The sequence below is a fragment of the Paenibacillus sp. FSL H8-0548 genome (assembly GCF_038630985.1).
Classification (GTDB): Bacteria; Bacillota; Bacilli; order Paenibacillales; family Paenibacillaceae; genus Pristimantibacillus.
Genome location: NZ_CP152049.1, coordinates 3754785 through 4216157, shown reverse-complemented (window position 1 = coordinate 4216157; position 461373 = coordinate 3754785). Strand labels below are relative to the sequence as shown.

Sequence of the window (461373 nt, the reverse complement as noted above, 5' to 3'; positions counted from 1 at the left end):
AGTCGGTAGAGCTGCGTTCTATCCTGGCAACGTTGATCCGATTGGCTGGTGATCGGTTGGAACTTTATGGGGGAGATCTTAAACGTTCGGAGTTTCATTTGTTTCGAGGTATAGCTAATGAAATAGTAAACGACGCACCAAACCTACACCGGATATTGCTTAAGCTTAGAAAGGAAATGCAGAAGCGTGGCAGCTTATTGGATCGTGAAGGGCTGGCGGATGTGGTTGATCTGCCTGACAACTTGCGACCGAATTATATTGTTGTAGCCATCGACGAAGTGAGCTTGCTGCAGAAGCATGCCTGCATGGAGATAATCGAAGAGATAAGCGCCATAGGTCGAGCTCTCGGCGTGTTTCTTATTTTGTCCATGCAACGTCCGGATGCGGATGTACTTGACGGTAAGCTTAAAAATAACCTTACGGTCCGTATGGCTTTCCGACACGCTGACGAAATAAATAGCCGCATCACACTCGGTAGCGGAGAAGCAGCTCACATTAAGCAGAGTCAAAAGGGTTTGATGATTCATAAGCTCGATGGGTTGCGCTTCGTGCAGGCTCCACATTTGGATTTAAAGCAGGCAAGAGTATTGTTGGAGCCATACAAAAGGGTAGAGGATGAAATGTCACAGGAGGTCGCACAAGGGCTAGATGATGAGGATTTTGAATTGGAGGTGCTACCGTTTTGATTGCGCGGGATAAAGCTATTGTTGCTGACCTTGAAAGGTTCCGCTGCTTAACGCGCGACGATGTAGCGGAGCTCCATTATGGTCATGTCAAAAATCCGATTACGGAAGCTAATAAGACGTTGCTGCGGTTACGGAGGGAGGGGCTTGTAACTGTGTCGAAAGAACGTCGTAAGTACTTATACTTCCCGCAGCATAGCATTAAGAAGGACTCACAAAAGATAGGGCACTTCTTAGCGATTGCCGACTTCTTTAAGCAGTTGCGCCGGCACGAAGCGCCTCGTATCTTTCAAGTCGAACCGAAGATAGGAGGGAAGGGACTGCCAGAGCCTGATGCATTCGCTATATGGAAAGGGGCGCCGTTTTATATTGAGATCCAGAACAGTGCGTTCACAGAGAAGATGATCATCGACAAAATGAATAGATACGAACAACATTATCTGACTGGCGAATGGGAAAAAGCAGAGTGGCAGCCGCAGCTGAAGAAAGTGTTTCCTTATGTTTGGATCGTTGGGGCACAACGTTTTGATGTTGGGATGCGATCATTTAAAGTTTTTCAAGGTGGGGCAGAAGAGATGGTTCAGAGGTTTGTTAAATAAGGAGCTTCTATTGTCAATCTTTACAAATTATTATTCGACATTAAGCGACAGCAATTCTCGAAAAATAATTATACAATGATGGCATTCGTTAAGTAGTACTTAACAAAAATCTCGAGGGTGAGTAGAAAATCTACTCATTCCTGTTACTCCGTCTCTTACCGATATTTAGCACATAAAAATCGGTCACTTGACACTCAAGGAGGTGAGCTGCATTAATAGCGAATTCAAGTGACATATAAGCTTCACCGCGTATTAATTGAGTCACAAAGGCGCGTGAACAATCCATCTTTCCTGCGAAAGCAGCTCGTTTCATACCTCTCTTTTTGAGCACATCGAGTAACAGGCATTCCCCAAGAAGGAACGCCATTTTGATCTCCTTTCATGTTGGTAGTTGTTTGTAAAATTAAGAACGTATGTTCGGTGAATAAAAATGGAAAAGATGTTATAGTAGTAACATAAGTATGTAACCATAATACACCAACTGGGAGTGAGTGTCATAGGCAAAGTAGAAGTTGATTTAATATTGTATGTTGAACGATTAGGAATCGGCGATAGAAGCGTTGTCCTTGGTTTAGTTAATCAAAAAAAAGAAACGACTAGCCTTTCAGTCGTTTCTCAGCTCGTAGATAATCAAGAATCCTTTTAATCGTTTCCTCATCAATGGATTGACCATCAACTTTGAAGTTGTATTTTTCTAATAATTGACTGTCTGAAAGTTCGATATCTTTATTCAACTCCATCTCTGGATCAACAGGGGTGGAGTTTTCTGTTTTACCAAGCAAATAATCAGTAGAAGTATGCAGCAAATCAGCCAATGAATTAAGAACGTTGCTTGGAGGAGTGACCTTGCCGAGCTCGTATTTAGATACGTTTTCGCGAACGACACCCAGCTTCTCCGCTAGATCAGCTTGATACAGCCCCGATTTATTGCGTAACGCACGAATTCTCTCGCCGGTCAACTTACTCATGTTATTGTCCTCAGCCATGATTTAGAACACCTCGAATAAATATATTTTGAAAACCCATTGACGGACTTTAAAAGTCCATGCTATATTATGGATGTGCTTTAGAAGTCCGCAAGTAATATGCAAATAAATACGAAAGGAGGTATGTTATATGGCTCGAAGAAAAGCCGCCCCTCGTACTATTATAAAACGTGATCGATTTAAGGAATTACGTTTACAATATGGACAAACTCAACGCTCTTTATCCATTGTGCTTGATATTACCGAAAGCTTTGTTCGTGAACTAGAAAGCGGCCGATCTAATCCTGAGATCACATTCGCATTCAAAGTTGCTAAATATTTCAACACAACTGTTGATGATGTATTTCAAGACCTTGCGAACTAATAGCTTAATAGCGATATTACGATATATCCCATCTCACAAATAGGATTATATCACCGCTAATATAATTAGCGCAACGGAACGTGTGTTCTGTTTACATTTATTAGGTTAGTGATGTTACAAGTAATATCACCACTACACGAAAGGGAGATGAAAATGAAGAAGTTAATCGTAAATGAATTGCTGCCTATATATGAAACTGATGCAGGCGAGAAGGTTGTTGACGGTCGCGAGCTTCATGAGTTTTTGGATGTCAGTTCTAAATTCGCTGATTGGATAAAAAACCGAATCACTAAATATGGATTCGCTGAAAACGATGATTACGCAACGGTTTCTAAAATTTTAGAAAGCGGTGGCAAATCGATTGATTATGTTTTAAAGCTCGATATGGCTAAGGAACTCTGTATGGTTGAGAACAACGAGCAGGGCAGCAAAGCTCGTAAATACTTCATCGATATTGAAAAACGATATAAACAGCAAACCATCAATACATCTCTACTCAGCCCTGAAATGCAGATGTTCAAAACCATATTCGACGGCGTTGCTAGAACGCAACTTGAGCAAGCAGAGGATAGGAAGGAGCTTGAAGCAGTTAAATCCCGTGTCGATACATTGACCACCAACTTAACCGCAGCACCTAATCACACAGCAGTTGTCAAGCGAGTTGACGAATACGTCCGCTGGACTCGGTTAGGCCATAACGAAGTGTATAACCGCATTTACGACATCATGCAGGCTAAGCACGGCATCGACGTTCGGCAGCGAGTTGAAAATGAACGTGTCCGTATCAATGATGCTTACTTCGATAAGACGGGTAAATTTTACGCGGTTAGCACTCTCAAACAGAAGGTGAACGGCATTGATGTAATGGTGCGCATGGGTGTTCTGGACAAGTTCAATGAAATTTTGGTTGGACTGCTTGCCAAGGAAAAGGAAAACTCTCTTCCACTTTATTAGAAGAAAGGAGCAGCACTATGACAACAGCTGAAATTGCTGCAAAGATGATTGCCGCAGCAAAGCGCGATACCAAAACTTTTGGAGAGGCGTTAATCAATCTCGGACCTGCGTCTATCGAAGTCGCACCGATGGGAGATTGGCCTGCTTTCGATACGGCAATGCAGACGCTCATGGCAGAGATGAAGGCTCAGCCACACGGAGGTGCTCCGGCATGTACTACATCTCTAAAGTAGGTGGCGCATGGCCTGCCGAATATTACGAGTACATGGTCCCAAAAGACACCACGCGCCCATCGCAGCATCGCTCAGCTACACGGTACGTTAATCGTCGGCTTCCACTCGGACACCGCACACGTGGCGATGTGGGGCTAATCTAATCGAGAGGATGAGCTCTATGAACAAGCTAAATAAGCACCGCGAAAACTTTCTTGTCTTAGCAAAATTCGAGAAGCGTTTAACAGACGCTGGTCGCCCTAAGATCGCTGCCTTTGTACGTAAGCAGTCACTTATCCAGTTAAACAAGATGGTTGTGGCGCAGGCTGCAATGAGTCGCTATGTCTAACCGCATATCGGACGAGCTGCTTGATTATCTAGCTGATTGGTTTGTTAGTCAAAAGATTTGGCACCTGTATCGAATTACGCTGGAGCAGTTTATTGATGGCTGGCAGCAGGGGTATTGGAGGGATTGGGCTTGATTCCGCCAACGCGAAATCACGTACCCTTATTATTTTTTGCCAAAAACGGCATTTTGAGCTTTAAAGGAGGTGAAAACAGTGCAAAGAGAAACAGTTATCCAATCAATCACAGTTGGCCAAAACCAGCAGCAGACCTATACAGTAGGCGATGAAGTTGATGAGCGGGTCGTAAATCGAATTGAAAAATATGTATGTAGGCACGGCTCTGAATATCACATTCTAGACGAAGATGGCGAAGCGATTGTACATGTTGAGTACATGCCAGTCGTAGTAACCTACAAGACAATCGTAGTCGATGATGACGAAACCCCTAATTACACGGTCTCAGACGAATTACCATTCTAAAGGAAAAGCCCTAACAGCGATGGCCGTCGCGTTAGAGCCACAAGCAAATTATTCAAAGCTAGTGTACCACAAATCATTTAATTGGAGGTAATTATCCATGAATCATAATCCATTACAACGCAAGCTTCGCTCGAGAGGCAAAAAGAGCCCTTATAAGCCTGGTACGATCGGCGTCTCATACGTCTCTGAACAAATCAAAAAGGTTTATGGCAGCATCTTAAGCCGCCGCGAGCGCAAGGCTCGGATGTACTACGGCATTAAATTTCAACGTTTCACGAATGGGAGGTAGATTTCTTTGGCAAAGAGAGTTCGCTTCATCGAAACAGCAGTCGAGAACTTCGCCGGACTGCGTTCCAAGACGGTCAACTACGGCAACGTAACGGCATTATCCGGTCGTAATGGTGAAGGTAAGACCTCCATCGGTACCGCTCCTATATGGGTGTTTTGGGGCAAGGATCTGCTCGGCGCTGATTACACTTCAGCCAAAAACAGTCCACGTCCAAGCAATTATAAATACGATCGGGTTTTCGCTTCTATATTGATTTCGGTCGACGGCACGGAATACAAGTTTGCTCGGGAGATAGCAGGCAAGACAAACAGCTTCTATGTAAATGACATACCGCGGCCCGCGAAGGAATATGAAGCCGCAGTCGCGTCCCTCTTCTCGCAAGAGGAGTTCATGTCCTTATACTTCCCGGCATTCTTCTTTGGCTTACATTGGGCCAAGCAGCGCGCATTGTTGATGCAGGGCGTGACTCCGCCGCTAAATAAAACAGTATTTCAAGGCATGGACAAGTTACAAGCTGATAAGCTGGCTGAACTCACGAAGAAGAACTCCGTTAACGATTTGGAAACAAAACATAAGGATGCAAAGCCAAAGCTGGACAAGGCACACACTGAGGCGGTAGGTGCTGTTAAGAAGCTTAATGAAATGCTCGGTCGGCTTACAGAAGCCCCTTCTGATATTTCTGAAATGGAATCAAAAGCCGCTGCATTGAAAGAGGATGTCGCACGAGAAAGTAAAGTTATTGTAGATGCGTCCTCAATCAATTCCCACCACAAAGCATTAGAGGTCAGGCTGCAACAACTCGAACAGCAAGTAAAGGATACGGTTGATGCATGGCCTAAGCTCAGAGACGAGGCTATTAAGGATACTTGCCCTAAATGTGAGCAGTCTTTACGAGATGAGTCGGTCGAGGCTGTTAAAGCTGATAAGGACCGGAGAATTGAATTATATCGAGTAACGTTCGCCGCCCTAAAAGAAAAGCGAAATGAGGCACGCATGGCCTTCAATGAAGCTGAATGGATTGATGTTTCTGTGCAGCAGGAGAAGGTACGAGAAATCAATGAGAAGTACGAAGAACTGCAACGCAAAATTCGTGAACACCAAGAGCGCACGCGTCTAGCAGCAGAGGTTACGGCAGCCGAAGCAACTGAGGAATCAACACTTGCCAGCCTTCGAGAATCTACATTTATCATAGACGCTATCAAAGCATTTCGGGCAAAGGAAGCTGAACTGCAAGCTTCTGAGATTCAATCCAAGTTTACAACCCTTTCGATTCGTCTGTTTAAATATGTAGCTTCTCGTAAAGAGTATGAACCCGATTTCAGCGTTCAGAAGGACGGCAAGGATTATATTACCCTTTCCGCAGGGGAGAAGATCGGCGCGGGATTGGAGCTGACAGAGGTCCTATTCAAGCAGTCGGACCTCATAACGCCGGTGTTTATCGATGGCATCGGAGAGTATACAGGGCCTATCGCAGCATATGACCAGGTGATTACAGGTCGGGCTGTTCACGATCAAGATTTGCAAATCGAAGTGGATGGGGTGAAGGTGTGATTAAAACAGTAGTTATCGGATCAGTTGAGCCCTTTCGGACAGAAGATTGTCTCATTCTTCAATCGGACACCATAGGCAATCAGCTATTTATAAGGCTTGCATTTCCGTTTCACGATTTCAACCCTAAAACGTTGAATGTTTCGGAAGCTTTGAGCATCCGAAATGCGATTGATGAGTTAATCTACGTCAAGTTATTAGATGCACCTAGGCCAATGAGGACGGCTGCTGAATTCGCCCCTACACATGTATCAGTTAACGATAAAGTGAAAATTTTGGGCTTTGCAGAAAATTTCACACTAAATTCATCTTACGATTTAGGCGCAAGAGATGCCCTGACATATGTAATGAAGATTCTAAATTTGGAGGATGAGAACTAATGACAAAAGCAATCGCTCCTGTAAACACGCAGTTACTTGTCGGAAACTTCACTCAGAACGAATTAGAAACACTGAAAGGCACGATCGCGAAAGGTACAAGCAATGAGCAGTTCGCTCTGTTCGTTCAGACTTGTGCTAGTTCAGGTCTTAATCCTTTCCTTAATCAGATTTATTGCATCACCTACAACGGCAAGGATGGCCCGGTCATGAGCATTCAAATAGCTGTTGAAGGCATCGTCGCTCTCGCCAAGAAGAACTCGCAGTATAAAGGCTTTATAGCTTCTGAGGTCAAGGAAAATGACGAATTCGAAATTGATGTAGTTACTGGCGAACCAATTCACAAGATTAAAACATTACAGCGCGGTAAAACGATTGGGGCTTATTGCGTATCGTACCGCGAAGGCACTCCGAACATGGCGGTTATCATTACGAACGATCAAGTTGAGCACCTTCTGAAAGGCCGTAACGGCAGTATGTGGAAGGATTATTTCGATGACATGATCGTTAAGCATGCGATCAAACGTTCATTCAAACGTCAATTCGGCATCGAGGTAGCTGAGGATGAATATATCAACGCAGATAACGCTTCTAGCGCTCCAGAGTCCTATGTACGCCGCGACATTACAGCAGAGGCTGATGAAGTGCAGGGGCAACCGAGAGAGATTGAGTCTCCTCCTGCTGCTGCCAAGGTAAACGAAACGGCACAGGTTCGGCAGAAGATATCAACAGCGTTTAAGGCACTAGGCGTTACTGATAAAGATGCGCAGGCCGCTTACATGCAAGCTAATTGCAAAGTTGCCGGTGAGAAGCCGACGCTCGAAGAGTTAAACGGACTGCTCAAGGTGATGGAAATGGAAATCGCCGAGAAGGCTGCTGGCGATGAAGAGCTCGAATAATGGCAACCATCGTCAAAGTCCTATCAACTGGCTCTGAAAAAGGGTCATGTATCTACATTGCTACGGAAGGGTCCAGTGTCTTAATAGACGCTGGACCTTCCAAAACTAAGATCGAGAAGCTGCTGCTTGTTCAAAACTATGATCCTACTAAGATTGATGCGATATTCATATCACACGAGCATCAAGATCATTGCGCAGGCATTGCTTTCGCCGACAAATTCAAGATTCCGGTCTATGGCAGCGTGGGGACACTCAAGGCGATTGGCAGGCTGGATAGTGGACGGATAGTTAAAACGAATGGGTTTACTGGCTTCGCCTCTTTCCAGAACCACTACATGAACGTGAAAGCTTTCAATATATCTCATGATGCTATGGAGCCTTTTGGTTACACGGTCCATACGGCTGACAAAAAGGTAAGCGTGTTGATGGACACTGGCTGCGTTAACGAAGAAATGCTTGTAGCCATGGAGCACAGCGACATCTACGTGTTCGAATGCAATCATGATATCGAAATGCTCAATTCTAACACGAAATATCATGACGGCTTGAAATATCGGATACTCTCCGACATCGGCCATATGTCTAACGATGCGGCTGCCGAGGCATTAGCCAAGCTGATCCAAGGACGAGGCGAGCAAATCTATTTGACTCACATGAGCCAAAACAACAATACAGCGGATAAAGCCGAAAAGGCTGTAAAGCTGGCTTTGTTCGAAAAGGGACTTGTGAAGAACAAACATTATAAATTGGCGGTGATTTAAGTGCTAGACGATATTTGTTGTTTTGATTTTGAAACAAGTGGTCTCAGTCCAGTAGAGGATAGGGTTGTTGAGATGGCAGCGATCCGCGTCATCAAAGGCATTCAGGTTTCCGAATTTCGCACCTTCGTAAAATATGACGGCAAGCTGGTGCCGAAGATCACTGAGCTGACGGGAATCACTGATGAGCATCTGGTTAATGGGATGGATGAGAAGCAAGCCTTCCTTAACCTACGCAGGGTGATGGGCCCGCAGACGCTGCTTGTAGCTCATAATGCAACGTTCGATCTCGCGTTTCTTCATTATGCAATGTTTCGTATTTCGGAGATTACCTTTGCCAATCCATTTATAGACACGCTGACGATTGCTCGGGACCGGACGCCGTACCCGCACACGCTAACCGATATGTGCAACAAATATAACATTGATCTTAATGGAGCTCACCGAGCGCTGGCAGATGTAGAGGGCACGCTGGCGCTGTTGCAAGCAATGCATGCAGAGCAGCCGGTTGATAATTTTGTTAATAAATTGAGCTACGTAGAGAAATACGGAAAACCAGTATGGGTGCCAGCTCATGCCGAGCTATCCCCAGTGGTGTGGAGAAAATAGAGGAGGGTGATTTGAATGAAGCGAATGGAACCACAGAAATTTCAAATGATTAAAGATAGCATGGACAGAATCGCTGCTATATTCCACGGCGATACGGTGCGCGGCCTTGTCGCTCACGCTGAAGCAATAGAGCTTGAACTCAAGATTTCCAAAGAGGATGAGGCAGATACAGTTCGCAAGTTCGGACAGCTTGCGAAAGACAATGATCGCCTTATTGATAACGTCGCTCAGCTCGCCAGTGAATTGAATGAAACCCGCGAAGCTAAAAAAGTTTCGTTGCCGAGGGAAGTGGCAGAGGTGGTTGAAAGCCTGGTAATTGATGGGCGTGACATTGATTATATCGTTTGGCACATGACGGCATACGGAGATAGACATTGTTACTCAGATAGAGTCAATATCATCAGAGAATATGCATTTGAAAATGGCTGGACGCTTATTTCAGCCCTCGTTAACGGCTACACCGTCGAGGAACCGCCAAGCACTGAGGACAAGATTGTTACCAGCCTTACTCAAGCGCTAGAGGATATGCGGGTTGAGTCACCGGTACCAGTTGAACGGCTTGCGAAAGTGTTGACTCATGCTATCCGCGAAGTCCTAGCCGAAGATCGACAGGAAGAATAAAGCAGGTGAGGTGAAATGGCAGGCGGTGCTTTTCAAACAAGCAGGGAGCTATTCGAAAATCCGATCTGGCAAAACATCGTCGAATTTAGATTGTTCTTCTTAATCTATGGAAAAGCAGTATTCGCAGAGGAGGGTGTTAAGGTCTCAGACGACCTTACCCTTCAGCGCGGGGAGTGGCTCCGATCAACTCGAAAGCTGCAAGAAGACCTATCATATGTGGAGAATCGGCAGGTGAAAACCTATTCCGTATCCACTATAAATCGCACAATTAAGCGGTTAGAACGCTTGCAGAGAGTCTGCACGAAAACACATGAACTTGGAACAGTGTTTACAGTGCTAAATTATGAGCAATATCAAGGGTTTGGAGGTTATAGGACAATGGAACTTGGAACACAACTTGGAACAGTCACGGAACAAACGCGGAACAATAATAAGAATGTAAAGAAAGAAAAGAACTTAAAAGATATTAATACTTCTATTTTCGATCATTGGATGAACAAAGATTTGGTAAAGCATAGAATCTTAACCCCTCAGATCAAACTACAAATTTCGTACAAGTTGAACCATTATTCCGCTGATGAAATCATGCAGGCTATTACTTCATACGATGAGATTTTGAACAATCCTAATTACAAGCTTAATACTAGATGGGGATTACTAGATTTCTTGGAAAAGGGACACTTCGAAAAATTCTTACCTGAAAGAGATCCTTATACCTTTTACCCAAAGGTTGTAAACGATCTAGTTCCTCAAAAACAAACAAAGCATAGAAAAAATAAAGAAAAGTTATTGGGCGGGGGGGCGAGCGGAAATGTTGCCGGAAGAAGCGAAGTATATCCTGTTCAAAGCATCGGCAGCTTACCCGAACCAAATTGAGCTAGAGGATGAAACGATAGCTTTATGGATAGAGAGACTGGCTTCCGTTCCGTTTGAATCAGGAATCGCAAACCTGAACTTCTATATCGATAATCAACCGAAATGGTTTCCTTCAATTGCTGACATTATTCGGAATGATCTACAGCAGACTCGTAACCACGACACTTTAAAGCTGGAGACAACTGAACATTTTGCACTTCTTTCTAACTGGTCAGTTCAAGATTCTGAACCTCCGGATGGATTTTGGGAAAACGGACGCAAGATGATTAGGGGTGAACAAGGATGAGTTGGCCTTATGAAAATGCTGCTGACGACGATCAAGGAGATTATCTCGGCATGCCAGACGCAGAGCCATACAACCTAGAAGCGGAGCAGGCAGTAATTGGTTCGATCCTTCTTAACGCAGAAGCTTTTGAAAAGGTGAAGGACCGGCTGAATAAGGGGAAGTTTTACGAGAAGGCCCATCGAACGATTTATAAAGCGATGTGTGATGTATACGATTCAAAAGCCGCTATCGACATTGTGACGGTAAGCGCCGCTCTACAGGATGATGAAAAACTCGAAGCAATAGGAAATGTCTCTTACCTTGCTCGACTAACCAATTCCGTTCCGACAGCATCAAACATTTCCTATTACGCAGATATCGTCTTGGACATGTCCCTGCGGAGAGAATCGCTTCTCATCGCTCGGGAGTTGGTAAAGCATGCTACATCCGAGCAGGACGTTGCTGGATTTGTTGCTTTGGCTGAAAAACGCATATCTAAGTTGACGGCAGAAAACAAGCCGCCGAAAGCGTTTGTCACGATGAAAGATGCACTCTTTCAGGTTTTTGATCAAACAGAAGAAAGATTCAACAACCGTCACATCAACGAAGGCATTACTGGTATGCCAAGCGGGCTAACCGATTTAGACAAGATGACGGCCGGCTTTCAAAAAAGTGATCTTATCATCATTGCCGCTCGGCCATCAGTTGGTAAGACGGCATTCGCGCTTAACATTGCGCAGAACGTTGGTATTAGAGCCAAGGAAACCGTCGCTATATTTAGTCTCGAAATGTCGGCTACGCAGCTGGTGCAAAGGATGATCTCAGCTGAAGGCAATATCGACGGTGAGAAACTTAAAACAGGCTACTTCGAACCGGACGATTGGGGCAAGATGACCAACGCGATCGGCATCCTCTCAGATGCTAATATTTTCATCGATGATACTCCGGGCATTACGGTCGGCGAGATCCGTTACAAATGCCGTGAGCTTAAAAAGGAAAAAGGCCTGGGCATGATCCTGATCGACTACCTGCAGCTCATTCGTGGGAACGGTCGTAGCGGAGAGAATCGGCAGCAAGAGGTTTCGGAAATCTCTCGAACTCTTAAAGAAATTGCCCGCGAGCTTGAAGTGCCAGTCATTGCTCTATCACAGCTCAGTCGTGGCGTAGAGCAGCGGCAGGATAAGCGCCCGATGATGTCAGACCTTCGTGAGTCGGGATCAATTGAGCAAGATGCTGATATTGTAGGATTCCTTTATCGGGATGACTACTACGACAAGCAAACGGAGAAGAAAAACATCATCGAAGTTATCATATCCAAGCAGCGGAATGGCAAAACGGGGACGGTTGAACTAGCATTCCGGAGAAATTACGGTAAGATGGTCAACCTCGATCGTCAAACAACGGTCGATGATCATGAGCAAATGGTTTAGGAGAGGAGGCTAACCATGCACCCGCTATGCAAGATGCCAGGCTGTACCGATAGAGCAACCGCCACCTTTGCACAAGTACCGCTCTGTGAGCTCCATCATGATGAGATATGGGTAGAGACTCGACATTATTACACCAAGCACCAGCAAGGGGCTGACAGGGATACTAGACCGCAGTATCGCAAGATAGATTCGCTTATCCATTGGAGCCGCAAGCGTATGGGGCGTTTGAAATGAAGCGGCTGCCGCGAAAGCATGTGGAAATCGATCCCTTCTACAATGATATCCCTTGGGAGATCGTTTTGGATGATCGGGGTAAGGCGATCGGCGAAGTGTATCTGCTGCCGGCGGTTTATCTGAAACGAGGAATTGTTAGGAGGGATAAGCGAAATGAAAATGGATCTAACCAAAAGAAGCCAACAATTAATTTTAGCGGGATTAACCGCAATGATTTCTGATGATGGACTGACATTTCACCAAGCAATGGAAGTTTTGGAGGACATAAAGCGTCAGACATTTCCTGCGTTGATGGAGATTTCGAGAGAGGTGACGTAATGATAGACCAAATAAAACATGATTATGCGATAGTCACATGTGGTGAGCATGCTAGGAATCTTGCTGAAGTTGAATATCGGGTTGAAGCAGAACGGAAAATGACTGGTTACGTCTCTTACCTCCTTGATGAACTGGAGAAGGAACGAAGAGGTAAAGAAGTAGCATTAAGCAGCCACAAGTATCTTGAGGGTGAATTGGAGAAGGCGCTCTTCGCTATCGACGTTCAGAAGAATGCGACTAAATTTTGTGTAAATGATCTCGTTAATGCTTCAGACGAATTAGATATGCTGAAAGAATCGACTAAGAAATTACGTGCCGAACACACCGCCATGAAGGAAGCGCTGGAATTTTACTCTCATCACCAAACGTATGTAAAGCTTGATGTAAATAATTTTGAGTTTGCTTATATCGAAAGAGATGAAGGCGAAAAGGCTCGTTCTGTCCTCTCCACTCTCACCAAGGAGGCACCTACAGATGGCTAATTCCGAATTCTCAAAGCAGCTCGACTCCCTCGTAATGACGGACGAGCAGGTTATCGCTCAAGTGCAGGTGTGTCTAGCATCCAGCAAGCCGATCAACATCAGCACGATGCGGCGGGCGCTTGAAATCTATGCAGCGCGAACTCCGCAGCTTGCATCAGGGCTAGAACCGATAAATAAGCGCCAAGCGGTGACATTTGATTTTATCGTAGCATTTGTCGGTGCTAATGGTTATCCACCATCTGTGCGGGAGATTGCCGAGGGTGTGGGACTTGCATCTGGATCGACTGTTCACGGCCATCTGGAACGACTGGAGAAGAAAGGTTACATCAAACGCAACGCAGTAGGCGGTAGGCCACGCAGCTTGCAAATAACAGGTAAGAGGGAGGTCGAGAGCAATGCGATTCGTGGGAGTCGATCCGGCGACTAAAACTGGATTCGTTGCTTTGAATGAGCTTGGCGAGGTGTTGGTCGAGGTTGAATTGAAGGGTGCTGGAAAGGTTGAGAAAGGCGGTATATCCATCGAGCAGCTTGTTAGCTTACAAGATCAGCTTTATGTGTTGCTGCAGCCTGGCGATGAGGTCGTTATCGAGGATGCTGCTCCAGGTACCCAAAGAGGCATTACAACTGGGATGATACACGGCGGGCTGCGGAGCATGGTACATCGCCGTAAATTGAAATTCAACAAACTCATGCCTGCATCGGTTAAAAAGTATGTCGGCGTAACTGGGTGGAAGGGCGAAGCCGGCAAGAAAGAGAGGTTAAGCGGCAAAGAGGGCAAAGCCGTGGTATTGGAAGCAGTGTTTCAACACTTCGGATACAAGCACAAGAATGACAACATTGTTGACGCGTATATCATGGCTCGAATCGCAATGAATTTATACCACATGCGAGAACTCAGTCCTCCTGTAGACACTTACCCATATCAAATTGAGGTTGTAAGTGCCATGCTCGCAAAAACGGAATAAACGCACTATCTCTCAGCAAAGGGATTTCTGCTGCCTAAAAACCGAACATATGTTTCTGAAATGGAGGGCTCAGGTTGAAAGAAAAGCAAAGATATAACCCACTTCCGGATAAACACGGATACGCGTTTCATGTGGAGATAACTCATGAAACGTTGTTAACGCTTGGACAAGATATCGAGAGGCAACACGGACGGCAATCTCGCGATCCTGATGACAGTACCGATTACTCTGCATTGGATTGGTATAAAAACGGTTCAATTTCTTTCGCGGAAAAAGATTGGAACAAACTAATTACTAGGATTCGGGACCATTTCAAAATGAAATCGCCCGTACTGGATATCGAGGGAAGTTGGGATAGTAAATACCTCTATTACAAAGGCGCTGTCTTCGGATTGAAAGGGAATTTTTTAAAGCGGGATAGCTTATGGATTCGACATTCGGCAACCTTTGAATTCGATACTGATAAATTCGCGGAAGATCTCACCCGTATAGGTCGGTGGGAAAAGTGAAGCAGCCAGACATTACCAAAGCGAATGAGACGGAGCTGCTGACAATCATTTATCATGATCCATTCGCATCACTTGATGATATCTACCATGCTAAGCAGCAGCTAGCAAAACTTCGTCCAGCGGAACAACACTATCCGAAGTTGCAGCAGATCATCAAACCTGCATACCCACGTTGAGCCGCCGCTTACAGCCAGTGCCGCGTCCTAAACTGGACATCGATCGCAAGGCTAACTCTGACATTGCAGTGCGGCAGATGACGGATGAGGAGCACGCACAGAAGGCTGAGATAAAGCCGAAAGAACGGGATTTTATGAGCTGGTCCGGTAGGAAAAGGAAAGAGGTGGGGGATTGAATCACATTATCTTTTCAAGCGGCGGAACCGCAAGCCTGTCTGTTGCTGATTGGGTTAAAGAACAAAACCCCAATGACAATATCGTGATGTATTTCACGGATACGCTATGGGAACATCCAGATTGTTACCGAGTGCTGCGAGAAGGTTCGGATAAGCTTCAGCTTCCACTTCTAACGCATAGCATGGGGCTTAACCCGATTCAGCTGATGTTTGAAAAAAAGATGGTTTACAACAGTATGATTGGCGACTGCTCTAAGATCTTGAAGATGCGTGTTGGTATGGATTTTCTCAAAAGGGGTAAGTTGCCGGCAGTCGCTCACTGGCGGAATGAGCATTTCTTGAAGGAATCGGATTTCATATTAGATGCTACTCTATATTTCGGGATTGGCTTCGACGAGATGCACCGTGAAGGTGCCATATCTAAAAACTGGGCACCATTCAAAGTGGTTTTCCCACTAATCGAAAACAACATCTGGAAAGAAGACGTGTTGAAGAAGTACAACATCGAGAAGCCGGAGTTGTACAAACTGGGATTCTCGCACAACAACTGCCACGGCCGCTGTGTGAAGGCTGGCCAAGGACATTACAAACTGCTTAAGGAGCAGCTTCCAGAAGTGTTCGAGAAGATCATGGAGCAGGAGTTTCATTTGAAAATGTGTGTGTCAGCATATCGGTATATAACAAAGGGCAATGATCCCAAAGACAAAACGCCAATACCGGACGAGGATAAAATTCCATTACATGTTCAAGAGCCAATGCTCAAGGAACTTGATGATGCTTACCGCGATTACTTCTATGACCGAGCATCAAGACCGGGATTTTACGTTCATCCAGCAGGGTCAGCTGCAGTAAGGTACGCAAAGATTCAACAGTACAGCTTCATGAAAAAGGATTCGCAGCCTTATCCGATACGCCAGCTTAACCAGGACGATAAGGCCGAGCGGGCAATGTATGGAGGCGCAGAATTGATTGACCGTTATGACATTGGCGGCTGTGGCTGCTTCACGGATTCGCATTGTGAGATTGATCAGGAAGAAGAGGAGGATTAACATGCGAAACACATTAGGAGATTTGAATAATCATTTATTCTCGCAGCTAGAGCGTTTAAGTGACGAGGATCTGAGCGGCGATAAATTAGCTGAGGAAATCAACAGAGCCAAAGCTGTGACGAGTGTAGCTTCACAAATAATCTCTAACGGCAGTTTGGTTTTGGAAGCGAGAAGACTAGCCGATGACAGGTTGAATGCGGATACGTCTATCCCGAAAATGCTGGAGGGATGATAGGTGCATCGATTTACTCCTGAGCAAAAAGAGTTTATTAAGGCCAATGTAGCAGGTCGGAGCAATGCTGATTTAACTCAACAATTTAACGAGCATTTCGGTTTGTTGATTCGCGAGTCTCAAATTAAGTCATTTAAAAAGAACAATTTGTTAAGTAGTGGATTGACAGGAAGGTTTGAAAAAGGTCGCATGCCTTTCAACAAAGGGCAAAAGAGGACATGGGTCGGCGGTGAAGAAACCCGATTCCATAAAGGAAACAGGCCTCACAACTATTTACCAGTGGGCACCGAAAGGGTCAACACTGACGATTATGTAGACATCAAGATAGCTGATCCTAATAAATGGCGCGGTAAGCACTTGATCGAATGGGAAAAGCACAACTGCAGTCCAGTACCTAAAGGAAAAGCTGTGATATTCGGTGATAGAAATCGAAGGAATTTTGATCCGGACAACTTGATTTTGGTATCACGAGCTCAACTTGCGATCATGAATAACAATGGTTTGATTCAAAACGATGCTGATCTTACCAGGACTGGAGTTATCTTGGCGGATTTATACCGCAAGATCGGTGAGCGAAAAAAACCAGCAAACGCACTGGAATTTGAAAGCTATGTGAGGTGGAGTCATGAGCAACGTTGTCACTTTAAGCCATTGTAAATGCGATGTATGCGGCGAGATTAAGCGCAAGAAGGAGCTCAAACGATGGAACGAACGCGATGTTTGCGTGAAGTGTATAGATGAATTGCTGGGAGAGGCAGAGTCATGATTTTACAGGGTGATTGCCGTATCGTTATGCAGACGTTTCCGGAGCAACACTTTCATACAAGCGTCACCTCGCCTCCTTATTGGGGATTACGAGATTACGGAATCCCGCCGAGCGATTGGCCGGAGGTAACATATACGCCAATGCCAGGACTACCGCCGCTAACTGTTCCCGCTTGGGCAGGGTGCTTGGGATTAGAGCCTACGCCTGAAATGTTCGTTGCTCACACGGTGCTGGTTTTTCGAGAAGTATGGCGTGTGCTGCGAGATGATGGGACATTGTGGCTTAATTACGGAGACAGTTTCTACAGCGCTGGTAAAGCAATTGGACTGAAGGCTAAGGACTTAATTGGAGTTCCTTGGCGTGTAGCCTTTGCTCTTCAAGCAGATGGATGGTATCTCCGCATGGATAATGTTTGGAGCAAACCCAACCCAATGCCGGAGAGTATCAAGGACCGTCCGACAAAGTCACATGAGTACATGTTCCTGCTCTCCAAAGCAGATCGGTACTATTATGATGCTGAAGCAATTAAAGAGCCAGGAGTGCAGAATGAATGGGCAAACGGTTTCCGGGGGGGCAGTTACACCGGGAATGAGACTTTTGACAACCAAGAGGGCGGCAAACGTAAGACGGTAGGGAATTTTCGGGTCGGTACCGGAGTTGGTTTTGGTCATGGAACTGATAAGGAAGAAAGAGGACGCAAACGGATTAAATCACATTCCTTTGCCCGAGAGGTTAATGTATCCCCGCCGCCCGGCCAGCCACAGCAACATCGCCAAGATAGAGAGGATATCGAGTACAATGGCATGCGAAATAAGCGCAGCGTTTGGACTGTGGCCACTCAAGCTTTTCCGGAAGCACATTTCGCAACGTTTCCTGAAAAGCTGATCGAACCATGCATTTTAGCTGGCGCTCCGGTTGGCGGGCGCGTACTGGACCCGTTTGGTGGAAGTGGTACCACAGAAAAAGTATCGCTGGAGAATGGTCGGGAATGCACAAGCATTGAAATAGGTGAGCAATACGTCGAAATTGCTGAGCGCCGAATTGCGACGGTTCAGCCGAAGCTACAGTTTGAAGGGCAAACATTACTATTTTGAGGAGCGATAAACGATGAAGATTAACGAATTGGTCAAGGCAGCACATGAAAACGCAGTAGTTAAGGGTTGGTGGCAAGAGGAGCGCACTTACGGAGAATTGGTTGCTCTTATGCACTCGGAGGTTAGCGAGGCATTGGAGGACTATCGGAACGGCAAGCAGCCGAATGAGGTTTGGTATGAGTATGAGTTCGGTGGTGGAACTGTTGAAGATTTTAGAACTGAGTTGCTTTTTGGTGATGGTGACTGGGTTTTAGGAAAACCTTGTGGCATCCCATCGGAGTTGGCTGACGTGTGCATTCGCATATTTGATGCTGCTGGCAAAAACGGCTGGGGAGAAGCGCTTCATAGCTGGTACGGTAGAGTGACTGTCAAATGGCGTGTGAACAGCGGTTTATCTTTCACAGATAATCTGAACATCATTCACGGAAACCTAACCGACTGCGCAAGAGCAGATTCGTGGAAAGAGTTTAATTTAGCGGTTGTTCTCCAAAACGTTGCAGAGCTTGCATCTTATTATGATTTTGACCTCGACCAAGCAATTTCCGAGAAAATGGCCTACAACGCTACGAGGCCAGAACGACACGGCGGGAAAGTTATTTAGTATCTCAGTGAATATCAAACGTGCTAGGAGAGTGAGTTGGTAATGGCTAAAACGTGCTTAGTTTGTGAAGGAGAAAAGATATTTGACGGAAAGCCTTGTAACGTCTGTTTTGGAACAGGTTTCGATTTGGACCATACGGACGTACCGGTATGTCCCAAATGCGGACACGAACAGCAGGATACGTCAGATATTAGATTCAAATCGGGATGGGTAGACGGTGCTGAAACATCAACAAATTGTGAGAAATGCAATCATAAATTTGAAGTTGAATTAACAGTCACATACTCATTTAGCACGCAAGTATCTCGATGAATAGACCTTAACATCACGAAAGGGGTGAAAGATATGCAATTTGTGCAGCCGATACGCGATCCAGAGAAGATTGAGCAGATGAAGCAACTGCTGTTATCGAGGTCAAAGCGAGACTGGTTCATCTTTGTATTCGGCATCAACACAGGGCTGAGAATTGGCGACATATTGCGCCTTAAAGTGAAGGACGTCCGCAACAGGACACACATCAGCCTGATTGAAGGGAAGACGCGCAAGAAGAAGTGGGTTCCGATTAACGCCGACTTGAGTCGCGTTATCCAAGACTACACCAAGGGGATGAAGGCGGAAGCTACTTTGTTTCCCTCCTATCGGACGCGTGGAGAAACGGGCATATGCAGGGTGCAGGTGTATCGGATACTAAACTGGGCAGCCGATCAATGCGGCCTGGAGGAAATCGGAACTCATACGTTGCGGAAGACATTTGGCTATCATTTCTATCAGAAAACAAAGGATGTTGCGATGCTTCAGAATATCTTTAACCATGCCTACCCATCTCTGACAATGCGCTATATAGGCATTAACCAGGACATGATTGACGATGCAGTCAGCGGGTTCACGCTATGACGATAGAGTTGCAGCCCATAAGCTACGCTGATGCCTGCGAATACGTTAAGCAGTATCACCGCCATCATCCGGCGCCGCAAGGTCACAAGTACAGTATTGCTGTGGCTGATGATCAGAGAGTTGTAGGCGTTGTGATGGTAGGGCGGCCAGTGGCGAGGGCTTATGACAATGGCCGGACGCTGGAAGTGACAAGGTGCTGTACGGATGGCACGAAAAATGTAGCTTCCATGCTTTACGCAGCTGCGTGGCGTGCTGCTCGATCATTAGGTTACCGGAGGTTGGTCACATACACATTGATTACCGAGCCAGGCACAAGCCTGCGGGCAGCCGGATGGCGAATCCTGCATCAAACAAAAGGTGGAAGTTGGAATTGCCCGACACGCCCAAGGATCGACAAGCATCCCACGGGCCAAAAAACGCTATGGGAGTTCACGGTCGATGAAGTGAAGGTCTGAATACGCAAATACATGGGAGGAATAAACATTGGATTACGCTAAACTGACAAATGATCTTAGAGAGGCTAATCAAATAGCCTGCGAAGCTGTGAAAGATTCGGATGATGGAGGCACTTGTAATTTAGACAGCTGCTTTCTACAAATTCCAAGAGCGCGGGAAACCAAAGTGCTTGATGCGATCAAGGCAGCTGGTCTATATTGCAGAGCTAAGACGCTTTGGGGCTGGATCGGCAGAGGTTACATGATTAAGCCAACGAGTGGCGGGCAAGGCGACAAGCGCACAAAAGCTGTTGAGGCCATGTCCAAAGAGCTCAAGCAGCGCGGCTGGGACGTAACGACCTATTATAAGATGGATTAAATGTACGGAAGAGCGTGGCATATATTTTTTTGTTCTAAAACCGAACGTATGATCGTAATTATCCGGGAGAGGAGGATGGAAATGATGGTGAAAGCCGATCAAATCAAGCAAGCTCTCGCGAAAAAGCATACAGACGATTTCTTTATGACGGAAGTCACGCTATACAGCGAAAGCAAAAATTACCGAATGGATGCAATGGCTATGGCGAAATCTTGGACTAATCCTTGTTTATACGGATACGAGATCAAGGTTAGCCGAAGTGATTTCATATCGGACAAGAAATGGCCCAACTATCTCGGGAGTTGCAATACATTTGCATTTGTTTGTCCTAAGGGACTGATTACCAAAGACGAGCTCGATGAAGGCGTTGGTTTGTACTGGTACTATCCTGAGTCAGGCAAGATCATCGCCCAGCGGCAGCCGAAGTACCGCCACATTGATATTCCCGCAAAAATGTATCAATACATCATTATGTCTAAGCTCAACTCGGACAGGCATCCTTTTTATAGCTCATCTCGCGAGTATTTCGAGGCATGGATCGCTGACAAAGCTGAGCGAAATAGTTTGGCGAATCATGTTTCCGGTAAGTTGCAAACAGAAATGATCGAGTTGCGAACGGGTGCCAAAAGCATGGAGCGGATACGAGAAAGATACGAGTCAGACCACAAACTCCTGCAACAAGTTATTGCAGTACTGCGCGAGAAAGGTTTATCGATTAATTCGTGGAGTGATAGTTGGCAGGACGAGCTAAGGCAGGCGCTTGCCGGCGGGCTTAATCCTAACGCTTCAAGGATATTAAAACGGCTGACCGACAATGCCGAGGAATTGAAACGGGTGCTGGGTGAGGTGATCGAGACGTGATTGCGATTAGCGAGAGGCTAGAATCGATCCTCAAAGTGATTCCATTTGGCGAAGGTGTCAAGTACGGCGAAATACTAAGTCGATTAGAAATTAAAAACGGCTATCTAATCGGATCATTGCAATGGTTGGTCGAAAAAGGTCTGGTCAATAAAGAAGGGGTCACTAGACAATACCGCTATTCCAGGACGGAAATTGAGTTTGTCGTTGTATCGGATCGTGAGCATAAGGATGCTGCTCAAGATCCCGACGAGATCGCGAATCACCTTAAATCAATGCGTCCAACGGCTGAGCAACGCCAGTTTTTGAATAAACATAAACATCTTCCAAGACGGGAACTGGCAAGTAGGCTTGGGCTCACGAAGCTTGAAATAAACCACGTGCTGCTTCAGATGGGGATTGGCAAAAAGTAAAGAAATTATTCTAAATATTATTCCGAGGAGAGATATAGATGGCTAAAGCAGAGAAGTTTCATAGGGAAGCATCGTTGGACGTTTATAGCATGCTTAATGAAATGATTAATCAAAACCATAAGGAATTTAATAAAACAGAAATCTTAATCCAGATGAAACATGGCGGCTGGAACAGCAAAGGGAAGACGGTTTTTGGAAAGTTCAAAGTATTGGCCGACGATCTCAGAACCTCTATGGAAAAGGATGTAATTCTGCAACTCAACGCCGAAATGTGGACTAGAATGACCGATCCGCAAAAGAAATATGTACTCGATCATGCATTGTTTTCACTGGATACAAAACAAAGCAAGCACGGTGTAACCTTGTATGCTACAGATGGTCGTCCTTTGTTGAAAACCGTTCCGCCCGACATTGAAGCCTACGTTGAGGTTATCAGGCGACATGGAACGATTACTGAGGATGTAAAAAGGCTGGCACGGGCGATCAAAGAGGTTAACCCCGGGCAGCTCACAATAGACGATGCGGGCACAGCACAAGATCCGCCTGCACCGCCGCATGAAGGGCTCACGGTTGTGGTCGGAGCTGACGGTGTTGTTGAAGGTGTTGAAGATAAGAACCAGCTCACTCTAGAAGAAGCTGCTGCGGCTGCCGAAAATGATCCGATGCATGGAGTAGGTAACGATCTACCATTCACCGAGCCTGAAGATGACGAGCCCGAAACTGGAGACAGCGACAACGGAGACTACGACGAAAACGAATTCGATGCTCCTGAAAATGACGAGGAACTCGAATGAAACGCTGGAACTGGTCGTTTATCATCTGTTGGGGCTTTGCGGGTCTGTTCTGCGCAGTCTTTTGGATAGGCGTTATCTTGCTAATTATTGCTGTTAAGTAAAACATAAAGCCCCAGTTTCGGCTGGGGCTTCCCACAAAGGAGCGTGACGTAAGTGGGTGAGGCAAGGGACGCATTGAGTAAGGTGGATGATCGCGGATTTCTCGTTGATCTACAGGACCTTAAAAAATCATATAGAGCCACGCTGCGCATGCTTACTGCGCGCAGACGGGAAATAGAGTTGTATATCGAGCAGGAAAGCGGCATGACGCTGGAGCAGATGGGCGAAAAGCAGCATCGAGACGTGTACAAGCAATGGCGGTCGGCGAATGACGGTTTATGGAACGAGCTGCAGGACCTTAGGGAGATGATCTCCGATGCGAATTTTGTTATCGAGTGGCTTCACACCGGCAGGCAGCCAGGTACTAAGAGAGGTATCGAGCGTAGGAGCGTGTATCAAAACACTGTGCTGCTTGATCCGATGATTATGGCTAATTTCAGCAATCAGTACAATTCCCGCAGCGGATCGACCATCACCGAAGAAGAACGGCACAAGCTGGAGGAAGTGTTGGGAATCCTCAGCCCGCAGGAGCGAGAGTGCTACGTATTAGCGTTCGGGCAATGTTACAGCCATGCGGAGATAGCTAAGGCGCTGGCAATCAGCAAGGGTGCAGTTGATAAGTATGTGCAGCGGGCGCATGAGAAAGTATCAAAAGGATGGCAGGGGACGTTATTTTAAAGGGTTAGAATAAGCTATCGTCTTCATAATTATTTTAGGGAGGAATATACAGGATGGTTAAATCAAAAGATGAATTTCCACTCGTTTTAGAACCAGCTCATATTCAAGAAATATTAAACATCGGAAGACGCGGAACATATGAGCTTTTGGCTGATCCGCCTTTCCATGTTAACCGTATAGGGAAAAACAAAATGATTAAAGTTCCGAGAGATGTTTTCTTTATATGGCTTGAGGGTAAACAAGAGCAGGGATGAAAATCCTTGCTTTTTTATTTTTAGAGTGGTAATATTTCCTCAAAGTTAATTCGAAAAGCCTTAAATCCTTGGTAGGGTGTTTGGTAGGGTATTGGTAGGAAATGTTGCGATATGACATCTCTCCAAAGGAAACGATATGATAGTCGCATATCTTTTAGAACCTTATGAAACAACGGTTTTGAACACGAATTAACGTTAACCGTCACAATAAGCAATGAAATATTTATGCAGCTTCCTTCGGGGTCAGGTGAAATTCCTAACCGGCGGTGATCGGGACGGCACAGATAGATCGGACAACCGAAATTCTGTGCCTCTCGTCAGTCCGTGACCCGGTTTAATGAGCTTTCTTCTCGATTAATTTCGAGAGAAAGTGAATTGAAACGGTGGACCTGGTGTAAATCCGGGACCGACAGTAAAGTCTGGATGGGAGAAGGGGATGCTTCGACAGCTATAACGATTAGCTTATTTGCTTGTGTATTATTTCACAGGCATGATAGGTTTGTTTTTTTAGCGTATTCAAAAACCGTCATCGCAATAAAAGCGATTATGGTGTGGTCGGTGGTTAAAGCCGACAACGCTCATCGGTTTTGTCGTAGATCTCGAAACTCTTTCATCACCCCTGTCGGAATGTTTGCCGATAGGGGTGTTTTTTGTTTATGGACATTTTGAATGATGAATATTACATGAGTCTAGCTTTGGATATGGCTGCAAAGGCAACGGGACAGACAGGAATTAATCCAGTTGTTGGTTGCGTTGTCGTTAAGGATGGAAGAATACTCGGAATTGGGACGCATCTTAAGCGCGGAACAGGTCACGCAGAGGTGCATGCGCTTCAGATGGCTGGAGAGGAAGCCGAGGGCTCTACCGTTTATGTCACCTTGGAGCCGTGCAGTCACTTCGGTAAAACTCCGCCATGCTGTGAACGAATTATAGCTGCGAAAGCTGCGAGAGTAGTTGTCGCAAGCGGTGATCCCAATCCAGAGGTATCTGGCCGAGGCATCGCAAGACTGCGTGAAGAAGGCATTGAAGTCACTGTAGGCGTCTTCGAACAGCGGTCAGAGCAAATGAACGAAAAATTCAATAAGTATATCACAACTAAGCTCCCTTTCGTTACTTTGAAGACAGCAAGTACTCTTGATGGCAAGATTGCTTCTCGAACTGGTGATAGCCGTTGGGTGACTGGCACAGCAGCACGTGAGCAGGTTCATACACTGCGTCATCAGCATGAGGCGATTATGGTCGGAATTGGAACGGTGCTGGCGGATGATCCTTTGCTGAACACGAGAGCGTCAGTTCCTGCTATTGATCCGGTTCGCATCATCGTAGATTCACAGCTTCGTTTGCCGCTGGATGCGAGGGTTGTAACGGATCGGACGGTACGGACTATCGTACTAACCTCCGGCCAAGCTAGCGAAGAACATAAGCAAGCATTGGAAGCTAAAGGAATTGAAGTCGTTACGTGTGGCAGTGGAGAGAAAGTTGATTTAAGCATTGGCATGATAAAGCTTGGAGAGCTGGAGATCGGATCGATTCTGCTAGAGGGCGGCGGCAAACTAAACGGTGCGATGCTGGAAGCTGGTCTTATCGATAAAATTGTTCTTTATTATGCTGCTAAAATTATAGGTGGAGCGAATGCGCCAGGAACCTTTACATTTTCGGGATTCGAGAAAATGGCGGATGCCATACAGCTTGAAAGAGTGAGTGTGGAAATGGCTGGCGAGGACATTCGTGTAGCAGGTTATCCTTTGTATTAGCATTTGCAAACCTTTAGGGGAGGAAGCCCATGTTTACCGGATTAGTGGAAGAAGTGGGGAAAATGAAAGGGATCACGAAGCAAGGTGAGGCCATGAAGCTTGTCATCGGGGCAGCACATGTGACCGTTGGCGTTATGCTTGGAGACAGCATTTCGGTAAATGGTGTATGTCTAACGGTTACTTCATTTGACGCGGCTTCATTCTCAGCAGATGTGATGCCTGAGACGTATCGCAAATCCAACCTTCATCAGCTTCGTGCTGGTGAACGTGTGAATTTGGAGCGAGCGATGCAAGCTGGCGGAAGGTTTGGCGGTCACATTGTTCAGGGGCATATTGATGGTACCGGAACGATTACTAGACGCGAAACGGACGCCAACGCGGTGGTCTACACGGTTCAACTTAGCGATGCAGATATGCTTCGTTACGTTATCCCGAAGGGCTCCATAACGGTAGATGGTATAAGTCTTACGGTAGTTGATACAGAAGCAAATTCCTTTGCTGTCTCGATTATACCGCACACTCTTGGCGAAACAGCCCTACAGCACAAGCATGCGGGCGATACAGTCAATATAGAATGTGATGTCATTGGTAAATACGTGGATCATCTGCTGCATTTCAAGCGGCCAGATTCGGCAAAATCACAATCAAAGCTAACGACATCGTTTCTTATGGAAAATGGTTTCTTGTAATAAGAGTATTTAGAAAAAAATAAGCCTTACAAAGGCTTGGTTGTCACAAAGGAGGGAATCCCATATGGAACAAACAGATAAAACCCCATTTGATCGGATTGAGGATGCGCTTGAGGATCTAAAGCTTGGGAAACCAGTCATTGTAGTAGACGATGAGGATAGGGAAAATGAGGGGGATCTAATCGCGCTGGCGGATAGGACAACGCCGGAAGTGATTAATTTCATGATCTCGGAGGCGCGCGGGCTTGTATGTGTGCCGATTACGCAAGAGCGTGCGGAGCAGCTTGATTTGCCGCCAATGGTCACTCACAATACGGATTACCATGGTACAGCATTTACTGTATCCGTTGACTATGTAGGAACGACTACTGGTATCTCAGCATATGAGCGCTCGGAGACGGTCAAGGCGCTTCTTGATCCAACGACGAAAGCGTCCGATTTCCGCAGACCAGGACATATATTCCCGCTTATCGCAAAATCAGGCGGAGTGCTCCGTCGTGCAGGACATACAGAGGCTGCCATTGATTTGGCTGTGATGTGCGGATCTTCGCCTGGAGCAGCTATTTGCGAAATCATTAATGAAGACGGCACGATGTCACGATTAGCTGACCTGATCGTATTCAAAGAGAAGCATAATTTGAAGCTTATTACGATTCAAGCCATGATCGAATATCGTAATGCGAAGGAGAAACTAGTTGAGCGGGCGGTTGATGTTAAGCTGCCTACCGATTTTGGAACTTTCCGGGCAATTGCATATACAAATATCGTTGACAATAAAGAGCATATCGCACTTGTGAAAGGCGACATTGATCCTGAACGTCCATTGCTTGTACGCGTTCATTCTGAATGCTTAACTGGCGATGTGTTCCATTCACACCGTTGTGACTGCGGTCCACAGCTTGAGGCTGCACTAAAGCAAATTGAAGAGGCAGGAAGCGGTGTACTTCTTTACATGCGCCAAGAGGGCAGAGGCATTGGGCTCATTAATAAACTTAAGGCATATGCATTGCAAGAACAAGGCTTCGATACGGTGGATGCAAATTTAAAGCTTGGCTTTCCAGCCGATTTGCGCGATTATGGAATAGGCGCGCAAATTTTGAAGGATCTTGGCGTTCGCCAAATGCGCTTGTTAACCAATAACCCTCGCAAAATCAAAGGGCTTGAAGGCTATGGACTAGAGGTCGTTGAGCGTGTTGCGATTCAGATGGAACTCAACGAAGACAACCAAAACTATTTGCGCACGAAGAAAAATAAGCTTGGACATTTGCTTAGCTATGAAGGAATTGACTATATTATTTAATGAAAAGGAAGGATGATTACAAATGACACGAATTTATGAGGGACATTTAGTATCAGAAGGTTTAAAATATGGAGTAGTAGTTGGACGTTTTAATGAATTTATCTCAAGCAAGCTTCTTGGAGGTGCGTTAGATGCGTTCAAGCGTCATGGCGCTCAAGACTCTGATGTAGAGGTAGCTTGGGTTCCAGGAGCATTTGAAATTCCGTTAATTGCACAAAAAATGGCGGAGAGCGGTAAATATGACGCTGTTATAACGCTTGGTGCAGTTATTCGTGGCTCAACGCCGCATTTTGATTTCGTATGCAATGAGGCTGCTAAAGGTGTAGCGGCCATCGCATTGAAAACAGGCATTCCTACGATTTTTGGCGTATTGACGGTAGATTCAATCGAGCAAGCCATTGAGCGTGCAGGCACGAAAGCGGGCAATAAAGGTTATGAAGCAGCAGCCAGCGCAATTGAAATGGCTAATTTAACGAAGCAATTGCAAGGTTAAGAAACAATCGAAATGGCTTGGCGGGAGGAACTGTAAGTGTCAGTGCTTTATAAGCTGGATTCATTTGAGGGACCACTTGATCTATTGCTCCATTTGATCGACAAATCCGAAATCGATATCCATGAAGTGTCTATTAGCGAGATTACGATTCAATATATGGATTACTTGCATGCGATGAAGGAGCTGGAGCTGGAGGTTACGAGCGAGTTTTTGGTAATGGCGGCGACCCTTTTGGCGATAAAGAGCAAGCAGCTTCTTCCTAAGCCTCCTATATTTGAAGATGATTACGAGGAATGGCCTGATGATGGGTTGGATCCTCGTGATGAGCTGATCCAGAAGCTAGTTGAATATCGGAAATTCAAAAAAATAGCCGAGCAGCTGCGTGAGAAGGAAGTTGAGCGCAGCCTTGTTTATTCACGAGAACCGGAAGATATGACCCCCTTCATGAAACAAGAAAAAACCAATCCGGTCGAAGGGCTGCATGTATCGGATTTGATTTTAGCCTTTCAGAAGGCGCTTCGTCGTGCGTCCAGACGTAATATCGTTTCAACGATTCAGCGGGATGAAATATCGGTCAAGGATCGAATTCGGGATATCGTCGAGGTGCTTAAAGAATTTAATACGGTTCAGTTCTCTCGGCTTATACGTGAAAATATGGACAGGCACGAAATTGTAGTCACTTTTCTAGCGATTCTGGAGCTTATGAAGATGAAGTCTATTCGTTGCTACCAGCATCAGTTGTTTGACGACATCGTCATTCACTGGAAAGGAGAGTCGTCACAAGTTGGATTACCAGAAGTTGAAGACGATTATTGAGGGCCTGCTGTTTATGGCAGGAGATGAGGGTTTGACGAAGCGGCAGCTTGCTGATATTTTGGAGCTGGATGCGGACCTAGCCTCTGATTTGGTTTACGATTTGCAGCGAGATCTGGAGCGTGAAGGACGCGGTATTCAAATCGCTGAGGTTGCAGCATCCTATCGATTGACGACCCATTTGGATCACGCACCTTATTTTGAACGGATGGCCTATACGCCAACACGTGCACAGCTATCTCAGGCTGCCTTAGAGACACTATCTATTGTTGCTTATCAACAACCGATAACGAGAATATCGATCGAAGAAATTCGCGGTGTGAAAAGTGATAGAGCGATTCAATCGCTTGTGTCGAAGGATCTTATTGAAGAGGTTGGACGTGCCGAGCAGATTGGCAGACCAATTTTGTACGGAACAACGAAATCATTTTTAGATTATTTTGGTTTGCCATCCATAAAGGAGCTCCCAGAGCCGGGGAAAGTGGATTTGGATGAAGCGCTGGAGGAACAGACGCAGCTTCTATTCGATCGTCTGGATAACCGACAAATAACATTTGAAGAAATAAAAGAATGAGATTTGACCGCCGGGTCATACTATATTCAACCTACATATGGGAAACGGAGGAAGCATCATGGTGCTCGGTTACCCCTACGGTTGGAACACGGCGGTCGGTCTCTTTTTTTTGCTCATTTTAGTAGTTATTCTACGATCTGAGGTTGTCATTAAAGGACATCTTCGCAGAGTAGGAAGCGATGATGATGCAGAATTGAATATAAAAGCACTATTCGGTCTTATCCGATATCGCTACAAAGTGCCGATCATTCAATTTACCGGAACATCGGTCCAGCTGAAGGAGCAGGTCTCAAAGACGAATGCAGGTCTAAACACATGGCAGCAATTTAATGAGGACATAGATGCCGAAAGAGTTGCAAATTATATTGATAAGTTTAAAAGCTTATTGCAAATGACACGGGATTTAACCGGATGGGCTAGAAAGACGCTCACGAAAATTCGACTTCTAGAATGGAATTGGACGACTTCAGTCGGAACTGGAGATGCGATGTGGACAGCTATGGCAACTGGAGCAGTCTGGTCTGTGAAGACGTCCATTATCGGACTTTTATCTCAAATGGTTAAGCTGAAGGCTGAGCCGAAAATGAATGTGCAGCCGATTTATCAATGCCCAGCATTTCAAACCGAATGGTCATGCATAGCTCAAATCCGCTTCGGATATGCTATTCTTGCCGGACTGCAGCTTTTAGTTCGGATGAGGAAAATGAAAGGAGGCGTCAAAGCATGGCAGAACATCCTATTCAAGGCTTAATGCAAACGGCAATGGAAAACATTAAAGAGATGGTTGACGTCAATACGATTGTGGGTGACCCCGTACAGACTCCGGACGGCAGTATTATTATGCCAATCTCAAAGGTTGGCTTCGGATTTGTAGCGGGCGGCAGTGATATTCGATTAGATGATGCCGATCATAAAAATGGATCACAATCAGATGCACAGCATGCATCTGTGTCGATGCCATTTGGCGGGGGCAGCGGCGGAGGCGTATCGATTACGCCAATTGCGTTTTTAGTTGTAGGCACGCATGGCGTCAAAATTGTTCCACTTGATAATCAAACGCATCTGCTTGAGCGAGTCATCGATTCTGCGCCGCATGTTTTTGATAAGATTCAAACCATGATGAAGCAGTCGTCTTCATCAAGTCATGCAGCATACGTCGAGCCATCGCAAACTGTAGTGAGTGGACACATCGAAACAAATGATCACCTGTTATGACATAACTGCCCGTGAGGGCAGTTTTTCATTTTTGTTAGCTAGTTTTCGTCTAGAGTGTCATGTACAAGCATATACTCAAGTAAATAATCAGATGTTTTTCTACTAACGTTTTAAGAAAGGATCGATTGGATATGCATTTCTTAAAGGTAAAGCGAGTTGCTCTATTTGTCTTAATAGCTGTATTCATGACTGGTACAAGCACCTTGCCAAAGGCAGCCGCTAAGCCGAGCTCGCTGTATACGAACGCAAAAGCTTCGGCGCTTTTCGATGTGGAGTCGGGCAGAATATTGTATAGCAATAATGGTGATACAGCGATGGGAATAGCGAGCTTGACGAAAATCATGACTGCGATCGTAGCGATCGAGCATGGCAAGCTGACGGATATGGTTAAGACAAGCAAGAGAGCGGTAGGTAAGGAGGGTTCCTCTATTTATCTTCAGCTGGGAGAGGAAATGAGCCTTTCGAATATGCTTTATGGCCTAATGCTTAGGTCTGGCAATGATGCCGCAACGGCTATAGCGGAGCATGTGGGAGGCTCTGAGGAGGGCTTTGTGCATCTCATGAATGAGAAAGCAGCCTTTATCGGTTTAACCCATTCTAAGTTTCAAAACCCGCATGGACTAGATCAGGCTGAACACTATTCCTCTGCTAATGATTTAGCCAGGCTTACCGCATATGCTCTGAAAAATGAAGTGTTTGCTGAGATTGTAAGTACAAAAGTGAAAAAAGTACCAAATCCCCATGAAAAATGGGAGTACAGCTACACGAACAAAAATAAGATGCTAACGATGTATGATGGCGCGGATGGTGTGAAAACAGGATATACGAAAAAAACACTTCGTTGTCTAGTAAGTTCCGCGACAAGGCAAGGCCAACAGCTTGCAGCTGTAACGATTAATGATAGTGATGATTGGGCAGACCATCGTAAAATGCTCGATTGGGGCTTTAACAACTATCCATTGCAAGAGATAGCTGCAAAGGGGCAAGCGATTGCAGGGTATCCCTATATAATTGGACGCACATTTAAATACCCTGTGGCGGAGCAGGAAACGGAAAGTATTCAATCTCGCTTAGTGCTGCTTAACACCGATTCAATTCATTATTTATTAGGCGAACGCGGAATGCTGGAGTGGTATATGAATAATGATAAAATGGGTGCCTCTCCAGTCTATGATCAAGCAAGCAGCAGGCTGCAGCTTCCTGAGACGTCTAGAAAAACATTGCAGACACTGACTGATTTCAGAAAAGCAGAGAAGCTTAACCAAGATGGAGATTCAGCATGGTATCAATCGTTCTCAAAAGTGCTGGACATGTTATTTGAAATATAAGACAGCACAGGTTCGACGAGCTTTGGCGTTTATTATTACTGCGGGACGAGCTTTTGCCGTCAAAGGACGGCATCAGCCGTAATCGCTTAAGAAATGCAGGCTATTTAGCGAGGGAGACGCTGCTTAGTCTGTAGTTAGGTGCATAGTTGGGGAGGCGGCCTTCATGGTAAATTGGATTTGGTTGTTTTTCATTGTGGCAAGCGTGGTAGTAGCAGCGTTTACAGGCAAGATGGATGCAGTGACGCAAGCTGCCTTCGAGGGCGCGAAATCTGGCGTAACCGTAAGCTTTGGTTTAATAAGCATAATGGTTTTTTGGCTGGGGATGATGCGAATAGCGGAAGATGCTGGATTATTGCAAAAAATGGCTCGTTTGCTCGGTCCAATTGTGCGCATGCTCTTTCCTGATGTTCCTCGCAACCATCCTGCAATTGGCTATATTATGAGTAATCTAAGCGCTAATTTGTTTGGTCTTGGAAACGCTGCTACCCCAATGGGAATAAAGGCGATGCAGGAGCTGCAAAAGCTGAATCCTGATCCGGAAACTGCGACACCGGCGATGTGTACGCTTCTCGCTCTTAATACGTCTAGCATTACCATTATCCCGACAACCCTAATTGCGATCAGGATGAATTACGGATCGGCAAACCCGGCGGAAATTATCGGGACGACGCTTGCCGCAACGTTTGTTGCGACGGGTGCGGCTATTTTAGCAGATCGCTGGTATAGGCGCAAATCTCCGCCACCATCTATAGACCCATCCGCCCCACGAAGGCATCACGAGAAGAAGGTGACTCCGCCAGCTGCTGGAGGTGAACAGGTTGTATAACTTATTTTCAAGCTTTTCCTCCTGGTTAATTCCTGCTATTATCGTATTTATTCCGCTTTATGCAGCACTCAGGCGCAAGGTTCCTGTATATGAAACATTCGTTGAGGGAGCTAAAGATGGTTTTGGAACGGCCATCAATATTATCCCGCATTTGGTAGGCATGATGGTTGCGATCAGCATGTTCCGATCTTCTGGCGCATTAGAGCTCATGCTATCGGCTGTGAGGCCGCTCTTTGACCTTGCTGGTATTCCTAGCGAAGTATTGCCGCTTGGCATACTTCGGCCATTGACTGGCGCGGGCTCACTAGCTTTTACTACTGATCTGATTCAGACCTTCGGTCCTGATTCGATGATCGGAAGAATCGCTTCAACGATTCAAGGCAGTACGGATACGACCTTATATGTGCTTACCGTTTATTTTGGCGCAATTGGCATTCGGCGCTCACGGTATGCTCTTAAAGTAGGATTATTTTCCGACTTAGTCGGTTTTTTAGCAGCAATTTTCATTTGCTTATACATATTCGGTTAGTGGAGCTTGTACTTTGTTCTTCATATCGTTATGATGGAGAGTGAGGTGAAAGCATTGGAACGTTTACAGAAAATATTAGCCGCAGCGGGAGTAGCTTCTCGTCGCAAATGTGAAGAAATGATTTTGGCAGGTATGATTGAGGTCAATGGTGAGAAAATTACGACGCTTGGAGTGAAAGCAGATCCAGCTGTCGATACCATTACGGTTAACGGCAAGGCCATTCGGAGCGAGAAGAAGCTCTATCTTATGCTAAATAAATCCAAAGGGGTTATCACTAGCGCCACGGACCCACAAGGCCGCAAGGTGGTTTCTGATTTTTTACCTGGCATCAAAGAGAGAGTATATCCGGTCGGACGATTGGATTATGATACGGAAGGGCTTTTACTATTAACGAATGATGGCGAGTTTGCCAATTTGTTAACGCACCCAAGTCATCACGTACCGAAAACCTACCGTGCAACAGTCAAAGGGATTCCGCATGGTACTGCATTAGAACAGCTGGAAAAGGGCATTAAGCTGGAGGATGGCATGACTGCACCAGCGATGCTCGAGTACCACGATGTGGATACGGAAGGAAATGAAGCAACGATTACGATTACGATTTTCGAAGGCCGCAACCGTCAGGTTCGCCGTATGTTTGAAGCCATTGGACATAAGGTTATCAGGCTGAAGAGAATTCGTTTTGGTGAACTTGGTCTTGAGAATCTAGGCAGAGGGAAGTATCGCCATTTAACACCTCAAGAAATCAAAGAACTGCTTGCTGTTGCGAATAGCAAGACACATAAAGTTCATAAAAAGTAATCGACGGCGGCAGTTATTGCCGTCGACTTTTCGTTATAATGGTAGTATTCGGAGCAACGTAGAAAGAAGCTGGTGGTGAATTTTATTATGGGGAAATCGCGCAGGACGGTACAGATTGTTATTTTGATTGCCGTCTTGATTATTGGTGGCTATGCAATCGGTACCACCTTATTTGCCGCTGATGATAAAGGTCCGCTCAAGGAAGGCAGCAAGCCGCCGGAATTTGCGCTTGTTGATTTAAAGGGAAATACACAAAAGTTGTCTGATTATGAAGGCAACGCTGTTGTAGTCAACTTTTGGGGCACATTTTGTCCTCCTTGTGTAAAGGAAATGCCGGAATTCGAACGACAGTATGCCAAATGGAAGGATCAAGGCCTCGTCATTCTTGCGATTAACTTAAGCGAGGATACGTTAACCGTGAACAATTTTGTGCGTCGCTTTGAATTGAATTATCCTATTTTGCGTGATGTTAATCGTAAAACGGAACGCAGCTATGGGCTAAAGTCGTATCCAACCACCTTTTTCATTAAGCCGGATGGTTCCATTATGGAAATTAAGGTAGGCGGTATGACAGAGTTAGAAATTGATGAACGGATTGAGCGGCTGCTTCAGCTGTAGGAGGTTTTACTGTGTTAGTGGTAGAAAATACAAAATGCGAGTGCGGTCATCAAAACTCAGTCGGCACCGTGCTTTGCGAGAGCTGTGGAAAGCCGCTCGAAAACGATGATATATCAGATTTGCCTCTAGAGATGCGATACGATGGGGTAGCCCGTCGATCACAAAAGAGCAATCCAAGCTATATCGATAAAATTTGGAATTTTTTTTCGTCCGTTAAGATTGCGATTTATTTAATCGTTCTTACTTTTTTAACGGCAATGCTCGGTACAATTTATCCGCAGGAAAACACATTTATCAACAACTTTGATGCTTCAGTTTATTATGAAGAAACGTATGGTTTTCTTGGTAAACTATACTATTTGACAGGTTTATCCCATACATACGAAACCTGGTGGTTCATCGGCTTGCTGGTTATGATCGGGACTTCGCTAGTTATTTGCAGCCTAGATAGAGTTTTACCGTTATATCGGGCGCTTAGCAAGCAGCAAATTCGCAAGCATCTAAAGTTTATTCATCGGCAAAAGACAGTGTTCAAGCATCAACTCGAAAGCGATGAAGAAAAATGGGTATCTGATTTTGGAGCACAGCTGAAACGGAAGGGCTATCGGATTCATCAGGACGGTTCTTCACTGCTAGCTGAGAAAAATCGTTTTAGCCGTTGGGGACCTTATATTAACCATATAGGTCTCATATTGTTTTTGCTAGCGATACTGGCTAGAAGCATACCAAGCTGGCAAATGGATAGCTACATAACGATAGCCGATGGTGATACCGTACAAATTGCGAATACAAATTATTTTGTGAAAAACGAAAAGTTTACTGTTGAGTTTTATAACGATGATGAGCTGCCAGACAAGCTGAAAGGGACGGCTCGTGCAAAGCTCTTCGAGACGAAAGCCATATTGTATGAGTGCGTAAGCAATTGCAATGATCAAACGCAGAAGCCTGAGCTCCAGGAAGTGAAGCGGCATAACATCATCGTCAACGAACCGCTAAATTACAAGGGCTTAAAGCTGTATCAATTTGACTTTGATATGACGCCTCGTTTGAACGCAGTTCACCCTATTCTCGTTAATAAAGAAACAGGTGAGAAATACGGGCCGTTCGATCTTCCGATGAAGGATTCTGCTCTTCAGCACAAGCTTGGGCCCTACACGCTTGATTTGTACGCGAATTACATGGAATTCTCGATAGGGGACAACGGCGAGCCTACGACGCTGTCACGTGATCCGATTGCTCCTGCATTTGTCTTTACGGTTAAAGGTCCGGGTTTAGATCCGGAAGGGGAGCCATACATGTATTTTCCAATGCAAAAGGATAAGGTGAAATTTTCGCAGGATGTTATTAATCATAAAATTGCGGATAAGATTGAAATTCGAGTCGACGGGATGGAAAATGTAGATTTCTCTGAAGCATCTACGTATTTGAATGTCCGCATCGACAAGGCGCTGCCTTATGTTTGGATTGGCGCATTCTTCTCTATGGTCGGTCTGTTGATGGGGTCCTATTGGCAGCATCGTCGGATATGGCTGCGAGTTGATGATGGTAACCTTTCATTAGGTGCTCATACGAATAAAAACTGGTACGGTATGCGTTCAGATGTTGCATGGGCGCTTCAAAAAATAGGGATAACCGTAGATCCGAAAGCGCTTGATAACGGAGGGAACAACGCGTGAAATTAGTCGAGTTTAGCAGCGATGCATTTATATTCGCATTTTTTCTTTATTGTTTTGCATTTATGTTTTATGTGCTTGCCATTGCGGGTAAGAAATGGAGCAACCGAGACCCCGAGAAGCATGAGAAACGCTGGGGTAGAGTAGCATTCATAACGTCCAGTCTAGGGTTGGCGGCACATTTGACTTTCTTCTTTACACGCTGGGCAGGCAGCGGACAAATACCGACAAGTAATATGTATGAGTTTATGACATTTCTAGGAATGGCAATCATGATTGCTTTCACAATTGTTTTCGCCATTTATAGAAAACCGCTGCTGGGCATGTTCACCTTGCCGTTAACGGTTATTATTGTGGCCTACGCATCAGTTTTTCCACAAGAGGTACAGCCTTTAATACCGGCCCTTAACAACTACTGGCTTAAGGTGCATGTAACGACAGCGGCACTTGGCGAAGCGTTTTTTGCAGTCGGCTTTGCTGCAGGATTGATGTATCTGCTGCGTGTGATCGATTTTAAAGGTAAAACAAAGGAAGCAAAGAGACAACAGTTTTGGGTGGAATTCTCTTTGTATTCCATGCTCTTAATCGTTGGTTTTATCATTGCAGTATTCGCGTTCAGAGGAGCGGGCTACGAGGCAGAATTTATTCAGCATAAATCTGTGATTGATGCTAAGGGAATCGAATCAACGACTTCGGAGACTGCTTATTACACGCTTCCTCCTATTGTTAAGCCGTTTAATAGTGAGACGGTTAAAGTGGACAGTTTCATTGGTATGAGTGATGCGTTTTTTGAAGCACCATCTTGGATGAATGGCGCAAATTCCGGGCGTAAGCTGAATACGGTGGTTTGGTCTATTATCTCGGGCAGCTTGCTGTATGGGCTGTTTCGTCTAGTATTCCGCAAGCCTCTTGGGGCTGTGATTCACCCGTATATGGAAGGTGTAGACCCAGAGGATTTGGATGAAATCAGTTATCGCACTATTGCGATTGGTTTCCCAATCTTTACTCTAGGCGCATTGATATTTGCGATGATATGGGCGAATATCGCATGGGGCCGCTTCTGGGGCTGGGATCCCAAGGAGGTATGGGCTCTAATTACATGGCTGTATTATAGTGCGTATTTGCATTTCCGTTTATCACGCGGCTGGCAAGGACATCGTTCGGCTTGGCTTGCTGTAATCGGTTTTGTCATTGTATTGTTTACTCTTGTTGGGGTTAACCTTGTAATTGCAGGCTTACATTCCTATTCTGGTGTTTAGTATATAGTTTGAGAGGAGTATTGCCCAATGTCTGATTTTTCAAGCCGAATATTGGTAGTAGATGATGAGGAACGTATTCGTCGTCTGCTCAAGATGTATCTAGAGAAGGAAGGCTATACGATTGACGAAGCAGAGGATGGTGAAACGGCGCTTAGACTCGCGTCTAACACCGATTACGCGCTTATTTTGCTGGATGTAATGCTTCCTGGCATTGATGGCGTTGAGGTTTGCTCACGTCTGCGTCAAGTAAAGGCAACCCCTGTCATTATGCTTACTGCCAAAGGCGAAGAGATGAATCGTGTTCAAGGCTTTGAGGTCGGTGCAGATGATTATGTTGTGAAGCCATTTAGCCCGCGCGAGGTTATCTATCGTGTGAAAGCTATTTTGCGCCGTTCTTCGGCAACAGCATTTTTGACGAAAGAAATTAATTCGAGCAATAATATCGTTTTCCCTCATCTTGTCATCGAGCATGATGCACATCGTGTTACTGCTGGTGGCCAGGAAGTTAGCTTAACGCCTAAGGAATATGAGCTGCTCCATTATTTGGCTGTATCGCCGGATAAGGTGTTCTCACGTGAGGAACTGCTGAAGGATGTATGGAATTACGAGTTTTTTGGAGATTTGAGGACCGTAGATACACATGTGAAGCGGTTGCGTGAGAAGCTGAACAAAGTGTCGCCTGATGCCGCTGCGATGATTACGACTGTATGGGGTGTAGGCTATAAGCTTGAGGTGCCTAAGTAAATGGAGTTGTGGCATCGTTCATTCGGCAAGCTTTGGCGGAGTGTAGTCGGTAAGCTTTGGGCGACAATTATGCTGCTTGTAGTAGTTGTATTGCTCATCGTAGGTGTATTCCTTCTCCAGTATGTAGATATCTGGTTAGAAGATAATTCGCATCAAGTGAAGGTATTGTTCGTACTAACAGCGATTATCGGATTTTTATTGTCAACCTTTTTCGCTTTTTTTCTATCCAAAAAAATACAGCAGCCGTTACTTCAACTTAAGGATGCGGCTGTTTCCATCTCACAAGGTAATTACAGCACAAGGGTAAATATTGTGTCTAGTGATGAGATAGGAGAGCTTGCTGACACGTTCAACCATATGACTGAACAGCTGGATAAGCTCATCCATGATTTGAACCATGAGAAAAATCATCTAGCAAGTATTTTGCGAAGTATGGGTGATTCCGTTATTACGTTCGATGCAGCTGGAAAAGTGATCCTTACGAACCCGAGCGGACATTTATTAATCAATCAGTGGTCAGGTGTAGAGCTTGCATGGCAAGGAGAAATTTTTGATACTTTAACTTCAAATTCTGAAGTTCCGATGCCGCTGCGAGAAATCTTTCAAAACGTAATGCTTGAAGGACACGATGCGACAGATAATATTCATGTTTTGAGCAGTGTGTGGTCTGTCGTAATGGCTCCATTACAGTCTAATGGTATTGTACGCGGAGCAGTTGCGGTCATTCGTAACGTAACTGAGGAGCATAAGCTTGAGAAGATGCGGAAAGACTTTGTAGCTAATATTTCGCATGAGATCAGGACGCCGCTTTCGATGCTTCAAGGCTATAGTGAGGCGCTGCTGGATGACATCGTTGTCTCAGAGGAAGAACGTAAAGATCTTGTGCAAGTCATTTATGACGAATCGCTTCGGATGGGCCGTCTTGTCAATGGTTTTCTTGATATCGCTCGAATGGAAGCTGGCCATGCGGATATGAACTTCCAAGAGGTGGATTTAAGGCATGTGCTGAAGCGTGTGCACCGGAAATTCCAGGTGTACGCGAAAGAGAGAGAGGTTAAGCTGCTTGCGGAGCTTACGCGAGATCCTCTTATGGTTAAGGAAGCGGATGAGGATCGTCTGGAGCAGGTGCTTACGAATCTGCTTGATAATGCTTTACGCCACACGCCGTCAGGAAAGTCTATTACCATTGTTGGCAGGCATGAAGTGGTCAATGGCAGCAAGTATGTCCAGCTTATCGTTAGAGATGAAGGACAAGGTGTCCCTGCTGAGGATGTTCCTTATATATTTGAACGGTTCTACAAAGCAGATAAAGCGCGAAAACGTGGTTCTTCAAGCGGTACGGGTCTCGGACTTGCGATTGTCAAAAATCTCATTGATTTGCATCATGGACGGATATCCGTCGAGAGCAGTAAGTCCATGGGTACCACGTTTACGATATTGCTTCCTGTCGAAGCCCATCAGTCCTTGTCATAGCGTTCCTTCGGGAACGCTTTTTTTGTAGATTACAGGAGATAATTCTTGTTGTTCGTGAAACATGCATAATCCGTCGATGACTGCCGATGGTAAAAGGATCGGCAATTTTTTAGATGTAAAGTAGATCATTTCGCCATACTTTCTCTATATTTCTCCGGAATGAAACGCGCTGAAGCCGCTAAAGGACGGCGAAAGCCGTTTCACCTAGGCTATACAGATTATTCGGGGTTTAAAACGAAGATTGGGAACAAGAATGAACTGCAGGAAAAGTTATGTATAAGCTATCCTGCACGTTTGCAGTAACTTCACTCATTCTTCTCTTCAACATGATTCTATATTGTATATATGCATTAGAATAGTTGAATTTCGGCTCTAGATGGTTAGATGAGGCTGCCTATGTTGTACGGGGTACAACATAGGCTAGGAGAATGCTGAGGAAACAGCTCCTATACTGCAAAAGTGCAGGATAGGATGGGATGGGATGGGAACAGGGGAAGTCAGTAATCTGCTAGTGCAGGATAGGATAGGGGATAGCATTGGGGTGTAAGTCAGTAACTAATATGTTGGTGTAGGATGTGTCGGAATAGAGAGCGACTCTTCAGAATGATCTACTCACGCAGCGACCAAAACGTAAATGTTTAGTTCAACTTATATAATAAAAAGAGCCAACTGGAAAAATCCAGTTGGCTCTTGCTGTATTTATTAAATAAGTGTAATTTCTTTGGCAGTATTGAGTTCAGGCATACTCGTCAACTGTACAAGAACATCCTTCGGAGTAGCTTTGTCAACACGCAATACCATGATTGCTGATCCGCCAACAAGCTGACGTCCTACTTGCATCGTAGCGATGTTAACATCGTTGTTGCCAAGCAGCGTTCCTACGCGTCCGATAATACCAGGCTTATCGTTGTGCGAGATTAGAATAAGATTGCCCTCTGGCGTAACGTCAACAGGGTACTTATCAATGTGTACAATACGAGGACCATAGCCCGTCAGCAAAGTACCGGAAACGACATGCTCTTCAGTCTTCGTGCGAAGGGAGACTGTAACGAGATTCGTGAAATCTTTCGAAGCATGTGATTTTTGAACCACAATATTTACGTCGCGAACCTTAGCAAGATGAAGCGAGTTCACGACATTAACTTGCTCTGAGCCTAAATGATGCGCAAGCACACCGCGAACGATATGACGAGTTAGCGGCTGGGTATCAACCTCTGCCAGCTCACCGGAGTAGCCAACTACGATTTCCGTAACAGCGCCTTCTGTGGCTTGAGCAATAAAGCTGCCTAGCTTCTCGCCAAGTGTAAAGTATGGCTGAAGAATTTTTTGCAGATTCTCAGGAATCGGCGGCATATTTACGGCATTAATAAATGGCTCGTTGCGAAGAATATGAAGCACTTGCTCTGAAACGTCAATCGCAACGTTCTCTTGTGCTTCTACAGTTGAAGCGCCAAGATGCGGTGTAACGATAACTTTCGGATGTGATAAGAAAGGATGATCCTCAGCAGGAGGCTCCACTTCAAATACGTCAAATGCGGCACCAGCTACGATACCTTCATTGATGGCATTGATTAACGCGATTTCGTCGATGATCCCACCACGCGCACAGTTAACGATACGCATGCCTGGCTTCATTACTTCAAATTGAGCTTTGCCGATCATATGACGAGTTTCTGGAGTCAGAGGCGTATGCACAGTCATGAAATCTGCATTGCGAACAATTTCATCTACACTAGCTAGCTTCACGCCAGCTTTCTCTGCTCTTTCCTCTGTCATGAACGGGTCATAACCCATAATATTCATACCGAAGGCTTTAGCGCGTTTTGCAACCTCGCTGCCGATACGGCCCATACCAAGTACGCCAAGTGTTTTGCCGCGAAGCTCAACTCCGAGGAAGGATTTACGATCCCATGTACCATTTACAGTTTTCATGTACGCTTGCGGGATGTGGCGTGCAACTGCCATCATCATGGCAAATGTGTGCTCACAAGTTGTAATCGTATTGCCATCGGGCGCATTAATTACGATAATACCACGCTGCGTAGCGGCTTCCAGGTCGATATTATCGACACCTACGCCAGCACGGCCAACGACTTTAAGCTGTTTACCAGCTTCCATAATCCTTGGTGTTACACGTGTTTGGCTGCGAACAAGCAATGCATCGTACTCACCAATAATAGCAACTAATTCGTCTTCGCTTAATCCAGGCTTTTTGTCGACTGCGACATCTGACGCATCAACAAGCTGCTGAATGCCCAAATCGCTAATTGGATCGGAAACTAACACTTTAAACATGTGAAGTATGCCTCCTAAAATGGGGCGAAGCATGATAGCTTCGCTTAATATGAACAGAAAAACCCTCGTCCGGTACCGATGTTCAGCAGCGGGACGAGAGTTTGATCATCGATCGTAGACTTTTCTATTTTAATGCAAGAAGATAGACAAAAGCAATCCTCAAACTTGCTGAATTGTGAAAATTTCGTTATGATTCAAGCATCATAGGCTTCAAAATCCGACAAGGGAGGTATTTATTCATGAATAACTGGCAGGAAATGACACCGGAAGCATTGCTTGAACATATAGAGAATGGCGAAATTGATGGAAATCAAGTGATCGATGTAAGAGAAGCTTTTGAATGGGATTTTTATCATATGGATGCTTCAATTTTAATCCCGATGAATACGATACCCACTCGTTTAGGTGAAATAGATGATTCTAAACCGATATACATCGTGTGCGCTCATGGCGTCAGAAGTGCAGCCGTATGCCAATACTTAGAAGAACAAGGCTATAGCAGCCTCCACAATGTTACTGGCGGAATGGCAGCTATAGCCTCGTTAAAAGGATTTCAATATGATTGATCATTATCTTCGGCAGTGAATCAATTTCATTCAGCTGAGAAGAACGGCAACTGCGGAAGTAGTGCCTGATGATATAGCCGAGACATGCTTAAACTAAAATCTCCTGCGCGTACTGCTTCAGTATTAATGAGCAGATCTACAACAGATGTCAAAGTATGCAGCTTCATATTAGATGCCTGACCCGATTGAATAAAATCATCAACGCGGCTTGTTAAATCTTGCGGATAATAAACGGTTAGCTTATTGCGAGCCATAAGCTGATCGGCCATTAGTTTATTTTTAACTGTAATTTGAAAGTTCTTCCATTGTGAGAGCTCTAATATAGCTGGCGACGTGTACTCGGATGGGATGTCGGTATCAACGGTTGCTGCCCATTTCAGCATAGCCGAGTAATAAGCTTGCTGAGCATTCAGTGCAAACTGCGAAGCAGAACGATACGTTTTTTCCTGCTCTACATTTTTCTTTAGCTCTGCGAAGGATAATGTTTTTGCACTTGTTGCAGCTTTCATTGCGGCTTCGTTGAATAGCTTGAGACTGCGTATGTAGCTTACCTGCGATTCACCAAGCAGTGGCGACCTTTGCATATCTACGGAGCTTGCTTCTTTCTCTTTATCTTCAGCTAGCTTTGCAAGATCCTTAAACATCGAAGTTGCTTCGTTGGTTTTTCCTTGCGATAATTTATTCATGGCCGAGAACCATTCGTTTTGAAATTCACGATAAGGTAGAAATACGGTATGATAGAAAGAGACCAAATCCTGTTGCTGGTAGGGACTTACGGAAGCGGCGGAGCTAGCTGAGGTTTCATCGGTTTTGTATTTTGCCTCTGTTTTATCCGAACCGATCTGTATTCCGTAAAAAAAAGCGCCTACAGTACAAATAAGCAAGAATATAAAGCCGATACTAAATAACATTGCTGATGTCGTTAATCTTTTTTCCATCTCTGTCTCTATCTCCTTTTATGCACTAAAATATAAGCTGGTGAATTGTTCTATCAGTATAGGTGAAAAGATAATAAAAGAAAATATGAACGTTTCAGACAGGCGGGAAGCTATGAAAAAGTTTGATATTCGAAATATTCGCATTCGCAAGGTATCCGTCGATGATCTGGATGACCGTATGCTGTTAATCAATTTGTACGCAACACAAGGCATTACTTTTATTATCGGTTTAATATGGGTTTTATTTCAGCATCAAAATGTAATCAAATTATTTACTCCGCCAAAAGAGCTCAGTTTCCTTTATTGGGGCGTTGGTTTGGCTGCTGCAGTCATCGTTGTCGACCTTCTTATTTCTCGTTTTGTGCCTGAGGAGGCTGGCGATGATGGAGGCGTGAATGATCGGATTTTTAGTACACGTCCCATTTGGCATATTGCGGTAATCTCACTCGTAGTTGCGATTTGCGAGGAGCTTTTATTCCGCGGGGCTCTGCAGCATGCCATTGGACCCTATTGGACGAGCATTATTTTTGCTACTATTCATGTAAGGTATCTAAAGCACTGGATACCTACAGGACTTGTTTTCTCCATTAGCTACGGATTAGGATGGATATACTTGCAATCAGGTTCGATTATTGCACCAATCATTGCACATTTCCTAATTGATTTTATAATGGGGTTGATTATACGATTCAGGAGGGAGTCATGAGCAGGAAAGAGAAATTTGGAAGTTCGAGGTCTTCAAGACAACATGAAAAGGCGGCATCTCCGTCTGACATCGGAACGAATTCCAATGAGGGAGCAGCTATGCCGCCTAGGCGGAAAAAACATCCTTCGAGCAATTATAAATTAACAAGATGGTACTATAATTTGTTATTCCTGTTGTTCGTCTGCTTAGTGGCTGGGTTGTTCTGGTACGGAAATAAATTTACAAATTAATTTCTATAGAGGCAGGATCTATAAATCCATACCCTTTGGATTCGAGTGTGGCAAGCAGTTCATCAAGGGCATCTGCCGTCCATTTCAGCTCATGCATTAAAATATTGGCACCGGGATGAAGCTGCTCCAGTACATTTCGAATGACTTCGTCGGGCTTATCCTTGGCAGATTTATCCCAATCTAAAGATCCATTGGACCACGTCATGTACAGCATGCCGTGGTTTTTTGCTGCCTCTTTCACTATGTCGCCGCCAGAACCGTAAGGAGGACGGAAAAACAATGGTTTTTTACCGATCAATTCTTCAATCTCATTCTGAACATCGCCGATCTGTTGTTCAACAACCTCATTTGGTTCGTTCTTGAGATTGATATGATCGAAGGAATGGTTGCCTACTGTCTGTCCTCGCGCATCAATGAGCTTTAGCAGCTCAGGGTTTTGTTTGACCCGATAACCATTTACGAAAAAAATGGCTTTAGCATGATGTTTATCCAATGTGTCCAGTATGCTGGTGAGCACAGCTTCATCCTTGGGACCATCATCGAAGGTGAGCAATACGACCTTATTTTGAACAGAAGCATCTATTGGCTCGAAGCGGTAGGATTTGTTCATCCTATAAAGAGGTTGAGTCAGTACCGCTTCCTCTAATACAGGTGTAGCTTCAGACAAAGTGTCCTCTACAGGAGCGTCTGTATGTATACCAGCAGTTGGAGCTGGAGAAATGCGCTGGTCGTATTCTGCTGCTGTACTTTCATTAGTGGGAAGATGATTTGTTTGCTGCTGTTCAGCCGTGCAAGCTGACAGTATGGCTCCTAAAAGTAAAAGAACTGCTAATTTTATATTTTGCTTCATTGTACGGAAACCTCCATAAGCTAAATTGGTTAGCCTGCAAATCGAACCTATTGTAACATATTTAACTATGCGGCTGCTTAAGAAGGGTTTCCTTATTTTATATAGGATGAGGGGCAAGTCATAAGGTCAAACTAACTCATGCATACGATGATGACCAAAGAGGAAAAGAGGTGACCTTCATAATGAAGTTAAGCGGGTTTTTAGTTGGAGGAATAATTGGCGCAGCTGCTACGATGTATGTCTCGAGAAAGCGGCCTGGAGCTGTGTCTTGGGCTGCAAGCGCGCTATCTGATGTCAGCAAGTCTGTAGCACGCAAATCCGTTTCGAAAATGATGGGCAAATCAATAGTGAATGAGGCTTCCAATGCCGCCCCAAAGCATTCAGACGATACTGCCGTAAAATCAGAAGCCGCTTGGGGGCAAATTGAAGCAATAGTAAATAGTGATCCTGAAGTAAAGCGGGAAGCGGATAAGATCAAAGCGGAATCGTCAGTACTTGCGCATTAAATAGGATAAGAGGTTTAATGAATCGCTTGGCCGCTGAGCAGAAATGCTATGCGGCCAAGCGATTCTTTTTTTCGTTCAATATTAGTGCATTCGATGAAAAGAAATGATAAAGTAGTTACATAGTATGATTTGATTAAAAATGATCACATCTTTCTAATTTATTCATACGCTATTACAACAGATGCTGCAGAGGAGGATCCTGTCATGAAAATCGAACGACTGAGCCAGGATAAGATACGGATTTTCCTGACGTTCGACGACCTGCTGGAACGGGGGATCCAGAAGGACGACATGTGGCGCGAAATTCCAAAAGTACACGAACTATTCAGTGAAATGATGGATCAAGCATATAGTGAACTTGGATTCGACGCCAGCGGCCCATTAGCGGTCGAAGTGTTTGCCCTCCCCGCTCAAGGTATGGTAGTGATTGTCACCCGTGGCAAAATGAACAGTCATGTAGGAGAACGTGCAGCCGAAGATGACGACACGGAAGACGAAATATACGAAATGGAAGTAACGCTTGAACATAGCGATGTCGTGATGTACTCCTTCCGCGAATTTGAGGATGTTATCTCAGTATGTAAGCAATTACAAGCCGCCACGCTGACTGAAGATGGACGACTATACTTTTATAATGGCAAATATATATTGGCGTTGGAACCTGCCCTTATTGAGGCTTCGAGGCATAACGCTGTTATTGCTTTACTTGCTGAGTATGGAGAAGCGACTTCAGTTACGTACGCAATGCTTGAAGAGTATGGAAAGGTGATTATGCCTGAATCCGCTGTTCAGGAAATATGTAATCATTTTAAATTTTAAAGCAATCGAGCATGCCAAGAGCATCATGCAGACTTTGTGTTGTCTGCATGATGCTCTTATTGCATGTATGAGTAATATAAATTGGAATACAGTAAGGGAAAGGCGTTCATATTAGATGTAGACAAAGGCGGTGGATGACATGAGTGAAAAAGAAGCAAATGATGTGTTGCATTCTACTCAAATCGTAATCGAGCAAGCGCTGCGAAGACTTGGCTATGATCAGGATATGGTTGACCTATTGAAGGAGCCGCTTCGGCTGCTAACCGTACGTATTCCAGTTCGAATGGATGATGGGAAGACAAAAGTATTTACAGGCTACAGGGCACAGCATAATGACGCTGTAGGCCCGACAAAGGGTGGAGTGCGTTTTCACCCGGCCGTGTCGGAAAATGAAGTTAAAGCATTATCAATCTGGATGAGCTTGAAATGCGGAATTGCGGATTTACCCTATGGAGGAGGCAAAGGCGGCGTGATTTGCGATCCAAGGACGATGTCTTTCCGTGAGCTGGAGAGACTGAGTCGCGGTTATGTTCGTGCTGTCAGCCAAATTGTAGGTCCAACCAAAGACATACCTGCGCCGGATGTCATGACGAATTCTCAGATTATGGCTTGGATGATGGACGAGTACAGCCGGATTCGTGAATTTGATTCTCCAGGCTTCATTACAGGCAAACCGCTTGTTCTTGGCGGTTCTAAGGGGAGAGAGACAGCTACAGCACGCGGCGTCGTTATTATGATTGAGCAAGCGCTGCAAATGAAAGGAATTGAAATTAAGGGTGCGCGAATCGTCATTCAAGGCTTCGGAAATGCGGGAAGCTACCTTGCCAAATTTATGCATGAGGCAGGTGCGAAAGTAATAGGTATTTCCGATGTGGGCGGAGCGTTGTATAATAAAGAGGGACTCGATATTGAATATTTGCTCGATCGACGAGATTCCTTTGGCAATGTAACGAATTTGTTCTCACAAACCATTACGAATTCAGAGCTGCTTGAGCTGGAATGCGATGTTCTCGTTCCAGCTGCAATTGAGAACCAAATAACAGATCAAAACGCAGGCCGTGTACAAGCATCCATTGTAGTCGAGGCTGCGAATGGTCCAACTACGCTGGAGGCTACTCAAATTCTGTCCGATCGCGGCGTGCTTATCATTCCAGATGTGCTCGCAAGCGCTGGTGGCGTAATTGTATCCTATTTCGAGTGGGTGCAGAATAATCAAGGCTATTACTGGGAGGAGCAAGAGGTGGATGATAAGCTGAAGCTTATGATGATCCGAGGCTTTAACCATGTATACGAAATACATCGCACCCGCAAGGTCGATATGCGGCTTGCCGCTTATATGGCTGGTGTTCGCAAAATGGCGGAGGCCGCTCGTTTTCGAGGCTGGGTGTAAGAAAGTAGGGACCAAATGCTGTTGCTTTCCGTTTTGACTGCTGCTATTGCGCCAGGCGTTTCGCTGCTTACTTATTTGTATTTAAGGGATCGCTACGAAGCAGAGCCGATTCATATGGTCGCTAGAATGTTTGTGCTGGGTATGCTCGTCGTTGTGCCGATCATGGTTATTCAGCGCGGCTTGCAGCTTTGGCTTGGCGATCATGCAGTTTGGTTTGCTTTTGGGGAGTCCGCAGGCGTTGAAGAATTTGTGAAATGGTTTGTTCTGTATCACGTCATTTACAACCATACTGAATTTGATGAGCCATATGACGGCATCGTATATGCATCGTCAATTTCGCTTGGCTTTGCAACATTGGAAAATGTGCTATACGCTTTTTACTCGCCGGCAACGTTTGGGACGCTGCTTGTAAGGGCGCTGCTTCCTGTATCTGGTCATGCTTTATTTGGGATAATGATGGGCTATTACTTAGGGAAAGCAAAATTTGCTCCAAAGAACAAAAGCGCTTATTTTTTGGGCATATCCTTGCTGCTTCCTATTTTGCTGCACGGCACCTACGACTGGATCATGATTACGGTTCGCACGAACTGGATGTGGGTTATTATTCCGTTTATGATCGGGCTCTGGATATGGGGCCTTCGCAAAATGGCACATGCAACCTCCCGTTCACCCTTCCGTTTTCTTGTCCGAGAGGACGAGGTTAAATTGTAACTGTTCCGTCTATACTTACATTATATTGAAATGCCTGAAATTACGGCGTTCGAATAATGGCGGAGGAGGAGCATATGGAGGCTGCTGCTGCAAGGGTTAAAGTAACGATCCGGTGCAATATGTGCGGAGAAAAGTTCGTGCTGCGAGGACGAAGAGAAAAGAACTCGATAGATACCGGCTTTAAGCAATGTATTTGCAACAATGTAAATGATCTGGAAATTGAAGAGCATAATGTTTTTTGATGAAAAAAGAATTAAGCTAGCACAATTAAATAGATGGATGCATAAAGCTCCCTTTAGCAAACCAAACTAAAACCAGGTTTTGCAAAAGAAAGGAGCTTTTGTATTATGTACCGTCGACTCAGTTCAATTTTCTTCCCCATTATGACCGTGCTGCTTATTGGAGCCGTTTACTGGGGTTATCAAGAACATCAAGAAAAAAACTCGATATTGATTAAAGCAGAAAATCAGTATCAACGGGCATTTCACGACTTAACCTATCATGTAGAGCAGCTGCATCAGCAGCTAGGCAATACGCTTGCCGTGAACTCGACGTCGCAAGCCTATCATCGGAAGGGACTAGTCAACGTATGGCGTTTAACGAGCGAAGCGCAGAACGAGATTAACCAACTGCCGCTAACGCTGCTTCCTTTCAATGATGCTGGAGAGTTCTTGTCGCGAATTGCCAATTTCGCTTACAAAACCTCAGTTCGCGATCTCAGCAAGCAGCCGCTTACACCTGATGAGTTTAAGACAATGAAGACCCTTTACGCAAATTCAGAACAAATATCAAAAGATTTGGCTGCCATGCAGGAGAAAGTGTTGTCTAACCGCCTGCGCTGGATGGATGTGGAGATTGCACTTGCCTCAGCCAAGTCGGACAATCCGAATATTATTATTGATGGCTTTAAAACCGTTGATAAGAAGGTAAGCCAGTATCCTGAGATTAATTGGGGACCATCTGTAAGCAGCATGTACCAGAAACGCACAGTGAAAATGCTTGGCGGGAAAATGGTAACCGAAGACGAAATCAAGAAGCATGCGGCTAAATTTTTAGATGCAGCAAATGCTGAAATTCGTGTAGTTGAGAACGCGAAGGGCACGGAATATGCAACATATTCAGCAACGGTTATTGATGGGAAGAAAAACAAGCTGCAAATGGATTTTACAAAGCAGGGCGGACAGCTAATTTCGTTCATGAATCCACGTGATATTGGTGAGAAAACCGTCGATCTAGAGAAAGCCAAAGCTTCAGCGGACAAGTTTTTGGACAAGCATGGTTTTAATGAAATGAAGGCGGTTAGCTATGATATGCACGGGAATACGGGTTCTCTCACTTATGTAGGCTTGCAAAGCGGTGTACTCATCTACCCTGACAAGCTGACAGTTAAGGTTGCATTGGATAAAGGCGAGACGGTCGGCTTGCAAGCGAATGATTATATCTTTGAGCACCACAAGCGCGAGCTGCCGAATCCAATTGTCACACAGGCCGATGCGCGCAAGGCACTTAATCCCGAAATGAAGGTTCAGTCAGAGCAATTAGCGCTGATTAATAATGATTTGGGAGAAGAAGTGCTGTGTTATGAATTTACGGGTAAAATTAATGGCTCCCTATACCGCGTGTATATAAATTCAGAGTCGGGACTAGAAGAATCAATTGAGGAAATGTCTCCTAGTGATTCCAAGGCAGCTTCTGACAAATAACGATATGGCTCCCCTTAATTTGACGTGTTATAATGCATGTAAATGGGGGGAGCCAATTTGTTGCCTAAAGTAAATCAAATGTTGCATTTTCAAATCGCCTCTTCAGATGAGGTGGAAGCATTAATAGATTACAAGTCCCGGATTGCGGATGAGCAGGACGACGGCTTGCTAATAGAGTTTCCGATCAGTGAGAAAACAGGACGCATTAAACGTTTGTTTCTTGGAGATGAGCTGTCTGTTTTTTTTGTGTCAGAGGATGGGATTAAAAATTATTTTGATTCTCATGTGCTCGGCTTCAAGGAAGATGGGGTCAAATTAATTAAAATCCGAAAGCCGGATCCGGATCGCATTACGAAGATTCAACGCCGCAGTTTTTTGCGTGTCCCTTCTGAATTGGAAATTGCAGTGAAAATGCCAAATCAGGTGAGATTTGTATGTACGACCGATGATGTTGGCGGAGGCGGAATTTCTTTTATTGCTGATGGCAAATGGCCTCTCGTACCTGAAATGCTGCTGGAATGCTGGATGCTTGTTCCCTTTAAGAACGGAACGATCGATCATACCTATTTTCAAGCGGAAATCGTTCGAATTGTGGAGCTTGAGACTGGCAGGAAGCAAGCGATGATCAAATATGCAACTATAAATGACTCTGAACGTCAAAAGATAATACGCTATTGTTTTGAGAAACAGCTGGAATATCGGAATCGATGAATAATATTTATGGCAATTGGAAAACTACCCAAAAAAGATGAAAGGGAGTTTCCATTTGTCATTAAACAAATATAATAACCGCAAGCGTTTAATTAAATGGACTGATGAAATAAGCTCTATTATTAAGAAAATTATTATTACATTAGTTATTTTATTAGTCTGCTCACAGGCAGCATTACAAAATAATTCAGTTAGGTTATGGCTTACAGGCGTAGATCAGTGGGAAGGCACCCGCTTGAACTGACGCCGTGCTTTTGCATCTGTGTGTATAGTGTGATATAATTTTTACGTTCGCAGGCAAAGCCTGCTTTTTTCTTGAGAGGTTTGCTTCGCATTCTTTCATGCATACAGCCAGCCGTCTCTACTAAAAGGGGGTTGACCTGTAGTGGTGCATCACGAGGGTGACAGTGACCGGATGAATATTGCGATTGACGGGCCAGCAGGCGCCGGCAAGAGCACGGTTGCACGGAAGGTCGCCGAACAGCTAGGTTATGTGTATATTGATACCGGTGCTATGTATCGAGCGGTTACTTTATGTGCTCAACGTGCCAATGTTGCTACGAATCAAAATACCAAACTAGCTGATCTAGTAAAATCTTTAGAGATTGAGCTTGAGCCTGGCGAGACAGGTCAATCCGTGTTCGTAAATGGTGAAAATGTTACCGCATTAATTCGCACGCGCGAGGTGACTCTTCAAGTGTCGCATGTTGCCGCGAATGAAACGGTTCGTGAAGTTCTTGGAATCATGCAGCGCAGGCTTGCAAAGCGCAAGGGTGTCGTTATGGATGGCCGGGATATTGGTTCTCACGTGCTGCCGGATGCGGAATTGAAGGTTTTTCTAACTGCATCGGTTAAGGAACGTGCACTTCGCCGTTATCGTGAAATAGCGGACAGCCAAAACATTACACTTGAACAGCTGGAAACAGAAATTGCAGATCGTGATCGTTTGGACGAGCAACGAGACATTTCGCCCTTAGTATGCGCTTCTGATGCTATTGTACTCGACAGCACCGCCATGACAATTGACGAAGTAATTAATGCAATTGTGAAATTAAGCCGAACCAAAATGGCGGAGGCGAAGTAAACTATGTTATATCTTATTTTTAGATTTCTCCTGCGTGTCCTATACACGCTGTTATTTCGATTGGAGGCAAGAGGCACGGAAAACATTCCAGCCGACGGCCCTGTCGTACTCGCCTCAAACCATCTAAGCAACTTTGACCCGCCTACGGTCGGTGTAAAAGTAAAGCGCAAGGTGCATTTTATGGCGAAGGAGGAATTGTTTAAGGTTCCTGTATTCGGTCCTCTCATTCGCGCGTTTGGTGCATTTCCCGTTAAACGAGGCGGCGTGAGCAAGGATGCTATCAAATCTGCAATTACGATGCTTAAAGAAGGCAACGTACTTGGCATTTTCCCAGAGGGCTCACGTCATAATCAATCTGGAGCAGCCAAGAAGGGTGCTGCGATGATCGCTGTTAGAAGCGGTGCTGCAGTAGTACCTGTTGCAATTGTTGGCAAGTATAGACCATTCAGCAAAATTGTTGTTTGTTATGGCAAGCCTATTGATCTTACTGCAATTATTGAGGAATCATCACCAGATATGCTTGAGAAAGTAACAGATGCAATTATGGTTCGTATTCGCGAGCTTGCTGCAAACAATCGTTGATTAATGTTTTAAATGCTGCTTTCGCTCTAGGCGCTAGCGGATTTAAATAAAGTTGGGGTATGAACTGAGGAGGTTATTTCAATGTCAGAAGAAACTAATGTGCAACAATCCGCGGCGGAAGAAGTAAGCCAAGATGCTTTGGATAATTTCGTGTCTTTGAAAAAAGGCGATTCCGTTAAAGGTACGATCGTCAAAATCGAAGATAACCAAGCTTATGTAAGCCTTGGATATAAATATGACGGTGTCATTCCGATTCGTGAGCTTTCTGCAGTACAAATCGAGAACGCTGGCGAAGCAGTGCAAGTCGGTCAAGAAGTTGAGCTTAAAGTTGTAAGCATCGACGATGAGAAAGAAAAGCTTGTTCTTTCGAAACGTCAAGTTGACGGCGAGAAAGCTTGGGATGTTCTTCAAGAGCGTTTTGACAATGGTGAAGTATTTGAAGTTGCTGTTGCAGACGTTGTTAAAGGCGGACTTGTTGCGGATGTAGGTATCCGTGGATTCATTCCAGCATCTATGGTAGAGCGCCACTTTGTTGAAGATTTCAGTGATTACAAAGGCCGTACGCTTCGCGTAAAGGTTAAAGAAATCGACCGTGAAAACAACAAAGTTATCTTGTCTCAAAAAGAAGTGCTTGACGCTGAATTCGAGCAAAGCAAGAAGCAAGTAATCTCTGCGCTTGAAGTCGGTCAAGAGCTTGAAGGAACAGTACAACGTCTTACGCCATTCGGCGCTTTCGTTGATATCGGCGGAATTGACGGCCTAGTACACGTTTCTGAGCTTTCTTGGCAGCATGTTGCACATCCGAAGGATGTTGTATCTGAAGGCCAAGCGGTTCGTGTGAAAGTACTTAAAGTTGATCCAGCTGCTGGTAAAATCAGCCTTAGCTTGAAAGCTGCACAACCAGGTCCTTGGGATTCTGCAGGCAGCCAATTTGCAATTGGTGATATCGTAACAGGTACTGTTCGCCGTCTTGTTCCATTTGGAGCATTCGTTGAAATCGCACCTGGCGTTGAGGGACTTGTTCACATTTCCCAAATCGCTCACCGTCATATTGCAACGCCTAACGAGGTTCTTCAAGAAGGCCAAGAAGTACAAGCGAAAGTTCTTGACTTCAACCCAGCTGAAAAACGCGTTAGCCTAAGCATTAAAGAAACAGAAGAAGCGCCAGAGCAAGCCGCTCCTAGCGCTAGACCTGATCGTGGTCCACGTTCGCCGAAAATCGAGAAAATCGATAATCCGAACGTAAGCTTGAGCAATGAGAGCATGAGCTACTCACTTGCAGAGCGTTTCGGCGACAAGCTTAAAAACCTTAAATAAACCAGTCTTTATACAAAAGGAGCTATTTCTGCGAATTATCGCAGGAATAGCTCCTTTTTTTTGGTGCATAATAGGGGGTACAAGAGGTGAAATCATGTGAATGCTGGCTATATGTCATTTTGGATTATGTCAATTTTGTTTATATTGATCGCGACGGGCTGGAAGCCCTATATTGCTCCTGATCTTAGCTCTTGGTTTTTGAAGGTGTTAATTGGAATTGGAATGCTTGCGTTGCTTAATATACCGCTTTGGTGGTCGCCTTCTACTGGTCATGTTCAAGTCATGCTTCATGCAACGATTGGCTTGCTGCTTCTGGTCAGCATCCCTGCATTCAAGGCTACTAAGGACTTTGCCTACATAGGGTATCTGATGCTTTGTACTTTAATGATTGCAGCTATCTGGGGCTTTACAAGGAAAATTTACAGCTATGATCCTGTTTTTTATTTAATGGATCCAAGCTGGGATGCCCCTTTGCTTGCGGGTATGTTTTGTGGAGCGTTTACTGCCCAGTTTAAGCAGCAGTGCGGTCTGCTCATTTGGGGAGCGGTTCTTGGGGAGGCATTTAATTCAGCGCTGCAAGCAGGCGGCTATCTGGCGCACATCGGATCGTTAGCTTGGTGGGACAGCTTCTGGATAGCAATCGCAGCAGCGCGAATATTCAGTTTGCTGTTTAAGACGATAAGGCTAAGCATATCTAAGCTAAACCATATGCTTCTTCACATAAGAGGGGGACGATCTTCATAATGCACGAATTTCTCATCCAAAATAAACTTTTGGCAGGCGTGCTTCTCGGTATCGTCTTTGGTATTATTTCGCGTTTGCTAATGCTAAGAACCGATTATCGACAGTATCCGACATATCCGCACGGTCGTATCATTCATATCGCTTTAGGAGTCATTGCAGCTGCGCTTGGCTCCGTTTTCGTACCTGCTTTATATAACAAAGACTATACAGCGATTACGTTTTTAACTTTGGCTGCTCAGCAATTTAGAGATGTTCGGAAGATGGAGAGGGAGACGTTGACCAAAATTGACAGCATGGAGCTGGTTGGACGCGGCTCGACCTATATTGAAGGCATTGCTATGGTTTTTGAGGGAAGAAACTATTTGGTTATTATGAGCGCTTTGTTAACGAGCATGTTTGGCATATTAGTGAATATATGGGTGGGGATATTAGCTGGAATAATATCTCTTGTTATTGTGGAGAAGCTTAAATCAGGCAAAGCTATATCACATATTGCTGCAGTGCAGGCTGCCGAGGTGCGAGTTGATGGACCTGATCTGTTCGTTGATAACGTTTATATTATGAATGTGGGCTTGAAGGCCAATCAAGAAATCATCGCGGAACGCGGCATGGGCTTTATATTAACGCCTTATAATGCGAATGGAAAGGTCACGTTAAGCAATCTTGGGCAGAGGCAAGCGATTTTGTATGATGTGGCGACCATTCTTGGAGTATATCGCGATGACGGGGAACCAGCATTAATCCCAATGGCTAAGCTTGATATGAAGGATGGACGGCTTGCTGTATTTATTTTGCCGCAGGAGCTTGATTCAAGCAAAGGGAAGGAAGTTATTTTGCGAGTGCCGATATTAGAGTCTGCAGTTCGGATGCCTACTGAAGCATCGGTTAACAAGGAAGGGGCAGGCGAGCATGGCTGAAATTGTTGCGGTTGTGTCTATAAAGCCTGATTCCGTACGGGGCGGCGCTCCTATTTTTATTGCGGAAAATGAAGCTATGCTTGAGCAAACCTCGTTTCTTCTCGAGAAGATATTAGATGCAAGCGCACATGATTTGAAGAACGGTACAATCATACTGGTTAACCATCAATAATATGAAAAGTTAGCCAAGAACGCACTTTTTTGCTATGATGGATAACGTGAGTATTTTTGAAGGAGTGGAAAAAAAACTATGGCAAGACCCGTTATCGCTATCGTTGGCCGTCCGAATGTGGGTAAATCCACGATTTTTAATCGGGTAATCGGCGACCGTCTAGCAATTGTTGAGGATAAACCGGGAGTCACACGTGACAGATTGTACGGCACCGGAGAGTGGAATGGCAAAGCGTTCAGTATTATTGATACTGGCGGTATTGAAATTGATGGCGAAGATGAAATTATGAAATCTGTACGTATGCAGGCAGAGCTCGCAATTGAAGAAGCAGATGTAATTATCTTTATGGCCGATGCAAAATCAGGCTTGACGCATGCGGATGATGAAGTAGCTCAAATGCTTTTTCGTTCGGGCAAGCCCGTTGTACTGGCAGTAAATAAAGTAGATAATCAAGGACGTATGGATGAGGTTTACGAGTTTTATGGCCTAGGCTTTGGAGAGCCGCTCGCTATTTCTGGTTCCCATGGTCTCGGGATAGGTGATCTGCTTGATGCTACAGTTGCACTATTGCCTGAGCTAATTGACGATGAGTATGACGAGGATGTTATTCGAGTAGCGTTAATCGGACGTCCTAACGTTGGGAAATCCTCCTTGGTCAATGCGCTGCTCGGTGAAGATCGTGTAATCGTCAGCAATGTGGCGGGTACGACGCGTGATGCTATTGATACACCGTTTGAGCGTGATGGACAACGGTATGTGCTTATCGATACTGCTGGTATGCGTAAACGCGGCAAGGTGTATGAGTCTACGGAGAAATATAGCGTAATGCGTGCAATGAAAGCAATCGAGCGTGCTGACGTTGTTCTTGTGCTGATCAATGGCGAAGAAGGCATTATTGAGCAGGACAAGCATATTGCTGGTTATGCTCATGAAGCGGGCAAAGCATCGATCTTCGTTGTAAACAAGTGGGATGTCGTCGATAAAGACGAGAAAACGATGCAAAACTTCTCGCAAAATATTCGTGATCACTTCTTGTTTATGTCCTATGCACCAATCGTTTATCTATCTGCACTGACGAAACAGCGCTTACAAAAGCTGCTTCCTGTCGTTAAGCATGTATCTGATCAGCACTCGATGCGTATTCAAACACATTTGCTTAATGATGTGGTATCAGATGCTGTAGCTATTAATCCGCCGCCGTCAGATAAAGGGAAACGTCTGCGCATCAACTACGTTACGCAGGTGGCTATCAAGCCGCCAACGATCGTTGTTTTCGTTAATGATCCGGAAATTATGCATTTCTCGTATGAACGCTATTTGGAAAATAAAATTCGTGCAGCATTTAATTTTGAAGGGACGCCAATACGAATATTCTCACGTCGTAAGTCCGAAGAAGATTAGGGGAGAAGTAGCTTGTTATATGGAGTAATCGCGATTGCTTTAAGCTATTTATTAGGTTCAGTTTCATTTAGTATAGTTATTGCCAAATGGGTAAAGGGTATTGATATCCGTCAGCATGGCAGTGGCAATGCAGGGGCTACGAATACACTCAGAGTGCTCGGCAAAGGGCCGGGCTTACTGGTGTTTCTGCTTGACATTGCCAAGGGGGTTGCGGCGGTGTGGATAGGACATGCTCTTGGTGAAAACGATTGGATTCCAGTTATATGCGGTCTTGCCGCTATTATCGGTCATAACTGGCCTATTTGGTTTCGATTCAAGGGTGGAAAAGGAATTGCTACGACTGTAGGTGTCATTGCGACACTTGCCTTTATTCCCGCCCTTCTTGCAGGAGCTGTTGCTATTGCGACGATCGCTTTAACCAGATACGTTTCTTTGGGCTCATTATTGTTTGCTGCTTTAACGCCATTATTCATTTGTATCTTTTATTTTTCTGTACCTTTACTTTGTGCAAGTCTTCTGATCTGTATATTTGCTTTTGTACGCCATCGGTCGAATATCGTAAAGCTGCTCCAAGGCACAGAAAACAAGCTGGGTGCAAAGAAAGGATAGTGACGACTGCATGACAGAGGTAAACCCATCAACGACGAAAAAAGCAGCCGTATTAGTAGCAGGGAGCTGGGGAACCGCCCTTGCTTCTGTGCTTGCGAAAAACGGGTATCATGTGATGCTTTGGACGCGCAGCGAGGAACAAGCAGAGGGCATTAACCGAGATCATGAGAACAGCAGGTTTTTGCCAGGTGTTCAGCTGCCAGTTCTTTTGCATGCTACAACGGATATGAAGCACGCGCTGCAGGATGCTGAGCTTGCCTTGTTTGTGGCACCGTCAGGAGCTATGCGTGAGGTAGCTAAGCAAGCAGCGCCATTTCTAGCTAACAGTACACTTGTTGTACACGCTACTAAGGGCTTTGAAACGGATACGCTAAAGAGGATGACAACGGTTCTGTCTGAGGAGCTCGGCCGATCAGGCGAAGAGCTCGTTGTGCTTTCAGGGCCTAGTCATGCAGAGGAGGTTATTCGCGAGCAGCCGACGACCGTAGTCGTTGCTTCTGCTAATATCCGAGCTGCAGAACAGGCGCAGGATGCACTTATGAATACACATTTTCGTGTATATACGAATCCTGATGTCGTAGGCGTAGAAGTAGCTGGTGCAATAAAAAATATTATTGCTTTAGGTGCGGGGTTGACCGATGGCCTGCAGTATGGCGATAATGCCAAGGCTGCATTGCTCACTCGAGGTCTAGCTGAGATCGGCAGGCTCGGTGCGGCAATGGGGGCTAATCCGTTGACCTTTGCAGGCCTAGCCGGCGTAGGTGATCTTGTCGTTACCTGTACGAGCAAGCACAGCCGCAACTGGCGTGCAGGCTATATGCTTGCCGATGGAACACCGCTTGCAGAGGTGCTGGAGCGGATGGGAATGGTTGTAGAAGGTGTTCGTACTACTCGTGCTGCCTATGTCTTAGCCAAGCAATACGATGTAGAAATGCCGATTACGTTTCAGCTTTATGAGGTTTTGTTTGAAGGCAAAGCTCCTCGTGCTGCTGTTGAGCAGCTGATGGGACGTCTTCGTACGCATGAAATTGAAGAATTAGGCTAAGGACCAGCGCCTACACCAAATAATATTCCTCCTCATATGATGCATGGAGTAAGACAAATGCACATCCTGGAGGTGTAGGATTTGGCGAAGGATTTTTCCAAAGACATTCTCAATTCAATTAATAAAAAAACCGGCAAAAGCATTTCTGAAAACTCGGTTAAGAAACTTGCGAGCGGCGTTACAGCGGAAACGATGACAGATGAAGCTGAGCTGCGCAAGCTCATTAAGCAAGTGTCGGAAATGGCTAAGGTGAAAGTTGCAGAGTCGACAGTTAATGACATCGTAAAGGCTGTCAAAGCGAGTGGCATGAGCGCTAGCAATATGGAAAGTCTCATGAAAATGATGATAAAAAAATAAAGCATAACGGCAAAAGCGGCTGTGCAGTTCCGAATATCGTCATTCGGTGCTGCACTCTGTCAGCTTTTGTCCTTTTTTTTGTGCGATGTTATAATGAGTGAGAATTCATTATGATATAGATTAGGAGAATGGAATTACTATGGATGCAATGACTAAAATGTGGGTCTCATTATTCGGTATCGGAATGATGGCGATAGCGGCTTTGATTATTACGTTCGCTCGGATGAAAACAAAGGGCGTCGTCAAATTTGTATTATCGTTAATTGCTTTCGTTGTTTTGATTATTGGATTTATTTGTGGCTTGCTTTCTATTATTTAGATCAACGTACATAAGGTACCAGCAATAAAGATCAGAAAGGGGTATTTTGACATACAATGATTGAATTAAAGGGGAGAACGAAAACAGCTGTAGTACAAGCGGAAGCAGGCCTGTCGCTGCTGGATCTTGCGATGAAGCATGAAGTGGATTGGAGCTTTTCTTGCGCAAGGGGAACCTGTGCTCGCTGTCGCTGCTTAGTAACGGAAGGGCTCGATCAGCTTGAGGGGATTACGGATGAAGAATGGGATCGTTTAGAGCCAGAGGAATTTGAGGAAGGTTATCGACTTGGCTGTCAGGCTATTGTAAAGCATTCTGATGCCAAAATATCCGCTGCAAACAAGCCGTATTTTTGAGAGACTATAAAGTTGAAAACTTAAATCATTGACAATAAAGGAAGTGCCAGCGATGACCGAACAGCAACGCATTCATAAAGCGCTGGCTGCAATAATAAAAGCAACGGAAGCGAGCTCTGCCAAATGGATACTTGGAGGAAGCGCCAGCTTAATGCTGCGAGGACTCGATTTAGCCTCAGAGCCGCGGGATTTGGACATTTACTGCGATGATGAAGATATGTATGCTCTGTATGAGGCATTGAAACCTTTTGCCATAGATGAGCCTGAATTCAGTGTTACGGATATATACCGCTCTAGACTTTGCCATTTTCAAATTGAAAATGTACAGGTCGAGCTCGTTGGCGGGTTTCAAGTCAGCGCAGGAGGAAGCAGCTATAGGACGATGGTGCGTGAGCTTCTGATCCCTTATTCGGAGTCAGTGAGTTTAGCGGGCTCAGGTTTAACAGCAGCTCTTGTGCCGCTTGCTCACGAGCTCTGGTTTAACTACCTTCGCGACCGTAAGGATAGAGTTGAGCTCATCGTTGAAGCCTTTGCGAATTTATTCTCTAAGCATGTGGATGCTCTGCATGCGATTGAAGCGAGCAATACGCTTGCGGACGATACGAAGGGCAGTCTTCATCAACTGATTTCAGCCAAAAAGGTTGGTGGTTAATCGTGGACGGTGAGGTAACCTTTTGGCCATCGGGAAAATCGATTAAGGTGAAGCAAGGAACTACGCTGCTAGACGCCGCCAGACGCGCTAATTTGCCAATCCGGACGCGCTGCGGGGGTAAAGCTGCCTGCTTCATGTGCAAGGTCAGTGTGAGGCCTGGGAGCGAGCTGCAGCCGATAGGTGAAAATGAAAGACGGAAGCTGTCAGGACTAGAAGGCGATCATATTCGCTTATCCTGTCAAGCAAGAGTAGCAGGGAAGGTTATTGTCGATATTCCACTTGATCCGCTGCGTGCAGCTGTGGAGCGTCAGCTGGCTCGGCAAGCAGAGGAAAACGACGATTTATGGTAAGCATACGCTTACGAAGTAGGTTTGCTTCACAAACCTTGAGCTTACGCTTACGAAGTAGGTTTGCTTCACAAACCTTGAGCTTACGCTTACGAAGTAGGTTTGCTTCACAAACCTTAGAGGAGTGAAAAAATGAAAAATTTATTTCGATTGCGGGCGGGGGGACAGCGCCGGTATTTAAGCTCTTCGGCGGCGCTTGTTGCTTTATTTGTCATGATGCTGACACTATCTGGCTGTATGTATCCGAAGGATCAATTGAAGCAGAATCAGGTCGCGCCAAAGGATGCTATACGCAACGTGCAGGCAGCCATTGATCAATATCAGGAAGAAACCAGCATGCTGCCAATCAAAAACAGCACGGCAGAGACACCGAAGTATGAAAAGTTTTACATCGATTTTGCGAAGCTCAGTCGGACAGGCTATTTAACGGATATACCTACCTCCGCATTTGAAAATGGAGGCAACTACAGCTATCTTGTCATTGATGAGGAGACTAAGCCTACAGTTAAGCTGCTCGACATTATTACTTTCCAAAAAATCAACGATATTCAAGGCTGGGTAAGGGCATATATTCAAACGAACAGTGTTCTTCCAAAGGGAGAGGAAATGTACCCTGGTTTTTATCAAATTGATTACAAAAGCATGAATAAGACTGCACCCGTTATTCGAAGCGTCTTTTCCGGTCAAACGCTTCAAGCTATCGTTGATGAGAACGGTGTAGTGTACACAGATTACGGCATTGATATTATGCAATTCGTGCAGAAGAATGAGAATATTGCGATTGATGCCGAGACGGATTTGCGAAGCCTATTAGTGGATAAATCCGATTATGTTCCGGTAAAAGCGCCCCTCTATCGATTGGTGAACGAGGAGCCTCAGGCGGTACAGCCTTGATGCAGCTGGTCTATTTTGCGAGCCTACATTGAAAGCCTCTTCAAGACAAATGTCTTGGGAGGTTTTTTTTTATTTAATGAGGTCATAGATATGTGTTTTTTCTCATATATTTCAATCTTGGAAGGGAAGCTCGCAAACGTGGCAAAAAAAGATTTCGTAGAAGGAATCGTCATAATCGGAAAGCTTGAACATAAGATGTTACTAGTCCAAAAAGCATGTACGAGTTGCGTCGCTGGCCTGCCCTATTGACCGGTGGATGGCGGCGAACCGGAAAAATCAATTGGGAGGGGATATTCAGTGGAGAAAGTAGATATTTTCAAGGACATAGCCGAAAGAACCGGCGGGGATATTTACCTCGGGGTTGTAGGAGCGGTCCGGACGGGCAAATCAACGTTTATCAAGCGGTTTATGGAGACGATTGTACTTCCGAACATTGCTAACGAGTCAGACCGTGTGAGAGCCGTGGACGAACTTCCTCAAAGCGCCGCAGGCAAAACGATTATGACAACAGAGCCTAAATTTGTTCCAAATCAAGCGGTACAGCTCAGGGTTACCGATGGACTTGAGGTAAACGTGAGACTTGTCGATTGTGTTGGTTATGCAGTTGAGGGCGCGAAGGGCTATGAGGATGAAAATGGTCCGCGAATGATCACGACTCCGTGGTTTGATGAGCCGATCCCGTTTCAAGAGGCTGCTGAGATCGGCACTAGAAAAGTTATTCAAGAGCATTCCACACTAGGTGTTGTTGTTACAACAGATGGAACCATTGCGGAAATTCCACGCAGCTCTTATGTTGTTGCAGAAGAACGCGTCATCAATGAGCTGAAGGAAGTCGGAAAACCATTCGTGCTTGTCATTAACTCCACTCGTCCAAAGAGTGAGGAAGCACTGCAGCTTCGCAGTGAGCTTCAAGCCAAATACGATATTCCAGTCATGACGCTCAGCGTGGCGACGATGGGTGAAGAAGAGGTCATTTCGGTACTGCGTGAAGTGCTCTACGAGTTCCCTGTTCATGAGGTAAATGTTAATCTTCCTAGCTGGGTTATGGTACTTAACGAGAGACACTGGCTGCGCAGCAACTACGAAAGCTCTGTTAGAGATACGGTAAAGGACATTCGCCGTCTGCGGGATGTGGACCGCGTTGTTACACAGTTCATGGAATATGATTTCATTGCCCGCGCGGGTCTAAGCGGAATGAATATGGGGCAGGGTGTCGCAGAAATCGATCTGTATGCGCCTGATGAGCTTTACGACCGCATTTTGATGGAGGTTGTCGGCGTCGAAATCCGAGGCAAGGATCATCTGCTGCAGCTTATGCAGGAGTTCTCTCATGCCAAAAGGGAATATGACCGTTTCGCAGAAGCACTTGAAATGGTCAAAACAACGGGATACGGCATTGCGGCTCCTAGCCTTGCGGAAATGGCACTCGATGAGCCTGAGCTCATACGACAAGGCTCACGCTTTGGCGTTAGATTAAAGGCGACAGCACCGTCTATCCATATGATCCGTGTAGATGTAGAATCGGAGTTCGCTCCAATTATCGGCACGGAGAAGCAGAGTGAAGAGCTGGTCAGATACTTAATGCAAGACTTTGAGAATGATCCGATCAAAATCTGGGAGTCTGATATATTCGGGCGCTCCCTGCATTCCATCGTACGTGAGGGCATTCAAGGCAAAATTGCCATGATGCCGGATAATGCACGCTACAAGCTGCAGGAAACACTCGGCCGAATTATCAATGAGGGCTCAGGCGGGTTAATTGCAATCATTCTTTAACTGATGGAACTCAATATACGAATAAGCCGCTGCCAAAAAGGGAGCGGTTTTATTCGTTTAGCACTTGAAATTGGCAAACGGCTGTATTACTATAGGTTTGTTCGGTTAAAAGGTATATTTTTGAAGTTTTCCGTTAATAAGAGGGATATGATGAGAGTTTATACGCTTATTACGACAATATTGCCATATAACGCTCTTTGGAGGAGGTGAAACAATGAACAAAACAGATTTGATTACGAAAGTGGCTGAATTGACTGATCTTTCTAAGAAAGATGCAACAAAAGCTGTAGATGCGGTTTTTGATGCTATTTCCGATGCACTGCAAAGCGGAGATAAAGTACAGCTAGTTGGATTTGGGAATTTTGAAGTTCGCGAGCGTCAAGCCCGTAAAGGCCGCAACCCGCAAACTGGAGATCCAATCGATATCGCTGCAAGCAAAACGCCTGCTTTTAAACCAGGGAAATCACTTAAGGATCTTGTATCCAATTAAGTATAAGCAGTTTGCTAGGATTCAGTAGAGCTTATGCTTAACTTATGAGAAATTTGACGCTCGGACGGATAGCCGTTCGAGCGTCTTCTGTTTATTCAAAATATAGGAAAGTATATCATTTCGCCATGCTAGAGCGAATAGATTGCACAAAAGTCATACATCCTCTATAATTCACATGGATAGATTGGAATTTCGGATGCGGAGGGATCACGATGGAGCCTACACATGGCGAGTATATTGTCGTAAAAGCAAAGGATCAGGGCGTACAGGTCATCGGTTTAACACGCGGGCATGACACAAAATTTCATCACACGGAAAAATTGGACAAAAACGAAATCTTAATTTGCCAATTTACAGATCATACCTCAGCGATCAAAATTCGGGGTAAAGCGGTCGTAATGACGAAATACGGTACGATGGAAACTGATCAATAACAAAAATGAGTGTAAACGGCTAAAGCCGTCTATTGGCGGCAAAAAGCCCGTTTCGCAATGATATATAAGCTGATTTATAAGTCAAAACTTATAAATCCTATATATTGAGCATGGCAGGCGAAGCCTGCTTTTTTTTTGTCTGCTTAGGTTCCGAATAATCAACCTTCAACGCTCGTACAATGATGTATGAGTTCTTTTTTGTTGGAGGTGCAAAGTGAAAATCGGAAAACCGCTGTTAACTGCTGGCATGTTCGCCTTAGCAATTACTTTATTAATGATTTGGCTGCCTCATGCAGCATGGCAGCGTACAGCAGCGCATAACAATGTAGCTGTCTTTCATGCGATTCCAGCTGTCAGGCTTACGAATAGTAATTTAGTTGATGTGCTGGTATCCGTCAAACTAAATGAGCGTCTTAATAAAGTGGAGTGGAGCAGCGGAATCTTATCGGTAGACATGCGTGTCAGCACAATCAAGGGGAGACCGACTGCCATGTTCGAGGATATAGAAAAGCTTGTTCGCGTTTCCTTCTTGCAATTAGAAAACGTGAAGCGAGTGCTTATACGTTTTGTGGAGATGCGTCCTGATGGAGAGGTACTGCTGGCTGCTGTCGATGTGAGAAAAACGGATGAATGGCTTATATCGGAAATTGGCCGTCTCTCTGGCGCAGATCCCGTGCATGATGAGCTATGGAGAGGCAGATTAAGGGTCAGCTTCACCACTGCGTGGGAAGAAAAATTTGGAAAAGCGACTGGTTTTTCTGCAAAGCCAGCTTCTTTTTCACATCAGTAATCAGATGTATAAGGCAATTTGTTGAACGAGGAAGCTGATTCATATGTTCTTTAGAAAAAGTTGTGCTATAATAGTTTAGATTATTGAGCGGCGATTTGTGCTTCTCTGTTCGGAGGCTTCCCCAATGAAAACATACCGAATACCTGAAATAGCTCAGAAGTATATAGGCTATGACATGATTCAAGCGCATACGACGCTTCCAGATTTAGCAAATGCAAGACTTCGCTTGCTTTATGCCTTTCTTAGTCAGCAGCCGTCTTTAAAGGGGGTCAGCGAGCTGTACACGCTTGCTGTATCACTCGTCCAGCTAGGGATGGATACGCATGATTTGATTGATACAAATGATGAGCAGCTAAATGAGCCGGAGATGCGCTCGAGACAGATTAGAATACTTGCAGGAGATTATTTTAGTGCTACATTTTATCAGCTGCTCGCGCAAGCCGGTCAAATTGAAATGATCTCAAAAATAAGCAGTGCGGTCAGCGAGGTTAATAGGCTGAAAGTAACGCTGTACGTTCGGATGAGACAGCTCAAAATGACCGCGGATGAATATTTGATCATGATGAGAGAGCTAAGAAGCACAATGTTTCTTATTTTTTCTGATGTGCTCGAAGGAGAGCATTCTCGGATCTGGCCAGAGCTGCTCAGCGGTATTAGCTCATGCGAGGTTATGCTGGATGAAATAGCTCGAAGCAAGAGCTCTGCTGCCTTCGATAGGAGCTGGGCCTACTGGCATGTTATGCAGGTGGGAACAGAGGATGAGCGGCAGCAGCTGGTTCAACGACAATATGAGCCTAACTTTGTGAGTAATGTAGTCCAAAAATACAATGTGAATCTTCAGCTGGCTAAGAAGCTGAAGCAAACAGCTGATGCTGTAATCGCATTGGCTGGCAAGCTGGAATCGGATGAATTGCTCGGTGAATTAACTTCTATCGTCGATGCTTTGCTAAACAAACAGACCGGTTGCACGCCTGCACTCAACGAGACGAGGTGACATGAACGATGGATACGAACTCAAAAAGCCATGTGCATGGTGTGTTTGAAAAAATCGCGCCTAAATATGATTTAATGAACGATCTCATCAGCTTTCGCCGTCATAAGGCATGGCGGAAGTTTACGATGAGGAAAATGAATGTTAGACCAGGACAAACCGCTCTTGATCTTTGCTGCGGCACATGCGACTGGACGATCTCACTGGCAGATGCAAGTGCCACTGGAGAGATCATTGGACTTGATTTCAGCCAAAATATGCTCGATATAGGAGCAATTAAGGTGGAGAAGTTAGGCTTGAATAAACAAATTACTTTGGTTCAGGGCAATGCGATGAGTCTTCCTTTCGAGGATAATTCCTTTGATTTTGTGACGATCGGCTTTGGCTTGCGCAATGTGCCGGATTATTTGCAAGTATTAAAGGAAATGAGACGCGTCGTTAAGCCAGGTGGACAAGTTGTATGCTTAGAGGTCTCAAAGCCGACTTGGCAGCCTTTCAAAGCGATGTACAACTTGTATTTCGAGCGTATTTTGCCATTGATGGGCAAGCTGATAGCAAAGAGCTTTCAAGAATACAAATGGCTCCCAGAATCGCTAAAAATGTTCCCCGGTCGACAGCAGCTAGCTGAGCTGTTTGAAGAAGCGGGTCTTCATCAAGTGAAGGCGTATCCTCTGACCGGCGGAGTTGCTGCGCTGCATATGGGGACAAAGGAGAAGAAATAGCAATGATTCGCAAATTACGTATTATTTTAGAAATGATTAAGTTTGAACATACCGTTTTTGCACTGCCGTTCGCTTTCATGGGAGCGATACTAGGCGCAGTTATGATGGAGCAGCGGCTGCCATCCTGGGCCGAAATTGGATGGATTACACTCGCGATGTTTGGCGCGCGCAGCGCTGCTATGAGCTTGAACCGGGTCATTGACAAAGCGATTGACCTTCGCAATCCGCGGACAGAGAAGAGAGCTCTTCCAGCGGGCTTGCTTAAGTCGGCAGAGGTTATTTTGTTTATTATCGTATCCTTTGCTCTGCTCTTTGTCGCTACGGCAAACTTGGCGCCAATCGCTCTTAAGCTTATGCCGATTGCCATTGTATTGCTTGTTCTTTATTCCTATACGAAACGCTTTACTTGGCTGTGCCATCTAGTGCTAGGTTTTACGATCGCACTGTCACCGCTTGGCGGCTGGGTTGCGATTACGGGGGGATTTAATCTCTCTGCTTGGATTCTTTATATTACGGTAGCTTTATGGATTGCCGGCTTTGATATTATTTATGCAACTCAGGACTTTGAGTATGACCGAAATGTCGGTTTGCATTCCATACCTGCTCGATTTGGGATTGCAGGCGCATTATGGTTTGCTCGTATTTTACACATCATAACGGCAGTCGGGTTCATTACATTATTTTGGCTGACAGATTTAAGCTGGATTTATTTGCTCGGTACGGTCATTTCTATTTGTTTATTGTTTTATCAGCATTGGCTTGTTCGTCCGAATGATTTATCTAGGGTGCAAACCGCATTTTTTGGTATGAACGGTACGCTTAGCGTTGTGCTTTTCTTATTTACAATCGTTGATCTGCTTGTGATTCGCCAATGGTAAGGGATCTAAAGGAAGAAAATAGGCCAAGCTGGAAGAAACGATGGGTGGTAGGGATAACAGGAGCTAGCGGTTCCATTTATGGTATCCGGCTCATTGAATCGCTGCTTGAGATGGATTATGAGGTTCATCTCGTCATTACAGAAGCAGGCTGGAGAGTACTCAAGGAAGAGCTTGGCTTTGTTGCGACACGTCGTGCAGCTGCATTAGAGCAGCACTTTGGTGATGCGCTTGCTGCTAGCAAGCTTATTTTTCATCCGAATGCGGATATCGGCGCAAGCATAGCCAGCGGCTCCTACCGCGTTCAAGGAATGGTCATTGTGCCGTGCTCGATGGGGACGCTTGCGTCGATCTCGCACGGCATTTCCGATGATTTGATGACTAGAGCAGCTGATGTCATGATAAAGGAAAATAGGAAGCTTCTTATCGTGCCTAGAGAAACGCCTTTGCATGCTATTCATCTTGAGAATATGCTGACGCTGGCACGACTTGGCGTAAGGATCATTCCAGCAATGCCTGCTTTTTATAATAAACCGCAATCCATGGATGAAATGATTAACTTTTTAGTAGGTAAAATACTTGATAGTATGGAAATTGATCATGATTTGTACAGAAGATGGGGAGATGAGCAGAATGGGCCTGAATAGCCCGATCACCATCGGTAGAATTGACTATGCGAACGCATGGCCGCTGTTCCATCAGTTAGAAGAACGACTAGATAGGAATGGCTTTGAGGTCATAAAGCGCGTACCGTCAGAGCTAAACCGATTGCTTCAGACTGGTGAATTAGATCTATCAGCCATTTCGTCCTTCTCTTACGGACAGAATGCGAATGATTATGTACTGCTGCCAGAATTATCTGTAGGCTCAGTCGGAAATGTGAATTCCATTCTTTTATTTATGAAGGAGCCGATTGCGCGTAAGCGGCCGGAGACGATTGCTGTTACGACTACGTCAGCCACCTCTGTGAATTTATTGAAAATAATGATGACCTTGCATTTTGAGTGTAATCCAGAGTATGTGCCCGCTGCGCCTGATCTAGGCAAAATGTTGGAGACCTCCGATGCAGCGCTCATTATTGGTGATCCTGCCATTCAAGCCTCATGGCAAGATCAAGGACTTTATGTCCTTGATTTGGGTCAGCTCTGGAACGCATGGACAGGCCTTGGCATGACTTATGCTGTAGTTGCGGCACGAAGAGAAGTTGCTTTAATAGATCCAGAATCTGTAAATAAGGTATATAAGGCGTTAAAAGCGAGCAAAGAGTATAATAAGGTGAATCTTGGTCCACTTATTGATCAAGCTTGCTTGCAGCTTGGGGGAGTATCAACATACTGGGAAATGTACTTTCATTCGCTTCAATTTGATTTTGGGAGCAAGCTGCAAGAGGGACTTAAGTTATATTTCGATTATTCTAAGCAGCTTGGGCTGCTGTCGAATGACGTTAAGCTTACTTTTTTTGAAGACCAATCTGCCCAATAGGTGAAAGAATGAAACTACTAGACTTGTATGCAAAGATGAAAGGCGATCTGAATCAGATCGAGCAAGAGCTTGAGCGAAGCGTGACGGATGAGCATATGCTGCTCAGCGAGGCTTCCTTGCACTTGCTCAAAGCAGGAGGGAAGCGCATTAGACCCGTGTTCGTCCTGCTGGCTGGTAAGTTTGGCGACTATCGGCTGGATGTTATGAAACGAATCGCTGTCCCTCTGGAGCTTATCCACATGGCTTCTCTCGTACATGATGATGTTATTGACGATGCGGAAACTCGGCGCGGACAGTTGACGGTTAAATCCAAGTGGGATAATCGCATTGCGATGTACACGGGTGATTTTATACATGGCAAAGCATTGTCCATTGCGGCCCAGCTTCCAAATCCAGAGATTCATCAGATTTTATCCTCCGCACTGGTTCAGATGTGTATTGGTGAAATGGAGCAAATTAGAGATTTCTTTAACACGGAGCAAACGTTGCGAAACTATTTGCTGAGAATACGACGCAAGACCGCTTTGCTCATTGCAATTAGCTGTCAGCTTGGAGCTGTAGCTTCCAATACCGATCGCTTAACCTCCAATCGTCTATACCGTTATGGCTATAACGTTGGCATGGCTTTTCAAATACGTGACGATTTACTTGATCTTTATGGAACAGAAAAGCAGATCGGCAAGCCGCCGGGTTCCGATATGCGACAAGGAAACATAACGTTGCCAGTTATTCTTGCTTTGCAGGATTCGAACATACGAGAACCGCTTTTAAAAGAAATTTCCATCATCCATGAGCACGGCGGGAAAAGAGATGCTGCTCGTGCAATAGAATTAATTCGTAAAAGCAGCGGCGGTGATCTTGCCGACCAGCTTGCCAATCAATATATAAAAAAAGCTGCGCTTGCTTTAGAGGGATTGCCGAATGTCGCAGCGAAAAAGAATTTATTGGATATTGCTCATTTTGTTGGGAAACGCAACTATTAAAAAATAGATTTAGAAAGGAATGATCGTGGATGGAAAGAACTTTTCTAATGATTAAACCGGATGGAGTTCAACGGGGCTTGATTGGTGAAATCGTTTCGAGGTTTGAAAAGAAGGGACTACAGCTGTCAGCGGCCAAATTTATGGTCGTTAGCCGTGAGCTTGCGGAGCGTCATTATGAGGAGCATAAGGGCAAGGGCTTCTATGAGCCGCTGCTTGAGTTTATTGCATCCGGTCCTGTATTTGCAATGGTGTGGCAAGGTGATAACGTTATTGCATTAACGCGCGCGCTTATCGGCAAGACAGATGCTATTGATGCGCTGCCAGGCACCATTCGTTCCGACTTAGCAGTACATACGAATTTTAACCTCATACACGGCTCTGATTCAGCGGAAAATGCAGAAAGAGAGATTGGCATCTTCTTCGCGGAATCCGAGCTTGTTGATTATGAGCATACCATTCAACGGTGGATTTAATTTTTCATCATTATAATATCGATGGAGGAGCCTATGCTTGAGGACCGTGATTTTACGCAGTTTATTGTTAGAATAAAGCAAAAGACCGATATCGATCTGTCGCAATATAAAGAAGCTCAAATGAAACGAAGGCTGACCACGCTTAGAATGAAGCATGGCTTTCAGACGTTTGAGGAATATTGGAAGGCGATTGAACAAAATCGCAGCTTGCTTAATGAATTTTTGGATCGAATGACGATTAATGTGTCGGAGTTTTGGAGAAACCCTTCGCGGTGGGAAATTTTACAGACGCGGTTTTTTCCAGAGATGCTTAAAACAACAAATCGGCTCAAAGTATGGAGCGCAGCTTGCTCTACGGGCGAGGAGCCCTATACGCTTGCCATGATCCTATCTGAGCTTGGTGCTTTGGAGCGCGCCACTTTGCTCGCTACAGACCTTGATACCAATGTGCTGCAGAAGGCAATGGAAGGAAGCTATTTAGAGCGATCCTTAAGAGATGTGCCTCAGGATTGCAGGCAAAAGTATTTTAAGCAAGCGGATGGCGCTTATCTGATTTCGGATTCCTTGAAAAAATTTATTCAATTTAAACAACAAAACCTGCTGCATGATCATTTTGACAGTTCGTTTGATCTTATTGTATGTCGTAATGTTATGATTTATTTTACGGAGGAAGCTAAGCACCTGCTCTACCACAAGTTCTCCAAAGCGCTTAAGCCGGGTGGATTGTTATTTGTTGGCAGCACAGAGCAAATTTTTTCACCTGCACAGTACGGATTTGAAACGGCAGATACCTTCTTTTACCGTCGGACCTAGGCGCCCATGTATATCGATTTCCATCTTCTCCTATACTAGTTATTAGCTACATGACTTGGAGGATGAAGAAACCGATGGATAAGCGTAAAGTAATAGCCGCCTACAGGCGCGGTTTTATTTCGATTCAAGAATGCGCACAGATTATTGGAGTAGACAGCGGGCAAATGACTAGACTTGTGAATGATCCGCTGCTCATGAATGATGGAACAGTGCTGCTCGGGAAAAAATCGGTGAATAGTTAATAGCAGCATGCTGCGCAGGCTGACGGAAATGTCGTTCAAGTAGACATTTCCGTCAGCCTGTTTTTATGTGCAGCTGGCGGTTATCATCACGCTAAATTGTTGTCAAAATGGTGGGGCTGTACTATAATGAGCAAAGATGTTTAGTGCACTAAAGCACAGCAGGCGTAGGTAGGCTTGCCTTGAAGGAGGAGCTCGGATTGAGTTTAAGATATTTGACAGCGGGGGAAACACATGGTCCCCAGTTAACAGCTATTATCGAAGGATTGCCAAGCAATTTGAACATTGACTTTGAAGAATTGAACTTTCAACTGCAGAGACGCCAGAAGGGTCATGGTCGTGGACGTCGTATGCAGATCGAGAAGGATACAGCTAATATTGTCGGAGGCGTACGTCATGGCAGAACAACAGGTGCTCCAGTAGCACTTATTGTAGCTAACAATGATTGGAAGCATTGGACCTCTGTGATGAATATCGAGCCTATTGAAGGCAGTGATGAGGAGAAGCGCCGTGTTCATCGTCCGCGCCCTGGTCATGCTGATTTGAACGGTGGATTAAAATATGATCTTAAGGATTTGCGCAACGTACTTGAGCGCTCCAGTGCTCGCGAGACGGCAGCACGTGTAGCAGTCGGCGCGGTAGCGAGACAATTTTTGGCGGAATTCGGAATAAAAGTAGCTGGACAAGTGATACGCATTGGTGAGATTGAAGCTCCTGCTAATCAGCTTCCTGTGGACGAGCTGATCAGGTTGACCGAGGAATCCTCGGTTCGTGTTGTAGACAAGGAAACCGAGCAGAAGATGACGGATTATATCGATCAGATAAAAGCAGAAGGCGATTCCATTGGCGGAATTGTGGAATGTATTATCGAGGGTGTGCCAATCGGACTTGGCAGTCATGTGCAATATGATCGGAAGCTGGACGGACGAATTGCACAAGCGGTCGTATCGATCAATGCCTTCAAGGGCTGTGAGATTGGTATTGGCTTTGAAGCGGCAAAGCTTCGCGGCTCGCAGGTGCATGATGAAATTATGTACGAAGCAGAGCGCGGCTATCACCGTGCAACGAATCGTCTAGGCGGCTTCGAAGGCGGGATGACGAATGGTGAGCAGATTGTCGTGCGCGGGGTAATGAAACCGATCCCGACATTGTATAAACCGCTTCGTAGTGTGGATATCGACACCAAAGAACCGTTCACTGCACAAGTAGAGCGTTCTGACAGCTGTGCAGTGCCTGCTGCGAGCGTTGTTATGGAGCATGTAGTCGCTTGGGAGGTTGCCAAAGCATTTCTTGAGAAATTCGGCGGCGATTCCATCGAGGAAATTCGTGCGAATCTTAACAATTACCAAGAGCAGCTAGGACGGTACTAGGTATGCGTGAGCTAACAGTAGAGCTAGGCGACCGTTCTTATCCTATATACATTGGCGAAGGGCTTCTCAAAGAGGCATCATCCTATTTTACTAAACATGGCATTAGCAAGAAATCACCTCTTCTTATTATTACGGACAGCTGTGTTGCGAAATTTCATTTAGAGGCTTTTGAATCTGGGCTTGCTGCTGCTGGCTTTATGACTGCAAGTGTAGTAGTCCCTTCGGGAGAGAGCTCGAAATCGCTGTCTATGCTGGAATCACTTGTTACGAAGGCGCTCGAAGCCGGACTTGATCGTAAATCTGCTATCGTTGCGCTAGGCGGCGGAGTTGTTGGTGATCTTGCAGGTTTTGTGGCAGCGTCCTATATGCGCGGCATTAAATTCGTTCAAGTACCGACGACTATTTTGGCACATGACAGCAGTGTTGGCGGGAAGGTTGCCGTCAATCATCCGCTTGCAAAAAACATAATCGGTGCGTTCCATCAGCCAGAGCTGGTTTTGTATGATTTACATACACTTCAGACGCTGCCTCCAAGGGAAGTAAGCGCTGGCCTCTCTGAGGTAGTTAAGCACGGACTGATTTGGGATGAAGCCTTTACGGACTGGTGCGAGGAAAATGCGGAGAAGCTGCTTGCGCTTGATGCGGATGCACTTGGCTATGCGTTGTACAAAGGCTGCAGTGTAAAAGCGGCTGTCGTATCTAAGGATGAGCGGGAAAATGATCTTAGAGCGATCTTGAATTTAGGTCATACCATTGGGCACGCGCTAGAGGCTGTTGCAGGCTATGGAGAGCTGCTGCATGGGGAAGCCATATCGATCGGGATGATAGGCTCAGCGAAGCTTGGACTCCGTTATGGTGCGCCTGAAGAGGTCTATACCGTAACGAAGCGAGTGCTTGCGAAATGCGGACTTCCCGTACGTCTTCCTGCGCATTTTGACGTAGATAAGATTATGGAAGCCATGATGCACGACAAGAAGTTTTCAGAGGGTACGATGGTATTTGTTGTACCGACGGAAATTGGGAAAGTCGAAATCAAATCGGATGTTTCCGTACAATGGGTACGAGAAATTGTAGAGCAATTGAAGCTGGAGGTAGAGTAGGATGAGCGTTAGAGGAATCCGCGGTGCAATTACCGTTAATACGAATGAAGAACTTCCGATTCTGGATGCAACGATTGAAATGCTAAATGCGATCGTAGCAGACAATGAGATCGTACCCGATGACATTTGCAGCGTATTTGTGACGGTTACGAATGATCTTGATGAGACATTCCCGGCACGTGCTATTCGCCAAATGCAGGGATGGGAGCTTGTTCCGCTTATGTGTGCGCTTGAGGTACCGGTTAAGGGCAGTCTTGAACGCTGCATTAGACTGATGGTTTTAATAAACACGGATAAGACACAAGCAGAAATTAACCATGTTTATTTAAATGGCGCGAAGGCGCTTCGTCCAGATTTGTCCAAAGCCTAAGGGACTATATAAGCTCGAATAACCTTTGTTGACGCACGGCCGTTCGTTGTTGTATATTTAATAACGTAAGTGAGAGTAGCAGAGCAGAGTTATGAGTTGAGATGAGCCGAGATTAGTTGAGAGAAGCAGAGTAGAGCAGATTGTAGTATGGAGTTGTATGAAACAGCTGAACGATCTTATGTGCATAGGCGCTGGGGTTGTAAAAGTGCTTTTTCCTCCTACCTACCATTATGTTTTTTCCGCTTACACACTTCCGTCATCATCTAAACCAACGCTCCTGCTCATGCAGGAGCTTTTTTTGTTTCTATAAACAGAAATATAAACAAACTGGGAGGTTGTTCGGAATGTCAAATGAGCTACAGCATGTTACACGTCTAGCCGGGCAGTATAATCTAATTCCAATCGTACGATACATGATGGCGGATACAGAAACGCCAATTCGTCTGTTTCAGCATTTTGCAAAGGAGAATTATGCTTTTCTTCTTGAGAGTGTGGAGGGCGGATCGAAATGGGCGCGTTATTCGTTTATCGGAACAGACCCCTTTATGATGCTATATGGTAAAAACGGCGAGATGGTGCTGGAGCATAGAGGAGAGAAGCAGGTGCTTAATGATAAGCCCATTGAGCTTCTAAAGGCTCATTTGCGTTCATTCCGCAGCCCGTCACTTCCAGAGCTGCCTCCATTCACCGGCGGTGCAATCGGATTTTTTGGCTATGATCTGCTTCAATATTACGAGAAGCTGCCGGCTCATCGCATTGATGATTTGAGCATGAATGATATGCAATTTATGTTTTGTGATCAAGTGATCGTATTTGATCATTTTAAGCAAAAGCTGCAAATTGTCGGCAATGTTCATATTTCTGAAGGGGCAACAGACGCTGAAATCGCAACAAGCTACGCTGCGGCGGTAGCGAAGATTGAAGCAACAATTGAACGATTGCAGCAGCCGGTTACCATACCGCTGATGACTGGAGCTTCCACTGAAGTAGATTATGAGCTTGGTGATGTTCAATCCAATGTGACGAAGGAGCAGTTTATTTCGAATATTGAACAAGCGAAGCAATACATTCGTTCTGGTGATATTTTTCAAGTGGTGCTGTCACAGCGTTTCAGCATTGAAACCGACATTGATCCGCTGCATGTATATCGTGTGCTTCGTACGATGAATCCTTCTCCTTATATGTTTTATTTGAAGATGGGCGAGGAGGTTATCGTCGGAGCTTCGCCAGAGGCGCTTGTTAAGGTTGATGGTGATCGCGTGGAGACAAGGCCAATTGCAGGTACAAGGCCGCGCGGTAAAACGGAGGAAGAGGATCAGGCGCTGGAGCTTGAACTGCTTGCAGACGAGAAGGAACGGGCAGAGCATCTCATGCTCGTGGATCTTGGCCGGAATGATATTGGACGCGTGTCTGAGTTTGGAACTGTTAAATGTGATACATTTATGGAGATTGAGAGATATTCGCATGTCATGCACATTGTATCAAATGTGTCAGGTACGCTTCATAAGGATAAGGATTTCTTTGATGCCTTTGTGTCCTGTTTGCCGGCGGGTACAGTCTCAGGCGCACCTAAGCTGAGAGCGATGGAAATTATCGCAGAGCTAGAGAATGAAGCTCGCGGCGCGTATGCAGGGGCTATCGGATACTTAGGCTTCGGAGGAACGATGGATACCTGTATTACGATCCGGACCATTATTTTCAAAAATGGCAAAGCCTATGTGCAAGCAGGCGCGGGTATTGTATGGGACTCAGTACCAGAGAGTGAATACTTAGAGACAGTTAATAAAGCAAAAGGCAGTCTGAAAGCGATCCGTACTGCAGAAGCTATCTTTGCACAGCCTAAAAACTCGTCTGAGCGTTTCAATCCGATCAATATGGATTATTACGTTCATGCAGGAGAGGGGCTTGGTCAATAATGCAGATTGCTGAAAAAATTACGATGCAGAAAGCATTAAACCAGCTTATTGGCGGTTCTGATCTAACGAGAGAGCAAGCAAGCGAGGTTATGAACATCATCATGAGCGATGAGGCAACAGCCGCACAAATCGCTGGCGTGGTAACTGCGCTTCGAATGAAGGGTGAGACTAAGGACGAGATTACGGGCTTTGCTGAGGCGATGCGGGCTCATTCAAGCCACCTCATTACGGAGCAGGAGGGCTTACTCGACACTTGCGGAACCGGCGGCTCAGGCATTCATAAATTCAATATTTCAACGGCTTCATCCATTATCGCAGCAGCAGCAGGAATTCGTGTGGCTAAGCATGGCAACCGTGCGATGTCGGGAAAAGCAGGCAGCGCCGATGTGCTGGAGGCTTTGGGCGTACAAATTACACTTTCGCCAGAGCAAGCTGCATTGTGCTTGAAGGACATTGGCATATGCTTTATGTTTGCACAGCTATATCACCCTTCACTCCGCTATGCGGCAGTCCCACGGCGTGAGCTCGGAATTCGGACGATTTTCAACATGCTTGGGCCACTTACGAATCCAGCAGGCGCTGATCGACAGCTTTTAGGCTTATATGACAGAGCACGCACCTCAACAGTCGCTGAAGTACTGGGTGATTTGGGCTTGAAACGAGCGATGGTCGTTAGCAGCCATGATGGACTAGATGAAATTAGTATTTCCGCTCCTACTCAAATTTCCGAATTGCTAAATGGCGTAGTCACCACCTACGATATAACACCTGAGGAGCTTGGGCTTGCTCGCTGGCCAATTGCAGAAGTGATGGGCGGTGAACCGGAAGTCAATGCTGCACTTATTCGAGCTATTTTTTCAGGTGAGGAGCAGGGGGCTTACCGTGATATCGTCCTTGCCAATGCAGGCGCATGCATTTATGTAGGCGGTTTGGCCGCTACGATCCGTGAGGGAGCGGCTATAGCAGATAAAGTTATCGATTCAGGTGAAGCACAGCAAAAGCTCGTTAGTCTTATTCAAACGACAGGAGAGTTGGCACATGTTTCTAGATAAAATTGTTGCAACAAAAAAAACAGAGGTTGAAGAGCTGGCCGCACGCTTCGAGCTTGCTCAGGTCGAGAAGCAAATCGCTGCGCTTGACGCTTGCAGAGGCTTTGAGCATGCATTGACTCCTGCCGGCCGCAACCGAGGCATGGGACTGATCGCAGAGGTCAAGAAGGCCTCTCCGTCCAAAGGGTTAATACGCAGCGACTTTGATCCTAGGGCACTTGCTGCAGCCTATGAAAGTGCTGGTGCGGATTGCATTTCTGTTTTGACAGATCGGGATTATTTTCAAGGCTCGAATGAGTTTCTAACTGCGGTGAAAAATACGGTGAAACTACCGCTGCTGCGCAAGGACTTCACGATCGATCACCGCCAAATTTACGAGGCTCGTTTAATTGGTGCTGATGCGATTTTACTTATAGCGGCTATTCTTACACCCGCGCAGCTCGGCGAGTATCATGATCTTGCAAAATCAATTGGGATGGACGTTCTTGTGGAGGTTCATAATCAAGAAGAGCTGGAAATTGTGCTTGAGCTAGATAAAGCGACCTTGATCGGCATTAATAATCGTGATTTGAAATCCTTCGTTACCGATTTGAAAACAACGGAAGCTTTAATTGGACATATGCCGGAGAACGTGACGATTATAAGCGAGAGTGGAATCGCGGGCAAGCCGGATGTCGAGTTTTTACAAGGTGCAGGCGCACATGGTCTGTTAATCGGTGAATATTTCATGCGGCATGATAACGTAAGCGAAGCGGTAAATGATCTTATGAGTGCGGTAACCGCACGATGAAGCAGCGGCCGCGTATCAAAATATGCGGGCTGAAGGATGTTCAAACCATTCAGGCCATGGACGGATTGCCGATTCATGAAATAGGTTTCGTATTTGCACCGAGCAAGAGGCAGGTAGACAAGGCGACCGCGGCGCAGTTGATTAAGGCAGTTGGCGAGTTGAAGGCAGCGGGCGGTGAACGTCCGAGAACAGTAGGCGTATTCGTAAATGAAACATTCGATAATTTGCAGACGTTATTAACGGAAGCGCCGCTTGATGTCGTTCAGCTGCACGGTCATGAGTCGGCTGAGTTTTGCAAGGGCGTACGCGAAAAGCTTAACGTTGACGTTTGGAAAGTTTTTTCGATCAAGCGGGATGCTGAGGGAACTGAGCCGCAGTCGGCATTAGAGCGATTAACTCCGTATGCTGCTGCAGTTAACGCGGTGCTTATTGACGCTCCTGGAGGCGGAACCGGGAAAACCTTCGACTGGGATTCGATTGAGGATTATAATAAAGCGGCTGAGAAGCTAGGCATGACTCTTTATGTAGCAGGCGGCTTGCATGAAGACAATGTTAAGGAGCTGCTGAGGACATATGCTCCAAATGGTATTGATGTATCCAGCGGAGTAGAAACGGATGGACATAAGGATATCGACAAAATCGAATTATTTGTAAGAAGGGTGATGGAAGCATGAAACAAGTACCAGATGAAAATGGCCGCTATGGCGCATTTGGCGGAAGATATGTTCCGGAAACACTAATGACCGCTTTGCTAGAGCTTGAAGAGGCTTACGCTCATTATTCCAAGGATCAAGCATTTAAAGACGAGGTTAATTACCTATTGCATAAATATTCAGGACGCCCGACTTCCCTATACTATGCAGAACGGCTAAGCAACCATCTTGGCGGTGCTAAAATCTATCTAAAGCGTGAGGATCTCAATCACACGGGTGCGCATAAAATCAACAATACCATTGGACAAGGTGTCCTTGCCAAGCGTATGGGGAAATCAAAAATTATTGCTGAAACCGGTGCGGGACAGCATGGTGTAGCATCTGCTACGATTGCTGCTTTGCTTGGGCTGGAGTGCAAGGTATTTATGGGCGAGGAGGACATGAAGCGTCAACAGCTTAACGTGTTCCGTATGCAGCTGCTTGGCTCTGAAGTCGTTCCTGTCTTGTCAGGTACGAGAACACTCAAGGATGCCTGCAACGAAACGCTTCGCTACTGGGTGAGCAATGTAGAGGATACTTATTATATTCTCGGCTCGGTTACGGGTCCACATCCGTATCCGATGATGGTTCGTGATTTCCAACGTATTATCGGGGATGAAGCACGCCAGCAAATTTTAGTAGAGGAAGGCAGATTGCCGGATTATGTAGTGGCAGCTGTCGGAGGCGGAAGCAATGCAATGGGTATTTTCTATCCGTTCATTAACGATGAGAGCGTAAAGCTTCTTGGTGTAGAAGCTGCTGGCCGAGGCGTGGATACCATTGAGCATGCAGCAACTATGACCAAGGGCCGTCACGGTGTATTCCAAGGGTCAATGAGCTATGTGCTGCAGGATGAGCATGGACAGGTTCAGCCAGCGCATTCTATTTCCGCTGGACTCGATTATCCGGGTATAGGTCCGGAGCATGCTTATTTGAAGGATTCTGGACGTGCTGAATATGTACCTGTTACGGACGCAGAAGCGCTTGAAGCGCTGCAGCTGCTCTCCCGTACGGAAGGCATTATTCCAGCTTTAGAATCTGCGCATGCGATTGCCCAGACGATGAAGCTTGCACCGACGCTTGATAAAGATAAAGTAGTCGTAGTCAGCTTGTCTGGACGTGGAGACAAGGACGTGGAAGCGATTATGGGTTATTTGGGGGTAGAGAAGCATGAGTAATCTTATCGATACAGCGTTTGCTCGTCTGAAGGAAGAAGGGAAAACAGCACTCATTCCATTTGTAACGATGGGTGATCCTGATCTGGCAACCTCCGTTGCTATTATCCAGACGCTTGAGAAAGCTGGAGCGGATATGATCGAGCTTGGTGTGCCTTATTCCGATCCTCTTGCAGATGGTCCTGTTATTCAACGTGCTTCAGAGCGCGCCCTGCTTAACAACAGCATTACATTAAAGGATTGTATTCTTATTGCTGAGCAATCGCGTGAAGCGGGTGTTAAAATTCCATTTATTTTGTTCACCTACTACAATCCAGTATTTCAATATGGTTTGGAAGCTTTCTTTAAGCTTGTAGAAAGCAAGGGCATCAGCGGTCTAATTATACCGGATTTGCCTATGGAAGAGGATGAAGAGGTTAGGGCGGTTGCGGAGGCAGCTAATGTTCATCTTATTCCACTCGTTGCTCCGACCTCTAAGGAACGAGTGACACGTATAGCACGCAAAGCCAAGGGCTTTGTTTATTGCGTCTCATCGCTTGGCGTGACGGGCGTGAGAGCAGATTTCCATACAGGCATTGATGAATTTCTCGCTACGGTTAGGGAAGCGACTGACCTGCCTATCGCGGTAGGCTTTGGAATCTCTAATCGTGAGCAGGTGGCACGTTTCGAGAAGCAATGTGATGGTGTCATCGTAGGCAGTGCGATCGTGCGAACGATTGAGGATGCTATTCCATTACTTCAGGATGCCGATAGTCGTGAAGCAGGACTTAAGAAAATTGGCGATTTTGTTGCCCAGCTCAAAGGTTAATTCGATTTTCATAGAAAGGATAGCCTCTTGCGTTACGCGAGAGGCTATTTTTGAAATATAGGAAAGTATATCATTACGCCATACGATCTCTATATTTCTCCGGAATGAAACGCGCCACCGCCATAAGGACGGCGACAGCCGTTTCACCTTGCGCGAAAAAAACTTTAAAACCTTTAATAGATATGAGACAATGAAAGACAAGCGTTTAGAATAGTTAACTATAAAAGAGGTGAACGGCTCATGCAGCCCAAAAGTAATATCGTCCACCTTCCCGTCTATCAGCCAGGCAAGCCGGTTGAGGATGTTAAGAGGGAGCTAGGATTACAAGAAGTTATTAAACTGGCATCTAATGAAAATCCATTTGGCTGCTCCGAGCATGTTAAAGCAGCGATTATTGAAGAGATAGGAAATTCTAATATTTATCCGGATGGAGCGAGCGTAGAGCTAACCGCAGCTTTAGCGGAAGAGCTTGGCGTGGAACCGAATCAGATTATTTTTGGCACAGGCTCGAGTGAAATTATACTTATGATTAATAGAGCGTTTATCGTCCCGGGCGATGAAACGATTATGGCGGATGAAACATTCCCCCAATATAAGCATAATGCTGAAATCGAGAATGCAAGCATCGTGGAGGTACCGCTTAAAGAAGGCAAGCATGATTTGCCTGCCATGCTGGCAAAGGTGAACAGCAAGACTAAGATCATATGGATTTGCAATCCTAACAATCCGACAGGGACCATTGTGACGCTTCCAGAGCTAACTGCCTTCTTGAAGGAAGTGCCTAGCCATGTGCTTGTAGTTCTTGATGAAGCCTATGGTGAATACGTGGATGATCCACAATTCCCAGATGGAGTACAGCTGCTTCGCGAGCATCGCAATTTAATTGTATTGCGTACTTTTTCGAAAATATATGGACTCGCTGCACTGCGAATCGGCTATGGCGTTGGGCATCCGGATGTTATTCGATTTACGAATCAAGTCCGTGAGCCTTTTAATACGTCCCGTATAGCACAGGCAGCTGCAAAATCTGCATTAGCAGATAAAGCATTTATTAGCTACTGCTGTGACCAAAATAAACAAGGCATCAATTATTTGTCCGAGCAATTTGATCGCTTGGGATTGTCCTATTTCCCTGCAAACGGGAATTTCGTAATGGTCGATGTAAAGCGTTCTTCGCCGGAGGTTTTTGACGGACTGCTGCGCAGAGGCATTATATCGAGACCGCGCTGGACGTATTATCCAAATCATATTCGGATAACGGTAGGAACACGCGAGCAAAATGAGAAGTTTATTGCGGCGTTGGAACAGGCTTTGCAGGAAGCGGCGGTGCAAGGATAAAGTTATGACAACTGTAGCGATTTTTGGCGTGGGGCTGATCGGCGGCTCACTAGCCTTATGCTTTAAAGGAAAACCTGGAATTAAAGTTATCGGACATTCGAATCGTCCTTCTCAAGTGGAGAAATATATGCAGCGAGGTGTTGTTGACTATGCAACAACCTCAATGCAGGAGGCGGCGGAGCAAGCCGATTTTATATTTATATGCGTACCCGTTGGTAATCTTGAAGAGTATCTCGTTAAGCTAAGCGGCTTTCAATTGAAGCCTGGCTGTATTGTGACTGATGCTGGAAGTACGAAGGCGTCCGTCATGGAGCGGGCAAGAACGCTTGATTTTGGCCATGCTACATTTATTGGCGGTCATCCGATGGCTGGGTCAGAGCGGACAGGTGTTGAGGCTGCTTCGTCGCACCTATACGAGAACGCTTTCTACGTTCTGACACCCGAAGTGGATACACCAGTGGAGGCTGTAGATCGGCTTATAGAGCTTCTGAGCCATACGAAAGCGAATATTGTCAAGGTAGAGTCTAAGGAGCATGATGAGATTGCAGGTGCAATTAGCCATTTGCCCCATATCATCGCTGTCTCGCTAGTTAATCAGGTTCGAGGCTATAATGAAACCAATGAGCTTTATGAATCATTAGCAGCAGGGGGCTTCCGCGATATTACACGTATTGCATCAGGCGATCCGATTATTTGGCGCGATATATTAATTAATAATCGCAAGGTATTGCTAGAGCTGCTTCGTGATTGGGGTAAAGAAATGGAAAAGTTCGTCACGATGCTCGAAGCTTCAGACGGAGAGGGAATAGCAGAAGCTTTTGATGCGGCAGGTCAATTCCGCAGCAAAATGCCGGAGCGGCGCAAAGGCATGATTCATTCTGCGTTTGATTGCTACGTCGATATTCCGGATCATCCAGGTATTATTGGTAAAATCACAAGCGAGCTCGGAAATAGTCTGATTAACCTCAGCAATATTCATATTAGTGAGAGCAGGGAAGACATCCCTGGCATTCTCCGGCTTTCCTTCCGAAGCCAAGAGTACTTGGATCAAGCGGTCGTACTGCTTACAGCGAAAGGCTATGACGTTCACCTTTAACAGGGTGTGCGTCTTTTTTTTGAGTTTTATTAGGAACAAGCGCTTACAAAATAATTTAAATAAAAATGAAAACGCTTATTGACAAAATGGAAGCGTATACATATAATAAAGGTACAGTATGGTTTCTCTCCACTCCTATCCAAATCCTGTAGTGCTCATCATGAGTACGGACCACCCTTCGGGGTGGCTTTTTTTTGTCCATTTAAAGATCTTTCTGATAAAGTCTGAGTTACAAATAAACATCTAGTGAAATGGTAATATGAACGGGCAGGATAGTTTAATCCATTCGCGAATACCTTAATATGGAAAGTTCGCTAAGTTCGTAATTAAGACAGTGGTTGAAATACCCTGAAAACATGTAAGAGGGGAAGATAACATGGATAATTTTTTGAATTCATGGGGTGTTTATCAATCGAAAGTCTACCTCTGCAAGTCAATACATAATAAATATCTAATTATTAAAAATGGTAGAACTGAATTGAAGATACATTTCAATGATTTTAAAAGAATTAAAGAACCAAAATATCATTTCGATGAACAAGTAGAAGTCGTGTATATTGAAGAAGATTGCTTCAAATAATACCCTATCACGCATCAGGCCATTCGTAATTCTTGATTGAATTTATAGGAATGACTAAGGTAAGGAGTTCTGGTAAGACAATAACTATTAAGAAGGTGAAATGAATGAGGAGATGGCTTCTTGTTTCCTTGCTGGTTCTTCTTGTAAGTGCTAGTATCGGTCTTCCGCGCACTTCTGCTGCCATCAAAATCTTCCCTTACACTCTGTCGATAGATGGGAAGAAGGTTGAGTTTACACGGGCTAATCATCCAGTTGTACTGAATGGAACAACAGTTGCTCCGTTTCGACCGGTTTTTGAACGACTAGGACTGCATGTGAAGTGGAAACCAGAGAGCAAACAAATCATTGGGGAAAGTTCTGATTTAACAATTACGTTGACTGTTGGATCCAAAAAAGCAATCGTTAATGGCAAGCTTGTAGACATGCCGGCAGCCCCCGTTATAATACAGGGTTTTACCTTTGTTCCTTTACGATTTATTAGCGAATCAAGCGGTGGAGAATTACAAGTTTATGGTGAAGAGGGCGGTAATAATGCCTGGTTACTTTCAGCAAAACAGGTTCAGTTAAATAAGGCAATCATGCGCAATGATTTAGCGGAAACTGAAAAGTATTTGCAACAAGGTGCTGACCCAACTGTAGGGGTAGGACCGTTAGGGCCAGCAATATACAGTTTTGTTCCTTATTATGGAGATAACCTTGAGATGGTTGCATTCTTCTTAGAATACGATATGAATGTAAATGCCCGAGAAGAATTTAATGGAATAACTCTACTGCATAATGCGGTATTATACAGCAGATACGAAATAGTCAAGTACTTATTAGAACACGGTGCTGATCCTTCTATAGAGTCTGTGAGTGGCACACCTTTAGAAATTGCAGAAAAGAAAAGTTTCCCCGAAGACCAACAAAATGCTGATGCGATTGCAGAACTACTTAAGTCATACTTGCATGAACAGCCTGAATCATGAAGCGTGGTAAGTTAAGTAGACTCTCCACTCCTAGCTATAATTTTGCACTCTAAGTGAGTGCAGGCCACCTTTTTAGGTGGTTTTTTTTTTGTTTAGGAAATTATGCATTCTCTGAACCTGTTGATCATGATGCTGCGGCAGCAGCCAGTGAGCAGAGAACGAAAGCTAACGGAAGCCAGAGACGCTAAAGTTGCATATTGGGTTAGCGTCACATTTTAACGGAACAGGGAGACGCTATTCCGCAGAAATGAAGCGAAATCGGGCATGTAGGGTACAAATAGAGGCGCGTATTTCCGTTAGAATCTTGAAACGAAAAATAAAGGCGATTTAGCGTCTGTGGTTTCCGTTAGAAGGGTGAACTGACGCGACCGCGATTTCGAATCATCCGTAAGGGTGATTTTGTTTATCATAAAGCATCAATTGAGAAGACTAATATGCTTAGTGATAGCAAGCGTTTCTGTTTTAATGAATGATTGTATGTAAATTGGACCGCTGCGTCAGTTTTACCTGCTGTTTGATGCCAATTTAGTATGGAACTTGCGAATTGTGTAATAATAGGATCATTCACAGCTTTAATTTAGGGAAACCACTACAGAATTAAATCTATAGTTTATCTGTATTTTACTTAAATTAATGGGTTGTCATCGTTAGATGCAAGCACTACACTTTATCTATTGGTAAACTTCTATAGAAAAAGGAGAATTCAATTGAATAACAAACCAACGCCAAATCAGCCTCTTGTCACTCATATTTATACAGCGGATCCTTCCGCACATGTATTCGAGGGGAAAATTTATATTTATCCGTCACACGATCTCGACCACGATGGCCCTGATAATGACAATGGTGATCAATATGCCATGGAGGACTATCATGTATTGTCCATCGATAATTTCGAGTCGCCAGTCGTTGATCATGGTGAGGTTCTGCATTTGAAAGACATTCCGTGGGCTTCCAAGCAGCTTTGGGCGCCAGATGCTGCCTATAAGAACGAAACTTACTTCTTGTACTACCCGGCACGGGATCATGACGGGATTTTCAGAATCGGTGTTGCTACAAGCGGATCTCCGGCAGGTCCGTTTACCCCGGAGCCCACTTACATGGAGGGCAGCTTCAGTATCGATCCTGCTGTTTTCATGGATGATGACGATCAGGCATTCATTTATTTCGGAGGTCTATGGGGCGGCCAATTAGAAAAATGGCAGACAGGCACCTTCAAGTCGGATGAAACGGGTCCGGAGTCGGAAACGCCCGCGCTTGGTCCACAGGTTGCGCGGTTGAGCGAGGATATGCTGTCAATTCAAGGAGCTCCTCAGGAAATTTCAATCGTCGATGAGAATGGTGAGCCCCTTATGGCTGGTGATGAGGAACGGCGCTATTTCGAAGGACCATGGGTGCATAAGCATAACGGCTGGTACTACCTGTCTTATTCGACGGGTACGACACATAAGCTGGTCTATGCCGTCAGTCAAAATCCATTGGGCCCATATACCTTTAAGGGGACGATTCTGACGCCGGTGATCGGTTGGACCACTCATCACTCCATTGTTCAGTTCGAAGATAGATGGTATCTGTTCTATCACGACAGCTCTCTGTCGGGAGGCGTTAACCATAAACGCTGTGTTAAATACACGGAGCTGCATTATAACGAGGATGGAACGATACAAGCAATTGCCTATAGCAACCTAGAATAAACGGGCAAATCACTTAAGCATCGATAGGTGATTGCAGGTTATTGCTAAATATATAGACGTTAGAGTCTATGCAGATATCCTATAATATTTGCCGATGAGCCGAGTGAAATTCAGGTGCCTATACCTGAATTCCTCGGTTTTTATTTATGAAGGCATTTATTCACCGTCAATAATGTCGTTATACTTTTGCAGGATCTTTTTCCAATCAGGATTTTGCATATCACAACCGTTAAATAACTCGTTAAGCCTATCGTTAATTTCTTGATTTACTATTTTATTTCGTTGCAAAAGGATATCTAATGCAACTAGTAATATCTTTGCTGAATCCAAATGTTCAACGTTGATTGAAATTAGATCTTCAGGAAAGAACTTTACCATCATATTGAACGCTGAATGGACATCTTCTTTGGAGTACATTAGGTCGTAGAGAATCTCAAATTTCTGTGCAAAATCAATACTTTCAATTGTTCTAAAAAAAGAAGGTTCGTTCACCTTAGCATTCGGTGTTCCAATAAAAAGCGTATTTCCACCCAAATCGGTTACCACGAATCTTCTATCATCTGCCAAATCTTTTAATTTTGATATTCTGGGTATGCCAGAACGGGGGATTTTTCCGATATTTTCTTTTAATCCTGAAGTGAACTTATCATATACATGACTTACATCATCAACAACTAAATAGCACATAGTTGGATTTTCATTAGGCAATGTTCTTTTGCTTCCATAAAAATGCATCTCAAGTGCACCATACCTTACAACGGCATATGGATTAGGACGATTGGAAATTTGAATGATTTCAAACCCCAAATACTCATAAAAGGCAACCTGTTCCTTTATGGATTGGCACGGTAAAATAGGTATGATTTTATTCATTAGTATTCAACTCCTGTCGGGAATTTAGCTTACAGTCCAATCGTACAACATTAATGCAAATGATAAGGTTCAAGTATATTTGTTAATGTGTTAAAGTTATAAAAATACAAATACCCGTCGTATGCTTTAATAATAAATTATAGGTTGTTAGGAATGGGATTGAGATGAAGGGTATTGAGATAGCGAAAAAATTGAATATAAGCACAAGTGCATTAAGACACTATGAATCGTGGGGACTTGTTCCTGAAATTGAGAGAGCTTCAAATGGGTATCGCATCTACACAAAGGAACATGAGGCATATTTTCAATGTATTCGTGCTCTGATTCCTGGGTTTGGCATGGATTTAGTTCGAACAATTATGCCGCTTATCATAAAGAGAGAAAAACTTGGTATTTTATGGAAAATTAATAAAGCACAAGTGAACCTCCATGCTGAGAAGGAAACAGTCCTAAGGGCAATTGAGATGATTGATTTAATAGAAAATGCAGAATTTCCAAAGTATCTTAGCAAGAGTGCTTTTACGATTGGAGAGGTAGCTAAATTAGCTAATGTATCTGCTTCTTCCATTCGACATTGGGAAAAAGAAGGTTTAATAAAGCCTAATCGCCAAAAAGAAAGTGGATTCCGTATTTATTTTCGGACTGATATTCGCAAGGTGCTTATTATCCGAACGGTTCAAAGGGTCGCCTACTCCTTGGATATAGTTCGAGAAGTATTATTGGGCCTTGACAACAACGATGTTTCTCAGGCAAAAGAAATTGCTTATCAATCCCTTCAATTTATTGATTATGCATTAGTTGAACAAGTGCGAGGTATCGCATATTTGCAAAACCTTTTTGAAGTTATTTCAACAGGTAACACCTTCGTTGCCGATGAGTCGAGCTAAGTGTCGAGTACAGTCCACCCTTCGGGGTGGCTTTTTTTTACTTATGAATTGACTTGTCTGCGAAAAACGGCGGTATGAGAAAAATCGGATTCAGTGGAGTCGCAACAAACGCACTCCAATTACGTCAAATATTAGGAGAAGTGAATGAAATGAACATGGGATTTAATCAGGTTAGGAGGTAAAGATGGCTTATACACGTTTGATTGTTTTGGTGTTGCTGTTTGAAGTATTTATAACCGCAGTAGTAGGATTAGGCATTTATTTTGGATTTTCCATATTTCCTCATAGTCAGACAGAGATAACTACAACTGATGCTGCTGTGCAGACAGTCAGGTATAGTGGAACCATCCCATTATATATGCCGTCACTTACGGAGCTGAAAATTCCATACACCTACTTTCAAGCCGGAACACAGGTATGGGGAATCGCGTCATTTCTTGTATCTGTCGCTGTAATGGGATTGCAAGGTTTCGTCCGGGGCATGTACCTCGGCGGTTTGAAAGGATGGGTTCTAAATCGTAAGAGAGTTCCTCTGATCGCGTGTGGACGCAGGTATTTCGGCGATATGATAGCTTGGTCAATTTTTCAAAACGTGTTAGGCGGGTTGATTGTTTTCCTCGCTGCAGTCTTTTTCCCGTTTGGGATCATATTGATGATTGCTTTAATGTTCTATTCGCTTACGCCATACTTGATTGTCCTCCAAAATATCACTTTTAGTGAAGCGTTAAAGAAAGCGCCAAGCATGTTTCGGCGCTATTTCATCACATTGCTACCGCTTGCGCTGCTTGCAATGCTCTGCACACTAATTATCACTCTATTTCAGTCGCTGACACCCCCATGGGGATATGCAGTGCCGTTACTCGCTTACGCATGCATTGGAACTTTGCTGATCGGCACGTTTATGAGTCAGCTGGCAGTGAGATTAGCTCGAGACGGTGATAAACATACTCCAGACCTGCCATACGGAGAGGTCCGCCCTAGTAAAATGGTAAATGCAATGGTTGTGCTGCTCGTGCCGATACTCGTCTCGGCTGGGATTTTCGTAGCTTCTGGATGGCACTTAGGTGTGTTTGATTTCGGTAGTAAAAAGCGTATCGATGGTTTCTCCTACAATACGAGTTTCTCCGACGTATTCTATGCGTCAGAGCAGAAGTATACAGCTTATGAATGGCAATCTAAAGATTACAGCATTGCCCTAAGGCTTCCGGACTTGTCCGACGTGCGGAAGCCTGACGAATTGCGAGGGATAGCCGACATAACGTGGCAGCTGAATGAGGAAATTCACACTGTACATGGAAACTCCACCCATATTGATAGGCAACCGATCAAGCACAAGAGCCGCTTAATGTATCGACTTGTCCGGGAGACAGCTAATGATGGCAGTTTTTATTATTCAAGTAGGAGAGGCTTTGCTTCGATTTTGCCTGGAGGGGAGAGACCGTATGAGCCTTTGTCTATTCAAATCATGGTTAGTGGGGACGGCAGTCATATATTTGTAATGGAATACCCAATGCGCTTTGATATCTCACAGGTATTTCGCGTTTCAGATGACGGGCGGTATTTGATCCCAGGAACAAGCCTAATGAATCCAATGGATTTCCACGCTTATTGGTTCACATCAGAACAGAATACGGAGAATTTATTTGAATTGCTGGCCGCCAAAAACAAACTGAATTACATTTCGACGACTAACCGAGCTTACCTCGCGCTTGCTTGTGCCATGCAGGAAGGAGATGGGCGCATGGTCGTCGATCTACTAGAGACGTTGCGTCAGGCTGGCGTAAACGTGAAGGCTCCCGATTGGGATGATCTGACGTGGACAGAAAACTTACAAGACCGCTATAAAGGAGCCAGCTTGCAGATAACTCTAGAGCTGCTGAGTAAGGCTGGTGTTCAAGGGGGTTATGAAGGCAATGAGCTATTGGATAAAAGCGATGAACAGAACAGCGTTTATAGGCTCGAGATACCATTCCCAAATGGAATGCTGCCAATTACTTATATGGAATCTAAGGAAGACGGCAGGCTGCTGTCCATAAATGTAATGGACTATATAAGTTGAACTAAACATTTACGTTTTGGGCGATGCGCGAGAAGATCATTCTGAAGGATCGCTGTTGCAGCCAGATTCTTTGATTTCCTAAGACATTTAAAGGTAAGAATAAGGCTGTAAAGGTGAACACTTCGTTTCTGGAGAAACGATCTTCTCGCTTCGCTAAATCTTTATTTTTTTAAAAAATATAGGAAAGGATATCATTTCGCCATACTTTCTCTATAGTTCTCGGAATAAAACGCGCTGGCGCCGCCAAAGGACGGGGACAGCCGTTTCACCTTGGTTCAAGTTATATCGTTTAAGGAGAAGCAACTTAGACTGCACTTAGTACAACAGAAACCTTACATGAGAGCAGTTTCGGATGACTACATTGTAATTATGCAGGAGAATGAGCTCCAAACCAACGAATATCACCCTATACTAGGCAATCTATTGCACAAAGTACAGTGTACGTATCGAGTCAGGTAAGTAACGTCGATTACGTTGTACAAACTGCAGCGTAGCCTTGGCTTGGCACCCATAAAGTAATTTATTGAGGAGATGAAAAACTATAATGAAAGCACTCAAATTACGTCCGTTTATTCCGTCTGGTGCAGATTATCCACTTGCTGTGCAGTTCTATGTAGATCTTGGATTTGAAAAAATCTTCACCAGTGATGAACTTACTATATTCAAGATGCAAGAAATTGAATTTCATCTGCAAAACTTTCAAAATGTAGAATTGCAAAATAACTTTATGTTGGAATTATGTGTGCAGGACTTGGATGCGTGGTGGCAGCATATTCAAAATATCCAAGTAGCTGGGAAGTATAATATTAGAGCTAAGCCTCCTCAAATTCAATCGTATGGTAAGCGCGCAGTTCATCTTATAGATCCAGCAGGAGTTCTTTGGCATATAACTGAATAAGAAAAAAGGAGGAGGAATAGCAAGGATGTTTTACGATTTACAAGGTGAAGAAAATATGTCACCAATTGTGGGGATTTTGTTTTCCGCTGTGAAAGAAAATAGTCAACGACTACAATTAATCACTGAAGGCATGTCACAAGAAGAATTAGATTATAAGGGTCCCGATAACAACTTAAATAGTACCGCTCAGCTAATAAAACATATCATGTATGTTGATCTCAATTGGGTTTATAGAATGAAAGGACAGCCACTTCCTCATTATTATAAAGAACAATATGGACCTATGATAGATGCAAATAATAGGCTGCCAATGGTCACTGGCAAGTCTTTGAACACACTGATGTCTAACTATGAAGTTGTGTTAAATATGTTGAAAGATACATGTATACAAATAAAAGATGCTGATCTAGATACAGTTGTTACATTTGGTCATGAAAATGAAAAGCAAGCAACCATTCGATGGGGATTATGGCATATCTCTGATCATAGCCGGTATCATCAGGCTCATATTAATCTGCTTAGAAAGTGGTATAATGAAAATTCCCGGGACATAAAGAGTGGCTCAAATCACTCCGTTGATATTCCACTCTTGGCGGAGCCTCAGCAAAAACCTCACGGATAACGATCCTATCTTCCACTTGCTTCCGATCAAAATGAAGAGAAAAGAATTTTAATGCATTGAGATGGAATCATAAGAGTCATGATGGTTTTCTTCATTAGCTCTGGTGGAAGGTCAAGTTTTCAATCCCTAATTTCCAAGGGAGGAGGAGCATTTTTAATGGCAATTGAAATAAGAGACATCGTATCCAAAAATATTCTCAGCGAAGCAAAAGGCTATTTAGATATGGGATTTACCCATTCCTTGAACCCGTATAGCGGCTGCGCGTTCTCGTGCCGCTATTGCTATGTAAGAGAAATGCCGATTCAGAAATTCAAGGATACACCTTGGGGAGAATGGGTGGACATCAAAACAAACGCTGCGGAAAACTACAGGACTGAAGTGATTAAACTCCGACGTAAAAATAAACCAGTAAATATCTTCATGTCCTCGGCAACGGACCCTTACCAGCCGATAGAGCGGAAGGCAGAAATTACGCGGCAGATTTTAGAAGCGATGATCGAATGGCCGCCGGATCTGCTTCAAATTCAGACACGAAGCCCACTCATTACAAGGGATCTCGATCTGCTCGTTCGTCTGAAAACAAATTGCGAAGTGCTTGTGTCCATGACGATCGAAACGGATCGAGAGGATATGAAGCAGTTATTTGCTCCGTATGCACCAGGAATCCAGTTGCGGATAAAAGCATTAAGGGAGCTGCATGAAGCTGGAATAACGACACAAGCTTCTATCTCACCTGTACTTCCGTTTACTCGTGATTTCCCCAATGTACTGAAAGGTATTGTAGATCGGATTTGGATCGATACGCTCAATATTGGGGATGGTTCAATGGGGAAGCGATCAGAGCGACTGGGGATGCCACAGGTATTTGAAACAAATGGGTTGTCCGAATGGTACAGCAGAGATATCCATGCCCGTGTTGAAAAGTACTTTAAGGCTCAATTTTCACAAGAGATGATACATGTTTCAAAGTCTGAAGCTTTCCCTAATTTCAAGAAATAACAGGAATGATAAGGTGAATTATGTAGGAGAAACTAAACCCTGCTGAATCAGCAGGGTTTAGTTGTAAACTCTATATTAGTATTTGGAGAAGGAGAGTTTATGTGTTACGCGTTCATATCATAGAACCCGGGACTATGCTCATTTGGCATCTCTGGTAGATAGGGTATCGGGAACCCCTCCGGAGGTGCAGTTACTTCTAAATTCCCCTTATTTCTGCTTGGTGATTGACCGTTGAATATTTCTCCGATCCGTGTATCATCCAAGCGGAAGTTAAACTGAGCATTATGAAAACCCAAGTCTACATATTTGCGGCATTCTGGATACTTGTTAATATCATAATTCGGTACGGGAAATAGTTTACCCCACTCTACGCCAAGCGTTTCAAGAGCTTTCGCGAAAGCATTTTGATGAGCATTGTCACGAACGATGAGAAAGGCTAAAGTTTCACGAAATGTTTTGTTTGAACTCATTTCATAAATTCGGGACTTCTGAAGTACTCCCGTTGACTCTAGTACCAAGTTATCAAGTAAATCACTAATTATGTTTCCATGGCTATATACATAACTACCTGACCATGGATTGCCACCAGCATCTACTGGCAGCGAGCTTTTAGCACCCATAATAAAATGATGCGGATTAGCATGCTTTATAGCTTCATCAAGAGGGGCGGAGTCGATTCCAGAATTGCCAGGCTGATTGCCACCTGCTTCATTGAGCAATTGGTTAATGGTATGCTGAACGAGCTCAACATGACTGATTTCTTCAAGAAATACTCCACGAATTAAATCGCGATACTGCGTTGCATTCCCACGGAAATTGCTGCTCTGAAAAAAATATTGCATCATGGTTCGCATTTCACCAAATTGGCCACCAAGTGTTTCTTGCAATACTTTGGCTGCGCCGGGGTCAGGCTTATCAACTACAATATTATTAATTAAATCTTCTTTATAGAAGTACAAGTCTTAACCTCATTTCTTTAATCATTATACTTAAATACCAAAAATTCAAATCTTAATGAGAATAGGGTTGAAAGCCTTGTGATTGATGATTGTTCATGTTAGAGAATGCTTGGGTTTGGGAGTTAACTGAATGTGAAATTTGATTGCATATCCCGGAGATTTGCTGTAACTGCTGAATCGCCGTTTGATGGCCTTGTAAAGCTGTTTGAATGATTTGTGCTGCTTGCTGTTCGCGTTGTGCAATTTGTTCGAGAGCTTTAGCATTATTTAGTTCCTGATTTAATAATTGTTGGTATTGAGCAGATGCTTGCTGCGTTTGGTTTACCAATTGTTGTATAAGTTGTTCCGCATGTGCCAGTTGCTGTGGAATTTGATTGTTTGGTTGAAATTGGTTCATAGTAATTCCTCCTAATTTTCTGTGAGTTATTTGACTTGTATATATTGTCTCGGTATTCGCAATATATACCTATTAATTTAAAATCGTTAAATATAAAGCAAACGTCAAATAGTCCCCAACTTTGCAACAAAATGAGAACTGCTGAAGCTACAAATCGGGATAGGTCATCAGCACTCGGTGGGGAGATCATTTTTGAGGGATTTCAAAAAAATTTCAAAACATTGAAATATAATGAATTGAACGTTTTTTGATGAGAATATTTTACAAGGACATTGGAGGATGAATATTTATTTATGCAGGACAAGAAAAATAGATTAATGCTGTTGTTTTCCGCCGCGGCCGTTTTATTAAATGCAGTAATATTTTTATTAACGAAGACGATTGATCCGTTTCATCATGCTGCAGCAGGGATGCACGGTATAGGGTACGAAATGAACGGACAAATTCAAGTGGGACAAATTGTTCTGTTCTTATTGCCGATAATAACGCTGACCGTTGCTGCAATCTTCTATTTCAGAAATAAAGAGCAAGTTAATATTCCAGTGCTGAACACGCTGACTTTAACTTTTTCCAGTTTCTCCATTATAAGCGGAAGCGGCGGAAGCGTAGAATTTCATTTTTCTATATTTATGGTTATCGCTGTGATAGCTTATTATGAAAATATTCAGTTGGTTATTCTAATGACGATATTATTTGCTGTGCAGCATTTAGGCGGTTACTTCTTTTTTCCAGAACTCGTATTCGGTACGGACAGCTATTTGTTCCGGATGGTTGTTATTCATGCAAGCTTTTTAATATTGACCTCAACTGCAACGATATGGCAAATTAAATCTAAGCTGGAAATTACGAAACGGCTTGAAGCTGAAAAAAAGAGCAAAGACGATCAGCTGCTGGCTGTATTAGTGGATGTGGAGTCCTTAACTAATCAAATATTCACTACCTCTACTGTCGTTTCTGGATCATCTGTTCTAAACGTGCAGAGCAACAAGGAAATGGGATTTGCATTTGAAGAAGTAACGGGAGGTCTTGGTGACCAAGCGCTCTCATTGGAGCAGATGGAGGATAAGCTTCATAATATTAACTCGGCTATTCAAACCGTACATATAAATGCGGAAACAATGAGCAGCAACACGGTTGTGACAGAGCAGTCCATCGTTGCAAGCCATCTAAAGCTGGATTTATTAAAGCAATATATGCATGCAATTTCGCATTCTGTAAGCAATGTTGCGGAGACGATGTATGATTTGAAGCGGTCTTCCGAACAGGCAGAGAAAATGGTTGGGAAAATTGAGCAGGTAGCTAATCAAACTAATTTGCTCGCATTAAATGCTTCCATTGAAGCAGCAAGAGCAGGTGAGTATGGCAAAGGATTCGCAGTCGTAGCAGGTGAGATAAGAAAGCTTGCAAATCAAACAAGCAGTGCTGCCAAAGAGATCCGTGAGATAATGTCAGCCATTGGCTCGGGGAGCGAGATAACGGCAAGTCAAATCGAAGATGAACAAGTGATCGTGCAGCAATCATTGGAGTATGTGGAGGCTTTTGCAAACGAATTTGATCAAGTAAAGCTAACGATTCATGAGCTGTCAAAATTTATATTGGCCATGAATCAATTACTTGTGACTATTAATGAAGACTCCAACGGGGTTTCTAAGGAAATGGTTCAAATCTCAGCTGTCATTGAACAAGGAATAGCATCGATGAAGCAGCTGATGGTTATCTCTAAATCACAAATTCAATCTTCTCAAAAGGTTGATCAAGAAATCGAACAATTAAATCAATTAACTTCATTATTACAACAACAATTTTCTGCCTAACTAATGGGTTCGGATATTCGGTCGATATATTGAGGCTGGAAAATTAATAGCTTGTGGATTATGATAATGAGTATTGCAGAAATCAAAAGATAAAAAGGTTTCCACTTTGATCCCGGCGTAGTGGAAGCGTTTCTCCATGTTTTTCAGCAAAATAAATCATCGCTTGAATCAGGAATAGAATAGTCGTTATCATTTGCTCATATAACTTAAAGTCATGTACATAGTGAAGCCAGTTGTTACCGAGACTGGTTTTTTATGCTCTTGAACTCTTCAATTGTAAAAATTTCATATCTTATCCTTTTGTCGAAAGAGGCAGGAATTTGAATATGCAGCACGAATAATATGTATATCCGTATTTTTTGAAATTATTATGATAAAGACCGCAACTTTTCGTTCCCCGACCGGTACAATGTAATATGACCGTCCGGGAATAATCCGCAGGTGGAGGAGGTTCGCCTGTCATGACTGATTCCCAATTAATACGTGAGATAAAGGATGGCAATGTCGAGCTCTACTCCGAGCTAATGCGGCGCTATCAAAGAAAAATATTAGCATTTATCTATCATATGTTAAAGAGCGCAAAGCTGGAGCTGATGGCTGAGGATTTGTGTTCCGAAACCTTTTATAAAGCATACCGCAGCCTCCATTCTTTCCGGGAGCTGGATGCTTCTTTTTCAACATGGCTATATACCATTGCTCGGAATACAGTACTTAGTGAGCTTCGCAAGCAAAAATCAGCTCATATATCACTCGATGAATCGGATTATGAGCCTGTAGCTTCGCTAGATGCAGTGCCAGAGCAGCAAGTGCTCCGGAAGGAAAGAATGGCAATGGTTCGAGAGGCGATCAACAATTTGCCAGAGAAACAACGCTCAGCGCTTATTCTTCGGGAATATGACCAGCTGGACTATCAAGAAATTGCGAATATTTTAGGACAGACGGTCAGTTCTGTGAAATCACTGCTTTTCCGAGCAAGAGCAAGCGTTAAAACGCAGCTGGAGCCATATTTCGGACAAACGCCGCTGATGGAAGAATACGAAGGGATGAATACGAGATGAATTGCAACGATGCGCAAGAAAAATTCGGCGAATATTGGGATTTATCTGAGACTGATGAGGATCGGGCTGCTATTGATCAACATTTGCTGGAATGCACAGAGTGTGCGGAGCAATTCCAGCTGTGGGAAGAGAGCGAGGATATGATTCGTTTTCTTTCGGAGGAAGACGACAATTTAGCTCTAACCGATCATGTGAACAGGAATGTAATGGATCGCATCTATGCTGAACAATCCTGGCTCATGCCTGTTCCGAACAAAAGCTATCATTTTTCCAAATCGTTTCGCCGTAATATTGCAATCATCGTTGCAGCGTGCATGGCCATGTTTGCAAGTGCGTTTTTTGTATTCGTATTCGATCATCAGGGTGGGGTTACTAAGGCTGAAATTGCTGAGCTAAGCGGTTTGATGGATACAGTAAATGCATCAGGAGACGGAATTGTAACGGCTGGATTTTTTGCAGAGATTCCTGTTGCCAGCATTAGTGATCCTTTCGTTTTGAAGGTAATGCCAGCATTTCCTCAGTATTATGTTGCTTTGTCATTGCTTGGTATGATTATGACACTACTTATTTTGAACTGGCTCTCTAGAACGAGGAGCTAATAATGCTGTTCAATTAAGCTCCTTAGGGAGCTTTTGTTGTTTACATTAATTAAAAAGGAGCTGGATGTTGTTTGTTGATTGGATTCGTGAGACACGGAAAGACAGATTGGAACGCTGAAGGGAAAATTCAAGGACAAACCGATATCCCGTTGAATGAAGAAGGAATAAAACAAGCGATTGCATTAGCAAATCGGCTGAGTAATGAAGCACCTATTTGGGATGCTGTAATATCAAGTGATCTTAAACGGGCTCATGCCACGGCTCTCATTATCGCAGAGAAGCTAAATATTACCTTATTAGACGGTGACTCTCGTTTGCGAGAGCGGTACTTTGGCGAGGTTGAAGGGACTACTGAGCAAGAGAGGCACGAGCGCTGGGGCAAGGAATGGAAAGAGTCTGCAGCGGGCGTAGAGCCTAGTGGGGACGTTAGAGCTAGAGGTCTGAATGCACTTCAAGAGTGGCAGCATGAATATCCATCACGCAATTTGCTAGTTGTGTCTCATGGCAGCTTTCTAGCACAATTGCTCAATGAGATATGCATGCAGCTGCAGGATGAGCATATTGCAAATCTCTCCTACACGATATTGGAGCTTCGTGATGAGAAATGGCATCCGCAGCTATATAACTGCACCAAACATTTGAGCATATAAAGATGCTTGTGAGAGTCTATCCTTCGCGTTTCTGAAGGGAGGCTCTTTTTTTTATGGAAATGGATTGAATTTAGGTTATAAAACAGCAAAGATCTTCCCATAATGATAACAACTGACACTCATCTATTGCACAGCAAGCTTACGAGGCGAACCGTTTAGCAGCTATAAGCGGTCACTGCAGAAGGGAGAGAACTATGAATTTATCGGATATGCTCGGCTACGCAGATATACAACAGCTTAGCAGAATTGCAGACGTTTACCGTTGCGAGTGCAATGGACATTCCAAAAACGATTTGATTCAATCGATTCTCTCAACCGTAAGTCGAAATGATGTCTTTGAAGCACAAATTAGCAGCATGAAGCTGGAGGACCTGCGGTTTTTAAACTCACTTCTGTTTGAATCTCAAAGCTCTTTTAGCTTGGAGGATTTGCTTGCCAGAGTGCAGCAAAGCAGATTCGGGGACGCAGCGGTCAAAGAAGTTCCGGATCCCCCCCAGAAGAAAAGAAAATCGAAAAAAAAATCAGATGAAGCCGAGAAAACACTTACCCCTCGTGAAATGATAGCCAAATTCAAGCATCATGGCTGGTTGTTCAACGGCTTTAGTGGACCGAGCAGGTATTTGTTCCAGGTGCCGAACGATTTGAAAGCACGCTTTCGTGCTACACTGGCAAGAAGATTTGCAGCTGAGCTGCAGTATACGGATGAGCCGCCGGTTTATCGAGATGAGCAAATGCTAATCCATGATGACATCACGCATCTCCTTCATTATTGCCATCACAATGAAATTCAGCTGACAGCCGACGGCTCAATGTACAAACGGTTCATGCTGCAGTTGTTTGATCAGTTTGGCGTTCCAGAGGAGCTTCCTGCGAAAGGAGCTTGGCGCTTCGGCTATGGCCGACATTTCAACCAATATCCTGATCGAATGTCGTTTATCTACGATTATTGTTACTATTCGAAATATATAATCGAGACACAAACGATCCTGACCTTAACTGGAGCTGGCGAGGAGCGCATCCATGCTAGACCATCCGGAGAAGCAGGTCAGATTTATCGGTTTTGGCTGAAGCTTTATAAGGGTCCTGTTACGAACCTGCTGTCTCTCGTTCATTGGATGAATGCACTCGCCGTAGAGTGGGTTACAGTTGAATCGCTTAGAGCGGTACTGGTTCCTTTCATAAAGCCCTATTATTACGACGACGCAAATACGATTTTAGAGCAGCGCATTATGACGATGATGGTACATCTAGGATTGCTGCGGCTGGGCGAGCATCCGATTCACGGAGCTGTCGTCAAGATGACAAAAGCGGGAACCGCCGTTGTATCGGGCATCAACATAGAAGAGCAGGGAACGGTAACGCTGCATTAGCTTTTTTGCACCGCTCTTGGTGTAAGATTAAATATAAGTTAGGATATAAAGATACTATATTGTGTTCTAACTACATTTAATCAAGCAGAGGGAGTGGATAATATTTGTTGATTCCATACAAGGGCGTCATGCCCAAAATTCACGAAGATGTTTACATAGCAGAGGGAGCAAAAATTATTGGCGATGTAACGATCGCTGAGAAAAGCAGCGTGTGGTTTAATGCGGTTTTGCGCGGCGATCTTGCTCCCATACAAATTGGACACAGCTGTAACGTTCAAGATGGAGTCGTGGGTCATTTGAATAGCAATCAGCCTTTAATTTTAGCTGATGAGGTGTCGATTGGGCATGCCGCAATTATACACGGCTGTACCCTAGGCAGAGGCACATTAATTGGAATGGGGGCAATCGTACTTAACGGCGCAGACATTGGTGAATATGCTTTAATAGGAGCCGGTTCGATTGTTACAGAGAATAAAAAAATACCATCCTATACTCTATCTATCGGTTCACCTGCTAAAGTCGTAAGAGAGCTTACAGATGAGGATTTATTGCGTATGAGAAAAACGATGGAAAGCTATGTGACTAAGGGAGTAGAATATAGGATCTCTTAACGCCGGTTTGGAGGTGTATCCTATGGACAAAATGAAAGTAACGTATGAAGCGATGCTAGGTTTAGCCGCAGAATTTGTACTGGACGATGCGGTATTAAAATTTCAAACCTCTCGAATCTACGACGGAATTGACAAAGCACTGGCCGCAGGTGACGAGGATACGTTTTACCGTCTTGCGAAACAGCTAAATGCCTTAAAAAAATAGAGTAGCTTGATCAGTATAATACAATGCTTAGGCACAAAAAGCTTTCCTCACAATGGCGGACGAGTAGGTTCGTTTTGTGGATAGGGAAGCTTTTTTTCTTATTATAACAATTGGCAATTATCAAATTTGGAGTTAACATAGAAGCAGCGATGTTGGCAAGTACTGCGTTTTAGTTAAGGAGTGAAGATAAGAGAATGAAGTTTAGTGAAATTTCGAAGGAAAAATGGGAGGAGCTTAGCCCCTATTTGGACACCTGCTTGCTGCCTGTAACAGGAATGACAGAGTCAATAGAGCCTTATGAGGCGACGAAATGGCTGGAGCAGCTGCGAGATATTATGGATTTAATAGAAATTCCGTTCAAAGGACGCGTTGTCACCTATCCTGCTTGGCATTATGTAGATAAGCCCGAACAAATATCGGGGCAAGTAGAACGATGGTGCTCTTCAATGAAGCAATCAGGCTTTCGTTACATTATAGTCGTAACAGCTAATGGGGATTTCACTTTCGAAAGTCCATCGATTGATTTGTGGTTTAAACCTGATGAGGATGGCGTGCTGCCGCTCCAAGCAGTCGTATCAGAACGAATTCGCACATTATGGAGCGGACAAGCTACATGAATTTCTTGAATTTGTCGTATAATAATATCAGAATTTGGGGAAAACAAATGGCAGACAAGGTCAAATGTGACAAAATAATAACAAATTATTGAACGGGATTTTGATAACCGTGCAAATATGAAGCCATATTCTTGACGCTCATAGGCACCTAGGCTATTATAAGTTATGTCCTAGTTCGTCATGTGTTTTTGCCCTGCGGCAAGACGCGAGATATGGTTGGCAAAGGGGGTTAGAACAGAAGATGAGTAACCATGAACAACACGAGACCGCGCATCGACCGGTTCAGCGCAAAGAAATGTCCCGGCGTCAATTTTTGTCATATACGCTTGGTGGCACAACTGCATTTATGATGGGTGGCGCGGTATTGCCAATGGTTCGTTTCGCAGTGGACCCGCTCTTAGTGAAGAAGGGTGAGGGCACTTACGTAAAAGTTGTGGAAGAGAGCAAAATTACGAACGAGCCGCAAGAATTTAAATTTAAAATTCATCAGATCGATGGTTGGTACGTGAGTGATCCAGAGCTTGCAGCTTGGATTTCGAAGGATGCAAACGGTAATATTTTTGCGCTTTCACCCATTTGTAAGCACTTGGGCTGTACCATTGGCTGGAACACGAAAGGCCAAAACGAGTACGATTGTCCTTGTCATGACGCGCGCTACTCGAAAGACGGGAAAAACATAACGGTTTCCCCAAATCCATTGGATGAATACGAAGTGAAGCTTGAGGATGGATTCGTATACTTGGGTCCAGTAATGCCGAATACAAGAACGAGTTAAGGAGGGCGTATTGCAGATGTTTAAAAGTGTATACAACTGGATCGACGAACGTCTTGACATTACGCCGCTATGGAGAGATGTGGCTGACCACGAGGTGCCTGAGCACGTTAACCCGGCACACCATTTCTCTGCATTCGTTTATTGTTTCGGCGGCTTGACGTTTTTTATCACAGTTATTCAAATCTTATCCGGTATGTTCCTGACAATGTATTATGTTCCTGACATTATTAACGCTTATGCAAGCGTTGATTACCTGCAGCACAAAGTAGCATTCGGACAAATTGTTCGAGGCATGCACCATTTTGGGGCAAGCTTAGTTATTGTAATGATGTTCCTACATACCTTACGAGTGTTTTTTACTGGTTCTTACAAAGCACCGAGGGAAATGAACTGGGTTGTCGGAATGCTGATCTTCTTTATTATGTTAGGCCTAGGTTTCACAGGCTACCTGCTTCCTTGGGATAACAAAGCATACTACGCAACAAAAGTTGGTGTCCAAATTGCTGAATCCGTTCCGGTAATCGGACCATATATCGCTTCATTCCTTTATGGGGGCGATATCGTAGGCGCGCAAACGCTGACTCGTTTCTTTGCGATCCATGTGTTCTTCTTGCCTGGCGCTCTGATTGCAATGTTGGCTGCGCACTTTATCATGATTCGGAAACAAGGTATTTCGGGACCACTTTAAGCGAAGGGAGGCTTACTTATGGCGCATGGTCATAATTCGAACGAGAAGGTTGTCTATGTAGGCGACTCGCGTGTTAAGAAAAGCAACCATCCGAACATCCCGCCAGACTATACTTCTTTCCCAGGTAAATCGGAAGCGTTTATTCCGAACTTCCTACTGAAGGAATGGATGGTAGGCTGTGTTGTGTTGGTCGGTTTTCTAGTATGGGTTATTGCTGAGCCAGCACCGCTTGGTTATCCAGCAGATCCAACGAATGCTGCTTTCATACCGATGCCGGACTGGTACTTCTTGTTCCTGTATCAATTTTTGAAATATCCGTACGTTTCACAAGACTACATCTTGCTAGGTACGGTTGGTATTCCGGGTATAATGTTCGGCGCATTGCTGCTTGCACCGTTTTTGGATACTGGTAAGGAGCGTCGCTTCTACCGCCGTCCAATTGCATCATCATTAATGGGTCTAACGCTTATTGCTTGTATATACTTGACCGTTGTGTCATGGGATCATTACCAGCATCAGTTGGAAATTAACGGACAAGTACCGGAGCATCATGAGCGTGCTGACAAAGCACGTGAGGCTGCATTAGCTGGTCAAGAGCGTCCAAACTATACGAAACCAACGGTTGAAGCTTCACTTGTGGATGCCAATGATCCAGCAATGGATATTGCTGTTCAGGCAAAATGCATTAGTTGTCACGCAGCTGATTTGAAGGGTCAGGCTTCATACCCTAGCTTGGTTGGCGTTGGCGATATACTATCGAAAGAACAGCTTGTTGATGTAATTACAAATGGCCGCAATAACATGCCTCCATTTAAAGATTCTTTGTCTGCTGAAGAAATCGATGAGCTTTCAACATGGTTGTCTAAGCAAAAAGCTGTTTCGGAATAACTATTCGAGAAAAACCTGATCGTATTACACGGTCAGGTTTTTTTTGAAATATAGGAAAATAATAAGTTTCACCTTGTACCATGAACATTTTAAGTTTTTCGAAGGAGAAGTGGTTCAGCATGCTCGCCTTTTTTTGGAGCCGTGAATTTTTACTCAGCCGTTCGTTTTTGTGGCTGCTTTTTCTAGTTAATCTTGGAGGAACAATCTATGGATACATATGGTATGAAGGTCAATTAATCGAAACCTTTAATGAGCATGCGCTTTGGCAGCTTGTTTTTGTGCCGGATTCTCCAACGGCCAGCTTGTTTTTTACGGTAGCCCTCCTTTATTTATTATTTCCGCTTCAGCGCTCTTACGGTATTTCGAGAATTCTACAATATGCGATTGAAGGATTAGCTGTCGTATGCTCGGTTAAATATGGCATTTGGGCAGTATCGATGATCGTAGCGGGAGCTTGGCAGGGCGGTGAGCTGAATTGGCAGGACTACATGCTTATGGCTTCTCATTTAGGAATGGCGTTTGAAGCGCTCCTTTTTTTCCGGTTTATGAAGGCTGGCTGGATTGCATTGGCGGTGGCAACAGGCTGGCTGCTTCTCAATGATACGGTAGATTACGCGTATGGTGTGTATCCTTATCTTCCTCGAGAGCTTCATGATGATATATCAGCTGTAAGAATGTTTACATATGGCTTGTCTATCTTTAGTCTATGCGCTGCTTTACTAGTATGGCGTTTTAGAAAGAAGGCATAGCACTGGACATCCCCTCATAGATTGATCTATGGGGGGATGTCCATGAGGATGCGCATAATAGTTCCATTCGTCATATGTACCGTCATGTCGATTAGTTTTGTCGGATCCGTTTGGGGGAACTACAATTCAAACGTTCTATACGCCAGCCTATTGTCAGCAAGCTCAGATAAACAGCTCCAGCGATTGGATGAGATCGCTGGCTCTTTATATGAAGCAGCTTATACGAATAATCGTCAAGCAGGCTTCCAGCAGGTTCAACAGTTGCAGCGTATGATGACAGTAGAGCTTCGAAGAGCTTCAGGACACAAAGAGGGCTGGATCGCTATGGAACAGGATGCAAGGTCTATTGAGCGTGCGCTGGTAAACAGCCAGATGAGCTCGGAGTGGCTGCTTCAGGCTGCACGTATTCGATTGGCTGCAGATGCGCTCGTGCGACCAGAGCATGCACTTCTTCTGCAATATGAGAGCATCATGCAGGATGACCTGTCGCGAGTAGAGAAGGCGTGGAAGCGCCAAACGGGTGACGGTGCGATTGCTGCACGGGCGTCGATGAATAGCTTGGAGGCACATATGAAGCGTGTTGAGCCGGCGATGAATCTGTTATATGGCAGCATGCATGGGGCAGAAGTAGTAGAGAGAATAAGCTATACGAATCGACTATTGGAAGCTAGTAGGTCAAATACGACGAATGACGCTATGATCGACCGTTCAATTATTGCATTAAAGGAATCGATTGTTCATATGTACGATAAAAGTGGACGAGCTGAAGTGCTGCCAACGACAGCGATTGCTTCGACATCAAATCCACTGAGCTGGACACTTTTCTTGGGAGCTTTTATTTCAGCTATCCTAACGTATTCGGGATGGCGAAAGTATAAGTTAAATCCGTTTGGTGTAAAACCACTTCCGTAATTCGGTTATTCTTCCTTGAAGCCTTCTCCTAGAACATCTTGTACTTCATTGATAACAATAAAAGCACGGGGATCGATATTGCGAATGATCATTTTCAGACGGCGAATTTCCTGCCTCTGAACGACGCAATAGACGATCTCTTTTTGCTGTCCTGAGAATGCGCCCTTTGCTGGTATCAGGGTAACTCCTCGTTCTAGCTCTAGTGTGATTTTCTGTGATATGGCTTCACCATGCTCAGATATGATGGAGAAGGCTTTGGCTGCATAAGCGCCGTCTTGAATGAAATCGATCAGCTTCGAAGCGATAAATACGACAACTAATGTGTAGAGCACCTTCTCAATTGAAATATAAAATAACGATATTCCGATAATGACGGCATCCAAGCTCAAAATAATTTGTCCCATACTCATGCCCTTTGACCTTGATATAATTCGGGCAATAATATCAACGCCTCCCGTGGTACCACCAAAGCGGAATACGATGCCAAGTCCTGTTCCTAATGTTACTCCTGCATATAAGGCGGCCAGCATATAGTCATGTGAGCTGGCAAAGGGAATGAGCCATTTTCGGTTAATAAGCTGTTCAATTAGTGCTAGGAATGCTGACAAGGAGACAATTCCGACAAGCGTATACATCATTTGGCCGCGGCCAAGCGTCTTAAGGCCGAGGAGAAATAATGGAATATTCAGAACTAATGTGGAGATAGAAAGCGGTATGCCCGCTGCATAATTAAGCAATACGGATATGCCTGTAACGCCACCCTCCATCAGTTGGTTAGGGATGACGAAGTATTGCAGACCAAAAGCGTAGATCGCAGTGCCGAGCAAAATAGGAATAACCATTCGTATTTGTCTTATTATTTTTGACATTTTACTGCACTCCTTTTTTTTGTGGAAAATGACGACCTGTATTTCAGCATATGCAATACGTGATTTGAAAACATTTACTTAGGAGTAGTATGGCTAAATTTGATGAATCAAAAAACATTGATTTTAAATACTGCTTTACGTTAACATAGGGAGGTATAGCTACCGTCAGAAAGGAAATGTACCGATGTCGGAAAAAACATTGACAGATATTCAGCGAGAAGTAGATGATTACATATCACAATTCAAAGAAGGCTATTTCAGTCCGCTTGCCCTGATGGCTAGAATGTCAGAGGAAGTCGGTGAGCTTGCCCGCGAAGTAAACCATTTTTACGGGGAAAAACCAAAAAAAGCCGATGAAGCGGAAAATACCGTTGAAATGGAGCTAGGCGATATTTTATTTATCCTTTCATGCTTCGCTAATTCACTTAATATTGATTTAACGGAAGCACACAATAAGGTTATGCATAAGTTTGCGATTCGCGATGCGAATCGTTGGACGAAGAAAAATACCGAACTGTAAACAAGCTCCTAACATATGCTGTACCATCAACCTGTGTACAAGGAGGATGGGCGGATGGATGGCGAGAGCTGCATCAAAAAAGCTTACGAATATATTTTAAACAGCGACTTTGAGCAAGCGATATATTGGTTCGAGCAAGCAATAGAGGCTGATCCCGAAAATGCATTTTATTATCATATCTGTGCTGTTTCTTGCGCACGCAGCGGTAAATGGCTGAAAGCGAAGCAGCTTGCTGAGACAGCGGTTGAATTAGACCCCGAGCATGCAGAATACAGTTATCATTTGCAGACCATTGAAGCGAAGCTGCTCTTTGCAGAGGCGGACCTCTTGCTTGCAAAGATACCGCCAAAGCTCAATGAGGCGGTTGAGCTGCTTGAGAGAGCATCAGCGCTTGATCCGCTATGTTTTGAAGCTTATTACACACTCGGTGTCTTATATGCTTCGAGAGGACAATATGATAAGGCAACTAAAAACGCGCGTGAAGCGATGCGGCTTGACCCCAGCCATTCAGCAGTAAGAACGCTGTTTGCTGACGTTAATCGCAAAAGACGCATGCTGCATATGCGAATAAATGCAAGAAAAAGAAAAAGGAACAGGTGAATAGCATGACAACACAAAAAATTCGTGTGGCAGTAGCGGGAGCAAGTGGAAGAATGGGACGCGAGGTCGTGAAAATGGTGCTGGAGGATGAGACGCTTCAATTGGTTGCTGCCGTCGCTCCTTCGGCGGGTCCCGTAGATGCAGGCGTATTTGCAGGGAAACCCAATACGGGCGTTTTGGCCAGTGCTTCACTTGAGGAAGCACTTAGCGGTACAAAAGCGGACGTGCTCGTTGATTTCACGGTGCCGCAAGCCGCTTATAACAATGCGAAGCTTTCTATACAATATGGTGTTCGCCCCATTATGGGGACAACAGGATTCACGCCTGAACAAATCGAGGAGCTGGACGAGCTTTGCCAAGAGAAAGGAATTGGCGGCTTGATTGCTCCTAACTTCTCCATCGGTGCAATTTTGATGATGAAATTTGCCGCTGAGGCTGCCAAATATTTGCCTCATGTCGAAATCATTGAATATCATGGAGATCAGAAGCTGGATGCACCATCAGGCACATCGATCAAAACCGCTGAGCTTATCTCTGAAGCACGCAAAGAGCTGAGACAAGGCAACCCAAACGAGGAAGAAGTTATTGAGGGCGCACGCGGCGGATATTATAACGGTTTTCGTATACATAGTGTTAGGCTGCCGGGTGTGTTTGCTCAGCAAGAGGTCGTGTTTGGCGGCAACGGTCAAACGCTCAAAATTCGTCACGATTCCTATGATCGTGCAGGATACATGCCAGGCGTGAATGTTGCAGTGAATAAGATAATGACTTACAGTGGTTTAATATACGGCTTCGAACATATTATGGAGTAGATTTATTTGGCAGCAAGAGAGAGGGGATTGTCATGTTGAACATTGCATTTATCGCACATGATCGCAAAAAAGAGGAAATCGTTAATTTTGTTATCGCTTATGAGAAAGTATTTGTACCGCATAAATTGTACTCTACTGGTACAACAGGAAGTCGTATTATGGAACAGACAAACTTGTCAATTCACCGTTTTATGTCTGGACCGCTAGGTGGAGACCAACAGATCGGCGCATTAGTAGCTCAAAATGAGATGGATCTTATTATCTTTTTGCGTGATCCTCTCATGGCGCAGCCTCATGAGCCGGATATTATTGCCTTGCTTCGCCTTTGCGATGTTCAAGGTATTCCAGTAGCTACAAATGTGGCAACTGCTGAATTATTAGTTAAAGCGCTTGAACGCGGAGATTTTGCGTGGCGTGAGCTTGTCCATAAATATAAACCAGGTGTTCCAGAATGATGGATACGCTAGATATTCTTGTTTTTGGCGCTCATGCTGATGATGCCGAGATTGGAATGGGTGGAACAATTGCGAAGCATGCTCAGGCGGGCTACAAGGTTGGCGTGTGCGATTTGACGGAAGCAGAAATGTCTTCCAACGGTACGGTTGAGCTGCGCAAGCAGGAGGCAGCTGAGGCATCCAAGGTTCTTGGTCTAATGATGCGATCAAATCTAGGATTGCCCGACCGTGGACTTGCGCCGACTAGAATGCAAATAGATCGAATTGTAGCTGAAATACGTACATATAAGCCTCGAATTGTATTCGCTCCCTATTGGGTAGATCGGCATCCTGATCATGTGGCTGCAAGTCGATTAATTGAGGAGGCTGTGTTTAACGCAAAGCTTCGCCGGTATATGCCGGAGCTGCCTGCGGTTCAAATGCCACAGCTCGTTTATTATTATATTAATGATACAGCTGAAGTTTCGTTGGTTGTAGACATCAGTGATTTTCAAGAAACAAAGCGAAATGCACTTCTTGCCTATCGTTCGCAATTCGATGCAGCTGCCGGTGCTGATCAGGTAGCTACTCCTTTAACCAATCGTTATGTGGAACGTGTGGAAGCGCGGGATTCGCTGCTTGGACAAGCAAGAGGCTGGGCATTTGCTGAGGGCTTTGCTGTAAAGAGCCCTCACGCTGTACAATTATTTTGAAATGCGTACAGCTCTTGTGTAATACATTATTAATAGGTCATAAACACAGGAGGCGCGACATCATTGGCTAGAAAATTAAAGATTGGCATTACCTGCTACCCAACCTTGGGAGGATCAGGTGTCGTTGCTACTGAGCTAGGAAAGCTGCTAGCTGAACGCGGCCATGAAATTCATTTTATAACACACAGTATTCCATTTCGTTTAGGCCAGTTTAACAAAAATATATTTTACCATGAGGTCGAGGTTAATGATTATTACGTCTTTCGGTACCCGCCTTATGATTTAGCGTTAGCAAGCAAAATGGCTCAAGTAGCGAAGATGCAGCAGCTTGATCTTCTGCATGTGCATTATGCTATTCCGCATGCTGTATGCGCATATTTGGCAAAGCAAATGAACGGCAATGGCCTGAAAACGGTGACAACGCTTCATGGTACGGATATTACTGTTCTTGCTCAAGACGAATCCTTGAAAGATTTAATACGTTTGGCTATTCATCAAAGCGACGCTGTAACAGCAGTTTCAAAAGATTTGATTAATGAAACTAGGCAGCTGCTGGATATTACGACACCAATTGATCTAACCTACAATTTTGTAGATAAACGGATATATTATCCACGTGATGCCGAATCTCTGAGATCGGATTATGCTGAACCGAACGAGAAGATTTTAATGCATATTTCCAATTTCCGTCCTGTTAAGCGAGTTAGCGATGTCGTTGATATTTTCGCTCGAATAGCGGATAAGATTCCTTCCAAGCTGCTGCTTGTCGGCGAGGGTCCAGAGCTAACGAAAATTCAATGTATGATCCGCAAGCTAGGTCTTGAGGACCGAGTACATTTCTTAGGCAAGCAAGACGATGTGGCGCAAGTGATTTCTATGGCAGATGTGCTGCTGCTTCCGTCTGAGAAAGAGAGCTTTGGTTTAGTCGCCCTAGAAGCGATGGCCTGCGGTGTTCCTACAATCGGCTCTAATGCCGGAGGAATTCCAGAGCTCATCACGCATGGAGAAACGGGCTTCTTATCTCCAATTGGGGATGTTGAAGACATGTCAAGAAATGTTGAGCGGCTGCTGCTCGATGAGAAGCTGCATGCCCAGTTTAAAGAAGCTTGTATTTTTAGAGCGAGAAATGAATTTTGTAATGATGTCATTACAACGGAATATGAGAACATTTATTATCGTGTGCTTGGCATTGAGGCTGATTTGCCGATTGCTGTGTGTAGTGAATAAGAGATAATAGGAGTTTCAAGGACGGTGTTCGCTATGCGGCTTCCATTCCCAGAACCGATCATACATGCACTTCCTATCGTAAGACGGCTTCGAGAGCAACATTTCGAAGCCGTCTTTGTTGGCGGCGCTGTGCGAGATACGGTATTAGGACTAGCTATAAAAGATGTTGACATTGCCACTTCAGCGCGTCCGGAGCAGGTACTTGAGCTATTTGAGCGCTGTATTCCGACGGGCCTTCAGCATGGCACGATTACCGTTATTTATAATGAGCTTACCTATGAAGTAACGACCTTTAGACTTGAATCTATTTATGAGGACCATCGCAAGCCAGAGCGTGTTCAGTATATTACAGAGCTGGACAGCGATCTTTTGCGACGGGATTTTACGATGAATGCGATGGCACTCGGGGAAGATGGCGAGCTTTATGATCCATATGGCGGAGTTCAGGATTTAATGAATAAGAAGCTGCGTTCTGTAGGGGACCCGAATGCCCGTTTTCAGGAGGATGCGCTTCGTATGCTGAGAGCCGTTCGTTTCATAGGCGTGTATCAGCTTGTACCTGTTCATGACACGTGGCGGGCTATACTTCGTCATCGCACTCTGTTGAAATTCATCGCTCTTGAACGGGTGCAGGTAGAGCTGGATAAAATGCTGGCTGGGACAACGCCTCTGAGGGCACTTCATTTTGTCGCTGCAAGCGGTCTTCTATTTCATTTGAAGGAATCCTTTGACACGGAAATAGAGCTTTCCATGAAGAAAGCAGAACTCACAACACAAAGTAAAAAAATGTTTAGACGGCTGCACGAGCTGAAAGAGCTTGATCAGCGCTGGGCGGCTATTGTAATAGGATTAGAGCTTTCGACGACTGCCGTTAATCAAGCATTGAAGGTGCTAAGATTCTCGAATAGCCGTAGCAAACGGATTTCAACTATTATACAGATTCATAACGAGATGGTGAGCATATCAGCGGGTTTGCAGCAACACGAACTTCAATTCGTCTGGATTGAAAAGGTGATTCAGTACGGAAAGCGGTATGTGAATGATTGGCTGGATGTCATTCGAATGATCAATGAACAGTCTCTAAGCTTCCCAGATGAGCTTCTGAACGCTTTGGAGATCTGGTTGGAGCAAATGTTCGTTTCAACATTAAAGGAGCTTCAAATAAGCGGCAAAGAGCTCACGAGTCATTTGAATCGGCAAGCAGGACCGTGGGTGAGCGAAAGATTAAATAGGCTTCTCATAGCAGTTGCAGCTGGCGAGCTGAAAAATGAAGAGCAAGCACTGCTTGCGCAAGCAGCATTGTGGGAGTAAGTTTTGCTGCGCAAAACTAAGTTCATGCTTACGAAGTAAGTTTTGCTTTGCAAAACAAAGCTTATGCTTACGAAGTAAGTTTTGCTTTGCAAAACAAAGCTTATGCTTACGAAGTAAGTTTTGCTGCGCAAAACAAAGCTTATGCTTACGAAGTAAGTTTTGCTTTGCAAAACTATAGGAGGTGACCAAAATGAATCACGAGCCATTGCTTCGGTTGTTTGAGAACCGAACAGGTGAATATGTATCGGGCGAGCGAATAAGCCAGGAGCTTGGTGTAAGCCGAACTGCAATTTGGAAGCAAATTCGGAAGCTGGAAGCTGCGGGCTATCACTTTGAGGCATCAAGAAAGCTTGGCTATCGACTTTTAAACGTTCCGGATTTTCTAGATGTAGAAGCACTTGCAAGTCGTTTGCAGGAGAATGTATTCGGCCATTCGTTGAATTATTTCGAAACTGTAGAATCTACGCAAAACCTCGCGCGTGCAGCAGCCGAAGAAGGTGCCAAAGAGGGAACTCTGTTTCTTGCAGAGCAGCAGGTCAGTGGCCGTGGACGTATGGGACGAAACTGGGTTTCGCCGCGCGGCAAAGGGGTCTGGATGAGTATGGTGCTGCGTCCAACGGTACCGATTCATTTTGCGCCACAGCTTACATTAGTAACGGCGGTTGCGTTATGCAGAAGCTTAAAGCGGATAACCAGCTTGCCAATCGGCATCAAGTGGCCCAACGATTTGCTCATTGACGGGAAAAAAATAAGCGGAATTCTGCTTGAATCGGCTGCTGAAGATGAGCGGCTTCGCTATGTCGTTGCAGGCATTGGGATTAGCGTTAATTTGGATGAGATTGATTTTCCAGCAGAGCTGCTTGCGAAGGCTACGTCGCTTAGCATTAGCGGTGGGCAGAAATGGTCGCGTGAAGAAGTTATTATCGAGTTTTTGAAGGAATGGGAGCAGCTTTATGGGCTTTATCAAGACGAAGGCTTTGGTCCAATTGTAACTCTTTGGGAAGCTTTGTCTGTTTCTTTGGGCAGACTTACACGGCTAATTACGCCGCAAGGCGATATAGAGGGCATTCCAATTGGTCTCGATGAGAGTGGAGCAATTAGAGTTAAGCTTGCGGATGGCTCGATTAAGACTGTATTCTCAGCAGAAATGGGCGAACCTCTATAGCTTAATTACAACCGTTTACGGATGGTTAAAATTTTGTTAAACTACAGTTATCAGGCGGTATTCTTAACGAAGCTGCACTGAGATGATTAAACATTTGTGAATGATTGGTAATGCACACTCTGCTCTGAGCCGTAGGGACCGAGACAGAAGGAAGCACAATAAGCAAACGTTTCCTTTTCGCTTTGGGGACCTTTTTAGCAGCGGCTAAAAGGTTTTTTTGTGCTTATCCTATCATTGAAAAGGGGATGAAGCTGATGAGGAAACGACTGACGATTACAAAATTAAAGAAGATGAAGCAGGAACGCAATGCGATTTCCGTATTGACAGCTTATGATTATCCTTCAGCTAAGCTCGCTGAGGAAGCAGGAATTGACGTTATACTTGTTGGCGATTCACTTGGGAATGTTGTGCTTGGTTATGATACAACGATACCTGTGACGATCGACGATATTATTTATCATACAAGAGCGGTTGCTAGGGGAGCGCGGGAAACCTTTATCGTTGCGGATATGCCTTTTATGACCTATGGCATTGGAAGAGAAGCAACGATGCGCAATGCAGCAAGAATTATGCAAGAAGGCGGAGCTCAGGCGCTTAAGCTTGAAGGTGGAGCAGATATTGCTGCTGATGTCGAGGCGCTGGTGAAGGCTGGAATTCCTGTAATGGGGCATATCGGTCTAACACCACAATCTGTACACCAGCTTGGAGGCTACAAAGTACAAGGCAAGCTGGACGCAGAAGCGGAAAAGCTCATTAATGATGCTAAAGCTTTAGAACAAGCAGGCGCTTTCAGTATTGTTCTAGAGCTTGTGACAGAGCCGCTTGCAGCGATGATCAGTGATGCACTCACGATTCCGTTAATTGGAATAGGCGCGGGTCGCGGCTGTGATGGCCAAGTACTCGTTTATCATGATATATTGCAATATTCATCACCGTATTTTGAGAAAAAGTTTGTGAAAACCTATGCTGATATCGGTACAACCATTAGAGATGCCATTCATTCCTATGTAGACGACGTGAAGAAGGGCTCTTTTCCAGCAGAGGAACATGTGTTTGCAGCTGATACTGCTGCTTTTCCGACGCTGTACGGCACCGCGCAAGAGCAGGAGAACAGCAAAGAATCAAAGGATAAAGCTCCAAGTAAAACGGAGGCTCGTCTCCTATGATCATTTGTCGAACCAAGCATGAGCTGAAACAGCACTTGTCCAGCTTTCGCAATGAGAATAAAGGGATTGGCTTCGTTCCAACGATGGGCTTCCTGCATGAAGGCCATGCTTCCCTTCTGCGTCAAGCCGCTGCAGAAAATAATATTTCTGTGCTTAGTATTTTTGTCAATCCACTGCAATTTGGCCCTAATGAAGATTTGGATCGTTATCCACGAGACGAGGAGCGCGATTTAGCATTGGCCGAAGCTTGCGGCATCGATCTTGTTTTTATTCCATCTGTTCAAGAAATGTATCCAGAGCGGCCGCTAACATCAGTCATCGTAAATCAAGTAACAGATCGTTTATGCGGTGCTTCCAGACCTGGACATTTTGACGGGGTTGGAACGGTCGTAAGCAAGCTCTTCCATCTGGTATCACCAGATCGTGCTTATTTTGGCATGAAGGATGCTCAGCAGGTAGCTGTCATTCAGCAGATGGTCAATGATCTTAACTTTTCAGTTCAAATTGTGCCAAGTCCAATCATACGGGAGCCAGATGGACTTGCGCTAAGCTCAAGAAACGTATTTTTAAATGCAGAGCAGCGTGTACAGGCTGTTGTCTTATCGAAATCGCTGGAACAAGCATCGAAGTGGGCGAATGAACCTGAGATGACTATAGAGCGTCTCGAGACGCTGGTGAAGGAACAAATAAGCAAGGCTGGCGAAGCGGAAATCGATTATGTTGAATTGCTGAAATATCCTTCCTTGCAAGCGCCTGACGCTAATTCAGCCATAGCTACGTTCAGTCAGCCATTGATTCTTGCTTTAGCTGTGAAATTTGGCGCGACGCGCCTGATCGATAACCGAATTATTGAGACATCGGAGGTGAATTTGCATGTTTAGAACGATGATGAAATCGAAGCTGCACCGGGCTACTGTAACAGAAGCGAATTTGAACTATGTAGGCAGCATTACCATTGATGAGGATTTGATGGATGCCGCTAACATATGGGAAAATGAGAAGGTTCAGATCGTAAACAATAATAATGGCGCTCGTTTTGAGACATATGTGATTACGGGTGAGCGCGGTTCGGGCGTCATTTGCTTGAATGGTGCTGCAGCAAGGCAAGTGCAGCCAGGAGATCAAGTCATTATTATTTCCTATGCCATGATGACGGAAGCAGAAGCAAGAGAGCATAAGCCAGTCGTAACCATTCTTGATGCGAACAATCGCCCGCTGCAAAAATTAGATAAAGAGCTGCACGGCGTAATTTTATAGCTTTCTCATTTGGCAACAAAAATCCCTGAGTTATGTAACGAATGGGATGCCGTATGAAAAGCAGCTTAATAACAAAAAATGAACATAACACTCCTTAATTCTATGGCGAAGGCGGGATGCGGTATGTTCCAGCATATGTTCTCATCAATGAATGACATGCTTAATCAAATTATTGAACAGTATGAAAGTGCAGGCACGATGGAAAGGCAGCAGTATAAAGAACAAATGCTTGAGCTTAAAAAAATGAGCGATACGTTTATTGAGCAGTGGCTTGAATTCGAGGAGAAGTACGCTGATTTCAATGAGGAGCATGGTGAGCCTGAATCAGCACATGAGGCTGCTTCAGTACCAGCACAGCAAAGTATGCCTCCTGCAGTTGAAGCAGTACCTTGCAATTTGTCAGACATGGAAATTACCGATGAGCTTGCAGCAACGATCTCAAAGGGACAAGGCTATTATAAGTTATTTATGTTCTCACATGCAGCGCAGCAATTTCAAGTAGTTATTATGCAGTCACCGGAATGTAATCTGGCTAGGTTGTTTTTGGGAATGACGAATATGCATTTGCAAAATTGGAGTGAGGCTCAGCGACATTTTCAATTGTTGATTTCATTAACGGACTTTCCCAAATGGCTGGCTATGGGCTATAATGCGCTAGGGTGCATTCAAGCGGTGCGAATGAATTTGGCACAAGCTGAGCAGCTATTTCGCAAAGCTCATGAGGTTTGTCCCAGCTTCAAGGACCCGCTGAATAACTTGAAATCATGTCAAGAAACACCTAAGCAATTATCATTATATTTCGGAAGCACGGAGCTGTGCTGTTTGTGAGAGGATCGGGGAATAAATGAAATTTGCAGTATTGGATTTAGAAACGACGGGACATAGCTCGGAGGATGACATTTTGCAGGTTGGGCTTGTCATTGTTTCCGATGAGCTGGAAATTATCGATACGTTTAATTCCTTTGTTCGGCCTAACATCCCGATACCGGCTTTCATTACACAATTAACGGGCATTGATGAAGCGGTCGTTGCGGATGCACCAACTCTTAAAGAAGTGATAAAGAAGTTAGTTCCGTTGTTAGAGGATACCGTGCTCGTTGCCCATAATGTCGGCTTTGATGCCGGCTTCTTGAACCAAGCACTAGGACGCTGTGGCAAACGTTCCTTTGCTGGTCGCAGGCTAGACACAATTGAACTGCTTCGCATTTTATATCCAACAATAAATACGTACCAGCTTGGAGCTGTTTCCGAGATTTTCGGTATACCGCATGATCAGCATCACCGTGCCGACAGCGATGCGAAGGCAACCGCATTATTGCTGATCGAATCGGTAAAAAAGCTTCGCAAAATGCCGCTGCTCACTTTGCAGCGGCTATCTGCGCTTGTAGATGACGGCAGTGACCTTAGCTGGTTTATTAAGCATACTCAGCAGCAAATGGAGTACAGCACGGTGTTCGAATCGAACGAATACGATTACTTTAATCAATTCGCCCTCAAGGTTCGGGAATGGAGCGATGAGCAGCCACCGCGCTCAGGCAGCAGCAACGCTTTGCCGCTGACGGATGTCTCCTTTGATAATTATTTGGCTGACGTAAGAGAGCGTTTCCTCCAGAAGTTTGAGAATTACGAGGAAAGAGAAGCACAAGTAGCCATGTTTCAAGAAGTTTATAGTGCTCTCAATCAAAATCAGCATCTGCTTATTGAAGCAGGTACAGGCACAGGGAAATCGCTCGGCTATTTGATCCCCGCGTTATATTACGGAATCCAGAACGGGAAAAAAGTCGTAGTCAGCACTCATACCATCAATTTGCAGGAGCAGCTTCGTCAGCGTGACCTGCCCTTGCTTGAAGAAATTTTGCCTTTTGAGTTCAAAGCGTCCATATTTAAAGGCAGAGGGAATTACTTATGTCTGCGTAAGTTTGAGGGGAAAATTAATACGAAGGATTTAGTGTCTCCGATTGAAGACACGGTTACGGCTGCGCAAATGGTCGTATGGCTAGGTGAAACGGAGACGGGAGATCAGGAGGAGCTGAACTTTGGCAACAAAGGGGCTGATTTTTGGTCGACGGTTGCGAGTGATACCGATTCTTGCCTAAACAGAGCCTGTCCATGGTTCAAGAGATGCTTCTACCACAGAGCGAAGCATGAATCGAATATCGCAGATGTTACGATTACGAATCATTCGATGCTGTTCACAGACATTCAAGCCGATCATCGATTACTTCCTGCATACACACATCTCATTATTGATGAAGCACATCATGTTGAAGAAGTTGCCGGTAAACATCTTGGCATGCAAATTAATTATTTTACGCTGACTCAAGCGGTTGTTCGGTTATTTAAAGATAACCGCTCAGGGCTGCTGCCAGCACTGCGTCAGAAGCTTATGTACGAGGATGATGCGCATCAAGCTTCATGGCTGGAAACCATTGATACCGTAATTCCTATTTTCCAAGAAATCAAGGAGCATTGGGATAAGCTCTTCGAGATGTTTTATAGCTTTACCTCTACCTCATCCGATGGCCCTACGGAAAACGGACAGTCTGTATGCCGCTTGAAGAAGAACGAGCTGCCAGCAAGCTGGGAAGATGGAGTAACAGTTGAAGGCAATCTTCATACCGAGCTTAATCGGGTAATCCGAACCGTGGATAAAATGGTAACCGACATTAAGGATCGTGTTGATGATACGAGCATTCAAGCGATTATTACCGATCTAAACGGTGCAACTCGTGATTTATCACGTCTTAAGGATGAGCTGCGCACGTTTATTAAGCTTGACCTCGCGGATTCTGTTTTTTGGATTGAAGCGAACAATGTGTATCGCTACCGTTCGGTGCAATTGTATGGTGTTCCTGTAGACGTTAGTGCTCAGCTACAAAAGTACTTTTTCGACGTCAAGGAAAGCATCGTTCTAACGTCTGCAACGCTAACCGTTCAAAAATCATTTCAATATGCAGCAGAGCAGCTTGGATTAGTAGGGTATGAAGAGCTGGGGAGATTAAAAACAGTGCAGCTGCCATCTCCCTTTAATTATAGAGAACAAGCGCTTGTCGTCATTCCAAGAAACTTCCCTATCTTAAAGGGAGCGGCTGTAGATGACAAGTATATGGAAATGCTCGTAAATTCTCTTGCAGACTCCGCTAAGGAAACGAAAGGCAGAATGCTTGTGCTGTTCACTTCCTATCGTATGCTCAAGCAGGTTTACGAACCGCTTAAAGAGAAGCTGAGCATGGCAGGCATTCAAGTTTTGGGTCAAGGTATCGACAGCGGAAATCGGACAAAGCTTACAAGACGTTTTAGACAAACGCCGGAATCGGTACTGCTTGGCACGAGCAGCTTCTGGGAGGGCGTAGATATTCCAGGAGAAGCGCTAATTTGTTTAGCTATTGTCAGGCTGCCATTCCAACCGCCGAATCATCCATTAGTAGAGGCGAAGGCAGAGATGCTTCAGCGGCAAAAGCAAAATCCTTTCATGAAGCTGTCCATCCCACAAGCTGTCATTCGCTTTAAGCAAGGCTTTGGGAGATTAGTGCGGACAACGCAGGATAAAGGCATCGTTATTATTTATGATACTAGAATTATTGATACTTTTTATGGAAAGCACTTCCTGTATTCTTTGCCTGGTCCCAAAATCGAAACGATGCATAGTGATCAAATGGTGCTGCGAATGCGGGAATGGCTTTCGGACGGAAATCATGCTGAACCGCTAAGCATAAAGGAAGCGTCCAGTGTAGAGGAGGATAAACGATGAAGCAGACGAAAATATCGGAGGCTGTTGTGAGAAGGCTGCCGATTTATCTTCAAGTATTAAACGAAATGCATAGTCGTGAAATTCAAACCATTTCTTCACAGGATCTAGGCGTTAAGCTTGATTTGAATCCCGCTCAAATTAGGAAGGACCTTGCCTATTTTGGCGAGTTTGGCCGTAAGGGCGTAGGATATGATGTCGTATATCTGATCGAGAAGATTCGTCAAATATTAAAGGTTGATCGGACAATCAAGGTTGCTTTGGTAGGGGCCGGCAACCTTGGTCACGCTTTGTGCAATTATAATAAATATTCGAAAGATAATATGCAAATTACGGCTGTATTCGACGATCATCCAGACAAGATCGGATCGAGTATTAATAATTTGACGGTTCAACCCATGAGTGCGTTAATCCAAACGGTTTCTGAGCAGAAAATTCGCATAGGCATTATTACTGTGCCCGCTCATGAGGCGCAAAGTGTTGCGAATCAGTTCGTAAATGCAGGTGTGGAAGGGATACTTAATTTTGCACCTGCTATTTTGCGCGTACCGGACGAAATCAGAATACAAAATGCCGATTTTACGAAGGAATTACTTAGCTTGGCATATTATTTAGTGAGAGAGGGAGAGCTGAACAATGAGTCAGATTTGGATTGAAAATGGATTTTTTGTAACGATGGATGACGCAAAGCCTTCATTTAAGGGACATATGGTTGTGACGAATGACCGTATCACATACATAGGAACGGATGCGCCGACAGAACTTTCAGAAGGGGTTCTGAAGATTGACGGAAGCAAGCTTGCTTTTATGCCTGGTCTTATTAATACACATGGACATGCGGCGATGAGTTTGCTGCGTGGCTATTCGGATGATCTAAACCTTCAAGTATGGCTGGAGCAGAAGATGTGGCCGATGGAAGGGAAATATGTTGATCAAGACACTCGTGCAGGAAGCGCTCTTGCGATTGTTGAAATGCTGCGTTCAGGGACTACGGCTTTTGTTGATATGTATGATCGGATGGACCAGGTTGCACAGATGGTTGAGCAAAGCGGAATTCGCGGCGTTCTAACTAGAGGTGTAATCGGTCTATGTTCTAAGGAAATTCAAGATGCCAAGCTTTCAGAGGCAATTGCATTCGCACGCGATTGGAACGGGAAGGCTGATGGCCGGATTACAACGATGATTTCGCCTCATGCTCCGTATACATGTCCGCCAGAGTACATCGAACGTTTCGTTCAAGCGGCACATGATTACAATTTACCGCTGCATACTCATATGTCTGAAACATTATTTGAAGTCGAGCAAAATGTTCGTGATTACGGTGTTCGTCCGGTTGAGCATTTGGATCGCCTAGGATTCTTCTCTCGTCCCAGCTTGGTTGCTCACGCTGTTCATTTAAATGATGAAGAAATTGAGATTCTTGCCGCTAAAAATGTTGCCGTATCTCATAATCCTGTAAGCAACCTTAAGCTTGCAAGCGGTGTAGCGCGTGTACCTGATTTACTTCGTGCTGGAGTTACCGTTTCCCTTGGTACAGACAGCGTTGCCAGCAACAATAATTTGGATTTATTTGAAGAAATTCGTTTTGCTGCGCTGCTGCATAAAGGTGTTTCCGGAGACCCTACAACTATTCCCGCTCTAGAAGCGTTAAAAATGGGTACCGTTTATGGGGCAAAATCGGTTTGGCAGCAGGACAATCTCGGAAGCTTGAAGGCAGGCATGAAGGCTGACTTTATAGCTATTGATATCGAGCAGCCGCATTTTTATCCTAAGACGGATATGATCTCCCATTTGGTTTATTCAGGCTCGGGCAGAGATGTTAAGCATGTGTGGGTGAATGGACAGCAGGTATTGAAAAATGGCGAGTGCACGTTACTTGACGAGGAGAAAATCCGCTATGAGGCTCAAGCGAGCTTCGAGCGCTTGCTGCAGAACTAATGCGCGCTACAGCTAGAAAACGCCGGTCGTTTATGACAATGCAGCGCTGGCTGTTTGCTGTCGTTGCGAGTCTAATACTAATCTTCACTGGTGTCTTTGTATACTTTAGAGATATTCAACAGCCACAATGGCTAGAGGCTAAGGAGGCAAAGCAGCAGGCCACTCAATTTGCTGACCTTGCCAGTGTCGAAAAGGTTTATCGTCATATTTGGAATAAAGAAAGCTGGATTGTTCAAGGCAGCAATCAGCAGGATGAAGAGATTTACGTATGGTTGTCTGAGGATCAGTCGCCAGTGTCGTCTCTAGCTGCTGAAGGTGTAACGAAGGAACAAATCAGCGATGAATTCAAAAAGAAGAAGCAGGATGCAGACATCATACGAATTCAACCGGGTTTGTTTGATGATGTGCGAGTCTGGGAAGTCTATTATAGAGATGGCGACAGCTCTATACATTATTACTATGACTTCTACAAATTCGATAATGGGGCTTTTATTGATTCGTATAAGTTACCTGCCAAGACGGAGCCGTGAGGCTCCGTTTCCTTATATTGATAGACGAATCCCGCCTATTTTCATGATATACTTTCGTATAGCGGAACTGATATACGGAATGCTCATATAAAATACTGCGGGAGGGATTTTGATTATGATGAAACCGCGAATGATACCAGTAATGATAACTGCAGCGATAACAGCTGTTGTTTTATTTGGCGGATGGGCAATTTATAATCAAGTAGCCGTTGCAGCGCCTTTAGAGCAAGTGATGAACGACATCCCTGGTGTAGTTGCATCAGAGAAACCGGTAATGAATCGGGAGCAAGTGAGCATTCAACTCGAATTGGCTGCAGATGCCGATCTTAAAGACGTTTATCAAAGCATTGCATCAAATGGAAAAGCTGTATTTGGTGATCGAAAGCTAGTTTTATCGTTTAAGAATGATAAAAGCAAGCAAATTGACGAGCTGTGGAATAACTCTTTATTTGAAGTTGCAGAAGCTATGGAGACCAGTACGTATTCCAATATTCCCGATGCTATGAACGAAGCAGCTAAATCACTAAAAGACGTTACGGTAACAACTGCACTTGATGAAACGAACGTTTATATAACGATAAAAGATACAGAAGCAGTAAAATATGTTGTACTCCCACGTAAATCTACTCAGTTGGAGGCGTGGTAATATGCGGAAATATAAACTTGAAATGGCGATAGGCTTCCTGCCTGTTTTTATCGGCTTTTTTATTTTTATTGGTCAAAATGTTGTTCCAATGCTGTTGCTGGGCTTATTGGGCTTCGCAGTTGTTTATGCCGCTCGAGGAAGAGGGAAGCTAACTGCACTCTCAAGCCAGCAGCGCCGTCCGGATGCTATGTCAGCACCGCTAACCTTCGAGCAGATTGGTGGACAGGAGAGAGCCAAGCAGGAGCTCGTAGAGGCACTCGATTTTTTGGTGCATCAAGAGCAAATTGCTAAGCTCGGCATTCGGCCATTAAAAGGTATTCTACTAGCTGGTCCTCCAGGAACGGGGAAAACGCTTTTAGCTAAGGCTGCTGCACAATATACGGATTCTATTTATTTGGCTGCCTCTGGCAGTGAGTTTGTGGAGATGTATGTAGGTGTAGGAGCTAGCCGTGTACGTGATTTGTTCAAGGAAGCACGCACGAAAGCGAAGAAAGAGAAAAAAAGCAGTGCGGTTATATTTATTGATGAAATTGAAGTCATTGGCGGCAAAAGGGACGGCGGCCAGCAGCGTGAGTACGATCAAACTCTAAATCAGCTGTTGACGGAGATGGACGGTATCTATGCGAATGAATCGCCTCGAATATTACTAATTGCAGCAACGAATCGCAAAGAGATGCTCGACAGCGCACTGCTCCGTCCAGGACGCTTTGATCGCCATATTGGAGTTGAGCTGCCGGACAAGAAGGGCAGACTGCATATCCTTAACATCCATGCAAGCAATAAGCCTATCGAGGATGGGGTAGATCTGGATAGAATAGCGACAGAATCGTTTGGCTTCTCAGGCGCGCAGCTTGAGAGCGTCATGAACGAAGCGGCGATCTATGCGCTGCGGGAAAGCAGAGAGAAAATTGCAGAGAACCATTTATCGATGGCAATAGATAAAGTAATGATGGGCGAGAAGACAGATCGAGAAGCGACGAAGGAAGAAAGAGAGCGAATAGCACTTCATGAGCTGGGCCATGCTATTATGGCTGAGCTGGTTCGACCGGGCAGCGTATCTCAAGTTGCGTTATCTCCACGCGGACAAGCGCTGGGATACGTTCGACATAATCCGCAGCAGGATCAATACCTATATACGAAAGCATTTTTGAATGGTCAAATTATGATCGCGCTTGGCGGTGCTGCTGCTGAGGAATTATTTTATGGCAATCGCAGTACCGGTTCTAGAGGCGACTTTGATCAAGCAATGAATATCGTAAGAACATTAGTCGAATCTGGTTTAACTGATCTTGGCATCATCGATGCTTCCATGATGACGAAGGAAGCTTGGGCTTCCATAAATCGCAGTATATTAGACGAGCTCATGCTGGAAACAAAAGCGATGCTTGAAGTGAAACGAGATGTGTTCACACAGTCATTAGCTACGCTGTTGAAAGAGGAAACGTTGAGCGGTACTGAATTTAGAGCGCTTCTTAGCAAGCACATTGCAGCTTGAAGCGGTTTCATTATTACAATTTGAAGGCGGAGCGTCTGTCCGCCTTCTATTTTTGATGAAAACCGTTATAATGATATTAACGATATTTGCAGTGAATACTTCCGAGTACGTTATAAGAAGTATTCCCAACACATTAAAGGAGCTAATACATTGCATATAAAAACGGTCGGCGTAATAGGAGTAGGAACGATGGGACAAGGCATTGCAGAAATGCTTGCTTCCAAAGGATTGGATGTCATCATCATCGAGCAATCGGACGAGCGCCTGGCTTACGGCAAACAAATGATTGAGCTTAGTCTGGATAAACAAATTGAGAAGTGGGCGCTCACGCAATCGGAGAAGAAGCTGATTATGAATAAAATAGTTCCAAGCTTAAGCTTTGATAAATTAGCAGACTGCGAGCTGGTTATCGAAACGATAACCGAGGATCTTGATCTGAAGAAAGCAGTTTTCGAGGAAATTGATAAAATTTGCGGAGCTAATGTCATTCTTGCAAGCAATACATCAGCCCTTAGCTTGACAGAGCTAGCCAGTGTCACGAAGTATCCGGATCGTGTGATCGGCATGCATTTTATTTATCCCGTATCGAAAATTGACTTGGTCGAAATCGTTCGTGGACTTAAAACTTCAGAAGAGACATTCATAAGAACCAAATATTTTGTGGAAGAAATTATTCATAAAAAAGGAGTCATGGTGTTTGAATCTCCCGGATTCGTTACCTCCCGGCTCATTTGTTTGTTCATAAATGAAGCGCTGCATGTACTCGAGGAGGGCGTCGCATCTGCCGAGGATATCGACAGTGCTATGCGTATCGGCTATTCCTTCCAGCATGGACCGTTTGAAATGTGTGATCGTTTCGGACTCGATTCTGTTCTTGCAGCTCTTGAACGAATGTTCCGCGAATATGGAGAATTAAAATATCGTCCGTCAATCGTACTGAAAAAAATGGTGCGTGCTGGACATCTAGGTGCAAAATCAGGTGTTGGTTTCTTCAAATACGATAAGGATGGGGATCGGATCTAATGAAAGTACTAGTTATCAATGCAGGAAGCTCCTCATTAAAATATCAGCTATACGACATGCGCAATGAATTGGTGCTTGCGAGCGGCCGAGTGGAGCGGATCGGAATGGATTCTTCGATCGTCACTCATGAGCCGGTAGATAAGCCGGAGGTACGCAATGTTAGTGAAATACTAGATCATGTAACAGCCGTGAAACGCGTGATTGATATGCTCACACATCCCGAATTTGGCGCGCTCAGCCATCTAAATGAAATTGATGCAGTAGGACATCGTGTAGTGCACGGCGGTGAAGTGTTTAGCAGCTCCGTGCTTGTTACGCAGGAGGTTAAGCTGGAAATACGCAGATTATTCGATCTTGCTCCACTTCATAATCCTGCTCATATGATGGGGATTTCAGCAGTGGAAACGAATTTGCCGAATGTTCCTCAGGTTGTCGTATTCGATACAGCTTTCCATCAGTCGATGCCAAACACATCTTATTTGTATCCGATACCGACGGTTCTCTACCGTCGACATAAAATTCGTAGATATGGTTTCCACGGAACGTCACATGCTTATGTAAGCACACATGCTGCTGAATATTTGAACAAGCCGCTGGAATCATTGAAAATGATCACTTGCCATATCGGAAACGGTGCAAGCTTGGCTGCAATAATGGATGGAAAATCATTTGATACAAGCATGGGGATGACCCCGCTTGAAGGACTTATGATGGGGACCAGAAGCGGCGATATTGATCCAGCTATCGTACCTTTTGTCATGAATAAAGAAGAATTGACTTTGAATGAGGTTAATTCTATGCTTAACAAGCATAGCGGTATGCTTGCGATTTCAGGAATCAGCAGCGACATGCGTGAGGTAACTGAAGCGATGCTTGAAGGCGACAAAAACGCCAAGCTAGCTTTTGATATGTATGCCTATCGAGTGAAAAAATATATCGGTGCGTATGCAGCGGCGATGAATGGCGTAGATACGATCGTATTTACTGCAGGAGTAGGTGAGAACTCGGTTGCACTGCGCAAGGCAATTTGCGACGGAATTTCATTCCTAGGCATAGAGCTGGATGAACAGCGCAATTCGGAACGACGCAAGGACGCGCGAGAAATTACTACGGATGCCTCACGTGTTAAGGTACTTGTTGTGCCAACGAATGAGGAGCTCTTAATCGCACGTGACACGTATACGATAGTTAAAAGTTTAGAATCTAACCAGTCATAATGTAGTTATGTCCAATAGGAGGCAGCTTTCATTGAACAACGAGATATGGAAGGCGTATTCGCATGGGATGGCCGCTGCTTTGCAGGAGGGCGGTGTTTATGTATCAGCTATGCTGCTGCGCACGTACCGTCAACTCGGTTTATCAGATACAGAAGCTATCCTGCTGCTGCAAATTATGGTATATACAGAAGCGGATATGAACGATTTTCCAACACCTGAGGAGCTTGCTGAACGAACGGGCCAGACGATTCGCGAGGTAGGCCAATTGTTGGGACGATTGATGAAGGAAGATTTTTTAGCGATTGATGAATATGTGGACAGCTCTACAGGTATGCAATCAGAGCGTTACAATTGGACGGGTTGGTTGCTTAAGGCCGCAGCGTTAACGTCAGAGCAGAAGCGGGAGATGAAAAAGGCAGAGCGCCAGCCTTTGAAGCCGCAAGCCGTTCCCGTATCCGACTTATTTAGTGTCTTTGAGCAGGAGTTTGGAAGACTGCTGTCTCCGATTGAGTGCGAGACGATTTCCGGGTGGCTTGATCACGATCACTATACAGATGAAATTATCCGATTTGCTTTAAAAGAAGCAGTCTTTGCCGGTAAGCTAAGCCTGCGCTATATTGATCGAATACTAATTGAATGGAGCCGCAACCGAGTAACGAATGCAGACGAGGCTCGCGCCCATTCACAAAAATTTCGTGGAGGAAGAGGCTAAGCCATATGGCTTAGTTTTTTTATGTTATTTAGGAAACTACGGATACTCCGAACCTGTCGATAACAATGCTGCTCCAGAAGCCGGAGAGGGGATAACGAAAGCTAACGGAAACCAGAGACGCTAAAGTGCCATTTATGGTTAGCGTCACTGGTTTCCGTTAGAAGTGTGAGCGGACGCGTCTGCGATTTCCAATCACCTGTAAGGGTGATTTTGTTCTGTTTTTTTTACTTTAACTGATCACCTCAAACCTACGATAGGCAAGTCGAGGGAACATTTATTCTCAAATCAGTAAAATATGCTAATATATAGGTGTTCGTATTACGTAAGATTGTTGTAAGGAGGAGGAGAATAATGAGAAGGAGGTCAATGTTGAAAAGGATGCCATTTGAACGTCCCACCGAGCATTATGATGAACGAATTATTACTATTGATGAGCAAATTTGTGCACTTTTGAAACAACGGAAAGAACAATCAGAAAATAATCCAGGATTCCCACCTATGGAGTATGTTTCTAAATGGGCTGCAACTTATGAGCTCTATGAGGACTTTCTAAAAGCCATTTTTGGAACGTTTGGAAGTGAGGAGCATTTTAGACCAGTGGTCGAACCAATCGAATTTAGAAAACACATTCCGGTACTAAAATCAGTAGAAAATAAAGAGTGCTTTTATACAATAAACTCAATACGACAGTACAGTAATGCTAGTGTAGTCACATTTAATATCGATTGGGATGTAACCACGGATTTGCCTTCAAGTTCTCCTAAACAGAGCTATTTTGAATTGCATATTGGTGAGCCATACTTTTGTCGAATGAATAATGGCGGGAGCACATCGGGGCATGCTTCTTTTAATTACATTATAACTCCGCCCTTGCCTGATGATATAGCAGGAATTGAGCTCGTGTTCGAGGAATATAGCAAACCATTTAAGAACGATGAGACAGGGACTAAAATAACATTTATGGTGGAATGATCTCGACGAAAATGTTTGCGTGTGCGTAGGTTTATGTATTCAACACGGCTGATATGCATCAATGATTTAAAGGGAATAATTAAGCTAACGGATACAGTGTTGAGAAGCTAGAATTGAGACGAAATACGAGCAAGCAAGTTAATTGAATTAGGAGATTTCATATATGAACATTTCGATAAGAATAGAAATAGTTGATGATTACGAAATTACAGACAAAGTCGTGAAGAGTGCATTTGCAAATATGGAGTTTAGCGATAAAAAAGAACATATTTTAGTGTCTCGAATTAGAAAATCAGATGAATTCATTCCCGAGTTATCTTTAGTAGCAATTGATGAAGATAATCAAGAAATCGTTGGACATATTCTTTTATCAAAAATAAATATAAATAATGACCATCAAAGTGCGGAATCACTTGCACTTGCTCCTGTGTCTGTCTTGCCAAATTACCAAAATAAAGGCATAGGAAAGCTGATGATTTATGATGCATTACAAAAAGCGAAAAAGCTTGGATATACCTCTGTTGTAGTACTGGGACATCCAGAGTATTATCCGAAATTTGGTTTCAAAAAAGCATCTATATGGGGCATAAAAGCGCCTTTCGAGGTTCCAGATGAAGTTTTTATGGCTATTGAGTTGAGTGAAAATTCACTTGTCCGTGTTTCAGGCCTTGTTGAGTATTCAAGTGTATTCTTTGAATAAGCTGCTGGTGCTGTCAATTTGAAAAAAAATTTAGAAGGTGAACAATGAGCAACTCTCAAAATACGAAAAAAACTAGCTTTACTATAGAGTGCAAAGATATCATTTTGCGGGAATACAGTTTAAAGGATCTGGATGAATTCCACGCTCTTACTTGGCAGCCGGAAATATATGAATTTTTGCCTGGATGGAATGTGCCTAAGGAACAACGATTAGATTGGTTAATTAATTACGAAATAAAGGAAAATGAACAGTTTTTAACTGCAGTAACGGAAGGTGGGGACATCGGTGAGCTCCGTCTTCGAATGGGAATAATATTGAAGGAATCGGGTGAATTTATTGGTTGGTGCTGTACGGGAATCAAGGACGAATTATCGCCGCCAAACAGGGAGATCATGTATGCAATATCGAAGGATTATAGAGGTAAAGGCTATACCACCCAGGCTGCACAAGGAATGATCAAATATTTGTTTGAAAATACCAATGTCGATGAACTTAATGCAATAGCTATTATAGGGAACGTGGCTTCAAACAAGGTAATACAAAAATGCGGGTTTGAATTTATAGATAATATTGAAATTGAAAACGAGAAATATAGGTATTACAAGCTTAGAAGGGAAATATGCCAAGTACGTGATGCATAAGGAAACGAAGGGAGTCAGCACGCAATGAAAACCATTCAAAAAATGTATGAGCATTTAAATTGGGCTAATCAACGTATTCTAGCAACTTTACAAAATGTAGAGGCAGACAACGAGCAGGTGGTGCGTTTATTTTTACATATCCTTAATGCTGAACAAGTATGGATAACTAGATTACGAAGAATGGATAGCTCACAATTACCTATTTGGTCGGATGGCGATCTAGCAATTTGTGCAAATCTAATTGAACAAACTGAAGCCGACTTCAAAACATTTTTTTCTGAGATAGAAGAAGCAGACTTAGATCATTTAATTTCATACAAAAATAGTAAAAATAAAGAGTTTAACAATTCGATGCGCGAAATTCTAACCCATGTAGCACTTCACGGTCAGTATCATCGAGGACAAATTAATATGCGTCTTCGAGCAGGCGGTTTTGAACCGATTAATACTGACTTTATAACATTTTTAAGATAGAGAAGTTGAACTAAAGTTTTAGAAACCTATGGTAAGGAAATAACGACCTGCATGTCGAATTAGAAAGCAAATAACTCGAACAGGCAGGGATGAACGTTATCAAGCGTTACATTCATATCTTAGGGAAATACAGTCAAGGACACTGCCGATTTCTCTGGTCCAACTGATATAGTTGGGTTAGTTCGTTTAGGAAATAGCGCTATCGGACGAGGGAGGCTACGCTGCAGTTTGTACAACGTAATCGACGTTATTTGCCTGACTCGATACGTACACTGTAGTTTGTGCAATAGAATGCCTATTCTAGGGCGGTATTCGTTGGTTTGGAGCTCATTCTACTGCAATATTACAATGTAGCCATCTGAAACAGCTCTCATGTGAGGTTTCTATTGTACAAAGTGCAGTCTAGACTGCTTCTCCTAAAACGATATCATTTGAACTAAGGTGAAAGGCTGTCGCTGTCCTTTGGCGGCGCCAGTGCGTTCATTCCGGAGAAATAGAGAGAAATTATGGCGAAATGCTATACGTTCCTATATTTCAAAAAAAGGTGAGCGTACAGCATCTGCTGTACGCTCACCTTTTCTCGTATTACACTCTATTAACGACTGCCGCGCTGCAACAGCTCCAACCGATATACATATTCGAAAATAAATTCGAATGCTTCTAAATGCCGCTTTGCCTCGAACGCGTTAGCTCCCCAAGCATAGATGCCGTGCTTACGCAGTAAAATGCCAGGAATTTTTTTGTCGATACGTTCAGTCACCTCTGGAACAATAGAAGGGATGTGTGCAAAATTGGAAACGATCGGAATTTCGATTTGTGCTTCCTCATCCCAAATATTAAAGCCTTTAATTAGCTCAACGCCATCTACTGGAACGGATTTGCGATCCCAGAAATACTCGGAAATAACACTATTATAGACAGAGTGAATATGGAAAATAGCGCCCGCGCCTGTTAGCTTATAAATTTCGCAGTGGATCAACGTTTCAGCTGATGGCTTCAGGCGTGTCGTTTCGCATGGCTTGCCATCTTGATCGACAAATAAATAATCCTCAGGGGTATGGACGGTTTTATCCTTTCCGCTGGCGGTAACCGCAAATTGAAAGTCATCAGGTTGGAATTCACCAACACGAATGGATAGATTGCCGCTAGTACCAGGGAACCAGCCGCGATTTGCGAATAGCTCCTTTACCTCGCGAAGCTCAGAGAGAGCCCGCTGTTTATCTTCTAAGGCAATTTGTTGAAAGCTCATTGTGCAATCTTCCTTTCGTTAGTCATACTATTTATAATTTCATGGAAAGTTTCAAATTCATGATGTACAAGACCAAGCTCCTTGCATTTCACAGTTAAGTGGGAGCGGGAATAGATCACATCTGCAAGCTTGGCACCTTCAAAATCAGTTACACTGTCACCTATAATAATGCGCTCATATTGCTCTGCAGGAAAGCGGCGCATAATTGTCGTTTTGCACATGCCGCACTTGTTGCTGCAATGCTCGTCACACGGATTTGGCCACAATATTTCGATACGTTCCCCGCTAAAATCACTGCTGTTGCAGTAAATATGGTCTTTTGGAATAGAAAATGACTCGAGTATCGGGTAGACGAAAAAGTCGATTCCACCGCTAGTGACGTAAAAATCAATTTCCTGCTCACGGCAATAAGCAAGGAATTCAGCAAAGCCTTCACGAATTCGCGCATTGGAAATGCTAAATTCAATAACTTCTTGCTGCATCGACGCTGGGAGCAAGCGGAACAATTGTCCGACACCATCCATGATGGTCAATTCCTGCGCAATGGTTTGCTCGGCAATTTTCTCCCAGCCCTCGGGATTAAAATGCTTGATAATTGCAATAATGTTGTCATTTACCGTAATGGTCCCATCAAAATCACAAAACACGATGCGTTTCTTAGCTGCTTTGTTGTCCGTCATTATTCTTTGATCCCCCAAGCTTGTATTGCGGCCTGCAATGCTTCGTTGCCTGCTTGCTCAGCGGCATTGCGAAGGGGAACTCCATTTAGGGTTGCTGAAATCGCTTGGCGGAAAGCTTGTCCGCCTGCTGCTGTCCCCATCGGATGACCGTGAATGCCGCCGCCAGCATTAACAACTACATCCGTGCCGAAATCTTTTAGAATTAACGGTACAAGACCAGGATGAATGCCAGCGGATGGTATTGGGAAGCTGGCGCGAAGGCCATGCAGCGGCTCAAGCAGGGCATCCTTAACTGCAAGATTCTCTTCCTTAGGCATGACAACAGAGCCATACGGTGATGGGAACAGGACAAGATCAGCACCTGCAAGACGCATAAGCTTGCCAAGCAGCAGCGAAGCGCTAATACCATAATGCGGCGAAGGATACATGGCACCAGCCATCGCTGGATGTGCAGCAATAGGCACTGTAATGGACGTATCACTGCTTAACTCATGGAGCACATCATAGCCGTAGGAGAGAACATTAAATAGGAGCGCATTAGCACCAGCATTAATGGCTTTTCGTGCATTTGCAGCTAGCTGTGAGGTAGGTCCTGTCAGGTTGACAGCGTACAACAGCTTTTGGCCGGTTTCTGCTTCTGCACGGCTTGCTGCCGACATGCAGGCTTCCACACGCTTCTCAAGCGGCGTCAGTGGATTTTCAAACAAAATTTCGTCGTCCTTAATGAGATCGACACCGCCAAGCGCTTGCTTGTAAAATTGATCCTGCAGGTTAGCTAGATCATAGCCAACTACAGATTTGAAAATGCTCATAAGTAAGGGACGGTCATGCACGCCAAGCAAGTTGCGAACGCCTTGAAGCCCAAATTTTGGACCTGGGAAGGCAGAGGCAAATGTCTCGGAAACATCCAAGTCCAGAAGCTTGATTTTTCCATCCATCGAAAGCTTGCCAAACACAGTAACGAGCAGGGCAGGCAGGTCGCGGCTGAAGTTTATGTCGGGATAAGCAATTTGAATATCAGCATAACGCTCGCCAGGTGCAGCATTTGCCGGTTCATGTACGTTGACCGAAAGCACCTTGCCAAGATGTTTTTCCATATGAGCCTTCTGTGCTTCAGGAAGCTCCGTCCAGCTGCCGACCGTTAAGCCAACAGCGATCGAAAGAGCTTTTTTGTTAAAATCGGCTTTATCGTCATGAGAACGATAAGTGGCAATACATACTCCGTTCATTCTGTGATGCTCCTCTCAATAGCTGCACCGAGCTCGCCCGCTCGTTCCGCAGAGCGATGCACAGCTTTATTAATCGTTTCTGATAAGCGGTTCTCTTCCATAAGCTCAATAGCTGCTTGAGTTGTACCGCCCGGTGAAGTTACTTTGCGGCGAAGCTCGGCCGGCTCCTCGCCCGTATTGCGAACCATCTCTGCTGCACCAAGGACAGTCTGAACGACCAATTCTTTGGCTGCTTCACTGGTCAGTCCAAGCTCAACCGCAGACGCAATCATCGATTCCATAAAATAATAGACGTAAGCTGGGCCGCTGCCCGAAACGCCAGTTATCGCTTGCTGAAGCGATTCTTCAACAATAGCATTTATGCCGACAGAGCTGAAAATTACTTCCGTTAATGCTTTCTGCTGCGATGTTATCGATTCAGAATAGCTGATTCCAGTCGCACCGAGTCCAATAGAGCTTGAAGTATTAGGCATTGCACGTACGACAGCAGAAGGCGTTCCGAGCAGCTGCTCGATCGCACGAATGGACAAGCCAGCGATAACGGAAATAAAGAGCTGGTTCGGAGAAACGAATGGTTTTATGGCAGTGATCGCTTCGGCAGCATCCTTTGGTTTCATCATTAGAAAAATGATATCTGCATTGCGTAGAAAGGCTTCATTAGAAGAGCCCTGAACGATGGTTTGAATGCCATAACGATCGTTAAGCTCTGTGAGTCGGTCCGTATTTTGACGATTTAACATCGAAATATGGCTTGGTTCAACAAGCTTTTCATGGGTGAGCCCTTTAACGATTGCTTCAGCCATCGAACCGGCACCGTAGAAGCAAAGCTGTTGGCTGGCAATACCGGCTTTTGTTAATAAAGTCATTTTAGCAATCCTCCATTTTGTTCGATAAGGTTTTTAAGATGCTTAAAAATTATCCTCTAATTTGTCCACTTCCGTAAATTCGATATTTAGTTGACGTCAGTGCAGGGAGTCCCATTGGACCACGTGCATGAAGCTTTTGGGTGCTGATGCCGATTTCTGCGCCAAAGCCGAACTCAAATCCGTCAGTAAAACGAGTAGAGGCGTTGTGATAGACCGCTGCGGCATCTACCTCAGTAATGAATCGGTCTGCATTTACGCTATCTTCGGTAACGATACACTCGGAATGCTTCGTGCTGAATTGACGGATATGTGCCAAAGCAGCATCAAGATTCGGTACGATACGGATATTCATAATATAGTCGTTATATTCTGTGCTGTAATCCTCATGAGTAGCAAGCTTAGTTCCTGGAATTAAAGCAACCGCTTCTTCACTGCCGCGAAGCTCGACATTTGCTTGGAGAAAACGATCAGCGAGCGCAGCGAGATGCTTCTCAGCGAATGATTCATGTACAAGCAGTGTTTCCATCGAATTGCAGACAGAAGGGCGCTGTACTTTGGCATTAAATGCAATTTCTGCAGCCATGCTGTAATCTGCACTTTCATCTACGAAGGTATGACAAATACCAGCACCGGTTTCAATGACAGGCACAGTTGCATTTTCGACTACATTGCGAATTAAGGAGGCGCCGCCGCGTGGGATGACTACATCCAATAATCCATTCAGCTTAAGCATTTCATTGACAGAAGCACGGTCTGAATCCTCGATGAGCTGAATCGCATCCGCAGGCATAGCTGTATTCGATAGAGCTTGCTTCAATACTTCAACGATTTTGCGGTTCGATTCGATAGCCGCGGAGCCGCCGCGAAGGACAACGCTATTGCCTGTTTTCAAGCAAAGGCCGGCAGCGTCAACCGTTACGTTAGGACGTGCCTCATAAATCATTCCAATCACGCCGAGCGGCACACGGACTTTATCAACCTTAAGTCCATTTGGACGGTCAAAATGCTCAAGCAGCTCGCCGACTGGATCTGGAAGCTGGACGATTTGTCGAAGACCTTCAGCTATGTCAACGATACGGTCACTATTTAGAGCAAGACGATCGAGTAGGGAAGGGCTTGTTCCTTGTTCACGTCCGCGCTGTAAATCCAGCTCGTTAGCTGCAATAATAGCAGCCTGTTCAGCAAGCAGGGCATCAGCCATTTGATTGAGAGCTGTATTTTTTTGTTCGGTCGTTAATCGATTCATAGTTGTTGCTGCGTTTTGCGCTAATAATGCTTTTTGTCTCACTTCGCTTGTCATAGCAGTAAGCCTCCTTGTAAGGTTTAGATAACGATTATAATTACAATGTAATCCATTCATCGCGATGAATGACTTCAATGCGGCTTACTTCCACTCTGCGCTTTACTTCCTCAGTTGTAAGACCGGCTACCGCTTGAATTTGCCATGCCGCGTAATTGACTACACCACGGCCCAAAGTCTCGCCTTGTTGATTTTTAACCTCGACGACATCGCTGGGGTGGAAGTCGCCTTCAATTTCGGTCACGCCAGCAGGCAGCAGGCTCTTGCCTCCATTAAGCAGTGCAATTACAGCACCATCATCGACCGTTATACTGCCTTGTGGAATCGAATGAAAACCAAGCCATTGCTTCTTCATAGACAGACTATCCAGCTTCGTATCGAAATAAGTACCGGAGCCGATGCCGTCAACGGCAAGCTTAAGATCGCCTTCCTGCTGAACCTTGCCAATGAAGGCATGCACACCGCCGCGCATCGCAATGCGCGCGGCTTCAATTTTTGAACGCATTCCGCCTGTACCGACAGAAGAGCCAGCACCGCCGGCAACCTTCATAATATCCTCGGATATTTGGTCAACACGTTCAATTTTGATCGCTTGCGGATTTTTACGCGGATCTTCTGTGTACAAGCCATCCATATCTGTAATGATGACAAGCTTGGCAGCTTTAGTCATCGCTGCTACAAGAGCAGACAAGCTATCATTATCGCCAAACTTAGGAACGAGCTCATCTGTTGCAACGGTATCATTTTCATTAATGATTGGGATGATTCCAAGACGGAGCAGCTCTTCAATCGTCATTAGAGCATTTTGTATACGCCGGCGGTTGGAGAAGTCTGCGCGCGTGAGCAATATTTGTGCTGCTACAATGCCATATCCATGAAAGGCTTCCTGATAGGCTTGCATGAGGAGCGCTTGACCAACTGCTGCCGCAGCTTGTTTCTCATGTACAATTTTCGGCTTAGTGGAGTAGCCGATCAGTCGAAAGCCCGCTGCAACAGCACCGGAGGTAACGAGTATAACGCGACATCCGCTTTGATGCAGGGAGGCAAGCTCAGAGGCGAAGTATTGTATACGTTCGCGATTTAAGCCCCCTTCTTCAGAGGTGAGCGAGCTGCTGCCAATTTTTACGACTATTCGATCCGTCATCATGTAATCCCATCCTATACTTGTTTCGTGACGACAAAAAAGACCTTCGTCCATAAAGGACGAAAGTCTGAGCTTCCGCGGTACCACCTTTGTTGATGATCGCTAAAAATAGCATCATCCAGCTTAAGCCTGTAACAGAAGGCGCTGTCCGGTTCATCACCGGCCGCTCGGAGGTAGGTTCAGCAAGCGGCCTTCGGTAAATTCTCGCAGCCCATGGAATTTACTCTCTGATCGCGACCCTGCATGCTTAATAGTCCCGTCATCACGTTTCATGTTCAATTCTTATAAGCATATCATGATCCTATGCTGCTGTAAAGCAAGGCGTATGGCGGATTAAGCCTGAAATAAATTAAGTTTTCCGATCCGCTCGATGGCTTCCTCGAGCCGTGCTTCATTCGTTAACAAGCCAAGGCGGACAAAGCCCTCGCCGTGCGTGCCAAATCCAACGCCTGGAGCGACGACGACATCGGCCTCCTGCAGCAGAAGATCAGCGAATGATTCCGAAGTATAGCCAGGAGCAACTGGCAGCCAGCAGAAAAAAGATCCGCCTGGACGTGCAGCCTTCCAACCAATTCGATCAAGCGCAGCGAATAGCGCATTCCGTCTTTTCTCATACATGTCTCTTAGATCGGATACACATTGCTGTGGACCGGTCAGTGCAAGGGCAGCAGCTTCCTGAATACCGCCGAATAAGCTGCAATAGTAATGATCTTGAATTAAGTTTATTAGCTTAACAATTTGAGCATTGCCGATAGCAAAGCCTACACGCCAGCCTGCCATATTGTAGGTTTTTGATAAAGTATAAAACTCTACGCCAACCTCTTTAGCACCAGGTGTCTGAAGAAAGCTGATTGCCTTATTGCCGTCAAAGCCAATTGCGCCATATGCGAAATCACTTGAGATCACGATATTGTGCTTTTTGGCAAACTCAACTGTTTTTGCATAAAATTCAGCATTTGCTACTGCACCTGTTGGATTGTTCGGATAATTCATAAACATGAGCTTGGCTCGATCAGCTAAATCTGGACGAATAGCGTCATAGTCCGGCAAATAGTTGTTTTGCTCCGTGAGAGGCATAAAGGCCATCTCAGCTCCGGCGAGTGCAACCCCGGACCAATAGTCAGGATAGCCTGGATCGGGCACTAGACAAACATCGCCTGGATTAAGCAAGCATTGGCTAATTTCAACAAGTCCTGTTTTTCCGCCGAAAAGTATGGCGACCTCAGTCGCTGGATCTACATCTACGTTGTAATCTTCCTTGTAGCGCTTCGCAACGGCTTCCTTTAGAAAGGGATAGCCGCTAAAGGGCGGATATTTATGATACAACGGATTAGCGGCAGCTTCCTGCAGCTTCGCAACAATATGGGAAGGGGTCGGCTGGTCCGGATTGCCTTGTCCCAAATTGATAACATCGCGTCCTTTGGCCGTCTGTGCATTCGCTTTGGCGACCAGCTTGGCAAAAAATTGCGTCGGAAGACCATTCATCCGATCTGCAGGTTGAATAAGGTGTTGATTGATCTGTGTTTCCATATACCCTCACACTCCACATAAAAAATCGCTATCTATTTAGGCAATAGCTTAAATGTAGCACGAATGAGGGGATAAGAGAAGCAGGAGACTAGGAGGCAGGAATGCCAACCTTTTTAATAAACGGCTTAATGTCTGCTTTGAACAGGAACAGGTACGGCCTACGCTTCTCATCAAATACGAGCAAAAGCGGTGGTTTATCTTTACAATTGAACAGGAAAAGATCATCGGATACGACCGAGATATCATTCGATTTAATCGTAACAGCCTTCTCTAAGGGAACTCGGTAAACATAGCTGCAGCTTTCATCATTAGTTACTTGAGGAGCAAGTCCCGTAATGGAGCCGACCCATGATGCGGCTAACGTTTGGAACTGTGCATCATTAGGAATGGTTTTGACAACTTTTCCGGCGGCTACGTCAAAAACTTGAACCGGCTTTAAGCCGACCTCTGTAGTTGGTGAATTATGGGCGGGATGAGCAGCAGCTACTTGTGTGATCAGTAAAATTGAGCAGCATGCGAGCAGCACTGCTGCGAATTTTTTGAATATCATTACGGCATTCTCCTCTTCGATTGTAATGTGGTGAAGTCATTATTGTTACGATTCCCAACTTGACACAGAACCATGACAGGGTATCATTAGGGAAATAGCAACAATGGGAGGAATGGCAAATGAGTAATCAATTGCGGCTTGCACTGCTGCAAATGCATATAGAGGCTGGAAATCCGGAAGCGAATTTTGAAAAGCTGGCAAGCATGCTGGAAGAAGCGGTCCATCAAGCTGAAAAACCGGATGTAATTATGTTTCCAGAAATGTGGAACACAGGTTATGCTTTAACCGAAATTCAAACGCTGGCAGATCATGAGGGGGAGCGAACAAAAGCGTTTCTATCCGAATTCAGCAAAAAGCATGGCGTATATATTATTGGCGGTTCGATTGCTGAGCGGAAGGGGGATAAGATTCTTAACACGATCTTCGCGTTTAACCGCGAGGGGGAGGTTATCGCTGATTATTCCAAAATCCATTTATTTCGGCTCATGGAAGAAGAAAAATATTTGGTGGCAGGCGACAAGCTGGGCAAGCTTGAAATTGAAGGGACAAGCGCAGGCTTGATGATCTGCTACGATATTCGATTCCCTGAGCTTGCTAGAAAGCTTGCACTGGAAGGGGCCAAGCTGCTGTTTATTCCCGCAGAATGGCCGCATCCACGCCTTCACCATTGGCGCACGCTGCTTGCGGCACGAGCGATTGAAAATCAAATGTTCGTCATTGCCTGCAATCGGATGGGATCAAGCGGCGACACAAAATTTTTCGGTCATTCCCTTGTGCTGGATCCGTGGGGCGAAACGATTGCCCAAGCAGGTGAAGAGGAAACGATTCTTTATGCGACTATTGATTTAGCATTAGTTGATGCCGTACGTTCAAAAATTCCAGTATTTGAAGATCGCAGACCTTCTATATATGAAGCATAATAATCAATAGCTGCTAATGGTTTTCTTTAAGGTTTGGATGAAAGCATCAGCTGCCTTGGAGAGATAACGACCCTTGCGGCTAGCTACAACCAATGTTCTAGTAGATCTTGGGGACAGATTCAGATACGTGGGTGCAAACTCAGTCCCTTTGACTCGTGTAAGCATTTGTGGGACGAAGGCAATTCCCATGCCGCCTGCTACTAAGGATTGAATCGTTTCGATATTGCTGCTTTCAAATACAATGCGCGGAGTAAAGCCGAATTGCATGCATAAATCAACCGTTATCTGCCGAAAGCCTTGCCCGCGCTTTAGTCCAATAAAAGGTTCGTTGCGCAGCTCAGCGATATTGATTGGACTCTCACGTTGTGCGAGTGGATGGAGAGGGGGGACGGCAAGACATATTTCCTCTTCTAAGAATGGCTCCCACGCTAATGAGCTGTCAATAAGAGGCAGTGAAAGCAAGCTGAGATCGGTTCCGCCGCTGGCGGTCAGCTGCTCCAGCTTAACTGTCGTATCCTCAACAAGCACCACTTCGATTTGTGGATATTGTTCCCCAAATACCGGAAGAACAAGCGGTAAAATATGTGATCCTGTAATTGGAAGCGTGCCTACGACAAGTCGTCCCCGGCGCATCTGCGCCATATCATCCATTTCTTGCTTCAGCTGCTCGACAGCATCTAAGATTTCTTGAGATTTATTAACGAAAACCTGACCTGCTTGTGTTAACTCTACAGAGTTGGTCGTCCGGCGAAATAACATTACGCCAATTTCCTGCTCCAGCTTGGATAGCTGCTGACTCAGAGAAGGCTGAGCGATATGCAGCTTTTCTGCGGCGCGTGAAAAGTTTTTCTCCAAAGCGATCTGTATGACATAATTTAATTGTCTTAATTCCATAGAGCGAAACTCCTTTATACAAAATTATGGATTGAAAGTTATCATTATAGTTATTACCTATAGTGTCTATAGATATTATATCTTGGATCAATGAAGAAAGAAATGCTATAGTAGGTTTAGTTAAGAAGAGCAGAAGATTTAATGAAACGATGGGGTGAATATCATGACGAAAAAGACAATGTTTGAGAAAATTTGGGAAAATCACGTCATTCATCAAGAAGAAGGCAAGCCGAGCGTAATTTATATCGATTTGCAGCTTGTTCACGAAGTAACGTCGCCGCAAGCGTTCGAAGGCTTGCGTCTATCAGGCCGCAAAGTGCGTCGTCCTGATCGTACATTCGCAACGATGGATCATAACGTTCCAACAAAGGATCGCTTTAATATTACAGATCCAATCTCCAAGCAGCAAATCGACACGCTTACTCAAAACTGTAAAGATTTTGGCGTAACGCTGTTTGATCTTGACAGCATTGATCAAGGGGTTGTCCACGTTATGGGACCTGAGCTTGGTCTTACGCATCCTGGTAAAACGATTGTTTGCGGTGACAGCCATACTTCAACTCACGGTGCTTTTGGCGCATTGGCGTTTGGTATCGGTACGAGCGAGGTTGAGCACGTAATGGCAACACAATGCTTGCAGCAATCGAAAGCGAAGACACTTGAGATTCGCTTCAACGGCAAACGCAAGCCAGGCGTTACTGCAAAGGATTTGATCCTTGGCGTTATTGCTCAATACGGTACAGATTTCGCAACGGGTTACGTTATCGAATTTACAGGTGAGGCAATTACTAGCTTGACAATGGAAGAGCGTATGACCGTTTGTAATATGTCCATTGAAGCCGGCGCTCGCGCAGGCATGATTGCTCCAGATGAAACAACTTTCGCATATTTACGTGGACGTCAATATGCGCCCGCTAACTTTGATGATGCGGTTGAAGCTTGGAAACAGCTTACGACTGACGAAGGCGCAGAGTATGATACGGTATTGCAATTCGACGTTGATGCTTTGATCCCGCAAGTCACTTGGGGAACTAGCCCAGGTATGGGTACAAACATTACAGCTAAAGTTCCATTCCCTGCTGATCTTCCAACAGAGAATGAGCGTAAAGCAGCTGAAGCAGCGCTTGAGTATATGGATCTGAAGCCAGGTACGCCTATGAATGAAATTCCAATTGATTATGTATTTATCGGTTCATGTACAAATGGCCGTATTGAAGATTTGCGAGCTGCTGCTGAAATCGCTAGAGGCTACCAAGTTAGCGATCGTGTAACAGCGATTGTCGTTCCGGGCTCAGGCCGCGTGAAAATTCAAGCTGAGAAAGAAGGCTTGGACAAAATCTTCTCTGACGCTGGTTTTGAATGGCGTGATGCAGGCTGCTCGATGTGTCTGGCGATGAATCCAGACGTATTGAAACCAGGCGAGCGCTGCGCATCTACATCTAACCGTAACTTTGAAGGTCGTCAAGGCCGTGGTGGACGTACGCATCTCGTATCGCCTGCAATGGCAGTTGCCGCAGCGATTAAAGGTCACTTCACTGATGTACGCGATTGGGAAATTAAAACCGAAGTGTTGAACTAATTGAACGCGAGAGAGGGGTATAACCGATATGGAACCGTTTAAACAACTTACAGGCATCGTCGCCCCGGTCGACCGGGTCAATGTCGACACTGATGCAATCATACCTAAACAATTTTTGAAGCGCATTGAGCGCAGCGGCTTTGGCCAATTCCTTTTCTTTGAATGGCGTTTTCACGAAAATGGTGAAGTTAACGCTGAATTCGAACCGAACAAACCACGTTACGAGGGCGCATCCGTTCTTGTATCCCGTGCTAACTTTGGCTGCGGCTCCTCACGTGAGCATGCGCCGTGGGCGATTCTTGATTATGGCTTTAAAGTAATTATTGCTCCGTCTTATGCGGACATTTTCTACAATAACTGCTTCAAAAACGGAATCCTGCCAATCAAGCTTAGCGAAGAGCTGGTTGAAGAGTTATTCCAGCGCACGGCAAAATATGACGGCTACTCCTTGAAGGTTAATTTGGAGCAGAAACAGCTGTCCGATGATCATGGTCTAACGATCGATTTCGAACTAGATGAGCATCGTCGTCAATTTTTACTTCAAGGTCTTGATGATATCGGTTTGACTTTGATGCATGAGGAAAAAATTACAGCTTACGAGGAAAAACACGCTGCTCGTCTTAGCTAACAGAATTAAGGAAAGAGGACGATATAGCCGTTTAGGCTAATTGTCCTCTTTTTTCTATATAACGCAACTTTTTCTGACAAGCTGCGTCTATATCATCGTCTGTAAAAGTCGAATGCACTCATTCGATGCGGGCAATTTCAGTCATCGAGGTGGGAAATGAAAAAATTAGTATCCGTTTTCTTGTTTATGTCGGTTTTTTTCACGATGTTCGCTACAGTCGGACAAGCTGCAGAGGTTATTCCAAAGTTGTATTTGAATGGTCAGCTCCTAAAATCTGAGGTTAATCCGCAAATTATCAACAGTTCAACTGTTGTACCCGTGCGGACTATAACTGAAGGACTGGGCTACCAGATCGCCTGGAATAATTCAACCAAGACAGCAACACTCAATCATGGCAATGATGTCATTATACTTAAGCTTAATGACAATAAAGCTATGGTGAATGACCAACCTGTTCAAATGGATACTCCCGCTGCAATCGTTAAGGGCACGACGTTAGTTCCACTTCGTTTTGTAGGCGAGCAGTTTGGCCTGACCGTAGATTACAAGGCTGCTGTAAAAGAGGTACATATGTATGAACAGTCGACGCTTCCGACAGAACCAACAGAACCATCAGCGCCTGCTGGTTTAATTTCACAGGTGAATTACAATGGCGACAGCTCGATGACCATTAACTACGAAGGCACAGTGAAAGCAAGCAAGCCTATGCTTCTGGAAAATCCGAAGCGGGTTGTATTTGATTTCCCAAATACGGCCTATACTACGCTCTTAAATGGACAAGTAGAAATTACAGTTACAGACAGCACTTATTTGCAAAAAATTCGTTATTCCTTATTTTCCAGCTCTCCAGCAACAGCTCGATTAGTCATTGAAATTAGTGAAAACACAGGTTTTGTTCTTACAGAAGACGCAGGCCAATTTTTACTAAGCTTCATGTCACTTTCTGATGTTCCTAAGGATTCAACAGACACGCCGATTGTTGTTGTGCCTGAGACTCCATCTTCATCAAAAGATGTTTATACTGTAGTCATCGATGCTGGGCATGGCGGCACTGATCCAGGTGCGAAAAGTATAACGGGCAAATGGGAGAAGGAATTTAATCTTAGTATCGCACTTAAGATGAAAGCTCTCCTGGAGAAAGAAAGCAAAATCAAAGTTCACCTTACTAGAACCGGTGATACTTATCCTACTCTAGATGATCGCGTCAGCTTTGCAGAAAATCTAAAGGCAGACTTGTTTATGTCGATCCATGCCAATAGCGGCGCCAGCAGCGCATCGGGTGCTGAAACTTATTATTATCGTGATAATAGCAAAGCGCTTGCAACAGTTATTCATAAGCGTCTCCTTGCAGCGACAGGCATTAAAGATCGCGGAGTTAAGAAAGAAGCGTTTAAAGTGATCAAACAAACAACTATGCCAGCAGTTTTAATAGAAGCGGGCTTCTTATCCAACACATCGGATGCCAAGATGCTCTTTAGTGATGCTTCACAGAATCGTATAGCTGCTGAGCTTGTCGCAGGTATTAAGGAATACTTAAACGTAAAATAGAAAGCAGGTGTTCGGTGTTATGAAACATTTCAAAGCACGAGGGCTGCTTGCTGTCATCATTTTATCTGCTGCTTTGGCAGGTTGTGGAGCACAAGACAAGCCTAGCAATAATCCAGGCAGCACAATTGCCCCAACAGAAGCGCCTACGGCAGAGCCAACAGCCGCATTAAACGAGCGTGAAGCTATTATTTATTTAACCGATTCCGAATTTAATGAAACAATCGAAAAACCAGTTACTCTTGTATATGAAACAGAGGACGACCTTATTAAAGTTGCAATTGCCGAATTACAACAAGAACCAACCGGAAATGAATTAGCATTATGGAAACCGATAGAAATTAAATCCGTAGAATTAGCAGAAGGTGTCGTTACGATTGACATTCATTTGCCAGATGAGGCGCGTCTAGGTGCGCCTGGCGAGCTGTTAGTTATTGAGACACTTAAAAAAACGTTGTTTCAATTTGAGTTTGTTCAAGCGATTGAGCTATTGAATGATGGCCAACAGGTTGAAACGCTTATGGGACACGTGGAGCTTGAGCATCCAATGAATAGAGAGTAGGACAAGCAGCAGTAGTATGCGTGTAGCGCCCGCGGAGCTGATTCTGCTGAAGTCATCCTAAATTTTCAGGGGGAATATCGATTTATGACATTGCATTTTGCGGGAAAAAAGATTTTAGTAGGAGCGCTTGCATTCTCGCTCATTACTGGCAGCGGCGTAATATTACCTAGTCAAATCCATGCGGCTTCGACAGGTTTGACCACCCCTTTTAAAGATGTTAGCAGTGGTCATTGGGCAGAAAAACATATTGCCAAGCTAGCATTGCAAGGCATTATTGAGGGAAATACGACGACAAGCGGAGCTTTTGTTTTTCGTCCAAGTGAAAATGTGAGTCAGCAAGAAGCTGTGTTGATGGCGCTTCGTTTTGCAGGATTGGATCACAAGGCTGATACGAATGCAATGATCGCTTTTCCTACATCGTTTAACGTAAGTAACTATTTCAAGGCTTATGTAACGCTTGCCTTTCAAGAAGGCTTGCTTGATCAAACCGAAGAGTTTGATCTTGCCGCCAAGGATGCCAAGGTTGCATGGGGAACGAAGCCAGCTACTCGTGAATGGGTAACGAAGCTAATGATACGCGCGATTGAACAGGAGGAGGAAGCAGGACGCCTCCAAAATACGAGCTCAAGCTTCTCAGACGCTAGTCAGATCACTGCGATATACAAAGGCTATGTGAATGCAGCGGCGAAGCTAGAGCTTGTTAAGGGCGTTACAGCGACTAAGTTCGAACCTAAATCGAATGTGACTCGTGCGAGTCTAGCAACGATGTTTAGTAGAGCAGAAAAATTGTTTCCTGTAGCGTATGAAGGTCAAGTGAGCGGTATTGTTACGAGCAATACAGATGCGGCACTTACCCTTTACAGCAGCAATAAAGAAACAAGCTACAAGCTGGATGCGGATACACTGTTCTATCACTACAACACGGAAACACCGATCACAAGGAAGGAGCTGCTTGAATATGGCGACGTTACTGTCATTGCAAAGGACGGTAAGGCTAGCTATGTAGAGGTGACGGGCGAAAAGCAGCATACAAAGACGATCTTGGGTACGCTTGATCGTGTCATTGCTAGTGAAAAGAAAATTTATATTTGGATAGACGATAAGCCAGTAGAAATCTTTTATAATGATGCATTAGTAGTTGTGGATAATGAAGGCAAGACGCTATCTCTTTCTGAAATTAAGAGAGATAGTCAAATCAGCATTATCCAGGATACGTTCCGTGAAGCCTCGCTAGCTGTGAAAATTGTTGCATCTGCACAAGCATCGGCTACAAGTTTGAATGGATCATTTTATGGAGCGAGCGGCGGGCTTATTACCATTATGACAGGCTCGACACTGGTGTCTAAGTTTATCTCAGATAACGTGACTGTTGAAATTAACGGAATAAATGGAGCTTCAACCGATGATTTGATTAAAGCAGCTGATCAAGTAGAGCTTACGTTAAATGATAAGGATCAGGTTACGAAAATCAAAGTTACGAATCGGAACGTACAAACCATTGCCGGCGCACAGATTGCAAGCTATGTGAGTGACAAAAAACTGTTGACGATTGTTGATGCGTCCGGCTTGAATGCACAAGCGTTATACTTTACGGATAAAACGAAATTAGTATACAGCGGTAATGATATTTCGCTTGCAGCAGCAAGCAACTTATTGACTCCAAACCGTAAAGTTGTCATCAGCTATACAGGTGATTCCATCATTTCCTTGCAGTTCGTAACCAAATATACGGGGAAATTAGTATCATTAAATTCGGCAGCTAATTTAATGACGATCCAATTAGAAGGCGGTTCGACGATAGCAATACCTTATAATACTGCTTATGTTGAGCACCCTACAAAAACAAGCGCGGCTTTCAGTGATTTGAATGTAGGAGATTTATTGACGCTAGAATTAAACAGCAATCAAGACCGTGTGGCAACTATAAAAATCCAGCTGAGTACACAGTACGAGGTTGTATCAACCGATACGGTTAATAAAAGGCTGCGTGTTAAAAATGCATCGACAGCGGCGTTTGATTTATCGATGCTAAATACGGCGATAATCAATCAGGCAGGCGCAGTGTTAACCGTTGATCAAATTGCGGCAGGATCAATTATCAATGTGAATTATATCGGCAAGCAAGCAGTAACAGCTCAAACGGTTCCTACTACGTTCGGCAAGGTACAAACGATTACGGCTAGCTCCGTGACGATTGTTGACCTAGCTGGTCAAAGTATCACTTACAATAGTGATGCCGGACTCACTATTATTAAGGGTACGTCGCAGGGCGCAGCAACCAGCCTACTGACTGTAGGTGATTATGTTGAGGTTCAGAAGCCGGATAGTGTCAAAACACAGATTACAGCGGCTGTAGGGGAAAGTCGTATTTTCACATCCTACAATGCGACTACTGGTCAAATTTGGACCGAGAAAGCAACGGATGCGGATAACCGGAATTATTTTAATGTGACGAGCCAAACGACCTATACAGCGAATGGAAATTCTTCAACGCTATCAGCTTTGAAAGCTGGCGATGCGATTACCATTTTCAGCTTCAGAAACAATGCTATTGCAGTTGTAAAATAACGAGCTTGGTAAAAAAAGAGTAATTTAGACCAAAAATATTTATTTTTTGTGAAAAAACTGCCCATATGGGCAGTTTTTTTCTAGAATATGCTTGATTACGGTTGCGAAGCGTGTCAAATTTCGCTACACTTTGAACGATAGTGTTTCAATAGGAGAGAGGACGATGATCGCGAAACAAAAAATGCGTCATGTGCTGGATATTATAGCGGGTATGTTTCCAGATGCGCACTGTGAACTGATCCATAGCAATCCGTTCGAGCTTACGATAGCCGTACTTCTCTCGGCACAATGCACGGATGAAACGGTCAATAAAGTGACAGTCGGCTTATTTGAAAAATATAAGCGGCCTGAAGATTATTTGAGCGTACCGTTAGAGGAGCTGGAGCAGGATATTCGCCGTATCGGTTTGTTTCGCAGCAAGGCTTCGAATATACAAAAGCTATGCCGAATCGTTATAGATAAATATGACGGGGAAGTACCTGACAGCCATGAAGGACTAACTGAGCTGCCAGGAGTAGGGCGCAAGACGGCTAATGTCGTGATGTCGAACGCATTTGGCGTGCCGGCCATAGCAGTCGATACTCATGTGGATCGTGTATCCAAGCGGTTAGGGTTTGCAAAGCCAGATGATTCGGTGCTTGAGGTGGAGAAGAAGCTGATGAAGCTTGTTCCGAGGGATGAGTGGACATTAACTCACCACAGACTGATCTTTTTCGGCCGCTATCATTGCAAAGCACAAAATCCGCAATGTCCGATATGTCCGCTGCTTGATTTGTGCAAAGAAGGAAAACAGCGTATGAAGCCGGGGTTTAAAACAAAAAATAAGTCTATACAACCTAAATTAGCCAAAAAAGGATGATGATGATGAACTGTATTTCCGTTTACACGAACAATTTTGAGCTTTTCTCAGATATTTACGAGCAGGTGCTTGAGTCTCCACCTGAGGAGCATGAGGATCTTCTAGTGGAAGGAATTACGGTCAGCGGATCTGGCGAAGTGCCTGATCAGTACATCGAGCGTATGCGCTCTAAGCCTGAAGTTGTCGTTATGAGAGATAAAGAACGTAATATTATGATTTTGCAGCACGGCAACGTATTTGAAATTTGCATGCCGTCTGAAGAAGAGCAAGTCGTTTAAGGAGAAGCAGATGACTCAAACAACCGTGCAAAGCATAGCGGGAGCTATATCCGAGGCAGCAGCCTTAATGGCTGCTGCAGATGATGTGTTACATGCAAAGCAAGCACAGGAGCTGAACAGTAAGCTGACCGATGGTCGGCTTACTGTCGCTTTTTGTGGACATTTTTCGGCAGGCAAGTCAACCTTGATTAACCGTCTCTGCGGTACGAAGCTGCTTCCCTCAAGTCCGATACCAACGAGCGCGAACGTTGTTTCTATCCGCGGCGGCGAGCGGGCTTATGCAGCAGTGGAAATCCTTCGTAATGGTACAGTTTCCAAAGCAGAGGTTCCAATTGATGAGCTCGACCGCTACTGCGTCGATGGTGAGCAGTTCACATCCGTGTCTATTGTATATCCAAGCAACCAGCTAGGCGATCATACGGTGCTGCTGGACACTCCTGGCATCGATTCCACGGATGATGCTCATCGAATGGCTACAGAATCGGCGCTGCATCTTGCTGACGTCGTTTTTTATGTTATGGATTATAATCATGTACAATCCGAAATTAACTTTTCTTTTGCCAAGCAGCTGAAGGATTGGGGCAAGCCCTTATATTTTATCGTTAATCAAATTGATAAACACCGTGAGCGCGAGCTTTCCTTCGCAAGCTATCGGCAAAGCGTTGAGGATGCGTTTCACGCTTGGCATTTGGAGCCGGCGGGAATCGTTTATTTGTCGTTGCGCGAGCCTGAGCATCCTCATCAGGAATGGGAGCAGCTGCTAGAGCTGCTGGATCAGCTCAAATCGCTGCGCAAGCCGTTATGTGTGTACAGCGTAGATGCCTCCCTGCGTCATTTGGTAGACGCTCATGAGAAGTGGAGCGAGCAAGAAGGCGAGCCTGAGCGGGAACGGCTGATTACGGAGGCTGGCGGGGAAGAGGCGGCTGCACAAGTTAAGGGTGAGATGAATCGTCTTACAGCTGCTATAGGCAAGATAGCTGAGGAGAAAGAAGTTTACCGAGCGCAGCTGCGTAAAGAGCTGCAGTCGCTGCTTGATAACGCGAATATTACGCCCGCAGGGCTGCGTGATTTGGCGCAGACGTTTCTAGAGAGCCGCAAGCCGGGTTTTAAGGCAGGGCTGCTGTTTGCAGGGGCGAAGACTGCGGCGGAGCAGGAGAGACGCCTGAACGCTTTCCGTGAGGAGTTGAACAGCTTAATCAGCGCTTCCATTGATTGGCATGTGAAGCATTTGCTGCGGACAAAGGCAGAGAGTATTGGCTTTGACAGCGAGCTGCTGGAAGCCGAGCTCGCGCAAAAGCTGGCATGGCTGCCCGATGCGGAATGGCTAATCGGGCGAGTGAAGATAGGAGCTGTTATCAACAGCGAATATACAATGACCTTTAGCCGCGACCTAGCCGCGGATGTTAAGTCGGTTTATCGCCAGCGCGCGCTTGAGCTGATCGATGCGCTGGCGGATCATGCAGCGGCACTAGGCGAAGCCGCCGCCGCTCGGCATCAGGCACAGCTTGCGGAGCTTCGCGCGCAGGCTGGTGCCCTGGAGGCGCTTGAAGCGCTGGCGAAGCGCGATGCAGAGCATAAGGCGCGGTTGTTAGACGCGCTGCCTGAAGCGCCGGCTAGGCCTGTGCTGCCAGCCCCGCGTGCGGCTGGCGCAGATGCTTCGCACGAAGAGGCCGCATATGCGGCGGTTGAAGTGCCCGATGTTGTAGCGAAGAGCCGCGTGAAGCCGCGGCTCGAAGCTGACGCTGGCCGCGGAGCGCTAGCCGGCGGAGCCGCGCTTGCGCAGCAGCACAGCGCGGCAGCACGCTTAGCGGATGCTGCTGCGCTGCTGGCACCGCATCCGGCGCTGGCCGCCGCTGCGCATGCGATGCGCGACAAGGCGAAGCGGCTGCAGGACAGCCGCTTCACCATCGCGTTGTTCGGCGCCTTCAGCGCCGGCAAATCATCGCTCGCGAATGCGCTGATTGGCGAGCCGGTGCTGCCGGTCTCGCCAAATCCGACGACCGCAGCGATCAACCGGCTCGTGCCACCTACGGCTGAGCACGGTCATGGTACGGCGCGCATCGTTATGAAGTCGCGCGCCGCTATCTTGGACGATGTGCGCTACTCCTTAGCGCTGCTCGGCGAGAAGGCAGGCGAAGAGCATCTGCCTGATGCGGCAGCACTCATGCGGGCGATCGACAAGCTAACGCCGGATACGATTGGAGCAGGCGGGCGTCCGCATTACAGCTTCCTGCGCGCCGCGAGAGCTGGCTGGTCGGAGCATGAGCCGCTGCTAGGCGAGGTGCTGTCCGTCGATCAAGCGGAATATGAGCGGTTTGTGGCAGAAGAAGCGCGTTCCTGCTTTGTTAGTGAAATCGATCTTCATTACGACTGTGCTTTAACAGCACAAGGAATTGTCCTTGTTGACACGCCAGGCGCCGACTCAGTAAATGCAAGACATACAGGCGTAGCTTTTAACTATATTAAAAATGCCGATGCTGTCCTTTTTGTAACCTATTATAACCACGCGTTCTCCCAAGCAGACCGTCAGTTTCTGATGCAGCTTGGCAGGGTGAAGGATCAATTTGAGCTGGACAAAATGTTTTTCCTTGTGAATGCTGCTGATTTGGCTGCCGATCAAGAAGAGCTCACTGGCGTTCTTAAGCATGTGGAGACAAATCTCCTTCAGCATGCGATACGGTCGCCGCGTCTATTCCCTGTATCGAGCTTGCAGGCGCTTGATGGAAAGCTTGAGGCGGATTCAGAGCTGTTGAAGCGTTCAGGCATTGAAGAGTTTGAGCAATCCTTCTTATCCTTTATTCAGAATGATCTGGGACGAATGGCGATTGATGCGGCAGAACAGGATTTGAAGCGTGCAGCCGCTACTGCCCTTGGCTGGATTCACAGCGCAGAAGGTGATATGGCATCACGTGAAGCGGAGTTAAGCTCGCTAAGCCATGCTGTAAATGAAGCTAAGAGTGAAATTACTGCGCTGAAGACAGGCTTGATGCCGGAGCTTCTAAGGCAAGAGCTGAGTGAGCTGATGTACTATGTGGTCCAGCGGATTCAATATCGATTTGGCGAGTTTTATAATCTTGCCTTCAATCCAGCCTCATTGCAGGATGACGGTCGAGACTTGCGTAAAGCGATATGGACATCATGGCTTGAGCTGCAGCGGCTTGTCCAGCTGGAGCTCTCACAGGAGCTGCTGGCAACGTCGCTTCGGATGGAACGCGGGCTTCATACGCAGCTCCAGAAGCAATTTGCAAATGCAGCGCAGAACTTGGAAGCGTATATCGCTTCTTACAATGCGGTTCCATATGCTGCTTCAGATTTGCCAACGCCGGAAGAGCCGCCGGTATGGGAAGCTGCTGCGGTAGATACGAAGCTGCTCTGGAGCCGTTTCAAATCTCCGCGCCAGTTTTTTGAAGGCGAAGGAAAGTCGCTGCTTCGCAAAGAGCTGGAAGCACTGCTTGCTCCATCTCTAAATGGATGGATGTCTGAGCAAACTGCGGAGTGGATCTCACTTTATGAGCAGATATGGCAAAGGGCTGCCGATCAAGCTGGTAAGCAGCTGGAAGAGGATATGCTCGCCTTTGAGAGCGGCAAGCGAAGCTCGCTCTCTGGCAGCGCAAATACTTCAGAGCTGAAGCAGCTGTACAATCAACTTATTCATCTCTAAATGTCAATGAATATGCCCTGTTCGATCACAGGATTAGCTTAATGCTTTTGCGGGTGTTTTTCCCACCTGCAAAAGCTTTTTTTATTTTGTGTGTTTATGTGCAAAAAGTGAGTAATAGGCACATATATGTCATGAATTACGACCAAATAGGAGGAATAACCAGTTTCGATTTAGTTAATGAGTCAATAAGCTCCTTTAATCAATTATATGCATACTTATACTGTTTGCTCCGTTTTCAGGTTACTGCTACTATTCATTCATACTAAAAAAATTGCTACGGGGAGTTGGAATTACTTGGACGTTTTTAAGCAGTTGAGAGCATTTTATTGGGAGGAGCGAAAGTTGCTGTTCGCCTCAATAATTTGTTTAATGTGCGCTACGGCGCTCGGACTTGTTTATCCGAATTTACTGCGATTTTTGATTGATGATGTCATCAAGCTAGAAAATTATCATCTAGTACCGACGCTTGCTTTTACGGTTGTTGGAGTCGTCATTTTTAAAGCATGTATGCAGTTTCTACACGGATTAACGGGAGGGCGCCTTGGAAATAAGGTAGCCTTCAATATGAGAAATGCTTTGTATGACAAGCTGCAAACGCTGTCGTATCAGTATTATGACAAAGCGAAGACGGGTGACCTTATGTCGCGTCTGACAGCCGATCTCGAAGCCATTCGCAACTTTATCGGATTTGGCTTTGCGCAAATTTTGAACATGGTGCTCATGATTGTTTTCGGAGGAGCGATGATGCTGTCCATTCATTGGCAGCTAACGTTGATTACGCTAGTGATGATACCGTTGCTTGGCTTTGTAGCTATACGCTTTGAACGTCATATCCATCCAGCTTTCCGTGAGATGCGCCAAGCGATGAGTAATCTTACGACTGCGGTGCAAGAGAATATTACGGGTGTGCGTACTGTCAAATCATTTGCGCGTGAAACCCATGAAGTATCGAAATTTTCAATACGCAGTGAAGCTTACCAAACGAATCAGGTAGGGGCAGCAAAGATATGGGCGAAGTATTTTCCAGTGATGGAGCTCGTTGCGAATTTAAGCGCTGTCATCCTTTTAGTAACAGGCGGTATTCTTGTTATTAACGGTTCACTCAAACTAGGTGAGTTTGTTGCCTTCTTCAGCTTGATCTGGTACATCATTGGTCCAATGTGGGGGCTTGGGTTCCATATCAACAACTTCACACAATTCAAAGCATCAGGAGAACGGGTGCTTGGCTTGCTCAATGAGCATGTTCACGTGAAAAACACAGAGGATGCTATCGTGGTTAACAACCATTCGGTAAAAGGCCATGTACGCTTTGACCATGTTACGTTCAACTATCCTGATAAGTCGAATGCCGTAACAGACCTAGTCATTGATGCGCCAGAGGGCTCTGTAATTGGATTGCTAGGGGCGACAGGATCAGGTAAATCTACGATTATTCAGCTCTTGATGAGAGCCTATAATGTAAGAAAGGGTACGATTACACTTGATGGGATCGATATCCGCAATTTGGACGTTGCAAGCCTTCGCCGCTTGATCGCGCCGGTATTCCAGGAAACCTTCTTGTTCTCGGCTTCCATTCGCGACAATATTGCTTTTGGTGTACGGAATGTTACGCCGGAGCAGATTGAGTATGCTGCTAAGCTGGCCAAAGCGCATGACTTTATCATGGAGCTGCCGCTTGGTTACGATACGATCGTGGGGGAAAGGGGCATGGGTCTATCCGGTGGTCAGAAGCAGCGGATTGCGATTGCGAGAGCACTTATTATAAATCCGCGTATTCTTATTTTGGATGATGCTACAAGTGCGGTCGACATGGAAACCGAGCATGAAATTCAAGCAGGCTTTAAGGAGCTGATGGCTGGTCGTACGACATTTATTATTGCACATCGGATATCCTCGCTTCGACATGCTGACGAAATTATCGTTCTTGACAAGGGGCATATCGTCCAGCGCGGAACACATGCGCAGTTAATAGCGCAGCAGGGGCCATATCGTGATACTTATAACATTCAATATGCTGATTATCCGCTGGAGGATACAACGCTCTCTGAGCAAGTGCATAATCGGAAAGGGAGTACCGTATAATGAGCACGAGTGCCAAAACAAACGCTAGCAACAAAAACGAACGCTTCGTTTATCAAGACGATGAGCTGATTGAAAAGCCCTTTAACTGGGGGCAATTACGTCGATTGTTCACGTATATGAAGCCTTACACCAAACAATTAATGCCTGTCATATTTATGATGATTCTTGGAACGCTGACACGTCTCGGCGTACCAGCGCTTGTCATTTTAGCGATTGATGAAGCAATTGATCCAAAGAAAGGCGAATCGAGCATCTCAAAACTGCTGATTATCGCAGGTATAATGCTATTTTTGTATATTATTCAATGGGCATCTAATACGTATCGAATCAAATATACGAATATTATCGGGCAAAAGGTTATTTACGACCTCAGAAATCATTTGTTTCAGCACATTCAGAAGCTTAGCTTCCGTTTCTATGATAAGCGTCCAGCAGGCTCCGTGCTTGTTCGTGTAACGAATGACGTTAACGCACTTCAGGACCTGTTTACGAACGGGGTCATCAACCTGCTGATGGATTGTGTCCAGTTAGTTGGGATCGTCATCATTTTGCTTGCATGGAACTTTAAGCTGGGTCTCGCGGTTATGATAACGGTGCCTCTCATGTTTCTTGTATCAACAACGCTTCGCAAACGGATTCGTTTTGCTTGGCAGGATGTACGAATGAAGCAATCTCGGATCAACTCACACTTGAATGAAAGTATTCAAGGAATGAAGGTTACACAGGCGTATGTGCAAGAAAAGGATAATATGGGCTTCTTTAATCATATGAACTCAGATAATGTTAAATCTTGGAATAAAGCATCGGCATTAAACCAAGCCTTTGGTCCGGTTATTGAAATTACAGCTGCTATCGGAACTTTCATATTATTTTGGTACGGTTCTCATCTGATTCAAATCGGAGCCATTACCATCGGTTTGTTTGTCGGTTTCGCGACCTATATCGGAAACTTCTGGGAGCCGATCAATCGTCTCGGGCAAATGTATTCCCAGCTGCTTATTGCAATGGCATCATCGGAGAGAATCTTTGAGTTTATTGATGAGGAGCCAACGGTTGCGGAACTCGAACTAGCGAAACCACTGCCTAAAATTAAAGGTGATGTAAGGTTTGAGCATATTGTGTTTGAGTATGAGAAGGGCAGACCGGCGCTGAAAAACGTAACCATTGATGTGAAAGCCGGTCAATCCATTGCATTAGTCGGTCATACCGGCTCAGGCAAAAGCACGATCATTAACTTGCTCTGCCGTTTCTATGATCCGGTTGAAGGCAGTGTGCTTATCGACGGCATAGATATCCGTAATGTCAGCATTGAAAGCCTGCGCTCTCAGGTCGGTATCGTCCTTCAGGATACTTTTATTTTTGCAGGCTCGATTCGGGATAACATTCGATATGGGCGACTGAACGCATCGGATGACGACATTGTAAAGGCGGCACAGGCTGTTAATGCACATGATTTTATTATGGAATTGCCAGATGGATACGATACGCAAGTAGAGGAGCGCGGAAATATGCTCTCGATGGGTCAGCGCCAGCTTCTGTCGTTCGCACGCGCATTGCTTGCAGATCCGCAAATTCTCATTCTGGATGAAGCAACAGCAAGTATTGATACTGAAACAGAGCTGAAAATTCAAGAGGCGCTTAAAGCGTTATTGGCAGGCCGCACTTCCTTTATGATTGCGCATCGACTGTCAACCATCCGACATGCCGACGAGATAATTGTGCTTGACCATGGTCAAATTGTTGAACAGGGCAACCACGAAACTCTTATTGCGAAGCAAGGGGTATATAACGGATTAATTGAAGCGCAATATCGCTTTTTATAAAATGCAATTTAGAAAAATAGTTGATTTTTGCGAATAGAACCTCCACAATGGAAGAAAAAACGAAACGAAGCGCTAGTCTTGCCTTAACTGGTGGTGGACAGCGCCTTCGTTTTGCTTCCAGGAGGCTCTTTTTCTTTATGTATGGATCACCATTATCATCAAATGCACGTAAGCTGCTGCTGTTAGGCTCTGGAGAGCTTGGGAAAGAGGTTGTACTGGAGGCTCAGCGTCTTGGAATTGAAACGATAGCCGTAGATCGATATGAGCATGCTCCCGCTATGCAGGTTGCGCATCGCAGCTACACGATTGATATGCTGGACGGAGCAGAGCTCCGTCGCATCATTGAGAAGGAGCGCCCGGACTATATCGTGCCGGAAATTGAAGCGATAGCGACGGAAACGCTTCTGGAGCTCGAGAAAGAAGGTCATCGTGTCATTCCAACAGCACGTGCTGCTTGGCTGACGATGGATCGCGAGGGCATACGCCGCCTTGCAGCTGAAACGTTAGAGATTCCGACAGCCCCGTATCGCTTTGCTGATACGCTTGATGAGCTGCGAGAAGCAGCGGCGGTGCTGGGCTTTCCTTGTGTAATTAAGCCGATTATGAGCTCTTCAGGAAAAGGGCAAAGCGTTTGTCGTTCGGAAGGGGAGCTGGAAGCATGCTGGAGCTACGCAATGGAGGGCGGTCGTGCGAAGAAGCAGCGCATTATAGTGGAGGGCTTCATCACTTTCGAATCTGAAATTACGCTTCTGACCGTTCGATCTGCTTCCGGTACGAGCTACTGCCCGCCGATTGGACATGTTCAGAAGGATGGCGATTATATTGAGTCCTGGCAGCCGCATGAAATGACGTCGCAGCAAATTGCTCAGGCAGAGGAGATCGCTCTGCGAATTACGGATGAGCTTGGCGGCTATGGCATATATGGTGTGGAGCTGTTTATTACGAAGGATGGTGTATTATTTAGCGAAGTGTCGCCGCGTCCGCATGATACGGGCATGGTAACGATGGTTACACAGGATCTATCTGAATTTGCTCTGCATGTAAGAGCCATTCTTGGTTTTCCAATTCCTACAATTCGGCTGCTGACACCAGGTGCTTCCCACACGTTGAAAGCTGATCGGGAAGCTGCCGCATTCCGTATCGGTGGAGTAGAGGAAGCACTGTCAGTGCCTAATACGCAGGTTCGTGTCTTCGGCAAGCCGGAAACAAAGGTCGGACGCCGTATGGCAGTCGCGCTTAGCTCGGCTTCTGAAGTAGAGGAAGCGCGTGATCTTGCGCGGAAAGCGGCTAGTGCACTCTATATTGAGTATGTGAGTGAATAAGTATGACGCAATATTTTTAATTTAAGGCAGGTGAAATGAACATGGGCAAGAAACAGAAGAAAGTACATTCTTCCGCTCCAAGATCGGCTCCAAAAGCTGCATCCAATAATGAGCAGGACAATGGGATGACGCTTAAGGATTTGTTAAGCAGCGATATGCTGAATAAGCTAAAGGCGCAGGCGGATGAAATGAAGCAGGCAGAGGCGAATCTCAAGGAAGACCTTCGCAAGCAGGAGGAAGAGAAGAAGAAACAAGAGCAAAAGCGACTGGAAAATGACTTCTCTTATTTACTTGAAAATAGTGATCCAAGCTGGTCTAAGCATAAATAATAGCTTAAATAGACAAAGAGCTGTTCCTTAAGGCAATCCACCTTAAGGAACAGCTCTTATTTCCGTTAGACCACTATCCTGAGCACTGCTTACGGCTCTGTTTCCAGCAGCCTGATATAGACCTTCAATAATTAAACTACCCCACTTTTGCTCGTTTTGCGAGAGAGAGGCCGTGATTTGACCGTTGCGAATCGCTTCTTTCGTTTCGGGCATCATACCTACGGCAAGCGCATAACGGGATAGCCCTGTAGCTTTCCATACCAGTATAGAGGTGGAGCTTGCTACATAATCCAGTGCAATGAAGGCATCGAAATGCGGATGATCGTCAATCATTTTCTCTAGCTGCTGTAATGCGAGCGTATTGCTTCCTTCATGATGGAGAACCTCAAGCACTTGAATGCTGGTGTTCTGTTCCAAATAATCAAGCATGCCTTTCAGCCGTTCCTTTGCGCTCATCGTTATGGAAATGCCGTTTTCGACAATAATCATTCCGCTGCCGTTCAACAACTGATCGACGATTTTACCTATCCCTTTGCCGGTTGCAACGTTGTCAGCTCCAATATAGGACATGCGCTGGCTTCCCGGCGCATCGGATTCGAAGCAGAAAACCGTAATGCCAGCTTGAACCGCTTTATTAATGATCGGTGTCATTACGTTTGAATCAATCGGACTTATCGCGATGCCATTCACCTTCTGGGCAATCATCGTTTCCATCATGCGAATTTGCTGCTCTAAATTAGCTTCGTCAGGAGCTTTAACAATAAGATTAATGCCATAATGCTGTGCTGCTTCTTTAGCATTTTGTGTAATTGTTTCGTAATAGGGATGAGCCATCGGATAAATAATGCCGAAAGTTAGTTTAGGCTTATTTTGCAATTGGGCTGTTTCAGCAGGAGCTGCTTGCTTGCTCTCATCATCCGCAGCGGCTTGGCAGCCTGTTGCGAGAATTGTGACCAAAAAAAACATCCAAAGCACAGCTCTAATCGGGATCGATACTGTTGTGCGCATAAATGGCTCCTTTATAGCTGCTTTGGACGCTGCTCGCTGCCTGATCCTTGCGATATTGAGACGTTGTCGCACCAGTAATTCGTTTAAATAAATGAGAAAAATAGTGAGCATCATTGTAGCCGACGAGATGAGCGATTTCATAGGTTTTTGCGTTAGTTGCTTTCAATAGCTCCATAGCCCTTCGAATTCTTGTATGAGTCACATATTCGATAAATGTTTGACCGGTTTCCTGACTGAACACTTTGCTCAAATGACTGACACTGACACATGCAAATTCAGCTGCATCCTGAAGCGATAATCGGTCATCATGGTAGTGCTTTTGAATATAATCCTTTACCTGATTGAGCATATCTGCATATTTATCTGTTGAATCATTTCTCCAAATCCAAAACTGCCCCAATAATTTAATCAAAAATTGACGCGCGTCGTCAAATCGTCGAATGGCGCTAAGGCTTTGCTGCAATTCAGCCTCAAACTGCTCGGGAATATAGAGACTGCGGCTCATCGCCTTCGCAATTCGCAGTGCTTCAATTGCCAAGTCATTGAGTAGATAGCAGCCGTAAAGAGTGCCTTTCCAATCAATAGCTTGCAGCTCCTCAGCAAGTGAATCGACAAAGACAAGGGTATGCTTCGGGTTTCCGAGCTTCAAAAAATCGATGAATCGTTGTCGATCAAAGGGGTGAGTGGATAGCGTATGACCAGGAGAAGCCGCGGCACCTAATAAGGCAAGCTGACTTTGCCGCGCTATTCTCCGCCAATGCTTATCGTCCTCAGCCTCTAAATAAGAGGTATGAATACCTTGAAGCCGATCCTGCACCGTACCAAGTCCGACCGTTAAGCTGCAAGAAAGAATAGGCTTCACTACAGCATACATATTTTGATGAAAATGAAGCAAGCTGCTTTCCAGCTCTGCCTCGCTTCGGCCCTTGAACAGCCATATCGTTTCCGTATGGCTGCGCTTGTAATGCAAATGCTCGCCTATAGATGCAATTCGCTCTCCTAACAGCTCCTCAGCCTGGGCGATAATTGAACGGTCCAGCTGCGCGGTTCCCCTCTGGCAGCGCACATCTGTAATGCCAACCGCATAGTGGTTCGCGGATAAAGGAAGTGAAAGACTGCTCGCGAGTAGAATAGCATCTGCAGTTGTGATCAAACCGCTGCAAAGATCAGCTAATAGCTTTTCGCTATCTTGTGCGGTGTTTTTCCCATGTGCCTGCTGCAGCTCAAGTATTCGTTCTTGTTCAAATCGCTCCTGATCGATTTTTTTGCTGGTTTCTTGAAGCATTCGAATAATATCGGCGGAGCTGACGGGTTTCAAGCAATATTCCTCTACACCAGCTCGGAGCGCAGCTCGTGCGTACTCAAATTCATCATGACCGCTTAAAATAATGATTTTAATTTCAGGCATGCGGCTCCGGACGATGCTGCTAAGCTCTAATCCGTTCATAAAGGGCATTTTTATATCGGTTATTATAATGTCCGGGCGCAATTGCTCGATCATCGGAAGCGCAACCTCGCCGTCAGGCGCGTCGCCACAATAAAGAAAGCCCTCTTTCGTCCAATCGATACATTCTCGTATACTTTCGCGAACTAATATTTCATCGTCTATAAGCATCACTTTTTTCATGGCTGATTAACCCCGTTTCATTGGTATGCGGATAATAACATGCGTACCCTGCTGATCGACGCTGTTCACTTCAACGCCATAGGACTTGCCGTAGTAAAGACGAATGCGTTGATGTACATTATGTAGACCGAAGCCGCCTGAAACCTCGGAGCCCGTTTGCTCTGGTGTTAGCTGCGCATCAAGCTGCTCCCGCAGCAAATTGAGCTTTGCTTCTGACATGCCAATGCCATTATCCTCAATGGAAATAGTTAAATACAATTGATCCTCTGATTCCGCGACGATGCGAATTAGTCCTTTGCCGCGCTTATTTTTTATCCCATGATACAGCGCATTCTCGACGATGGGCTGTAGGGACATTTTTAATATCGTGTAGCTGTGAAGATGCTCAGGAACCTCGATCTCATAGTCTAGAATATCGCGATATCGCATTTGTTGAATGATTAAATAGCTGCGTACATGCTCTAATTCATCCTTGAGCGTGATCCAATCTCTGCCCTTGTTCAGGCTGATTCGGAAAAACCGCGAGAGCGCTTGGACAAGGTGGATAACCCGTTCGTTTTTTCCAGCCTCAGCCATCCAAATAATCGAATCCAGCGTGTTATAGAGGAAGTGGGGATTAATTTGCGCTTGCAGCGCACGCAGATTGGCCTTTTGAATGAGCTCCTGCTCCTTAATGCTATTCTCCAGCAACCCTTTTATATTTTCCAGCATACTGTTGAAGCTCATTCCGAGATCAGCAATCTCGTCTTGTCCGGACGGTTTCACCTTTACCTCTAGATAACCTGAAGCCGCAAGCCTCATCTTGCTTTGCAGCAATCGAACGGGCCGTGTTAAGCCGGCTGTAATGAAGAAATGAAGCGTTATCGTAAAAATGATGCTTAAGAGGACGCTAATGATAATAAGCCGCCGAATAGCGGTCGCTTCTTCAACGATTTCCTGCAGCGGTACGACGCCAACGATTGTCCAGCCAGTCGTTTGCGACGTTGTAAATACTACAAATCGCGGTTTTCCATTTGTGTAATCGACATAGCTGTTTCTTTTATCAGCTAAGTGTGAGCCTAACTGAACGGTCTGGGTTGATGAAAGTTTCGGTTCTAGATTAGCGGGTGAAAAAATCGGTGTATCCGAATGATCAACGACATAGAAAAGTCCAGTTTTACCTATGGTCACCGTATTTACAAACTGTTCAACAGTAGAATCGTTTAAATCGATAATAATAAAACCGATAACCTCGTGTGTAATTCGCTGCTTGACTGTAGCCATAATCGAAATGACATTTTGCTGCGGATATTGGAAGCCATCGAGTCGATCTAGCGGCTCTGCATGAGAGGGTGGAATATTGAGAATATCATCAGGATTGTTCAACAGATGCTGCAAATGTGGATTTCGCAGCGGATTGACGGTTAGTTGGAAGACACCTTTGCGTTCACTGATGCCTCGGCCATATAGATTAATCATGGTCATATTCAATATATTTTCATATTTATATGTTTCCCGATACAAAGCAAACGTTTTGACGATTTCCTTCGCATCCGAGTAGGTATCAGCCTGTGAGAACAAAAATTGTTGAACAGGCGGGGCCTTCTCAAGCTCAAGCAGCTTTCCAGTATCCTCGAACAATACATCCAAATCGCGCCCAAGCTGATCTGCAATCAGCATAGTTGAAGCTTTGCTATGCCCAGAAACAGCATGAAATGATTTTTGGTAGGAGATGATTCCAACCACAATTAACGGAACAGAGGTTAATATGACGAACATTAGCAATAGCTTCGCCCTCATGCTCTTTAGAATCCAACGTATCAAAATCATAGGCGCACGATACCTTTCAAGGAAGTAGTGAATACGCTTGCATTTCCATTTACTTACTACTATAACAAATGAACGCTGCGCAGGCTATGCCAACGTCATGTTGGATGAGATATTAAACCTTTTGAATAAAAAAACAAAGCAAATGAAATTGAACTTTCAAAATTAAAATAATAGTGAACCAAATAGCAGTGGAATTCCGTATCGAGCAGTTTTGAAAGCGTTCTATAATAACATCACACCAGGCATTGGTGAATGATAGGGGAGGTAATTTGGAAATGAAAAAGCATGTAAGATTAGGTGCTGCGATTATGCTATCGACGATGATGCTCGTCGCGGCAGCTTGTGGAAACAATGCGAATGAGGGGTCTAAAGGAAGCAAGCCTGCATCAGCGGACAAAAAAATCACGCTGGGCTTTGCCCAGGTTGGTGCAGAAAGCGGATGGCGTACAGCGAACACAAACTCAGTTAAGGAGTCAGCGGCTGAAGCGGGCTTTGAATTGAAGTTTTCCGATGCGCAGCAAAAACAGGAAAATCAAATTAAGTCGATACGCTCCTATATCCAGCAAAAGGTAGATGTGATCGCATTTTCTCCCGTTGTTGAATCAGGCTGGGATACGGTGCTGAAGGAAGCGAAGGAAGCGGGAATTCCGGTTATATTAACGGATCGTGCAGTAGATTCGAAGGATGATTCGCTTTATGAAACGTTTATCGGCTCTGATTTCGTGGAAGAAGGACGCAGTGCAGGTAAATGGCTATTGGAAAAATATAAAGATGCGTCTGGAGATGTGAATATCGTTGAGCTGCAGGGCACTACGGGCTCCGCTCCAGCTATCGATCGCAAAGCAGGTTTTGAAGAGATTATTAAAGATGATGCTAAGCTAAAGGTTATTGCTTCGCAAACGGGCGATTTCACTCGTGCGAAGGGTAAAGAGGTTATGCAATCTTTTCTAAAAGCAAATAAAGATATCGATGTGCTATATGCACACAATGATGATATGGCGCTAGGCGCTATCCAAGCTATTGAAGCAGCGGGCCTTAAACCAGGCGAGGATATTATTATTATCTCCGTAGATGGCGTGAAGGACGGCTTCGTTGCTGCAAGCGAGGGCAAGATCAATTTTATCGTAGAGTGTAATCCATTGCTAGGGCCGCAGCTGATGCAGGCGGTACGCGATGTGCTTGATGGGAAAGAGATTGAGAAAAGAATTGTAACAGAGGAAGGGGTATTTACCTCTGAAGATGCGAAGCGCGAGCTTCCGAACCGCAAATACTAATCGTCTAAAGATAGAAGCCACATCGTTGCTGCGTATCATAGGGCGAGTGGCTTCTTTTCTTCATACAAGGGAGCGAGAGCGATGAAGCAGGAACAAAAGCCGATTGAAGAGCCGATTCTTCGTATGACAGGCATTCATAAGCAATTTCCTGGTGTGAAAGCATTAACTAATGTTCAATTTCGATTATTTCCAGGTGAAGTACATGCCCTTATGGGCGAGAATGGTGCGGGGAAATCAACGTTAATTAAGCTTTTAACCGGTGTTTATGCGATTGATCAGGGAGAAGTTGAGCTGGAGAAGCAGCAGCTCATCATCCATGGTCCTCAGGAAGCACAAGATAACGGAATCAGCACGGTATATCAAGAAGTAAATCTTTGTCCCAATTTATCAGTCGCTGAAAATATTTGGATCGGGCGAGAACCGCGCCGCTTCGGACGAATTTTGTGGAAAGAGCTTTACAGCAGCTCCGAGAAGCTGCTGCTTGAGCGGCTCCAGCTGCAAATCGATGTGAGGAAGCCGCTGCAAGATTACTCTGTTGCGGTTCAACAGCTGGTTGCCATCGCACGAGCCCTCAATATTTCTGCAAAAGTGCTTATCTTGGATGAGCCGACCTCAAGTCTTGACCGTAATGAGGTTGAGCAGTTATTTCAAGTGATGAATAAATTAAAGGATGAAGGGCTTGCCATATTGTTCGTGACCCATTTCCTTGATCAAGTGTATGAAATTTCGGATCGGATAACCATTCTCCGCGGAGGAGAATTTGTCGGTGAATATAGAGCAAGCGAGCTCTCGCGAATTGAGCTTGTGACCAAGATGATCGGAAAGGAGCTTGAGCAGCTGGAGCATTTGCCCAAATCAGATACAGGTTTAGCGGATGATGCAGCAGAGGTAACCGTTGAGGCAAAGGACCTTGGCCGAAGCGGTGCCATTAAGCCGTTTAACTTGAACATTAAGAAAGGTGAGGTTGTAGGTCTGGCAGGTCTATTAGGCTCAGGCCGTACAGAGCTTGCGAGGTTGTTTTTTGGTGCGGATCGCTCTGACCACGGCGAGCTGAGGATGGCAGGGCATGCTGCGAGTGTCATTTCATCCCCTAGACAGGCGATCGATCAAGGTGTCGCTTTTTGCTCGGAAAACCGGAAGACAGAGGGGATTATTGAAGAGCTTACGGTACGTGAAAATATTATTTTAGCGCTGCAGGCCTCACGCGGCTGGCTGAAAACCATTTCAAGGAAGAAACAGGACGAGTTTGCAGACGAATTCATTAAGTCACTGAATATCAATCCGCCTAACCCGAACCATCTTGTGAAAAATTTGAGCGGCGGCAACCAGCAAAAGGTTATTTTGGCAAGATGGCTGCTGACTGATCCGAAGCTTCTTATTCTCGATGAGCCGACAAGGGGAATTGATATTGGGGCAAAGACAGATATTCAAAAGCTTGTAAGAGCATTGTCCGCTAAAGGTATGTCGGTTCTGTTCATTTCTTCGGAGCTGGAGGAGGTGCTGCGTGTGAGCGACAGAATCGCTGTATTGCGAGATCGCCGAAAGGTAAAGGAAATGTGGGATTCAGATATGAATCAAAAGCTGGTCATGCAGGCCATTGCGGGAGGGACAGAGAAATGACCAAGCATCATTTGTTTTATCCGCTTGTCATGCTGGCGGCATTGCTTTTGTTTAATTTAATTTATTCACCAGATTTTTTCTCGATTCAAATGCGCAACGGACAGCTTTACGGGAGCTTAATCGACATTTTGAATTTCGGAGCTCCGCTTATTTTGGTATCCATAGGCATGACGCTTGTCATTGCAACAAAAGGCATTGATTTATCGGTTGGCTCGATCGTTGCGATTTCGGGAGCGATTGCATGCTTAACCATTAGCAGAAGCGCTGATCAAAGCGCACTTCAACTCGTATTGTTCGTTGTATTTATATCACTCATCATATCGGTTGCGTTCGGATTGTGGAATGGGCTGTTAGTGTCGGGATTTGGAATACAACCGATTATTGCGACGCTGATATTAATGGTTGCAGGGCGCGGAATTGCGCAGCTCATTACTGGCGGTCAAATTATAACGGTCTCAAGTTCATCCTATAAATATATTGGAGCAGGCTCGCTTGCCTTATTGCCGTTTTCGATTTTTATTGTAGCGGCGATGCTGCTCATCGCGTTATTTATAACACGCAAAACAGCGCTAGGCTTGTTTATAGAATCGGTGGGCTGCAATCCGGAGGCTAGTCGCTTAACTGGAATTCGCTCGAAAATCGTGATGCTCGCCGTTTATATGTTTTGCGGATTGTGTGCAGGCATTGCAGGTCTTATCCTTAGCTCGAATGTGTCCAGCGCAGACGGGAACAATGCCGGCCTATGGTATGAGCTGGATGCCATATTAGCTGTTGTTATCGGGGGGACTTCGTTAAATGGCGGTCGTTTTTATCTAATGGGAACCGTGATCGGCGCACTGATTATACAGACCCTCACAACCACTATTTACGTTATCGGTGTACGGCCGGAAATTACGCTTGTCGTTAAAGCCTTTGTCGTTTTGATCGTTTGTCTTGTTCAGTCGGAAGCGTTCCGGAAAGCGATCGTTCATCGATGGCGAACGAGACGTTATCCGCTGGAGCGGGAGGTGAAGCGACATGCTTAAACGACAGCATCTGCCTGTATTTGTAACGATCTGTTTGCTGATAGTTATGTTTGCAGCAGGCTCGTTCCGGTACACCGGTTTTTTCTCACCGCAAGTGCTGCTAAACTTGCTCATCGACAATGCTTTTCTGATCATTGTTGCCGTAGGGATGACCTTTGTCATCGTCTCTGGCGGCATAGATCTCTCCGTAGGCTCTATGATTGCTCTAACAACGATGATCTCTGCTACACTAGTTCAGCATCTCGGCTGGCCTCCTTTCGTAGTTATTCCACTTGTGCTGCTTATCGGCTCTTGCTTTGGCTGGATGATGGGGGCCATTATTCATTATTTCAAAATTCAGCCCTTTATTGTTACGCTGGCGGGAATGTTTCTGGCGAGAGGGCTTTGTTATGTGATTAGTATTAACACGATTACTATTGATAATGCTTTTTATACGAGTGCCGCGCAGACGAAGATCTATTTTCCAGGCGGGTATTTTATTTCCATAAGTGTCATTATCGCGCTGTTTGTTGTCGTCGGTGCAAGTTATTTGGCCCATTACACGCGTTTCGGCCGCAATACGTACGCCTTAGGCGGCAGCGAGCAATCTGCACTGCTTATGGGGCTGCCTGTAGCGCGGACCAAAATACTTGTTTATGCCTTTAGCGGATTATGCTCAGCGATGGCTGGAGTCGTGTTCACGTTCTATATGCTGTCCGGCTATGGACTGCATGCGGTTGGGCTTGAGCTTGATGCAATCGCAGCGGTCGTCATTGGGGGGACGCTGCTCACAGGCGGTGTAGGTTATGTAGCAGGTACATTTTTTGGGGTATTGATTCAAGGCGTTATTCAAACGATCATCAGCTTTGAAGGCACATTAAGCTCATGGTGGACTAAGATCGTAATTGGCTTGCTGCTATTTTTATTTATTGTTCTCCAAAAGCTGTTCAGCACACGAAGGACGACTCATAAAGCTTGAGGAATCGCATGACAATCTTCCAAAAATCGGATAAAATACAATCAGTTGGGCTCTTTTTTATCATTTTTTTGAAAGGTTGGGAAAGCTCATGCGACAGAAGCGATCAAAGCTGACAGCTGCAGCAATAGCACTGATCCTCATGGTATTGCTGCTTCAAGGCTGTACGGCTGAAGAGGTGCCTGAGGTTATTATTCATTCACCTGTATCCGAAGAAGCAGAACAGACCTCTGAAGCCTATCCTCCCGCCCGTCCTATTGTACTCGGCTTCTCACAGGTTGGGTCGGAGAGCGACTGGCGCAAAGCAAATACAGCTTCGATTATTGAAGCGGCCGAGGAGGCAGGCATTGAGCTGCTCTTTGAGAATGCGGAGCAATCACAAGCGAAACAGATTGAAGCGATTCAATCCTTTATTGATAAGCAGGTCGATGTCATCGCCTTGGCACCGGTGGTTCATTCGGGTTGGGAGGATATTTTGAAGGCGGCTAAGCATGCGGGAATACCGGTCATTATTTCAGATCGCTCCGTTGATGTAACTGACTCATCCTTGTTTGTTACACATATTGGGTCCAATTTTTACGAGGAGGGCCGTAAAGCGGGCAAATATTTGCTTGATAAAATGAGTAAGACTGAAGGAGAGATCGGGATCGTTGAGCTTCGCGGTACGGAGGGCTCATCACCTTCGATCCAGAGAGGGCAAGGGTTTGCGGATTCCATTAAAGAGCACACCCAAATTCGAGTGCTTAGAAGCGAATCGGCTAATTTCACTTATGAACAGGGCAAGGAAACGATGCGCGCATTTCTTCGTAATCAGGGGAGCGACATTAAAGTTCTCTTTTCTCATAACGATGACATGGCGCTCGGTGCAATTGAAGCGATTGAGGAGTATGGCTTAAAGCCGGGCATTGATATCGTTATTATTTCTGTCGATGGCACCCGCAAAGCTTTCGAGAAGCTTGCTGAAGGTAAAATTAATTGTGTAGTAGAATGTAATCCATTGCTTGGGCCTAACCTTATGCAAGCCGTACAGGAAATTATTGCTGGAAGAACGCTGCCCAAGCATATTTTCCCTTCCGAGAGCGTGTTCACACAGCAAATGGCAGAGAAAGAGGTCGCCAATCGAAAGTACTGATCCTGCAAGTCAATGCGGAATTCGAGAAGTGAAGGGGCTTTCCCAAACGGTCTTAGCAAGACCTGGGAAAGTCTCTTTTTTAATATAGCGTGCCCAGAGGCACGCATTATCTAGTTGGTGAAAGTCCAACCAAGAGAGGGACCAAGCCACTCTTGTAGCTAGGATGCTTGCGTATGGCGAAATCTGTGCGTAAAAGCGCATCGACGAAAGTACCTGTCTGAGACAGGGCGAGCAACAATCCAGGTTGTAACATGAAGTGAATCCTGCCGCATCGTCAAAAAGGCCTCGCAAGAGGGGTAAGAGGAAGCCGAGTCTCGTGTATATGGACGAAGGCCATGGAAACTGTGAAGAACTTGGAGCAACAGTGAAGAATCCTCCGGTGTAAAGGGAGCGACATGGATTGAAAGATAATGCAGTGAACTGGGGAGACCCTCCCCTGCACGATTTTTTTTTTCGTAGCGAGATGCTCTATAAGCCCGAAAGGTGAAGTGAGACATCTGCAGGAAGGGAGTCCGAGGGGCTCATAGTACCGAAGAACCGTAGGACAACATAACCTGCGGGAGGGAAGGAGCCCTGCTTTGTTCAAGCTTTTGGAGGAGGTACGAGTGAGTGAATGCCATACGGCTAACGACACCAAAGGAAAAAGTTCAACAACTCCAAGAAAAGCTAGGTCATGCTGCCAAGGAAAACAAGAAACGCAAATTCCACGCCTTATATGACAAGGTCTATCGGTGGGACATCCTGTGCGAAGCATGGAATCGTGTACGTGCCAATAAAGGCTCGGCGGGAGTAGATGCCTTAACGATTGCAGACATCGAGAAAGAGGGAGTCATCTCGTTTCTTAAAGAGTGTCAGCAACTGCTGAAAGACGGAAACTACCAACCACAGCCTGTTCGCAGACACTATATCCCAAAGAAAGACGGTAAGCTAAGACCGCTTGGTATTCCTGCGGTTCGCGACCGAGTCATCCAAATGGCGACAAAACTAGTCATTGAGCCTGTATTTGAAGCGGATTTCAAGGAAGTATCTTTTGGATTTCGTCCGAAAAGGGGAGCCAAGGGAGCGTTAGAGCGAATCCGTAAAGCCTGCAACCGTAAAGGGAATTGGATAGTCGACGTCGATATCCAAGGCTACTTCGATAACATTAATCAAGAGAAGCTGATGAAATTAGTGCTCATGCGCATCAACGACAGACGAGTTCTCAAGTTAATCAGGAAGTGGTTACAGGCGGGAGTCATGGAAGATGGAAAGGTAAGACGCTCCGATCTAGGTACACCGCAAGGCGGTGTTATTTCCCCTCTACTTGCTAACATCTATCTGAATTACTTCGACCAGATGTGGGAGAAACATGGAGAAACAGTAGGCGAGTTAACGAGGTACGCAGATGACTTTGTTGTGGTATGTAAAACGAAGAAAGACGCAGATCACGCCTACAAACTCATAACGGCCATAATGGAACGCCTTGAACTGACCCTACATCCGACGAAAACTCGAATTGTAGGATTATGGACGGGGGAAGAAGGATTCGACTTTCTAGGTATGCATCACCGAAAGACGAAAGCGGAAACGTCGCATGGAAAAGTGTACTATACGACGCAACAATGGCTAACGAAGAAAGCGGAAGAACGTATACGAGAAGTGGTGAAAGAACGATTAGCACCGCCAAGCATGCGTTCAAGCTCTATTGAGGAACATGTGAAGTGGCTCAATCCAAAGATCCAAGGATGGAGAAACTACTATGCTACTAACTACAGCCAATTGAAGTTAGCGAAGTTAGACTGGTACATTGTGCAACGCTTGACTCGATGGTATGCCAAGAAAAGACAACGTAGAAGATGGATGAGCTCCATGCAAGAGGTAAAACACATGGCAAAGCAATGTGGACTTAAAACGTTACTGTAATCCGCATGCGTATGAAAGACGAACATCGGAAAGCCGTATGAGGGAAAACCTCACGTACGGTTTGATGAGGAGAGGCTGAAGAAAAAAAATCTTTCAGCCTTTTACTCTAGTAAGTTGAACTTGAGATTTGCGTTTTGGGCGCTGCGCGAGTAGAAGATTCTGAAGGGGTGCTATCACATCATTTTTTAAGCTCAACTTAAATAGATGGAATTTCTCCATCTATTTAAGGGATTTCGGCTTTTTTTTTGCGTTTAAATGGAATTTCTCCATCTAATTCCAAGGAATTAGCCGAAATTCATAAGAAAAAGTAAAATTAACGGGACAAATTCCATCTAGTTTATACTCCGAAGCGAACAACGTTATTTTAGCAGGAGGAATTCCATCTAAATTCATTTCTCCAGAACGTTCTTCTCGCGTCGCTTAAACTACATTTTTCTAGTTCAACTTATATATAAAATAATTTATAACTTTTCAATTATAAATAGGATTATCTATCACTGCGAAACGAGCTTTGCCTTTAAAGGACGGCGATAGCCGTTTACGCTTGTGTTTTAATTTTGGAATCAAAATGCAGACAGGGCTTTCCCGAGCTAGCGAGTACCGTCATACTAGGCATTGTGCTCGATTTAAACCCAAAGGCTTTGCAGCCTTTTGGTGAACGAGAATCCCATGTTATATAATAATATTTGCATTTTGTGCAATCAATACGCTTATTCTCCGTCATAATATCCTCTCAATCGTTGTCATTCATTATGTTTATCTTATAACGAAGTTAATTTTGTGGCAATATTTCTAGGGAAGCTATACATAATTTCAATTTATCTGCAAACCATGCTAACATCAATCAATAAGGTGAGCCGTGTGTTGTTTCTGAGCAAATAAATCTTTATTTAAAAAAAGTTGGAACAAGGGTGGCATTAGGTATATGATTATCCTTCATGATTAATATTCAGCAGCAACGGGTAGTTTGGAAATGAAAGGCTTTCCTTTATGACCTGCTGTGTTAGACGAATTTTCGTTTTATTTCCCTTATCATGCTGACAGTTTGAGGGATTCATATACGGTTTGTCTTCTTATTAGTCTTTACGAAATAGCACACTTTGAATTAAAATAGCTTGAAGATACGGAAACGTGACTACGGATTGGGGGGCAATCATGTCAGAGCAAACAGATCTTTTTGAAAATACAGCGGCCGCAGATCGTAATTATGAGGCCGATGATATACAGGTACTTGAGGGCTTAACCGCAGTACGCAAAAGACCAGGTATGTACATTGGCAGTACGAGCAGCTCTGGGCTGCATCATCTCGTTTGGGAGATCGTTGATAACTCGGTAGACGAGCATTTAGCTAAATTTTGCTCAGCCATTGATATAACGCTGCATAAGAACGGCTCGGTTACTGTTCATGATAATGGACGGGGGATTCCAACGGGAATGCACAAGACCGGTATTCCAACGCCGCAGGTAGTTTTTACGATCCTGCATGCTGGAGGCAAGTTTGGCGGCGGGGGATATAAAAAATCCGGAGGCTTGCACGGTGTAGGCGCCTCGGTTACGAACGCCTTGTCAGAGTGGCTGGAGGTTGATATTTACCGCGATGGCAAAATCCATAGACAGCGCTTCGAATATTGGGTAGATGAGGCTGGCCGTGAGCATGTAGGGGAACCTGTACGCGGTCTTGAAATCATCGGAACTACGAACCGGACAGGCACGAAGGTAACCTTTAAGCCGGATAGCCGTGTTTTTCAAAACGGTACGAATTTAAGCTACGACACACTTGCTGAGCGGCTTCAAGAGATCGCTTTTTTGAACTCAGGACTAAAGGTTACCATTCGAGATGACCGCAGCGGGAAGCAGGATTCATTTCATTATGAGGGCGGGGCGCGTCAGTTTGTTCAGTTTTTGAACGAGGACAAAACCGTACTGCATGATGTGATTCATTTTGCCAGCGAACGTGATGAAATAGAGGTTGAGGTTGCCTTGCAGTATAACGATGGTTATACAGAGACTATTGCATCCTTCGTGAACTCGATTCCTACACGCGGCGGCGGTACGCATGAAACCGGTTTTAAAACGGCTTATACGCGAGTAATGAATGATTACGCCCGCAAAGCTGTCATGTTGAAGGAAAAGGACAAAAACCTTGAAGGCAATGATTTGCGCGAGGGTATGATGGTCGTTATTAACATCAAAATGTCCGAGGTGGAATTTGTAGGTCAAACGAAGGACCAGCTTGGCAGCTCATCGGCACGCAGTGCGGTAGATGCAATTGTTACAGAAAAAATGCAGGTTTTTCTTGAAGAAAATCCTCAAATCGCACAAATGCTGCTTAAGAAATCGTTGCAAGCCTCCAAAGCTCGTGAAGCAGCGCGCAAAGCGCGGGAGGAAATTCGCAGCGGCAAGAAACGAAGCGAAAGCTCCAACCTTAATGGCAAGCTGACTCCAGCGCAGTCTAAGGATTACACGCGTACTGAGCTTTTTATTGTGGAAGGAGATTCCGCTGGCGGCTCTGCAAAGCAGGGACGTGACTCGAAATATCAAGCGCTGCTGCCGCTTAAGGGAAAGCCAATGAACCCTGAGAAGGCAAAGCTGATCGATATTTTGAAAAATGATGAGTATAAAGCGATTATTTCCGCTATTGGCGCAGGCGTAGGCTCAGAATTTGCAGCCGAGGAATGCAACTATAATAAAATTATTATTATGACGGATGCGGATACCGACGGTGCTCATATCCAAGTACTGCTTCTTACTTTTTTCTATCGTTATATGAAGCCATTAATCGATTTGGGACGTGTATATATCGCTCAGCCGCCATTGTACAAAATTACCAAAAAGTCAGGAAAGCTGGAAACGATACGGTATGCGTGGACAGATGAGCAGCTTCAAAACTATTTGAAGGAATATGGGAAGAATTATGAGCTGCAGCGTTATAAAGGATTGGGTGAGATGAACCCTGATCAGCTGTGGGAAACGACGATGGACCCTGAGAAACGGACACTGCTGAAGGTGCAAATTGAGGATGCCGCGAAGGCGGAGCGCAGAGTATCGACGTTGATGGGTGACAAGGTTGATCCACGTAAGCGCTGGATCGTTGAAAATGTCGATTTTATGGAATATGAGGAATAGGGGGATTTCTGCATGAGTATGCTGGAACAGTTTTTACCGGCGTTTTTGGAAGAGATAGTGGGAGACCGCTTCGGACGCTATTCAAAGTATATAATTCAGGACCGAGCTATTCCTGACGTTCGCGATGGTTTGAAGCCGGTGCAGCGTCGTATTCTATATGCGATGTACGATTCAGGCAATACGCCGGACAAGCAGTATCGGAAATCGGCGAAAACCGTCGGTGACGTCATGGGTAACTATCACCCGCATGGAGATTCGTCAATTTATGAGGGTATGGTTCGTATGGCGCAGCCTTGGAAGATGGGGCATCCGCTCGTTGACGGTCATGGCAATTGGGGCTCTCAGGATGATGACCCTGCAGCAGCTATGCGATATACAGAAGCACGCTTGTCGCCTATCGCGATGGAGCTGCTTCGTGATATAGAAAAAAGAACGGTGCAGTTCAAGGATAATTTCGACAATACGACGAAGGAGCCGGTTGTGCTGCCGTCGCGGTACCCTAATCTGCTCGTAAACGGGACCAGCGGCATCTCTGCCGGCTTTGCCACGGAAATACCGCCCCATAATCTGCGCGAGGTCATCAACGCTTGTATCGCCCTTATGGGAAGCCCAGACCTCACGCTCGAAGAGCTTATGACGTATGTCAAAGGACCGGATTTTCCAACAGGCGGCATTATTATGGGCGAAGAAGGCATAAAAGATGCTTACGCAACAGGTAAGGGACGTATTTATATACGTGCTAAAACGGCAATTGAGGATATGCGCGGAGGCAAGACGCAGCTTGTTATTACGGAAATTCCTTATCAGGTTGTGAAATCCAGGCTCGTTACAGCAATGGAAAATATCCGTCTTGAGAAAAAGGTTGAGGGTATCGCTGAAGTTCGCGACGAAAGCGGACGCAATGGTTTGCGTATCGTTGTTGAATTTAAGAAGGATGCTGATGCGCAAGGCATATTAGCTTATTTATTCAAGAAAACGGATTTACAGGTCGCTTACAGCTTTAATATGGTCGCGATTGTAAACAAAACGCCTATGCAGCTTGGATTGAAGCAAATTCTATCGGCTTATATTGAGCATCAGAAGGAAGTTGTAACCTTCCGTACCAAATATGATTTGGAAAAGGCTGAGGACCGTGCTCATGTTGTAGAAGGGCTCGTAAAGGCGCTTAATATACTCGATGAAGTAATTGCAGCGATTAAAGCGTCCAAAAATCGTGCGGACGCACAAGACAATTTGGTAGCCAAATTTGGCTTTACTGCGCGCCAGGCCGACGCGATACTTACGTTACAGCTTTATCGCTTAACGAATCTAGAAATTAATACGCTTGAGAAAGAGCTTAAGGAAGCGATGAAGAAAATCGCTTACTTCAAATCGATTTTAGCAAGTGAAAAAAAACTATTAGGTGTCATAAAGGACGAACTGCTTGAGATTCAGACGAAATATGGCATAGATCGCCGTTCTGATCTTCGCGGTGAGGTTGAGGAGCTGAAAGTCAATCTTGAGGTGCTTGTTACGCCTGAGGATGTTCTCGTTACCCTGAGTAGAGATGGGTACGTGAAGCGTACAAGCATGCTGTCGTTCACAAGATCTGGTGGAGAGCTTCAAAATGCAGGTGTGAAGGACGGCGATTTTGTAACGGATCTTCTGTCTGTAAATACGATAGATAACTTGCTTTTGTTTACGCGCAAAGGTCAATATTATTTATTGCCTGTCCATCAAATTCCAGAATTTAAGTGGAAGGATACCGGAACCGCTATCGTAAACGTAGTAGCTATACCGAAGGATGATGCGATTGTAAGTGTCATTCCAATTAAAGATATTTTAGCTTCTACCGCCTCTCTAGTCTTTGTGACGAAGCGCGGCCAGGTGAAACGAACAGAGCTTAAGGAATATGCGACAACGCGATCAACGGCTGTAGCGGCCTGCAAAGTATCAGACGGCGATGAAATTATTCGGGTTGTACTGAGTGACAGCTCGAAGCAAATTATGCTCATCACTAAGCTCGGTATGAGTATTCGATTCGCTGAAACTGAAGTGAATTCGATGGGCAGAGTAGCTTCAGGTGTTCGGGGCATCCAGCTAAAGGATGGAGACGAGCTTATCGCGGCAGAATGGGTTGCTGAGGATGAGGGCGAAGTACTCGTCATCACTGATATCGGTTTTGCCAAGCGTACGCTGCTGCTCGACTATCCAATTCAAGGAAGAGGCGGCAAGGGCGTCCAAACGTTTGAGTTTAAAGAAGGCAAGCGGGTGCGTCCAAACGGCGCGGCATTGGTCACAGCCTATTATTGCAAGGAAGCGATGAATATCGTCGCAATTACATCATCTGGAGCGAAGCTGAGTGCCATCTCAGAGAAAGCACCAATTGAAGAGCGTAAAGCGATTGGCAAGCTTCTATTCCCGCTAGAGAAAAATGATGTTATATCGTATACGCTCGCACGCTCCATATTGGAAGCTAATCATAAGGACGATTAGGCGGATCAAACCGTTCAATGACTTCTAATATTGCTTCAAGCATGACCCACAATGGTACCAGCTCATCCGGGCGGTCTAGCCATTGTGGGTCTTTTATGATGCCATATTTTTTTATTTTCTGTATAATGACAGCTTTCCGTTCTTCCACTCTGGTTCACGCTCCTTGATCTTAAGCAAAAGTAGACATAGCCATAGGCTTTTGCCACATTGTATGTCAAACGCTGTCATAATGTTCATGATTGTATCGTTTAATAGCGCAAATTATTAATTGGGTTAATCTTTAAAACGACAACAAAGACTGTTATAATAATGAGTAAATAGTTGGAAAATGACAAAGGGCAGGTGTGGATTAATGGTGTCTGGAGAATTTACTCAATTATGGACGAAGCTATCGCGAGAATGGAAAAACAACTTGGAACAGTCACTTGCTCCTTTAACAGAAGGACAGCTTAATGTACTTGAGCTTTTAATAGCGCATCAGCCGATGAAGCCGTCAGATTTAATTCAGTATTTAGCGACTACGCCTGCTGCGATTACTACGCTGCTGGATCGTATGGAACGGAATGAATTGATTGAACGTTCGCGGGATAATAATGATCGGAGAATCGTATGGGTATCCGTATCGGAGAAGGGGAAAGCGGAAGCAAATCGCGGTTCAACAATTCGGACCGAAATGATCGGGCAATCGTTGGACCGCATTTCTTCCCATAATCAGCAGCTGCTTGTTTATTTATTAGGCAAAGTAGCTAACTTGTAAGCAATGCACTAATTCATTCGCTTATTTCATAGAATCAAGCCGATTGCGCAGCAGGTTATAATTTTCTTGAAGTTCACGGTAGTCGGCTTTTGATAATAACGTGTCACTGGAAGCAGCAAGCGTTTCCTCAACCGGCAATATCCGGTATCGATAAGCAGTATCGGGCTTATACCGATGCACCCAGGTTGGAATTGATTCGATTTCGGTTAGTTCAATGGTGCCGTCAGTCATATTTTTGCGAACATTCACTTTAAAAATAACTCCGTAATCCTTCGTGTCGCCCCGCTGATTAGAAATAAAGTTACCCATAGAATAGATAATAAGTCCATTTCTTGTATTTCCTAATTCATCCGTTGTTTCAAGCACCTCATAGGGCTGAACAACATGGGGGTGTGAGCCCGCAATAATATCGGCTCCTGAAGCAATGAGTACACGGGCTAGTCGTTTTTGTTCATCGTTCGGAACGGTTTGATACTCGGTTCCAAAGTGCAAGGAGACTGTAATGAGATCAGCTCCTGCTTCTCTCAGCTTAGAAATATCTTCGATTATTTGTTTCTCGTCGATTAATGATATGAGATATGACTTACCTTCAGGGATCGGAATGCCATTTGTACCGTATGTGTATGCCAGCAGCCCCATGCGGATACCATTCTTCTCGGATATTACGTTGCTGTCTGCTTCTACCTGCGATGCTGCGGTTCCCTTCGTAGGAAGTTCAAGCTCCTTTAGCTTCTCCAGCGTGTGTAAAATTCCGGATTCGCCTTGATCGAGAGAATGATTGTTCGCGTTCGTAATAAGGTTAAACCCTGCGTTCTTAAGCGCATCTGCAAGCTCCGTAGGAGCGTTAAAGCGAGGATAACCTGGGAAGCCAACCTCATTCCCTGCAATGGGTGTCTCCAAATTCGCTATGACCCAGTCCCCTTGCTCTAAGATTGGCTTAACCTCTGTGAAAAAAGAATCGAAGTTATAGCTCTTTGTCGCCTTGTTATACGCTCCAGGAAGCTGTGGCTTATGCATCATTACATCGCCTACTGCCATCCAGACAGCTTCAGCATAAACAGGCTCAGGCGGTGGTGTGGGCTCTACGATGATAGGGGATGGGGAAGGTGCAACGATAGCCTGTTCATTTGGAGTTGGCTGGGTTGAGACTGGATTATTCAAAGCTGCTGGAGCGGAAGCCCTCTCAAAGAGGGAGGGCATAAAGAAAATAAATAATAAACCGATGAAGCTGAGAATTAATAATATCGCTTGAAACTTACGATGACTCTTGCCGCGTATCATGATTTCGTCCTTCCTGTTTACCTATTGCTCAGCAAGCTCGAGGCTGTTTCAAGCTGCTCGGAGGACCACCAGGTCCACGCATCCGAGCCAAATGGAATAGAACGAAAGCTCATCCATTCCTTAGTGACAGGATGAGGGGCGGATACAGAGGTAGACCACAAAGCAATTTCATTAATGCCGCCAGTTGGCTTCGCGCCGTATTTAAGGTCCCCGACGAGAGGACAGCCGATATGAGACATCTGTGCACGAATTTGATGTGGTCTTCCTGTATGCAGCCTCACAGCTATCAGTGAGTAACGTCCGCTTGCAGCTGCTACCTCATAATCCATAACAGCTTCTTTTGCATCCGCAGTAGGCTTGTTATAAACAGTAACCTGATTATGCTTGTTATCCTTCAGGATATAGTGCGTCAAACGAGCCTCAGGCTTCGCTGGAGTTCCTTGCACAATACATATATAGGTTTTGCCAAATTCCCTATTTCGAACAGATGCAGATAATCTTGAGGCTGCTTTCGAGGTTTTTGCAAAAACCATAGCTCCGCCAACCATTCGATCCAGACGATGAACAAGGCCGAGAAATACATTTCCCGGCTTATTATGTCTTTCCTTTAAATCCTGTTTAAGCAGTGTTAGCATATCAGCGTCGCCAGTATCATCCTCTTGCGAGAGAACGCCAGGAGGCTTGACGACAGCCAGCAGATGATTATCTTCAAATAATACGGTGATCGGCATTACTTAGACTCCCAGCGTCCCAGAATGCCGCAGGGCAAATTCAGACCGGATTTCGTAATGGGCAATCCAATTTCACCGCAATTAATTTCGCCGCCGAACTTGTCATTCATCGTCATATGCAGTAAATTGTGCAGCACAGAAGGGGAGAGTCCAGTTGTATAGGAATTAATTAATAGAAATAACGGATTGTCTGACAAAATACTGGTGCAGGATTGAAGAAACGGAAACAGGTTTTCTTCAAGCTTCCAGGTTTCGCCGTTTGGACCTCGGCCGTAAGAGGGTGGGTCCATAATGATCGCGTCATATTGCTTGCCGCGGCGCTGCTCGCGTTGAACGAACTTAAAGACATCATCGGTTATATAACGGATTGGCGCGGATTCCAGCCCAGATAGCTTTGCATTATCCTTCGCCCATTGAACCATGCCTTTGGCAGCGTCTACGTGACACACCTCGGCTCCTGCAGCTGCTGCAGCGACTGTTGCTCCTCCGGAATAAGCAAACAGATTCAAGACACGAATAGGACGGCCTGCGGATCTGATTTTGTCCATCATCCAGCTCCAATTGACCGCTTGCTCAGGAAATAACCCAGTATGCTTAAAGTTGGTTGGTTTGATATGAAAGTTCAGCTCTCCGTAGGAGATGGTCCAGCGCTCAGGGAGTGATTCTTTCATTGACCATTGACCGCCGCCGGCGTTGCTGCGATGATAGTGTCCATCTGCATGTTTCCAAAGTCCTGTTTCATTAGTAATCGGCCAAATAATTTGCGGATCAGGACGGCGCAGCGTATAATTGCCCCAGCGCTCCAGCTTGTCTCCGTCTCCTGTATCTATAACCTCGTAATCGACCCATTTATCTGCTATGTACATGTTATTCGTAACCCTTCCTTGACGTTGTTTTTGTAATATAATAATGTCATCGCTAATTATATCGAAGCTAACACAATGAAGCAATGAAAGCATAACAATTATCGGCTGGTAATTCAAAAAAAGAGGAGTACATAATTATGATGAGCTTTGAGTGTGAGTGCGGGAACAAGACGTCTATGTTTGCAACTGGAGATCGGGACGAGCAGGGAAGAGAGTTTATTGAAATTGAAGATGATGAGAGGCTGACGTTTACCATTGGCGATAAAAGTGTTTTATTCCGCTGCTCCTTCTGCGGCTATACCTATCGGTTGGAACAAATTTAACGAGGAATTTTCATTTTTATAGAGGAATGTTATTGAAAACCTCTCCTGTTCAGAGTATGATAAACGTAGAGTTGCTTGTATGTACAAGTTGGGGGTATGGACGTAATGAATGCTCCCTAATGTCCGTACAAGTTAAATTTACGAAGCTGTTTTGCATTCGCAAAACTTGAGTGAATGCTTACGAAGCTGTTTTGCATTCGCAAAACTTAAGTGAATGCTTACGAAGCTGTTTTGCATTCGCAAAACTTGAGGAGGAACCATTAAAATGTTGCAAGTAAAACCTTATCAATTTTGGTTTGTTACCGGAAGCCAGCACTTGTACGGACCTGAGACGCTAGAGGAAGTAGCACAGCATTCACGTATTATTACTGCTGCGTTGAACGATGATTCTATTATTGCTTCTGAGATCGTATTTAAACCTGTAGTAACAACTCCTGAAGAAATTTATAAGCTTTGTATTGAAGCTAAGGCAGACGAGAACTGTGCGGGCATTATTACTTGGATGCACACCTTCTCTCCAGCTAAAATGTGGATTCATGGCTTGTCGGAGCTTCGTAAGCCGCTTCTGCACCTTCATACACAATTTAACCGCGATATTCCTTGGGAAACGATTGATATGGATTTCATGAATACGAATCAATCGGCGCATGGCGATCGTGAGTATGGACATATTTTCTCCCGTCTGAACATTGAACGCAAAGTAGTTACTGGACACTGGGAAGATGGCGAGACGCGTTCGCGTATCGGCAGCTGGATGGGGACTGCAATTGCAGTTAACGAAGGCCGCCATTTGAAAGTAGCCCGCTTCGGTGACAATATGCGTCAAGTTTCCGTTACAGAAGGCGACAAGGTTGAAGCGCAAATTAAATTGGGCTGGTCGATAAACGGCTACGGCATCGGCGATCTAGTTGCTCGAATGAATGAAGTATCCGAATCAGAGGTGAAGCAGCTTCTTGAGGAATACAACGAGCAATACGTTATTTCATCCGAGACTCGCGGCAACTCGGCATCTTGGGCAGCCATTGGCGAGCAAGCTCGCATCGAGCTTGGACTCAAAGCATTCCTGCAAGAGGGCGGCTTCTCCGCGTTCACGACTTCCTTTGAAGATCTGCACGGTATGAAGCAGCTTCCAGGTCTAGCGGTACAGCGTCTGATGGAGCAAGGCTATGGCTTCGGCGGCGAAGGGGACTGGAAAACTTCTGCTCTTACTCGTCTGATGAAGCTGATTGCAAACAACAAAGGCACTTCCTTCATGGAGGATTACACCTACCATCTTGAAGAAGGCAATGAGCTTGTACTCGGCTCTCATATGCTTGAGGTTTGTCCTACGATTGCAGATAACCGTCCGAAAATTGAGGTTCATCCACTAGGAATCGGCGGTAAAGCTGATCCAGCTCGTATCGTATTTGACGGACGCGCGGGTGCAGCGCTTAATGCTTCACTTGTAGATCTCGGTAATCGCTTCCGTTTGATTATCAACAAAGTAGACGCAGTTAAACCAATGCACGAAATGCCAAAGCTTCCAGTTGCGCGTGTATTGTGGAAGCCGCAGCCATCCCTTCGTGATGCAGCAGAGAGCTGGATCTATGCTGGCGGGGCGCATCATACCGTATTCTCCTATGTAGTAACAACGGAGCAACTGGTAGATTGGGCTGATCTGGTCGGTATCGAAACCGTCGTTATTGATAAAAACTCGTCAGTACGCAGCGTTCGCAATGAGCTTCGCTGGAATGAACTCAGCTACCGTATTCGCTAATCATTCATTCAGTTGATCGCTCGTAAATAGCAGAGGCTGTTGCTTTAATTCCCGCAAGGGTTAAAAGCAACAGCCTCTTTTTCTTTTTTGTGCAGCTCTTATTTCATTGTTATTCCAATTTTTCTTTTTGAATTTTAGCTGGATTGTTAATCTTGTACGGAATAGGGTGCTTAGAGAGCTTCTTCGCGACCACTTTTCCTTCAAAATTCAGGATGTCTCCAATTTCGAGCTCGAATTTTTTGAGCGTAGCGCTATGGCTGGACCAGGCGTCGCCAATCGTTAAATCAGGATCGGAAATAGCAACGGCTTCATAGATAACGACTTCATCCTCGGTATCGGAAAAATTGTTCGGAACGGTTGTAAATTCCTTAACCGTGGCGACCAGTTTCACCTTTGCCTCTGGAAGCTCAAGCTTTGGCTTCTTCTCTTTTTTCGTTTTTGCTTTTGATGCTGCTTCGACTTTAGGCTCAATAACTGGTTCTTCAGCCGCAGCAGGCAATGATTGCTCCGCCGGCTCGTCGGTGGCTAAAAACTCGGCAGCTGCATTATTCTCAAGCTCAGGAGCTGCTTCACTCTCTAAAATTATAGCTTCTTCAATAGCGGCCGCAGCCCTTTGACCATAATTGGCAGCTTGCATCTCCTTAAGATAAGAGGGGTGAATGCAGTGCTTTTGATCGTTTTCGAATGAAATGACCGCAGTCAGCTTATCGACATATCCGACGATGCTGCAAGGAAGAGATATTCCATTGCGCTTGTAGAAGAACGCTTTCGATTTAGCTGCTTTCTCTGACAGCAAGCTCCATTCCTTGCATTTTTCTATTTGCTCTGCTTCGTTTTCGAAGGAAATATAGGTTTGGGGCGCAATGATGAAGTTATGTACCATGTAATCTCCGCCTTTCAAGTTTGTACGTATTTATATTATCATTTTTTAACGTTCAAGTCGGCATTTCGTTCGGAATGGAGAAGGAAATGCTTGTTCCTTCATTAAGAATGCTTAAAATGGTAAGCCCATTGCCATATTGCTTCTTCAAGCGCCTATCCGTATTTAGTAAGCCAATTCCTCTTTGCTCTAGAAAAGGTCCATCCAGAAGTGCTGATAGCTTCTCTTCACTCATGCCAATTCCATTGTCCTTTATCGTTACTTCTGTAAAATTAGAGTGCGTAATCACCCTAATCCATAATGTACCGCCTTTATATCGGCTCAAAATACCATGCTTAACCGCATTTTCTACAAGCGGCTGAACGGAAAGCGGAGGCAGCTTGAAATTAAGATCACTTTCTATCTCCCAAATGATCGTTAAACGATCTTCAAAACGCTCTTGCTCAATATACAAGTAAGCTTTGACAAGATCGAGCTCATGGTTGATGTTTACAAGTGGTGTGGCATTTAGGAAATCGTAGCTTATCCTCAAATAGTTGGAGAATGCATGGATCAGCTTTTGCATTTTGATCGTATCGATATCACTCAGCGCGCTAATGGAGTTCAATGTATTAAATAGAAAGTGCGGCTGAATCTGTGCTTGTAGATAGGCTGCCTCCATGCTTAATCGTTCAGTAACCGATTTTTTGAGATCGGTTAAAGAGCGTACCCGGACACGAAGCTCAGTCGCATCTATTGGCTTTGTGACATAATCGTTAGCTCCAGATTGGAAGCCATAATAAATATCATCAGCATTGCTGCGCGCAGTTAAGAGCAGGATAGGCAGCTCTGAAATCGAGAAGCGTTTTCTAACCAATTGCGTCAATTGATAGCCTGACATGTTTGGCATCATCACATCCGCAATAATTAAGTCCCATTGCTGATCGGTCAATTTGGCAAGCGCTTCACTGCCGCTGTTTACAAGCTCTAATTCAAAATAGTCATTCGATAATATTTTAGTTAATATTTTTAAATTTATCGGATCATCATCAACTGCTAATATTTTAGGTCTTCTCGCTGATGGCAAGGTCGAAGACTCTATCACAATATCCTCTTCCATGCCACGTATAGCAGGGACTACGAATAGCTCATGGAATATCGGATGCTCCACAGCAGAATGTTCCTCTGATGCTGGATGAAATAGCGGCAGGCTAAAGGAGAATGTAGATCCTTTTCCCGGTGAAGAGTGAGCGTACAGCTCACCACCGTGTAGATGAACCAGCTTTTGTGAAATATTGAGTCCAAGCCCAATACCTCCGGCTGATATTGAAGCGGTAGGATCACCTTGCTCATAAGCCATGAATATACGACTTAACGTTTCTTCATCCATTCCAATGCCTGGATCTGATATATGAATATGTGCCATGCCGTCAATTAGCTCCGCGTGTAACGTAATCGTTCCTTTGTCGGTAAACTTAACAGCGTTATATAAGATATTGAACAATATTTGCATTAATCGTTTCTCGTCAGCCAGTACCTCAGGGAATGTATCCGGCACTTGGAGTAAGAAGCGGATTGGTTTTCCATCAGTCAGAGCTTGAAGCATTTCTAACACACCATTAGCAATCGAATTAATATTCACGTTTCTAGCATGCAGTCGAATTCGATTTTCACGAAGTTGAGTCAAATCAAGTAAATCATTTATGAGATAGGACATTCGTCTACCAATGGTTATAAGAAGCATTAAATCTTTTTTATGATTTGCTTTTACCGTTTGATCGGTGCTCTCGAGAACTGTTTGTGCAATTGAAATAATGCCATGAAGCGGAGTGCGTAATTCATGAGATGTAGTTGCTAGAAATTCATCCTTCGTTTTGTCTGCTTTTTGCAGCTTTTGCGCTAGCTTGATCATTTGATTGGCGTTTTGGAAATAAAGTTTAAACCAATAGGCAGCAAAGCCGAGCATAGCAACGATCATGTCAAATGGATAATAGCCGACATCGAAATTCCCATACGATTTAATTTGTCCCCAAAAGATGCTTGAGGCGATACCTGCAGCGGAAAGCAATAAATAAATCATATGACCGCTCTTCGTAAAAACGAGCTTCATAATAAGGAAGAGTACCGTTATTGAAGATACGGCCATCAATAGACCAAGAAGAAACTTTACTGAAAGTACACTCTGTATAGGAGCTATGATGTTAAATAGCGAGTATAAAATACATAGCCACAAAAACCATTTTAAAGGCGTGATTCGTTTATATTCTGGAAATAGCTCTCTGACAACCTGCATTAAAAATGCTGCGTTTGCTGTATATAATAAGATTACTAATCGAATAGACAAATCATAATCTAAAGGCAGCCAGGTAAGTAATATTTTATCATCATCCATTAAAATGCCTATGCCTGCGCTGACAACGAGTAGAAAAAAATAAATCATGACCTTCTGCGTTCGGTCAATGAAATAGATGATGCCAGCATAGAAGCCATTCAGCAGAAAAATAACACAGACCATCAGTTGCAAAGCTAATGCGAATAAGCGTTTCTTCTCAATAGCCGCTTTATCGCCAAATTTAATCGAGCTGGTGATGCCTCCCATACTATATGTACTAGAATTAGAAACTTGGATTATAATTTCAAACTCATTCGATTCAGGTAAAAAGGATACGGAGTAAGGAATCTTCCGAGGTATGAAGCTTTCATAATCCTCAGCGGGAGTTCCCGATGTTGCTAGTAGCTTACCATTGGCAAATACACTGGAAGCGCTAGCTACTTCTGTGAACCATAGGCCATATGAACGGTCGATATTCTGGCTAGTCATAATTCGTAAACGATAAGTTCCAAATTGATAGTCGGAAGAGTCTTCGTCGAACTGATCTGACCAATTTCCAGGTACTTGTATATACTTCTTATTATTTACATGATCTGACAAGTTAGCAGAGTCAGGCATGACGAATTGGTTAGGATAAAACTCCCATTCACCATGAAGTAAAAAAGTAGCGTTTGCTAGAGATCCGTAAGAGCGTAGATCAAGGACGCCTTGTGAGGCTTTTGTATGGCTAGAAATCGTGTGTATAGAATTCCAAATTAATCGAAATCCAGTAAGGATAGTGAGAAATAATAATGTAATTAGAATAATATTTCGCTTAGAAGTTTTCATGTTTTTTATTTCGACAAATAATACGTTAAACCTTTTGATTTTTCATAAATATTAAAAAACCGCTGGCCAGTGCCAACGGTTCACAACAAATATAAGAGATTATTCACTTACAACTTACAAGAATAGACTAATAGCAATAGTAAAACTCCCAGATTTTATAAGAATCTATCGATTTATCATCTCCCCAATGTTTGTCATCGTACCAGTTATCTTTTTTATCAAACCAACTAAACCAGTTTTTCGACTCCCAATAATTAACAACCTTATATGTATCTATAGGCTTCGGTTGTTTTGATTGAGATTGATCACTTTTGGATCCGCTGAAAATAGAAAAGAAGCTGGAAAAAAAGCTGCTTTCTTTACTCGAATGATTATTGCTACTTGCTGCAAATGCAGAGGCTGGAAAAGCACATACAGTGATAAGCAAGACGAGTAAACATACTTTTTTCACTCTGGACATGACATCGACACCTCCCAACCGTACATTATTGACGAACTAAAATGTTCGTTATAAAGAATTTTATAATAGATTAGTCCTTTTGTAAATGAATGAAATAGAAATGTTTGGATATTTAGGAGTGGTTCTTTAGGAGGGGGTTATACAGTTTTTAAGTAACTTTAAGACGAAGTTTCAAAAAAATTTCAAAAGAGATATTTATAATGAAGAGACTACGACTTAAAACCTATGAAAGGAATGTGAAATTCTCAGAATGTTATCTTTAAAACGGAGCTTTGTTATTAAACAGGATGATCATATGAAGAAAACAGGGCATCAGGCCCTCTTTGAGAATAATCGTGATGGTGTGCTGCTTGTAGATAAAACTTGTCAAATCATTGGAAGTAATTTTGCATTTAGCACACTAACGGGCTATACCCATAACCAATTAAATAAACAGCCATTATTTTTTATGCTCAAAAGTATTGCTGCAGATGAGCGCCGAACTATTCTTCGGGTAATCGCCCATGGAATAACCAGCTTTGACACGGCGATCATTCATCAGAAAGGCAACCGTGTTGAATTGTCAGTTTCTCAAATTCCTTATACCGAAGATGGAAAGCAAATCGGCAGCTATTTTATAGCAAGAAATATAACCGAAGAGAAGCGTGCCACTGAAAATTTATATAAACTAGCCTTTTATGATGAATTGACAGGCTTACCTAACCGCCATAAATTTAATAAAGATTTTGAACAGTCGTTAGCAGTATGTTCGAACGAAAATAAATCTTTTGTACTCATGATGATTGATATTGATGGTTTTAAACGGATTAATGATAAGCTTGGACATTATTATGGTGATCTCGTGTTGAAGGAAATTGGCAACCGATTACTTGAAAATATTAACGATGAACAGGTGGAGGTTTCACGTTTTGGCGGCGACGAGCTTACCGTTATCTTAAATAATGTAAATGAATATGATGATATAGCTGAGCTAGCGAAGCGGATTATTAAGCTGATTCAAATGCCAATTCATTTCAATAGGAAGGAATATACGGTCACGGCCAGCATCGGTATTGCGGTATACCCAGACCATGGCAAGGATACAATTGAGCTTATGAGAAACGCTGATAAAGCAATGTATGAGGTGAAAAAGAACGGAAAGAACAACTATTTATGTTATATAGATAAAAATAAAAAGCCTGAAAAACGGGTAAATCGTGGAGTTAACTGAATAAAGACAAAAAGAAGAACAGCTTTGCTAATCAAGCTGTTCTTCTTTTTGTGCAAACCGCTGCTTATTAAAAGCAATCCATTCTCTGGTCGCTAAAGAGAGATAGCCAGAGCGTTTCCATACCATGGCAAGCCGCCAAGGGATAATGGGCTCGCATAGCGCTGCTGTACACACCTCTCCTGAATCAAGCAATTGACAGATGCGAGCAGGGAGCATGGCAATGCCGAGGTTTTCAGCGACCATTTTTCCGATAAAATCCCATTGCGAACTTTCATATACGATGTGGGGAATGAAGCCTATCGTTTGGCATTCGTCTATAATTCGATCATGAAGTGCAAATTCACTATTAAACAATATGAACCGCTCGCTTGATAGCTCGTTTAGGCTGATTTGCTTGCTTGCAGCAAGCGGGTGCGAAGGATGCATAACAACTCTCATGTGGTCTTCCACGAGCTGGAATGAATCAAAAACATCGTTATCGATTGGCCACAATACAACTCCTACATCCAACAATCCTTGTGAGACATGCTCTTCTACTTTTTTGGCTCCATACTCCATTAGCTTAATCGAAATTCCAGGATATTGATCCTGAAAGCTCTTAATAACACTTGGGAAAAAGCTGGAGCCTGCCATAGGCGGGAGCCCAATACGGATACTGCCTTTCTTTACAGTTCTTGTCATGATTCTAGCTGGAATATTGAGTCAGCGTATGACAAGAAAGCGAGAGGGTGACGTGCGATGATTCAAGCTGCTTTGTGGTTAATAATCACAGTTGTCATTTATTTGGCAGCAAAAAGGCTTTATGGCTTATTTCCTAAGGTTTATTTGACACCGCTGCTAGTAGAGCCAGCTACGATTGCGCTTGCAATCACTTTATATCGACATATGGATATTTTGCGGAAAAACGTTTGGGTTATTGCGATCAGCGTTACGGCAGGCGCAGTAATCGCTATTATTACTTCAGTCGGCGCTGCTTATTTATTCGGGCTAGATACCGAAGTGATTGAAAGTCTTGCGCCGCGATCCGCTACAACCCCGATCGCGGTATCCATCTCTGGCTCCATCGGAGGAGTTCCGACGATAACGGCAGTCGCCACGCTCATAACCGGATTGATCGGCTTAATAGCAGGTCCGCTTATTATAAAATGGTTTGGTATTAAAAGTGCAGTAGCTCGCGGCATATTATTTGGAACGAGTGCACATTCTGCTGGAATTAGTAAAGCGCTCGAATATGATGCGGTCACGGGATCAGTCGCTAGCATCGCTATGATGGTAACCGCATTCGTCACGCTGCTCGCGACGCCATGGCTCATGGGATTATGGTAAGAATGGTTCGAGCTCTGATTCAATCATTCGAATCCATTCACGGGAGGCGAACGAAAGATATTTGTCTTTGCGCCATATCATCGATAATTTCCAAGGGATTTCAGGTTGAATGATGGGGATCGTTGTAAAACGCTCCGTGTCGAGCTGCTTGCATATCCCTTCAGGCAAAAGAGTTATGCCATACCGAGCAGCAACCATTTCTGTCATAAAATCCCACTGGGAGCTCTCAAATACGATCCTCGGTTCAAAGCCCGCTGCCTCGCACTGCTCAGCAATGAGGTGATGAATAGTGAAATCTTTACGGAACATAATAAAAGATTCATCTGCCAGTTGTTTCATTGCAATGGATGAGCATGAAGCGAGTCGATGATTGGAATGAACAACTAGTCGCAAGTTTTCATTAATGCAGGGAAAAATATGATACTTCTCGATATCCTTTACGGGAAGAATAACCATGCTGAAATCAAGCTCCCCTTGCAATAAATCCTGCTCTAAGCTTTTGCCTCCTTGTTCGATTACTTGCAGCTTGATGTGTGGAAAGCTAGTTAAAAATTTCTCAATAATAGCAGGTAAGAAATAACTTCCAACCATAGGTGGAATGCCAAGACGAAGCGTTCCTTTCTTTAAGGATACAACCTCCTCCAATTCACTCGACATATGCTCGAAGGACTGTATGATTTGCTTCGCTGAACGAAGAATAGTCATACCAGCATCAGTGAGCTCAATTTGCTTTGAGGACCGGTCAATGAGCTGTACACCTAAATCTTCCTCAAGCAGACGTACCATTTTGGATAAAGAAGGCTGTGTGATATGCAGCTTGCGTGCTGCAAGCGTGAAGCTTCCGGCTTCTGCTACAGCAACAAAATAATTTAAATGTTTTAAGTCCATCAGATGAGCTCCTTTAAGGTGCTTGCAGTAATCAACGCGGGTGCTGTATACAAAGGAAGTATAGTGAAAAGGAATGAAAACTATTCGATATATGTATTTTACCTATAGGTTGTACGGGTGTAAACTTATGAGTATCAAAAATTTATGAAGAAAAAAGGTGTACCATGAAAATGATGGAAAAGCTTAATATACCATTATCATCAAGACCAGCGTCCGCTTCACTGACAATTAAAGAATCAATCGTATTGCCTCCAGATACCAATCATCACGGAACGATTTTTGGAGGCAAGCTTATGGCCTATATAGATGATGTAGCAACGATCGCTGCAACTAAGCATTCACGTCGTCCTGTTGTAACAGCTTCGACCGATTCTGTTGACTTCCTGCATCCCGTTAAAAAGGGTGATGCTGTAAGCTTATCTGCTTTCGTTACTTGGTCCCACAAAACCTCGATGGAGGTGTTTGTACGAGTAGTAACAGAGGATTTGCTGACGGGCGGTCGCAAGGTATGTGCTACTTCATTCTTAACCTTCGTAGCACTCGGCGAGGATGACAAACCAACGACTGTTCCAGGCGTATTAGCAGAAACTGCGGAAGAGCGGCTGTTATTTCAAACAGCGCCTGAACGGAAAGAAGCACGGAGGATTCGTCGTCAGGAAAGCAAGCATTTTGCTAATTTTATGGGAACGGAATATGCATTTATGGAATCGAAGACTCCAGCGTCATCTCTGAATTTGTTAAATAAAGGATATGAATCCGCATGGGTTTCGGAGTGGTAGGGAGTTAGCTATTTCTGTTATTGTGGATTCGTTTATAGATAATATCCATCTCATCACAGCATTTTAAGAAAAATAACTACAAACGGTAATTAATACCATGCGCATTAAAAATTATTAATGACTGTATCGCCCTAATATTCGTTAAGATTAGCGAATGCTATACGTATTGGGGGTTATCGATAATGGAAAAAAAACGATGTTTGTTTTGCTCGGAGATTGTACCATTTGAAGAAGAAAGCGGCTATGATCTGTACTTGGGCTGTCATTGCGCACCTAAAGGCTCTTATCGCCTGGAAAGTGAAAGCTATGCTGCGATTAACGCTTTCTCCTATTTAGCCAAGAGTAAACAATTTCCGATTGTATCGGCATATATACGAGAGCGCTCAGAGCTAGGCGAGGTTGTCGCGTTATCAACAGAGAAGCTAGTGGAGATTGGCAATTCGCCTACCATTCCTATAACGATTGAACAGAAGGAAGCTCGATTGCTGCAATATTTATACAGACATTCGGAAGGACCAGGTGAGCCGGTCCTTATTCACCCGCTATCTCAAAGCTACAACTTAACTTATTCTCCTAATCTGCAGGAGCTTGTTTATATTATTGAGAAGCTAAAGGAAGCTCGACTGATCATCCGAGAAGGAATGAACTTCAAGCTAACGGAAAAAGGCTGGAGCGAAGCTGCTGCTAGTATTGGCGGAGGTAAGGCGAAGGATTGCTTTATTTTGCTAGCTGAGGATGTTGACTTGCGAAATGAATGGGAAGAGGTTGTTTTTCCTAAAATGGAGCAGTGCGGTTATATTCCAAAATTGTTTTGTCAGACGAAATGGGGCACCCATAATAATCATTCCATCGAGCAGATTTTGGATGGCAATTTCATTATTGCGGATCTAACGAATCATTCACCGGAGGTTTATTTTGCAGCAGGCTACGCGATTAGTAAAAATATGCCTGTTACATGGACGATCAAACGAAGCTCAATTGATCAGCTTTCTATTCAATCTCATCCGATACGTCCATTCGTATGGGATAAAGCAGAGGATCTGGCAGCAATGCTGCAGCAGAAAATAAGCTATAAAGGGATAAGCTTGTAATATGGCTGATTGATAAATCAGTTCCTACGGGAATGACAACAAAAAAACACATTTTTATGTGTTTTTTTGAAATATAGGATAGTATACTAACGTAAATTAACTGCACATGGAGGAAGGCTTTAATGCGGCGTTGAAAGCAGAACGATTTTCCCACAGAAAAGAGTGAATTTGGCTCTCCTTCTCAAAGAAAAACTCAGACTCATCCATATACGCTTCTCCAAGTCCATGTATGCTGTAGCGATCCTCACCATAGCTCATTAAAGTCCACTGGCCACCGCGCTTGCGATCGGAGAATACAAAATAATATTTATTTCCTATGGCATCCCATTGTGCTAGATCGTTAAAGTTTTCTAAAATAAACGTAATGTCCGTTTTCTTTTTTATCAGCATGTTTGATCTCCTCTTTCTTTTAGAAAATAATTGGAATATCTAAGTATTCTCTTGCATAGGGACAAATCAAGAATAGCTTATATTAAAGAAAAAGGTTGTCAGATGCTCGTCGCAGTTTATAGGAACATTTGACGAATTTTGCGGAAATGGCATTGAAGCGGAAGAAATGACAAAAAAAAGCCCATCGAATGGGCTTTTTTTTGTAGAGGAGGTTATTGAAACGCGCCACCGCCATAAAGATAGCGACAGCCGTTTCACATTGCTCAGTAGCCTTTACCGCTGCCGCCAACAATCCCACAGCTGCACGCAATAATAACCAATAAAATGAAAAGAACTAAAATAGTCCCAGTATTTGTGAAAGCACCGCCAACAAATCCGGACATCGTTCATCTAACCTCCTTACGTATTAAATACATATGAGCGTCATCTTTTACTGTGAATGACTATATGTCATTGAGAAAATAAATTTAAATTATTAGTAGCCGCCACCGAAAATACCGCAGCTGCATGAGATAATAACGAGCAAAATGAAAAGTACGAGAATGAAGCCAATACTATGGTTTGCACCACCGACTAATCCTGACATGAGACATTCACCTCCCGTGTTTCTTGTGTACCATGTATAGTATGCGGAGGGTGCTAGCAGCGATTGGATATTTGTACCGTATGCATTTTATAAATGTCATTTGAAATGAAGTTGCAGTTACTTTAAAAACTATGTATACTAAACAAAGTAGAGTGATCAAAACAATATTTATAAAACACATCGGAGGAATATTAACATGAACGTATTAGTCATCAAAGCAAACAACCGTCCAGCAGCAGAAGGCGTATCAAGCAGAATGTACGAAACATTTATGGAAGCTGTAAAAGATGCAAAAAACCTTAACGTAACTACGTACGATATTTTTGAAGAAGATATGCCTTACCTAAGCCAAGAGCTATTCAGCGCATTTGGTAAACTTCAAAGTGGCGGCGAGCTTACAGACGGTGAACAACGTCTTCTAGCTGCAAAACAAAAAGCAATGGATGCTTTAACTGCAACAGATGTAGTTGTATTTGCATTCCCGCTTTGGAACTTGACTATTCCAGCAAAACTGCAAACATTCGTTGATTATGTTTACGCTGCAGGTTTTGCATTTAAATATGATGCACAAGGCAATATGCTTCAATTAATGACTGATAAAAAAGCGGTATTCCTAAATGCACGCGGCGGTGTTTATTCAAGCCCTGAAGCTGCACCAATGGAAATGTCCGTTAATTATATGCGCAACGTATTTGGCGGTGTATTCGGTATGGAAATCATTGGTGAAGTTATTATTGAAGGTCACAACGCAATGCCTGACAAAGCAGCTGCTATTATCGAAGAAGGTTTGGTTAAAGTGACTGAGCTTGCAAAAAACCTTGCATATCAACCTGCTTAATTAATATTTTTATAAAATATAAGAATGTATAAGTTTCACATTTATACTCCGCCTATATTTCTCCGGAATGAAACGCGCCACCGCCATAAGGATGGCGACAACCGTTTCACCTTGGCTCTAATAGTATCTTGATTCAATATAGAGAACGTTCATTAAGTAGAAACCTTACTTGATGAACGTTTTTTATTATTGACCCAAATTGTGCCATCTACAGTTATTGATTTCACTTCTGAGCCTATTTCATGTAGTATTGGATGAAGAGAATGCAAAAAACAGAGAATAAAGATGTAAGGAAGGATAGTAATGCAGCATATTATGTCATTTTTATCGGGATTCTTTTTTGATTATGAAATTTATTTCCGAGTTTTTATCAGTGCTTTTCTAGGATTATTAATAGGGTTCGATAGAACACACAAAAACAAGCCTGCTGGCGTAAAAACCTATACGTTTGTTACGGTTGCTTCGGCCCTTATCACGATTATTTCGATTGAAAGCGTGGGAGTATACGGTCAATTGTACGACAATACCATGATGGACCCGATGCGCTTAACAGCTCAAATTGTGTCTGGCCTAGGCTTTCTTGGTGCGGGGCTTATTATGAAAACAGGATTTGAAGTAAAAGGCTTAACCTCGGCTGCGATGATTCTGTTTGCTGGTGGAGTTGGTATTGGAATTGGCGCGGGCTTTTACGGCATAGTTATTTTCACGATCATTACAGCATTCTTCTTCATCCGGCTTGGTGGCTGGATCGAGAAACGGGAGCATGACAAGGCACAAGCGAAGGATGATATTGATTTATCGCTTTGAGCTTAATGGTTACTGATCACTTCATAGCTCTCCATCCGAGAGATAGACTCCTTGAAAAAGGCTGTCTATCTCTCTTTGTGTTGAGTGTGAATCATTCACAAGATTAATCTGGAGCTCAGTAAGCAAAGTGAACCTGTAGGTAATATGACAGAGTGGCTTGAATCCAAGACAGCAGGTTATGACAATAGGAATGAAACGATAAATGTCTTGAAGGCGGACTTTGATCAGGATGGGGTTTCCGAAGAGTGGGTTACCGTTTTACGTGAGAATGTAGTAGATAAGCAATCAGGAAAGTTCGAGCATCGTGTGGCTTACGGAATATATATCGCCTTTAGGAATGGGGAATTCGATATTCAGAGCTTTGATTTTCCGGATGAAAGCTTCGGCAGGGCAGATGTGAAAGCTGTAGAGGATCTTACCGGTGACGGCAGACCTGAAGTGGTGTGGGTTTCATTTAACAGCGGTGCACACACTACTATTGCGACATATACCATTTCTACCTGGTCAGATGAAAAGCTGAATATGTTGGAAAATGGTGTAGAAATCGCAAACGTGTCCAATACAGAAATTCAGGACGGGAAATTGATACTCACCGGAGGGTTAATTGGCTCTGTTGGTGCTGGTCCATGGCAACGGGAATATACAGATACTTACAAGATCCAGGGTGATATGATTAAGCGAATTGACCGAGTATTTGCAGCCGCGTCAACCCCATATCATCGGTTTATAGACGGTCTATGGTCGGAGGTTCATGGTCACTCAGATCGGGCTTTGCAGTACTATACAGAAGCAGCAGTTATGAAAGCTGCCTCATACAAAGAGTATAATTTCATTTTTGATGGCGAATGGGTAGAAGGAAATAGCATGGAAAATGCTTGTGCTTCAGTAAAGAAAGCTGCTGGCTATGATGATGCTTGGCTGCCTTACTTGAATGCTCCAGCGGGCTATGCTAATCCAATATGGGCAAAGGCTGCGATATGCTCAGGAATTGATGAGTTAGAGCAATAAGCAATCGGCGTTGCCGGTGGTAGTTAATACGTAATAGAAAAGAAATAAATGATCAGAATTTTTCTTACAGATAGATGCCCATTTCTTTTGTTCCATACTGGCATATCATAATTCAAATCATCTTGAAAATGGAGTTGAAGGTATGCCTCCTGTAATAAAGGGCCAATCTAGCAGAAAAAGAATAGATATTCTAATACCAGCTATTGAGAAAGATTTAGAGACACTTCCTTACGTTATTGATGCCGCCAGAAAACAAGTGAAGCATCCAATTGGCCAAATACTGATCGTTGCTCCGAAGCGAAAAAAAATGATCGAGCTTTGCAGAAGAAAAAATTGTAGATTTGTCGATGAAAACACGGTACTTCCGATTACCAAAAAAGACATTCATTACGGCACTAAGAAATGGGAAAGATCCGGTTGGCTGTTTCAGCAATTGTTGAAAATGAGCGGGGATACGTTGTGCAGCTCCGATTACTTCCTGGTCATTGATGCTGATACGGTATTGATACGTCCTCATGTTTTTAAAGCAGGTAATAAGACCGTGTTTTATTGTCGCAATTGGAGCCAGCCTGAGTACTTCAAAACGTACAGAAGACTTCTAGGGAAAAAAGCTTCCGCACCAACCTCATTTGTTACCCACTACATGCTCATTAATAAGGCGAAGCTGGCACAGCTAAAAAGAAAAATTTCAGCGAATCATCAATCAAGCTGGTATTCTGCGATCTTAAGAAAGATGGACAAATCGAAGCAATTCGCTTTTTCTGAATTCGAAACGTATGGCAATTTTCTATATTCCAATAACCCCAGCGGAGTAGTTCTGAAGAAAGCATTGAATAAAGGGTTAAATACTAATATTGGTCAGGTTTCAAAGAAAAAAATTAAGGTGCTCTCGCAAAGATATAGGTCGATCTCATTTCATAAACGTAAAGGCTATGTACGAAAACAAGGAATGAAGAGTCAGTGACGAGCGCCTATCGAGTGGTATGGAAGGGGCCATTGAAGTCAGCCTCTGGTCTTGGAATTGCAAGTAGAGAATACGTACGTGCATTAAGGCGGCAGGGGGTGAGTACTGCGGTCGGAACCAAAAGAAGCCGAATGACCAGATATTCAAAGAAGCGCAACGTGCTCATATATCATTACGCCCCTAATACGCTTAACATACGAAGGGAAAGGAAGCATTTCAAGACGATTATAATCAATACCGTCTGGGAGACGACCCGTATTCCTAAGCGTTGGCGTACTCCGATCAATCAAGCCGATGCCGTATGCGTCCCTTCACTCCATAACAAGCAAGCTATGCGAAATAGCGGAATTAGAATTCCTATCATCATCGCTCCTCATGGCGTGCATGCCCGTAAGTTTACTCCTAAAAATAAAATATGGCCTTCAAAAAAATCGAATAAAACATTTACTTTTATATCTATTTTCGGATTTCAGCACCGGAAAAATCCCGAAGCCTTGCTAAGAGCATATTGGGAGGAGTTTTCTTCAAACGATAATGTTCGTCTTATCATCAAAACAAACGGATATGGCTCCCGGGAAAATGAACCCTGGATTCGCAGCCGAATACAAGCCTACAAAGCTAGTTTGAACATCAGCAAGAGTACCGCTCCCATTCAAATCATTACTCGACGTTTAAATGCTAACCGTTTACGTCGCATTTATGCGCAGGGGCATGCCTTTGTTCTTCCTACACGAGGAGAAGGCGTTGGCTTGCCATTTCTAGAATCGCTGGCCAGCGGTGTCCCTGTCATTGCTACAGGTTGGGGTGGACATATGGACTTCTTAACCAAATATAATTCGTTCCTAGTTCAATATCAATTGCAGCCCCCGATCATGAGTATGAACAGAAAATCATCTATTTCTCGGAAATTCCGTCAATTGTTCTCCGAAAAAGGGCAGTTGTGGGCAGAACCGAGTCTTGTAAGCTTGCGAAGGCAGATGAGAAAAGCATATGAAAATCCTCACTTGTGCAAGATGAAAGGAAGGCGGGGGAGGCATGACGCGCTAAAGCTTTCGTGGAACCGTGCGGGCTATGCATTAAAGAAAGCGATAGAAAAAGTAATTAGGATTAAGAAATAGGTGTTGAATAGCCCTCAACTTGGTAATAAGATGTGGGCTATTTGATTTTCTGCTAAAATGAACTTTTTACCAAGCTCAATACTCTTATAGGGGAGAGAGGTGAAAGCATGGATGTCATTCGTTTGGTGAAAAAAGCGAAGAAAGGAAATAAAGAAGCATTGCTTCAATTAATTATGTCTGAAAAAGATGCCTATTATAAGCTTGCTTTCACCTATATGGGAAATAAGCATGATGCAATGGATGCGATGGAGGAAATGATTGTTAGTGTGTATGAGAAGATTGATCAGCTCAGGAAGGAGGAGTTCTTTTACAGCTGGAGCAAGACTATTTTGGTAAATAGTTGTAAGAGCTTGCTTCTTAAGCAGAAAAAGCTGGTGTTAGTAGAAGATTGGGATGAGACCAATGAGAAGGAATTAGGTCATGCTTCGACTAACGATCCATATTGCAGCAGTGATCAACAGATGGACATTCAAGCTTTGTTATTACATATAAATGAGCATCAAAAAGAAGCGATACAATTAAAATATTTTCATGATCTCGATTACCAATCCATAGCTGACATTACTAAGGTCTCAATTGGGACCGTAAAATCAAGAATATTTGAAGGATTGAAAAGGCTAAGAGATCATTATAGGGGTGATGTGGATGAATAACGTCGAGAAGAGATTAGTTGAAGAGAAACAGCTTATGGAGTCTATAACAGCACCAGAAGAGCTGGAAATGAGATTAAGAGATGCTCTAAATGCGGCTGCTCCGAAAAGAAAGAAACGAATCGCACCAATTTGGAAGATCGCAGCAGTTATTGTATTTGCTTTAGTTGTATCCGGAAATAATTACAATGCTTTTGCCTATTATGGAAAACAGCTATTTGGTTTTGATGATTTAATTGAGGGAACGTTAAAGCAATTGAACGATAAAGGCATGGGACAAATGGTAGAAAAAACGACGAAGCTGGAAGATGGGACAGAACTTATCATTAACGGTATAATGTCGGATGCGAATCAGCTGGTAATGTATTACACTTTAAACAATCCAAATGGACTAGATGATCATTATGGTGGTTTTTTTAGTCCTAGAAACATAACTGGCTTTTTGACGAAATCAAGCACCAGAAGCGGCATGTCAGTCATGAATGAAAATCAAACGGAGATTAAAGGTTCGATGTCGTTTGATAATGTTAGTCCTTTTTCAAAAGAATTAACGCTGCACTTCTGGCAATCCTTCCAGAATGGTGTAAGAAAAGAAAGCACGGTTTCTTTTCCCTATGATCCCAATAAAGCGATGCAAACAGAGATTAAACAGTCGATAAATAAGAAATTTAAAGTCAATAAAGGCACGATTACATTCCAATCAATAACGGCTACGCCGATGATGACAGTAATCAATGGAAAGCTGAATGTAGAGAACCTTTATAAAGTTGATAATGCGTTAGGTGGAATAGAATTAAAGGCCAATGGACATCCAATAGCATATTTAGGAAGCGGCACTCAATCTTCTTTTGGTGGAACTGAATTTTATATTCACTTCGATTCATTGCCAGAACAGCTGGATAAGTTAGAGCTCGTCATAAAAGAGTTTGCTGGATATCAAAAGCTAGAAGAAAAGATTTCATTAGCATCCTTTGGTGATGAAGCGATTAGTCTTAATGGGAAAGAGTTAAGGGTGAAGGATGTATCAACGACAGCAGACGGAGTTGAAGTAACGATCGTCACAGATGAAGATGTGAGGCTGGAAGGCGTATCTATTGATTCGCAAGCGGGGATTACTCCGTTGAAAACGACAGTAAATCAAAACTCTACGATGCAAGCAGATGGCAGATGGCTGAAGGAACGTACACTGTTATTTGACACGATAAATGAGCCGGAATATCTTCTAATCGAAGGGATGCACTATATGTCCGAATACAATGGGGTGATTGAGATCCCTGTTTCAGATTAAGGGCACATTTGCTAATGAGCAGAATACACTATTCAAAAAAGGAGCTTTTAGCCTAATGGGTAGTCATAACGAACTGAGTCTTGTGACGAAAGCCTATCTAGATTCTTTCTTCAACATACTTAATAACATGATTCGGGAAATGACAAGTGTACAGCTCACCAATAGTATTTCTGATATTTTTATTAGACAGATGATTCCACATCACGCAGCAGCCATTGAAATGTCTAAAAATATTTTGAGATACACTACAAATCTGGAATTGCAAAGCATTGCACTGCACATTATTGCTGAACAAACAAAAAGTATTATGAATATGCGAGACATACAGCAGAAGTGCAGCTTAATAACAAATACTGATTATGAACGCTCTCAATACATGAATAGATTTGGAGAAATATCTAAAACGATGTTTTATGAAATGGGATCAGCCCCTATTACAAATGGTATAAATGCAAATTTTGTGAGAGAAATGATTCCGCATCACGAGGGTGCTGTACGCATGTCACACAACGCACTTCAATTCAATATCTGTCCAATGCTAAAGCCGATTCTTAATGCGATCATAACCTCTCAATGCGAAGGCATCAAACAAATGAAACAGTTGCTAGCGAGACTGGATTGTTGTTGAAATAGAAAAATAAAATGGAAAAATTTTGTAGAAATTTACGTTTTGGGCGCTGCGCGAGAAGATCATTCCTACGATCGCTGTTGCAGCCAGATTCTTTGATTTCCTAAGACATTTAAAGGTGAGAATCCGGCTGCAAAGGCGAACACTTCGTTTCTCCAGAACGATCTTCTCGCTTCGCTTATACTTCATTTTTTATATTCAAGTTATATACTAGGAAAAAGGCTGCCGATTGGCAGCCTTTTCTCAATTAACATTGCAAGCTCTGATTGTATTCAGGGAATGAGGGAACGTTTACTTGGAATTGAACTGTGGCAGAATAACGTTGAATTTGCTAGAGATATATAACGAGAGAAGAAAGAATTACATCAAAGATATTTCAATAATAGGGATAAGCTTTGAAATAGCATCATGTGCAAGTGGTTGGACCAATGCAGTTACCTCATGGGTATAGCTAATTATTGCCCTTCACGTACCTGTTATTGATTGGATGTTTGCGTGAATCAATAGTTAGGAACTTCTGCCATTGGAATTGGCGGGAGTTTTTTGTTTGTAGCGTGCCCAGAGGCGCGTATCGTCTAGTTGGTGAAAGTCCAACCGAAGGAGGGGCCAAGCCACCTTCGTAGCTAGGATACCTACGTATGGCGAAATCTGTGCGTAGAAGCGTATCGACAAAAGTACCTGTCAGAGACAGGGCAAGCAACCTACCAGGCCGTAACATGAAGTGAATCTTGCCGCGTCGTCAAAAAGGCCTCGCAAGAGGGAAAAGAGGAAGCCGAGTCTTGTGCAATTAGACGAAGGCCAAGGAAGCTATGGAGAACTTGGAACAATAGCGAAGAATCCTCCGGCGTAAAGGGAGCGGCATGGTAGGAAAGAGGATGCAGTGAACTGGGGAGACCCTCCCCTGCACGGAAATTTTTTTTTGAAGCCCGTAAAGAGACGCTCTATAAGCCATGGGGTGAAATGAGTAGCCTGCAGGAAGGGAGTCCGAGGGGCTCATAGTACCGAAGAACGCAGGACAACACAACCTGCGGGAGGGAAGGAGCCCTGCTTTGTTCATGTTTCATAAGGAGGTACGAGTCAGTGAATGCCGAGAGGCTAACAACACCAAAGGAAAACGTTCAACAACTCCAAGAGAAACTAGGTCAAGCGGTCAAGGAAAACAAGAAGCGCAGATTCCATGCCTTGTATGACAAGGTGTACCGAAGAGATATGCTCTGGGAAGCATGGCGCCGAGTACGTGCCAATAAAGGCGCAGCAGGCGTTGATGGCCAAACCCTTGCAGAAATTGAAAAGCAAGGAGATTTCAACTTCATCGAAGAGTGTCATCGCTTACTGAAAGAAGGCACGTATCATCCAGCGCCGGTCAGAAGACAATACATTCCGAAGAAAGATGGCAAGCAAAGACCATTAGGTATCCCAACGGTACGTGACCGCGTCATCCAAATGGCAACGAAAATGATCATGGAACCCATCTTTGAAATGGATTTTCAGGAAGTCTCGTTCGGCTTTCGGCCAAAACGCAGTGCCAAACAAGCGCTAGAACGCATTCGGAAAGCCTGCAACCGCAAAGGGAATTGGGTGATCGACGTCGACATCCAAGGCTACTTTGATGCCATTAATCAAGAGAAGCTGATGAAACTGGTGGCGATGCGAATCAGTGATCGGCGGATATTGAAGCTAGTGCGAAAGTGGCTAGGTGCGGGGGTTATGGAAGAAGGTCAAGTACGGCGCTCAGATTTAGGCACGCCGCAGGGCGGAGTCATTTCGCCGCTGCTCGCGAATATTTATCTGAACTACTTCGATCTGTTGTGGGAACGCCACGGTAAGAGTTTGGGAGAATTGACGCGCTATGCAGACGATCTGGTGGTCGTTTGCAAGACGAAGAAAGAGGCAGACCGAGCCTATGCGCTGATCCAAGCGATCATGGAACGGCTTGAGCTCACCTTGCATCCTGAGAAAACGCGAATCGTAGGATTGTGGACAGGTGAGGAGGGTTTCGACTTTCTAGGCATGCATCACAGGAAGACGAAAGCGGAAACGTCGCAAGGACGCGTTTACTACACGACCCAGCAGTGGCTAACCCGGAAGGCGGAGGAACGTATACGGGAAGTGGTCAAAGAACGACTTGCCCCGCCAGGGATGCGACAAAAATCAGTCGAAGAACATGTGGCATGGTTAAACCCGAAAATCCAAGGGTGGCGGAACTATTACTATACCGCCTATAGCCAGCAGAAATTGGCGAAATTGGATTGGTATATTATGCAACGGTTCATGAGATGGTATGCGAAGAAACGTCAGCGAGCGAGATGGAAGAGTTCCTTTCAAGAAGTAAAACACCTGATCAAGCTTCACGGATTAAAGACGCTCTTGTAATCTGCATGCCGATGAATGACGAACATCGGAAAGCCGTATGAGGGAAAACCTCACGTACGGTTTGATGAGGAGGGGCTGAAAAGTTCAGCCCTTTACTCTAGTAAGAACAATATTCGTCATATTCTTCCAATTCATGGTATAATAAGACTATTTTAAAAGACCTATTGTAACCAAATGAATTATAATACCAAATGGATTGGCAGGTGGATACGTGAACATTTTTGACACAGTTCCTGAAAAATTTTTCTCTGTGCTGGCATCGGGGAACAAAGAAATATATGTTGATGCGCTCATGCTGATACATCAGATGTTCAAGTATGAACTTAATATACGGGTAGACGATTATATCTCGTCTTTGATAGCCCAAATTGAGGATAAATCCTTTATGCTCGAAGAAGATGACGAAGTAACCGAAGTCAGCTTGACATCTAATGTTAAAGCGCGTTTGATATTGAACCGCCTGGTTAAAACGGGATGGGTAGATAAGGAGTTTCTGGATGGTTCATTTATTGAAATTATTACTCCACGTGATTATGCCATTAAAGTAATGAAGCTCTTGAGTGAACTAAGTGATCAGACCCTGCACGAGTATAACTCCCTCGTATTCGCGACTTATTCTGGTCTCAAGCAAGCCAAAAATGAACATCAAGGGCAAATGTATGAGGCAGTCTTGTCCGCAAAGACAAACACGGAGCAACTTACTTACGAGCTAAAAAGGCTTTATCATGGAATTCGCAGTTATTTGCGGCGAATACAGGAGCAGAGTGAAGTGAATGTGCTGCTGAAAAATCATTTTGAAGAATACAAAAGGATGTCCGACAGTATTTATCATCCGATCAAAACAATGGATTCTATTCATCGCTATATGGCACCAATTCAGGAGATACTGTCAGATATTCTTGCGGATGAAGAACTCATGGATGAGATGCGATCAAGAGCCATGACGATCCGAAAATATGAGAATGACGATGAGGCGGGGCAGGAGATCATATCTTCAATTGATTATGTTTTGGATGTATATCAGTCAATTGGAGGAATTGTGAATGAAATTGATAGAAAGCACAGCGCATACACAAAAAACTCTATTGAAAAAATCCAATACCTGATGACTGCAGACCAAAGTATCAAGGGGAAACTGGTTGAGCTGTTGAAAGAATACTCAAAATCTTCAGATACCAAGCGCACTGTAATCGTTGAGATGCTTGAACAGAATATTCGAGTCAATCGACAAGAATTTATTGATGGGAAATCTCTCTATCACAAAAATGTACGTAGTAAGCGTGTCAATTCTGAACCGCTGGAAATCAAAGATGATAATACGTTTTCTAATGCGGCTATGACCGATATGTTGCAACAAATTAAAAATGGATACCCCGTGGCAAGAATTCGAACATATGTAAACAGTCTTTTTAAAGAAAATGCATCTTCTATTAATAGTGAAACAATAGCGATTAATAACGATGAGGACTTTATACTTCTGATACTGGCTATGGTTCGCGCTAATGAACGAGGCATGAATTACAAGGTGCAAATGAACAATGGTCGACTTGATAGAAATGGTTACATAATTCCTAATATGACGTTCAGCAAAAGAGAGGTGGGGCACCATGTGGAATGAGAAGTACATAGGACTAACTACTTATGAGAAAGGCGAGTTCAAACGTTTGGCGAATTACCTGTTATCTCATACATATATGGTGCGATATGAGTATCAGTCTTCACAGCAAATGACCTTGCCAAACTACGACTATCAGATAGCTTCACGTCTATTTGGAATTTTACATGATTATTTTGCGATCACTGGCTGGCGGCTTGAAAAAGATGATAATTATGGAATCATGTCCTTAATAAATATATTTGACCATAATCGCTTGAGAATTGATCGATTCACTACATTATTTTTATATACATGCCGTCTCATATACGAAGAAGAGAGAGAACAAGTAAATAGCTTCCATACGGTTAAAACAGATACTCAAGCAGTTGTTGAAAAAATGCGAATGCTTGGACTTCTTGATAAGGGGAAAACAACACAAAAAGAACGTATTGAGGCCCAAAGAACGCTTGCGCATCATAATATTATTCAAAAAATGGAATCTTCTGCATGGAACAATGAAGGTAATCAAATTCTCATTCTCCCATCCATCTTATCTATTATTTCCAATCAAGGGATCAACGATATGATAACAGAATTAGATGAGCTTCGAGTAGATGACGACACTAGCACAACTGGAGAACAGGAGGATTAGAAATGAAACGGATGACAAAACTCTTGCTGATTCATTGGCACTACTTTGTCCATGAAGTTATTGAGTTAGATAAAGTGAATTTTCTGACCGGAAAAAATGCCTCAGGGAAGTCAACGGTTATGGATGCTCTGCAGTTGTTACTGCTTGCCGATACTAGTGGTAGCTTCTTCAACAAGGCTGCCAGTGGACGCGGTAATCGAACCTTAAGTGGATATTTACGCGGTGAATTAGGCGACAATGAGGATTCAGGTTTTAAATATCTACGTAATGGACGTTTTACAAGCTATATCGCCTTAGAGTTCTTTGATGAGGAGAAGAAAAAATATTTTACCTCAGGGTGTTGCTTTGATACTTATTCGGAAAACGATATGCAAAAATTATTTTTTCGATTTGACGGAGCCATGCCGTCAAATGAGTTCGTTATTAATAGGAAGCCGATGGATATTACAACTTTGAGGGCATATATCAAGGAACACTATTCCATAGGACGTAGTTATACTACCGATGTAAATCGAGATTTTAGGCAGGATTTATATGGGAAACTTGGAGGCTTGCGTGATCGCTTCGGTCAGTTATTGAGGAAAGCTGTTTCGTTTAATCCCGATGTTGACATACAAAAATTCATCTCGGAATTCGTCTGTGATACGCAACAAACAGTTGATGTCAGCCGAATGCAGGAAAATATTAGAAGCTATAAAAGCCTGGAGCAAGAGGCTGATGTGCTTAAGGATCGAATCACGTTGCTTGAACACATTGTTACGGATCATCAAACCTTTGAAAGCCACAGACAAAATGAAATTCTATATTCCTATCTGATTGACCGCGCGCAAGTAGATATCAAATTGACTACTAGTGCAGGTGAGAAAGAAAAAGTAACCGCTTATTCCGCCCAGCTAACTGTATTGAACGATACCTTAGCAAAGGAAACTGAGCGGCAGAGCAAACTGCAGGGTGAACGTAATATCATGCAAGCCAACCTGCTCAGTAACAAGGAAGCGCAAATTTTAGAACATCTCCAGTCTCAAATCTCAGAGAAAGAGCAACTAATATCTACGCTTCATGGGGATTTCGGTAGGACTTCTGCATTACTTTCAAGAAGCATTGCTTCATGGAGGATGAACATTAATGGGTTCATTCAGAAAATTCAAGGGACAGATACTAGCTCTCTCGATCCGATATTGACGACTCGTGTTCATGACTTGGTTGATGAAGGACAACAGTTTTATACCAAGCTTGAAACACTCGGAAATAGTGATGCAGCATCCATTTTAACAGTTGGGGAGAAAGGGCTCATTCACTATTCAGCCAGAGCGGATGTTATACGAATGCAGTGCAACGGCCTCGTTTCACGATTCTCTGAAGAACAACAGAAGGTTGCCGATAATCGTAAAGGATTACTGACGGAGCAGCAGTCCCTTGAAAGTGGTGTCTACCGCTTTCCACAGGATGTACTTGATCTCAAGGAAGCTGTTATAGGGCGTTTGCATACGCAAACTGGTTCATCAGTTAAGGTAGTAGTAGTGTCGGAAGCAGCTGAACTTAGGAACAAACGCTGGCGTAATGTTATTGAAGGATATCTTAATACACAAAAATTCTATCTGATTGTCCCACCGGAGCACTTTGACACTGCACTTCGTGTTTATGATGATATTAAAAGACAACGAAACATCTATAACACTGGTATTGTGGATATTGAAAAGCTTCAAAGAATAAATCCCATTGCAGAACCTGGAAGCCTTGCTGAAGAACTTGAAACAGATGATCCCAATGTGCGCCTATTTTTAGATTTTACACTTGGTCGTGTGAAGAAATGTGACCGCGTCAGTGATTTACGCCGGCATCGAACAGCGATTACAGACGATGGAATGTTATATCAGAATTTTGTTGTAAGAGCGATGAATCCAGATAGATGGGCTAAGCCTGCTATTGGCCAAGGTGCAATTCAGCAACGCTTGGAAGATGTAAAAAGAGAGATTAAAGAGTTAACTGATAAAATAGCTGTTTGTGCATCGGTAAAGATTGCCTTTCAATCGGGAAATGCTCTAATGATACTAAGTGAATCGGACGCTAAGCAGACTGTTACGGCAGCGGTAAACGTTGGACAGATTCCAGCGATAGAACAAGAAGTCATTTTGCTGAATAAAAGTATGGAGTCTATTGATAAAAGTACTGTTGAAGCAATACAGGAACGCATCGAGTCATTAGATCAACAACTGGGGGCTCTTTATAAACAGATTGACGTATATAAGCACGAATTTAGCACCATCAAAGAACGCTTGCGTGTATGCATAGAGGAAACAATTCCAAGACTTTCTAAAGAATTGGAAACGATGGAATTAGAACTTTCTAGAAAATACGAAGCTGAATGGCTCCAGAGCACAGGAAATACAAGATATCAACGTGAGCTCTTAAGTAGAGGTAATGCAGTTGATATTGAACGGGCATTTCCGAGAGAACTTAGCCGCTCCGTAAACGCTAAAAACGCTTTGTGGGACGAGTTGAGAACTTTGCGCCGCCAATATAATGATAAGTATATCATGGGGTATGATATTGACGCCGTGAGTAATGACGCTTACGATAATGCGTGGATTGAGCTTAGCGATATTAAACTTCCGGAATATTTGACTCGTATCGCCGATGCCCGAAGTAAAGCTTTTGAGCAGTTTCAGGAGGATTTTTTAAGCCGTCTACAATATAACATAAAGGATGCAAGACGGCAGATTGATGGACTAAACAGTGCATTAAGCGGAAGTTCCTTTGGCGAGGATACATATCGTTTTCTGATTATTCCAAAACAGGAATATAAACGATATTATGATATGATCGTAGATCCAATGCTGCTGGAAGGCGGGTATAATCTTTTGTCTGATCAGTTTAATGCAAAATACAAGGATGAGATTGCAGAACTGTTTGCAATTATCACGAATGAAGGAACCGGATCGAAAGCACAGGAACGCGATGATTATGAAAAGCGAGTACAAGCTTTTACGGATTATCGGACTTATCTTTCCTTCGATTTAGAGGTCATTAACCGCGAGGGAGAATCACAAAGACTCTCTAAAACACTTGGAAAAAAATCTGGTGGCGAAACCCAGACGCCATTTTATATTGCAGTATTAGCATCATTTGCACAATTGTATCGCATTGGCCGGGACAAGACAGCTAATACATCTCGTATCATCCTGTTTGATGAAGCATTTTCCAAGATGGATGGCGAGCGAATTGTGCGTAGTGTTGAACTGTTACGTGAGTTTAACTTTCAAGTGGTACTTTCAGCACCACCCGATAAAATTGGGGATATTGCCACTCTTGTAGATAGGAATTTATGCGTGTTACGTGTAGGAAAGCAGGCATGCGTGCGTAGTTTCGACCCTAGGAAGTTGGAGGAGCTTGACTATGAGTGAAGGATTTAAGCGCCAATTAGTTTCAGCTTTACTTGATAAATATGAGCGTAGCAGTTTTTTTTACACGGAAAAACGTCCGACACGTCGAATTATGCTGAAATTATATGATGGAGGGCAAACAGAGTTCCCACAATATGATATAGAGCAATATGAAACGCGCAGTGTGATAAATTTTGCAGTACAGGCCTTGTATGAGGCGCAGCTCTTATCATATCGGTGGATGAAAGGTGAAGAAAATCACATCATAGCAGAGGTATGGCTGAATTTTGAGAATATCTCTTCTGCGTACTCCTTGATTGGGCGGCAACCAAAAGGCGATTTGGTGGATGAGGTTTGTTTAGAACTGTTGAATTCAATAGATAAAGTTCGTAGCGGATGGGCAAAACAGTTTCTGAGCGATGCATATGACATCATTTCTAGAAAACGATCTATTGGAAACAGATTACCAGTAGATAGAAGCGAGCGTAGTGATCTCCTTCGTGCAATATGTTGTATTGATCAAATGGGTGAGTTAGAAATGCTTGAGCGTGTATTTTCGCTTCAATGTTTCGGAGATTCAAAGAGATTCGAGAAGGCGATAAGAGCACGGCTGCTTGGCATATTGTCCAAATATCTAGATTATGAAGATGATAATACTGATGAGGAAATTCTTAGACAAGTAGGTATTACGAAGTATCCCGAACAATTGGAGTTTTGTGGGCAAGTAACCATGTTCTTTGATAGCGGAACCATTGACTTTTCACATTTGATTTTTGGGGGCGTTGTGAACTCGAAAGATTTCCAACGAGGTCAGTTAAGAGTATCTCCAACAATAGAACGTGTGATTTCAATAGAAAATCGGGCAAATTATATTGAGTATATCTATAAGCAAAAAAATGACCATGAATTAGTTGTGTTCCACGGCGGGCAATTTAGCCCTGCTAAGCGGAAATTTTTAATGGCTGTTGCTGCATCCATACCTACGACTAGCCATTGGTATCATTGGGGAGATATCGACTTTGGTGGATTTTCTATGCTGGCAAGACTAAGACGGGAAATTAAGCACGATGTTATTCCATACCGCATGGATAAATCGGAATTGATAAGATATTCTTTGTTAACGGCATCAGTACAGCCGCAATATATTGAAAAGCTATGTAGCTTGAAGCGGCATAGCGAGCTTGCCGATTGTTTACCCTGCATTGACCATATGATAGAAAATCGTGTCAAAATGGAACAGGAAGCTATGTTGACCGATCTTATTTAATAATCAAACTTAATAAAATGGACATCAAATAACAAAAGCGATCATGCCAAACTGAGCATGATCGCTTTTGTTATTTGATGTCAGTTATTGCTTTTTATTTCGTCGATTTCATTTTCAACCAATCCTACCAACTAGGCAGCCTTCATATCCAGCGCCGCAGCAATAGCAAGTAATGAATTTAATGTAGGCTGGTGGATACCTCTTTCCAGCATGGATATGTATGTTCTATCAAGATTACTACGGCATGCCAATTCTTCTTGGCTCACCTTCTGCTTCTTGCGAATACTTTTTAATATCTGTCCAAAAATAGCTTCTGAGTTCAAAGGGATACCTCTTTTTGAACTTATTATCCTTGTGTTTATAACCATATTTCCACGGAGTATACTCTACAAAATGGTGTGAATCTCTATTTTTTTGTGATGTGATCTGACTGGAAGTAGTAACATATACCAATCTATGAGGAGTATGAATGAAATGAAAAATTGTCCTAATTGTGGAGATCAAAAGCAACATCTGGATTCTTTGTACAAATGTACGAATTGTTTTAAGGTATATTGCTCTCGTTGTGGCAACAATAGCTGCCCACAATGTGGTAGCGGTGGAGTTATCTTAGAAATCGTTACAGATCAATTCAATTAGAGTGGTGAAGAACTGATATGGAACAGACAAAGAAGAAAATGCGAGGTAAATGGTTCATAGTGTCATTGGTTGGCCTTATTTTGCTTGTTGGTGTCGTAGGCTGTTTTTCAATGACAAATACAATTGGATAAGTAGTGCTTCTACAACACCTAATTATTACTACTCACCAGATCAATTTACAGCAATGGACTTATCTATCTTCGATACGAAAAAGAAAAAGTAAATCGGCTACGGAATGGAAAAGCCCGAGATAGAGAAAATTATTGTGACTGCTGATGGATTGAATAGATATGTAACTATGAGGAACATTGGACTCAACAATGGCCCCAATGATCATCTGGTGGTATATGGACTTAAACCGACTGTATCAAGTGAAGATTGGGATACATACATTTTTGGAAAAATAAACAACAGCTTCAAAAAAATGAAAACGCATATGCAGAAAATCAGGATTTAACGGTTTATCAAATTTCATTTCAAAGGGAAAATGGAAAACTTGTATCTATATCGATTTCAGATATGCTATTCGCAAAGAAACACTATTAAATAAGTATCCTACGAAGTGATGTTTAAATGAAGGAGACATCAAAAATGTGGAAAATAAAAAATAAAATGATAATGCTGGTATTGGTCCTAATATTAGCGGTAACCGCTATACCTATAGGATCATTTGCAGCCAACAACAACGACATCAAAGTTACAATTAACGGAAAACAGCTGTATTTCGATGTGAATCCGCTATCTATTGATGGCAGGATACTTGTTCCTATGAGAGGGATATTTGAAGCTCTTGCCGCAGAAATCAAATGAGAAGGGAAGACACAGACTGTTACAGGCTCCAAAGGGGAAATAACGGTTAAGTTAACGATAAATCAAAAGTATGCATACATAAACGGCAAAATGGTTGCTTTGGATGCTCCGGCTACAATCATCAAAGGCAGTACCTTGGTTCCAGTTCGTTTTATTGCAGAAAGTCTTGGAGCTGATGTGAAATGGGATACTACGACGAGCACAGTGAATATTATGCTAGGGGAAACTATGGTAAGTGATTACTATTACTTCCTATATAATAGCAAAAGAATTTCTGCTGCTGACTTGACGGCGATTAAAAGCTACATTGGAAAGTTTCGTAGCACAAACAACATATTGCTGGATGTGACAGAGGCAAAGGATGCAGTTGATATCTACCAGAGACTACAATCCGATTCTACAAAGCAATCAGGTAAGCTATTGGGTATTCAAATCTTCTGAGCTTCTGAAGATGTTCCTGCATTCAATTATTTAAGTAAAACATCCACCGTTTTTCCAGATCGGAGTATGAGCAGATTTGATTTAGTTTTAAATGGACAGCCTTTCCTTACAGACTATTTCTATTCAAATTTCAACAATGATTCTACTCAGCTAAAAAAAGAAATAAGCCCATACGCAGTATTTGATGAGAAGACAGTTAAAATTGATTTTGATCCTCAATGGAAAGTAGTTAGACTTTCTCTTTCTAAAGGTCAAATTGAAGGTTATTTAAAACGATTTGATGAATACACCACAAAACGTAACGCTCAAGAATCTATTCCAGTTGTAAACTTCTCAAGCCCTACCTATGGAAATATCCCTGGAACTCCAGAGGATGGAGAAGATTTCCGAGATCCAAACGATGAACGTAGACTTCTTTACCAAAAAGATGATTACAGCTATATCCTTCAGCGTTTGGATAAAGAATTTAACATCCTGAAGTTTTATCGTTTGTATGGCAACCAACAATGTGACATTAAAGTCAAAACAAATGTCTCTGGAGACTATACAAAGGATAACGTTGCTAAAGAAAATGGAACTGGAATTGTTGACTTTTTCTTTAACGGAGCGGGTAATTTCACAAAAAAAAAATTCAAACTAGTTGAAAGAGGGGATGAAGCGCCGTCTAATGGTTCAGACTCATCTGAAAAGACTATGACATTTGAAACGGTAAACAAGGTTCTATCAAAGAATTATTACACCATGATTATGATGTAGTCGGAAGATGCTAAAAATCTTAGCAACAAGAGTTTGGTTCATGAAATGATGGCAAATGGTAAGGCAATTAGCGTAATTGCAGGAATCAATAAGATTTTACCAGGTGGACTAAATAATATTGCTTCCCTAGAAGACATGAAACCAACTTTGTATTACTTCACATACAATTTCTACAAAAACCAAAGTGAAGGTTTAAATAGAACGGATAGTTATCTCAATGCTTCAAAAACATTTGTAACTGAGCTATTGAACCATCAAGATTTGAAATGGGACTCCAATTTTGAGTTTGGGATTAAAAATCTTGCTTCACTTCATAATCTTGGGGTTATCGAATACAACTAAAAGTAGCAACTATTCAAGCCGGCTCTCATTAGAGAAGCCGGTTTTTATGTGAGAAACTCAAAAAAACGAAAATGTGTCTAAATGGTGAATGAAAACGACAGTGAAATGTAAATGTAAGCGATTTAAAATGTGATTACTCATTTTCTTTAAAAATATTAGCCATAGCGCCTAATTTCCTTCTCATACATAATACATTTTCAATAATTATGATAGGAGATTATTGTAATGATAATTCTAAACTGCGAAATCATTAATGAAAAAAACAGAGGGCTTGGATTTTACATCCAAGCCCTCTGTTTTTAGGAATGAAATTAAATTAAATAGTAGGGTTGATAGTCTGAATAGGAACAAGCTCTCGAATTTTAGTTGAGATGATTTCATAGACATCTATATCAAGCTTTGCACATACTTCTTCGGCTAGTTCAAAAGATACTAATAAGGCATACTCAATCTCTGGTATTTTAGTTTCGGCATCGTCCCGGCAGTTAACTTTTATTTTTATTGAGTCAGTAGGATTCCAAGTGGTGGCCTTATCACCACAAAATGACTCATGTTGCATTGTTCCTCTTTGAACTACATTGTGATCTGTGTTAACACGCTGAGGAACGAGATTATTATTTTCTATATTGAACCATAAATGAGCAGAACGATATTTTTGCTTCGAAGGTATAACTGGTGAAAAGTAAGATAGTGTTACAGTGAGTTTTCTAAAAAACCTCTCTGAAGTAAAGTTAAATGGAATCGGCAATTCGTATACATGCGCAGCTCCTTTCTGTAATGTTCCATATCCAATTAAAGTCATTCTATTCTGGGCGCATTCCATGACGCGAGCAATATCGGGAATTCCATTTCCCAACCACCTGAATATTCTATTTTCTGGAATCTTCATTGCATTTGCAATAATATTGTTATTACTCCATGAAGCCCCGTGAACAAGCATTGCCTTAATTAATAGTGCAGAGTACTTATCTGGCACATGTTCGCCAGTTTGAGTAAGGAAAATCTCATCTATAACTGAGTGGCACTTTACGCCATTATGAGAAACCTGTGCTGCTGCATCGCTTGTCCCGAAGGAGTATGCTACTTCATTGATCTCATTATTTTGACCTGGTGTAGCTACGCAGCATCCGGGTGGTCTCGTAGGTGCTGGAATCCAACCCATTATCGTAGAACCAATTAATTCTCTAATAAACTTTCTTCCTCCATTAAAAAATATGTCTGGCTTAATTGATCTGTTATATCCCAGACCGATAGCTGAAACGGGGCTAGGTAATGATTGGTTGTAAGGCAGAATAAATCTTTCGTTCTCAACTACATTAGAGAAGTCATTAAATAAGGCACCTACAGTGATATTATTTATACTTTCTGCAGGCGATAGTAATCTAGTATTTCTGCTATTGTTATTCAGACTTTTTAATACTAACTCTTCTTTAATAGCGGGAGTAAGTTTCTTAAACTCATCAAAGGAGACCCCGACATCGATGCCGTGCTGATTATGGTTTCCTGCACTGATAATAAATAATATCTTATAGGTATAGCTTAGCCAATCAAGCAAACGTGCGAGAGGGCTTATCATATTGATAAACACTCTGGAAGGATCACCGAAAGACAAATTTATTATTTTTACAGATGAAAGGGCTATATTATGTTCATCTCCTACAACAATTCTTCTGACAGCAGTATGTATCAAATCAATCAGTAAGACATCATCCGGAGCGCATTCTGATAATTTATCTTTGAAATCTCTTACGGGTTTTAAGATAGGTCTAACATAAACCTTGCTATTTATAGGAGAATTGTTACTGTTTATGTCTCCATGAATCACTAGCGATGTCATTGCTGTACCGTGTACTCTATCTCTTACAACATAATCACTTGCCCAATTATCGGGATCATCAATGATCAGTCGGTCAGATAAAAGAGAATGGTTCTGCATAGGGAAACCATCAAGAACTGCCACAATAGGGGCTTCGCTTATTTTATGTATTTCGGGTCACTAGCATTGCATAAACAAAAATCAGATTTGTCAAGTGCGATCACCGAAAAGCCTATATGAGAAAATTGTTCTAAATATGTAATAATTAAGGTGGCTTTACCCAAAGAAAAAACCTTATGATTAGGGAAGAAGACAGTCCTGTCCAAATCCCTACTCATAAGGAGATCGCATGGACAAGGATACTACAAAATCCACTTTTAAGGAATACCTTATTCCTCTTGATCGAGAATTTTTATTGAACCAGATTGCAAAACTTGGACTGGATAAGTACACGAAGAAGCTGGATTCCGTTACATTCTGTAAGTTGTTTATCTTTGCACAGTTGTGCCAAGTCAAGAGTTTGGCTGACATCAGTTTGGACGTTCGCATGAGTGAAGAGCTGCAACGAGAACTGGCATTGGAATCGATCAGTGCTTCGCAGCTTTCCCGAAAATTGCGAGACTTGGATCCAGGTCTATTCGATGCGACACTTGGCCATCTCATTCAGCAGATTCACAGGGAATACGGCTTTCAGAAAGGAACGGCAGCACTTGGACGGTTGAATCTGATTGATTCTTCCACGATCTCTCTCTGTCTAACGAAGCATCGGTGGGCAGAATTTCGCAACACGAAAGCTGGCATCAAGATGCATACCCGCGTAGTCTATCACGAACAGATGGTAAGTCCAGATAAAGTCGTCCTTAAACCGGCAAAAGCCTCGGACAAGACAGAGATGAACGAGCTTGTCGTGCAGGAACCGGATGCGATGAATCTGTTTGACCGCGCTTATCTCGATTATGACTTATTCGACCAGTATTGCGAAAATGGTACGCGATTCATCACTCGTTTGAAGGCTAATGCGGTCGTCACGGTCCTTGAAGAGAAGGTTGTGAATGCCGAGGGACCCATTCTAAGAGAAGCCATCGTGCGATTAGGCAAGCCTGGTGTAAACCAAATGGAGCATACGCTGCGGTTAATCGAAACACATGATAGCAAGGGCAATCTCATTACCATCATCACGAATGAAAGGACCATGGAGCCAATCGAGATTGGCGAGCTCTACCGTCGCCGCTGGCACATCGAGTTGTTCTTCAAGTGGGTCAAGCAGCATCTGCACATTAAGCGGTTCTATGGTATCAGCGCCAATGCAGTCTATACGCAAATCCGCATTGCACTCATCACGTATTGTCTGCTTCTGCTTCTTAAGCGAAAGATTGCGTTCCAGGGTAACTTATTAATCATCTATAAACTGATGCAACGTTGCTGGGACGAGCCCTTGATAGCGATGATCCGAAAATGGTACGGGGACCGCACCCGAACATCCAAGGGGCGACGGACCTACGATCATGAGCGCATATTTGCGGAGACGCTACAGCAATTCGAGAATGGTGAAGAAGATCACTTGGACGAACTGGCATATGATCCGGTAATTTAAATATCTAACATTATGTGGATAATGGATTGTCTGAATCACAGCACCCCTTGTCTTTTTGGCACTAACTGTCATGATTTTATATTCTGAAAATTCTCACTAACCATAGGTCTCCTTTCTTTTACTAATACTGTAACCTGGATAAGCGCTTGACAAGACTATACGATTTTTATGCAATGCTAGTGATTTCGGGTGTTTTGTGAGGGATCATAGGTATGGTTTCTTGATCAGTATCTGGAAGATGGAAAGGAAATGCTATTTGTCCAACAGGTCTAAAAAACATAATGTCATCTACCCGCGTAAGTGCAACTTGTTCATAATTATTAACTAGCGATTCAATTTGTTTTCTAGGAAGAGTAACAAGGAGAGCATGGTACATAATTTCTGGAATGGTACATTGGGAAAGTACTCGCCCACCCATATTATTAATTGCCTCAGATACAATAGAATAAGAATTAATTCGATGTTGAATAGTGTTTCTAAAGAAAAGTTCGATTTCAAAATTAACTTCCTTTTCTCCATTCAACTCAAGATTTTCTTTCCAGTAGTCCACAACTCTTGTTTCATCAATACGATCTTGAGCATTCCAATATCTAATTTCTTTGAGTTGATTAAACAATTCTTTAACTCCGTTGAGACCGAGATCGAATTTGATTTTAGGATTCTGAGCGTACTGTTTCCATAAGGAGATCAACTGATTTAAGGCAGTTTTATTTGTCATCACACAGTATAACTTGCCAGACAGATCTCCTTCTTTGAAATTCCCGTCATCGTCAATCAGATAAAAGTCTTCATCTATTGGGATACCATCAATAGTGATATCCAACACTAACTCCAATTCTTTAATGTTCTTTATCACACTATAAAAACTATCGACAGTGCCTACTGTTTCAAGAACTAAAGCACTGTCTGGATTAATACCTGAAGGGGAGTTTTGAACAGCTATATTCTTTTTATCCAACGCAGCTTGTAATTGCTTAAATCTTGGAGAAAGTTTAGACATTTGTTTTTCTATTGATGGTTGTGAAAATTTTGAGCCTCGTCCACTTCTTTTAGCTTTTGTGGCTTCTTCAAATTTTTTAAACAGTATTAATGGTCTTTCAGCCATTATCAATCACCTCTGAGTTATTAGACACTTGTTTTACTTTCTTCTGTGCATCCCATAATCTGAGTGTACTTGATGTTACTCCTTTTGAATCTTGGTTAGGAAGTTGTAGGATGTACTTTCTATAAATAGATGTTGCGAATTCTTCTGCTTCTGCGTAACTACAACCTAATGTTTTCTTAGCTAAGGTGCTCGGCTCAAGACCAAATTTGAAACCTGTACGTTTTTCAAAATAAGAGAACCACAGTTCAAGGTTTGACCTGCTTGGATATGGTAGCTCCAAATGTAGTTGAAACCTTCGCCACGCTGCCTTGTCCAATAAACCTTCATGGTTTGTAGCTCCAATAACTATTACATAGCTTGGTAACGAGTCAATATGTAAAAGGAGAGAGCTAACGACTCTTTTTATTTCTCCGGTTTCATGAACATCTCCACGTTCTTTGCCTAAGGTCTCAAATTCATCAAAAAACAAAACGCATTGTCTGGTTTTTGCGTAATCAAATAATTTTGCCAATTTTATTGCTGTCTCACCCAAGTAGGCTCCAACTATACTTTCATACTTTACTGTTAAAAGAGGGACCATTAAAGACTCCGCAATGGCTTCTGCTAAAGAGGTCTTTCCATTTCCGGGAGGGCCAACAAATAGCAATCTGTTTCGTGGCTCTAAGCCATAAGAACGTAACAGGTCAGCACGATTGTGTTCTTCAATTACTTCTCTGCATGACTGCAAAACCGTATCTGGAAGTATTAAATGTTCAAGTCTTTTTTTAGGAACTATCTCAGAATAAAAATTTTGCTCGTTTGGAACTTGTCTAACTAGAGGAAAGCCATTTTGCTGATTTCTCATTTCAGGTTTGCTGTTTTTCAATAATTCTTCTATTCGGTTAGCAACAATAGTATGTTGTTTTGCTCTTTCTTCTGCACAAATAGCTTCGACTGCTCGCCTAAAATGAGGACCGTCTCCTGATAGCCCATGTTTTATTACTTCAAAAAGCAAATCAGCTCTTGCCAATGTTTCCACCTACCAATAAATTATTTTGTAAGTTCTGTAATTATTTCTGAGGAAATCAATTTATTTTCGCAGAAAGTGCATAGTCGATCCTTGGCGAGACGACTTGGATTAGTCTTATTATTCTCCCAGCGATTAATTGTTGAGAAACTTATATTTAATTCTCGTGCCAGCTGTTCTTGGCTTATTTTAAGTTCTTCCCGAATTTTCTTTATAGTAAAACCCAGTGACATGTTGTTCACCTCCGAACAGATATGATATGAGTATAGCATCTGCTATAGCAAGAAATATACCCGTACTTAAAAACAACTATGAGTATTTTTTGAAAGTTATTCAATTGATGACTATTTCTCAAACATGAAGTGATACATGCGAATCTGCCAGTTCTCTGTTCAATCTTGAATTTGACGATACACAGACGGAGATGCACTTCTCCATCGTCAGGCGCCAGTGCAAACAATATTCTCTAATATGGGAAAACATTAATATTGTGCCGTTGCGAAATCATAAAAGTATTTAGAGCTTTCGTTTAACAAGACATCAACTTGTCGAGTATTTGAGTACATACTTAAAAAAGGACTTTTGTTTCATGAAAATGTGGTCTAGTCCTAAATCTAATGGATATCCACTTATTGACCCACAAGTACTTGTCATTGATGGGATCTTCCTATACTCAATAATTTAAAAGCGCCTGCTGGTCTTGAACTGCAGGTGTTTTTGTTTGATGTCGAATAATTAGCAATTATTTACAGACATTTTCAATATAGTATAATTATAATATACTGCTTATATTTGAATTTACTTAATGAGCTGTATACCACAATTATTATTGGAGTAGTATCATGGTAATATCTATCATAAATAATACAAATGCTATTTTTGAAAAAGTTATATCAGTCCCACGCTACGATCATTGCACTAGCTCTCTTACAACGATTATATGATTTGACTAAGAGTAAAGCGGAAAATAAGTATAGATAAGTTGAACTTGAAAAATGAAGTTTAAGCGAAGCGAGAAGATCGTTCTGGAGAAACAAAGTGTTCGCCTTTGCAGCCGGATTCTTACCTTTAAATGTCTTAGAAAATCAAAGAATCTGGCTGCAACCGCGATCGTAAGAATGATCTACTCGCGCAGCGCCCAAAACGTAAATTTTCAGTTCAATTTATATCGCTTATTAAATATATCATTGATGAATGAGGCGTCCATGACAATTTCTAAGAATAAGTTCAAGCTAATGCATGTTATTTACTTGATAGTGCTCGTCCTTTTGCTAGTCGTGATTCGATGGAACTGGCATAACCAGTTTTCATTCACTAATTCGCCAACCGTACAGCAAGGCGTGCTGGATTTGCGGGGGTTGGAAGTTGAACAACTAAGCGCTTTTCGGCTGGATGGGGAGTGGCTGTTTTACCCCGGACAATGGTTGAGTGCTTCTAATATCGACGATGCATCTGGTGGACAAATGCTGCAGGTGCCAGGAAACTGGAAAGCTGCATTTGCTACTGGAGACAAAGAGGCATACGGTTACGGAACCTATTATTTGCGAATTTTGCTGGATCGGCCATTGTCGACGCCGCTTAGTTTTTGGTTTCAATCGATTTATAGCGCTTCTGAGGTAGAGGTTAACGGCACGATTCTTTCCCAATTCGGTGAGTTATCTGAGGGGAGAGAAGGGCATGTTTCTGGGAATAAATCATTCCTGATTAGTTATATAGAGATGGATCAAAACGAGCTGAAACTTTTTGTTCGAGCTTCAAACTATGAAACTCCAATGAAAGGCGGCATCATTCGATCCACACTGGCTGGCCCTCAGGATGAAGTAGATAAGATATACTGGAATTCTATCGGTTTGCAGCTTGTCGTATGTGGTTTTCTTCTGCTGCATGCATTATATTTATTTATTATTTATTTGATGAATGTAAGAAAAACAGAGTTAATTATTTTTTTCCTGCTAATGGTCGTATCAGCAGTGACGATTGCTGTTGAACATAATGGGCTTTTATTCCGGTTGATTAATGCCGATTTCATATGGACGTTGAAGCTGAAGGCCTATTCATACATATGGTTTTCCTTTTTTCTTTTGCTAATGGGTAGGGTGCTTATTGGTACTCAACGTAAAGGCGTTGCCTTTTATAGTTATTTGTGCTCGCTCATCGCTTATTCTCTATTTGTCGCCATAGGTCCAGCAAAGATGATCCTCTATTCCATTGAGAATGGTTTCTTCATGATCTTTTATTACGTTCCCTTGTTCTGGACAGCGTTTTATTTTATGAAAATGGTATTCAATAGGGTCGATGGTGCTTTTTTCCTATTATTCTCTGTGATATGTATCATTAGTAATATTTTGTGGGCGTATGTGTATTACGCTGGAACCTCGCAATTCATGTTTTATCCCATAGAGCTGATTGCTGCAATTACGAGTTTCAGTGCGCATTGGTTTAGAAGATATTATTATAATTCACATCAAAATGAGCAGCTCAACGCTCAGCTTGCTGAGGCTAACCGATTAAAGGATCGTTTCCTGGCCAATACATCGCATGAACTACGAACGCCGCTGCACGGTATTATGAACATTGCTCAAAGCGTATTAAACAAGCAAAAGCATGTTCTCGATGGGGAAAGTCAACGCGACATGGAGCTGCTTATTATGGTCAGTCGCCGGATGTCGCTTATGCTGAATGACCTGCTGGATGTCGTGAGATTACAGGATAAGCGTATTACGGTGAATATGAAGGCGGTGAAGCTGCAATCTTTGGCTATCGGTGTTTTGGATATGCTGAGATTTTTGACTGAGGGTACCAAGGTCGAGCTTCGCATGAGCATCGAGGATAATTTGCCGCAAGTCTATGCAGATGAAGAGCGCTTAGTGCAAATTTTAATTAATTTGGTACATAATGCGCTTAAGTATACAGAAGAAGGAAGCGTTGAACTGGCAGCGAAGCAAGATAAAGGACATGTATGGCTGTATGTTAAGGATACGGGAGTAGGTATGGATGATGTTTTGCAAAAGCGTGTATTTAAGCCATATGAGCAAGGGGCATTTGGCGGCGGAGGCATCGGCCTGGGACTAAGTATTTGCAAGGATCTGGTTGAATTGCATGGAGATGAGTTGAAGCTGCAATCTCAGCCAGGCGTAGGCAGCGTGTTCAGCTTCAAATTGTCTGTGTTGGAGGTTAATACGCAGTCACAGCTTTCGGTTGATCATACAGAGCAGCAGATGGACCCACTCGCGTCTGCCAGCGCACAAATGACAATAGACACGATTGCTATGGTGGCAGCTGGCTATCAAATGAAGGAAGTTCAGCATATCTCGACGATCTCAACTAGCGTCGATCGATTTCGTGTACTGGCAGTCGATGATGATCCGGTTAATTTAAAGGTATTAACTCATATTTTATCAAATGAGACTTATCATATCGAGGCAGCCTATTCCGGACGGGAAGCGTTGGAGAAACTGCAAGCTGAGCAGTGGGATCTTGTTATTTCTGATGTGATGATGCCTGGTTTATCGGGGTACGAATTAACAAGGTTAATTCGTGAACGCTTTACTCTGTATGAGCTGCCCATTATTTTACTGACAGCTCGTGGTGAACCAGAAGATATCTATGCAGGCTTTCTAGCCGGAGCGAACGATTATGTTACTAAACCTGTTGATGCATTGGAATTAAAGTATCGCGTCTGGTCGCTCTCTTCCATGAAGCAAGCGATCAATGATCGCTTGCGCATGGAGGCAGCCTATCTGCAAGCTCAGATCCATCCGCATTTTCTTTTTAATACGTTGAATTCGATTCTAGCACTCGGTGACATTGACACGGACAAGATGAGGGAGCTTGCTGGCGCATTCACTACGTATCTGCGTATCAGCTTTGACTTTTTAACTGCAGGCAAGCTGGTATCATTGTCGCGGGAGCTCCAGCTTGTGGAAAACTACTTATTTATCGAGCAGCAGCGTTTTGAAGAGAGATTGCAAATTGAATGGGAATTGGGCCCGAATATTGAAATCCAGATGCCTCCGCTTACGATTCAGCCGCTAGTAGAAAATGCGGTCCGTCACGGTATTTTAAGCAAGGCAGAGGGTGGAACGCTCCGTATTCGTATTCAGAAGCAAGCAGATGCCATCCATTTTGTTGTCGCTGATACGGGAATTGGCATGGATGAAGAGCAGATTAGCAAGCTGTTAAGTCCCGAAGATAAGAAGGACCGTGGAATTGGACTACTTAACACCCACAGTCGATTGAACCAATTGTATGGGCAAGGATTACATTTTCAAAGCAAGCCGGGGGAAGGTACAACGGTATCGTTCACGATTCCATTGTCGACAAAGAGAGTCGTTTAACTAGGCTCTCTTGTGTACCATAGGAAGACTGCGCTATTCGTATCATTTTCTTGGATTGTTTATGAGGATGACGTTGTGTTTCAAGGAACAAGCTGAAAACCCTAGTTCTTGCACTATTGCAAGAACTAGGGTTTTTCCTTATTGAGAAATCATGTAGTTAGCTGGATTAAAATATCAATAAAAACTCATAGTATCGACTGGATATTTCCCGAAATAGTAGTTAAATGTTTCTAAAATATATGTTACTATACAATTGTGCCGAAGTTTTCTCGAAAACATTACAAATTTTGTAAAAGGGAGTTGAATCAACCTGGAGCTATGATAAACCAACTACTCATCCATCTTATTATCATATTGTTTCCGATTTTTATTCAACAGTTCTTTTTTTCACGCAAAAAAAATTCGGATAGCATGCGCTATCAGATCTTATATGGATGTTTGTTTGGTACTTCAGCTGTTATTTGTATGACCGTACCTTTTCATGTGGTTGGCAGCTTTCTAAGTGATCTTGGAAGCATTCCAATTATCATCGCAATTATGTATAGCTCAGGCAAGTATTTGCCTGGAATAATATCAATGAGCATTGTAGTATTTTACACGATTTATTTAGGCGGTGATTCTGTTGTCTATTCGGTGATCGCTTTTCTGCTTGGCGTGGGCCCCTGCTTCTTTTTTGTGAAAGCCTTTCCAAGTTATATTGCAATTAAGCGAAAGGTTACCTGTTTATTATTAAGTGCTAATTCTGTTATTTTAATATACATTAGTTTGATAGTATACATAGAAGCAAATAATTATTCACTTTTGTATCATAATGAAAATATAGCTGTCCTTATTGCGCTTGCTGTTGCTTCGTTAATTGGAATGACCATTTCTACATTGCTCAAAGAGCATATTTTTGAAACAGACTATCTAATGATGGAGCTGGAGCGTAGTGAGAAATTGAAGATCGTTAGTCAAATCGCAGCATCAGTCGCACATGAAGTTCGTAATCCATTGACAGTCGTCAAGGGGTTTTTACAGCTGCTCTTAGAATCTGCAGATGATAAGAAAAAAAAGTATTTGACCATTGCTTTATCGGAATTGGAAAGAGCGGAATATATCATTACCGATTATTTGAATTTAGCAAAGCCGCAGACCGATCATCTTGAGTTGATAGAGGTTTCCGGATTTCTAGGAAGTATAATGGAAATTATGAATTCCTATAGTTTAATCCAGAACGTGGAAATTAAACTAAACTGTAATCAAAGGGACCTCTATTTGCTTGCAGATAAGCCTAAGCTTTCTCAGGTGCTGTTGAATCTCATCAAAAATGGCGTCGAAGCCATTCCGAATACTGGTGAAGTGTTGATTAACGCTTATTCTCATCATGACGTTATTACTATTGAAATTATGGATAATGGGAAAGGAATGTCGAAGGAGAATTTGGATAACCTCGGAACAGCCTTCTTTACGACTAAGGATACGGGAACAGGCCTGGGTATTTTGGTAACGATTCGTATCGTCGAAGCATTGAATGGAGAAATTAGATTTGAGAGCGAAAAGGGGAGAGGGACTAAGGTCACCCTTCGTTTTCCTGTGGCAGAGCTTGAAAAAAAAGCATCCTTAGCTGCTTTATCGAAATGATAAAGTAAGCCTTGCGGATGCTTTTTATCTTTTTATTCAGTGATGTCCGCCCAAAATTCCTCATCCGCATCTAGCGTGATATTGGAACGAAACACACGAAGATTGTATTGTTTGAAAATATACTGCTCGATAGCTTCAAGGATATTCGCCTCGATAATGAACTGACTGCGGCCTTTCACCCAAACTTCGGCTGTATACCCGTATTCTTCTTCCCATGAGAGCTGCACTTCCACGTCCGTAGGCATTACTCCGCGACGCTCGGCCATGTTAAGGCAGATTGCGTTTATTATTTCATCTGTATATATACGCACGGCTAGTAGGGTCTCCGTTGATCAGACTGGTTACGCTTGCTGCGAAGGTAAACGAACGCTACGCGGATAAGCATAATCAATGCAAATATGGCAAGTAAGTTAACCATAAAGCCCAATATATTGCCGAAAGCACCCATCCCAGCGAACATACTGCCGAACATTAAGCCTGCCAAGCCGCCAATCATCATGCCCTTCATTAGCCCGCCGCCGCTAAAAAATCCAGGCTTTGTTGTACTAGCCGTTGTGCTTGTTTTTGCAGTTGAACTGCTTTGACTTACATTATCTGTTTTTTTCGTGTTTTGCGTGACGCTTTGCTTTGGTGATTTGATGCTTCCCCGTGGTTTTGCATCGGCATATTGACCAAATCCTAATGTGAAAAATAGTGCTAATGCCAGCATGACCATGAATCCTTTTTTCATCTGTCTGTTCTCCTCCTGATATGCTTAATACAAAATAACTTACCTTTCCAAATACGTATAATCGGAAATAGAGTTTCATTTTTTCATATCGAATAGTGATTTCCTCAAAAATGAATAGGGTGATCTAAATTATCCATCCTAAATTTATAGCCGTTATTTTAATAGAATTATATTGAAAGGGGGGAAATCATATCCGTTGATTTACTTAACCATCCGGGATTTAAGGGCGTATTCTTTTTTGGGCAAAAAAAATAATTTCGAGATCGAGGAGGAGTAGCATTGAAGAAAATTAGACGGAAGGTTATTTTATCGGTAATGACATCTGTAGCACTTTTACTTGGCAGTTTTCCTATCACTACTGGAACACAGGTTTATGGAGCAGAAAAGGAAACGCCAGTGTACGGAACGTACTCATCAGGTACTAACAATCAATGGGCAGATTTGAATACTGTCGTATTAGGAGAAGATACGGGACAAACTGCAAGCGTTTCCATTACGGTAGATCCTACGATTCGTTATCAGGAATATCAGGGTCTCGGCATCTCAATTGAGGAAACCGGTATTTCAAACCTATGGAAACTTAGTGAGAGCGCGCGTGAAGATGCAATTAAAAAGATTGTTGACCCTGTAGAGGGAGCGGGTATCGAGCTATTCCGAATTACGATTGGTAGCTCTGATGCAATAGAGCATCTGCCTTTTTGGTCGCATAATGAGCTTCCGGAAGGTGTGACGGAGGATTTCGATCTCGAGTATTTCTCTATTCAAAAAGATATGGATGCCCATATTATTGAAGTCATCAAATTAATTCAAAAGTATAATCCAAAAGCACAGTTTTTTGCTTCAGCATGGAGTGCGCCAGCATGGATGACCACCTCCAATACCTTTACAGGCTATGTGCTTCCGAGTCCAGGTGGCGGGACTTATCAAGCATCAAAGCTTCGTGATGAATGCATCAATGTTTTTGCTAAATATTATGTAAAGTTTATTCAGGCCTATGCAGAGCAAGGGATTGATATATTTTCCATTACATTATTGAATGAGCCGGGTATGGATGTGGTATATCCAGCAATGGACATCAGTATTGAACAACAGCAGAAATTAGCGCTAGAAATTAAGAAGGAATTTGCATTAGCCGGACTTGACACTGAGCTGTGGGCACACGATTTTAATTTCTATGATTGGAGAGATCCAGGAAGCACACAAACCAAAAATTATTATAGAGTTTTTAAAGATTCGAATGACGGAAGTATAAAAGGGAATGATGTTTTGAATGCGATGGATGGTATTGCTTTCCATCCCTATTGGGGCAGTTCCAGTGTGATGAAGGATGCTGCGCTGGAGTTTGCAGGAAAGAGTATTCATTTGACGGAGACCAATATATTTGGCTCTAATACAATTATTGATTATTTCAAAGAGTATATGAACAGCTACACGGGGTGGGTCGCCATTACTGACCAGAACGGTGGTACGCTGCATTGGACGGAAGAGAGAAATAACAACCTCGATTGGACTAAAGTAAATCCTAGATGGCCGAATCGCTTGATTACTACAAACCATAATACTGGTGTCGTATCTTACAATAGTAATTTCTACACCTGGGGACAGTTCTCCAAATATTTGGATCAAGGTGCTGGAAAACGTGAAGGTGCTGTCCGAGTGTCTTCTTCAGGCACACAGAGCAATGTATCTAACGTAACTTTTCAGAATCCTGATGGTGAAATGGTTATGATCGTGAGAAATGGCAATACAGGCGGCAGCGGCGCTCGTACTGTGAAAGTTAGCTTTATGGGCAAAGCCTTTGTACAAACCTTACCGGCGGGCTCAACAGCTACATTGCGCTGGTATCCTGAAAGCTTTAGCAATGGATCTTCTGTGGTAAACGGACCAGATAAAATCCAGGCTGGTGAAACATTCATACTGAAATACGGCTTGGAGGGTGTCAGCCAAAATGTGCTGGCGCATGACGTGACCGTTGCATATGATGCGGATGCCGTTCAATTTATCGGTATCGTTGACCCTCCTTTAAATGCAAATTATAAAGTGCTGGAATCTGTAGATGATAACGGTGAGCTGCGTTTTATTGCGGTCAATTTGCAAGACGAGGATAAAAACGGCGAGCTCGTGGAACTCAAATTCAAGGCGAGCCCGACTCTGCACGCAAAAACGGCAAAATTTGTTGTCCAAACGACTGTTGCTACCGATACGGAAGAATATTCGCTTAGAGAGGCAAACTATTCAATTAGCATTCAAGCTGTGGATCGCGGAGCGTTGTCAGCACTGATTGGAGAGGCGCAAGCGTTCCACGATACGGCAACCGAAGGATCACGCGTTAGTCAATATCCAGTTGGCTCGAAGCTAACACTCCAAACGGCGATTAACAATGCGAAGGCTGTGCATGTAAAAACAGATGCAACAGACGCAGAATTGCTGAGCGCATTCGAACAATTAAATGGAGCGTTACAGACTTTCAAATCATTAATTAAACAGCCGGAAGCCGGCAATATGTCTGTTGGAGATTTGGCGACGGTAGCGAAAGCGTACGGTAAAAAACAAAGCGATGCGGATTGGAATCAGTATTCTCGTCTTGATTATGTAAAAGATGGCATCATTGATATTCGAGATCTAGTGTATATTGCTAAACTAATACTAAACGCTTAACCGATCTGTTTAACAGCTGGCGATAGCGCGTCAATTCTTTGAAGCACGGACTGTTTCTGCAGCATCTATCTGCTTGCAGGAGCAGTCCATTGTTTTTTTACACCTATTTATTTGATCCTAATGAATGTTAATATAAAGGAACAGGACAGACCTAGTGAGGAGTATGATATGAAAGCTTTTCCTAATGCATATTTATTATATTTGATAGAGTTCCATGCAACTAGAGATTTTTTTGAATGCCACGAGCTGCTTGAGGAGTATTGGAAGGAGTATCCCGAGGACCCGCTCACAGAAACCTGGTTAGGCTTTATTCAGCTGGCTGTTGGGCTGTATCATGAAAGGCGCGGGAACAGGCGCGGCGCTATTAAGATGCTTTCACAAGCAGAACGAAAATTAGCTGCATCGCCCCTTGAAGAGCTTGGCATCGATAAGGATCATTTATTAAAGCAATTGCTGCCTAGACTCTCTGAATTACAATCAGATAACGAAACGGTATATGTGGATATCAATTTACGCATTACAAGCACTGAGCTTCTAGCACGATGTCAGCAATTATGCGAGGAGTGCAATTTATTATGGGAAAAGCCGAGCTCTTTAGTTGATGAGAACATTATCCATCGGCATTTGCGAAGAGACCGCTCAGAGGTCATTGCTGCAAGATTGAAAGCTTTTGAAGCGAAAAAACGGGAGCGCAGCGGACTGTAATAGCCGTTGTGCTCCCTTATTTGTTTAAGCCTGTGCTGGGGCTGGATCAATGAGTTCTAATTCCCCTGTCTCTGAATCAATAATTAATCCATGAACAAGGATGTTCGCAGGGAGTAGCGGATGGTTGCGAATAATACTTACGCTGTTATGTACACTGTCATGTACGTTATCGAAGCCTGTCAACCAGCGCATTAAATTAAGTCCGGAATGCTTTAAAGTGGTAATGGTATCGGTCGTAACACCGCGCTCTTCCATATGCTGGATAATATGCTCTGGATTAATGCCGGTCATGCCGCAGTTCGTATGGCCGATGACAAAAACCTCGTCTGATTGCAGCTCATAAAGGGCAACCAGGATACTTCGCATAATATTGCCAAAAGGCTGGGTCACGATAGCGCCTGCATTTTTAATAATTTTTGCATCGCCGTTTTTAAGATTCATAGCTTTGGGAAGCATTTCTGTAAGCCGAGTATCCATGCAGGTAACGATAACCATTCGTTTGTTCGGATATTTGCTTGTGGAATACTTCTCATACTCTCTAACCTCAACAAATTGTTTATTATAGTCAAGAATGTCGTCTATTTTGCTCATTGTGCACTTCCTTTGGTTAGGAAACGAAGGTGCAACGTATAGATTTGACTATCGCTCTTCAGACTAAAGCTGGATTTTTTCGCGTCAAAATCGATTTTGAGCTGTGGCTCGTAATAAATCTCATGGCGAGGCTCATAATAGTAATCGAAGGATTCTCCATGTGCAAGCTTGTCGTCGACAGAGGGTTCATTTATGAGCTGAAGTGCTGGCACTCCACTAACGACACAACCGCAGTCCTCGGTGTCATGAAGAAGCTTTAGTTTCTTTTCCCCGTCTTCCAAATAAGGTTTTATTCGATCACTAGCTGCTTGCGAAAAAATAATTTGCATAAGACTTCCTCTCTTTCTCTCTATTGCGCAGTATGTCTAGCAGGTTTAAGATGATTATAAGGATTGAAATAATGAAGATCAAGTCATGTTGCGAATTGTGGTGAAATTCGACAAGAAATTGGAAGGCGGTAGGTGTGATGTCAACGAAATCCAACGAGGTTTTGCAGAGCTTTAGAGAGACGATACGAAAAATAAAAAGCTATGAGGAAGCACTTGCTGTGCTTTACTGGGATTTGCGCACAGGGGCGCCGCGTAAAGGAATGGATAATCGGTCTGAGGTCATTGGCTCCTTATCTGCTGATCAGTTCAAGCTCGCAACTTCGCCTGAATTAGGCGAATGGATATCACAGCTTGCGGAAGGCACAGTATATGCTGAGCTTTCTGAAATTGATCAACGTCTCGTTACGGAAACTCGCAAAGAATACGAACGAAGTGTAAAAATACCACCTCAGCTTTATCAAGAATATGTTGTCATAGCTTCGCAGTCGGAATCCAAATGGGAGGAAGCGAAGGGAAATAACGATTATGCCAGCTTTCAGCCTTATTTGGAGAAGGTAATCTCCTATACGAATCAGTTTATCGATCTATGGGGCGTGAAGGCTACTCGCTATGATACGCTGCTTGATCAATATGAGCCTGGGATGACGGTAGCCGAGCTTGATCGTGTGTTTAGCGGATTGCGTGCGAAGCTAGTTCCCCTTGCAGCAGCCATTGCTGCTTCGCCTCATCAGCCAGATCATGCATTTCTTAAGCAAAACTATGATAAATCAGCTCAAAAGGCGTTCAGCCTATACATATTAGAACAAATGGGCTACAACTTTGAAGCCGGAAGACTAGATGAAAGCGTTCATCCATTCGCTACGGGCATAAGCCCAGGCGATGTGCGGATTACGACACGTTATTTGGAAGATGATGTTACCAGTGCTTTATTCGGCACGATTCATGAGGGCGGTCACGCGCTTTATGAGCAAAATATTATGGAGGAGCTCATCGGCACGACGCTGTGCACAGGAACCTCCATGGGTATTCATGAGTCGCAGTCGCGCTTCTGGGAAAATGTGATTGGGCGCAGCAGACCGTTCTGGAATCGCTATTTCGGAGAGCTGCAGAAGCGTTTCCCTGGTCAGCTTGATGTCAGCGTCGATCAGTTTTATCGTGCGAATAACGTGGTGAATCCGTCCTTGATCCGAATAGAAGCAGACGAGCTGACCTATAATCTCCATATTATTATTCGTTATGAAATCGAGAAGCTGATCTTTAATGAGGGGGCGAGGGCTTCTGATTTACCAGCGATTTGGAATGAAAAATATAAAGAATATTTGGGAATAACACCGCCAAACGATGCAGAAGGCGTTCTACAGGATGTGCACTGGGCAGGGGGTGCCTTTGGCTATTTCCCATCCTACTCTTTAGGAAATATGTACGCAGCACAGTTTGCCGATACGCTGGAGAAGGAGCAGAAGAGCTTCTGGACCAATGTCGGCAATGGAGAGCTGCTCCCAGTCAAGGAATGGCTGTCTGAGCGGATTTACAAATACGGCAAGCTGAGAACACCGTCTGAGCTCATTCAGAACGTAACAGGCAAGCCGCTGGATCCGCAGTATTTGGTCGATTATTTGACGAAGAAATATACGGATATTTATAAGCTTTAAGGTTTGGACAATAATGTTAAGCTGAAATAGGAAGGCTGTCCGCTCGTCTATGACGATATGCGGGCAGCCTTCTTTTCGTGCGCTTATTCACCGCCTAAGTTATTTGCGCATAGGCTGGAGTACAGTAAATTCAATCGAATGCAGGAGGGACTCCAAATGAAGAGACGTATTGTTTTGTCGCTGCTGCTTTCAGTAGTGCTCGTTATGACTGCGGTATTAGCAGGCTGCGGCAAAGGTGATTCGGAGAAGGTTAAAGTTCGGATTGGCGAAGTAACGAGATCATTATTTTATGCACCGGAGTATGTGGCGGTGGCTAAGGGCTTTTTTGAGGAGGAGGGCCTAGATGTGGAATTAACGACGACACCTGGCGGCGACAAAACGATGACAGCACTTCTCTCGAACGCCATTGACGTTGCGCTTGTTGGGTCTGAAACTTCCATCTATGTGTATCAGCAAGGATCAGATGATCCGATCATCAATTTTGCACAGGTCACACAAACCGATGGTACCTTCTTAGTTGCTAAGAATGCGGTGGAAAACTTTGATTGGAGCTCGTTAAAAGGATCCGTATTTCTCGGGCAGAGAGTAGGTGGAATGCCGCAAATGGCTGGTGAATTTGTGCTGAAGAAGCACGGCATTAATCCGCAGGCCGATCTGGAGCTCATTCAAAATGTTGATTTTGCCAATATTGCAGCAGCGTTCGCTTCTGGAACTGGAGATTACGTCCAGCTGTTCGAACCAACGGCTTCTATTTTTGAGAAGGAAGGCAGAGGTCATGTTATTGCATCGTTCGGCACCGAAAGCGGTCATTTGCCTTATACCGTCTTCATGACCAAGAAAAGCTATTTGGACAAAAATAAAGAAACCGTCCAATCCTTCACAAATGCGGTCCATAAAGCACAGCTTTGGGTGGAGAGCAATGACGCTGCAACGATTGCGGAAGCTGTTCTGCCGTTTTTTGAAAATGTCGACAAGGATATCATTATCAGCTCGATTGATCGCTACAAGCAGCAAGGCTCGTTCGCTACTGATCCGATTATTGATGAAGCAGAATGGAACAATTTGCTCGATGTCATAACGACTGCAGGTGAGCTCGAAAAACGTACAGAGCATTCGGAGCTGGTTGACACAAGCTTTGCTGAAGCAGCCATTAAAGCGGTGAAATAACAGCGGGCAGGAAATGGAGGCTTAGGCATGAAACCTTTACCAGTGCTTGAGCTGCAGCAGTTATCACATGTTTATGTGAATGAAAAGGAAGCCTCTCTCGCGGTAGAGCATCTGACGTTATCTGTTGCTCGCGGGGAGTTTATTAGCCTTGTTGGACCAAGCGGCTGCGGCAAGACGACGGTGCTTAGCTTGCTCGCTGGCTTGTTTCCTCCGACAAAGGGGCAGGTGCTGCTAAATGGCGAACGAGTAGCGGGTCCCTCGCCAAAGGTAGGCTATATGCTGCAGCAAGATTATTTGTTTCCATGGCGAACGATTAGAGAAAATGCTGCAATAGGACTGGAAATTGCCGGGCGTAAAACAGCACAGACACTTCAGGTAGTCGATGAGCTGCTGGATGAGCTTGGCCTGCGCGGAGCAGGGCGCAGATATCCGCATGAGCTCTCTGGAGGTATGCGGCAAAGGGTCGCGCTTGCGCGTACACTCGCTACGGAGCCTGAAGTGCTTCTGCTTGATGAGCCTTTCTCAGCGCTTGATCTGCATATTAAGCTGCAGCTGGAGGATTTGGTTAATCAGACGCTGACGAGGCTTGGGAAGACGGCAGTTCTCGTCACACATGATTTGGCGGAAGCAGCGGCAATGAGTGATCGCGTTATTGTCCTCGGCCGCAATCCAGGTCATATCAGGAGCGAAATCATCATACCGGAAGATATTAGGAGTTTAGCTCCAATGGCTGCTCGCAAGCATCCTAGCTTCCAAGAGCTGTTTGATCGCTTGTGGGAGGAGCTGGATAAGGAGGATGGTGAAGGAGGTAAACGAAGTGGCTGATTCCAATCAACCTCATTCCACAGATGGCGATCAGCAGAATAAGGCTGGCATCTCTAACCTTCAGGACGATCGCCGTCACTGGATGAAAGAGCTCCATCTACGCTTTAAAGCTCGGAATCGGAAGATTACAACGGCTGTTTTCGCTACGCAAGCTGTACTTCTCCTATTATTTATTGGTTTATGGGAAGCAGCGGGCACGAAAAAGTGGATCGATCCGCTATTATTCAGCTATCCATCAAAAATGCTGCTGCAGCTGTGGAAGACGATGGCAGATGGTTCGATCTGGCCGCATGTTGGCATGACGGTAACAGAGACGGTCGTCGGCTTTGTGCTTGGCACTATTTTAGGGACGGCAATTGCGGCCTTGCTTTGGTGGTTTCCGTTCTTGTCACGTGTATTTGATCCGTATCTGGTCGTTCTGAACAGTATGCCGAAGGTAGCGCTTGGCCCGATTTTTATTGTAGGGCTTGGTCCAGGTTTCATGTCGATTGTTGCCATAACACTTTCAGTAACGGTTATCATTACTACCTTGAACATATACAATCAATTTCGAGAGATCGATACCGGATATATTAAAGTGGTTAGGCTGCTCGGTGCCTCGCGTTTTCAATTGTTCAAGCTCGTCATTATGCCCGGTTCGTTTCCTGTTATTATATCTACATTAAAGGTGAATGTAGGTCTGGCATGGATTGGAGTGATCGTAGGGGAATTTCTCGTTGCGAAGCTCGGCCTCGGCTATTTGATTATTTATGGCTTCCAAGTATTTAATTTTACACTGGTGCTCTCCAGCTTGATCGTAATTGCAGTTGTAGCGACGATCATGTATCAGCTGGTAGCTGCATTAGAGCGAAGACTGATGTCCGGCTGGCGAGGCAAGTAGGCTTAGGATCTTATTAATCGTCTGTTGACTATGAATTATTTACGGTCTGTACTCATATAGTTGTATGGAGGCGCAGCGAATGAATGTTAATATCCCAGCGCGATTGAACATTAACATTTATATGGGACCACTTAATCAACATTTGCCTATGTCCTGCATACACTTTAAATGAATGATTGTATGGAGGAGGTTAAATCAATGACTATTGCAGATAAGCAGCTCCAGTACAGAGAAATAATTACGAAGGCTGTCTGCGGCAAAGGTCGTAAGTTTTCCACTGTAACCCATACCGTAACACCGCCTCATAATCCGACCAGTATACTGGGAGCATGGATCATTAACCATCAATATGAAGCGGTTCGTTCGGGTGACGGTATTGAGGTAATTGGTACTTACGATATCAACATTTGGTATTCGTACAGTAAAAACTCACAAACGGACGTTGCTAAGGAATCCGTGAGTTACGTTGAGCATGTTAACCTTTCCTATGTAGATCCGAAGCATCGGCCTTCTACAGTTGAGGTATCTGCCGAGGTGATTCAAGAGCCGAACTGTATCGAAGCGAATATTTCTTCGAACGGCTCGAGCGTCGTGATTCGTGTAGAGCGTGAGTTTGCGGTGGAGCTTGTTGCCGAGACTAAAGTTTGTGTGGCTGTTCTTCCAGGCGGTTGCGGCGACCTGGACGGCAAGGATTTGGAATTCAGCCTCGGCGATAATGATTATGAGGATTTAGATCCAGATTTGCTGGACGATGAGCTGTAAGCAAGCCGGGAAGCTTTGCTGTCAAAGTATCATATGCTGCGCGAGCAGCAAATTCGAGGGCGAAAGCCCTCTTTTTTTTTGAAATATTTCAATCGCAGATATGAGCTATTATTAACACAACTAAAGGCGGGAAGCACGATGGCTTCGACGTGGATATGGAGAGGCAGCTATGACCGATTGGAGCGAGTCGCTTATTCTGGCAAAGAGCTCCATACCTCAGGCGAGCGGAATGGGCAGCCGCTTCATGCACAGTCTTGGAAGGAGGTGCAGGCAGGCGACGCTGTAATGGCATGGTCGGATGTCCGCTCGATTGATTGCAGCCGTTTTGCAGGCGCCTTCGTTCTAAATAGTCACGGGTACATAGCAAGCAGACAAACGGATGAAGAAAAGCTCCTCATCTGGCGTCGTGCAGGCTTATGCGGCGGTGCTCCGATGGATAGTGAGCGATTGTTCCGCGTCAGTGTCGTTCATTTGGAGCCAGTGGAAATGATGCGCATCGATGTCTCGGGAAAGCCTTTGCAAGGCAAGAAGCTGCTGCCGGATGGCGCTGACGCCTGGCCGGAGGACCCGGCGCTGCGGCGGGTGGTGCGCACCGCCGTCTTGGCGCTTTATACGCTCGGCCTCGATATAGGAGAGGCCGAGATTTCACTTGGCGGGGACGGGAGGACGGTCGTCCGCGCCGCTTGGCCGAAGCTGAGGGACACGAGGCTGGAGGCGGCATCGCTGCGGCGATTCGCAGCGCGGCATGCCGCGGCGAGAGCGGGGGCTGCGGATCGGCGGCTGTTGATTGGCGCCGATCCTGAGTTTGTGCTGGTGACGCCGGCCGGGAAGATTGCGTCGGCGTCGCGTTTCTTTGGCGCTGGCGTCGGCGGGGCAGCCGGTGCCGACGCGCTGCTTGTGGGGCGACGGCTGCTCTATCCCGTCGCCGAGCTGCGGCCGGAGCCGGCAGAGGACCCTGCCGCGCTCGCCGCAAATGTACGGCGGCTGATGCTGCGCGCCGCCGACCGCATCAGCGACCCCAGCCTGCGCTGGGCCGCTGGAGCCATGCCCGTGCCGGGGCTGGCGCTCGGCGGGCACATCCACCTGAGCGGAGCGCCGCTTACGAGCCGCTTGCTCCGCCTACTCGACAGCTGCGCCGCATTCCCGCTTGCGCTGGTAGAGGACCCCGCCGGGCGGGCTCGTCGTCCCCGTTACGGAACGCTCGGGGACTTCCGCCTGCAGCCGCATGGCGGGTTCGAATACCGGACGCTGCCGAGCTGGCTCGTATCGCCGGCAGCGACCAAAGCCTCCTTCGCGCTGGCGCTGCTATGCGCCCGCGAGGAGCTGAACCTGACCTACATGCCTGCTCTGGATGAGCGGTATGCAGCAGCCTACTACGCTGGCGACCGTACCGAGCTAGCCGGCTGCTTAGACGGCCTAGTCTCATCGTTTGCAGCGACGCTAAGCTATTCCAGCCTAGCGCCTTATATCGAGCCGCTGCTTAATGCAGCAAGGCTCGGCAAAACATGGGATGAGCGGGCTGACATCCGCATCAAATGGCGATTGCCTCTATAAAGGGCAGTCGCCATTTATTTTACTCCGATGCAGCATCAGTAGTAGGAGTGCTTCCATCCCGCAGTCTGGCTTCTATCCTGCACCATTGCAGGATAGAAGCCAGACTACAAGCAATTTTGCAAGCTATGTTGTACGATAGCATCTTAGAGAGCAATATTCGTCACAAGAGCGGCTGATAGGAGCTGTTTTACTGCGAGGATACAATATAGCCAGACTGATATCGCCTATATGTGAAAAGTTAATGCATACGTACAGGATAGCGCCGCGGCTTTAGGCTCGTAGAGCCTTTGCTTTCGGTTATGGCGCACATTTGTTCCGCTTGGTATAATAGATGTCTATTGTTTACTTTGTGGGCTCAATTATTTTCTAGCATATGCCTATGTAATTAACGATATTAATTAACGAAGTGTACAAGCTTTCATGATAGATACTTTATTGAGGAGGATCGGAATGGCTGGATATACTCCAATGATTTTGCAATATCTCGCAATTAAAGAAGAGGCGAAGGATGCTTTTTTATTTTTTCGATTAGGCGATTTTTATGAAATGTTTTTTGAGGATGCCATCGCAGCCTCGCGCGAGCTGGAAATTACGTTGACAGGCCGTGAAGGCGGCGGTGAACAAAAAATTCCAATGTGCGGCGTCCCTTATCATTCGGCTGAGAACTATATTAACAGACTCGTTGAAAAAGGCTACAAGGTAGCGATCTGCGAGCAGGTGGAGGATCCTGCTGTTGCGAAGGGTGTCGTACGGCGAGAAATTGTCCGCATTATTACGCCAGGTACAGTCATGGAATCGAAGGCGCTTGAAGGCAAGACGAACAACTTCATTGCCGCCATCGTCCGTGTTGGCGGGATGCTAGGTCTTTCGGCTTGTGATCTTTCAACGGGCGAGCTCTATGTAACTTCATTCCCTGAGCATATCGAAGCGCTGATTGATGAAATCAATGTTTATCAGCCTTCGGAGCTAGTTGGCGACAGTGAGCTGCTTAGCCAAGTGCAATCGACTGCGGTTTGGAACAAGCAGCTGCTGCTTACTGCACGGGAGCCCATGGCAGCGGATAAGCTGGCAGAGCAGTTCGGCAAGGATGAGCTGGTCAAAATATCAGGAGCACGGCTGCAAGCCGTAAGCGTCCTGACTGGTTATTTGGAGGAAACGCAGAAGCGCTCCCTTGGACATGTAAGAACGATATCAAGCTATGAGCCGAATCAATATATGATTTTGGACCATTATACACGAAGAAATTTGGAGCTGACCGAAACGGTCCGCGATCGGAACAAGAAGGGTTCTCTGCTGTGGCTGCTGGATCGGACGCAGACGTCAATGGGAGCGCGTTTGCTGCGCCGCTGGATAGATAAGCCGCTGCTTAGCAGCGCAGCTGTTGAAGCTCGGCTCGAAGCGGTTGAGACGCTGTATCTTAATTTAATATTAAGAGACGATTTGCGTTCGGAGCTGCAGCCAATTTATGATCTTGAGCGTCTCGTAGGCAGAGTAGCTTTTGGCAGTGCGAATGGTCGCGATCTGAATGCGCTGCGCAGCTCGCTGCGTCGTATTCCGCAGCTTACTGCGATTTGTGAGCAATCGGGATCAGAGGTGCTGAGGGCGCTAGTTGATGGCGCGGATGAGTGTTCTGATTTGGCTGACCTTATTGAGACCGTACTTGTCGAGGACCCACCGGTTACGATTAGAGAGGGTGGATTGATCCGCGCGGGCTATGACAGCTATTTGGACCAGCTCCGCGAGGCGAGCACGAATGGGAAGAAATGGCTGGCTGAGCTGGAGCGTCAGGAGCGTGAAGCGACTGGCATCAAGACGTTGAAGATCGGCTATAATCGCATTTTTGGCTATTACCTGGAAGTTTCCAAAGCCAATCTGTCGATGCTGCCAGAGGGAAGGTATGAGCGCAAGCAGACGCTGGCGAATGCCGAGCGCTTTGTAACGCCGGAGCTGAAAGAAAAGGAAAGACTTATTCTTGAAGCAGAGGACAAAATGGTCGATTTGGAGCATGCGCGGTTTATTGAGCTTCGCGACCATTTATCGGAGCATCTGCACAGACTTCAAAAGGCTGCGGCAATAATCGCCGAACTTGACGTTTATCAATCGTTATCAACGGTGAGCGCCGAGCGTCGTTTTACTCGACCAAGGGTGGTTGAAGGCTATGATTTGCATATAGAGGATGGGAAGCACCCCGTCGTTGAAGCGATGATGGACGGCACTCCTTTTATTTCCAACGGAACCGCTCTAAGCAAGGACGAGCAATGGATGCTGCTGATTACCGGGCCTAATATGGCAGGGAAAAGCACCTACATGCGCCAAGTCGCGCTCATTTGCATCATGGCTCAAATCGGCTGCTTCGTGCCCGCCAAGTCAGCGGTCATACCGCTAATTGATCGGATTTTCACTAGAATCGGCGCAGCAGATGATCTGATTGGCGGTCAAAGCACGTTCATGGTTGAAATGAAGGACATTCAGATTATGACTGAAAAAGCGACCTCGAATAGCCTTGTTATTATTGATGAGCTTGGCCGTGGAACGTCAACGGGTGAAGGTATGGCGATTGCGCAGGCGGTTATTGAATATGTGCATCATCATATCGGCTGCAAAGCGCTCGTATCGACACATTTCCATGAGCTGGCTCATTTGGAGGAATCTTTGCCTGCGCTTGCAAATGCACGTATGGCCGTCGAGGAAAGCGGCGATAATGTAACGTTTCTGCGAAAGCTAATTCCTGGCGCAGCAAGCACCAGCTATGGCATCTATTGCGCTCAGCTAGCGGGACTGCCGCAGTCTATTATTGGCAGAGCCTACGAGCTGCTTGATGAAACGCTTGAATTCGAGGTTGCCAAAATAGAGCCTCCGAAGTCTTCCATTGCGTATGCACAGCCTTCCTCAATTCCAAATGAGGCGAGCACACAGACGGAGCGGGTAATGGAGTCTCGCGGCATCGTTCAGCTGTCGATTTTTGACGAGCCGGCAGCGGCTAGTGAAGCTGAACCAGCTCGGAAGAAAGCAAGTCCAAAAGCAGAACAGCTTGCCGAGCAGCTCCGCAAGCTTGATTTATTTAACTTAACACCGATGCAGGCTATGCAATGGCTGAATGATATGAAAAGTAAGTTGAACAGCTAGCATCGCGAAAGGGGGAGAAATGACGACATGGGAAAAATTAAAGTGCTGGACGAGCAGCTTGCTAACCAAATCGCAGCGGGAGAGGTCGTTGAGCGGCCCGCTTCGGTCGTCAAGGAGCTGGTTGAGAATGCGGTTGATGCAGGCAGCACAACCGTCGATATTTCGATTGAAGAAGGCGGCTTGTCCATGATCAGAGTCATTGATAATGGCTATGGCATTGAGGCATCGGATATCGTTACAGCGTTTTATCGTCATGCAACGAGTAAAATCTCTACGAGCAGCGATCTCTTTCGTATAGCGAGCTTAGGCTTCCGAGGCGAGGCTTTGCCGAGTATTGCCGCCGTATCACGGCTGCAATGCATTTCATCTGAGACTTCAACAGGCCTTGCGCGCAAAATCGTTATTGAAGGCGGCAAGATTACAGTAGATGAACCTGCCAATGCGCCGCAAGGGACAGAAATGATTGTACAGGATTTATTTTATAACACGCCTGCGCGTCTTAAATATATGAAGGCTATTCAAACAGAGCTAGGCCATATTTCAGATTTTATTAACCGCATCGCTCTAGCGCATCCGGGAATTGCATTTACGTTTAAGCATAATGGAAATGTGCTGCTTCGTACACTAGGAACAGGCGACAGGCTTCAGGTCATAGCGGCAGTGTATGGCTCGAATACTGCGAAGGTCATGCTGCCGATTGAAGCGGAGACCTCTGATTATGAGCTGAGAGGTTATATTTCGAAGCCCGAGCTGACTAGGGCGAATCGAAATGGAATTACCGCAATCGTTAATGGACGTTTCATTCGAAGCCATACGATCAATCAGTCGCTGCTGCAAGCGTATCATACGCTGCTGCCGATCAATCGTTTTCCATTAGCGATACTAGAGCTTGGCATGCACCCGAGCTTGCTCGATGTGAATGTGCATCCATCGAAGATGGAGGTTAGATTCAGCAAGGAGCCAGAGCTTCGGGCGATGATTGAAAAGGCAGTCAAGGACGTGCTGGGCCGTCAGCGCCATATTCCAGGCCCGGAGTCCAGCACCAAAGCTGAGCGGTCTAAGCCGCTCTTTGTACAGGATGCCATCTCCTTTCACCGGCCTGAGCCGATGGAGGAGTCCTTCAAGCCGTTTCAGGCTCAGCCGCAGGCGAATAAGCCACAGGGGACGAGCTACAAGCAGCCAGCTATTGACCGGGAATATGTGCCTCGCAATGCAGCTGAGAAGCTGTATGCACCTCCTTCGCCGAGCAGCGAGAGCCAGGCTCTTCGCGAGGCTTCAGCTCCGTGGGAGCAGGCTGCATCTGCCTTAGCAGATACCGTGAACACGGTACATGACCGTATGAAGGAGCAATTGCAATCCCAGCGCGATGCCGCTCCGCAAGCGGATAAAGGAGATATTGTGAACTCTGAGCTGCCATCAGCTGATAATCAGTTAGGCGATGCTGCAATAGCAAGCTCTTCCTCTGTTGAGCCTCCGATTGCCATGCTGCCTAGCGATGGCGATGCACCGGATGACCAGCCTTCCTTTCCTGAGCTGTACTGGATCGGGCAGCATCACGGCACTTATATTGTTGCGCAATCAGAGGAGGGACTGTATTTAATTGATCAGCACGCGGCGCATGAGCGTATAAATTATGAATATTATTATCAGAAATTCGGAAATCCTCAGGCAGCTAGTCAACAGCTGCTTGTACCTTTAACGCTGGAATTTACGGCTGGAGAGGCATCACAGCTGAGGGAGCTGCTGCCGCTGTTTGCTCAGGCAGGAGTTGAGGTTGAGCCTTTTGGCGCCCAAACCTTCCTCGTTCGCGCTTACCCGGAATGGATGCCGCAAGGGGAGGAGCAAGCGCTGCTCGAGGAAATGGCTGAGCTGCTTATTACGGAACGAAAGTCGATTAATATCGGAAAGCTGCGTGAGAAAGCAGCGATCATGTGCTCCTGCAAAGCGTCCATTAAGGCGAATGACAGGATGAACCGGGAAGAGGGCGAAACGCTTCTCGCAAGGCTTGCGAATTGCAAGCAGCCCTATACATGTCCGCATGGACGACCTATTATTGTACACCTTTCAACTTATCAGCTGGAAAAAATGTTTAAGCGGGTGATGTCGTGATTGTTACCACAACGGCAAAGCCATCCTCTCGGGCAATAGATCAAGCCTCGCGCCTCTCAGCGGAGCTTTCAGCATTTCTTAAGGCAAGAGGGAATTTGACGGTAAATAAGCTTTTAACCTTGACGGACGATAAGCGCTTGATTGTGGTGACGGAAAACGAGGTTCGTTATTATGATGGACAATCGGAGATACCGCTTTATTTTCATCCGAGTATGGCATTTGTTCGAGTGAAACGTTTGCGGCGCGGAGAAACGGATCCGCTTATACAGCTATCTGGCTGTGAAGAAGGAGATCATATTATCGACTGTACCGCAGGCCTCGCGTCGGATTCACTCGTTTTCGCATATGCCGCTGGCCCTACGGGAAGTGTAACTGCGATTGAAAGCGAGCCAGTGCTTTGTGCACTTGTACGCGAGGGATTGTCAGGCTATGAAACCAATCTGCCAGATGTCAATGAAGCGATGAGACGCATCGAGATGATCAATAATAATCATTTGAATTACTTAAGCGAGCTGCCTGATAAGAGTGTTGACATCGTATATTTTGATCCGATGTTCAGGAAGCCCATCCATGAATCAAGTTCAATGGAGCCGCTTAGAGCGATTGCCAACATGGATGAACTAACTATTGCATCCATTGAGCAAGCAAAACGAGTGGCCCGCAAGAGTGTAGTTCTAAAGGAGCATCAAGCGAGTGGCGAGTTTTTAAGGCTCGGCTTTGAGCGTCGCCATGTCAATACTTCGAAAATTGCATATGGAGTGATTCAGCTTTGAATATAGAAACGAACGATATGCAGCTTAGCCAAGACGAGCAGCCGGTTCGAAAGAAGCCGCTGCTCGTCCTCATAGGCCCAACGGCTGTTGGCAAGACACGTATGAGCCTTGATATTGCTAAAGCCTGGAATGCAGAAATTATCTCGGGCGATTCCATGCAGGTGTATCGAGGGATGGACATTGGAACAGCTAAAATTGCCATGGAAGAGCGTGAAGGAATTCCGCATCATTTGATCGACATTTGCGAGCCGGATCAAGCATATTCTGCTGCTGATTTTCAAGCAGGTGCGACGGAGGCGATCAGTCAAATATCGGAGCGCGGCAAGCTGCCTTTTATCGTTGGCGGTACTGGGCTGTATGTGGAATCGGTATGTTACCAATTTCAGTTTGCGGATATTGGATCAGACGAAGCATTCCGTCAGGAGCAGGAGCGCTATGCAGCCGAGCATGGGGCAGAAGCCTTGCACGCACGCCTTGCTGCAATTGACCCTCCAGCCGGCGAGAGATTGCACCCTAATGATTTGCGCCGCGTCATACGAGCATTAGAGGTTTTTCATCTGACTGGACAGACTTTTTCTGAGCAGCAAGCGGGTCAAACGAAGGAGTCGCCCTATGAGCTTTGCGTGATCGGTTTGACTATGGACCGTTCGGAGTTGTATCGTAGAATAGAGCAGCGGGTAGATTTGATGATGGAGCAAGGCTTAGTAGAAGAGGTGAGAGCGCTACTTGATAGGGATTTGCCGCCAGCAGCGGTAGCGATGCAGGGCCTTGGCTACAAGGAAATTGCTGATTATTTGCAAGGAAACTGCACGCTCGAAGCCGCCGTGGAGCTTTTAAAACGGGATACGAGAAGGTTTGCCAAGCGTCAGCTCTCATGGTTTCGACATATGAAGGATATCCATTGGATTGACATGGAAGGAAATTTTCACAACAATTTGCAGACTGTTCATGGTATAATAGCAGGAAAGTTTCAAGTTAATCTTGAATATAATTCTAATCAATCTTTTTAAGACGGGGGTAACGTCCAATGAACAAATCGATCAATATTCAAGATACGTTTCTCAATCAGCTGCGTAAAGACAACATACCGGTTACGGTTTTTTTAATGAATGGGTTCCAAATTCGGGGCGTTATTAAAGCATTTGATAATTTCACAATTATTATTGACAGCGAAGGTCGTCAACAAATGGTTTATAAACACGCGATTTCAACGTTTACCCCGCAACGAAATGTTTCTCTAATGCAGCAGGATCATAGCGGCTCTGATACATAGGCGAGAGCGATTAGTGAAACTTTCTAATGACAAGCATCGTTTAACTAGATAGCGGCATGCAAGAGCAACCCGCTCCAAGCTGGGTTGCTCTTTCCGTTTCGTGGGAAAGATAGATTCAAAGGATTATGGAACAACAGGAGGGGATTCGGCAATGGCTGAGCGACCAAGCAGCAAGACTGCACCGAAGAAAAAGAAGAAAAAAAGAATTTCGGGGCGTAAATGGTTTTACGGTTTGTTCTTTACAGGAGTAATTGCGATCGTATGCGGTATTATCGGTTACCTGCTTATCATTTTGAATGGTGAGCGAGTGCTCACAGAAAATGCAAATAAGCTGATTCTTGGTGAAGCATCGATTATTTACGATGTGAATGAGAATGAAATTGCAAGATTGTATGATCCAGATGAAAATCGGGAAATTGCAGAATACTCGGAAATGCCCCAGCAGCTGCTGGATGCGATTGTTGCAACGGAAGACCAGCGATTCTATGAGCATTCGGGCATCGATTTCTTCGCTGTCGGACGAGCCGTGGTGAAGGATGTCATCGCTCGCAGTGCTGTAGAGGGTGCCAGCACCATTACTCAGCAGCTGGCCAAAAATGTGTTTCTAAACGCAGACAAAACGTTCTTCCGCAAAGCAACGGAAGCATCGATAGCTGTAGCGCTGGAGCATAAAATGTCTAAACCAGAAATACTAACGATGTATTTGAACCGGATTTACTTCGGTCAGCGGGTACATGGCGTCAAAGAGGCGGCAAAGTATTATTTTGACACCGACCTAGACAAGCTTGAGCTGTGGCAGGTTGCTACACTTGCAGCTATGCCTAAGGCGCCTAACCGCTATAATCCGATTAAGCATCCCGAGGACTCGAAGAATCGGAGAGCGGTCGTATTGAAGCTTATGTATGATCAGAATTACATTACAGCAGCCGAGATGGAGAAAGCGAAGGCTGTCGTATACGAAATACCAGCTAACCATGAAGAGAGAAAGAACGATAAGTATCCAGCTTTTGTTGATTATGTGATTGAGGAAGCGGTGGAGGTAACGAAGCTTTCCGAAGAAGAGCTTCGGATTGGCGGATACCGCATTTATACAACGCTTAATGAGCAGGCACAGATTGCTATGGATACGCAGTTTAATGATGATGACAACTTTGAGAAAAGCAAGGATGAATTGCAAGTGCAGGGAGCAATGATTATTATTGATCATCGCGACGGCACGATTCAAGCTTTAACTGGTGGACGCGACTATGTAAAAAAAGGACTTAACCGCGTCGAAGTTGCTCGTCAGCCGGGGTCTGCTTTTAAGCCTATCATCTCTTATGGTCCCGCACTTGAATCGGGCAAGTACTACCCGTGGACGGTTCTCGCCAACGATAAGAAATGCTACGGCAATTATTGTCCGACCGATAAGTGGGGAGCGACCGCTGTTACCATGCAGCAAGCAATGAAAGATTCTCGAAACCTTGCATCTGTTTGGATGCTGAATCAGATTGGACTTAAGAGCGGATTCGCTTTTGCAAACAAGCTGGGCTTTACTTTGGAGGACGAGGATCGCAACTTAACGGCTGCTCTCGGCGGCTTGACTAAAGGAGCTACGCCAATGCAAATGGCTACTGCCTTTAGTGTATTCGCAAATGGTGGGAAATCCGTTGATCCCCACGCAATTCTGAAGATTGATGGAAAAGATAACTACTCCTATACCTACAAGGCACCTGCAGTGAAGCAGCTAATGTCTGAGGAGACGGCTTATTATTTGACAGAAATGATGCAGTCGGTTATCGAAAAGGGCGGAACGGGCACAAAAGCGGCATTCGGTCGCCCACTTGCAGGGAAAACGGGTACGACCCAGCATGGTATTCCTAACTATAGCGGGTCCGGTATCCGGGATGCTTGGTTTGTAGGTTATACACCGGAGTGGACAGCATCCGTCTGGATGGGATACGATAAGACAGACAAGGATCACATCCTAAAGACTGGCAGTATTCAAGCTGCGGCCATGTTCTCTAAGGTCATGAAGTCTGCAATGAAAGATGTACCACAGTCTAGCTTTAATAAACCGAAAGGTATTAAAGAGGATAAGCCGCCGGCAGCAATAACGAATTTTAACGCGATATTCATACCCGAAGAAATGAGAGTCCAGTTATCATGGGACGCTTATGAGGATGGGAATGTGACCTATCAGGTCTTCCGCAAGGAAGCTTCGGAAACAGATTATATTAAATTTGTCGACTCTCTCACTACAGGTGTAGATGATATGAGTGCTTTTCCAGGGATGACCTATGAATATTATGTCGTTGCCTACGACGCTGAGAAAGACGAGCTAAGTTCACCTTCTCAGAAAATAAAGGTTGTGATTCCCGAAACAGAAATGTTCCCGGATATTCCGATGGAGCCGGAGCCACATGATCCGGAAGGCGAAGGAACTTTGCCTCCTATTGACGGTGGCAGTACCGGACCGACAGAAGAGCCAATACCGAGCATCGAGCCTGAATTTCCAGAGCCTACACCTACTCCTGGATCGGGGAATGGTACAGTTGAACCGAGCCCGGTAGTTACTCCAGTGGACGGCTCGGATAACGAGAATAATACGAATGCTTATAATAACACTGCAACCGGCGGCAATACGCAAGGAACGGGTGGTTAGTAATGGCGGATAGAAAGAAAGTGCGTTTCCTATGCTTGATCGCGATCGTTACAGCAGTTGCACTTCTGGCTGGCTGCGGCAAGAGTGATTCAAGGGCAGTATCAAGGAATAGCACAGAGACTTTAGCTAAGACGGTAAGTTGGGACAAGATGCCTGAAATGCAAATAGATCTCGACAAATCGTATGTGGCGAAGTTTCAGACAACTAAAGGCGATTTTACTGTCAAGCTTTTTGCGGATGAATCACCGGTAACGGTAAACAATTTTGTGTTTTTGGCTCGTGAAGGCTTTTACGAGGGTTTGACCTTCCACCGTATTATTGAATCCTTTATGGTCCAGACGGGGGATCCAAACGGCAATGGAACAGGCAACGCTGGCTATTTCATACCAGATGAGCTGGGTACGGATATTAAGTATGAAAAAGGCATCATCGCGATGGCAAATAACAGTAGGCCAAATTCGGGCAGCAGCCAATTTTTCATTTGTACAGGCCCCGATGCTGATAATTTGAATCGCGAGCCTAATTACTCGATTTTTGGAAAAGTGGTAAGCGGCATGAATGTCGTAGAGGAAATTTCTAAAACCCCTTTGAAAAACGATATTCCGACTGAAACGATTATTATTAATTCCATTGAGATTGTCGAGCAGTAAAGTGGAAATACCGCCCTTTTGGGGCGGTATTTTTTTGATTTCAGCTTAACAGCTTGGTTTATTTTGTCTGTTGGGTGGAGATGGACGTTAAGATATGGTAATCTTTTTTTATAGGTAAATGTAAACTGTCGGTTGAAGAGCTGTTTTCACTTGAGAAGCAAAGCCAGGAAGAGCCGTGCAGCATGTTGCTGGTTTTTCCAAAATGGACGGAAAGGTACGTTCCGTATGAAGAGAAAATTTTCAGACCGAGCTAACTGGAGACGTATCCTGCGCAGAAGCTATTCATGCTTAGCGCTTGATGGCGATGAGTTCAAAGGTCTCGTTACGTTTTATCGAATACATGAGCTCAGGGAGCCGTTATGGAAAGAATATAACGGACGAAAGCTATGTTTAGCTGATCGTGGTTACTTGTGGATGCAGCATTTTCCAAAGGGAGAGCACTTTGTCGTAACGACGATGTTCGATGATAAGGGACGTGTCGTGCAATGGTATATCGATGTGTGCAAGACGCAGGGCTTGACTGATCAACAGGTGCCTTGGTTCGATGATCTTTATTTGGACGTGGTGGTTCTGCCTAGTGGAGAGGTTTTCCTTATGGATGAGGATGAGCTTGAAGAAGCTTTAAGACAAGGAGATGTAAATGGGAAGGATGTAGCGTTAGCTCGCAAGACGGCTGGAAAGTTGCTCTCGAGCATTCGAAACGGTCGCTTCCGTTATTTCACGCTAAGTCTAAAGCATCGCAAGAGTCTGCTTGAGAGAACTGGAGAGTTAAGCGAATCATGAAAACAGTAACAGGCCGGAGGAGCAGCTCACGCAAACGAACGAAAAAAAATCGTCCGTGGCTGCTCTTGTTTCGTGTTGTTGCATGGATGATCTGTGCAGGCGTATTTTGGTGCGGTTATTTGCTGTGGCTCATTAATGGCTACCCGATCGACAAGCCATTGAATAAGGCAGATGCAGGAATTGTGCTGGGTGCTGCGTTATGGAATGATGTGCCCAGTCCTGCTCTAAAGGAACGATTGGATTTTGCTTTTCAGTTATATAAAGCGGGTACGGTGGACAAGCTTATTTTGTCCGGCGGTCTGGACGGCAACGGATCGACCTTGACCGAGGCCGAAGGCATGCGTAACTATTTGATGGCAAAAGGTATTTCAGCTGACAAGCTGTTGCTAGAAAATAAAGCGACTAGCACCTACGAGAATTTAGGCTACAGCAAAAAGATTGCCGAAGAGAATAACCTGAATACACTCATTGTCATCACGCATGATTATCATGCGGCAAGATCCAAGGAAATTGCCAAAACGCTTGATTTCAAGCAGTTTCAAGTCGCTGCTACGAAATCTAAAGTGTTAAATCCTGTGTATAATGAGTCGCGTGAAGTACTTGCTTTTACTAAATGGAAGGTTGACTGGCTGCTTCTTACTATCGGAATCCGCCCTTCTGATTCGTCGCTGTAAATCTGCTAATATGCTGCTGCAAGATAGAATAAACTTGTAGTGCGGTCAGCCGCTACAGCTTTCGATGCAAAGGACAGGTGATGCGACAAATGAGTGGGCATGTGATATCGGGACCGGGCAATGGCTCTGCTAGGCCTTCCCGCCAAATTAATGTAGTTCTTAGAAGCCAAGAAACATTCCAAACTGGTGCCTCCGCACATGTCTTAGAGGCAGAATCGCTTCCATCGGTAAAGCCGCTTCCAAGCGTAGATCATTACGCAGACATTCAGAAAGAGCTTGAGCCGATGATCGGCATGGACAATGTGAAATCACTTGTTTATGAAATATATGCTTTGCTATATATTAGTCGAATGCGTTCTGAAGCGGGCTTGTTTGGCGGCTCGCATGTTTATCACATGATTTTCAAAGGGAATCCGGGCACAGGCAAAACGACAATTGCCCGAATTGTTGCGAAGCTGTTTCAGAAGATGGGAGTCTTAACTAAAGGGCATCTCATCGAGGTAGAGCGAGCAGATCTTGTAGGCGAGTATATTGGCCATACCGCACAAAAAACGCGTGATCTGGTTCGCAAAGCGATAGGCGGGGTATTATTTATTGATGAAGCTTACAGCCTTGCCCGTGGCGGCGAGAAGGATTTTGGCAAAGAAGCGATTGATACTCTTGTTAAAGCAATGGAAGATCAGAAAAACCACTTTGTGCTCATTCTTGCTGGCTATCCAGCTGAGATTGACGATTTTTTGCTTACAAACCCCGGTTTGCCTTCACGGTTTCCGATACAGATCGAGTTTCCGGATTATTCCGTTGATCAATTAATTCAAATTAGCGAGCTTATGGCTAAGGATCGTGATTATATTTTGCAGCCTCAGACGTTGTTTAAATTACGGCAGCATTTAATGCAGGAGAAGCTAACCACGATGTTTTCGTTCAGCAATGCAAGATACGTTAGAAATGTAATTGAGAAGGCCATACGCTTTCAAGCCGTTCGACTGCTATCGCAGTATGCGAGCTCCATTCCGGCAAAGCAAGAGCTGATGTTGATTAGACCTGAGGATTTGAAATGGGAGACGAAGTCGCAATGACGGCGTATTTTAGAAGGAGTATGAGATGAGCGAGAAAACATTCGACACGAACCCCGATATGATTGAAAAAGCGATATTGATTAGCTTGGTGACCAATAATGTTAAGCGTCACGGTGGAGACCCTGAGCTTTCCCTGCAAGAGCTTGTGCAGCTTACAGAAACAGCAGGCGTTGAGGTGCTCACTACCATAACGCAAAATAAGGAAACAGCTGATTCCAAATGGTTTATTGGAAAGGGGAAGGTACAGGAGGTTAAAGCGCTGGCTGAAGAGCTTGGCGCTACAACCGCTATTTTTGATCAAGAGCTGTCTGGGGCGCAGGTGCGCAACCTCGAAGAATCGCTTGATTTAAAAATTGTAGATCGCACGCAGCTCATTTTGGATATTTTTGCAGGCCGGGCCAAAACACGCGAAGGCATTATTCAAGTGGAGCTGGCCCAGCTTAGCTACTTGCTGCCGCGACTATCGGGCCAGAGCAAAAACCTGTCGCGTCTTGGCGGCGGGATTGGTACGCGTGGACCAGGGGAGACGAAGCTTGAAACCGATCGTCGTCATATCCGTGATCGTATCTTCGATCTTAAGACCACGCTGGAGGAGATCGTACGTCATAGAAAGCTGCATCGCGAGCGCCGCAAAAAATCTGGCGTTATTCAAGTCGCTTTGGTCGGTTATACGAATGCGGGCAAGTCGACGCTTCTTAAGCAGCTCACTGATGCTGACGTCTATATTGAAAATCAATTGTTCGCTACGCTGGATCCAACCTCAAGAACATTGGAGCTGCCTAACGGCAGAGAGGTCGTCATTACGGACACGGTTGGTTTTATTCAAAACTTGCCGCATGATCTTGTAGCTGCTTTCCGCGCCACTTTAGAGGAAGTGTGCGAAGCGGATCTAGTGCTTCATGTGATTGACAGCAGCTCGCCGATGCGTGATGAGCAAATTGCCGTCGTCAACAAAATATTAGGCGATCTCGGTGCTGCAGATAAGCCATATGTAATGGTTTATAATAAAAAGGATTTGTGTATTAACAATGGCTCATTAGCTGATTTGCCAATTACAAGCGGTGATAATCTTGTTATAAGCGCATATGAGAGCGAGGATCTTGAGCTTCTTCGTCAATTGATTCAAGACAAGCTGAGCGGTGCTACCGTAACCTTTAATTTGCCAGCAGATCGCGGAGACCTGATTGCACTTGCTTATCGCAGCGGAGAGGTAGTCAATCAAGAGGTAAATGAGGAGTCGCTTCGCCTAACTGTGCATGTTAGTAAACAAGACTATGAGTTAAATGGGCATCGTCTAAAACAATTTATCGAGTAGCGAATGCTTACGAAGTAAGTTTTGCTCTGCAAAACTAAGTGTATGCTTACGAAGTGAGTTTTGCTTTGCAAAACTTTGAAAAAAGGGGATATCGGAATGGGTTTGCAGCATGAGAATCAAAAGCTGTGGGAGCATCTAGAACAGCTGGCAGAACAGACTGAGGAAGTCGCATCGGAAGCCTTTCGCAGAATTGATCGTATAGCAGAACGCAATCAGTGGAAGGTTATTGAAGCATTTCAACGTCACAAAGTAAGTGATTTTCATTTCACAGGATCGACAGGGTACGGGTACAATGATCGAGGCCGTGAAATTATTGATCTGGTTTACGCTGACGTTATGGGAGCTGAAGCAGCTCTCGTTCGTCCTCACTTCGTTTCCGGGACACATACGATTAGCTGTGCGTTATTTGGCGTCTTGCGTCCTGGCGACGAGCTGCTCTATGTAACCGGCAAGCCCTATGATACACTACATAAGGTCATTGGCAAGCCAGGTGATGGTACAGGCTCGCTGCAGGACTTTGGAATCAAGTATTCAGAGGTTCCATTGCAGGAGGATGGCGGTCTGGATTGGGAAAGTATCGAGAAATCACTGACAGAAAATACAAAAGTTATCGGTATTCAGAGATCGCGAGGCTATTCTTGGAGAGCGTCTTTCACCGTAGCGCAAATCGAAGAAATCGTGAAGCGTGTTAAGGCTTTAAAGCCGAACGTTCTTGTTTTTGTAGATAATTGCTACGGTGAATTTACGGAGCTGCTGGAGCCTACGCAGGTTGGCGTTGATTTAATGGCGGGGTCGCTGATCAAAAACCCTGGTGGAGGAATAGCCGAAACGGGAGGTTATATTGCTGGTACTGCAGCAGCTGTAGAGGCTGCTGCCTATCGCTTAACTGCACCTGGAATCGGCGGCGAGGTAGGCGCGATGCTTGGAACTCTCCGCCCGATTTTTCAAGGCTTGTTTTTGGCCCCTCATTTGGTGGGACAAGCAGTTAAAGGGAGTGTCCTTGCGGCTGCTTTGTTTGAGGAGCTGGGCTTTGAAACGAAGCCGAAGTGGCATGAGGCTCGTACAGATCTCATTCAAGCTGTACGTTTTGGACAAGCGGATCATCTTATTGCTTTTGTGCAGGGCATTCAGCAAGCAGCTGCGGTTGATTCTCATGTCGTTCCTGAGCCTTGGGATATGCCTGGATATGAAAATGCAGTCATTATGGCAGCAGGGACATTCATTCAAGGAGGAAGCTTGGAGCTATCAGCAGATGCGCCAATTCGCGAGCCTTATATTGCATATATGCAAGGCGGCCTTACTTATGCTCATGCAAAATATGGCGTTTTAACTGCGTTGTATCGCCTTGTGGACAGTGGTTTAATTGTGATTAAACCTTACATAACTTGACACATTTGCTTGCTAACGTATAGAATGTACATATAAATGAGCGAATGGAAGGTTGATGCGACATGGCTGATGAGATTCGCAGAAATATGGCCTTATTTCCTATCGGCATCGTAATGAAGCTGACGGACTTAACTGCCCGCCAAATCCGCTATTACGAGCAGCATGAGCTAATCGTGCCCGCCAGAACAGCAGGAAACCAAAGGTTATTTTCGTTTAATGACGTTGAACGACTTTTGGAAATTAAATCATTAATAGAAAAGGGCGTCAACATTGCAGGTATAAAGCAAGTAATGAATCCGGTGTCGAAAGAATCGGATGACGCGACGATCGTAAGTGAGCAATCAGAAGTGAAACGTCGTGAGCTCTCTGATCAGCAGCTGCATCGTTTGCTTAAACAGCAATTGCTAGAGAAAAGACCGGGACAAGCCTCGCTAATTCAAGGTCAATTGACTCGATTCTTAAATAAGCGCTAGATTGGCCAGTATAACAATCGGTTTGCCAACTAAGGAGATGATTCTGTGAGTTACACTAAAGATGATATTAGACGTATTACACAGGAACAAAATGTTCGGTTTATTCGTTTGCAATTTACGGATTTGCTAGGAACAATTAAAAATGTAGAGATTCCCGTTAGTCAACTAGAGAAAGCGCTCGATAATAAAATGATGTTCGACGGTTCATCTATTGAAGGTTATGTGCGTATTGAAGAATCTGATATGTATTTGTATCCTGATTTAGATACTTGGGTTGTATTTCCATGGGTAACCCAAGACCGTGTTGCTCGTTTGATCTGCGATATCTATATGCCTGATGGAACGCCATTTGCTGGAGATCCGCGCGGCATTCTGAAGCGTGCTCTTCGAGAAGCAGAAGCGCTTGGTTATACAGCAATGAATGTTGGACCTGAGCCTGAGTTTTTCTTGTTCAAAACGGATGAGCGTGGCGAGCCTACGACTGAATTGAATGACCAAGGCGGTTATTTCGATCTAGCACCTATGGATATGGGTGAGAACTGTCGTCGCGAGATCGTATTGACGCTTGAAGAGATGGGCTTTGAAATTGAAGCCTCTCACCATGAGGTAGCTCCTGGACAGCATGAAATTGATTTCAAATATGCAGATGCGATTAAGGCTGCGGATCAAATTCAAACCTTTAAGCTTGTGGTCAAAACCGTTGCTCGTGAGCATGGTCTGCATGCATCCTTTATGCCTAAGCCATTGTTCGGTGTGAATGGCTCAGGTATGCACTGTCATCAATCGTTGTTCCAAGACAGTACAAACATGTTCTATGACGAGAAGGATAAATTAGGCTTGAGTGCGGCTGCACGTCATTATATGGCTGGTATTTTGCACCATGCACGTGCAATGGCTGCAATTACGAATCCGACGATTAACTCGTATAAGCGTCTTGTGCCTGGTTATGAAGCTCCATGTTATGTTGCATGGTCTGCAAGCAACCGTTCGCCAATGATTCGTATACCAGCTTCACGTGGACTTAGTACTCGTGTTGAGGTTCGGAACCCGGATCCAGCAGCAAACCCTTATTTGGCACTAGCAGTTATGCTAAGAGCAGGTCTTGACGGCATTCAGAACAAGCTTCCATTGCCGTCCCCTACAGACCGGAACATTTATATCATGACAGAGGAAGAACGTCAGGATGCAGGTATTCCAAGCTTGCCGCTTGATTTGAAGGAAGCACTTGATGAAATGCTTAGAAGTGACATCGTTTGCGATGCACTAGGCGATCATGCGCTTGCACATTTCTACGAGCTGAAAGAAATCGAGTGGGATATGTACCGTACCCAAGTTCACCAATGGGAACGCGATCAGTATTTGACTCTTTACTAAAACCGGAATCCCTTGACGCTGCAAGCGTTGAGGGATTTTTTTGTTATTTGGGAAACTATGGATACTCCGAACCTGTCGATAACAATGCTGCTCCAGAAGCCGGAGAGGGGATAACGAAAGCTAACGGAAGCCAGCGACGCTAAAGTGTCATTTATGGTTAGCTTCACATTTTAACGGAAGTGGGAGACGCTATTACGCAGAAATGAAGCGATATCGTGTATGTAGGGTACAAATAGAGGCCTGTGCTTCCGTTAGAATCTTGAAACGACATATATTGGCGATTTAGCGTCACTGGTTTCCGTTAGAAGTGTGAGCGGACGCGACTGCGATTTCCAATCATCCGTAAGGGTGATTTGTTTGTGCAAGCATGCTTCAATAAACAGTTCTAGGGAGCTGCGCGATGTGCAACATTTACCGATCATTTGCGTTAATTATGTTGAAGAACAATCGTGTATGGAGCAGGAAGGAGGAGCTTTTTGAGAAGATATTTATTATTAATTTGTATCATGCTCGTTTGTGTGGCTTGGATTCCTCAAACTACAGAAGCAAATAACATGACTTTTCAGTCGATTAGCGTACCGAATGACAAAGTGACAAATGGGCGTGTATTGGTACCCATACGTGCCGTATCGGAATATATGAACGGAATCGTTAATTGGAATAAGACAGATAATACGATTAAGATTAGTAAGAATGAGAGGGAAGTTAAATTACAAATAAACTCGAAATCAGCTCAAATAAATGGAGAATTCTATACGCTTGATGTGCCCGCTAAGGTTGAGCGTGGAGTAACTTATGTGCCCATTCGATTCGTAGGCGAGGCTCTAGGATTATCAGTTGAATGGCTTCCGCGTGAAAGGCTAGCTATACTAGTTGACTATGAGTTGCAAAAGAGAATTGATGTTATTGTGGAACCGCCTCTCTCACTTGAGGATGCAGTGGCTATTATGAACAAGGTATCGATAGCATATGATCTGTCAGGGATCAAACAAAAGCAACAGCATTTGAGACCCTACTTCACTGAACGTATGATCCAAGAGATTTTAAGCAGCGGAGGCTTAAAACAATTTCCTGACAATCTCAAACTTCCGTTTATATCTTTTGCGAGCGATAAAAATCCATCCTATCTATATGGAAACGATCAAATGATGTTTATTTCAAGAAGTGTCATGGTTGAACAAGCAGGAGTCTACGCTTCTGAGAACGGAACTTTGGTGAAAACATCAAAGGGTTGGAGAGTTGAAGTTGTACGCTGGGAATTCGATTACCCGCACTAATTTTTCAACCTTTTTATGTCTCCATCTCGAAGTCAATGCTCGATTATTTAAGCCCTAGAGGGGGAGGCCGTACCGGCTTGCCCCTCTAGGGCTTATTTAAAATATAGGAAAGCAGATCATTACGCCATACGATCTCTATATTTCTCCGGAATGAAACGCGCCACCGCCATAAGAACGGCGACAGCCGTTTCTACTTATTATTTAGGCTTAATCCATACGATTTCTGAGATCCGAACAAAATAGATGTCATTGCAGCAGCGAAGTACTACATGGTCTGATTTACAATCGACAACGGTTCCGTCAATATGACCGTCTGTTGTTTTAATGGAAACACATTTGCCGATACAGGATTTTAACACCTCGACTACATAGGGATCTACAGGGTATACGACCAACGGTTGATTATTCATTGCATTCAGTTGCTGTGCTTTAAAGGGCATCGCGTAATTACTCAAAAGATCACTCTCCTCATGATTAAGCCACTAGGCTATTCTATGCGAATACCTACTCGGGCGTATGGGCAGTGAAAAAACGTTGATTGACGTTTAGACAAACGGCTCTGTTTCGCTTAATTAAGCTGTGAGCTGATCAGTACCATAAAGAGTTGGTACTATCCGGAATACAGCCTTATTGCTATATTCGAATAAGGAAGTTATGTCCGGAATATCGGACAAACGCAGTTAATGAGGTGGTCAGAGTGCGAGAGATTATGGCTCAGCAGAACTTAACAAATAACATATATGTTTTATTAAGCGATACCGGTACATGCTTTACACGATTGATTCAAGGCTTTACAGGCGCGCCATTTAATCACGCATCTCTAGTCCTGGATACCGATTTGCAGGAGGTATATAGCTTCGGTAGAAAACACGCGAAAAATCCTTTGTTTGCAGGTTTTGTTAAGGAGGACGTGTATGAAGGCACTTTCCGTCAGTTCCCGAATACGAGATGTGTACTGCTGCGAATTTCGGTCACTGCAAAACAGCGAGCATCAATTCTTCAGGTCATTCAAACCTTTAAAAAGAACAAGGATAGTTATCGCTACAATTTGATTGGGTTGCTGGGTGTGCTGTTCAACGTAGACTTAAAGCTCACGGATTCTTATTTTTGTTCGCAGTTTGTTGCAGAAGCACTTCGCAGCAGCGATGTTAACCTTTGGGAGCGTCCATCAGCATTAGTAACTCCTAACGATTTTCTTTTGCACGGAAAATTCGAAGTGGTGTATGAAGGATTGCTTTATGAGTATCCGAGGCTTAACCGTAAAAGATTGGCCCTTTATCAAAAGCAGACAATCTCAACCCGCTTGATTGGTAAGCGAGCCATATAGATGGAGGAAGCCGTAATACGAAGAAACGACTTCGGCGTCTATATGGCGAGATGATCTGCTTTCCTATATTTAAAATAAAGAAGAGGCTGAATCACTTATGCTTACGCATGGATTCAGCCTCTTTCTTATGTACGCTTAACAGTAGATTTAATGAATATCACGGAAAAGTCCAATGACTTTTCCCAAAATGGTTACGTTTTGGAGAATAATAGGCTGCATAGTCGAATTTTCCGGCTGCAAGCGAATGTGGTTCTTCTCCTTGTAAAATGTCTTAACCGTTGCTTCGTCATCCTCAGTCATTGCAACAACGATCTCACCATTATTTGCGGTTTGCTGTTGACGAACAATGACATAATCACCGTCGTGAATACCAGCTTCAATCATACTCTCGCCCATGACACTTAAAATAAAAACACTGTTGTCACCCACAAAATGGGAGGGGAGCGGGAAGTACTCTTCGATATTCTCAGTGGCCATAATGGGAACGCCAGCAGTAACTTTACCGATGATCGGTACGTTTGCTACAGATAATGGGATAATGCCGTCCGCGCCTTCTTGATCTAAAATTTCAATTGCACGAGGTTTAGTCGGGTCCCGGCGAATTAGGCCTTTCTTCTCCAAGCGGTCTAAATGACCATGAACAGTTGAACTGGATAACAATCCAACAGCTTCGCCGATTTCTCGAACAGAGGGTGGATAGCCTTTCTCCCGGACTTCATTCTTAATAAATTCAAGAATCGAATGTTGTCGGTTAGAAATCTTCGACACTGCGATCACTCCATTAGTAGGTTTGTAGCAAATTATAACATAGAACCGGAGTTCGTACAAACATAAGTTCTTAAGTACAGAAGTTCGTATTTTCTTTGTTGACACCAAACGTTTGTTCGTGTAATCTAAAAACAGAACAAACGTTTGGGGTGCTGATAAATGATAACTAGTCCAAGTTTTTATAGAACCATTCATAAGCAAGAAGAAGCTCAAGGAATGAAATTTCGATTGATGGCTTCGCGATTAGTAAAGAGACATGTGCTTAAAATTATCGTGTGCGCAGTAGTATTTGTTCTTTTGTTTACCAGCTTTTTACTTATGGGAACCTACGCTTCGAGCAATAACCCAGTAGAAGCAGCAAAAGGCGAACAGTCCATTATCGTACATACTGGTGATACACTTTGGGATATAGCTAAGCGGTACTCCGACGGCAGTCAGGATGTTAGATATATCATTTTTATGATTAAAGATCGAAATCAATTGCAAACCTCACAAATAATTCCAGGTCAGAAGCTGATCATACCTAGCATATAATCGTAAATTCAGATAAACTATGAATAGAGTCCAAATAATATAACTTTCTCATTTAAGTAGAATGAAGCACTCTACTTGGTTGAGAAAGTTTTTTTTGTGGAGTGCAGTGGTTTTTAACCTAACACTCGTCTATTAATGGGGACTGAAGGGAGTGACTGAATTGTTACGTGTTGAAGAATTATCTCATTCCTTTTTGAATGGAAATGAGACGACAGCAGTATTGCAACAAATTAGCTTTAATGTACATAAGGGTGAAATGATTGCTTTATTAGGCAGCTCTGGCTCGGGAAAGTCGACGCTGTTGAACTTAATGGCTGGCTTAATGAAGCCTACGGAAGGACAAATCTATATTTCTGATCACAATATTGTGGAGATGAGCGAAAATCGGCTGGCAGAGTTTAGAAGAAAGCATATTGGTTTTATTTTCCAAGCATATGAGCTGATTTCTCATCTAACGGTGCGGGAAAATGTGGAGCTGCCGCTCGTCTTTCAATCTATTCATCCGTCAATTAGGAAGAAGAAATCTCTAGCTTTGCTTGAGCAAGTAGGCATTCCAGATAAGGCAGAGCTATTTCCCTCTCAATTATCAGGTGGTCAGCAGCAGCGCGTTAGTATAGCTAGATCATTAATCACGGAGCCATCCGTTATATTCGCTGATGAGCCGACCGGTAATTTGGACACAAAGACAGAGGACGAAATTATTTCGATTTTGAAGCATCTGAATCAAACAATGAAAACGACTTTTATTATCGTCACACATGAGCGTGAGGTAGCTGCACAAACCGAGAAAATCATAACCTTACGTGATGGATTTCTAGTGACAGAGCAGGAAGCGGCGCAGGATCAATTGCAGGCGGGAGGTATACTCATTGAGAATTAGTGATATATCAAAACTTTCCTGGGACCAGGTCAAGCGCAGGAAGGTTGTAACGGCTTTGTGCGCAGCAGGCATCTCTATCGGATGTGCTGCTATTATTGTAGCTATGAGCATTGGAGAGTCAGCACAGCTATACATAGAACAGCAAATGAACAGCTATCTAAAGATGGATGAAATAACCGTAACCGCAAATTCGGGTGTCCAACCAGGTCAATCTGATCCATCCATAGACGGAAACATCCAGCAGCTAGGAAATTTGACTAATCAGAAGCTTGCCATTATGAGACAAATTCCACATGTTCATGCAGCTGCCCCTTTTCAACAGCTGGATTATATGGAGATGTTGACGCTTGATGGACTTGTCTCCCAAAATCAAACTGAAATTATTGGAACTGATTTGGAGACGCTCTCCGCATTCGGCAACGAATACTTGCAGGGTGGACCTTCCGATGTGGAAGGAACGATTGTACTGAGCTATGGTGCAACGCTAGGTCTGGTTGACGAGGTGACCAGACAAAATCTACTAGACCAGATGAATCTAAATCCATATGATGACAGCTTGTATCAACAATATCGAAATTTGAACCTTGTGCCGTCTGTTCTTTATCAGAAGCAGATTCAGTTTCGTTATTACTCCCAAGATGGACAGGTTGTCAGCAGACCACTTCGCGTTGTCGGCATTTTGAAGAAACCATCTGGAGTTAGTGACGATCAAGTAATGTATAACAAGAAGGGCTATATATCGCTGAGTACTGCACAGCTTCTGAATTCCGAGCTTAAGAGGAACAACGGTAATGAAAATCATCCTCAGAGCTTCAATTCGATCATTGTTAAAGTAGATAATCAAGCTAATATTGAGCTGGTGGAGAAGCAGCTTCAGAAGCTTACGGTCAACACTCAAACTAATTTATATCAGAAGGAACAGCTTGCCAATGAGTTTAAAATTATTAAAGGAGCAGCATTAGGAATTGGTGTTTTTATACTTATCATTGCTTCGATCTCGATTGTTGTAGCGATGACGATGAGTACATATCAGCGGAGAAGACAGATTGGCATTATGAAGGTGCTTGGCGCAAATTTGGGACAAATTCGAAATATGTTCATTGTTGAGGCTGCATTGCTTGGCCTTTTAGGAGGCTTGCTCGGCGTTCTTTTTTCATACTGGATCGTATGGGGAATGAGTGGCGTTATTAATCAGTTTTCAGGCGAAGAGGATGCGGTTATTATTTTTATTCCAATTATGACCATTCCGATTGGTATGGCATTCGCCCTTGCAACAGGCATATTGTCAGGTATCTATCCAGCAATTAGTGCTTCACGTACAGATGCTTTAACAGCTATTAGGCGCGATTAATTTATAAATGTAGAAGGAGCATAATGATGAAGAAAAAAATAAAGTGGGGAATTATAGGCCTTATTATAATAGGAATTAGTTTTGTATTATTCAAAATCGGAAATCCATCACGTCCTGTGGATATGACTGCAGATAATCAGCCTATTACGTTTCAGGTAACAAAGGAAACGATCTCTAATTCTATTGAAGTAAAAGGAAAGTCACTATATGAGCAGGAAACCTTCATCTACTCGCCTTACGGCTCAGAGGTTACCCAGTGGTCTATAGCTGATGGTCAGCAGGTAACGAAAGGCGATATTTTGTTTAAGCTGGATCAAACTGCTGTTCAAAATGAGATTTTGCAAATGGAGGCTGTTCAGCGTAAAGCAAAGCTGGAGTCGGAATTAAATGAATATTTGAATCAACAAAACGAAGATTCAGAAACGCTGGAAGCGACTGAGGCTGCCCGCAAAAAAATTCTCGTTGATCGAGAGATTGCCCGTTTGACGAAGGAATTAAATGCTGTAACAGAAAACTTGCAAGCGAAAGAGCTTCTTGAGAAAAAGAAAAAGCTGAATGAATCTACCTATCGAGCGCCAGCGTCGGGTATCTTTTTATTTGATAATCCCAACAAGCGTCCACAGGCATTAGCTGATAATGAATATGTAGGTAAGGTCGTAGACCTGAATAAATTACAGTTTATTGCTTTAGTAGGCGAGCAGGACATTTTTCAGATCAAGCCAGACATGCCGGTTCAAGTTAAGATGAGCGCGATGAAAGAGATCAGCCTTACTGGCAAAGTTCAAAAGGTTTCTAAATTTGCAAAATCAGGCACGGATCAGAACAACCTGAATCAAGCTGCTCAATTTGAAGTCGTTATCGCATTAGAGCCGAACGAACATTTGATCGCGGGCCTAAGCCTTAATGGAGCAATAGAAACGAAACGAAAAGAGAATACGACAGCAGTTCCTTCCATTGCTATTATTCGTGAAAAGGAAAAAAACTACGTTATGTTTGATGCAGGAAACGGCGAGTATGAACGCAGAGAAATTAAAATTGGACTAGAAACTCCTGAGCTGACTGAGGTGCTCGAGGGTTTGAAGCCTGGAGATCAGGTTGTATTGCAATAAAAAAAGCAGCTGCTGCACTAATTCATATGGAGGTTGACCCTACGCTGTCTTGACAACTGATCGGTTGAAATGTCAAAGTATAGAGTAGTGTTTTTTCATCATGAGAGGAGTAGAGTAATAAATGGAATTCGAAAAAGTCGTTGATCGTATTAACGAGCTCGCTCGTAAACATAAATCGGTAGGTCTTACCGATGAAGAGACTGCAGAACGAGCGGAACTTCGTAAGCGGTATTTGGAAAATTTCAGAAATAATTTCCGGCAGCAACTCGACAATATTGAAATTGTAGATGACGAGGATAGTGTTAAGCACTAAAGATGTAATGTAAGATCATTTAATATCCATGGGAGGGTGTTAAGATGAAATACAAATTACTCGGTAGAAGTGGACTTGCAGTTTCGGAGCTATGTTTAGGAACGATGACATTTGGCAATACGACAAGTGTTGAGGATTCCATTGCTATGATTGATCGCTTTGTTGATCATGGGGGCAATTTTCTTGATACGGCAGATGTTTATGTCAGCGGCCGTTCTGAGGAAATCGTTGGGATGGCAATTAAGAATAAGCGATCTGATATTGTGCTGGCAACGAAGGTACGTATGACCACATCAAGCAATATTAACGGCGTTGGATTGTCTCGCAAGCATATTCTGGATGGGGTGGATGCAAGTCTTAAGCGTCTCCAAACGGATTATATTGACTTGTATCAGGTGCATGTATGGGACGAGGCTACACCCATTGAAGAAACGCTTCGTACATTAGATGACCTTGTAACCTCTGGTAAGGTGCGTTACATCGGCTGCTCAAACTTTTTTGCCTGGCAGCTGATGAAAGCACTAGGCATCAGCGATGTGAGTCGATATGTGCGATTTGTGTCGATTCAGCCGCAATACAGCCTAGTAAGCAGACAAATGGATCGGGAAATGCTGTCGCTTTGCTTGTCTGAAAATGTCGGCATTATTCCTTGGGCGCCAATTGGCGGCGGATTTCTTACGGGAAGATATAGTAGAAATATACCGACCGAGGGCCGCTTGACCTCGAAGGTGGGAGAAAGTGCTTGGGATAAACGCGCTACCGATAAAAATTTCATCATTCTGGATACCCTTCTTGAAGCAGCCAATGAGCTTGGCAAAACACCTGCACAGGTTGCACTGCGCTGGCTCATACAGCGTGAAGGCATTACATCGCCTATATTTGGTGCAAGCAAACTGGAGCAATTTGACGATAACATCGGTGCTATAGGCTGGGAAATGCCAAGCGAGGTTTGGAATCGATTGGAGCAAGTGAGTGCACTTCAGGATGATTATCCGAATCGTTTCATCGAAAAGTTTCGCAGACCGTTTGAATAGGAGTTTCAATTAGGAGGAGAATCAGCTTGTCACGATCCTGGGAGCGCAAGGTGCGCAAAAACATGAATGTTGTAAATAAAAACCGCAAGAAGCAAGGATCCGGCCAAATTGTATTAAATGCTGAGAAATCAGATAAAATTACCGGGCGCAATTTCATAGCTCCGATTATGTTAATTATTTTTATCGGCATGTACGTTTTTCTGATGTCAGGCTCCTCTGAGTTCAAGATGGATACGATGTTTTGGGTTACTGTCGGCTGCTATATTTTGCTTGCAGCGCTTTTCTTTTTCCGCAAGCCTTACATAACAATTGGCAAAGACTTTGTTCAGTCTCGTCGTCTAACGGGCGATAAACGTATTCAGGCTTCAGGAATCAAAGGGATTATCGTACAAAAAGGGTATGTGATCATACAGCAGCACAAAGGTGGAAACTGGATGTTTTCTAAAATGACAAACCGTTTTCCAACTGAAGAAATTGGCGAGAAGCTAAAGGCATTTGCACAAGCAAACGGAATTCCATTTGAGGAAAAATAAATTGGCAGGAGAGTTCGAACAACGATGACTAAACAAGCAGTTTTATTTGATCTGGATGATACATTGCTATGGGATGATCGCAGTGTGAAAGAAGCATTTGAAGCGACATGCCAGGCTGCTGCAGCTGTAACAGGTGTTAATCCTGAAGAACTAGAGGAGTCTGTACGTCGTGAAGCGAGAGCGCTATATGAGTCCTATGAAACATTTTCATTTACAAAGCTGATCGGAATTAATCCTTTTGAGGGACTATGGGCACCTTTCCGCGAAGGCGAGCAAGAAGAGTTTCGCAAGCTTGAAAGCCTTGCACCTAGTTACCGCAAAGCAGCGTGGACACAGGGGCTAAAAGCGTTAGGTATTGACAATGAGGAGCTAGGGGCTCAGCTTGCTGAGCAATTTCCAGCAGAACGCCGCTCTCGTCCAATTGTCTACGATGAAACTTTCCGTGTGCTTGACGCACTTAAGGGGAAATATAAGCTGCTGTTGCTGACGAATGGCTCGCCAGATTTGCAGCGTGAGAAGCTAGCAGGTGTGCCGGCACTCATTCCTTATTTTGATCATATTATAATTTCAGGAGAGTTTGGACAAGGGAAGCCGGCAGCGTCCATTTTCAAGCATGCTCTTGAACGTCTTGATATTGAAACGGAACATGGGATTATGGTTGGTGATAAGCTGACGACTGATATTCTTGGTGCAAATACGATCGGTATGACATCCGTTTGGATTAATCGCCATGGTGTCATTCGCAATGATGAAATCGTACCTACTTATGAAATCAAGCACTTGGAAGAGCTTCTGCAGCTGTTGGATGCTTAAATAATAGGTATCAAAAAGCCCCTCGCAGACAGCATAAGCTGTAAACGAGGGGCTTGCATTATTTTTAAGTAGCTTATGCTTGCTTTGAAGCGAACTTCTCATCTGCAAATGGATGAGCGATCCAGCCTTCTGTTTCGATGAACAAGCGAACAGCTACGATTTGACGGTTGTCCATCAACGTGAAGAAATGAGGCTTGTATTCTGGAACGGAAATAACGTCTCCAGCTTCCAGCTCAACGTCGAAATATCCAACATCGTCTGTCCCTTTAATAACGAAAATACCGCGTCCTGCAGTAATAGCGCGAACTTCATCCTCTGTGTGCGTATGCACATTTTCGAATTTCTTAAGAAGCTCGTCAAGATTAGGTGTAGCATCGGAAAGCGCAATAATATCCCAGGTTTGATAGCCGCGGCGCTGGGCCAAGTCTTTAATTTCTTCGTCATATGTTGCTAGAATTTGTTGTTTTTCTTCATCAGAAAGGACAAATTTCTGTTGTAATTTTTCTGATAGCTTGGTTGGATTCCAATGCTCATAAAGCACATCTTGATTTTCAAGAAACGCACGAACAGCCTCTTCACCTTGAATCCGTTCCTCTGTATTGCGAATTCTTATTTCAGCCATGAACATTCCCTCTTTTCCTATGGAAATAAAATGATATAATTATTATAAATCAAATTAAATCGATTGTCGATGGATTTACCTTTTCACAATAAGGGTATTCTGATAAACTATGGGTTAATGATTTTGGGAAGGGTGTAGGAAATTGTCTAAACCGACATTACAGCAAATGCTTCAAGAGCGCATACTCATCTTGGACGGCGCTATGGGTACGATGATTCAACAAGCGGATTTGAAAGAAGAAGATTTTGGCGGAGCAGAGCTGGACGGATGCAATGAAATGCTCGTTCTTACTCGGCCTGATGTTATACAATCCATTCATGAGCAATATTTGGAAGCCGGCGCGGATATATTGGAAACGAATACTTTCGGAGCCACAAGCGTCGTATTAGCGGACTATGATATACCTGAGAAAGCAAGAGAGATTAATCTGGCGGCTGCTAAGCTGGCACGGGATGCTTGTGATAAATATAGTACACCGGACAAACCTCGTTATGTTGCTGGTGCACTTGGACCTACGACAAAAACCTTATCGGTAACCGGCGGCGTGACGTTTGATGAGCTGGTAGAGAGCTATTATGAGCAGGCGCTTGCTTTGATCGAAGCGGATGTTGATGCATTATTGCTTGAGACCTCACAGGATACGCTGAATGTTAAAGCAGGAAGCATTGGTATTCGTAATGCGTTTGATAAGCTGGGCAAAGAGCTGCCTATTATGATTTCCGGTACGATTGAGCCGATGGGCACAACACTTGCTGGACAAACAATCGAGTCGTTTTATATTTCTTTGGAGCATCTGAAGCCGATTTCGATCGGTTTAAACTGCGCAACAGGCCCAGAGTTTATGCGTGATCATTTGCGTACCTTAAGTGAAATCGCTAATGCAGCAGTAAGCTGCTATCCGAATGCAGGCTTGCCGGATGAGAATGGTCATTATCACGAGTCGCCAGTGTCGCTTGCAAAGAAAATGTCAGCCTTTGCTGAGCAAGGCTGGTTAAACATAGCTGGCGGCTGCTGCGGTACTACCCCTGAGCATATTCGAGTGATGGCTGAAACCATGGCAAACTATGCTCCGCGTACGAAGATGGGTCAGCATCCAAATGCGGTATCCGGTATAGAAACCGTATATATTGAACCGGAAAATCGTCCAATTATGATTGGCGAGCGGACTAATATTTCCGGATCACGTAAATTTAAACGATTGCTTAAAGAAGAGAAGTTTGACGAAGCATCTGAAATAGCAAGAGCGCAGGTTAAGGGCGGCGCACATGTTATCGACATAAACCTTCAAGATACCGATATTGATGAAGCCTACGCGGTACACCAATTTTTGCCGCAGGTTGTGAAGAAGATTAAAGCGCCTTTAATGCTTGATTCAACCTATGATCATATTATTGAGCTGGGCTTAAAATATTCACAAGGCAAGGCGATCATCAACTCGATTAACTTGGAGGATGGCGAATCCAAGTTTGAAAGTATTTTGCCTTTGATTCATCGTTATGGCGCAGCGGTTGTCATGATTCTTATTGATGAGCGCGGTCAAGCAGTCACTCGCGAGGCGAAGATGGAAGTTGCAGAGCGCTCCTATAATTTGCTGACGCAGAAATATAAGATGAACCCTGAGGATATTATTTTTGATCCAAACATGTTCCCGGTAGGCTCTGGCGACCCGCAATATATCGGTTCAGCTGTTGAGACACTTGAAGGGATTCGGATGATCAAGGAGAAATTCCCGCTTGCCAAAACAATTCTTGGACTCAGCAACATCTCCTTTGGTTTGCCGGATGCGGGACGCGAGGTACTCAACTCCGTGTACCTTTATCATGCGACAAAAGCAGGTCTTGATTATGCCATTGTAAACACAGAAAAGCTGGAGCGTTACGCTTCTATTCCTGATGCTGAGCGTAAACTAGCTGAGGAGCTAATCTATAATACGACTGACGAGTCTTTAGCTGCATTCGTTGCGGCATTCCGTGACAAGAAGGTAGAGAAGAAAGAAAAAATTTCAAATCTATCGCTTGAAGAGCGTTTAGGCTCATACGTTGTCGAAGGTACTAAGGAAGGACTCATACCGGATCTGGATGAGGCTCTTAAGAAATATTCGGCGATGGAGGTCATCAACGGGCCGCTTATGCGGGGGATGGAGGAGGTTGGCCGTTTATTTAACGGCAACGAGCTCATTGTAGCGGAGGTGCTGCAAAGCGCCGAGGTTATGAAAGCCTCTGTCACTTATTTGGAGAGCTTTATGGAGAAAAATGAATCATCCGTTAAAGGTAAAATTATTTTGGCAACGGTTAAGGGCGATGTGCATGATATCGGTAAAAACCTTGTAGAAATCATTTTGTCTAATAACGGATATAAAATTATAAATCTAGGCATAAAGGTACCGCCAGAGCAATTAATTGAAGCTTATCGCAGGGAGAAGGCAGATGCGATCGGCTTGTCCGGATTGCTTGTTAAATCTGCACAGCAAATGGTCATTACGGCGCAGGATTTGCGTACAGCAGGTATCGATGCACCTATACTTGTTGGCGGTGCAGCCCTTACGAGAAAGTTCACCAAAACGAGAATTGGCCCAGAATATGATGGTTTGGTGCTATATGCGAAGGATGCTATGGATGGTCTGGACATTGCGAATAAGCTGATGGACCCTCAGCATCGCACGAATCTTGAAGAAGAAATGGCAGCTTACAAAGCCTCTGGCGGCTTGGAAGAGGAAGTGAAGAAGCCTCTGCCGCAATTGACACGGGCGGTCCGCTCTAAAATTTCACCAGATGCGCCTGTGTTTACACCGCCGGATTTGGATCGTCATGTGCTTCGTGATGTGCCGCTTCCACATGTTATTCCCTATGTGAATATGCAGATGCTGCTTGGTCATCATCTAGGTCTGAAGGGGAATGTCGACAATTTGCTGAAGGAAGGCAATGAAAAGGCAGTTCATCTTAAGGCAACCGTCGATGAGCTGCTGAAGCAAGGAACATCTGAAGGAATTATTAAGACCCATGGCATGTATCGGTTCTTCCCAGCTCAATCTTCGGGTAATGATGTCATCATTTATAATCCTGTTGATTCGAAGCAGGAAATTAAGCGGTTTACATTCCCGCGTCAGAACGTGGAGCCGTACCTCTGCTTGGCTGATTTCTTGAAATCAGTCGAGAGCGGCGTTATGGACTATGTAGGCTTCCTAGTTGTTACCGCTGGTCATGGTATTCGCGAGATTGCCAACGAGTGGAAGGATAATGGCGATTATTTACGATCTCATGCCCTTCAGTCTGTAGCGCTCGAAGTTGCTGAAGGCATGGCTGAACGCGTCCATCATATTATGCGGGATATTAGCGGCTATCCAGACCCTGCAGAAATGACGATGAAACAGCGTCATGGTGCCCGTTATCAAGGTATTCGCGTATCCTTCGGTTATCCGGCGTGTCCGAACCTTGAGGATCAAGGGCCGTTGTTTGATCTAATGAGACCGCAGGATATTGGCGTAGAGCTGACTGAGGGCTTTATGATGGAGCCGGAAGCATCTGTATCAGCAATGGTATTCGCCCATCCAGAAGCACAATATTTTAATGTTGAGAAGCTGTAGATTATAATAAGAAAGAGCCCTTAAAGCCTTCGGATCATCGAGCTTACGAGGGCTCTTGTTTTCAATTTTAGGAAGAGGATGTATCTGCTGCTAAGGTGAGGTGAACGAGAATATGAACATGTGGTTTTTGGGAACGGGTGCTGGGAGACCATCCAAGTATCGCAATGTAACGGCTGCGGCACTTAGACTGCCTGAACCAGATTGCAGCTGGTGGCTCTTTGATTCCGGTGAAGCAACGCAGCATCAGCTTATGCAAACACCGCTGAAGCTTAATAAGCTTGAGGTTGTATTTATAACTCATTTGCATGGTGATCATTTATACGGCTTGCCTGGATTATTAAGCAGCCGCTCATTCGACGGAGGAATTACTCCTGTTCAGCTGTATGGCCCGATTGGTTTGAAACGCTATATTGAAACTATATTTGATGTGAGCGCTACACATTTGGATTATGAGCTTGTCATCCATGAATTAACAGGTGATGAAGGGATCATTTTTGAAGATGAACGCTTTAAAGTGGAGGTTGGCCTTTTAGATCATCGTGTAATTAGCTTCGGCTATCGAATAACGGAGCATGATCAGCCTGGCAAGCTGCTCGTTCATAAGCTGAAGGCACTTGGAATTGAATCGGGTCCACTTTACGGTAAGGTGAAGCAAGGGCAGTCAATAACCTCGCCAGCCGGTGTAATCGTCACGCCTGAGGAGGTTACAGGTCCCGTTCATGTGGGGAGAGTTATAACCGTGCTTGGGGATACAAGACCATGCGAGAGCTCACTACGACTAGCTATGGGGGCTGACCTGCTGGTTCATGAAGCTACCTTTGCCGCGGGGCTTGAGGAAAAAGCACATGAATTCGGGCACAGTACGACGACAGAAGCCGCAGTAACAGCTGTAAGAGCTAAGGCTAGGCAATTGGTCATGACGCATTTTAGCGGACGCTACAGTAATGAGGATTTAACTCAATTAGAGGCTGAGGCAGCTGAGCATTTCGCAGCATCGAGAGCAGCAACGGATCATATGCACATTGAAATTAAACGCCGTTAAGGAGTAGAAAGCGAAGAAGGCGAGGGGAGACTCCCTCGCCTTCTTCGCTTATTTATGGTCTTTGCTGAAATAGAAGGATAGAAAAACAGAAGCAAGCACGATAATGACAATAATGGCGAAAAAACTAATGATTTGATAAGGAGCAGGAAGGAACGCTGCTGGAATCAATAACAAACCGCCTAATACATAAAACTTAGCTGCGGACCGATGTGTCTTTCTCCAAATGATTTCATTGGTGAGTGTCGGATTCGTTTTGATGCCGATAAAGCTGTTTGGCTCAAAACGCGGCATATATAATCCGGTTACTGCAAGAATGATGCCGACCATAGGAAGGACAATTTTTACAATATTAATTTCTACTCCATAGCCAAAAGCGATCGTGACGCCATGCAATACAAGAAAACTTAGTATAATGACGTTTTGCATCGTTTGTATGCTGGATTTGTATCGCTGATAGTTTTGTTTTTTTGGGAGCACGATGATTAAAATGATCATTAAAGCTGGCAGCAATAAGAGTGCAAAGGCTTTATGAGCTAGTCCGTCAATTTCAGTGCTAATATTCCAGTGAATGGCCATCTGCTCGGGCAGATCGGGATAACAGATAATGCTGGCCGCGATAGAAATTGCTACGACGAACCAAGATAGCAGGCTAGATTTCATTCCTTCCAATCCTTCCGGTTCTAGAGTGCTGGAAGGGGACGAACCATTCCATTAATTCTTGGAAAATGGTGTGATTTAGCGAATAGTAGATGTGCTGCCCTTGCCGTTCATCAGAAACAAGCTCTGCTTGCTTCAATATATTGAGATGATGGGAGATGCTGGGCTTGGTCATTTGGAAGTGGTCGGCGATTTCACCAGCAGTTCGAACACGCTCTAGCAATAATTCTAATATGAAGCGCCTAGTCGGATCGGACAACGCTTTGAATGCGAGGCTAATTGACATTTAAGCCATCCTTTTCAAGTAAATTGATAAAAGGGTTAGATAGTTAGACAACCATCTAAATAAGGAGGATGAAATTACTATAACGCTTCCCAAAACGACTGTCAATTGTTGATGAACCGCGTTTTCTTTAAATTAAAATTGCAGCACGAACATGTATTCTGTAAAATGATAATAAACAAACATACGTTTGATGGGAGTGAGACGGTCATGAACCGGTTTACGGGCAAAACCTCCGGATTGGAGGAGTGGTTAGAGCAAGTGCGGCAAAATAATGACATTATGGACAATGTGACGCACTGGCGAACCCTTGCTCCGCGAGAGGCGCGTACCGCACCGTTGCCTGACGGACTGCATCATGCATGGAAAGAAACGCTGAATTCACGTGGAATCAGCGAATTATATACACACCAAGCCGAGGCTTACCGCGCTGCGCGTGCAGGTCATCATGTGGTAGCGGTCACGCCAACGGCTTCGGGTAAGACGCTTTGTTACAATTTGCCGGTTATGCAATCTTTGCTTGAGAATGAAGAAGGCAGAGCGCTCTATTTGTTCCCAACGAAGGCACTGGCTCAGGATCAAGTAGCCGAGCTGCAGGCACTTGCTGATTTAATGGACGTTGGCATTAAGACGCATACCTATGATGGCGACACACCGCCAACTGTGCGAACTGCTATTAGAAATGCCGGACACATAGTCGTCACAAATCCAGATATGCTTCATTCAGCGATACTGCCGCATCATACAAAGTGGGTTAAGCTGTTCGAAAATATTAAATTTATCGTGATAGACGAGGTTCATGCCTATCGCGGTGTGTTCGGAAGTCATGTTGCCAATGTTATTCGGCGATTGAAACGAATTTGCAAGTTTTATGGCTCTACGCCGCAATTCATTTGCGCTTCTGCAACGATTGATAATCCTCAGGAGCATGCGGAGCGCCTTATTGGTGAAAAAGTAAGACTTGTTGACAATAACGGTGCGCCGATGGGCGAGAAGCATTTTGTATTTTATAATCCGCCTGTTGTGAATAAACAGCTTGGCATACGCCGGAGCAGTGTGCTGGAGACACGCAAGCTGGCAGGCTTGCTGCTTAAACAGGGCGTGCAGACGATTGTATTCGCCCGCAGCCGGGTTCGTGTTGAGCTGCTGCTCACTTATTTGCAGGAATTAATACGCGACAAAATTAATGATAAATCGATAAGAGGCTATCGAGGCGGCTATTTGCCGAAGCTTCGCCGAGAAATTGAACGCGGCTTGCGCTCAGGTGAAATTCGAGGTGTTGTCAGTACGAACGCACTTGAGCTTGGCATTGATATTGGTCAGCTTCAAGCCTGCGTTCTAAATGGTTATCCAGGAACGATTGCCAGTACGTGGCAGCAGTCGGGACGCGCAGGCCGAAGACAGGAAAGCTCGATTACGTTTATGGTGGCGAGCAGCAATCCACTTGACCAGTATATGATTCAAAATCCGGATTTTTTCTTTAATCGTCCACCGGAGCGAGCGCTAATTCATCCAGATAATTTGCTTGTGCTTATGGATCATGTCAAATGTGCCGCGTACGAGCTGCCCTTTGAGACTGGAGATACATTTGGATCGGAGTCGCTAGTGGATATGATGGAGTTTTTGGTGGAGGAGAAGGTGCTTCATAAGGCGGGAAACCGTTGGTTTTGGATGGAGCAGTCCTTTCCCGCACATAACATTTCATTGCGCTCGGCTGCACAGGAAAATTTTGTGATCATAGATACTACGAATGGCAGCAGAGTTCTTGGCGAGGTTGATAGGTTCAGCGCTCCTACGCTCATTCACGAGGAAGCTATCTATATTCATGAAGGTGTGCAATATCAGGTAGAGAAGCTTGATTATCCAGAGAAAAAAGCTTACGTTCGCGAGGTTAATGTTGATTACTACACGGACGCGAATTTAGCGGTAGAGCTCAAGGTGCTGTATGTGGATAAGGAACGTGAATCAGGAGATCTTGTTAGGCAATACGGAGAGCTAACGGTAAATGCAAAGCCTACGATTTTCAAAAAAATAAAGCTGCGGACGCATGAAAATATCGGATCGGGTCCTATACACTTGCCGGAGGAAGAGCTTCATACAAGCGGCTACTGGTTCTCGTTTAGTGAAGAGGCTGCTGCTCGTAAAAGCAAAAATGAAATGCAATTTGCACTGCTGGGCATCGCAAACGTACTCGTTCATATTGCTCCCCTCTACTTGATGTGTGATCCATTTGACATTAGAGTAATACCGCAAGTGAAGGCCGTGCATACCCAAAAGCCAACGATTTATTTCTATGACCGTTATCCTGGCGGGATTGGACTTAGTGAACGATTGTTCGAGGTGCATGATGATCTTATTCGGCAAGCTAAGTCTTTAATACGTTCCTGTACATGCCTCAGTGGCTGTCCAGCCTGCGTAGGGCCGATTGAAGAGGTCGGGCTTCTCGGAAAACAGCAGGCGCTGGAGCTTCTAAATGAAGCGGAGGGAATACGATGAGCGGAATGCGCGATCGAATGAATCGTTTGCGAGGAGAGAGCTCGGAGAAAGACAAGAATGTTGAAGCGGTGATGTCTGAGGTTGAGGAAACGAAGCTCCTTGATAATGAGGAAGCCGAAGAGTGGTTATCGCCGGTCTGGGGCACTTTTGGTGTTAAGCTCCATCGGAATGATGAAGGAAGCTTTCTCATGCGAAAAATCGTAAATCCGATCGATTTCCGCCATGGTCTTCATGCTCTTGAGGAGCTGAACGTGGCAGCGCCTGGCTTGACCGCTTTACATCCTTCGAGTGAGGCTTCGGCAGAGCAAATATTATTTCTTGATTTAGAAACGACTGGCTTAGGTGTAGGAGCGGGTAACGTTCCCTTCATGATTGGCATAGCCTATATGTCGAAGGAGCATTTTGTTATTGAACAGACCTTGATCAGGCATCCAGCTGAGGAACGTGCCATGCTCGTTTATTTGGCAGAGAAGCTTCAGCGGTTTACTTACTTGGCCACTTACAATGGCAAAACCTTCGATTGGCCTTTAGTACAAAACCGTTTTATTATGAATGGTCTTAATCGTAAAATATGGGAGCCGCTGCAGCTCGACTTTTTGCATCCTGCGAGATCTATTTGGAGAAACACACTCGTATCCTGCAGATTGAGTCATGTAGAAGAGGAGAGACTTGGTATTCATCGCGAGGATGATGTGCCAGGCTCACTAGCACCCCAGCTTTATTTTCAGTATTTGGCTACTGGTGATCCAGCACCGCTTGAAGGTGTTTTCCTTCATAATGAAACGGATATGCTTTCGCTTGCTTGTTTGGCGATACGCTTTGGCCATTTGCTGAATGGCAATATAGAAAATTTCATACCACTCCCCACTGAGCCGGAGGAAATGGTTCGTACAGGTCTATGGCTGGAGCGGATGGGCAAAAAAGAGCTTTCCAGCAAGCTGTTCAATTTGGCGATGAGTGCTGATCAAGCGCAGCCATCAACATTGATCATGCTTGCAGCACGCGACAAGAAGGCTGGAAATTGGGATCGTGCTGTGTTATTGTGGCAGAAGGCTATTATTCTTTCAGCATCTCATTATACTCAAGCAACTAATGAAGCGAGCATCGAGCTTGCCATGTATTACGAGCACAAGCTTAAAGATTATGAATCAGCAATAGGACACGCGAGTCGTGCTTTCGAGCAAGCTATGAATCATTCTATGCTGGCTCGTCGTGATAGTAAGAAGCGTGCAGAGCTGGAAGCACTTCGAAATAGAATCCAGCGATTGCGACGCAAGCAAGAAAAGCAAATTCAATAAACGAGCAGCCAAGCCGCAAGACCGTGGCATCTGGTTTTTTGCACTCGAGAGGACAGCAGCTATGACAGAAAAACAACAACCCATGCACGGTTTGCTAATTGATCTCGACGGAACGTTATATCATGGCACTCATCGTATCGATGGTGCAGATACATTGATCTCGTATCTGCGAGAAATTAAACTCCCGTTTCGATTTGTAACGAACAATTCATCAGCAACGCCTGAAGAGGTAGCTGGGCGACTGATGAAGATGGGCATCCAAGCGGCGGCAGAAGAGGTATGCACCTCCGCTCAAGCAGCTGCAGAGCATATCGCACGGTTAAAACCGGGAGCGGCTGTTTTTGTAGTTGGGGAAGAAGGATTAAGGAAAGCTGTTCAAGAGGCTGGTTTAGTGCTTACGGAAGAACAGCCGGATTTTGTTTTGCAAGGAATAGATCGTTCGTTTACTTATGAACGCCTAACTAAGGCGGTTCGATATATTCATGCCGGAGCGACGTTCGTTCTGACGAATCCTGATTTGCTGCTTCCTTCTACGGATGGCCTTATACCAGGAGCTGGATCAATTGGAGCAATGCTTCAAGCGGCTGGAGGGAAGAAGCCGATATTAATTGGCAAGCCATCCACTATTTTGATGGACTATTCATTGCGCGAAATTGGTTTAAAAGCTGATGAAACATGGGTAGTAGGCGACAATATGGCTACAGATATTGCTTTCGGCGCAGCAGCAGGCTGTAGTACGATTCTTGTTTTAACCGGACTTACGAATGCTCAAAATATGGACTATTATATGGAACAGGCTGGATGTAAGCCAACAACTGTATGTCATCACTTAGAAGAGCTTCGTTCGTATATATCTGATCACAGAGAGATATAAGCAAATAACGAAGAATATAGGAAGGAAGCGAGCTTTCATGCATGAACTGCCGGAACTGGACAATTATCGGGCTTTATTAGCGGAGCAATTCGCAGGAGCTCTTATCACCGGTGTTGAGATAACAAATGTAAAAGCGTTTCAAGCAAGTGAAGAAGAGATACAACGAGACGTTGTAGGGAAAGTATTATGGTTTGTGGAACGCAGAGGCTTGCATCTGTTGCTTCATTTGGATAATGGAAAACGTCTATTGCTCCGTTTGGGGCAAGGGGCTTATTTGTATAAGGGCAGCGAAGAGGACAGACCTGATCGTGCTGCTCAAGTAAAGCTTCATTTTGGAGAAATCGTATTGTACTGTGTAGGCCTGAAATCAGATGATTTGCAGCTGTTAAAGGTATTGGAAGTTGAAGAAAAGCTAGGTCGTTTTGGATACGATGCTCTTGACAAACGCCTGACGATAGATCGTTTCATAGCAGCCTTCGCCAAAAAACGGAGCTCTATTAAAACTGCATTAATGGATCAAAATGTGATATCGGGTATCGGTACCGTTTATTCCGATGAAATTTGTTATGCTGCCGGATTGCGTCCTGATGCAAAAATTCCCGTTTTTGAACGTGCAACTTGGGAACGCCTATACGAAGCGATGCATAAAATACTGAAGGAAGCGATTTCACACGGTGGAGCTGGCGAGCAGCCATTTGCCGCAGGCGATGCCTTGACAGGCGGACAACGAAATCTTTTTCAAGTCTATGATCGGGAAGGCCAGGCTTGTCCACAATGCGGCGGCTTGATTGAGAAAATAGAAGTATCTGGACGCAAAGCGTTTGTTTGTTCAGATTGCCAAAAGGATCAGTGAATAAGCTAGCTTTGAATCTAATGACTGAACGGAGGCTTCAATCATGATTCATGTTTATTTAGATGATTATCGTACATGTCCCAAAGGTTTTGTTCTGGCAAGCAATGCAGAGGAATGCAAGCTGCTCTTGGATCATGAAAAGATCGGAATATTATCCTTGGATTTCGACTTAGGCTGGGCGCAGCCAACAGGCTACGAGGTCGTCCGGCATATCGTAGAATCGGGACGTTACCCTGAGCAAATTTACTTACACACCTCAAGTGCGGCTGGCCGTATGCAAATGTATCATATGCTCTCGTCAACCGCTCCAGCTGAAACTAAGCTTTTTAATGGTCCAATGCCGGATGCGCTGCTGGACCAAATCGCGGGGAGTTTACCCAAACCCTCAATTTCTTAGAGGGATTTCTACCCAAACCCTTAAGGGCTTTCTACCAACCTTCAAAGGCTTTTCGAACCCTCCCAAACCCTCCCTTCCAAGGGAGGGCCCCAAGGGTTGCACCCTCTGGACTCCTGCAACTGGACTAACGTTGGAATTAAACAGGTGCTCGCGAGTTACGGTTGCTAAGGAACGCTTTCGTCCCGTTGGGACACGTTTGCACTGGAGGCGCCCTCGGGTAACCTGTCTTTGATAACGTTAGAGATCTCGAGGAGTGGACAAGCTGTAATGGCAGGTGGAGCGCTTTCGTCCTTGCAGGACACGCTTTAATGCGTGCAAATCTTGGATATAGAAGTTGAACTTGAAAAATGCAGATGTAGCGAAGCGAGAAGTTCATTGATCTTAAAGAATGATCTACTGGCGCAGCTTCTGAAACGTAAATCTCTAGTATAACTTATCAATTTGCGCTACTTTAGATTTCTTTCTCCGGTTCTTAGATTGGTCGTGCTAGCCCGATGGGTTCAGCGCTATAGAAAGAGGCTACGCTGCACTTTGTACAACGTAATTGACGTTACTTGCCTGACTAGGGCTCGTACAATGTAGTTTGTGCAATAGAATGCCTATTCTCGGGCGATATTCGTTGCTTTGGAGCTCATTCTACTGCAATAGTACAATGTAGCCGTCTGAACAGCTCTCATGTGAGGTTTTCATTGTAGAAAGTGCAGTGTAGGTGCTTCTCCTTTATCTAGCGGAGACTTGTACTGGAGAAACGAACTGTATACCTTTAGAGCCCTTATTCTCACCTGAAAATCTTTAGGGAAATTCAAATAGTCGGGATGCAACCGTGATCATAAAGAATGATCTACTGGCGCAGCTACCGAAACGTAAATTTCTAGTACAACTTATATAGATAAAGATTAAGCGAGTAAAGGAAATATAGTATTTAAATTAGCTACATTTCGTGAGTCTAATTATGGGTATGTTTTTATTTGATGTAGATTAGTTTTATTCTTAAAATATAGGAAAGTATACGTTTCACATGTATGCTCCGCCTATATTTTTGCGAGAAACTACTTATCCTTAGACAAGGACGCCGTAGTGGTTTCTTCTTAATTCATCAGAAATTATCTTTAGTTTCACGAAATGTGACTAATTCGGTTATAATGCAGACAATGGTTCTTAGTCGTGCTAATGACTTAGTTTTATGTAATAGCTGAACAGAGAATCGATATTTGTAGGAAACCAAGCAGTATTGACACTAATGAGGACTGGAAATCCCTTATTTCTCTTAAATCAGCAGAAATGAAGTCCAATGAAAGTGATTACAGCAATACAGCCTAACTGCTTAAAAACCTGCTAGCCTGTCAGCTTGTTTTAAATTAAAGCGTGTCCCGCAGGGACGAAAGCGATCTATGCGCAAACAAACTGTTATACGTCTCTGTGGCATAGTCGTTATTCGGAAATCAGTTTAGGTAACTAGAGAGCATCAAAATTAAGCGTGTCCTGAAGGGACGAAAGCGATCCTGCTCAACATAATCTCGCGAGCACTTGTCTAACATCCACGTTAGTTCAGTTGCAGGTGTCCAGAGGGTGCAACCCTTTGGGGCCCTCCCTTGGAAGGGAGGGTTTGGGAGGGTTCGAAACGCCTTTGAAGGTTGGTAGAGTAATTCACATATGAAAGAGGTTTATACTAGTGAGTCAATGGATCGGAACAGCAAATAAAACGTATTCCCCTTATGCAATGGAAGAGCTTCGCAGATTGATTGAGGGTGTTGCATTTAATCAGTTGGCTGCGGGAGAAGTTTTCCTTATGTCAAGTCCGCTTGAACGGGAAGAGACGCTTCAGGCTATTTTGCAGCAAGAGCCGATTTTTTTGCGGCATGTGCAGCCGGTAGATCGTACATTCGAAATTACTGGAAATGCGAATGATTTGGAACAGCTATCGGATATGGTGCGAAACGCCGTCCTAATGTTTAAAAACAAGCGTGTGGCGGTGCATATAAGAAGAACCTCAAAGTCTGAGTTTGTATATTCGGCTTCGGATACGAAGGCGGTACTTGACGCGGTGCTGGAAGAGATCGACGCTGAGCCGGTAGTTCAGCAGCCAGATGTCATTATAGCTATTTATGCAGCAGTAAATCAGCTTTATGTTGGCTTTGGCAATCCTTCGGACATGCTCTCGGATTGGCCAGGCGGTGCCGTTCGTTTTCAGCGCGAGGAGGGTCAGGTGTCCCGTGCGAAATTTAAGCTGCTGGAAGCAGAACGGGAGTTTGGTCTGAACTATGCTCAATACCAAAATGCGCTTGATGTGGGTGCAGCGCCCGGCGGCTGGACTTCACTTTTGCTGGAGCGTGGACTGCGTGTTACCGCAATTGATCCAGCAGAGCTTCACCCCTCGCTTATGGCATATCCAACACTGACTTATTTAAAGCGCAATGCTTCAGATGTGAAATTGATTGCGGATTCATTCGATATCATTGTGTGCGATATGAGCTGGAGTCCGATGATGATGTGCAAGCTGGTGCTTGATTTGGAGCCAGCACTTAAGCAAGGGGCTACTGCTATAATCACAGTTAAATTAATGCATCGAAAGCCGCTTCAAACGATTAAAGATGTGATTTCAAGACTTTCTACCGAGTTCAGACTTCAAAAAGCGAAGCAATTGTTTCATAATCGGGAAGAGATCACACTCTATTTGATCAAAAAATAATGCGAGTCACCCTCGCTGCTCGGCAGGGTGCTCTTTTTTTTAACTATATAAATTGAACTAAAGTTTTAGAAACTTATGGTAAGGAAATAACGATCTGCATGTCGAATAAGAAAGTGAATAACTCGAACAAGCAGAGATGAACGTTATCAAGTGTTATATTTATATCTTAAGGGAAAATCAGTCAAGGACATCACCGCTTTCTTTGGTTCAACTTATATAGTTGGGTTAGTTCGTTTAGGTAATAGCGCGATAGGACGAGTCTACGCTGCAGTTTGTACAACGTAATCGACGTTATTTGCCTGACTTGATACGTACACTGTACTTTGTGCAGTAGATTGCCTAGTATAGGACGATATTCGTTGGTTTGGAGCTCATTCTCCTGCATAATTACAATGTAGCCATCATAAACAGCTCTCATGTGAGGTTTCTGTTGTACTAAGTGCAGTCTAGGTTGCTTCTACTTAAACGATATAACTTGAACCAAGGTGAAACGGCTGTCGCCGTCCTTTGGCGGCGCTGCGCGTTTCATTCCGGAGAAATATAGAGAAAGTATAGCGAAATGATATACGTTCCTATATTTCAAGGTGAAACGGCTGTCGCCGTCCTTTGGCGGTGCTGCGCGTTTCATTCCGGAGAAATATAGAGAAAGTACAGTGCGATATACTTTCCTATATTTCAAGGTGAAACGGCTGTCGCCGTCCTTTGGCGGTGTCAGCGCGTTTCATTCCGAGAACTATAGAGAAAGTATGGCGAAATAATATATTTTTCTATATTTTTAAAAAAATGAAGATTTAGCGAAGCGAGAAGATCGTTCTGGAGAAACGAAGTGTTCGCCTTTGCAGCCTTATTCTTACCATTAAATGTCTTATGATATCAAAGAATCTGGCTGCAACAGCGATCGTAAGAACGATCTTCTCGTGCAGCGCCCTTATCTATCACTGCGAAACGAGCTTTGCCTTTAAAGGACGGCGAGAGCCGTTTACGCTTGTTACTTAATGGAATTTGCTATTCTATTATCGATTGCGAGCAACAGCCGATAGTTCCTTAGGAGGAATTGTTTTATGAAAAGATTGAAAGCGCTTTATACTAATTTGAGAATTAAGCATAAAATGTTTGTTCTGATTTCAGTCATCATGCTGGTTGTTGCTATTCTAGCCATCATCATTCAGCAATATGCTTTTGACTTTTATGATGAGGAAATTTACAAGCAATCTTCTAAGGCACTAAGCTTATCATCGATTAGTATTGAAAATGAGCTGAAAAAGATGGAGAAGCTGACCTTTATGCTGGCGACAGACTCTACGATTCAGCATTATTTGCGGTCGATTAAGAGCGGGCTGTCTGAGTACGACAACTATGTCGTTCAGCTAACGGTTAAGGAGAGAATGGTCAACATTGGGGCGCTGGATAAATATGTATTGTCTGCTCAGCTGTACGATGTCGACGATAATGAGTACGCCGTTGGCTCCAATTCCATTACGGTTTACAATGATCGAATAAGTATGTATAAAGAATTAACAAGAGTTAATAAGGGTGGAAACACCTGGATTGCTCCCTACGGAAATGATAACTCATTAATTGCTGCTCGCGAGGTGCGTTCGTTCCAGCAGTTGGATTTGGATTACATTGGTACATTAGCGCTTCGTATCGATATGAACAAGCTTTTTCGAGAAATGGCAAGCGGGATGAACAGCAATGATGCTCAGCTCATTATTATGAAGGATGATGAAGCTATTTATCCTGAAGCCTCATCCTTTCCTATTGATACCTTATCGAAGCTCTCTGGCGGTGATGGCTATAAAGTGATTCGGTATGAAGGCAAACAGTATTTTGTCACTTATATTGCTTCTACTTATACAGACTGGACCTATTATACTTTAATTCCGTTTGATGATATTTTTGATCGAATAGCTAAGGTCAAGCAAACGATTATTATTATATTTGCTACATTATTTGTATTAATTTTATTGATTGCCGTTGGCTTCGCCAAAGGAATTACCGAGCCGATTGAAAGGCTTAATACAAAAATGAAAAGAGTTCAACTCGGCAATTTTGAATATATAGAAGAACCGAATGAACGGGCGCTCGCTATGGATGAAGCAGGACAGATGCATCGGAATTTTCGAATCATGGTTGAGCGCATCAATGAGCTTATCCATGAAAATTATGTGAAGCAGCTGACCATTCGTGATACAGAATTTAAAGCACTGCAGGCGCAAATCAATCCGCATTTTCTGTATAATACGCTGGAATCTATCAACTGGTCTGCGAAGCTCAGCAATCAAACACATATTTCACAAATGGTCGAAGCGTTAGGCTCTTTGCTCAGAACCTCACTTAATCTTAAGGAGCCGCTTATCCCTCTAACCAAGGAGCTCGATATTATTAACCATTATGTGACCATTCAAAAATATCGCTTTGAGGAACGATTAGACTTTCAAATCGAAGTCCCGGAGAAGCTTCACTATTGCAGCATCCCTAAGCTATCGCTTCAGCCGCTTGTAGAAAATGCGATAAATTACGGACTTGAACAAATGATTGACACCTGCAAAATAAAAATTCATGCTTATGTTGAAGAAGAGCTGCTGTTAGTTTCCGTTTCCGATAATGGACCGGGAATGGAAGAGCAATTTGTAGCACAGCTGCTTGGAGGGCAAGTCGTGACCAAGGGCTCCGGATTAGGCTTGAAAAATATCGAGGATCGAATCAAGCTGTTGTATGGTGAAGCCTATGGATTGCAAATTGAAAGCGAGCCGAATAGAGGCACTAAGGTTACATTGGTGCTTCCTTACGAAATGAGGGATTCTCATGTATAAAGTGTTGCTTGTGGATGATGAGCGAATAATTGTTGAAGGCATATCGCTTACTGTGGATTGGAATGCATTTAATACAGAGCTTGCAGGTACCGCGCGTAATGGACTCGAGGCGATGGCTTTTATTGAAAGCCATATGCCGGATATTGTGATTTCAGATATCAAAATGCCGGGTATGAACGGGCTGCAGCTCGTTGAAAAGGTATATGAAAAATTCCCGCACATCGCTTTTATTTTGTTATCTGGCTTTAGCGAATTTGATTATGCTCGAACCGCAATGCAATTTGGCGTGAAACATTATTTGCTGAAGCCTTGTAACGAAAATACGATTACCGAGGCTTTGACTGAGGTCATTGCGGAGCTCGAAAAACAGCAATCACAAGAGAGCTTTATGCTTAATATTCAGAAGGAATTGTCGAAGGTGCTTCCTCATGCAAAGGAGCAGTTTTTGAAGGAGCTTGTTACGAACAAAACGTACGGTCAACGTGATTGGGATGATTATGGTGATTTATTCCATATAACAGTCGAAAATGATCAAGTACAGCTGCTATTGCTGCAAATCGAAGGAAAATTTGAATTCGAGCATATGTTTGCCATTAAGAATATAGCACAGGATGTTCTTGGAAAGTCAATCGTGCTTCTCAGCACGACCATTGGGAAGCATGTATTGCTGTTAATTAAAGAAATAACTGAGGCAGATCTGTTGTTTGAGAAGCTTAATGAGATTAAAATTACCTTTTCTACCTACTATAAGCTGGACGCTACAGTGGCGGTCAGTGATGCAGGGCAGATCGTTCATGCTCGTAAGATGTATCGTGAAACGCTGGAATGCTTGAACTATCAGTTCTATTTGGGTGAAGGCAGTATAATTACTCAAAAGGATGTTGAAAGAGAAGAGGATGACAATATTAAAACGTTCTTCTATGATGAAGAGCCGCTCTGCATGCACGTCAAGTCGGGGGATTGGACCTGTGTGGAGGCCGAACTAAAAAACTATTTTAGCCTGCTTGCAGAAAGTCGCATGGATACGTACTTATCCAAATCCTATGTTATTCCTCTTTATATTTCGATTGTAAGGCAAGGAAAGCCTGAGGAAATTAATACGTATTTAAAAAAAATCGCTAGCTTTGACCAATTTTCCACCTTGCGCACAATCGAACACTTCGTTACGGAAAATGCAGAACAAATATGCTTGAACAACTATCATTCGTATACGAAAAAGCATTCAGCCATTATTCATAAAATGATTCAAGTCATCGAGGAACAATTATCGAATCCTGCACTTTCATTAAACTGGGTATCTAGTGAGATCCTGTACATGAACGCAGATTATTTAGGCAAGCTCTTTAAAAAAGAGACAGGTGAAAAGTTTTCCAACTACGTCGTTCGTTTAAGAATGGATAAGGCGATGGAGGAAATCGAGAAAACAGGCGATGTGAAAGTATTTGAGCTTGCAGAACGATTTGGCTTTGGGGATAATCCTCAATATTTTAGTCAAGTGTTCAAAAAACATACAGGATTTACCCCATCGGAATTCAAAAGGTCGCCATAATGGCGACCTCTGTTTTTTTAACAAAGAAAGCGGTTTTTTTTATTCCGACATTTCGACATTCAACCTATAATAAAAATTGTAAACAACATTAAAGAGTTTGGAAGGGGCGTAACACAATGAAAGCACCGAAAAAAATGCTTTTAATGCTAACAGCTGTTGCACTAGTTCTTGTAAGCGCATGCGGCGGTAATTCAAACAATGGAAAAGCAGCAAACGCAACGAATGCACCGAAAACGAACACAGAAGTGAAAACGGAGCCAGCTGAAGCGAAGCCAGTCACGTTACGTATCGCTTGGTGGGGCGGACAGCCTCGTCACGATTACACGATGAAAGTAATCGATATGTACGAAGAGAAAAACCCACATGTAACGATTGAAATGGAATATGCAAACTACGATGATTACTGGAAGAAGCTAGCTCCTCAAGCGGCTGCCAACGAGCTTCCAGATATTATTCAAATCGATACACAAAACTACTCTCAATATGCAGGTAGAAATCAATTGGCTGATTTGACTCCTTTCCTTGGCAATCAAATCGATGTAAGTGACATCAGTCAAAACGCGATTGACGGCGGCAAGCTAGGAGATGGCCTTTATGGTATGAACCTTGGTGTTAACGCTCTTGGTTTCAACTATGATCCGGCTCTTCTGAAAAAAGCGGGTATCGAATCCCTTCCTGAAAACTTCACTTGGGATGATTATGTAGCAATGGCTGAGAAAGCAAAAGCAGCAGGTATTTATTTCGATAGCGGCATGCGTGCAGAAGTATTCTTCGGTTACTACCTTCGTACTTTTGGTGAAACATTGTTTAACGCAGAAGGTAATGGCCTTGGATATGAAGATGATCAAAAGTTTGTTGATTTCTTCGGAATGCTTGCAAAGCTTGTTATTGATGGCGCAGTACCTTCACCAGACGTTCTTGCTCAAATCAAAGGTGCGGAAGACAGCCACCTTGTACTCAATCAAGGTATTGGTGTATGGCAGTGGTCAAACCAATTCGTAGGCTTGCAGCAAGTTGCTAATCGTCCACTAGCGATTGGTCCAATGGCTGGTCCTAACATGGAAAAAGGTTTGTTCTTGAAACCAAGTATGTTCTTCTCCGTTTCTGAAAGCTCAAAAGTAAAAGAAGAGGCAGCTAAGTTTATCAGCTTCTTCGTCAACGATATCGAAGCTAACAAATTGATCCTTGGCGATCGTGGTGTTCCTGTTTCTGCAAAAGTAAAAGAAGCGCTTAAAGAGGTTTCAACTGAAGCTCAAATTCAAGTTTATGACTACGTAGCTTGGGCAGAAACAAACAGCTCTACTATGGATCCTGCTGATCCAATCGGCTCTGCTGAAGTATTCAAATCCTTGACGAGCCTTTCCGAGCAAATGAACTACAACAAAATCAAACCAGAAGATGCAGCTAAGAAATTTAGAGATGAAGCAACCTCCATTCTTAAGAAAAACAAGTAATTTGTTTGAGTAGATGCGGTGGTTGGTCGATAGATCGGCCACCGCTTTTTTATTAAAAAAAGAGAAGATGTCGCAAGTTAGACTTCGTATAGGAGTTGGATAAGATGAAATCGTTATCATTTAAAAATAACTTGATTGGTTACACGTTTATTGGACCATTTGTCATTGGATTTCTATTATTCACATTGATTCCAGCCATAGCGTCGTTATATTTTTCGGTTACGGATTATGATCTTTTATCGACACCATCCTTTATCGGATTCGAGAATTACTCAACGATGTTTCTGGATGACTCAAAATTTTGGGCATCAATGAAAGTAACCTTTTTATACGTATTTATCGGTGTTCCACTTAGACTAGCTTTTGCATTATTTATCGCAATGATCTTAAATACAGCTTCGAAAGCAATCGGGTTATATCGGACGGTTTATTATCTTCCTTCCATAATTGGCGGAAGCGTTGCAGTATCGATCATGTGGCGCAATCTGTACGGTGACCAAGGAGTAATAAACATTTTTCTGAATGCACTCGGTTTAGATAGCGTGAGATGGTTTGCTGAACCTGCAGCTGCGCTCTGGATGCTAATTACGTTGTCCGTTTGGCAGTTTGGTTCTTCAATGCTGATATTTCTGGCCGGTCTCAAAAATATCCCGCCAGAATTGTATGAAGCGTCAAATGTTGATGGAGCAGGACCAGCTGTTCGTTTTTTCAAAATTACAATTCCTATGCTTAGCCCGATTATCTTATTCAACACGATTATGCAGACGATTGGCGCATTTATGACCTTCGTTCCAGCGTACATTATTTCCAAAGGCGAAGGCGGTCCGCTTGACGGAACGCTGCTCTACTCGCTTTACTTATTCCGTCAAGCCTTCGTTTATTTTGATATGGGCTTCGCGTCCGCAATGGCGTGGGTTATGCTGATCATCATTGCCATTTTGACAGGTATTTTGTTCTATACCTCCAAAAAATGGGTACATTACGAGTCGAAAGGTGGCCATTAATCATGATCTTAAAAAAGCTGAAGTGGCCGATCTACCATATCTTTGTTGCAGCGCTCGCGTTAGTTATGGTTTATCCCGTTTTATGGTTGTTAATGAGCTCATTCAAGCAAAGCAACCTTATATTTTCAACGGCTAAATCGCTGATTCCACAGCCATGGATTTGGGAAAACTACAAAATTGGCTGGATCGGAATTGCGGGTCAATCCTTTGGATCGTTCATTATGAATTCACTTGAAATTGTAGTCATCGCGACAATCGGTGCAGTGCTATCATCTGCTTTTATCGCTTTTGGTTTTGCAAGACTTAACTTTACTGGAAAAACATTTTGGTTTGGCATTATGATGGTAACACTTATGCTGCCGCATGATGTTGTGCTTGTGCCGCAATACATTTTGTTTGCGAAGCTTCACTGGCTGAATTCGATTAAACCGATCGTTATTCCGCAATATTTTGGGATTCCGTTTTTCATCTTTTTGCTTATTCAGTTCATACGGACTATTCCTACTGAGCTTGACGAGGCAGCAACAATCGACGGTTGCGGTAAATTCCGTTTGTTCTTCCGAATTATATTGCCGCTCGTTGTACCGGCATTGGCAACTGCATCTATTTTCTCTTTTTACTGGCGTTGGGAGGATCTGCTCGGTCCGGTCCTTTATCTGAACCGTCCTAGCTTATATCCCGTATCGATGGGTCTGAAAATGTTCCTAGATAGTGATACCGTATCGAATTGGGGAGCAATGTTCGCCATGTCGATCGTAAGCTTGATTCCAGTTCTTGCTGTATTCTTCGCATTTCAGAAGTATATCGTTGAAGGAATCAGCACAAGTGGTTTAAAGTAGAAGTTTGGATATTTTCTAGTGAAAATAGGACTTCATGTATGTAAATTTTGTTAGTAATATGTTAAAGTAGCACTAATAAATACGTAATCAGAAAAGCATTCTGATGCCGCTTGTTTTAATCCAAGCCGCATTAGAATGCTTTTTTTTTATTTCCACACAGGAGGGATTAAGATGGGGAAATCAGTTGACCAATTTGCTTCCTATACGAATGGAACAGTGCTTGAGAGTCGCTATCGGATCATAGGGGAATTAGGGCGTGGCGGAATGGGAGTCGTGTATTTGGCAGAGGATAGGAAGCTTGGAAATAAGCTCAGAGCTATAAAGGTTCTCGCCAAAACAGTACATAATAGCAGTACGCAAATGGAAGAAGCGATGCTAATGATAAAGATCAGCCACCCGCATTTACCGTTAATTATGGACTGTTTTTATTTAGAGGATGCGGGCTGCGAAGCATTGGTTATGGAATATATTGAGGGGCATACGATGGCTGAGCTTCTCCAGCGAAGCAAGAGCCGTGTGCCCTTTTCGCGTATCTTAAATATGGCAGGGCAGCTCTGCTCTGCACTTAATCATTTGCATAGCTGTGTACCGCCGATTATTCACCGAGACTTAAAGCCTTCAAACGTAATGATCGACAAAAATGGGGATGTAAAGCTTATTGATTTTGGTATTTCACGGCAATTTAAAGAGGGACAGCAGCAGGATACGGTACAGCTCGGCACACATGGCTTTGCAGCTCCAGAGCAGGAGGGTAGCGGACAAAGTGATCACCGTACGGATATTTATGGTTTGGGTGCTTTGCTCTTCTATCTTTGCAGTGGCGGCAGGAGCTTTCAGCGTTCAGGAGGAAGCACTGGTGAAATGGAACAGTTTAATTGCTTTCAGCATGATGTTCCACAACCATTTAGAATGATGCTGCTTCGCTCGCTGCAGTCTGATCCTCATTTAAGATATGGAACCATATCGGAGTTTGAGCAGGCTTTAAAGCCTTTGGTACGATCCAATTCACCTCGCAGTCAGGCAGCTGATCATCGTGAACTAACTGCACACAATCCAGTTAAGCCGATTCGTGTTTGCTTGCTGTCACTTGCTCCCGGCGCGGGAGCAACCTTCTTAACTCATACGCTGGCAGAGCTCCTCGGTAGAAGAGGGGTACACGTGGCTGCAGCCGAGTATGAACAAGCAAGACCGGAGTGGCATGCTTGGTTTTCTGATCAGCAGCGAACTGGAGATTATAGGCAGCAAGAAGGAAGCTGGTTTGATAAGAGATTTATTCTCCATAGCGGGGGCAAAACATCGGTACAGTGGTTTTTCCTACATCCAGAACAGCAGAGCAGGACAGTCGATCAAGAGCAGAACAGATTTGAACAAATGTTGTGGCATGCTGGGGGCATGATTCAGCTTATTGATTTATCCTCAAGGTGGAGTGATCAGAGAGCTCTTCAGCTTCTTAAGGAAGCAGCCTTTGTATTTGTAATTGCTGATCCTGCTGTTTCCAAATGGCAAGCCAATGATCTTAGGCGGCTGTTCGCTATAAAACAGGAGCTGGCAGCCTCGGGCGGGAATTTGATGTTTATAGCGAATAAGGATATTGATTTCAAAGGACGAACCGAGTGGCTATCTTTATTTCCGGAGCTGCCGCTTGCGATTATACCAAGCTTGAGTGCGGAAACGCTGCTCTCATTGCATTATAATGGAAAATGGGCAACGGACGATGCTCGCATTCATAAGCGTCTTAATCGAGCGCTGTTACCTGTATTTAGGCTCCTTTATGATGAAATAAACACAGGATGATCGTATTTGTGGTACAATGATACGGGTTAAAACAACAGAGAGCTTAGACTGTCCATATGAAGTGCACATGAATGGAGATAAAGAAAATGAGTTTGTTAACGGTTGAGCAATTATCACATACATTTGGTGATCGAGTATTGTTTAGAAATGTATCCTTTCGTCTTCTAGACGGTGAGCATGTCGGTCTTGTAGGTGCGAACGGAACGGGAAAATCTACATTAATGAATATTTTAACGGGCAAGCTGTTAAAGGACGAGGGCAAGGTAGAGTGGACGCCTCGCGTACGCTATGGCTATTTGGATCAGCATACGAAGCTTGAACCTGGCAAAACGATTCGAGACGTATTAAAGGATGCCTTCTTGCCGTTGCTGAAACTAGAAGAGGAGCTTAACAGCATTACTGCACAAATGGCTGATGCCGATGCAGACACGCTTGATGAGCTTCTCGTTCGTATGGGTGAGATTCAAGAAGAGCTTGAAATTGGCGATTTCTATTTGATAGATGTTAAGGTCGATGAGATGGCTAACGGCCTCGGCCTAAACGCAATTGGTCTAGATCGTGACGTTACCGCACTGAGCGGTGGTCAACGGACGAAGGTTTTGCTTGCTAAGCTGCTGCTTGAGAAGCCAGGTGTTTTATTACTGGATGAGCCAACGAACTATTTGGATGAAGAGCATATCAACTGGTTGACCAACTATTTGAAAAACTATCCGCATGCCTTTGTTCTCATCTCACATGAAACAGCGTTTATGAATCAGGTTGTTAATGTGATTTATCATCTTGAGTTTACAAAAATGACACGTTATTCGGCAAATTATGATAAGTTCCTTGAAATGGCTGATCTGAATAAGGCGCAGCATATTGACGCCTACGAGAAACAAAAGGATTTTATTAAGAAACAAGAAGAATTTATCCAAAAAAATAAAGCTCGTGCCTCAACCTCAGGCCGAGCGAAGAGTAGAGAGAAGCAGCTCAATCGCGTCGATCGAATTGATAAGCCAGAGGAAGCAGCAAAGCCTACTTTTGCCTTCAAGGAGTCGAGAACGAGCGGGAAGACTGTATTTGAAGCAGACAAAATGGTCATTGGCTACAATAAACCGCTTCTGCCCGAAATGAATATGGTCATTGAACGCGGTGATAAAATTGCAATTGTTGGCTGTAATGGTGTAGGTAAATCGACACTTCTCAAAACGATTCTTGGTGTTATACCGCCACTTGATGGTACTACCTATCTAGGTGATTATTTAAATCCAGCCTATTTCGAGCAAGAGTCTAAAGCACCAACAATGACTCCTCTTGAAGATGTATGGGATGAGTTTTCATTTTTGAGCCAGAGTGAGGTACGATCAGCGTTAGCGCGCTGCGGGCTCAAAAACGAGCATATTACTCGTGCATTGAATCAGCTCAGCGGTGGCGAGCAGGCGAAGGTTCGTCTTTGCAAGCTAATGATGCGTGAGAGTAATTGGATTTTATTCGATGAGCCAACAAACCATCTGGATGTAGTCGCTAAAGCGGAATTAAAGCGGGCACTGCAAGCTTACAAAGGTACGGTTGTGCTCGTTTCTCACGAACCGGAATTTTACGAGGATTGGGTAACCAAAACTTGGGATGTAGAAGCATGGTCGATGTCGAGCTAGAAGCAAAACATGGATGAATAACAGCCGGTCTACTTTTTCAGTAGGTCGGCTTGCTTGCATTTGTGAAACGTCTTCATTATGATAAATTTAACTGATATTATTTTTTAGCCCCTATTCATTTGGGGGATACAAGATTATTTTACAACTGGAAGCAGGTGAGCCTCTAAGATGAAGGAACGTATTCTTGTCGTAGAAGATGAAGCGGGCATTTCCCGCATATTGCAGCTCGAATTAGAGCATGAGGGATATACGGTCGGTACGGCAGCTGATGGCCGGACCGGCTATGAAATGGCTTCAACTGGAGAGTGGGAGCTTGTACTGCTTGATGTCATGCTGCCAGAGATGAGTGGAATTGAAGTGCTGCGATTACTGCGCCAAGCAGGAAACCCGGTGCCAATTATATTATTGACTGCACGGGATACTGTACCGGATAAGGTCAGCGGTTTTGAGCATGGAGCAAATGATTATATTACGAAACCATTTGCTATGGAGGAGCTGCTTGCACGCGTGCGCAATATATTGCGTATATTCCAGCAGTATCCGAAGGAAGCAGAAGGCTCAGATATGATCAAGGTCGGGGATCTGACAATTGAGCTGCGCACACGCAAGGTTTATAGGAAGGATATTCTGATAGAACTGACGCCGCGTGAGTTTGAATTGCTTGTCTACCTCGTTGAGAACAAAAATGATGAGAAGTCCCGAGAAGATATTTTATCCGAGGTTTGGGGCTATGATTTTATCGGCGAAACGAATCTGGTTGACGTTTATATTCGTTACTTGCGTCAGAAGCTGGACAAGGGCTATCGTCACAAGCTCATTCATACGGTTCGCGGAGTAGGTTATATGATAAAGGAGCCGGATGCATGACGCTGCGTAAACGGTTTACGCTTTTCACTATTTTTTGGTTAATTTTTATTTTGATTTTGTTTAATATTTTCGTTTATTTTTATGTGATCAAGATTACGACCGAGAGTGAAGAAGAGGTTATTGCAAACAAGGTTAATCTCATGCTGGAAAATCCCCGAATTCAGAGTGGCCGAGGATTAAACTATCCGGAGCTGCTCAATGAGTATTATAACGTAAACGAAATGATTCGTATTATTGCGCCTAATAACAGGGTTGTTAATATTACGGGCTCAGACGAGCTTCTTCAGCAGCTTCCTGCGGCCTTTGAGAAGCATCACCATACAGGTATGATCTCGAAGGGCGGGGAACGTATTTTGTTCATGCGTGTACCGTTATACGATGGAAATCAAGTCATTGCGATGCTTGAGATCAATCGTATTTTGGACGAGCTGGACAATTATTTGCAAGTTCTGGTCGCTGCGCTTAGCGTCACGAGCGGAGGAGCGATTCTTTTTGCGATATTCGGTACATATTGGTTTACTTCCAGACTTACGGCACCTATTCAGCAAATGGTCAACACGATGCGAGAGATTGATCGCAGCGGTAAGCTTAGACAAATCGAGTTAAGCAGCCGTGAAGAATCTGCGGAGCTGCTGCAGCTAGTCCGTGCCTTTAATCAGATGATTGAAAGGCTGGAGCGTACCTTTGCGAAGCAGAAGCAATTCGTAGCCGATGCCTCCCATGAGCTTAAGACGCCGCTGACGGTTATTAGCAGCTATGCTGGTATGCTAAAGCGATGGGGGAGTGGCGATGAGAGTCTGCGAAATGAGGCAATCGAGGCCATTGATAAGGAAGCGAATCGTTTGCAAAACTTAACGAAGTCGATGCTTATGCTTGCCGAAGCAGAGCAGGAGGATTGGCTGCAGCAGGAGTTGTTTGACGTTGTCCAAGTTGTAGATGAAATCGCAACGATGCTGCAGACAACCTTTGGCCGTCCGATTCGAGTGAAGGCTATGTCTAAGGTCGTTCGCATGGTCGGAGATAAGGACAAAATTAGGCAGCTGCTCGTTATTTTGCTGGATAATGCCATCAAATACTCGAAGGAACCAATTGACGTTACGATCACGCTTGTCAGACATATTGTCAAAATTGAGGTTAAGGACAAAGGCATGGGCATTCCCGAGAACGAGATTCCCCATTTATTTGAACGCTTCTACCGCGTAGACGGGGCAAGAAGCAGGGCGACTGGCGGGGTAGGTCTGGGCTTATCCATAGCTAAACGTATTATTGATTTGCATGAAGGAAAGGTAGATGTGTTTAGTTTGCCTGATTTAGGCACGACGATAACACTTCAGTTCAAGCAGCGTAAACAATAACGATAAGGGCTGGAGGAATTGGCTTATGAAGTTTCGGACGGCAGCCGTTCAATATATGCTTGCCGATATTAGCTCATTTGAGCAATTCGCTGAGCAAGTTACCCATTATGTACGAAATGCTTCGGAGTATGGGGTGCAATTTATTTTGTTCCCTGAGTTTCTGACGACCCAATTGCTATCGATTGGAGATGAGGCGGGACAAGCGTTAACGATAGATAGGCTTCCTGATTTTACGGAGGACTATCTGAAATTGTTTCGTTCGCTTGCTTCCGAGTACTCGGTTTATATTGTTGGGGGAACCCACGTCATCAAAACTTCGGACGGAAGCTTGCGAAACGCGGCGCATCTCTTTCATCCAAATGGCAAAGTCGATGTTCAACATAAAATTCATATTACCCCTTCTGAGGTAGAGGGCTGGAATATGTCTGCGGGCGAAGGGCTTGAGGTGTTTGACACAGCATTTGGCACGATTGCGATGCTTACCTGCTACGATATCGAATTTCCTGAAATCGTAAGAATGGCTCGTGCGAAAGGGGCGGACGTTGTTTTTTGTCCTTCCTGTACGGACGATCGTCATGGGTTCTATCGAGTCCGATATTGCTGTCATGCCAGAGCTGTCGAAAATCAAGTGTATATTGTGACTACAGGTACGGTCGGCTCGCTTCGCAAGGTAGATCTTATGCGTGCTAACTTTGGACAGGCTGCAATTATTGCACCCAATGACATCCCTTTCCCGCCGGCGGGTATTTTGAGTGAAGGAATCATTAATGACGATATGCTTGTCGTTGCAGATCTTGATTTGGCGCTTCTGGAGGAAGTAAGGGCAAAGGGCTCTGTTACAACCTGGCGCGATCGTAGAACTGATTTGTATACGGATTGGCAATGATGCACAAAGAGCTATATTTATTTGTTGACGGCAAACCTCAAAAAACGGTAATCCGCAATTATAGTCATACAGATTTTGATTCCTTGATTGATGTGCAGCGAGCAAGCTTTCCTCCGCCCTTCCCAGAGGAGCTTTGGTGGAATAAAGAGCAGTTGGCTGAGCATGTGATTCGTTTTCCAGCAGGTGCTTTATGTGCAGAGGTCGGCAATCAGTTGGTCGGCTCCATGACTGCCTTGCTTGTGAATATGGACGATTACGGTGATAACCATGACTGGGAAACGATAACGGGCGGCGGATATATTCGAAACCATAATTCGAATGGAGATACGCTATACGTTGTTGATATTTGTGTCATCCCGGAATATCGCAAAACCGGCATCGGCAAATGGCTGATGCAAAGCATGTATGAAACGGTCGTACAGCTAGGGCTTCGCAGGCTGCTTGGCGGTGGTCGAATGCCAGGCTACGGCGCTTATGCACATGAGCTGTCACCGGAGAATTATCTGGATCAGGTAATCTCAGGCGAGAGGAAGGATCCTGTCATTACCTTCTTGCTCAGATGCGGCAGAATGCCTGCTGGTGTTGCCCATCACTATTTAGAAGACGAGCAGTCCAACCACTGCGCAGCCATTATGGAGTGGCGCAATCCATTTATATAAAGGAGATATGCCTTATGCTCATCTATCATCGAATTCGTTCCATTGAAGACCATTATTTTGGACCATTACATAAGCTTCTGCAAACGATCTTCCCACCAGAAGAGGTGCTGGCATATGAGCTCTGGCGAGAGCCGCTCGAAGATCCCACGATTCATGTTTATGTCGCCATTCATGAAGGCGAAGTCGTTGGTTCAACGGAATATCGTTACTATCCCGATCTTCGTGTAGCCATGACTGATTTTACGATTATAGGCAAGCCTTCCTTGGGTATTGGACGTTTTCTGCTCCGTAATCGCGAGCGTGATTTAGTGAAGCTTGCAGAGCAATCGGGCACTACTCCGCTTGGCATGTTTGCTGAAGTATATGACCCTTATCGTGCTGAGGAGCATGCATTTGGCGGGGTATCGCCGATGAATCCGTATGTTCGCCGCGAGGTTTTATCGCATATAGGCTATAAACGTATTGCATTCCCTTATGTACATCCGTCTTGGGACCATGAAGGGCAAGCCGTTGCAGAGCTGGATCTATGCTTTCTTCCGCAGGATGAAGAGCTTTCAGTGATCGCGGCATCACTTGTGGCGACATTTTTAGAAGGTTATTATTCAGCTTTGCCGAATAAGCCAGCGGAATGGATCAGCATGATGGAAACCATTCGTGGAATGGACACTTTAGAGCTGCTTCCGTTATGACTAGACTAATCTTTAGAGGAACAGGCGATTCTATGGGAGTACCGCGTATATATTGTGATTGCGAGGTGTGCAGTGAATCACGCGCCGAGGGTGTCAATCGGCGGCTAAGATCATCTCTACAGATCGAAGATCAGGATGCGGGTACTGTATGGATTGATTGCGGCCCGGATTTCGGGAAGCAATTAGAGGCTGCAAGCCTGCGTACCCTTAATACGCTGCTAATTACACACGCGCATTTCGACCATATTGGCGGACTTGCGGAATGGGCAGATGCATGCCGGTGGCTGAATAAACAAGGAATTGCCTACGCTCCTTCGGAAGTTATTTCGGAAATTGTAGAGAGATTCCCATGGCTTGTTCGCCATATTCAATTCCGCCCCTTTGATGAACCGATCATGCTAGGCAAATGGCAGACAACAAGTTGGCGTGTTAATCATGGTAAAAATGGTTATGCCTATGCCTTTCGCTTCGAGCACGTTGAGACGGGCTGCACATGGGTATACTGCTCCGACTCCATTGGCCTAACGGATGAGCAGCAGAAGCCGCTAGCTGACTTGGATTTGCTGGTACTTGGCACTAGCTTCTACCATGAACCGTTCGCGTATGAAACCAGATCGGTATATGATGTGGTCGAAGCTACAGATCTTATTGCGAAGTGGAAGCCAAAGCAAACCATTTTTACTCATATGTCGCATGATATCGATCTGCGTCGAAATTATGCACTCCCTGACCATTTGCAATTTGCTCGAACGGGAATGATTGTTCGTTTATAATCAAGCGCTATGCTTTTTCTTGACAATCAGCTTGTTTTTTTTGTACATTATGAAAGTAACCTTTTTTAATAACATTTCATTGCCAAAAGGGGAAATTTTAATGTTAACCGGTGTCTTTAACTCATAAATTGGATATGGTCAGATGATCGATGGTCTTGCGGCTATAGCCCGATGCGAAAGCGTCGTGCAGCAAGGCTCTATTTCGTGATCTGGCGCCAAGAGTTAAGGACATGAGGATTTCCGCCTGAAGCAATTCGACAGCGGCCCAATCACCGTGCTCTCGCAGCGCGGTTTTTTTATATCCGTTTCCATGCTAACGATTTCGTTAACGATGGAAGCGGTATTGGAGCATCAGTCGATTAAGACAGGAATGGAACGCGCCCGCGTTCTGTTCCTGTCTTTTTTTTTTTTCAAAATTTGAGGAGGTTTTAAAAAATGAATCATGCATCATGGAAAAGATTAGAGTTCGATAAAGTAAAAGAAGCGGTAGTAAGCAATACGGTATCACCAGCAGGACGCTTGCTGGCTGAGAGATTGGAGCCAAGCACTAAGCTTCGTCAAGTAGCAGCATGGCTGGAGGAAACCGAGGAGGCGGCCCACTTGCTAGCAAGCGGGGCAAGTATTCCGCTATCTGCAATGGAAGGGATTGAACCATTTTTAGCGCTGCTGGGCAAAGGAAGGATATATAACGAACAGGAGCTCGAGCAAGTGTCAGTGTGGCTTACATCGGTCGTGCAAATGAAAAGATATATGAATAGCAAGCGAAATATTGCGCCGACGATAGCCGCCTATGCGGAGTCCATGTATGATTGTCCCGAGCTTCGTGAGGAGCTCAGCCGTTGTATCCGGTATGGTCTAATTACTGATCAGGCCAGCGCCGACTTAGCTTATATTCGCAGGCATATTTACGCATCAGAGGACAAAATACAGAAAAAAATGGAGCATGCGCTCAGTAAATATCGACCGTCCTTGCAGGAGCCCGTTATTAGCAAGCGTCGAGATCGATTTGTTATTGCTGTAAAAAGGGAGCTTCGCAAGCAAGTGCCGGGTACGGTATGGGATGAATCGGCCAGCGGTCAGACCTTGTTTGTTGAACCTCTTGATGTTGCCGAGCTTCAAGCTGAATTGCAGCAATGGAAAGCAGTGGAGGAGAGAGAGCGAACCGTCATCTTAGCTCGTTTATCCGAGCTCGCAGAATCGTTCTCTTATGAGCTGCTTCGCAATGTTGAAGCGATGGCTGCTTTTGATTTCATTACAGCTCGCGCAAAGCTATCCCGTTCTTATGATGGTCAAAAAATGACCTTATCGGAGCAACCCGTCATTCGTTTTATTAATGCGCGTCATCCGTTATTGGGACAAAATAGTGTTCCTCTACAAATTGAGCTTGGTTATGACTGGAGACAGCTTATTATTACAGGCCCTAACACTGGCGGCAAGACGGCAACCTTGAAGACCATTGGCTTATTTGTACTCATGGTGCAATCAGGGCTGCTTGTACCCGTCGAAAAGGGCAGTGAAATGGGTGTATTTCAGCATGTGCTTGCGGATGTGGGGGATGGACAAAGTCTGGAACAATCGCTTAGCACCTTCTCTTCTCATATCACAGTGCTGAGAGAGATGCTGCAGGTTGCAGGCCCGAGGGCTTTGCTGCTGCTCGACGAGCTTGCAGCAGGTACAGATCCTTCGGAAGGAATAGCACTCTCTATTGCCTTGTTAGAGCAGCTGTTGAAGAAGGAAGCACTCACTGCGGCTACTACACATTTCAATGAAATCAAAGCATTTGCAACTCGTACACATGGGTGCCAGAACGGGAGAATGGCCTTTGATGCGGAGACGTTAAAGCCACTGTATCGTTTGGAGATGGGGGAGGCGGGAGATAGTCATGCGTTCGCCATCGCAAGGCGCTTCGGTCTTCCGGAAGAGGTTATGCAGCGTGCGGAGCAATTGCTTATACGGAAAGAAGCGATTCTGTCACCTGAGTTGGCGAATGCATTTAACGATTGTGAACAAGGCGGCGGAAATTTGGAATCTTCGACAACCGAAACAACCAAAAGAAGCAATGCGGTAAAATCAAACGCAGCTACTGGTGATCCACAAATAAATAAACCGGTTCGAGCATTCGAAAAAGGAGACGCGGTATGGATTTATCCATTGCGACGCATGGGCGTTGTATTTCAACCAGCAGACGAGCGAGGAAATGTAATTGTGCAGGTACAAGGCCAAAAACTCAGTTTCAAGCATAAGCGAATGAGACTTTATATTGCAAAAACAGAGCTTTATCCCGGTGAGGACTATGATTTGGATATTGTATTTGAATCTAAAGAAAACAGAAAGACTCGCAAGCTGATGAACCGCAAATATGTAGAAGGACTTATGATCGAGACACCGGCGGAAAATCAAGAGTAATCTACAAGCCATTACGCGGGAAGGACTGCTAGGTAAGCTCCCGCGTATAGTCAGAAACAGCTTTAAGTTCTGAAGGAGAGCTTAGTCCCTGCTTTGAATGACAAGCAATAGTCCTTCGCATATTCGAATCGTTCCAAAAGCAGCAGTCAGCACGTTGCTGATCCCAAGTGACTGTCCAATTGTCAATTCAGCTTCGGTCAATGGGTACTGAAAGCCATGCAGCGTAATCCCTTCTACACGCATGGAAAGCGGGAGCAGCGATACATTGGGAAAGCCTTGCTTCTCAATCGTGGTTTGGTCTTGGATAAGCGAGATTTTGTTGTGATCATCGATAATCGCTGCTTGTACTTGCTGAGCAGCGGCTAGAGCAAGCAAATGCACGTTTGCCAAAGAATGATCAAAGCGGGTGCCAAGCGCTCCAAGAAGTATAAGCTCGCGTGGCTGCATGTCCAATGCTAATCGCACTGCCATTTCGGTATCGGTATAGTTTTTGTCGATGGGATCACATGCAATCGTTTGTCCGCTATTTTCTCGAATGGCGATAAGATCCTCCTCCGAGACAGAATCAAAGTCACCAATAGAAATATCAGGGCGGAAACCATGTGAAATAAGAAAACGAGCACCGCTGTCTGCTCCAATAAGCACATCGGTAGTTTCTATGTGTTCAAGTGCCCAACTGCCAAGCTGACCACCTGTGCAAATAATAATTCGAGGCTGCATCATTCATATTCCTTTCTATTCCTATGTATCATTTTTCGAATATTTCAAGTATAAAGCCTATTGGCCATTAAAAACTAGAGCAATCCAAATTACTTGTTGTACTATTTATAAGCAGCTGCGAAATTTGTCGTTGCGAAACTGCAGGCTCCCAGCTAAAATGGTGAAGGAAAGTACCGATGAAATCGGTCGGTTCATGTACGGGAAGCGAGGAGCTATTGCGGTGAGTATCGACATTTTTGGAGTTTTCAGTATTATTGGTACAATTGCATTCGCATTGAGCGGAGCAGTAGTAGCAATGGAGGAAGAGTACGATATTTTAGGGGTTTTCGTGCTTGGCCTTGTTACCGCATTTGGCGGTGGTGTTGTCCGCAATTTATTGATCGGTATGCCGGTTACTTCGCTCTGGAGCCAAGGCTATCTATTGAAAATCGCAATGATTGCCATGACTATTGCCTTTTTGCTTCCTGTCGTGTGGATTCAGCGGTGGAGGAAGAGTGAAGCTTTTTTTGATGCTATCGGTTTATCTGCGTTTGCCATTCAAGGCGCTTTATATGCAACACAGATGAAGCACCCGATTAGTGCTGTGCTTGTTGCAGCCATGTTAACTGGCATCGGAGGGGGCATTATCCGCGATGTGCTTGCCGGCCGCAAGCCGCTGGTGCTGAAGGATGAAATTTATGCGGTATGGGCGATGCTTGCAGGGCTTGTTATCGGCCTTGGCTGGCTAAAGTCGACGGCAGAGCTATTATTTCTATTTGTTATGATAATTAGCTTCCGGATGTTGTCTGTCCATTACAAGTGGAAGCTCCCGCGGCGCTCCCTTAATATCAATACTACTCAAGAGCAACAGAAAAGAGGCAACTAATGAAGAAGCGTATTTTATTCGTATGTCTAGGCAATATTTGCAGATCTCCGATGGCAGAAGCGGTTATGCGCCATCAAGTTAAGCTGGCTCAATTATCCGAGCAAATTGAGGTCGATTCCGCTGGAACCGGTGATTGGCATGTGGGGCATCCCCCTCATGAAGGAACAAGAAGCCAGCTGGATGAGCATCAGATTTCATACGAGGGCATGCAGGCTCGCTTAGTATTATCCTCGGATTTTGATGCCTTCGATTATATTGTATGCATGGACACGAACAATCTCCGTGACGTACGGTCACTGCTCTCGGAAGAGCAAGGCGGACATCAAAAGCTGTTTACCTTTATGGAGTTATTGCCTGATCAAGGAATAGCCGATGTGCCTGATCCTTATTACGATGGAAATTTCACATTTGTTTACGAGCTGGTAGAGAACGGCTGCAAGGAGCTGTTGAAGCGAGTACAGGCGGATATGAGCTTATCGTAAGCTTGCAAAAAAAATAAGCTATTCTGCAGCCTCTGGAGGAGCCTTGCTGAATAGCTTATTTTTATTGATTATTCAATTTCGATAAAATAGGATAATGCCTTGTCTAGCTCCTTTTGCCAAAAGCCCCATTGATGCTTCCCGTCCTTCTCTTCATAGAAAATGGTCGCCTGCTTAAGGTCTAGAAGTGCTCTTGCATTACGATTTAATGCAACGAAGTCAAATACGCCGCGATCAGTCTCATAAGCATCCTCCTGCAAGCCGACGATCATGTAGATGTTCAGCCAGCTAAGATCGGTTTGCTCAGAAATTATATTTTGAGAGACGCCATAGAACGCACCGGACAAGGACAAAACCTGTGAAAATAGCTGTGGATAGGCAAGCGCCAAATGCAGAGAAACCGAGCCTCCAAGAGAATCACCTGCGAGCAAGCGATGCTCAGGCACTTGTCTCACGGCATAACGTTCTTCAACGAAAGGAAGCAGCTCTTCTGCAAAAAAACGAATATAGTTCGCATGTCGATTACCGTCAGGCGTATATTCCTCCGTGCGTAGTTTTTTGTCGACATCAACGCCAACGATAATGAAAGGCTCTAGCCCTTCGTCCAAAATCAATTTTGTTGCCGTAGTGGCAATTCGTCCGAAGTTAAAAAAATCCTCGCCATCCTGACAATATACAACAGGGTAGCTCAGCACCTCGTTGTAGCCCGGCGGCAAAAAGATTCGTAAATTACGAGCTTGCTCAGGCAAATAGCGGCTAGGCACCGTTTCTTTTACAATCGTTCTTTTTAAATATCGCTCATCTGTCATCATGATCTCTCCTAACGAATGGTTTTTGTTGAATGGAATGGTTCTCTTGTGGGTAAACAATAGAAAGACAATCAAGGAGGCACATCTATTATTGTTTGGTTGTATTATGCTGTTATACTAAAAAAATAAGTCTGTAGCATATACAATTTCTTAAGATAATGATGAGAATCAGCGAAAAAACAACGGTTTTTTTGTTTTTTACTTTGACCATGTTCACTAAACAGGTTTATAATAATTCTATAACAGAGATTAAAGTTTTTCAAATATTTCAATTTGAGGTGAGCGTTCAAATGAGCAAACTGCCATACGAAGTTCAAACAGAACCGGTAACTCCGCTTTCTGTCTTGTCACTCGACGGGGAAGTTGTTAATCCGGAATTTTTACCGGAATTGTCTGATGATCAGCTAAAAGAAGTAATGTACCGCATGGTATTTACCCGTACTTGGGATGAGCGCGCAGTTAATCTGGGTCGTCAAGGCAGACTTGGTTTCTACGCACCAGTATCCGGTCAAGAAGCATCGATGGTAGGCAGTGAATATGCCCTGAACAAAGATGATTTTATTTGTCCAGGCTACCGTGATATGCCACAGCTTGTATGGCACGGCTTGCCGCTGTACAAAGCATTCCTATATTCCCGCGGCCATCAAGAGGGCGGCCGTATTCCTGAGGATGTACATGTCCTCATGCCGCAAATTATTATTGGGGCGCAGGTGCTGCACGCAACAGGCGTTGCGATGGCATTTAAGAAAAAGAATGAAAAACGTGTAGCGATCACATATACAGGCGACGGTGGTTCTTCCGAAGGCGATTTCTATGAAGGCATGAACTTTGCAGGTGTTTATAAGCTGCCTGTTATCTATGCTGTTCAAAACAATGGCTACGCCATTACGACACCATTCGCTAAGCAAACTGCAGCGCTGTCCATAGCGCATAAAGCTGTAGCAGCAGGTATCAAAGGCGTGCAAGTTGACGGTATGGACGTACTTGCTGTTATTAAAGCAGTACAAGAAGCAGCAGAGCGCGGTCGCAATGGCGAAGGCGCAACGTTGATCGAGATTTTAACTTATCGTTTCCGTCCGCATTCCATGGCGGATGACACGACTAAATATCGTACAAAAGAAGAAGAAGCAGAATGGGCGCTTAAAGATCCGCTGGTTCGTTTCGGCAAGTATTTAGAGAAAAAAGGCTTATGGTCAGATGAAGATACGAACCGTGTGAAAGAAGAAGCGAAAGCGACTGTAAACGAGCACATCAAAAAAGCGGAAACAGTTGAGAAAATGACTGTAGCAGGCTTGATCGATAGCATGTTTGAAACAACACCGAAACATCTGGAAGAGCAAAAGGCTGATTTTCAATAGTAGAGGAGGATCTGACGATCATGGCTCAAATGAATATGTTGGAAGCAATTCGCGATGCGATGCGCGTAGAACTTAAACGTGACTCAAACGTCGTTATCTTCGGTGAGGACGTAGGTAAAGTCGGCGGAGTATTCCGTGTGACAGAAGGTTTGCAGGATGAATTTGGCGAGGACCGTGTATTTGATACGCCACTAGCTGAATCTGCACTTGCAGGTATGGCAGTTGGTATGGGCTTGCAGGGCTTCCGTCCAATCGCTGAAATTCAATTCGTAGGGTTTATCTATGAAGCTCTTGACCAAATGTTTGTCCAAGCTGCACGTATGCGTTACCGCTCTGGCGGCCGCTACAACTCGCCAATCGTATTCCGTACGCCTTTTGGCGGCGGCGTGAAAGCAGCAGAGCTGCACACGGATTCTCTTGAGGGTCTTGCGATTCAAACACCAGGTATTAAAGTTGTCATTCCTTCCAATCCTTATGATGCAAAAGGCTTGATGATTTCCGCTATTCGCGATAATGATCCTGTTTTCTTCATGGAGCATTTGAATCTATATCGCGCATTCAAGGCAGAAGTGCCTGAAGGCGAATATACCATTGAAATCGGTAAAGCAAATGTCGTTCGCGAAGGCAGCGACGTCACAATTATTACTTATGGCCTTATGGTTCATACAGCTGTTAAGGCTGCTGAAGAGCTTGAAAAATCAGGTGTTAACGTAGAGGTCATTGATCTTCGTTCATTGGTTCCTCTTGATATTGAAACGATTGTTGCTTCGATCAAGAAAACGAATCGTGCAATTGTAGTTCAAGAAGCACAAAAAACTTCTGGAGCAGCGGCTGAAGTCATTGCTCAAATTAATGAAAATGCAATTTTGCATCTAGAAGCTCCAGTGCTTCGTGTAGCTGGTCCGGATACCGTATATCCGTTTGCGCTTGTTGAGGATGCGTGGCTTCCTTCGGTAGCTCGTATCTCTGAAGCGGTTCAAAAAGTATTGAACTTTTAAAGGAGGTTACTAGCGGTGGCTAAATTCGAATATCGTTTCCCAGAGCTCGGTGAAGGTTTGCATGAAGGCGAAATTGTTAAAGTGCATATCAAAGTCGGCGACACGGTTACAGATGATGATATTATTATGGAAGTCCAAAACGATAAAGCGATCGTGGAAGTTCCTTGCCCAGTAAACGGCAAAGTGCTTGAAGTGCTCGTTAAGGATGGTCAAGTTTGCCACGTAGGCGAAATCGTTGCAATCATTGATGCAGAAGGCGAATTGCCAGAGCAAGCAGCACCAGCTGCTGAAGCTCCTAAAGCTGAAGCGCCAGCAGCTGCGGCTGCACCAGCGGTAGAAGAAGCTCCGAAGGCTGAGGCTCCTGCAGCACCAGCAGCAGCTCCTAAAGCAACTGGCGGACTTGTGCTTGCGACACCAAGCGTTCGCAAGTTTGCGCGTGAGAAGGGTGTAGACCTGACTCAGGTTGGAGGCACTGGCAAAAACGGCCGTATTACTCGTGATGATGTTAATGGCTTTGGCGGCGCTCCTGCTGCTATCGATGCTGCAGCACCTGCGGTTGAACAATCGAGCAGCGAAGAAGTAGCAACTAAAGGCGACGTGAAATCTGCTCCTGCAGCAGCTGGCACGGCCTATCGTCCAGAAGAGCGTGTACCGTTCAAAGGTATTCGCAAAATCATTGCAAATGCAATGTCTAAATCGGTTTACACAGCTCCTCACGTAACGATTATGGATGAGGTTGACGTGACTGAGCTTGTTGCACTTCGTGCAAAATACAAGCCTTATGCTGAGAAAAAAGGCTCCAAGCTTACTTACTTGCCGTTCATCGTTAAGGCGCTTGTGGCAGCTTGCCGTGAGTTCCCGATCTTGAACGCAACGCTTGATGAGGCTAATCAAGAAATCGTATTGCGCAAATTCTATAATATCGGTATTGCTACGGATACAGAAAATGGTCTAATCGTACCGGTTATTGAAGATGCAGATCGTAAAAATCTGTTTAAAATTGCTGATTCCATTCGTGATCTAGCTGCTCGCGGTCGTGACGGCAAGCTTTCTGCGAACGAACTGAGAGGCAGTACAATTTCAATCTCGAACATTGGTTCTGCTGGCGGTATGTTCTTCACTCCTGTTATCAACTTCCCTGAGGTTGCTATTCTTGGAACAGGCAGAATTACAGAGAAAGCGATCGTTCGCAATGGCGAGATCGTAGCTGCTCCTGTTATGGCTCTTTCGCTAAGCTTTGACCACCGTCTCATCGACGGCGCAACAGCACAAAACTTTATGAATTACATCAAAACACTTCTGGGCAATCCAGAATTGTTCATAATGGAGGTATAAGACATGGTCGTAGGTGATGCTTCCCTAGATATTGATACTCTAGTCATTGGTGCGGGTCCAGGCGGATATGTTGCAGCGATTCGCGCAGCACAGCTTGGTCAAAACGTACTCATCGTGGATAAAGAATATGTAGGCGGCGTATGCTTGAATGTGGGCTGTATTCCATCAAAAGCTTTGATCTCCGCTTCACATCAATACGAATCAATCAGCCATGCTTCCGCATTCGGCATCGAAGTTGGCGAAGCAAAGGTTGACTTTACTAAAGTACAAGAGTTCAAAGCTGGTATCGTCAAAAAATTGACCGGCGGCGTTGCTTCACTTCTAAAAGCGAACAAAGTCCAATATTTCCAAGGCGAAGTTATGTTTATCAACGAGAACGAAGCACGTGTTTTCAATGATCAAGAAGCACCTCGCTACCGTTTCAAAAACTGTATTATCGCTACGGGCTCACGTCCAATAGAACTGAAAGCATTCCCTTACGGCGGCCGTATTGTTTCGTCTACAGGCGCTTTGTCCTTGCCTGAAATTCCGAAAAGCCTTGTCGTTATCGGCGGCGGCTATATCGGTATCGAGCTTGGTCAAATGTATTCGAAATTCGGCACTAAAGTAACGGTTATTGAAGGCTCTGATGCGATTCTTCCAGGCTTTGACAAAGATATGTCATCCATCGTTGCTAAGAAACTGAAAAGCACCAACGTGGATATCATTACTGGCGCTCAAGCAAAAGGCGCTGAGCAAACGGATAAAGAGGTAACAGTAACTTATACCGTTGGCGACAAAGAAGAAAAAGTAACTGCAGATTACTTGCTTGTAACGGTTGGACGTCGTCCAAATACCGATGGTGAGCTTGGTCTTGATCTGATCAACGTGAAGCTTTCGGATCGCGGCCTCGTTGAGGTTGACGAGCAATGCCGTACTAATATTCCACATATCTACGCGATTGGCGATATCATTGCTGGACCCGCGCTTGCGCACAAAGCCATGTATGAGGGTCGTATTGCTGCTGAAGCCATTTCGGGTCAAACAAGCGTAATCGACTACAAATGTGTACCTGCTGTCTGCTTCTCTGATCCAGAATGCGCTAGCGTAGGCTACAGCGAAAAAGAAGCAAAAGATAAAGGCCATAAAGTGAAGGTCGGCAAATTCCCGTTCGCAATCAATGGACGTGCAATGTCGCTTAACGCAAATGAAGGCTTTGTTAAGCTAGTATCGGATGCGGATTCCGGCCTAGTGCTTGGCGCTCAAATTATCGGTCTTGAAGCTTCCAATATGATTGCTGAGCTAGCACTTGCAATCGAAATGGGCGCAACGCTTGAGGATATCGCACTTACGATTCACGCGCATCCAACACTTGGCGAAATCGTGCTTGATGCTGCTGAGGTTGCTCTTGGCCACCCGATTCATACGTTCATCAAATAATTCGTTCTTAACCTTGTTATGGAGCGATAGTAAAGAAGAGGTCACGCGGCTTACGAGCCGACGGGGCCTCTTTTCTCTTCAAGTGCTGTCAATTTCAGAGTAGAGGAGCATAGAAAAGCATGGATCCCACAACAAAGCCAGCCAGTGAATCGAGAACGATTATGACACAGCTTATATTTCCGCTGGATACGAATCACCATGATACGATGTTCGGCGGCAAGCTGATGGAGTATATGGATAAGGCTGCTGCTATCGCTGCCATGCGGCATGCACGCATGCAGGCTGTAACCGCCTCATCGGACAGTCTAGACTTTCTAGCGCCTATTCGAGTAGGAGAAGTCATTGAGATTGAAGCGTTCGTCTCGTGGACAAATCGAAGCTCTATGGAGGTTTACGTATCTGTTCATTCTGAAAAGTTGTTCAGCGGCGTTCGAACGAGGACAGTCACTGCGTTCTTCACATTTGTTGCACTGAATGAGCATGGCAAACCAGAGACGGTTCCAACTGTCATTCCTGAGACGGATGAGGAGAAGAAGCTCCACGCATCAGCACCCGAACGCCATGCGCTCCGGAAGAAGCGCAAAGAGGACAGGAAAAACGATTAATGCTATAATTATAGTTATTTTTTAATTTTTTTTTATGGATTGGGGCGATGTCCAAGTGAGTAATAACGAGCAGGCCTATTTGCAGCTGTTAAAATACGTTTTAGAGCATGGGACTAGGAAAGAGGATCGTACGGGGACGGGAACAATTTCGACCTTTGGTTATCAAATGCGATTTGATCTTAACGAAGGTTTTCCACTGCTTACGACAAAACGAGTCCCTTTTCGCTTAATTGTCAGCGAATTGATCTGGTTTATTCAAGGAGATACGAACATAAGATATCTTCTTCAGCACAATAATAATATTTGGAATGAATGGGCCTTCAAGAGATGGATAGAAAGCTCTGACTATAAAGGGCCAGACATGACGAACTTTGGGCTGCGTATACAAACAGATGCAGACTTTGCCAAGGAGTACGAGGCGCAAATGGAGCAGTTCAAGCAGCTTATCCTTACGGATGATCAATTCGCAGAGGCATTTGGCGAGCTTGGCAACGTATATGGCAAGCAGTGGCGGGAATGGAAGACGACGCAAGGTGATACCATTGATCAACTGAAGGATGTCATTGAGACGATCAAGACAAACCCGGATTCGAGAAGGTTGATTGTATCTGCGTGGAATCCGGAAGATGTGCCGACAAATATGGCTTTGCCGCCATGTCACACGATGTTTCAATTTTATGTGACGAATGGCAAGCTGTCCTGTCAGCTCTATCAGCGAAGCGCTGATATATTTCTTGGTATTCCATTTAATATCGCCAGCTACGCCTTACTGACTCATTTAATTGCTCATGAATGTGGACTTGAAGTCGGTGAATTCATCCATACGCTTGGCGATGCACATATTTATACGAATCATTTGGAGCAAATTGACTTGCAGCTAAGCCGTGAGCCGAGAGCTTTGCCCGCATTGAGGCTAAATGCCGACAAAAAATCAATTTTTGATTTTGCAGCTGAGGATATTACGATCGAGCAGTATGAGCCTCACCCATCGATTAAAGCGCCAGTGGCGGTTTAGTGACGGCAGCTTGCGCATAGAAAGGTGATTTAGATCATGTCAATTACGTTAATAGCAGCAATGGATCTCAATCGTACGATAGGAATAGAGAACAAATTACCTTGGCGGCTGCCTGCGGAAATGGCATTTTTCAAGCAAAAGACGTTAGGGAAAACGGTACTCATGGGCCGCAAAACGTTTCAATCGCTGCCAAAGCCGTTGAAGGACCGTCGGAATGTCGTCCTGACGCGTCAACCGGATTTTAAGCCTGAAGGCTGCGAAATTGTACACTCGCTTGAGGCTGCGCTTGAGCTTGCTAAAACGGAGGAATTGGTCGTCATAGGCGGTGCAGATATTTATGCACAGTTCCTTCCTTTTGCTGATATCATATACCTAACGGAAGTCGAAGCTCACATTGAGGGAGGCGACGCTTTTTTTCCAGTATTCTCTGATTTGGAGTGGAAGCTTGTGGAAACCGAGCATCGGGACAGTGATGAGAAAAATGCGTACGCCTTTACGTTTCAAACATTTAACCGGCGTATTTTGTAGATTTTTGGGCTCGTATTGAACAGTTAGCGAACGATATGTCATATAGTGCAAATGATTGTATGGATAATCCATTAACGATATTGCCACTTGAATGCTAGGATATTTAAAAATAGTAATCGAGTGCTATAAACAAACTTTTATTTTCGAGAAGTTTTGTAAATAAATATTCAATGGATTCCCGATGTCGTTTGATGACTAGCTAACGGGGAATACGGATGGAGGAATGCGGTCATGTCTACACCTACTGGATTTATGGAATATCAACGTGAACTGCCGGCCGATCGCGACCCGCTTGAGCGCATAAAAGACTGGCAAGAGTTTCACAAGCATTTTTCGGATGAGCAGCTAAAAACACAAGGAGCACGCTGCATGGATTGCGGTACTCCGTATTGCCATACAGGAATTGAGCTTTCAGGCTCCGTTTCTGGTTGTCCGGTAAACAATTTAATTCCAGAATGGAATAACTTGATTTATCGCGGTCTGTGGCGCGAGGCGCTTGAACGTCTGCATAAAACGAATAACTTTCCTGAGTTCACAGGCCGCGTATGTCCCGCACCTTGTGAAGGATCTTGTACTGTAGGCTTGATTGGCGATGCGGTTACGATCAAAACAATTGAACAAGCAATCATCGATCGTGGTTTTGATGAGGGCTGGGTCGTTCCGCACCCTCCGAAGGTACGTACAGGCAAGCGTATTGCTGTAGTAGGCTCTGGACCTGCGGGTATGGCCACTGCTGCTCAGCTTAACAAAGCTGGACATACGGTTACGGTCTATGAGCGTGCTGACCGCATTGGCGGCTTGCTAACCTACGGTATTCCAACCATGAAGCTGGAGAAGCATGTCGTACAGCGTCGTGTCGATATTATGACGGCAGAGGGCATTGAGTTTGTAACGAATACGGAGATCGGCAAAGATATTACGGCTAACGAGCTCGTGGAAAATTTTGATGCTGTCGTTCTTTGCGGCGGTTCAACTAGAGCGCGTGAAGTGGAAATGGAAGGCCGTAATTTAAACGGTGTACACCTCGCAATGGATTATTTGAATGGTACGATCAAGAGCTATCTCGATTCCAATCTCGAGGACGGCAAATATATTTCGGCGAAAGACAAGGATGTCATCGTTATCGGCGGCGGCGATACAGGTACGGACTGCGTAGCTACAGCATTGCGTCACGGCTGCAAGTCGGTTACTCAATTCGGTACGCATGCGAAGGCACCTCTAGAGCGCGACAATACGAGCAATCCTTGGCCTCAATTTCCGAATGTATATACGCTCGATTATGCTCAGGAAGAAGCGAAAGCACTTTTTGGCGAAGATCCACGGGCTTTCTCCGTCTTGACAAAGAAGTTTGTTGGTGACGGCAATGGAAATCTGAAGGAGCTTCACACAGTTCAAATTGAACGGACAGTTGATGAGACTGGACGTAAAATATATACTGAAATTCCTGGAACTGAAAAAGTATGGCCGGCGGATCTTGTTTTCATCGCTGTTGGCTTTGAAGGCCCAGAAACAACATTGATCGAACAGCTTGGACTTGCTCAAGATCGCCGTACGAACGTGAAAGCAAGATATGGCAAATATACAACCAACGTTGACAAAGTGTTTGCAGCGGGCGATATGCGTCGTGGCCAAAGCTTAGTTGTATGGGCAATTAATGAAGGACGCGAGGCTGCTCGTGAAGTAGATAAGTACTTGATGGGTTCATCGATGCTGCCATAAGGTTTTAGCTGAATCAGCGGGAAAAGAACGAAAATAAATAGATTTTCAGAGAAGCGCCTTTGGGCGCTTTTCTTGCTGTGTACTGAGCTGAGGTTTCAAGCCTTCAGCCCGCCATTCAAGCTGAAATTCAAAAACTTAGTTCACCATCATGAGGAAACTTGTGGTAAAATCGGTTTGAGATGACGCGAAGGGGCGATTCGTCATGCCAGCTGATGAAGCATATGTACTGTCACCGACCGATGTGCGGAACATTCGAAGCTATGTACAGCACAAATACGCTGCGATGCCGCAGGAGAAGCGTGCGGCAATTGTCGCAGATGCCGTTAAACGTATCATACATAAGCAACTGCCGAATTTCGAGAGCAGCATCAAACGATCCGTCACAGAAATCTTAATTCGAACTGCTGTCTTAGAGCGGCAAGGACCAGTAAGAGCGGAGGATATTTTCCGCGTGTGTCTATCGCTTGACCGATCAGTGCCAGAGCTTTACGAGCCGTTGCATAAATGGATTGAGCTGCAGCTAAGCATGACCTGTACGAAGGCTGTCATGCAGCGTGTAATGGACGAGCTGTTCCAGACCATGGGACAATGCGATTTAATGGTTAGGGAAGCGCAAAGTGGTCTTCTAGCGCAGCTGAAGAGCATGCTGATCGCTGAAGGCGTCGAAATTATGAACGAACCATCATTTAAGTCTGCTGGGGATGTCATCACTCTCCCAATTGTACCTATGGGAATGCCTTTATCACGACGACTCCACATACGTGCTTTTGTATATGCTCTTTTAAGTGCATTCTTAATCAGCGCGTCTTTATTATATGGCTGGTCATTGAGTAAGCCCTCGCTAAGCGGCAAGCTTCAGCCAACGGTCGTTACGGAGCATGCTCCGCAGTTGATTGCGAAGGAAGTCGGTTTACCTGTGGAACTTCGTTACCGCAGCATTAATCAAGCGCGTCTCATTGACTATTTGAACAAAAAATCATCAATACTGGCTGAGCAGCCTTACTTTGATGCTATCGTAGCTGCAGCTGAGACATTTGACATACATCCAGTTATCCTGTTTGCTATTACAGGACAAGAGCAGGGGTTTGTACCGAAGACAAATAAGCAGCATAAAGAAATTGCGAACAATCCATTTAATGTTTTTCATAGCTGGCAGGATTTCAATACGAACATTGGACAATCAGCCGAAATTGCGGCAAGAACTGTGTTCAATCTAAGCAAGGACCGGCCAGCAGAAGTTGATCCATTCACATGGATTAATCGAAAATATGCAGAGGACCCTAATTGGTCAGACGGCGTACGGTCTATTTTCACTGCGATTGTCGCATACTTAGAGTCTCCTTCTTCTGTAGAATAACAGCTATTATTCAAAATATTTAATGATATAAACAATCAACTAAAGCGCAGTAATACAGGTGTAAAGCGCAGAACTCAATGCGGACAAGCGTCCCGTTGGGTTTTGTTTTTTTTAAATAACTACGTGCAGAAACGACAAAAAGGATTCCTTTTTGAACGAGAAATCTGTAAAATGTTTAGAGTTACTACAGTGCGAGGTGGGCTAATGCTGGTTTGAGACAGCGTGGGTCGTCCCGCTTGCGAAATGCAAAAAATGAAGGAGCGATTATCTTTTGAAGACTCTAATCATTGCGGAAAAACCTGATATGGGAAGAAATATAGCGGCCGCAATCGATCCCAAAGCAAAAAATCACCGTTCCTACATTGAAGGCGAACAATATATTATAACCTGGGCGATTGGGCATTTAATTGGGCTTGCAGAGCCTGATGCTTACGACGATCGATATAAGAAATGGAATATTAATGATCTTCCGATCATTCCATCACAATTCAAGCTAGTGCCCAATAAAAAAACGATCGATCAGCTTAAAGTGATTGGTGATTTAGCGAAGCGAAGCAATTTGCTCGTCAATTCATGCGATGCGGGACGGGAAGGGCAATATATTTTCTCTTTGATTCAGAGGCACTTAAAGCTTAGCCAGCCGGTAAAGCGGCTGTGGATATCAGATCTAACGCCGGAGACGATCCGCAGAGGATTCGCAGAATTGAAGGAGGGGGCAGAGTATGAGAATTTGACTCGTGCCGCCACTGCAAGAAGCGAGGCGGATTGGCTGATTGGGATGAATGGCTCTCGTGCTTTTACGACAAAACATAATGTTCTGCTATCGGTTGGAAGAGTACAGACGCCTGTTCTCGCACTTATCTATGATCGCCAGAAGCTGATTGAGGCGTTTTCTTCTTTGAAATTTTTTGAACTTGAAGGCTATTTTACTCAAAATGAGCTGACCTACAAAGCGATGTGGCAGGGCGAGCGAATGACCGACCAAGTAAAGGCAGATGCACTTGCAGCTAAAGTTAAAGGCAAGCAGGGACGTATTGCGTCCTATGAGGTTAAAGAGACGAAGGAGTATCCCTTCAAGCTCTATGACCTTACCTTGCTGCAGCGGGAAGCGAACGGAAAATATGCATTTTCTGCAAAGAAGACATTAGACACAGCGCAGGCATTGTATGAGAAGCATAAGGTCATCTCTTATCCGAGGACGAATTCCAATTACGTCACAGAGCAAAATATTCCAGAGATGCATAAAACGTTAAATGCGCTGCAGGGGACAAGCTACGATGAGCTTGTAAAGGGTGCAAATCGCGCTCTTGTGCATAAGGGAAATAAGTTTATTTGCAATCCTTCTAAGGTAGAGGATCATCATGCGATTTTGCCGACGAATCGTAAAGCGAACAATTTGAGTCCCGATGAGCAGAAGCTCTACGACCTTATTGTAAGACGTTTTCTATCGCAATTTTATCCAGCGGCTGAATATAAAGTGCATACAGTTCTAACTGAAGTGGAGAACGAGATGTTCAAAACAACGGTGAAGGAGCTGCTGAGCTTAGGCTGGAAGGTGATTTATGCAGATCAGAAGAAGGAAAAAGCGAGAGCGACGGCTAAAGGCAAGGATAAAGAGGATGCAGAGGAAGAAGAGGTTGAAGTAAACGAGCCTTTCACCATTTCAGCAGAAGAGAGCGTTATGTGCTCGGATGCCATTGTGAAGGAAAAGGATACTCAGCCGCCTAAGCATTATACAGAAGGAACGCTGCTCAAAGCGATGGAAAGCGCAGGTAAGCAAATCGAGGACGAGGACGTTCGGGATGCGATGAAGGATTCCGGTCTGGGTACGCCAGCTACACGTGCAGCTACGATTGAGCGATTGAAAAATGTCGGCTATGTCGATATGCAGGGTAAAAAAATTCTAGTAACCCAAAAAGGCCGAACCGCTATCGAGCTCATTCGAGGGGCTGGAATTGATTTGCTAACTTCACCAGAAATGACCGGATTATGGGAGAAACGGCTGACTGAAATTTCAAGAGGTACCGCTTCAGACGGACAATTCATGGATAATGTGAAAAAGTTTGCGACGATGATCGTTGATAAGGTCAAGATACAATCCCGAGCGGCTAAAACATCCTTTGAAAGCGAAGCGTCTGCTCCCAGCAGAGGCTCTGCTGGGAAGTCGGCACCCGGGACACGCACACGTGCACCCAAAGCTAAAACTGGAGAAGCAGCTCAGAAGAGCTCTGCGAAGCCTAAACAAGCGGCTGACGGCGGTCCGCTCATCATAACGGCATGTCCGCGTCCTGGCTGCGGAGGCTCAATTTTTATGGGACGTAAAGGCTATGGCTGCTCACACTACAAAGAGGGCTGTAAATTTGTAATTTGGAAGCAGAGCTGCGGACGAAGCTTAACTGATTCTCAGATCAAAGCGCTGGTTGAGAAAGGGAAGACGGCGAAGCTGAAGCTTGAACTAGAGGACGGTACGCCAGTAGACGGCAGAATTGTCATTCGAAATCTAGATACAGGCGAATTGGCAATTGAACAGTTATAGATGAATATGAATTAAATGAAGCTAAGGTGAAACTTATACTTTCCTATATTTGAAATAGACCGTAATTTACCTCATTCGTAGAGGCAAATTACGGTCTATTTGTTTGAGTATATAGGTTCAGCGGAAGACGTAACCATGAATCGCGTCTGGCACATCCTTCAGGTGATCCAGTGTTAGGAACGCCCCTTTTGGCTCAACCTCGATTTGGACAACGTTAAATTCCCATTCGGCTACAGCACGCATATGAATGGCATGAATCCCAGCCGTTAGTGCAGGAACGACATCTGTGCGAATCGAGTTGCCGACCATCCAAGTGCTGCTCCGATCAAAGAGGCCATTGGTTAAGATGCTTTCCAATGCATCGCTATTTTTCAGTCGGCGAATATAAATGCGAGATTCAAAATAACGCTCTAAGTTCATCTTTTCAATCTTCCGGCGCTGAATAGGCTGCTCGCCGCCCGTATACAGATGCAGCTCATGTCCAGCTTCGGCTAATGAGAACAATGTTTGCTCCATATTGGGGTAAGGCTCTGTGTCATGCTCGTAAACGCTCAAGCCAAGCTTCCATAAAAAATTTTCTTCCACTGTAGAGCGCTTGCGTCCCGTCAGATACGAAAAATGAATATAGGTATCTACAAAGGACTGGGGGAAATGCTCGCTCTTAAAACCAAATACGGCAACTCCAGCAATATCGATTTCCATTTGCTTATCTCGGATAGCTTGCACGCTGACTAGAGGAGAGCTGCCAAACCAAGTAGTCATCGAATCAATGAATTGATCAATGACCAAATAAAAATATTTGTTACAGTGAATTAGCGTATCATCCAGGTCAAACATAATTTGTTGCTTCATATAAACTCTCCTTTGCGGAAGTTGAAACTGTATGACCAATCTACCGCAATTGGAGGGGGGGAGTCAATAAATCGCGATTGTTAAAGCTTTTTTTACATAGTTATCCATAAAAATCGGCATAATGATAGTGGAGGTGATTGAATTGGCTACTAATAATATCAGTAAAAGCGATAATCGTACTCGAGCAGGCCATCGAGGGCATGCGGGGAAGCTTAAAATCGATAAGATGGCAACGCGTCCACCTAGTTTAAATGGAATTAACAAACAGCTTCCTTAAGGACATTAAAGATTGAACATCGTTAAGGAGAGCCTGCAGCTTGCTGGCTCTCCTTGACTTGTTGATCAGGCATATTTAAGCTGTGAGGCTATTAATTGATTTTTAATAAAGGCGATTCGCCTGCGAACATAAAAATCTTTACTGGCACCTTTCAAATCGTTCGGGGTGATCACCTCCTCTGCTACATTGTCAATAATGATTAGCCGTCCATCGGCGTAAAACTTAAAGGTTAGGTCGCGTTCAGGACGTCCACTCTCTACATAACGGAAATTTTCGCAGATGTTATTCATGGTGATCAGGCCTCCTCCAAAAGGTTGAATTAGACGATCAATAGAACGTTTGTTCTTGTTTTTTATTATAGCAAACATTTGTTCGTATGGAAACTGTTTTTTGTTTAACGTAAACTAGATTCATAGAAGCAGTTGCTGCAAACAGAAGGAGAGCGGGAAAATGATCAGAATAAAGAATTTATCCAAACGTATTCCAGGTGGACCAAAGGTGCTTGACGATATTAGCTTTGAGGTTTATCCAGGAGACTTTGTCGCTATAAAAGGCGAAAGCGGAAGCGGCAAGTCGATGCTGCTGCGCTGCCTTGCTTTACAGGAAAAGTGGACGGAGGGCTCTTACATATTCGATGGCAAGGACGTCTTTAAGCAAGGATTCTCTGCAAAGCTTAAAGTAAAGCAACAGGTTGCCTATGTGGAAGAAAAGCCTTTTTTGTTTCCAAACAAGACGGGACTTAAAAATGTTATTATCGGATCGGTCACGCAAACGCCAGCTTGGCGCAGGTGGACAGGCATGGTCCGCAATGATGATTATATGGGCGCAATGGATATGATTGAAAAACGCGGCCTCATCGATAAGGCACATCAGAAAGCAAGCACGCTTAGCGGAGGGGAACGTCAGCGTATGGCGATCGCTAGGGCGCTTGTGCATGGCGCAAAGGTCATTGCTGCTGATGAACCCATAGCGGGGCTTGATCCACATACCGCTGACCTGGTGTTGACGGATTTGAAAGCGCTGTGCAAGGAGCAAGGTGTAATCGTTATTGCGATTATGCATCAGGGTGATTGGGCTGAACGTTTTGCCGATCGGATACTCGGCTTGAAAAACGGGAAGCTCGTGCTTGATGTTACGGGCAGAAAACTCACAGCAAGGGAAAAGTTGCTGCTGTGAGCGAGCTTAAGCTGCGGTTGATTGCGAAGGATGAGCTCGAAACGGCCATTTCACTCGAGCAAAGCTGTTATTCACCGGAGGCTGCCGCTTCACTGTCAGGCTTTCAGTTCCGCTATGAGCACTATCACGCATACTTCTGGTCGCTATGGCATGGTGAGCAGATGGTAGGCATTACAAACGGTATACGAACCTCTCAGAGCTCCTGTGGGGATGAGATGAAGGGAACGCAGGCCGATGCACCGCAAGGCAAAAACTTTTGCATTCTAACTGTAGCGGTTGCTGCGGATAAGCGAAGGAAAGGGTTTGGCAGATTATTGCTCCATAAACTAATTGAGCAGTGCGAGTCATCGGGAGTTGAAAAAATTATTTTAATGTGCGAGGAGCATCTTATTCCATTTTACATGGCGGAGAACTTTCAGCTGCACGGCGTTTCGAGCTCGTCGCATGGCGGGATCATTTGGTATGAAATGAGCCGTACCTTGCATACAATGGAGCATCTTGCGTAATAGGAAGGTGTCCTCGATATGTCATTTCAACCGCCTGTCGTTATTCAAACCGCCAAGGCTGCTTTTCCAAAAGCAGAGCTTTCATTGCCTTATATTAGCGGAGGCAAAAGCGAGGCTGCGGACAAGAAAATAAATGATACGATTCATCAGTCCGTGCAGAAGCTTGTACACAGTCAAGGCTCTTTGGACGATCCTAGAGCGCAGATGCTCGGGTATTTTGAACAAAAGACAAATCAAAAGGACTATCTCAGCCTATCGTTATTTAACTATGCGTATACGGGCGGAGCACATGGATTGACTCTGCAGCAATCGCTTACCTTCAAGCAGTCGACTGGACAAACTTACACATTGGCGCAGCTATTCAAGCCGGGCTCGGATTATGTTGGCCGGATAAGCGCAAATGTTAGTGCTCAGATCAAGACAAGAAAAATCGATACATTGGAGCCCTTTCAGAAAATTCGGCCTGATCAGGATTATTATGTTGCAGATCGTTCGCTCGTTGTATATTTCCAACTATATGAACTGGCAGCGTATGTGTATGGTTTTCTGTATTTTCCTATTTCGGTCTACGAGCTTCAAGATATTATTAATGACGACGGGCCTTTAGGTGTAATGATTATTAACGACTAGTATGCTACTAATCTATTTTCTGCTAAGCTGCTGTACGCTGCAAAGCTTTAAGGAGACGACATATTGATTTTCTTCTACATACTTATCGCCGCTGCCCTTCTTATTGCCTTATTGTTTGTGCTCTACTATCAGCGAACAGTGAAAAAAGCTCAGCAGCTATCCGATGCGCATGCTCCGATTGTGCCAACGAGTACTTTATCAACCCAACGCATAATGACGCGGACGCGTAAAAATGCAAGTGAATCTAGCTCAACAAATTATCAATCAGTGCGAGAAAAAAACTATACCATTTTGGTCGTTGATGACAATACTTCCTTGCGGTCTATGCTCAACGAATTGTTCACGTCTCTTGGCTTTAACGTTTTTGAAGCAGCGAATGGGGCTCAAGCATTGGAGCTGTTTCAACAGGAGATGCCGAATTGCGTGCTGCTTGATTTGAAAATGCCGGATAGAGATGGAATCGAGATATTGCGTGATCTAAGGGAATTGTCGCAGGCGGTACCTGTTATTTTAATTACCGGATATGCTGATCCTGCCCAACTAGAAGAGGCCGAAAAACTCGGTATTAGCGATTGCTTTATGAAACCATTTGATATTATTGAGCTGCAGGAGGAGGTTATTCATCTAGTGGAGCCTAAGCCGATCCTCGTGCAAGCATAATGAACTGTAAGCAGTTAGTCGAAGCTGTCTCAGAAGGCGAATCGCCTGAAGAGACAGCTTTTTTTGAAATATAGGAAAGTATATCCTTTCGCCATGCTTTCTCTATATTTCTCCGAAATGAAACGCGCAGCGCCGCCAAAGGACGGCGACAGCCGTTTCACCTTGATGCAAGCGATAGTCTCTATTCATTAAATAATCGCATTATAATTCGGGAAATAAATTCAGTCAATTGTAGGAAATATTCAAACTATTTCGAAAACATTTCCCGGGGAAGCGCAATAAGCTACACAATCAAGAGCTTTTCGACATGAGATGGAATACGGTGCAGTAAAAAGTGTCGAATGCCATTTAAATTATATATGTAACTATATTAATTATTAATGTGATTAAATGTCTTTGCCAACTTCTCCCTATCCCGATTATAATAGTCGAATACGAGAAACGTTTAGGAGGATTATGCAATCATGTTGCAGCATAATGAGACGGCGAAACTTATATCACTTAATGTTGGAAAGCCGGTAGCGATTGCGCACGGCTCGAAAGAAGTATTATCCGGTATTTTCAAGCAGCCTTCACAAGTGAAGCATGCTCTTAGCCTGACTGGTCTGGATGGAGATGGACAGGGAGACTTGGTACATCATGGAGGCCCTGATAAAGCCGTATGTGTCTATTTCGAGAAGCGTTACACCTATTGGCGAGAACAACTGGAGAAATCATTTGAATACGGAGCCTTCGGTGAAAACTTCACCTTGTCGAGCTGGACAGAGGACGACTTATGTATAGGCGATATTGTGCAAGCTGGCGAAATTATTCTCCAGGTAAGTCAGCCGAGGCAGCCCTGCTATAAGCTTGGTTTAAGACATGAACTGCCAGAGCTGCCGGTTCATGTTCAACAAAAGGGATATACCGGATTTTATTTCCGAGTGCTGCAAGCGGGAAATATTAAGACGGGAACAACATTTACTGTTATACATAGACATCCGGCTGGCAAAACCATCTCAGAAGCAAATCGAATTATGTATATCGATAAAGATGACCTAAGCGGTATTCGCGAGCTGCTAGAGGTAGAAGAGCTGGCAGCCAGTTGGCAGGATCAGCTAGGCAAGCGATTGAGTCGATTGCTGCATGCAGAATAGGAGGGAGCATTCGATTTGAATGATACGATCGATTTCACGAAATATTTGAAAGAATATAGATTGGATCTGCCCTGTGAGGTAGAGAACCGAGAAAGTGGAATGAATAATACTACGCGCATCATTACTTCAGGCGAGCAGAAATATGTACTGCGCATTTATAATAATCATAAAGATGCGGAAATAGTCAGACTTGAGCATGAGGTGCTGAAGCAATTGAATGAGCAGCAGCTCTCCTTTCAAGTTCCAATTCCTGTTAGCAATAGAAGCGGAGATACCGTTAGCATAGCGGATGATGGAACACTGTCGTCACTTTTTCGATATATTGAAGGTAATAGGCCATCGATATCTAATCCTGCTCATGTTTATGCTTTGGGTCATACTGCTGCTGAGCTTATCCGAGCATTAAGCCGAATTCAGCCAACACAGAAGCCCTTGTATACACCTTATTATTTATTGGAAGAAACCTATGCTTCGATGAATGCTCTTACTTTTTTATCTATGTCAGATCGATCAGAGGAGCTGAGAAAAAGAAGAGCAAGCTTTGTCGCGCTTAACAAAGAAAGGGAAAGTCTTGTTTTGGAATGCGCTCAGCTTAGTCTATTGCCCAAGCAGTGGATTCACGGCGACTTAGTATTTAACAATACGGTCTCGAATGGAAATGACATTATTGGCGTACTCGACTTTGAATTTACTACGATTGACGTAAGAGCAATGGAGCTTGCTGTCATCGTTGTTGATTTAATTAAACCGGGGGATCAACATTTCCAAGTCAAGTTGCGGCAGTTGATTAAAGGCTTCAAGGATTCTTTGCAGCTATCCGAGCAAGAGCTAATAAAGCTGCCTTCACTGATGAAATTGCGACTGCTGGATGTGGCGTTGCATTTTGCGGTTCGTTTAAGAGATAATTTAGATAGCGAAGATATTTTTTGCGACATTATCGATCAATCGTTGTTTGGCTGTAATTGGATCAATGATCATTGGGAGGATGAGTACGTATGAGCTTAGCAAAAGCGCTTGGATATGAGGAAGGGGAGAAGCTCCTTCTGATAAATGCAGACGATTATGGATTATGTCATTCAGTTAATAGTGGCATCCAGCAGCTTCTGCTTGATCAGATCGTCAGCTCAGCTACTATTATGATGCCCTGCGGCTGGGCAAGAGAGGCAGCTCTTTGGAGTGCGCGCCACCCTCAGCTCGACGTTGGAGTTCATTTTACCTTTACAAGCGAGTGGGATCTTTATCGGTGGGGACCGGTGAATCGCAAACAAAATACAGACTCTCTTGTAACGAATGAGAACTATTTCCCTAGGGAGTGTAAAACATTTGAGCAGCAAGCGGATCCTGAGCAGGTTAAAATGGAATTGATTGCGCAAATAGAAATGGCTTTGGCTATGGGGATGAAGCCCACACATGCTGATAATCACATGGGGAGCTTATATGGCTTAGCAACAGGTCGCAATTTTCTTTCTATCGTCCTAGATGTATGCGCTTCCTATGGCTTGCCATTTCGTCTTCCTCGCTACTTGCTGGAAGAAAACGGGCAGATAGCGCCACCTGAGCTTGCCGAACAAGCGAAGCAGCTTGCTCAGCTTGCTGATTCCAAGGGCGTTGTCATTCTTGATTATTTGGTTGGACTGCCGTTCCAATTGCAGGAAGGCGAAACCTTCGATTCATTAAAAGCTAATATGCAGCAGCTGCTGCAAAGCTTGCATCCTGGCGTAACCGAGCTCATCATCCATCCATCACTTGTAACTGACGAGCTGAACGCCTTTCATGCCCAGCCGCTGAAGCGGGGAATGGAGCTGGAGCTGTTCCGTAATGCAGAAATTAAACAAACCTTGCAGGATGAAGGAATTCGCATGATTCGCTGGCGTGAGCTGCAGAAGCTTCAGCGTGATCGCACAGGCTTTATAACTTAATTTAAGGAGCTGTCCCTATGTCTTTTGAAGTCATTAAGCAATTAGCTGAACAGGTCAGAGGCAATATTGGTCGTGTAATTGTAGGGAAAGAGGAAGTTGTTGACTTATTGCTCATTGGACTTATTACTTCTGGTCATGTTCTTCTTGAGGATGTGCCCGGAACAGGAAAGACCATGCTGGCAAAATCATTGGCGAAGTCTCTTGCGCTGAATTTTCGTAGAATACAATTTACGCCGGATTTGCTGCCTTCGGATTTGAGCGGCATTCATTTTTATAATCAGAAGATCAGTGAATTCGAATTCCGTGCAGGCCCTTTATTTACTCATTTGCTGCTTGCTGATGAAATCAACCGGGCAACTCCGCGTACCCAATCAAGCTTGCTGGAATGCATGGAGGAACGTCAAATAAGCATCGACGGAGAAACGAAGCATTTGGAGCGACCTTTTATGGTTATTGCGACTCAAAACCCTGTGGAGCATCAAGGAACATTCCCTTTGCCAGAGGCACAGCTCGATCGCTTCTTATTTAAAATTAAAATGGGCTATCCAACGACAGAAGAAGGCTTGCAGCTCTTAAAACGTTTTAAAGAGCATGATCCGTTATCTCAGCTGGAGCCAGTAGCAGGGATTGACGTCATTGCGCAAGCGCAGAAGGCCTATACTTCGGTTAGAGTAACGGATGATATCCTTTATTATTTGCTTCAAATCGTTGAACAGACGCGTAAGCGCGATGAGGTTTCTGTCGGCGTTAGCCCGCGGGGAAGTCAGGCGCTCTTGCGCGCTTGTCAGGTTCATGCCATATTAAGAGGCCGTGATTTTGTAACGCCGGATGATGTTAAGGCAATGGCCAAGCCTGTTCTTGCACATCGATTAGCGATACGCGGCATGCAGCGAGCAGCAAATCAAGCGGATGCCATTATTGATGATATTATTCGATTAACAGCGGTGCCTGCGGAAGCCGGCTTACCGGTTCATTAACGATGATTTTATTCTGGTTTATTGTTGCAGCGTTAGCTATCTTATTCGTGCAGGGCCAAATATTTCAACGTTTTGTTCTGCGTCGTATCCACTATGAGCGTCGTTTTACTACGAAGACCTGCTATTCTGGCGAACAGATAGAGCTCATAGAAGAGATGTCCAATGCAAAATGGCTGCCTGTTCCTTGGCTGCGTGTAGAATCTCAGCTAGCTACGCATTTGCACTTTCAACAGCTAGATAATTTTTCGGTTAGCAGCGGGCAGCTCTATCAGAATCATAAGAGCTTCTTCAGCCTTGCACCTTATACGAAAATCACCCGAAAGCATCGTATTACCTGTGCGAAGCGCGGCTGGTACAAGCTTCAAACCGTGACCTTAACTGGCGGTGATTTACTGGGGTTATCCTCGATATCCGCTCAAATCCCGCTTCAAGGGGAGCTTCTCGTCTATCCAAAGCCAGCACAGGTGCCTATTCATGAGCTGCCATACCACAGTTGGCAAGGCGATCAATCCGTCAGGCGCTGGATCATTAGCGATCCTTTCATTATTGCAGGGGTCAGAGATTATCAAGCAGGAGACACCTATAAGCAGATAAACTGGAAGGCAACAGCAAAAACAGGCAATCTTCAAGTCCATCAATATGATTTTACTGCTGACCGCAGGCTGATGATTTATTTGAACGTAGATGATGCAGAAGGCATGTGGCGAAGCGTAACCGACTCAGCACTTATTGAGAGAGGGATTGAATGGGCGGCCGGAGCAGCAGAAGCGGTTATTTCGCAAGGAATGGAGGTAGGCTTCGCATCTAATATGCCTATTGTTGGTATGCGGGAGAGCATACATATCGAGCCGCGCGGGGGACATGAGCATTTGCTTGGTATTTTTGAGGAGATGGCAAAGCTTGAAATCGAACGAACAGAGCTATTCCATCACATGCTGGAGCGAGAAGCTCTGAGTGCCTATAGCGAGCGAGATGTTCTCATGATTACCTCCTATTGGAATGAGGAGCTGGAGAAGCAAGCAGAACAGCTTCGATATAATGGAAATGCTGTTGCCATATGGCTGCTAACGGATAAGGCTCAAACGGAAAAAAGTGTCCATGAGCAAGCGAATGCAGATGCCAAAGCAAGCAGAGAAGGGGTGACCGCATGAGGGAGCCCATGAATCGATCCGACACTTTGCGAGCTTTTGGACAAGGTGTCATTGAATTGTTTTTCTTTATGCCAATCCTTTTGATAGCTGCCGTTTATTTGCTGCCAGCGTCAGCCGTATGGGTGTGGATAGGTACGCTGCCGTTTTGTTATTTGTTTGCTTCATTAATTGTTAAAAAATATGCTACAATGCGTTACGGTGTAAAGTGGCTAATAGCTGTTGGGATTGGTGCCTTGCATGGCGGGATTTTCATTAGCGTATGGGCAAACGATTTAATCATTCTTGCCTTTGCACTCTGCAGCCTTGCCGCTGTCATTGTAGCGCTGAGAGGCATGTCGGCAAGGTCGCGCGGCTGGTCAGTGTCTTTTTCCAATACACATTTGCTGATTGGCGTGCTGATTTACGTCAGCATGCAGCCCTTGAAGCTGTTTTTGTTTAAAGAGCTTGTTCCGTATAATACGGTATTAATCGTTTGCGGTGTTGCTGCAATTATTTTATTCTTCTTTTTCGCAAATGAGCGGCATTTGAATAACGAGACGATTGATTCGGCTAAAACATCGGCAACTCTTGCTTTTAAACGCCAGAATCGGATATTGATCATCCTTGTGGTTAGCTTGATCAGTATTTTAGCTTTGTTCCGTCAAATCCAGCAAATGATTGAACGCTTCTTCCATTCGATCATCGATTCGATTATGAACTGGCTGAACAAGCCTGGAGAGCAAGCACCGGCGGAGGAGCCTCCAGCCGATGCCGCGATGCCTGAGATGCCTGCTGGGGAAGTTAAGCCGCCATCGGAATGGATGCAGATTTTGGAGCAGATATTTAAGGTTGTCGGAATTGTACTCGCACTCGCTGTTGTAGTCATTCTAATGTATTTTTTGCTGAAGAAGCTGACGCAATGGGGGAAACGTCTCGCCGCTAAGCTTCGGGAGCGAGGCGAGAATAACAGTGACAGCGGAGCTGGATATTCGGATGAAATCGAAAGCCTAATGACCTTAACTACCTTGCGGGAGCGGATGGGCAATCAGCTAAAGAAGCTGCTTCCGAAGAAACGCTCTTTGGCTCAAGAATGGAGCGAGCTGTCAACAAACGCAGAAAAAATTAGATATTTGTACACTCATTTCCTGCGAACAGGTGCTGAGGAAGGCTATACGGTCAAAGCTCATATGACTCCGCGAGAAACGGCGGAGGATTTGGAGAAATGGAAGGAAGGCAAGTTGAAACACGAGGGAATGCAGCGGTTTATTGAGGTGTACGAGGAAGTGCGCTATGGTGAATTGCCACCGGATGATCGGTCAGTGGATTCCTTTAAGCAGCAAATGATAAAGAAAAAATAAAAGCATGGCGCTTCAGGGACGGTACCTGAGGCGCCATGCTTTTTATTACGGACTAGCTAATTGGACGGCAGCGAGCTCCTGGATGTGAGGAGGGAAGCTTTGAATTGCCTTTGCCGAATAGACGCTCCCGCAGTGTGCTTTCTTCATAAGAGGTACGGAACAAGCCGCGTTTTTGAAGCTCAGGAACGACGAGCTCTACAAAATCGGAAACGGTGCCGGGGAGAAGATATCGCTCAAGATTGAAGCCATCTATGCCTGTATACTCCGCCCATTCCTGCATATGATCCACAATGGTTTCTGGTTTTCCGCATATCGTAATGCCTCGAAACTCCTTCTCTGCAAAGTTGTCCATGACCTGCTGTATCGTCAAAATAGAATTTTGATGCTTCGTATATCGTTCCGTATGCGTTCGCCCCTGTTCTGTTTTCATACTTGTAAAGGGAGCATTGGGATCTAAAGATGGAAGGTCGATGCCTGTTGAATTCTCATAAGTAAGCAAAGCGGCTTCGCGGCTGCTGTAGGCCTTGAAGGAGGCCAGCTTCTGCTTAGCTTCCTCGTCTGTTTCCCCGACAATTGCGGACAGTCCTGTAAATATTTTGAGCTCATCTGCACCGCGACCATAGCTGGCCGCACGTGAGCGAATATCCTGTACCTGGGCTCTAAGCGCCTCCATCGTTGGCGCCTTTAGAAAAACCCCTTCCGCATGCTTAGCAGCGAAATCACGTCCTCGTTCGGAGCTTCCTGCTTGAAAGAGCACAGGTGTGCGCTGAGGTGAAGGCTCGCAAGCATGGGATGCGGTTACTTTGAAATAACGGCCCTCATGCTTAATGATATGTACCTTCGAGGCATTGGCATAGTGACGTTCAGCACGGTTGACCTTTACAGCATCCTCTTCCCAGCTTTGTTCAAATAGCCGATAGCTGACTTCTAGAAATTCCTCCGCTTGATCATAGCGTTCCTCATGATTCAATATGCTGTCTCGGCCGAAGCAGGCTGCGCCTTCCAAGCCGCCAGCAGCTACGACATTCCAGCCAATACGTCCATTTGTTAAATGATCCAGCGTTGAGAACCGGCGTGCATTGGCAAAGGGCTGCTCGTAGGATGGTGATGCTGTAGAAACAAAGGCAAGATGCTTCGTTGCGGCTGCAAGCGCAGAAATGCTTAGCAGGGGATCAAGCCCAGGCGTATAAACGGCTTCGCGAAAGGCGAGCTCACGCTTGTTGACAGAATATCCGTAAGAATCCGCGAAAAAAATAAAATCAAACAGACCTCGCTCACAGAGCTGTGCGATCTCAATCCAGAAGGCCAGCTCGTTATAGCGCGTCGATTGATTTTCCGGATGAGCCCAAGCTCCTTGCGTCATTTGATTCGGGGTTTGGATATCAAAGATGCCTAGATGTAGTTTTTTCAACCTTAATCACTCCAGACCTGAAAATATGCAATGCAGTGTTCAGATCATATCGAAAAATAGCAGGCTTGTATAATAGATAAACGTAAACAAGCAATTTAATATTGTTAATACAAGTTATCCCTCAATGAGAAGCTGGTGCTTAATCTCATTTTTCAGATCAAGAGAAATTCGGCTTTGCGCATCTGTATTTCGTTTGTACAGCAGTCCAAGCGGCGGGCCGCTAAGCAAATCCTTTACGGGCTTAATGACGGTGCCAGGAATGGCCGGCGACACAGCAACTTCAGGAGAAATGGCAATTCCCATACCAGCTTGTACAAAATATTTAATCGCATGGATGCCGGATACCTCCATGCCTGCATGCCTCAATTGACCGATCTGGCTTGTGATCATTTCCTCAATACGAATACGGAAGGGGCATGTACCGGGTGTAAATAGCATTTTTTCATTTTTCAGATCCTGCAATCGGATTTCCTCTTTGTCCGCTAACGCATGTCCGGTTGGCAGCAGCAAAGCGAAGCTTTCCCGGAATAATGAGTCGAAGGCCAGATCGATATGCGGCTCTGGTTGATTGCATAGGGCAAAGTCTAGTTGGTCCTCCAGCAGCATGCGATTCATATCACGACTTGTTCCAATGGATACATTCACTTGAACCTTGGGTTTTATTTCGGTATATTTCGCTAAGATTGCAGGCAGCCGACTGCTCGCTGAAGGTTCTGTAGCGCCTAAACGGACGCTGCCTGCATCTCCATTAATAAAGTCACTGAGTGTACTATTCAGCACATCATATTCTTGAAGCAAGGAATCGGCTCGCTCAAGAAACAAACGACCAGCGTTCGTTAGCGTGATGGTTTTTCCTCTTTCGAATAAACGTACGCCCAGCTCGTCCTCAAGCTTTTTTATTTGAATGGTTATTGTAGGCTGTGAATATTGCAGGGCCTCAGCTGCGCGTTGAAAGCTGCCCAGTTTCACGATCATTTGAAACGCTTTAATTAGGCGGATTTCCAAGTAGGCGACCTACCTCTCTTTAATAATGTTAAATTGCGAGTTTAAGTATTCTTATTATACAAATGATTTGATATCTATTATGATAACAGAAGTTGCAACAATAATACAAAGAGGAATACTTGGTATTATTCAAAAAAATGGAGGTTTTTTAATAATGTCTAACGAAAGTTTGTATATTCGCCATAATCAAGCCTATTCTGCAAAGCTATTTCCATACGCTCCTGAAGCGTTTAAAGCATTCGGTGAGTTTAATAAGCAAGCGTTAGCGGCTGGCGCGTTGTCAGTGAAAACAAAAGAGCTGATCGCCGTTGCTGTCGCCCATATTACGGGCTGCCCATACTGCATTGAGGCACATGTAAACAAGGCTAAAGATCAAAATGCCTCGCTTGAGGAGCTGGTAGAGTCTATTATAGTTGCGACTGCTGTGAATGCTCATTCCGTATTTTATAATGCAATCAATGCTTTGAATGCTTACCAGGGTGGAGAAGCTGGAGGAGAACTGTACGCAAGAAATAATCTTGAAAAGATTGAGGAAGTAGAAAAGCTTAACGAAGCACAGTACACTTCCTTCACTGCTTTTGTTCATCAGGCATTGCAGCCAGGCTTGCTAACAGCAAAAGAAAAAATATTAATTGCACTAGCATCCTCTCATATTACAGGCAATGCTTACAGCATCGAAATTTTTTCTCGTCAAGCTAAGGAAGCAGGGATTACACTTGAGGAGCTTGCAGAACTCATACTAGTAGCGACAGCACTTAAAGCAGGGGCAGCGCTGGCACATCGTGTAAATGCTCAGCAAGCGTTCGACCGCGAACAAGAATAATTGAAGGAGTTGCTTATCATGAATCAAATTAGTTCCAAATTCGAACCGCTACCTGATTGGGTAGCGGAGCAAGTGGTTTCCTGGAGAAGGCATTTGCACCAGCATCCCGAGCTATCCTTTCAAGAGCATAATACAGCGGCCTACGTGGAACAGCTCTTGCAGCAGTGGGAGGGACTTGAAATTAGTCGTCCTACAGCAACGAGTGTTGTCGCGATTTTGAGAGGCGCGGAGCCTGGACCAACTGTTGCACTGCGCGCAGATATGGATGCTCTTCCGATCCATGAGGAGAACAGCTTTGATTTTGTATCTACAGCTCCCGGAGTGATGCACGCCTGCGGACATGACGGTCATACGGCAATGCTGCTTGCAGTTGCAAAGATTCTATCTGAACAACGTGAACATTTGCGCGGAGAAATCCGTTTTATTTTTCAGCATGCGGAAGAGCTGCCGCCTGGCGGTGCAATTGAACTAGTTAATGCAGGTGTAGTTGATGATGTTGACTGGGTATTTGGCGTTCACCTTGCTTCATTGCTTCCTGTAGGGCAAATTGGTATTCGGGCAGGCGAAATGATGGCTTCTCCCGATAATTTCACTATTGTTGTTAAAGGGTATGGAGGTCATGCAGCTTATCCGCATCGATCTATCGACGTCATTGCAATTGGAGCACAGCTTGTTAGTCACTTACAGCATATAGTTTCAAGATTAACCGACCCACTGGATCGTCTTGTCGTTTCGGTTACGCAGTTTACGGCGGGCTCATCCCACAATGTCATACCAGATTCTGCTGTTCTGAAAGGAACGGTTCGCAGCTTTAAGTCATCTGTTCGAAAAGAGGTGCCTGAGCTTATCAAACGTATGGCAGAGGGGGTTGCAGCTGTTTATGGAGCAACGGTTGATGTCCAATTCATATATGGCTATGAGCCTGTTGTTAACGACGAATGGTTAACTAGTTTAGTTAAAGAGGCTGCGATCGAGCTAGTTGGGGAGGAAGCGGTTATCGCAACACCGCCAGCAATGGGGGGAGAAGATTTCTCAGCCTATCAGCAGCGTGTTCCAGGTACTTTCGTGAATATTGGAGCCGGGAACGAGGAGGCAGGCATTGTTTATCCGCATCATCACCCGAAATTCACGTTTGATGAGGATGGTTTATTGAATGGTGTGAGACTTTTTCTTCGGGTAACGGAGAAACTATTAAGCGAGCAGCAGGGATAACGAAAAATCAACTATAGAAAAAACTAAACTGATCTATTAAAAAAGTGCAATGTACTTTTTGATAAGTATCCGTTATGATGGCTTTAAGTTAATTCCGATAAAAACCATAGGAGTTAACAGAATTAACATTAGGGGTGATTTATATGACAAAAGTTCGTCAATCCACATTTATTATTTTAGTATTAAGCGCAATGATTTTTGTTTATGGCTGCTCTAATAACTCAGCTTCGAATCAACCGGCAAGCAGTAATACACCTGCGGCAAGCGATGCAGCAGACAAGCCTGGAGCTACAGAGCTTAATTATGCACTAGGGCAAGCGGTTTCGACGCTTGATCCTCATCTATCTGTAGGAGGCAGTAATGCAAACGTAATTCTTAACGTATTTGAAGGCTTATATGCTTTCAATTCTAAACTAGAGCCGGTGCCTATGCTTGCTGAATCAACTGAGGTTAGCGAGGATGGCAAAACCTATACATTCCATTTGCGTCAGGGCATTAAATTTCATAACGACAAAGAGATGAAGGCTGAGGATGTAGCAGCATCATTGAATCGTTGGAAGGAAAAAGCGCCACGTGCGAAAAACTCGTTTGGAGATTCGAATTTTGATGTGGTTGATGAATACACCGTTGCACTTAAGCTGACTGCTCCTCAAAACGATACACTTGCGCAGCTTAGCCATGTACTGAACTTTGCAGCGATCATGCCGAAGGAAGCAGTCGATAGCGCAGCGCCAGAGGGCATTACGGAATATATCGGAACAGGGCCGTACAAATTCGTGGAGTGGAAAAAGGATCAGTACATTGATGTTGAGAAATTCGCTGATTATCAGTCCGTCGCTGGAGAACCGGACGGCTTCTCAGGGAAAAAAGAACCGCAAATTGAAAAGCTTCACTTTTCACTGGTTACGGATACTTCCACACGCTTTAATTCGTTTCTAACTGGTGAATACAGCTTAGTAGATGTGAGTCTGGACAATTTGCCGCAAGTAGAAAATCAACCAGGCATTGAAATTATCAAGTCTACTTCAAGCGATTATAACTTGGTTTACAACAAAAAATCGCCTGTGTTCTCCAATCTGATCAATCGTCAGGCAGTTAATACTGCCCTTAATGTAGAAGATATCTTGCTCGGTACAGTGTCGACGCCTGATCTATTCGAACTGAATCCCAGCTATATGTCTAAGGCGAATGTGAATTGGTATTCGGAAGCAGGAAGCGATCAATACAACCTGAATGACCCGGAAAAAGCGAAGGAGCTGCTCAAGCAATCCGGCTACGATGGTCAGGAAATTGTGTTTTTGACAACAAAGGATCTTGGTGGCACTTTCTATAATGCGACATTAGTTGTGCAGTCACAGCTAGAGAAAATTGGCTTCAAAACACGTGTCGACACGTATGACTATGCAACTATGCTGACTAAACGTGCAGATTCGGGCGTATGGGATATTTATGTGGGCGGCTTCACAGTTCCAACCACTCCATCCCAATTGCTTTACTTTAATCCGACTTACGGATTTGCGGATGATGCTAAGCTTGCAGAGCTTCTCAAAGCATCAACCTCTGCACTTACACCAGAGGCAATAAAAACAGCAAATGATGCTCTTCAGCAGTATGCTTGGGAATACTTGGCGGTATCGAAAATCGGGAATACCTTCACGTATTATGCAATACGCGACAATCTTCAAGGCTTGATTCTTTATGCAGGCTATCCAAATCTCGGCAATGTAAAGGTTTTGAATTAGAGAATGATCATCTATATATTGAGGCGTTTGTTAGCATTGATTCCCGTAGTCTTGATTATGTCGATCGTCGTATTTCTAATCATTTATTTGATTCCAGGCGATCCGGCGCGCGTCATGCTCGGAGATGGAGCCGATGAATCGACGATTCAAGAGCTCAGGCAGCAGATGGGCCTTGATTATCCATTAGTAGAGCAATACGGACGTTGGATCGGCCAAGCGCTGCAAGGCGACCTTGGACGTTCCTTCTTCCTGCAGCAGCCGGTATCTACCGCTATTAGCGAACATTTAGCCCCAACGCTTTCGCTCGCGCTGTTTGCGCAAATTATCGCGGTTCTAATTGCTATTCCGCTTGGCGTTAGAGCCGCTGTAAATCGCGGAGGTATCGCTGATAAAGCGTTAAACGCTTATTCGCTGCTCGGCATTTCCGTTCCAGGCTTTTTGCTCAGCTTGTTTTTTGTACTCGTATTTGCAGTAAGGCTGAAATGGCTTCCTGTGTCGGGCTACGTCCCGATTCAGGAAGGCTTTGGCAGCTTCCTGAAGTATATGTTTCTTCCAGCACTCTCAATCGGCATCGTAATGTCATCCCTGACTGCACGAATCGTCAAAGCATCTATGCTGGAAGTACTGCATGAGGGTTTCGTTAAAACAGCATTATCGAAGGGACTTAGCCAAAACAAAATCATCTATAAGCATGTGCTGCGCAACGCATCGATTCCAATATTAACGGTAATTGGCGGCTCATTCGGCACTTTGGTTGCTGGTGCTGCAGTTATTGAGACCATCTTTAACATTCCTGGTCTTGGACAAATGCTCGTTCACGCTGTTGAGCGCAGGGACTATGCTGTCATTCAAGGTATGGTATTATTCATTGCTATCGTATACGTGGCCGTTAATCTTGCGGTGGATCTGCTGTATGCAGTCGTTGATCCACGTATCAGACTACAATAATTTTTGCTCCAGGAGGCCATGACATTGACCATTTCAGCAGCACAGGAAGGGAAGCAGCAAGCTCGCCGAACGAGCTTCATACATTCACAGTCGGTTAGGCGTTTGATGGCTAATCGAACCGCAGTCATTGGCGGCGTGCTAATGCTGCTGCTCATTGCAGCATCCTTGCTGTCGCCATGGCTGGCTAGGTTTGAGCCTCAAGCTGTCGATGTGATTCAGCGGCTTAAGCCCCCAGGCTTGAAGCATTGGTTCGGGACGGATAATTTGGGCCGCGACGTGTTCAGCCGAACGCTGAACGGTATGAAAATTTCCATACAAGTAGGATTATCTGCGGCATTGATCAGCTCCGCTGTCGGCCTTGTCATCGGACTATACTCGGCTTATTATCGGCGGCTGGATCAAGTGCTGATGCGCATAATGGACGGGATTTTTGCCTTTCCGGCAGTATTGCTGGCTATGGCAATGATGGCTGCACTTGGACCCAATGTATCGAACCTAATCATTTGCTTAAGTATCGTTTTTATCCCATCGGTAGCTCGAATTGTTCGCTCATCTGCTCTTGTAGTAAAGGAGCAAACCTATATAGAAGCGATGAGAGCATTAGGGGCATCGCAATCTCGCATTATTTGGCTTCATATTTTACCGGGCACACTTTCACCGCTTATCGTACAAGGATCATTTGTGTTCGCAGAATCTATTATTGTTGAAGCAGCGCTTAGCTTTCTTGGTGCAGGTATTCCCGCTCCTATGCCGAGCCTAGGCAATCTACTCTCAGAGGGGAAGCAGTTCATTTACAACTCTTGGTGGATGACTTTATTTCCAGGCTTTGCGCTCATTCTATCGGTACTTGCAATGAACTGGTTAGGTGATGGACTGCGGGATATGCTTGACCCTCATGGAAAAACGAAACGCAAGCGTAAAACTAAAAAAATTAGCTCAGCAACTCAAGCTTCATCGTGAAGGAGGAAGGTCCGTTGCCAAGTGGAAGCCTACTAGAAATCAAAGCACTTAAAACTTATTTTCATACGGAAGCTGGCACGGTTTCGGCAGTCGATGGCGTTTCTCTGGAGGTTGGAGCCGGTGAAATCGTAGGGATAGTCGGAGAGTCCGGCTGCGGGAAAAGCGTGACAGCGCAATCTATCCTTAGATTGCTGGATGAAAAATCGTTAACCAGCTACGAAGGGGAGATCAGGTTCGACGGTGTTGATCTGCTTCAGCTTAGCCAGCGCGAAATGCGCGGGGTTCGCGGCAATGATATTTCGATGATTTTTCAGGACCCGCTTAGCTCGCTTAATCCACTCTTGACCATTGGGGAGCAAATAACAGAAACGATAAGAAGCCATCGTAAATTCAGTAAAAAAAATGCCTTTAATGAAGCGGTGCGCTTGCTTCGCCTTACAGGCATTCCATCACCTGAACGCCGTGTCTTCGAATATCCGCATCAGCTCTCAGGTGGTATGCGTCAACGTGTAATGATTGCGATTGCTCTTGCGTGTGAACCGAAGCTGCTCATCGCAGATGAGCCAACAACCGCACTCGATGTGACTATTCAGGCGCAAATTATGGATCTCCTTATGAAATTAAATAAAGAGCTCGGCATGAGTGTACTCCTTATTACACATGATCTTGGGGTTGTTGCAGAAGTTTGTGACCGAGTTGCAGTCATGTATGCAGGACAAATCGTGGAAACAGCGGATGTCGCAACATTGTTCCGCAGTCCTCAGCATCCGTATACGGTTGGTTTATTGAAATCAATACCAAGCATGGATCGTGATCGTACGAAGCCGCTTCAAGCTGTTGAAGGCTTCGTACCAGCCTTGCATCAGCTGCCGAAGGGCTGTAGGTTTGCACCGCGTTGTCAGCATGCGGATGAGTTGTGCCGATCAGAAATGCCTGTTCTTGAGACAAAAGCAGACATTAGAGCGAAAGCCCGTTGTTGGCATTCGGAAGCCTTAACACAGAAGGAGGCTGCAATCTATGCTTGATCGTGTTGAAGGTCATCGGGCAGAGCAGCCTATGCTGCAAGTAACTGGACTTCGCAAATATTATTCCTCCAAGCAGCCTGGCTCATGGCGCTCTAAGCAATTGAAGGCCGTAGATGATGTATCCTTTCATCTTTACGAGGGAGAAACCTATGGGCTGGTTGGTGAATCCGGCTGCGGTAAAAGCACGCTTGGCCGAACGCTGCTTCGATTGACTGAACCGACAGCAGGTACAGCGATTTATAAAGGCGAGGATTTATTCGCTTTAAACGGAAAATCGCTGCAAACGTATCGCAAGCAGCTGCAGATGGTATTTCAAGACCCATTTGCCTCGCTTCATCCGCGTAAATCAATAGGTACAGCGCTGACAGAACCATTGATTATTCATCATATTGGAACGAAAGAGGAGCGCTATTCTCGAGTACTCGAAATATTGAGAATTGTGGGTCTGCAGCCTGCTCATTATGAGCGCCTGCCTCATGAGCTCTCCGGTGGGCAGCGACAACGGGTGGTGCTGGCTCGTGCTTTAATTTTGGAGCCGAAGCTGGTCATATGCGATGAGCCCGTATCGGCGCTCGATGTTATCATACAAGCGCAAATTTTAAATTTGATGAAGCAGCTTCAGCAGGATTTGAAATTAACCTATTTGTTCATCGCACATGATCTAGGCGTCGTTCGCCACATATCAGATCGGATCGGCGTCATGTATTTAGGTAAACTCGTGGAAGAAGCACCGACCGATGAGCTTTTTGCATCTCCGAGGCATCCCTATACGCGTGCATTGCTTTCAGCTGTCCCAAATCCAGACCCTTCTGGAAAAAGGGAGCGGATTTTGCTCGAGGGAGATGTTCCTTCCCCACTTGATCCGCCTGCCGGCTGCACCTTTCACCCGAGGTGTCCGCTTGCGACCGAGAGATGCCGCCAGGAAATACCGTTAAAGCGAGAAATTGCTGCCCACCATTATGCAGCTTGTCATTTGGCCTAGATATGAAAGGGGAAAAATAATATGAAAAAGATCCATTTGGGCGTGTTTGAAGTAAACAGCGTCAATCACCTTACGCAAGGAATTTGGGCACATCCCGCTCAAAATAGGATTCACTTCAATAGCCTGGACTATTGGCTTGGTATTGCGAAAATATTAGAAAAAGGCAAATTTGATTTTATGTTTTTTGCGGATTCTTACGGTTCGCCGAGCAAAAACGCAGATCTTGCTTTTCGTGAGGCATCCGGTCCCCCTGGAAATGATCCCATGCTGCTGCTTCCTGCGCTAGCAGCCGCGACAGAGCATTTATCTTTTACGATGACCACTTCAACGACTTATGAGGCTCCTTATGCGAATGCGAGAAGATTCGCTACGCTTGATCATTTGTCCAAAGGGCGGATTGGCTGGAACGTTGTTACGACAAGCACGCCATCAGCTGCAGCATTGTTCGGGCGAAGTGATTTCGTGCCCCATGATGAACGCTATGATATTGCAGATGAGTTCCTAGATGTGAGCTACAAATATTGGGAAGGCAGCTGGGAGGAGGACGCTCTGCAGATTGATCGTAAGCAGCGTGTGTTTACAGATCCAAGCAAGGTGCACCCCGTTGAGCATGATGGGAAATATTTTAAATCACAGGGCTACTTCTCAAGTTCTCCTTCACCGCAGCGTACGCCTGTTATTTTCCAAGCAGGCAGCTCGGAGCGCGGTCGCGCTTTTGCGGCAAAGCATGCAGAAGGTGTATTTTTAAAGGCGCCGACGCTTGAGGTGCTAAGAGACCAAATTGCTGATATCCGTCGCCTTGCTGTTGAATATGGCAGAGAGCCAGGCTCGATTAAAGTATTTACCGGTCTATCTGTCGTAACGGCATCAACGAGCGAAGAGGCTCATCGGAAGCATGAAGAATATCTAAGCTATCAAAGCCCGGAGGCAACCTTGGCCAGCTACGCTTCAGTGACGGGAATTGATTTGACTAAGCTCGATCCGGACTCCTACTTTGAAAATATTCATACCGAAATGGGCCAAACGCACACTGACCGCTTTACCAAACATGCGAAAACGAAAAAGACGGTTGGTGAAGTTAGAGACGACTTTTTGAAAAAGGGCTTTCGCGGTGTAACGATTATCGGCTCTCCCGAGGAAGTAGCTGATCGGATTGCTGAGGTCGTTGCCATTACTGATGTGGACGGCTTCAATTTAGAACCCTATGTGCTTCCGGATTCTTATACCGATTTTGTGGAATTGGTTATTCCTATCCTACAGGAACGTGGAATATTTAAGCGCGAGTATGAACCAGGAACCTTTAGGGAGAAGCTGTTTGGAAATGCTAGATTGTCTGAAGGGCATCCCGGTGCAGCGTACAAGCATACGCATACTAAGGTATAGAGACGATGAAAACAGCAGAGAAGTCTAATATTCCAGTGAACGCTAGTGATGCTGCTGTTCGTGTAGAGCTAACTGAACAGCAGTGGACCATTCTTCAGCAGGCTCGTGGACTTGGTGAACGGTATCTGGGTCCAGCAGCATGGCAGGTAGATCAAGATGCTCGCTATCCGCATGAAGCAATTCATTCGTTAATAGAAGCAGGTTTGACTAGCATTACTGTTCCGACGAATGCTGGTGGACTAGGCGCAGGCTTTGGCGGAGATGTGCTTTTACTTCCTCTTGTTCTAATGGAGCTGGCTGCTTGGTGTTCTTCTGCTTCTCAGGTATTCACACTTCATAACACAGGAGTTCAACTGGTTCACGCTTTAGGAAATTCGGAGCAGCAATCCTATTTCTTTGATCAAGTGGCGGGCGAAGGGAAGCTGTTTGCAAGCTTTGGAAGTGAAGCGGGAGCGGATCGTTTTAAGCTTGGAAGTGAGCTCGCGGCAGTTGAAGGCGGCTTCTGCATGAATGGTACAAAAATATTTGCAACGGGCTCAACGGGTGCGAAATGGGCGATTTGGCGTTCAGTAAGATCGGATATAGAAGGTACGCAGGAAGAACGCTTTACGATGCCGATCGTCGATCTAGCTGCTGCTGGCGTTACGGTTATTGACGATTGGGATGGCATCGGTCAGAGAGGTACGGGAAGCGGTACAGTAAAAGCAGAGAATGTGTTTGTTCCAAACGAACATGTTATCGGCAGTTCTGGTGAGTTTAGCCGCGTTCAGGACTTTTTCAATATTCAATTTCATATTCATTTTGCTGCTCAGTATGTAGGTATTGCAGCTGGAGCGCTTCGTGATGCTCTAGTATATGTGAAGGAGAAGAGTCGTAGCTGGACGGTCGGTGCAGCAGCAGCGGATGATCCAGCTATTCAGCTCCGGATAGGTGAAATGGACGCGAAGCTTGCAGCAGCAAGACAGCTTGTCCTGCGCGCGGCTCGTCTGCTCCAGGCTGCGCAGGACAACTCTGACCTGTATGCGTCTGCAGCTCTTGCTAGCTCTCAGGCGAAGGTTGTTGCGACTTCGGTCAGTCTGGAAATCACCTCGGACGTATTTCAGCTAATGGGTGCTAGAGCTGCAACGCGAAAATATGGATTCGATCGGTATTTTCGGAATGCCAGAACCTTGACACTGCATGATCCGGTGGATAAGCAGCGCGAACTGCTTGGGAAGTCTGCTTTGAGAGATGAATAAAGCCGAAAAAAGAGAAATTAGCCGAAAAGGGCTGATTTCTCTTTTTTTTAAAATATAAGAAGAAAATGTTTAATCGCAGTTGTCTCATGTTTATTAGTGAGTAGCTATGCAGACGGAAACAACCACCAATCGGCTGCACACTTTCGGAAGGAGGGATGCTAAATGCCATGGACAAAAGACGATTATCCCGATTCTCTCAAAAATTTTATGGCTCCGGTCCGCAATAAAGCCATTGAAATTGCCAACGCGTTATTGGAAGACGGCTACGAAGAAGGCCGGGCCATCGCGATTGCCACGTCTCAAGCCAAAGAATGGGGCGAGAACCGAGACGAGCAGATTCGCAAGAAAAAAGTTTAAAGAGGAGGGGGTACGCAGAACATATGTCTTTCAACCGCAGAGCCGATTAAGGCAGAAGAATTTAAATTAGGATTTTAATGATGAAAACCCGCCATTGAATGCACAATGGCGGGTTTTTATCATGTGAAAATATATTTATACAATATTCTAGTATAGCTATGGATATATGTTCCTCGAATTGCCGTATGAGAGCTACCTAATTGCATTAGTCAATTATCTCTGACTTTGAATATGCTCAGCAATTTTATGGCCATGAAATCTGCCTGATTCAATAAATATTTCATTGGCTTCATGACGGGAAGCGACGACACCAGCTAAATAGATTCCGGATATATTCGTTTCCATCGTATCTGGGTTGAAGGTTGGAAAGCCTTCCTCCTCCATCGTGACTCCACTTGCGGTCAGAAACTTGCGGTCTGGATGAAAGCCTGTCAGCGCAAGAACAAAATCATTAGCGAGACGAGTATCTCCAGCAGGTCCGCGAACGGTAATATCATTATTTTCGATAGCGACAACTTGGGATTGGAACAGCATACGGATAGAGCCTTTGGTTACTTTTGCCTGAAAGCTAGGCTTAACCCAAGACTTTATGCTGGAGGAATAGTCATCGCCGCGGTATACAACCGTAACTTCTGCCCCCACTCGCTCAAGCTCAAGCGCCGCATCAATGGCCGAGTTGCTGCCGCCAATGATCGCAACCTTCATGCCTACATAGGGATGTGACTCACGGAAAAAATGGCTTACCTTTTCGAGCTCCTCGCCTGGAATGCCAAGCTCATTAGGATGATCAAAATAACCTGTTGAGATAATGACGTAACGGCTTTTGTACGAATGCTTTTGGCCAAAGCGGTCCTCACCCTGCAGAAGGAAAGAGCCATCCTCTGGTGTAATGCTCGTTATGGCTTCATAGGCTTGAACGCGAATATGATGGCGCTGTGCGGCAGTACGATAATAATTTAATGCCTCAAGTCTTGAAGGCTTGTCATTAGCTGTAGTAAAAGGGATTCCGCCGATTTCGAGCATCTCAGGCGTGCTGAAGAAATGCATATACGTCGGATATTGCGAAATAGAATGGACAATATTCCTTTTTTCTATGACAAGCGGGCGGAGCCCAATCGCTTCCAGCTCGATCGCTGCTGCTAGGCCGCAGGGGCCCGCTCCTATAATAATAGCTTCCTCTATTTGCATGTATAGTATCCTCCTAAAGCTCATTCAACTTCGAATATAGGTTATAACTTTAATCTTCATTTTACTTTGGATAACACATTTTGCGCAAATTTGGTTTGATGACTCTCTTGTACACGCAATCATATCATGTATAATAATGTGGAACTGTTTTTAATATTCGAATAGTTGTTACACGAAGCTAGCATTACTTCACAAAATAATTGGAGGAGATCACATGCGGAGACGTTTTGTAATAGAGGCAGTATTAGTAGCAACGTATGGGCATCTTCTTGTACCGAGCCGTCCAATTGATTTCGTCGTGCCTTATTCATCCATAGCAGAGCTTTATGAAATGAGGGATGGTGTAGATCCCGTTATGGATGATCCAGATGATGATGGTCACGTGAAAAGCAAAATAAATGAGCTGATCGCTTTCTTTGAGGATTCGCTAAACCGTAAAAAAATTGAGAAGGCGATGCAGGTGCCTTGGAGAGAAAGCTCACCGCTGCTTCTGAATGAGACGATTCAATTTACAGTTGTTCATGCTGTAGATAACGCACATTACGGAGAAACCTTTGACCCGATTGAAACAGAGCTGCTGCTTACAAGCCTAAAGCTTAATGTGCCGCTTCTTTCCGATCAGTTTGAATTTCAAGATAAGCTTATCGAGGCTGAGGTACCGGTGCAAATTTATGATATTGAGGATTTTGAATTCGCGGTTGAAGAGGGCATTTCGTCGAATGACTTAGAGCTGCCTTTTGACACGGACAGGTACTAAATAATTATATTTAAATGTGCTCTTGCGTTTGGACGAAATCAGATGTTAAAATTTGCTATAGCTAAACGTTAGTTAATAAATGGAAAATGAAAAGGGGGGCCCTAGCATGTTGAACAGTAGCTTTGGAATCAATATGGATCGTGCGCAGTCAAGCAGACCATTCCATCTATTTATTCAATCACGCCGTGCGGCCTGCCTTCGAGGAATGGTGTCAATGCAGCGTTAACTCGCCATTGCTCGCCAGTCTGCGAAGATCTCAAGCCTATGTGGCTCGAGGTCTTTTTTTGTTTCCTAATAAGGAAGGAGTCTCCAAATGAAAACGCTATTAAGGCTGATGATTTATGTAAGACCTAGCGCTAGATGGGTAGTCGTTGCAGTTACGATCATGATTTTAGCAACGATATTTGATTTGGTAGCTCCTTGGGTTTTAGGACGAATTTTTGACGAAGGAATCGGTAAAAGCAATATGTCGGTAGTGATCGCATTGACCATTGCATTAGCAGGAATTCAGGCGCTTAAGAGCGTAGGCATGTTTGTGCAGGGCTATTCACAAGAGCTTGTGGGCCAAAATGTTGTGTTTAAGCTTAGGAAGGACCTTTATGAGCATTTGCAGCGTTTATCGTTCACGTATTATGACCGTGCTCAGACGGGACAATTAATGTCTAGAATGACGGGCGATATTGAAGCGGTAAAAAACTTTGTAGGATTCGGAGCTATGAATTTATTTACAGGCATGCTTACCTTTCTAGGCACGATCATTTTTATGATGACGATGCAGTGGAAGGTAACCGTTACTTGCTTAGTAACGATTCCTTTTATTTTGTTCGTCTTATTCCGTTTTAATCACAAGGTTGGACCTGCGTGGTCGAGCATACGGGAGCAAATGGGACGCTTAACCACGACACTGCAAGAAAATATTTCGGGTATTCGTGTAGTTAAATCGTTTGCTACTGAGAATGTGGAGCAGCGTAAATTCGCAGAGCGCAACGAGCAAAACTTTGAGACGAATATGGATCGCGCAAAGCTCGAGGCAAAAGCTTTTCCGCTAATGGGCTTTTATGGAGGATTGACCTTCGTCCTGATGATTTGGATTGGTGCCATATTTGTTGTGCGCGGTGAAATGTCGATAGGCACTTTTATGGCTTTTCAATGGTATACATGGGGGATCATTTGGCCGCTTAATATGCTTGGCTGGCAAATTAACATATTTCAGCAAGCGATTAAAGCTGCACCGCGTGTCTTCGAGGTACTCGATACACCGATCGATATTGAGAATCCAGTGCAGGGCATCGATGCTAATCAAATACGTGGGAATGTTGAGTTTGAGCAGGCCTCCTTTTATTTTTCTGATCAGGATCAGGAGAAGGATAAACCGATCTTAGACGATATTTCCTTTCAGGTGGAAAAAGGCGAGGTGATCGGGGTGCTCGGAGCGACTGGCTCCGGAAAGAGCAGCCTAATTGGATTGCTCTCACGTTTTTATGATGTTGCTGATGGTCGTATTCTTCTTGATGGCATCGATGTGCGGGACTATGAGCTTGATGGCTTGCGCAGAAGCATTGGAATTGTACCGCAAGAAACGTTTCTTTTCTCTGCATCGATTCGAGACAATATCTCCTATGGCTATCCAGAAGCATCACAGGAGCAAATCGAGGAAGCAGCACGAAAATCACAAATTCATGCTTTTATTGAAAGTTTGCCTAGCGGCTACGATACTCGTATAGGCGAGCGAGGAGTAGGGCTCTCAGGCGGGCAGAGACAGCGTGTTGCTCTAGCAAGAGCGATATTGATGGATCCTCCGATACTCGTTCTGGATGAAGCAACCGCAAGCGTTGATACAGCGACTGAATCTGCGATTCATGAGGCTTTGCTTGAGGTCATGAAGGGACGGACGACGTTTATTATCGCGCAGCGATTATCTTCCATTCAGCATGCAGACCGTATTATTGTGCTTGAGAATGGTCGCTTGACTGAGCAGGGCACACATAAGGAATTACATGATGGCAATGGCTTTTTCCGTCAATTGTTCGAGAGACAAAAAGCAAATCGCGCATCCATAGAATAGAGGTGAGACGATGAGTCAAATGGAATGGGATATGGATAACGAGGTGGAGGAAAAGCCTTTTAATGGCCGATATTTTCGGCGAATGCTCCAATATCTTGTTCCTTATCGAAAATTAATGACATGGGTTGTAGTCGTTGTACTCCTAAACATGCTGCTCAGCTTGTCGGAGCCGATTATACTTGCTTATATTATCGATAAGGGGATAACGGGAGGGGATTTTTCCGTCATTCATGTGCTGGGTGCCGTGCTGCTCGGTATTAAGCTTTTGGGCTGGTTATTCAGCTGGATGCATACGAAATGGATCAATTATACGGGGCAGCGAATTTTGTTTGATTTGCGTCAGCAATTATTTAATCATTTACAATCGTTATCCTTTCGTTTTTTTGACGGACGTCCTGCTGGAAAGATTATGTCTCGCATTACGAACGATACGAATGCCATTGGCGAGCTAATCAATGGCGGGCTCATCACGATGGTCATGGAGGTCACTCACCTTCTTGGTATCGTAGTTATTTTAGTCTGGATGGATTGGCAGCTCGCCCTGCTTTCCTTCATTATGATGCCATTGCTCTTTTTTATCGTTGTGAAGCTGCGTCCAAAAATTGAAGGCTCATGGTCGCGATCACGTTCAACGATGTCATCTATTAATGGTCATTTGAACGAGACGATCCAAGGGATAAGAGTCATTCAAGCATTCTCTCGGCAGCAAAAAAACAATGAGAGGTTTAATGGCATTAATACTAGAAATAAACAGGCATTTATGCGTGCGATTACACTGGAATCAACGGTGTATCCGCTAGTTGAGATGATTGGAATGCTCGGTACCTGCATCGTTGTATGGTTTGGAGCGATGAGGGTTATGGAGGGGGCCATCACACTTGGATTTATAATGGCCTTCATCAATTATTTGTGGCGCTTCTGGGGACCCCTCAGCGCTTTATCTAAGGTTTACAGTCAGCTCCTCTCTGCGATGGCATCGGCGGAACGAATATTTGAAGTGCTGGATACGGAGCCGGAGGTGAAGAACAGCAGCAAGGCTCGTGAGCTTCCTCCTATTCAAGGAGAAGTGATTTTTGACAATGTATCCTTCCGTTATGAGGATAACAAGCCGGATGTGCTTCATCAGGTATCCTTCCACGTCAAACCGGGACAGCGGGTCGCTTTGGTCGGTCCGACAGGTGCAGGCAAAAGCACGATCGTAAATTTATTAATGCGTTTCTATGATGCGACAGGTGGATCTGTCCGAATAGACGGGGTGGATGTCAAAGAGGCAACATTAGAATCATTGCGCAAGCAGATGGGCATTGTGCTTCAGGATTCCTTTATTTTTGCGGGTACGGTTGAGCAAAATATGCGATATGGCAATGCGAATGCAACAGAGGAGGAGCTCAGGAAGGCAGGTGAAAACGTAAGGCTGGATCGTGTCGTTGCTAAGCTCTCTGACGGTTATCAGACAGAGCTGGAGGAACGCGGCTCCAAGCTTTCAGTTGGCCAGCGCCAACTGCTTGCTTTCGGGCGAGTATTGCTGTCAGATCCGAAAATATTAATTTTGGACGAAGCGACTTCTAGCGTCGATACGGAAACCGAGCAGCATATTCAAGAAGCGTTGCAGACGCTGTTAGCGGGGAGAACTGCGTTTATCATTGCACATCGTTTGTCGACCATTAAAGATGCAGATTTCATATTAGTTGTAGAGGACGGACGTATTGCAGAACAAGGCTCGCATGAAGCATTAATGAAGCAAGGCGGCCTATATGCGAATCTTGTTCTCACACAGCTTTCGATGCAGGAATCAGTCATTATGCAAACGAGCTCTTAATAGAAAACGACTCACCAACAAGAGGACGCAAGCAAGCTAGCGCATAATGGCGCTAGCTTGGCTCGTCCTCTTGTTTTGTTCGATCAATCGCCTGTGCCATCGTCTTATCGGTTAGATGAGCGTAAATTTGTGTCGTTTCTGGTGAAGCATGTCCAAGCTGCTCCTGTGTCTTATAAATATCATTGCGTAAATAATAGTCTGTTGCGAAGCTATGTCGCAGCTTATGGACGGAGAGGTATGGCTTGCCGAAGCGTTTCGCATATTTGATGACCATTTCCTGAATCGCGCGTTTGGTCATACGTGAGCCCTCATGCTTGCCGTTGGCAATAGCTAGAAACAGTGCCTTCTCTCGCTTTGGCGCCTTATAGCGAACCTCGCGAAGTGTAAGATAAGCCTGTAAATCTTCAACTGCTTCTTGGCGAAAGTATACTGGTGTTTTAAAGTTATCATCATTTTTACCTTTGCGGTATACATAACAAAGTCTTTTTTTCAGATCTATATCATCGACATTTAAATTAACTAGCTCGGATACCCGCAGGCCGGAATGTAAAATAAAGCTAATAATGCAAGCATCTCGTATCATATTTAGATCATAAGCGTACAAAGCTTGCTTATTCGAAGCGACTTCTGTGCCGTAATGCTGCTTGATGTAAGTCATAAATTCTGTAATTTCTTCTTCCTGCAGCAGCTTTCCTTCGAGCTTTGCCGCTGTATCCTTCGGTTTATGCGTTCGTTTAATCGTTACCTTCGCCATCACATTACGTTTTAGCAGCGGATAAAATTCCTCATCCTCGGCAATTTGACTTAAATAATGAAATAAAGAGCGGAGGGAGGAAAGCTTCCGAGAAATTGTCGTCTTGCTGTTGCGTTCCTCTTTATAGGTGGATAAATACATTCTAAAGCCATCAATGCTGTCCATATGCAGCTTTTCCAGCTCTAACAGCTGTACATCTTTAATTGATCTCGCTTCGGATAATCCTTCTGCCATCAGCCAGTTTAGAAAAGTCTCGTAATCTCTCATGTATTCAACTAATGAAGAGGGAGATAAATCTGGAAGCTTGAAATTAATGAATTTTTCGATATACCAGGGCATGGTTGGAAGCCTCTTGTCAAGCTCCTCGCGATCCTTCTGTTTTAAAATATTAATCAAACCTCACCCCTTAAATTAATGTCATTAAATATATAGGTCATTAAAATAACATAATAATAATTATGTAAACAAATATCTTATGAAAATAATATGGTTTGCTTTATTGTAGCAAGCAGGACATAAAGGCACAATGTCAATGCAAAAAAGTTGTCAAAAAAAACAAGCCTCTTATGCAGAGACTTGTTCTGTATAAACACCATTTATACGTTAATAGCAGTGAAACGACGATTAGTAAATTGCGGATTTTCAATTTCATCAAGCAATACAGAGGCGTAGTCTTCCATGCTGATCTTGCTCTCATGCTGATCGTTCAATAGGAAGTGGTCTTCACCAAGCCGAACCTTGCCAGTCTTATGCCCAGGTTCAAATATAGCGGCTGGACTGAAGAATGTCCATTTAAGCTCTTTCTCTTTCCGCAGCACATCAAGCTGATCGCTCTGAGCCTTTGCAGTTGCATAATAAATGGCTGGAAATTCTGTTGTTTCAAATAGACGAGTACCTTTGTCGTCGACGAGCAAGCTGCCTGCGCCGCCAACGTTATATAGAATCGTGTCAGATGACGACTTAAGAACAGCGATCAGATGGTTAATGATTTCCACATGCAGATGTTCTTCACCCGGTTTTGCTGAAGTGGAATTTATGACAGCATCAAATTCAGTTAACTCATTTCCAAGCTGAAACACATCTTTAACTAATACGTTAATGTCATCTGTACTCGTAAGATTTGCTGCACTGCGTACGATAGCTGTTACTTCATGACCGCGGCTTTTGGCTTCTTCAACAATTCTGCTTCCTGCGCGACCTGCTGCTCCAATAACTGCAATTTTCATTTTTTATTCTCCTTTTTCACTGTGTATCGAATCGTTTCGCTTCATGTAACTATTATAGTTACAGGTTAGCTTAATTGTCAATGCTTCGTTTCAGATTTTTAGTTCGTTGTAAATTAGTAAATGTATGCAATTGCTTAAATCCGGTTACAATTCGATATTTACTATGCTAAACTCTAACTTATTGCCAGGCAGCGTTTTACCAGTTGTAATCTAAATATGTAACATAACTGGTGTTTCGAAAAACAAAAGGGGGAATTTTTGAATGATAAACATAAATTTCATAAAATATAGTATGGCAATTGTTCTTGTTTTTATGATTGCGTGCAGTGTACCATTGAACGCTGCTCATGCGGCATCGCCAGCTACATTGAAGGTTGGAAGCAGAAGTCCAGACGTTCCTGATTTACAGTATCGTTTAAAGACACTTGGTTATTTTAAAGAGGACGTTACGGTTTACTTTGGTACGACGACACTTCAGTCCTTGAAACGATTCCAATTAGATTACGGCTTGGCCGCTGATGGGATAGCAGGAGAGAGGACTTGGGAAACGCTTAAGAAGGTTTCAGTAAACAAAGCTGAATTGGATATGCTCGCGAAAATCATTTATGCTGAAGCACGCGGAGAGTCATACAAGGGTCAGGTTGCGGTTGGGGCAGTCGTAATGAATCGTTTAGCTTCTTCAAGCTTTCCTGATACGATTAAAGATGTGATTGAGGAGCCGCGTGCGTTTACAGCAGTCGATGATGGCCAATACTCGCTGAAGCCGGACAAAACAGCTTATCTAGCAGCACAGGATGCAGTGCATGGTTATGATCCAACAGGTGACGCACTTTATTATTTTAATCCTGATACAGCAACCTCTAAATGGATTTGGTCAAGAAAGCAAACGGTCAAAATCGATAAGCATATTTTTGCCGTTTAAGTGGAACGAGTCTTATTAGTAGAAAAACAAACCGAAGCGATTGTTTTGACAAGTGATTTCAGCTTGCCAAAGGAATCGCTTTTTTTTATTTAACAAAAGTAAGCACGAACTATTTTCAAACTCGTAACTAAACATGTTACAATAATGAGGAGAGCATCATTACTATTTGAAATTTATCGGAGGTGCACACTATGAAAGTAGAAATCTGGTCAGATTATGTATGTCCGTTTTGTTATATAGGGAAAAGGAAGTTTGAACTTGCCCTTGATCGTTTCGCTCATAAAGAAGAAATAGAAATTGTATTTCGCAGTTTCGAGCTGGATCCAGGTGCTGATCCTCAATCGACCACAAGTACATACAGCATGCTGGCGTCTAAGTACGGAATGAGTATTGAAAAGGCGAAAGAAACGACCGCTGGAGTAGCAGAGCAAGCAGCAGCAGTCGGCATCACTTTTAATTTTGAAAAAACGGTGTCAACCAATACATTCGATGCACATCGCGTCGTACATTTTGCAGCTCAGCATGGCAAGGACAAGGAGCTTTCAGAACGTTTGTTTAAAGGTTATTTTACGGAAGGCCATAACATTGGGAATCGTGTGAAACTCGCCGCACTAGCTGCTGAAGTGGGACTCGACGCAGTCGCCGTAGCAGAGATGCTAGAGACGAACCAATTTAGTGAAGCCGTGCGCGGTGAGGAAGAGGATGGCAGCAAGCTCGGAATCCGCGGTGTACCTTTCTATGTAGTTGACCGCAAATACGCTGTATCAGGCGCACAGTCTCCTGAAGTGTTTTTAGATACGTTGAACAAGGCCTGGGAAGAAAAGCATCCAGCAGTTATACAAGTAAATGAGGGCGATGCGGATGTGCTGTGTACAGATGGCTATTGCGCTCCAGATGCTCCAAAGTCTTAAATAAAATGTAGAGGAGAGGCTGACAAATGGGTACGAATGCAAAAATCGGCGGAGGCGGATTTCATCATATCGCTATTCGAGTATTTGATTTTGACAAAACGGTTGCTTTCTATACGGAAGTATTAGGGTTTACAGAGCGTGTTCGATGGGGAGAAGACGCTAAGCGGGCCATCATGCTTGATACCGGAGACGGAAATTATTTAGAGGTGTTTGCTGGCGGGAAGGAAGGGCAAAAGGATGAAGGAGCGTTTTTGCATTTAGCTCTGCGTTCGGACAATGTTTCAGAGGCCATAGAACTCGCAAGAGCCGCAGGTATGGAAATTACAGTTGAGCCCAAGGAAGCGGAGCTTGGCGGTATTCCAGTGAAGCTTGCTTTCTTTAAAGGACCTGATGGTGAAATTATCGAGCTGTTCCAAAGCATAGGCGACGATAAACTTTAAGAACATATTTGTCTCAATTGATTTATAGTCTTATAATAGATAACGGAATTAAAAGTCAGCGCCTCATAATGGCAGCTCTGATATGGACATGTTTAGGGGGGAATTGATCTTGACAGTTGAATCACAACGTCTGCTCGTGTTTGCAGGCTCGTATGCTGAAGCGGAAGATAGCGGCGTTTATGTGTATGCTTTCGATGAGGAAAAGGGTACATTAACTTTATCGGACGAGTATGCCGGGCTCAAAAATCCGACATTTCTTAATGTAGACGCGCAGCGCAAGCTTTTGTACGTGATCTCCGAAACGGTTAATGCAGCAGGTCAAAAGGTTGGCGAAGCAGCAGCCTTCTCAATTGACGCTGACAAAGGCACGATCAAGCTTATTAATCGTGAAATTACGGTTGATTCGACGACCTGCCATATTCAACGTGATGCACAAAGTCGTTTTTTGACGGTAACGAGCTATCATGGCGGTATGATTGGTTTATTTAGCATTACAAGTGAAGGTGCTATTGGACATAAACTAGATGTTCAGCAGCATTCCGGAAGCAGTCAACATCCTGAACGTCAGGATCGACCACATCCTCATTCCTCATTCTATAGCCCGGATGGCCGTTATTTGCTTATTTCGGACCTCGGCTTGGATCTTGTTGTGACCTACGCACTTGATGAAGCGAATGAGAAGCTGGTACGCCAAGGTGAAATTGCATTGGAACCTGGAGCAGGCCCTCGTCATTTGACCTTCCATCCAGGCGGCAGCTATGTCTACGTTATTAATGAAGTGAATTCGTCTATTACATCGTTTAATTACGATAAGGAAACCGGTCTACTCACTACTCTTCAGACGGTAAGCACACTGCCAGCCGATTATTTGGATGAAAACTCCTGTGCGGAAATAACGGTATCGGCAGACGGTAAATACTTGTATGGGTCGAACCGTGGACATGACAGTATTGCTGTGTTTGCTATTGATGAGCAGTCTGGTCTTCTTTCGCATGTCCAGCATGTTTCAGTTGAAGGCGGTCATCCACGTCATTTTGCCATTACACCAAATGGAAATTACTTGTTGGCAGCTAATCGTGATTCGAATAATATTGTCACGTTTAAAATTGATCAACAAAGTGGAAAATTGCAGCATACAGGAATTAGCACACAGGTAGCAAAGCCAGTTTGTGTAGTTCCCATTTATTTAACGACATAAAATATTAATGACATAAGTGCAGAGATGAAAAGGGGAAAACATAAGCGTGGCTACAAATGAAGACGATAAACCGAAACTAAAGGCAACTAAAATTTTCAAATGCAAAAATCCGGAATGCAAGGCTTGGGTAAGAGATGAGTTCGCTGATGCTGAACAAACCTGTCCCATCTGCAAGGGTCCAATGCTAAGAAGCATGCGTCATTTGCCAGCCGTACAGAATAAACCGAAGCCTCAGCCTCGCAAGCCTAAATCGGACTACTAAGAAGAAATCCCAATTCACAGCGTTTATGTGGTTGGGATTTTTTTAACAGAACGGGCACGGTGCATAGGAGTATGATACGATAAACATACCAAGTGATGACAGGATGGTATCCCAGCATGCTCTTTTATTTCTTAGCATTATTTACAGCAGCCGTGATCGTAATTCTAAACAATCGCCATAATGAATCGAATCGTTGGGCTTCTTTTTTCTTATGCAGTGCTTCTATCGGAGGGCTCGCTGCTATTTTTTTGGAATATGAGTTTTTCACAGCAGCTAAAATTATGCAATTTATCAACTATACCTTTACGCCTTATGCCATCATGGTCTTTAGCTTCTCATACACCGGATTAATGGGCTTCAAGCACACTCGAATAAAGCTCAAGCTTTATTTGTCTATTCCCATTCTCTTCATGATGGTTTTGTTTCTTCTGCTCGAGTATTCGAAATTGTTTTTCGTAGTGCTGCTTCTTTGGAGTGCACCCTACTATCTATTTTCTTGCTATATATTAGTCGTCTCGTTCTGGAGAGAGCGTGATATTCGATTAAAGCGGAGTCGATTCATCACAGCGATTATTATTGTACCTACACTTATTGCTGTTCTTTTATTCATTTATGTAGCCAAGGTAATCTCACCTGACTTTGAGTTTTTTAATTATATAGCGGTGTTTATTATCTATTCGCTAGCGGTAGGATTGCTTTGTACATTTATGTATGGTGTACTGGGCGTGAAGCTCCGCTTTGAGCATGATCCGATGGAGAGCACAATGAGGGCAGTCAGTACAGGCACGTCAATGCTGAATCACACCATAAAAAACGAGATTGGCAAAATCGCCATTAGTACAGAGAACTTAAAAGACTTGTTCCCTGACTCTAATGAGCAATCGAAGCAGCATATGCAGATCATTACGAATGCTTCTCATCATATGCTTGAGATGGTGAACCGGATTCACAGTCAGATGAAAGATATTATCCTTCACGAAGAACGGATTCGGCTAGACCAGCTAATCGACGAATGCCTTATGCAGCATGAGGGACTCTTTAGCAAGCATCGGGTCACCGTTAAGTGTGTATACGAGCTGCGGCCTGTGCTATTATGTGATGCGGTTCACATCGGCGAGGCACTTGGGAATGTATTGATGAATGCCTGTGAGGCTATGCCAGATGGAGGAACGATAGAGATTACGCTTGCTGCGCATAAGAGCGGGATCGAGTTATCTATTCATGACAGCGGCATCGGCATATCTGATCTTAAACAAGGAAAAGTATTCGATCCTTTTTATAGCAGTGGGAAAACTGGTCGTAATTTTGGACTCGGTTTATCGTATGTGTACAATGTGATACAGAAAAGCGGAGCAAAAATTGAGCTTGTCAGCCAAGAGGGCCGAGGCACTCGAGTCAGCTTCATTTGGCCGAAGAAAAAGCTGCTACAATAAATAAGGCAGGAGGTAATCAGCCTGAGCCATATTAAAGTATTTATCGTCGAGGATGATACGGACTGGATTAAATCGCTCACGTCATTTCTTAATAGAGAATCAGACATGCTTGTGGTTGGCGCCGTAACCAATTCGAGTGATGCGCTGAGTGTGGCGCAAACGATCTCCTTCGATGTTATATTAATGGATATTCATTTAGAAGGCAGCAAGCTTGATGGTATTCAGACAGCCATGCTGCTGCATGAGTCCTCATCTGCAAAAATTATTATGTTAACCTCATTAAGTGATGAACAAGCGATGACACGTGCCTTTACAGCTGGAGCTCTGCAGTATTTGGATAAGACGCGTTTCCAAGAGCTTCCTCAAACCATTCGCAGTGTCTATCATCATCCTGCGCCAATGGAGGCATTGCTTAAAGAGTTTGCAAGGTTAAAGCGCGAGGAGCAGCTAAAGGAATTGACTGGCGCAGAACGTGTGGTGTTTGAACTGATTGAAGCAGGCTATACACAGTCGCAAATCGAACAAAAGCTGTTCAAGGCTGAAAGCACGCTCAAAAATCAGGTGAACAAAATGCTTAAGAAATTTGGCGTACGCAGCAGTAAAGAGGCAGTAGAGAAGGTTAGAAGAAGAGGCTTGCTTCAAAGAGAAGAAAAGGAATAATAGCTGTTCATAGTGAAGAGGGGGACTACGATTCGTAGTCCCCCTCTTCTTGCTGTACTACGAAAGTTGGCACTGCAAGAGGAGGCTCATTCCCTTGTAAACTGAGAGGAGAGAGGAAGTGAGAGGTGTGAAGCGAGGCGATCAATATCAAGCTGTATATGCTGTGCTGTTAATTGATGGACAATGCTACCTCTGCAATCGGATTACACAATTTGTAGTGAAGAGAGATAAAGCGAAAGTGTTTCGTTTTGCGACACTGCAATCACCGATCGGACAACGGCTGCTGCAGGAGGGGCAGTTGTCTTTAGTGGATATGAATACATTTGTAATGGTTCAGGGAGACGATTATTTTATAAAATCTGATGCTGCTTTACGTGTTCTAAGTAAACTGGATGGTTGGTGGCGAATCTTATATCTATTTATCATTGTCCCTCGATCTTTGCGAGACGTTGTTTATGACATCAATGCTCAAAACCGCTTCCGCTGGTTTGGGGCGCCCGAAGAATGCTTAATACCAACGCATGATTTAAGGAGCAGATTTTTGGAGGATGGTGTTTTATTTGCGAGCAAGGAGAGTGAGGGGCATTTGGATGAAAAATAAACCTATTTACGTCGAAGCAATTCCGATCGGTATAAGGCCTATTCGTGAAGAAGAAAGAGAATAAGTATCGACTTTTTTGTCACTGACCTTCTTACGTTGTATAATAGCAATAGTAACGATAGGGGTCAGATGCTGAACCCATAGGGAATGGAGTATCAGGGAAATGAAAAAGTTCAAAAAGTTTTATATAGAGACAACAAGCATTTGTAATTTATCATGCAGTTTTTGTCCGCCTACGCTTCGTGCGAAGGGGTTTATTAAAGTAGAGGACTTCAAAAAAACACTCGATCAAATTAAGCCGCACACCGATTATATTTACTTCCATGTGAAAGGTGAGCCGATGCTGCATCCGAAAATGGATGAGCTGCTCGATATCAGCCATGAGAAGGGCTTTAAAGTAAATATTACATCAAATGGAACACTGATTACTAAAAACAAAGAGAAGCTGTTAAATAAACCGGCGCTGCGCCAAATTAATTTTTCACTGCACAGCTTTGATGGTCATGCTGGCTCGACCAATAAAGAGGGCTATCTTGCGGAAATTTTAACGTTCGTTAAAGAAGCGGTAGCCACTAGCAATGTTATTATTTCGTTTCGATTATGGAATTTGGACATGGATAATGATGCTAATCAGCAAAAAAATAAAAATCGCGAGCTGCTCGGCATGATTGAAAAGGCATTCGATCTCGATTACAAAATTGAGGAGAAGTTTATTCCAGGCACGGGCGTTAAGATTGCAGATCGTATTTATTTGAACCAAGATCCTGAATTCAAATGGCCTGATTTGAAGGAGCCCGAATATAATGGCAAAGGTTTCTGTCATGCGCTCCGCAATCAGGCAGGCATTCTTATAGATGGAACGGTTATTCCTTGCTGCTTAGATGGAGAGGGAGTCATTAATTTGGGCAACATTCATGACACTCACTTCTCAGAGATTGTTGAAAATGATAGAGCAACCAAGCTGTACGAGGGCTTCTCTAGACGGGAAGCAGTTGAAGAGCTATGCCGCAAATGCGGCTATCGTCAGCGCTTTGGCTGATTATTCTAGTAGGTTAGGAGTTTTAACGAATCATGGACTTTTTTATTATTTTAAAAGCGATTATTTTGGGTATTGTGGAGGGATTAACGGAGTTTGCCCCCGTTTCCTCTACAGGGCATATGGTCATTGTCGATGATATGTGGCTCCAATCCGAAGCGTATTTGACGAAATATGTTGCGAATACGTTTAAAATCGTCATCCAGCTTGGTTCAATTCTAGCAGTAGTCATTATTTTCCGAAATCGTTTCATTGATCTGCTTGGCTTGCGAAGCAAGCAGAATAAAGCAGAGCAAGAGACTTCGGCGCCTCAAAAAAGACTGAAGCTTACTCATGTTCTGGTTGGCTTGATTCCAGCTGGTGTTGTTGGACTTCTATTCGATGATTACATAGATGAGTATTTATTTTCCATACGCACTGTACTTGTCGGGCTTGTAATTGGAGCTGTATTTATGATTATTGCAGATCGATTCCGTCCAGCGAAGACAAAGATCGAGTCCGTGGACCAAATTACGTACAAGCAGGCTCTCTCTGTTGGTCTGATTCAATGCTTATCGCTTTGGCCAGGCTTTTCCCGTTCGGGATCAACGATTTCTGGCGGTGTGTTACTCGGCATGAGCCATCGTGCAGCTGCTGATTTCACTTTCATTATGGCAGTACCCATTATGGCTGGAGCTAGCTTACTCTCCTTGGCAAAAAACTGGCAGTACTTCACGCTAGAATCTTTGCCGTTCTTTATTGCAGGCTTCCTAAGCGCATTCGTCTTTGCACTTCTTTCCATCCGTTTCTTCTTAAAGCTAATAAACAAAATCAAGCTCATTCCATTTGCTATTTATAGAATCGTGCTTGCTGCTGTCATCTATATCGTTTATTTCTAAAAATAAACTTAAAAGGCCTGCACCCCATTAGGGGCTGCAGGCCTTTTTGGATTCCCTATATTTCTCGGGATGAAAAAACCTCAATAAGTTTTTGGGCTTCATAGATACCGATTCTACCAGAGCAGAGGTAAGCGATCACGCAGCCGATAAATAAATAAATGGCCCCTTCGGAGCCGAATAATTCGATCCCCATAATAAAACAGGCAAGCGGCGTTTTGGCAGCACCGCTAAAGACGGAGACGAAGCCAATGGCAGCAAGGAGTGGAACAGGTGCTGCAAGAAGACCTGCGATCGCGCTGCCAAGCGTTGCGCCTATAACGAAGAGTGGAGTTACCTCGCCGCCCTGAAAGCCACTACCAAGTGTTAACGATGTAAATAGTGTTTTTAGTAGAAAGGCGACAGGCGAAGCTGCTTCTTGAAAGGCTTGTTGAATTAATGGAATACCAAGACCCAAATATTGACGAGATCCAAGCGCATAGACAAGCCCAATGATTACAAAACCGCCTACGGCACTTTTTATAACAGGATTCGGTATCCATTTGCTAAACAGCTTTTTAAAACCTCGCGTGAGCTGTGTGAATAGCAGCGCAGCCAAACCAAATAATATAGCGGCAACTATGATTTTGATGAGCAGCAGCCACTGGAGCGGAGGAATACTGCCGATAGCAAAATGAATATGCTCAATTCCCCAGGCTGTCGTTACCAAATGACCTACATAGCTGGCAATTAAACAGGGAAGCAGCGCCTCGTAGCTAATTAATCCAATGGCAAGTACCTCTAATCCAAAAATAGTTCCTGCTAGGGGTGTACCGAATACAGCGCCAAAGCCGCTGCTGATGCCGCATATGAGTATAATTTTGCGATCCAAAGCTTTCAGCTTAAACCATTTGCCGACCCACTCGGATAAGCTGCCTCCCATTTGAACCGCAGTACCCTCGCGACCTGCAGATCCTCCGAATAGATGGGTAATAAGCGTACCTACGAGAACAAGCGGAGCCATTCGCAGTGGAATGGCACCATCACCGGAGTGAATTTGCTCAATAATTAAATTGTTTCCTTTTCCTGATTCTTTTCCTAGCTTAAGGTATAGAAGACTTACTAGCGCTCCCCCTGCAGGAAGGAACCATAGCAGCCAAGGTTGATGTAATCTTGTTTCAGTGACCCAGTCAAGGCTTCCGAGAAATAAGGCAGAAGCGGAGCCCGTTAGAATTCCGACTATTCCTGAAATGAGGAGCCATTTGAGCATGTAAATGGTAAGTTTAAGCGGTGCTAATGATCTTGCTTTAAGCATGATGAGGAACTCCCCTGATTTTCTAATTACGGTGAGCAAACTTCTATTAGTTATTATACCGTACACGTATCAGAGGTAAAGCTATTTTAGAAAAGATCAAGTGTAATAGACCCGGCTTGTATGCCAAAGGAAAACCAAAGGAAGTGATAAATATTTACGATAAAGTAGAGTAGAGCAGTAAGAAGAATACAAGGGTTTATCCATACACGTCTGCTTGTCCGGTAATAAATAAGGATCAGGAGCAGTGGGAGGATTACCTTCATCGAGTAATAGGCAATGATATTCCATTCATAAATACTTTTTACAAGTGGGTTTAATTCGTCAATGACCTGCAATCGCAAGCCAATGTCAGTAAAAGCAGCATCAGCAAAGCATAGAAAAAGCAAACCGAAGAGCAGTGGCTTTAAATCCCAATGTTTGATCATAGCGATGGCCCAGATACCTCCGTAATGGAACGAAATTGCGATTAAATCGCATATTAAATGCATATGTCTCATATGGATTAACATTCCTAAGAGTTGAGCTAACGATTCGTCTGCGCCCGAGAGTAGAGTCATATATCTAAGATATTTGACGTATTAATAATTTTAATGGTATATTTGACTGTACGATTAGTACAGGAGATTTCACAAACGGCTGCGTGCTTGCACGCAGCCGTTTGTGCCTACTATATGGAGGCAAGCTACCCGTGAACAAATATCCTTTTGATTTTGACCCGAAACAGCCGTTTATCCAACAAGCAAGCGATTGGATTGCTGATGTTTTTTATGAGAAGCTGCCCGATGCCGGCTTTGAAATTAGAGATGAGCAGATTTATATGGCATTTCAGCTGGAACGCGCGTTTGCAGATAAACAAACTATTTTTGCTGAAGCTGGTGTAGGTACGGGAAAAACGTTCGTCTATTTGCTGTATGCGATTAGCTACGCCCGGTATACTAGAAAGCCGGCCATTATCGCATGTGCTGATGAATCATTAATTGAGCAGCTCGTAAAGCCTGAAGGGGATATTGCGAAGCTGGCCCGTTATTTGGATTTGACCATTGACGCAAGACTTGGAAAATCTGCAGATCAATATATTTGTTTGAATAAGCTGGATGTTGCTAGGAACGGTCAGGATGACGCAGAGCTATACGACAGTATATATCGCGAGCTTCCTAGCTTCGTGCATAAGCCAGATTCGATGCAAAGCTTCCATCCTTACGGAAATCGCAAGGAGTATCCGAACTTAAACGATGATCAGTGGAATGAACTCGGCTGGGATGTATTCCAAGATTGTTTGGTATGTGACGTTAGACATCGCTGTGGACAGACGCTGTCACGGGATCATTATCGCAAAGCTGTTGATGTGATTATATGCTCGCATGATTTCTATATGGAGCATATTTGGACGTATGAGGCTAGAAAACGTGAAGGTCAGCTGCCCTTGCTGCCCGAGTACAGCTCCGTCGTATTTGATGAGGGGCATTTGCTGGAAACTGCTGCTCAGCAGGCGCTAACCTACAAGCTCAATCATGCTGTTTTTGAAGGAATCGTTCTGCGTCTGCTTCAGGAGGAAATTCGTGAATCGCTGGCAGTCGCTGTCGAGGATGCGATTAGTCAAAGTGAGTATTTGTTTAAAATGATAAATAAAGATAGTCGGAAGGTACCTGCTTCGGATCGCAAGGAGATTATTTGGAGCGACGAATTAATTCGTGAAATTAATCGATTGCAGGATACTCTTTCTGTAATTGAAGAGGAGCTCGTCTTCGAAAGCGGACTATACACAATCGATACGTATCAACTGAAAATTGTAGAAGAGCATCTGGAAATGATCCAATTTGCGTTATCGCTGTTCAAGAAAGAGGATAAGCCAATTAGCTGGGTTTCTCAGGATAAAGAAGGAACGACGCTTGTGATCATGCCGAAATGGGTCAAAGAGGTGTTGAAGGAGCAAGTATTTTCTCGTAAAATGCCAATCGTATTCTCTTCTGCGACATTATCAGTTAATGGCTCATTTGAATATATGATGGACATACTCGGAATGGACCGCTCTCTATCTTTCTCTGTACCGTCACCATATGATTATGATGAGAAGATGACTGTAGCGTTACCGCAGACGAGTGCTTTATTGACATTAAAGGATAAAGTAAAGGAAACGTATGGCTTCTTGAAGAAGTCAGGCGGGAAAACTCTTATTCTATTCCCATCGCTAGAGCAGTTGGAGCAATTTAAAGAAGAATCGAACAAGCATGAGGATGCCGCTGCCTATACTTTTTACTACGAGGGATCAAGTGAAATCAGCTATTTGATTGAACAGTTCCAAAACGATGAAGCGAGTATTTTATGCGCGGTAACGCTCTGGGAGGGATTGGATATTCCAGGACCATCGTTATCCCAGGTTATCGTGTGGGAGCTCCCGTTTCCTCCGAACGATCCTGTGTTCGCAGCAAGAAGGAATGATGCAGACCAGCCATTTGAGCAGGTAGACATGCCTTATATGCTGCTGCGGCTTAGACAAGGAATAGGTCGCTTGATTCGGACACGCGAGGATAGTGGCAATATTGTAATTTTCGGAGAGAAAATGAATGACAGCTATGTGAGGGAGCAAGTAGAGAGCATCATGCCAACTGGCGTGACAGCTAGTTAGTAATTGGTAGATAACGCTTATACGTGAGAAGAAGGGGAAATAACCCTTCTTCTTTTTTTATTTCATCATATAAAGATCATATTCGTTTATATTCATCATTTTTCGGCAAAAATAGTCATTATTCGGAAAGTATAAAGAAGAACGGAGTGAATAGCATTGTTCACATCGGATATCATTAATATCCCCACCTGGAGAATACTGGTGCAAGCTTTAGTTTGTTTCGTTATTCCGCTTCTTATTTCCTTTATTTTCAAACGTATTCGACAGTCAGAGGATGAGTGATTCGATTGAGCCATAATATATACAGTCAGCTTGCAATGTTTTATGAACAAAAAAATAATCATTCGGATATTACTATACGTGAGTTTTTGATAGGAAAGCAAGGCGTGAAGGCAGCAATTATATTTACAAATTGCTTAGCTGATCTTGTGACAATTGATCAACATATTCTGAGAGCATTGATGTCCTTGCGAGAGCAGGATGTGCCAATTTCCGAATCCTATTTGATCAATCAGGTATTATCGGTAAGCTATATTTCGTTATCCGATGACATGGATGTCATTCTACCTAAAATATTGATTGGATCGACTGCACTCATCATTGACGGTTTATCGAATGCGATATTGATCAAAACCGCAAATAGTCATTCTCGCAGCATTGAAGAGCCTATTTCGGAGGCACTAGTCAGAGGGCCGCGAACGGGCTTTAATGAAACCTTGTCGGATAATACAGCGCTTTTGCGTAAACACGGGGAAAACGCGAGTCTATCCTTGATCAGTATGCAGGTCGGGGCCCGCGCCAAAAAGGGGCTCATTATTGCTTATATCAAGGACCTAGCTGACCCTGCTTTAGTAGAGGAGGTACAGCGTCGTGTCAGTAAAATAAGTATAGATAATTTGCCGGAATCCGGTTATGTAGAGCAACTAATTGAAGATAATTTTTTAAGCCCCTTTCCGCAGGTACAAAGTACAGAAAGACCAGATCGTGTTATCGGTGCTTTAATGGAGGGAAGAGTCGCTATTTTGCTGGACGGTACACCATTTGCGTTAATTGTTCCCGTAACGTTTAGTATGCTTCTGCAATCTCCAGAGGATTATTACGAAAGATGGCTTGCGGGAACGCTCCTTCGCATGCTGAGATTTTTTGCTGCATTAATCGCTTTACTTACTCCTGCCTTGTATATTTCCTTTATTGCTTTTCATCCGGGATTAATTCCGACAAAGCTGGCGATTTCAATTATTGGTGCAAGAGTGGGTGTGCCTTTTTCCTCTTTGATTGAGGCATTGATTATGGAGGTTGCGATTGAGATTTTACGTGAAGCAGGGCTCCGGCTGCCTAAGCCGATCGGACCGGCGATGGGCATCGTAGGAGGCTTGATTATTGGTGAGGCAGCTGTTCAAGCTGGAATTGTAAGTCCAATTCTAGTTATTGTAGTTTCGGTAACAGCGATTTCCTCCTTTGCGATTCCACAATATAGTGCAGGTATCACACTCCGCATGCTTCGATTTGCCGCTATGTTCTGCTCAGCAGCCTTCGGGATGTATGGCGTGGTTTTATTTTTCTTATTGCTGCTATCGCATATCGTTAAATTGAAGAGCTTTGGTATTCCATATGCAAGCCCAGCCGTACCTTATAGCTTGAGTGATTGGAAGGACTTTTTTGTGCGAATGCCTATTTTTATGATGAAGAAAAGACCGGAAATGCTTCAAAACACCGATAGCAAGAGACAAAAGAAGTAAATATTGCGTTGAGGGAAGGCTTCTTATGAAAAGTAGCTTTAAGGATCGAATAACGACTATTCAAACAGCTGTAATCATATCCAACTTTATGCTGGGCTCCGGTATACTTACGCTGCCGAGGGCAGCAGCCGAAAAAGTTGAAACTCCCGATATATGGCTTTCTGTCATTATCGGTGGATTAGTTGCGATTGCAGCAGGAATAATAATGGCTGTTTTATCCCGAAGTCATGCTGGGAAGACTGTATTTCAATACAATCAAGTGCTGTTGGGTAAATGGATTGGCGGTTTTCTCGGATTATGTTTCGTCGTTTACTTTTTTACGACCTCCGCATATCAACTGCGCGCGATGGCTGAAGTAACTGGTTTGTTTTTGCTGGAAGGTACTCCATCCTGGGCGATTATGATGGTTTTTATGTGGGTGAGCTTATATTTGATGATTGGCGGGATTAATCCGATAGCTAGGTTGTTTGAAATTATTCTCCCTTTAACCATCGTCATTTATTTGCTAGTTATGTTCATGTCCCTTCGAATTTTTGAATGGGATAATTTAAGGCCTTTTTTGGGCCAAGGCTTGATGCCTGTGCTGGCTGGCGTGAAATCCACTTCCTTATCTTTCTTGGGCGTAGAAGTAATATTAGTTTTAACTGCGTTTATGAATACACCTGATAAATCGATTAAAGCGGTGGTATATGGGACTGCAATTCCGCTGCTGTTATATTTACTCACGGTTATTGTTGTCATAGGCGGCCTTTCATTAGAGGGTGTGTTAACGAGAGCATGGCCGACACTCGATCTAATACGAAGCTATGAATTTCCGGGGTTGATCTTTGAGAGGTTTGAGTCGCTTTTACTTGTGATCTGGATTATGCAAATTTATTCAACCTTCACCATTACGTACTTTGTAGCTGCCCTCGGCATCTCTCAAATATTTAAGGTCTCGATCCGGAAATGTTTGTACATCTTATTGCCAATTGTGTTTATTATTTCAACGCTTCCGCAAAATATTAACGTATTGTTCAAGCTTGGCGATTTGCTGGGGCAAACAGCTTTGTATTTATTCCTCCCCATACCAATTCTATTGTTGCTATTGACGAAATGGAGAAAAAGGAGTAATGGCTGATGGGAAAGTACAGCTCGTTCCAAAAACGTTGCTTTCTTAGCATTCTTTGCAGCATGACACTTCTGATGCAGACGGGCTGCTGGAGCAAGGGGGAAATCGAAGACCTTAGTATTTCTGTTGGTCTTGGACTTGATCAAGGTAATGAAACATCATTAGAGAAAAAATTTGATAAGCTTGGCGCCGGATATAAAAAAAAGGATTTAATTACGTACACATTGCAAATTGTAGATAAGCAATCGGAATCAAAAAGCGGAGACGTGAAAAGTGATTCTGGTGCTAAGCCTTATCTAAATGTATCAGAAACGGGTGATTCGTTATTTGAACTGCTTAGAGAATTTTCCACAAGAATGGAGCGTCCTGTTATTGGTCATCATTTAAAGGTTATTATCATTAACGAGCAGCTGTCCCGAAAAATGAGTATGAACAATCTGCTTGATTTTAATTTGCGAGATAATGATATAAGACCTAATTGTCTTGTGTTTATGAGCAGCGGGCTAACCAAAAAAGCGTTGGAGGCAAAGGGGAATTCAGTTATTCCATCTTTCCGTATTTTTGGAATGGTCGGCAATACTTATCGTACGTTTAAAATATTGCCCCCCATGTCTTTGATTAAGGTTGAAGCTAAGATGAATGCTAAAGCTAGTTATATGCTGCAAAATATATTAGCTGTTGACGGTGAAGTGAAATTCTCTGGTGCAGCAGTCATAAAAGGTGCTACACAAAAATTTGTAGGCAGACTCAATGAGGAAGAATTATTAGGCGTAAGCTGGATTATCGGAAAGGGGAAAGGTGGTGTTGTAAAGGCTTATGATGAGAAGACCAAGCAAATCGTAGCTTATGAAATAAAATCAATGAAAAGTAAAATACACTCGCAGTTAAAGGGTGATCAAATAAGCTTTAATGTCCAAATTGAATCAGATGGCAGATTAAGCGAAGAATGGGTTAACCAGGGTCAAACTATGGATGCTGGTTTTATTAAAAGCGTAGAGGAAGCCGCAGAGAAAGAAGTTAAACGAACGATTAAGTTAGGTTTAAATAAAATTCAAAAAGAATATAAAACAGATGTGGCTGGTTTCGGCAAACGCTTCAGTATTGAGCATCCAAAGCAATGGAAGAAAGTAAAGGACGATTGGGATGAACTATTTAGTGAAGCGGATATTCGCTATGACGTAAAGCTGAAAATAACCGAAATGGGTGCGAAAGACGGGCATTAAATGCAAATATCAGAGGTCGAAAAACTGCGTGAAATACATATTTCACGCAGTTTGCTTTTAAAGCTCATTTTCAGCTATGATACTAGGATAGTAGTCACTTAAATAGAGTACATAATAGGAAATTACTGGAGGATTTTCTTTGCAAATGAGACGGCATGAGGTAACGGATAGTTACGGAATTGAATTGGACTTATTTTCTATTTGGATGAAAAATAAAGGAATGACTAAATCTACGCACCAAGCGTATTTGAACGATGTTCGGTATTTTCTGCAATTTGTTCATCCAACCGAGATGAAGCTGATTACGAAAATGGATATTATGCGATATATGGCAAATTGCCGTGAAAAGGGGACAGGGGATGAAGCCCGCAATCGCAAGCTGTCGTCCTTGCGTTCTTTCTTTAAAGCTTTGATTGAGATGGAGCATTTGTCGGGAAACCCCGCAGCGCTTATTGCAAAGTCGAAGCAGGAGAAAAACCGGATTCCGGTTTATTTGGAGGAAAATGAACTGGAAACATTGCTTCAAATGATCACTGGTAAATACTATTTGCGGAATGCTGCGATCGTGCTGCTCATGGCTTACGCTGGCTTGCGGGTCGGAGAAATACACCGCATGAATACGCGGGACCTGCATCAGGACGGATCGCTACATATACTTGGAAAAGGGAGAAAGTGGCGCGTTATGCCGCTTCCTGATGCGTTACAGAACGTGCTGCGTCAAGCGCTTGACGAGCGTAAAGATTCTAGACAGGGAAAGGAACAGCCGTTTTTTGTGTCACAATTCGGGAGAAGGCTTTCCATTCGCATGATTCAGACAATTGCTGATGAGATTATTGCTCGCTTGAAGGTAGAAATGCCCTCACTTGCTGATAAACGAATTTCAAGCCATAAGCTTCGTCACTCATTCGCAACGATGCAAATACGCAGTGGTACCGACATTCGAACGCTGCAGGAGCTGCTTGGCCACGCCAGTATAGAAACCACACAAATATATACACATATCGATAACAAACAGTTAAAGAATGCAATGAATAACATTTCAAGTAAAATACCAACATTTATTAATAATAAAATAAAATGATAACATAATAATAATTATGTTAACTTATTGGTCTGAGAAAAATTAAATACACCCAGCTTTGTATAACAAAGTTTATGCAAGGGTTACTTTGTGGGAAGCTTGGAACCGAGTATGGGCAAACAGGGGGCGGATGGTGTCGACGGAGAAACATTCGCTCTGGATGGTTATGTGTTGTCCAAATAGGTGGCATTGCTGTCAGGGTACACATGACGCTCTCAATGCCGTTCCCATAAAGTTGTTCGACCACCCCAACAAAAAAAGCTCAACTCGATATTGTCCTCCTCGGGTTCCATTGTCGCCCAAGCCAATTCACCGATCCTCACGACATTTATTTCTGCATGCCACCTTCATTAATAAAATATCTTGAGCAACTAGCCTTTCGCTCGCAATTGTACATTCTTTTTTGGTGAAAATGAGGGATAGGACTGTTTTTGCAAATTTGTACTTTCTTGAAAACACGATAAAAACCCTTGATTTTATGCATCAAAATACGATTCCAAAATGTCTAATTGCTGGAAAATGAATGCGCTAACATAATAAAGGTACACCGCTGATGAGGCGATGAACGACACTTGGAGGTGAATAAGGATGAAGCCAATTTCGGCTCCTAGTATGAAGCAGCCATCCCGGAACTTTCGTCCAAGTGTGCTTGCCACACTAAAGAGGGATAGATGGTTGTACTTGCTGCTGCTGCCAGGCGCGCTTTATTTTTTAGTATTCAAATATGTCCCGATGTGGGGCGTACTGCTCGCCTTTAAAAACTATCAGCCGTACACGGGCTTTTGGAACAGCGAGTGGGTTGGTTTGGAGCATTTCAAACTTTTTTTCGCAAATCCAGAATTTTTTATGCTTCTGCGCAACACGTTGTTATTATCGTTATACAATTTAGTTTTTTTCTTTCCAGCGCCAATTGTTATTGCCCTTCTATTAAATGAAGTGAGGCTGGCTTTCTTCAAACGGACGGTTCAAACATTAATTTATGTTCCTCATTTTATCTCAATGGTTATTGTAGCGAGTATGACTTATGTATTTCTTACGACACAGGGTGGACCTGTGAATGCATTGCTGTTCAAATACACAGGAACTACGATTGAGTTTCTAGCCACTACGGAGTGGTTCAGGCCAATCATTATTATTCAATCGATCTGGAAGGAATGCGGATGGGGAACGATTATATTCCTTGCAGCCCTCTCAGGAGTAGATGTGGAACAGTATGAAGCGGCCAAAATTGACGGTGCTAATCGTTGGCGGCAGATCTGGCATATTACACTGCCTGCAATACGCAGTACGATTATTATTTTACTAATACTAAGAATGGGTAATGTTTTGGAAAATGGTTTTGAACAAATTTATTTACTGTTGAACCCGCTCAATCGAGAGGTTGCTGAAGTATTCGATACCTACGTATATTTTATGGGAATTACCCAAGGTGCGTTTAGTTATAGTACAGCAGTGGGATTGTTCAAGTCCGTAATCGGAGTCATTCTAGTACTCGGTACTAATTCCTTGGCCAAACGATTCGGACAATCAGGTCTGTATTAGGAGGATTAAAGCATGGCAAAAACATATAAATCAGTTCCTGGAACGTTATTCGATGTTACAAACTATATCCTCTTGTCTGTGTGTGCCCTTACAGCCATCCTCCCGTTCATTTTCGTCATATCAGGGTCCTTCGCGACGGATGCAGAGCTAACCAAGAGAACGGTATTCCTCATTCCGGAAACATTCTCACTAGCCGCGTATAAGTTCATCTTCTCAACGGACACCATCATAAAAGCAATTGGCGTATCGATGTTTGTTACGGTATTCGGTACGATAGTCAATTTGTTCTTTACGGTTACGATGGCCTATCCGTTAGCGCGCCGCGCTCTAAAAGGGCGTAACACAGTATTGAATCTAGTTATTTTCTCCATGCTATTCGGCGGCGGAATGATTCCAACGTATTTGGTTATCAGAGAGCTTCATTTACTTGATAATTATGGAGCACTTATACTGCCGGGAGCGATCAGTGCATTCAATCTCATTATCGTCAAAAACTTTTTCCAGGAAATTCCTGCGGAGATAGAAGAATCAGCGAAAATTGATGGGTGTAATGATATGGGAATTTTATGGAAAATTGTACTCCCTCTTTCAATGCCTGTACTCGCAACCTTTACGCTATTTTACGCGGTAGGGCATTGGAATGATTTCTTCTCCGCCTTGCTTTACATTAATACACCTGAGAAATGGCCGCTTCAAGTATTACTCAGGCAGATCGTATTGTTGTCACAAGCAGCGGCTGGTGACCTCAGTGCTATGGACGCGACTTACGTGCAGCCGCCTGACCAATCGATTAAGATGGCTGTTATTGTGGTCGGAACGATACCGATATTGTTGGTATATCCATTTTTACAGAAGCATTTTGCTAAGGGTGTCATGCTTGGTTCAGTAAAAGGCTAGCTAGTTATTCGTTATTAAGAAGTAAATATCTACTGCCCGAACAATGATTTCTAGGCACTAGAACCCTAGCATCTTAAAAGTCGGCGAACGAGCGGCAGTAGATTTACGATATAATACAATTGATTAGGGGAGGTTCATTCATGAAAAGAAATAACAAAAAGGTGAAAAAATTAGCTTCGTTGGTGTTGATCGGGACGATTACGGCAACAACACTTATCGGATGTTCACAGACAAACAACGGCAATAACACACCGAAAAATGTGGTTGCAAATGGGGCAGAGACTAACGGAACAAAGGTTCAAGATCCACTCAAAATTAATATCATGTTACCTATTTTCAAAACGAATTATCCAAAGGACAATAGTCCAGTAGCAGCTGAAATCGAAAAAATCACCAATACGGATATTCACTTTGAATGGGTGCCAAATGCTTCTTATGCAGACAAATTTAATATAACACTCGCTTCAACCAAGCTTCCAACCATTATGTATATAGGCGATGTGAAATCTCCAAGCTTTGTTAATGCGGTCAAATCCGGCGCTTTCTGGGAAGTCGGTCCTTATTTGAAGGATTATAAAAATCTTAGTGAAGCGAATCCTGTTACACTGAACAACTCGTCCATTGATGGTAAAAACTACGGTCTTTACCGTGCTCGTGCACTTGGACGGAACGGTGTGCAGCTTCGCAAGGATTGGCTGGAACAATTGAACTTGGAGCTGCCACAGACAGTAGACGAGTTCTATGAGATGTTGAAGGCGTTTAAAGAACAGGATCCGGACAATAACGGCAAGGCTGATACTTACGGCATGGTCTTGGTCAAATGGACAGGGCAATGGGCTAGCGGCTTCGACACAATCAAATTATGGTTTGGTTCACCGAATAAATGGGGCGATGTAGACGGTCAATTAGTACCAGAACATCAAACAGCTGAATATTTTGAAGCGTTGACATTTATGAAAAAACTGTATGATGAAAAATTGATTAATCAAGACTTCGCTATTTATGATTCTGCTAAATGGGTTGATCCGATCGTAAATAATCAAGCCGGTGTTATCGTTGATGTTATTGACGGTGCTGCTCGTGTAGATGATAAAATTCACGCCGCTCTTGCGGCAGCAGGAACAGATCAGCCTGATGTTCACTTCATGGATGTTATCGGAGGTGTGAAGGGTGCTGACGGCAAGCTTCACACGCTGCCGACATCTGGTTTTGCAGGTATACTGGCTATACCAAAATCAGCTGTTAAGACAGAAGATGAGCTTAAGCGTGTGCTTGCTTTCCTCGATCAATTAAGCGAGCCGGAAATGCAAACGATGCTGAACTACGGCCTCGAAGGCGTACACTATACGCTGGATGAAAACGATGCAGTAGTGATTAGTAAAGATACGGTTCTGATGGAGTCGGAGGTAGAAGGGATCAACCAAATGGGGACGTATAGTCCAGTGCCTTTCTCGCATCTAGTTCAGCAAACACCACTTCGCTTGAAGCAGACAGAGCTGCAGATTGAGAACGAGGCATTTATTGTTGCTAATCCGGCAGAGCCGTTTATTTCTAAAGTGTACACTGAGAAAGGCGCACAGTTGGATAACATTATCAATGATGCGCGCATTAAATACATTGTTGGTCAAATAGACGAAGCTGCCTTCAAAGACGCCTTGGCGTTATGGAGAAAGAGCGGCGGAGATGATTTGATTAAAGAAATGAATGAACTCTACGCAGCAAGCAAGAAGTAAGGATAAACAGGTAAAAAACAGAGTCCGAAGTCGGGCTCTGTTTTCGCTGTTTCTACTAACAGTTAAATAATTCCTTGTTTAATGATCGTTATCCATATATTCTAATTAAATGAATTGTATGCGTTAACATCTTGAACATCTAATATGAATCTGGTTGGTGAGAATATGATTAGGACTATGAAAACGGTAATTTTAAACAGAAAAAATAGCATGACCAGCAGTAAAGGAAGGTTTTATCGAAAGGCGCTAATTACTTTCCTGATTGTAGCCAGTATTCCTGGTCTCATTACAGGTGGACTTGTTTATTGGATAACGGGGGGAAGATTAGACAGCGAGCTGCTCAAGCTGCATAACAATCAAATCGAACAAAGAGCGCAAAACATTGATGAACAACTAGAAAATTTAGAACTCATGTTATCCCATTGGGCATTTGACTCGAAATTTGATTATAGCTTGCAGAATCCGAATTTCAATCGAAACTTCGAGGATGCTCGTGATATTACACAGACGTTGTTAGTTATGCAGGGCTCCAATACGATGAACAAGCTTGTTGCGCTGTATCTCACAGGTGATCAGCCGCTCCTCTTCGACCCGGAATATGGGACTGTTTCGACTAAAGAAACGATCGATTTATATGATGGACTGCTGCAATCCGATTATGTAACCTTTTGGACTCAAATGGCATTTGATCCCACGCGACCGTCCTCTACGAATTTGACGCTAGTTCATCAAATACCAGGAGGCAGTCTGAATCCTTTCGGAGCTTTGCTTATTCGTCTTGATAACGAGAAGGTCAGCCAAATGCTGCAGACGATGACTCCTTATGAGGGAGGAGAAACATTTCTGCTGCAGGATAATAACAAGTTATATGCGTCCGCTGAAGGACATGACATTGATTCTCCATTTGTAGTCGCATTAAGAGAACAAATAGCGTCACGAACAACAGAGAAAGGATCCTTTTTTTTTAATTGGGATGAGACGAATTATACCGTATCGTATGGAAAATTCTCGAGAATAGCAGATAACTGGACCTATGTTTCTGCTTCGCCGATATCGAGTATAACTCAGCCTGTCGTTTTTGTATCAAAAATCATTCTTGTAGTCAGTTCTAGCGCATTGCTGTTGGCTGCGATACTTGCATGGCTTGCTTCACGAAGCATGTACGTGCCAGTAAGACGGTTGATGAACGTCTTGCTGCCAGAGAAAACGGCTGCTGAAAAAAATGAAGACGAATTCTCATTAATGGAGCGGCAATGGAAAAATATACATAGAGAAAGCACAGAGCTGCACAGCAAACTATCGGAACAGCTTCCTTATGTGAAGGAAAGCTTTCTTCATCAACTGCTTCAAGGCTATATGTATTCACATTCGGAAATCGAATTATTGCGTATGATGGAACGTTACAAATGGCAGGTGAGTAATCATCGCTTTATCGTGCTGTACGTCCAATTAACGGGGATTGCCAGCCTAGAGGGCAAGTTCAAGGATGGGGACGAAGGCTTGGTCACGTTCGCTGCTGTCAATATGATTGATGAGCTCGCATCTGTGCACTTTGATCAAAGTAATACGATTAACTTTCATGACCTTGCAGCCGGCCTTCTTATGATTGTACCGAAGGATCGATCGTACGTGCAGGAGCTGCAGGCGTTCGGTGAAGAGCTCACTCATGCGGTCAATCGGATATTGAAATTACGGATAACTATCGCTATTAGTCGAGCAGTTGATTCGATAACTGACATATCATTAGCCTTTGAAGGCGCGAAGCATGCAGCTAATTATCGCAATTTTGAAAATGAGAACCAGATCATCGATATGGAACAGTTAAACATCGGCGGCGACGAGACTACGGAGCAAGCATTCCCATTCACACTGGAGCGTGAGTTTATTCAGGCATTGCAAACCGGTCAAGAGGCGGATGCCTATCGACTCTTGGATGCTTTTCTAAACGCACTTTCTTGCAAAGGAGCCAAAGCAATTGATGTTCAACAGGGGATGCTGCATTTGTTAGGCAGTGTTCAACATGCCATCCTGATATCTGGCATTCAACCAAACCGACTGTTCAAGGGTGCTAATCTCTACGAACAGCTTTCACAAATTCGCGAGCCTAGACTCATTTTAGAATGGTTCCAAATGAGGGTGACAGCACCGTTCTTAAAAGAACTGATCGGACGTTCTGATAGTCAAGTAAAGAGGCTTATCGAACAGGCGATGATTTATTTACAACAGCATTATATGCAGGATATTTCACTGGACAGTTGTTCGGATCATATCGGAACCAATCCTTTCTTCTTAAGCAAATCATTCAAACAAGTGACAGGCAAAAATTTTATTGATTATTTAACAGGAATTCGAATGGATAAAGCAAAGGAATTACTGCGAGAATCCGTTCTGAAAATTAACGATGTCGCTGAGCAAGTTGGTTATCAGCATAGCTATTTCAACCGTATCTTTAAGAAGCAGGAAGGGATGACACCAAGTCAATACCGCGAGCATAGCCAAGCCAATTAACAGAAGTCAATAAAGTCCAAAGTCTGTGAAAATGTACTAGATTCGCCAGGCGGCCAATCAAGAAAATCTAATTGCCCGCAAATAGACACCGCGTTACTCTATGTCTGTACTACAGTTTTGCTATGCAAAACCTAAACGTATACGAGGGGGATAAGCGGTATGACTTCAGAAACATCTGTCAAATTACGTTGGTTAAAGGAACCTGCGGGTATGCCGGTTGGAACGACTTGGGGTATTCCATGGAAGGAAGGAGAGCTTTCTCGGGAAGAGCCTCTCGTACTGCAAAGGATGGATAATGGGGAATGCCTGCCCGTTCAAAGCTGGCCGACTGCTTACTGGCCTGATGGCTCTGTTAAGTGGTCTGCACACGCGTCTGTTGTCACTAATGAACCTGACGTAAACTATAGGATTACTAAAGGGAAAACCGTTCCTTCGAGCAATAAAGTGACTGTTCTTGAATTGGACGACCGTATCATTCTTGATACAGGAGTGATAAAATGTCATCTCTCCAAACAAGGCGATAAGCTGATCCACAGCATTGTCCGTGATGGCACCCAGATCTGTGATGGTGGAGAGCTGGTCTGTATAAAGGAAAGTTCAAGTATCGTTTCAGGAGTGCGAACGATTCGTGAAGAATCGTTTGGCTTCCGTATACATAAAGCTGTCGTGGAGCAGTCTGGTCCAGTCCGGGCTGTTGTAAAGATTGAAGGCAAGCATCGTTCGGAATCGGGAACGAGGCAATGGCTGCCAATTACGCTTCGATTGTACGTCTATGCCGGTATGGAGACAATTCGAATGATCCATTCGTTTCATTTCGATGGTAATCCCAATGAGGACTTCATTAAAGGTTTAGGGATTGCTTTTTCCATACCGATGCGAGGCCCCTTATATAACCGACATGTTCGGTTTGCAGGAGACAGCGGGTTCTTTAGTGAATCGCCTAAGACGCTCCATACCCGCCGTACACAGGGAAAATACCGCGAGTTATACGAGCGCCAAACAAGTGGCGAAGAAGTTAACTTTGATCTAGAGAAGGATAGTTATTTTCTTGGTTTGCTCGATGATTCAGCCGTATGGGATGATTTCAAGCTCGTCCAGCATTCCTCCGAGCATTACCGGATTACGAAACGTACAAGCGAGCCATGTGTGTGGCTGAAAGCAGGGGAAGGAAGAAGAGCTGGGGGAGTAGGCTATGCAGGCAGTGAAGGAGGAGGCTTAGCTGCTGCCCTCCATCATTTTTGGGAAAAGCATCCGTCCGGCTTGCAAATTCAAGGAACCACTTCGAAAGCTGCAGTATTTACGATTTGGTTCTGGTCTCCTGACAGTGAGCCGATGGATCTCCGTCATTATGATACGAAGACGCATGTTGATTCTTCCTATGAAGGAGCAGATGAGCTTAGAGCCACGCCTTATGGCGTCGCTAATACGAATGAAGTAACGCTGTGGTGCACCTCATCGACACCAAGTCCATCTGTTCTGGAACAGATGCGGGAACAATGTGAGTCGCCTTCCTTGCTGGTATGTGAACCGGAATATTATTACGATACTCGAGCATTCGGGTTATGGAGCCTGCCAGACAGAAGTACGCCGGCTAAAGCTCATTTGGAAGATCAGCTTGATGGAATCGTGACCTTCTACCAAGCAGAGGTCGAACAGCGTAAATGGTACGGATTTTGGGATTTCGGTGATTTCATGCATAGTTACGATCCGGTACGACATGTGTGGAATTATGACTTAGGCGGCTGTGCTTGGCAAAATGCAGAGCTCGTGCCAAACATGTGGCTTTGGATCAGTTTCCTTAGGTCCGGACGAGAGGATCTATTTCGCTTAGCCGAAGCAATGACAAGGCATACAAGTGAAGTAGACGTCTATCATTTCGGTGAATATGCAGGACTTGGCTCACGCCACAATGTGGTCCATTGGGGCTGCGGCTGTAAGGAAGCGCGAATAGCGATGGCTGGGCTGCATCGCTATTACTATTATTTAACTGCGGATGAGCGGATCGGAGATCTGATGGATGCGGTAAAGGATGCAGATTATGCGACAGTTAATCTAGATCCGATGCGCGCGTATTTTCCGAAAGATGAGCATCCGACACATATTCGCATTGGACCTGATTGGGCTGCGTTCAGTTCGAACTGGATGTCGAGATGGGAACGATTCGAGGACACTTTCTATCGTGACAAAATCAAGGTTGGAATAGACAGCGTGAAGGGTACCAAGTATCGTCTCCTAGCTGGTCCAACTTACGGTTATGATCCGACTACCGGCAAGCTGACTTCGCTTGGGGTTGACAACTGGGGCCGCCATCTCATGATTTGTATGGGAGCGCCGCAGGTATGGTTCGAGCTGTCCGCTATGCTGAAAGACGCAGAGTGGGATGAGATGATGGCTGAATTTGGTGTTTACTATAATATGCCGCAGGAAGAGAAAGATCTCATTACGAACGGAGAGATCCTTCACAGCAGTTTCCATCATCCGGTCCTCAGTGTTGCTATCGTTGCTTTCGGTGCTTATTACCGTAAAGATGAAGCCGCTGCTCGTCGTGCATGGGATATTCTATTCGTTAATCCGTTCGCAAAGGTAAACCTTCAAGATGATGCGGTAGACGTTACTTACGTAGACAGCTTGAAAGAGATTGATTGGATCAACACCAATGAAGCAGCGCAGTGGTCTTTAAATACGATAATCAGTCTGGATTTAATTGCAGATTGGATGCCGCATCACAAAGAGGAAGAGAACAGATGATTCCACGAGAATGGAAGCAGCTCTATCATAATCCGCTTGCGTCAACAGAGGATGCTGCCGATTTCCGGTTGGAAGGAGAGGCAGCCATTACGTTTCCGATGCAGCGGATGAGGCTGGAGAGCACTAGAAATCCGAGTGACGGTCAACAGGCGAACTTTGTACTATGGTGTCCGGAGCAATTTCCCGCTGACCTTGCTGTGTCATGGGAGTTTCGGCCGATTAGGGAGCCGGGCCTTGCCATATTATTTTTCGCAGCTAACGGTGTGGACGACAAGGAATTATTTGATCCTGGTTTTCTTCCACGTACAGGCGAGTATGAGCAATATCATCATGGAGAGATGAATGCGTTCCACCTATCTTATTATCGTAGAAGATGGCCGGCAGAACGTGAGTTTCACACTTGTAATTTGCGTAAAAGTTATGGATTCCACCTCGTTTCCCAAGCCGCAGATCCCTTGCCGTCAGTAAATGATTGTACGGATCACTATCGGATGCTGCTTGTGAAGCAAGGAAATCGAATTCATTTCTCAATTAATGAGCTGCCTGTTCTGTCTTGGGTAGATGACGGTGTGACGTTCGGACCTCTATTAGGTGCAGGGAAAATAGGTTTTAGACAAATGGCGCCGTTTATTGCGGAATATGCTAATTTGCGGGTATATGGATAATTGACCAATCTGAAGGGGGCAACCAGCAGATGCCGAAAATAGTTGTGTGTTTTCCGCAAGGCAGGCACAAAGCGCTGACGATGAGCTATGACGACGGAACTCTATCAGACAAAAGACTTGTAGAACTATTTAATCGTACGGGAATAAAAGGTGCTTTCCATATAAATTCAGGGCTCTTTGGAACGGAAAATCGCTTGACGGAGGAGGAGGCTTCCACGCTCTATGAGGGTCATGAGGTATCCGCACATACATTGACTCACCCAACAATCGCCCGCAGTCCGAGAGAACAGATTGTCTATGAAATTATGGAGGATCGCAAGCGGTTGGAGCAAATGGCCGGTTACACCGTAAGGGGCATGTCTTATCCGAATGGCTCTTTTAATCAGGAGATCAAAGAAATGCTGCCCTATCTAGGTATTGAATATGCGAGAGTTGTACAGACAACAGGCGGGTTCGGGATGCCTGACGATTGGCATGAGTGGAAAGCGACCTGTCATCATAATAAGCAATTGATGGAGCACGCGAAGACGTTTGTCGAGCTTCATAAATCACAATATTTGTACCTTATGTATGTATGGGGCCATAGTTATGAATTTGATCATGATAACAATTGGGAGCTTATTGAACAATTTTGTGAATATGTCGGTGGACAGGATAACATTTGGTTTGCGACCAACCTGCAAATCGTAGATTATATGAACGCTTATAAGCAGCTCAAGTTTTCGGCGGCATGTGATTTTGTTTATAATTCTACTGCACTTAGCATCTGGCTTAATGTGGACGGAAATAGTGTTGAAGTACCAAGCGGCAGTCAGGTCAAGCTTGTCTAAGTTGTTGTTAAGCAGTTGATGGGAAGCACAACTATGAGGAGGTTTTTATATGGATCAAAACATATATTCGGCTATTCAACTTGGTGAGGTAGATATAAGCTCAGCAGGACCGCGTTGCAAAATGCTGCTAGGAGATTTGAATGGCGACGGGCGCATGGAAATGTTGTGCGTTCAGCCGGATAATCGACAAGATGTTCGGTACATTCCTCATCAGGTACAGTGCTTGACAGCATTTGATCTGCAGGGAAATTTGTTATGGCAGACCGGAACTCCGGATCCAGAAGCCGGAAGTCAGGGGTCTGATTATCCTGCCCAAATCTATGACATTGATGGAGACGGACAATTAGAGGTGCTTTGTGTGATGGATAGCCGTTTCTATATTCTTGACGGGGCGACCGGGCAGACCAAAGCTGCCTATGATCTTCCCGATCCGCATGCGCATGACTGTATCATTATCGCTAATTTAACCGGCGGAGCTTATGCCTCTGATCTCATTCTGAAGGATCGCTATCATAAAATGTGGGCGCTAGATCGAAACTTTAATCTGCTTTGGACACATGAAGGAAACCCGGGGCATTTTCCTTGGGTGTATGACCTAGATGGCGACGGCAAGGATGAGGTCATGGCGGGTTACGATTTGCTGAATAGTAAAGGAGAGCTTCAATGGAGCTGCTCAGATCTGGACGATCACGCTGATTGCATTTGGGTTGGGGATGTAAACGGTGATGGTGAACCGGAGCTAGTCATTGGCGGCAGCGTCACAGTTATGTATGATCGACATGGTCTTGAACTATGGCGCTATGACGGTTCTATCGAATCGCAGCATATCGCGCTAGGCAAGTTCCGCCTTGATCTGCCAGGTCTGCAGATTGCAGGTTTAGACCGTATGGTTCGTGAAGATGACGGAAAAGGATTAAAAGGCAAAGATGCCTTATTTCTACTTGATTCAGAAGGTCGAGAGTTATGGAAGGAAGAGCGTAAGACAGATGGCTGGCTAACAATCGCTGAAACCGTGCAAAATTGGGACGAGAGCGGACAAGATTATATTTTGGCCTATCGCCGGGGCGGAGGGGTATATCCTGCTCTATACGATGGTTATATGAACATAGCGGCAGAGTTCAAGGCAAGCGGGTACGCCGTTCATGCGGATCTATTCGGAAGTGGACTAGAGCAAGTGATCATCTATAACGATCTTTCTGCTGTTATTTATTCAGGCAAACCTATTAATCTAGCAGACAGCCCTTCAGGGAGGCCATTAGCACAACCAAAACGTTTATATAGTTCGACCTTATACCCAGGCGGGCAAATTACGGTTTAATGGGAAGCGAGGAAATCAGAACATATGAGCATATTACCTTATTATGAGGAGCAGGAATCCATCTCCGGAAGTGATGAAAGTATTCTTGAGACTGTAGCGGGCCGATTCATAGGGGCCCATCCGAAGCGCCTTCCCGTATATCGAACGTATGACAGAAGGGGCTTTAAGCGCGGTGAGGATTACCTATATCATATGAATCTTGTAGAGAGATTGCCAGAGCTGACGGATGGACAATTCGTATATGTATGGAGCAAACTCTGGAGTGATCAAGAGTCGGATAGTCCATTTCTTATCAGCTGCCTCTCTCCAGCCAAAGTCTATGTGAATGATAGTCTACAGTTTACATCGAATTTGAATGATGACGTTTTTCCTGATCGGAAAAATTATTTCCGTGCCAAACTGCGCAAAGGCTGGAATGATCTCGTATTAGAATTTGTGGCAACTGGAACAGGCTGTGGCGGAAGATTCGGAACAGGCAGTATAAAAGGGTTTCCGATGCATGTTCTGGCTCCGGGAGGAGATGGGCAGGAAGGCTGGATTTATAGCGAACCGCAAAATCATGCACGTGCAGTCCTTCCATATGGAGAGGATCTGGTTGCTGATCCATTCCGTTGGTATCCGTCTATGGATTGGACGCCGATGGAAAAGGAGCAAGGCATCTTCAGACGCCTGTTCGGTAGGACCAGTGACATGGCAGCATTTGCTTGGTCCAAGCTAGCTAATTCTAGTCCCTATTCCCAAAGTGTAACATTAGCTCTGCAATATCATGGGGCCAGCATCATATATTTGAATGGTCATTCCATCTATGAAACAGAAGGGAATAAAGGATCAGCAGAGTTTACCATGCAGCTTCCATTCGGCAGCCATGATCTTGTGCTGCGATCCACGAATTCCGATTCCGATCAAGACTGGGGATTTGAACTTGAAGTAAAACAACCGTTGAATGGCAGCGTTAAGCTGGATAAACCTTATCCCGTTGAGGGTTTGAGTGATTGCTGGCTCTATCTAGGGCCGTTCCATACTAATCAAACACCTAATGCAGGTGAAATTACAAGGGTTGACCGCATATTTGGACAAGGAACAGAAAAAACCTTCTGGCAAGTGGACAAACCAGAGGTTTGGGTAAGGCCGTATTTGGAAAATGGGATGTATGGCAAGTGGAACTATCCACTTGGAGTCACACTGTATGGTTTATTGAAAACAGGTTTAGAATTGTCAAATCCATACTATTCGAAATATGCGGCAGACCATATTGAACAATGTACTCGTATGGATGAATACTGCATGTGGGACAGCAATCAATATGGTTCACCTGGTTTAAATCATCAATTGACGTTAATTGACAGCTTAGACGACTGTGGTTCCTTCGGAGCAACGATGCTGGAAGCCGATAAAGCTTTTCATTTGAACGGTGTTGATGATGTGGCAAAGCGTATTGCTTCGTATATTACTGAGGTACAGGATAGACGGTCTGATGGTGCGCTATTCAGGACTAGAGGTACAACTGATTTCATGAAGGATACGATGTGGTGCGACGATTTGTATATGAGTACCCCTTTCTTAAGTAAATATTACGAACGAACGGGAGATCCCGCTTATTTGGACGATGCGGCTGCACAATTTTTACACTATAAAGAAAGATTATTTATGCCGGATCTGCAAATTATGCACCATGTTTATGATTACAAATTCGATAAGCCAAATGGTGTGGCGTGGGGACGAGGCAATGGCTGGGTACTGTTCTCGTTGACTGAATTGCTTGCGGTTATGCCTGAGGAACATCCGTTATATCCGCAGATTTTAGCATTTTTCCGTGAGCTTTGTTCGGGATATATCCGGCTGCAGGGACAATATGGTTTATGGCATCAGGTGTTGACTGATCCGGAATCATATGAGGAAGCATCTTGTACGTCGATGTTCATCTATGCATTTGTTCGCGGGGTGCGTTACGGATGGTTATCGGATATCGAGTCTTATACAACATCCGTCCTGAAAGGGTGGGAGGGGCTGGTCAGCCGCTGCATCGATAAGAATGGTAATGTGTACGGTGTATGCAGAGGATCTGGTTATTCCTACTCCGCTTACTATTATAAAGATGAGTTAAGTTGGCAACTAAATGATACACATGGTATTGGAATCGTTTTGCTCGCAGGTATTGAAATACTTAAGCTGCGCAAGCATCTTATAGAGACAAATAACCGACTTGCTGAGTAATATCCGCTGAATAAAAAAAACGGTTGACTGATACTCAAAGTATCAATCAACCGTTTTTTTTATTCATTCGCAGCAGCAGCTAGCACAAGCTGACGTCTTTCTTCACGTTCTTCCGGCAGCATTCGTGGGCAGGTATAGCATTTCTGACCATTAACACGGCATTCATACATACAGCAGGAGGAGTGGAGCGCTACCATGCCGTCAGGCGGTGACCAAGGATCAGCAATATAACGCGGTTTATGAACAAAAGGATTGCGTCTGCGATTAAAGGCATTCGCAGGAAGCCCAATAATGATGTCGAGATCGCTCTGAAAGCGATCTAAAAATGATTGATCATCAGCAATATACTTGAACACATAGTCACGAACAGCATGAATGTGACCCCCGACCTGATTCCAAATCATTGCTGATTTTACATCGGCACTATCGGCAACAGCCTCCACAATCGCATTAATTTCATCACTAAAGAAGGACTGAAAAGCATGCTCGAGAAAGCTCTTGCGCTCAGCTTCATCTTGAGGAAGTTCAGTCCAGCGCAGCTCATTTATTTTAAATCCAAGATGCGCATGATCGTCATGTGACTCCAGCTGGTACGTGAGATTATGTAATGATAAATCCAAAAAACGGTTATATTTAGCGGTGAAGAAGAGATTCGTAATGCAAAGATTGAAAAAAGACATGCCGACGAAAGAAGTCGCAAGCTGCATCCCGATGGCATTAACCATTTCTCCAGCCTTTAGCAGTGTAGCACGAGAAATCTCCGGATTAAGAAAGTCTACTGCTGGTAACTCATATAAAGGATGAGCTGCTCCGTTTGGAGATATATGAAAAAAGGTTTCTATCAGTGTAAAATCCATATCCTGTGCCATTAGCGGTCCCCTCGAATCTATTCAAATAGTTTACTTTTAGAGTATATGATCAAACGATAACGATTATCATTTTCTTAACTCTATAAGTATAGGAGGACACTAGCCCGCTGTCAATATATATGGCTCAACGATCGCTTTAACTCTTGCAAGTCCTTCCCACATGTCCCCAGGACCGTCGTAAATAAGTACATAAGCGCCAGAAAAGCCAACATGCTGAACCTTCTGCAAATAAGAAATGAGCTCCGCTTCATCGGGAAAACCTTCTGAATCATAGGAGGGCTTAACATGTACCGAGACACTGAAAGGAATGGTCGAACCGATCTGTTCTATTTTTTCTGGACTATAATAATTACCAAAATCAGTAATGAACCCAACGGAATCACCAGCCTGTGAAAGCAGTTTTAGGCTGCTTGCTGCCGTTGAGGTTAAAGCTTTGAAATTTTCTGTTATCACTCGCACGCTCTTGGCAGCTGCATAATTTGCGAGCTCCGCGAGGGAAGCTGCCGAGAGCTGAATCGCTTCCTCATCGGAAGGAGGTGCTTCTCCAGCAATGACTCGAATTTGTTTTGCACCGCAGTGCGAGGCAATATCAATCCATTTTTTGATAAATGAGAGGTCAGCTTTTCTTTGAACAGCATCATTAGCTGTAAGATTGCCATAATCGAGAAGCAAGGTATCGAACCGGACATCTGACGCTTGGAAGGAGCTGCGCAGCTGCTCTAAATAAGCTGAATCAGTCGTTGGAAAATGAAAATGGCATACTTCAATGGCTTGATAGCCTCTAGCTGCTGCTTCAGCAGGCAGCTCAAGCAAGGTATGGATCTGCGGCTGCTCCTGTTCTCGAACCGTATGTTCTCCTGTTTCAGTATTCCAAGCGGTTAGACGAAGAGGGCCTAATAACCGGTGTAAGCTCCATGTACTAATAGATAGGTATGACATAATGTATCCCGCCTCTTAAATGTGATGGATTTACTTATGAATAGCATAGCATTTCATTAGCGAAAAGAAACATCCTGTTTTGGCGTATAGTTCCTCTCGTTAGTTATTTTAGAGAGTATTTTCTAAACGCTTTTGCATCCTTGCACACTAGTATTATAATATGGAGTAAAGCGTATCATTTTATTGAAAATAGAGAGTATGGATGGGATGGTTGACGAGAGATGGAAACGAAACGAATTACGACAGAAGAGCAATTAGAGGAAGCATACCGTATTCGGAAAGCCGTCTTTGTAAAGGAGCAGGGCGTACCAGAGGAAGCTGAACTCGATGAGTACGATGATGTCGCTGATCATGTGCTCGTATATTTTGAGAATGAAGCTGTTGGAACTGGCCGAGTTAGAATCGTAGATGATATGGCTAAGCTGGAGCGTATTTGCGTACTTTCAACACATCGCAAGCATCGTTTGGGTCAAGCGATTATGGAGGAGCTTGAGGCTATTGCTATCGAGAAGGGCGTAGCGAAAGCAAAGCTGCACGGACAGGTACAAGCGGCTCCATTTTATGAAAAACAAGGCTATGAGATAGCTTCAACTGTTTTTATGGAAGAAGACATTCCTCATGTTAAGATGATTAAAGATTTATAGCATTAATTATTTTTTCAGTATCCCCATCTTCGTTCAGATGGGGATTTTTTGGCGTTTTCTAGCTGCTTTACTCTCTTGTATACTTTTTGGAATTGAAAGGAATATTAATCTAAGAAATTAACGGAAATATCCAATATTGTGTATACAGGAGGAAATAAGTTGAGTGCTTTGAATTGGAGCCGCGCATTGACGGAAATGACACTTGCGTTTCATATCTTGTTCGCAACAGTAGGGGTTGGCATACCAATCTTCATCTCCATCGCCGAATGGATAGGAATAAGAAAAAAAGATTCTCATTATACGCTAATGGCACGACGTTGGACACGCGGTTTTGTCATTACCGTTGCTGTTGGTGTGGTTACCGGGACATGTATCGGTCTTCAGCTTAGCCTATTATGGCCAGAGTTTATGCGTTTTGCGGGCAACGTGATCAGTTTACCGCTCTTTTTGGAAACCTTCGCATTTTTCTTTGAAGCCATTTTTCTTGGGATCTATTTGTATACATGGAACCGTTTCTCGAACCCATACTTTCACTGGTTGTTGTCCCTTCCAATTGTCATAGGTTCATCTGCTTCCGCATTGTTTATTACGATGGTTAATGCTTTTATGAATACACCACAGGGCTTTACTTTAGAAGGTGGCAAGTTGACAAATCTTGATCCGCTCGCCGCTATGTTCAATCCTGCGACACCTTCAAAAGTGGCACATGTCTTATCTTCCGCTTACTTAACAGCAGCTTTTCTACTTGCCATGCTTGCCGCATTTTCCATTCTGAGAGGACGAAAGAACGATTACTATAAAAAGTCCATTCGCCTCAATATGATGGTCGGGCTTATTCTTGCAGCGGCGACGATCGGGATTGGCGATCTTTCCGCCGTATTTTTAGCGGAGCAGCAGCCAGAAAAGCTTGCAGCGGCAGAATGGCACTTCGAAACCAGCGATCAAGCTTCCCTTATTGTTGGAGGTCGATTGAATCCGGAGACGAACGAGATCACAGGAGCGATCAAAATTCCATGGGCGCTTAGCCTTCTTGCAACACATGATCCAAAAGGTACGGTTGTCGGGTTAAATGAATTTCCAAAGGACGAGTGGCCTCCGTTATATGTACACTATCTGTTTGATTCCATGGTTGGGATTGGCTTTTACTTGCTTGCCATTCCTATTATTTTTCTTGTAATGAACCGAATGAAACGATGGAATGCCTACAATCGCTGGCTGCTTCTTGGCATCATTGCAGGTGGCCCCTTATCCTTGCTTGCTATAGAATTAGGCTGGTTTTATGCGGAAGTAGGGAGACAACCATGGATTTTAAGAGGATATATGCGCGTGTCTGATGCAGCGACAACAAATCCAGATGTTAGCATCACCTTCTGGATGTTTGCAGCTTTATACCTGTTGCTTGGCATTCTTTGCTTGTATGTGCTGGGCCGTTTGTTCCGTAACAAACCGGCGGAACTTGAGCTTGAAGAACGCAAAATAATTTTGTAGGAGGGCATCGGAATGTCGCTTGAACAGCTTGGTATCACTGTGCTTTGGATATTTCTATATGGCTATTTAATTGTTGCTTCCATTGATTTCGGTGCGGGCTTCTACGCTTATTACGGTAAGGTTATTGGGATAGACACGATTATTGCTCCAGTGATCTCTAGATATTTATCACCTGTTTGGGAAGTTACGAATGTTTTTTTTGTATTCTTTTTCGTCGGTATTGTCGGTTTTTTCCCGGATACTGCCTATTATTATGGAACTGCTTTACTTATCCCTGGGAGCATTGCACTTATTTTGCTCGCTATCCGGGGTTCTTTCTACGCATTTGCCAACTACGGCGCTAAGAAAAGCAATCTTTATCTTATCGCCTATGGGATAACGGGGCTGCTTATACCGGCATCTCTATCCACAGTATTTACGATTTCGGAGGGAGGTTTTTTGTCTGTTCGTGACAACGCCGTTACACTGCTGATGGGAGAGTTGTTTTTTAGCGCCTATTCTTGGGCAGTCGTCCTTCTTGCTGTATCGAGCGTTCTATTTATCAGCTCTACTTTTCTTAGCTATTATGCAGACCGTGCGAAAGACATAAAGGCACTCGAAAGACTTCGATCTTTTGCTTTGTGGGGTGGCATACCTACGATTATTTCCAGCCTTTTTGTCTTCATCGCGCTGCGTAATCATAATCTGGAGCATTTTCAAAATACGCTTAAGGTATGGTGGATGTTTATCCTTTCCTTAATCAGCTTTGGTATTGCTGTTTGGCTTGTATGGCGTCGACAGAACTATGGCACAGCATTTGTCATGGTGATGCTGCAGTTTGCCTTTGCTTTTTTCGGATACGGGATTTCTCATCTTCCTTATTTACTCTATCCTTATTTGACCATATCCAGCAGCGTAACTAATCCGGTAATGGGGCGTGCGTTAGTCATAGCTTTTATAGCAGGACTTGTACTGTTGATTCCTTCGCTTGTGCTGCTGCTTAGATTATTTTTATTTAATGCGAAGTATGTGAAGGGAGAAACGTAATGAATATCTTCGATCGTCAAGATAAATGGCTGATGCGTCTATGTTTCGGAATCGCTGTTTTGATGTTAATATCTGCGCTGCGTTATGTGTTTTAAACCTACAAAAAAGCAGATGAGCAACATTAGGTGAATCGCCCTCGTTATGGATATAAGCGATAAAAAACAGGGGGATATACAAAATGAAAAAAGGTATGCATTTGATTTTGCTAGTGTGCTTAACGGTGAGCATGATGATCATATTAAGGCCTTCTCATGTTTATGCTTGTTCTTGTGCCGAGCGTTTAACGGTAGAAGCTCAATTAAGTCGATCTGATGCTGTATTTGCCGGAAGAGTTTTGGAAGTCAAAAATAATCGACAGTCAAACGGAAGCATGACGAAAAGCGCACGCTTTGAAGTAAGCCAGACCTGGAAAGGCAGCGATGATTCACAAATCATTGTTCATACGGGACAAGGCGGCGGCGATTGCGGCATCCATTTTGAAGAAGGTCAGGAGTACTTCGTTTATGCTCACCCATCTACGATGTACGGTGATAAAGAACTGCTCGTAACGATCATATGCGATAGAACGGCTAAACTATCTGAGGCGAATGAAGATTTAGCTATACTAGGTGAAGGGAAAGCCCCAACAAATCAAGTTGATCTTGAAGAAGAACAAAACAAAGATTCGGCTCTAATTGTATGGTTGAGCATAACTGGTGTTCTACTGATTGGTATGATCGTTTGGTTTGTTTGGTTAAAGCGGAAAAAACAATGAAGCAGATACACGGAATGTACCTGCTTTATAAGCTTCTAAACTAATTTTGTTCGATAGTAGGAAGGGGAGATCCCTTTCACTTTTTTGAACATTTTCGAGAAGAGCAGCGGGTCCTTATACCCGACTGAATGGGAAATATCCGAGATCGTAAGCTGTTGGTTATAGAGTAAATCACATGCTCTATCCATACGATAATGAAGCAAATACATTTGCGGTGAAAGCTCTACGGACTCCTTAAACAAAGAGGATAAGTAGATTCGATCGATTCCAATTAAGCTTGCCAGCTCGTTAATACTAATCTTGTTATAATAATTTGTTTTGATATATTCAATTGCTTTCCGTACGTAAACTTCTTTTGCTTTTGGCAAATAGCCCATCTGATGAGGAGCCGTCAACATATCAATCCATTCTGCAAATAAACGGTACAGAATGCTGTGAATAATAAGCTCACTATTTTTCATTGTTTTATGGGCATCCGTCAGCTGTTCCAACCAAGGATCAAACCAGCTTGCAGGCGCAAACCCAAAATGAGGGTTAGCTTTATTGAGCTGCACTTGTGCAAGCAGTTGTTCGACATAGTCGCCTTGAAAGGCGATCCAGGAATAGACCCATGGTTCTTGTTGATCTGCTTTCATTTGGCAAATCGTATTCGGAAATACCATAAAGCCTTGCCCTTTTTGGAGTGTATACGTTATACCGTTGATTTGATAGGTGCCTTTACCCTCGTGGATGAACAAAATTTTATAATGATCCTTAACGCCTGGCCCCCAAGTATAGCCAGGCTCACAATATTGCTTCCCGTGATAATGATAGATAAGATCATAGCGTTCACACATATGCATTCAACTCCTGCTCACATTCCTTTGATATATTACATTATGACATATAATACTTACTTGCGGACATTCCTTTTTACAGCGAAATTGAACTATACTTTGGGAGCAGTCATGAAAAGGAATATTCATTAAGACATCGATCTGATGCAGTCATCAACTAATTGAACAAAGGGGAATGCGACAATATGCCATACATTGCTGATCAATCACGTTATTCAGATATGCTGTATAAACGCTCAGGCAAGAGCGGACTTAAGGTGCCAGCTATATCATTAGGACTTTGGCAAAACTTTGGCGGCAATCAACCGCTCGAAAATTCTCGTGCTATGATTTTAAAGGCGTTTGATCTCGGAATTAATCATTTCGATCTTGCGAACAACTATGGACCGCCTGCCGGCTCTGCTGAGGAAACATTTGGAGCCGTATATAAGAAGGACCTGGTGCCATACCGCGATGAGCTGCTTATTTCGACTAAGGCTGGCTATTACATGTGGGAAGGACCATATGGAGAATGGGGCTCTCGCAAAAACTTGCTATCTAGCCTAGATCGCAGCCTTACTCGTATGGGACTTGATTATGTTGACATTTTCTATTCGCACCGTCCAGATCCAGAAACACCGCTTGAGGAAACGATGGGTGCACTTGATCACGCTGTGAGACAAGGCAAAGCACTTTATGTCGGCTTATCCAATTATAGTGCGGAGCAGACAAAGGAAGCTGTGAAAATATTGAAACAGCTTGGGACACCTTGTCTCATTCATCAGCCTAATTATTCGATGCTGAATCGTTGGATTGAGGACGGCCTTCAAGATGTACTAGAGGAGAACGGTGTGGGCTCGATTGCCTATTGTCCGCTTGGCAGAGGTCAGCTAACGAATAAATATGTAGATAAAATTGTAGCGGAATCGAAAGCTTCTTCAAGTACTATGAAGCCGGAGGCTATCGCAGCAGAGCGTGTCCAAAAGTTTCAAGCACTTGTGATGCTAGCGGCAAGAAGAGGTCAAACATTATCTCAGATGGCCTTGTCATGGGTACTTCGCGAGGGTGGAGTAACCTCTGCGCTTATCGGTGTAAGCCGTGTCAGTCAAATTGAGGAGAATGTTAAGGCGCTTGAAGGTGCTCCTTTATCTGCTGAAGAATTAAAAGAGATCGATGCTATTGTAAACAATATTGGAAATCATCCGTGGTAAGTAACTTTTGTCATTAAGTTTAAGTCCCAACCATACATATGGTAATGGGAGACGTTCAATGAACTAGTTAGAACGAGAGGGGAAGCCGCGTCGAAGGAGCATTACCTTTAGCTGGGAGGGATTGATATGAGTATCGAAGTGCTCATTCAACTGCTCGTGCTTATTGTAATGATCATCGATATGGCTAACAGATCCAACGATTCTTAATCCATAAAGACAAAACATCCATTGGGTGTTTTGTCTTTTTTTTGGCTCGAACACTTGTATCCAAAAGGGAAATCACAGTTGAATAGAGAATGATCTAATAAACAGGTTTGAATTATAAATTGAAAGTATGGAGAGGGAGGCTGCTTATGATAGAATGTCCTTGGTGCAATAATCAGGTTATATTGGAACACAATGTTTGTCCGGTATGCAATCATGAAGTGTTAGATGAGCATTTGGTTTCACCCGAGTTTAATGCCGATCTCGTTCTTGATGAAGCAGAAAGCGTTTTGGATGAGTTCGATTTGGAATCGACGATCACCAATGAATTTAGCTGTTCCAAATGCAAGCATGATGAATGTGACATCAATGAAGTCGCTATGACTGGAACCGGCCTTAGCAAAGTACTTAATGTACAATACCAGCATTATTTATTCGTCTCCTGCATGCGGTGCGGATTTGTGGAAATTTATGATCCATCGATTTTAAGATCTAGATAAGTTGAACTAAACAAATACGTTTTGGTCGCTGCGCGAGAAGAACGTTCTTACGATCGCTGTTGCAGCCAGATTCTTTGATTTTCTAAGACCTTTAAAGGTAAGAATAAGGCTGCAAAGGCGAACACTTCGTTTCTCCAGAACGATCTTCTCGCTTCGCTAAATCTTCATTTTTTAAAAAAATACAGGAATGAAACGCGCAGCGTCGCCAAAGGACGACGACAGCCGTTTCACCTTGGTCCAAATTATATCGTTTAAGGAGAAGCAGCCTAGACTGTACTTTGTACAATAGAAACCTCACATGAGAGCTATTTCAGATGGCTACATTGTAATTATGCAGCAGAATGAGCTCCAAACCTACGGATATTGCCTTATACTAGAGAGTCTATTGCACAAACTACAGTGTACGTATCGAGTCAGGCAAGTAACGTCAATTACGTTGTACAAACTACAGCGTAGCCTCGTCCTATAGCGCTATTTCTTAAACGAACTAACCCAACTATATCAGTTGAACCAAGGAAATCGGCGGTGTCCTTGACTGCTTTTCCCTTGAGATATAAATATAAAGCTTGATAACGTTCATACCTGCCTGTTCGAGTTATTTGCTTTCTTATTCGGCATGCAGGATGTTATTTCCTTACCATAGGTTTCTAAAACTTTAGTTCAACTTATATAGCTAAGAAGCAGGAGGATACTCAAGTGAAATACGAGGTTGTTTTATTTGATGCAGATGATACTTTATTTGATTATTCCCTAGCGGAGGCGCATGCGCTGAAGAGCGTGTTTTTGGAGCATCAATTTGAGCTCATGCAGTCACATATTGACCTGTATCGAATCGTTAATCAGCAGCTATGGCATGATTATGAGAAGGGATCAGTTACACTCGATTTTTTACGTCATGAGCGCTTCAGAAAGCTTTTTTCAGAAATACAGCTTGAATTAGATGCGGTTAGCTTTAGCGAGCGTTATGTGGATTATTTAGGGGAAGGCTCCTTTCTTATTGAAGGTGCAGATGAGCTTATTTCTAAGGTGCTTCATAACGGTCATCGCATCGCCATTATTACAAACGGTATTAAAAGGACGCAATTAAATAGAATTGGCAGGTCTAGTCTTGCACATAGCTTTGAGCATATTATTATTTCGGAGGATACAGGATTTTCAAAGCCTCATATAGGCATTTTTGATTATGCTTTCGATAAGCTTAACATGATGGATAAAGCGAAGGTACTCATTGTAGGGGATTCGTTAACCTCCGATATCCAAGGCGGTATGAATTATGGCATAGATACCTGTTGGTTCAACCCTAGAAGAAAACCGAATGAAACATCAGTAAAGCCAACATATGAGATCCAGCAATTGAGTGAGCTTCTTCAGCTATTATAGAAAAAGAAGAACGATGCGAGCGCGAGCTAGCGCATCGTTCTTCTTTTTTTTAACTAAGTTCCCAATCTTGCAGAAGCATAATAGCAGCCCCCGCAGTAACCGCATCCTCTGTGAGCTGACCTTGTGAAAATTTCGGTTCATATGCGGGGGAGTAATAGATGTTGCTCTTAGCCACCTGTATAACAGTCTCATAGATCGTCTTGTGTACATTAACAAGCGGTCCACCTAATATTATCGCTTCGGGATGCAAAATATTTATAAGATTAGCAATGCCGATTCCGAGATATGTGGCCGTTTGTAAAAACTGCTCGGTAACGAGTGCATCCTTCTGAAGAAAAGCTCTCCGAAGCGCATCAAATTGAATTTCCTCGGGCGGAATGTCAGAGAGCGAACTTGTCCGGCCAAGCTTTAACTGTGAACGAATTTTTTTCTCCAGTGCGGGAATAGAGACTAATGCTTCCAATGCTCCGTAATTACCTTCATCACCGAGTCTTGGCCCATCTGTTTGTATAATCATCTGGCCGAAGGAGCCCTCCATGTCTACAGCCCCGCGTACGATTTGACCGCTAGAAATCATTGAGGTCCGCAAACCCACGCCGGCATGCATGTACACCATATGGTTGACTTCTTCATTACGCAGCGCCCAGTGCTCTCCAATAATGGCTGTGTTCGCACCATTATCAAGCAGCGCTGGCAATCCGAGTCTCTGCTCCAGCCAATCACAGATCGGAACATTGCTCCAGCCTTTGGCAGGGAAATTGCGAGGCTGGAGCATGATTCCTTCCTCACGGCTTAAAGGTCCGACGGCTCCGATTCCAATCCCAATCACTTTCTCACGATCGATTTGGCAGTCACTCATCATAGTTTCAGCTAGAATCGTTATCTTGTTCAACAATCTCTCAGGTGTCATTTGATCATCCATTTGCCATCTCTCGAATGCTAACGGCTTTAAGTTCAAATCGTAAAGGCCGATAGACGAGGTGAAGCGGGAAATCTCAAGACCAAAGACTGCACGATGCTCCGGATTAACTCGATATAAAATGGGCTTGCGGCCGCCAGTTGAGCGTCCGAGCTCAGAGGCAAGGAGCAGCCCATCATTGAGCAGTTCCTCTAGCAATCTCGATAAGCTTGTGCTCGTAATTGTTAATCGTGCCATTAAATCAACTTTGGAAACTAAGCCATTACGAATAATAAAATCGAAAACTTGTTTTTTTATTGTGGGGTGCTTCACATTCATCATCTATTCTCCATTTGTCCAAGTAGTTGCATCGGATATAATTTCTCTCTATTATATGCTCTTGTTGTAGGCATGACTAGTTAAGTGCTATAAAAAAATGAGAAGTGTGATAAATCGATCAAAATATTTGATAGCATTCGACTATTAAATAGGGTTGTATTGGTCACAATGAAGCACTATAATAAAAGAAGGAGCAGATTATCGATAATCGATAATGTCAAACAGAGAGGTGAAGTTTATGTACGGAGATGCTACTTTTGCACCTGTTAATTCAATAAGTGAGCATGTATATACCATAATCAAGAAAGAAATTCTTGCTGGTGATCTGCAGCCAGGAGCAAGATTGCTTGTGCTTGAAATCGCTAAAAAATTCAATATTAGTCAAGCTCCGGTACGTGAAGCAATGGAAAGACTAAAATCCGCAGGCTTTATTACAGGAATACCGAACAAAGGCTCTGTTGTCGCTGATATCACTTCAAAGGAAATTAAAGATATTTTTGAGCTTAGAGAAATTATTGAAGGCTTCGCGGTAAGGAAATCTATGCAAACGCTTACCGAAAGTGATTTTACATACTTAGAAAATATTATTAATGAAATGAATGCCGCTCATGAGCAAAATGATATTTTGAATATTTTAGAATTAGATATGGAGTTTCATGGTTTTTTCTACCGCCGCTGTGATAATCATATGATTCTTGAGCTATGGCATCAAATGCAAAATAAAGTAATGCGGTTCATGGCTATTTCCAATCGGCATTTCTCAACAGAGGGGCTCGCTGACTGGCATCTTCGTTTAATTGAAGTATTGCGTTCCGGTAATGTTGCTCTGAGTGAACAAACGTTTATCGAGCATATGCATTCTTATAAAACGATACATCTTGGTTAAAATCAAGCATCTCGCAAGTCAACCTTACAAAAGGGGGCAATGACGCATGCTGAGTGAAGGATTATTGTTTCAAGAAGATGTCATTCTGATGTGGATGAGAGATCGTTTTTTACGAAATTTAGTTTCAAATGCAAGTACGATGAAAACCGATTTGAAGGAAAGCTTTGCACGGCTGCAATTAAATCCTTATTTCATGTTTCCTACTCTGGCTCTGCTGGAACCAGCCCAATGTTTCAATGATGAGCATGAAAAAACGATTTACTTAGAGCGTATGCGGGATTTTTTGCAAAAAAAAATATCGGATGGCAGCGTCGTATTTCTAGATGAGGAGGGGAGAGTAGGCTTGCTCTTCTCTTGGGTGTCGAAGGATTCGATTAAAGGTATTCAAAACATGCTTATCGATTATTTTCAACAGCCATTTAGCATTGGTGTTGGAAAGCCGTGTAGTCATCTGTATGATATTGAGCACTCTTATCGGCAGGCCTCTCGGGCGTTGAAGTACAAGTTTTATCGTGGAACCGGTGAAATTATCTATTTTAGCGAGCTTAGTCGGTATGAATCACTGCAATCTTATCCTTCTGACAAAGAAAAGGTACTTTTCGACACCTATAAGGCAGCGGAGACGACTGAAGAAATAGTGGGGTGCGTGCAGTTCTTTTATGGAGAAATGCTTAGCAAGGGGCCGCTTGATACGCAAAGTGTATATGATTCTACGGTTAGATTGCTCGTTGGGGTTGAGAAGCGCGTGCTGACTGAGGCAGATCATGTTGCAGCTTATAATCGCTTCGATGTCGTATCCATCGTTAAGCTGGAAACGCTTGAAGAAATTAAGCAATATGTGATTCATTTTCTGTGCGGCTTGAAAGAGGTTCTTGCGAGTAGCCAGAAGGAGAGCCATCGCAGCATTATTAAAAAAACAATTCATCATATGGAGCAGGGATGCCAGTACGCTTCTTTGCAAAGCGTTGCACAGAAGGTGTATATGACACCTACGTATTTAAGCCTATTATTTAAGATGAACACAGGTAAAACCTTTATTGAGCATTTAACAGACATACGGATCGATAAAGCAAAGGATATGCTGAAGAGCACGCATTTCAAAAATTACGAGGTTGCAGAGAAGGTAGGCTATCAAGATCCCCGTTATTTCAGTCAAATTTTCAAAAAAAAGGTTGGGTTATCACCTAGTGAATACCGTGAATCGATCGGCAAGTAATAAAAAAGGACTCTACTGGCGATGTATCTGCTAGTTAGAGTCCTCTTTGTTATTATAGACGAACGTCGCTTTGGGGACCGCTGCGCTCCGCTTTTTGTGCATGCTCCAGCTCGTCTGACCAAGTAAGGTGACGATATTCAGCCGCGGCATCATCGTTTTCGAACCAATTCAGAAAGTCTGACCATAGAGCCACGTTCCAGCCTGCATCGATTTGTGCTGTCGAGTAAACGCTCTCGCGCAGCCGGATGAAGCCGAATACATCGCGAACCTGGGACTTCTCCGCCTGTACAACCGTTAGCTCAGCAAGGTGAGGGGGAATAAAGATAACGCCAGCCGGTGTGCCAAGCACAACATCTCCAGGCAAACAGATCGCTTTCCCTATACGTGTCGGAACGTTCATGCCAACCATCGTTACGTCTGCGATCGCAGTCGGGTCGCTGCCTCGATGGAAGATGTTGATGTTCTCAATTTCTACAACCTGCTGATTATCGCGAATACCGCCCCAAATAACAGCTCCACCGCGCTTCGTGCGGGTCGATATGGCTGTTCCCAAATTCCCGCCAACGTAGGTGCCAAGATGTACCTTGTCGAACATGTCCACAACTACGACATCATCCTCTACCAGAGAATCAATGACCCACTGATTAAAGAAGCCTTTCCGTTCTTCTTGTTCATGACCATAATTCAGCAATGTTTCATGCAAATCAGGTCGTTTCGGCACCATGACGGCGGTTACAGCGCGACCAACCATCGTTTGGTTGGGATGAATAATTTTGAAGTCACCTTCAAATTGAAACGTATAACCTCTGTGCCAGAGAGGGCCCCATGCTTCCTCCAACGTGATTTTTCGCATTCTGCGAAGCACGTCCTCCGATACCTTTGGTCGACCATTTGGAAAGCGCTCGCCTTCCCACAGCGGTGTTAGCTGGATTATATCTTCCGGGTTATCAAATTTCATAAGAGCACCTCTTTCGAATGAGTTTATGATAGGCAATAGCGCCATAGTTCCTAGCTCTATTGTTAGGGACTTTTGATTATTTGTCGATACGACTTTCTTAAGGCATTTTTTCGTAAATCTATGAATTTTTCACACTATATAAAAACAAACAAATTCATAAATTCTTCCCCTTCAATCATGTAACCGCTTTCGTATAAAGTTAGGGAACATCATCCAGTGCGCGTAATCAACGGTAAATGATGCTCCATATAGGTGGTCAGGCGTTGCTTGCACAGTGATATCAGCTGGAAGAAGGAGAGGGGGTTTCTAAGGTGAGAACAGAGCTATCGACTGATACAAGTCTCAAGCCGAAGCAAGTTAAGCCTAAGCATAAGAAATCAAGAGCGAATCATTTCGCAGGCTACGTTTTTATATCCCCATGGCTAATCGGTTTTCTGCTGCTTACACTTTGGCCCATTGCACAATCGTTTTATTTATCCTTTACAGACTATTCTTTACTCGAGGACCCGGTTTGGACAGGAATGGACAACTATAACAAAATATTTACAAGTGATGCGACATTCACGAAGTCGCTCGGCGTTACGTTCATGTTTGTTTTATTTTCAGTACCGCTTAAGCTGTTTTTCTCGCTTATGGTTGCATTGGCGCTTAACAAAAACATTCGAGGAATGAATATTTACCGGACAGCTATTTATTTTCCTTCCTTAATCGGAGGGAGCATTGCAGTTGCAGCGCTTTGGCGCAATATGTTCGGAATCGATGGTTATATCAATCAAGTGCTTGCTTGGGTTGGAATCGAAGGTGTAGGCTGGATATCCAATCCGGATACTTCACTAGGAACCTTGATCCTGCTTAACACTTGGCAATTCGGCTCAACGATGGTCATTTTCCTCGCAGGACTAAAGCAGGTGCCTCAGGAGCTATATGAATCGGCTTCCGTAGACGGTGCAGGCAAGTTTAGGAAGTTTATCAGTATAACGCTTCCGATGCTCTCGCCCGTCATGTTCTTTAATCTCGTGTTAGGAATTATCGGCTCATTCCAAACATTTACTTCTGCCTTCATCATTACGAAGGGTGGACCGATAAATTCAACCTATATGTATGCATTGTTTTTATATGAGAAGGCATTCAAGCATTATCAGATGGGCTATGCCTCTGCGCTGGCATGGATCTTGCTTACGATTGTGGCATTGCTTACGATCCTTAACTTTGCTGCATCTAGATATTGGGTATTTTATGAGTCGGATGGAGGGAAAACGAAATGAATACGATGCGCTCAAAGCTGACAAGCCATTTGTATCTCAGCCTTTTCTCCTTCCTCATGCTTTATCCGGTCATCTGGTGGGCAGGGGCCTCTTTGAAAAAGACAGAGGAGCTAAGTCTTCCTACGATCTGGCCTAAAGTACCGATGTGGAGCAATTATGTAGATGGCTGGAATTTCTCTTCGGAATATACCTTCGCACACTTTTTCGGAAACACGCTGCTTATGGAGCTCGGCAACGTGCTTGGCGGCGTCGTGACAGCAGCCATTGTTGCTTACGGCTTTGGCAGGCTTAACTTCAAGCTTCGCGGCTTCTGGTTCTCTATACTGCTTCTAACGATGATGCTTCCGGGGCAGGTAACTGTAGTCCCGCAATATATCATGTTTAATAAACTAGGCTTTGTGGACAGCTACGTACCGCTGGTGCTCCCACATTTCTTTGGAGGCGGAGCCTTCTTTATTTTCCTGCTCGTGCAGTTTATCCGTGGCATCCCGCGAGATCTTGATGAGGCTGCAACTATAGATGGTGCGAGTGTCTACGGTATATTTTTACGCGTCATATTGCCGTTGCTCAAACCTGCACTGGTTACAGTCGCCATCTTTACATTCATTTGGAGCTGGGATGATTTCTTTGCCCAGGTGCTGTATTTAAGCTCCATTGATAAGTTCACGGTTGGTTTGGCACTGCGTATGTTTATTGATCAGTTCGACATTCAGTGGGGACAATTGCTTGCAATGTCTTTACTGTCGATATTTCCTTCGGTTCTCATTTTCTTCTTTGCACAGAAGCACTTTGTCGAAGGAATAGCTACTACAGGCTTAAAAGGTTAAATGCTTTTCAAATTACAAAGTAGAAGGGGATGGATAAGAATGGTCAAAGGTTGGTCAAAGGCTGCAGGAATGCTTTTACTTTCAATGATGCTTGTGTTGACAGCATGCAGCGGAGGTAGCGACAACGGCGGTAAACAAACGAATAGTGGGGAGAAGAGCACCGATAAGCCAGCAAGCAACAACGATAAGAAAACAGGTGGAGATACGACGCTAAGCATCATGTGGTGGGGCACCGATGCTAGACATGAAGCAACTAAGAAGGCGCTTGATATTTATACTCAGCAAAATGCAAACGTGAATTTCAAGCCGGAATTTATGGCCTGGGATGCATTTTGGCAAAAGCTTCCGACGCTGGCTGCTTCCAAATCGATTACCGATGTCCTTCAAATGGATGCTGCCTTTATCCAAGAATATGTATCAAGGGGACAGCTGGAGGATCTATCAGATCTTGATTTAAGCGGTTTAGTAGATCCATCGGTCATTTCTAATTTAGAAATTGATGGAAAGCTATACGGCATTCCCCTTAGCCAAAACGCACAGGGTATGGCATTCAACAAAACGGAGCTAGAACAATTTGGAATTCCGCTCCCGCACAAGGATTGGACTTACGATGAGTTTTTCCAATGGGCTAGAGATGCAAGGGCCAAACTGCCGGATGGGAAATACCCGATCGGAGATACGACAACTTGGGATAGCTTTAATTATTATCAGACCTCAATGGGGAAAGCGCCAGTAATGTCAGATGGAGGCAAAACGTTTACACTCGATAAAGATCTGTTTATGGAATTTTACGGTACCTATGAAGAGTTCCGCAAAGCTAAGATTGTTCCACCGGCTGAGAAGGCTGCTTCATTTTTAGAAAATGATCCACAAGCGGATCCGATGGCATCTGGCGTTGTCATGACTAGAGGAGCAACCACAGGTTCTGTCAGCGCATTAGAGCAGCTTATGCCAGGCAAAGTAGATGTTGTGAATCTTCCAGTGGGACCTGCTGGCGGCGGCTGGGCACAATCGACTATTTTTCTAAGCGTCAGTGCAAATTCCAAAAATAAAGATGAAGCAAAAAAATTCGTGAGATGGTTTATTGCAGATAAAGATGCAGGGCAGGCTCTTGGCCTTACACGCGGCATTCCAATTAATCCTGATGTTTATAAAGAGCTTGAGTCCACTCTTGAAAACAAAGATAAACTAGGTAAAGCCATTTATGATCTTTCGTTAGATAAAGCTCTGCCGTTCTATCCGCCCGCTGCGGGCTTCTCGGAATGGGTCGATACGTATAAGAAAGAATTGGAAGCTGTAACGTTTGGACAGCAATCTATTGAGGATGCTTACAACAAAATCGATAAAATGGGGAAAGAGCTAGCCGCTAAAGCAGGCGCATAATAATAGAAATGAGGTGTAGATAGAATGCAGCTAGCAGAATTTTTCTCATCTCAGCCAAATCGGCTTTGGCATTTGGCTAAGCAGCTTGGTGTTAATCATGCGGTAAGCGGTCTGCCTTGGGAAGAGAAGGTCGAGAAGCCTTGGGACTTGATGCCGCTTATCCGAATGAAGCAGAGATATTCCGATTTCGGCTTGGAGCTGACCGTGATTGAGTCTATGCCTCCAAGCAATGAAATCAAGCTGGGTACAGAAGGGCGCGATGCCGAAATAGCAGTGTTCCAGCAGTTTATTAGCAATATGGGTGCTGCGGGTATTCCAGTGCTTTGCTATAATTTCATGGCCCAGTTCAATTGGTTCCGTACCTCAACGACTACGCGTACTCGTGGAGGAGCACTTGTGTCAAGCTATGATCATAGCTTGATGAAAAATGCGCCATTAACGGAAGCGGGAGTGGTGAGTGAGGAGCAGCTATGGGAAAACCTACAGTACTTTATGGAGCAAATCGTTCCTGTTGCAGAGGAGGCGGGGGTGAAGCTTGCGCTTCATCCCGATGATCCGCCGATTACGCCGATAAGAGGGGTTTCAAGAATATTGCGCAGTGCTGCTGCTCTGCAGCGGGCAATTGACCTTGTGCCAAGCGAGTGTAACGGCATTACCTTATGCCAGGGAACCTTGGCAACAGCTGGAGAAGATATTCCAAGCGTCATTCGGCAATTTGCCAAGCAGGATAAATTGTTTTTCGTCCACTTTCGTGATGTGATTGGAACGCCTGAGAAGTTTGAGGAGACATTCCATGATGCTGGGAAGACGAATATGCTAGAGGCAATGAACACATACTATGAGGTTGGATTTAAAGGCCCCTCGAGACCAGATCATGTGCCGACGTTGGAAGGCGAGGACAATGCAAATCCAGGCTACGAGCTGCTGGGACGTTTACACGGTATAGGGTATATACGCGGCTTAATGGAGGCAGCAGGGGCTCGAGTGCTTGTTTAAAAAGGTGTAAGAGCGAGGGTGAGAGGAAACTCTCGCTCTTTCTTTTTGTCTAGAATATGTTTGGAAATTTCTTTTCTCAGCTCTCTAACAAAAAAACAGCTGGGCAGAGATAAATATCTCTGCCCAGCTGTTTGTATAAATAGATTCTCAGCTCCAAAGCCGGTCGTTAGAATGGTAATGGTTCCACTCGTCAGTAGATTCCCATAAGCCTGGAATCTTAGGATGAAGATGCTGTGCCAGAACCTCGTCATTAAGATCATCAATACCGAGTCCTGGCGCGTTAGTCATTTGGATAAAGCCATTTTGCACGAGCTTGCTTGGGAGCTTGCTGCTAATAATGATATCATCCCACCAAGGCACCTCACAGGAGTGATACTCAAGCGCCATAAAGTTTTCTGTAGCGGCTGCTACATGTGCGGCTGCAAGGCAGGCGATCGGGCTCTCAGCCATATGTATGGCCATCGCAACTCCGAACTCCTGCGCCATATCCCCGATTTTTTTGGTTTCCAAAATGCCGCCTGTCGTTAGAACATCAGGATGAATCACTGATACGCCGCCTGCTTGGAGAAGAGGGCGGAAGTTTTCCTTCAAGTAAATATCCTCGCCTGTACAAATCGGAGTAGCAACTGAACGAGATAGCTTCGCATATTGATCGGTATATTGCCAAGGGAGCATATCCTCCATCCAGGCAAGATTGAATTTATCGACCCTTCGTCCGAGCTTAATACAATCCTCAAGGCCAATATGACCAAAGTGATCGACAGCAAGGGGAACCTCATAGCCGATAACGGCACGTACATCCGCCACGTATTGCTCTAGCATATCCAGCCCTTTTTCCGTTACATGAATGGCCGTAAAAGGGTGTGGGATGTTGTAAATATCATAATGCTGATTGCGAATATTACGAATCTCTTCCTCGGTAAGCGTTTCATGATTTGAGCTATAACGCTTTTTATTGATGCTGCGCATTTCTTCGAGAAAGCCGACAGGGGCGCTTAATGTACCAGGCTCATTAATGATTTGACCAATGCCTAGATCCATCTTCAGGAAGGTGAAGCCTTCCTCCATACGCTTCTTTAATGCTAAGCCCATCGCAGTACCTGTATCCTTGCCGACAACCTCGGTATCGCAGTACATACGAATTTTTTCACGGAACATGCCGCCAAGCATTTGATAGATGGGTACACCGTAAGCTTTGCCAGCGAGATCCCATAATGCGATTTCCAGCCCGCTTACGCCGCCCCCTTGCCTTGCATGGCCGCCAAACTGCTTAATGCGGCGAAACAGCTTATCGATATTGCAAGGATTCTCCCCCAGCAAACGACCCTTTAGCATTTGAGCATATACCTTGTCCCCACCATCTCGTACCTCACCAAATCCAACTAAGCCTTGATTCGTATACACTTTAATCAAGCTGCTGTGAAAAGGACCGCCGTTAATATCGGTGAATCGAATGTCAGTAATACGCAAGGTAGCAGGGCTTGAGAAGGTGTTGACATGGGCCAGCGTTTCTTCGTACGATTGGTTATTGGACATGATCGATCACTCCTTGGTTTGTATAATAAAATCAAGCTGAATAAATAATAGAAATTAGAGCAGCATACTTCCGCCATCCAGCCGAATGGCAGATCCGGTCATGAATTCGCTTTCATCAGAAGCGATAAAACAAACAAGCTGAGCCACATCAAGAGGACGGCCTACACGGCCGAGCGGGAATTTGTCGCGAATTGATTTCGTCGTTTTTTTGTGTTTTTCAATATCTTCAGTTGTCATGATCGGCTTGGACTCTCGAGCACTTTGCTTGCCTACATCAACCGCGCCAGGCTCAATCGTATTCACAGTGATTCCATATTGGGCTAACTCGATGGCACTTTCTCTGCCGAGCATGCGAATACCGCCCTTCGTCATAGAATAGACGACATCGAAATCAGTGGGGCGCTTGCTATGAACCGAAGACATGTTAATAATTCGTCCAGACTGTTTCTTCTTCATATAAGGGACAACGGCTTGTATGCATTGCCAATAGCCCTTCAAATTTATGCTCATCATGCGGTCGAAGGAGGCTTCGTCATAATCGAAGAAGTCATAGTTCAGCTGAAGCGCAGCATTATTTACTAAAATATCAATACCGCCATAATGGGCTGCTACCGTTTGTACCATCTGTTCAATTTCCTGCTTAGTTGCGACATTAGCTTGAACTATAATGGCTTTACCGCCGAATTCATCCACCTGCTGCTTCGTATGGAGTGCTCCGGCATCGCTTTGATTGTAATGAATGGCGACAAGTGCACCGCGGCGTGCCAGCTCGATCGCGACTTCTTTCCCAATACCTGTGCCTGCGCCAGTAACTAATGCTATTTTTCCAGCTATACTCATGCTACACCTCCACTGCGGCGGTCAAGGTTTTTTCATCTTAAAATTCATATAATGCAGCAAAAATCCGCCATCAAGCCTAATATCGGCTCCATTCATGTAACGCGAATAGTCAGAGGAGAGGAAGGCAACCAGCTCGGCAAGATCTTCATCACTGCCTAATAAAGCATTTGGAACCTTATATTCATAGTCATCGTAAAGCGTAGAGAGCGTGCTTTGAAAAATAGCATTGTCACTAGGCAGCGGCCCGAGTTCAATCGTATTAACACTAACGCCATAGCGGCCAAGCACTAACGAGGCTTCCTTCGAGAGCATTTTGACAGCACCCTTAGCGATGCTGTAAGTGAAGGCGGAGCCGGTCGGTTTCTCGGCATGGATCGTAGATACGTAAATGATTTTTCCTGCTAGCGTATTCTTCATTTGCTTGCCAACAGCCTGCGTGCAAATAAAGGCTGATTTGGCGTTAACGGATAGACTATGCCAAAAAAGCTCTTCCTCACCAAATTCAATGGAGCTCTGGTGAATTTCCTTATTATTGTGAATAAGAACATCGACCGTACCAACCGTTGACTCGGCTTGAAACAGCATTTCCTCAACCTCTTTACCGCTGCAAAGGTTGATATTAACGACAATTGCCTTAAGCTTGGCTTCTTGGACAAGCTGTATTTCGGATGATAATGCCTTACCCCCACTGCAGCTGTTCAAAATAAAATTGGCACCGTATTGCGATAAACGACTTATGATTGCTTTGCCGCTGCTGCTATCCGCATCTGTAATGAATACAAGCTTATTTTGAAGATTCATAGATCACCTCCATAGAGAAGACATAGGTTCAAGTATAATAGCTTTCTGATTAATCTTAGTAAGTTTGACCTATCATGACGATGCCGTAAAGTTATGATTTTGTTTGTTTTTTTGCAAACCGTAGAGAGGGTGCATTTTTATCGGATGACCAATTTTAATAAATAGAATAGCAAACGTAAACCTAGACAATCAAGTGTTTAAAGAAAATAATTAGTGTTACCGATTAAAGTTGGTGCAATGACAAAAGGCTACTGATATCGTTAACGTTTTCCGCCCAGGAAAATAAAGTTGAGTAATGAAAAATGATTAACTACTGCAATAAAATGAGTTGTTATATAAATATTCTTTGCTAGTTGGATTGGTTAGAAACTAGTCAGTTATTTTAGCATCGTTATTCTACTGGTAGCAGCAGTGTGCCATTTAGCATTCCTTAGTTCAATGAAAAGAGGAGGGAAATCGTGGAGAACAAATTAACTCCTAAGCAACTAAAAAGACAGCAAGAGCGTGAGATTATTGACGAGTATCACAGGTTTGTATCTGAACAAGCTTTGGAACCTTTGTATCAATCTTTTTTGGAATGGAAATCAGGGAAGCTGCCCTATTTCGAACTAACGGAGCTAATCCATCTGTTCCATAAGAAGAATCAAGAGATCTACAAGGACTTCGAGTACACCGAGCGTAGAGAACTCATTCTACTTGCCAAAATGAAATTGGGCCGATTAACTGAGGATGATATTATTGAAAATAAGCGGATACTGGAACTGTGGGGATATGAGGACAAAAACATTTAGTTGATAAAATTAGTGTAAACCATTCATTATGCTCAGCGTTGAACCAGCATAAAAGGCAGTTATAGGGACTAGATAGTGAGAACCTGGGGCAGTTTAACGTTGTATTTGGTTAGTTGAAGAGCCCGTTGGCACGTTGGAGGATTAGTTCTAAGATAGTCGAAATTCACTCCGAGCACGACCACCCGTTCCTCCACTGGCAGGCTATCCTGCACATTTGCATTAGAATAGCTTGGTTTCAGCTTAAGACACACCTGTAAAGCTGCCTATCCTGCGTGAGTGCAACATAGACGAGTGGGAGTTCGGAAAATCAGCTTCTATCCTGCTAGTGTGCAGGATAGCGCAATAGGGGAAGTGGTCCCCATTGGACGTATTTAAAAAGGAACCGTATCGGTTCCTTTTCAACGGTATAGTTTTTTCAACTTCCTAAATCACGAGATATAAACGTTATTTACGTGCGGATATCATGAAACGCTTTGAATTAGTCATTATTCCCTTACCTGTCTGATAAGTTTCGATGAATTTTTCTAATATATCAAAATCATTTTCATGCGTTCCAAAGCCAGGAATTATCGGGGTGTATTTCAATAAAAATATTAAATCCTCGTATGTTTTGAAATAATCTGTTGCATCATATTCAAAAGATTGTATGTCCTTAAATCCTGCCTGGCTTAGTTCTGAAATATATTGATCCTTTAAAGTACCCTCCGGAACACCAAATGCCTGCCCTCTACCAAAAGCCTGCTTAATGTTAGATTTATCACCTTCACTTACTTGTTGCGTAAGAAATATACCGTCATTTATTAAGACTTTTGCGACCTCATCTGCATAAAAAGGAGCGTGTCGAGAGCAAACCACATCAAAAAAAAGCTCTGGAAAGCTTATTCTCTCCGAATCCATTTTTAAAACACGTACATTTTTCTTATTTAATTTTTTTATGTTTTCATTTGCTGTTTTAACCATAGCGGACGATTCGTCAATTCCAACTAATAACAAGGCAGTATCAGCGATTGATATCAAAGCCTCGCCGCCACCCGTGCCTATATCCAATAATATATCCGACTGCTTGCATCTTTGGGAAACTTCACGGAAAAAGTCCCATTTCGCTCCTTCAGATGTGCTTTTGACTTTACTAAAATCCCATCCATTTAATTTTCCAACAAGCTCATAAAAACTTTTATATTCTAACTCGTTCATTTATTTTTTTCAATCCTTCCACTGGGATAATAAACAGCCAAAGGATATAGAGTTGCTGAATAGGCAGCGATGATGTTCATCGGTCCTTGTATCCAGGCAGCTCTTGGTGTCCTTTGGCTGTATAGGGGATGCGGCCGACACCGTCCGAAATTAGTTTTCATGTTATCAAAAGAGTAGAGAACCCCCTTGATGGCTGGTACGCGTTTTTTCCAGCCCGAAAACTAAATACCTCGAACGATACGTAATGCCATCCAAGTCACCTCATTTAGAAAGATAAGCTTATTGTAAGGGCAATCTATGTGTCAATCAAGTCATTTATTATAATCTTACTTCCGCTGTATTGTCCTCATTGAGTCTCTGGGGCGGGATATTTTATTGAACTAACGATAGGTTTACAGAGGAAAATAAAGGTTATTTTCCTGAAATAGGCGAATTGTTAAAGTCAGTTAAAATGAAGCATCTTTTGACGAAGTAATTGGTTTTGGCTGTGCACAATGCTTCAAATCTTTTTGTTGCAAAAATGCTTATAGTGAAATAACCTCATGCCATGCTTAATTTTGTAATAAACTGAGGGACGGGCAACGATAGTAGAATACAACTATCTTCACCAATTCATTATTGGGGATTTTGGTCAAGAACCGGTGGTGAATTGTGATCTGCAACAAGGGGGGATCATCAAAGGCATGTTTAGTTTTTTTAAGAGCAAATACAAACTTTCCAAGCCTCCGCAAGTCCGTATTTCGATTGAAGAGCAGCTCGCAAATCTGGGTAAATTAGGAATTACATTTAAAAGGAAAATAGACATTAGGGACATATTAGATTTCAAAATCAGTGATTATGAGGAACGCCCTTACATTCATCTCCTAATGAGTATGGGGAGGGAAAGAGACTGCATAGAATCTAGCAGTGATCTCTACCCAACTAACGACATTTGGTGCTTCGATCGCGAATGTATCGAGGATCACGGGGATTATGTTCAAGGATTAAAACGGATTGCGGTTATGGTTGACCCGACAATAAGCGTTACCGATATTTAGGATTACGTGGATATTGAAGCCGGTGAGGTGTGGATCGCCTTTAACGCTAACGGTACGAACTATCGCTATTGAAATATTAGTCGTACTTATTGAACGGGACCAGTTTCATCAATTGAACAAGTTAATTAATATCTTTATCCCATCTACCCAAGCGTAGAAGTTCTGTTCAGTGGATAGTCCAACTAACAGGAAACGATAGTTGAACAAATAAGGGGCAATTTGCCGCGCGGCAGCTGCTCCCTTTCTTTATTAAGCTGACAGGCAGAATACTGTTGTCATATAAGAACTTTTTTCGATTTATTATGTAATGGAAAAATGTAGGGGGTTTTTTTGGGTGAGTTTAAATAAGAAATATATTGCTTTAAGTTTTTTTATCTGTATTTTGATTCCATTTGCCATTCCAAGTGAGTTTTATACCGGATGAAAGATCATATGACATAACAAACTGAGGGGATATAATGCCACAGGATATGTATAGTTACTTAAAAGATAAGTTTCCTGAATATTGGAGTGATATTAACATCCGTTTTGAATTAGGTGAACCATATCGAAACGGATCAAAGCGGAGAATTGTTCAAGTAAATAAACGAGTAAATACAATTTTCGAAGAGCTTTATAAACCGACAGATTTTATATATGTCTTAATAAAAGACTGGGGACCATATGAAGATCCTATGTTTGGAAATACGACTCCTGAGTATCTATATGAATTGCTCCAAGAAAGATCAATAGAAGAGGACACCCACTTTGAGATCGATGAAGACGAGGATGAAGATGGAAATAGATTTGAAGTTAAAAACCAGTATCAGTTTAAAGTCTTATCGGGTTTGGTTTCTTCAATTCCATATAAGAAAATCCTTGAAGGGGTTTCTCATTATGAGCAAGGACGAGAACCGTCCATTGGACAAAAAGTTTACTTTTTAAGTCGAGAAAAGGACATTCTATTTCACATGTACGATGATAGAGGATGCATTGTACACGCTATTTCAAAGGAAAATTTAAAGACACTATATGTAAAGTATAACGACTGGATTGTGGATTACTGGAGAGAGTACATTGATGGTATATTCAAGGATTAGTTATTCTTCATCTAACACATATTCAACCATTGTGGCTACAGGAATGCTAACAGATAACGATAGTCCAATAAATCAGCGACAGTCTAGGACTTTTCCCCTCGTCCATGGCTGCCGCTGTTTCTTTTATTGTGGTTAGTCTACTGCTTTATTAGGAAGCGGGAGGCAGCTCGGTTAGTGTAGGCTTGGCATAACCTTCCTTGTAGGTTTCATCAATGATTGTACGTATACGCTCGGTTTCGATGCCTGCAGACTTCATCGCTGCTGTTGTAACTGCAATTTCAATACAAACACTGCAGCGGGTGCTATGATCATCCCAAACAACAGAACCGTCCTCCTTGATTTCAGCGATAAAGCAATTAAGATTGCTTTTATGTCCTGCGCTTTCACCGCAGCCGCAATAGCAAGGGATAAAGGCTAAAATATCGGTAACCGTCGCTGCGGTTTGATAGGCAGTGAGCAGGGACGGAGCGGCATTGTCCAAAAAGGCTGGTAAAATGTCGAGAGAAGCTGTGGATTCCTGAAGATCACCTGAAGCACCATGCTCTGCCTCATGATGAGATCCGTTTTCTTCATGAAGTTCAGTAGAAACGTTCAGCTCTTTTTCGATGCTTGCCGGGCTGCTGCACGCACCGAGCAGCAAGGATGATAGAATGACTGAATAAAGAGTTGTAATTGCATACCGTTTCAATTAAGTCGCACTCCTTCATTTTGGATAGATAGCTGTAGTATATCATTTTCAAATATAAAAGAATTCATAGATATGGTACTATTAATTGACGATTAAGATGATCACAAAGGTAAGCGTTTCCAATTAATCGTATCGAAAGCTATCGACCTAAAAGGAGCGATTGACGATGAAGGTATTGTTTATTGGTGGAACTGGCTTAATCAGCGAGGCTGTCTCTAGGTTGGCGATTGAACGTGGGATAGAGCTATATCTCTTTAACAGAGGGAAGCGGGATGAATTTGTTCCAAGTGGAGCAAAGGTAATCCACGGTGATATTCGAGATCGATCAGCTGCTGCAGCTGCGCTAGAAGGCTTCGAATTTGATGTAGTGGTGGACTGGATTGCTTTTACGCCAGATCATGTAAGTGTCGATATCGAGTTATTCCGCGGACGTACGAAGCAATACATATTTATTAGCTCGGCTTCAGCTTATCAGAAACCGCCAGCGCACTATATCATTACAGAAGATGCTACACCGCTTGAAAATCGATTCTGGCAATATTCTCGTGACAAAATCGCTTGTGAGCAGCTGCTGCAAGAAGAACAAGCTGAAACGGGTTTTCCTATAACTATCGTCAGACCTTCCTTTACCTATGGAGATACGATGATCCCGACTTCATTAAACAGCTGGCAGCATCCATGGTCGATCATTGCTCGAATGCGTGCAGGGCGGCCAATAATCGTGCATGGTGATGGTACATCCCTCTGGACGATGACTCATAACACGGACTTTGCCAAAGGTTTTGTCGGCTTGTTGGGCCGAGAGGAAGCGATTGGCCAGGCTTATCATATTACGTCTGATGAGGTTTTGACCTGGAATCAGATTTACGAAGCCATTGGCGCTGCTGCTGGAGTAGAGCCAAAGCTTGTTCATATATCAACTGACTTTCTCGTTTCGTTTGATCCTAGTCTTGAGGGAGGCTTGCTAGGAGATAAATCCGTGACTAGCGTATTCGATAATAGCAAAATCAAAGGTTTAGTATCCGATTTCGAAGCAACGGTTTCCTTTGCTGACGGGATCAAGCGTACAGTCGATTGGTTTGAATCTCATCCCGAGCGGTGCAGTGAGGATGCGGAATGGAATGAACAGATGGATGCTATTATTTCTGCGCATGCAGCCGGTTTAAGTGCAAAAGGCTAACGTGGCACTTAGGAGCATTTTTGAAGTGAAATAGAAGGATATGAAAGCTCTTATTCTCTCGGGAATAGGAGCTTTTTTGTGTTTTCAAGCATACATGGAAGGGGGATAGAACCACGGTTTCTTAAGTTTAATTTTTTCTCATAATTCATGACGAGCATAAAAACTCGTCTTTTGGAGGAGACAGCGACATATACTGAGCACAGACCGTCCACTTTGGCTTGTAATTTACATTTATCCATCAGCTAACTTATAACGTAGCAAGTATACTTCATTAACTTAAGGGAGAGGTATAAACATGCGAAAAAAGTTAATTCAGCAGTTATTCGTCTATTTACTTATTTTATCCGTAGTCATTACCTTAGGAATGAATGTCGAACCTTTAAATAACCATTCGGAAAATCAACCATCAGAAGTATCTGACTCTTTAACCTTAAATGCCTCGAGTACCGCATTAACGGTTGAACCAAGCGAAGCTCCAGCCATTGCTCCGGCTCCTACCTACCCGCCCTTATCCGATTTAGGAAATTCCTCAGCACCTTCCATTGAACCTCCTCCCATAGCGCCCTCTGAAATCCCAATTCGTACAGTAGAAGATACGGCCGCAGCCGAATCTCCTGGACATACATATGAAGTTACAGCATATTATCTAAATGTTCGTACCGAACCACATGCACGCTCCGAAATCATTAAAGTCGTGAAACAAGGCACTAAACTAGAAGTTGCTGCTGAAACGAGTAATGGCTGGCTTGAACTGCAAGGCGGTGGTTTTATCCACGGTGGTTATGCACAAAAATCAAAAAAGGAAGTTACCATTTTATCCTTGCCGATGGTGAATAGTCTTCAACCGATGATTGAAATCGAGGATAGCAGCGCTCTACCAGCGCCGCCATCTGAACGTATAGAAGAGATCGCCCAGGTGGAGCTTTCCGAGCCATCATCGATCGTTGAGTCAGTATCTGGTCTAACCGAAGCGCATATTGCGAAAATATTTGAGGGAACGGCGCTATCTGATCATAATTTGGAACAAGCTATCCTTGAAATCGAAGAGGAGTATGGCATCAATGCGTATTTCACAATTGCAGTCATGAAGCTTGAGAGCGGAAATGGAAAAAGCCAGCTAGCAAAAAGAAAAAACAACCTATTTGGCCTAAACGCTATAGATGGCGATCAATACAATAAAGCGTTCAGCTTTGAAACAAAAGGGGACAGCGTACGGAAATTTGGACAGCTGCTTTCCAAAAACTATGTAGGCAAGGGTTTGACGACGATTGAGAAGGTAGCCAAAAAGTATTGTCCTGCGAATTCTAAATGGTCGAGTTTAGTGAAAAATATTATGAAAAGCGACTATCGGAAGCTCTGACTTGGATTTCATCCTTAAGTATGTTATTTTCAACTCCTAAGCAAAAAATTCCAGAGCTGCGCAGGAGGGAAACGAAATGAGTGAAATTGCAGAAAAAGTGCCATTCGGTTATGAACCGCCAAAGGATGAGCATAAAGGAACCATCGTATATTACGATTCATTTCAGCATACAACCGACCGTGAGCTTGATTTGGCTGCATACCTAACGAAAGAACGCTCCTTCACGAAGCTTGTGCTTTATCCGCTGCATGAGCTAAGTGTAAAAAGAATGTCCAAGGAAGAGGTCAGTCCATTTTATAAGCGGGAGGATCGTCTTCATGAATGGAAGCGGGCAGTTGAAGCGTCGAATGTGGTGGTCGAACGTTTCGAAATCAAAAGAAAAAAATATACACCGATTGATTCTGCATTAAGACATTTGTCAGAAACGTATCCCAAGCCGCTATTCTTGCTTATGACTGGTGAAATGGCGAATTTGTTTGCTTCATTCTCCTCGTTTGAGGAATGGATTGTTAGAATTAGATTGCTGCTGACTGAGGAGCCTGTTAATCTCCATCCTCGTCTTCTGCAATATAATCACCGCTGGGAGCCTATCGTCAAAAAAAATAAAGTTTAGTAAATAAAGAGCTTTCCGTGAGTGAATTTACTCTCACTGGAAAGCTCTTTTGTATTATTGAAGTGTAGTGACATTTGTTATCCCGTAGAAGGACTATTGGGAAGATGACCCTTTTGATTCTGATTTTCTGCAGTGGAAGCTGCCACATTGTTTTCAGCTTCCTTGGAGCTAGCTTCAAATGCTTGGTTTTTAGCTGGAATTGATTTATTTTTACTATTTGCCATCTTAAAGCCTCCTTCAAATGAATTGCCGCAATCACTAGGCAGGATTAGGGTATCCAACTTGTGCGGAAATCATTTACTGCAATACAAATAGACCGAGCCTCTTATAGCAAGCTCAGTCTGTTTGTCGCACGCTTATCATTATTTAACGCTAACTACATGCTCCTGGCATTCTGTAGAGCAGAAGCCATGCATGGTTTCGTGACATTCCTCGCAAACGATATGCTGCAAATGACAGGAATCATCGGCACAGTTAATGTATACGTCAGCTGGTTGCTCGCAGTGATAACATTTGCCTACAACAACAGCTTCATCCGTCTGATTAATGACGACAGACGTTCTCTCATCGAATACATAACATTTACCATCGAACAGCTTACCTTGTACTTCCTCGTCCTTGCCGTAGGTTACAATGCCGCCCTCCAGCTGGTATACATCGTTGAAGCCCTCACTCATCATCACACCAGTAAGCTTCTCGCAGCGAATTCCGCCTGTACAATAGGTAAGAATTGGCTTATCCTTAAAATCTGCCATATTTTCACGCAGCCATTTCGGAAACTCCTTGAACGTCTCCAGGTCAGGCCTAATGGCATTTCGGAAATGACCTAAATCGTATTCATAATCGCTTCTTCCATCCAGCACGATCACATCTTCTTTTTGCAAATATTCATGAAATTCCTTCGGTGAAAGACGGGTGCCGCTAAAAGTATTAGGGTCCAAGGGCTTGTCATAACGCAAGGTTACAAGCTCTTTCTTATAGCGAACGAATAGTTTTTTGAACGCATGCTGCTCGGCTTCGTCAATCTTGAACACCATGTCCGCGAAAAGTGGATTCATGCGCATATGCGCGATATATTGTTCCGTTTGCTCCATTGTGCCTGAGAGTGTCCCGTTAATGCCTTCATCGGCAATCAGGATACGACCCTTTACGTTCAATGACTTGCAATATGCAAGATGCTCGGCAGCAAATAGCTCCGCATCAGGTACAGCTACAAATTTATAATACAATAAAACTCGATATGGATTAGTATCGTTCATCTTCGTCTTTCCTTTCCGCTAAGCAAATTAAAGCATTCTATATTATAGTTGACCTGCTTCAAAATTTCAATAGAAATTGTTTTTCGAACCTTTTCTATTTTTGAGACCAATCTATCTTGTAAACAAATAGAGGAGGGGTACGATGAAAAAAGGATTTATTATCATTTTAATGCTCATGCTGCTATCCGCATGCTCGAATGCAAAGCAAAGTATACCACAAGATTATATCACAGAAATCACAAGTACTGATTTAAGCAAGGAGCAAGCAGGCGATATACAGCTAGGGGATTCAGCGCAGGTTTTGAATGAAAAAAAAGGCAAGCCTGATGGTCAATTTGATATCAAATTGAAAAATACAGGAAATTATGATACCCCTCAACAAGCTTGGGAATATCGTGATTATAATTACACAGTAAGAGACTCAAAGGTTAAAAGCTATAGCTTACTAGCTGAATCCGCTACCGAAAAGGGAGCACAGCTTGGAAATTCTATCAAAGGTGTTAAGGAGCTATATGGAGAAGGAAGTTATACAAGACAAATTGGTGATTTTGAAGCCGTTGGTTATATCGATAAAGAGAATGAATGGGTCATCGAGTTTTTTGTCGATCAGGATAAAGTAACGGGTATTATCGTGAGTGAACTATCATTATTTCAAAACTGAGGAATAAGAAAGCCAGCTCATGAGCTGAATGTCGTATCGGGAGGGGAAAAATTTGAAGGATTCGGATATCCATCACTGGTTAACTTTACTATTACAAGATGATCCAGAAGCCTTTCGGGTTGTATATGAAAAAACAGCTGATCATATTTATCGGACCGTCTATTACCTAGCCACTAATAAAAGTGAGGTTAACGATATTGTAAGTGAAATCTATATTTCGATGCTGCATGCTCTGCCGAAATACGATCACAATAGACCCTTTCGGGCGTGGTTAAATGGGTTAATTATTAATCAGGTTAATCATTGGAATAGAAAAGGCTGGCAACGACTTCGTTTGTTTACCCGTAATAAGCAGCTGCAGATCACACCTAACTGGAAAAAACCGGACGAGATAGCTATTGAGGCGGAGCAAAAAAATAATATACTTCAGCTCGTAAATGGCTTGTCTGCCAAGCTAAGGGAGGTCATTGTGCTCCGATACTATCAGGATTGCTCCTTTGAAGAAATTGCGAGTACGCTTGAAATACCGTTAGGCACTGCGAAATCAAGACATCATGAGGCGATAAAAAAACTGCGTAACCGTACCGTTAATTCCCAATTTTTCAAGGAGGCGTTTCATCATGTCGATTGAAGAAGAGCTGACGGAGGCGTATAAGCAATCTACTTCGAGGCTAAAGCGGCCATCTGAGCTGGATACCCAAATCGAGGAGCTGTTCCGAAAGCAAAGCTATAAAGAAAAAACGAAGGTGCATGCGATGAAAAAAACATGGGCTCTTCGTATTATTGCTGCAGGGCTTTTGCTAACGATCTTGGGTTTTTCCGTACCGTATATGATTTCTTTAAAGGATAATATTGTTACTTATGTTATACAATCCAACCAGGTCAGAAGCTACGACAAGGAACAGGCCATACATATCCGTGACTCCACTCAGCAAATGAAGCAATCATTGGCCGTTGATGGAAGAGGAATTTTCTATGCTAAGGAATTAAAGAATCTTCTACCGAAAACAAATCTTCCTTCTGTTATCGTGGTCCCCAATCCATACCTATGGTTGAGTGAAAAGGAATGGGAGGAGCAATTGCTGCAAGCGGATGCTGAGCTGCAATTGCCTAGCACGCTTTCTGAAGCTTTGTTGTTTTTGGGAGGTCAGAAGGAACATCCCTTTGGAGGTTTTCTGTCCATTAACGACTTAAGTTTTGTTGACGAACTAATGGCTCGTGTTAAGGAAGAAAATCTGGAGCAAGCGTGGATTGCTTTGCCGTCGGATAGTGATAAGCGGAATCCGGTTTTCACAACGCTGTATAAAAACCAAGCGGATGAGCGTATTTATATTACGATGGAATTATTTTCTGATAAAAGTCAGATTCAAACGATCGCACCTGTTACAAAGCAAGAGCAATTACTTATTGGGAAACAACCCGTTACTTACACGCTCACAGAGCCCTTTTTGTTTAGCGATTCCGACCTGTATCAGTCGGTATTTTGGTTAGATTCGCTGGGGGATAAAACGGTCATGTATACGGTAGGAAGTCCGGAGGCTGAGATCGGCAAGACTGAATTGACGAGCATTGCAGAACAATTTGTGCATTAATGATTCGGGAGGCATGCGAAAATGCCACTGTACAAGGTTTCAACGCGAGGACATTTCGTTACAATACTGCTAGGCGCATGGCTGGTGGTAGGCATTTTCATTGATGGCTACGCTCATAACCACGGTGCTGTAGAAACATTTTTCACGCCATGGCATGCCATATTGTACAGTGGTTTTCTGGCTTGTGCCTTATGGATAGTCGGATTGATTATTTATAGTAAAAAGAAGAATGGCTCCTCTTGGAAGCATCCCATTCCAATCGGTTATGAGCTTGGACTGCTTGGTGTCATCGTTTTCCTCATTGGCGGAGTATGCGATATGGTATGGCATATCGTTTTTGGCATAGAGGTAAGCATTGAAGCGCTGCTCAGTCCGTCGCATCTTGCTTTAATGCTCGGTGCGATCTTAATCATATCTAGCCCCTTTCGGGCGGCATGGAGAGAGCAGAATGAATCTCAGCCGACTTGGAAAACTTTTTTACCATGTTTATTGTCCTTATCGCTATCGGTTGCGACTGTTAATTTTTTTCTAATGTATATCTGGACGTTTCGCTATAATCTGCCTGTTCCGAAAGTTATTGAGTGGTATACGGACAATTCCAGTTATCTATTCGCTCATCGCATGGTGGAGGACGCACAAATACGGGGATTAACTTTTATTTTATTGAATACGCTGCTGTTTATGTATCCTGTACTTCTCTTATTGAAAAGATGGAAGCCTCCTTTCGGTACTATTACCTTTTTATTCGTGCTTATTTCAGGACTGATGGGCGTACTGGATGGTTTTTATCAAATACATGGATTAATCATTTCATTGGTTGCAGGACTTAGCGCGGATTTACTTTTACTTTGGCGTCGTTCGGAAAATAATGCTCTGAGGAGCAGCCGCTTGGTTGCCGTATTTACTCCTATCGTTCTATGGGGGAGCTATTTTGGCTGGATGGCTTCTACAGGAGGAATTGGTTGGGAGCCGGAGCTGTGGGTAGGCTCCATCGTTCAAGCTTCGCTGCTTTCCCTTGGACTCAGCCTTTTGGCCATTTCACCTGAAAGAGGAAGTAAATGAAACGTATGCGAATGATTTCGGTACTTATAGTTCCTCTACTTATTTTGATGTTAGCAGCTACTGGCTGTACTTCAACCACTTTAAAAAATGTCGATATGGAGCCGTCTACTCAAGGTTTGCTGGCTGCTCTTCAGAAGGAGCAAATGACAGCAGCGTCCGATTTAGGCTATCAGGTTACGATTACTGACATAACGGAGAGTGAGCCTCGCATCGGCAAGTCTGATCTTTACCTGCATGTATTGGATTCCGCTGGTCAGCCTGTCACTGAGTTTAAGGAAGACATGACAAAGCTTATGCATCTGATCGCTGTCAGTAAGGATCTGTCTTCGTTTCAGCATGTTCATCCTGAGCTGGTGGAGGGTAATCTATTTCACGCACAGCTTGATTTCCCATTTGCTAGTCCCTATTTAGTGACTACCGAATTTCGGCCAAATAAGGCAGAAGCAACGGTCCATAAACAGTGGCTTCAGATCAGTGGGACGGAGACTTCGAATGAGCCCTTATTGCCTGAACAAGTTTGGCAAAAAGAGATGAATGGTTTGCAAATTACTTTATCTGCAAGCCCAGCATTATCAGAAATGAAAGCCGGTCAAATGGTCATGCTGCTCTTCCGAATCATGGATACGGAGACCGGTAAGCCGATCAACAAAATCGAACCATTTCTCGGTACCTCTGGCCATTGTGTCATTTTGAGCAGCGATGCGCAGCAATACGTCCATGCGCACGCAATGGAAGCGATGAGTGGGGGAGCGAATGTCATGTTCCATACGGTATTTCCGCAGAAAGGAATTTATAAGCTGTGGGGACAGTTTCAGTATAATGGAGAAGTCATTACCGTTCCTTTTGTTGTGAAGGTCAACTAATTGATTGGCTTTATCTATGAGCGTGTTTTTTAAGACAAATACAAAGCAGCAGCCCTCACTTCATGTTGAAGTGAGGGCTGCTGCTTTTTCAGCATGAAGGCAGAAAATAAAGGATCTTAAATCTGTACCACTTTAACTAAAAAATGGGGTCTAATTTTCTTCTTAGTTCTCTATTACAATTAAAACTATCATCACTGCTTAGGTTCAACGGTACCTGTATTTTACCTGTTACGGGATCCTAAGAACGTAATACTTGCCTAATGTCTATTTTGGTTAAGAAGAGGGAGGTTATTATACTTAAACTTAAAACATGGAAAACGAGCAAGCGAAAAATAGAGAGGAGAGTTATTTGGGAAAGACAACATCTTGCGAAGATATTAATGAATGCGCTACCATTTTTGAATGCTAACAGCTGCTGGACTTGAATAAATCGTAAAACTATTTAGGAGGGATTTGAAAAAATGAAGAAAATCCTCACTCTATTCACTGCACTAGCATTAGTATGCTCCACACTAGCCTTATATTCTCCCAGCAAGGTGAATGCTGCCGAGACGAATCTGCCAAGTGCTTTCCTAAAAACCGATGGCAAGATATTGCGCGACAATAATGGTACTGGCAACAAGGTAGTACTAAGAGGTACAAATGCAGGTTCATGGCTGGTTCAGGAAGGCTGGATGGGTGCTACGAATGCACCGGATCAGTTGACGATGATCAAAACTTTCACGACACGCTTCGGCGAAGAAAAAGCATTAACTTTAATTAAAGCTTACGAGGATTCCTGGTGGCAGGAGCAGGATTTCGACAATATTAAAGAAATGGGCATGAATACGATCCGGTTGCCATTCGGCTACTTTGAAATGTTGAATGAAGACGGGACTATGAAATCTACCGCTTTTGACAGAATGGATTGGTTCATTAATGAGAGTGCGAAGAGAGGGCTCTACGTCATTCTCGATATGCACGCGGCTCCTGGCTCGCAAAACGGCAAAGATCATTCCGGCGACATTTCTATTCCGGATAAAGGGAATTTGTTCAAGAATGAAACGAACATGGCTAAAACTGTCTTTCTGTGGGAGCAAATCGCAGAGAGATATAAAGGGAATCCAACGATTGCTACCTATGATTTACTAAATGAACCAGGCGGAGCATTACACAAAGAACAATGGGATTTTTACGATACGCTGTACAAAGCTATTCGCGCTATAGATCCAGACCATATTATTACGGTTGAATCGATATGGGAACCAATGGATATGCCTGATCCTGCTTTATATGGCTGGGAAAATATTATCTATTCCTACCATTTCTATGGCTGGAATAATACGAATAGCTCCATATCTCAAAAAACGTTCACCGATTCAAAGGTTCCTATGGTAAATGAGTTAACGAAATATAATGTGCCTTTGCTGGTAGGCGAGTTCACCTTGTTTAGCAATCTTCAGAGCTGGGAATACGCGCTGAATCTTTATGAGGAGCAGGACTGGATGTGGACGACTTGGTCGTACAAAACCGTCAATCAAGGCAGCTGGGGGCTTTATAATGGCAATCCAAGCAAGGTGAACATTAATACGGATTCTTACGAAACGATTTTATCAAAATGGAGTAATGTGGATACGGCAAGGGCTTTCTCGAAAAACCATTATTACGCCGATACGATCAGCAATTTTGCAGACCCTGCGAGAAGTACGACTAACTCGAAAGAATGGTATCAAAATTTTGAAGGTGAAACGGTTGTGGAAGCAGGTGCAGACTCCACAGCCTCAGTTGATAGTGAAAGAGCGATTGGAACGGGGAATTCCGCTAAGCTTGTTGTGACTGGCAGTGCAATTCCTACTGGCACACAGCAATATGTAAGCATCAAGCCAGCGGATGCTGAAACGTTTGATGCTAGTTTTGCCAAGTATCTTATTATTAACGGTTACAATGCTACATCAACAGCACGTACCGTATATGTTACGTTCGTCGATAAGAATGGAAAGCTGTCATCAACGGTTCAAACACATGGAAATACAACTTTGCTATCCAATCAGTGGTCCAAAACAGCTCTGCTCTTAAGCAGTGCAGGCACAAATGCAGATCTTAGCGAGATTAAGGAAATCCGTATTGCTATGAGATATGCTGGTACGTATAATTTCGATAATATTTTCTTCGGCCAATCCTTCTCAGATACGTTGCCAGCATCAGCAGTGCCACTTCAAGCAACTGCGACATTGACAGGATCTGAAAGTGTTACAGCTGGCTTGAATGTAGATTTGACTTACGGCTTGAAAAATACGAATAAAGAAATTATCGCGCAGGACGTGACTATTTCGTATGACTCAAGCAAGCTGGAATTTGTTCCAGATCCAATATCATTAAACGAAGACAGATTCGTAGTAGCTGATTATGAAAATTCTCCTGGACATATTCGTATATTAGGCGTACATCTAGAGGATTATCAAGTGTCACCGAATAAGGAGCTTATGAAGCTTACGTTCCATGCGCTGCCGGATGCGTCCGCAGGTTCAACTTCCATTACAGTATCTAACGTCATTGTTGCTGATGGAAATGGTGTTGAAACGACACTTACTGGTGAGACTCACCAACTGCAAATTAATGTACTCGATAAAGCAGTACTTCATACACTAATCTCGCAAGCGCAGGCCGCACATGATTCGGCAATAGAAGGCAAGTTAATTGGCCAATATCCTGCCGGAACGAAAGCAATTCTACAAACAGCGATTAATGCAGCAAATGCGGTCGCACAATACACCAATGTAACGCAAGATACAATCGCACAAGCGACTAGCGATTTGGCCGCAGCTCTTCAAAGCTTCCAAGGCTCGGTTATTGTATCAATACCTGGCGATATTAACGATGATCAACGTGTAAGCGTTGGAGACTTGGCAGTGATGGCTAAGTCATATGGTATGAAATCAACGGATGCTGGATGGTCTCTCGTCAGCAAGTACGATTTGAATGGTGATAATCAAATTGACATCGTTGATCTTGTGATGCTTTCAAAAATGATTTTAAACTGGTAATCAGCAAGCAATAAAAAAGATTCATGCAAGGGGAAATGGTCGATCATTTCCCCTTCTTTTTATCAGAAAGGGTGAGATCTATATGAATTGGAGGCTCCTTCTTGTATGCTTTTGTTTCATCCTCTGCTTGCCTACAATCGTTTGGGCTAAGGAGATGCCTTCTTTATATTTGCAGGTGGATAGTCAAGGCACTAAAGTAGGACAAACGATTGCAGTTTCTGTTTTTGGAAAGGAGCTTGAGGATGTATACGGATATGAATTGAACTTACAATTTGATCCTAAGCGGTTTAATGTGAAGAGCGTCGCTAGTCCGATCACGGGCTTCTCGGTTCCGCCTATCGTTACAAACGGGCTTCTCACTTTTGCCCATACCAAGGTTGGACGCAATACGACTGGCGATAACGGAACGGTAAAGCTCGCTGTCATTACTTTTGAGAGTCGTATGGAAGGGGAATCCCGATTAGAACTTAAAGACGCCAAGCTAATTAATAGTCAGCTTGCTGAGACGAAGATAACGGGAACCAGCGGATTGAGTATAAAAATCACTCCAAACGCCAACCTTTCATTTCATGATATTGAAAAGCATTGGGCGAAGGAAGATATTCTGAGGGGGGCATCACTCGGATTGATTAATGGGTTCCCAGACGGAAGCTTTAAGCCGCAAAATCTTGTGAATCGCGCTGAGTTTACAACGATGCTGACACGGGTGCTGAATTTAGCTGAAGGTGATAAGCTTGGTTTTGCAGATGAACAGAAGATTCCGGATTGGGCCAAATCATCCATATCGGCTGCTGTGGCTGGAGGCATCGTAAAGGGATACCCAGATGGAACCTTCCGACCTAGCAGCAACATATCTAGAGTGGAGATGGCTGTGATGGCAGTGCGGGCAGCTGGTGTCACTGAAGGGGCAGGCCAAGCTCTGACGTTTGAAGACGCTGATGAAATTCCGATATGGGCCAAACCTGCCGTGACGTCAGCAGTAGATCAACATCTAATCCAGGGCAGAGGCAACAATCGATTCGTATCATTAGATCATGCGACTCGAGCAGAGGCTTTGAAGATTGTTTTAAATTTATATGATTTAATTCGTGATAACCAGAATATTGAATCCTAATTTGTTGAAAATAAGAAGAGCCTCTTTTGCCAATAAAGAGGCTCTTCTTATTGTTATTGAAGCAGCTCTGTAAACCGAGTAGCGGCAATAGACAGAGTAGAGTCACGCCTAGCAGCGAAACCGACTGCCCGCGGAGAAATCGGCTCCTTCGTATGGAGCTGAAACAGCTTTCCTTCGGCGAGCTCCTGCTTCACAAAGGATTGGGTAACGAACGCTGCTCCGTAGCCGCGTCCCGCAAGCTCAATCAGCATATCCATACTGCTTAGCTCCATATCAGCATCCGCTTGGATACCTTGTGAGGAAAACCATTGATCCACATACTTTCTTGTGCTGCTCCCTTCGGAGAGCAGCAGGAGCGGGAGATTTGAAAGCTCATGAGCAGTAAGAGGCTTCTGAGACAGATGCTGATAAGCGTGTCCTACGACAAAACAATCTTGAATATTTGCAAGATGCTGTACGGTAAGCTCATGATCAGCAAATGGGAAATGAACGATTCCGACATCAATTTGACCTGTTTTCAGCCGTTCTCTAATATCAGAGGTTTTTCCTTGCGAGAGGCGAATGCGCACCTCAGGATATTCAGCGTGGTACGTATCCAGAAGCGGGAGAACGAAATGCTTGATGATCGGACCGCTTGCACCTATTCTAAGCTCACCCGCAGACAGTTCTTTAAGCTTCTGCAGCCTATCTTCACCGGATTGAAGTGTCGTAAAGGATTTCTCTACATATTTGAATACCTCCATACCTTCTGAAGTAAGCTTCACGCCCTTCGATAATCGATCAAAGAGCTTCACCTCCAGCTGGGCTTCTAGCTGCTTAATGGCATAGCTAACCGATGGCTGCGTAATATGCAGCTCCTGTGCAGCTCTTGTTAAATTGCCTAATTTAGCGGTATGCCAAAAAATGCGGTACCAATCCATATTCATATTCATGATATCAATCCTATCTATATCAAAGTCGTTAAATTTTGATTTCATTTATTGCATATCAAAAATTATAATGGACTTATAACGATAGCGTCAAAGCTAAATTCAAGGAGGAACAATAAATGGCAGGAAGCACGTACGGCAGCAGCTTTAAAATAACGACTTTTGGTGAATCGCACGGTGAGGCTGTTGGAGTAATCGTAGATGGTGTTACGCCAGGCGTAGAGCTCGATGAGTCTTATATACAAATCCAAATGGACCGCAGAAAGCCGGGACAATCATCGGTAACCTCACCTCGTAAGGAATATGATGTCATAAGTATTTTGTCAGGCATGTTTGAAGGGAAAACGACGGGAACACCGTTATTTATTATGCTCCACAACAAAGATATGAGACCTGACGCTTATAGCGATATTCAATACTCCTTTCGTCCAGGCCATGCCGACTATACGTATTTGCAAAAGTATGGCCTTCGTGATCATCGCGGAAGCGGGAGAGCATCGGGAAGGGAAACTGCTGGACGTGTCGCTGGAGGAGCCGTGGCGCGCAAGCTTTTGGAGAATAAAGGGGTTAGCGTTGTTGCTTACACGAAGGAAATCGGCGGGATTAAGTGTGATTCCTTCCATGAGGACGAGATTGAGAAAAATCCAGTAAGAGCTTGTGATCCAGAAGCTGCAAAACGTATGGTAGAAAAGATTGAGTATCTAGCATCGATCGGAGACAGCTGCGGAGGAATTGTTGAATGTAGAATTAGAGGCTTGAAGCCAGGTATTGGCGAGCCCGTATTTGATAAGCTGGATGCTGAGCTTGCGAAGGCTATGCTGTCGATAGGCGCTGTGAAAGGGATTGAATTCGGCGCAGGCTTCGCAGCAGCAGAAATGCTTGGCAGCGAGCATAATGATGAAATGAGCAAGGATGGTTTCTTAAGCAATAACGCAGGTGGAATCGTTGGCGGGATCAGCACTGGCGATGAAATTGTTTTTCGGATAGCGGTTAAACCGACTTCATCCATTTCATTGCCGCAGCAAACGATCGACATTCATGGACAGGAGAAAACGATTGAGACGATCGGACGTCATGACCCTTGTATTTGCCCGCGTATTATTCCAGTAGTTGAAGCGATGGCCTGCATCGTCGTTGAGGATTTAATGAAAAGACAAGCAGCGATGTTTGAATAGTTATAATGGGGGTCATGTATTTTCGAGTTGCTTTGTCTCCCCAGTCTTGTGATATGCTTATCACGATAAGTGATGAGAGGAGACTGTATAATGAAGCCAACTGTGTTTATCGATCGCAAGCTGCCTAGAGAGGTCGAGGATTACATAGCCGAACATTGTATAATTGACAAGTGGGAAGGAAATGAGTCCATTCCACGCCAGCTTCTTTTTGAAAAATTAGCCAATACGAACGGTTTGCTGACAGCAGGGACAGCCATTGATGCTGAATTGCTTGAGCGTGCCCCGCATTTGAAGGTAGTAAGCAGTATGAGTGTTGGTTACAATCATTTTGATCTTGCTGCGATGAAGGCAAAGGGGATTATGGGTACGAATACTCCTCATGTCTTAAATGATACCGTTGCTGATTTGGCGCTGGCTCTCATGCTTGGAGCAGCAAGACGCGTTGCTGAGCTGGATCGTTATGTGAAAGACGGCAGCTGGAAGAAGGGCGACGGCACGAAGCTGTTCGGGATAGACGTGCATCATGCGAAGCTTGGCATTATTGGGATGGGACGTATCGGCGAAGCAGTAGCGCGTCGAGCTAGATTCGGTTTTGATATGGAAGTATCATACTATAATCGCAGTCGCAAGCCAGAGGCGGAAGAGAAGCTTGGCGTTCGCTATTCTGAATTAAATGAGCTGCTCGCTGCTTCAGATTTTGTTGTAATGCTTGCTCCTTTAACAGCGGAGACGAATAAGCTTATCGGAAAAAAAGAATTTGAAATGATGAAGCCTTCATCGATTTTCATTAATATATCCCGTGGTCAAACGGTCGATGAGCAAGCATTAGTTGAGGCGCTGCAAGCCGGGACGATAGCAGCTGCTGGACTTGATGTTTATGAGAAGGAGCCGATTGAAACGAATCATCCTTTTCTTCAAATGGCTAACGTACTGACGCTGCCGCACATTGGCTCTGCTACGACACAAACTAGAAATGATATGGCTATGCTTGCCGCTCAAAATTTGGTCAGTGCACTAACCGGTCAAACCCCTCCTAACCTTGTGGATGAGCTGAGTGTCTAGAAGCTTTTGCAGCAATCATTCTAATTATTTATTAGGTAATAGAGATTATCTATTGGATACCTTTTGCAAAGGATGCTAAAGTGGAATAAATGTAATTCCGATTAACCACATCGGCATTAAACAGGAACTAAAAACGATGCAGAGGTGAAATAGATGAGCGAGGTTTATCGGTTAGCCACATTAGAGGACGCGCCAGCTCTTCTTCATGTCATTTATGAAGCATATGTTACGATTAGGGAGCTAGAGCTTCATTGGCCGGCAGCACATGCTGATTTGGCTTTAATTCAAGACAATATTAGCGCTAATGAATGTTATGTTCTTGAGCTTAACGGCGTTGTTGCAGCAACAGTTACTTTATCCAAAGGCAATGAAGTGAAGGCAGTAACGGACTTTCCATTTATTAAGTGGTTTGCAGTAGACCCTGCCTATCAAGGCGCAGGCTTAGGCGATAAGCTGTTGACCTTTGTGGAGCAATCGATCATTCGGGATCAGGTTGGAGCTGCAGCTGTTACGCTTGCTACTGCTGAGAAGCATCCGTGGCTGCTTCCTATGTATGAGCGTAGAGGCTACGAACGGCTTCATGTGTTTGATTTCGATAACGGCGATGGGCCAATGCATTTATTGCGTAAAATTGTTAATTCAGCTTTGTATGAGCAGGAGCTGCACGAAAAAACAAAACAGATTGTTAATAGCACTAGCGAGTAAAGCTTCCAGCTGGTGGAGCAATCGATACAGAGGAGAGTCTCACCTTATACAGGTGGGCTCTTTCTTGTATTTACTATATAGTTTTAGAAACCTATGGTAAGGAAATAACGACCTGCAGGGTTAGTTCGTTTAGGCAATAGCGCTATAGGACGAGGCTACGCTGCAGTTTGTACAACGTAATCGACGTTACTTGCCTAACTAGGGTACGTACACTGTACTTTGTGCAATAGATGGCCTATTCTAGGGCGATATTCGTTGGTTTGGAGCTCATTCTACTGCATAATTACAATGTAGCCAACCGAAACAGCTCTCATGTGAGGTTTATAGTGTAATAAGTGCAGTCTAGGCTGCTTCTCCTCAAACGAGAAGTGTTCGCCTTTGCAGCCGTATTCTAACCTTTACATGTCTTAGGAAATCAAAGAATCTGGCTGCAACAGCAATCGTGGGAACAATCTTCTCATGCAGCGCCCAAAACGTAAATGTTTAGTTCAACTTATATAGTTAAAAATTATCATTAGAATAGGAGGCTATCGTAAGTGAAGCTGCTGCTTATTGGAGCTACAGGAAAGACGGGGCAACATATTCATCATTTTTTGGAGGATAGGGGGATCGAGACTAAGCGGTTCGTACGTTTGCCAGAGCAGGTGGAATCAGGCTGTTTTCTTGGGGACATTCGAAATTCGCAGGATGTAGTCGAGGCAATGGCAGGAGTAGATGGAATCATTTGCGCATTAAATACAGAAGGCAATGGAACGCTGATTAGCGGTATCACTCATATCATTCGTGCGATGCAGAAGTTAGAGGTGAAAAGGATTGTAACGATAGGTACGGCAGGAATTCTTCAAAGTGAGCTGCAGCCAGAGCTGCTAAGATTTCGATCGACTGAGAATAAACGGGTGAATCATGCTGCTGCTATGGAGCATGAGCAAGCCTACCTTGCTTTAGCGAAAACCGATTTGGAGTGGACAGTCGTATGCCCAACAAGGCTCATTCAAGCTAATCATACAAGCGTATATCGTGTCCGCAAAAATATTCTACCTTCGGCAGGCTCGGAAATCTCATTCGCAGACACGGCTGAATTTGCTGTGTCCGAATATTTGAATAAAGCATTTGTTCAGGAGAGAGTCGGCATTTGCTACTAACAATAGGAAGTTAACAAAAACCTGAATTCCTCTTTTCGAAGGATTCAGGTTTTTGGGTTATTTTAAAATATAAGTTTCACATGTATACTCCGCCTATATTTCTCCGGAATGAAACGCGCCACCGCTATAAGGACGGCGACAGCCGTTTCACCTTGAACATTAGACTTGATCAAGCTTCAATACCTCCACACGGTTCGAGAAAAAGGTAGCGCCGCCGCCCATATCCGCCAAACGCTGAGGTGTAAGGGAATTGACAGCCTGATGTCCCTTATTCTTATCATCCCACCATAGCCCCTGCGTAACGAGTACACCTGGAAGTACGTCTTGGCCAATTCGGAGTGTAATTTCAAGCTCCCCTCGGTCATTGCGTATTCTGACGCGTTCACCGTCAAGCAGTCCAAGCTTCTGTGCATCATCTTGATGCATATGCAGCTGAGGCTCCTTCTCCAGCTTCTGGAGACGTTCTTGATTAGCAAAGGTCGAGTTGATAAAGCTATGGTTTGGACCCGTGGTCAGCCAAAATGGATAGGTTTCCGGCTCGGAAAGCGGCGTATGATCAGGAACAGGAGAAAGGCCCTTTTGAAGCATCGCTTCTGAATACAGCTCTATTTTTCCAGTCGCAGTCGGAATCATCGAAGTAATCGCTCGGAGCTTATTCCCGCCAGCCTTCATCCACGTATTCGCTTTAAGCGTGTCGAATGTGATGCCCTCCAAGAAAGGGTTGTGATCGCTGTCCAAAGCTTGTGAAATCATTTGCTCCTCTGTTAAATCGAACACTTCCGTCTCGAAGCCAAGCATTAGCGCTAATTCCTTAAAGAGTGTGAAATTCGATTTGCATTCCCCCATTGGCGGCAAAATCGGCTCATGAAGCTGCAAATACAGATGCCAGTATGAGGTATACAAATCTAAGTTTTCAAAATGAGTAGTTGCAGGCAATACAATATCCGAATATTTGCAAGTATCTGTTAAAAATAAATCATGCGTAATCGTAAAAAGATCCTCTCGCAGCAGACCTGCTCGAACACGGTTCTGGTCCGGTGCCACGACTGCCGGATTGCTATTATAGACGAAAAGCAGCTTGACAGGGGATTCCAGATTAAGCAAGGCATCTCCCAATTGATTCATATTAACGGTTCTAACGTTAGGATCGGGCATTAAATCTGGACGCTCAAGCTTCTCTGCATTTAGCCGCGAGTACCAGCTGTTTCCTTTCATCGCACCGCCGCCGCGCAGGCTCCATTGACCTGTTAGCGCAGGCAGGCAGGAGATCGTTCTCACGACCATTCCACCGTTGTCATGGTGTTGGAGCCCGTTGCCAATACGAATAAAGGAAGGGGAGGTTGTCCCATAAAGACGGCCCAGCTCTTCCACTTCTGCCGCGGGTACACCTGTAATCGCTTCTACATGCTCAGGTGTATAATGTGCCGCTTGCTGAGAAAGCTCCTCATAGCCAATCGTATGCTGCTTAAGAAATGATCTATCGGCTAAACCATCCCGGATAATAACATGCATCATGCCAAGAGCGAGAGCGGCATCGGTTCCTGGACGTACGTGAATGAAACGATCTGCAAAGGCCGAGGTGCGGTTGCGATGAACGTCGATATGAATAATTTGGGCTCCGTTTTTGCGCGCTTCGGTTGCTAGCATCGTTTGATGCATATTAGTCGATACTAAATTGCAGCCCCAAATAATAAACAGCTTTGTATGCACCGTATCCTCAGGATCGATACCTATGGAGCCGCCCATCGTGTACGAATAACCTTTTGCGCCCGCAGCATTGCATATCGCTCGATCGAGCTGGCTGGCGCCAAGCCGGTGGAAGAAGCGACGATCCATGCTCTCTGAATTGAGCACACCCATATTGCCATAAAAGCTGTAAGGCAGAATGGCTTCCGCGCCGTGCTCGTCAATGATATTGCTCATGCGAGAAATAATTTCCGCATAGGCTGTTTCCCAGGAGATGCGTTCGAACGCAAGCTCACCTTTAGGACCTGAGCGCCGCATCGGAAATAGAAGCCGCTCTGGATGATAGACGCGGTCATTTAACTGCCGGACCTTGTTGCATAATGCTCCGCGGGTAATGGGATGCTCAGTATCACCTGTTATTTTAGTGATGATTCCTTCTTCGAAGGTTATGCTGAGACCGCATGTATCGGGGCAATCAAAAGGACAAACGGAACGTGTGGTTCCATTAAGTGTAGAAGTACTCATCGTCGTTCACTCCGTTCGAAATTCATCATGATTCACTTCCATCTTACCATAACAATAACGGCCTTTTTTATTATTACCAACTTATTGTCTATTGACAGTATCTTACTTGTCATGTAACATTCGAATGAATGAATACAATTTTCATTAACTAAATAATTCGTATAACCTCACGGAAATGGCTTAAAAGGGTGAGGGTTTCTACGGGAAGCCTTAACTTCCTAACTACGAATATGCGATCATTTTTTAATGATCTTATATTCTTAGTTAGGATTTTTTTGTTTATATTGCAGGTTTTAATACCAACAGGAGGAGAATTACAACACATGAAATATATTTTATCCGTATTTTTTGGAGCGGCCAGCTACGGCATATTGTCAACAATTGTAGTTCTAGCATATGGCAACGGCTATAAGCTAGGCGAGGTCGTAGGCAGCCAGCTGCTTACTGGATTTATTCTCGCATGGATGCTAGCGTTATTTATGAAATGGCGTGATGCCAAAGGCAAGGGAGTCAGCAAGCGCTCGATAGCAAGCGCTACGAACCATTCCAAAAAAATGACATGGAAACAACGCCTGCTTCTAATGGCAGCAGGTACGCCAACAGCGATTACTGGAATACTGTATTATCAATCACTTCAATATATCCCAGCTTCTTTGGCCATTATTTTATTATTCCAATTTACTTGGATTGGAGTTTTAATTCAAGCGATAAGTCAACGAAAGCGTCCAAACGGCATTATGCTCTTAACGATTGCGATCTTGTTTGGTGGAACGATGCTTGCAGCAGGCCTTATCGAGCAGGGGGCAGGTAAATTTAATGCCACAGGAGTAGTGCTTGGGCTGCTTTCAGCCCTTAGTTATTCCTTATTTATTTTGTTTAGCGGGAAGGCTGTTCCTTCTGTCCATCCTGCTTATCGCAGTGCTTGGATGATTACTGGTGGTTTGGTGCTCGTATTTATTTTGTTCCCGCCTGCATTTTTATTTAATGGGCTGCTTTGGAGCAGCTTAATGTTCTATGGGTTTTTGCTCGGACTGTTTGGGGCCTTTATTCCACCTGTATTGTTCGCCATTGGCGTGCCTCATATAGGTGAAGGAATGGCAGGAATTCTTGGAGCATCAGAGCTGCCCGTTGCTGTCATGCTTTCTGCATTCATTCTGAATGAGCATGTTAGTGTACTTCAATGGGCGGGTGTGGCAGTTGTTCTAATCGGAATTGCAATACCAGAGCTTATTAAACGCAAACGCAAGCTTAATGGGTTTAGCTTGCAGCAGAATTAGCTTGAAAACAGCGAGCTGTACTAAAATAAGCTATAATTAGAGAAACGATGATAAGGGATTGATAAGCTGCATATGAATAAGAAGCTTTTGTTTTTTGATATTGACGGCACATTAGTTGATCATGAAAAAAAGATTCCCCCTTCTACAAAGCAGGCCATTGCACAATTGAAACAAGCAGGGCATGAAATTGTAATCGCCACAGGCAGAGGCCCTTTTATGCTGAAGTCAGTAAGTGAGGCATTGCATATTGAATCCTACGTTAGCTTTAACGGCTCCTATGTCGTTTATAATGGCGAGGTTGTTTACAGTCATCCTATCGATACAGCTCGCTTGAAGGAGCTATCACAAATTACGATTGAAAATAAGCATCCGCTTGTATATATGACCCCAGAAGGCATGCGCACGAATACGGATCAAAGCGCGTACTTGGATGCTGTTGATGAGCCGTTAAAGCTGCGGCTGCCGCAAGTGGAGCCCGATTATTATATGGGAAAAGAGATTTATCAATGTCTGCTGTACTGCAAGGAAGAGGATGAAGGGTATTATAAAAGCAATTTCTCCGAATTTGGCTACAACCGTTGGCATCCATACGGAAGTGATATTCTTCCACCTGGAGGCTCCAAGGCGAGAGGCATTCAGGCGCTTATTGAGCGAGCGGGTGTGAGAGATGAGGATGTTTATGCATTTGGTGATGGACTAAATGATCTTGAAATGCTGCAATATGTTTATCACAGCGTAGCAATGGGCAATTCTCCGGATATCGTAAAGGAAGCAGCTCGGTATATTACGAAGGATGTAGCAGAGGATGGTATTTTACACGGCTTAAAAATGCTTGGTTTGTTGAAAGACTAGTATATAATAAAAAAGAGAGGCTGATCTCCTAGAGATCAGCCTCTCTTTCCCTATTTAATTACGCGTCGTGCAGTAACATAGGTTTTATCCCATGTGCTTCCAGAAAAATTAGAAATGGTAACCCCTACACCGACTTTATACGTATGAAGCAGTTTATTATTTCCTATATATATACTTACGTGATTGATGATGCCATCGCGATTGGTATCAGAAAAAACAAGATCGCCCGCTTTTAGTTTGCTTTTGGATACATAAGAGCCTGACTTCGCTTGCGCTTTTGAGGTTCTTGGAAGACTGACTCCTACTTTTTTGTACACATATTGAGTAAAAGAAGAGCAGTCAAACGAGCTAGTAATGCCTGATTTCGCTCCAAATTTGTAAGGAACTCCAGTGTATTTCTTACCAACGGAAACTACGGTGCTGGCTTTAGAAGAGGCCGATGCAGTTGCTGCTTGTGCGGCCTGTGGCAAGGCTAGCGAGCTCCCGCAGATTGCTATGGAAAGACTGATCCCTATTCCTGCTACTAGTTTGTTAAAACGTTTGTTGTTCGTGGTGTTCATTTTGTGCCTCCTATAGTTTAGGTCGTTTGTGAATCAACTAGAAACACCATAACATAGATTATTAACCCACAAATTACCTATGAGAAAACGAGCTCTAGATACGTCTAGAGAAATGGGCAATTATTAAAATATGATAATAAAAAACTCATTTATTTTCCTTGACAATGCTATTATTGGTAAAGTTCGTTTATAGTTGTTTTTACGCTTTCACAAGCATTGTATAAGGCTATATAATGATGAAGTCGGGCCGACGAATGATGAGGAAAGGAGCTGATCGAATTGATTAACAACCTGGAGGTGATCTCCGTTTAGGCGGAGATCACCCATATAAAGGAGGCCGAAAGGCCTCCTTTTATTTAAATATAGGAAAGGTTATCATTTCGCCATATTTTCTCTATATTTCTCCGGAATGAAACGCGCCACCGCCATAAGGACGGCGACAGCCGTTTCACCTTGATGAGCTAACCACCCATTCATTTAATGGGATTTATGTAAAAAATCAGTTGTCAATTGAAAAGGCTTACAATATACTTTTAATATAGCTATATAAATAATCGAAGGGAGGCAATAAAGATGTTGAGAAATACCAAAGCGGATAACCTTACAAAGATGAGCTTGTTCGAGGAGGACATTTATTGTGAATTACAAAAATGGGAGAGATGTGCTTCCCCCTAGTTTATTGAAGGAATTGCAAAAGTATATTCAGGGAGATCTGATCTATGTGCCCAAGGCTGCTGATCAACGTGCGCATTGGGGAGAGGTTAGCGGTACGCGGAAGCTGTTAGCTGAAAGGAATAAGGAGATCTACCTTTATTACACGAATGGTCTGTCGGTTGCCGAGCTGGAGAGGAAATATCACTTGTCAGGCGAGAGCATACGAAAGATAATTGTAAAGGCGAGATAATGGAATAGAAGCACGTAAGCAGACACTCTGAGTTGTCTGCTTTTTGCTATGTAGTGCTACAAATTAAAGGATTTATTTATTGAATGTCGAAATGCTAACTATGTAGTTTTGTGGCAGTTTATGTCGAAACCAGCTAACGTATATTGCAGTGGAGGATATGAATAATGAAAACAGTATTAATTGCAGAAGATGAACCGATTTTACGTATGCTTATTATGGATACGCTTGAGGACGAAGGTTATTCACTCGAAGAAGCGGCCGACGGTGAGGAGGCATTAGATAAAATTACGAGATTTGACTTTAATTTGGTCATTCTGGATTATATGATGCCAAAAATGACTGGAATCGAAGTCATTGAAAAAATGAAAGAGATTGAGAGCTGTCAATTGACAAAAATATTAATGCTCTCTGCGAAGAGCCAGCAAGCCGAGCAGGTTAAGGTTATTCGCGCTGGCGCCGATGGATTTATGTCAAAGCCATTTAGTCCGTTGGACCTTATTGATAAGGTAGAGGAGATGCTTCGTGGCTAAGCTGAAGCTCTACTATAAAAAAAGTATTACAAGGCAGTTCACTTCCATGATGGTGCTCTCTTTAACGCTCATTTTGGTTGGGGCGGTTGTCGTCTTATGGGGAACCATCAATATTGTGAAGAATTATGAATTGGAAACGAATCAGATGCGAGAGAAGCAAGAGCTTGTTACACAAATTGCTGATCATTCGAATGAAATTATTTTACGGGCTCGCGGTTACTACGTATACTTATCAGATTTTGAATATGAACAAATATTTGTAGAAAAAGATTCGCTTGAAAAAGCGCTCGTCAGTATAAAGAACTTCGAGCTAAGTGCTTCTGAGCAAGAGGTAATGCAAAATATTGAATCTTTTTTTGCCAGTTATTTCGTTGATATTCTCCCCAAAGCGATAGAGTACTCCAAAGCTCAAAATTATGAGGAACTTCGTATATTCGTATCGGCAGGAGAAAATAACCCCATAAACAAGCTTCTTGAATACTCACATGATTTTGAGTCCCAGGTTCAAGTTATCGCCGAAAACAAAAATGATGAGCTTGTTCAGAGCCTTTCATTTCAAGCGATTTTCTTCATTGCCTACATCATCTTAATTCTCATTATTTCTTCTTTTATTACGAGAAGGGTAGCCATAGATATCGGCGCTCCGCTTAAGGAACTGACCTTAAATGCTCGGCGTTTTGCAGATGGTGAATTCATTGAGCTGGGGCAAATTACCCGAGAGGATGAGCTTGGCGAGCTTGCCCGAACATTTCAAAATATGATGATACAAATACAAAATAAAGAGGAAGAGCTGCTTTCTCAGAACGAAGAGCTGCACGCGCAGCAGGACGAGCTCCAGGCTCAGCAAGAGGAACTGCAAGAAGCAATGATTTTAATGGAGAAAAATGAAAATTATTTGGAAAAGCGTAATTTACTTATCCAATCACTTTCCAATACGCTCGATCAAGAAGAGCTGCTGCAAAGTATTATTTCCAACATCGTAGCCATTACCAATTCAGACAAAGGGCTAATCGTTATGATGAATCGTGAGCACGATTATGCAGCAGTTGGTATTTCTGACGCCTCCGCTGAACAATTTATTAGAACGATAGATGATGGCATCGTGCAGCGTGCTCAGGATACGAAGCAAGCATATAGCATGACACGTGAGGGCACCGCAGCTGAGCAAGGCTATCATGAGCACTCGTCAAAAGCGACAGATCTAATCTTGCCGATATTAAACGCTGAGGATGAAATGGTTGCGTGCATCGTTATTACAAAGTTGAATCAAATGATCACGAAGCAAGAAGAGAATGAAATCATGGGTATGATGAAGCAAATCTCCTTAGCATTCGATAAATTGTATTTATATGAGCAATCAGAGAAGCAGCGTTTAATGACCAGTGATATGTTAAATACGGTGCAAGAAGGTATACAGCTGCTTGATCTAGATGGAAGCACCCTGCAAATCAATCGTAAAATGTCCGAAATATTCGGATTCTTTCAAAATATGGACGACTCGATTCAAATGCCGCTGGAGCAATTCAAAACCTTAGTACACACCTCTATTGTTGAAGCAGCAGCTTTCCTTAACTTTATGGATGCACTAGTAACCAATGGTCATTTGAATGGTCAGCGTAGCATGAATTATGAAATTTTATTGCCGGAACGGAAATTCATACAAATTTACTGTGAGCCTTTGTATCGGAATGGAATTAAATACGGATTGCTCCTTGTTCATCGAGACATTACGAAGGAATACGAGGTTGACCGAATGAAGTCAGAGTTCGTAAGTACCGTAAGCCATGAACTTAGGACACCGCTTGCAAGCGTGCTTGGATTTACGGAGCTCATGCTTCATCGCGAGCTTAAGCCTGAGCGACAACGGAAATATGTAACAACGATATATCAAGAAGCAAGAAGATTAACTACATTAATTAATGATTTCCTTGACTTGCAGCGAATGGAATCCGGCAAGCAAACCTATGATCTAAAGCCAGTTTCATTAACATCATTAATTAATGGAGTTATTGATATGCAGCAAATGTCAGCAGAAAGCCATCCAATCATTTGGGAAAATGAAATTCCGGATGCGGTTATACTTGCAGACCATGATAAAATGCAGCAGTTGTTTATTAATTTGCTCACCAATGCGATTAAATACTCGCCTAACGGTGGACAGATTAAAATATTTAGTGGCAGGATTGAGGGAAAAGCATTGATCCGAATCAAGGATCATGGACTAGGGATTCCTAAGGATGCGCTGCCGAATTTGTTTAACAAGTTTTATCGAGTGGACAATTCGGACCGAAGGGAAATCGGTGGAACCGGTTTAGGGCTTGCCATTGTCAAAGAAATTATTACTAGGCATGAAGGCAGCATAGACGTTCAATCTGAATTCGGTCACGGCAGTACATTTAATGTTATTGTCCCTTTAGCAGATAAACAAGAGCAGCTTCAAGATGAGGAGCAAAATCGAGATATAGGCTTGCCTGGAGCGACGATTCATGTCATGCTGATCGAGAATGACCATAATCTATCCATTTTATTAAGAGATGAGCTGCAATCCAGCGGTTTTTATGTTCATCTGTTTACTGAGGGCATGAAGGCAATGGAAGCTATTGAGGAGCTTAATCCTGATATCGTGGTCATTGATTTGATGCTTGAGCCTGACGTCACGGGGTGGGATATTATTAGGAAGATCAAGAAATCAGAGCTTCTTATAAATAAACCAATCATTATCTCCAGTGCCTTCGAAGAGAAAGAGAAGGCAGCACAATGGGGAATTAATACTTTTTTAGTGAAACCGTACTTGCCTGGCAGACTGAGTGCAGCCATTTCACACATGATGCGATAATCAAGGGAGCTTATTGTAATGAAGACCGAGAAGTATAAGAGACTCATTCAAAAAAAAATTATAGAAACGATTGAAATTTGGTCCGATCAACAAAGCGTGGAAGAGCGAGAAATTTATCGTTTCTTTCACAATCTTAAAGGAACAAGCGGGACTATTGGATTACTAGAGATAGAGAAATTTTCAGAAATCAAAGAGCAAATGTTTATGGAATCAAGCACAAAGGCCTTTACTCGTGATGAATGGTCCAAGCATTTGCTCCCGATTACTACAATGTTTCCTGCCGCAATAGAAAGCTTAACAGAAGCAATTAGCGCAAATTCAATGGAATCCTCCGATTTGGATGACAATATCAATACTGAAAATCGTGTATTGGTCATTGACGATGATGTCCATTTCGTAACCTATGTGAAAGAGGTTTTAGAAAAGCATAATTATCCGGTCAGCATAGCATTAAATGCCGAACGCGGACTCAAGCTCTTTTATGAATGGAAGCCGAATTTAATTTTACTTGATATTGTGCTGCCGGATCATAGCGGAATGTATGTGCTAAATCAGATCGTTGACAAAGCAAAGCAGGAGCATATCCCAATTATTATGGTGAGCGGAAATTTCTCTGTTGAAAACCAAATCAACGCCTACCGTTCAGGCGCCATGGATTTTCTTGCCAAACCTTTTGATGTGGAGCTTCTAGTTGCCTTAGTTGATAACCGATTTGTCATGAAGCAGGACTGGCAGCGCTCGATCATTATTGACGAGCTGACCGGTGCCTATAATCGGAAACACTTTAACAAAATGATGAAACAAAAAATCAAATGCTTCAAGCGCTCGAACGAAATATTTTCCTTGGTCATGCTCGACTTGGATTACTTTAAGCGCGTGAATGATACCTATGGGCACCTGCAAGGAGACGAGGTTTTACAAGCATTTGTTGCCATTGCCAAAGATACGTTTCGGTCAACAGATATTTTGTGTCGTTATGGAGGCGAAGAGTTTGCTGTCATTCTGCCGAGAACTGATGCGATTCAGGCAGCCGTTCTAATGGATCAATTTAGAAATTTATTTAATGAGGTTAAGTTTCATGCGAATAACGAGATTTTTCAAGTTACCTTTTCATCGGGTATAACGGAAATTACGGAAGCTAATAGTTATACGGAGAAGCTTGTTGATGAAGCCGATCAGGCGCTTTATAGCGCAAAACGTGCGGGTAGAAATCAAACCATTGTTTATTCCAATGAGCTGAACGAGAGAAACTATGAAATTCCCCTTAATTTTATTATTGTCGATGATGATCCGCTTATAAGAGACATTGTTATCAATAGCTTCGCAAACTGGAAGCCTGTCAACCATCTGAAGCTTCAAACCGCCGAATATTCAAGCGGTATATCATTTATAACGTCAGACTGGTATAAGGAAGGCGAAAAATATATCATTCTACTCGATGGTTCCATGCCAGATTTAGACGGCTTAGAGGTGCTGCGACGGTTGCGTGAAGATTATCCGGAGAAGCAGCTGTTGATTGTGATGCTTACAGCTCGGAATAATACAAAAGATATTGTTCATGCGCTGCAAATGGGTGCGGATGATTATGTCGTCAAGCCGTTCAATATGCAGGAGCTGGTCCTGCGGATCGAGCGTTTAGCCAATCGAATGCTTAATTAAACGCCATTCTACACAAAAACCGCATTCCCGTTGGGAAAGCGGTTTTCTTGTTGTTTAGGAAATTATGCGATGCTAAAAAATGTGGATAATCGAGTCGAAAAAATAAATAGGGGGGGATCGTTATGGAGAAGCGAGAAACATGGAAGAAACGAGGGATCGTGAAACAGATCTTGAAGGATCATTTTCATGGGTTTTGGGAACTTCATGCGAATCTATTCCCGGAAGAACTGCAGAAAGCGATACCGGAAGCCGTAAACAAGGCAACGCGATGCGGCACGAAGGATATGGGTTACGCGAGATATGAATGTATGGGTTGTACGGAGGGAAAACCGGAACCGGTCATTATCTGTTTTACTTGTAAGAGTCGGTTTTGTCATGGATGCGGAAAGAAATACACCGATGACTGGGCAGAAAAGCAACAGGAGCGAATCCTGAATGTCCCCCATCGTCATACCGTGTTTACGGTACCAAAAGAGTTGAGGAAATACTTCTTTGAGGATCGGAGTCGTTTGAACGAGCTTAGTAAAGAAGTGGCGAAGGTCATCCAATATTACTATCGGCGTAAAAATAAGAGCAAACAGTATGACGTGGGCGTCATTACGGTCATTCATACGTTTGGAAGGGATCTAAAGTTTAATCCGCATATTCATGCCCTGGTTACGGAAGGTGCGTTAGATTGCCATAAGCAGTGGAAGAGTGTGGAGTATATTTCTTTTACCTACTTGAGAAAGTCATGGCAGAAGCTACTTATGGATTTAATGTTGAAGTGGCATCCTGGCGATGCGAAGGTAAAAACGTTGGTAAACCAACTGTACAGTCGGTACAAGCATGGATTTTATGTCAACGCAGAACAACGAATGAAGGATGCCCGTGGAGCGGCCAAGTATATTGGACGTTATCTGGCTCGTCCGGCAATCGCAGAGTATCGCATTATAAAGTATGACTACCATACGGTACATTACTGGTACGAAGATCATCAGACAGGAAAGAGGATCGATGTCGTAGCCCCTGTCATGAAATTCATTTATGCCCTGGTGCAGCATATCCCGCCGAAGCATTTTCGAATGGTAGGCAGGTATGGCCTGTACAGCAGAAGTAAGAATAAGGAGTCGCAAAAGATCATTAACTTATGGCGGTACATGGTCCATAAACAGATTGAAATGACGTTCCCGCCGAAGGAAAAGAGAAGAAAGACGTACCGTCAGCGGATGTTGGAGACTTATGAACGGGATCCGATCGCCTGTCCCTGCTGCAAACAAACCATGTTGCTTGTGGTTATTTGGCATGCAGACTATGGGCGAATTTATTATTATGATGAGGAAAGTGAACGAGCGTATAAGAAGAAATGGGGGGTTCGGGCTAATGAACGAAAGGAAAGGCAAGAAACAGGATAGCGAAAAGGAAGAAGCTGTTGAACTATTTTCCTTTGATGATGAGGAGGAAGAAGTCTTTATCGATTATGTTTGCGTAGATTGCGGATGTTTAGATCCTGTGCCTGATTTCATCGTAGGAGAGTGTTCTTATGAATTAGGACCTGAGGAGAGTCCTGTGTTCGTATGCCCGGAGTGTAACGGAGACTTGGTGAGGAAGAAAGAGCCGGCGGAGAAGTAACCGTCGGCTAGTACGTAAATTCACCGTAGGTGATTTTGTTCTGAGCGTGCGTCAGTCTCTTATTGCCGCACGCTTGCAGGGCGATTAACTTCTGGTTTATCAAATCGTTGCAACAGGCAAGTCTAGTACAGTTTGCGGGTACTTATAGTCATTCCGATAGCAGTTGGTATCCGAATCATAGGTGGATTGCGAGAGCTTGTGAGAGATTTCAAAAATAGATAGCTTCGGATTGACATGCAAGGAAGATTCGAAAAACGAGCATCTGTCAAAGTTGAAATCCAATGTCGTAATAATAATGACACAGTTCGTAAAGGTACAGCCAATAAAGCTAAATCCGTCAAAAGCAATCGTTTCATTCGTAAAATGTTCATTCGCAATTGTATTCATGATCAGCGCTCCTATTCTGTGTTGGGACAACCTATTGAAAATTCTATCAGATATTTAATGTGATGTTTGTCGCTTGTTGCAGGTGAAATTAAATAATTAACGACATAAATAGCGATCATCCGAGTGAGGTGTTTTTTTAAATTTATTTACAGTCGTTCGACCTATATTTCGAGAAAATAGCTATAATAAGTGGGATGCGTAAGTAAATCACGGAAGTGATCAAAAAAATAGAGGTGTATAAATGGAATCCAAAAGAATTGCTGCAGAAAGAGCTGTTGAATTTGTAAAAGATGGGATGATCGTCGGCTTGGGAACAGGCTCGACAGCATATTGGGCGATACAAAAAATCGGCAAACGAGTGAAAGAGGGTCTATCGGTCAGAGCGATCGCAACCTCTACGCAATCGGAGGAGTTGGCGAGGGAGCTCGGCATAAGCTTGCTTTCTCCCGCAGAGATTGATCTGATTGATGTGACTATAGATGGTGCAGATGAGGTTGATTGCAATTGGAATCTTACGAAAGGTGGAGGTGGTGCGCTGCTCCGCGAGAAAATTGTAGCATCAGCAAGCAAGCAGTTGATTATCATCGTTGACGAGAGCAAAATAGTCGATCAATTAGGCAAATTCCCTTTGCCTGTGGAGGTTATTCCATTCGGCTATGAAATGACGATCAAAAAGCTGCAGAAGCTTGGAGCAGAGACTGTGCAGCGTGTATCGGGTGATCACGCGTATAGGACGGACAATGGGAATTTTATCGTGGATTGTCATTTTGGAACGATTGAGAAGCCAGTGGAGCTTCATCAAACACTGAATTTAATTGCTGGAGTCGTAGACAACGGCCTATTTATAGATATGGCTACGCAAGTAATCGTAGGTTACATGGACGGCTCCGTTCGTGAGCTTACGAAATAAGGAGTGATATATGCCTATGTTTACAGGCTGGAGGCTCTCTGTCCTTGGAATAATTGTGGTAGGAGCGACTGCCGTGCTTGCTTCGTCCTTTAACCTCATAGCGGGTCAGAAGGCTGTTATTATGTTTATATTATTTGTCTTTTTTATTGGAGCATTAGAGTCAATGGAGCTCATAAAGCGGAGAAGAAAACGCAAATAAACGAGAAAAGAATACCCTTAGATAAACAAGCTGCATCTTATCTAAGGGTATTCTTTAATATCTACGATTATCCTATGGGCTAGAGGTTAGCTTGGGATGCCTCGGAGAGGGTATCCAACTTTGCTTTTCCTCCTTTGGCCATCCATTTGTGCTTCCATTTGGACTGCATAACGACCAGCAGAGTAAGAGATCCAAGTGTTACTAAGCTTAAAATCAGAAAGCCAGACGTGTACGAACCAGTTGTTTGGTAGAGCTTCCCGAGTATTAGCGGCAGTGCATACCCGCCTAAACCGCCGGCTGCCCCGATTATGCCAGTCATGAGTCCAAGCTCGCTGCCAAAGCGCTGCGGGACAAGCTGAAATACCGAGCCGTTTCCAGCTCCTAGACACATCATGCCGATGAACAACATGGTAATGACAACGGGCAATGCAGGCATAGAAGCAACAGCTGCAAGCATGATTCCAGCGCCAGCATAAAGCAGCGTCAGCATTCGCGCACCGCCAATTCGATCAGACAAGTAGCCGCCAATCGGCCTAAAGAAGCTGCCTGCGATGACGCAAAAGGTGGTAAAGTCTGCTGCCCTAACTGGTGAAAGTCCATATTGTGTATTGAAGAATATGGTTAGATAGTTGGCGAGTCCGACGAAGCCGCCGAAGGTCACACAATAAAAAGCACAGAATATCCAAGCATCACCTTGCTTTAAAACTTGCGCATATTGCGATAGCTTCTTCGGGGCAGGGCGATTCGGACTGTTTTTCGCGAAAATTGTGAAGATAATAAAAACGATAACGATTGGAATAATCGCAAGTCCAAAAACGACTTCCCAGCTGCCATAATGCTGGGCCAGACGGTTAGCAAACAAGGTGGAAATGACCGTTCCGCTATTTCCGGCTCCAGCAATACCCATGGCAAGGCCTTGATGCTCTTTGGAATACCACTGGCTGGCAAGCGGCAGGGCTGCTGCAAACGATGCGCCGGCAACACCGAGCAAAAGCGCAACAATATAAAGATGATCCAAAGAATGTACGAATTTCCAGCCCATGACTAGCGGGATAATGGTAAAGAGCATTCCGAATTGTGCCGTTCGTTTAGGTCCAATATAATCTGTCATAAAACCTAATACTAATCTTAAAATAGAGCCTCCTAAAATAGGAAGTGCTACCAAATTTGCTTTTTGAACAGGGTCCATCGGATAATCTGCTGCAATAATTACGCTGAGCGGGCCAATTAACACCCAAATCATAAAGCTCATGTCAAAATACAAAAACGCGCTAAATAATGTTGGCTTGTGACCGCTTTGCCAAAATCCTTTTCTCTCCATCCCAATCTCTCCCTTATCCTCTTTAATTAAAAAAGCCGCAATCCGTCCTTATACAGGAACGAAAAGCGGCCTCATTGCCATCGGCTGCACATCATTGTGCACCCTCACGTATTTGGATTACTAAGTTGTAACCTCAACTCGAATTATATGTATACGTAATGTATATGTCAATATATATAACATTAATATTTTTATTTGATTGTAACGATAACCCGTGTCATTTTTGTTGACATTAGCTTGATCGTGGATTAATCTTACACTATAGAACGAGTCGAGCACAGTGGCGTGCCAACTCATGCGGCAACGATGCCTTTTCCCATTTACGGGAAAGGGATTTTTCTGTTTATTTTGAAATCAACTAGTGACAGGGGAGGGATAATATGTCGATCGTAACCGCGGCAGAGCCGCTGACAGCTTCTGTATCCAAAGCCGTTATGAAGATGGCAAGAGAAGTAAGGGAGCCTCTTATGGAAGAAACTCCTTTAGAGGATTCATTATCCCGTGTACTTGCTTTAGACTTTGAAAGTCCGTTCTCCTTACCGCCTTTTCGCCGTGCAGCTATGGATGGTTATGCGATTTTTTCCGCTTCTTCTATTCATGCTTCCAAGGAGCAACCCGTGCTGTTGAAAGTTAGTGATGAAATTCGAGCCGGACAATGGAATCCATCCAATTCGTCAGAACCGGAGTTATTGGATTCTGTCCGTATATTTACTGGTGCGCCTGTCCCCACAGGCTATGATGCGATTGTTATGCAAGAGACAGTGCAAGAGCGTAGAGGACTGCGCAGTTATCCTGCTATACAAATTGATCGTGCTTGTCCAAAAGGGCAGCATATCGCGGAGAAAGGCGAAGATGTTCCGCAAGGTATGAAGATGCTTTACCGAGGTACGGCGATCAAGGCCAAGGAAATCGCGGTGTTAGCCTCTTTTGGCCAAGATAGCATAACAGTCTATAGAAAACCTGTGGTTGCCATTATACCTGTAGGAGATGAATTGGCTTTGCCAGGAGAATCTCTTCAGGCTGGCAGTATTTTCGATGCAAACAGCTTCATGGTAAGTGCGCGGCTGCGTGAGCTTGGAGCAAACGTAATCCGTCAAGCTCCAATTGCCGATTGTCAGTTCACGATTGAGGCGGCTATGAAAGCTGCTCTTGATACAGCAGATTTAGTGGTGACCATAGGCGGCGTCTCCGTAGGGGACTATGATTTCGTGAAGCGAGCGGCCGAGAGCATTGGCGGGTCACCTTTGTTCACGAAGGTGCTTATGAGGCCAGGAACACCGACATCAGCCTATCTATTGGGATCGAAGCTCATGATTTGCCTGTCTGGCAATCCATCGGCTTGCTTTACAGGTGTTGAGCTGCTGCTGCGTCCCATTGTTTTGAAGGCTTCTGGAAGAAATGATTATCGTTCTGAGTGGATGGAGGGACGTTTAATCGATTCGATTCCAAAACCATCGCCTTACCCGCGATATGCAAGAGCCTTCGTTTATCGTCATGAAAAAGAGTGGCTGGTCGAGCCGCTGCGCAATGATAAATCCGGGAATATCGCTGCCTTTGCAAGAGCTAATGCTCTTATGCTTATTAAAGCAGGAGGCGCTGGAGCTGCTGCTGGAGAGGAGGTTCGCTGGATTACGCTTTCGATTTAGCATATTGCGCGAGTGGATGTGAGCAGAGATGAGTAGAGAAAAGTTAATTGTAATCGGAAATGGCATGGCAGGCATTAAATGCCTGGATGAAATTATAAAGCTGTCGCCGTCAAAGTTTCAAATAACGGTGTTTGGCAGTGAGAAGCATCCCAATTATAACCGCATATTATTGTCAAAGGTGCTGCAAGGGGATTCTTCAATTGACAGTATCGTAATTAATGACTGGTCCTGGTATGAGGAGCGAAATATTCGCTTATTTACAGGTGAGACTGTCGTTCAGATTGATACGAATACGAAGCAGGTAACCACCTTGTCTGGCATTTGTGCAGAATATGATCACCTTATTATTGCAACGGGCTCTTCTGCCTTTATCCCTCCTATAACAGGTGTCCATAAATCGGGAGTTATTTCGTTTCGCAGCATGGAAGATTGTGCGACGATGTTTGCGTATGCGAAAAAATACAAGCGAGCAGCAGTCATCGGCGGCGGCTTGCTAGGACTTGAAGCTGCACGCGGTCTATTAAATCTTGGCATGCAAACAGAGGTTATCCATAATGCGCCCTATTTAATGAATCGACAGCTTGATGTCATAGCCGCAGACATGCTGCGCAAGGAATTAGAGCAGCAGGGCATGCGATTCTCATTAAGCAAGGAAACAGAGAGTATCATTGGGCTAAATCGCGCCAAAGGGATTCGGTTTACGAATGGCAGCACGATAGAGGCAGATTTAATCGTTATCTCTGTCGGAATTCGGCCGAACATTGCACTTGCCAAACAAAGCGGCATAGAAACGAATAGAGCGATTATCGTTGATGACTACATGAGAACGAGTGTCCCATCCATTTATGCGGTTGGTGAGTGCGCAGAGCACCGCGGGGTTGCCTATGGACTCGTTGCACCGCTATATGAGCAAGGGAAGGTGCTGGCAGGTACCCTATGTGGAAACCATACAGAGCCCTATACAGGTTCTATCCCCTATGCACAGCTTAAAGTTTCCGGGGTAGAGGTGTTCTCGGTAGGCCAAATTCAATCGGGTGAGGCAGATACAGCGATTCAAATATATGACGGCATCCATGGCACCTACAAAAAAGTAACGATGAAGGATGGAAAGGTGAGCGGCGCCATTCTATTTGGTCAGACGTCGGAAGGAACGGCATTGCTGGGCTTAGTCAAAAGAGGCGCGCCGGTTGCCGAGCTAACGACCGCAAAGGCTGATGACCAAAGCGATAGCGATCATATAGTTGCAAGCATGTCTGATCGCGAGACGGTCTGCGCATGCAATGCCGTAAATAAATCAGCAATTATGTGCGCGGTAATGGAAGATGGGCTGCAATCGGTTGAGCAGGTCCGTGATCGTACGAAGGCATCAAGCTCTTGCGGAGGCTGTCGCCCGATGGTTGAAGCAATCGTGCGCTATGCGCTCTCACATGATCGAGAGGCGGGAGCTCTCATCATTTCACCGATCTGCAGCTGTGCTGAGATCAGTCACGACATGCTTAAAGCTTATATGAAAACCACTCATGACCACTCTATAAATAAAATCAGAGAAGAGCTCGGTTCAATCAGACTCGGCGAGTGTTCCCTTTGTTTATCAGCAATACGCTATTATTCAGCTCTTTATTATCCAAATTCAAAGGAAGTTAATGCGGCAATAGCTGGCGGAACAAAGAGGGGAAGGAATCATTTCTCAGTCGATGTACATTCCGGGTCAGAAAAAGATACAGACGCCCATTTTCATTCAAGCTATGTCGGCTCTCAGTTGAAATACTATTGTACGGACCTGCCATTTCCGGCACCTGTCCGCGCAGCAGTCGCATCTAGCATTCATATATCTGCTGGCGTGCTCGTCCATGATGTAGGTATCTGCGGATCTCCAGCGGGCTGGGAGGTATACGCTGGCGGCCATGCAGAGCATCCCGTGAAGCAAGGTCAGCTTATTGGTATTGCCGACTCTGATCGATTAGCTGTCGAGCTGTTTATTTCCTGTCTTCAGCTTTACCGTGAAAATGCAGAATTTGGTGAGCCGCTTTGGAAATGGATCGAGAGAGAAGGGCTTGCAAACATAAGAGAATCGGTACTTGACTTAGATTATCGTATAGAGCTTGTCGAGCAAGCGGCAGCGACTATCACGAATAAAAGTGATGAAAGGCTAGGTGAGAGCCTATGCGGCAATTGACGAATACAGCTGATCGACAAGGTGCGATTGAAGTTATAGATACACAATGTCCGTTTTGCAGTGTGCAATGCAAAATGCGCATTACGAAAGAGCTGCCGATTCCAGGCTCGCGCCGCTTCAAGTATGCAATTGAAGGTCTTCCTAATGCAGCCTCAGAAGGACGCTTATGTGTGAAGGGAATGAACGCCCATCAGCATGCGGTCAGCTCCAATCGTATTCTCCAGCCTCTAATCATGCAAAATGGACAGCATGTCCCTGTCTCTTGGGAAACGGCGATATTTACGATTGTGAATAAGCTTGAATCGATTAGCAAAACCTATGGTTCTGATTCACTCGGTGTTTATGGCGGAGGCTCGCTTACTAATGAAACAGCCTATCTGCTTGGCAAGTTTGCTAGAGTAGCCCTTCGAACGAAGCATGTGGACTACAATGGCCGATTCTGCATGTCAGCTGCCGCATCCGCAGGCAATAAAGCCTTTGGTGTTGATCGCGGTTTAACCTGTAGACTATCCGATATTCCACTTGCTCGGTGCATTATATTAGCCGGTACGAATATCGCTGAATGCCAGCCGACGCTAATGCCTTATTTCAATAAAGCAAAGGAAAATGGAGCCGTCATTATTGTAATTGATCCAAGGGTAACGGCTACGGCGGCTATCGCTGATATTCACTTGCAGTTAAAGCCAGGTACAGATGCCGCGCTTGCTAATGGCCTATTGAAGGTACTGTTGGATGAGAAGCTGCTGGATGAGTCCTTTATCCATAATAGAACGAATGGATTCGACGAGCTTAAGGAGCATATGGCATCGATAAATCTGCATGAGGTGGCTGAGCTTACTGGCTTGAAGGAGGCTGCTCTTCGAAAGGCAGCTCTTGCCTATGGGCAAGCGGAAACGGGCATCATTTTCACCGCGCGCGGTGTTGAGCAGCAGACGGATGGGCATATGGCGGTACGAAACTTTCTAAATCTTGTCCTTGCAACGGGGAAGATCGGCAAGCCCGGCTGCGGCTATGGAGCAATTACCGGACAAGGCAATGGGCAAGGGGGACGGGAGCATGGACAAAAAAGCGACCAATTGCCCGGCTATCGGAGTATTGAGGATGAGCAGGATCGCGCTTACGTTTCCAGCGTGTGGGGAATTGATCCGTCAGAGCTCCCTCGCAAGGGGGTATCTGCCTATGAAATGATGGAGCTTATTCATCAGAAGACGATTCGCTCCTTGTTCGTTATGGGCTCGAATCCTGTCGTCTCGAATCCGAACGCTGATTTTGTAGAGGAAGGATTAGCAGGTTTAGATTTTCTAGTGGTAGCAGACATGTTCCTGTCTGAAACGGCTCGCATGGCAGATGTTGTACTGCCTATAACCGCTTATCTAGAAAACGACGGGACATTAACCAATCTTGAAGGACGGGTGCTTCTGCGTGAATCGACAGCAGCTGCTCCTGGGGAGACAAGGCATGATTGGTCGATTTTATGCGACATTGCGGAGGGACTAGGGAAGCAGCGGTATTTTTCATACACGAATGTAGAGCGAATTTTTGATGAGCTTAGAGTAGCTAGCCGCGGTGGTGTTGCCGATTATTATGGCATAACGTATGACCGATTACGGAGGGAAGGTGGAGTTTACTGGCCCTGCCCTAGCACTCAGGAAGAAGGCAATCAAGGCATGATGTTCGAGAAATCATTTGCCCATTCGGATGGCAGAGCGCTATTCGTGCCTGTATCCAGCCAAAAGCCGAATGAAACGCCTAACGGTGATTTTCCGCTTACGATGACGAACGGAAGAGTACTCGCACATTATTTGACTGGAGTTCAAACGCATAGAAGCCCTACCTTAGCCGCCAGAAATATTGAAAACTACATTGAAATCCATCCACGTACAGCCAAAAGATATAATATAGAAGATGGTGAGTGGGTGGAGGTAACTTCACGCAGAGGCAGCTTTAGCGTACGAAGTCGATATACCGAAAAAATAAGAGAAGATACGTTATTCGTGCCCATGCATTGGGGTGGAGTCCAAAATGTTAATAAAGCAACAAGTCCAGATCTTGATCCGAATTGTAAAATGCCTGGTTTTAAAACCTCAACCGTTAACATTAGACCGCTGCGCTTAACGTATTCAAGCATTGAACAGCAATAGCTGAAACAAGACCGAGTCACGCTGCTATTAAGGCATGTGGCTCGGTCTTTTCATGCGCCTTGCTTGACACAATGGTCTCAAGTAGTTTAAAACCATATACAGAGGTGAAAGACATGAGCGTCATTCGGTTAGAAAATGTAACAAAAAAATATGGGGATACTCTTATTTTTCGCGATATTTATTTTCGCATAAACAAGGGCGAGAGAATTGGTCTAATTGGTAGAAACGGTGCAGGAAAATCGACCGTATTCAAGCTGATTCTTGGAAGAGAAGAGCCTACCTTAGGGAAGGTCGAGGTTGATCCTCAGGTTAAGATCAGCTACTTCTCGCAGTTTTCAGAGCTTAGCGGTTCACGTTCTGTTCAGCAGGAGCTTGAGCTCTGCTATGAGCATATTTGGAGCATAGAGAGTGAGCTGAAGGAAATTGGCGAGCAGCTGGGGAGCGTAACCGATGATCGCGAAATGGATCGTTTATTGAATCGGCAAGCGGAGCTTTTTGAACAAATGGATCATCATGATGGATGGAATGCAGCTGTTGAGATCGATACGGTGCTTACGAAGCTCGGCTTCCATGAACAGTCGCGTCAGCAGCCTGTTGATCAGCTTTCTGGCGGCTGGCGCAATCGTGCTGCTCTTGCTAAAATGCTCATCGAAGCTCCTGATGTCGTACTTCTGGATGAGCCGACAAACTTTTTGGACTTGGATGGACTTGCCTGGCTGGAGCAATGGCTGCATCGCTTCAGCGGCACTATGGTGCTGGTATCCCATGATCGTCAATTCATCGACCGCGTAGTTACCCGAACGATTGAAATTGAGAACTATCATTTTCAGGAGTATGAAGGCAATTATACCGACTATGTTCGTAAGAAGAAGCTGCGCAAGAAGGAGCTGGACCGGCAATTTGAATGGGAAGAGGAGCTTCTACTTATGGAGGCTGAAGAGATTGATGATCGTTCCAAACGAAAATCCTCGAAGGATCGCCTTTCGCGCAAGCTGGCGGATATGAAGAAGCGAGTAGAGCCGCATCCCGTAAACGTGTTGATTACCGATATTTATGAAAACCTGCGTTTTCCAAATAATCTATGTACAGTTGAATCCATCAGCAAGAGCTACGCAGACCGCCTAATATTTGAAAACGTCAGCTTTGACATTCAGAAAGAAGATAGAATAGCAATTATCGGCTCTAACGGCAGCGGTAAGTCCACACTAATTAAGGTGCTGACAAGTCAAGAGTCGGCTGATACGGGGGCCGTTCGCTTTAGCAAAGGTGTGAATTATGCTTATTTCAATCAAATGTGGGACGAGCTTGATCAGAAGGACACGGTTAGCCATGCAGTTAATATTTTTGGGCTTGGCCTGAATGCACCGAGGAAAAAAGTGAATAAATTTCTATCTATGCTGCAGTTTTCAGAAGCCGATCTCCAGAAGGTTATTGGAACATTATCCGGTGGACAGCAGGCACGTGTAGCGCTGGCGAAATGCCTTCTGTCTGGTTCGGAAATCATTATTTTGGATGAACCTACTAATCATCTAGATCTGACAAGCATTCAGGTCATGGAGCAGGCATTAATTCATTTTCCCGGGGCAGTGGTGACTGTAAGCCATGATCGTTTCTTTATAGATAAAATAGCTACAAAGCTGCTCACCTTTGAGCCCGGCGGTAGCATTAATCAGCAGTCGGTATAGCAGGGAGTAGCTTCCCTGTTAAATCTTTACTCTAGGTAGTTGAAATGTTAAAATAGGAGTATAAGGCATCTTCCGAACCCTATAATGTTTCCAGTCTGGGAGTTTTTTTAACATATTGTTATGAAATCTATCATATCTATCACTAGAAAAATTCTAGGAGGTAGACATGGCCAAAAAAAAAGGAGGGAAAAAGATGGCAACTCAAATTGCTGCTACTCCAATCCTAAAAGGTAAAGATGCTCAAAATTTATTGAATTCTTTAAACGATAGAGCTACTGAAAAATCAAAAGCTAACGGAAAGAAGCTTGTTAATTTTTTCAAAGCAATGGAGAAAGGGAAATAATTAATGTTTCTAGACGAACTCACTATAGCTAGGTTATCCGAAGCAGATCGTGATAATCTAGCTATTTTTGATTGTTTAAATACGGAAGAATACGCAGCAATCGAGCGCAGAGCAAAGAAACGGCTGGAAGATCACTCGAAGGATATGAATCGATTTCTCATTTATGAAGCGTTAGAGGAGCAAGAGGAAGGCTATAATACAACCTACTTATTAAGAGATTCTCTTGGCCTAGTTATTGCCTATATTTCACTTTGTGCAGACGCCATTAGATTAAATTACAAAGAGCGAAACAATGGAGCAATCGGATATGAGATGTTTCCCTCTTTAAAAATAGCAAGACTGGCAGTACACAAAGATTATCAAAAGCATGGAATTGGGACGACCTTAATTTCATTCGCCGTCTCAAAAGCATTAATAATGAGAGAAACAGTAGGCGGCGTAAAGTTTATTACTTTAGATTGCTACGCCCACCGACTTTCTTATTACACAAATACGAAAATTGGGTTTGAAGAAAATCTGCTCCAGACGAACCACGGAGAGAGAAACAAGCCTATTAGTTTGCGACTACATATTGATAACTATTTGGATAAATGGTCCTGAAATCGTCATTTTAATAATTAATTACATTAAATATTCGCAGTATTAAGAAAGCCAGTCTTAACGGACTGGCTTTTTTTTGCTATATAGGAAACTATGTATTCTCCGAACCTGTTGATCACGATGCTGCTGCAGCAGCATGAGCTTTGCCGTGACAGTCAATCATAAGAATGTGTAATACTAGGCTATCCTGCACATTTGCAGGGTAGCCTACTCTTTTTAATGGTTTAGGGCAGCTATCCTGCACGTAAGCAGGATAGCTGCCAACAATGGAGATCAGATGGCTGGAAATGAGCTGAAATGACGAGCTATAATGCGTGAGTACAGGATAGGCTAGCTAGAGCGCCCCAAACGCACGAAGTTAATGCAAAAGTGCAGGATAGCTTCCGCGCTGGGCGTAGGAGGCGTGAGGATTTGAGGAGCGGCATCGAGCGTGGGGAAAGTTGAGGGAAATGACGAGCTATAATGCGTGAGTACAGGATAGGTTTGCTCGTACGAGTACGAGTTTGTTGATTACACATCCCAAGAATAAATGAATACCTGAATTTTAGAATGATCACGGGGGCTTAGCTCAGCTGGGGTGGCGCTTGCATGGCATGCAAGCGATCAGGGGGGTTCAGTCGGCGCGGACGGAGCGAATGCGGAGGAGCACGGAGTCTGAATCTAACGCTAAAATTTATCGACGAATACGCTTCGTCAGCCATTTCATCCGAAGTGTTTTTTTTATTTAAAGCCATGATGCCTTTGTCACATTTTTTAAAAAAAGTGGACAAGGCGATCATGGTTTTTTTTGAAATATAAGAAAGTATACGGTTCACATGTATACTCCACCTATATTTTTGCGAGAAACCACTTGTCCTTAGACAAGGACGACGTAGTCGTTTCACCTTGTAGTTTTAATGCGAGCAATGAGTACGCAGAAGCCTCATTTAAAGGGGACGGTACTAGTCATTTTTAAGGTGGAGGCGTTCATATACTACGGTATATGCGGATCCCGTCGAACTTTGTCCACCATGCTTGAGCTGTCATGAGAGGGGGAGGGAGATGCGATTTTCTATATCCGAGGAGCAAGAGCTCACCCGATCTGTCGTAAGAGATTTTTCAGAAAACGAGCTTGCGCCGCGTGCAGGAGAACGAGATGCAATTGGTCAGCTTGATCGAACGCTTTTTCAAAAAATAGCATTACTCGGTTTAACGGGCATCCCAATCGAAGAGCGCTATGGTGGGGCCGGAGGCAGCTGGCTGACGTATGCCATCGTGATCGAGGAGCTTTCAAGAGTATGTGCATCCACAGCAGCAGTATTAAACGCCCACACCTTATATGCCGCATGGCCGCTTTATGCATATGGCAGCAACGAAGCTAAGAGCACTCATCTCCTTGAGCTAACGAGTGGAACGCGTATTGGGGGCTGCGCACTGCCTCAGGCCAAACCAGCAAGCCTCGCCGCTCGGATAAAGGGAACAGAGGCTGTGTTAAACGGCAAGCATTCCTTTGTCATTCATGGTGAAGCTGCGGATTGCACCGTTGTTTTCGCACGTACAGGAGCAAACAAGAGGGAAATGAACTGCAGCGTTTATCTAATTGAGAATGATGCGCCTGGATGCAGGATCGGGAAAAAAGCTCAAAAGCTAGGCTTACGATCTCTAATGACCTCTGAATTTGAGTTTAGACAGTGCAGCATTCCAGTGAGCTCGAGATTAGGGAATGAGGGTCAAGGACAGAACATCGCATGTTCATTAATAGATATTGGTCATATCGGAGCTGCGGCACAATCGCTTGGTCTTGCACAGGGAGCGCTGGAGGCAGCAGTAGATTACGCTAAGAAGCGCAAGCAGTTCGGCACAACCATTGGCAAACAGCAGGGAATTTCCTTTAAGCTTGCCGACATGGCTGCAAAGATTGAAGCTGCACGACTACTCACTTACCAGGCGGCGTGGCGGAAAGATGAGGGCTTGTCTTGCAGCAAAGCAGCTGCGATAGCTCGTAAATATACAGCGGATATAGCTGTGTCTGCAGCAATTGAAGCTATTCAGATATTTGGCGGCTATGGCTATATGCAGGAATACCGGATGGAAAGAATGCTGCGAGATGCTAAATGCTTGCAATCAGAGATGGGAACAGGCGGTATGAGGATAGATTGTAACTCCAATATATTGCCCAGTTAGGAGGCAATTCGTTATGCGTCATACCGTCATCGTAGGCGGACAAAGAACCGCATTCGGAAAACTAGGCGGCATGTTTAAGGATGTTAAGGCAGTTGAGCTCGGAGCAGCAGCGATCAACGGAGCAATGCTGCAGAGCGGAATTAAGGCTGCCCAAGTTGATGTGGTCATGATGGGTATGGTGCTGCAAGCGGGCTGTGGACAGAATCCTGCACGACAAGCAGCAAGGCTTGCCGGACTGGATTGGCAGGTGCCTTCTGATACGATTAATAAAGTATGCGCCTCAGGACTGCGTGCCATTACCTTGGCAGAGCAAATTATACGGGCAGGAGATGCGGACACGATCGTTGCTGGTGGAATGGAGAGCATGAGCCAAACACCGTTTGCCGTCCGAACAGCAAGATGGGGAAGCCGGTTAGGCCATACGGAGCTAACTGATCTGCTGCTGCATGATGGCTTACTTTGTCCCTTTGATGACGTTCTAATGGCTGTACACGGCAATCAAAACGCATCTGAACATGGCATTAGTCGGTCTGAGCAGGATGCTTGGGCACTCCGAAGCCATGTGCGTGCGAGCGCTGCTATACAACAAGGCTTTTTCGCTGAGGAAATTACAGGGGTTTCTCAGTCACGAGGCTCACTGCCTAACCTTGATGAGTCGCCGCGACCGGATGCAAGCCTAGAACAGCTTGCTCGGCTAAAGCCGATTCATAATGTGAACAGTACGATTACAGCAGGCAATGCTCCCGGTGTCAATGATGGTGCTGCGGCCCTCGTATTAATGTCTAATGAAGAGGCGATCCGAACAGGAAGTCAGTCGCTAGCCAAAATTATCGGGCATAGCACGATTGGAACGGAGCCGCCATATTTGGCTGCAGCACCAGCGCTGGCCATTCAGAAGCTGCTGCGCAAAACCGGCGCTTCGATCGAGGATATCGACTTGTTTGAGGTGAACGAAGCGTTTGCTTCGGTTGTATTAATCTGCGGGAAAATACTGGACTGGGACACAGAAAAGGTAAACGTAAATGGAGGAGCTATAGCTCTTGGCCACCCAATAGGCGCTAGCGGTGCTCGAATTTTACTTTCCTTGGTCAATGAGCTGCGGCGCAGAGGCGGCGGTCTTGGCATAGCGGCTATTTGCAGCGGCGGGGCGCAGGGAGATGCGGTAATGATAGAGGTACAAGGCTAATGCCGAGGTGATGAAGACGATGAATGTGCTGCAAAAAACGATGGTGATTGGAGCCGGCCAAATGGGCTGCGGCATTGCTCAGACGCTTATCCAAAGCGGTGGAGAGGTGACGCTCTACGATATTAAGCATGCTGCGGTTAATCGGGGAATGAGCTTGATTGAGGAATCCTTAAAACGGCTTGTGGATAAGGAAAAGCTGACCAAGGAGCAGCGCGAACAATTTCTTGCAAAGCTTACACCTACTATAAGCCTGAAAAATGCCGAGTCTGTAGACCTTGTCATTGAAGCGGCTCCCGAGCAAATGGAAATTAAGAAGTCGTTGTTTAAAAAACTGGATCGCATATGCAAGGCAGATACGATTTTGGCAACCAATACCTCGTCCTTATCCATTACGGACATTGCTTCTGCAACATCGCGGCCGGGGCTCGTCATCGGCATGCACTTTATGAACCCTGTCCCTGTGATGCCGCTGGTTGAGATCATAAGTGGGCTTGCAACCACTGAAGAAACGCGTGTAAAAGTGAAGAAGCTGACACAAGCTCTAGGCAAAACACCTGTAGAGGCGAAGGACTTTCCAGGTTTTATCGCTAATCGCATTCTTATGCCGATGATTAATGAAGCGATTTATGCGATTTATGAAGGTGTCGCTGAACCAGAGGCGATCGACCAAATTATGAAGCTCGGAATGAATCATCCGATGGGACCGCTCGCGCTTGCTGATTTCATTGGCCTTGATACCTGTTTAGCGATTATGGAGACTCTGCAGCAGGGCTTTGGCGATTCCAAATATCGGCCCTGTCCGCTGCTGCGCCAATATGTGCAGGCGGGTTGGCTGGGACGCAAGTCAGGTCGCGGGTTTTACTTGTATTCCTAACAGAGATGAGAGGTTGGTCTGGAAGGAGTGATGAGTTGTGGAGCTCCGATTTACGCAGCAGCAAGCAGAGCTGCAAAGAGTGGTTCGGCAATTCGCTGAGACTGAGCTTGCCGCGGCTGTTCCAATTATGGAGCAAAAGGATGAATTTCCGAGTCGGCTTATTGCTAGGTTGGCAGAGCTCGGTTTTATGGGCCTTCCTATCGAGCCTCAATGGGGAGGCGCAGGAGCCGATTATATTTCTTACATCATAGCTATCCATGAAATTTCCAAAATAAGTGCAGCCGTTGGTGTTATTCTCTCCGTTCATACTTCTGTCGGCACTCTCCCTATCTTGCAATATGGTACAGAAGCTCAAATTTCTAAATATGTAAGTAAGCTTGCCGCTGGGCAGTGGTTGGGTGCTTTCGCATTAACGGAGGCCAGTGCTGGATCGGATGCAGCCGCTATCCGCACTTCAGCTGTACTAGACGGTGAGCACTATATACTAAATGGTTCAAAGCTTTTTATTACGAACGCTGGCGCTGCAAATACGTATGTCACCTTTGCGGTTACTGATTCGACTATGGGCTCACGCGGAATTACTGCATTTATTGTAGAAGGAGATATGGAAGGACTGACCATCGGCAGAAAAGAAAAAAAGCTAGGCTTGCACGGCTCTAGCACCTGTGAAGTCATATTTGATCAGCTTAAAGTACCTTTATCTCAGCGACTTGGCAAAGAAGGGGAAGGCTTTACAATTGCAAAAGCTTCACTTGATGGCGGTCGAATCGGAATTGCAGCGCAGGCGCTCGGAATTGCGGAGTCAGCATTGCAGCAGCTCGAGAAGCAGTTTCTACCTCTAGTAAGCGGTACAGAAAAAAAACGACCACTTTATAAACCGAGCTATGCTGTGCTAGCCGATTTGACTGCTCAGGTGGAGGCATCGAGATTGCTTGTATACCAAGCGGCATATTTGCGTCAAATGGATTTGCCTTGTACGAAGGAGGCTTCCATTGCCAAAATGTTCGCATCCGACACAGCTGTTGCAGTGACCGATGCGGCGATTTCTTTATTTGGTTTAGCGGGATGTATGAAGGAGCTGCCTTTGGAGCGACTGTTCCGGGATGCCAAGGCGACACAGATTTATGAGGGCACGAATGAAATCCATCGAATTGTCATTAGCAGCAAAATTCTTAAGTGATCGTTTTTTTTCTCAGAAGGCGGTGGTGGGAATGGGTCATTCAGCTGGAGATCGACTTCGTAAAGCGCTAACACTCGAAAAGCCGCTGCAGGTGGCTGGAACGATAAATGCTTATTCGGCAATTATGGCGGAGAGAGTAGGGTTTCGAGCTTTATATCTATCTGGCGCAGGCGTAGCGAATGCAGCATTTGGCTTGCCGGATCTGGGCATAACAACGCTGCAGGACAGTCTTGAGGAGGTTAGGAGAATTACAAGCGCGACCGAGCAGCCTTTGCTAGTTGATGTGGATACGGGCTTTGGCGGCGCTTTTCAAATCGCTCGCACGATAAAGCTTATGACCCGAGCAGGAGCTGCAGGTGTCCATATCGAGGATCAAATTGCCGACAAGAGATGCGGTCACCGACCTAATAAAGCGATCGTGCGTCAAGAAGAGATGGTCGATCGAATCAGAGCTGCGGCGGACGCCAAGGAGGATTCACAATTCGTTATTATGGCTCGTACAGATGCACTGGCAGTCGAGGGATTAAATGCTGCGATCGAGAGGGCATGTGCATGCGTCGAGGCTGGTGCCGATATGATTTTCCCTGAAGCGGTTGCAAGACTCGAGGATTACCGTGCTTTTGCCGATGCGGTCAAGGTGCCCATTCTAGCGAACATCACAGAATTTGGCCAAACCCCGCTTTATACTACCGAGGAGCTAAGAAGCGCTGGCGTCAGTCTAGCTCTTTATCCGTTATCGGCCTTTCGAGCGATGAGCGCCGCCGCGCTGCAGGTCTACCAGACAATCAGACGCGAGGGTACGCAAAAAACGGTTCTAGAACAGATGCAAACGAGGGCTGAGCTTTATGATTTTCTAGACTATTTCAGCTATGAGGAGAAGCTTGATCAGCTGTATAGCAGTCGTGAGGAGGACAAAAGCGATGGCGACTAAAAAAACAGGCGGACTCGCAGATGTAATCGCGGGGCAAACAGCTATTTCTACTGTCGGCAAGGAAGGCAAAGAACTCACCTATCGGGGCTATGCAATTGAGGATCTCGTGAGCTACGGCTCCTTTGAAGAAACGGCTTATTTGCTCATCTATGGCAAGCTGCCGAATGTATCTGAGCTGATGGCGTATAAGGGCAAGCTGCGTGCTCTTCGCAGTCTTCCTGCAAGCCTAATGGCTATTTTGGAGCTGCTCCCTATGAGCACGCATCCGATGGATGTGCTGAGAACAGCTGTTTCGGCGCTGGGCGCCTTAGAGCCGGAAGAGGCAGGCAATAGTCAGTACGATATTGCTGATCGCCTGCTATCATGCAGCGCCTCGATGCTGCTTTATTGGCATCATTATCATACAAGCGGCATTCGAATAGAGACTGACACGGATGATGACAGTATTGCAGGTCATTTTCTGCAGCTGCTTCATGGCGTAAAGGCAAGCAGGCTCCATGAGAAAGCACTCGACGCTTCTCTCATTCTATATGCAGAGCATGAATTCAATGCTTCAACCTTTGCTGCGCGGGTTACATCAGCGACATTGTCCGATTTTTACTCCGCAGTGACAACAGGCATAGGTACGCTGCGCGGGAATCTTCATGGCGGCGCGAATGAAGCAGCGATGGATCTAATAAAGCGATTTGCTAGTCCAGATGAAGCCGAAAGCGGATTGCTTCAAATGCTGTCAAAGAAGCAGTTAATTATGGGCTTCGGCCATCGTGTTTATACCATCCGTGATCCAAGATCAGATAGAATCAAACAATGGTCGAAACGATTATCGGAGGATGCCGGAAGTACACGACTCTATGAAATTTCCGAACGAATCGAGTCCATTATGCGCAGTCAGAAGGGGCTATTTCCAAACCTAGACTTCTATAGCGCATCAGCCTATCATTTACTTGGCATACCGACGCCATTTTTCACCCCTATTTTCGTTATGTCCCGGATTAGCGGTTGGTCCGCACATATCATTGAACAGCGTGCTCACAACAGGCTCATTCGGCCAAATGCTGCTTACACGGGACCGGAGCGTTTACCGTGGCTTCCGATCATGGAACGATCCTAACTCTCGGAGGAGGAACCTATCTTATGTTAATAAATACTAGCAACATAAGAACAGAATTTGACCGCGTGATCGTTGAGATTGCAGAGTATGCTGCAGCTTACAGAATCGAAAGCGATGAAGCCTACGAGACTGCTCGGTATTGCCTTATGGATACACTAGGCTGTGGTATTCTTGCGCTAAGATATCCCGAATGCACGAAGCTATTAGGGCCTGTCGTCCCGGGAACAGTGACACCGCATGGGGCGCGGATTCCGGGAACCAGCTTTCAGCTTGATCCGATTACAGCTGCTTTTAATATTGGCTGTATGATTCGCTGGCTCGATTATAACGACACTTGGCTTGCGGCAGAATGGGGACATCCATCCGACAATTTAGGGGGTATTCTCGCAGCAGCTGATTATATAAGCAGGAAAAATATATCCGAAGGCAAAGCTCCGCTAACGATGCGCGATGTGCTTAGTGCCATGATTAAAGCGCATGAAATTCAAGGTGTTCTTGCTCTTGCGAACAGCTTTAACCGAGTCGGGCTCGATCATGTCATTTTGGTGAAGGTTGCCTCCACAGCAGTTGTAACCGCTTTGCTAGGGGGATCAAAGGACGAGATAGCTGCTGCGGTTTCCCATGCTTGGCTTGACGGGCATCCCCTTCGCACCTACCGGCACTCTCCCAATACGGGAACACGCAAATCATGGGCAGCCGGAGATGCAACAAGCCGAGCTGTACGTCTGTCGCTCTTGGCATTAAAGGGAGAAATGGGCTACACATCTGCGCTTACCGCACCAGGATGGGGATTTTATGATGTTTTGTTTAAAGGCAATCCATTTTCTATAAATCGTAAATTTGAAAGCTATGTGATGGAAAACATATTGTTTAAAATTTCGTTTCCTGCGGAGTTTCACGGTCAAACGGCTGTGGAATGTGCCATCTTGCTTCATCCGCTTATACGGAGCAGATTAGATGAGATCGATAAAATTGTCCTTACTACCCATGAGTCAGCTTTGCGAATCATAGACAAAACAGGGCCGCTTCATAATTCTGCGGATCGTGATCATTGTCTTCAATATATGGTAGCTATTGCTCTGCTTTATGGGAATTTAACGGCTGACCATTATGAAGAAGAGTCTGCGCTCGATCCAAGAATTGATGAGCTGCGCAGCAAAATGATTACAATGGAAGAAGCGGCCTATTCACTTGATTATATGGATGAGAATAAACGCTCCATTGCGAATGCGATTCAGATTTTTTTCACGGATGGAACCGCTTCGGATCGTGTAGAGATCGAGTATCCCATCGGGCATCGGCGCAGACGCGAAGAGGCCATTCCGCAGCTTATCCAAAAATTCGAAACGAATTTAAAAAGCCGTTTTCCTGCTAAGCAAACACTTGAAATACTGGAGCTGTGCAAAAATCAGCAGTCATTAGAGCAAACGTCCGTGCAGCAGTTTGTCGATCTTTTTGTCATATGAATGAAAGCCTGCGCATGACACAGGTTTTTATTTTTTTTGTAGCTTTTCTGTAACTTATTTCACACTGGATTCGTTATAAACTATAAGTAAGCAGAATAAGAATATAGACCATATAAAAGGAGCGTCTGCGCTATGAAAAAATATACAATGATCGCATTAGTTGCGATAGCTTGTCTCACGGCCTTTAGCTTTGCGCCGACGGGAGGCCGTGATTATGTACCGGTAGAACAAACCCCGGAAATGGAGACGGGCTATATTGATCGTGTACAACTGAAGAATGACCGCTATCACTTGTCTGTTGATCAAATCAATTGGTATGAAGGCTCTGAAGCAACTGAGAAGTTCCTTGAGCGAGAAGGCAGCGAGGAGCTTGATGGACCCCCAAACGATTATTACATCATTAATGATGATGAAACTTTGCATGATTTGGTGATCGCCGAGGATGCGGAGGTATTGATGCAATTATACAATCGTACTGGAAACGTGCTAGAGGCAGATATCGTATGGAATGAGTCTATCACTGTTGAGAAATTCGTTGAACTGATCAATACTGAGGATGATTTGGATATGAAGAGCTTTCCCTATCATTTGACTGTGAAGGATGGAGAGATCTCTCGAATCGTGCAGCAATATGTTCCATAATGATAATAAATCGTAAAGAGCAAGCTGCCTCAATCAGGCTGCTTGCTCTTTTTTTTGTTACATCAATCTCTTCCTGCTTCATAGATTTTTTGAGCTAGCATTGCCGGATTCATCTTTGTTGCTGACATATGATCGCTATTGCCTTGAATGTATCGAAATATTCCGAGTCTACTGGACATATGAGGATGCCATCCATAATTCGCATTGAATTGAGGCAATACATTGTCTTCTGTAAAGTAGATGTAGCTCCTAGGTATGCTGAGACTATAAAATTTCTTGAGATCTAGTTTCTCGTAAAATGGCTTAGCAGGCTCAGGCGTTATTTTACTGTAAATTTGCAGTGCTACCTCTAGTGGCGCTATATTTACAAACGTGTCACGAAAAAATGGGAAGGGAAGCATAATGGTATCATTGCCAGAGCTTTCTCTTAGCTGCTGAAAAAATGAATTAGCTGCTTCTGGAAACTCATCTGCTACTGCCTCACCATCATTCAGCACAAAGGCATCCCAGAAAACGAGCCGTTTGATTCGGCTTGGAACTTGCTCTGCCACCTTCTGAACGACCGAGCCTCCGAAGCTATGTCCAACAAGAATAATCTGCTGAAGATTATTTCCGACTATAAAATCAACCACGGATTTCGTTATCATCCCATGTGTAACGTTTTTATTAGTGTCAGCACCGTGTCCTGCATATTCTGGCGTATAGACGATATGGCCCATTTTGCGTAATTCAAATGCGGTTTCATCCCAAAAGCTGGCATCCGCCCATGCACCATGCACAAGAACGAAGGTAAGCGGCAGGTAAGGTGCTCTCCATTGAAGGAAGGTGGTATATGGATGAATAAACGGATTCATTCCGTTCAACTTATTTTGTTCATTGGAATACATAACATTACTCCTCGATATCAGATGATTCAGCATATGCCCAAATCACTGCGAGGTTCTTCTGCGTGAACAAATCAAGTTTCAAGCCGACTTAGAACTGCCAATGCTGAGCAGCCTCTTTGTGCGGTGTACGTACATTCTTAGCCGCTAATGTAGCATTGATCTCACCGCCAAGAATGATGATGATTGCGCTTATGTAGAGCCAAATTAATAAAATGATCATTCCTCCCAGACTGCCATAGGTTTTTGAATAATTGCCGAAGCTGTTCATGTATAGTTGAAAAAGCAGCGAAGTAATCATCCAGCCGAAGGTTGTGAAGATGCTGCCTGGAAGCACCTCTCTGAGCGCAAGCTTTCGGCTTGGTACAATCCAGTAAAGGAGAGTAAACGCACCAATCATGGCGGCAATCGGAATAGCATAGGTAAGAACGCTCCATATCCACTGAAAGCTGTTTGGAGCATTCAGCCATTCAAATAGATATTGACCAAAAGCTTTGCCTAAAATGAGCAGCAGCATGACCAAAGCAATGACCACAACGAGAAAAATAGTCGTAACCAGTGAGATGCCTCGTACCTTCCAGAAGGGACGCTGCTCTTTAATGTCATAAGCCTTATTTAAGCCTTTAATAATAGCATTAATACCGTTAGAGGCTGACCAAAGCGTTGCGATCATCCCGATAGAGAGCAGGGTCCCGCTGCCGTTATTCACCACTTCCGCCAGTATATCTGTAATCATCTTGCTCGCATCAGAAGGGAGCAGGCGAATGAACTCTGCGATGACGCTATCTCCCGATAGCTCGATAAATCCGAGCAGGCTAACCAAGAAAATAAGAAATGGAAAAAACGATAGAATTAAATAATAGGTAAGCTGTGCTCCTAATGCTGGAACATCATCATCTTTGAAGCGACCGTATAAACCTTTGAAAAATTGCATTGTACTAGAATTTCGTAGCATCAGCACTCACCGTCCCTTTCTTAAACATGTAAACAAAAAGGAAGGAGCACTAAACATATAAGAAAAAAGAAAACGACATAAATGATTGTAGGAATGTATCACTCTGCGTCGAATAAGAGTTATAGACAGTCATTTTTTGAAACTAGGGAGTGAATCGCTTGTTTTTGCATTTTTTACAATCGAAGGAACATAAAGTAGCTTTTCTCGAATTAGCTTATCTTGTAGCAAATGCGGATGGATTCGTGCATAAAAAAGAAAGAGGCTATCTGCAGTCCTATATGGAAGAAATGGAAATCCAGCAGACAGAGACCAGCTTTTCATCTGAGAAGCACCTTTCCGATATTATAGGCAACCTGAAGGATGAGCATGTGAAACATATTTTCTTTGCGGAAATATTGCTGCTCATATTTGTTGATGGAGATTATAACGACGATGAAAAGAAAATTGCTATGGAAATGAAGCAGCAGTTCGGTTTCTCTGACGAGACCTATGAAGCGTTTAAGGATTGGGTTATTCGGATGGATCAGCTGAAAATTGAAGGATTAAAGCTGATTTTGAACCAATAAGGAATACTAATTGATGATTAGGTTTCATAATTCAAAATCCAGTTGAATGTGAGGAAGATTCCACTATGCTGCTCCCTGTAATGGATGAAGAGCTTTCCCTGCGGATACAACAGTCTGAAATCAATTATTTAACGTCAAGAATTAGCTCGATTGGCGAGCGAGAGGGGAATCCGGAAGGTGTCGTAATTAAAGCCTTCGGCAAGACAATCGCTTATTATATCAAAACTATGCCATGGACCATTTTTAATTGTGCAAAGGGATTATCCGATGAGGACAGCAGCTATTTAGAGGATATTGCAGCATTCTTCGCAGCTAGAGACAGGTCTTTCCAAATCGATCTAAATCCGGTGCATTGCTCAGCTAACCTATTCAAAAAGATCTCTGCGCTAGGTTTTTACCAAAATGGGTTTCACTCCGTGCTATACGGATTGCCACGAGAGAATAGAGCAACAGAGCCGTCTAATATTCGCATTATTGAAGTAGATAGTGAACAGCATTTTGAGCATTATGCTGAAATTCATTGTTTAGGCTCTGGCATGTCCTTAGCCGATAAGCATCATTTTGTGAATAATAACATCGGGTTATTGAATCGAGAAGGCTGGAAAATCTTTTTGGCTTATTTAAACGATGTGCCTGCTGGTGTCGGAGTGATGTATATTAACGGAGGCATTGCCTCCTGCACATTAGCAGCAACTGCTCCGCCATACCGTAATCAAGGGCTGCAAACCGCACTTTTAAACCATCGGATGTTTGAAGCACAGCTGGCGGGATGTGAGCTTGTGGTAGCGCAAGCTCGCTTTGGATCTTCCAGTCAACGGAATATGGAGCGTGCTGGCATGCAAGTCGCGTGGACCCGTTCCACCTTTGGGCGTTAAGCCAATTCCGAAACAAAAAAAGCAGTTCATCGTACCTTCTGGTATTGATGGACTGCTTTTTTTTGTTGATGGCATATAGGATATAGCTCTCGCAAGTTTCGTTTACTCCGAGGAAGGGTAGTTTATTCTATGCAAGGAAAAAATATAGTTTAAATTTCCGAAGGAGGCATATGATGAATCTATTTAAATTCAAACGAAGGATAGTCGCAGCGGTGCTGGCGGTGGGTCTGCTATCTTCTGTATCCGTCACACAAGCATCTGAAGGAACGAGTGCAAATAATCTATTCAGCGGTACTCCCGCAGGGGACCTACCGTACCACTTCAGCGCTATTCAATTTCTTAACGGCTCAACCGGCCGTGCAGCAGGTAACGGATTTCTGCTCGGAACCTCGGATGCAGGATCATCCTGGCAATCGATCTACACTGGGACGTGGCAGTTTACTCAGCTTGAATTTTTATCGAATACTACTGGCTGGGCACTTGCTAGGTCTTCAAGAACGGGACCGAACGCTCTTATTTATACGTCTGACGGTGGAAGTACCTTCACGAAAATACGAACCGGCACTTTAGAACTCGAGCGTATCCATTTTATCGATGATCAAAACGGCTTTGGCTACACGAGAGCTTTTGCCTATAAGACCTCGAACGGCGGGAACACATGGACCAAAATTTCAACATTACCCAATACTCGTTATGCAAACTTTAAAGATGCGAAGAATGGTTGGATTTTAATCGTAGTCCCGGGTTTTGGATACAAGCTCTCCAGAACATTGGATGGAGGCGAGACATGGACAACAAAATTATCGGTGAAATCTGATGAAATCAGTGGAGGGGAAATTCACACAAGCGGCAGTGAGGTTTGGGCAGAGTTTTATGGAGGCGCAGGAATGTCTCAGCAATCTTATTCTCTTTATGCCTCTTCAGACAACGGATCTAATTGGCGAAAAGTAATCAGTCAGGCTACTGCAGGAGGAGGTGCTGCTCCTGGCGGCGCAGAAGGAGTTGTGAAGGAAGGACCTGCTTCGCCGGGCGGTCATCCAAGCAATTTTGAATTGGTTGATGGAGCAGCGATTCTTGGAGCTTTTTCTCCTGCGGGCGAGGTCATTGGTATTGGCCGTTCATTAGATGCAGGAAAAACATGGTCAAATCTTAAGCCAATCAGAGGTTATGAGAGTGTTATTTCCTTTACAAGCAAGGATCTAGGATGGATGGCAGATACAAGTATAACTGATTCTGCTGTTTACAGGACAACAGATGGTGGAAAAACATGGTCAAAGAAAATCAGTATTCCACGTGATAGGAATGAATAGTGATTGAGATCAATCTAAAACATCCCGAATAGAACCTGCATCTCATGCAGGTTCTATTTTTTTGAAAACATATGCATAAAATTAGCTGATCATTATTAATGCGAACTAAATCTGTTGTTCAGGCATCCACATTCTGAAATTACCGCTAAGTGCAAGCATGGCGAACAAATAAAGACAATTGTCATAATAGCGGCGCTCACCAGTACGAAGAGGGGTATTCCAGAACAGTTCAACACTAGATTTGGCATACGGTCCATCTGCTGAAGCAAGTGAGGCCATTGCGTTCGTCGCCAATAATCCAACGGGATGAAGCGACTTCTCATCAAATGGCTCTCCTGCTATCGTATAGCGCCTATAATCGGAAGGATCAATGCCAGAGAAAAAGGCTTGAATTCGGTTCGCTTCCATCTGCTGCCATTCATCAACGCCGAACCATTCTGTATCCAAGCCGATATTCGCAGCAACGCGATAGGAGTCGCTGAAAAAATGCCCGTAGCCGCGTTCATTATTCGGCGTTCCGTCATAATAAGCATACTCGGGCGCGAGACCGGTGACCGGATGGCATGAAAGCTGGAGATAATTACGGCTTGCGGCTGCCGCTTGCTTCCAAAAGCTGCGATCTACTGGATTTGCCCAAAGCGCGAACAATTCATAAAAGTGCGGCAGATGATAGGACGGATCTGAATAGTGACAATCAGGAATAAACTTAATCAACTGATTGGAAGGCTCCCACATCGGATTGCCGTCGTTATTTTCGCCTTTATGTACGCAGCTATGCAACAAATTGCGAGCTTGGACGCTATAATCGAAAGGCGCTGCTCCATCTCCCCAGCGGTGTGACGCGAAGAAAAGGGCAAGCGCAAAGTACTCCTCACCGTCTGGCGCGGGGCCATTTGAACGTTTAGTTCCATCGGTATTACATGACCAAGCAAAATACCCCGCATTTTCACCCTCCGTCATGTACATATAAGTTTTTGTCCACTTCCAGATACGATCGAAAGTTTCTTTGTGATCCATTTGGACGGCCATCATCATCCCGTAGGACATACCCTCTGTACGCACATCAATGTTTCCAGTATCAAGCAAATATCCCATATCATCCTCAGACTCGAAATAAATACGTGTCAGCTCATCTCCGTTAAATAACTCCGTCCAAGTATTCTCAACACGTGTCTGAATTTCCTCTTTGCTATAACCATACTCCTCAAATAAATTACGGTATTTCTCTGTATAAAAAGCACCAGTACCAAGTTTGGTTGTCATTTCCAAGACCTCCGCAAATAAATTGCCTGCATAAGCCAAGCGTATAATATAAACTTTAACCTGTTCCTGTTAAGGTTCCCACCCTAAAAAGCATATCAAATACTTTAAATAGTATAGGAAATGGGTGGACAACTACTTCGGACTGTGGTTTTCCATTTCTACTGATTTTGATTTTAGTCTTTAATCGTATTCTAGATATAGATGAAGTAGGGGATTAGCGAATAGGGATAGGTACGCAGTGGAATTAAATGCTGCATAATAGCGAATTGAAAGAGTGTTAACAAGTATATTGTAAACAGGCATATATGAAGTATAATGGAAAGATAGGCTAAATATTGAAATGATCGATTGGAAAGGTTGGATGATATGGCACGTAATGAGAATCCTATTGAAAAATCTGAATCCCTTGGTCATGTCGTTAAAGTTCAACAAGTCATTGACTTCATTGTCCTCTCTGAGCTTCAGAACGGACAGCTGTATGCCAGTGAATTAGAGCAGCGTATTATTCAGGTGCTCGGAGGCAATGTTGGCGTTAATGATGCCTACCTAAGCCAACGTTTAAAAACATTAGCCGATAAAGGACATGTGCTTCGCAACTGGGAGGGTGACAATCGTTACAATCGATTTTACCGAATTACGGCTTCTGGCTTGGAATATTTCAAAGAATTACTTCGTGAGCTCCCTGATCGAGTGTCCAGAGCGCAGCAGGTCTACAATCGTTTTGATAAATATGTAGGGAAATTTGATAAAGTGAACCTTAAATAAAGCTTCTTGATGCAGAAAATCGCTCCTCCCTCTCGGGTGGAGCGATTTTTATTTTGCTAGCGCTAAGGAAATCCGTAAGGATAAAAAGAATTCATAGCAGAGCTAAGCCATATATATAGGTATACGCAATGCAATAGTAGAGGAGGTGCGTAATTTGGATAGCTCGAGAATTATGAAGCTGCTCGGACTAATAGCTTGCGTCGTATTTCTAAATATTTTCGTTTTGTCGCCAGGATTATTAGGATTGCAAATCGGGGGAGAAAGTGCAATTGAGACAGCTTCAGGCATAACCTTACTCCTTGTAAGTCCCATCGTTCTGCTATATGGAAGCTATGTCACACTTTTCAAGCCAGCAGCTATGACATCTGTCAAAAACATAAAAACACATGAGGATTATAAAGATGCCCTTATCGTGTACCGTAATGTAAAAGTTTTAAAAAAAGAAATTTTCCTGGCTATCGATCAGCTGGATCGAATAGAAAAGAAGAAGGACACGATATTAAACGTACTGCGGCAGCGATTTGACCCAACGGAGCTAAGCTTCAAAAAATTTATTTCTGTCATCTATGAAGTCGAAAAGCTTTTTTACCTCAATATTAGAGGAATCCTCAACAAGCTTAGTGTGTTGGATGCTTCAGAGTTCTCTACTTTCGTCAGCCAGCAAAAATTAACGCATTCTTCTCATAAACTGTTGCAAGAAAAAACAGCGCTATACCATGAGTACTTTGCTTATGTGACAGGGTATCTAGATGCAAATGAAGAGATACTGCTTAAGCTGGATAAGCTGCTTCTGGAAATCACACTACTCGGCAGTGCGGATTATAGAGATGTCGAAGAAATGCCCTGCATGAAGGAAATCGATGCTTTGATAAAGCAAACTAAATTTTATAAGCAGTGAAAGGGAGATGAGAATGGCCAGTAAAGGTAAAGCGATAACCGTATTAGTAATGATTACAATCGTAGTTTTCGTGCTGGTATACTTAGGAATCACTTTTACATCTGATTTAGGCAAAACCAAAACACAGGTTACTTCGGAAGATGCGACGAAACGTTTGGATAAATTATATAAGAACATCACAGTAAGGACAGAAGAATTAATAAAGGGTCAGATAGACCTTGATCCTGCAGCTGCCGGTGACTCATTGCCCGATATCTCAAAGTTCCCAATATCAGTTGCGAATACTACGGATCATTTCGTGGAAATTTTCTCATCCACCGAAAAATCCGGAACAGGCAATGATGGCTGGTTAAATGAAGTAGCAACAGATTTCAATAATGTCAATATTGTGCTGGATGGGAAAGCTGTATCCGTCAAAATTCGCAATATTCCTTCAGGCACTGCGGCAGATTACATCAGATCTGGTAAATATGTACCCGATGCCTTTACTCCTTCAAACGAGCTATGGGGAGAAATGGTAAAAGCGAATGGGATCGAGACACTGCTTGTTTCGAAACGATTAGTCGGCAATGTCGCAGGTATTGTATCAACAAAAACAAAATATGATGAGTTAGTAGATAAATACGGTTCTTTAAACGTCAAGACGATTACAGATGCAATAGCGGATAATGAGCTGGCTATGGGCTATACAGATCCTTTTGCTAGCTCGACGGGGCTGAATTTTTTGGTCACCGCCCTTGAAAGCTTTGATAGCTCTGATTTGCTGGGGGAAAAGGCTGTTCAAGGGTTTGAAAGATTCCAGGCCAATGTACCCTTTATTGCGTCCACAACATTGCAAATGCGTGATGCAGCCAAGTCTGGAATGCTCGACGCCTTTGTGCTGGAGTATCAAACCTTTGTGAATGCGCCGGATTTGAAGAGCGGATACGTATTTACACCTTTTGGAGTACGGCATGATAGCCCGCTTTATGCTTTGGGCGGCTTAACACAGGATAAGCTAAACATTTTGAAGAGATTTGCAGAGTTTGTTGAACAAGAAAAATATCAGAGCTTAGCTGCCGACAGAGGCTTTAACGGCCTTAACGATTATCAATCCGAGCTTAGTGCTGTTGATGGCAGTCTCTTGTCCTCGGCACAGAAGCTATGGAAGGAAAAGAAGGATGGAAATAAA

At 44.2% G+C, this 461373-nt stretch carries 448 protein-coding genes, 1 pseudogene and 2 riboswitches (2 of these 451 running past the window's edge); of the genes and pseudogenes, 370 read left to right on the top strand and 79 right to left on the bottom strand.

What is annotated here, in order from left to right; translation table 11 throughout:
- A protein-coding gene (locus tag MHI37_RS18205; RefSeq protein ID WP_083676197.1) for an FtsK/SpoIIIE domain-containing protein crosses the window boundary here: on the top strand, positions 1–686 show its 3' portion. The gene continues 535 nt to the left of window position 1, outside the view; 686 of the gene's 1221 nt are visible here — the last part of the coding sequence; its start codon lies beyond the left edge, outside the window; it ends in the stop codon at positions 684–686.
- Positions 683–1282, top strand: coding sequence for a replication-relaxation family protein (locus MHI37_RS18200; RefSeq protein WP_076336465.1), 600 nt, complete (start codon positions 683–685; stop codon positions 1280–1282). The genes MHI37_RS18205 and MHI37_RS18200 overlap by 4 nt, the downstream gene beginning before the upstream one ends.
- Positions 1283–1878: 596 nt before the next feature.
- Here the strand turns inward: MHI37_RS18200 and MHI37_RS18195 are convergent.
- The gene (locus MHI37_RS18195) at positions 1879–2268 is read right to left on the bottom strand and encodes a helix-turn-helix transcriptional regulator (RefSeq protein ID WP_076336463.1); all 390 of its coding nucleotides are present in this window, start codon (positions 2266–2268) and stop codon (positions 1879–1881) included.
- Between the two features lie 130 nt (positions 2269–2398).
- Here MHI37_RS18195 and MHI37_RS18190 point away from each other — a divergent pair, with 130 nt between their 5' ends.
- The 53 genes and pseudogenes from MHI37_RS18190 (at position 2399) to MHI37_RS17930 (ending at position 39791) form a co-directional block, all read left to right on the top strand.
- Complete coding sequence (locus tag MHI37_RS18190; RefSeq protein WP_076336462.1) at positions 2399–2632, top strand: helix-turn-helix domain-containing protein; 234 nt, start codon at positions 2399–2401, stop codon at positions 2630–2632.
- A 153-nt stretch (positions 2633–2785) separates the two neighbouring features.
- A complete protein-coding gene (locus MHI37_RS18185) occupies positions 2786–3586 on the top strand; it encodes an antA/AntB antirepressor family protein (protein WP_076336461.1) in 801 nt (266 codons plus the stop codon).
- A 17-nt stretch (positions 3587–3603) separates the two neighbouring features.
- Complete coding sequence (locus tag MHI37_RS18180; protein WP_076336460.1) at positions 3604–3819, top strand: hypothetical protein; 216 nt, start codon at positions 3604–3606, stop codon at positions 3817–3819.
- 160 nt (positions 3820–3979) lie between these two features.
- A complete protein-coding gene (locus MHI37_RS18175) occupies positions 3980–4147 on the top strand; it encodes a hypothetical protein (RefSeq protein ID WP_179090189.1) in 168 nt (55 codons plus the stop codon).
- Positions 4140–4280, top strand: a complete 141-nt coding sequence (locus tag MHI37_RS18170) for a hypothetical protein (RefSeq protein WP_179090188.1) — start codon at positions 4140–4142, stop codon at positions 4278–4280. The genes MHI37_RS18175 and MHI37_RS18170 overlap by 8 nt, the downstream gene beginning before the upstream one ends.
- 78 nt (positions 4281–4358) lie before the next feature.
- On the top strand, positions 4359–4625 hold the full coding sequence (locus MHI37_RS18165; protein WP_076336459.1) for a hypothetical protein: 267 nt from the start codon (positions 4359–4361) through the stop codon (positions 4623–4625).
- A gap of 97 nt (positions 4626–4722) precedes the next feature.
- A complete protein-coding gene (locus MHI37_RS18160) occupies positions 4723–4914 on the top strand; it encodes a hypothetical protein (RefSeq protein ID WP_076336458.1) in 192 nt (63 codons plus the stop codon).
- Between the two features lie 6 nt (positions 4915–4920).
- A complete protein-coding gene (locus MHI37_RS18155) occupies positions 4921–6465 on the top strand; it encodes a hypothetical protein (protein ID WP_076336457.1) in 1545 nt (514 codons plus the stop codon).
- On the top strand, positions 6462–6842 hold the full coding sequence (locus MHI37_RS18150) for a hypothetical protein (RefSeq protein ID WP_076336456.1): 381 nt from the start codon (positions 6462–6464) through the stop codon (positions 6840–6842). Before MHI37_RS18155 ends, MHI37_RS18150 begins: the two co-directional genes overlap by 4 nt.
- Entirely contained in the window at positions 6842–7738 is an 897-nt protein-coding gene (locus tag MHI37_RS18145) for a RecT family recombinase (RefSeq protein ID WP_076336455.1), read from the top strand. Before MHI37_RS18150 ends, MHI37_RS18145 begins: the two co-directional genes overlap by 1 nt.
- On the top strand, positions 7738–8499 hold the full coding sequence (locus tag MHI37_RS18140; RefSeq protein WP_076336454.1) for an MBL fold metallo-hydrolase: 762 nt from the start codon (positions 7738–7740) through the stop codon (positions 8497–8499). The genes MHI37_RS18145 and MHI37_RS18140 overlap by 1 nt, the downstream gene beginning before the upstream one ends.
- Positions 8500–9105 (top strand): 3'-5' exonuclease, encoded by a 606-nt coding sequence (locus tag MHI37_RS18135; RefSeq protein WP_076336453.1) that lies wholly within the window; start codon positions 8500–8502, stop codon positions 9103–9105. It abuts the gene before it with no gap.
- A 15-nt stretch (positions 9106–9120) separates the two neighbouring features.
- Complete coding sequence (locus tag MHI37_RS18130; RefSeq protein WP_076336452.1) at positions 9121–9726, top strand: hypothetical protein; 606 nt, start codon at positions 9121–9123, stop codon at positions 9724–9726.
- 15 nt (positions 9727–9741) lie between these two features.
- On the top strand, positions 9742–10602 hold the full coding sequence (locus tag MHI37_RS18125) for a hypothetical protein (protein ID WP_076336451.1): 861 nt from the start codon (positions 9742–9744) through the stop codon (positions 10600–10602).
- The gene (locus tag MHI37_RS18120; RefSeq protein ID WP_076336450.1) at positions 10538–10888 is read left to right on the top strand and encodes a hypothetical protein; all 351 of its coding nucleotides are present in this window, start codon (positions 10538–10540) and stop codon (positions 10886–10888) included. The genes MHI37_RS18125 and MHI37_RS18120 overlap by 65 nt, the downstream gene beginning before the upstream one ends.
- A gap of 50 nt (positions 10889–10938) precedes the next feature.
- A complete protein-coding gene (gene dnaB, locus MHI37_RS18115) occupies positions 10939–12297 on the top strand; it encodes a replicative DNA helicase (protein ID WP_076336536.1) in 1359 nt (452 codons plus the stop codon).
- Positions 12298–12312: 15 nt separating this feature from the next.
- Complete coding sequence (locus MHI37_RS18110) at positions 12313–12531, top strand: hypothetical protein (RefSeq protein WP_076336449.1); 219 nt, start codon at positions 12313–12315, stop codon at positions 12529–12531.
- On the top strand, positions 12528–12752 hold the full coding sequence (locus tag MHI37_RS18105; protein WP_076336448.1) for a hypothetical protein: 225 nt from the start codon (positions 12528–12530) through the stop codon (positions 12750–12752). The genes MHI37_RS18110 and MHI37_RS18105 overlap by 4 nt, the downstream gene beginning before the upstream one ends.
- Positions 12753–12848: 96 nt before the next feature.
- Positions 12849–13331, top strand: coding sequence for a hypothetical protein (locus tag MHI37_RS18100; RefSeq protein ID WP_076336447.1), 483 nt, complete (start codon positions 12849–12851; stop codon positions 13329–13331).
- A gap of 106 nt (positions 13332–13437) precedes the next feature.
- Positions 13438–13725: pseudogene (locus MHI37_RS18095) on the top strand (MarR family transcriptional regulator); the annotation flags it as partial.
- A 1-nt stretch (position 13726) separates the two neighbouring features.
- Positions 13727–14296, top strand: coding sequence for a hypothetical protein (locus MHI37_RS18090; protein WP_076336445.1), 570 nt, complete (start codon positions 13727–13729; stop codon positions 14294–14296).
- A gap of 74 nt (positions 14297–14370) precedes the next feature.
- Entirely contained in the window at positions 14371–14805 is a 435-nt protein-coding gene (locus tag MHI37_RS18085; RefSeq protein ID WP_076336444.1) for a hypothetical protein, read from the top strand.
- On the top strand, positions 14802–14981 hold the full coding sequence (locus tag MHI37_RS18080; protein WP_076336443.1) for a hypothetical protein: 180 nt from the start codon (positions 14802–14804) through the stop codon (positions 14979–14981). Before MHI37_RS18085 ends, MHI37_RS18080 begins: the two co-directional genes overlap by 4 nt.
- A 172-nt stretch (positions 14982–15153) precedes the next feature.
- Positions 15154–16206 carry a hypothetical protein gene (locus tag MHI37_RS18075; RefSeq protein ID WP_076336441.1) on the top strand — a complete coding sequence of 351 codons (1053 nt, stop codon included), beginning with the start codon at positions 15154–15156 and terminating at the stop codon, positions 16204–16206.
- Position 16207: 1 nt separating this feature from the next.
- Complete coding sequence (locus MHI37_RS18070; RefSeq protein ID WP_076336440.1) at positions 16208–16438, top strand: hypothetical protein; 231 nt, start codon at positions 16208–16210, stop codon at positions 16436–16438.
- 3 nt (positions 16439–16441) lie between these two features.
- Positions 16442–17095: an HNH endonuclease signature motif containing protein gene (locus tag MHI37_RS18065; RefSeq protein ID WP_076336439.1), complete on the top strand. Its 654-nt coding sequence runs from the start codon at positions 16442–16444 to the stop codon at positions 17093–17095.
- Between the two features lie 105 nt (positions 17096–17200).
- Complete coding sequence (locus MHI37_RS18060) at positions 17201–18298, top strand: site-specific DNA-methyltransferase (RefSeq protein ID WP_076336438.1); 1098 nt, start codon at positions 17201–17203, stop codon at positions 18296–18298.
- Between the two features lie 13 nt (positions 18299–18311).
- Entirely contained in the window at positions 18312–18899 is a 588-nt protein-coding gene (locus MHI37_RS18055; RefSeq protein ID WP_076336437.1) for a hypothetical protein, read from the top strand.
- A gap of 345 nt (positions 18900–19244) precedes the next feature.
- Positions 19245–19793 (top strand): site-specific integrase, encoded by a 549-nt coding sequence (locus MHI37_RS18050; RefSeq protein WP_076336435.1) that lies wholly within the window; start codon positions 19245–19247, stop codon positions 19791–19793.
- Entirely contained in the window at positions 19790–20248 is a 459-nt protein-coding gene (locus tag MHI37_RS18045; RefSeq protein WP_076336434.1) for an XF1762 family protein, read from the top strand. Before MHI37_RS18050 ends, MHI37_RS18045 begins: the two co-directional genes overlap by 4 nt.
- A 28-nt stretch (positions 20249–20276) precedes the next feature.
- Positions 20277–20606 carry a hypothetical protein gene (locus MHI37_RS18040; RefSeq protein ID WP_076336433.1) on the top strand — a complete coding sequence of 110 codons (330 nt, stop codon included), beginning with the start codon at positions 20277–20279 and terminating at the stop codon, positions 20604–20606.
- 75 nt (positions 20607–20681) lie between these two features.
- Positions 20682–21467, top strand: coding sequence for a hypothetical protein (locus MHI37_RS18035; protein WP_144023653.1), 786 nt, complete (start codon positions 20682–20684; stop codon positions 21465–21467).
- Positions 21464–21877 carry a hypothetical protein gene (locus MHI37_RS18030; protein ID WP_076336431.1) on the top strand — a complete coding sequence of 138 codons (414 nt, stop codon included), beginning with the start codon at positions 21464–21466 and terminating at the stop codon, positions 21875–21877. The genes MHI37_RS18035 and MHI37_RS18030 overlap by 4 nt, the downstream gene beginning before the upstream one ends.
- A 38-nt stretch (positions 21878–21915) precedes the next feature.
- Positions 21916–22671 carry a putative metallopeptidase gene (locus MHI37_RS18025; RefSeq protein ID WP_076336430.1) on the top strand — a complete coding sequence of 252 codons (756 nt, stop codon included), beginning with the start codon at positions 21916–21918 and terminating at the stop codon, positions 22669–22671.
- A gap of 153 nt (positions 22672–22824) precedes the next feature.
- Positions 22825–23448, top strand: coding sequence for a sigma factor-like helix-turn-helix DNA-binding protein (locus MHI37_RS18020; RefSeq protein WP_083676195.1), 624 nt, complete (start codon positions 22825–22827; stop codon positions 23446–23448).
- A 53-nt stretch (positions 23449–23501) separates the two neighbouring features.
- Positions 23502–23702, top strand: a complete 201-nt coding sequence (locus MHI37_RS18015) for a DNA-binding protein (protein WP_076336429.1) — start codon at positions 23502–23504, stop codon at positions 23700–23702.
- A 229-nt stretch (positions 23703–23931) separates the two neighbouring features.
- Positions 23932–24141, top strand: a riboswitch (FMN riboswitch).
- A gap of 217 nt (positions 24142–24358) precedes the next feature.
- Positions 24359–25456, top strand: a complete 1098-nt coding sequence (ribD, locus tag MHI37_RS18010) for a bifunctional diaminohydroxyphosphoribosylaminopyrimidine deaminase/5-amino-6-(5-phosphoribosylamino)uracil reductase RibD (RefSeq protein WP_076336428.1) — start codon at positions 24359–24361, stop codon at positions 25454–25456.
- 29 nt (positions 25457–25485) lie between these two features.
- On the top strand, positions 25486–26145 hold the full coding sequence (gene ribE / locus MHI37_RS18005) for a riboflavin synthase (RefSeq protein ID WP_076336427.1): 660 nt from the start codon (positions 25486–25488) through the stop codon (positions 26143–26145).
- A 64-nt stretch (positions 26146–26209) separates the two neighbouring features.
- Positions 26210–27445 carry a bifunctional 3,4-dihydroxy-2-butanone-4-phosphate synthase/GTP cyclohydrolase II gene (locus tag MHI37_RS18000; protein ID WP_076336426.1) on the top strand — a complete coding sequence of 412 codons (1236 nt, stop codon included), beginning with the start codon at positions 26210–26212 and terminating at the stop codon, positions 27443–27445.
- A gap of 22 nt (positions 27446–27467) precedes the next feature.
- On the top strand, positions 27468–27938 hold the full coding sequence (gene ribE, locus MHI37_RS17995) for a 6,7-dimethyl-8-ribityllumazine synthase (RefSeq protein ID WP_076336425.1): 471 nt from the start codon (positions 27468–27470) through the stop codon (positions 27936–27938).
- 36 nt (positions 27939–27974) lie between these two features.
- Positions 27975–28754 carry a segregation/condensation protein A gene (locus MHI37_RS17990; protein ID WP_076336424.1) on the top strand — a complete coding sequence of 260 codons (780 nt, stop codon included), beginning with the start codon at positions 27975–27977 and terminating at the stop codon, positions 28752–28754.
- Positions 28723–29325, top strand: coding sequence for an SMC-Scp complex subunit ScpB (scpB, locus tag MHI37_RS17985; protein WP_076336423.1), 603 nt, complete (start codon positions 28723–28725; stop codon positions 29323–29325). Before MHI37_RS17990 ends, scpB begins: the two co-directional genes overlap by 32 nt.
- A gap of 58 nt (positions 29326–29383) precedes the next feature.
- Entirely contained in the window at positions 29384–30076 is a 693-nt protein-coding gene (locus tag MHI37_RS17980) for a DUF2953 domain-containing protein (RefSeq protein ID WP_076336422.1), read from the top strand.
- Positions 30049–30540, top strand: coding sequence for a GerW family sporulation protein (gene ytfJ / locus MHI37_RS17975; RefSeq protein WP_076336421.1), 492 nt, complete (start codon positions 30049–30051; stop codon positions 30538–30540). Before MHI37_RS17980 ends, ytfJ begins: the two co-directional genes overlap by 28 nt.
- A 185-nt stretch (positions 30541–30725) precedes the next feature.
- Positions 30726–31868, top strand: coding sequence for a D-alanyl-D-alanine carboxypeptidase family protein (locus tag MHI37_RS17970; RefSeq protein ID WP_256710491.1), 1143 nt, complete (start codon positions 30726–30728; stop codon positions 31866–31868).
- A gap of 163 nt (positions 31869–32031) precedes the next feature.
- On the top strand, positions 32032–32694 hold the full coding sequence (locus tag MHI37_RS17965; RefSeq protein ID WP_076336419.1) for a nucleoside recognition domain-containing protein: 663 nt from the start codon (positions 32032–32034) through the stop codon (positions 32692–32694).
- Positions 32687–33223 (top strand): spore maturation protein, encoded by a 537-nt coding sequence (locus tag MHI37_RS17960; RefSeq protein WP_076336418.1) that lies wholly within the window; start codon positions 32687–32689, stop codon positions 33221–33223. Before MHI37_RS17965 ends, MHI37_RS17960 begins: the two co-directional genes overlap by 8 nt.
- Before the next feature lie 54 nt (positions 33224–33277).
- A complete protein-coding gene (locus MHI37_RS17955; RefSeq protein ID WP_076336534.1) occupies positions 33278–34024 on the top strand; it encodes a pseudouridine synthase in 747 nt (248 codons plus the stop codon).
- Positions 34025–34111: 87 nt separating this feature from the next.
- Positions 34112–34642: a redoxin domain-containing protein gene (locus MHI37_RS17950; protein ID WP_076336417.1), complete on the top strand. Its 531-nt coding sequence runs from the start codon at positions 34112–34114 to the stop codon at positions 34640–34642.
- Positions 34643–34659: 17 nt separating this feature from the next.
- Complete coding sequence (locus tag MHI37_RS17945) at positions 34660–36318, top strand: cytochrome c biogenesis protein ResB (RefSeq protein ID WP_076336533.1); 1659 nt, start codon at positions 34660–34662, stop codon at positions 36316–36318.
- Positions 36315–37574, top strand: coding sequence for a cytochrome c biogenesis protein CcsA (ccsA, locus tag MHI37_RS17940; protein WP_076336416.1), 1260 nt, complete (start codon positions 36315–36317; stop codon positions 37572–37574). The genes MHI37_RS17945 and ccsA overlap by 4 nt, the downstream gene beginning before the upstream one ends.
- A 27-nt stretch (positions 37575–37601) precedes the next feature.
- The gene (locus tag MHI37_RS17935; protein ID WP_076336415.1) at positions 37602–38318 is read left to right on the top strand and encodes a response regulator transcription factor; all 717 of its coding nucleotides are present in this window, start codon (positions 37602–37604) and stop codon (positions 38316–38318) included.
- Positions 38319–39791, top strand: coding sequence for an ATP-binding protein (locus tag MHI37_RS17930; RefSeq protein WP_076336414.1), 1473 nt, complete (start codon positions 38319–38321; stop codon positions 39789–39791). It begins immediately after the preceding gene.
- A 702-nt stretch (positions 39792–40493) separates the two neighbouring features.
- Here MHI37_RS17930 and serA read toward each other — a convergent pair.
- On the bottom strand, positions 40494–42086 hold the full coding sequence (gene serA / locus MHI37_RS17925) for a phosphoglycerate dehydrogenase (protein WP_076336413.1): 1593 nt from the start codon (positions 42084–42086) through the stop codon (positions 40494–40496).
- A gap of 239 nt (positions 42087–42325) precedes the next feature.
- Here serA and MHI37_RS17920 point away from each other — a divergent pair, with 239 nt between their 5' ends.
- Positions 42326–42652 (top strand): rhodanese-like domain-containing protein, encoded by a 327-nt coding sequence (locus MHI37_RS17920; protein ID WP_076336412.1) that lies wholly within the window; start codon positions 42326–42328, stop codon positions 42650–42652.
- A gap of 26 nt (positions 42653–42678) precedes the next feature.
- On the opposite strand, the gene MHI37_RS17915 is transcribed toward MHI37_RS17920, so the two are convergent.
- Positions 42679–43590, bottom strand: a complete 912-nt coding sequence (locus MHI37_RS17915; RefSeq protein ID WP_076336411.1) for a hypothetical protein — start codon at positions 43588–43590, stop codon at positions 42679–42681.
- A gap of 112 nt (positions 43591–43702) precedes the next feature.
- Between MHI37_RS17915 and MHI37_RS17910 the strand changes: the two genes are divergently transcribed.
- Positions 43703–44296 (top strand): CPBP family intramembrane glutamic endopeptidase, encoded by a 594-nt coding sequence (locus tag MHI37_RS17910; RefSeq protein ID WP_076336410.1) that lies wholly within the window; start codon positions 43703–43705, stop codon positions 44294–44296.
- Between the two features lie 219 nt (positions 44297–44515).
- On the opposite strand, the gene MHI37_RS17905 is transcribed toward MHI37_RS17910, so the two are convergent.
- Positions 44516–45376, bottom strand: a complete 861-nt coding sequence (locus MHI37_RS17905) for a polysaccharide deacetylase family protein (protein ID WP_076336408.1) — start codon at positions 45374–45376, stop codon at positions 44516–44518.
- Positions 45377–45558: 182 nt separating this feature from the next.
- Here MHI37_RS17905 and MHI37_RS17900 point away from each other — a divergent pair, with 182 nt between their 5' ends.
- The 49 genes from MHI37_RS17900 (at position 45559) to MHI37_RS17660 (ending at position 87023) form a co-directional block, all read left to right on the top strand.
- Entirely contained in the window at positions 45559–45882 is a 324-nt protein-coding gene (locus MHI37_RS17900; RefSeq protein ID WP_076336407.1) for a hypothetical protein, read from the top strand.
- A gap of 204 nt (positions 45883–46086) precedes the next feature.
- A complete protein-coding gene (locus tag MHI37_RS17895; protein ID WP_076336406.1) occupies positions 46087–46701 on the top strand; it encodes a genetic competence negative regulator in 615 nt (204 codons plus the stop codon).
- 139 nt (positions 46702–46840) lie between these two features.
- Positions 46841–48091 (top strand): Glu/Leu/Phe/Val dehydrogenase, encoded by a 1251-nt coding sequence (locus MHI37_RS17890; RefSeq protein WP_076336405.1) that lies wholly within the window; start codon positions 46841–46843, stop codon positions 48089–48091.
- 15 nt (positions 48092–48106) lie between these two features.
- Entirely contained in the window at positions 48107–48802 is a 696-nt protein-coding gene (gene prsW / locus MHI37_RS17885) for a glutamic-type intramembrane protease PrsW (protein ID WP_076336404.1), read from the top strand.
- A 56-nt stretch (positions 48803–48858) separates the two neighbouring features.
- A complete protein-coding gene (locus MHI37_RS17880) occupies positions 48859–49044 on the top strand; it encodes a hypothetical protein (protein ID WP_144023652.1) in 186 nt (61 codons plus the stop codon).
- A gap of 105 nt (positions 49045–49149) precedes the next feature.
- Entirely contained in the window at positions 49150–50505 is a 1356-nt protein-coding gene (ypeB, locus tag MHI37_RS17875) for a germination protein YpeB (RefSeq protein WP_076336403.1), read from the top strand.
- Between the two features lie 57 nt (positions 50506–50562).
- A complete protein-coding gene (locus tag MHI37_RS17870; RefSeq protein ID WP_076336402.1) occupies positions 50563–51216 on the top strand; it encodes a flagellar brake domain-containing protein in 654 nt (217 codons plus the stop codon).
- 55 nt (positions 51217–51271) lie between these two features.
- Complete coding sequence (locus tag MHI37_RS17865; RefSeq protein WP_076336401.1) at positions 51272–51460, top strand: hypothetical protein; 189 nt, start codon at positions 51272–51274, stop codon at positions 51458–51460.
- A gap of 171 nt (positions 51461–51631) precedes the next feature.
- The gene (cmk, locus tag MHI37_RS17860) at positions 51632–52300 is read left to right on the top strand and encodes a (d)CMP kinase (protein ID WP_076336532.1); all 669 of its coding nucleotides are present in this window, start codon (positions 51632–51634) and stop codon (positions 52298–52300) included.
- Between the two features lie 3 nt (positions 52301–52303).
- The gene (locus tag MHI37_RS17855) at positions 52304–52882 is read left to right on the top strand and encodes a lysophospholipid acyltransferase family protein (protein WP_076336400.1); all 579 of its coding nucleotides are present in this window, start codon (positions 52304–52306) and stop codon (positions 52880–52882) included.
- 81 nt (positions 52883–52963) lie between these two features.
- Positions 52964–54199, top strand: a complete 1236-nt coding sequence (gene rpsA / locus MHI37_RS17850; RefSeq protein WP_076336399.1) for a 30S ribosomal protein S1 — start codon at positions 52964–52966, stop codon at positions 54197–54199.
- A gap of 96 nt (positions 54200–54295) precedes the next feature.
- Positions 54296–54943 (top strand): hypothetical protein, encoded by a 648-nt coding sequence (locus MHI37_RS17845; protein WP_076336398.1) that lies wholly within the window; start codon positions 54296–54298, stop codon positions 54941–54943.
- Entirely contained in the window at positions 54943–55860 is a 918-nt protein-coding gene (locus MHI37_RS17840) for a YIEGIA family protein (RefSeq protein ID WP_076336397.1), read from the top strand. The genes MHI37_RS17845 and MHI37_RS17840 overlap by 1 nt, the downstream gene beginning before the upstream one ends.
- On the top strand, positions 55853–56032 hold the full coding sequence (locus tag MHI37_RS17835; protein WP_076336396.1) for a hypothetical protein: 180 nt from the start codon (positions 55853–55855) through the stop codon (positions 56030–56032). Before MHI37_RS17840 ends, MHI37_RS17835 begins: the two co-directional genes overlap by 8 nt.
- A gap of 78 nt (positions 56033–56110) precedes the next feature.
- Entirely contained in the window at positions 56111–57433 is a 1323-nt protein-coding gene (gene der, locus MHI37_RS17830) for a ribosome biogenesis GTPase Der (protein WP_076336395.1), read from the top strand.
- A 12-nt stretch (positions 57434–57445) separates the two neighbouring features.
- On the top strand, positions 57446–58042 hold the full coding sequence (plsY, locus tag MHI37_RS17825) for a glycerol-3-phosphate 1-O-acyltransferase PlsY (protein ID WP_076336394.1): 597 nt from the start codon (positions 57446–57448) through the stop codon (positions 58040–58042).
- Between the two features lie 10 nt (positions 58043–58052).
- On the top strand, positions 58053–59087 hold the full coding sequence (locus MHI37_RS17820) for an NAD(P)H-dependent glycerol-3-phosphate dehydrogenase (protein WP_076336393.1): 1035 nt from the start codon (positions 58053–58055) through the stop codon (positions 59085–59087).
- 81 nt (positions 59088–59168) lie between these two features.
- The gene (locus MHI37_RS17815; protein WP_076336392.1) at positions 59169–59444 is read left to right on the top strand and encodes a stage VI sporulation protein F; all 276 of its coding nucleotides are present in this window, start codon (positions 59169–59171) and stop codon (positions 59442–59444) included.
- A gap of 139 nt (positions 59445–59583) precedes the next feature.
- Positions 59584–59763, top strand: a complete 180-nt coding sequence (locus MHI37_RS17810; RefSeq protein WP_076336391.1) for a DUF2768 family protein — start codon at positions 59584–59586, stop codon at positions 59761–59763.
- Positions 59764–59819: 56 nt separating this feature from the next.
- Positions 59820–60116, top strand: coding sequence for a 2Fe-2S iron-sulfur cluster-binding protein (locus tag MHI37_RS17805; protein ID WP_076336390.1), 297 nt, complete (start codon positions 59820–59822; stop codon positions 60114–60116).
- A 52-nt stretch (positions 60117–60168) separates the two neighbouring features.
- On the top strand, positions 60169–60768 hold the full coding sequence (locus MHI37_RS17800) for a hypothetical protein (RefSeq protein WP_076336389.1): 600 nt from the start codon (positions 60169–60171) through the stop codon (positions 60766–60768).
- Positions 60769–60770: 2 nt separating this feature from the next.
- Complete coding sequence (locus tag MHI37_RS17795; RefSeq protein WP_076336388.1) at positions 60771–61118, top strand: 2Fe-2S iron-sulfur cluster-binding protein; 348 nt, start codon at positions 60771–60773, stop codon at positions 61116–61118.
- A gap of 129 nt (positions 61119–61247) precedes the next feature.
- On the top strand, positions 61248–62009 hold the full coding sequence (locus MHI37_RS17790) for a DUF3939 domain-containing protein (protein ID WP_076336387.1): 762 nt from the start codon (positions 61248–61250) through the stop codon (positions 62007–62009).
- Between the two features lie 297 nt (positions 62010–62306).
- Complete coding sequence (gene spoIVA / locus MHI37_RS17785; RefSeq protein WP_076336386.1) at positions 62307–63785, top strand: stage IV sporulation protein A; 1479 nt, start codon at positions 62307–62309, stop codon at positions 63783–63785.
- Between the two features lie 214 nt (positions 63786–63999).
- Positions 64000–64275, top strand: a complete 276-nt coding sequence (locus MHI37_RS17780) for an HU family DNA-binding protein (RefSeq protein ID WP_076336385.1) — start codon at positions 64000–64002, stop codon at positions 64273–64275.
- A gap of 212 nt (positions 64276–64487) precedes the next feature.
- The gene (gene mtrB / locus MHI37_RS17775) at positions 64488–64709 is read left to right on the top strand and encodes a trp RNA-binding attenuation protein MtrB (protein WP_076336384.1); all 222 of its coding nucleotides are present in this window, start codon (positions 64488–64490) and stop codon (positions 64707–64709) included.
- A gap of 214 nt (positions 64710–64923) precedes the next feature.
- The gene (locus MHI37_RS17770) at positions 64924–65499 is read left to right on the top strand and encodes a hypothetical protein (protein WP_076336383.1); all 576 of its coding nucleotides are present in this window, start codon (positions 64924–64926) and stop codon (positions 65497–65499) included.
- 124 nt (positions 65500–65623) lie between these two features.
- Positions 65624–66493: a heptaprenyl diphosphate synthase component 1 gene (locus MHI37_RS17765; protein ID WP_076336382.1), complete on the top strand. Its 870-nt coding sequence runs from the start codon at positions 65624–65626 to the stop codon at positions 66491–66493.
- 8 nt (positions 66494–66501) lie between these two features.
- Complete coding sequence (locus MHI37_RS17760; protein WP_076336381.1) at positions 66502–67212, top strand: demethylmenaquinone methyltransferase; 711 nt, start codon at positions 66502–66504, stop codon at positions 67210–67212.
- 2 nt (positions 67213–67214) lie between these two features.
- The gene (locus tag MHI37_RS17755) at positions 67215–68090 is read left to right on the top strand and encodes a UbiA-like polyprenyltransferase (RefSeq protein WP_076336380.1); all 876 of its coding nucleotides are present in this window, start codon (positions 67215–67217) and stop codon (positions 68088–68090) included.
- A complete protein-coding gene (locus MHI37_RS17750) occupies positions 68084–68734 on the top strand; it encodes a flavin prenyltransferase UbiX (RefSeq protein WP_076336379.1) in 651 nt (216 codons plus the stop codon). Before MHI37_RS17755 ends, MHI37_RS17750 begins: the two co-directional genes overlap by 7 nt.
- A complete protein-coding gene (locus MHI37_RS17745; RefSeq protein ID WP_256710486.1) occupies positions 68712–69569 on the top strand; it encodes a menaquinone biosynthesis protein in 858 nt (285 codons plus the stop codon). Before MHI37_RS17750 ends, MHI37_RS17745 begins: the two co-directional genes overlap by 23 nt.
- Before the next feature lie 8 nt (positions 69570–69577).
- The gene (locus tag MHI37_RS17740; RefSeq protein WP_076336377.1) at positions 69578–70552 is read left to right on the top strand and encodes a polyprenyl synthetase family protein; all 975 of its coding nucleotides are present in this window, start codon (positions 69578–69580) and stop codon (positions 70550–70552) included.
- 29 nt (positions 70553–70581) lie between these two features.
- Complete coding sequence (ndk, locus tag MHI37_RS17735; RefSeq protein WP_076336376.1) at positions 70582–71025, top strand: nucleoside-diphosphate kinase; 444 nt, start codon at positions 70582–70584, stop codon at positions 71023–71025.
- Positions 71026–71058: 33 nt separating this feature from the next.
- A complete protein-coding gene (locus MHI37_RS17730; protein ID WP_076336375.1) occupies positions 71059–71838 on the top strand; it encodes a protein-glutamate O-methyltransferase CheR in 780 nt (259 codons plus the stop codon).
- A 62-nt stretch (positions 71839–71900) separates the two neighbouring features.
- A complete protein-coding gene (locus MHI37_RS17725) occupies positions 71901–72080 on the top strand; it encodes a hypothetical protein (protein ID WP_144023651.1) in 180 nt (59 codons plus the stop codon).
- A 197-nt stretch (positions 72081–72277) separates the two neighbouring features.
- Positions 72278–73447: a chorismate synthase gene (aroC, locus tag MHI37_RS17720; protein WP_076336374.1), complete on the top strand. Its 1170-nt coding sequence runs from the start codon at positions 72278–72280 to the stop codon at positions 73445–73447.
- 2 nt (positions 73448–73449) lie between these two features.
- The gene (gene aroB, locus MHI37_RS17715; protein ID WP_076336373.1) at positions 73450–74547 is read left to right on the top strand and encodes a 3-dehydroquinate synthase; all 1098 of its coding nucleotides are present in this window, start codon (positions 73450–73452) and stop codon (positions 74545–74547) included.
- Between the two features lies 1 nt (position 74548).
- Entirely contained in the window at positions 74549–74917 is a 369-nt protein-coding gene (aroH, locus tag MHI37_RS17710; protein WP_076336372.1) for a chorismate mutase, read from the top strand.
- A 344-nt stretch (positions 74918–75261) separates the two neighbouring features.
- On the top strand, positions 75262–76833 hold the full coding sequence (gene trpE, locus MHI37_RS17705) for an anthranilate synthase component I (protein ID WP_076336371.1): 1572 nt from the start codon (positions 75262–75264) through the stop codon (positions 76831–76833).
- Positions 76833–77885: an anthranilate phosphoribosyltransferase gene (gene trpD, locus MHI37_RS17700; RefSeq protein WP_076336370.1), complete on the top strand. Its 1053-nt coding sequence runs from the start codon at positions 76833–76835 to the stop codon at positions 77883–77885. The genes trpE and trpD overlap by 1 nt, the downstream gene beginning before the upstream one ends.
- Positions 77872–78672: an indole-3-glycerol phosphate synthase TrpC gene (gene trpC, locus MHI37_RS17695; protein ID WP_076336369.1), complete on the top strand. Its 801-nt coding sequence runs from the start codon at positions 77872–77874 to the stop codon at positions 78670–78672. The genes trpD and trpC overlap by 14 nt, the downstream gene beginning before the upstream one ends.
- Positions 78669–79346: a phosphoribosylanthranilate isomerase gene (locus MHI37_RS17690; protein ID WP_076336368.1), complete on the top strand. Its 678-nt coding sequence runs from the start codon at positions 78669–78671 to the stop codon at positions 79344–79346. The genes trpC and MHI37_RS17690 overlap by 4 nt, the downstream gene beginning before the upstream one ends.
- Complete coding sequence (trpB, locus tag MHI37_RS17685) at positions 79343–80542, top strand: tryptophan synthase subunit beta (protein WP_076336367.1); 1200 nt, start codon at positions 79343–79345, stop codon at positions 80540–80542. The genes MHI37_RS17690 and trpB overlap by 4 nt, the downstream gene beginning before the upstream one ends.
- Positions 80535–81347, top strand: coding sequence for a tryptophan synthase subunit alpha (trpA, locus tag MHI37_RS17680; RefSeq protein ID WP_076336366.1), 813 nt, complete (start codon positions 80535–80537; stop codon positions 81345–81347). The genes trpB and trpA overlap by 8 nt, the downstream gene beginning before the upstream one ends.
- Before the next feature lie 240 nt (positions 81348–81587).
- Positions 81588–82685 carry a histidinol-phosphate transaminase gene (gene hisC, locus MHI37_RS17675; protein WP_076336365.1) on the top strand — a complete coding sequence of 366 codons (1098 nt, stop codon included), beginning with the start codon at positions 81588–81590 and terminating at the stop codon, positions 82683–82685.
- 4 nt (positions 82686–82689) lie between these two features.
- Positions 82690–83781 carry a prephenate dehydrogenase gene (locus MHI37_RS17670; RefSeq protein ID WP_076336364.1) on the top strand — a complete coding sequence of 364 codons (1092 nt, stop codon included), beginning with the start codon at positions 82690–82692 and terminating at the stop codon, positions 83779–83781.
- A 684-nt stretch (positions 83782–84465) separates the two neighbouring features.
- Positions 84466–85329 carry a stalk domain-containing protein gene (locus MHI37_RS17665; protein WP_076336362.1) on the top strand — a complete coding sequence of 288 codons (864 nt, stop codon included), beginning with the start codon at positions 84466–84468 and terminating at the stop codon, positions 85327–85329.
- 707 nt (positions 85330–86036) lie between these two features.
- Positions 86037–87023 carry a glycoside hydrolase family 43 protein gene (locus tag MHI37_RS17660; RefSeq protein WP_076336991.1) on the top strand — a complete coding sequence of 329 codons (987 nt, stop codon included), beginning with the start codon at positions 86037–86039 and terminating at the stop codon, positions 87021–87023.
- A gap of 156 nt (positions 87024–87179) precedes the next feature.
- Here the strand turns inward: MHI37_RS17660 and MHI37_RS17655 are convergent, their stop codons facing one another.
- Entirely contained in the window at positions 87180–87896 is a 717-nt protein-coding gene (locus MHI37_RS17655; RefSeq protein ID WP_076336990.1) for a hypothetical protein, read from the bottom strand.
- 164 nt (positions 87897–88060) lie between these two features.
- Between MHI37_RS17655 and MHI37_RS17650 the strand changes: the two genes are divergently transcribed.
- The 5 genes from MHI37_RS17650 (at position 88061) to MHI37_RS17630 (ending at position 93361) form a co-directional block, all read left to right on the top strand.
- Complete coding sequence (locus MHI37_RS17650; RefSeq protein WP_076336989.1) at positions 88061–88783, top strand: MerR family DNA-binding transcriptional regulator; 723 nt, start codon at positions 88061–88063, stop codon at positions 88781–88783.
- A 184-nt stretch (positions 88784–88967) separates the two neighbouring features.
- Positions 88968–90842 (top strand): hypothetical protein, encoded by a 1875-nt coding sequence (locus MHI37_RS17645; protein WP_076336988.1) that lies wholly within the window; start codon positions 88968–88970, stop codon positions 90840–90842.
- A 544-nt stretch (positions 90843–91386) separates the two neighbouring features.
- Entirely contained in the window at positions 91387–91740 is a 354-nt protein-coding gene (locus MHI37_RS17640) for a hypothetical protein (RefSeq protein WP_076336987.1), read from the top strand.
- 25 nt (positions 91741–91765) lie between these two features.
- Positions 91766–92362, top strand: coding sequence for a DinB family protein (locus MHI37_RS17635; protein ID WP_083676263.1), 597 nt, complete (start codon positions 91766–91768; stop codon positions 92360–92362).
- Between the two features lie 156 nt (positions 92363–92518).
- Complete coding sequence (locus tag MHI37_RS17630; RefSeq protein WP_076336986.1) at positions 92519–93361, top strand: radical SAM protein; 843 nt, start codon at positions 92519–92521, stop codon at positions 93359–93361.
- Between the two features lie 104 nt (positions 93362–93465).
- On the opposite strand, the gene MHI37_RS17625 is transcribed toward MHI37_RS17630, so the two are convergent.
- Positions 93466–94320, bottom strand: a complete 855-nt coding sequence (locus MHI37_RS17625; protein ID WP_076336985.1) for a manganese catalase family protein — start codon at positions 94318–94320, stop codon at positions 93466–93468.
- A gap of 52 nt (positions 94321–94372) precedes the next feature.
- The gene (locus tag MHI37_RS17620; protein ID WP_076336984.1) at positions 94373–94717 is read right to left on the bottom strand and encodes an AMP-dependent synthetase and ligase; all 345 of its coding nucleotides are present in this window, start codon (positions 94715–94717) and stop codon (positions 94373–94375) included.
- Positions 94718–95010: 293 nt separating this feature from the next.
- Here MHI37_RS17620 and MHI37_RS17615 point away from each other — a divergent pair, with 293 nt between their 5' ends.
- The 13 genes from MHI37_RS17615 to MHI37_RS17555 all read left to right on the top strand — a co-directional run bounded on the left by MHI37_RS17615 (position 95011) and on the right by MHI37_RS17555 (position 105653).
- Positions 95011–96531, top strand: coding sequence for a methyl-accepting chemotaxis protein (locus MHI37_RS17615; protein WP_076336983.1), 1521 nt, complete (start codon positions 95011–95013; stop codon positions 96529–96531).
- A gap of 461 nt (positions 96532–96992) precedes the next feature.
- Complete coding sequence (locus tag MHI37_RS17610; RefSeq protein WP_076336982.1) at positions 96993–97589, top strand: sigma-70 family RNA polymerase sigma factor; 597 nt, start codon at positions 96993–96995, stop codon at positions 97587–97589.
- Positions 97586–98188, top strand: a complete 603-nt coding sequence (locus MHI37_RS17605; RefSeq protein WP_076336981.1) for a zf-HC2 domain-containing protein — start codon at positions 97586–97588, stop codon at positions 98186–98188. The genes MHI37_RS17610 and MHI37_RS17605 overlap by 4 nt, the downstream gene beginning before the upstream one ends.
- 71 nt (positions 98189–98259) lie before the next feature.
- Complete coding sequence (locus MHI37_RS17600) at positions 98260–98838, top strand: histidine phosphatase family protein (RefSeq protein ID WP_076336980.1); 579 nt, start codon at positions 98260–98262, stop codon at positions 98836–98838.
- A 194-nt stretch (positions 98839–99032) separates the two neighbouring features.
- Positions 99033–100208 carry a hypothetical protein gene (locus MHI37_RS17595; protein WP_076336979.1) on the top strand — a complete coding sequence of 392 codons (1176 nt, stop codon included), beginning with the start codon at positions 99033–99035 and terminating at the stop codon, positions 100206–100208.
- A 104-nt stretch (positions 100209–100312) separates the two neighbouring features.
- Positions 100313–100819: a gamma carbonic anhydrase family protein gene (locus MHI37_RS17590; protein WP_076336978.1), complete on the top strand. Its 507-nt coding sequence runs from the start codon at positions 100313–100315 to the stop codon at positions 100817–100819.
- A 22-nt stretch (positions 100820–100841) separates the two neighbouring features.
- The gene (locus MHI37_RS17585; protein ID WP_076336977.1) at positions 100842–101024 is read left to right on the top strand and encodes an IDEAL domain-containing protein; all 183 of its coding nucleotides are present in this window, start codon (positions 100842–100844) and stop codon (positions 101022–101024) included.
- Between the two features lie 194 nt (positions 101025–101218).
- Positions 101219–101641, top strand: a complete 423-nt coding sequence (locus MHI37_RS17580; protein ID WP_076336976.1) for a DUF2487 family protein — start codon at positions 101219–101221, stop codon at positions 101639–101641.
- Positions 101642–101882: 241 nt separating this feature from the next.
- Entirely contained in the window at positions 101883–102416 is a 534-nt protein-coding gene (locus MHI37_RS17575) for a ubiquinol-cytochrome c reductase iron-sulfur subunit (RefSeq protein ID WP_076336975.1), read from the top strand.
- Positions 102417–102432: 16 nt separating this feature from the next.
- Positions 102433–103104 (top strand): cytochrome b6, encoded by a 672-nt coding sequence (locus MHI37_RS17570; protein ID WP_076336974.1) that lies wholly within the window; start codon positions 102433–102435, stop codon positions 103102–103104.
- An 18-nt stretch (positions 103105–103122) separates the two neighbouring features.
- On the top strand, positions 103123–103992 hold the full coding sequence (locus MHI37_RS17565) for a menaquinol-cytochrome c reductase cytochrome b/c subunit (RefSeq protein WP_076336973.1): 870 nt from the start codon (positions 103123–103125) through the stop codon (positions 103990–103992).
- A 119-nt stretch (positions 103993–104111) separates the two neighbouring features.
- Positions 104112–104741 carry a DUF1405 domain-containing protein gene (locus MHI37_RS17560; RefSeq protein WP_076336972.1) on the top strand — a complete coding sequence of 210 codons (630 nt, stop codon included), beginning with the start codon at positions 104112–104114 and terminating at the stop codon, positions 104739–104741.
- Positions 104742–104783: 42 nt separating this feature from the next.
- The gene (locus MHI37_RS17555; RefSeq protein ID WP_342556494.1) at positions 104784–105653 is read left to right on the top strand and encodes a sporulation protein YpjB; all 870 of its coding nucleotides are present in this window, start codon (positions 104784–104786) and stop codon (positions 105651–105653) included.
- 5 nt (positions 105654–105658) lie between these two features.
- Here MHI37_RS17555 and MHI37_RS17550 read toward each other — a convergent pair whose 3' ends face one another.
- Positions 105659–106522, bottom strand: coding sequence for a YitT family protein (locus MHI37_RS17550; RefSeq protein WP_076336970.1), 864 nt, complete (start codon positions 106520–106522; stop codon positions 105659–105661).
- Positions 106523–106706: 184 nt separating this feature from the next.
- Between MHI37_RS17550 and MHI37_RS17545 the strand changes: the two genes are divergently transcribed.
- From MHI37_RS17545 to MHI37_RS17425, 25 genes are all read left to right on the top strand, one after another.
- Positions 106707–107042: a nucleotide pyrophosphohydrolase gene (locus MHI37_RS17545; protein ID WP_076336969.1), complete on the top strand. Its 336-nt coding sequence runs from the start codon at positions 106707–106709 to the stop codon at positions 107040–107042.
- A 54-nt stretch (positions 107043–107096) separates the two neighbouring features.
- Positions 107097–107642, top strand: coding sequence for a tetratricopeptide repeat protein (locus tag MHI37_RS17540; protein ID WP_076336968.1), 546 nt, complete (start codon positions 107097–107099; stop codon positions 107640–107642).
- A gap of 5 nt (positions 107643–107647) precedes the next feature.
- Positions 107648–108454, top strand: a complete 807-nt coding sequence (gene dapB / locus MHI37_RS17535; protein ID WP_076336967.1) for a 4-hydroxy-tetrahydrodipicolinate reductase — start codon at positions 107648–107650, stop codon at positions 108452–108454.
- A gap of 32 nt (positions 108455–108486) precedes the next feature.
- On the top strand, positions 108487–108909 hold the full coding sequence (gene mgsA / locus MHI37_RS17530) for a methylglyoxal synthase (protein WP_179090212.1): 423 nt from the start codon (positions 108487–108489) through the stop codon (positions 108907–108909).
- Positions 108906–109601, top strand: coding sequence for a bacillithiol biosynthesis deacetylase BshB1 (gene bshB1, locus MHI37_RS17525; protein ID WP_076336966.1), 696 nt, complete (start codon positions 108906–108908; stop codon positions 109599–109601). Before mgsA ends, bshB1 begins: the two co-directional genes overlap by 4 nt.
- Positions 109602–109664: 63 nt before the next feature.
- Positions 109665–110828 (top strand): N-acetyl-alpha-D-glucosaminyl L-malate synthase BshA, encoded by a 1164-nt coding sequence (bshA, locus tag MHI37_RS17520; RefSeq protein WP_076336965.1) that lies wholly within the window; start codon positions 109665–109667, stop codon positions 110826–110828.
- A gap of 33 nt (positions 110829–110861) precedes the next feature.
- Complete coding sequence (locus MHI37_RS17515; protein ID WP_076336996.1) at positions 110862–112139, top strand: CCA tRNA nucleotidyltransferase; 1278 nt, start codon at positions 110862–110864, stop codon at positions 112137–112139.
- A 190-nt stretch (positions 112140–112329) separates the two neighbouring features.
- The gene (locus tag MHI37_RS17510) at positions 112330–113304 is read left to right on the top strand and encodes a biotin--[acetyl-CoA-carboxylase] ligase (protein WP_076336964.1); all 975 of its coding nucleotides are present in this window, start codon (positions 112330–112332) and stop codon (positions 113302–113304) included.
- A 254-nt stretch (positions 113305–113558) separates the two neighbouring features.
- Positions 113559–114470, top strand: a complete 912-nt coding sequence (panB, locus tag MHI37_RS17505) for a 3-methyl-2-oxobutanoate hydroxymethyltransferase (protein ID WP_076336963.1) — start codon at positions 113559–113561, stop codon at positions 114468–114470.
- Positions 114467–115351 carry a pantoate--beta-alanine ligase gene (panC, locus tag MHI37_RS17500; RefSeq protein WP_076336962.1) on the top strand — a complete coding sequence of 295 codons (885 nt, stop codon included), beginning with the start codon at positions 114467–114469 and terminating at the stop codon, positions 115349–115351. Before panB ends, panC begins: the two co-directional genes overlap by 4 nt.
- On the top strand, positions 115344–115727 hold the full coding sequence (gene panD / locus MHI37_RS17495) for an aspartate 1-decarboxylase (protein WP_076336961.1): 384 nt from the start codon (positions 115344–115346) through the stop codon (positions 115725–115727). Before panC ends, panD begins: the two co-directional genes overlap by 8 nt.
- Positions 115728–115850: 123 nt before the next feature.
- Positions 115851–116555 carry a hypothetical protein gene (locus tag MHI37_RS17490; RefSeq protein WP_076336960.1) on the top strand — a complete coding sequence of 235 codons (705 nt, stop codon included), beginning with the start codon at positions 115851–115853 and terminating at the stop codon, positions 116553–116555.
- A 16-nt stretch (positions 116556–116571) separates the two neighbouring features.
- On the top strand, positions 116572–119478 hold the full coding sequence (dinG, locus tag MHI37_RS17485; protein WP_076336959.1) for an ATP-dependent DNA helicase DinG: 2907 nt from the start codon (positions 116572–116574) through the stop codon (positions 119476–119478).
- On the top strand, positions 119475–120131 hold the full coding sequence (locus MHI37_RS17480; protein WP_076336958.1) for a redox-sensing transcriptional repressor Rex: 657 nt from the start codon (positions 119475–119477) through the stop codon (positions 120129–120131). Before dinG ends, MHI37_RS17480 begins: the two co-directional genes overlap by 4 nt.
- A complete protein-coding gene (locus tag MHI37_RS17475; RefSeq protein WP_076336957.1) occupies positions 120112–121413 on the top strand; it encodes an amidohydrolase in 1302 nt (433 codons plus the stop codon). The genes MHI37_RS17480 and MHI37_RS17475 overlap by 20 nt, the downstream gene beginning before the upstream one ends.
- Before the next feature lie 32 nt (positions 121414–121445).
- On the top strand, positions 121446–121943 hold the full coding sequence (locus MHI37_RS17470; protein WP_144023682.1) for a DUF5590 domain-containing protein: 498 nt from the start codon (positions 121446–121448) through the stop codon (positions 121941–121943).
- A gap of 115 nt (positions 121944–122058) precedes the next feature.
- Positions 122059–122589 carry a hypothetical protein gene (locus MHI37_RS17465; protein WP_076336955.1) on the top strand — a complete coding sequence of 177 codons (531 nt, stop codon included), beginning with the start codon at positions 122059–122061 and terminating at the stop codon, positions 122587–122589.
- Between the two features lies 1 nt (position 122590).
- Positions 122591–124084, top strand: coding sequence for an AAA family ATPase (locus MHI37_RS17460; protein WP_076336954.1), 1494 nt, complete (start codon positions 122591–122593; stop codon positions 124082–124084).
- Between the two features lie 48 nt (positions 124085–124132).
- Positions 124133–125107 carry a 3-hydroxyacyl-CoA dehydrogenase NAD-binding domain-containing protein gene (locus MHI37_RS17455; RefSeq protein WP_306010671.1) on the top strand — a complete coding sequence of 325 codons (975 nt, stop codon included), beginning with the start codon at positions 124133–124135 and terminating at the stop codon, positions 125105–125107.
- Entirely contained in the window at positions 125107–126324 is a 1218-nt protein-coding gene (locus MHI37_RS17450) for an acetate kinase (protein ID WP_076336952.1), read from the top strand. The genes MHI37_RS17455 and MHI37_RS17450 overlap by 1 nt, the downstream gene beginning before the upstream one ends.
- 31 nt (positions 126325–126355) lie before the next feature.
- A complete protein-coding gene (locus MHI37_RS17445) occupies positions 126356–127036 on the top strand; it encodes a DnaD domain protein (protein WP_076336951.1) in 681 nt (226 codons plus the stop codon).
- Positions 127037–127402: 366 nt separating this feature from the next.
- Complete coding sequence (locus MHI37_RS17440) at positions 127403–128008, top strand: hypothetical protein (protein ID WP_256710522.1); 606 nt, start codon at positions 127403–127405, stop codon at positions 128006–128008.
- A 163-nt stretch (positions 128009–128171) separates the two neighbouring features.
- A complete protein-coding gene (locus MHI37_RS17435) occupies positions 128172–128708 on the top strand; it encodes an N-acetyltransferase (protein ID WP_076336950.1) in 537 nt (178 codons plus the stop codon).
- A gap of 44 nt (positions 128709–128752) precedes the next feature.
- Positions 128753–129349 (top strand): GNAT family N-acetyltransferase, encoded by a 597-nt coding sequence (locus tag MHI37_RS17430; protein WP_076336949.1) that lies wholly within the window; start codon positions 128753–128755, stop codon positions 129347–129349.
- 24 nt (positions 129350–129373) lie between these two features.
- Positions 129374–129823: a DinB family protein gene (locus MHI37_RS17425; protein ID WP_076336948.1), complete on the top strand. Its 450-nt coding sequence runs from the start codon at positions 129374–129376 to the stop codon at positions 129821–129823.
- Positions 129824–130418: 595 nt separating this feature from the next.
- Here MHI37_RS17425 and mtnB read toward each other — a convergent pair.
- From mtnB to MHI37_RS17385, 8 genes are all read right to left on the bottom strand, one after another.
- The gene (gene mtnB, locus MHI37_RS17420; protein WP_076336947.1) at positions 130419–131072 is read right to left on the bottom strand and encodes a methylthioribulose 1-phosphate dehydratase; all 654 of its coding nucleotides are present in this window, start codon (positions 131070–131072) and stop codon (positions 130419–130421) included.
- Positions 131069–131752 carry a 2-hydroxy-3-keto-5-methylthiopentenyl-1-phosphate phosphatase gene (locus tag MHI37_RS17415; protein WP_076336946.1) on the bottom strand — a complete coding sequence of 228 codons (684 nt, stop codon included), beginning with the start codon at positions 131750–131752 and terminating at the stop codon, positions 131069–131071. Before MHI37_RS17415 ends, mtnB begins: the two co-directional genes overlap by 4 nt.
- On the bottom strand, positions 131752–132981 hold the full coding sequence (locus MHI37_RS17410; RefSeq protein ID WP_076336945.1) for a 2,3-diketo-5-methylthiopentyl-1-phosphate enolase: 1230 nt from the start codon (positions 132979–132981) through the stop codon (positions 131752–131754). The genes MHI37_RS17415 and MHI37_RS17410 overlap by 1 nt, the downstream gene beginning before the upstream one ends.
- Positions 132978–133847 carry a pyrroline-5-carboxylate reductase gene (gene proC, locus MHI37_RS17405; protein WP_076336944.1) on the bottom strand — a complete coding sequence of 290 codons (870 nt, stop codon included), beginning with the start codon at positions 133845–133847 and terminating at the stop codon, positions 132978–132980. Before proC ends, MHI37_RS17410 begins: the two co-directional genes overlap by 4 nt.
- 49 nt (positions 133848–133896) lie before the next feature.
- Positions 133897–135147 (bottom strand): glutamate-5-semialdehyde dehydrogenase, encoded by a 1251-nt coding sequence (locus MHI37_RS17400; RefSeq protein ID WP_076336943.1) that lies wholly within the window; start codon positions 135145–135147, stop codon positions 133897–133899.
- Positions 135148–135187: 40 nt separating this feature from the next.
- Positions 135188–136291, bottom strand: coding sequence for a glutamate 5-kinase (gene proB / locus MHI37_RS17395; RefSeq protein WP_076336994.1), 1104 nt, complete (start codon positions 136289–136291; stop codon positions 135188–135190).
- Between the two features lie 333 nt (positions 136292–136624).
- Positions 136625–137821: a pyridoxal phosphate-dependent aminotransferase gene (locus tag MHI37_RS17390; RefSeq protein WP_076336942.1), complete on the bottom strand. Its 1197-nt coding sequence runs from the start codon at positions 137819–137821 to the stop codon at positions 136625–136627.
- An 88-nt stretch (positions 137822–137909) separates the two neighbouring features.
- Positions 137910–138371, bottom strand: coding sequence for a hypothetical protein (locus MHI37_RS17385; protein WP_076336941.1), 462 nt, complete (start codon positions 138369–138371; stop codon positions 137910–137912).
- 119 nt (positions 138372–138490) lie between these two features.
- Here MHI37_RS17385 and MHI37_RS17380 point away from each other — a divergent pair, with 119 nt between their 5' ends.
- A complete protein-coding gene (locus tag MHI37_RS17380; RefSeq protein ID WP_076336940.1) occupies positions 138491–139291 on the top strand; it encodes a carbon-nitrogen family hydrolase in 801 nt (266 codons plus the stop codon).
- 3 nt (positions 139292–139294) lie between these two features.
- Here the strand turns inward: MHI37_RS17380 and MHI37_RS17375 are convergent, their stop codons facing one another.
- A complete protein-coding gene (locus MHI37_RS17375) occupies positions 139295–140185 on the bottom strand; it encodes a LysR family transcriptional regulator (protein WP_076336939.1) in 891 nt (296 codons plus the stop codon).
- Positions 140186–140348: 163 nt separating this feature from the next.
- On the opposite strand from MHI37_RS17375, the gene leuC reads away from it, so the two are divergent.
- The 12 genes from leuC to MHI37_RS17315 all read left to right on the top strand — a co-directional run bounded on the left by leuC (position 140349) and on the right by MHI37_RS17315 (position 157421).
- Entirely contained in the window at positions 140349–141764 is a 1416-nt protein-coding gene (gene leuC / locus MHI37_RS17370) for a 3-isopropylmalate dehydratase large subunit (RefSeq protein WP_076336938.1), read from the top strand.
- A gap of 28 nt (positions 141765–141792) precedes the next feature.
- A complete protein-coding gene (leuD, locus tag MHI37_RS17365; protein WP_076336937.1) occupies positions 141793–142392 on the top strand; it encodes a 3-isopropylmalate dehydratase small subunit in 600 nt (199 codons plus the stop codon).
- Between the two features lie 156 nt (positions 142393–142548).
- Positions 142549–143940 (top strand): N-acetylmuramoyl-L-alanine amidase, encoded by a 1392-nt coding sequence (locus MHI37_RS17360; RefSeq protein ID WP_076336936.1) that lies wholly within the window; start codon positions 142549–142551, stop codon positions 143938–143940.
- A 19-nt stretch (positions 143941–143959) separates the two neighbouring features.
- Positions 143960–144499, top strand: a complete 540-nt coding sequence (locus MHI37_RS17355) for a GerMN domain-containing protein (RefSeq protein WP_076336935.1) — start codon at positions 143960–143962, stop codon at positions 144497–144499.
- A gap of 84 nt (positions 144500–144583) precedes the next feature.
- The gene (locus tag MHI37_RS17350) at positions 144584–147067 is read left to right on the top strand and encodes an S-layer homology domain-containing protein (RefSeq protein ID WP_076336934.1); all 2484 of its coding nucleotides are present in this window, start codon (positions 144584–144586) and stop codon (positions 147065–147067) included.
- 163 nt (positions 147068–147230) lie between these two features.
- Positions 147231–147926: an endonuclease III gene (gene nth / locus MHI37_RS17345; protein WP_076336933.1), complete on the top strand. Its 696-nt coding sequence runs from the start codon at positions 147231–147233 to the stop codon at positions 147924–147926.
- A gap of 5 nt (positions 147927–147931) precedes the next feature.
- Positions 147932–148204, top strand: coding sequence for an NAD/NADP transhydrogenase alpha subunit (locus MHI37_RS17340; protein ID WP_076336993.1), 273 nt, complete (start codon positions 147932–147934; stop codon positions 148202–148204).
- Between the two features lie 10 nt (positions 148205–148214).
- Positions 148215–151865, top strand: a complete 3651-nt coding sequence (locus MHI37_RS17335; protein WP_076336932.1) for a dynamin family protein — start codon at positions 148215–148217, stop codon at positions 151863–151865.
- Between the two features lie 294 nt (positions 151866–152159).
- Entirely contained in the window at positions 152160–153947 is a 1788-nt protein-coding gene (locus MHI37_RS17330) for an ABC transporter ATP-binding protein (RefSeq protein ID WP_076336931.1), read from the top strand.
- Entirely contained in the window at positions 153947–155770 is a 1824-nt protein-coding gene (locus tag MHI37_RS17325) for an ABC transporter ATP-binding protein (protein WP_076336930.1), read from the top strand. Before MHI37_RS17330 ends, MHI37_RS17325 begins: the two co-directional genes overlap by 1 nt.
- 137 nt (positions 155771–155907) lie before the next feature.
- A complete protein-coding gene (purT, locus tag MHI37_RS17320; RefSeq protein ID WP_076336929.1) occupies positions 155908–157092 on the top strand; it encodes a formate-dependent phosphoribosylglycinamide formyltransferase in 1185 nt (394 codons plus the stop codon).
- 41 nt (positions 157093–157133) lie between these two features.
- A complete protein-coding gene (locus tag MHI37_RS17315; protein ID WP_076336928.1) occupies positions 157134–157421 on the top strand; it encodes a YqkE family protein in 288 nt (95 codons plus the stop codon).
- 42 nt (positions 157422–157463) lie between these two features.
- On the opposite strand, the gene MHI37_RS17310 is transcribed toward MHI37_RS17315, so the two are convergent.
- Genes MHI37_RS17310 through MHI37_RS17300 form a run of 3 tightly spaced genes read right to left on the bottom strand, consistent with a single transcriptional unit; the run spans position 157464 to position 161835 of the window.
- Complete coding sequence (locus tag MHI37_RS17310; RefSeq protein ID WP_076336927.1) at positions 157464–158429, bottom strand: substrate-binding domain-containing protein; 966 nt, start codon at positions 158427–158429, stop codon at positions 157464–157466.
- Positions 158401–160056 carry a response regulator gene (locus MHI37_RS17305; RefSeq protein ID WP_076336926.1) on the bottom strand — a complete coding sequence of 552 codons (1656 nt, stop codon included), beginning with the start codon at positions 160054–160056 and terminating at the stop codon, positions 158401–158403. Before MHI37_RS17305 ends, MHI37_RS17310 begins: the two co-directional genes overlap by 29 nt.
- Positions 160057–160062: 6 nt before the next feature.
- Positions 160063–161835: a sensor histidine kinase gene (locus MHI37_RS17300; RefSeq protein WP_256710521.1), complete on the bottom strand. Its 1773-nt coding sequence runs from the start codon at positions 161833–161835 to the stop codon at positions 160063–160065.
- A 305-nt stretch (positions 161836–162140) separates the two neighbouring features.
- Between MHI37_RS17300 and MHI37_RS17295 the strand changes: the two genes are divergently transcribed.
- The 8 genes from MHI37_RS17295 (at position 162141) to gyrA (ending at position 175374) form a co-directional block, all read left to right on the top strand.
- Complete coding sequence (locus MHI37_RS17295; protein ID WP_076336924.1) at positions 162141–163139, top strand: ABC transporter substrate-binding protein; 999 nt, start codon at positions 162141–162143, stop codon at positions 163137–163139.
- Between the two features lie 81 nt (positions 163140–163220).
- A complete protein-coding gene (locus MHI37_RS17290) occupies positions 163221–164759 on the top strand; it encodes a sugar ABC transporter ATP-binding protein (protein WP_076336923.1) in 1539 nt (512 codons plus the stop codon).
- Entirely contained in the window at positions 164756–165784 is a 1029-nt protein-coding gene (locus tag MHI37_RS17285) for an ABC transporter permease (protein ID WP_076336922.1), read from the top strand. The genes MHI37_RS17290 and MHI37_RS17285 overlap by 4 nt, the downstream gene beginning before the upstream one ends.
- Positions 165777–166742, top strand: coding sequence for a galactofuranose ABC transporter, permease protein YjfF (yjfF, locus tag MHI37_RS17280; RefSeq protein ID WP_076336921.1), 966 nt, complete (start codon positions 165777–165779; stop codon positions 166740–166742). The genes MHI37_RS17285 and yjfF overlap by 8 nt, the downstream gene beginning before the upstream one ends.
- Before the next feature lie 88 nt (positions 166743–166830).
- Positions 166831–167871, top strand: a complete 1041-nt coding sequence (locus MHI37_RS17275) for an ABC transporter substrate-binding protein (protein ID WP_076336920.1) — start codon at positions 166831–166833, stop codon at positions 167869–167871.
- 609 nt (positions 167872–168480) lie between these two features.
- Positions 168481–169773, top strand: a complete 1293-nt coding sequence (gene ltrA, locus MHI37_RS17270; RefSeq protein WP_076336919.1) for a group II intron reverse transcriptase/maturase — start codon at positions 168481–168483, stop codon at positions 169771–169773.
- A 1155-nt stretch (positions 169774–170928) separates the two neighbouring features.
- Positions 170929–172899, top strand: a complete 1971-nt coding sequence (gene parE, locus MHI37_RS17265) for a DNA topoisomerase IV subunit B (RefSeq protein WP_076336917.1) — start codon at positions 170929–170931, stop codon at positions 172897–172899.
- A gap of 12 nt (positions 172900–172911) precedes the next feature.
- Entirely contained in the window at positions 172912–175374 is a 2463-nt protein-coding gene (gene gyrA / locus MHI37_RS17260) for a DNA gyrase subunit A (protein ID WP_076336916.1), read from the top strand.
- Here the strand turns inward: gyrA and MHI37_RS17255 are convergent.
- Positions 175355–175522, bottom strand: coding sequence for a hypothetical protein (locus MHI37_RS17255; RefSeq protein ID WP_179090211.1), 168 nt, complete (start codon positions 175520–175522; stop codon positions 175355–175357). The genes gyrA and MHI37_RS17255 overlap by 20 nt on opposite strands.
- A gap of 204 nt (positions 175523–175726) precedes the next feature.
- Between MHI37_RS17255 and MHI37_RS17250 the strand changes: the two genes are divergently transcribed.
- Positions 175727–176131, top strand: coding sequence for a MarR family transcriptional regulator (locus MHI37_RS17250; protein WP_076336915.1), 405 nt, complete (start codon positions 175727–175729; stop codon positions 176129–176131).
- A 21-nt stretch (positions 176132–176152) separates the two neighbouring features.
- On the opposite strand, the gene MHI37_RS17245 is transcribed toward MHI37_RS17250, so the two are convergent.
- The 3 genes from MHI37_RS17245 to MHI37_RS17235 are packed head-to-tail and all read right to left on the bottom strand — an operon-like array spanning position 176153 to position 179009.
- Complete coding sequence (locus MHI37_RS17245) at positions 176153–177412, bottom strand: CapA family protein (RefSeq protein ID WP_076336914.1); 1260 nt, start codon at positions 177410–177412, stop codon at positions 176153–176155.
- 17 nt (positions 177413–177429) lie between these two features.
- Positions 177430–178143: an RluA family pseudouridine synthase gene (locus MHI37_RS17240; protein ID WP_076336913.1), complete on the bottom strand. Its 714-nt coding sequence runs from the start codon at positions 178141–178143 to the stop codon at positions 177430–177432.
- Positions 178143–179009: a class I SAM-dependent methyltransferase gene (locus MHI37_RS17235; RefSeq protein ID WP_076336912.1), complete on the bottom strand. Its 867-nt coding sequence runs from the start codon at positions 179007–179009 to the stop codon at positions 178143–178145. Before MHI37_RS17235 ends, MHI37_RS17240 begins: the two co-directional genes overlap by 1 nt.
- A 137-nt stretch (positions 179010–179146) precedes the next feature.
- On the opposite strand from MHI37_RS17235, the gene MHI37_RS17230 reads away from it, so the two are divergent.
- Both MHI37_RS17230 and araA read left to right on the top strand, forming a co-directional pair.
- A complete protein-coding gene (locus MHI37_RS17230; protein WP_076336911.1) occupies positions 179147–179332 on the top strand; it encodes a hypothetical protein in 186 nt (61 codons plus the stop codon).
- Positions 179333–179597: 265 nt separating this feature from the next.
- On the top strand, positions 179598–181088 hold the full coding sequence (gene araA / locus MHI37_RS17225; RefSeq protein ID WP_076336910.1) for an L-arabinose isomerase: 1491 nt from the start codon (positions 179598–179600) through the stop codon (positions 181086–181088).
- 109 nt (positions 181089–181197) lie between these two features.
- Here the strand turns inward: araA and MHI37_RS17220 are convergent, their stop codons facing one another.
- From MHI37_RS17220 to MHI37_RS17210, 3 genes are all read right to left on the bottom strand, one after another.
- The gene (locus MHI37_RS17220) at positions 181198–181971 is read right to left on the bottom strand and encodes a hypothetical protein (protein WP_076336909.1); all 774 of its coding nucleotides are present in this window, start codon (positions 181969–181971) and stop codon (positions 181198–181200) included.
- A gap of 52 nt (positions 181972–182023) precedes the next feature.
- Positions 182024–185107 (bottom strand): ATP-binding protein, encoded by a 3084-nt coding sequence (locus MHI37_RS17215; protein WP_076336908.1) that lies wholly within the window; start codon positions 185105–185107, stop codon positions 182024–182026.
- Positions 185108–185234: 127 nt separating this feature from the next.
- Positions 185235–185567 carry a hypothetical protein gene (locus MHI37_RS17210; RefSeq protein WP_076336907.1) on the bottom strand — a complete coding sequence of 111 codons (333 nt, stop codon included), beginning with the start codon at positions 185565–185567 and terminating at the stop codon, positions 185235–185237.
- Positions 185568–185862: 295 nt separating this feature from the next.
- On the opposite strand from MHI37_RS17210, the gene MHI37_RS17205 reads away from it, so the two are divergent.
- The gene (locus MHI37_RS17205) at positions 185863–186777 is read left to right on the top strand and encodes a sensor domain-containing diguanylate cyclase (RefSeq protein ID WP_179090210.1); all 915 of its coding nucleotides are present in this window, start codon (positions 185863–185865) and stop codon (positions 186775–186777) included.
- Between the two features lie 27 nt (positions 186778–186804).
- Here the strand turns inward: MHI37_RS17205 and MHI37_RS17200 are convergent, their stop codons facing one another.
- Positions 186805–187458, bottom strand: a complete 654-nt coding sequence (locus MHI37_RS17200; protein WP_083676256.1) for a LysR substrate-binding domain-containing protein — start codon at positions 187456–187458, stop codon at positions 186805–186807.
- 57 nt (positions 187459–187515) lie between these two features.
- On the opposite strand from MHI37_RS17200, the gene MHI37_RS17195 reads away from it, so the two are divergent.
- Positions 187516–188103, top strand: a complete 588-nt coding sequence (locus MHI37_RS17195; protein ID WP_076336904.1) for an LrgB family protein — start codon at positions 187516–187518, stop codon at positions 188101–188103.
- On the opposite strand, the gene MHI37_RS17190 is transcribed toward MHI37_RS17195, so the two are convergent.
- Positions 188095–188991, bottom strand: a complete 897-nt coding sequence (locus tag MHI37_RS17190; protein WP_179090209.1) for a LysR family transcriptional regulator — start codon at positions 188989–188991, stop codon at positions 188095–188097. The two genes, MHI37_RS17195 and MHI37_RS17190, sit on opposite strands and share 9 nt — an antisense overlap.
- 170 nt (positions 188992–189161) lie before the next feature.
- Here MHI37_RS17190 and MHI37_RS17185 point away from each other — a divergent pair, with 170 nt between their 5' ends.
- Both MHI37_RS17185 and MHI37_RS17180 read left to right on the top strand, forming a co-directional pair.
- A complete protein-coding gene (locus MHI37_RS17185; RefSeq protein WP_256710520.1) occupies positions 189162–189770 on the top strand; it encodes an acyl-CoA thioesterase in 609 nt (202 codons plus the stop codon).
- Positions 189771–189952: 182 nt separating this feature from the next.
- Complete coding sequence (locus MHI37_RS17180) at positions 189953–190861, top strand: hypothetical protein (protein ID WP_076336901.1); 909 nt, start codon at positions 189953–189955, stop codon at positions 190859–190861.
- A 96-nt stretch (positions 190862–190957) separates the two neighbouring features.
- Here the strand turns inward: MHI37_RS17180 and MHI37_RS17175 are convergent, their stop codons facing one another.
- The 3 genes from MHI37_RS17175 to yjcZ form a co-directional block, all read right to left on the bottom strand.
- On the bottom strand, positions 190958–191251 hold the full coding sequence (locus tag MHI37_RS17175) for a hypothetical protein (protein WP_076336900.1): 294 nt from the start codon (positions 191249–191251) through the stop codon (positions 190958–190960).
- 263 nt (positions 191252–191514) lie between these two features.
- The gene (locus tag MHI37_RS17170; protein ID WP_083676255.1) at positions 191515–191634 is read right to left on the bottom strand and encodes a sporulation protein YjcZ; all 120 of its coding nucleotides are present in this window, start codon (positions 191632–191634) and stop codon (positions 191515–191517) included.
- Between the two features lie 92 nt (positions 191635–191726).
- Positions 191727–191837 (bottom strand): sporulation protein YjcZ, encoded by a 111-nt coding sequence (yjcZ, locus tag MHI37_RS17165; RefSeq protein WP_083676254.1) that lies wholly within the window; start codon positions 191835–191837, stop codon positions 191727–191729.
- Between the two features lie 196 nt (positions 191838–192033).
- Between yjcZ and MHI37_RS17160 the strand changes: the two genes are divergently transcribed.
- The 13 genes from MHI37_RS17160 to MHI37_RS17100 all read left to right on the top strand — a co-directional run bounded on the left by MHI37_RS17160 (position 192034) and on the right by MHI37_RS17100 (position 208410).
- The gene (locus tag MHI37_RS17160) at positions 192034–192675 is read left to right on the top strand and encodes an FMN-dependent NADH-azoreductase (protein ID WP_076336899.1); all 642 of its coding nucleotides are present in this window, start codon (positions 192034–192036) and stop codon (positions 192673–192675) included.
- Positions 192676–192978: 303 nt separating this feature from the next.
- Positions 192979–193482 carry an MgtC/SapB family protein gene (locus MHI37_RS17155; protein ID WP_144023681.1) on the top strand — a complete coding sequence of 168 codons (504 nt, stop codon included), beginning with the start codon at positions 192979–192981 and terminating at the stop codon, positions 193480–193482.
- Between the two features lie 144 nt (positions 193483–193626).
- Positions 193627–194490: a hypothetical protein gene (locus MHI37_RS17150; protein ID WP_076336898.1), complete on the top strand. Its 864-nt coding sequence runs from the start codon at positions 193627–193629 to the stop codon at positions 194488–194490.
- 142 nt (positions 194491–194632) lie between these two features.
- Positions 194633–195454, top strand: a complete 822-nt coding sequence (locus MHI37_RS17145) for a DUF6492 family protein (protein WP_076336897.1) — start codon at positions 194633–194635, stop codon at positions 195452–195454.
- Positions 195455–195786: 332 nt separating this feature from the next.
- Entirely contained in the window at positions 195787–196572 is a 786-nt protein-coding gene (locus tag MHI37_RS17140) for a glycosyltransferase (RefSeq protein WP_256710519.1), read from the top strand.
- Positions 196573–196679: 107 nt separating this feature from the next.
- Entirely contained in the window at positions 196680–197225 is a 546-nt protein-coding gene (locus MHI37_RS17135; RefSeq protein ID WP_076336895.1) for a sigma-70 family RNA polymerase sigma factor, read from the top strand.
- Positions 197218–198510: a DUF4179 domain-containing protein gene (locus tag MHI37_RS17130; RefSeq protein WP_076336894.1), complete on the top strand. Its 1293-nt coding sequence runs from the start codon at positions 197218–197220 to the stop codon at positions 198508–198510. The genes MHI37_RS17135 and MHI37_RS17130 overlap by 8 nt, the downstream gene beginning before the upstream one ends.
- 55 nt (positions 198511–198565) lie before the next feature.
- The gene (locus MHI37_RS17125) at positions 198566–199138 is read left to right on the top strand and encodes a DUF305 domain-containing protein (RefSeq protein ID WP_076336893.1); all 573 of its coding nucleotides are present in this window, start codon (positions 198566–198568) and stop codon (positions 199136–199138) included.
- 1080 nt (positions 199139–200218) lie between these two features.
- Positions 200219–201511 carry a group II intron reverse transcriptase/maturase gene (gene ltrA, locus MHI37_RS17120; protein WP_076336892.1) on the top strand — a complete coding sequence of 431 codons (1293 nt, stop codon included), beginning with the start codon at positions 200219–200221 and terminating at the stop codon, positions 201509–201511.
- A gap of 211 nt (positions 201512–201722) precedes the next feature.
- A complete protein-coding gene (locus MHI37_RS17115) occupies positions 201723–203129 on the top strand; it encodes a Wadjet anti-phage system protein JetA family protein (protein ID WP_076336891.1) in 1407 nt (468 codons plus the stop codon).
- On the top strand, positions 203119–203760 hold the full coding sequence (locus MHI37_RS17110) for a DUF4194 domain-containing protein (RefSeq protein ID WP_076336890.1): 642 nt from the start codon (positions 203119–203121) through the stop codon (positions 203758–203760). Before MHI37_RS17115 ends, MHI37_RS17110 begins: the two co-directional genes overlap by 11 nt.
- 2 nt (positions 203761–203762) lie before the next feature.
- Positions 203763–207164: an SbcC/MukB-like Walker B domain-containing protein gene (locus tag MHI37_RS17105; RefSeq protein ID WP_076336889.1), complete on the top strand. Its 3402-nt coding sequence runs from the start codon at positions 203763–203765 to the stop codon at positions 207162–207164.
- The gene (locus MHI37_RS17100; protein ID WP_076336888.1) at positions 207157–208410 is read left to right on the top strand and encodes a Wadjet anti-phage system protein JetD domain-containing protein; all 1254 of its coding nucleotides are present in this window, start codon (positions 207157–207159) and stop codon (positions 208408–208410) included. Before MHI37_RS17105 ends, MHI37_RS17100 begins: the two co-directional genes overlap by 8 nt.
- Positions 208411–208541: 131 nt before the next feature.
- Here the strand turns inward: MHI37_RS17100 and MHI37_RS17095 are convergent, their stop codons facing one another.
- Positions 208542–208733 carry a helix-turn-helix transcriptional regulator gene (locus MHI37_RS17095; RefSeq protein ID WP_076336887.1) on the bottom strand — a complete coding sequence of 64 codons (192 nt, stop codon included), beginning with the start codon at positions 208731–208733 and terminating at the stop codon, positions 208542–208544.
- 907 nt (positions 208734–209640) lie between these two features.
- Between MHI37_RS17095 and MHI37_RS17090 the strand changes: the two genes are divergently transcribed.
- The 4 genes from MHI37_RS17090 (at position 209641) to MHI37_RS17075 (ending at position 211398) form a co-directional block, all read left to right on the top strand.
- Positions 209641–209859 carry a stalk domain-containing protein gene (locus tag MHI37_RS17090; RefSeq protein WP_076336885.1) on the top strand — a complete coding sequence of 73 codons (219 nt, stop codon included), beginning with the start codon at positions 209641–209643 and terminating at the stop codon, positions 209857–209859.
- Positions 209860–209949: 90 nt separating this feature from the next.
- Complete coding sequence (locus MHI37_RS17085; RefSeq protein WP_076336884.1) at positions 209950–210300, top strand: copper amine oxidase N-terminal domain-containing protein; 351 nt, start codon at positions 209950–209952, stop codon at positions 210298–210300.
- A gap of 66 nt (positions 210301–210366) precedes the next feature.
- Positions 210367–211056, top strand: a complete 690-nt coding sequence (locus MHI37_RS17080; protein WP_076336883.1) for a hypothetical protein — start codon at positions 210367–210369, stop codon at positions 211054–211056.
- Between the two features lie 45 nt (positions 211057–211101).
- Positions 211102–211398 carry a hypothetical protein gene (locus MHI37_RS17075; protein WP_076336882.1) on the top strand — a complete coding sequence of 99 codons (297 nt, stop codon included), beginning with the start codon at positions 211102–211104 and terminating at the stop codon, positions 211396–211398.
- Between the two features lie 316 nt (positions 211399–211714).
- Here the strand turns inward: MHI37_RS17075 and MHI37_RS17070 are convergent, their stop codons facing one another.
- The gene (locus MHI37_RS17070) at positions 211715–213358 is read right to left on the bottom strand and encodes a S8 family peptidase (RefSeq protein ID WP_256710518.1); all 1644 of its coding nucleotides are present in this window, start codon (positions 213356–213358) and stop codon (positions 211715–211717) included.
- A gap of 205 nt (positions 213359–213563) precedes the next feature.
- Between MHI37_RS17070 and MHI37_RS17065 the strand changes: the two genes are divergently transcribed.
- Positions 213564–214808: an IS4 family transposase gene (locus tag MHI37_RS17065; protein WP_076340182.1), complete on the top strand. Its 1245-nt coding sequence runs from the start codon at positions 213564–213566 to the stop codon at positions 214806–214808.
- Between the two features lie 166 nt (positions 214809–214974).
- Here MHI37_RS17065 and MHI37_RS17060 read toward each other — a convergent pair whose 3' ends face one another.
- From MHI37_RS17060 to MHI37_RS17050, 3 genes are read right to left on the bottom strand one after another with little or no spacing between them, the layout of a single operon-like run.
- Positions 214975–215913, bottom strand: coding sequence for a hypothetical protein (locus MHI37_RS17060; RefSeq protein ID WP_076334598.1), 939 nt, complete (start codon positions 215911–215913; stop codon positions 214975–214977).
- Positions 215906–216922, bottom strand: coding sequence for an ATP-binding protein (locus tag MHI37_RS17055; RefSeq protein WP_076334599.1), 1017 nt, complete (start codon positions 216920–216922; stop codon positions 215906–215908). Before MHI37_RS17055 ends, MHI37_RS17060 begins: the two co-directional genes overlap by 8 nt.
- Positions 216923–216942: 20 nt before the next feature.
- Entirely contained in the window at positions 216943–217152 is a 210-nt protein-coding gene (locus MHI37_RS17050) for a helix-turn-helix transcriptional regulator (protein WP_076334600.1), read from the bottom strand.
- Between the two features lie 972 nt (positions 217153–218124).
- On the opposite strand from MHI37_RS17050, the gene MHI37_RS17045 reads away from it, so the two are divergent.
- Positions 218125–221256, top strand: a complete 3132-nt coding sequence (locus MHI37_RS17045; RefSeq protein WP_256709443.1) for an ATP-binding protein — start codon at positions 218125–218127, stop codon at positions 221254–221256.
- Positions 221257–221574: 318 nt separating this feature from the next.
- Positions 221575–222879 (top strand): ATP-binding protein, encoded by a 1305-nt coding sequence (locus tag MHI37_RS17040; RefSeq protein WP_076334601.1) that lies wholly within the window; start codon positions 221575–221577, stop codon positions 222877–222879.
- A gap of 32 nt (positions 222880–222911) precedes the next feature.
- On the opposite strand, the gene MHI37_RS17035 is transcribed toward MHI37_RS17040, so the two are convergent.
- Positions 222912–223190, bottom strand: coding sequence for a YxcD family protein (locus tag MHI37_RS17035; RefSeq protein ID WP_076334602.1), 279 nt, complete (start codon positions 223188–223190; stop codon positions 222912–222914).
- Positions 223191–223192: 2 nt separating this feature from the next.
- Positions 223193–223609 carry a hypothetical protein gene (locus MHI37_RS17030; protein ID WP_076334603.1) on the bottom strand — a complete coding sequence of 139 codons (417 nt, stop codon included), beginning with the start codon at positions 223607–223609 and terminating at the stop codon, positions 223193–223195.
- A 279-nt stretch (positions 223610–223888) separates the two neighbouring features.
- On the opposite strand from MHI37_RS17030, the gene MHI37_RS17025 reads away from it, so the two are divergent.
- Entirely contained in the window at positions 223889–226267 is a 2379-nt protein-coding gene (locus tag MHI37_RS17025; RefSeq protein ID WP_076334604.1) for a cohesin domain-containing protein, read from the top strand.
- A gap of 168 nt (positions 226268–226435) precedes the next feature.
- On the top strand, positions 226436–226972 hold the full coding sequence (locus MHI37_RS17020; protein WP_179090117.1) for a DUF309 domain-containing protein: 537 nt from the start codon (positions 226436–226438) through the stop codon (positions 226970–226972).
- A gap of 24 nt (positions 226973–226996) precedes the next feature.
- On the opposite strand, the gene MHI37_RS17015 is transcribed toward MHI37_RS17020, so the two are convergent.
- Positions 226997–227563 carry a carbonic anhydrase gene (locus tag MHI37_RS17015; protein WP_076334605.1) on the bottom strand — a complete coding sequence of 189 codons (567 nt, stop codon included), beginning with the start codon at positions 227561–227563 and terminating at the stop codon, positions 226997–226999.
- Positions 227560–227892: an iron-sulfur cluster biosynthesis family protein gene (locus MHI37_RS17010; protein ID WP_076334606.1), complete on the bottom strand. Its 333-nt coding sequence runs from the start codon at positions 227890–227892 to the stop codon at positions 227560–227562. Before MHI37_RS17010 ends, MHI37_RS17015 begins: the two co-directional genes overlap by 4 nt.
- Before the next feature lie 137 nt (positions 227893–228029).
- Between MHI37_RS17010 and MHI37_RS17005 the strand changes: the two genes are divergently transcribed.
- From MHI37_RS17005 to MHI37_RS16905, 21 genes are all read left to right on the top strand, one after another.
- Positions 228030–229544, top strand: a complete 1515-nt coding sequence (locus tag MHI37_RS17005) for a carboxypeptidase M32 (protein ID WP_076334607.1) — start codon at positions 228030–228032, stop codon at positions 229542–229544.
- 156 nt (positions 229545–229700) lie between these two features.
- Positions 229701–230711 (top strand): ABC transporter substrate-binding protein, encoded by a 1011-nt coding sequence (locus MHI37_RS17000; RefSeq protein WP_076334608.1) that lies wholly within the window; start codon positions 229701–229703, stop codon positions 230709–230711.
- 27 nt (positions 230712–230738) lie between these two features.
- Positions 230739–231536 (top strand): ABC transporter ATP-binding protein, encoded by a 798-nt coding sequence (locus MHI37_RS16995; protein WP_076334609.1) that lies wholly within the window; start codon positions 230739–230741, stop codon positions 231534–231536.
- Between the two features lie 82 nt (positions 231537–231618).
- Positions 231619–232416 carry an ABC transporter permease gene (locus MHI37_RS16990; protein WP_256709585.1) on the top strand — a complete coding sequence of 266 codons (798 nt, stop codon included), beginning with the start codon at positions 231619–231621 and terminating at the stop codon, positions 232414–232416.
- Between the two features lie 198 nt (positions 232417–232614).
- Positions 232615–233178, top strand: coding sequence for an outer spore coat protein CotE (locus MHI37_RS16985; RefSeq protein WP_076334611.1), 564 nt, complete (start codon positions 232615–232617; stop codon positions 233176–233178).
- A 285-nt stretch (positions 233179–233463) separates the two neighbouring features.
- Positions 233464–234732 carry a hypothetical protein gene (locus MHI37_RS16980; protein ID WP_179090118.1) on the top strand — a complete coding sequence of 423 codons (1269 nt, stop codon included), beginning with the start codon at positions 233464–233466 and terminating at the stop codon, positions 234730–234732.
- 450 nt (positions 234733–235182) lie between these two features.
- Entirely contained in the window at positions 235183–237858 is a 2676-nt protein-coding gene (gene mutS, locus MHI37_RS16975; RefSeq protein ID WP_076334612.1) for a DNA mismatch repair protein MutS, read from the top strand.
- Positions 237859–237885: 27 nt separating this feature from the next.
- Positions 237886–239967, top strand: coding sequence for a DNA mismatch repair endonuclease MutL (mutL, locus tag MHI37_RS16970; protein ID WP_076334613.1), 2082 nt, complete (start codon positions 237886–237888; stop codon positions 239965–239967).
- Positions 239964–240740: a class I SAM-dependent methyltransferase gene (locus tag MHI37_RS16965; protein ID WP_076334614.1), complete on the top strand. Its 777-nt coding sequence runs from the start codon at positions 239964–239966 to the stop codon at positions 240738–240740. Before mutL ends, MHI37_RS16965 begins: the two co-directional genes overlap by 4 nt.
- Positions 240741–240757: 17 nt before the next feature.
- Positions 240758–241750, top strand: a complete 993-nt coding sequence (miaA, locus tag MHI37_RS16960; RefSeq protein ID WP_076334831.1) for a tRNA (adenosine(37)-N6)-dimethylallyltransferase MiaA — start codon at positions 240758–240760, stop codon at positions 241748–241750.
- A 17-nt stretch (positions 241751–241767) separates the two neighbouring features.
- Positions 241768–242013: an RNA chaperone Hfq gene (hfq, locus tag MHI37_RS16955; protein WP_076334615.1), complete on the top strand. Its 246-nt coding sequence runs from the start codon at positions 241768–241770 to the stop codon at positions 242011–242013.
- 151 nt (positions 242014–242164) lie between these two features.
- On the top strand, positions 242165–244657 hold the full coding sequence (locus MHI37_RS16950; RefSeq protein WP_076334616.1) for a penicillin-binding protein 1A: 2493 nt from the start codon (positions 242165–242167) through the stop codon (positions 244655–244657).
- 2 nt (positions 244658–244659) lie between these two features.
- On the top strand, positions 244660–245307 hold the full coding sequence (locus MHI37_RS16945; RefSeq protein WP_076334617.1) for a peptidylprolyl isomerase: 648 nt from the start codon (positions 244660–244662) through the stop codon (positions 245305–245307).
- Between the two features lie 225 nt (positions 245308–245532).
- Entirely contained in the window at positions 245533–246090 is a 558-nt protein-coding gene (locus MHI37_RS16940) for a DUF402 domain-containing protein (protein ID WP_076334832.1), read from the top strand.
- Positions 246087–246764: a YdcF family protein gene (locus MHI37_RS16935; protein ID WP_076334618.1), complete on the top strand. Its 678-nt coding sequence runs from the start codon at positions 246087–246089 to the stop codon at positions 246762–246764. The genes MHI37_RS16940 and MHI37_RS16935 overlap by 4 nt, the downstream gene beginning before the upstream one ends.
- A gap of 89 nt (positions 246765–246853) precedes the next feature.
- Positions 246854–247843, top strand: a complete 990-nt coding sequence (locus MHI37_RS16930; protein ID WP_076334619.1) for an AAA family ATPase — start codon at positions 246854–246856, stop codon at positions 247841–247843.
- 25 nt (positions 247844–247868) lie between these two features.
- Positions 247869–249158: a GTPase HflX gene (gene hflX / locus MHI37_RS16925; protein ID WP_076334620.1), complete on the top strand. Its 1290-nt coding sequence runs from the start codon at positions 247869–247871 to the stop codon at positions 249156–249158.
- A 96-nt stretch (positions 249159–249254) separates the two neighbouring features.
- A complete protein-coding gene (locus MHI37_RS16920; RefSeq protein WP_083676011.1) occupies positions 249255–250547 on the top strand; it encodes a methionine gamma-lyase family protein in 1293 nt (430 codons plus the stop codon).
- 62 nt (positions 250548–250609) lie between these two features.
- On the top strand, positions 250610–251020 hold the full coding sequence (locus tag MHI37_RS16915) for a MerR family transcriptional regulator (RefSeq protein WP_076334621.1): 411 nt from the start codon (positions 250610–250612) through the stop codon (positions 251018–251020).
- 45 nt (positions 251021–251065) lie between these two features.
- Positions 251066–252394, top strand: a complete 1329-nt coding sequence (gene glnA / locus MHI37_RS16910; protein ID WP_076334622.1) for a type I glutamate--ammonia ligase — start codon at positions 251066–251068, stop codon at positions 252392–252394.
- Positions 252395–252870: 476 nt separating this feature from the next.
- Positions 252871–253671: a copper amine oxidase N-terminal domain-containing protein gene (locus MHI37_RS16905; protein ID WP_083676012.1), complete on the top strand. Its 801-nt coding sequence runs from the start codon at positions 252871–252873 to the stop codon at positions 253669–253671.
- 197 nt (positions 253672–253868) lie between these two features.
- Here the strand turns inward: MHI37_RS16905 and MHI37_RS16900 are convergent, their stop codons facing one another.
- Positions 253869–254126 (bottom strand): DUF2642 domain-containing protein, encoded by a 258-nt coding sequence (locus MHI37_RS16900; RefSeq protein WP_306010650.1) that lies wholly within the window; start codon positions 254124–254126, stop codon positions 253869–253871.
- A gap of 242 nt (positions 254127–254368) precedes the next feature.
- Here MHI37_RS16900 and MHI37_RS16895 point away from each other — a divergent pair, with 242 nt between their 5' ends.
- A complete protein-coding gene (locus tag MHI37_RS16895; RefSeq protein ID WP_256709459.1) occupies positions 254369–254998 on the top strand; it encodes a hypothetical protein in 630 nt (209 codons plus the stop codon).
- 147 nt (positions 254999–255145) lie between these two features.
- Here MHI37_RS16895 and lexA read toward each other — a convergent pair whose 3' ends face one another.
- Positions 255146–255766 (bottom strand): transcriptional repressor LexA, encoded by a 621-nt coding sequence (gene lexA / locus MHI37_RS16890; protein WP_076334625.1) that lies wholly within the window; start codon positions 255764–255766, stop codon positions 255146–255148.
- Positions 255767–255982: 216 nt separating this feature from the next.
- On the opposite strand from lexA, the gene MHI37_RS16885 reads away from it, so the two are divergent.
- The 8 genes from MHI37_RS16885 (at position 255983) to MHI37_RS16850 (ending at position 262333) form a co-directional block, all read left to right on the top strand.
- Positions 255983–256300, top strand: coding sequence for a LysM peptidoglycan-binding domain-containing protein (locus MHI37_RS16885; protein ID WP_179090119.1), 318 nt, complete (start codon positions 255983–255985; stop codon positions 256298–256300).
- Positions 256301–256460: 160 nt separating this feature from the next.
- Positions 256461–257180: an ABC transporter ATP-binding protein gene (locus tag MHI37_RS16880; protein WP_076334626.1), complete on the top strand. Its 720-nt coding sequence runs from the start codon at positions 256461–256463 to the stop codon at positions 257178–257180.
- Positions 257170–258531, top strand: coding sequence for an FtsX-like permease family protein (locus MHI37_RS16875; protein WP_076334627.1), 1362 nt, complete (start codon positions 257170–257172; stop codon positions 258529–258531). Before MHI37_RS16880 ends, MHI37_RS16875 begins: the two co-directional genes overlap by 11 nt.
- A gap of 23 nt (positions 258532–258554) precedes the next feature.
- A complete protein-coding gene (locus MHI37_RS16870; protein WP_306010651.1) occupies positions 258555–259640 on the top strand; it encodes an efflux RND transporter periplasmic adaptor subunit in 1086 nt (361 codons plus the stop codon).
- Between the two features lie 121 nt (positions 259641–259761).
- Positions 259762–259953 (top strand): DUF896 domain-containing protein, encoded by a 192-nt coding sequence (locus MHI37_RS16865; protein ID WP_076334629.1) that lies wholly within the window; start codon positions 259762–259764, stop codon positions 259951–259953.
- A 44-nt stretch (positions 259954–259997) separates the two neighbouring features.
- Positions 259998–260987: an aldo/keto reductase gene (locus MHI37_RS16860; RefSeq protein ID WP_076334630.1), complete on the top strand. Its 990-nt coding sequence runs from the start codon at positions 259998–260000 to the stop codon at positions 260985–260987.
- Positions 260988–261013: 26 nt separating this feature from the next.
- The gene (locus MHI37_RS16855; protein ID WP_076334631.1) at positions 261014–261520 is read left to right on the top strand and encodes a hypothetical protein; all 507 of its coding nucleotides are present in this window, start codon (positions 261014–261016) and stop codon (positions 261518–261520) included.
- Between the two features lie 24 nt (positions 261521–261544).
- Positions 261545–262333, top strand: coding sequence for an HAD-IA family hydrolase (locus MHI37_RS16850; RefSeq protein WP_076334632.1), 789 nt, complete (start codon positions 261545–261547; stop codon positions 262331–262333).
- 73 nt (positions 262334–262406) lie between these two features.
- Here MHI37_RS16850 and MHI37_RS16845 read toward each other — a convergent pair whose 3' ends face one another.
- Complete coding sequence (locus MHI37_RS16845) at positions 262407–262955, bottom strand: acireductone dioxygenase (RefSeq protein WP_076334633.1); 549 nt, start codon at positions 262953–262955, stop codon at positions 262407–262409.
- Between the two features lie 142 nt (positions 262956–263097).
- Here MHI37_RS16845 and metH point away from each other — a divergent pair, with 142 nt between their 5' ends.
- Both metH and rnz read left to right on the top strand, forming a co-directional pair.
- Entirely contained in the window at positions 263098–266538 is a 3441-nt protein-coding gene (metH, locus tag MHI37_RS16840) for a methionine synthase (RefSeq protein WP_076334634.1), read from the top strand.
- 112 nt (positions 266539–266650) lie between these two features.
- On the top strand, positions 266651–267580 hold the full coding sequence (gene rnz, locus MHI37_RS16835) for a ribonuclease Z (protein ID WP_076334635.1): 930 nt from the start codon (positions 266651–266653) through the stop codon (positions 267578–267580).
- A 48-nt stretch (positions 267581–267628) separates the two neighbouring features.
- On the opposite strand, the gene MHI37_RS16830 is transcribed toward rnz, so the two are convergent.
- Positions 267629–268240, bottom strand: coding sequence for a DUF1648 domain-containing protein (locus MHI37_RS16830; protein WP_076334636.1), 612 nt, complete (start codon positions 268238–268240; stop codon positions 267629–267631).
- Positions 268230–268523 (bottom strand): autorepressor SdpR family transcription factor, encoded by a 294-nt coding sequence (locus tag MHI37_RS16825; protein ID WP_076334637.1) that lies wholly within the window; start codon positions 268521–268523, stop codon positions 268230–268232. The genes MHI37_RS16830 and MHI37_RS16825 overlap by 11 nt, the downstream gene beginning before the upstream one ends.
- Before the next feature lie 207 nt (positions 268524–268730).
- On the opposite strand from MHI37_RS16825, the gene MHI37_RS16820 reads away from it, so the two are divergent.
- The 20 genes from MHI37_RS16820 to MHI37_RS16725 all read left to right on the top strand — a co-directional run bounded on the left by MHI37_RS16820 (position 268731) and on the right by MHI37_RS16725 (position 295855).
- Positions 268731–271016, top strand: coding sequence for a DEAD/DEAH box helicase (locus tag MHI37_RS16820; protein ID WP_076334638.1), 2286 nt, complete (start codon positions 268731–268733; stop codon positions 271014–271016).
- Positions 271013–272314 carry a ribonuclease H-like domain-containing protein gene (locus MHI37_RS16815; RefSeq protein WP_076334639.1) on the top strand — a complete coding sequence of 434 codons (1302 nt, stop codon included), beginning with the start codon at positions 271013–271015 and terminating at the stop codon, positions 272312–272314. Before MHI37_RS16820 ends, MHI37_RS16815 begins: the two co-directional genes overlap by 4 nt.
- 61 nt (positions 272315–272375) lie before the next feature.
- Positions 272376–273188 carry a TIGR01457 family HAD-type hydrolase gene (locus tag MHI37_RS16810; RefSeq protein ID WP_076334640.1) on the top strand — a complete coding sequence of 271 codons (813 nt, stop codon included), beginning with the start codon at positions 272376–272378 and terminating at the stop codon, positions 273186–273188.
- A gap of 37 nt (positions 273189–273225) precedes the next feature.
- Positions 273226–274041, top strand: coding sequence for a DNA-formamidopyrimidine glycosylase family protein (locus MHI37_RS16805; protein ID WP_076334641.1), 816 nt, complete (start codon positions 273226–273228; stop codon positions 274039–274041).
- A 43-nt stretch (positions 274042–274084) separates the two neighbouring features.
- Positions 274085–274438 (top strand): cyclic-phosphate processing receiver domain-containing protein, encoded by a 354-nt coding sequence (locus MHI37_RS16800; protein WP_076334642.1) that lies wholly within the window; start codon positions 274085–274087, stop codon positions 274436–274438.
- Between the two features lie 1672 nt (positions 274439–276110).
- Complete coding sequence (locus tag MHI37_RS16795; protein WP_076334643.1) at positions 276111–277127, top strand: SAM-dependent methyltransferase; 1017 nt, start codon at positions 276111–276113, stop codon at positions 277125–277127.
- 1061 nt (positions 277128–278188) lie between these two features.
- Entirely contained in the window at positions 278189–279943 is a 1755-nt protein-coding gene (locus MHI37_RS16790) for a sensor histidine kinase (protein WP_076334644.1), read from the top strand.
- Complete coding sequence (locus tag MHI37_RS16785; RefSeq protein ID WP_076334645.1) at positions 279936–281492, top strand: response regulator transcription factor; 1557 nt, start codon at positions 279936–279938, stop codon at positions 281490–281492. Before MHI37_RS16790 ends, MHI37_RS16785 begins: the two co-directional genes overlap by 8 nt.
- Positions 281493–281608: 116 nt before the next feature.
- Complete coding sequence (locus MHI37_RS16780; RefSeq protein WP_076334646.1) at positions 281609–282946, top strand: extracellular solute-binding protein; 1338 nt, start codon at positions 281609–281611, stop codon at positions 282944–282946.
- A 104-nt stretch (positions 282947–283050) separates the two neighbouring features.
- Positions 283051–283950, top strand: coding sequence for a sugar ABC transporter permease (locus MHI37_RS16775; protein WP_076334647.1), 900 nt, complete (start codon positions 283051–283053; stop codon positions 283948–283950).
- Positions 283951–283952: 2 nt separating this feature from the next.
- Positions 283953–284789, top strand: a complete 837-nt coding sequence (locus MHI37_RS16770) for a carbohydrate ABC transporter permease (protein WP_076334648.1) — start codon at positions 283953–283955, stop codon at positions 284787–284789.
- A 171-nt stretch (positions 284790–284960) separates the two neighbouring features.
- Complete coding sequence (locus MHI37_RS16765) at positions 284961–286583, top strand: serine/threonine-protein kinase (protein WP_076334649.1); 1623 nt, start codon at positions 284961–284963, stop codon at positions 286581–286583.
- Positions 286584–286669: 86 nt separating this feature from the next.
- Positions 286670–288220, top strand: a complete 1551-nt coding sequence (locus MHI37_RS16760; RefSeq protein WP_076334650.1) for an ABC-F family ATP-binding cassette domain-containing protein — start codon at positions 286670–286672, stop codon at positions 288218–288220.
- 168 nt (positions 288221–288388) lie between these two features.
- Positions 288389–289087: a response regulator transcription factor gene (locus MHI37_RS16755; protein ID WP_076265833.1), complete on the top strand. Its 699-nt coding sequence runs from the start codon at positions 288389–288391 to the stop codon at positions 289085–289087.
- On the top strand, positions 289084–290442 hold the full coding sequence (locus tag MHI37_RS16750; RefSeq protein ID WP_076334651.1) for a HAMP domain-containing histidine kinase: 1359 nt from the start codon (positions 289084–289086) through the stop codon (positions 290440–290442). The genes MHI37_RS16755 and MHI37_RS16750 overlap by 4 nt, the downstream gene beginning before the upstream one ends.
- Positions 290443–290467: 25 nt before the next feature.
- Complete coding sequence (locus MHI37_RS16745; RefSeq protein WP_076334652.1) at positions 290468–291328, top strand: carbon-nitrogen hydrolase family protein; 861 nt, start codon at positions 290468–290470, stop codon at positions 291326–291328.
- Positions 291325–291987 (top strand): GNAT family N-acetyltransferase, encoded by a 663-nt coding sequence (locus tag MHI37_RS16740; RefSeq protein ID WP_076334653.1) that lies wholly within the window; start codon positions 291325–291327, stop codon positions 291985–291987. Before MHI37_RS16745 ends, MHI37_RS16740 begins: the two co-directional genes overlap by 4 nt.
- Before the next feature lie 14 nt (positions 291988–292001).
- Positions 292002–292676 carry a GNAT family acetyltransferase gene (locus tag MHI37_RS16735; RefSeq protein ID WP_076334654.1) on the top strand — a complete coding sequence of 225 codons (675 nt, stop codon included), beginning with the start codon at positions 292002–292004 and terminating at the stop codon, positions 292674–292676.
- A complete protein-coding gene (locus MHI37_RS16730) occupies positions 292673–293449 on the top strand; it encodes an MBL fold metallo-hydrolase (protein WP_076334655.1) in 777 nt (258 codons plus the stop codon). The genes MHI37_RS16735 and MHI37_RS16730 overlap by 4 nt, the downstream gene beginning before the upstream one ends.
- A gap of 435 nt (positions 293450–293884) precedes the next feature.
- Positions 293885–295855: a DNA mismatch repair protein MutS gene (locus tag MHI37_RS16725; protein WP_076334656.1), complete on the top strand. Its 1971-nt coding sequence runs from the start codon at positions 293885–293887 to the stop codon at positions 295853–295855.
- An 81-nt stretch (positions 295856–295936) separates the two neighbouring features.
- On the opposite strand, the gene MHI37_RS16720 is transcribed toward MHI37_RS16725, so the two are convergent.
- Entirely contained in the window at positions 295937–296578 is a 642-nt protein-coding gene (locus MHI37_RS16720) for a thiamine diphosphokinase (RefSeq protein ID WP_076334657.1), read from the bottom strand.
- Between the two features lie 190 nt (positions 296579–296768).
- Here MHI37_RS16720 and MHI37_RS16715 point away from each other — a divergent pair, with 190 nt between their 5' ends.
- Together MHI37_RS16715 and MHI37_RS16710 are read left to right on the top strand one after the other, a co-directional pair.
- Positions 296769–297440 carry a trimeric intracellular cation channel family protein gene (locus MHI37_RS16715; RefSeq protein ID WP_076334836.1) on the top strand — a complete coding sequence of 224 codons (672 nt, stop codon included), beginning with the start codon at positions 296769–296771 and terminating at the stop codon, positions 297438–297440.
- On the top strand, positions 297440–297922 hold the full coding sequence (locus tag MHI37_RS16710; RefSeq protein WP_076334658.1) for a low molecular weight protein-tyrosine-phosphatase: 483 nt from the start codon (positions 297440–297442) through the stop codon (positions 297920–297922). Before MHI37_RS16715 ends, MHI37_RS16710 begins: the two co-directional genes overlap by 1 nt.
- Before the next feature lie 68 nt (positions 297923–297990).
- Here the strand turns inward: MHI37_RS16710 and MHI37_RS16705 are convergent, their stop codons facing one another.
- The gene (locus tag MHI37_RS16705; RefSeq protein ID WP_076334659.1) at positions 297991–298728 is read right to left on the bottom strand and encodes an alpha/beta hydrolase-fold protein; all 738 of its coding nucleotides are present in this window, start codon (positions 298726–298728) and stop codon (positions 297991–297993) included.
- A 290-nt stretch (positions 298729–299018) separates the two neighbouring features.
- On the opposite strand from MHI37_RS16705, the gene pdhA reads away from it, so the two are divergent.
- The 10 genes from pdhA (at position 299019) to MHI37_RS16655 (ending at position 311598) form a co-directional block, all read left to right on the top strand.
- Positions 299019–300086 (top strand): pyruvate dehydrogenase (acetyl-transferring) E1 component subunit alpha, encoded by a 1068-nt coding sequence (gene pdhA / locus MHI37_RS16700; protein WP_076334660.1) that lies wholly within the window; start codon positions 299019–299021, stop codon positions 300084–300086.
- 20 nt (positions 300087–300106) lie between these two features.
- Positions 300107–301084, top strand: coding sequence for an alpha-ketoacid dehydrogenase subunit beta (locus MHI37_RS16695; protein WP_076334661.1), 978 nt, complete (start codon positions 300107–300109; stop codon positions 301082–301084).
- Between the two features lie 15 nt (positions 301085–301099).
- Positions 301100–302419 (top strand): dihydrolipoamide acetyltransferase family protein, encoded by a 1320-nt coding sequence (locus tag MHI37_RS16690; protein WP_076334662.1) that lies wholly within the window; start codon positions 301100–301102, stop codon positions 302417–302419.
- A 3-nt stretch (positions 302420–302422) separates the two neighbouring features.
- Complete coding sequence (gene lpdA, locus MHI37_RS16685) at positions 302423–303838, top strand: dihydrolipoyl dehydrogenase (RefSeq protein ID WP_076334663.1); 1416 nt, start codon at positions 302423–302425, stop codon at positions 303836–303838.
- A gap of 119 nt (positions 303839–303957) precedes the next feature.
- Positions 303958–304443 carry an acyl-CoA thioesterase gene (locus MHI37_RS16680; protein WP_076334664.1) on the top strand — a complete coding sequence of 162 codons (486 nt, stop codon included), beginning with the start codon at positions 303958–303960 and terminating at the stop codon, positions 304441–304443.
- A gap of 55 nt (positions 304444–304498) precedes the next feature.
- The gene (locus tag MHI37_RS16675; protein WP_076334665.1) at positions 304499–305458 is read left to right on the top strand and encodes a thymidylate synthase; all 960 of its coding nucleotides are present in this window, start codon (positions 304499–304501) and stop codon (positions 305456–305458) included.
- Positions 305459–305494: 36 nt separating this feature from the next.
- A complete protein-coding gene (locus MHI37_RS16670) occupies positions 305495–305986 on the top strand; it encodes a dihydrofolate reductase (RefSeq protein ID WP_076334666.1) in 492 nt (163 codons plus the stop codon).
- 231 nt (positions 305987–306217) lie between these two features.
- Positions 306218–307705, top strand: coding sequence for a glutamate synthase subunit beta (locus MHI37_RS16665; RefSeq protein ID WP_076334667.1), 1488 nt, complete (start codon positions 306218–306220; stop codon positions 307703–307705).
- 202 nt (positions 307706–307907) lie between these two features.
- Complete coding sequence (locus tag MHI37_RS16660) at positions 307908–309062, top strand: hypothetical protein (RefSeq protein ID WP_076334668.1); 1155 nt, start codon at positions 307908–307910, stop codon at positions 309060–309062.
- Positions 309063–309333: 271 nt separating this feature from the next.
- Entirely contained in the window at positions 309334–311598 is a 2265-nt protein-coding gene (locus tag MHI37_RS16655) for a type IA DNA topoisomerase (protein WP_076334669.1), read from the top strand.
- Between the two features lie 117 nt (positions 311599–311715).
- On the opposite strand, the gene MHI37_RS16650 is transcribed toward MHI37_RS16655, so the two are convergent.
- Positions 311716–312450 (bottom strand): HAD hydrolase-like protein, encoded by a 735-nt coding sequence (locus MHI37_RS16650; protein WP_076334670.1) that lies wholly within the window; start codon positions 312448–312450, stop codon positions 311716–311718.
- Between the two features lie 342 nt (positions 312451–312792).
- Entirely contained in the window at positions 312793–313017 is a 225-nt protein-coding gene (locus MHI37_RS16645; protein ID WP_076334671.1) for a hypothetical protein, read from the bottom strand.
- Positions 313018–313177: 160 nt separating this feature from the next.
- Between MHI37_RS16645 and MHI37_RS16640 the strand changes: the two genes are divergently transcribed.
- From MHI37_RS16640 to MHI37_RS16595, 10 genes are all read left to right on the top strand, one after another.
- Complete coding sequence (locus MHI37_RS16640; RefSeq protein WP_076334672.1) at positions 313178–313903, top strand: ATP-binding cassette domain-containing protein; 726 nt, start codon at positions 313178–313180, stop codon at positions 313901–313903.
- Complete coding sequence (locus MHI37_RS16635) at positions 313900–314409, top strand: GNAT family N-acetyltransferase (protein WP_076334673.1); 510 nt, start codon at positions 313900–313902, stop codon at positions 314407–314409. Before MHI37_RS16640 ends, MHI37_RS16635 begins: the two co-directional genes overlap by 4 nt.
- 18 nt (positions 314410–314427) lie before the next feature.
- Positions 314428–315039, top strand: coding sequence for a DUF3298 and DUF4163 domain-containing protein (locus tag MHI37_RS16630; protein ID WP_076334674.1), 612 nt, complete (start codon positions 314428–314430; stop codon positions 315037–315039).
- 63 nt (positions 315040–315102) lie between these two features.
- Positions 315103–315699, top strand: coding sequence for a response regulator (locus MHI37_RS16625; RefSeq protein ID WP_083676015.1), 597 nt, complete (start codon positions 315103–315105; stop codon positions 315697–315699).
- Between the two features lie 464 nt (positions 315700–316163).
- A complete protein-coding gene (locus tag MHI37_RS16620; protein WP_076334675.1) occupies positions 316164–316835 on the top strand; it encodes an MOSC domain-containing protein in 672 nt (223 codons plus the stop codon).
- Positions 316836–316850: 15 nt separating this feature from the next.
- Positions 316851–317834: a phosphotransferase gene (locus tag MHI37_RS16615; protein WP_076334676.1), complete on the top strand. Its 984-nt coding sequence runs from the start codon at positions 316851–316853 to the stop codon at positions 317832–317834.
- A complete protein-coding gene (locus MHI37_RS16610) occupies positions 317831–318754 on the top strand; it encodes a polysaccharide deacetylase family protein (protein WP_076334677.1) in 924 nt (307 codons plus the stop codon). The genes MHI37_RS16615 and MHI37_RS16610 overlap by 4 nt, the downstream gene beginning before the upstream one ends.
- 17 nt (positions 318755–318771) lie before the next feature.
- A complete protein-coding gene (locus tag MHI37_RS16605) occupies positions 318772–319731 on the top strand; it encodes a MoxR family ATPase (RefSeq protein WP_076334678.1) in 960 nt (319 codons plus the stop codon).
- Between the two features lie 2 nt (positions 319732–319733).
- A complete protein-coding gene (locus MHI37_RS16600) occupies positions 319734–320882 on the top strand; it encodes a DUF58 domain-containing protein (RefSeq protein ID WP_076334679.1) in 1149 nt (382 codons plus the stop codon).
- A gap of 8 nt (positions 320883–320890) precedes the next feature.
- Complete coding sequence (locus tag MHI37_RS16595) at positions 320891–322219, top strand: DUF4129 domain-containing protein (RefSeq protein WP_179090120.1); 1329 nt, start codon at positions 320891–320893, stop codon at positions 322217–322219.
- A gap of 52 nt (positions 322220–322271) precedes the next feature.
- On the opposite strand, the gene MHI37_RS16590 is transcribed toward MHI37_RS16595, so the two are convergent.
- Positions 322272–323630 carry an LLM class flavin-dependent oxidoreductase gene (locus MHI37_RS16590; protein ID WP_256709489.1) on the bottom strand — a complete coding sequence of 453 codons (1359 nt, stop codon included), beginning with the start codon at positions 323628–323630 and terminating at the stop codon, positions 322272–322274.
- A 114-nt stretch (positions 323631–323744) separates the two neighbouring features.
- A complete protein-coding gene (locus MHI37_RS16585) occupies positions 323745–324635 on the bottom strand; it encodes a LysR family transcriptional regulator (protein WP_076334681.1) in 891 nt (296 codons plus the stop codon).
- 154 nt (positions 324636–324789) lie between these two features.
- Here MHI37_RS16585 and MHI37_RS16580 point away from each other — a divergent pair, with 154 nt between their 5' ends.
- From MHI37_RS16580 to MHI37_RS16535, 10 genes are all read left to right on the top strand, one after another.
- Positions 324790–325458, top strand: a complete 669-nt coding sequence (locus tag MHI37_RS16580) for a carboxymuconolactone decarboxylase family protein (protein WP_076334682.1) — start codon at positions 324790–324792, stop codon at positions 325456–325458.
- 18 nt (positions 325459–325476) lie between these two features.
- On the top strand, positions 325477–326670 hold the full coding sequence (locus tag MHI37_RS16575; protein WP_076334683.1) for an amidohydrolase: 1194 nt from the start codon (positions 325477–325479) through the stop codon (positions 326668–326670).
- A 143-nt stretch (positions 326671–326813) separates the two neighbouring features.
- Positions 326814–328412, top strand: coding sequence for an ABC transporter substrate-binding protein (locus tag MHI37_RS16570; protein ID WP_076334684.1), 1599 nt, complete (start codon positions 326814–326816; stop codon positions 328410–328412).
- Positions 328413–328415: 3 nt separating this feature from the next.
- Positions 328416–329360 carry an ABC transporter permease gene (locus MHI37_RS16565; protein ID WP_076334685.1) on the top strand — a complete coding sequence of 315 codons (945 nt, stop codon included), beginning with the start codon at positions 328416–328418 and terminating at the stop codon, positions 329358–329360.
- A 24-nt stretch (positions 329361–329384) separates the two neighbouring features.
- Positions 329385–330320: an ABC transporter permease gene (locus tag MHI37_RS16560; RefSeq protein ID WP_256709495.1), complete on the top strand. Its 936-nt coding sequence runs from the start codon at positions 329385–329387 to the stop codon at positions 330318–330320.
- Between the two features lie 14 nt (positions 330321–330334).
- Positions 330335–331345 carry an ABC transporter ATP-binding protein gene (locus tag MHI37_RS16555; RefSeq protein ID WP_076334686.1) on the top strand — a complete coding sequence of 337 codons (1011 nt, stop codon included), beginning with the start codon at positions 330335–330337 and terminating at the stop codon, positions 331343–331345.
- Positions 331338–332327, top strand: a complete 990-nt coding sequence (locus MHI37_RS16550; RefSeq protein ID WP_076334687.1) for a dipeptide ABC transporter ATP-binding protein — start codon at positions 331338–331340, stop codon at positions 332325–332327. Before MHI37_RS16555 ends, MHI37_RS16550 begins: the two co-directional genes overlap by 8 nt.
- Positions 332328–332348: 21 nt before the next feature.
- Positions 332349–333710, top strand: a complete 1362-nt coding sequence (locus MHI37_RS16545) for an LLM class flavin-dependent oxidoreductase (protein ID WP_076334688.1) — start codon at positions 332349–332351, stop codon at positions 333708–333710.
- A 5-nt stretch (positions 333711–333715) separates the two neighbouring features.
- On the top strand, positions 333716–334948 hold the full coding sequence (locus MHI37_RS16540; protein WP_076334689.1) for an acyl-CoA dehydrogenase family protein: 1233 nt from the start codon (positions 333716–333718) through the stop codon (positions 334946–334948).
- A 162-nt stretch (positions 334949–335110) separates the two neighbouring features.
- The gene (locus MHI37_RS16535) at positions 335111–335305 is read left to right on the top strand and encodes a hypothetical protein (RefSeq protein WP_076334690.1); all 195 of its coding nucleotides are present in this window, start codon (positions 335111–335113) and stop codon (positions 335303–335305) included.
- Positions 335306–335518: 213 nt separating this feature from the next.
- Here the strand turns inward: MHI37_RS16535 and MHI37_RS16530 are convergent, their stop codons facing one another.
- Positions 335519–336493: a YpdA family putative bacillithiol disulfide reductase gene (locus tag MHI37_RS16530; protein WP_179090121.1), complete on the bottom strand. Its 975-nt coding sequence runs from the start codon at positions 336491–336493 to the stop codon at positions 335519–335521.
- Between the two features lie 214 nt (positions 336494–336707).
- Here MHI37_RS16530 and MHI37_RS16525 point away from each other — a divergent pair, with 214 nt between their 5' ends.
- The 3 genes from MHI37_RS16525 (at position 336708) to MHI37_RS16515 (ending at position 341134) form a co-directional block, all read left to right on the top strand.
- Positions 336708–337250: an ADP-heptose synthase gene (locus tag MHI37_RS16525; RefSeq protein WP_076334691.1), complete on the top strand. Its 543-nt coding sequence runs from the start codon at positions 336708–336710 to the stop codon at positions 337248–337250.
- A gap of 313 nt (positions 337251–337563) precedes the next feature.
- Complete coding sequence (locus MHI37_RS16520; RefSeq protein WP_076334692.1) at positions 337564–339315, top strand: ABC transporter ATP-binding protein; 1752 nt, start codon at positions 337564–337566, stop codon at positions 339313–339315.
- A gap of 10 nt (positions 339316–339325) precedes the next feature.
- Positions 339326–341134: an ABC transporter ATP-binding protein gene (locus MHI37_RS16515; RefSeq protein ID WP_076334693.1), complete on the top strand. Its 1809-nt coding sequence runs from the start codon at positions 339326–339328 to the stop codon at positions 341132–341134.
- Between the two features lie 52 nt (positions 341135–341186).
- Here MHI37_RS16515 and xerS read toward each other — a convergent pair whose 3' ends face one another.
- Together xerS and MHI37_RS16505 are read right to left on the bottom strand one after the other, a co-directional pair.
- Positions 341187–342281 (bottom strand): tyrosine recombinase XerS, encoded by a 1095-nt coding sequence (gene xerS, locus MHI37_RS16510; RefSeq protein WP_076334841.1) that lies wholly within the window; start codon positions 342279–342281, stop codon positions 341187–341189.
- A 203-nt stretch (positions 342282–342484) separates the two neighbouring features.
- Entirely contained in the window at positions 342485–343114 is a 630-nt protein-coding gene (locus MHI37_RS16505) for an NAD(P)-dependent oxidoreductase (RefSeq protein ID WP_076334694.1), read from the bottom strand.
- 262 nt (positions 343115–343376) lie between these two features.
- Here MHI37_RS16505 and MHI37_RS16500 point away from each other — a divergent pair, with 262 nt between their 5' ends.
- The 10 genes from MHI37_RS16500 to MHI37_RS16455 all read left to right on the top strand — a co-directional run bounded on the left by MHI37_RS16500 (position 343377) and on the right by MHI37_RS16455 (position 351455).
- Positions 343377–344036: a cell wall hydrolase gene (locus MHI37_RS16500; RefSeq protein WP_083676017.1), complete on the top strand. Its 660-nt coding sequence runs from the start codon at positions 343377–343379 to the stop codon at positions 344034–344036.
- 191 nt (positions 344037–344227) lie between these two features.
- Positions 344228–344947, top strand: a complete 720-nt coding sequence (locus tag MHI37_RS16495) for a DsbA family oxidoreductase (protein ID WP_076334695.1) — start codon at positions 344228–344230, stop codon at positions 344945–344947.
- Positions 344948–344973: 26 nt separating this feature from the next.
- Positions 344974–345387 (top strand): VOC family protein, encoded by a 414-nt coding sequence (locus tag MHI37_RS16490; RefSeq protein WP_076334696.1) that lies wholly within the window; start codon positions 344974–344976, stop codon positions 345385–345387.
- A gap of 109 nt (positions 345388–345496) precedes the next feature.
- Positions 345497–346585, top strand: coding sequence for a lactonase family protein (locus tag MHI37_RS16485; protein ID WP_256709506.1), 1089 nt, complete (start codon positions 345497–345499; stop codon positions 346583–346585).
- Between the two features lie 46 nt (positions 346586–346631).
- Positions 346632–346847, top strand: coding sequence for a cold-inducible protein YdjO-related protein (locus MHI37_RS16480; RefSeq protein WP_076334697.1), 216 nt, complete (start codon positions 346632–346634; stop codon positions 346845–346847).
- Positions 346848–346963: 116 nt separating this feature from the next.
- Positions 346964–348280 carry a sensor histidine kinase gene (locus MHI37_RS16475; protein WP_076334698.1) on the top strand — a complete coding sequence of 439 codons (1317 nt, stop codon included), beginning with the start codon at positions 346964–346966 and terminating at the stop codon, positions 348278–348280.
- A gap of 21 nt (positions 348281–348301) precedes the next feature.
- Positions 348302–348940 (top strand): response regulator transcription factor, encoded by a 639-nt coding sequence (locus MHI37_RS16470; RefSeq protein WP_076334699.1) that lies wholly within the window; start codon positions 348302–348304, stop codon positions 348938–348940.
- A 118-nt stretch (positions 348941–349058) separates the two neighbouring features.
- Positions 349059–349541 carry a DCC1-like thiol-disulfide oxidoreductase family protein gene (locus tag MHI37_RS16465; protein ID WP_083676018.1) on the top strand — a complete coding sequence of 161 codons (483 nt, stop codon included), beginning with the start codon at positions 349059–349061 and terminating at the stop codon, positions 349539–349541.
- A gap of 163 nt (positions 349542–349704) precedes the next feature.
- Entirely contained in the window at positions 349705–350580 is an 876-nt protein-coding gene (locus MHI37_RS16460) for a radical SAM/SPASM domain-containing protein (RefSeq protein WP_076334700.1), read from the top strand.
- A gap of 32 nt (positions 350581–350612) precedes the next feature.
- Positions 350613–351455, top strand: a complete 843-nt coding sequence (locus MHI37_RS16455; RefSeq protein ID WP_076334701.1) for an undecaprenyl-diphosphate phosphatase — start codon at positions 350613–350615, stop codon at positions 351453–351455.
- A gap of 55 nt (positions 351456–351510) precedes the next feature.
- Here MHI37_RS16455 and MHI37_RS16450 read toward each other — a convergent pair whose 3' ends face one another.
- Positions 351511–352746 carry a voltage-gated chloride channel family protein gene (locus MHI37_RS16450; protein ID WP_083676019.1) on the bottom strand — a complete coding sequence of 412 codons (1236 nt, stop codon included), beginning with the start codon at positions 352744–352746 and terminating at the stop codon, positions 351511–351513.
- A gap of 86 nt (positions 352747–352832) precedes the next feature.
- Entirely contained in the window at positions 352833–353243 is a 411-nt protein-coding gene (locus MHI37_RS16445; RefSeq protein ID WP_076334702.1) for a DUF5658 family protein, read from the bottom strand.
- 191 nt (positions 353244–353434) lie between these two features.
- Here MHI37_RS16445 and MHI37_RS16440 point away from each other — a divergent pair, with 191 nt between their 5' ends.
- The 5 genes from MHI37_RS16440 (at position 353435) to MHI37_RS16420 (ending at position 360526) form a co-directional block, all read left to right on the top strand.
- Positions 353435–355372, top strand: a complete 1938-nt coding sequence (locus MHI37_RS16440; protein ID WP_076334703.1) for an ATP-dependent DNA helicase — start codon at positions 353435–353437, stop codon at positions 355370–355372.
- Between the two features lie 317 nt (positions 355373–355689).
- Positions 355690–357111, top strand: a complete 1422-nt coding sequence (locus tag MHI37_RS16435; protein ID WP_083676035.1) for a spore germination protein — start codon at positions 355690–355692, stop codon at positions 357109–357111.
- A 25-nt stretch (positions 357112–357136) separates the two neighbouring features.
- A complete protein-coding gene (locus tag MHI37_RS16430) occupies positions 357137–358231 on the top strand; it encodes a spore germination protein (RefSeq protein WP_076334705.1) in 1095 nt (364 codons plus the stop codon).
- Positions 358231–359445: a Ger(x)C family spore germination protein gene (locus tag MHI37_RS16425; protein WP_076334706.1), complete on the top strand. Its 1215-nt coding sequence runs from the start codon at positions 358231–358233 to the stop codon at positions 359443–359445. Before MHI37_RS16430 ends, MHI37_RS16425 begins: the two co-directional genes overlap by 1 nt.
- Before the next feature lie 145 nt (positions 359446–359590).
- The gene (locus tag MHI37_RS16420) at positions 359591–360526 is read left to right on the top strand and encodes a tyrosine-type recombinase/integrase (RefSeq protein ID WP_076334846.1); all 936 of its coding nucleotides are present in this window, start codon (positions 359591–359593) and stop codon (positions 360524–360526) included.
- Positions 360527–360545: 19 nt separating this feature from the next.
- Here the strand turns inward: MHI37_RS16420 and MHI37_RS16415 are convergent, their stop codons facing one another.
- Entirely contained in the window at positions 360546–360734 is a 189-nt protein-coding gene (locus tag MHI37_RS16415) for a hypothetical protein (RefSeq protein ID WP_256709594.1), read from the bottom strand.
- A gap of 7 nt (positions 360735–360741) precedes the next feature.
- A complete protein-coding gene (locus MHI37_RS16410; protein ID WP_342556493.1) occupies positions 360742–360849 on the bottom strand; it encodes a hypothetical protein in 108 nt (35 codons plus the stop codon).
- Positions 360850–361114: 265 nt separating this feature from the next.
- On the opposite strand from MHI37_RS16410, the gene MHI37_RS16405 reads away from it, so the two are divergent.
- The 9 genes from MHI37_RS16405 (at position 361115) to MHI37_RS16365 (ending at position 374981) form a co-directional block, all read left to right on the top strand.
- The gene (locus MHI37_RS16405) at positions 361115–362068 is read left to right on the top strand and encodes an ABC transporter permease subunit (RefSeq protein ID WP_076334708.1); all 954 of its coding nucleotides are present in this window, start codon (positions 361115–361117) and stop codon (positions 362066–362068) included.
- A gap of 12 nt (positions 362069–362080) precedes the next feature.
- On the top strand, positions 362081–362965 hold the full coding sequence (locus tag MHI37_RS16400; RefSeq protein WP_076334709.1) for a carbohydrate ABC transporter permease: 885 nt from the start codon (positions 362081–362083) through the stop codon (positions 362963–362965).
- Positions 362966–363105: 140 nt separating this feature from the next.
- Positions 363106–364698 carry an extracellular solute-binding protein gene (locus tag MHI37_RS16395; protein WP_076334710.1) on the top strand — a complete coding sequence of 531 codons (1593 nt, stop codon included), beginning with the start codon at positions 363106–363108 and terminating at the stop codon, positions 364696–364698.
- A gap of 210 nt (positions 364699–364908) precedes the next feature.
- Positions 364909–367206: a helix-turn-helix domain-containing protein gene (locus tag MHI37_RS16390; RefSeq protein ID WP_076334847.1), complete on the top strand. Its 2298-nt coding sequence runs from the start codon at positions 364909–364911 to the stop codon at positions 367204–367206.
- 159 nt (positions 367207–367365) lie between these two features.
- Positions 367366–369954 carry a hypothetical protein gene (locus MHI37_RS16385; RefSeq protein ID WP_076334711.1) on the top strand — a complete coding sequence of 863 codons (2589 nt, stop codon included), beginning with the start codon at positions 367366–367368 and terminating at the stop codon, positions 369952–369954.
- Positions 369951–370619: a DUF1961 family protein gene (locus MHI37_RS16380; protein ID WP_076334712.1), complete on the top strand. Its 669-nt coding sequence runs from the start codon at positions 369951–369953 to the stop codon at positions 370617–370619. Before MHI37_RS16385 ends, MHI37_RS16380 begins: the two co-directional genes overlap by 4 nt.
- Before the next feature lie 29 nt (positions 370620–370648).
- On the top strand, positions 370649–371449 hold the full coding sequence (locus MHI37_RS16375; protein WP_076334713.1) for a polysaccharide deacetylase family protein: 801 nt from the start codon (positions 370649–370651) through the stop codon (positions 371447–371449).
- Between the two features lie 49 nt (positions 371450–371498).
- The gene (locus MHI37_RS16370; RefSeq protein WP_076334714.1) at positions 371499–372767 is read left to right on the top strand and encodes an FG-GAP-like repeat-containing protein; all 1269 of its coding nucleotides are present in this window, start codon (positions 371499–371501) and stop codon (positions 372765–372767) included.
- A gap of 24 nt (positions 372768–372791) precedes the next feature.
- Positions 372792–374981, top strand: a complete 2190-nt coding sequence (locus tag MHI37_RS16365) for a glycoside hydrolase family 88 protein (RefSeq protein WP_076334715.1) — start codon at positions 372792–372794, stop codon at positions 374979–374981.
- A gap of 59 nt (positions 374982–375040) precedes the next feature.
- Here MHI37_RS16365 and MHI37_RS16360 read toward each other — a convergent pair whose 3' ends face one another.
- Positions 375041–375850 (bottom strand): hypothetical protein, encoded by an 810-nt coding sequence (locus MHI37_RS16360; protein ID WP_076334716.1) that lies wholly within the window; start codon positions 375848–375850, stop codon positions 375041–375043.
- 99 nt (positions 375851–375949) lie between these two features.
- Positions 375950–376789: a sugar phosphate isomerase/epimerase family protein gene (locus tag MHI37_RS16355; RefSeq protein WP_076334717.1), complete on the bottom strand. Its 840-nt coding sequence runs from the start codon at positions 376787–376789 to the stop codon at positions 375950–375952.
- A gap of 221 nt (positions 376790–377010) precedes the next feature.
- Here MHI37_RS16355 and MHI37_RS16350 point away from each other — a divergent pair, with 221 nt between their 5' ends.
- From MHI37_RS16350 to MHI37_RS16335, 4 genes are all read left to right on the top strand, one after another.
- A complete protein-coding gene (locus tag MHI37_RS16350; protein ID WP_076334718.1) occupies positions 377011–377433 on the top strand; it encodes a GNAT family N-acetyltransferase in 423 nt (140 codons plus the stop codon).
- Positions 377434–377592: 159 nt separating this feature from the next.
- Complete coding sequence (locus tag MHI37_RS16345) at positions 377593–378921, top strand: cytochrome ubiquinol oxidase subunit I (RefSeq protein WP_076334719.1); 1329 nt, start codon at positions 377593–377595, stop codon at positions 378919–378921.
- Positions 378922–378933: 12 nt separating this feature from the next.
- Positions 378934–379947 carry a cytochrome d ubiquinol oxidase subunit II gene (locus MHI37_RS16340; RefSeq protein WP_076334720.1) on the top strand — a complete coding sequence of 338 codons (1014 nt, stop codon included), beginning with the start codon at positions 378934–378936 and terminating at the stop codon, positions 379945–379947.
- A 178-nt stretch (positions 379948–380125) separates the two neighbouring features.
- Positions 380126–380701: a hypothetical protein gene (locus MHI37_RS16335; protein ID WP_076334721.1), complete on the top strand. Its 576-nt coding sequence runs from the start codon at positions 380126–380128 to the stop codon at positions 380699–380701.
- Between the two features lie 35 nt (positions 380702–380736).
- On the opposite strand, the gene MHI37_RS16330 is transcribed toward MHI37_RS16335, so the two are convergent.
- On the bottom strand, positions 380737–381537 hold the full coding sequence (locus MHI37_RS16330; protein ID WP_076334722.1) for an AraC family transcriptional regulator: 801 nt from the start codon (positions 381535–381537) through the stop codon (positions 380737–380739).
- A gap of 185 nt (positions 381538–381722) precedes the next feature.
- Between MHI37_RS16330 and MHI37_RS16325 the strand changes: the two genes are divergently transcribed.
- The 3 genes from MHI37_RS16325 (at position 381723) to MHI37_RS16315 (ending at position 384811) form a co-directional block, all read left to right on the top strand.
- Positions 381723–382727 (top strand): aldo/keto reductase, encoded by a 1005-nt coding sequence (locus MHI37_RS16325; protein ID WP_076334723.1) that lies wholly within the window; start codon positions 381723–381725, stop codon positions 382725–382727.
- Between the two features lie 353 nt (positions 382728–383080).
- The gene (locus tag MHI37_RS16320; protein ID WP_083676022.1) at positions 383081–383431 is read left to right on the top strand and encodes a zinc ribbon domain-containing protein; all 351 of its coding nucleotides are present in this window, start codon (positions 383081–383083) and stop codon (positions 383429–383431) included.
- A gap of 696 nt (positions 383432–384127) precedes the next feature.
- A complete protein-coding gene (locus MHI37_RS16315; RefSeq protein ID WP_076334724.1) occupies positions 384128–384811 on the top strand; it encodes a YjjG family noncanonical pyrimidine nucleotidase in 684 nt (227 codons plus the stop codon).
- A gap of 49 nt (positions 384812–384860) precedes the next feature.
- Here the strand turns inward: MHI37_RS16315 and MHI37_RS16310 are convergent, their stop codons facing one another.
- Positions 384861–386051, bottom strand: a complete 1191-nt coding sequence (locus tag MHI37_RS16310) for an ROK family protein (RefSeq protein WP_076334725.1) — start codon at positions 386049–386051, stop codon at positions 384861–384863.
- Positions 386052–386286: 235 nt separating this feature from the next.
- Between MHI37_RS16310 and MHI37_RS16305 the strand changes: the two genes are divergently transcribed.
- Positions 386287–386934, top strand: a complete 648-nt coding sequence (locus tag MHI37_RS16305) for a GntR family transcriptional regulator (protein ID WP_076334726.1) — start codon at positions 386287–386289, stop codon at positions 386932–386934.
- 46 nt (positions 386935–386980) lie between these two features.
- On the top strand, positions 386981–388150 hold the full coding sequence (locus MHI37_RS16300; protein WP_076334727.1) for a helix-turn-helix domain-containing protein: 1170 nt from the start codon (positions 386981–386983) through the stop codon (positions 388148–388150).
- A gap of 52 nt (positions 388151–388202) precedes the next feature.
- Here MHI37_RS16300 and MHI37_RS16295 read toward each other — a convergent pair whose 3' ends face one another.
- The gene (locus MHI37_RS16295) at positions 388203–389108 is read right to left on the bottom strand and encodes a dimethylmenaquinone methyltransferase (RefSeq protein ID WP_076334728.1); all 906 of its coding nucleotides are present in this window, start codon (positions 389106–389108) and stop codon (positions 388203–388205) included.
- A gap of 410 nt (positions 389109–389518) precedes the next feature.
- Here MHI37_RS16295 and MHI37_RS16290 point away from each other — a divergent pair, with 410 nt between their 5' ends.
- From MHI37_RS16290 to MHI37_RS16275, 4 genes are read left to right on the top strand one after another with little or no spacing between them, the layout of a single operon-like run.
- A complete protein-coding gene (locus MHI37_RS16290) occupies positions 389519–390373 on the top strand; it encodes a sugar ABC transporter permease (RefSeq protein ID WP_256709596.1) in 855 nt (284 codons plus the stop codon).
- Entirely contained in the window at positions 390370–391200 is an 831-nt protein-coding gene (locus MHI37_RS16285) for a carbohydrate ABC transporter permease (RefSeq protein ID WP_076334730.1), read from the top strand. Before MHI37_RS16290 ends, MHI37_RS16285 begins: the two co-directional genes overlap by 4 nt.
- Before the next feature lie 39 nt (positions 391201–391239).
- Positions 391240–392583, top strand: a complete 1344-nt coding sequence (locus MHI37_RS16280; RefSeq protein WP_076334731.1) for an extracellular solute-binding protein — start codon at positions 391240–391242, stop codon at positions 392581–392583.
- 24 nt (positions 392584–392607) lie between these two features.
- Complete coding sequence (locus tag MHI37_RS16275; protein WP_076334732.1) at positions 392608–393579, top strand: mannonate dehydratase; 972 nt, start codon at positions 392608–392610, stop codon at positions 393577–393579.
- A gap of 147 nt (positions 393580–393726) precedes the next feature.
- On the opposite strand, the gene MHI37_RS16270 is transcribed toward MHI37_RS16275, so the two are convergent.
- From MHI37_RS16270 to MHI37_RS16260, 3 genes are read right to left on the bottom strand one after another with little or no spacing between them, the layout of a single operon-like run.
- Positions 393727–395115 (bottom strand): mandelate racemase/muconate lactonizing enzyme family protein, encoded by a 1389-nt coding sequence (locus MHI37_RS16270; protein WP_076334733.1) that lies wholly within the window; start codon positions 395113–395115, stop codon positions 393727–393729.
- 54 nt (positions 395116–395169) lie between these two features.
- Positions 395170–395955, bottom strand: a complete 786-nt coding sequence (locus tag MHI37_RS16265; protein WP_076334734.1) for an SDR family oxidoreductase — start codon at positions 395953–395955, stop codon at positions 395170–395172.
- A 21-nt stretch (positions 395956–395976) separates the two neighbouring features.
- Positions 395977–396756, bottom strand: a complete 780-nt coding sequence (locus MHI37_RS16260; protein WP_076334735.1) for an SDR family oxidoreductase — start codon at positions 396754–396756, stop codon at positions 395977–395979.
- A 458-nt stretch (positions 396757–397214) separates the two neighbouring features.
- On the opposite strand from MHI37_RS16260, the gene MHI37_RS16255 reads away from it, so the two are divergent.
- Positions 397215–397547, top strand: coding sequence for a hypothetical protein (locus MHI37_RS16255; protein ID WP_076334736.1), 333 nt, complete (start codon positions 397215–397217; stop codon positions 397545–397547).
- Positions 397548–397991: 444 nt separating this feature from the next.
- Here MHI37_RS16255 and MHI37_RS16250 read toward each other — a convergent pair whose 3' ends face one another.
- On the bottom strand, positions 397992–398741 hold the full coding sequence (locus MHI37_RS16250) for a class I SAM-dependent methyltransferase (protein WP_076334737.1): 750 nt from the start codon (positions 398739–398741) through the stop codon (positions 397992–397994).
- 683 nt (positions 398742–399424) lie between these two features.
- Between MHI37_RS16250 and MHI37_RS16245 the strand changes: the two genes are divergently transcribed.
- Together MHI37_RS16245 and MHI37_RS16240 are read left to right on the top strand one after the other, a co-directional pair.
- Entirely contained in the window at positions 399425–399778 is a 354-nt protein-coding gene (locus MHI37_RS16245) for a hypothetical protein (protein WP_076334738.1), read from the top strand.
- A gap of 458 nt (positions 399779–400236) precedes the next feature.
- On the top strand, positions 400237–400857 hold the full coding sequence (locus tag MHI37_RS16240) for a DUF3885 domain-containing protein (RefSeq protein WP_076334739.1): 621 nt from the start codon (positions 400237–400239) through the stop codon (positions 400855–400857).
- A 148-nt stretch (positions 400858–401005) separates the two neighbouring features.
- Here MHI37_RS16240 and MHI37_RS16235 read toward each other — a convergent pair whose 3' ends face one another.
- On the bottom strand, positions 401006–401545 hold the full coding sequence (locus MHI37_RS16235; RefSeq protein WP_076334740.1) for a PCYCGC motif-containing (lipo)protein: 540 nt from the start codon (positions 401543–401545) through the stop codon (positions 401006–401008).
- A 166-nt stretch (positions 401546–401711) separates the two neighbouring features.
- Between MHI37_RS16235 and MHI37_RS16230 the strand changes: the two genes are divergently transcribed.
- The 3 genes from MHI37_RS16230 (at position 401712) to MHI37_RS16220 (ending at position 404698) form a co-directional block, all read left to right on the top strand.
- Complete coding sequence (locus MHI37_RS16230) at positions 401712–402725, top strand: SDR family oxidoreductase (protein WP_076334741.1); 1014 nt, start codon at positions 401712–401714, stop codon at positions 402723–402725.
- Between the two features lie 295 nt (positions 402726–403020).
- Positions 403021–404085 (top strand): glucosaminidase domain-containing protein, encoded by a 1065-nt coding sequence (locus tag MHI37_RS16225; protein ID WP_076334742.1) that lies wholly within the window; start codon positions 403021–403023, stop codon positions 404083–404085.
- Between the two features lie 76 nt (positions 404086–404161).
- A complete protein-coding gene (locus MHI37_RS16220; RefSeq protein WP_076334743.1) occupies positions 404162–404698 on the top strand; it encodes a hypothetical protein in 537 nt (178 codons plus the stop codon).
- Between the two features lie 77 nt (positions 404699–404775).
- Here the strand turns inward: MHI37_RS16220 and MHI37_RS16215 are convergent, their stop codons facing one another.
- Positions 404776–404922 (bottom strand): hypothetical protein, encoded by a 147-nt coding sequence (locus MHI37_RS16215; RefSeq protein WP_179090122.1) that lies wholly within the window; start codon positions 404920–404922, stop codon positions 404776–404778.
- 138 nt (positions 404923–405060) lie between these two features.
- The gene (locus MHI37_RS16210; RefSeq protein ID WP_076334744.1) at positions 405061–405957 is read right to left on the bottom strand and encodes a rhodanese-related sulfurtransferase; all 897 of its coding nucleotides are present in this window, start codon (positions 405955–405957) and stop codon (positions 405061–405063) included.
- A 142-nt stretch (positions 405958–406099) separates the two neighbouring features.
- Between MHI37_RS16210 and MHI37_RS16205 the strand changes: the two genes are divergently transcribed.
- From MHI37_RS16205 to MHI37_RS16175, 7 genes are all read left to right on the top strand, one after another.
- Positions 406100–406618: a hypothetical protein gene (locus MHI37_RS16205; RefSeq protein WP_076334745.1), complete on the top strand. Its 519-nt coding sequence runs from the start codon at positions 406100–406102 to the stop codon at positions 406616–406618.
- 52 nt (positions 406619–406670) lie between these two features.
- On the top strand, positions 406671–407249 hold the full coding sequence (locus tag MHI37_RS16200) for a sigma-70 family RNA polymerase sigma factor (RefSeq protein ID WP_076334746.1): 579 nt from the start codon (positions 406671–406673) through the stop codon (positions 407247–407249).
- Positions 407239–408210 (top strand): hypothetical protein, encoded by a 972-nt coding sequence (locus MHI37_RS16195; protein ID WP_076334747.1) that lies wholly within the window; start codon positions 407239–407241, stop codon positions 408208–408210. Before MHI37_RS16200 ends, MHI37_RS16195 begins: the two co-directional genes overlap by 11 nt.
- Before the next feature lie 21 nt (positions 408211–408231).
- Positions 408232–409272 (top strand): hypothetical protein, encoded by a 1041-nt coding sequence (locus tag MHI37_RS16190; protein WP_076334748.1) that lies wholly within the window; start codon positions 408232–408234, stop codon positions 409270–409272.
- Complete coding sequence (locus MHI37_RS16185; RefSeq protein WP_076334749.1) at positions 409269–410135, top strand: hypothetical protein; 867 nt, start codon at positions 409269–409271, stop codon at positions 410133–410135. The genes MHI37_RS16190 and MHI37_RS16185 overlap by 4 nt, the downstream gene beginning before the upstream one ends.
- Positions 410136–410596: 461 nt before the next feature.
- Entirely contained in the window at positions 410597–413158 is a 2562-nt protein-coding gene (locus MHI37_RS16180) for a cellulase family glycosylhydrolase (protein WP_076334750.1), read from the top strand.
- 82 nt (positions 413159–413240) lie between these two features.
- Positions 413241–414272, top strand: a complete 1032-nt coding sequence (locus MHI37_RS16175; protein ID WP_076334751.1) for an S-layer homology domain-containing protein — start codon at positions 413241–413243, stop codon at positions 414270–414272.
- Positions 414273–414325: 53 nt separating this feature from the next.
- On the opposite strand, the gene MHI37_RS16170 is transcribed toward MHI37_RS16175, so the two are convergent.
- Positions 414326–415204 (bottom strand): LysR family transcriptional regulator, encoded by an 879-nt coding sequence (locus MHI37_RS16170; RefSeq protein ID WP_076334752.1) that lies wholly within the window; start codon positions 415202–415204, stop codon positions 414326–414328.
- Between the two features lie 116 nt (positions 415205–415320).
- On the opposite strand from MHI37_RS16170, the gene aroC (MHI37_RS16165) reads away from it, so the two are divergent.
- The 4 genes from aroC (MHI37_RS16165) (at position 415321) to MHI37_RS16150 (ending at position 419285) form a co-directional block, all read left to right on the top strand.
- Complete coding sequence (gene aroC / locus MHI37_RS16165; protein ID WP_076334753.1) at positions 415321–416376, top strand: chorismate synthase; 1056 nt, start codon at positions 415321–415323, stop codon at positions 416374–416376.
- Between the two features lie 90 nt (positions 416377–416466).
- Positions 416467–417438, top strand: a complete 972-nt coding sequence (locus tag MHI37_RS16160; protein WP_076334754.1) for a D-glycerate dehydrogenase — start codon at positions 416467–416469, stop codon at positions 417436–417438.
- Positions 417439–417591: 153 nt separating this feature from the next.
- Positions 417592–418143: a GNAT family N-acetyltransferase gene (locus MHI37_RS16155; protein WP_076334755.1), complete on the top strand. Its 552-nt coding sequence runs from the start codon at positions 417592–417594 to the stop codon at positions 418141–418143.
- Between the two features lie 536 nt (positions 418144–418679).
- A complete protein-coding gene (locus MHI37_RS16150; protein WP_076334756.1) occupies positions 418680–419285 on the top strand; it encodes an NAD(P)H-binding protein in 606 nt (201 codons plus the stop codon).
- 159 nt (positions 419286–419444) lie between these two features.
- On the opposite strand, the gene MHI37_RS16145 is transcribed toward MHI37_RS16150, so the two are convergent.
- The gene (locus MHI37_RS16145; protein WP_076334757.1) at positions 419445–421496 is read right to left on the bottom strand and encodes a molybdopterin oxidoreductase family protein; all 2052 of its coding nucleotides are present in this window, start codon (positions 421494–421496) and stop codon (positions 419445–419447) included.
- Positions 421497–421633: 137 nt separating this feature from the next.
- Positions 421634–421741: riboswitch (purine riboswitch) on the top strand.
- A gap of 78 nt (positions 421742–421819) precedes the next feature.
- Between MHI37_RS16145 and MHI37_RS16140 the strand changes: the two genes are divergently transcribed.
- Complete coding sequence (locus tag MHI37_RS16140; RefSeq protein ID WP_076334758.1) at positions 421820–422773, top strand: DMT family transporter; 954 nt, start codon at positions 421820–421822, stop codon at positions 422771–422773.
- A gap of 72 nt (positions 422774–422845) precedes the next feature.
- Positions 422846–423625, top strand: a complete 780-nt coding sequence (locus tag MHI37_RS16135) for a Cof-type HAD-IIB family hydrolase (RefSeq protein ID WP_076334759.1) — start codon at positions 422846–422848, stop codon at positions 423623–423625.
- A 50-nt stretch (positions 423626–423675) separates the two neighbouring features.
- On the opposite strand, the gene MHI37_RS16130 is transcribed toward MHI37_RS16135, so the two are convergent.
- A complete protein-coding gene (locus tag MHI37_RS16130) occupies positions 423676–424185 on the bottom strand; it encodes a C40 family peptidase (RefSeq protein WP_076334760.1) in 510 nt (169 codons plus the stop codon).
- Positions 424186–424822: 637 nt separating this feature from the next.
- On the opposite strand from MHI37_RS16130, the gene MHI37_RS16125 reads away from it, so the two are divergent.
- The 6 genes from MHI37_RS16125 to MHI37_RS16100 all read left to right on the top strand — a co-directional run bounded on the left by MHI37_RS16125 (position 424823) and on the right by MHI37_RS16100 (position 431725).
- Positions 424823–425089 (top strand): CD3324 family protein, encoded by a 267-nt coding sequence (locus tag MHI37_RS16125; RefSeq protein ID WP_179090123.1) that lies wholly within the window; start codon positions 424823–424825, stop codon positions 425087–425089.
- Positions 425090–425253: 164 nt separating this feature from the next.
- On the top strand, positions 425254–425619 hold the full coding sequence (locus MHI37_RS16120) for a response regulator (protein ID WP_076334762.1): 366 nt from the start codon (positions 425254–425256) through the stop codon (positions 425617–425619).
- Positions 425612–428455: an ATP-binding protein gene (locus MHI37_RS16115; protein WP_083676023.1), complete on the top strand. Its 2844-nt coding sequence runs from the start codon at positions 425612–425614 to the stop codon at positions 428453–428455. Before MHI37_RS16120 ends, MHI37_RS16115 begins: the two co-directional genes overlap by 8 nt.
- 18 nt (positions 428456–428473) lie before the next feature.
- Complete coding sequence (locus MHI37_RS16110) at positions 428474–430114, top strand: diguanylate cyclase (protein WP_076334763.1); 1641 nt, start codon at positions 428474–428476, stop codon at positions 430112–430114.
- 122 nt (positions 430115–430236) lie between these two features.
- Positions 430237–431508 carry a transposase gene (locus MHI37_RS16105; RefSeq protein ID WP_076334764.1) on the top strand — a complete coding sequence of 424 codons (1272 nt, stop codon included), beginning with the start codon at positions 430237–430239 and terminating at the stop codon, positions 431506–431508.
- Positions 431477–431725, top strand: coding sequence for a hypothetical protein (locus tag MHI37_RS16100; RefSeq protein WP_076334765.1), 249 nt, complete (start codon positions 431477–431479; stop codon positions 431723–431725). Before MHI37_RS16105 ends, MHI37_RS16100 begins: the two co-directional genes overlap by 32 nt.
- Before the next feature lie 99 nt (positions 431726–431824).
- Here the strand turns inward: MHI37_RS16100 and MHI37_RS16095 are convergent, their stop codons facing one another.
- A complete protein-coding gene (locus MHI37_RS16095) occupies positions 431825–432112 on the bottom strand; it encodes a hypothetical protein (protein WP_076334766.1) in 288 nt (95 codons plus the stop codon).
- Between the two features lie 241 nt (positions 432113–432353).
- Here MHI37_RS16095 and rpiA point away from each other — a divergent pair, with 241 nt between their 5' ends.
- Positions 432354–433022 carry a ribose-5-phosphate isomerase RpiA gene (gene rpiA, locus MHI37_RS16090; protein ID WP_076334767.1) on the top strand — a complete coding sequence of 223 codons (669 nt, stop codon included), beginning with the start codon at positions 432354–432356 and terminating at the stop codon, positions 433020–433022.
- 10 nt (positions 433023–433032) lie between these two features.
- Positions 433033–433221 carry a hypothetical protein gene (locus tag MHI37_RS16085; RefSeq protein WP_256709551.1) on the top strand — a complete coding sequence of 63 codons (189 nt, stop codon included), beginning with the start codon at positions 433033–433035 and terminating at the stop codon, positions 433219–433221.
- Between the two features lie 79 nt (positions 433222–433300).
- Here MHI37_RS16085 and MHI37_RS16080 read toward each other — a convergent pair whose 3' ends face one another.
- A complete protein-coding gene (locus tag MHI37_RS16080) occupies positions 433301–434542 on the bottom strand; it encodes a nitrate/nitrite transporter (RefSeq protein ID WP_076334768.1) in 1242 nt (413 codons plus the stop codon).
- 380 nt (positions 434543–434922) lie between these two features.
- On the opposite strand from MHI37_RS16080, the gene glp reads away from it, so the two are divergent.
- The 14 genes from glp to MHI37_RS16010 all read left to right on the top strand — a co-directional run bounded on the left by glp (position 434923) and on the right by MHI37_RS16010 (position 452686).
- On the top strand, positions 434923–436188 hold the full coding sequence (glp, locus tag MHI37_RS16075; protein ID WP_076334769.1) for a gephyrin-like molybdotransferase Glp: 1266 nt from the start codon (positions 434923–434925) through the stop codon (positions 436186–436188).
- 28 nt (positions 436189–436216) lie between these two features.
- The gene (nirB, locus tag MHI37_RS16070) at positions 436217–438364 is read left to right on the top strand and encodes a nitrite reductase large subunit NirB (RefSeq protein WP_076334770.1); all 2148 of its coding nucleotides are present in this window, start codon (positions 436217–436219) and stop codon (positions 438362–438364) included.
- Positions 438352–440505: a molybdopterin oxidoreductase family protein gene (locus MHI37_RS16065; RefSeq protein ID WP_076334771.1), complete on the top strand. Its 2154-nt coding sequence runs from the start codon at positions 438352–438354 to the stop codon at positions 440503–440505. The genes nirB and MHI37_RS16065 overlap by 13 nt, the downstream gene beginning before the upstream one ends.
- 113 nt (positions 440506–440618) lie before the next feature.
- Positions 440619–442190 (top strand): ABC-F family ATP-binding cassette domain-containing protein, encoded by a 1572-nt coding sequence (locus MHI37_RS16060; protein ID WP_076334772.1) that lies wholly within the window; start codon positions 440619–440621, stop codon positions 442188–442190.
- 166 nt (positions 442191–442356) lie between these two features.
- Positions 442357–442533 carry a hypothetical protein gene (locus MHI37_RS16055; protein WP_179090124.1) on the top strand — a complete coding sequence of 59 codons (177 nt, stop codon included), beginning with the start codon at positions 442357–442359 and terminating at the stop codon, positions 442531–442533.
- 3 nt (positions 442534–442536) lie between these two features.
- Positions 442537–443133 (top strand): GNAT family N-acetyltransferase, encoded by a 597-nt coding sequence (locus MHI37_RS16050; RefSeq protein WP_076334773.1) that lies wholly within the window; start codon positions 442537–442539, stop codon positions 443131–443133.
- A gap of 1041 nt (positions 443134–444174) precedes the next feature.
- Positions 444175–445296 carry an acyl-CoA dehydrogenase family protein gene (locus MHI37_RS16045; RefSeq protein ID WP_076334775.1) on the top strand — a complete coding sequence of 374 codons (1122 nt, stop codon included), beginning with the start codon at positions 444175–444177 and terminating at the stop codon, positions 445294–445296.
- Between the two features lie 13 nt (positions 445297–445309).
- A complete protein-coding gene (locus MHI37_RS16040) occupies positions 445310–446482 on the top strand; it encodes an acetyl-CoA C-acetyltransferase (RefSeq protein WP_076334776.1) in 1173 nt (390 codons plus the stop codon).
- A gap of 19 nt (positions 446483–446501) precedes the next feature.
- Positions 446502–447356, top strand: coding sequence for a 3-hydroxybutyryl-CoA dehydrogenase (locus MHI37_RS16035; RefSeq protein ID WP_076334777.1), 855 nt, complete (start codon positions 446502–446504; stop codon positions 447354–447356).
- Between the two features lie 37 nt (positions 447357–447393).
- The gene (locus MHI37_RS16030) at positions 447394–448536 is read left to right on the top strand and encodes an acyl-CoA dehydrogenase family protein (protein WP_076334778.1); all 1143 of its coding nucleotides are present in this window, start codon (positions 447394–447396) and stop codon (positions 448534–448536) included.
- Positions 448493–449467 (top strand): methylisocitrate lyase, encoded by a 975-nt coding sequence (prpB, locus tag MHI37_RS16025; protein ID WP_256709557.1) that lies wholly within the window; start codon positions 448493–448495, stop codon positions 449465–449467. Before MHI37_RS16030 ends, prpB begins: the two co-directional genes overlap by 44 nt.
- Positions 449457–450578, top strand: coding sequence for a 2-methylcitrate synthase (prpC, locus tag MHI37_RS16020; RefSeq protein ID WP_076334779.1), 1122 nt, complete (start codon positions 449457–449459; stop codon positions 450576–450578). Before prpB ends, prpC begins: the two co-directional genes overlap by 11 nt.
- A gap of 23 nt (positions 450579–450601) precedes the next feature.
- Entirely contained in the window at positions 450602–452044 is a 1443-nt protein-coding gene (locus MHI37_RS16015; RefSeq protein WP_076334780.1) for a bifunctional 2-methylcitrate dehydratase/aconitate hydratase, read from the top strand.
- 132 nt (positions 452045–452176) lie between these two features.
- Positions 452177–452686, top strand: a complete 510-nt coding sequence (locus tag MHI37_RS16010; RefSeq protein WP_076334781.1) for a hypothetical protein — start codon at positions 452177–452179, stop codon at positions 452684–452686.
- A gap of 62 nt (positions 452687–452748) precedes the next feature.
- Here the strand turns inward: MHI37_RS16010 and MHI37_RS16005 are convergent, their stop codons facing one another.
- Together MHI37_RS16005 and MHI37_RS16000 are read right to left on the bottom strand one after the other, a co-directional pair.
- Entirely contained in the window at positions 452749–453573 is an 825-nt protein-coding gene (locus MHI37_RS16005) for an alpha/beta fold hydrolase (protein WP_256709563.1), read from the bottom strand.
- Positions 453574–453661: 88 nt separating this feature from the next.
- Positions 453662–454525: a YihY/virulence factor BrkB family protein gene (locus MHI37_RS16000; RefSeq protein ID WP_083676037.1), complete on the bottom strand. Its 864-nt coding sequence runs from the start codon at positions 454523–454525 to the stop codon at positions 453662–453664.
- 149 nt (positions 454526–454674) lie between these two features.
- Between MHI37_RS16000 and MHI37_RS15995 the strand changes: the two genes are divergently transcribed.
- The 3 genes from MHI37_RS15995 to MHI37_RS15985 all read left to right on the top strand — a co-directional run bounded on the left by MHI37_RS15995 (position 454675) and on the right by MHI37_RS15985 (position 457276).
- Positions 454675–455091: a TerB family tellurite resistance protein gene (locus tag MHI37_RS15995; RefSeq protein ID WP_342556492.1), complete on the top strand. Its 417-nt coding sequence runs from the start codon at positions 454675–454677 to the stop codon at positions 455089–455091.
- A 65-nt stretch (positions 455092–455156) separates the two neighbouring features.
- Complete coding sequence (locus tag MHI37_RS15990) at positions 455157–455966, top strand: GNAT family N-acetyltransferase (RefSeq protein ID WP_076334784.1); 810 nt, start codon at positions 455157–455159, stop codon at positions 455964–455966.
- Positions 455967–456136: 170 nt separating this feature from the next.
- Positions 456137–457276, top strand: a complete 1140-nt coding sequence (locus MHI37_RS15985; protein WP_144023581.1) for a hypothetical protein — start codon at positions 456137–456139, stop codon at positions 457274–457276.
- Between the two features lie 105 nt (positions 457277–457381).
- On the opposite strand, the gene MHI37_RS15980 is transcribed toward MHI37_RS15985, so the two are convergent.
- On the bottom strand, positions 457382–458539 hold the full coding sequence (locus MHI37_RS15980; RefSeq protein WP_179090125.1) for a glycosyl hydrolase family 8: 1158 nt from the start codon (positions 458537–458539) through the stop codon (positions 457382–457384).
- A gap of 366 nt (positions 458540–458905) precedes the next feature.
- Between MHI37_RS15980 and MHI37_RS15975 the strand changes: the two genes are divergently transcribed.
- From MHI37_RS15975 to MHI37_RS15965, 3 genes are all read left to right on the top strand, one after another.
- Positions 458906–459304 carry a PadR family transcriptional regulator gene (locus MHI37_RS15975; RefSeq protein WP_076334786.1) on the top strand — a complete coding sequence of 133 codons (399 nt, stop codon included), beginning with the start codon at positions 458906–458908 and terminating at the stop codon, positions 459302–459304.
- A gap of 244 nt (positions 459305–459548) precedes the next feature.
- Positions 459549–460202: a hypothetical protein gene (locus tag MHI37_RS15970; RefSeq protein WP_306010652.1), complete on the top strand. Its 654-nt coding sequence runs from the start codon at positions 459549–459551 to the stop codon at positions 460200–460202.
- A gap of 13 nt (positions 460203–460215) precedes the next feature.
- On the top strand, positions 460216–461373 hold the 5' portion of the coding sequence (locus MHI37_RS15965) for a VWA domain-containing protein (RefSeq protein ID WP_076334788.1). The gene runs 531 nt beyond the window's last position; the window shows 1158 of its 1689 coding nt (coding positions 1–1158); the start codon lies at positions 460216–460218; its stop codon lies off the right edge, out of view.

Coding starts and splice junctions, on each gene's coding strand:
- MHI37_RS18195 (WP_076336463.1), bottom strand. CDS start 2,268: ATGGCTGAGGACAATAACATGAGTAAGTTGACCGGCGAGAGAATTCGT.
- MHI37_RS18190 (WP_076336462.1), top strand. CDS start 2,399: ATGGCTCGAAGAAAAGCCGCCCCTCGTACTATTATAAAACGTGATCGA.
- MHI37_RS18185 (WP_076336461.1), top strand. CDS start 2,786: ATGAAGAAGTTAATCGTAAATGAATTGCTGCCTATATATGAAACTGAT.
- MHI37_RS18180 (WP_076336460.1), top strand. CDS start 3,604: ATGACAACAGCTGAAATTGCTGCAAAGATGATTGCCGCAGCAAAGCGC.
- MHI37_RS18175 (WP_179090189.1), top strand. CDS start 3,980: ATGAACAAGCTAAATAAGCACCGCGAAAACTTTCTTGTCTTAGCAAAA.
- MHI37_RS18170 (WP_179090188.1), top strand. CDS start 4,140: ATGTCTAACCGCATATCGGACGAGCTGCTTGATTATCTAGCTGATTGG.
- MHI37_RS18160 (WP_076336458.1), top strand. CDS start 4,723: ATGAATCATAATCCATTACAACGCAAGCTTCGCTCGAGAGGCAAAAAG.
- MHI37_RS18145 (WP_076336455.1), top strand. CDS start 6,842: ATGACAAAAGCAATCGCTCCTGTAAACACGCAGTTACTTGTCGGAAAC.
- MHI37_RS18140 (WP_076336454.1), top strand. CDS start 7,738: ATGGCAACCATCGTCAAAGTCCTATCAACTGGCTCTGAAAAAGGGTCA.
- MHI37_RS18130 (WP_076336452.1), top strand. CDS start 9,121: ATGAAGCGAATGGAACCACAGAAATTTCAAATGATTAAAGATAGCATG.
- MHI37_RS18125 (WP_076336451.1), top strand. CDS start 9,742: ATGGCAGGCGGTGCTTTTCAAACAAGCAGGGAGCTATTCGAAAATCCG.
- MHI37_RS18120 (WP_076336450.1), top strand. CDS start 10,538: ATGTTGCCGGAAGAAGCGAAGTATATCCTGTTCAAAGCATCGGCAGCT.
- dnaB (WP_076336536.1), top strand. CDS start 10,939: ATGCCAGACGCAGAGCCATACAACCTAGAAGCGGAGCAGGCAGTAATT.
- MHI37_RS18110 (WP_076336449.1), top strand. CDS start 12,313: ATGCACCCGCTATGCAAGATGCCAGGCTGTACCGATAGAGCAACCGCC.
- MHI37_RS18105 (WP_076336448.1), top strand. CDS start 12,528: ATGAAGCGGCTGCCGCGAAAGCATGTGGAAATCGATCCCTTCTACAAT.
- MHI37_RS18100 (WP_076336447.1), top strand. CDS start 12,849: ATGATAGACCAAATAAAACATGATTATGCGATAGTCACATGTGGTGAG.
- MHI37_RS18090 (WP_076336445.1), top strand. CDS start 13,727: ATGCGATTCGTGGGAGTCGATCCGGCGACTAAAACTGGATTCGTTGCT.
- MHI37_RS18070 (WP_076336440.1), top strand. CDS start 16,208: ATGCGAAACACATTAGGAGATTTGAATAATCATTTATTCTCGCAGCTA.
- MHI37_RS18060 (WP_076336438.1), top strand. CDS start 17,201: ATGATTTTACAGGGTGATTGCCGTATCGTTATGCAGACGTTTCCGGAG.
- MHI37_RS18055 (WP_076336437.1), top strand. CDS start 18,312: ATGAAGATTAACGAATTGGTCAAGGCAGCACATGAAAACGCAGTAGTT.
- MHI37_RS18050 (WP_076336435.1), top strand. CDS start 19,245: ATGCAATTTGTGCAGCCGATACGCGATCCAGAGAAGATTGAGCAGATG.
- MHI37_RS18045 (WP_076336434.1), top strand. CDS start 19,790: ATGACGATAGAGTTGCAGCCCATAAGCTACGCTGATGCCTGCGAATAC.
- MHI37_RS18035 (WP_144023653.1), top strand. CDS start 20,682: ATGGAAATGATGGTGAAAGCCGATCAAATCAAGCAAGCTCTCGCGAAA.
- MHI37_RS18025 (WP_076336430.1), top strand. CDS start 21,916: ATGGCTAAAGCAGAGAAGTTTCATAGGGAAGCATCGTTGGACGTTTAT.
- MHI37_RS18015 (WP_076336429.1), top strand. CDS start 23,502: ATGGTTAAATCAAAAGATGAATTTCCACTCGTTTTAGAACCAGCTCAT.
- ribD (WP_076336428.1), top strand. CDS start 24,359: ATGGACATTTTGAATGATGAATATTACATGAGTCTAGCTTTGGATATG.
- ribE (WP_076336427.1), top strand. CDS start 25,486: ATGTTTACCGGATTAGTGGAAGAAGTGGGGAAAATGAAAGGGATCACG.
- MHI37_RS18000 (WP_076336426.1), top strand. CDS start 26,210: ATGGAACAAACAGATAAAACCCCATTTGATCGGATTGAGGATGCGCTT.
- ribE (WP_076336425.1), top strand. CDS start 27,468: ATGACACGAATTTATGAGGGACATTTAGTATCAGAAGGTTTAAAATAT.
- MHI37_RS17980 (WP_076336422.1), top strand. CDS start 29,384: ATGGTGCTCGGTTACCCCTACGGTTGGAACACGGCGGTCGGTCTCTTT.
- ytfJ (WP_076336421.1), top strand. CDS start 30,049: ATGGCAGAACATCCTATTCAAGGCTTAATGCAAACGGCAATGGAAAAC.
- MHI37_RS17970 (WP_256710491.1), top strand. CDS start 30,726: ATGACTGGTACAAGCACCTTGCCAAAGGCAGCCGCTAAGCCGAGCTCG.
- MHI37_RS17965 (WP_076336419.1), top strand. CDS start 32,032: ATGGTAAATTGGATTTGGTTGTTTTTCATTGTGGCAAGCGTGGTAGTA.
- MHI37_RS17950 (WP_076336417.1), top strand. CDS start 34,112: ATGGGGAAATCGCGCAGGACGGTACAGATTGTTATTTTGATTGCCGTC.
- MHI37_RS17935 (WP_076336415.1), top strand. CDS start 37,602: ATGTCTGATTTTTCAAGCCGAATATTGGTAGTAGATGATGAGGAACGT.
- MHI37_RS17930 (WP_076336414.1), top strand. CDS start 38,319: ATGGAGTTGTGGCATCGTTCATTCGGCAAGCTTTGGCGGAGTGTAGTC.
- serA (WP_076336413.1), bottom strand. CDS start 42,086: ATGTTTAAAGTGTTAGTTTCCGATCCAATTAGCGATTTGGGCATTCAG.
- MHI37_RS17920 (WP_076336412.1), top strand. CDS start 42,326: ATGAATAACTGGCAGGAAATGACACCGGAAGCATTGCTTGAACATATA.
- MHI37_RS17915 (WP_076336411.1), bottom strand. CDS start 43,590: ATGGAAAAAAGATTAACGACATCAGCAATGTTATTTAGTATCGGCTTT.
- MHI37_RS17910 (WP_076336410.1), top strand. CDS start 43,703: ATGAAAAAGTTTGATATTCGAAATATTCGCATTCGCAAGGTATCCGTC.
- MHI37_RS17905 (WP_076336408.1), bottom strand. CDS start 45,376: ATGAAGCAAAATATAAAATTAGCAGTTCTTTTACTTTTAGGAGCCATA.
- MHI37_RS17900 (WP_076336407.1), top strand. CDS start 45,559: ATGAAGTTAAGCGGGTTTTTAGTTGGAGGAATAATTGGCGCAGCTGCT.
- MHI37_RS17895 (WP_076336406.1), top strand. CDS start 46,087: ATGAAAATCGAACGACTGAGCCAGGATAAGATACGGATTTTCCTGACG.
- MHI37_RS17890 (WP_076336405.1), top strand. CDS start 46,841: ATGAGTGAAAAAGAAGCAAATGATGTGTTGCATTCTACTCAAATCGTA.
- prsW (WP_076336404.1), top strand. CDS start 48,107: ATGCTGTTGCTTTCCGTTTTGACTGCTGCTATTGCGCCAGGCGTTTCG.
- MHI37_RS17880 (WP_144023652.1), top strand. CDS start 48,859: ATGGCGGAGGAGGAGCATATGGAGGCTGCTGCTGCAAGGGTTAAAGTA.
- ypeB (WP_076336403.1), top strand. CDS start 49,150: ATGTACCGTCGACTCAGTTCAATTTTCTTCCCCATTATGACCGTGCTG.
- cmk (WP_076336532.1), top strand. CDS start 51,632: ATGAATATTGCGATTGACGGGCCAGCAGGCGCCGGCAAGAGCACGGTT.
- MHI37_RS17855 (WP_076336400.1), top strand. CDS start 52,304: ATGTTATATCTTATTTTTAGATTTCTCCTGCGTGTCCTATACACGCTG.
- rpsA (WP_076336399.1), top strand. CDS start 52,964: ATGTCAGAAGAAACTAATGTGCAACAATCCGCGGCGGAAGAAGTAAGC.
- MHI37_RS17840 (WP_076336397.1), top strand. CDS start 54,943: ATGCACGAATTTCTCATCCAAAATAAACTTTTGGCAGGCGTGCTTCTC.
- MHI37_RS17835 (WP_076336396.1), top strand. CDS start 55,853: ATGGCTGAAATTGTTGCGGTTGTGTCTATAAAGCCTGATTCCGTACGG.
- der (WP_076336395.1), top strand. CDS start 56,111: ATGGCAAGACCCGTTATCGCTATCGTTGGCCGTCCGAATGTGGGTAAA.
- MHI37_RS17820 (WP_076336393.1), top strand. CDS start 58,053: ATGACAGAGGTAAACCCATCAACGACGAAAAAAGCAGCCGTATTAGTA.
- MHI37_RS17810 (WP_076336391.1), top strand. CDS start 59,584: ATGGATGCAATGACTAAAATGTGGGTCTCATTATTCGGTATCGGAATG.
- MHI37_RS17805 (WP_076336390.1), top strand. CDS start 59,820: ATGATTGAATTAAAGGGGAGAACGAAAACAGCTGTAGTACAAGCGGAA.
- MHI37_RS17800 (WP_076336389.1), top strand. CDS start 60,169: ATGACCGAACAGCAACGCATTCATAAAGCGCTGGCTGCAATAATAAAA.
- MHI37_RS17790 (WP_076336387.1), top strand. CDS start 61,248: ATGAAAAATTTATTTCGATTGCGGGCGGGGGGACAGCGCCGGTATTTA.
- MHI37_RS17780 (WP_076336385.1), top strand. CDS start 64,000: ATGAACAAAACAGATTTGATTACGAAAGTGGCTGAATTGACTGATCTT.
- mtrB (WP_076336384.1), top strand. CDS start 64,488: ATGGAGCCTACACATGGCGAGTATATTGTCGTAAAAGCAAAGGATCAG.
- MHI37_RS17765 (WP_076336382.1), top strand. CDS start 65,624: ATGAAAACATACCGAATACCTGAAATAGCTCAGAAGTATATAGGCTAT.
- MHI37_RS17760 (WP_076336381.1), top strand. CDS start 66,502: ATGGATACGAACTCAAAAAGCCATGTGCATGGTGTGTTTGAAAAAATC.
- MHI37_RS17755 (WP_076336380.1), top strand. CDS start 67,215: ATGATTCGCAAATTACGTATTATTTTAGAAATGATTAAGTTTGAACAT.
- MHI37_RS17750 (WP_076336379.1), top strand. CDS start 68,084: ATGGTAAGGGATCTAAAGGAAGAAAATAGGCCAAGCTGGAAGAAACGA.
- MHI37_RS17745 (WP_256710486.1), top strand. CDS start 68,712: ATGAGCAGAATGGGCCTGAATAGCCCGATCACCATCGGTAGAATTGAC.
- MHI37_RS17740 (WP_076336377.1), top strand. CDS start 69,578: ATGAAACTACTAGACTTGTATGCAAAGATGAAAGGCGATCTGAATCAG.
- ndk (WP_076336376.1), top strand. CDS start 70,582: ATGGAAAGAACTTTTCTAATGATTAAACCGGATGGAGTTCAACGGGGC.
- MHI37_RS17730 (WP_076336375.1), top strand. CDS start 71,059: ATGCTTGAGGACCGTGATTTTACGCAGTTTATTGTTAGAATAAAGCAA.
- MHI37_RS17725 (WP_144023651.1), top strand. CDS start 71,901: ATGAAGAAACCGATGGATAAGCGTAAAGTAATAGCCGCCTACAGGCGC.
- aroB (WP_076336373.1), top strand. CDS start 73,450: ATGCGTGAGCTAACAGTAGAGCTAGGCGACCGTTCTTATCCTATATAC.
- aroH (WP_076336372.1), top strand. CDS start 74,549: ATGAGCGTTAGAGGAATCCGCGGTGCAATTACCGTTAATACGAATGAA.
- trpE (WP_076336371.1), top strand. CDS start 75,262: ATGTCAAATGAGCTACAGCATGTTACACGTCTAGCCGGGCAGTATAAT.
- trpD (WP_076336370.1), top strand. CDS start 76,833: ATGCAGATTGCTGAAAAAATTACGATGCAGAAAGCATTAAACCAGCTT.
- trpC (WP_076336369.1), top strand. CDS start 77,872: ATGTTTCTAGATAAAATTGTTGCAACAAAAAAAACAGAGGTTGAAGAG.
- MHI37_RS17690 (WP_076336368.1), top strand. CDS start 78,669: ATGAAGCAGCGGCCGCGTATCAAAATATGCGGGCTGAAGGATGTTCAA.
- trpB (WP_076336367.1), top strand. CDS start 79,343: ATGAAACAAGTACCAGATGAAAATGGCCGCTATGGCGCATTTGGCGGA.
- trpA (WP_076336366.1), top strand. CDS start 80,535: ATGAGTAATCTTATCGATACAGCGTTTGCTCGTCTGAAGGAAGAAGGG.
- hisC (WP_076336365.1), top strand. CDS start 81,588: ATGCAGCCCAAAAGTAATATCGTCCACCTTCCCGTCTATCAGCCAGGC.
- MHI37_RS17670 (WP_076336364.1), top strand. CDS start 82,690: ATGACAACTGTAGCGATTTTTGGCGTGGGGCTGATCGGCGGCTCACTA.
- MHI37_RS17665 (WP_076336362.1), top strand. CDS start 84,466: ATGAGGAGATGGCTTCTTGTTTCCTTGCTGGTTCTTCTTGTAAGTGCT.
- MHI37_RS17655 (WP_076336990.1), bottom strand. CDS start 87,896: ATGAATAAAATCATACCTATTTTACCGTGCCAATCCATAAAGGAACAG.
- MHI37_RS17650 (WP_076336989.1), top strand. CDS start 88,061: ATGAAGGGTATTGAGATAGCGAAAAAATTGAATATAAGCACAAGTGCA.
- MHI37_RS17645 (WP_076336988.1), top strand. CDS start 88,968: ATGGCTTATACACGTTTGATTGTTTTGGTGTTGCTGTTTGAAGTATTT.
- MHI37_RS17640 (WP_076336987.1), top strand. CDS start 91,387: ATGAAAGCACTCAAATTACGTCCGTTTATTCCGTCTGGTGCAGATTAT.
- MHI37_RS17635 (WP_083676263.1), top strand. CDS start 91,766: ATGTTTTACGATTTACAAGGTGAAGAAAATATGTCACCAATTGTGGGG.
- MHI37_RS17630 (WP_076336986.1), top strand. CDS start 92,519: ATGGCAATTGAAATAAGAGACATCGTATCCAAAAATATTCTCAGCGAA.
- MHI37_RS17620 (WP_076336984.1), bottom strand. CDS start 94,717: ATGAACCAATTTCAACCAAACAATCAAATTCCACAGCAACTGGCACAT.
- MHI37_RS17615 (WP_076336983.1), top strand. CDS start 95,011: ATGCAGGACAAGAAAAATAGATTAATGCTGTTGTTTTCCGCCGCGGCC.
- MHI37_RS17610 (WP_076336982.1), top strand. CDS start 96,993: ATGACTGATTCCCAATTAATACGTGAGATAAAGGATGGCAATGTCGAG.
- MHI37_RS17605 (WP_076336981.1), top strand. CDS start 97,586: ATGAATTGCAACGATGCGCAAGAAAAATTCGGCGAATATTGGGATTTA.
- MHI37_RS17595 (WP_076336979.1), top strand. CDS start 99,033: ATGAATTTATCGGATATGCTCGGCTACGCAGATATACAACAGCTTAGC.
- MHI37_RS17585 (WP_076336977.1), top strand. CDS start 100,842: ATGGACAAAATGAAAGTAACGTATGAAGCGATGCTAGGTTTAGCCGCA.
- MHI37_RS17580 (WP_076336976.1), top strand. CDS start 101,219: ATGAAGTTTAGTGAAATTTCGAAGGAAAAATGGGAGGAGCTTAGCCCC.
- MHI37_RS17575 (WP_076336975.1), top strand. CDS start 101,883: ATGAGTAACCATGAACAACACGAGACCGCGCATCGACCGGTTCAGCGC.
- MHI37_RS17570 (WP_076336974.1), top strand. CDS start 102,433: ATGTTTAAAAGTGTATACAACTGGATCGACGAACGTCTTGACATTACG.
- MHI37_RS17565 (WP_076336973.1), top strand. CDS start 103,123: ATGGCGCATGGTCATAATTCGAACGAGAAGGTTGTCTATGTAGGCGAC.
- MHI37_RS17560 (WP_076336972.1), top strand. CDS start 104,112: ATGCTCGCCTTTTTTTGGAGCCGTGAATTTTTACTCAGCCGTTCGTTT.
- MHI37_RS17555 (WP_342556494.1), top strand. CDS start 104,784: ATGAGGATGCGCATAATAGTTCCATTCGTCATATGTACCGTCATGTCG.
- MHI37_RS17550 (WP_076336970.1), bottom strand. CDS start 106,522: ATGTCAAAAATAATAAGACAAATACGAATGGTTATTCCTATTTTGCTC.
- MHI37_RS17545 (WP_076336969.1), top strand. CDS start 106,707: ATGTCGGAAAAAACATTGACAGATATTCAGCGAGAAGTAGATGATTAC.
- MHI37_RS17540 (WP_076336968.1), top strand. CDS start 107,097: ATGGATGGCGAGAGCTGCATCAAAAAAGCTTACGAATATATTTTAAAC.
- dapB (WP_076336967.1), top strand. CDS start 107,648: ATGACAACACAAAAAATTCGTGTGGCAGTAGCGGGAGCAAGTGGAAGA.
- mgsA (WP_179090212.1), top strand. CDS start 108,487: ATGTTGAACATTGCATTTATCGCACATGATCGCAAAAAAGAGGAAATC.
- bshB1 (WP_076336966.1), top strand. CDS start 108,906: ATGATGGATACGCTAGATATTCTTGTTTTTGGCGCTCATGCTGATGAT.
- MHI37_RS17515 (WP_076336996.1), top strand. CDS start 110,862: ATGCGGCTTCCATTCCCAGAACCGATCATACATGCACTTCCTATCGTA.
- MHI37_RS17510 (WP_076336964.1), top strand. CDS start 112,330: ATGAATCACGAGCCATTGCTTCGGTTGTTTGAGAACCGAACAGGTGAA.
- panB (WP_076336963.1), top strand. CDS start 113,559: ATGAGGAAACGACTGACGATTACAAAATTAAAGAAGATGAAGCAGGAA.
- panC (WP_076336962.1), top strand. CDS start 114,467: ATGATCATTTGTCGAACCAAGCATGAGCTGAAACAGCACTTGTCCAGC.
- panD (WP_076336961.1), top strand. CDS start 115,344: ATGTTTAGAACGATGATGAAATCGAAGCTGCACCGGGCTACTGTAACA.
- MHI37_RS17490 (WP_076336960.1), top strand. CDS start 115,851: ATGTTCCAGCATATGTTCTCATCAATGAATGACATGCTTAATCAAATT.
- dinG (WP_076336959.1), top strand. CDS start 116,572: ATGAAATTTGCAGTATTGGATTTAGAAACGACGGGACATAGCTCGGAG.
- MHI37_RS17480 (WP_076336958.1), top strand. CDS start 119,475: ATGAAGCAGACGAAAATATCGGAGGCTGTTGTGAGAAGGCTGCCGATT.
- MHI37_RS17475 (WP_076336957.1), top strand. CDS start 120,112: ATGAGTCAGATTTGGATTGAAAATGGATTTTTTGTAACGATGGATGAC.
- MHI37_RS17470 (WP_144023682.1), top strand. CDS start 121,446: ATGACAATGCAGCGCTGGCTGTTTGCTGTCGTTGCGAGTCTAATACTA.
- MHI37_RS17465 (WP_076336955.1), top strand. CDS start 122,059: ATGATGAAACCGCGAATGATACCAGTAATGATAACTGCAGCGATAACA.
- MHI37_RS17460 (WP_076336954.1), top strand. CDS start 122,591: ATGCGGAAATATAAACTTGAAATGGCGATAGGCTTCCTGCCTGTTTTT.
- MHI37_RS17450 (WP_076336952.1), top strand. CDS start 125,107: ATGAAAGTACTAGTTATCAATGCAGGAAGCTCCTCATTAAAATATCAG.
- MHI37_RS17440 (WP_256710522.1), top strand. CDS start 127,403: ATGTTGAAAAGGATGCCATTTGAACGTCCCACCGAGCATTATGATGAA.
- MHI37_RS17435 (WP_076336950.1), top strand. CDS start 128,172: ATGAACATTTCGATAAGAATAGAAATAGTTGATGATTACGAAATTACA.
- MHI37_RS17430 (WP_076336949.1), top strand. CDS start 128,753: ATGAGCAACTCTCAAAATACGAAAAAAACTAGCTTTACTATAGAGTGC.
- MHI37_RS17425 (WP_076336948.1), top strand. CDS start 129,374: ATGAAAACCATTCAAAAAATGTATGAGCATTTAAATTGGGCTAATCAA.
- mtnB (WP_076336947.1), bottom strand. CDS start 131,072: ATGAGCTTTCAACAAATTGCCTTAGAAGATAAACAGCGGGCTCTCTCT.
- MHI37_RS17415 (WP_076336946.1), bottom strand. CDS start 131,752: ATGACGGACAACAAAGCAGCTAAGAAACGCATCGTGTTTTGTGATTTT.
- MHI37_RS17410 (WP_076336945.1), bottom strand. CDS start 132,981: ATGAACGGAGTATGTATTGCCACTTATCGTTCTCATGACGATAAAGCC.
- proC (WP_076336944.1), bottom strand. CDS start 133,847: ATGACTTTATTAACAAAAGCCGGTATTGCCAGCCAACAGCTTTGCTTC.
- MHI37_RS17400 (WP_076336943.1), bottom strand. CDS start 135,147: ATGACAAGCGAAGTGAGACAAAAAGCATTATTAGCGCAAAACGCAGCA.
- proB (WP_076336994.1), bottom strand. CDS start 136,291: ATGACGGATCGAATAGTCGTAAAAATTGGCAGCAGCTCGCTCACCTCT.
- MHI37_RS17390 (WP_076336942.1), bottom strand. CDS start 137,821: ATGGAAACACAGATCAATCAACACCTTATTCAACCTGCAGATCGGATG.
- MHI37_RS17385 (WP_076336941.1), bottom strand. CDS start 138,371: ATGATATTCAAAAAATTCGCAGCAGTGCTGCTCGCATGCTGCTCAATT.
- MHI37_RS17380 (WP_076336940.1), top strand. CDS start 138,491: ATGAGTAATCAATTGCGGCTTGCACTGCTGCAAATGCATATAGAGGCT.
- MHI37_RS17375 (WP_076336939.1), bottom strand. CDS start 140,185: ATGGAATTAAGACAATTAAATTATGTCATACAGATCGCTTTGGAGAAA.
- leuC (WP_076336938.1), top strand. CDS start 140,349: ATGACGAAAAAGACAATGTTTGAGAAAATTTGGGAAAATCACGTCATT.
- leuD (WP_076336937.1), top strand. CDS start 141,793: ATGGAACCGTTTAAACAACTTACAGGCATCGTCGCCCCGGTCGACCGG.
- MHI37_RS17360 (WP_076336936.1), top strand. CDS start 142,549: ATGAAAAAATTAGTATCCGTTTTCTTGTTTATGTCGGTTTTTTTCACG.
- MHI37_RS17355 (WP_076336935.1), top strand. CDS start 143,960: ATGAAACATTTCAAAGCACGAGGGCTGCTTGCTGTCATCATTTTATCT.
- MHI37_RS17350 (WP_076336934.1), top strand. CDS start 144,584: ATGACATTGCATTTTGCGGGAAAAAAGATTTTAGTAGGAGCGCTTGCA.
- nth (WP_076336933.1), top strand. CDS start 147,231: ATGATCGCGAAACAAAAAATGCGTCATGTGCTGGATATTATAGCGGGT.
- MHI37_RS17340 (WP_076336993.1), top strand. CDS start 147,932: ATGAACTGTATTTCCGTTTACACGAACAATTTTGAGCTTTTCTCAGAT.
- MHI37_RS17335 (WP_076336932.1), top strand. CDS start 148,215: ATGACTCAAACAACCGTGCAAAGCATAGCGGGAGCTATATCCGAGGCA.
- MHI37_RS17325 (WP_076336930.1), top strand. CDS start 153,947: ATGAGCACGAGTGCCAAAACAAACGCTAGCAACAAAAACGAACGCTTC.
- purT (WP_076336929.1), top strand. CDS start 155,908: ATGTATGGATCACCATTATCATCAAATGCACGTAAGCTGCTGCTGTTA.
- MHI37_RS17315 (WP_076336928.1), top strand. CDS start 157,134: ATGGGCAAGAAACAGAAGAAAGTACATTCTTCCGCTCCAAGATCGGCT.
- MHI37_RS17310 (WP_076336927.1), bottom strand. CDS start 158,429: ATGCGCACAACAGTATCGATCCCGATTAGAGCTGTGCTTTGGATGTTT.
- MHI37_RS17305 (WP_076336926.1), bottom strand. CDS start 160,056: ATGAAAAAAGTGATGCTTATAGACGATGAAATATTAGTTCGCGAAAGT.
- MHI37_RS17300 (WP_256710521.1), bottom strand. CDS start 161,835: ATGAGGGCGAAGCTATTGCTAATGTTCGTCATATTAACCTCTGTTCCG.
- MHI37_RS17295 (WP_076336924.1), top strand. CDS start 162,141: ATGAAAAAGCATGTAAGATTAGGTGCTGCGATTATGCTATCGACGATG.
- MHI37_RS17290 (WP_076336923.1), top strand. CDS start 163,221: ATGAAGCAGGAACAAAAGCCGATTGAAGAGCCGATTCTTCGTATGACA.
- MHI37_RS17285 (WP_076336922.1), top strand. CDS start 164,756: ATGACCAAGCATCATTTGTTTTATCCGCTTGTCATGCTGGCGGCATTG.
- yjfF (WP_076336921.1), top strand. CDS start 165,777: ATGCTTAAACGACAGCATCTGCCTGTATTTGTAACGATCTGTTTGCTG.
- MHI37_RS17275 (WP_076336920.1), top strand. CDS start 166,831: ATGCGACAGAAGCGATCAAAGCTGACAGCTGCAGCAATAGCACTGATC.
- parE (WP_076336917.1), top strand. CDS start 170,929: ATGTCAGAGCAAACAGATCTTTTTGAAAATACAGCGGCCGCAGATCGT.
- gyrA (WP_076336916.1), top strand. CDS start 172,912: ATGAGTATGCTGGAACAGTTTTTACCGGCGTTTTTGGAAGAGATAGTG.
- MHI37_RS17250 (WP_076336915.1), top strand. CDS start 175,727: ATGGTGTCTGGAGAATTTACTCAATTATGGACGAAGCTATCGCGAGAA.
- MHI37_RS17245 (WP_076336914.1), bottom strand. CDS start 177,412: ATGATACGCGGCAAGAGTCATCGTAAGTTTCAAGCGATATTATTAATT.
- MHI37_RS17240 (WP_076336913.1), bottom strand. CDS start 178,143: ATGCCGATCACCGTATTATTTGAAGATAATCATCTGCTGGCTGTCGTC.
- MHI37_RS17235 (WP_076336912.1), bottom strand. CDS start 179,009: ATGTACATAGCAGATAAATGGGTCGATTACGAGGTTATAGATACAGGA.
- MHI37_RS17230 (WP_076336911.1), top strand. CDS start 179,147: ATGATGAGCTTTGAGTGTGAGTGCGGGAACAAGACGTCTATGTTTGCA.
- araA (WP_076336910.1), top strand. CDS start 179,598: ATGTTGCAAGTAAAACCTTATCAATTTTGGTTTGTTACCGGAAGCCAG.
- MHI37_RS17220 (WP_076336909.1), bottom strand. CDS start 181,971: ATGGTACATAACTTCATCATTGCGCCCCAAACCTATATTTCCTTCGAA.
- MHI37_RS17215 (WP_076336908.1), bottom strand. CDS start 185,107: ATGAAAACTTCTAAGCGAAATATTATTCTAATTACATTATTATTTCTC.
- MHI37_RS17210 (WP_076336907.1), bottom strand. CDS start 185,567: ATGTCCAGAGTGAAAAAAGTATGTTTACTCGTCTTGCTTATCACTGTA.
- MHI37_RS17205 (WP_179090210.1), top strand. CDS start 185,863: ATGAAGAAAACAGGGCATCAGGCCCTCTTTGAGAATAATCGTGATGGT.
- MHI37_RS17200 (WP_083676256.1), bottom strand. CDS start 187,458: ATGACAAGAACTGTAAAGAAAGGCAGTATCCGTATTGGGCTCCCGCCT.
- MHI37_RS17195 (WP_076336904.1), top strand. CDS start 187,516: ATGATTCAAGCTGCTTTGTGGTTAATAATCACAGTTGTCATTTATTTG.
- MHI37_RS17190 (WP_179090209.1), bottom strand. CDS start 188,991: ATGGACTTAAAACATTTAAATTATTTTGTTGCTGTAGCAGAAGCCGGA.
- MHI37_RS17185 (WP_256710520.1), top strand. CDS start 189,162: ATGATGGAAAAGCTTAATATACCATTATCATCAAGACCAGCGTCCGCT.
- MHI37_RS17180 (WP_076336901.1), top strand. CDS start 189,953: ATGGAAAAAAAACGATGTTTGTTTTGCTCGGAGATTGTACCATTTGAA.
- MHI37_RS17175 (WP_076336900.1), bottom strand. CDS start 191,251: ATGCTGATAAAAAAGAAAACGGACATTACGTTTATTTTAGAAAACTTT.
- MHI37_RS17170 (WP_083676255.1), bottom strand. CDS start 191,634: ATGTCCGGATTTGTTGGCGGTGCTTTCACAAATACTGGGACTATTTTA.
- yjcZ (WP_083676254.1), bottom strand. CDS start 191,837: ATGTCAGGATTAGTCGGTGGTGCAAACCATAGTATTGGCTTCATTCTC.
- MHI37_RS17160 (WP_076336899.1), top strand. CDS start 192,034: ATGAACGTATTAGTCATCAAAGCAAACAACCGTCCAGCAGCAGAAGGC.
- MHI37_RS17155 (WP_144023681.1), top strand. CDS start 192,979: ATGCAGCATATTATGTCATTTTTATCGGGATTCTTTTTTGATTATGAA.
- MHI37_RS17150 (WP_076336898.1), top strand. CDS start 193,627: ATGACAGAGTGGCTTGAATCCAAGACAGCAGGTTATGACAATAGGAAT.
- MHI37_RS17145 (WP_076336897.1), top strand. CDS start 194,633: ATGCCTCCTGTAATAAAGGGCCAATCTAGCAGAAAAAGAATAGATATT.
- MHI37_RS17140 (WP_256710519.1), top strand. CDS start 195,787: ATGCGAAATAGCGGAATTAGAATTCCTATCATCATCGCTCCTCATGGC.
- MHI37_RS17135 (WP_076336895.1), top strand. CDS start 196,680: ATGGATGTCATTCGTTTGGTGAAAAAAGCGAAGAAAGGAAATAAAGAA.
- MHI37_RS17130 (WP_076336894.1), top strand. CDS start 197,218: ATGAATAACGTCGAGAAGAGATTAGTTGAAGAGAAACAGCTTATGGAG.
- MHI37_RS17125 (WP_076336893.1), top strand. CDS start 198,566: ATGGGTAGTCATAACGAACTGAGTCTTGTGACGAAAGCCTATCTAGAT.
- MHI37_RS17110 (WP_076336890.1), top strand. CDS start 203,119: ATGTGGAATGAGAAGTACATAGGACTAACTACTTATGAGAAAGGCGAG.
- MHI37_RS17105 (WP_076336889.1), top strand. CDS start 203,763: ATGAAACGGATGACAAAACTCTTGCTGATTCATTGGCACTACTTTGTC.
- MHI37_RS17100 (WP_076336888.1), top strand. CDS start 207,157: ATGAGTGAAGGATTTAAGCGCCAATTAGTTTCAGCTTTACTTGATAAA.
- MHI37_RS17090 (WP_076336885.1), top strand. CDS start 209,641: ATGTGGAAAATAAAAAATAAAATGATAATGCTGGTATTGGTCCTAATA.
- MHI37_RS17085 (WP_076336884.1), top strand. CDS start 209,950: ATGGTTGCTTTGGATGCTCCGGCTACAATCATCAAAGGCAGTACCTTG.
- MHI37_RS17080 (WP_076336883.1), top strand. CDS start 210,367: ATGAGCAGATTTGATTTAGTTTTAAATGGACAGCCTTTCCTTACAGAC.
- MHI37_RS17075 (WP_076336882.1), top strand. CDS start 211,102: ATGATGGCAAATGGTAAGGCAATTAGCGTAATTGCAGGAATCAATAAG.
- MHI37_RS17065 (WP_076340182.1), top strand. CDS start 213,564: ATGGACAAGGATACTACAAAATCCACTTTTAAGGAATACCTTATTCCT.
- MHI37_RS17060 (WP_076334598.1), bottom strand. CDS start 215,913: ATGGCTGAAAGACCATTAATACTGTTTAAAAAATTTGAAGAAGCCACA.
- MHI37_RS17050 (WP_076334600.1), bottom strand. CDS start 217,152: ATGTCACTGGGTTTTACTATAAAGAAAATTCGGGAAGAACTTAAAATA.
- MHI37_RS17045 (WP_256709443.1), top strand. CDS start 218,125: ATGACAATTTCTAAGAATAAGTTCAAGCTAATGCATGTTATTTACTTG.
- MHI37_RS17040 (WP_076334601.1), top strand. CDS start 221,575: ATGATAAACCAACTACTCATCCATCTTATTATCATATTGTTTCCGATT.
- MHI37_RS17030 (WP_076334603.1), bottom strand. CDS start 223,609: ATGAAAAAAGGATTCATGGTCATGCTGGCATTAGCACTATTTTTCACA.
- MHI37_RS17020 (WP_179090117.1), top strand. CDS start 226,436: ATGAAAGCTTTTCCTAATGCATATTTATTATATTTGATAGAGTTCCAT.
- MHI37_RS17015 (WP_076334605.1), bottom strand. CDS start 227,563: ATGAGCAAAATAGACGACATTCTTGACTATAATAAACAATTTGTTGAG.
- MHI37_RS17010 (WP_076334606.1), bottom strand. CDS start 227,892: ATGCAAATTATTTTTTCGCAAGCAGCTAGTGATCGAATAAAACCTTAT.
- MHI37_RS17005 (WP_076334607.1), top strand. CDS start 228,030: ATGTCAACGAAATCCAACGAGGTTTTGCAGAGCTTTAGAGAGACGATA.
- MHI37_RS17000 (WP_076334608.1), top strand. CDS start 229,701: ATGAAGAGACGTATTGTTTTGTCGCTGCTGCTTTCAGTAGTGCTCGTT.
- MHI37_RS16995 (WP_076334609.1), top strand. CDS start 230,739: ATGAAACCTTTACCAGTGCTTGAGCTGCAGCAGTTATCACATGTTTAT.
- MHI37_RS16990 (WP_256709585.1), top strand. CDS start 231,619: ATGAAAGAGCTCCATCTACGCTTTAAAGCTCGGAATCGGAAGATTACA.
- MHI37_RS16985 (WP_076334611.1), top strand. CDS start 232,615: ATGACTATTGCAGATAAGCAGCTCCAGTACAGAGAAATAATTACGAAG.
- MHI37_RS16980 (WP_179090118.1), top strand. CDS start 233,464: ATGGCATGGTCGGATGTCCGCTCGATTGATTGCAGCCGTTTTGCAGGC.
- mutS (WP_076334612.1), top strand. CDS start 235,183: ATGGCTGGATATACTCCAATGATTTTGCAATATCTCGCAATTAAAGAA.
- mutL (WP_076334613.1), top strand. CDS start 237,886: ATGGGAAAAATTAAAGTGCTGGACGAGCAGCTTGCTAACCAAATCGCA.
- miaA (WP_076334831.1), top strand. CDS start 240,758: ATGCAGCTTAGCCAAGACGAGCAGCCGGTTCGAAAGAAGCCGCTGCTC.
- hfq (WP_076334615.1), top strand. CDS start 241,768: ATGAACAAATCGATCAATATTCAAGATACGTTTCTCAATCAGCTGCGT.
- MHI37_RS16950 (WP_076334616.1), top strand. CDS start 242,165: ATGGCTGAGCGACCAAGCAGCAAGACTGCACCGAAGAAAAAGAAGAAA.
- MHI37_RS16945 (WP_076334617.1), top strand. CDS start 244,660: ATGGCGGATAGAAAGAAAGTGCGTTTCCTATGCTTGATCGCGATCGTT.
- MHI37_RS16940 (WP_076334832.1), top strand. CDS start 245,533: ATGAAGAGAAAATTTTCAGACCGAGCTAACTGGAGACGTATCCTGCGC.
- MHI37_RS16935 (WP_076334618.1), top strand. CDS start 246,087: ATGAAAACAGTAACAGGCCGGAGGAGCAGCTCACGCAAACGAACGAAA.
- MHI37_RS16930 (WP_076334619.1), top strand. CDS start 246,854: ATGAGTGGGCATGTGATATCGGGACCGGGCAATGGCTCTGCTAGGCCT.
- hflX (WP_076334620.1), top strand. CDS start 247,869: ATGAGCGAGAAAACATTCGACACGAACCCCGATATGATTGAAAAAGCG.
- MHI37_RS16920 (WP_083676011.1), top strand. CDS start 249,255: ATGGGTTTGCAGCATGAGAATCAAAAGCTGTGGGAGCATCTAGAACAG.
- MHI37_RS16915 (WP_076334621.1), top strand. CDS start 250,610: ATGGCTGATGAGATTCGCAGAAATATGGCCTTATTTCCTATCGGCATC.
- MHI37_RS16885 (WP_179090119.1), top strand. CDS start 255,983: ATGAAATTTCGATTGATGGCTTCGCGATTAGTAAAGAGACATGTGCTT.
- MHI37_RS16870 (WP_306010651.1), top strand. CDS start 258,555: ATGATGAAGAAAAAAATAAAGTGGGGAATTATAGGCCTTATTATAATA.
- MHI37_RS16865 (WP_076334629.1), top strand. CDS start 259,762: ATGGAATTCGAAAAAGTCGTTGATCGTATTAACGAGCTCGCTCGTAAA.
- MHI37_RS16860 (WP_076334630.1), top strand. CDS start 259,998: ATGAAATACAAATTACTCGGTAGAAGTGGACTTGCAGTTTCGGAGCTA.
- MHI37_RS16850 (WP_076334632.1), top strand. CDS start 261,545: ATGACTAAACAAGCAGTTTTATTTGATCTGGATGATACATTGCTATGG.
- MHI37_RS16845 (WP_076334633.1), bottom strand. CDS start 262,955: ATGGCTGAAATAAGAATTCGCAATACAGAGGAACGGATTCAAGGTGAA.
- rnz (WP_076334635.1), top strand. CDS start 266,651: ATGAACATGTGGTTTTTGGGAACGGGTGCTGGGAGACCATCCAAGTAT.
- MHI37_RS16830 (WP_076334636.1), bottom strand. CDS start 268,240: ATGAAATCTAGCCTGCTATCTTGGTTCGTCGTAGCAATTTCTATCGCG.
- MHI37_RS16825 (WP_076334637.1), bottom strand. CDS start 268,523: ATGTCAATTAGCCTCGCATTCAAAGCGTTGTCCGATCCGACTAGGCGC.
- MHI37_RS16820 (WP_076334638.1), top strand. CDS start 268,731: ATGAACCGGTTTACGGGCAAAACCTCCGGATTGGAGGAGTGGTTAGAG.
- MHI37_RS16815 (WP_076334639.1), top strand. CDS start 271,013: ATGAGCGGAATGCGCGATCGAATGAATCGTTTGCGAGGAGAGAGCTCG.
- MHI37_RS16810 (WP_076334640.1), top strand. CDS start 272,376: ATGACAGAAAAACAACAACCCATGCACGGTTTGCTAATTGATCTCGAC.
- MHI37_RS16805 (WP_076334641.1), top strand. CDS start 273,226: ATGCATGAACTGCCGGAACTGGACAATTATCGGGCTTTATTAGCGGAG.
- MHI37_RS16800 (WP_076334642.1), top strand. CDS start 274,085: ATGATTCATGTTTATTTAGATGATTATCGTACATGTCCCAAAGGTTTT.
- MHI37_RS16790 (WP_076334644.1), top strand. CDS start 278,189: ATGAAAAGATTGAAAGCGCTTTATACTAATTTGAGAATTAAGCATAAA.
- MHI37_RS16785 (WP_076334645.1), top strand. CDS start 279,936: ATGTATAAAGTGTTGCTTGTGGATGATGAGCGAATAATTGTTGAAGGC.
- MHI37_RS16780 (WP_076334646.1), top strand. CDS start 281,609: ATGAAAGCACCGAAAAAAATGCTTTTAATGCTAACAGCTGTTGCACTA.
- MHI37_RS16775 (WP_076334647.1), top strand. CDS start 283,051: ATGAAATCGTTATCATTTAAAAATAACTTGATTGGTTACACGTTTATT.
- MHI37_RS16770 (WP_076334648.1), top strand. CDS start 283,953: ATGATCTTAAAAAAGCTGAAGTGGCCGATCTACCATATCTTTGTTGCA.
- MHI37_RS16765 (WP_076334649.1), top strand. CDS start 284,961: ATGGGGAAATCAGTTGACCAATTTGCTTCCTATACGAATGGAACAGTG.
- MHI37_RS16760 (WP_076334650.1), top strand. CDS start 286,670: ATGAGTTTGTTAACGGTTGAGCAATTATCACATACATTTGGTGATCGA.
- MHI37_RS16755 (WP_076265833.1), top strand. CDS start 288,389: ATGAAGGAACGTATTCTTGTCGTAGAAGATGAAGCGGGCATTTCCCGC.
- MHI37_RS16750 (WP_076334651.1), top strand. CDS start 289,084: ATGACGCTGCGTAAACGGTTTACGCTTTTCACTATTTTTTGGTTAATT.
- MHI37_RS16745 (WP_076334652.1), top strand. CDS start 290,468: ATGAAGTTTCGGACGGCAGCCGTTCAATATATGCTTGCCGATATTAGC.
- MHI37_RS16740 (WP_076334653.1), top strand. CDS start 291,325: ATGATGCACAAAGAGCTATATTTATTTGTTGACGGCAAACCTCAAAAA.
- MHI37_RS16735 (WP_076334654.1), top strand. CDS start 292,002: ATGCTCATCTATCATCGAATTCGTTCCATTGAAGACCATTATTTTGGA.
- MHI37_RS16730 (WP_076334655.1), top strand. CDS start 292,673: ATGACTAGACTAATCTTTAGAGGAACAGGCGATTCTATGGGAGTACCG.
- MHI37_RS16725 (WP_076334656.1), top strand. CDS start 293,885: ATGAATCATGCATCATGGAAAAGATTAGAGTTCGATAAAGTAAAAGAA.
- MHI37_RS16720 (WP_076334657.1), bottom strand. CDS start 296,578: ATGATGCAGCCTCGAATTATTATTTGCACAGGTGGTCAGCTTGGCAGT.
- MHI37_RS16715 (WP_076334836.1), top strand. CDS start 296,769: ATGTACGGGAAGCGAGGAGCTATTGCGGTGAGTATCGACATTTTTGGA.
- MHI37_RS16710 (WP_076334658.1), top strand. CDS start 297,440: ATGAAGAAGCGTATTTTATTCGTATGTCTAGGCAATATTTGCAGATCT.
- MHI37_RS16705 (WP_076334659.1), bottom strand. CDS start 298,728: ATGACAGATGAGCGATATTTAAAAAGAACGATTGTAAAAGAAACGGTG.
- pdhA (WP_076334660.1), top strand. CDS start 299,019: ATGAGCAAACTGCCATACGAAGTTCAAACAGAACCGGTAACTCCGCTT.
- MHI37_RS16695 (WP_076334661.1), top strand. CDS start 300,107: ATGGCTCAAATGAATATGTTGGAAGCAATTCGCGATGCGATGCGCGTA.
- lpdA (WP_076334663.1), top strand. CDS start 302,423: ATGGTCGTAGGTGATGCTTCCCTAGATATTGATACTCTAGTCATTGGT.
- MHI37_RS16680 (WP_076334664.1), top strand. CDS start 303,958: ATGGATCCCACAACAAAGCCAGCCAGTGAATCGAGAACGATTATGACA.
- MHI37_RS16670 (WP_076334666.1), top strand. CDS start 305,495: ATGTCAATTACGTTAATAGCAGCAATGGATCTCAATCGTACGATAGGA.
- MHI37_RS16665 (WP_076334667.1), top strand. CDS start 306,218: ATGTCTACACCTACTGGATTTATGGAATATCAACGTGAACTGCCGGCC.
- MHI37_RS16660 (WP_076334668.1), top strand. CDS start 307,908: ATGCCAGCTGATGAAGCATATGTACTGTCACCGACCGATGTGCGGAAC.
- MHI37_RS16650 (WP_076334670.1), bottom strand. CDS start 312,450: ATGAAGCAACAAATTATGTTTGACCTGGATGATACGCTAATTCACTGT.
- MHI37_RS16645 (WP_076334671.1), bottom strand. CDS start 313,017: ATGAATAACATCTGCGAAAATTTCCGTTATGTAGAGAGTGGACGTCCT.
- MHI37_RS16640 (WP_076334672.1), top strand. CDS start 313,178: ATGATCAGAATAAAGAATTTATCCAAACGTATTCCAGGTGGACCAAAG.
- MHI37_RS16630 (WP_076334674.1), top strand. CDS start 314,428: ATGTCATTTCAACCGCCTGTCGTTATTCAAACCGCCAAGGCTGCTTTT.
- MHI37_RS16620 (WP_076334675.1), top strand. CDS start 316,164: ATGTTGCAGCATAATGAGACGGCGAAACTTATATCACTTAATGTTGGA.
- MHI37_RS16610 (WP_076334677.1), top strand. CDS start 317,831: ATGAGCTTAGCAAAAGCGCTTGGATATGAGGAAGGGGAGAAGCTCCTT.
- MHI37_RS16605 (WP_076334678.1), top strand. CDS start 318,772: ATGTCTTTTGAAGTCATTAAGCAATTAGCTGAACAGGTCAGAGGCAAT.
- MHI37_RS16600 (WP_076334679.1), top strand. CDS start 319,734: ATGATTTTATTCTGGTTTATTGTTGCAGCGTTAGCTATCTTATTCGTG.
- MHI37_RS16595 (WP_179090120.1), top strand. CDS start 320,891: ATGAATCGATCCGACACTTTGCGAGCTTTTGGACAAGGTGTCATTGAA.
- MHI37_RS16580 (WP_076334682.1), top strand. CDS start 324,790: ATGTCTAACGAAAGTTTGTATATTCGCCATAATCAAGCCTATTCTGCA.
- MHI37_RS16575 (WP_076334683.1), top strand. CDS start 325,477: ATGAATCAAATTAGTTCCAAATTCGAACCGCTACCTGATTGGGTAGCG.
- MHI37_RS16570 (WP_076334684.1), top strand. CDS start 326,814: ATGACAAAAGTTCGTCAATCCACATTTATTATTTTAGTATTAAGCGCA.
- MHI37_RS16565 (WP_076334685.1), top strand. CDS start 328,416: ATGATCATCTATATATTGAGGCGTTTGTTAGCATTGATTCCCGTAGTC.
- MHI37_RS16550 (WP_076334687.1), top strand. CDS start 331,338: ATGCTTGATCGTGTTGAAGGTCATCGGGCAGAGCAGCCTATGCTGCAA.
- MHI37_RS16545 (WP_076334688.1), top strand. CDS start 332,349: ATGAAAAAGATCCATTTGGGCGTGTTTGAAGTAAACAGCGTCAATCAC.
- MHI37_RS16540 (WP_076334689.1), top strand. CDS start 333,716: ATGAAAACAGCAGAGAAGTCTAATATTCCAGTGAACGCTAGTGATGCT.
- MHI37_RS16535 (WP_076334690.1), top strand. CDS start 335,111: ATGCCATGGACAAAAGACGATTATCCCGATTCTCTCAAAAATTTTATG.
- MHI37_RS16530 (WP_179090121.1), bottom strand. CDS start 336,493: ATGCAAATAGAGGAAGCTATTATTATAGGAGCGGGCCCCTGCGGCCTA.
- MHI37_RS16525 (WP_076334691.1), top strand. CDS start 336,708: ATGCGGAGACGTTTTGTAATAGAGGCAGTATTAGTAGCAACGTATGGG.
- MHI37_RS16520 (WP_076334692.1), top strand. CDS start 337,564: ATGAAAACGCTATTAAGGCTGATGATTTATGTAAGACCTAGCGCTAGA.
- MHI37_RS16515 (WP_076334693.1), top strand. CDS start 339,326: ATGAGTCAAATGGAATGGGATATGGATAACGAGGTGGAGGAAAAGCCT.
- MHI37_RS16505 (WP_076334694.1), bottom strand. CDS start 343,114: ATGAAAATTGCAGTTATTGGAGCAGCAGGTCGCGCAGGAAGCAGAATT.
- MHI37_RS16500 (WP_083676017.1), top strand. CDS start 343,377: ATGATAAACATAAATTTCATAAAATATAGTATGGCAATTGTTCTTGTT.
- MHI37_RS16495 (WP_076334695.1), top strand. CDS start 344,228: ATGAAAGTAGAAATCTGGTCAGATTATGTATGTCCGTTTTGTTATATA.
- MHI37_RS16490 (WP_076334696.1), top strand. CDS start 344,974: ATGGGTACGAATGCAAAAATCGGCGGAGGCGGATTTCATCATATCGCT.
- MHI37_RS16475 (WP_076334698.1), top strand. CDS start 346,964: ATGCTCTTTTATTTCTTAGCATTATTTACAGCAGCCGTGATCGTAATT.
- MHI37_RS16460 (WP_076334700.1), top strand. CDS start 349,705: ATGAAAAAGTTCAAAAAGTTTTATATAGAGACAACAAGCATTTGTAAT.
- MHI37_RS16455 (WP_076334701.1), top strand. CDS start 350,613: ATGGACTTTTTTATTATTTTAAAAGCGATTATTTTGGGTATTGTGGAG.
- MHI37_RS16450 (WP_083676019.1), bottom strand. CDS start 352,746: ATGCTTAAAGCAAGATCATTAGCACCGCTTAAACTTACCATTTACATG.
- MHI37_RS16445 (WP_076334702.1), bottom strand. CDS start 353,243: ATGAGACATATGCATTTAATATGCGATTTAATCGCAATTTCGTTCCAT.
- MHI37_RS16435 (WP_083676035.1), top strand. CDS start 355,690: ATGTTTTATGAACAAAAAAATAATCATTCGGATATTACTATACGTGAG.
- MHI37_RS16430 (WP_076334705.1), top strand. CDS start 357,137: ATGAAAAGTAGCTTTAAGGATCGAATAACGACTATTCAAACAGCTGTA.
- MHI37_RS16425 (WP_076334706.1), top strand. CDS start 358,231: ATGGGAAAGTACAGCTCGTTCCAAAAACGTTGCTTTCTTAGCATTCTT.
- MHI37_RS16420 (WP_076334846.1), top strand. CDS start 359,591: ATGAGACGGCATGAGGTAACGGATAGTTACGGAATTGAATTGGACTTA.
- MHI37_RS16415 (WP_256709594.1), bottom strand. CDS start 360,734: ATGTGTACCCTGACAGCAATGCCACCTATTTGGACAACACATAACCAT.
- MHI37_RS16405 (WP_076334708.1), top strand. CDS start 361,115: ATGAAGCCAATTTCGGCTCCTAGTATGAAGCAGCCATCCCGGAACTTT.
- MHI37_RS16400 (WP_076334709.1), top strand. CDS start 362,081: ATGGCAAAAACATATAAATCAGTTCCTGGAACGTTATTCGATGTTACA.
- MHI37_RS16395 (WP_076334710.1), top strand. CDS start 363,106: ATGAAAAGAAATAACAAAAAGGTGAAAAAATTAGCTTCGTTGGTGTTG.
- MHI37_RS16390 (WP_076334847.1), top strand. CDS start 364,909: ATGACCAGCAGTAAAGGAAGGTTTTATCGAAAGGCGCTAATTACTTTC.
- MHI37_RS16385 (WP_076334711.1), top strand. CDS start 367,366: ATGACTTCAGAAACATCTGTCAAATTACGTTGGTTAAAGGAACCTGCG.
- MHI37_RS16380 (WP_076334712.1), top strand. CDS start 369,951: ATGATTCCACGAGAATGGAAGCAGCTCTATCATAATCCGCTTGCGTCA.
- MHI37_RS16375 (WP_076334713.1), top strand. CDS start 370,649: ATGCCGAAAATAGTTGTGTGTTTTCCGCAAGGCAGGCACAAAGCGCTG.
- MHI37_RS16370 (WP_076334714.1), top strand. CDS start 371,499: ATGGATCAAAACATATATTCGGCTATTCAACTTGGTGAGGTAGATATA.
- MHI37_RS16365 (WP_076334715.1), top strand. CDS start 372,792: ATGAGCATATTACCTTATTATGAGGAGCAGGAATCCATCTCCGGAAGT.
- MHI37_RS16360 (WP_076334716.1), bottom strand. CDS start 375,850: ATGGCACAGGATATGGATTTTACACTGATAGAAACCTTTTTTCATATA.
- MHI37_RS16355 (WP_076334717.1), bottom strand. CDS start 376,789: ATGTCATACCTATCTATTAGTACATGGAGCTTACACCGGTTATTAGGC.
- MHI37_RS16350 (WP_076334718.1), top strand. CDS start 377,011: ATGGAAACGAAACGAATTACGACAGAAGAGCAATTAGAGGAAGCATAC.
- MHI37_RS16340 (WP_076334720.1), top strand. CDS start 378,934: ATGTCGCTTGAACAGCTTGGTATCACTGTGCTTTGGATATTTCTATAT.
- MHI37_RS16335 (WP_076334721.1), top strand. CDS start 380,126: ATGAAAAAAGGTATGCATTTGATTTTGCTAGTGTGCTTAACGGTGAGC.
- MHI37_RS16330 (WP_076334722.1), bottom strand. CDS start 381,537: ATGTGTGAACGCTATGATCTTATCTATCATTATCACGGGAAGCAATAT.
- MHI37_RS16325 (WP_076334723.1), top strand. CDS start 381,723: ATGCCATACATTGCTGATCAATCACGTTATTCAGATATGCTGTATAAA.
- MHI37_RS16320 (WP_083676022.1), top strand. CDS start 383,081: ATGATAGAATGTCCTTGGTGCAATAATCAGGTTATATTGGAACACAAT.
- MHI37_RS16310 (WP_076334725.1), bottom strand. CDS start 386,051: ATGATGAATGTGAAGCACCCCACAATAAAAAAACAAGTTTTCGATTTT.
- MHI37_RS16305 (WP_076334726.1), top strand. CDS start 386,287: ATGTACGGAGATGCTACTTTTGCACCTGTTAATTCAATAAGTGAGCAT.
- MHI37_RS16300 (WP_076334727.1), top strand. CDS start 386,981: ATGCTGAGTGAAGGATTATTGTTTCAAGAAGATGTCATTCTGATGTGG.
- MHI37_RS16295 (WP_076334728.1), bottom strand. CDS start 389,108: ATGAAATTTGATAACCCGGAAGATATAATCCAGCTAACACCGCTGTGG.
- MHI37_RS16285 (WP_076334730.1), top strand. CDS start 390,370: ATGAATACGATGCGCTCAAAGCTGACAAGCCATTTGTATCTCAGCCTT.
- MHI37_RS16280 (WP_076334731.1), top strand. CDS start 391,240: ATGGTCAAAGGTTGGTCAAAGGCTGCAGGAATGCTTTTACTTTCAATG.
- MHI37_RS16275 (WP_076334732.1), top strand. CDS start 392,608: ATGCAGCTAGCAGAATTTTTCTCATCTCAGCCAAATCGGCTTTGGCAT.
- MHI37_RS16270 (WP_076334733.1), bottom strand. CDS start 395,115: ATGTCCAATAACCAATCGTACGAAGAAACGCTGGCCCATGTCAACACC.
- MHI37_RS16265 (WP_076334734.1), bottom strand. CDS start 395,955: ATGAGTATAGCTGGAAAAATAGCATTAGTTACTGGCGCAGGCACAGGT.
- MHI37_RS16260 (WP_076334735.1), bottom strand. CDS start 396,756: ATGAATCTTCAAAATAAGCTTGTATTCATTACAGATGCGGATAGCAGC.
- MHI37_RS16250 (WP_076334737.1), bottom strand. CDS start 398,741: ATGAACGAGTTAGAATATAAAAGTTTTTATGAGCTTGTTGGAAAATTA.
- MHI37_RS16245 (WP_076334738.1), top strand. CDS start 399,425: ATGTTTAGTTTTTTTAAGAGCAAATACAAACTTTCCAAGCCTCCGCAA.
- MHI37_RS16240 (WP_076334739.1), top strand. CDS start 400,237: ATGCCACAGGATATGTATAGTTACTTAAAAGATAAGTTTCCTGAATAT.
- MHI37_RS16230 (WP_076334741.1), top strand. CDS start 401,712: ATGAAGGTATTGTTTATTGGTGGAACTGGCTTAATCAGCGAGGCTGTC.
- MHI37_RS16225 (WP_076334742.1), top strand. CDS start 403,021: ATGCGAAAAAAGTTAATTCAGCAGTTATTCGTCTATTTACTTATTTTA.
- MHI37_RS16220 (WP_076334743.1), top strand. CDS start 404,162: ATGAGTGAAATTGCAGAAAAAGTGCCATTCGGTTATGAACCGCCAAAG.
- MHI37_RS16215 (WP_179090122.1), bottom strand. CDS start 404,922: ATGGCAAATAGTAAAAATAAATCAATTCCAGCTAAAAACCAAGCATTT.
- MHI37_RS16210 (WP_076334744.1), bottom strand. CDS start 405,957: ATGAACGATACTAATCCATATCGAGTTTTATTGTATTATAAATTTGTA.
- MHI37_RS16205 (WP_076334745.1), top strand. CDS start 406,100: ATGAAAAAAGGATTTATTATCATTTTAATGCTCATGCTGCTATCCGCA.
- MHI37_RS16195 (WP_076334747.1), top strand. CDS start 407,239: ATGTCGATTGAAGAAGAGCTGACGGAGGCGTATAAGCAATCTACTTCG.
- MHI37_RS16190 (WP_076334748.1), top strand. CDS start 408,232: ATGCCACTGTACAAGGTTTCAACGCGAGGACATTTCGTTACAATACTG.
- MHI37_RS16185 (WP_076334749.1), top strand. CDS start 409,269: ATGAAACGTATGCGAATGATTTCGGTACTTATAGTTCCTCTACTTATT.
- MHI37_RS16180 (WP_076334750.1), top strand. CDS start 410,597: ATGAAGAAAATCCTCACTCTATTCACTGCACTAGCATTAGTATGCTCC.
- MHI37_RS16175 (WP_076334751.1), top strand. CDS start 413,241: ATGAATTGGAGGCTCCTTCTTGTATGCTTTTGTTTCATCCTCTGCTTG.
- MHI37_RS16170 (WP_076334752.1), bottom strand. CDS start 415,204: ATGAATATGAATATGGATTGGTACCGCATTTTTTGGCATACCGCTAAA.
- aroC (WP_076334753.1), top strand. CDS start 415,321: ATGGCAGGAAGCACGTACGGCAGCAGCTTTAAAATAACGACTTTTGGT.
- MHI37_RS16160 (WP_076334754.1), top strand. CDS start 416,467: ATGAAGCCAACTGTGTTTATCGATCGCAAGCTGCCTAGAGAGGTCGAG.
- MHI37_RS16155 (WP_076334755.1), top strand. CDS start 417,592: ATGAGCGAGGTTTATCGGTTAGCCACATTAGAGGACGCGCCAGCTCTT.
- MHI37_RS16145 (WP_076334757.1), bottom strand. CDS start 421,496: ATGAGTACTTCTACACTTAATGGAACCACACGTTCCGTTTGTCCTTTT.
- MHI37_RS16140 (WP_076334758.1), top strand. CDS start 421,820: ATGAAATATATTTTATCCGTATTTTTTGGAGCGGCCAGCTACGGCATA.
- MHI37_RS16135 (WP_076334759.1), top strand. CDS start 422,846: ATGAATAAGAAGCTTTTGTTTTTTGATATTGACGGCACATTAGTTGAT.
- MHI37_RS16130 (WP_076334760.1), bottom strand. CDS start 424,185: ATGAACACCACGAACAACAAACGTTTTAACAAACTAGTAGCAGGAATA.
- MHI37_RS16120 (WP_076334762.1), top strand. CDS start 425,254: ATGAAAACAGTATTAATTGCAGAAGATGAACCGATTTTACGTATGCTT.
- MHI37_RS16110 (WP_076334763.1), top strand. CDS start 428,474: ATGAAGACCGAGAAGTATAAGAGACTCATTCAAAAAAAAATTATAGAA.
- MHI37_RS16105 (WP_076334764.1), top strand. CDS start 430,237: ATGGAGAAGCGAGAAACATGGAAGAAACGAGGGATCGTGAAACAGATC.
- MHI37_RS16100 (WP_076334765.1), top strand. CDS start 431,477: ATGAACGAAAGGAAAGGCAAGAAACAGGATAGCGAAAAGGAAGAAGCT.
- MHI37_RS16095 (WP_076334766.1), bottom strand. CDS start 432,112: ATGAATACAATTGCGAATGAACATTTTACGAATGAAACGATTGCTTTT.
- rpiA (WP_076334767.1), top strand. CDS start 432,354: ATGGAATCCAAAAGAATTGCTGCAGAAAGAGCTGTTGAATTTGTAAAA.
- MHI37_RS16085 (WP_256709551.1), top strand. CDS start 433,033: ATGCCTATGTTTACAGGCTGGAGGCTCTCTGTCCTTGGAATAATTGTG.
- MHI37_RS16080 (WP_076334768.1), bottom strand. CDS start 434,542: ATGGAGAGAAAAGGATTTTGGCAAAGCGGTCACAAGCCAACATTATTT.
- glp (WP_076334769.1), top strand. CDS start 434,923: ATGTCGATCGTAACCGCGGCAGAGCCGCTGACAGCTTCTGTATCCAAA.
- nirB (WP_076334770.1), top strand. CDS start 436,217: ATGAGTAGAGAAAAGTTAATTGTAATCGGAAATGGCATGGCAGGCATT.
- MHI37_RS16065 (WP_076334771.1), top strand. CDS start 438,352: ATGCGGCAATTGACGAATACAGCTGATCGACAAGGTGCGATTGAAGTT.
- MHI37_RS16060 (WP_076334772.1), top strand. CDS start 440,619: ATGAGCGTCATTCGGTTAGAAAATGTAACAAAAAAATATGGGGATACT.
- MHI37_RS16055 (WP_179090124.1), top strand. CDS start 442,357: ATGGCCAAAAAAAAAGGAGGGAAAAAGATGGCAACTCAAATTGCTGCT.
- MHI37_RS16050 (WP_076334773.1), top strand. CDS start 442,537: ATGTTTCTAGACGAACTCACTATAGCTAGGTTATCCGAAGCAGATCGT.
- MHI37_RS16045 (WP_076334775.1), top strand. CDS start 444,175: ATGCGATTTTCTATATCCGAGGAGCAAGAGCTCACCCGATCTGTCGTA.
- MHI37_RS16040 (WP_076334776.1), top strand. CDS start 445,310: ATGCGTCATACCGTCATCGTAGGCGGACAAAGAACCGCATTCGGAAAA.
- MHI37_RS16035 (WP_076334777.1), top strand. CDS start 446,502: ATGAATGTGCTGCAAAAAACGATGGTGATTGGAGCCGGCCAAATGGGC.
- prpB (WP_256709557.1), top strand. CDS start 448,493: ATGAAATCCATCGAATTGTCATTAGCAGCAAAATTCTTAAGTGATCGT.
- prpC (WP_076334779.1), top strand. CDS start 449,457: ATGGCGACTAAAAAAACAGGCGGACTCGCAGATGTAATCGCGGGGCAA.
- MHI37_RS16015 (WP_076334780.1), top strand. CDS start 450,602: ATGTTAATAAATACTAGCAACATAAGAACAGAATTTGACCGCGTGATC.
- MHI37_RS16010 (WP_076334781.1), top strand. CDS start 452,177: ATGAAAAAATATACAATGATCGCATTAGTTGCGATAGCTTGTCTCACG.
- MHI37_RS16005 (WP_256709563.1), bottom strand. CDS start 453,573: ATGTATTCCAATGAACAAAATAAGTTGAACGGAATGAATCCGTTTATT.
- MHI37_RS16000 (WP_083676037.1), bottom strand. CDS start 454,525: ATGCTACGAAATTCTAGTACAATGCAATTTTTCAAAGGTTTATACGGT.
- MHI37_RS15990 (WP_076334784.1), top strand. CDS start 455,157: ATGCTGCTCCCTGTAATGGATGAAGAGCTTTCCCTGCGGATACAACAG.
- MHI37_RS15985 (WP_144023581.1), top strand. CDS start 456,137: ATGATGAATCTATTTAAATTCAAACGAAGGATAGTCGCAGCGGTGCTG.
- MHI37_RS15980 (WP_179090125.1), bottom strand. CDS start 458,539: ATGACAACCAAACTTGGTACTGGTGCTTTTTATACAGAGAAATACCGT.
- MHI37_RS15975 (WP_076334786.1), top strand. CDS start 458,906: ATGGCACGTAATGAGAATCCTATTGAAAAATCTGAATCCCTTGGTCAT.